Raw genomic sequence first — 461,373 nt, forward strand, 5'->3', positions numbered from 1 at the left:
CGCACCGCGGCCGGCCCGCCTCCGGGTGGCGCATCGCGCGCCGCCCCGCACCACCGCCGGGCACCCGGCACCACCATCCACACAAGTGAGGCAGGCCATGGCCAACCACATTCTCGAGATGCGCGGCATCACCAAGACGTTCCCCGGCGTCAAGGCGCTGCAGGACGTCACCCTCGAGGTCACGCGCGGCACGTGCCACGCGATCTGCGGCGAGAACGGCGCGGGCAAGTCGACCCTGATGAAGGTGCTGTCGGGCGTCTACCCGGCCGGCTCCTACGACGGCGACATCGTGCTCGAGGACAAGGTCGTCAAGTTCTCCAGCATCCGCGACAGCGAGAAGTCGGGCGTGGTGATCATCCACCAGGAGCTCGCGCTGAGCCCCTACCTCTCCATCGCGGAGAACATCTTCCTCGGCAACGAGATCAGCAAGGGCGGCTTCATCGACTGGAACGCCACCAACGTGGAGGCCTCGAAGCTCCTCGCCCGCGTCGGGCTGAGCGACAACCCGGCCACGAAGATCGCCGACATCGGCGTGGGCAAGCAGCAGCTCGTGGAGATCGCGAAGGCGCTGTCCAAGGAGGTGAAGCTCCTCATCCTCGACGAGCCCACCGCCGCGCTCAACGACGAGGACTCCGCCCACCTGCTCGACCTGATCAAGCACCTCAAGGGCCAGGGCATCACGAGCATCATCATCAGCCACAAGCTGAACGAGATCAAGGCGATCGCCGACGCCGTCACGATCATCCGCGACGGCAAGACGATCGAGACCCTCGACCTCGGGCGCGACTCCATCAGCGAGGAGCGCATCATCAAGGGCATGGTGGGCCGCGACCTCCAGAGCCGCTACCCCGACCGCACCCCCGACATCGGCGAGGAGGTGCTGCGCATCGAGGACTGGACGGTCCACCACCCGCAGGAGCACTCCCGCGTGGTCGTCGACCACGCGAACCTGAACGTCCGCGCGGGCGAGGTGGTCGGCATCGCCGGCCTCATGGGCGCGGGCCGCACCGAGCTCGCGATGAGCGTCTTCGGCCGCTCCTACGGCGCCAACATCTCCGGCAAGCTCTACAAGCGCGGCAAGGAGATCACGGCGCGCACGGTGGGCGAGGCGATCAAGAACGGCCTCGCGTACGCCACGGAGGACCGCAAGCACTACGGCCTGAACCTCATCGACGACATCAAGCGCAACGTCTCCGGCGCCGCGCTCGAGAAGCTGTCGAAGGCGGGATGGGTCGACGCGAACCGGGAGTACGTGGTGGCTGACGGCTACCGCACCTCCATGAACATCAAGGCGCCGAGCGTCGGGTCCATCACCGGGAAGCTCTCCGGGGGGAACCAGCAGAAGGTCGTCCTCTCGAAGTGGATGTTCTCCGACCCGGACGTGCTCATCCTCGACGAGCCCACCCGCGGCATCGACGTGGGCGCCAAGTACGAGATCTACACGATCATCAACGCGCTCGCCGCGCAGGGGAAGGCGGTCATCGTCATCTCCAGCGAGCTCCCCGAGCTCCTCGGCATCTGCGACCGGATCTACGCCCTCTCCGCCGGGCGCATCACGGGCCAGCTGCCGATCTCCGAGGCGACGCCCGAGACCCTCATGACCTACATGACCAAGGAAAAGGAATAGTCAGCATGTCCAGTCTCAGCAATGTGGCGGGTTTCCTCGTCAGCCGCCTCAGGCAGATCGGCATCTTCATCGCGCTGATCGCGATCGTGGTGCTGTTCCAGATCCTCACCGACGGGACGCTCCTCGAGCCCCGCAACGTCACGAGCATCGTCGTCCAGAACGCCTACATCCTGATCCTCGCGATCGGCATGGTGATGATCATCATCGCCGGGCACATCGACCTGTCTGTCGGGTCCGTGGTGGCGCTCATCGGCGCCGTCTCGGGCGTGTTCGCCGTCAACTGGGGCTGGCCCTGGTGGGCGTCCATCCTCGCCAGCCTCGTGATCGGCGGCCTCATCGGCGCCTGGCAGGGCTTCTGGGTGGCGTACGTCGGCATCCCCGCGTTCATCGTGACCCTGGCGGGCATGCTCACGTTCCGCGGCCTCGCCCAGATCGTGCTGGAGAACCGGCCGATCACGCCGTTCCCGGACGAGTACGTGGCCGTCGGCTCCGGCTTCCTGCCCGACCCCACGAACCGCGCGGCCATCCTGGAGCCGATCACCGTGGCGCTCGGCGTCATCGCGGCGCTGTTCCTCGTGCTGTCCGCGGTGCGCGAGCGTCGTGCCCGCGTGAAGCTCAACCTCGAGGACGAGCCGCTCGCCTGGTTCCTCACCAAGCTCGCCACCATCGCGGTGCTCGTGCTCGGCATCACGTACCTGCTCGCGAGCTACAACGGCACGCCGATCGTCCTCGTGATCCTCGCGGTGCTGGTGCTCGTGTACACGGCGGTGATGGGCCGGAGCATCTTCGGCCGTCACATCTACGCCCGCGGTGGCAACCTCAACGCGGCGCAGCTGTCCGGCATCAACACGAAGCGCGTGGACTTCCTGCTCTTCGTGAACATGGGCTTCCTGGCGGCGCTCGCCGGCATCGCCTTCACGGCGCGCAGCAACTCGGCGCTCCCCGCGGCCGGCAACGGCTTCGAGCTCGACGCGATCGCCGCGGTGTTCATCGGCGGGGCGGCCGTCACGGGCGGCATCGGCACCGTGACGGGTGCGATGGTCGGTGGTCTGATCATGGGCGTGCTCAACAACGGCATGTCGCTGCTCGGCCTCGGCACGGAGTACCAGCAGCTCATCAAGGGCCTCGTGCTCCTGCTGGCTGTCGCGTTCGACGTGTTCAACAAGAGCCGCGGGTCCAAGTCCGCGACCTGATCCGCCCGCATCACCCGCGCTGACGCGCACGGAGGGGCCCGGCATCCGCATGGATGCCGGGCCCTCCGTCGTCCGGCGCCGCGGGCTGGGGGAAGGGCGTTCGCGCGCGGCGGCGTCCGCGTAGCATCCTGCTCACCCGCCGCCGCGTCGTCTGCCGTGTCGCGCGGCCCGTCGAGGCGCGAGGGAGCGGAGCATGCCGAGGATCGTCATCCCCTGGATCGCAGCAGCCGTGGGGGTGTCGACGATCGCCGTGGTGCTCGCCGTCCAGCATGGCCGTGACCCCGTCGCCGCAGTGCTCCCGGCCCTCGTGGTGCTCTCGAGCGGTCCGGTGGGCCTCGTCATCCGCCGCCGGCGCGAGATGGGCTCGCGGTCGGCCGCGCCCGGCGGCGTGGAGCGGGCGATCGCGTCCGCCACCCAGGCGGCGGTCTTCCGCGACCTCCTCGTCGGGATCCCGGCGGCCATGCTCCTCCAGCTGGTGCAGCCCGAGCGGCCGCCGATCACGACCTTCCTCCTGCTGCTGGTGGCCGCGCTCGCGGACCACGGCCTCCGGAACATCGCACGCCTTCGGGCCTGCGGGAGGCCCGGCCCGGGCACGAACGACCTCGCTGTCCACCGGGCCGCGGCCGGGCTCGCGCCGGAGGACCTCGCGCTGGCCACGGGGGTCAGCGATCGCACGATCGTCGCGATCGAGAACGGCCGCCATGAGCCGGGCGTCGACCTCGCGCTGGCTCTCGCCCGCGAGCTCGGCGTCCGCGTGGAGGACCTGTTCCCGGCGCATCCGCCGAGGGCCTGACCGCCGCGCACAGGCAGACGGAGGGCCCGGCATCCACGTGGATGCCGGGCCCCCCGGTCGTGCTCGGTGCGCGTCCTAGGGCGTGTCTCTCCATCCGTGGGTCCAGGCGATGATGCCGTGCAGGACGGTCGCGGCTCGGTGGTGGAGTGCGTGCTCGTCGTAGCGGGTGGCGAGGCCGCGCCATCGCGTGATGTGGCAGAAGCGGGGTTCGGCGACATTCCGGCCGCGGTGGTCGACTGCGTCGAACGCGGATGGGCGCCCACCTCTGGCGCCGCGTCGACGTCGGTGGCCTTGCTGATCGGCCGACTCGGGGATGACCGCGCGGATGCCTCGGTCCGGAGATGGCGGCGGATCGCTCGAGACGAGTGCGCCTTGTCACCTCGGAGCGCTTGCGAGTGCTCGCGAGAGCCCCATGGAACATGAGCCGGGTCATCGACGGGTGTCCACGGGGTGGGGCGGTCTCCTCGCGGTCGTGAAGCGCCCTGCATTCGATGGAGACATCGCGCGATGTGATTCCCGCCAGCTGATCGACGGCTGCGTGGCCAGCATGGAACGTGCCCTCGAACTCGGCGAGGTGGGTCACGGCCGTCCGGGCTCCGTTCACACGGCTTCGCCGCCGGTTCGCCAATACCCTCCCCGACGAGTCGGAGCGTCGTCTCGCTCAGCGCTATCGCGGAGCTACGTCGGTCGGGTTCGCGACCGCGACAGGTCGGGCTCGGCGCCGCGGACGCCTCCTTCGCTCTCGGCCCGCCGACTGCAGAGGAACCAGACGATTCCGTACACGACGGTGATGCCTCCGAAGAGCTGCACGAGAGTCGGGGCGGGAAGGACTCCGATGAGGACGGCGGCGACGAGTTGGCTGATCCCGATCGCGAGCATCGAGAACATGTTGTCGAAGGCGAAGATCCGACCCCGCAGAGCATCGGGTGATTCCTGCTGCAGACCGTAGTTGCTCAGGGATGCGGTGGCACTGCCCCCGATGTGGGCGACGATGACGAGGATGATCGCGAGAGGGGCGGACGTCTGCATCGCCATGAGCGCGTAGGCCACGCCGAAGAGCGTGATCGTCGCCAAGAGCGCTCTCCTGGGCTGGACGCCGGCGCGGACGATCGGTCTCGCGAGCATCGGACCGATCAGAGCGCCGATGCCTCGGGCGGCGAACAGGAAGCTCGCCATGAGAGCTGGCTCACCGCTGGAGAGCATCAGGGCGATGGAGGGGAAGACGGCGAGGATCCCGTTGCCGATGTTCGTCCCGGGCTTGGCGAGGATCAGCGCACCGATCATCCGACTCGTCTTCGCCGCCCGGAACACGGAACGGCTGTCGCTGACGAACGCGGAGAGCCGCAGTCGAGGGACGTCGGTCGCCGCGCGCCCGAGCTTCGGGAGCCTGAGCAACGACAACCCGGCGATGAGGTAGCCGAGGAAGGTCACGCCGAAGCACACGTACGGGGAAGCGAAGCTCGAGACCAGGCCGCCGAGGGTGGAGCCGAGCACGAGCATCACCCCCCAGACGGATCCGAGACCGGTCGTCGCTGCGAGCAGGCCGTGTCGTTCGACGAGGTCGGGCACGATCGTGTTCACGGCCGGGGTGAAGAACGCCTTGCCGACCGCGAGAAGTGCATAGGTGGCGACGCCTAACAGCGCTGTCGCCGCAGAGGAGATGAGGAAGAGCAGCCCGATTGCCAGAGATGACCCGAGAAGGCAGACGATCAGGATCTTCCGGCGGTCGAACCGGTCCAGCAGCGAGCCGGCCACCAACGACAAGCCGGCGATGACGAAGGTCTCGACGCTGAGGAGGACGGCGCCGAGAGCGCCGCTGCCCGTCAGCCTCTGCATCAGCAGGATGAGCGGGATCATCGTGAACCAGTCACCGCCCTGGCAGATGACCTGCGCGAAGAAGACACGGCGATAGTCGACGTTGTGCCGGAGCAGGCCCCAGGTCGTCGTCGGCGGGGCGGCGGCTCTCACTGCGCCTCTGGTCGAGACGGGGCCGGGTCGGCGGATCGTGTCAGGACCCCTCGTTCACGCAACCCGTCGAGGACAGCTCGGTTCGCCGCGGGCATCGAGAGCATCGTCTCGGCGTCGAGCTCGGCGACGAACTCGGCGGCGAGCGTCGAGGCGGCGCTGAAGTCGGCCTCGGGCGCCTGTCTGATCGCGTCGAGCAGCACGGTGAAGTCGCCGAGCGTCATATCGTGTCCGAGTTCGCGCAGCAGGCTCGGACTGTATTCGCGGACGACTGCCGCGCTCTCCACGGCCATCCGCATTCGTGCTTCGACGTTCCCCGGTTCGTGGAGACGTTGCGTGATGGATCGCGGACCGCGATCACGCACGCGCCAGTGGTAGGCGACCTGTGTCGTCACGACGACTGCTCGCGCCTTGAGGTGCGCCGCGAGCATCACCGGCGCGTCCTCGTATTCCGACAGTTCGAAGGCGAGACCGGCTGAGTTCCAGAAGCTACGCCGGAAGACCTTGTTCCACGCCATCCTGTCGAGGATGAGGTCTCTGACCGAGGTGATGTGGGCCGCCTGTCGGTCGGTCCCGAAGACCTCCCGGTACCGGGGGTGCGGCCACACCTTCTGGGAGTCGAATCGCAGCACGTTCCCGGAGACGAAGTCTGCCGCCGATCCCTCGAGGAGTGAGATGGCGCGTTCGTAGGCCCCTTCGGGTACGACATCGTCGGCGTCGCAGAACGCGAGGTACTCGCCCGCCGCCGCCGTGATACCGAGGTTGCGGGCTCGGCTGAGACCGCGGTGGTCGCTTGTCACGAGTTCGAAGCGGTCGTCCTCGGCGATGAATCGGCGGGCGATGTCCTGGCTCCGATCCGTGGAGCCGTCGTCGACCAAGATCACCTGCAGGGGAACGCGCTGCCGGGCCAGCGACTCGAGACATTGCTGGAGGTACGACTCCACATCGAAGACGGGGACGACGACACTGAGCAGCCCTGCGGTGGGCTGCGCGCTTCGATTCTCCGATTCGGCGTCGGTCATCGTGAGGCCCCTGTCTCGGAAGCGAAGAGGGCGAGCAGCTTGAGACGGTGCACATGGGCGCTGTTCGCGTCGGTTCCCGTCTCGGTCGCACGACTCGGCGAGTCCGGGATCTCGACCAGCCCGTTCGCCGGCTTCCCGGTGAGTACGAGCTGCCTCCCGCCGAGGGCGTCGGCCTCCTCCAGGTCGTGAGTGACGAAGACGACCGTCGGACGGTGTTCGTCGTGCACTCGGAGAAGCAGCTGTTGGCAGGCCGCCCGGGTCCTGATGTCGAGAGCGCTGAAGGGCTCGTCGAGCAGCAGCACACTGGGACGCGTCACGAGGGTGCGCGCGATCTGCGCCCGCTGCCTCATCCCACCCGAGAGCGAGCCGGGGAGCAGATCTCCGTGCGCCGACAATTCGACCTCCGCGAGCATCTCAGCCACTCGTCCCGTGCGCTGGGCCTTGGGCACTCGTGCGATCTTGAGCGGGAGCTCGACGTTCTGCCGGACGTTCAGCCATGGCAGCAACCCGTCCTGTTGGAAGACGAGTCCCCGGCTCGCGGACGGTCCGAGGATCGGCTCGTCGGCGACCCTGACGTCGCCGGATGTGAGACGCTGCAGCCCCGCGAGGACGCGCAGGATCGTCGACTTCCCCGAGCCAGACGGCCCCAGGACGATGGAGATGCGGCCGGCTTCGAAGGTCGCTGACAGGTCGTCGAGGACGGTCCGGCCACCGAGTCGGACGGTGGCCCCTTCCAGCTCGATCGCAGCTCCGTTCATGATGTGACCTCGCGCTCTGCCCAATGGGTCAATCGTCGGCCGGCGAAAGCGACCAATCCGGTGGTGATCATGCCGAGTGCGCCGATGACGACCATGCCGGCGACGACCGATGGGTAGTCGACGAGCGTGTACGCCTGCCAGGTCCGGTACCCGACGCCGAATTGACCGGAGATCATCTCGGCTGAGATGACGCAGACCCAGGACACGCCCAGCCCGACGGAGAATCCGGCGAAGATGCCCGGCAATGCGCCGGGAAGCACGACTCGCAGGATCACGGTCGCCCGCCCGCCGCCCATGGTCTGGACTGCCTCCTCCCAGGAGAGCGGCAGCGTCCGCACTGCGGCTCGTGCGCTGATGACGATCGGGAAGACGGCGGCTGCGAAGGTGATCGCGACGATCCCCTGCTCATTGGTCGGGAACAGCAGGAGCGCGATCGGCACCAATGCGATCGCGGGAATGGGACGCGCGATCTCGACGAGGGTGCCGAGGGTCCGGTCGGCGGTCGAACTGCGGCCCTGCATGATCCCGAGCGGGACGCCGACTGCGCATGCGAGCAGGAATCCGAGCGTGATCCGGGCCAAGCTCGCGGCCACGTCCTGGTAGAACAACGCTGTCCCGAGCTGACGGATCAGTACGTCCGCGACGGTCAGCGGCGTCGGGAGTTTGTCGAACGACAACCAGAGCCTGACGCCAGAAGCCGACAGCAGTTGCCAGATGAGCAGCGCGGCGACGACGGTCGCGGCCCTGATCAGCAGGTCCTTGGACGACCGTGCGCGGGAACGGGTGGGAACGGTGCGGCCGGGCAGTCGCATCATCGCCGTTCGTGATGCTGCCTTCATCCGCTCGCCCTCGAGAACTCCTCGGCGCCGGCGAAAGTGTATTGACGGCTCTCGGGCTTGTCGGCTGCGTACTTCGAGGCGTTCTCGGCAGTCGCGAACGCAGCCCATCGCTTGTCCGTCGGTGCAGCCGGGTCGTATGTCCAGATGCTCTTCTCCGCGAACCAGCGCGTCCCGGTCAATCCATCTGACACGTAGGCGGCGCGGATCTCCGCGTCCGCCTTCGTCGCGGCAGCGAGCAGGCATCCCGGGGTGCCGTAGAACGATGCTCCCGCTTCGCCCTTCCAGAGGATCGCACTCGGCGGACCGTTCTCACCAGCCGAATCGCCGCAGCCCTCCTGGACCGTTCCAGGTGCTGCTTGGTTGATGTCGGAGTCGAGCATCTGCGCGTAGTCCTCACCGAACAAGCGCTTCAGATGGGAATCGTCGGCGAAGGACGTGAGGTGCGGGTCGATCGTGCCGTCGGTCTTGCGCAGGTAATCGGAATCCTTCTGCAGTGCGGTCACCAATGCAGGCTTGAGGGCCATGTTGAAGTTCGCGATGCCGAAGGGTCCGTTGTACAGGTAGACGACCTCGAGCGGGAGGCCGGTCGCTTCGGCGACCTCTTTCGCCGCGTCGAGCGGCTGGGCGTGGAGGTAGTCCGTCGCTTCGCTCATGCCCTGGAGGAATGCTTGGACGACCGCGGGCTGCGTTCTCGCGAACTGCTCGCCGACGACGACGCCGTGGAAGGTGGGGTTCGCGGTCGTGGCCCCGTCGACGAGGAGGCGCCCGTCGCCGTTCCACACCTCTTGTGCGGGCCATGGCGCGAACTGGGAGTAGGCCGCCACGCTGCCGGCCTTCAAGGAGGTCGCTCCGACGCTCGGCGCTTGGTTCTGTCTGTCGATGTCCGTCGGCTGGAGGCCTGCTGCATCGATGGTCTGAGCGAGCAAGCCGTCGCCGGCTGATCCGACCGAGGTCGAGACGGTCGCTCCGCGGAGCCCCGCGACGTCCTCGATCGTGCTTTCCGACGGCACGACGATGCCGTTCAAGCCTCCGGCCATGTTGAACGCGGTCGTCGCGATGAGTTCGGTGCGGGCATCGGCTTGCGGGTAGGTCCGCGAAGCGTTCAGGACCAGCGGGAAGTCACCCATCGAGCCGATGCCGATCTTGCCGGCGAGCATCTGCGCGGTGATGGGAGCGCCGGTGTCGTAGTCCTCCCACCTCACGTCGTAGCGCACTCCGGTCTTCTCCGTCTCGGCGGCGAGCGCCTTCTCGAAGTAGCCGCGCGCCTTGAGGAGCGTCCCTGCCGTGACGGTGTTGATCGTCTTGCTCTGGTAGCCGACGGTCACCTCGACCGTCCCGTCGTCGTCGGAGCACCCTGTCATCGTGGTCGCGCCGAGCACGACGCCGATGGAGATCGCCATTACCCGCAGGAGTCGTCTGTTCTGCATCACCTGTCGTCGCTTCCTCATCGTTCCTCGGGTGCTCGTAGCACTGCAACCTCGCCGGTGGCCAGCGGGATCTCGCTCGTGCCTGCTGCGAGCACCTCGACCACGGAGCGGGTCGAGCCGTCGGTCACGTCGATTCTGGTGATGATCGTCCGTTCTGTGTCCGCGGACAGCGTGATCGTGTGGTCGGTCGTCGAGTTGACCAGGGCGACGCACGTCGGCGGCAACCTGGTGACCCTGCTTGATTCGGTCTGGATCACGACTGTTCCGTCTTCCAGCTCCATCGACGCCGTCCCGTCGGTCGTGAAGCTGCGGCCGTGTCCGAGGCCACGGGCTAGCAAGGAGTCGTACCAACGATGGAGTGCACTCATGGTCGCGCGTTGCGGAGAGGTCAGCGTCCTGAGGTCCTTTCCCCATGACGGGATGCCTCCGGCGATCATCCGCAAGCCGATCAGCGCGACGTCCTGCGCGCTGGCCGACGGGCTGAAGGTCTGGTAGTCGTTCAACGCGGGGAGGTTGCGGGCTTGCATGTAGACCATGCGCTCGAGGTTCGTCTTCGAGGCGTACGGCGCATCACCGGCCCGCACCACGGTGCCCGTCGCTGCGGCTTGAGGTGACGCGTAGTCCTGCTTGAGTTCGACGATCATCGGTCGTCCGACGGCGTCGATCGCGCGCCGGGCTTCGGCGAGGTGCAGCACGAGTCCTTCCATCGCTGACTCCGTGTCGTGCAGGTGGTGGACGCCGGCGCACTCCTCTGCCGGGAGCCAGTTGAACAAGTCGAACTTGAAGCCGTCGATCTCATAGGCGTCGATCAGCGAGGTGACCACGCCGAGCATCCTCGCGCGTGCTTCCGGAGACCGGAAGCAGAGGGAGTAGAACAACGTCGGGTTGACGATCGGCGTGCCTCGGTCGTCCTCGACGAGCAGGGAGGCGTTCTCGCCGAATGAGTGGGAAGCCGGCCCGACCGCGTGCGGGGCGCACCAGAGGAGCACCTTCGCTCCATCGGCGCGAAGCTCACGGAGCATCTCCGGCATGTCCGGGAAGCGGATGGGATCAGGCTGCCAATCGCCGATGTTCAGTGGGGTGCCGTAGTCGGAGTCGAGACCTGGCCCGAACCAGCCGTCGTCGAGGATGAAGTGCCGCACTCCGAGTTCCAGTCCCGCTGCGACGTTGTCGGTGAAGGTCCTCCGGTCCATCTGATCGGAGCTCCAATCCACCCAACTGCACCAGTACGTCGCGAGTGCGGCTGCATCTGGCTGATATGCGACCGCCAGCCGGTCCTGTTCGAGACGGCTGAACCTCCTCAGCGCGTCGAACCACGCGGTGTGTCCCTCTTCACGGGTGCTCACCCACCCGAAACGCTGGGTGGTGCCGAGCGCTGGCCCGACGGCCCCGAGCTCGTATTCGACTCGGAAGCGACGGTGTTGGACGTTGAGTGCTCGGTTCGACGCGGGCTCGTGCACGCGGACATCCATCTCTCGCGTGCCGGTGAGCAGGCCGATGGCGAACGCAGCGTTGCCGCCGAGGTTCTCGAAGACGAACGCCGGGGTGGCGAACGAGTTGATGCGGATCGCTGTCGTCTCGCGGAAACGCCATGCCGATATCGGGCTGAGGCTGTTCATGAACCACCGCCCGGTATCGGGGAAGACCACCCGGTCGAAGTTGTCCAGGAGCGTGACGTAGGAGATTCGGAGGTCCGACATGTCCGAGATCGTCGTCACCTCGAAGATCAATTCGTCCGGCTCTCCGCTGCGGACGGCGATCGTGACGTCCTCGTCGGGATCGTGCGGGGACTCCGCGGTGAGCAGCCCGCCTCGTCGGACCAGATCGAGCACTCGCGTCACCTGATGCTGACCGGCAGTGACCGTGATCTCCAGACATTCGATCGGCTCGCATGTCAGCACGCCGTCTTCGCGGCTCTCGAGGAGCGTCACAGGTGCCGCCCGGCGCCGTCGGACGGGGTCCCGATGGAGAGATCCGGCGATGCCCAGTCGGTCTCCTCACCGAACCGGGCCCGGACCGCGGTCGCGATCGTCTCGATCGACGAAGTGGGAGCGAGGGCCGCTGATGAGACTCGCCTGATCTCGCGCTCCTGCACGGAGCGGAGCACGGGCACGCGCATCCCGCCGGCGTAGTCGACGTGCTCCCCGATGAGGTTCACGCGTCCGGGAGTCGACCACACGCCACGGGTTCCGTCGGCGCTCTCCGAGTGTCTCTCCGCCAACTCCTGGGCGGTGATCTCACGTGCCGAGACGGCCGAGATGATCGGCTCCGGTGCGTCGCCCGTTCGACGAGACGTGATCGGGTTCACTGTCCTTCTGCCAGCTCCATCGCAAAGCAGCCTCTCTCCGGATAGCCGTGTTGACGTTGCACCCTACAGGCAGTGGGCGTGCCAGCTCGAGCGACATGTGGAGGACGTCGCAGAGCCACCGCTGACGGTCACGTCCCGGCTGCGCCAGGGGCCCTTCTTCGACGCGCTCGGTCGGCGTCAGTCGTGGCGTGTCGTCACCTGAGATGCGTCTCCTCATGATGTGCGGGCGTGCGGCCTGTGAGCAGGGCGGGTCCGTGGATCGGCGTGAAGACCGCATCGGTGCGGCGCATCGCGGGGAGAACCCGACCGCACCTGCCGAGCTCGCTGGCGGCTTCGCGGTCATCGGGGACGTGCATCTCCTCGCGGATGCCGATCTGCGAGGCACCCTGGGTCTGATGGAGACTCGCACTATGTGATGCCCGCCGGCTCGAGGTCCTCGACGCTGCGGGCGGCGTCGAGCGGGCCGTCGCCGCCCGGGCCGCGGCCGCGGTCTTCCGGGACCTGCTCGTGGTGCTCCCCGCCGCGCTCGTGGACGAGGGGTTCCGGCGCTCGTCCGGCCGTCGCGCGATGGAGCGCGGGGGAGGGGGGACTGCCGGCTCGCGGAGCCCCGGATGCGCCTCCGCCTCGAGGAGGACGAGTTCGCCGAGCGCGTCGGCGTGAGCACGCGCACGATCCGGGCGATCGAGGCCAGGTGGCACCGTCCGCCCGTCGACCTGGCGGTGGCGCTCGCCCGGGAGGTGGAGGCGCCGGTCGAGCGGCTCTTCCCTCCGCCCGCGACGCGCGGCTGAGGGGCGGGTTCCGAGCCCGGTCCGCCCGACCCGCCACGGCCGAGGGCCCGGCATCCACGTGGATGCCGGGCCCTCCGGTCGCGCAGGTGAAGGGGCGAGCTAGGAGCGCGCGCCCATCAGGTGCTCCAGCGCCAGCTGGTTGAGGCGGACGAAGCCGAAGCCCTTAGCGTCGAAGTACTCGTCGGCCGCGAAGTCCTCGTAGGAGGAGCGGTCCGCGAGGATGTCGTCGTAGGACTCGCCCTCGTTCAGCGTCGGCGTGTAGATGTCCTGGACCTTGGCGGCGGCGAGCGCCTCCTGCACCTCGGGGTCGGCGCGGAAGGCCTGCGCGCGCTCCTTGAGGAGCAGGTACATGCGCATGTTCGCCGCGGCGGAGTCCCACACGCCCGTGATGTCCTCGGTGCGGCTGGGCTTGTAGTCGAAGTGACGGGGGCCGTCGTAGGAGCGGCCGCCACCCACGCCGCCGTTCTCCAGCAGGTCGACGAGCGAGAACGCGTTCTGCAGGTCGCCGTGGCCGAAGACGAGGTCCTGGTCGTACTTGATGCCGCGCTGGCCGTTGAGGTCGATGTGGAAGAGCTTGCCCTGGTACAGCGCCTGCATGATGCCGGCGGTGAAGTTGAGGCCCGCCATCTGCTCGTGGCCGACCTCGGGGTTCACGCCGACGAGCTCGGGGCGCTCGAGGGTCTCGATGAAGGCGAGCGCGTGGCCGAGCGTCGGCAGCAGGATGTCGCCGCGGGGCTCGTTGGGCTTCGGCTCGATGGCGAAGCGGATGTCGTAGCCCTTGTCGGTGACGTAGTCGCCGAGCAGGTTGACGGCCTCGCGGTAGCGCTCGAGCGCGCCGCGGACGTCCTTGGCGGAGTCGTACTCGGCGCCCTCGCGGCCGCCCCACATCACGAACGTCTGCGCGCCGAGCTCGGCGGCGAGGTCGATGTTGCGGAGGACCTTGCGGATCGCGAACCGGCGGACGGCGCGGTCGTTCGAGGTGAAGCCGCCGTCCTTGAAGACGGGCGCGGAGAAGAGGTTGGTGGTGACCATCGGGACGACGATGCCGGTGTCGCTGAGGGCGCCCTTCAGGCGGTCGATCTGCTTCTGGCGCTCGGCGTCGGTGGATCCGAAGGCGAAGAGGTCGTCGTCGTGGAAGGTGAGGCCGTAGGCGCCCAGCTCCGAGATGCGCTCGACGCCCTCGACCACGTCGAGGTCGGAGCGGGTCGGGCCGCCGAACGGGTCGGCCCCGGTGTATCCGATGGTCCAGAGTCCGAACGAGAACTTGTCCTCGCGGGTGGGGGTGAGCGCCATGGTGTCTCCTGTCAGCGTCGTCGATGATTTGTTGCTAGCTACAACCTAATCGGCGGACGGGCGCCGCGCAACGTCGACACGAGGGCGCGGGCGGGTCGGATGCGGTGCGGGCGCGGCGGCGCGGGCGGGTCGGGTGGACGCGCGGGAGGCGTCCCGGCAGGATGGCGGGAGGTCGTCGTCGACCGCGCGCACGCGCATCCGCCGGCCCCATCGCCCCGACGGAGAGGTCCGCAGCCCATGACCCACGCATCGCCCGCCGCGACCGGCACCCCGGCTCCCGACGACCGGGGCACCGGCCTCGACTTCCCGCCCGGCTTCCTGTTCGGATCCGCCACCGCCGCGTACCAGATCGAGGGCGCCGTCCGCGAGGGCGGCCGCGGCGACTCCATCTGGGACGTCTTCAGCCGCACGCCCGGCAAGGTGCTCGGCGGCGACACCGGCGACGTGGCCGACGACCACTACCACCGGCTCGAGTCCGACCTCGACCTGATGCAGGAGCTGGGCCTCGAGGCGTACCGGTTCTCGATCGCGTGGCCGCGCATCCAGCCCACCGGCCGCGGGCCGGCGAACCCGGAGGGGCTCGCGTTCTACGGGCGGCTCGTGGACGGGCTCGTCGCGCGCGGGATCACGCCCATCGCCACGCTCTACCACTGGGACCTCCCGCAGGCGCTCGAGGAGGAGGGCGGCTGGACGAGCCGCGAGACCGCGTACGCCTTCGCCGACTACGCCCGGATCATGGGCGAGGCGCTGGGTGACCGCATCGGCACCTGGACGACGCTGAACGAGCCGTGGTGCTCGGCGTACCTCGGCTACGCGGCCGGCGTGCACGCGCCGGGGCGCACGGACGCGGAGGCGTCGTTCCGCGCGGTGCACCACCTCAACCTCGCGCACGGGCTCGCGGTCGCGGCCCTCAAGGAGGTCGTGCCGGTCGACGCCCGGTTCTCCATCACGCTCAACCTGCACGTGATCCGCGGCGAGGGCGACACGGGCCCGGAGGCCGTGCGCCGGGTCGACGGCGTCGGCAACCGCGTCTTCCTCGACCCGCTGCTGAACGGGGTCTACCCGGCCGACGTGATGGCGGAGACCGCGGCCATCACCGACTGGTCGTTCGTGCGGCCGGGCGACACGGAGCTGATCCGCCAGCCGCTCGACCTGCTGGGCGTCAACTACTACAACACCAGCCGGGTGCGGATGCGCGACGGCTCGTCCGCGGCGGGCGGCACCTCCATCCACGGCGACGTCGCCGCGTCGCCGTTCCCCGGCACCGACGACGTCGACTTCCTCGAGCAGCCCGGGCCGTACACGGCGATGGGCTGGAACATCGAGCCGCAGGGCCTCGAGGACCTGCTCGTGTCGCTGCACCGGGAGTTCCCGGACCTGCCGCTCATGGTCACGGAGAACGGGGCCGCGTTCGACGACGAGGTGACCGTGGGCGACGACGGCGTGCGCGCCGTGCACGACCCCGAGCGCATCGACTACCTCACGCGCCACTTCGCGGCCGCGCACCGGGCGATGGCCCGCGGCGTCGACCTCCGCGGATACCAGGTGTGGTCGCTCCTCGACAACTTCGAGTGGGCCTTCGGGTACTCGAAGCGGTTCGGGATCGTGCACGTCGACTACGCCACGCAGGAGCGGACGCCCAAGGACAGCGCGCTCTGGTACGCGCGGATGATCGCCGACCGGCGCATCCCCGCTGCCGACGCGCGTCCGCAGCGGGACGTGCGACCGGCCCCGTGAGCGCGCCCCTGCCGGGCGCCGACGAGCGCGTGACGCTGGCCCCCGGGATCGTGATGCGGCCCGCGCGGATCGGCGACGCCGCTGCGCTCGCCGAGGCCTACCGGGAGAACCGCGAGCACCTCCGCCCCTTCGAACCCGCCCGCACGGACGCCTTCTTCACGGCCGCGGGCCAGCGCGCGCAGCTGGCGGGCCGGGTGGCGGAGCGGGCCGCCGGATCCGGCCTGCCGTACCTCGTCGTGGAGGGTGACCGCGTCATCGGCCGCTGCGACCTCTTCGCCGTGAAGCGCGGAGCCGCGCAGAGCGCGAGCCTCGGCTACTGGATCCACCGGGACCGGCAGGGCGCGGGCCTCGCGACCGCGGCGGCCGAGCAGGCCGTGCGCATCGCCCGGGCGGCGGGGCTGCACCGGGTGGAGGCGTCGACGCTCGTCGGCAACGTCGGCTCCGAGCACGTGCTGCGGCGCGCGGGCTTCGCCGCGATCGGGGTGGCGGCCGGGTACCTGCGGGTCGACGGCACCTGGAGCGACCACACGCTCTGGCAGCGGGTGGTCGACGGGGCGCGCTGACCGCTCCGGTAGCGCTCGCGCCGAGGCCGCCGCGCGGGCCTTCAGGCGTCGAGCAGCAGGTCCGTCATGCTGCGCAGGCGCGCCTGGGCGCTCGAGTCGGCGCCGCTGCGGTCGACCACCACGTCGTGCACGGTCGCGGCGACGCGCAGCAGGTCGGGCAGGATCTCGCGGCCCCGGTCGGTGAGCCCGATGAGGAGGCGGCGCTCGTCGGCCTGATCGCGCTGGCGGGTGATGTAGCCGAGCAGCTCCAGCCGCTTGAACAGCGGGGACAGGGTGCCCGGGGTGAGCTGCACGGCCTCGCTGAGGTCGCCCGCGCGGCGGGGGTCCTCCTCGTGGAGGGCGAGCATCACGAGGTACTGCGGATGCGTGAGGTGGTAGGGCTTGAGGAGCGGCCGATAGAGCGAGATCACCGCTCGGGACGCCGCTGCGAGCAGCAGGCCCATGTCGCGGTCGAGCAGCGCTCCATCGTGGTCCGTCATGTGTCCTCCTGGCCGCCCGCGGGAGCTCGTCCCCCGACGGCCTGATCCCCTCGGACGCTACTCGCGTCCTGGAGGAGCGACCCGGCGGGTCGGCGCACGCACAGCGCGCACGGAGGGTGACGTCATCAGGGGGCGCCGGGCGGCACCCAGCCCTGCGCGGCCTGGTGCTCGCGCACCGCGGCGACGGCCCGGTCAGCGTCGACCGGCACCGCATCCCAGAGGATGCCGGAGGGGTCGAGCCACCCGAGCGCGACCATGGTGTCGGCCAGGTCCTCCACGTACATGGAGACGAGCAGGCCGTGCCAGCGGATGGCGTCGCCGTGCAGGCTCCAGCCGAAGTACGCCGAGAGGTACCGGGCCTGCTCCGAGTGGCTGCGCTGCAGGTGACGGTTGGGCCGCTCCGTGGATCCGCCGGAGGCCTGGACCTCGTCCTGCATCTCGTCGCCCGGCTCGACCGGCATGCGCTCTCGTCCCTCATGTCGTGGTGCCGCCGGCGGGCGCCGGAGGCATACCCGACGAACACTACGGACACCCTCCGACATCGCGCCAGTGGCGGGGCTCGCGCGGCCGTGGTGGCAGCCGGCCGGATCAGGCTCGGCGGAGCTCCCAGTCGCCCACGCGGAGCCGGGCCAGCGCGTCGACGGCGGCGCGCACGGCCGTGGATCCGAGGCCGCCGGGCGCCGTGACCGCGTGCGTCGTGCGCTCGCCGACCCCCGAGATCCGCCGCCGCACGACGCCGCGGGGGAGCGGCGCGGTGGCGAGCGCGAGCGACGGCAGCAGCGCGACCCCGAGGCCCGCGTGCACCATGCCGACGGCGGCGGCCGCGTTGTCGGTCTCGAACGACGTCGCCGGCGCGAAGCCGCTGCGGGCGCACGCGCTCACGAGGTGGCGGCGGCAGCGGACGCAGCCGGCGATCCACCGGTCGTCGGCGAGGTCGCGGAGCGCGAGCGGCCCGCGGTGCCGCAGGGCGCGCGCCTCGGGAAGCACCGCCCACAGCGTCTCGCGCCAGAGCGGCCGCACGTCGAGCCCGTCGAGGGCGCCGGCCGCCGGATCGTCGGGGTCGTCCGGGTAGGCGAAGGTCACGGCGACGTCGGCCTCGCGCGCCCGCACGGCCTGGACGGCCTCGGGCGGCTCGGCCTCGAGGTAGCCGAACGAGAGGCCGGGGTGCGCGGCGGCGAGCCCGCCGAGCAGCCGCGGCACGACCGTCGAGGAGGCGGAGGGGAAGGCGGCCACGCGCACGGTGCCGGCGCGGAGCCCCCGCAGGTCGTCGAGCTCGTCGGCGGCCCGCTCCATCGCGTGCACGACGGTCGCGGCGTGCCGGGCGAGGACGCGCCCCGCCTCGGTGAGCACGACGCCGCGGCCGGAGCGGGCCGTCACGGCCGTGCCGATGCGGGCCTCCAGCCGCCGGAGGGTCTGCGAGAGGGCGGGCTGGCTCACGCCGAGCGACGCGGCGGCGGCGGTCACGGATCCGCGGACCGCGAGCGCGTGCACGGCCTGCAGCGAGGCCGAGTCGAGGTCGCGACCGGTGGGTGGGGCATCCGTCATGCGGGGAGCATAACCGGCGCTTATGCGTCTCATGCCGTCAGAGGGCTTGCTCGGCGGATGCGCGGTCGTCACGCTGGAGGCATGCCGACCGCCATCCCCGCCCCCGCCGCCATGCCGGACCTCGCGGACCACCGCGACCTGTTCGAGGCCGGCCCCGGCTACCTCTCCGCCTGCACCATGGGCCTGCCCACGCGGGAGACGGTCGCCCGCCTCCGCGACGACCTCACGCAGTGGTCGGCCGGCGGATCCACCGCGCACGGCTACGGCGGCGTCGTCGAGGGCGTGCGCGCGTCGTACGCGGGGCTCGTGGGCGTGCCCGTCGGATCCGTCGCCATCGGCTCGCAGACCGCCGCCTTCGTGAGCGTGCTCGCGGCGGCCGTCCCCGCGGGCGCCGAGGTGCTGTGCGTCGCGGGCGACTTCAGCTCGCTCACCTACCCGTTCGTGGTGGCGGAGGCGCGCGGCGTCGTCGTCCGGCACGTGCCGCTCGAGGAGCTGGCCGGGGAGATCGGGCCGCGCACGCACCTCGTGGCCTTCTCGCTCGTGCAGTCCGCGGACGGCCGGGTCGCCGACGTCGCCGCGATCCGGGAGGCCGCGCGGATCCACGACGCCTTCACGCTCTGCGACACGACGCAGGCGGCCGGCGCGATGCCCGTCGACGCGAGCCTCTTCGACGCGACCGCCTGCCACGCCTACAAGTGGCTCTGCGCTCCCCGCGGCGCCGCGTTCCTCACGCTGTCCGACCGCTACCGCCGGACCCTCGTGCCCGTGCAGGCCAACTGGTACGCGGGCGCCGACGTGTGGGCGTCCTGCTACGGACCGGCGATGGCGCTCGCCGAGGACGCGCGCGCGTTCGACCTGTCGCCCGCGTTCGGCGCGTGGGTGGGCGCGGCGCCGGCGATCGCCCTCTTCGCGCGCCTCGACCTCGACGCCGTGCACCGCAGGAACGCCGAGCTCGGCGACCTCGTGAGCGCGGGCCTCGGCATCGAGCCGCGCGGGCAGGCGATCGTGACGTGGCCGGACGCGGACGGGACCGACCTCTCGCGGCTGGGCGCCGCGGGGATCGTCGCCTCCGGTCGCGCGGGCCGGGCGCGCATCGCGTTCCACCTCTGGAACGACGAGGACGACGTGGAGCGGGTGGTCCGGGCGCTGCGGCGCTGACGGGGACGGCGGGAGGCGGCCGGCGGGAGGCGGCCGGCGGGAGCGGCTGGCGGGAGCGGGAACGCAATTCTTCCGGCTGGGAATAAGCCGGGCGGGGGTCCGTTGGACCTCGAGGCGGTCCACGCCGCACGCCCCGTCCTCGGCGCCCCGCGCCCCCTCTCCTCCCGAAGGAACGCCCCGTGTCGTCTGCCGCCATCCACCCCGGCGACGCGCTCTCCCGCCGCGAGCGCATCGTCTACATCATCGTGCTGGGTGCCCTCGTCGGCCTCGGGCCCTTCACGATCGACCTCTACCTGCCGGCCTTCCCGGTGCTGAAGGACGAGTTCGGCGTCACCGACGCGGCGATCCAGCTCACCCTGACGGGCACGACCGTCGGCTTCGCGCTCGGCCAGCTCGTGGTCGGCCCCTGGAGCGACCGGGTCGGACGCCGCCTGCCGCTCATCGTCGCCTCGATCGGCCACATCCTCGCGTCGCTCGGCGCGGCGCTGTCCACCGACGTCTCGATGCTGCTCGTCTTCCGCGTGCTCCAGGGCGCGGGCGCCGCGGCGGGCGCGGTCGTGGCCATGGCCATGGTCCGCGACCTCTTCGGCGGGCGCCCGCTCGTCCGGATGCTGTCGCGCCTGGCGCTCGTGACGGGGCTCGCGCCCATCCTCGCGCCGGTCATCGGGTCGCAGCTGCTCCGCATCGTCGACTGGCGCGGCGTCTTCTACGCGCTCGCCGCCTACGGCATCGCCGTCGTGGTCGCCGTGGTGTTCCTCATCGTCGAGACGCTGCCGCGGGAGGACCTCGTGGTCGAGGAGAAGGGCGCGCTGCTCCGCCGCTACCGGAACGTGCTCAGGGACCGCGTGTTCGTGGGCGTCGCGATCATCGGCGGCATGCAGTTCGCCGGCCTCTTCTCCTACCTCTCCAGCTCGTCGTTCCTGTTCCAGGACGTGTACGGGTTCGACGCGCAGCAGTTCGGGATCCTCTTCGGCGTCAACTCGCTCGGCATCGTGATCGGCAACCAGGTGGCGGCGCGCATGACGAAGCGCGTGGGGCCGCAGTGGATCCTCGCGGGCGTGGTCGTCGTGCAGTTCGCGGCGTCGGCGGCCATCGTGCTGCTCGGCACCTTCACCGACGCGGGGCTCCTCGGGACGCTGATCCCGCTGTTCTTCTTCATCCTCGCCTGCGGCTTCGGCTTCCCGTGCGTGCAGGTGCTGGGGCTCGTCAACCACGGGCACGAGGCGGGCACGGCGGCGTCGCTGCTCGGCGCCGTGAACTTCGGCCTGGCGGGCGCGATCTCGCCCATCGTCGGCGTGCTCGGCATCACCTCGGGCGTGCCCATGGCGTCGGTGATGGGCGCGTGCGCGCTGGTCTCGATCCTCTCGATGTGGCTCATCGTGCAGCCGCGCACGGTGCCGGCGCTCACGAACTGAGGCCCGGGCGTCGGCGGGAGCGCTGGGTAGGGTGAGGCCATGAGCGCCGCCCGCGATCCGGCCCGCCTCCGCGGGGTCGACGCGGCGCGGGGTCTCGCCGTGCTCGGGATGATGGCGGCGCACGTCGCCCTGCCGCGCACGCTCGCGCTCGACGACCCGGCGTCGTGGCTGGCGATCGCGGACGGCCGCTCGTCCATCCTCTTCGCGACGCTCGCGGGCGTCTCCATCGCGCTCATGTCCGGACGCGACCGCCCCGTCGACGGGGCCGGCCTCGCGCGGGTGCGGCTGCGGATCCTCGTGCGCGCCGCGTGCCTCTTCCTGCTCGGCGGGCTGCTGGCCGCGCTGCAGACCTACGTCGCCGTGATCCTCGAGGTGTACGCGGTGCTCTTCGTCGCGCTGCTGCCGCTCCTGCGCTGGCGCGCGTCCCGGCTGCTCGCGCTCGCGGCGGGCGCCGCCGTCGTGCTGCCGGTGGCGACGACGGCCCTCGCCATCCACTTCGACGCCGCCCTCATGCGGCCGGACCCGTTCGTGATCCTGCTCGTCACCGGCCACTACCCGGCGCTCACGTGGGTGGCGTTCGCGATCGCGGGGCTCGGGATCGGCCGGCTGGCCCTCGGGTCGCCGCGCGTGCAGCTGCTGCTCGTCACGGTCGGCGCGGGCCTCGCGGTGCTGGCCTACGGCGGGTCGGCGCTCCTCGAGGCCGCGCTCCCCGCGCCGCCGCCGGGGTGGGAGTTCATCCTCTCGACGCTGCCGCACGAGGGGTCGCCGTTCGAGGTCGTGGGATCCGGCGGCGTCGCCGTCGCGGTCATCGGCCTGTGCCTGCGCGCCGCCGCCCTCCTGCCCGTCGTGCTCGTGCCCCTGGAGGCGGTGGGGCAGCTCGCGCTCACGGTGTACGCCGTGCACATCGTCGTCATCGACCTCGTGGCGCCGGAGGGCGACCTCATCGCGGACGACGGCGCCTACCTGGCGTTCGTCGTCGTGACGCTCGTGCTCTGCCTGCTGTGGACCCGGATCCTCGGCCGCGGGCCGCTCGAGCGCGCGCTCGGCGCGGTCGCCGGTCGGACCTCCGACGCGGTCGGGCGGACGACGCCCGGGGCGGACCGGGTCCCGTCGCCGGCCGAGCGCGACCCGGCCGCCTAGGAGCGCGCGGGCCGCAGCGCCCGGGCGGCCGCGCCCAGCCGGCCCAGCGCCGCGACGCGCTCGCGACGCGACGGATCGCCGACGTCCCACGCCGCCGACAGCGCGCACCAGGCCTCTGCCCACGCGAGCACGTCGTCGAGGTCGCGGCCCGTCTCCTCGGCGATGACGGCGGCCCGTCGGGCGAGCCGCCCCGGGCGCAGGGCGATCGCGAGCGTCGGATTGCAGAGGACGTTCGCGGTGTCGAAGCCGGGATCCCCGCGGAGGGCCTTCGGGTCGATGGCGCGCCAGGCGTCATCGGCCGCGTCGCCATCCGAGCCGTCCGCGCCGTCCGCGCCGTCGCCGTCGCCGTCGCCGAAGCGCAAGACGTTCCCGTGGTGCACGTCGCCGTGGAGCACCGCCTCCCCGGGCGATCCGCCGAGCAGCTCGCGCAGCACGTCGCGTCCCCGGTCGAACGCGCGGGGGAGCGGGCGCTCGGGCTCGAGCAGCTCGCGCGCCCACGTCGCGAGCGGCACCGCCTCCGCGCGCACCCCGTCGGGCACGGCCACGGAATGGAGGCGCCGGGCGGTGCGCACGAGGATCCGCGTGGCCCGCTCGTCGCGCGCCTCCGCGTCCGGCCCGACGGCCGACGCCTCGCGCACCAGCAGGCCGGGATCCTCGGCGCGCGACATGAGCACCGCACCCCCGTCGTCCGCCGCGTGCACGCGCACGGCCCCGCGTCCCGACCACGCCGCGAGGAGCCGGCTGCCGCGGCGCTCCTCGTCCACGAGGGGCACCTTGAGCATCAGGCGCGCGCCGTCGCGGCGGACGGGCGCGAGGACGCTGCTCGGCGTGACGACGACCGCGCCGTCCGGATCCAGCCGCCACCGCGCGCGGTACGGCGCGAGCGCGCTCTCCGCGGACGCGCGCTCCCCGGCGCCGGTCACAGCCGCAGGGCGACGGGCACGCCCGTCAGCGCCATGATCCCGACGACCGCGGCGACGACGCCGAGGCCGAGCAGCACGAGCGCCCCCGCGAGGGCGACGCGCGACCGCTCGTACCAGGGCAGGATCCCGCGCCGGGTCGCGCGCAGCTGCGCCATGGTCACCACCTTGGTCTGCTCGACGAGGGGCCGGTCGAGCTCGGCGGCCATCGCGTGCATCATGCAGAGGTCGTACACGCGCCCGTCCAGCCGGAGGAGGAGGCGCCCGTCCGCGTCGAGGGCGAAGAGCCGCGGCTGCGTGTCGAGGGTCAGGCCCTGGTAGACGTGCACCACCACGACCTCGTGCACGTCGCGCCCGCGCACGCTCGTGCGTCGTCCGAGGAATCGCGCCTCGACGTCGCCCGACGCGGGGTCGATGCGCAGGTAGGAGGACCGGTAGAGGATCGCGAGCACCGACGCGACCAGCGCCACGGCGCCCATCCCGATGAGCACGGCCGCGGCGTTGCCCGACCGGATGGCGAGCACGAGGAGCGCGGCGCCGAGCGGCACCACCAGCGCGAGGGTCGCGGAGCCGAGCTGCCGGAGCAGGTCGCGACGCGGTCGGATGAGCGTGAGGGTGCGCTCGCCCTCGTCCGTCCCGCGGTGCTGCACGTCGCCTCCGGTCCTGGTCCGACGCCGTCCCCGCGTCCGCCCGCCCCGTGCCCGGCCGCGCGGCGGGCGGGCGACCGCGGATGCGCGGACGGGGCGTCCCGTCAAGCCTAGGCGCGCGCGCCTGCGCCGGGCATCGGCCCTATGGGGGACACGGGCGGCCTGCTGGGGTGCACGCGGCGGCTGCGGCGTGTGGCGCGGCGCGGGCGCGATCCGGGAGCGGCGCCCACGCCGACGGCTGGGGAGCGCGAGTGACCCGCTCATCCGCGACGAGAGAGACTGCGAGAGGACGGAAGACGGGTGGCGCATGGCGGGGGACGAGATGAGGCGTGACACCCGGATCTTCCGGACGGGAGTGGTGGTGCTCGTGCTCCTCCTCCCGTTCGTCGTGTTCCTGCCGCTGTCTTCCTCGACCGGCGACGCCGCGGCGTTCTCCTTCCTGCCGATGGTGCTGGTCGCGTCATGGTTCGCCTGGTTCGCGACGCAGGCGCCGCGCACGGCGCACAAAGGAGAGGCGCACGTGGCTTTGCCAACCGGCTCCTACGTCGTGCGGGGTGGCGGAGAACAACGGGTGTCAGCCCCGAGATCTCTCACCCATGCGCTCCGGATGGCCACGAGTGCGATACGCCCATCATCAGTGCCAGCTCTTCGCAAGTCCCCCCAAAGTGTGACATGCGGGAGCTAACTTTGTGAAAAATCGTCGGCCAGCGGCGGCGGCGGCCATCGCTCGAGTTCTCGTGGAGGATTTATGCGCTTGTCTAAATGGAATGGGCCCAAGGCGGCTCTCGCGATCGTCGCGGCGATCGCGATGTTCAGCGCGGGGAGTGTTCCTGCACATGCGGAAGAAAGGTTCGACGCATTCTCCGTGGTTGACGGGCGCGGAGTCCTCGGTCACGCTGACGAGCAATTTCATGGCGTGGGCGTCCAACGCCAGGCAGGTACTGTGGCCGCGAGCGCAGAACCGGTCGCGATAGTGCCCAAGATGAACGGCCTCAGTGCGCCCTCTGTGATGGATGGCGATACGAAGGCATTCGATGCAGACGACTTTGGAGTGGTCGTCGGAGCGAACACGCGAGGAACGGCGGCAGCCTTCATCGCTATAGGCGACGCGGCCGCACCCCAGGATTTTGCTTTTCAGATCGGTGGGCGAGGCGATCGGCTCATAATCCAGCCCGACGGAGGAGTGGCCGTCACGGACGCATCCGGTCGTTTCCTGAACTTCCTGGAGGCACCCTGGGCTCGAGACGCCTCCGGAAGGTCCCTTAAGACCTCCTACTCGATCTCGGGCAACGTGCTCATCCAGCATGTCGAGACAGGTGACGCGATGTTCCCGGTGGTCGCGGACCCGTCAACCGGTTGCGGTATCGGGTACTGCTCCATCTACTTCAACCACAGCGAGACTCATGACCTTGCGACGGCGGGAATCATCGCTCTCGGTGGTGCAACGGGCGCTTGCGGTCTCGCGGGGCCCGAGGCTATCGCTGCATGTGGTATCGCCGCAGCGGCCATCGGCGCGACTGCTGTGTACGCTGACAATCACAACCAGTGCGTCGGATTTCTATTCTCGAACTTCGGTACGTTCAATCCGTTCGTTTACGACGGTGAACAGTGCAATTGACCTGAAAGGTGGATGAGGTAATGGCCGATGACAAGATGACGCGCGATACCTGGATTTTCCGAATCGGGCTCGCGGTGCTGGTGATCCTGCCGGTCGCCGTGTTCATCCCGCTCGCCACCGCGAGCGGCGACGCTCCGGTGATCTTCTTCGTGCAGGTCGTGCTGGCCGCGTCGTGGGTGGCCTGGTTCGCGCGACGCAGGCGTCGGGCGCGGGGGGACGGCCAGCGGTAGCTGGCCGAGCGAGGACCTCGAGGAGGCTCCCGTACGACGAGAGCCCCGCCGGACCGCTGGTCCGTCGGGGCTCTCGTGTGTCTGGCGGAGGATAGGGGATTCGAACCCCTGAGGGCTTTCACCCAACACGCTTTCCAAGCGTGCGCCATAGGCCACTAGGCGAATCCTCCATGACGCGTGCCGCAGGCGTCAGGAACGTCGCGGCACCCGTCGATACTACCTGCCCGCGAGCAGGGTCGATGCACCCGGGGTGTCGAGCAGCCCGGCGAGGGCGCGACGCGAGGGCGCGCCGAGCTTCGCGCGCGCCTGGTAGAGGTGCGACTCGACCGTGCGCACCGACAGGAACAGGCGTCCCGCGATCTCCCGGTTGCTGAGGCCCTGGGCCGCGAGCACCCCGATCTCCAGCTCCCGCCGAGTGAGCATGCTCACGTCGAGCACGGGCGCGACGGCCGTCGCGGACGCCGCGGGGGAGCCCCGGTCGATGCGCGACTGGATCCGGCCGAGCGCCGCGCGCGCGTGGGAGAGGGCGGGCACGTCGTCGGCGAGCATCCGCACGAGGTCCTCGCACGCCGCCCGCGCCTGCACCGCGAGGCCGGCCGCCTCGAGCGTGCGCATGCCCTGCTCGAGCAGCTCCGGGTCGCCCGTGCGGGAGCCCTCGACGACCTCGGCCATGCCGTGCAGGGCGGGCACGTCGGTGCGGTCGCGGACGCGGCGCGCGCCCTCGACCAGGCGCGGATCCTCGGATCCGAGCGCCCAGGCCCGGAAGAGCATGCCCGCTCGGAGCGCGTGCGCCTCGCCGCTGAGGTCGCCGACGTCGAGGAGCAGCGTCGCCGCCTCGTCCGACCGGCCGCGGGCGGCGAGGATCTCCACGCGCACGCCCTCCGTGAGCATGCGCTGGTACGGGTAGCGCGGATCCGCCCGGTGCGCGATGTCCGTGGCGATGCGCTCGGCCTCGTCGGCGCGGCCGCGGAGCGCCAGCACGCGGGCGCGCTGCATGCCGATCCAGAGCCGCCACGTGCCGATGTCCGGGCCGATGAGGCGGTCGTCGGCGAGCGTCAGCTCCGCCTCGGCGCGGTCGAGCCGGCCGAGGTCGAGGGCCACGCCGCCCGTGATCGCGCCGAGGACGGGGATGAACCACTGCGCGTCCTGCGCGATGGCCGACTCGACCCACGTGTCGAGCTCGCGCTCGAGGTCGGGCAGGTCGAGGCGGCAGAGCCGGCGGCTGAACGCGCTCGCCGAGAGCAGCTCCAGTCGGGCCTCCTCGAGCAGGATGTCGTCGTACGTGCCGCGCCGGTCCTCCCGGTCGGACAGGAGGGCGAGGCCGGCGTCGATGGCCTCCCCGAGATCGGCGCCGCGTCCGAGGTGCCCGAGCGCGAGGACCACGGTGCGGTGCGCCCGGAGGCGGACGAGCGTGCTCGTGGCGCGCTCCGCCGCCGCGCGGGCCTGCGCGAGCGCGCCCTCCCAGTCCATGAGGCCGAGCGCCATCGCGGCGGCGATGGCGTCGGCCTCGGCGCGGACGTCGGCGTCGGCGTCGGGATCCGCGTGGGCGGCCTCGAGGATGGAGCGCATCCGGTCGGTGCCCGGCAGCACCGCGTGCGTGGCGACGATGCGCACGTGCAGCAGCTCGACTCCCTCGCGCGCGGTCAGCCCCGCGGTGCCCACGGCGTCGAGAACCTCGACGGCGCGCACAGGGTTCCCGAGGACGGTGAGGGCGCGCGAGGTCTCGCAGGCGGCGTAGGCGGCGGATCCGCCGTCGGCCGCGATCGCCGCGAAGGCCAGCGCGTCGTGGGTCATGCCCACGTCGTTGGCCAGGCGCGCGGCGACGAGGTGCACGGCCGCGAGCGTGGCGGCGCCGAAGCGGTCGACCGCGGCGGCCCGGTCCTCCTCGGAGAGCGTGCGCGCGATGAGCAGGCTCTCCTTGGGGCTGAGCGGCACGCCGTGCGCGGCCTCCTGGAGGAGGGACCGCACGACGCGGCGCGTGAGGCCGTCGACCGCACCGGGGTCGGTGCGGGCGAGCGCCGCCTCCGCCTCCAGCAGGTCGGCGCGGAGGATCATGTCGCCCTGCGCCTGCACGCGGGCGAGGCCGCGCGCGCCGAGGACGCGGAGGACGGTCTCGCCGAACAGCCGCGCGGCGCGCTGGTAGGGCACGCCGTCGAGGCGCGCCAGGAGCACGAGCGTCGCGCGCTCGTCGTCGCCGAGCGGGGCCACCCTCGAGGAGACGAGCTCGAGGATCCGCGCCCGGGGCGCGTTCGCGCTCGGGAACGCGTAGCCGCTCACGGAGCGCGCGCTGGCCCCCGTCTCCAGCGCCTCGAACGTCAGCTCGCGCACGAGGAACGGGCGGCCGCCGCTGCGGCGCTGGATCTGCACGCGCGTCGCCTGGTCGAGCGCGACGGAGCCGGCGAGGGAGTCGATCATCGCGTCGACCTCCGCCGCATCGAGGGGCGCGAGGTCGAGCCGCTCGGCGTATCCGGTGCGCCACAGGCCGAGGATCTCGTGCGCGGCCTGCGCCGTGCGGACGAGCGGATCGGCGCCGTCGGCGGATCCGCGGAGGTGGCGCGCGTCGCTGCCGGTGTCGTCGATCGTGACGAGCAGCGTGCAGCGCTCCGAGGCGCGCGCCTCCACCAGCGCCTGGCGCATCTCCGGGGAGAGGAGGTGGGCGTCGTCGAGCACGACCACGGGACGCGCGGCGGGCAGCGGCCGCGGCGCCCGGAGGCCGGGGAGCTGCTCGATGACCCGGCGCAGGACGTCGGCGAGGTCGGGTGTGGAGGCGTGGGCCCGGATCACCGTGAGGCCGTTGCGGGTGAGGGCGTCGGCGACCCGGCCGGCGACGTGGCTGCGGCCGGACCCGACCGCGCCCGTGACGATGGCGCTGGTGCCGGCGGCGAGCCAGCGCTCCAGCGTCTCCAGGTCGCGCGCGCGGCCTCCCTTCCCGGGCGTCGTCGTCGCCGGGCGGGCGCTCGACCTGCCGTAGCTGTGCGTCATCTGCTTCATGTGACCCCCGTCGCGGAAAGCGTGGCCCGCGCTGCATCCCCCGAGGCGGAGCGGGCCGTGTGACCCCCATCTTGCGCCGTTCTCGGCGGTCGGACCAGGGACACCGGCCCTTACTGATGGATCGGACCGCGGAAATAAGTAGTCCGCACTGTGGGGGACCCGGTCCGGCGTGCCTAACGTGTTCCACATGTCCGGGCATGGGGATGCTCCGGACGGTGCGCCACGGCGCACCATGCGCGCGATCAGCGGGAGGACGACGGCTCCGGGTGCCGTCGACCCGTGGCGTCGCGTGCGGCACGACCCGGGTGCCTCAGCAAGCCCGGAAGCGGATGACGGCCCCCTCCGGGGAGGAGGGGGCCGTCATCCGGATGGGCGCCGGGCGCCCGTGCGGGTCGCGCTAGTAGCGGAGGCCCGCGATGGCCTCGGCGACGGGCTCCTCGCCCGAGATCGCCTCGAACTGGACGCGGACGCCCGTGCCGTCGATGAGCGCGGTCGCGACGATCTCGGCGACGTCCGCGCGGGGGATCGAGCCGCGCCCCGTGGACGTTCCGACCTGCACGCGGCCGGTGCCGGCGTCGTCGGTGAGGCCGCCGGGGCGGACGATGGTCCAGTCGATGTCGCGCGCCCGGAGGTCGGCGTCGGCCTCGGACTTCGCGCGCTGGTAGATCTCGTAGGTGTCGTCGCTGTCGGGGTCGAAGCCGTCGACGGCCATGGCCGAGATCATGACGTAGCGGGTGACGCCCGCGCGCTCGGCGGCGTCGGCGAGCAGGATCGCGCCGTCGCGGTCGATGGTGAGCTTGCGCTCGGGGCCGGAGTCGGGGCCGCCGCCGGCCGCGAAGACCACGGCGTCGGCGCCCCGGAGCGCCTCGGCGACCTGGTCGACGTCGCTCTTCTCGAGGTCGAGCACGAGCGCCTCGGCGCCCGCGTCGGCGAGGTCGGACGCGTGATCCGGGTTGCGGACGATGCCGACGGGCTGGTGGCCCGCATCGGCGAGGCGTCGTTCGAGCAGTCGGGCGATCTGGCCGTGTCCTCCGGCGATGACTATGCGCATGCGCTCCACGCTACGCGCGGATCGTGACCGGCTCCTGGGCGGGCCGCCGCCGACCGACGGGCGCCCCGGGTCGGGTACACTCGGTGTCGGCTCCTCGCGTGGTGCCATCCAGGTGAACTCCCCCAGGGCGGAGACGCAGCAAGGGCAGCCGGGCTCTGGCAGGTGCGCGAGGGGTCTTCTCCTTTTAACACGGGCGGGCGTCCGCGCAGGCGACGCCCATAGGCTTGCCGCATGGCTCGGAGCATCTACATCACGTCCGCCGAAGGGCACTCGGGCAAGTCGACGGTCGCGCTGGGCGTGCTCGACACCCTGACCCACCAGATCCAGCGGGTGGGCGTGTTCCGGCCCATCGCGCGCTCCATCGTCGAGCGCGACTACGTGCTCGAGGCGCTGCTCGCGCACGACGGCGTCGACCTCGAGTACGACGAGTGCGTGGGCGTCACCTACGACGACGTGCACGCGGATCCCGAGGCCGCCCTCTCCCGCATCGTCGAGCGCTACAAGGCCGTCGAGGCGAAGTGCGACGCGGTCGTCATCGTCGGCAGCGACTACACCGACGTCGGCAGCCCCACCGAGCTGTCCTTCAACGCGCGCATCGCCGCGAACCTCGGCGCGCCCGTCCTGCTCGTGCTCACGGGCCGCCGCACGGACGAGTCGGGCGGCCGCAGCCCCGACGAGATGCGCCAGATCGCCGACCTCGCGATCCCCGAGCTGGTCACCGCGCACGCGGGGCTGCTCGGCATCGTGGTCAACCGCGCCGACCCGGAGGCGCTCGAGGCCATCACGGCCGCCATCCCCGCGGCGATCCCCGCCTCCCTCCACGCGCAGGCCCCGCACGTGCCCGTGTGGGCCATCCCCGAGGACGCGTTCCTCGTGGCGCCCACCGTCGCCGAGCTCCTCGACGCCGTCGACGGCGAGCTCGTCAAGGGCGATCCCGCGCTCCTCCGCCGCGAGGCCCTCGGGGTCGTGGTCTCGGCCATGTCGATGGAGAACGTGCTCGCGCGCCTCACCGAGGGCGCCATCGTCGTGATCCCCGGCGACCGCAGCGAGGTCCTCCTCGGCGTGCTCACCGCGCACGCCTCCGAGACCTTCCCCACCATCGCGGGCATCGTGCTCAACGGAGGGTTCGCGCTGTCGCCCACCATCGAGACGCTCGTGTCCGGCCTCGACCAGACCCTGCCCATCATCTCCACCGAGCTCGGCACCTACGAGACGGCGAAGCGCATCACGCAGACCCGCGGCCGGCTCTCGCCCGAGTCCGCCCGGAAGATGGACACGGCGCTCGCCGCGTTCGAGCAGCACGTCGACACGTCCCGGCTGCTCGAGCTCCTCGACGTCAGCCGCTCCGACGTCGTCACGCCGCTCATGTTCGAGTTCGGCCTCATCGAGCGCGCGCGGAAGGCCGGCAAGCGCATCGTGCTGCCCGAGGGCACCGACGACCGCGTGCTGCGGGCCGCCGGCACGATCCTCAGCCGCGGCATCGCCGACGTCACGATCCTCGGCGAGGAGATCGAGGTGCGCTCGCGCGCCATCGGCCTCGGCATCGACATCGGCCGCGCGACCGTGCTCAGCCCCTTCGACGCGGTGCTCCGCGAGCGGTTCGCCGAGGAGTACGTGAAGCTCCGCGCGCACAAGGGGATGGTGCTCGACATCGCGCGCGAGACCGTCACCGACGTCTCCTACTTCGGCACGATGATGGTGCAGCTCGGCCTCGCCGACGGCATGGTGTCCGGGGCCGCGCACACGACGGCGCACACGATCCGGCCGGGCTTCGAGATCATCAAGACCACCGCCGGCGTCTCCGTCGTCTCGTCCGTGTTCCTCATGGCGCTCGCCGACCGCGTTCTCGTGTACGGCGACTGCGCCGTGAACCCGGATCCGACGGCCGACCAGCTCGCCGACATCGCCATCTCGTCGGCCGCGACCGCGGCGCAGTTCGGCATCGAGCCGCGCATCGCGATGCTCTCGTACTCGACGGGGGAGTCGGGCGCCGGTGCCGACGTGGAGAAGGTTCGCCAGGCGACCGCGCGCGTGCGGGAGCTGCGGCCCGACCTCGCGGTCGAGGGCCCGATCCAGTACGACGCGGCGGCGGACGCGGCGGTCGCCGCCACGAAGATGCCGGGATCGGCGGTCGCCGGCCGCGCGACGGTGTTCATCTTCCCGGACCTCAACACCGGCAACAACACGTACAAGGCCGTGCAGCGCTCGGCCGGCGCGGTGGCCATCGGGCCCGTGCTGCAGGGCCTCCGCAAGCCCATCAACGACCTGTCCCGCGGTGCGCTCGTGCAGGACATCGTCAACACCGTCGCCATCACCGCCATCCAGGCCGAGGGGATCGAGGCGGGCTGAGCGCCCGTCCGTCCCGCCAGCTCCGTCCGACCTCCCGTCCCGCCCGCACCCCAGGAGAACCCGTGCCCGTCGTCCTCGTCGTCAACTCCGGATCGTCGTCCTTCAAGTACCAGCTCATCGAGATGGGCTCCGAGACCGTGCTCGCGTCCGGCCTGGTGGAGCGCATCGGCGAGGGGAACGGATCCACTCGGCACAGGGCCGGCGGCGACTCATGGGAGCGCGAGCTGCCCATCGCCGACCACACGGCCGGGTTCCAGGCGATGCTGGACGCGTTCGGCGAGCACGGCCCGTCGCTCGAGGAGGGCCCGCCCGTCGCGGTGGGCCACCGGGTGGTGCACGGCGGCGACGTGTTCGTCGAGCCGACCGTGGTCACCGACCGGGTGAAGGCCGACATCGACGACCTCTCGGCGCTCGCGCCCCTGCACAACCCGGGCGCGCTCCAGGGGATCGAGGCGGCGCAGACCGCGTTCCCGGACGTGCCGCACGTGGCCGTCTTCGACACCGCGTTCCACCAGACGCTGCCGGCCGAGGCGTACACGTACGCGATCGACCGGGAGCTCGCGGCCGCCCACCGCATCCGCCGCTACGGGTTCCACGGCACGAGCCACAAGTACGTGTCCGAGGCGGCCGCCCGGCTGCTCGGGAAGCCGCTCGAGGAGACGCGGATCATCGTGCTGCACCTCGGCAACGGCGCCTCCGCCGCCGCCGTGCAGGGCGGCCGCTCCATCGACACGTCCATGGGCCTCACGCCGCTCGAGGGCCTCGTGATGGGCACGCGCTCCGGCGACCTCGACCCCGCGATCCTCTTCCACCTCGCCCGCCACACCGACCTCGGGCTCGACGACCTCGAGACGCTGCTCAACCGCAGGAGCGGCCTGCTCGGGCTCACCGGGCTCGGCGACATGCGCGACGTGCAGCGCGCCGCGGCCGACGGCGACGAGGCCGCGCAGACGGCGCTCGGGGTGTACCGGCACCGGATCCGCCACTACGTCGGCGCGTACGCGGCGCAGCTCGGCGGCGTCGACGCGGTCGTCTTCACGGCGGGCGTGGGCGAGAACAACCCGCTCGTGCGCCGCCGGTCGCTCGCGGGGCTGGAGTTCATGGGCATCGGGATCGACGACGACCGCAACGAGCTCATCAGCTCGGAAGCCCGCTTCGTGAGCCCCGAGGGCTCGCCCGTCGCCGTGCTCGTGATCCCCACCGACGAGGAGCTCGAGATCGCCCGGCAGTCGCTCGCGGCGACCGCGGGCTGACCCGCCGCCCTCCCCACCGGCACCCGACGGGGCCCGTGATCCGCCCGGATCACGGGCCCCGTCGTCGTCCCGCCCGCAGGCGGCCACCCCGTAGCGCCACTGGGGCGACTACTGGAGCGGCACCGCATCCGGCCCCGGGCAGATCAGTAGACAGCAGTGTTGTCGCCCTCCGGGGCGGATGCGAACCTTCGATGACCGTGGGTGTGGTGGGGGCCGCCCCGCGGGACGCACGGCTGCGCCCCACGAGCGCGGCCGGCCATGCAATCGAGGGGAACGCACATGGCTCTACACATGCCCAGCCGCAGAAGCAGGCTGGCGACCGCGACGGCCTTCGGGGTCACCGCGGCTCTCGTCGCGTTCGGGGGCGTCCTGCCCGCTGGCGCGGCGGCGGGGGATCAGTCCGAGGCGGAGGCGCGTCTCGTGACGCTCACCGGCCTCGCGCAGGCCGTCGCCCTGGACGGCGCGTACACCGCGTACGCGCCCGGCGGGACGAACGACCCCGCCAGCCTCGACGGGCCGGTCTCGGCATCCGTCCTCCAGCAGCTCGCCGCGGTGCAGGTCTCGGCAGGCGTCACGCTCGGCTCCGTCCTCGACCTCAGCGGCGTGCGCGCCGGCGCCGACCGGCAGGTGTCCACCAGCGGCACCGCGGGCGCGACCGCCGCCGCGGGCGCCGTCACGGACTCGGGCGCCGTCGCCGTCAACGGCGGCACCGGCCAGGCGGCGCGGCTGGACCTCCAGCCGACGCTGCAGGCCGCGGGCGTCGCCGGCGTCCTCTCGGACCTCGACCTCCGGATCGGGGCGCTCGGGGCCACCGCGACGGACACCGGGGCCGCCACGCCGACGAGCTCGTACGGCATCGCCTCCGCGGACGCGACGATCACCAGCCCGGTCATCCAGGGCCTCCGCGCGAACCTCGTCGGCGCCGTCGACGGCGTCAGCGCGGGCCTCTCGACCCGCGCCGTCGTCTCGCCCGCGACGCTGGGCCTGCTCGACGGGATCCTCACCCGGGCGCTCGGCGTCCCGCTGCTCGACACGACCAACGCGACGGCCGACCTCCGCACGACGGTCAACGCGCAAGCGGCCGTGGACGCGGTCCTCTCGCAGCCGCTCACGAGCGGCGCGGTGACCATCGACATCCGGACGGGCACGCTCACGCTCGACCTGGACGCGATCCAGACCCTCGACGGCCAGCCGGCGGACACGCGCGTGCTGACTACGGCGGTGCTCACGCAGGCCGTGAACGCCGCGCTGACGGACATCCTCACGCGGCAGCTGCCCGACCGCCTCCTCGAGGCGGTGCTCGACTCCACCGCCGTGGCGCTGACGATCCGCACCGACATCGGGACGCCGCGGCTCAGCGTCCTCGTGCCCGCCGTGGACCTCGGCGACGTCGTGATCACGACGAACACCACGCTCGCGAACCTGGTGAACCCCACCGGTCCCGGCAACTCGGCGCCGGTCATCAGCACCGCGGGCACGGCCCTCCTGCCGCCCCTCACCCTCACGACCGCGCTCACGGAGTCGCTCGTCTCCGGCCTGACGACCGGGCTCCTCCCGGCGCTCGCCACGGATCTCGGCGGCGCGGTCAGCCGCACGAGCGTGGTCACCGGCCTGACGAACGCCACCGGCGCCGTGCTCACCGCCGTCGCCCCCGTCCTCGCGGCGGTCGACTCCGTAGTCCGCCTGACCGTCAACGCGCAGGACCGGCCGGGCGACTTCGCGGACGCGGACGGCCTCGACGCCGGCTCGTTCACGGTGAGCGCCCTGCGGATCGGGCTGCTGCCCACCGCGGGCGGCCCGACCGTCAGCCTCGCGTCGGCCACCGTCCGCGCGGACGCCGCGGTCGTCGGACCCGTCCAGCCCGTGGCCATCACATCGCCGGACCCCGCGCAGGCCTTCCCCGCCGGGACCACCACGGTCGCGGTCGAGGGGACGGCGGAGCCGGGTGCCGAGGTCGACGTGACGGTCGGGAACCAGACGCTGACCACCACGGCCACCACAGCCGGGCGGTACCGCGTGCTGTTCGCGAACCTGCCCTCCGGGACCTTCACCGCCAGCGCGCGTCAGCGCGTCGGCGGCGAGCAGACGGGCCTCCCGACGTCGGTGACCTTCGCGATCGCGGCCCCCGCGGCCGACGCGGATGCCGCGGACGCCGACGTGCTCGACCTCGACGGCCTCGACCTCCTCGACGCGGATGCCGCTGACCTGGACGCTCTCGACCTCGACGTGGTCGACGCCGTGGACGCCCTGGATGTCGACACGACGGACCTCGACGGGACCGACGCGGACACGATCGACACCGATGCCGATGTCCTGGATGTCGTCGACGTGGCGGATGTGGTCGTCGATGCGGGTGCTGATGTGATCGACGCGGGCGATGTGCTCGATGTCGACGGCGGTCTGGACGTGCTCGACACGGATGCTGCTGACCTGGACGCGCTGGACCTCGACGTGGTCGATGTGGTGGACGCGCTGGACGTGGACACGACGGACCTGGACGGGACGGACGCGGACACGGTCGACACCGATGCCGATGTCCTGGATGTCGTGGACGTGGCGGACGTGGTCGTGGATGCGGGTGCGGATGTGATCGACGCGGGCGATGTGCTCGATGTCGACGGCGGTCTGGACGTGCTCGACACGGATGCCGCTGACCTCGACGCCCTGGATGTCGACGTGGTCGATGTGGTGGACGCGCTGGACGTGGACACGACGGACCTGGACGGCACGGACGTCGACACGGTCGATACGGATGCTGACGTGTTGGATGTCGTGGACGTGGCGGACGTGGTCGTGGATGCGGGTGCTGACGTGATCGACGCGGGCGATGTGCTCGATGTCGACGGCGGCCTGGACGTCCTCGACACGGATGCCGCTGACCTCGACGCCCTGGATGTCGACGTGGTCGATGTGGTGGACGCGCTGGACGTGGACACGACGGACCTGGACGGCACGGACGTCGACACGGTCGATACGGATGCTGACGTGTTGGATGTCGTCGACGTGGCGGATGTGGTCGTGGATGCGGGTGCTGACGTGATCGACGCGGGCGATGTGCTCGACGTCGACGGCGGCCTCGATGTCCTCGACACGGATGCTGCTGACCTGGACGCGCTGGACCTCGACGTGGTCGATGTGGTGGACGCGCTGGACGTGGACACGACGGACCTCGACGGGACGGACGCCGACACGGTGGACGTGATCGTGGACGCGGGCGATGTGCTCGATGTAGACGGCGGCCTGGACGTGCTCGACACGGACGCCGCTGACTTGGACGCGCTGGACCTCGACGTGGTCGATGTCGTGGATGCCCTGGATGTGGACACGACGGACCTCGACGGGACCGACGCGGACACGGTCGACACCGATGCTGACGTCCTCGATGTCGTCGACGTCGCCGATGTCGTCGTCGATGCGGGTGCGGACGTCCTCGACGCGGGCGACGTGCTCGACGTGGACGGCGGTCTGGACGTGCTCGACACGGATGCCGCTGACCTGGACGCGCTGGACCTCGACGTTGTCGATGTCGTGGACGCGCTGGACGTGGACACGACCGACCTCGACGGGACGGACGCCGACACGGTGGACGTGATCGTGGACGCGGGCGACGTGCTCGATGTCGACGGCGGCCTGGACGTGCTCGACACGGATGCCGCTGACCTCGACGCCCTCGACGTCGACGTGGTCGATGTCGTGGACGCGCTGGATGTCGACACGACGGACCTCGACGGGACGGACGCCGACACGGTGGACGTGATCGTGGATGCGGGCGACGTGCTCGACGTGGACGGCGGCCTGGACGTGCTCGACACGGATGCCGCTGACCTCGACGCCGTGGACCTCGATGTTGTCGACGTGGTCGACGCCCTGGACGTGGACACGACCGACCTGGACGGGACGGACGCCGACACGGTGGACGTGATCGTGGATGCCGGCGACGATGTCCTGGATGCCGGTGACGTCCTCGACGCCGACGGCGGCCTGGACGTGCTCGACACGGACGCTGCTGACCTGGACGCGCTGGACCTCGACGTGGTCGATGTCGTGGATGCGCTGGATGTGGACACGACGGATCTCGACGGGACGGATGCCGACACGGTCGATGCCGACCTGGACAGCGCGGACGTGATCGACGCCGGTGACGTGCTCGACCTCGAGGGCGTCGACTCCGACGCCAACGACTCGGACGACTCGACGGACATCTCGTTCGACCTCGACGTGGCGGACGCGGACACCGCGGACGTCGCCGATGTGGTCGACGCTGACGGAACCGACGCGGTCGACGCAGCCGATGGTGACAACGACGCCGACAACGACGCTGACGGCGACAACGACGCTGACGGCGACAACGACGCTGACGGCGACAACGACGCTGACGGCGACAACGACGCTGACGGCGACAACGACGCTGACGGCGACAACGACGCCGACGGTGACAACGACGCCGACAACGACGGCGGCAGCGATGTGGCCGACGCGGTCGACGCGACGGATGCTGCTGACGCGACGGATGCTGCTGACGCGACGGATGCTGCTGACGCGACGGATGCTGCTGACGCCGCCGACGCCACCGACGCCACGGACGCCGCCGACGGCGGCCCCGACGGCAGCGAGCTCCGCACCCTCGCCTCGGTCCGCTTCTTCGAGGTCATGCGCGGCATGGGCATCGACCAGGAGGTGACCGCCGTCGGGTTCATGCCCGGTGAGACGGTCTCCGCCACGGTCAACTCCACGCCCATGCCGCTGCCGGACCAGATCGCCCCCGCGAACGGGCAGGTGACCTTCACCTTCCCGATCCACGAGGACTTCGAGATCGGCCAGCACTCGGTCACCATCTCGGGCAGCGTGACCGGCCCGGTGGACGTGCCGAACACGCGGTTCTCGGTCATCGGCCAGACGGTCCCGGCCGGTCTGCCGAGCACCCCGATCCGCGGAGGGACCGGCGGCTACGGCGGCGGGATCCTCCCGGTCACGGGCGGCGACGCCGACGGGATGCTCTTCCTCGGCGGCATCGCGCTCCTGATGATGCTGACGGGCGCCGGTGCCCTGCACCGCGGCCGTCGCAGCCGCCAGGCGTGACGCACCGCTGACGCAGGCGGGCGGGTGATCCGGCACGACAGCCGGGTCGCCCGCCCTCCCGCTCCCGCCGTCCGCCCCGCGGAGAGACCGGCGCAGCACGAACCGCACGACCAGCACGACGGCTCGGCAGGATCCACCCGCTCCCGCCGCCGACAGGACCCACCCGACGCACGAGGGGGACGGCGCATGACCGACACGACCCACCACCACGACACCGGCACCGACGACGCCCGGGACGCGGACGGCCTCGAGGCCGACGCCGAGGCCGACCCCGCCACCGACGCGACCGCGTCGCCGCCGGCCGCGGACCCACCCGGAGCGCACGCCCGGGACCGCCGGCCGCTCACCCGCGGCGCCCGCATCGGCACCGCGATCGCCGCGCTCGTCGTCGCCGTCTACGTGGCGACCACGATCCTCATGGTCGTCCCGCAGACCTCCACGACCCGCGCGCTCACCGCCCCGGCCCGCCCCTACTTCGGCCAGCAGTGGAACGTGTTCGCCCCCTCCATCCAGAAGACGAACCGCTACCTCCAGATGCAGGCGCAGTGGCGCGACGGCTCGGGCGCGCTGGTGAAGAGCGAGTGGGTGGACATCACGGACGCCGAGTACGAGTCGGGCGACGGGCACGTCCAGGCGTCGCGCGCCAACAAGCAGAGCGCGAACCTCCTCAAGACCTACAGCGCACGCTACCTCGCCCTCAGCGAGGAGCAGCGGGCCGTCGCGCGGGACACCTTCATCCGGCGCACCGACGACGGCTTCGCGGCCAAGACGCCGACCTCGCTCGTCCAGCAGCTCACGGGCCTCACCGAGGGCACGAGCGGTCGCGTCGTCTCGTTCCTCCGCTACGACTACGTGATGAAGGAGTTCGCGACCTACTGGGGCACGGCCTACTTCGGCCGCGACGTGGAGCGCGTCCGCTGGCGCATCGTCACGACGCGCCCCAACGACTTCGAGCACCGGCTCGACCAGGAGCGCCAGTTCGCGCCCTCGGTCCGCACCTTCGGATGGCGCCACGTCGACGACGTCATCGACCCCCGGGCGCTCGGCGCCTACCAGGCAGTGGTGGAGAGGTACGCACGATGAGCACCCGCACGGACGACACCCGTCCCGCCGACCGTCCCGTCCCCGCGGCCCCTCGCACCGGCCCGCGCGCCCAGGCGGCCGCTCGGTTCCGCCAGGTGATGCAGGACCGCGAGCTGCTGCGCGCGCTCCGCGACCCGCGCGGCTGGCCCCGCGGCGTCGCCATGTGGATGACCGAGCGGGAGCACGCGACGTACAGCTTCGCCGCGCTCCGCATCACGCTCGGCTCCGTGATCCTGCTGGTGCTCGTCACCTGCTTCGCCGACCGGCACTACCTCTGGGGCGTCGGATCCCGGTTCATCGACCCCGAGGCGAGCCGCCGCGGGTGGCCCCCGTTCTTCGAGGGCATCTTCTCCAAGACCGACGCGACGCTGTTCGACCTCGCCTACCTCGCCCTGGCGGCGCTCGCGGTGCTGTTCACCCTCGGCTGGCGTTCGCGGATCGTGACGCCGTTCCTCCTGCTGCTGTGGATCAGCCTCTCCACCAACAGCACGCTGCTCAGCAACGGCGGCGACACCGTGCTGCGGCTCACGCTGTTCTTCGCCCTCTTCGCCGACCTGTCGCGGCACTTCTCGCTCGACGCCCTGCGCCGCCGCCGCGAGGCCGAGCCGGGCGCCCGGCGCCCGTCATCCGCCGTGGTCGCGACGCGTCGCCTCGTGGCGCGGATCCCGCGGCTCGTGCCGGTGCTCCTGCACAACACCGCGCTGGTGCTGTCGGCGTACCAGATCATGCTCATCTACGTGAACTCCGCGTTCCTCAAGCTGCAGGGGGAGGAGTGGCGGGACGGCTCGGCCACCTACTACTCGCTCGTCATCGACGGGTACCGTCCGTGGCCGTGGATCAACGACCTCCTCGTGCAGTCGAGCATCGGCATCGCGCTGGCGAGCCTCGCCGCGGTGGCGTTCCAGGGCCTGTTCCCGCTGCTGATCCTCTGGCGGCCGACGCGCATCGTGGCGCTCGTGGTCATCACGGGCATGCACGTGATGATCGGCGTGCTGCTCGGCCTGTGGCCGTTCTCCCTCGCGATGATCGCGCTCGACTTCCTCTTCGTGCGCGACGCGACCTGGCGGGAGGGGTTCGCGCTCCTCGGGCGCTGGCGGTCGCGGACGCCCCGGCGGATGCGCGAGCGCGGGGGCGTGCACGGGCGTCGCGCCTCCGCTCCCTCCCCAGCCGCGTCCGTCGAGGCCCCGGCCGAGGCCTGACCGGCGGGCGGCGGGACGGTCGGGGGTGCCCGGTATCCTCGGGACCGTGGTCACCGCCCTGTATCGCCGTTACCGGCCAGAGAACTTCGCCGAGCTCATCGGCCAGACGCAGGTGACGGATCCGCTGCGCACGGCCCTCCGCACCAACCGCGTCAACCACGCGTACCTGTTCAGCGGGCCGCGCGGCTGCGGCAAGACCACGTCGGCCCGCATCCTGGCGCGCTGCCTCAACTGCGCCGAGGGGCCCACCGACACCCCGTGCGGCGTCTGCCCGAGCTGCGTCGAGCTCAGCCGCGACGGCAGCGGCTCGCTCGACGTGGTCGAGATCGACGCCGCGAGCCACAATGGCGTCGACGACGCACGCGACATCCGCGAGCGCGCGGTCTTCGCGCCGGCGCGCGACCGCTACAAGATCTTCATCCTCGACGAGGCGCACATGGTCACGCCGCAGGGCTTCAACGCGCTGCTGAAGATCGTGGAGGAGCCGCCGGAGCACGTGAAGTTCATCTTCGCCACCACGGAGCCCGACAAGGTCATCGGCACCATCCGCTCCCGCACGCACCACTACCCGTTCCGGCTCGTGCCGCCCGCGCAGATGCTCGACTACGTGGAGCACCTGTCCCGCGAGGAGAGCGTGCAGGTGGCGCCCGGCGTGCTGCCGCTCGTCGTCCGCGCCGGCGGGGGATCGGTGCGCGACACCCTGTCCCTGCTCGACCAGCTCATCGCGGGGTCGGAGGACGAGAGCGTCGAGTACGAGCGCGCCGTCGCGCTCCTCGGATACACGCACGCGGCCCTGCTCGACGAGGTCATCGACGCGGTCGCCCGGCACGACGCGGCCGGCGCCTTCGCGGGAGTCGACCGGGTCATCCAGACCGGGCAGGATCCGCGCCGCTTCGTCGAGGACCTCCTCGAGCGCCTGCGCGACCTCATCATCGTGGGCGCCACGTCCGTCGAGGGCGCGGCCGCGGTGCTCCGCGGCACCCCGGAGGACGAGCTCGAGCGCATGCGCGCCCAGGCCGTCGCGTTCGGCGCCGTCGAGCTGTCGCGCGCCGCGGACGTGGTCAACGCCGCCCTCACCGAGATGACGGGCGCCACCTCGCCGCGCCTGCACCTCGAGCTGCTGGTCGCGCGCGTGCTCGTCCCCGCCAGCGACGACACGCACCGCGGCGCCCTGGCCCGCGTCGAGCGCCTCGAGCGCCGGGTGGGCGTCGCGGACTCGGGGGCGGATCCGGCCGCTGCCGCTGCCGCTGCCGCTGCCGCTGCCGCTGCGCCCGCACGCGCTGTCGCCTCCGCTCCCGCTGCCGCTCCAGTGCCAGCTCCGGCGCCGGCTCCGGCGCACTCGGCGGATCCCGTGCCGGCGGTCGACACCGCGCCGGCGCAGCCCGTCACGTCCGCGGACGAGGCGTCCGCGGACGAGGCGCCCGCGACCCCGCAGGTCCGGGAGACCACCGAGGCCGTCGCCGCGCCGGCCGCCTCCACGCCGCCGGCATCTTCTTCCGCGACGCCCGCGACCACGCCGCCGGCATCCGCTCCCGCGACGCCCGCGCCCGTCGGCCCCATCACGTTCGAGCAGCTCCGCGACGCGTGGCCGTCGGTCGTCGAGGCGGTGGAGAAGGCGAAGCGCAGCGCGTGGCTCGTCGCCGTCACGGCCACGCCCCGTGCCCTGGCGGGCGACGTGCTCACCCTGTCCTTCGTCAGCGCCAACGACGCCGAGCGCTTCAAGGAGCGCGGCGTCCCGGGGCAGGGCGTCAGCGACATCCTCCGCACCGCCATCCTCGAGGTGCTCGGCCTCCGCGTGAAGTTCATCGCCCGCGTCGAGCCCCACGGCGGCACCCCGGCACCGTCCGGCACCCCGGCGCCGACCGGCACCCCGGCGCCGACGGGTGGGGCCGCCGGGCCCACGGCACCGACCCCGACCCCGGCACCCGCGCCGGCAGCCGGTCCCCGGTCCGCGGCGGCCGCATCCGCACCGTCCGCGCGCGACGGCGAGGCCACCCCCGCGGCGAGGTCGGCGCCGCCGGCAGCCGCCAACGCCCCTCGCGCCAGGACGTCGCCTCCCGCGAAGACCACGCCGGCCGGCGGCGGATGGGCCACCGTCGCCATCCCCACGTCCGACCCCGGCGCGAGCGATCCCGCTCCCGACCGGCGTGCCCCCGCGGCGCGTCCGGAGCGCCCCGTGCCGCCCGCGCCGTCCACGCCGTCCACGCCGTCCACGCCGTCCACGCCGTCGTCGGCACCCGCCGCCGCGACCCCCGCGCCCCCCTCCCCGGCCGCCGCGACCACGACCGGTCCTGTTCGTCGCGGATCCGCGGTCGTCCCGGACGCGCACGTGCCCGACTTCGAGGAGCCGGAGCCGGACGAGTTCGGCCCCGCGGAGCCCGGCTGGGCCACCGGCGACGGCTCGCCCGACTCGGCCCCGCCGGTGTCGCGCCCGGCCCCGGCGGTCGCCGCGCCGTCGGCGCCCGCGCAGACGCGAGCGCCGTCCGCATCGACGACGGCGCCGGACGCGAGGGAGTCCACCGGTCCCGCATCCGCCCCCGCCGCGAAGACCGCCCCGCAGCGCTACGGCGAGTCCGTCGTCCGCGAGATCCTCCAGGCGAGCTTCATCGAGGAGAAGCCCGTCGAGCGCAAGGCCCGCCCCACCATCCGCCCCACAGGTCAGGACTAGCGCCGCATGTACGAGGGAATCGTCCAGGAGCTGATCGACGAGCTCGGCCGCCTGCCGGGCATCGGCCCGAAGTCCGCCCAGCGCATCGCGTTCCACATCCTCCAGACGGAGACGTTCGACGTGTCGCGCCTGGCCGAGGTGCTCACGGTGGTCCGCGACAAGGTGCGCTTCTGCGCCATCTGCGGCAACGTCAGCGAGGAGGAGACGTGCGGCATCTGCCGCGACCCCCGCCGCAGCCCCGCCACCATCTGCGTCGTGGAGGAGGCCAAGGACGTGGTCGCCATCGAGCGCACGCGCGAGTTCCGCGGGCTCTACCATGTCCTCGGCGGGGCCATCAGCCCCATCGACGGCATCGGACCGGACGACCTCCGCATCCGCCAGCTCATGCAGCGCCTCGCCGACGCCACCGTCACCGAGGTCATCATCGCCACCGACCCGAACCTGGAGGGCGAGGCGACCGCCACCTACCTCTCGCGGCTGCTCTCCACCTTCGACATCCGCGTCACCCGCCTCGCCTCCGGCCTCCCTGTCGGCGGCGACCTCGAGTACGCCGACGAGGTCACCCTCGGCCGTGCCTTCGAGGGCCGGCGCCTCGTGGGGGAGTGACCCGGCGCCCCTGCGTCATACGGCGGATCCGCCGATGCCGCCCCCATATGATCGTGATCCGGGCCGCCCGCGCCCACCCGAGCCCCAGGAGTCGCCCGTGAGCCTCATCGTGCAGAAGTTCGGCGGATCGTCGGTCGCCGATGCCGAGAGCATCAAGCGCGTCGCGAAGCGCATCGTCGCCGCGCGGAAGGCCGGCAACGACGTGGTCGTCGCCGTCTCCGCGATGGGCGACTCGACGGACGAGCTGCTCGACCTGGCCCACGAGGTCACCCCCATCCCCGCTCCGCGCGAGCTCGACATGCTCCTCACCGCGGGCGAGCGCATCTCCATGGCGCTCCTCGCGATGGCCATCAAGAGCATGGGCTACGACGCGCGCTCCTTCACGGGCAGCCAGGCGGGCATGATCACCGACGCGCAGCACGGGGCCGCCCGCATCGTCGACGTCACGCCCGGCCGCGTCCGCGACGCGCTCGGCGAGGGCGCCATCGCCATCGTCGCGGGCTTCCAGGGCTTCAACCGCGGCACGGGCGACATCACCACCCTGGGCCGCGGCGGATCCGACACCACGGCGGTCGCGCTCGCGGCGGCCCTCGGCGCCGACGTCTGCGAGATCTACACCGACGTCGACGGCATCTTCACGGCCGACCCGCGCGTGGTGCCGCTCGCCCGCAAGATCGACCGCATCACGAGCGAGGAGATGCTCGAGCTCGCGGCGTCCGGCGCGAAGGTCCTCTACATCCGCGCCGTCGAGTACGCCCGCCGGCACGGCGTCCTGCTGCACGTCCGCTCCTCGTTCACGCACAACGAGGGCACCATCGTCTACAACCCCACGGATGGAGAGAATGTGGAAGAGCCCGTCATCGTCGGCGTCGCCGCCGACCTCAGCGAGGCCAAGGTCACGGTGGTCGGCGTCCCCGACGTACCGGGCAAGGCCGCGCAGATCTTCACCATCGTCGCCAAGACCGGCGCCAACATCGACATGATCGTGCAGAACGTGTCGGCCGCCGCCACGAGCCTCACGGACATCTCGTTCACCCTCCCGAAGTCCGACGCCCAGCGCGTGCTGACGGTGCTCGCGGCCGAGAAGGACGCCGTCGGGTTCACGGGCCTCCAGCACGACGACCAGATCGGCAAGCTCGCGCTCGTGGGCGCGGGCATGCGCACCAACGCGGGCGTCTCGGCGCAGCTCTTCACGGCGCTGTCCGACGCGGGCATCAACATCGAGATGATCTCCACCAGCGAGATCCGCATCTCGGTCGTCACGCGCGCCGACACCATCGACGAGGCCGTGCGCGTGGTCCACCACGCCTTCGGGCTCGACGCGGACGACGTCGCCGTCGTCCACGCCGGCACCGGCCGCTGACCCGCACGCCCGCGCACTGCAGGAGGAGACACCCGTGACCGAGACCACCCCCACCGGATCCGCCCCCGCCGCCGAGACCGCCGGCCTCCGCGTCGGCGTCGTCGGCGCCACCGGCCAGGTCGGTGCCGTGATGCGGCGCCTGCTCGAGGAGCGCGCGTTCCCGGTCGCCGAGATCCGCTTCTTCGCCTCGGCGCGCTCGGCCGGCACCACGCTGCCGTTCGCGGGCCGCGAGGTGGTCGTGGAGGACGCGGCGACCGCGGATCCCACGGGCCTCGACATCGCGCTGTTCTCCGCGGGCGCCACCACGTCCCGGGCGCAGGCGCCGCGCTTCGCCGAGGCGGGCGTGCTCGTCATCGACAACTCGAGCGCCTGGCGCATGGACCCGGACGTCCCGCTCGTCGTCTCCGAGGTCAACCCGGAGGCCATCGCGGACGCGCGCCGCGGCATCATCGCGAACCCCAACTGCACCACCATGGCCGCGATGCCCGTCCTCAAGGTCCTGCACGAGGAGGCCGGCCTCACCCGCCTCGTGGTGAGCACCTACCAGGCCGTCTCCGGATCCGGCCTCGTCGGCGCCGAGGAGCTCGCGGGCCAGGCCGAAGCCGCGGTCGCCGCCGGCCCGGATGCGCTCCGCCGCCTCGTCCACGACGGCCGTGCGGTCGAGCTGCCCGAGCCCGCCGTCTACCAGCGCCCCATCGCCTTCGACGTCATCCCGCTCGCCGGCAGCATCGTCGACGACGGCCTGTTCGAGACCGACGAGGAGAAGAAGCTCCGCAATGAGAGCCGCAAGATCCTGGGGCTCCCCGACCTGCTCGTCAGCGGCACGTGCGTGCGCGTCCCCGTCTTCACCGGCCACTCGCTGTCGGTCAACGCCGAGTTCTCGTCGCCCCTCAGCGTCGCGCGCGCCACCGAGCTGCTGTCGACGGCGCCCGGCGTCGAGCTGTCCGACATCCCCACGCCTCTCCAGGCCGCCGGCACCGACCCCAGCTACGTCGGCCGGATCCGCGCGGACGAGGGCGCGCCCGAGGGCCGTGGACTCGCCCTCTTCATCAGCAACGACAACCTCCGCAAGGGCGCCGCGCTCAACGCCGTCCAGATCGCCGAGGTCGTCGCGGCACACCGCTGATCCCTCCCCAGCCGCGCTCGTGAGGGTCGCCGTACCACTCCCCGGGGCCCCCGAGGGGGCCCGAGAAGGCGGGCGTACACTGATCCGGTGAGCGATACAGCGGAACCGGTAGACGTCGTCCTCGTCGGCGGGGGCATCATGAGCGCCACGCTCGGCACCCTCATCAAGCAGCTCGAACCGGACTGGACCATCCAGATCTTCGAGCGCCTCGGCGAGGTCGCCATGGAGTCCAGCAACCCGTGGAACAACGCGGGCACCGGCCACGCGGCGCTCTGCGAGCTGAACTACACGCCGGAGAAGGACGGGAAGATCGAGATCGGGGCGGCGACCCGCATCAACGAGCAGTTCCAGCTCTCCCGCCAGTTCTGGGCCCACCTCGTCACCGCGGGCGCCGTGCCGGAGCCCAAGGAGTTCATCAACCCCACCCCGCACATGACCTTCGTGCGCGGCAAGGAGAACGCGGAGTACCTGCGCCGCCGCTTCGACGCCCTGCGCGCGCACCCCCTCTTCGAGGCCATGGAGTACACCGAGGACCCGGCCGTCATCCACTCCTGGGCCCCGCTCCTCGTGCTGCAGCGCGACAAGGACGAGGTCATCGCGGCCACGCGCTTCGAGGGCGGAACCGACGTCGACTTCGGCGCCCTCACGAACAAGCTCGTCGACTACCTCACCGAGCACGGCGCGGCCCTGCACCTCAACCACGAGGTCCGCAGCCTGTCGCAGGACCCGGACGGCAGCTGGCGCCTCCGCATCCGCAACGACGTCGGCCGGTCGACCGTGCAGGTGCACGCCAAGTTCGTCTTCATCGGCGCGGGCGGGGGAGCGCTGCCCCTCCTGCAGAAGTCGGGCATCCCCGAGATCAAGGGCTTCGGCGGCTTCCCCATCAGCGGCGAGTGGTACCGCACGGACGACCCGGAGATCGTCGCCAAGCACCGGGCCAAGGTCTACGGCAAGGCCGCCATCGGCTCCCCGCCCATGTCGGTCCCGCACCTCGACACGCGCGTCGTGGGAGGCGAGACCTCGCTCCTCTTCGGGCCCTACGCCGGCTTCAGCCCGCGCTTCCTCAAGAAGGGCTCGCTGCTCGACCTCTTCGCCTCCATCCGGCCGCACAACATCATCCCGATGCTCGCCGTCGCTAAGGACAACCTGGGCCTCATCAAGTACCTCGTGAGCCAGCTCATCGCCTCGAAGGAGACGAAGTTCGACGCGCTCCGGGAGTTCATGCCCACGGCCGACCCGAAGGACTGGTACCAGGTCACGGCCGGCCAGCGCGTGCAGGTCATGAAGAAGGACGCGCAGAAGGGCGGCGTGCTCCAGTTCGGCACCGAGGTCGTGGCGGCGGCCGACGGCAGCATCGCGGGCCTCCTCGGCGCGTCGCCCGGCGCCTCCACGGCGGTCCCGATCATGCTCGACGTGCTGGAGCGCTGCTTCCCGGAGCGCATGGACGGGTGGCGCAAGCCGCTGAAGCGCATGATCCCGAACTACGGCACGCTCGTCGCGTCAGACCCGAAGAAGACGCCGAAGATCATCCAGGAGACCACCGAGGTCCTCGAGCTCCAGCACTGAGCAGGGGGCGGTCGCGCCGCGTGCGGCCGCCCTCTCCCGCCTCCGTCCGCATCGCGTTCGAAAGTGTGTTCGAATGGGCGCATGAGATGGAGCGCGCAGAAGCTGTCGGACGCGAGCGCGGATGCACTGCCCGGCCTCGTGCGGTTGAGCAATTTCGTGCAGAGCGTCCGCACCCCGGAGTTCCAGGGCGTGACGTTCCACGAGGTGCTCGCCAAGTCGGCGTTGAACCGCGTGCCGGGGGAGTCGAAGGTCATGCCGTACGGGTGGACCATCAACCCGTACCGCGGCTGCACCCACGCCTGCGTCTACTGCTTCGCGCGCCCGACGCACGCCTACCTCGACCTCGACGGCGGCCGCGACTTCGACGACCAGATCGTCGTGAAGGTCAACGTCGCGGAGGTCCTCGCCCGCGAGCTCGCGAAGCCCACCTGGACCCGTGACGCCGTCGCGCTCGGCACCAACACCGACCCCTACCAGCGCGCCGAGGGCCGCTACGCGCTCATGCCCGGCATCATCGCGGCGCTCGCGTCCTCCGGCACGCCGCTGTCGATCCTCACCAAGGGCACGCTCCTCCGTCGTGACCTCCCGCTGCTGGCCGAGGCGTCGGCGACCGTCCCCGTCGACCTGGCGATGAGCATCGCCGTGCTCGACGACGACCTGCAGCAGTCCGTCGAGCCGGGCACGCCCACGACCGCGGCGCGTCTCGCGACCGTCACCGCGATCCGCGAGGCGGGTCTGGATTGCACGGTCTTCATGATGCCGATCCTGCCGATGCTCACCGACTCGGTCGAGCACCTCGACCACGCGCTCACGCGCATCCGCGAGGCCGGCGGCACGCGCGTCCTCTACTCGGCGCTGTACCTCAAGCCCGGCGTGAAGGAGTGGTACCTGGAGTGGCTCGAGCGCGAGCGCCCGGACCTGGTGGGCCGCTACCTGGACCTGTACGCGCGCGGCGCCTACGCCCCGCAGGCGTACCGGTCGTGGCTGAAGGCCCGCATGGACCCGCTGGTCCGGCGGCACGGGCTCGGCGGCGGCCGGGTGGACCCGCGCACGGGCGGCGTGCTCTCCCGGGCCGACGTCCCCGGCATCGAGGGCCAGGTCGCCCGGCCCGGAGCCGCGCGACCGGGGTGGAGCCAGGAGGGCGCGGACAGCCGTGCCACCACGTCCCGAGGGCGCGGGAGCTGGGCGACCGGAGCCGCCCTCGCGCCGGCGCCGGGGCCCCTGGTCGCGGCCGCGCTCCCCGCCGGGCCCGCGGGCACGCAGGCCACCCTCTTCTGAGCGGCGGCATCCGCGGCAGGGGCGGGCGGCGGCAGCGGTGTCCGCGGAGGGTCCGGGCCGCCGCCGAGCCGTGCGCGCTGGCTACAGTTCTCCCATGACCACCCTGCGGCTCCCCGGGGCGGGGCCGAGGTCCGCCGACGGGCGGGGGATCGCGCAGCCCGTCCGCGTCGCCGTGCTCATGGGCCAGGTGCCGGCGCTCGACGAGGTGTGCTCGATCCTCCGCGAGCGCGCCCCCGAGGTCGACGTGGTCGTCGGCACCACGGGCTGGCTGCAGCTCGTCCAGTCGCCGCGCTTCCCGACCGAGGTGGTCGTGCTCGACTACGAGCTCGCCGACGCGGTCAGCCTCGAGGGGCGCGTGCGGTCCTGCCGGGCCGCCGGGGCGAGCGTCGTCGTCCTCTCCCGTTCCGGGAGCCCGGAGGTGCGTCGCCGGGTGCTCGACTCCGGTGCCGCGGCGCTCCTCGCCGGCCCCGTGCCCGCCCGGGACATCGTCGCCGCCGTGCGCTCCGTGGTCGCGGCCGCCCGCACCGCCGTCCCCGCGCCGGAGCCGGCGCCCGCGTTCACGAGCCCGCGCCTCAGCCAGGGCGAGGAGCAGGCGCTCCGCCTCTACGTCACGGGCCGTTCGACGCTCGACGTGGCCGCCCAGATGAACGTGCAGTACGAGACCGCGAAGACCTACCTCCGGCGGGCCCGGGCCAAGTACCGTCTCGTGGGCCGCGCTGCCGGGCGCCGGGCGGACCTGATCGAACGGGCCGCCGAGGACGGCTACCTTCGGTAGATGGCCAAGCTCTACTTCCGATTCGGCGCGATGAACAGCGGCAAGAGCACCTCGATGCTGCAGGCCGCGTACAACTACGAGGAGCGCGGACAGCACGTCCTGCTCACGAAGCCCGTCATCGACACCAAGGGCGACCGCGACATCGTCTCCCGCCTCGGCGTCCGGCGTCCGGTCGACTTCCTGCTCGAGCCCGACGCGGACGTCTGGCAGGAGTTCGGGATCCACCGCGATCGCGTGCTGCAGGAGCTCGGCGGCCCCACCGCGTGCCTGCTCGTCGACGAGGCCCAGTTCCTCCGCGAATCGCAGGTCGACGACCTGCTGCGCATCGCGATCCTGCAGGACGTGCCGGTCATCGCCTACGGGATCCGCACCGACTTCCAGACCGTCGCGTTCCCGGGGAGCCGTCGCCTGCTGGAGATCGCGCACAGCCTGGAGGAGATGAAGACCATCTGCCGCTGCGGACGCAAGGCCGTGTTCAACGCCCGCCAGGTGGGCGAGCGCTTCATCTTCGCCGGCGACCAGGTCGCGATCGACGGCGAGGACGTGACCTACATGTCGCTCTGCGGCGCGTGCTACCTGGCCGAGAGCGGGGGAGCGCTGTCGAGCGGCCGTCCGGTCGAGGCCGCGCCGGCGGGCTTCGGCTACGCGGCGGGACCGGACGCCGACTTCACCTGATCGGGGACCGCTCCGGCCGGACGCCGCGCCGCGGTCAGTCGCGCAGGTAGCGCAGCCCGCATGCCGTGAGCACGCCGGTGATGAGCAGGGTGGCCAACGGGACCAGGGCAGCGCAGACGTCGGGCATCGGGATCCGGACCTTCTCTTCGGGTGAGCGTTCGGTCGAGCGGGGCGCGGGTGGGTGGTCCGGCCCTCGCCGTCCACGCTAGCCTCCCTCCCCGCGGCTGCCCCGCCCCAGAAGACGGGGCACGAGGCGATGGACGACATCGGCACCCGAGGAGGTCGGACGACGGCTCCCGGCTGTGGGAGCATGGGCGGAGGTGCCGTCGGGGGGCACCGCACCGACGAGGGGGAGCGCCTGTGGAACTGCGTGAATACATCCGGATACTGCGACGTTCGTGGATCCTCATCCTTCTGGCGCTGCTGCTGGGGGTGGGGGCCGCTGCCGGCTACTCGCTCGCGCAGACGCCGGAGTACCGGGCATCCGCGAAGGTCTTCGTGTCGACGCAGTCCGCGGGCTCCGTGACGGACCTCAGCCAGGGCAACGCGTTCACGCAGCAGGCGGTGAAGAGCTACGCCGACGTCGTGTCCACGCCCGTCGTGCTGGAGCCGGTCATCGCGCAGCTGGGGCTGGACGAGACCGCCGAGACGCTGGCGCCGCGCATCTCGGCTTCCGCCGCGGCCGACACCGTCATCATCGAGATCGCGGCCGAGGACCAGCAGGCGGAGTCCGCCGCGTCCATCGCCAACGCGGTCGCGAAGAGCTTCTCCGACGTCGTCGGGCAGCTCACCGCGGAGAACACCGGCGGGCAGTCGCAGGTGAAGGTCACCACCCTGCAGGAGGCGCGGATCCCCGCCGCCCCCGTGTCGCCGCGCGTGCCGCTCAACCTCGCGCTGGGCGCGCTCGTGGGCCTCGCGCTCGGCATCGCCGTCTCGGTGCTCCGCTCCACCCTGGACACGCGCATCCGCGGCGAGCGGGACCTGCGGCTGGTCACGCACGCGCCCGTGCTCGGCGGCATCGCCTTCGACCCGAAGGCGAAGGAGCGTCCCCTCATCGTGCAGTCGGACCCGCGGAGCCCCCGGGCCGAGTCCTTCCGCAGCCTCCGCACGAACCTCCAGTTCCTCGACTTCGGCGGACGCGCGCGCAGCTTCGTGATCACGAGCGCGGTCGAGTCCGAGGGCAAGTCGACGACCACCGCCAACCTGGCCATCGCCCTCAGCGACGCCGGTGCCCGCGTCGCCGTGATCGACGCCGACCTCCGCCGTCCGAAGCTCGCGTCCTACCTCGGGCTCGAGGGAGCGGTCGGGCTCACCGACGTGCTGATCGGCCGCGCGACGCTCGCGGACGTGCTTCAGCCCTGGGGCAACCGCAACATGTTCGTCCTGCCCGCCGGCCAGATCCCGCCGAACCCGAGCGAGCTGCTCGGATCGCGCACCATGGTCACGCTGCTCAAGGAGCTCGAGGCGGAGTTCGACACCGTCCTCATCGACGCGCCGCCGCTCCTGCCCGTCACCGACAGCGCGGTGCTCTCCAAGAGCGCCGGCGGCGCGATCCTCGTCGTCTCCTCGGGTCGCGCGCACCGCGGCCAGGTGCACGCCGCAATCGAGTCGCTCAACAGCGTCGGCGCTGAGGTGCTGGGCGTCGTCCTCACCATGCTGCCCACGAAGGGCCCGGACGCGTACGGCTACGGCCAGTACGGGTACTCGTACGTCCGCCCCGAGGGCGCGGACGGCACCGCCCCCGCCCCCGCGTGACCGGCCGGCCGTCCGCCTCCGGGCGCGACGGCCGAGCCCGTGTCGTCGGGAGCAGCCCGGTGCGGGCCTGTACCATCCGCATGACACCACCGCTCCATTCCGCATCTCCCGCTGCGCGGAATCCGCGTCCGAGCTCCCCACCGGGGTCGGACCGCGGATCCCCGTCCGGACGCGGTCGGGGGTCGACCTCACGCGAGGCCGCATCCGCCGTCCGCTCGATGCCCGCGACACCGGGAGACACCATGTCGGCTCAGGCCGAGGCGCCGACGCGCCGCCCAGGAGGACGCTCCTCCGACCCCTGCGCCCGCCGATCCGAGGGAGCCGTCCGTGGCTAGGCCCTCGTCCGACAGCCGGAAGCCGATGGCGGTCACCGGCCGTCCCTCCCGCCGCCCTCGGTCGCTGTCCCGCCTGCTCCCCGGGGTCGGGGTGACGGCCGTGGTCGCCTTCCTGGTCATCGACCTGATCCTGGTCTCGGCCGCCGTCACCCGCACCGGCGGCGGCAGCGGCGCGGCCACCGGCGCCGCCGCGCCGACCCCGGAGGCCGCCGCGACGACCGAGTCCGCGCCGGAGACCGCCGTTCCCGCACCCGCACCCTCGTCGTCCGCCTCTCCGTCCGCGGCACCCGTCGCATCCGTCGCCGCCCCGACCGTGTTCCTCGCCGCGGGGAACGCCGACGTCGCCTGGCGCGCCACGGCCGGTTCCTGCACCGGCGAGGCCGCGCGGATCCAGACCACCATCGACCGGGGTCGCACCTGGGACACCCGCACGACGGACACCTTCGACGCACGGCGCGTGCTCGCGCTCTCGGTCACGGGCCCCGACGTGGGCAGCATCGTCGCCGATGTGAAGGCCGCCTGCTCCCGCACGGCGCTGCAGAGCTTCACGGGCGGCGAGTTCTGGCGCGACGCGCCGGCGCTGACGACCACGACGGCCTACGTCGACCCCGCCCAGCCGGGCATCGTGCACCTCGCCCAGGGCCAGCGGGACGCCCCGTGCGGCGACGCGGTCCAGGTCGTCGACAGCGGCCAGGCCGCCGCGGTCCTCTGCGCATCGGGCGCCGTCCACGTGCGCTCGGGCGGCGGCGACTTCCGGCGCGTGGACGCGCCCGGCGTCCTCGCGCTCGCGCTCGGCCCGGACGGCATCCTCACGGCGGGCACCTCCGACTCCTGCCGCGGCACGAGCGTCGGTCGAATCGTGCCGGCGTCCGGCGCCGTCAGCGTCGCCGGCTGCGCCTCCGCCGTCCCCGCGAGCGGGGCGGTGGCCCTCTCGGCCGCGGGGCGCGACGTGTGGCTCCTGACGGGGGACGCCGTGAGCGTCTCCACCGACGGCGGGGGCACCTGGTGACCTCCTCCACGATCCGCTCCCGCCACGTCCGCCGCTCCCGACGTCCCTGGACGCGCCGCCGGATCCTCGCGGCCGTCGCCGCTGGCCTCGCTCTGCTCGTCGTCCTCTGGATCGCCTGGATCGCGGCCCGCGCCCTGCTCGCCCGCGCCGAGCTCGAGCAGGCGGTGCCGCTCGCGTCGTCGGTGCAGCGCGACCTCCTGGCCGGCGACCCCGCCGGCGCGGCGGCCGGCGTGGCGAAGCTGCGCGAGCACTCGTCGCGCGCCGTCGCCCTCACGTCGGATCCCGTCTGGGCCGCCACGGAGGTCGTCCCGGGCGTGGGCCCGAACCTCCGCGCCTTCCGGTCGGTCGCCGCGGTCGTCGACCACATCGGCGGCGAGGCCCTCCAGCCCGTGGTGGGCATCGCCGGCACCCTCGACCTCGGCAGCCTCACGCCGAAGGACGGGCGCATCGACCTGGACCCCATCATCGCGGCGCAGGAGCCGGTGCGGCAGGCGGACGACGCGCTCGACACCGCACTCCAGGACGTGACGGCGATCGACACGGGGTCGACCGTCGCGCCCGTCACCGACGCCGTGACCCGCCTGCGCAAGACGGTGACGTCCGCCGCCGAGACGCTCGCCATCGTGCGCCACGTCGCGGACCTGGCGCCGGCCATGCTCGGCGCGGACGGGAACCGCGACTACCTCCTCATGTTCCAGAACAACGCGGAGGTGCGCTCGACGGGCGGCATCCCCGGGGCTCTCGCGCTCCTGAAGACCGGAGACGGCGCGTTCTCGCTCGGCACGCAGGACTCCGCCCGCGCGTTCCCCCGCCTCGCCGAGCCCGCGCTCCCGCTGGATACGCAGACCGCGGGCCTCTACGGCACCATCACGGGTCGGTACATGCAGGACGTCACCCTCACGCCCGACTTCACCCAGGCCGCCCCGCTCGCCGCGGAGATGTGGCGCCTCAAGCACCGCGAGCCGGTCGACGGCGTCATCAGCATCGACCCGGTCGCGCTGTCCTACCTGCTCGAGGCGACGGGGCCGATCACGCTGCCGACCGGGGACGTCCTGCGCTCGGACGACGCCGTCGACCTGCTGCTCCACGACGTCTACCTCCGCTATCCGAATGCCGACGTGCAGGACGCGGTGTTCGCGAGCGTCGCGGAGGCGGTCTTCTCGAAGGTCTCCTCCGGCGACGTGAAGCCGGCCGCCCTCGTCTCCGCGCTCACCCGCGCCGCCGAGGAGCGCCGCATCCTCATCTGGAACGCGCGACCGGACGAGCAGGCGACGCTGGACGGCACCACGCTGCAGGGCTCGCTGCCGGCCGACAACAGCGAGTCGACGGTCTTCGGCGTGTTCCTCAACGACGCGACCGGCGCCAAGATGGACTACTTCCTCAAGCTCGCGACGTCGCAGGGCATGGCGATGTGCCGCGACGACGGCCGCCCGAACTACCGCACCGAGGTCACGCTCCGCTCCACGGCTCCCGCGGACGCGGCATCGCTCCCGTACGTCGTCACCGGCGGCGGGCAGTACGGTGTCCCACCGGGCGACGTCAAGACGCGCGTGGCCGTCTACGGGCCCCCGGGCACGATCCCCTTGAGCGTGCGCATCGACGACCAGGAGACGGGCTTCCAGCCCGAGATCGTGGGCGGGCGCGCCGTGGCGCAGGTCGAGGTGACGCTCGCGCCCGGTCAGGAGGTCCGCATTTCGGTGGACACCCTGGGGGACAAAAAGACCGACACGCCGCTCTCGATCGTGACGACGCCGGTGATCGACGCCACGGAAACGCAATTCCGCTCGCTCTCCTGCGACGGATCCCGGTAGTGTGGCGAGTGGGGGATTGACCGACGGCGGACCCGAGTCCGTCGAGTGCCCCCTTGCACCGCGCAATCTCACCCAGGGGGAACCACACATGCTCAAGAAGATCCTTGCCGGGGCGGCCATCGCGCTCGCCGCCACGTTCACCGTCTCCACCGCTGCCAACGCGGACCCGTACACGCCCGAGGGCGGCGTCACCGTCAGCGACGCGACCGTCGCTCCCGGCCAGAGCACCGTCCTCACCTTCGCGGACGGCTCCTTCGCGCCGAACAGCCCCGTCACCGTCACCATCACCGGTGAGGACGCGGCCAACGCCACGCTCGCCTCGTTCCGCACGGCCCCGATGGCCGTCACGTCGAACTCCATCACCAAGACGTCGAGCAACGCCGGCGGCCTCCGCGTCACCGTCACCCTGCCGGCCGGTTCCGCCTCGGGCTCCTACACGCTCGTCGGCACGGACGCCCAGGGCAACACCGTCTCCACGTCGATCTCGGTCGTCGCGGCAGCCGGCACCGGCACCTCCAACGGCACCGGCTCCGCCTCGGGCCTGCCCGTCACCGGCGGCCAGCTCCCCGTCGTCCTCATCTGGACCGGCGGCGGCCTGCTGCTCCTCGGCGCCGCGCTCGTGGTCGTGCTGACCACGGTCCGTCGCCAGCGTGGAACGGTCTGATCCACATCACGACACACATCGCCTGACTCCACGGAGCAGTGCGATGGAAGGCCCCGAGGCATAGCCTCGGGGCCTTCCGCCGTCTCCGGGCGCCCACCCCCAGTCCGGGGCCCATCCCGTCCCGGGGAGCGGTCGCGTGGACCGGACGCGGATAGCATATCGATCGTGGGTTTACCCGACCCGCTGTCTGCCTGACGGCGCCGACCCGAAATCGCGCGCCGCGGACACCACCGCCCCGAGGCGATACCCGTCGTGCCCCCGCACGTCCGCCTCGGACGTACCCGAGAAGGCCACCCGAGATGCTCGCCAAGACCCTGGCGGGCGCGTTCGTCGCGCTCGTCATCACCGTTTCCGCTCCCCTCGCCGCCCAGGCCGAGAACTACGTGCCCACGGACTCGCTGCTCTCGTGCGGCGGCATGTCCGTCACCCCGGCGGCCGTCGCACCCGGCGAGGCCGTGACGATCAGCGGCGCGGCCGGATCGTTCGCCGCCGGCGAGACCGTCGCCCTCCGCCTCTCCGCCACCCCCGGCGCACCCGCCGCGGCAGGGGACCCCGCCGTCTCCGTCAGCGCGGCGGCCGACGGCTCCGTCATCGGCAGCCTGACGGTCCCGGCCACCGCGACCGGCACCTGGCGCGCCAACGAGGACGCGGCATCCGGCTCGCACTGGTGCGGACTCGTCTCGGTCGTCCCCGGCAGCACCGCCACCGCCTCGACCGGCTCGCTCCCCATCACGGGCGGCACGCTGCCGACCGGGCTCGCGGTCACGGCCGGCGGCCTGCTCCTCGCCGGCGCCGCGGCGGCCGGCATCGCCGCGTCGCGCCGACGTCGCGCCTCCTGAGGCGCGACCGCATCCGACCCCCGATGCGGGCGGCCCCGATCACGACCGGGGCCGCCGGCGTCGGCGCGTCCGCACCGCGATGGCCGCCGCAAGGGCCGCGCCGATGACGGCGCCCGCCCCGTTCTCGGCGACGTCCGAGAGGGAGGCCACCCGCGCGGGGAGGAACGCCCCCTGCGCGAGCTCGACGCACGCCGACAGCGCGGTGCCCGCGAGGGCGACCGCCCACCAGCGCCGCATCCCGAACGCGAGCACCCCGAGCATCCCCAGCGGCACGAACAGGGCGACGTTGGCGCCCTCCTCGATCATCGAGTAGCGGAAGGCCGGCACGCCGTGGAATTGCACGAAGCGCACCCCCCGCATGAGGAGCGGGTAGATCCCGCGGTCGACGCTGTCCGGCGTCAGCGTCACGAGCGCCACGAGGCCCACGTAGAGCGCGAGGAGCGCGCCCGCCTGGCGGTGCCGCCGGCGCATCAGCCGTCGTTCCCGCTCCACGCCCCAGGGCGACGGCGTGGCTCCGCCATCCGCCGACCGGCGTGGGGGAGCGGGGGCGGCGGGATCCATGTGGCGGCAGACTAGCAACGCCTCCTGGGGCCGGGGACGCCGCCTGCACGCATCCTCCGTCCCCCGTCGCATTCGGCTCGTACGTGCACTCATCACATTTCGGCCACGGGGAGCTGGGACCCTACCTGAGGCGGATGTCCGGCCTCGGCGCGCAGGTTAGATTCAGAGCATGAGGAAAACTGACCTGACCATCTCGACCCGGTTGGGCGCGTTCCTCGGACTCGTCGGCATGAGCACGATCGCCGGGGTGCTCGTCGCCGCGATGGTGACCCCCGCGATCGCCGTCTCGGGCATCGCCGCCAACAGCACCATCGGCGTGTTCGAGGACATCCCCGACAACCTGCAGATCGACAACCTCGCGCAGAAGACGGTGCTGTTCGCCAAGAAGGGCGACCAGCAGGTGCCCTTCGCCGAGTTCTTCTCGCAGGACCGCGAGGAGGTCCCGTGGGAGGCCGTCTCCCCGTACGCGAAGGACGCGGCCATCGCGACCGAGGACCCCCGCTACTACGAGCACGGCGGCGTCGACGTGCTGTCGGCCGCCCGCGCGCTCGCGCAGAACGTCCTCAACGACGAGGTGCAGTCCGGCGCCTCGACGATCACCATGCAGTACGTCCGCAACGTCCTGGTCCAGAAGGCCCAGAACATGGTCGACTCCTCCGACAAGGCGACGCAGGCCGCGGGCCGCAAGGCGTTCCAGGAGGCCACCCAGCCCGACATGCCCCGCAAGCTCAAGGAGATGCGGATGGCGATCGGGGTGGAGAAGAAGTACTCCAAGAACGAGATCCTCCTCGCCTACCTCAACATCGCGAACTTCGGCAGCCGCGTGTACGGCATCGAGTCCGCGGCGCGCTACTACTTCGACGTCTCGGCCGCCGACCTCACGCTCGACCAGGCCGCGACCCTCATCGCGACCGTCAACGCGCCGGAGATCTACAAGATCGACAACCCGGCGAACCTCGAGCGCAACAAGGCCCGCCGCGACCTCCTGCTGCGGAACATGCTCAAGGAGCAGAAGATCACGCAGGAGCAGTACGACGCGGCCGAGGCCACGCCGATCACGCCGAAGATCACGCCCTCCACGAGCGGCTGCATCCAGGCCGACCCCATCTCCGCCGCGTACTTCTGCGACTACGTGAAGAACGAGATCCTCACGAACAAGGAGTTCGGCGACACGGCGGCCGAGCGCGACGCGGTGCTCAAGCGCGGTGGCATGCAGGTCTACACGACGCTCGACCTCGACATCCAGGGCAACGCCGCGGAGCAGATGCGCAAGCAGGTGCCGGCGACGGCGCGCTTCACGAAGATCGGCGGATCCGTGGTCTCCCGCGAGGTGAAGACGGGTCGCATCATCGCGATGGCGCAGAACACCGACTACGGCGTCGCGGCCGACCAGCCCGGTGTCACCGAGATCAACTACTCGGCCGACAAGGCCCACGGCGGCTCCGCCGGCTTCCAGGTGGGCTCGACCTACAAGATCTTCACGCTCGTCGACTGGCTGAAGAGCGGGAAGTCGATCTACCAGACGGTCAACGCGTCCAAGACGCTCTGGTCGCAGAACGAGTTCACCGCGTGCGGGGGCCCGCTGGCCGGCAAGGCCTACCAGGTCACCAACGACACGAACACCGGTCCCACCTCGAACCAGACCGTCCTCGCGGCGACCGTGGCCTCGGTGAACTCGGCCTTCATCGCGATGGCGAGCCAGCTCGATCTGTGCGACATCAGCCAGACCGCGCGGGACATGGGGATCTACAACGCCGACGGTCGCGAGCTCTCGAGCGTCCCGTCCGACGTGGTGGGATCCGGCGCCAACAACGTGGCCCCGCTCCAGATGGCGACCGCCTTCGGCTCCGTCGCGAACCAGGGCACCATGTGCCCGCCGGTCGCGATCGACAAGGTCGTCCTCCCGGACGAGTCCGAGCTCGTGACCCCGAAGAGCGAGTGCGCGCAGGCCATGAGCCCCGAGGTCGCCAACACGGCCGCCTTCACGCTCAAGGCCGTGATGGGCGGCACCGGTGCGGCGTCGAACCCGCGCGACGGCACCGAGATCATGGGCAAGACGGGCACGACCGACCGATCGAAGGACACCTGGTTCGTCGGATCCTCGACCGAGGTCACGACGGCCGTGTGGGTCGGCAACGTGGAGGGCTTCGCGTCCATGCGCCGCAACGTCCTCAACGGGTCGGCCGCGGACAGCGCGCGTCACCGGATCTTCAAGCCGCTGCAGACCTTCATCGACGACCGCTACCCGGCCGAGGGCTTCCCCTCGCCGAGCAGCACGTTGACGAAGCGGCCCTATGTCGCGCCGAAGCCCCAGCCCACCCAGTCGGCCGCGCCCGAGGCGCCTCCGGCGCCGCCCGCCCCGCCCGCGGGGGAATGAGCCCGCGCTCGATGGGGAGCGCGCGCCGACGGCCGTCGCCTCCGGGCGGCGGCCGTCGTGCTGTGCGGCCGCCGGCCCCGGATCGAGCGCCTCGTAGACTGGACGACCGCCGATCCACCGACCCGGGAAGGCCCTCATGACCGGGACCCCGACGTCCGCACCCGCACGCCTGCGCACGCTCCTGCCGGGCATCGAGGGTCTGCGCGGCGTCGCCGCGGTCGCCGTGCTGCTGTACCACGTGCAGCGCCAGCTGGCCCGGCCGACGACCGACGTGCCGCTCGTCGGCGAGGTCGCCTTCTTCAGCCACGGCGTGACGCTGTTCTTCGTGCTGAGCGGCTTCCTGCTGTTCCTGCCGTTCGCACGTGCGCTCGTCGACGGCGGGCCGATGCCGCGGCTCTCCCGCTACGCCGCCAACCGCGCGCTCCGCGTGCTCCCCGGGTACGTCGTCGTGCTGCTGCTCGTGAGCCTCGTGCTGCGCGTCGCGATCCTGCCGCGGGAGACGCGCGACGACGGCATCTCGCTGGGCACGCTGGGCCCGGTCGACTCGGTCCTCAACGCGCTGCTGCTCCAGGGGTACAGCCCGCGCACGCTCCGGAGCGGCATCGAGGTCGCGTGGACGCTGGCGGTCGAGGTGTCCTTCTACGTCGTCCTGCCGGTGGTGGCGCTCCTCGCCGCGCGGCTGCTCCGAGGACGCGCGACGTGGATCCGCGCTCTCGCGCCGGCGGCGGCGCTCCTGCTGGTCGGCGTGGCCGGCAAGATCTGGTCGATGGCCGCGCAGGCGCCGCTCGGGCACCGCGGCCGGCTCGCGAGCGAGTGGGGAGTGACGTGGGCGGCGGTGGTGAACCGCAGCATCCTCGTGCACGCGGACCTCTTCGCCTACGGCATGGCGGCGGCCGTGATCCTGCTCGCCCTGTCCGCCGACGAGAGCCTGCGCGACCGTGTCGCCCGCTGGCGCGTTCCGGTCGGGATCCTGGCGGCGGTGCTCATCGTGGTCGCGTCCGAGGCGCCCGTCGAGGCGTTCGAGGAGAGCGTCGTGGCGGCCTCCTGCGCCACGCTGCTGCTCCTCGTGGCGCTGCCGCGGCGCGGGGGATCCCTAGGCCCGGTGACGCGGGTCCTCGAGCTCCGGTGGATCGCCTGGCTCGGCACGATCTCGTTCAGCGTCTACCTGTGGCACCTACCGGTGATCCGGTTCCTCCGTCGCGCGGGCCTCGTGCTGCCGGACACGCTCGCCGGCTTCGCCCTGAACACGCTCGTGGTGGGGGCGGTGACGCTCGTGCTCTCGGCGGCGACGTACTACGCCATCGAGCGGCCGGCGCTGCGGCTGAAGCCCGGAGGGCGGTGACCCGCGACCGCATCGCCTGCTCGGACGACGAAGGGCCGCTCCCGGAGGAGCGGCCCTTCGTCGTGCTGCTGTTAATGCGGTGCCTCCGGAGGAGGCGGTGTGTCGGGGTAACAGGATTTGAACCTGCGACCTCTTCGTCCCGAACGAAGCGCGCTACCAAACTGCGCCACACCCCGATGGCCCGAGGACCGGGTTCTACGATACCCGATGTTCCGGGCTCCCGCGTACGCCTGGGCAGCGCGCGGCGGGCGGTCAGACCGCCGTGAGCGTGAGCAGCGTCGCCTCGGGGAAGCACGCGAACCGCACGGGCGCGTAGATCGAGGTGCCGAGGCCCGCGCTCACGTGCAGGAACGCGGCGCGGTCGGCGTGCGGCCAGACGCTCAGGCCCTTCACCTGGCGGCGCGGGATGTCGCAGTTGGTGACGAGCGCGCCGTAGCCGGGCACGCACACCTGGCCGCCGTGCGTGTGCCCGGCGAAGACCATGCGGGCGCCGTTGGTGACGAACGAGTCGAGCACGCGGCGGTAGGGCGCGTGCGCGACGCCGATGGAGACCACCGGAGCGTCGGAGGATCCCTGGTACGCCTCGCCGTCCTCGCGGAGCTCGTCGAGCGCCCCGGGGATCGCCTCCAGGTGGTCGAAGTCGCGGTGCGGGTCGTCGACGCCGAAGAACTCGAGCAGCGTGCCGTTGACCTCGACGGCGCCCGCGGCGTTGTTGAGGTCGAGCCAGCCGAGCGAGGCGTAGAGGCGCTCGAGCCGGGGGAGGTCGAGGTCCGCCGGCCGCTGCGTGGCGTGCGTGTTGGCCGTGAAGTACTTCAGCGGGTTCTTCATCATCGGCCCGTAGTAGTCGTTCGATCCGTGCACGAAGACCCCGGGGACGCCGCGGAACGCCTCGAGCGTCTCCTCGACCGCGACGATGCCCTGCTCGTGGCCCGTGTTGTCGCCCGTGTCGACGACGAGGTCGGGCTTGAGCTCCGCGAGCTCGCGCACCCAGCGCTGCTTCTTGTGCTGCCACGGCGCCATGTGCATGTCCGAGAGGTGCAGCACGCGGATGGGGTCGGCGCCCACCGGCAGGACCGGCACCGTCACCTCCCGCAGCGTGAAGCGGCGGCGCTCGTAGAACGAGGCGTAGGCGAAGACCGCGGCGCCGGCCGCGACGACGCCGCCGGCCGTGCGGGCGATCGTGCCGACGACGCTCATCAGGTGCGCCCGACGAAGAGCGTCACGGGACCGCCGCTCTGCTGTCCGGCCGCGGGATCCGTGCGGGTCGCCTTGTTGACCTGGGAGCTGTCCTGCACCTGCTCCTGCGCCACGGTCACGTTGAAGCCGGCCGAGCGCAGGGTCTGGCGCGCGGCCGTCACGTCCTGCCCACGCACGTCCGGGACGGTGCCCGGGGTGCCCTGCGGCTGGCTCTGGTCGGGCCCGCTGCTGGTGAACACCGTGACGGTGGATCCGCGCGCGGCGTTGGCGCCGGCGCCCGGGTCGGACCCGGCGACCTGACCGGCGGGCACGTTCGCGGAGGCGCGCGCGCCGCCCTGGGCGAAGGACAGGCCCGCGCCCTCGATGGCGGACTGCGCGTCGGCGGGCGACATTCCCGCGACGTCCGGTACCTGCACCGTCGGGGTGCGGGTGAGGTCCGCTGCCGGGCCGGGGAACGCGGAGCCCTTGTAGACGCCGTTGACGGCCTGCATGAACGGCTTCCACACGGCGAAGCGCGCGGTGGACATGAGCTGCCCGTTCGGCAGGTTGGTCTTGCGCTGCTGGATCTGCTGCCCCGAGGAGCTGCCCACCCAGATGGCCGTGGTGACCTCGGTGCTCGAGCCCACGAACCAGGTGTCCTTCGCCTTGTCGGTGGTTCCCGTCTTGCCGATGAGCGGCGTGCCGTCGTTGGTGTTGCCCGCGGCGCCCGTGGCGCTCATGACGCCGGCGAGGGCGTACGCGGCGGTGTGGGCCACGTCGGGGCTCACTGTCTCACGGCAGTTCGCGGGCGGCGGGGCCACCTCGGTGTCGTCGGGGAGGACGACCTTGTCGATCATCACGGGCGTGCAGGTGGTGCCGTTGTTGGCGACCGTGGCATAGGCCGACGCCATGGTGAGCGGGGCGATGTTGTTGCCGCCCGAGCCGATGATGTCCGAGACGAAGTTCGACAGCTGCTTCTTGGGATCGGCCTGGTGGATGCCGATGTCCTTCGCCGTCTGCGCGATGCCGCACATGTCGAGCTCGGAGGCCATGGCCATGAACGCCGTGTTGGTGGAGTTCGCCGTGCCGGACATGACGGTCCGGTTCGACCCGGGGGCGGCGCCGTCGTTGGTGACGGTCAACGGCGGCGAGCCGAGCGTGCCGCCCGTGCACGAGTCGCGGAAGTCCTTGCCCGCCCAGGTGCCGTTCGAGGAGCGGACGACCTCGTTGACCGAGTGGCCCTCCTTCAGCCACTCGAGCAGGGTGACGAGCTTGTACGTCGATCCCACCTGGAAGCCGCCGGAGCCGCCGTAGTTCTTGTCGGTGTTGTAGTTGACGCTCGTCACGCCGCGCTGGTCGCCGTTGCCGTAGTCGGTGTTCTGCACCATGGCGATCACGCGGCCGGTCTTGGCCTCGACGCTGGTCATGGCGGATCCGACGTTGATGCTGTTCATGGTGGTGGGGATCTGCTTGCGCATGTCGTCCGTGGCCTTGGCCTGCAGGTCGAGGTTGAGCGTCGTGTAGATCTTGTAGCCGTTGCGGTTGAGGTTGCGGCGGGCCTCGTCGGCGCTGGCGCCGAACTCCTTCGAGTTCTCGACCGTGTACTTGACCGCGTCGCAGAAGTACGCGGCGCTGGAGGGCTGGGCGGCGTTGCAGCCGCTGACCGACGGCGTGATGACCGGCTTCACGGGCGTGGCGATCGCCTCGTCGTGCTGGGCTTGCGTGATGCTGTGGTGCTTCAGCATGTTGTCGATCAGGACGTCGCGTCGCGCCTGGTTCGCCTTGACGTTCTCGGGCTTGTCGATGCGGAGGGCGGTCGGGTAGTTCACCGTGGCGATGAGGCTGGCGGCCTGGGCGATGCTCAGGTCCTTGGCGTCGACGCCGTAGTAGTACCTCGCCGCGGACTGGACGCCGTAGACGTTGCCGCCGAAGGTGGCGATGTTGAGGTATCCGAGCAGGATGTCGTTCTTCGAGAACTTCTTCTCCAGGCCGATCGCGAGCCGCATCTCCTTGAGCTTGCGGGCGGTCGACTCCTGGGTCGCCTCCTTGTAGGCCTTCTTGCCGGCGTCCGGATCCGTCTCGGCGAGCGCCTCCGCCTTCTGCACGAGCACGTTCTTCACGTACTGCATGGTGATGGTGCTGGCGCCCGACTCGACGCCGCCGCCGATCACGTTCTGGGCGAGGGCGCGGAAGGTCGACTTCACGTCGACGCCCGCATGCTCGTAGAAGCGGGGATCCTCGGTGTCGATCGCGGCCGCCTTGGCGTTGTCGGAGACCTCGTCCCAGCCCACCTCCTGGCGGTTCTGCGCGTAGAACTCGGCGAACTTGACCGGCTGGCCGCCCTGCGTGGCGTAGAGCTCGGTCTTCTGGGCGAGGTTGTCGATCTGCAGGTAGTCCGGCAGGTCGTCGAAGATGCCGATGGTGTCGTTGGCGGCGAGGCTCGTGACGGCGATGGCGGGGGTGACCATCGCGGCGACCAGGACGCCGGCGACGACGCTCATGCCGAGGACGCCCGTGAGCGCGGCGGCGACGCGGCCGGGCGTGTTCTTGGAAGCAGACATAGACTCCAGAGTACGGGAAGGGTGTATGGGAACCCGTGAGACCTGTGCGCCGGCCGCCCGCGCCCGTCCCGTCATGCATCCAGACCCGACCGGCAAGGAGCCGAGATGACCGCAACGCCCGGGCAGTGGGAGTACCTCACCACGCCGCTGATGATCCACAACACCGCCGCCATCCTCAACACCTGGGGCTCGCAGGGCTGGGAGCTCGTGCAGGTCGTCACCGGCCCCGAGGGCGGCCTCGTCGCGTACATGAAGCGTCCGGTCGCCGGCGCCGAGCACGGCGCCTGATGGGCGCCATCGCCGACCGGCTGGCCGAGCTCGGCATCGAGCTGCCCGCCGTCGCGGCGCCCGTCGCCGCGTACGTCCCCGCCGTCGTGCACGGCGGCCTCGTCTACACGAGCGGCCAGCTGCCCTTCGTCGACGGCGCGCTCGCCGCGACCGGCAAGGTCGGCGCCGGGGTGTCGGCCGAGGACGCGAAGGCGCACGCCCGCACCTGCGCGCTGAACGGGCTCGCGGCCGCGGCCGATGCCGCCGGCGGCCTGGACCGCATCGCGCGCATCGTCAAGGTCACGGGCTTCGTCGCATCGGCCGAGGGCTTCACCGGCCAGCCGGGCGTGATCAACGGCGCGAGCGAGGTGCTGGGGGAGATCCTCGGCGACGCGGGGATCCACGCGCGCTCCGCCGTGGGCGTCGCCGAGCTGCCGCTCGGAGCGCCCGTCGAGGTCGAGCTCGTGGTGGCGCTCGTCGAGTAGCCGCTGCGCCGACGGACGCGAGGAGGGCAGGGTGCGCGCACCCTGCCCTCCTCGCGTCCTGCGACGTCCCGGCGTCAGCCCGCTGCCATGCGCTCGCTGATGACCTGCATCACCTGCGTGTCCGCGAGCGTGGTCGTGTCGCCGACCGCGCGTCCCTCGGCCACGTCGCGGAGGAGCCGGCGCATGATCTTGCCGGAGCGCGTCTTCGGCAGCTCCTGCACCACGAACACGCGCCGCGGCTTCGCGATGGCGCCGATCTGGTCGGCCACGTGCGTGCGGAGCACCTCGTTCGGGTCCTCGTCGCCGAGCGCGCTCGCCGAGGCCGTGCGGAGGATCACGAACGCGACGACCGCCTGTCCCGTCGCCTCGTCGGAGGCGCCCACCACCGCGGCCTCTGCCACGTAGGGGTGCGCGACCAGCGACGACTCGATCTCCGCGGTCGACAGGCGGTGGCCCGAGACGTTCATCACGTCGTCCACCCGGCCGAGGAGCCACACGTCGCCGTCCTCGTCGAGCCGGGCGCCGTCGCCCGCGAAGTACCGGTCGCCGAAGCGGTCCCAGTACGTCTCGCGGTACCGCTCCGGATCGCCCCAGATGCCGCGGAGCATGCCGGGCCACGGCTCGGTCACCACGAGCAGGCCGCTCTCGCCGGGGCCGACGGGCTCGCCGGCGTCGTCGACCACGGCGATGGAGATGCCCGGGAGGGGCGTCTGCGCGGAGCCGGGCTTGGTGGCGGTGATGCCCGGGAGCGGCGAGATCATGATGCCGCCGGTCTCCGTCTGCCACCACGTGTCGACCACGGGCACGTCGCCGCCGCCGATCACGTCGCGGTACCAGCGCCAGGCCTCCGGGTTGATGGGCTCGCCCACCGAGCCGAGCAGGCGGATGGAGGAGAGGTCCCGGGCGTCCGGGATGGCGCGGCCCGCCTTCATGAAGGAGCGGATGGCGGTGGGCGCCGCGTACAGGATCGTGACGCCGTGCTTCTCCACGATGTCCCACCAGCGACCCGGCTCCGGGGTGTCGGGGGTGCCCTCGTAGACGACCTGCGTGGCCCCGTTCGCGAGCGGGCCGTAGACGACGTAGCTGTGGCCGGTGATCCAGCCGACGTCGGCCGTGCACCAGTAGACGTCCGACTCGGGGTGCAGGTCGAAGACGTTGCGGTGCGTGTAGGCGGCCTGCGTCAGGTAGCCGCCGGACGTGTGCAGGATGCCCTTCGGCTTCCCCGTGGTGCCGCTCGTGTAGAGGATGAAGAGGGGGTGCTCGGCCTCGAACGCCTCCGCCTCGTGCTCCGGGTCGGCGGCGGCGACGCGCTCGTGCCACCAGAGGTCGCGGGCGTCGTCCCAGTCCACCTCGTTCTCGCCGCGCTTCACGACGAGGACGTGCTCCACGGATCCGGCGGATCCCACGAGCGCGGCGTCCACGGCGGGCTTGAGCGGGAAGACCTTGCCCTTGCGCCAGCCGCCGTCGGCCGTGATGACGACGCGGGCGGCGGCGTCGTCGATGCGCGCGCGGAGGCTCTCCGCGCTGAACCCGCCGAAGACGACGGAATGCACGGCGCCGATGCGCGCCACGGCGAGCATCGCGACCACGGCCTCCGGGGTCATCGGGAGGTAGATGGCGACCCGGTCGCCGGCCGTGACGCCGAGGCCGAGCAGGGCGTTCGCCGCGCGCTTGACCTCGGCGGTGAGGTCGGCGTAGGTGAGGTCGCGGGTGTCGCCCGGCTCGCCCTCCCAGTGCAGGGCGACGCGGTCGCCGTGCCCGGCGAGCACATGCCGGTCGAGGCAGTTGTAGGCGACGTTGAGCCGGCCCTCGGGGAACCACCGCGCGACGGGGGCGTCCGACCAGTCGAGCACCGTGTCGAACGGCGTCTCCCAGGTCACGAGCTCGCGGGCGCGGTCGGCCCAGAAGCCGAGCCGGTCCGCGGCCGCGGCCTCGGCGAGCGACTCGTCGGCGACGCGCGTGGCGCGGAACGCCTCGGTGGGCGGGTGCACCGGGCCGGGCTCGGGGACCTCAGGAGGACGGGCGGGCGACCTCGTCCCCTCCTCGTCCTGTTCGCGCGCGGCGGTCGCCGGGTATCCGGGCTCGGTCGATTCGGGGTTCGTGGACATCGTCATCCTCTCCGCGCACCACGTTAGCGGTGCTCGAGCCGGTGCCGGCGGGTTCCGGGGGAGCGCCTTGCCCGGGAGACCGGTGTGGGAACGGCCAGAACACGCACAACCCTCCCGTGGCGGGAGGCGCCCGGCGTATGATCGGGGAAGTCGGGCCAAGTCCGACGTGTGACGACTGCAGGATTCCCCCGATCCGTCGTCACGTGGCGGCGCCCGTTCCCCCGATGGGCGCCGCCCCTCTACTCTCCCTCCCCTGGCCTCTCCCTCCCCTGGCCTCTCCCTCCCCAGGCCTCTCCCTCCCCAGGCGCGGACGCGTGCCGGTGTCCCGAGGGACGCAGGACCGCCGCAGGCCGCGCGGTGCAGGTGCCTAGCCTCCGCGCATGGATGAGCAGCGGGGATCGAGGGGCGTCGGCGGGGTCGCGGTGCGGCGGGGACGGCGTGCAGGTCCGCCGGGCGGGCCGGCAGCCGAGGCGGTGTCCGGATGCGGGGCGGCGTCCGGGCTCGGGGAGACGACGGCCGCGGCCTTCATCCCGCGACCCAGGCGGGTCCCGCCCGACGGCACCGCTCCCGGTGCCGCGCTGTACCGTCCGGGCGCGCGCACCGGACCGGATGCCGGGGCGGGGCCGAGCGCGCTCGTGCCCGACCGCCCGCCCGGAGCGATCGCGGCGGTGGGGTCGCGTCATGCGCCGGACGCCTTCGGCGCGCTGGCCCGCCTCATCCGGGACCCCCGCACGACCGACGTCTTCGTCAACGGGGACGGAGAGGTGTGGGTCGACCGCGGTTCCGGCGCCGAGCGCCTCCCGGCCGTCGACCTCGGAGGCGAGCCCGCCGTGCGGGCGCTGGCCGTCCGCCTCGCCTCCGAGGGCGGTCGGCACCTCGACGAGGCGGCGCCCTGCGTCGACGTGCGCATCGGCGACGGCATGCGCGTCCACGCCGTCCTGCCGCCGGTGTCCACGCGCGGCACGCTGCTGTCCATCCGCCTCCCGGCCCGTGCGCGCCCGAGCATGGACGCGCTCGACGCCGCGGACGCGTTCCCGCCCGGCTGTCGCGCGCTCCTGGAGGAGGCCGTGCGCCGGCGCACCAACCTCCTCATCACGGGTGCCGGCGGCAGCGGGAAGACGACGCTGCTCGGCGCGCTGCTCGCGCGTGCGGACCCGCGGGAGCGCATCGTGCTCGTCGAGGACGTCGCGGAGCTCCGGATCCGACATCCCCACGTGGTGTCGCTCGAGGCGCGCCAGGCGAACATCGAGGGTGCCGGCGAGCTCCCGCTGCCCCGCCTCGTGCGGGAGGCATTGCGGATGCGGCCGGACCGCCTCGTGGTGGGGGAGTGCCGCGGCGGCGAGATCCGGGAGCTCCTCGGCGCCCTCAACACGGGGCACGACGGCGGGGCGGGGACCCTGCACGCCAACGGCATCGTCGACGTGCCGTCGCGGTTGGAGGCCCTCGGCGCACTGGCCGGCATGGATGCGGTCGCGGTCGCCCGGCAGGCGGTCAGCGCGATCGGGCTCGTGGTGCACCTGGCGCGCACGCCGTCCGGACGCCGTGTGGTCGGTGCCGGTCGGCTCACGACGGATCATGACGGGCGGCTCCGCGTCATGCCGGTCCGCTGGGAGGGCGGCGCCGCTCGTCCGGCCGTCGCGGCGGGTCACGACGCGGCGGGCGGAGGCGCGCCGTGATCGGGGCCGCCCTCGCGCGGCGGGTGCGGCGGAGCCGGGCCGCTGCGGGCGGCGCCGCCGTGGAGGAGGTCGAGGAGATCGCCGCGACGGTGCGTCGCCTGGCCGTGCTCCTCCGCGCCGGCCTGCATCCCGAGCGCGCGTGGCAGCAGCTCGCGCCGCCCGGTCCACGGCCGAGGCGGTCCGACGGCCTGGTGCAGGCGGTCGTGCGCGAGGTCGCGGTCGGGTCGCGGTCCCTCTGCCTGGCGGAGCGCATCGCCTGCGCCGCGTCCCGCGACGAGGCAGCCGGGCATGCCGACACCGCCCGGTCCTGGCGGGCGCTCGCGACGGCGCTCGAGGTGGCGGACCGCACGGGTGCTCCCCTCGCCGCGGCGCTCACGCGGCTCGCGGACGCCCTGGTGGCCGTCGGGCGCGTGCGGCGGGACGCGGGCACGGCGCTCGCCGGACCCGTCGCGACGGCGCGGACGGTGCTGCTCCTTCCGGCGGCGGGGCTCCTGCTCGCCGCCGGGCTCGGGTTCGATCCCCTGCGCATCCTCCTCACGACCGTGCCCGGTGCCGCCTGCCTCGTGGTCGGCGTTTCGCTGGTGGTCGTGGGCTGGCGCTGGAACGGCAAGCTGGTCCGGGCGGCCGTGCCCGGCGATCCCGCGCCCGGCCTGGTGCTCGACCTCGTGGCGACGGCCATGGCCGGAGGCTCGTCGGTCCCACGTGCCACGTCGGTGGTCCGCATCGCATGCGAACGGAACGGCCTGCCCGTCGGGTCGGACATCGAGCGCGTCCGCACGGTCGCGGCCGCAGCGGTCCGGACGGGAGCGCCCGTCGCGGTGCTCCTCCGCGGCGAGGCGGACCGCGCGCGCCGCGACGCGTCCACGTGGGCGGAACGGGCGGCCGCGCGGTTGGGAGCACGGCTGATGCTCCCCCTCGGAGCCTGCATCCTGCCCGCCTTCCTGGCGGTGGGCGTCGTCCCGATGCTCATGGCGGTGGTGTCCTCAACACTCGGACGGCGGTGACGGACTCCACCGTCCGCGGGCACGCGGATCAGCGCCCGCCTCGCCGGGGCATGGTGACCACGCGGCCGACGGACGGTCGTCATCAGGACGGCGCGAGCGGGAGCTCGGGCAGGGGAGGGCGAAGGACATGTCTCGGATCGAGGAGTGCGGTGGAGCGGTGGTCGTGGGGCGCGGGGAGCGCATGGAGGCGGGGGCGACGGGGGACGGGGAGCGTGCCGTCTGGCCGCTGGCGGCGACGTCGGCGGCATCGGGGTCAGCGTCCGCGGCCTCGGGCTTGTCCACGGGCCCGGGGCCGTCGGGGCGGGCGTCGGGCGGCGCTGGCGGCGCATCCGCCTGCCGCACGTGCAGGGGCGCATCAGGCCCTTCCGCCTCGTCGCGGGGGGCGATGCGCGTGGTGCGCGCGGCGCGGCGTGTCGTGCGCGCGTGCGTCAGCGAGGACGGCGGTGCGGCGACGGCGGAGTACGCCATCGCGACCATGGCCGCCGTCGCGTTCGCCGGGCTGCTCGTGGTCATCCTGCAGAGCGACGAGGTGCGGGGGATGCTCCTCGACCTCGTCCGGCGTGCCCTCACGTACGACCGATGAGCCGGGTCGCGTGTCCTCGATACCCGATCGGGCCGACGCGCGCCGGCGCGGACGGGGACATCGGAGCCGCGGCCGCGGAGCTCGCGGTGGTGCTCCCCGCTGTCGTGCTCGTCCTGGGCCTGTGCCTCGGAGCGGTGCAGACGGTGGGTCAGCAGGTGGCGCTCACCTCGGCTGCCGAGGAGGCGGCGCGGAGCCTCGGCCGGGGCGAGTCCTCGGGTACCGCGGCCGCGCGCATCGAGGGAGCCGCGTCCGGCGCCTCCTTCGAGGTCGAGCATCCGGGGCACGACGTCTGCGTCGACCTGTCGGCGCCCAGCCGATTCGCTCCCGCGGCCGCGGCCGGCATCGCCGTGCACGCGTGGGGGTGCGCGCGGTCGGAGGACCTCGATGAGGAGTGACGAGGACTCGGGGTCCGGCTCCGTGCTCGCGGTCGGCCTGCTCGGGGCGGTGACGGCTCTCGCGCTCGCCGCGGTGTCCGTCTCGGCGCTCCTGGTCGACCGGGCGATCGCATCGGGCGCGGCGGACTCCGCCGCGCTCGCTGCGGCGGACGCGGCCGCGGGGTACGTCAGCGGCCCGCCCTGCGACGCCGCGGGGGAGCTCATGGCCCCGCTGGGAGCCGAGCTCGTCGGATGCGCGGTGGACGGGACGACGGCCGACGTGCGGGTGCGCATCCCGCACCCTCCGTTCGGGGTGCCGATCAGCGCCCGGGCGAGGGCGGGGCAGCCCGAGGGCGATGCGGCCGGCGTGCCCGGGGCGACGCCGTGACCGTCCCCGCGCGCCTCAGCGACCGTCCGCGCCATCACGGAACCGCCGCACCAGCACGGCGCCGAACGCACCCGCGAGGAGCACCAGCGCGAACACCCCGAGGACCGGTCCCACGGCTGCATGGCAAGCGCCCGAGGGTCCGTGCGGGGCCCGGCGGACGCCGTGTCCGACCGTCTCCGGGATTAGGTGCACGGTCGGTGCTCGTGTGTATGGTGTGCCTTGTCGGGGACCCCGCCGCACGTCGCCCGGAGCGCATCCCGTGCCGGCACGCATCCCGCAACCCGGGCCGGAGACCGGCCCCCGCGAACGCATATATAAGGAGTCACGTGCCCGGCACGAAGAAGTTGGTCATCGTCGAGTCGCCGGCCAAGGCCAAGACCATCGGCCAGTACCTGGGCAGCGGCTACGAGGTGCAGGCGTCCGTCGGCCACATCCGCGACCTCATCGAGCCGAAGAACCTGCCGCCCGAGCTCAAGAAGGGCACGCTCGGCAAGTTCTCCGTCGACGTCGAGAACGGCTTCGAGCCGTACTACGTCGTGAGCGACCAGAAGAAGAAGACCGTGGCCGACCTCAAGCGCGCCCTGAAGGACGCCGACGAGCTCTTCCTCGCGACGGATGAGGACCGCGAGGGGGAGGCCATCGCCTGGCACCTCCTGCAGGTCCTCAAGCCCAAGGTGCCCGTGAAGCGGATGGTGTTCCACGAGATCACCAAGGAGGCCATCGAGCGCGCCCGCGACAGCACGCGCGACATCGACACGGCGCTCGTCGACGCCCAGGAGACCCGGCGCATCCTCGATCGCCTCTACGGCTACGAGGTGTCGCCCGTGCTGTGGCGCAAGGTCGGCCCGGGGCTGTCGGCGGGACGCGTGCAGTCCGCGGCCACGCGCCTCGTCGTCGACCGCGAGCGCGAGCGCCTCGCCTTCGTCACCGCCGCCTACTGGGACCTGACCGCGTCGCTGTCGCCGCTCCAGCAGGAGCTCCCGTTCGACGCCCGGCTCGTCCGCATCGACGGCGCCCGCATCGCCACCGGTCGCGACTTCGACGACAAGGGCGCGCTGAAGAACGACTCCCGGCCGCTCGATGCCGCGACCGCGGAGGCGCTCGCCGAGGCGCTGCGCGACCCGTCCGTCCCCCTGCGGGTGCAGAGCGTCGAGTCGAAGCCGTACACGCGACGGCCCGCGGCGCCCTTCACCACGTCCACGCTCCAGCAGGAGGCCGCCCGCAAGCTCCGCTTCTCCGCTCGCCAGACGATGAGCGTCGCCCAGTCGCTCTACGAGAACGGGTACATCACCTACATGCGCACCGACTCGCCCTCGCTCTCGCAGCAGGCGATCAATGCGGCGCGCAAGCAGGCCGCGGAGCTCTACGGCCCCGAGACGGTGCCGGACAAGCCGCGCCTCTACGCGGGCAAGAGCAAGAACGCGCAGGAGGCCCACGAGGCCGTGCGCCCGGCGGGGGAGACTTTCCGGACGCCGCAGCAGCTCGCGTCGACGCTCCGCGGCAACGACCACAAGCTCTACGACCTCATCTGGAAGCGCACCATCGCGTCGCAGATGGCGGACGCGAAGGGATCGACCGCGTCGGTCGTCATCGCGGCGGGCCCCACGTCCGCGGGCGAGGTCGCCGAGTTCGCCGCGTCGGGCACCGTCATCACCTTCCGCGGCTTCCTCGCCGCCTACGAGGAGGGTCGCGACGAGGATCGGCACGGCACCGCCGAGCCGCGCGAGGCGAAGCTGCCCGACCTGAAGAAGGGGCAGGACCTCCGTCTCGTCGACGTCGACGCCAAGGGCCACGAGACCAGCCCGCCGCCGCGCTACACGGAGGCGAGCCTCGTGAAGACGCTCGAGGAGCTCGGCATCGGGCGCCCGTCCACGTACGCGGCCATCATCTCCACCATCGTGGACCGCGGATACGTGACCCCTCGCGGCACGGCGCTCGTGCCCAACTGGATCGCCTTCTCGGTGGTGCGGCTGCTCGAGGAGTTCTTCACCGAGCTGGTGCAGTACGACTTCACCGCGGGCATGGAGAGCGACCTGGACCGCATCGCGGACGGCTCGGCCGAGCGCGTCGACTGGCTGAAGGGCTTCTACTACGGGAACGACTCCCACAAGGGCCTCCGTCCCACCATCGACAACCTCGGCGAGATCGACGCCCGGGAGATCAACTCCCTGCGCATCGCCGACGACATCACGCTACGCATCGGCAAGTACGGCCCGTACCTGGAGGTGCACGAGGAGGGCGCGGCGCCCGACGCGACGCCTCGTCGCGTCAACCTCCCCGAGGACCTCGCTCCCGACGAGCTCACGTCCGCCAAGGCGCGCGAGCTCATCGACGCGCCGGTCGTCAACGACCGCGTCATCGGCATCAATCCGGCGAACGGGAAGCAGGTCGTCGCGAAGGACGGTCGCTACGGCCCCTACGTGACCGAGCTCGATCCCGAGCCCGAGGAGACTCCGGCGGCTCCCGTCGACGGCGTCGACCCGGCGACGGGCGAGGTGCTCGAGACAGCTGCCGCGACGACCGCGGCGACGCCCGCCACGAAGGCGCCCGCCAAGAAGCCCGCCGCGAAGAAGGCAGCCGCGGTCAAGCCGCGCACGGCGTCCATCTTCAAGTCCATGGACCTCGCGACCGTCGACCTCGAGACGGCGCTCCGGCTCCTCGACCTGCCGCGCGTCGTCGGGGAGGACCCGGAGACCGCGACGCCCATCACTGCCCAGAACGGGAAGTACGGCCCGTACCTCAAGAAGGGCACGGACTCGCGGTCGCTCACGAGCGAGGAGCAGATCTTCGAGATCGACCTCCCGGGTGCCCTCGAGGTCTTCGCGCAGCCCAAGTACGGCGCACGCCGACCGTCGAGCGCGCTGAAGGAGTTCGACGCGGACCCGGTGAGCGGCAAGGGCATCAAGGTCAAGGACGGCCGCTTCGGGCCCTACGTCACCGACGGCGAGACCAACGCCACCATCCCGAAGAGCGAGTCCGTCGAGGACATCGACTTCGACCGGGCGGTCGAGCTGCTCGCGGACAAGCGGGCGAAGGGGCCGGCCAAGCCCAAGGCGAAGGCCAAGGCGCCCGCCAAGGCCAAGGCGAAGGCTCCCGCGAAGGCCAAGGCACCGGCAGCCGCGAAGTCGACCACGGCCGCGAAGTCGACCACGGCCGCGAAGTCGACCACGGCCGCGAAGTCGACCACGGCCGCGAAGTCGACCACCGCCGCCAAGACGACGTCGGCGACCCGATCGGCTGCCGCCACCAAGGCTGCTGCCACCCGGGCCGCGAACAGGGCCGCGGCCGCCGCGGCGGCATCCGACGCGACGTGACCGGCGTCTTCATCACCCTGGAGGGCGGCGACGGCGTGGGCAAGTCCACGCAGTCGGCGCTCCTGCGCACGTGGCTGGAGGAGCAGGGCCAGGAGGTCGTCCCCACGCGCGAGCCGGGCGGCACGGAGCTGGGGGCCGAGATCCGGGAGATCGTCCTCCATCGGCGGGGCCACATCGCCCCGCGAGCGGAAACGCTCCTCTACGCGGCCGACCGCGCGCACCACGTCGACGCGGTCGTGCGCCCCGCGCTCGAGCGCGGGGCCGTGGTGCTGCAGGACCGGTACCTCGATTCGTCCGTGGCTTACCAGGGCGCGGGCCGCGTCCTCGACGCCCGGGAGGTCCGGAGCCTGTCGCTCTGGGCGGCCGAGGGCCTCCTCCCGGACCTGACCGTGCTCCTCGACCTCGACCAGGCGTCCGCACGCGCGCGTCTCGATGCCGCCCGCACGCGGTTCGACCGGCTCGAGTCCGAGCGGGCCGACTTCCACGAGCGCGTGCGCCACGCGTTCCTCGCCCTCGCCGACGCCGAGCCCGACCGGTTCCTCGTCGTCGACGCGTCGTCGCCTCGCGAGGAGATCGCCGAGCGCATCCGCGCACGGGTCGCCGTGCTGCTCCGTGCGGGGGCCCCCGCGTGAGCGTCGTCGTCACCGCACCCGACGGGCGCGCCATCTGGGACGACCTCACCGGGCAGTCCGAGGCGGTGGCCCTCCTCGCCGCCGCGAGCAGCCCCCGCGCCACCGCCCGCGACGCCGCCGGCACCGCGCTGGCGCACTCCTGGCTCATCACCGGGCCGCCCGGGTCCGGCCGGTCGAACCTCGCCTACGCCTTCGCCACCGCGCTGCTCAGCGACGGCACGCCCGAGGGCGACGCGGCGACGGCCCGCCAGGTCGCCGCGCGCAGCCACCCCGACCTCGGCGTCCTCGCGACGGAGCGGGTCATCATCGCCATCGACGAGGTGCGCGCCCTGGTCACGTCGTCGCAGTACTCGCCGTCGGTCGGCCGCTACCGCGTCATGGTCGTCGAGGACGCCGACCGCATGACAGAGCGCACCTCCAACCTCCTGCTCAAGGCGCTCGAGGAGCCGCCGGAGCGCACCATCTGGATCCTCTGCGCCCCCAGCGAGGCCGACCTCATCCCCACGATCCGCTCGCGCGTGCGCAGCGTGCGGCTGCGGATCCCGTCCGTCGAGGACGTCGCCGCGCTCATCCAGCGCCGGGACGGCGTCGACCGGGCGACGGCCACCCGGGCAGCCCGCGAGGCGCAGAGCCACATCGGGATGGCGCACCGCCTCGCCACCGACGCCGAGGCGCGCGAGCGCCGCAGCCGCACTCTGGAGCTCGCCCTGGGGATCCGCACCGTCGGCGACGCCGTGCGGGCCGCCGGCGCCCTGCTGGAGCTGGCCGGTCAGGACGCGAAGGCGTTCACCGTCCAGCGCGATGCCGACGAGCGCGAGCGCGCGCTGCGCTCGCTCGGCGTGCAGGAGGGCGGGTCGATCCCCCCGCAGCTGCGCTCGCAGATCCGGCAGCTCGAGGAGGACCAGAAGCGGCGCGCCACGCGGAGCCTCCGCGACGGCATCGACCGGATCCTCGTCGACCTCATGTCCCTCCACCGCGACGTGCTGCTCCACCAGCTCGGCGCCGACCTGCCGGCCGTGAACGAGGCGATCGCACCGCGCATCGCCGAGGCGGCCGCCGCCGGATCCGCCGCCGCCTCCCTCGCCGTGCTCGACGCGGTCGCGGTCGCCCGACGGCGCATCGACGGCAACGTCTCGCCGGCACTCGCGCTGGAGGCGATGCTGGTCTCCCTCACGCGCACGCGGACGGCGGGCCGGTCATGATGCGGCGCCCGCGTCCGATCGGGCCCCGCGACCGGGGAGCCCGCGCCCCGGGTCGGCGTCGGACCGCGCGTCGCGCTGCCACCGCGGTCGCCGCCCTCGTGATCGGCGTCCTCGTCCTCAGCGGCTGCGGCGCCTTCGGCATCCCCGCGCCCCGCAGCGCCACCTCCAGCCCCACGGCAGAGGAGGTCGCCCCCGATCTCGCGAGGTACTACGACCAGACGCTGCAGTGGTCGCCGTGCGAGGACGGCGCCCAGTGCACGACGGCCACGGCGCCCCTCGACTGGTCGGCTCCCGACCCCGCGAAGGACATCCAGCTCGCGCTCGTGCGGCACACGGCGCGCGGATCGGGCGAGCCACGCGGATCGCTGTTCGTCAACCCCGGCGGCCCCGGCGCGTCCGGCGTCGACTTCGTGAAGTCGGGCGTCGACTCCGCCACCTCGCGCGCTCTGCAGGACGGCTACGACATCGTCGGCTGGGATCCGCGCGGCGTCGGCGCCTCCACCGCGGTCGACTGCGTGGACGACCCCCAGCTCGACGCCCTGCTCTACCAGGAGACGGACGCCGCCCCCGGCAGCCCGCAGGCCGACGACGAGCTGACCCAGGCGTCGAAGGACTTCGCCGCCTCCTGCGCGTCACGCTCCGGGGACCTGCTCGAGTTCATCGACACCCGCAGCACGGCCCACGACCTCGACATGCTGCGGGCGCTCGTGGGCGATCCGCGGCTGAACTACCTCGGGTACTCGTACGGCACGAGCATCGGCGCCCAGTACGCCCAGGACTTCCCGGCGCACGTCGGACGCATGGTGCTCGACGGGGCGACGGATCCCGCCGCCAGCTCCTTCGACGTGGTGCTCGCGCAGACGACGGGCTTCCGCGACTCCTTCGAGGCCTACATGGCGGCCTGCCTGGCCGGGAGCGGCTGCCCGTTCAGCGGATCCGTCGACGACGGCATCGGCATGGTCGCGTCGCTCCTCACCACGCTCGACGAGAGCCCGGTGCGCGCCCGCGACGGGCGCCAGCTCGACCGTGCGGTCATGCGCAGCGCCATCGACTCGGCCCTGTACAGCGAGCGGCAGTGGCCCGCCCTCACGACGGCGTTCACGCAGGCGATGCAGGGGGATCCGTCGACCGCCTTCGCGCTCGCCGACAACTACTTCGGGCGGAACCCGGACGGCACCTACCGGGGCAACTACTTCGAGGCCTTCCTCGCCATCCAGTGCGTCGACCACCCCGTCGAGCGCGACCCGTCGGTGCTCGCGACCGAGGCGCGCGAGATCCGCTCGGCGCAGGGCGAGCTCGCCGATCCCGACACCTCCCGCGACGCCGAGCCGGATCCCATCTGCGCCAACTGGCCGTACGCGGCCCGGCAGGCGACGGCGCCCGTGACGGCCGAGGGCGCCGCGCCCATCGTCGTGGTCGGCACGACGGGGGACCCGGCCACGCCGTACTCCTGGGCCCAGGCGCTCGCGGGCCAGCTGTCGTCGGGCGTGCTCCTGACCTACCGCGGCGAGGGGCACATCGCCTACGACGAGCGCGATCCCTGCATCGTGGCGGCCGTGGACGGGTACCTGCTCGGCGGCGATCCGCCCGCGGACGGCACCACCTGCGGGTGACGGCGGAGCCGCTCGGTGGACGGGAGGCCCCTCGGCATCCGGTATGCTCTCTATTCGTGCCCGGTACTCGCTGAGTCCGGGCCGGGCCGCCTTAGCTCAGTCGGTAGAGCATCTCACTCGTAATGAGAAGGTCGTCAGTTCGATTCTGACAGGCGGCTCCACGCGCGTCATCGCGCACCCGCGCCCCATCCGCACCGTCCGCCGGGCGGCGATCCGCACCGGCATCCTGCCGGGCACCGGGTCCACGCGATCCGGCGGCTTCCCTCGCCGTCCCTCCCCAGGGAGGCGGACCTCCGGTTCCGCGGCGCAGGGCGGACGCAGGGGGAGCCCACCACGGCGCCGTCTAACATGGCCCCATGCGATCCGAAGCCGACGGCCCCGACGCCCCGCGCGCGGACCGCGGCGCGACGGCTCCCACCTCGCGGCGTGCCGCGCTCCGTCCCGGCCGCCGGCGCACCGGTCGGGTGACGGCCGTCGTGGCCGTCGTCGCGCTCCTCGCGGCGGGCGCCGTGGGCGCGGGAGCGGCCACCGGCCGGGCGGGCAGCGCCTCGGCGAGCGTCGCGGACACCGCGGACACCGCGGCCACCGCGGATCCCACGCCCACGCCGAGCCCCACGCCCTCGGTCGCCCCCGCGCGGCCGGCACCGGCGAGCCCGCCCGCCGCCCGCGACCTCCGCATGTGCTCCCTCTCCTCCCTCGCGCAGGACCCGCGGCTCGCCACCTTCGAAGGCCAGGTCCGCGACGCCGCGACCGGCCGCGTCCTGTTCGACCGGAACGGCGGCACGCCGGAGCGCACCGCGAGCGTCATGAAGGTCATCACCTCGGCCGCCGCCCTCGCCGCCCTCGGACCGGATCGGCGCATCACCACCAAGGTCGTGCGAGGCGCCGAGCCCGGCACCGTCGTGCTGGTCGGCGGCGGCGACCCCACGCTGTCGCGCCTCACGAGCGGCAGCTCCGTCTACCCCGGCGCGCCCCGCCTCAGCGACCTCGCGCAGCAGGTCCGCACGGCGTGGGCGGCGGATCCCGCCACTGCCGGCACCCCCATCACCCGCATCGTGCTGGACACGTCCCTGTTCTCCGGCGAGACCTGGGCTCCCTCGTGGGCCGCGACCGAACGGCAGGCCGGCTACTCCAGCTTCATGACGCCGCTCCAGCTCGACGCCGACCGCGCCGACCCGGGGGCCGTGGTGTCCGCCCGCAGCGAGGATCCGCTGGCGCGCGTCGGCAGCACGTTCCGCTCCATGCTGGGCGGATCCGCGCAGGTCACCCAGGGCACCGCCCCCGCGGGCGCCGCGGTGCTCGGCAAGGTCGAGTCGCAGCCGGTGTCGTCGCTCATCCAGACCGCCCTCATCAACTCGGACAACGTCCTCGCCGAGTCGCTCGCGCGCCTCGTGTCCATCGAGGTGGGCGCCGGGAGCACGCAGCAGTCGCTGGCCCAGGGCATCCCGAAGGCGCTGCAGGCGTACGGCCTCGACACGTCGAGCCTCACCATCGTCGACGGGCAGGGCCTCAGCCCCGACAACCGCGTGCCCCCGTCCCTGCTGGCCCAGCTCATGATCCAGGTCGACCAGCGGCAGAAGGCGCTCGGCTACCTGCACGACGGGCTGCCGGTCGCGGGCAAGACGGGCACCCTGGCCAGCCGCTTCACCGGGGACAGCGCCGTCGCGCGCGGGCACATCGTCGCCAAGACCGGCTGGATCGACACGGGCTACACGCTCGCGGGCATCATCGACGCGGTCGACGGCACCAAGCTCACCTTCGCCTTCTACGCGATCGGGAACGTGACGGGGAACGCGAAGGTCGCGCTCGACGCGCTCGCGGCCGGCGCGTACCGCTGCGGAGCGGACCTGGGGGACGAGTGACGCGCGGCCCGGTCCCGGGCGGCGGATCCACGGCATCGGGCATCGCCCGGGGAAGGAGCGGCGCATGAGCCGAGCGCTCTTCATCATCGACGTGCAGAACGACTTCACGGAGGGCGGCGCCCTGGGCGTCGACGGCGGCGGCGACGTCGCCCGCGGGATCACCCGCCTCCTCGCCGACGAGCCGTACCGGTACGACCACGTCTTCGCGTCGCGCGACTGGCATGAGGCCACGGGCGGCAACGGCGGGCACTTCGCGGCCGCGGGCACGGTGCCCGACTTCTCGACCACCTGGCCGGAGCACTGCGTGCAGGGCACGACGGGCGCGGAGTACCACCCGGATCTCGACGTGACGGCGGTCGACTTCCACCTCCGCAAGGGGCAGGGGGCTCCCGCCTACTCGATCTTCGAGGGCACCACGGAGGACGGCGTGCCGCTCGCGGACCTCCTCGTGCTCCACGACGTGACCGACATCGACGTGGCGGGCATCGCGACCGACTACTGCGTGCTCGCCTCGGCGCTCGACGCCGTGCACCAGGGGAAGCGGGTGCGCGTGCTCGCGGACCTGGTCGCGGGCGTCGCCCCGGCCACGAGCACCGCGGCTCTCGAGCGCCTGCGCGACGCGGGCGCGGAGATCGTGTCCGGTCCCGCCGACTGACGGGCACGCGCGCACGGGCACGCACGCACGCACGGGCGGCCGCACGCACAGGCAGCAGCACACGCACACGCACACGCACGACGCAGAAGCGAGGACAGCATGACCGCATCCACCCCGTCCGAGACCGACCTCCTGGCCGGCACGCCCACCGCGCTGCTGATCGGCGGCGACCGCGTCGACGCCGAGGGCGGCGCGAGGTTCGATGTGCGGGATCCCGCCACCGACGAGGTCATCGCCCGGGTCGCCGACGCCCGTCCGGCCGACGGCATGCGCGCGCTCGACGCCGCGGTGGACGCCGCGCGGGAGTGGGCCGCGACCGCGCCGCGCGTACGGGGCGAGATCCTGCGCCGGGCCTTCGACCTCCTGCAGGAGCGCAAGGACGAGTTCGCCCTCCTCATGACGCTGGAGATGGGCAAGCCGCTCGCCGAGTCGCTCGGCGAGGTGACGTACGGCGGCGAGTTCCTCCGCTGGTTCTCCGAGGAGGCCGTGCGCATCACGGGCCGCTACGGCGTCAACCCCGAGGGCACCGGTCGCATGATCGTGTCGCAGCACCCGGTCGGCCCGGTCCTCCTCATCACCCCGTGGAACTTCCCGCTCGCCATGGCGACCCGCAAGATCGCGCCGGCGCTCGCCGCGGGCTGCACCGTGGTGATCAAGCCGGCCGACCTCACGCCGCTCACCACGCTGCGCTTCGCCGAGCTGCTCGCCGAGGCGGGGCTGCCGGCGGGCGTGCTCAACGTGATCCCCACCACGGACGCCGCGGGCGTCACCGGCCCGCTCATCGCCGACCCGCGGCTGCGCAAGCTGAGCTTCACGGGATCGACGCCCGTCGGGCGCCAGCTCGGCGCGCAGGCGGCCGAGAACGTGCTGCGGGTGTCGCTCGAGCTCGGCGGCAACGCGCCGTTCGTGGTGTTCGAGGACGCGGACCTCGACAAGGCCGTGGAGGGCGCCATGGCGGCCAAGTTCCGCAACGTCGGGCAGGCGTGCACCGCCGCCAACCGCTTCATCGTGCAGGCCTCGATCGCCGACGCGTTCGCCGACCGCCTCCGGGAGCGCATCGACGCGATGCGGATCGGGCGCGGCACCGAGGAGGGCGTGACCGTGGGGCCGCTCATCGACGGCCGCGCCGTCGACAAGGCCGACCGGCTCGTGCGCGACGCCGTGGAGCGCGGGGCGGACGTGCGCGCGGGCGGCGAGCCCCGCGACGGCGCCGGGCACTTCTACCCGCCGACGCTCCTCACCGGGGTCGTCGAGGGCAGCGACATCCTGCGCGAGGAGATCTTCGGCCCGGTCGTCGCGATCGTGCCGTTCGACGACGAGGACGACGCCGTGCGCCTCGCCAACGACACCGAGTTCGGCCTCGTCTCGTACGTCTTCACGCGGGACCTCGCGCGCGGCCAGCGGATGATCGAGCGGCTCGAGACGGGCATGACGGGCCTCAACATGGGCGTCATCTCCAACGCGGCGGCGCCGTTCGGCGGCGTGAAGCAGTCCGGGCTCGGCCGCGAGGGCGGGCTCGAGGGCATCCACGAGTACCTGGACACGAAGTACACGCTCACGCCCGACCCGTTCGCCGGCTAGTGGCGCACGTCGTCGAGGTCACGGACCTCGCGGATCCGCGGCTCGCCGACTACAGCCACCGCACCGACGTCGCACTCCGGAAGGCGGAGGGCGCGGGCCACGGGATCTACCTGGCGGAGTCGGCGCTCGTGCTCGAGCGGGCGCTGCGGGCGGGGCACGCGCCGCGGTCCGTGCTCGCGCTCGGCGGCACGGTCGACGAGGCCCTGGCGCTCGTGGGCGACCGGGACGTGCCCGTGTTCACGGGACCGGGGGAGCTGCTCGCGGAGCTCACCGGGTACGTGCTCCATCGCGGGGTCGTCGCGTCGCTCGACCGGCCGCCCCTGCGGTCGGTCGCGTCGCTGCTCGCGGACGCACGGCGGGTCGTCGTGCTCGAGGACGTCGTGGATCCCACGAACGTCGGCGCCATCTTCCGTTCGGTCGGCGCGATCGGGGCGGACGCCGTGCTCGTGACGCCGCGCTGCACGGATCCCTTCTACCGCCGGGCCATCCGCGTGAGCATGGGCACCGTGCTGCAGGTGCCGTGGACCCGCGCGGGGGAGTGGCCGGAGACGCGCCAGGCGCTCGCCGACGCCGGCTTCCACGTCGCCGCGCTCGCCCTCACGCCGGATGCGGTCTCGCTGCGGGACTTCCGCGCCGACTCGCACGAGCGGCTCGCCATCGTGCTCGGCTCGGAGGGGCCGGGGCTCTCGGCGGAGGCGATCGCGTCGGCCGACACGGTCGTCCGGATCCCGATGGCGCACGGCATCGACTCGCTGAACGTCGCCGCCGCCAGCGCGGTGGCGCTGTACGCGCTCACGGCGCCCCCGGCCAGCGCCTAGCCTGGCGTCAGCCACCAGGAGGTCCCGATGCCCGCACGATCCTCACGCCGCCGCCCCACGCGCCTCGCCGTCGTCTACCTCGTCCTCGCGGCGGCCGGCCTCGTGCTCACCTGGTCGGCGAACATCCGCGTGATGACGGAGGGCCGCGACTTCCTCGCCGACCTCGGCGCGGGCGGCCCGGCCGTGTCGTCGCTGTCGTGGGACCTGCTGATCGCCGCGGTCGCGAGCGTCACCTTCATCATCGTGGAGGGGCGCCGGCTCCGGATGCGGCGGGTGTGGATCTACGTGCTGCTCGCGCCGCTCGTGGCGTTCGCCGTCGCGCTGCCCGTGTTCCTCGCGGCGCGGGAGATGCACCTGGCCGCGGCGGGAGGCCCGGAGACGACCTGAGCGCTACACCAGCAGCTGGTGCTTCGCGAGGTCGCGGTAGAGGGGCGTCGAGACGACGAGCTCCGCGTGCGTGCCCGTGCCCACCACACGGCCCTTCTCGACCACGACGATGAGGTCGCTGTCGACGACGGTCGAGAGCCGGTGCGCGATCACGATGAGGGTGCGGTGCTCGGCGACCGCGTCGATCGCCTTGCGGAGCAGCTGCTCGTTGAGGCCGTCGAGGCTGGAGGTCGACTCGTCGAGCAGCAGGATCGGCGGCGCGGAGAGCAGGGTGCGCGCGATCGCGAGGCGCTGGCGCTCGCCGCCGGAGAGCATGATGCCGTCCTCGCCGACGGGCGCGTCGAGGCCGAGCTCGTTGCGGGCGAGCACCTCCGTGAGGTTGACGGCATGCAGGACCTTCACGCAGTCCTCGTCGGTCGCGTCGAACGCGGTGAGCGTGAGGTTCTCGCGCAGCGTGCCGGCGAGCACGGGGGCGTCCTGCTCGACGTAGCCGATCTGGCGGCGCAGGTCCTCGCGGTCGAGAGCCCGGATGTCGCGGCCGCCGACGCGCACGACGCCGGAGGTCGGGTCGTAGAAGCGCTCGATGAGCGCGAGGATCGTGCTCTTGCCCGCGCCTGACGGGCCGACGAGCGCGATCCGCGTGCCCCGCTCGGCACGGAAGCTGATGCCCTGGAGGACGCCGCCGCCGGTGCGGTCGGCGCCGGGTGCGGCGTCGTCGTCGGCGCCGGATCCGCTCGCGGAGGATGCGCCGTCCTCGCCGTCCTCGTCGTCGGCCGAGGCCGCCACCGGATAGGCGAACCGCACGTCCACGAGCTCCACGGCGGGCGCGTCGGCGCGGTCGTCCGCGGCGGGCGCGTCGTCGCGGAGGCGGCCGGCGAGCTCCGCGTCGCCGTCGGTCTCGACGGGCAGCTTCACGATCTCCTGGATCCGGCCGAGCGCGCCGAGCGCCTGGTTCACGGCGGTCACGGCGCCGAACGCCTGGCCGAGCGGCATGATCATGAGGAACAGGAAGAGGATGAACGCCACGAGGTCGCCCACCGCGATGGCACCCGACGCGACGCGGAACCCGCCCACGCCGACCACCACGAGGAACGACGCCTGCAGGGCGATGCCCGCGATCGGCACCACCACGGCCGACGCCTTCGCGACCTTGATGCCCATCTCCCACGCGCCCTCGGCGTCCTGCTCGATGGTGCGGATCTCGCGGTCGGTGGCGTTGCTCGCGCGCACGGTGCGGATCGCACCGATGGCCCGCTCCACGCTCGCGGCCAGGTCGCCGACCTTGCGCTGCGCGCGCTGGCTGGCGACGCGGATCCGGCCGGAGAGGCCCACGACCGCGACGACCGAGACGGCGACGACCAGCACGGTGAGGCCGAGGAGCACCGGGTCGATGATGAACATCGCGATGATCGCGCCGAGGAACGTGACGGCGCCGCCGATCGCCTCGACGAGTCCCTGCGTGAGGACCGCGCGGAGGAGCGTGGTGTCGGAGCCGACGCGGGAGACCAGGTCGCCCGTGCGGCGCGTGTCGAACTCGGAGATGGGGAGGCGGAGGATGCGGCGCACGAGCGTGCGGCGCGACGAGAGGACGATGCCCTCGCCCATCCGCTGCAGCAGGTAGTGCTGGTAGCCGGAGAGGAGCCCGGACACGACGACGAGGCCGACGAGCGCCCACACGAGGGCGCCGAGCGCGCCGCCCGCCTGCACGACGCCCACCACGCGCTGCACGAGGAGCGGCTGGCCGAGGCTGGCGGCCGCGCCGAGCACGCTGAGCACGATGACGAAGGCCATCAGCCCGCGCTGCTCGAGGATGTAGGGCAGCAGCTCCGAGAAGCGCGCGCGGGGCCCGTCGTCGGCGGAGTCGCGGCGCGCGAACGGGTTGCGGGACCGGGCGCGCGGGGCGGCGGTGGAGGGGCGGGCGGTGCTCATGCGTGTTCTCCGGGGGTGGTGAGCGTGGTCGAGGCGGGCGGCCGCGGTCTCCCGCAGGGCGTCGTCGGCGGGGCCGGGGGCCCGGGATCGGGCGCGTCGCACCGCCTCCAGGACTCTACGCGCCGCGTGCCGGGGGTCCGCCGGGCGGGGGCGGACGCGCGCCGCGCATTCCCGCCCATGGTGGAAAAGCGCTCGGCTCCCTAGGCTTGCTGATCGTGCCCACCCCCGTCATCACCGCCGACCGCCTCGTGAAGAAGTACGGCGACCACGTCGCCGTGGACGGCCTCTCCTTCGAGGTCGCGCCCGGCGAGTCCTTCGGGCTCCTCGGCCCGAACGGCGCCGGCAAGTCCACGACCATGCGCATGATCGGCGCGGTCTCCTCGCGCACGGGCGGCACACTCGACATCCTCGGGCTCGACCCCGACACGCACGGCCCCGAGATCCGCTCGCAGCTGGGCGTCGTGCCGCAGGCCGACAACCTCGACCTGGAGCTCAAGGCGCGCGACAACCTCATCGTCTACGGCCGCTACTTCGGGCTGCCGCGCAAGCAGGTCGCCGCGCGCGCCGACGAGCTGCTCGAGTTCGCGCAGCTGAGCGACCGCGCGGGCGCCAAGGTCGACGACCTCTCCGGCGGCATGAAGCGGCGCCTCACCATCGCGCGCGCCCTCATCAGCGACCCGCGGATCCTGCTGCTCGACGAGCCGACCACGGGCCTCGACCCGCAGGCCCGCCACATCCTCTGGGACCGCCTCTTCCGCCTCAAGGAGCAGGGCACGACGCTCGTGCTCACGACGCACTACATGGACGAGGCCGAGCAGCTGTGCGACCGGATCGTCGTGGTCGACGAGGGCCGGATCATGGCCGAGGGCTCGCCCGCGTCCCTCATCCGCGACCACTCCAGCCGCGAGGTGCTCGAGGTGCGCTTCGGCTCCGATCGCAACGAGTCCGCGTCGCGCGAGATCGCCGGGTACGGCGACCGCGTGGAGGTGCTGCCCGACCGCGTGCTCGTCTACGCGTCCGACGGCGAGGCCGTGCTCAGCCGGATCCTCGAGCAGGGCCTGAAGCCCATCACCACTCTCGTGCGCCGCTCCAGCCTCGAGGACGTCTTCCTCCGCCTCACGGGACGGAGCCTGGTCGAGTGAGCGTCGTCGACCGCAGCGCCGCCGCCGGGGGAGCGGCCGCCGACGGGCCCCGCGACGGCGCCGACGACCGGGCGCGCGCCCTCGCCGGCGGCGTCCGCCCGCGCCGCTTCGGCGGCTGGTACGCCGCCGAGCACCGCCTGCTCGGGATCCGCGCCTACCTCGGCACGGCCCTCGCCACCGGCATCGCGAGCCCGTACGTCTACCTCTACGCGCTCGGCGTCGGCCTCGCCACGGTCGTCGACCGCGGCACGGGCGCGAACCAGGCGCTCGGCGTCAGCTTCCTGGTGTTCGTCGCGCCCGCGCTCCTCGCGACGAGCGCCATGACGGTCGCGAGCGAGGAGTTCAGCTACCCGATCTTCGGCGGCTTCAAGTGGAACCCCGTGTTCCACGCCATGAACGCGTCGCCGCTCACGCCGGCCCAGATCGTCGACGGCCAGGTGATCGGCGTGGCGATCCGCATGGCGCCCACCTGCATCGCTTACTTCGCGTTCATGCTGCTCTTCGGCGCGGTGCCGCTCGGCACGGGCGTCCTCGCGATCGGCGCCGCCGTGCTCACCGGCATGGCGATCGGCGTGATGCTCATGGCCTACGTCGCGACCCTCACGCAGGACACCGGCCAGATCGCCATGGTGATGCGCTTCGTCATCACGCCGCTGTCGCTGTTCTCGGGCACGTTCTTCCCGCTCACGCAGTTCCCGATCTGGCTGCAGTGGATCGGCTGGATCTCGCCGCTCTGGCACGGCACCGAGCTCGGGCGGGTCGCCACCTACGGGATGCAGGAGCCGCTCTGGCTGACGCTCGCGCACGTCGCGTACCTGCTGCTCTGGCTCGCGGTGGGCTGGGCCCTGGCCCGCCGCGTCGCGACGAGGAGGCTGCGCGCATGACCGGATCCACGATGCCCGCGGACGCCCCCGCGCCCGCCCCCGCACCGGCCGCCCGCCGGAGCCGCGGCGGCCCCCGCGCGCTCTACGCCGGCAACGCCCGCTCGGTGCTGTCCCGCGGCCTGCTCGCCACGCGCAGCACCAACTGGACCGTCGTCCTCTCCGGCTTCTTCGAGCCCGTCTTCTACCTGCTCGCCATGGGCATCGGCCTCGGCTCGCTCGTGGGCGACGTGACCACCAGCACGGGCCAGCCGGTGCCGTACGCCGCCTACATCGCGCCCGCGCTCCTCGCCGTCTCGGCCATGAACGGCGCCGTCTACGACTCCACCTGGAACGTCTTCTTCAAGATGAACCACTCGAAGCTGTACCAGGGCATGCTCGCGACCTCGCTCGGCCCGCTCGACGTGGCCTTCGGCGAGATCGGGCTGGCGCTCCTCCGCGGCGTCGTCTACTCGTCGGGCTTCCTCGTCGTGATGCAGGTGCTCGGCTTGAATCTCTCGTGGTGGGCGATCCTCGCGCTCCCGTCGGTCGTGCTCGTCGCGCTGGCGTTCGCGAGCTTCGGCATGGCGGTGACGAGCTACATGAAGACGTTCCAGCAGATGGACTGGATCAACTTCATCCTGCTGCCCATGTTCCTGTTCTCGGCGACCTTCTACCCGCTGTCGGTCTACCCGGCGTGGATCCAGACGGTGATCCAGGCGCTGCCGCTCTGGCACGCGGTGGAGCTCGTGCGCGGCTTCACGACGGGCGCGATCTCGTTCGCGGTCGTCGGCCACGTGCTCTACTTCGCGGTGATGACGGCGATCGGCCTGGTCTTCACGACGCGGCGGCTGCGGATCCTGTTCCTCGACTGAGGCCGCTCGCCACCAGCCCGAGCCCGGCGCCGCCCATCACCACGGCCGCCGCGGCCATCGCGACCGGGTATGCGGCGGGCTGGGCGTCCGGCGGGAGGAGGGCGAGCACCTGCGCCGTCACGACGGTCGCGAGGAGCGAGGAGGCGGCCAGCACCGTCGACGTGAGCGACGAGACCCGGCCCATGGTGCCGACGGGCGCCTCCGCCTGGAGGATCGGGCCCTGGGAGACGAGGAACACGGCGAAGACGAGGCCCGCGACGCCCATGAGGATCGCCGCGGGCAGGAACGCGCGCACGGTCGAGTAGGCCGCGTAGGTGAGGCCGAGGGCGACGAGCGCGGCCGGCAGCGCGCGCTCGGGACGGAGGCGGGCCACGAGCACGGGCGCCGTGAGGGATCCGACGAGGCCGCCGACCGCGAACATCCCCGTCACCACGCCGTACTCGGCGGCCGTCAGCCCCATCGTGGTGAGGGCGACGAGGGCGAGGGTCGCGTTGTTGACCCCGAGGGTCACGCCGTACGCGGCGAGGCCGGCCACGAGGATCCGGAGGCGCGGCGAGGCCTTCACGATCCGGATCCCGGCGGCCAGCTCCCCGCGGAACCGCGCGCGGGCGTTCGCGACTGCGCCGTGCGTGCCGCCGCCGCCCGCTCCCGCACCCGCTCCCGCCGGATCGCCGACCGCCGCCACGGCCCCGCGCTCCCGCACCGCGAGCACCAGCGCCGCCGACACGAGGAACGAGGCGGCGTCCATCACGATGGCGGGCTCCGGCCCCAGTGCCGCATAGACGGCCGGGCCCGCCATGGCCGAGAGGATCCCCACGCCCGTGCTCGCGAGCAGCGACCGGCCGGCGGCGGCGGCGCGGCGGTCCGCGGGCACGACCACCTGCACGAGGGCGGCGCGCGCCGGGTCGAAGAGCTGGGACGCGCAGCCGATGAGGAACTGGGTGGCGATGACCGTCCCGATCACCACGGGCACGGGTCCGGTCGCGGCGATCACCAGGAGCGGCACGAGCAGGGCGGCGCGCGCGAGGTCGGCCGCGGCCATCACGCGGCGCGCGGGCCAACGGTCGACGAGCACGCCCGCCACCGGCGCGAGCAGGAGCCGCGGCAGGCTCGTCGCCGCGACGACGGCGCCGATGTACAGCGGCAGGGCCGGGTCGCCGGGCGCGAGACCCGTGGCGAGCCACACCGTGACGGTCGCCGCCAGCACGTACTCGCCGAACGCGGAGAGCGCCTGCGCGAGCCAGATGAGCGAGAACGAGCGCGAGATCAGGAGCGGGCGGCGGGGGTCGGGCGCGCGCGGGTCGGGGTCGGGCACGGGCGACCTCCGATCCGTCGTCTCCTCCCCACGGTAGCGGCAGGCGCGTCGGCGCCCGGGCGGTGCCAGCGCGGCGGATCCGCTCGGTACCCTGGCGGGGAGCGCCACCCGGGCGCGTCCGGCCTGGCCGGGGGAGGCAGGTGCCCATGGGCCGCGTCGTGGTGCTCGGATCGCTCAACGTCGACCAGGTGGTGCGCGTCCCGCGGCACCCGCAGCCGGGGGAGACCCTCATGGGATCCGACCCCGAGCGCCTCTGGGGCGGCAAGGGCGCGAACCAGGCCGTCGCGGCGGCCGACGCGGGCGGCGAGGTCGCGATGGTCGGGGCCGTGGGTGACGACGCCGACGGATCCGCGTACCGCGCGCGCCTCGCCGACCGCGGCATCGACGTGTCCGGCCTCGTGACCGTGGAGGGCGCCACGACGGGCCTCGCGGTCATCGCGGTGGACGACGACGGGGAGAACACGATCATCGTCGCGCCCGGCGCCAACGGGCGCGTAGCGTCGGCCCACCTGCATCCGCTCGACGCGCTCGCCGCGGGCGACGTGCTGCTCGCGTCGCTCGAGCTGCCCCTCGACACCGTCGCCGAGGGCGTCCGCCGGGCGCATGCCGCGGGCGCCCGCGTCGTGCTCAATCTCGCGCCGTTCGCCGCGCTGCCCGCCGACGTGCTCGCGCTCGCGGATCCCGTGGTCGTCAACGAGCACGAGGCCGGGCTGCTGCGGGAGTCGGGCACGCGCGCGCCCGCGTCGCTGCTCGTCACCCTCGGCGCCGAGGGCGCGATGTGGGGCGATGTCGAGGTGCCCGCGTCGCGGGTCTCCCGCGTCGTCGACACCACGGGCGCCGGCGACGCGTTCTGCGGCGCGCTGGCCTCCGCGCTCGCCGCGGGCGCCGACCGCGAGGGCGCCCTGGTCGTGGCGGCGGACGCGGCCGCGGTCGTCGTGCAGCGGCAGGGCGCGCAGCCGGCGGACGGCTGATCCCCGTGGCCGACGTGGCGCCGGATCCGCACGGGGCGACCGCGGCCGTCGTCGCGTTCATCCTCGCCCTCACGACGCCGCCATGGCCGGATGACGCGGCGGAGGCGGAGCGGATGCTGGCCCGCCTCGGCGTGCATCCGACGGGCGAGGTGGACGCGCACGGGGGCGGCTCCGAGCCGCGCGCCCTGGCCGGCGGCCCCGACACCGTCGACCACGTGTGCCTCGGCACCCACGAGGGCGCGGTCACGAGCACCCACTTCTCCCTGGCGCGCCACGGCGGCCCGCGGGATCCGCTCGTCCGCCGCGAGCACGACGCGCTCGTCGCGGCCCTCACCGCCGCCCTCGGCCCGTCCCGCTCGCCGATCGAGGGCCAGCCGAACCCCGTGGTGTGGGACGTCGGCGAGCTCGAGGTGGGTGTCCAGCTCTTCGACCGCGTCGACAGCAGCGTGATGGCGTGGGTGGAGCACCGCGAGCGGTCGGCGCGCGCGGAGGCGGCCGCCGGCGACGGACCGGTGCTCGACGCGCCGGCCGTCGCGCCCGCGGTCAGACCGGGCGCCGCCGACCCCGCCTGACCGCCCGACATCGGGCCGACAGCGGACAGACAGCGGGCCGACCGCCTCCCGGCTGCGCGGATCGCGGGAGCGCGCACCCCGCGCTTGCCCCCTGCACGGGGTCCATGAGATGCTCGACGCGTTGCGCTTCTTATGCGCATAAGTAGATCACCGGCTCGCGACGCGGGCGCTTCGTTCAAGGAGGAACACGTGAAGACATCCATGCGTCTCGGCGCGGTCGCGACCGTGCTGGCGGCCACCGTCGCGCTGACCGGCTGCGGCCGGTCCGCCGACGAGGGCTCGGGCGCCGCGGCCGCGACGACCCTCGGCTCCGCGCCCGCCACCGGCAAGGTCACGATGTGGGCGATGGGCGCCGAGGGCGAGGCCCTGCCCGCGTTCCTCAAGACCTTCGAGGACGCCAACCCGGGCGTCGAGGTCGACGTCACCGCGATCCCGTGGGACGCGGCGCACAACAAGATCCAGACGGCGATCGCCGGCGGCACGACGCCCGACATCGCCATGATGGGCACGACGTGGATGGCCGACTTCGCCGACGCCCTCACCACCGTGCCGACCGACGTCGACGCGAGCGGCGCCTTCCCGGGATCCCTCGCCACGAACACCGTCAAGGACCGCGCCGCGGGCATCCCCTGGTACGTCGACACCCGCGTGCTCTACTACCGCACCGACCTCGCGGCGAAGGCCGGCTGGACGAAGGCCCCCACCACCTGGGACGAGCTGAAGCAGATGGCGTCCGACATGCAGACGAAGGCGGGCGCTAAGCACGGCATCCGCCTCCCCGCCGGCAACGACGCCTTCCAGGGCACGCTCTGGATGCCGTGGTCGAACGGCGCCGAGATCGCCGACGGTGCGAAGTGGACCCTCGACACCCCCCAGATGCGCGAGGCGTACGAGTACTACGGCAGCTTCTTCGCCGACGGCATCGCCGACCCCGACGTCGACGTGTCCTCGGGCGCGCAGGAGTCGTCGTTCGTCGACGGATCCACCCCCATGCTCATCGAGGGCCCCTTCGAGATCGGCCAGCTGAAGAGCGTCGGCGGCGCGGACTTCGCCTCGAAGTTCACCACCGCGGTGCTGCCGTCCCAGGAGACCTCGGCGTCGTTCAGCGGCGGCGCCAACCTCGTCGTGTTCGACCAGGCGAAGAACCAGGACGCCGCGTGGAAGCTCGCCCGCTGGCTCGGCCAGCCCGAGACGCAGGCGGCCTGGTACGCGGCCACGGGCGACCTGCCCGCGCAGCAGTCCGCGTGGCAGGACCCGGCGCTCCAGGGCGACCCCACCCTCGCCGCGTTCGGCGAGCAGCTGAAGACGGCCAAGTCGGTGCCGGTGAGCACGAACTGGGTCAAGGTGGGATCCGCCGCGGACTCCGCGCTCGAGCGCATCCGCCGCGGCACCGCCAGCGTGCCCGACGCGCTCGCGAAGCTGCAGTCGGACGCCGACTCCATCGGCTCGGCGGAGTAGCCGTTGGCCATCACCGTCACGCGTGCGGCCGGGACCCGTCCCGGCCGCACCCGGTCCCCGCTCGTCGCCCGGCAGCGCCGTCGTCAGGCGCTCGTCGCCTGGGGCTTCTGCCTCCCGTTCGTGGCCGTGTTCGCGGTCTTCATGCTCGTGCCGCTCGTCAGCTCGTTCGCGATGTCGTTCACCGACTTCCGGGCGACCGACATCCGCTCGCCGTTCGCGATCGACTTCGTCGGCCTCGACCAGTACGCGAAGCTCTTCACGGACGCCACGTTCCTCCGCTCCATCGGGGTCACGGCCTTCTTCGTGGTCGTCGGGATCCCGGTGACGATGGTCATCGCGCTCGCGCTGGCCCTCGCGCTCAACTCGGGACGCGGCCGCATCGTCTCGTTCTTCCGGGTCGGGTTCTACGCGCCGGTCGTGACGAGCATCGTCGCGGTGTCGGTCGTGTGGCGCTACATCCTGCTGCCGGACGGGCTGCTCAACACAGCGCTCGCGGGCATCGGGATCACCGGCCCCAACTGGCTCAGCGACACCACGTGGGCGCTGCCCTCGCTCGTCGTGATGGCGGTGTGGCGGAACGTCGGCACGCTCATGATCATCTTCCTGGCCGGCCTCCAGGCCGTGCCCGAGGAGGTGCAGGAGGCGGCCGTGATGGACGGCGCGAGCCCGTGGCGCCGCCTCATCTCCGTCACGCTGCCGCTGCTCCGCCCGACGCTGCTGCTCGGGTCCGTGCTCATCTCGGTCGGCTTCCTGCAGTTCTTCGAGGAGGCGTTCGTGATGACCCGCGGCGGCCCCCTCGACTCCACGCTGTCCGTCGCGTACTACACGTACCGGCAGTTCGGCTTCGGCGAGTACGGCCTCGCCTCCGCGGCGAGCTACGTCCTCTTCCTCGCCATCGCCCTGCTCAGCCTGCTGCAGTTCCGGCTGCTGCGGTCGAAGGACTGAAAGGCCCGCGCATGACCACCACCGCATCCGCCCCCGCCGCCGCGCCCGTCGTCGCCGACGCCGCGACCGGCACCCCGCCCCGCCGCCCCCGGCGCCGCACCGACCGCGGGCGCCGCGCCCGCGCGATCCTCTACCTCGTCCTCGCCGCCGCGCTCTGCGTCTGGCTCGTCCCGTTCGTCTGGATGGCGCTCGGCAGCGTGAAGACGCAGGGCGAGATCCTGCAGCGCCCGCCCACGTGGTGGCCCGCCGATCCCGTCGCCGACAACTTCGCGCAGTGGTTCGGCCCGCTGCACTTCGGCACGTTCTTCTCCAACAGCCTCGTCGTCGCGCTCATCACGGTGCTCGGCAACCTCGTGTTCTGCTCGATGGTCGGCTACGCGCTCGCGAAGATGGAGTTCCCCGGCAAGCGGATCCTGTTCCTCACCGTGATGGTGACGCTCATGGTGCCGGGCGTCGTCACGTTCGTGCCGCTGTTCGTCATGGTCTCGGGGCTCGGCCTCGTGAACACGTACGCGGCGCTCATCCTCCCGTTCATCACGGCGCCCATCGGGGTGTTCCTCATGCGGCAGTTCATGCTCGGGATCCCCGAGGCGCTCATCGAGGCCGCCCGGCTCGACGGCGCGGGCGAGTTCCGCATCTTCGCCCGCATCGTGATGCCGCTGTGCGGGCCGCCGCTCGCGACCCTCGGCATCCTCACGTTCCTCGCCTCGTGGAACAACTTCCTCTGGCCGCTCGTCGCGGCGCAGAGCGAGCAGATGTACACGCTGCCCATCGCGCTGTCGCTGTACTCGACCGGGCAGAACGCGACCGACTACGGCCTGCTGCTCGCGGGATCCGTGCTCGTGATCGCGCCGATCCTCGCCCTGTTCGTGGTGCTGCAGCGCCACTTCATCCAGGGCGTCGCGACCGCCGGCCTCAAGTGACCCCCTCCCGCCTCCGACCGATGGAGACCCCCATGCCCCGCACGCAGCTCACCGCCCCCGACGGCACGCCGTTCCGCGACCTCGACGGCGACGGGGTGATGGCGCCCTACGAGGATCCGCGCCGGAGCCCCGAGGAGCGCACGGCCGACCTGGTGGGGCGCCTGAGCCTCGCCGAGAAGGCCGGCCTCATGTTCCAGACGGTGATCGAGGTCGGCGCCGACGGCGAGCTGAAGGAGGAGCCGGGCGCGATCTCCAAGTCCGGCACCACCGAGGTCGTGGTCGGCAAGGGCATGAACCACTTCAACGTGCACGAGATCCGCACCGCCCGGCAGGCGGCGCGCTGGAGCAACCGGCTGCAGGAGCTGGCGGAGTCGACGCCGCACGGCATCCCGGTGACCATCAGCACGGATCCGCGGCACGCCTTCGTCGAGAACGTCGGCGTCGCGTTCTCGGCGGGCCCGTTCTCGCAGTGGCCGGAGGCGCTGGGGCTCGCCGCGCTCGACGACGTCGACGCCATCCGCGCGTTCGCCGAGACCGCGCGGCAGGAGTACGTCGCGGTGGGGATCCGGGCGGCGCTGCACCCGCAGATCGACCTCGCCACCGAGCCGCGCTGGGGGCGCCAGGCGCAGTCGCTCGGGCACGACGCCGACCGGGTGGCCGAGTTCACGGCCGCGTACATCCGCGGCTTCCAGGGCGAGGAGCTCGGATCCGCGAGCGTCGCCTGCACCACCAAGCACTTCCCGGGCGGCGGACCGCAGAAGGACGGCGAGGACGCGCACTTCCCCTACGGCCGCGAGCAGGTCTACCCGGGCGGCATGTTCGACTACCACCTGCGCCCCTTCCGCGAGGCGATCGCCCGCGGCACGGCCGCGATGATGCCCTACTACGGCATGCCCGAGGGGCTCGTGCGCGACGGCGAGGAGATCGAGCCCGTGGGCTTCGGGTTCAACCGGCAGGTCATCACGGGGATCCTCCGCGAGGAGCTCGGCTACGACGGCGTCGTGGTCACCGACTGGGAGCTCGTGAACGACAACCACGTGGGCGACCAGGTGCTCCCGGCGCGCGCCTGGGGCGTCGAGGAGCTGACGCCGCACGAGCGGATGCAGCGCATCATCGACGCCGGCTGCGACCAGTTCGGCGGCGAGGAGTGCGTGGACGTGCTGCTCGACCTCGTCGCGGACGGCCGGGTGACGGAGGCGCGCATCGACGAGTCGGTGCGGCGCCTGCTGCTCGTGAAGTTCCGCCTCGGGCTCTTCGACGACCCGTTCGTGGACGAGGACCAGGCCGAGCGCATCGTCGGCCGGGCCGACTTCCGCGAGCTCGGCTTCCGCGCGCAGGCCGCGTCCGTCACGGTGCTCGAGAACCGGGAGGTGGAGGGGCGCCCGGTGCTCCCGCTCCCGGTGGACGGGCCCCGGCTGCGCGTGCACGTCGAGGGCATGCGGCCGGAGGCGCTCGACGGCTGGGCGGATGCGGCGGCCGGTCCCGAGGACGCCGACCTCGCGATCGTGCGGCTCGGCGCGCCCTTCGAGCCGCGCTCCGACCTCTTCCTCGAGGCGTGGTTCCACCAGGGGTCGCTCGACTTCCCACCCGGGCTCGTGCACCGGCTGCGGCGCATCGCCGACCGCTGCCCGCTCGTGGTGGTGGTGGACCTCGATCGGCCGGCGATCATGACGCCGCTCGTGCCGTTCGTCTCCGCGCTCGCCGTGGCCTACGGCAGCTCGGACGCGGCCGTCGTCGCGGCGCTCACCGGACGCATCGCGCCCGAGGGGCGGCTGCCGGTGGAGATCCCGCGGTCGATGGACGCGGTGCGCGCCTCGCGCGCGGACGTGCCCTCCGACTCCGGGGACCCCGTCTACCCGCTGCACCACGGCATCCGCATCCTCTGATCCCGACGGACGGGCGCGGCGATCCGGGCGGTCCGGTTCGCCCGCCTCCGTCGCGCTCGCCTACGCTTCCAGGAGAGAGGACGGTCGCATGAGCCCCCGGCGCCCCACGGTCTACGACGTCGCGGAACGCGCGAAGGTGTCCATCGCGACCGTATCGTTCGCCTTCAGTCGGCCCGACCAGATCAGCGTCGCCACGCGCGAGCGCGTGCTCGAGACGGCGCGCGAGATCGGCTACGTGCCGAGCGCGTCCGCCCGGGGACTCGCCCGGGGCCGCACGGGCGCGCTGGGGCTGCACTCCTTCGACCTCCTCATCGACCGGCCGCTGCAGCGCGAGCCCGCGACGCCGGCGGCCGACGACGCGCCGGCCGCGCGGGAGCCGTTCGCGCCCGGCCGCACCTTCATCCCCTGGGACGAGGCGGGCGAGATCGCGGCGGATCCCCGGGCCTTCCCGCTCTACGTCGACGAGGTCCGGCGCGGCTTCGAGCTCGAGTGCCGCGCGCACGACCGGCCCGTGATGCTCAGCCGCGGGAGCGACACCACCACCGCGGTCGCGGAGTCGGCCGGCCGCGTCGACGGCCTCGCGATCTTCCCCGGCCCGTCGGCGGCCGCGTCGCTGAAGCGGGTCTCGCTCCGCATGCCGATCGTGCTGTTCAGCTACCCGCCGGCCGACGACGGCCACCACCGGGTCACGTCCGACAACGCCGGGGGAGCGCGCGAGCTGGTGCGCCACCTGGTCGTCGATCACGGCATCACGGACACCGGCTTCGTGGGCGCCACGAGCGTCGGCGACTACCGGGAGCGGTTCGAGGGCTACCGGGAGGCGCTCGCGGAGCACGGGATCGAAGCGCCGGCCGAGGTTCTCGACGACACCGTGCTCGGCGAGGGATCCGGGTTCGCCGGGGTGGTCGCCGCCCTCCGCGCGGGCCGCCTGCCGCGCGCGCTCGTGTGCGCCAGCGACCAGCTCGCGCTCGCCCTCGTCGACCTGCTGCGGGCGGAGGGCGTGGCCGTGCCGGGCGACGTGGTCGTCACCGGCTTCGACGGGATCCTCGCGGGGCTGCTCTCCTCGCCGCGGCTCACGACGGTGCGGCAGCCGATGGAGGCGATGGGGCGCGCGGCCGCCCGGATCCTCATCGACACGACGAGCGCTCCCAACGCGTCCGATCCCGTCGCGCTGCGCCTCGGCACGAAGCTCGTGGTGCGCGAGAGCTGCGGCTGCCGGGGCTGACGCACCCGTGGCGACCGTGGATGTCCGCGCCCCGACGCCGTCCGCGCCGCGGGACGACGCCTGACCCGGGTCCGTCGGCCGCCGTCGACGCGGGGCGCCCGCGACCGCGGCACGGTCGGCGCCCGCGTTCAGACGGGCCGCAGCGCCCGGTGCTCGCCCGCGGGCAGCTCGACGCGCACGGCGTCGTGGGGGAGGACCTCGCCGCCGGTGACCACGACCGCCATCACACCGGACTTCCGCACGACGTTCCCGTCGGCGTCGCGCCCGAGGACGGCCTTCATCGTGCCCCCTCCGAGCCCGTCGATCTGGATGCAGGGGTTCCGGAGGCCCGTGACCTCCACCACCGCCTCGGCGCCCAGGTGCAGGCGCGTGCCGAGGGGCAGGTCGAGCAGCGGGACGCCCGCCGTGGTCACGTTCTCGCCGAGGTCGCCCGGCGCGACCGCGAAGCCCTGCTCGGCGAGCTCCGCGTGCAGCTCGGAGTGGACGAGGTGCACCTGGCGGAGGTTCGGCGCGTCCGGGTCGCGGCGCTTCCGCGAGAGGTGCTGCACCGTGGTGCCGGCGTGCGCGTCGCCCTCCACGCCGAGGCCGGCGAGGAGCGTGATCGAGGGGCGGAGGGGCTTGGAGAAGCGGTGCTGGTCGTCGCGCGCGACGGCGACGACCCGGGGCACGGGGGACGGCTGCATGGGAGCGACGATATCGGCGCGGCGCGGATCCGGCGAGCCCGGTCGCGGGATCCGCCCGCGCGGGGCTCCCGCGGGGGCGCGCGGCCCGCTGGGTTCCGAGGCGGGGCGGAGGCGATCCGTCGGGCCTGATGAGCCCGTCGGTCCGCCTCCGCCCGCGTGGGTGGAACGCCTCCGGTCAGACCGCGTGGGCTCCGGCCGCAGGGCGCGTCTCGCCGTGCTCGCGCAGCACGAGGAGGGCCACGAACGAGATGGCCGAGGCGATGCTGAGGTAGACGCCGACGAGCATGACGCCGCCGCCTCCGACATCCCACAGCCAGGTGGCGATGAAGGGCGCCACGGCGCCGCCGACGATGCCCGCGAGGCTGAACGCGAGGGACGCGCCCGTGTAGCGGACGTCGGTGGCGAACATGGCCGGCAGCAGGGATCCGACCGCACCGTAGGCGAGGCCGATGAGCACGAACCCGAGGATGACGAACGTGAGCGTGCCCGGCAGGCCCGCGGCGAGCAGCGGATCCATCAGGAGGCCGAACACGACCATGCCGAGCGCGCTCCGGAGGACGACCGGGCGCGCGCCCATGCGCCCGGCGAGGACGCCGGAGACCACGATGGCGGCCGCGAAGAACACGACGCCCACGAGGAGCATGAGCAGGAAGTCGGTGCGCGCGAAGCCGAGGCCCGCGTGGAACGTGGACGCGTCGAACGGCTTGCCCGCCTTGGTGGCGGCGGCCTCCGCGGCCTCGGCCGTGAGCGGTGACGTGGCGTAGGTGACCGCGAACGTGGTCATCAGGTAGAACAGCGTGAACGTGGCGAGCAGGGCGAACGCCCCGAGGAGCAGCCCGCGCCAGCCCGTGCGGATGGTGCGACCGAGCGGCAGCCTGGAGGTCTCGCCGCGGTCGAGCACGGACTGGAACTCGGGCGCCTCGACGAGCTTGACGCGCACGTAGAGGCCCACGAGCACGAGGACCGCGCTCGCGATGAACGGGACGCGCCAGCCCCAGGCCTGGAGGTCGGCCGGGGAGAGCGTGAGCGACAGCACGAGGAACAGGCCGTTCGCGAGGATGAAGCCGACGGGCGCGCCGAGCTGCGGGAACGTGCCGAAGATGGCGCGCTTGCCCACCGGCGCGTTCTCGGTGGCGAGGAGCGCGGCACCGCCCCACTCGCCGCCGAGGCCGAGGCCCTGGACGAAGCGGAGCACCGCGAGGGCCGCGGGGGCCGCGATCTCCCAGCCCGGCGTGAGGCCGCTCGGGAGGCACCCGATGAGCACGGTCGCGATGCCCATGGTGAGCAGCGACGCGACGAGCGTGCGGGTGCGGCCGAAGCGGTCGCCGAAGTGGCCGAAGAGCACGGACCCGATGGGCCGGGCGAAGAAGGCGACGCCGAACACGGCGAGCGACTGCAGCTGCGCGACCGTGGGGTCGGCGTTCGCGAAGAACAGCGCGGGGAACACGAGCACGGCGGCGGTCGCGTAGACGTAGAAGTCGAAGAACTCGATGGAGGTGCCGACGAGGCTCGCGACCAGCACGCGCGAGCGCGGGTTGACGGGGGCGGCGAGGGGCGGGGCGGTGGCAGGGGCAGCGGACATGGCGGTGGCTTCCGTCGGTAGGGGCGGGGAGACGCCACGGATCGTGGCGCGCCGACGGTACCGGTGCTCCCCGCCCCTCCGTGCGGACGGTTCACATGACCGGAGTCAACTGACGTTCCCCGCGTAGTCGGCGTCGCGCGTCTCGCGGCTGATGACGAGCGCCACGAGGGTGATCGCCGCCATCGCGCTGAGGTACACGCCGACGAGCAGCACGTTCCCGTCGAGCAGCTGCCAGAGCGCCACGGCGATGAAGGGCGCGACCGCGGCGCCGAGGATGCTCGCGACGTTGTAGCTGATCGCGGATCCCGTGTAGCGCACGTTCGTCGGGAAGAGCTCCGGCAGCACCGCGCCCATCGGGCCGAAGGTGAGGCCCATGAGGGTGAAGCCGATGATGAGCAGCGCCATGGTGCCGACGAAGCCGCCCGCGAACAGCGGCACGAAGAGCAGGCCGAACACGAGGATCCCGAGGGTCGTCGCGATGAGCATCTTGCGGCGGCCGTACCTCTCCGCGAGCGGACCCGAGACCATCGTGAAGACCCCGAAGAACACGACGCCCACGATGAGCATGAGCAGGAAGTCGTTGCGCGCGTAGCCGAGGCCCGCGGCGAACGTGTCGGCGTTGAAGGGCTTGCCGGCGGCGGTCGCGGCAGCCTCGGCGGTGGCCGCGTCGCGCGCGGTGGTGCCGTAGGTGAGGGTGAACGTCGTCATCAGGTAGAAGAGCGTGTACGTCGCCAGCATGATGAAGGTGCCGAGGATCAGCGGGCGCCAGCTCGTGACGAACACGCGCGCGACGGGCAGCTTGGCGACCTCGCCGGAGTCGACGACCTTCTGGAACGCCGGCGTCTCGATGAGCTTGAGGCGCACGTAGAGGCCCACGATCACGAGCACGGCGCTCGCGAGGAACGGCACGCGCCAGCCCCACGACTGGAACTGCTCGGGGGTGAGTCCGAGGCTCAGCGCGAGGAACACCCCGTTGGCGACGATGAAGCCGATGGGCGCGCCGAGCTGCGGGAACGTGCCGTAGATGGCGCGCTTCCCTGCGGGCGCGTTCTCGGTCGCGAGCAGCGCGGCGCCGCTCCACTCGCCGCCGAGGCCGAGGCCCTGGCCGAAGCGCATGATCACGAGGAGCGCGGGCGCCGCGACCTCCCAGCCGGGCGTGAGCGCGGTGGGCAGGCAGCCGATCAGCACGGTCGCGATGCCCATGGTGAGCAGCGACGCGACGAGCGTGCCCTTCCGGCCGATGCGGTCGCCGAAGTGGCCGAAGAGGATGGATCCGATGGGCCGGGCGATGAACGCGACGCCGAACACGGCGAACGACGCGAGCTGCGCGACGGTCGGGTCGTCGTTCGCGAAGAAGAGCGCGGGGAAGACGAGCACGGCGGCGGTCGCGTAGACGTAGAAGTCGTAGAACTCGATCGACGTGCCGATGAGGCTCGCGATGATGACGCGCGAGCGCGAGTTCCCGGCGGGCGGGGTGGATGCGGTGGTGGCGGCGGTGCGGGCCGCGGGGGTCGTGGACATGCGGGGAGACGGCTTTCGGCTGATGCGGCGTGAGCGGCGGGGGCGCGCGGAGGGGGCGGGCGCGCCGGTCGGGCGCGGGCGCCGGGTGCGGCGGAGTCGAGGGGGCCACTCGTGATGGCGGTGCTGAGTTTACGCCCCTGAGGAGATCCTGTGCGCGGGACCCTCGGCCGGGGCGGCGTCGGCCGGGCGCGCGTCCGCCGCGGATCCGCGCCGCCGCCGCACGAGCCCCGACAGGTCGTGCGCCGAGAGCGACACCGCGAGCACCGAGGCGAGCACCAGGGCGAGGGCGGGCGCGCCGACCGCCCACGGGGCGCGCTCGGCGTAGGCGCTGCCCTCGCTGAGGATGAGGCCCCACTCGGGCGTCGGCCGGTCGGCGCCGAGGCCGAGGAAGCCGAGCGCGGCGAGCGTCAGGGCGATGCCGGGCAGGCGCAGCATCGCGTTCCGCACGACCGGGCCGACGACCGCGGGGAGGAGGTGGCCGAGGAGGATCCGCGCGCGTCCCACCCCGAGCAGCGGCAGGATCCGCACGTGCGGCTGCGCCCGCGCCTCCGTCATGAGCGCGCCGGCGTGCGCGGCGAGCGGCGCCCAGCTCACGGCCGCGACGGCGACGGCGGCGCCCCAGGTCGACGGCCCCTGGATCGCCGTGACGACGATGCCGGCGAGGATCGGCGGCGCGGCGTTCGCGACCTCGACGGGGCCCGTCGCCGCATGCGGCAGCAGCCCGAGCAGGAGGCCGATCGCGCAGCACGCGATCACCACGAGGAGCGCGGTGCCGAGCGTCGTGATCGCGCCGTGGCCGACGCGGCCGAGGAGGTCGCGGCCGCTCGCGTCGGCGCCGAACGGCAGCGCCCAGGACGGCGGCGCGAGGCGGCCGGACGCGGTGGCGTACGGATCCCGCGCGAGGCCCGCGACCACGACGAGCGCGAGGAGCGCCGCGGCGACGGCCGGGACCACGGCGTCGCGCCGACGGGCGGGGACGCGTGCGTCGGGGACGGGCAGGGAGCCGAGCCGGAGCGCGGGGCCGAGGAGCGCGCGCCGGAGGAGGCCCGCGAGGACGCCCGCCGCGACGGCGACCACGAGGAGCGCGAGCACGCCGGCCTGGAGCGCCGGCACGTCCTGGCTGCTCGCGGCGCCGAGGGTCGCGCGGCCGATGCCGGGGATCGCGAACACCTGCTCGACCGCGACGGCCCCGCCGGTGAGGCCCACGAGCACGAGCCCGACCTGGCCGAGCACCGACGGGAGCGCGCGGCGCAGCACCGCGAGGGTCGTGCGCGCGGGGGAGATGCCCGCCATGGCCCACGTGGCGACCCAGCGCTCGGCGGACGCGGCCTGGATCGCGTCGGCGACGAGCCGCCCGACGAGCCCGCCGCCGGGGATCCCGAGGGCGAGCGCCGGGAGCACCGCGTTCGCCGGACCGTCCCAGCCGGAGGGCGGCGCGGCGCGCAGCCACACGGCCACGACCACGAGCAGCGCGGTCGCGAGGAGGAACTCGGGCAGCGCGGTGAGGGCGGCGGCCACGGCCCCGGATCCGCGGGCGCGGCGGCCGCGCGTCGCGGCGAGGAGCGCGGGCGCGCACACGAGCGCCGCGATCCCGAGCACCACGGCGATCGCGAACGCCATGAGCGTGAGGGAGACGCCGAGCGCGTCGAGGGTGCCGGGCAGGACCGGGCGGCCGGAGATCCACGACGTGCCGAGGTCGCCGCGCGCGACGCCCGCGAGCCAGTCGAGCGAGACCCGGAGCGGCCCGCGGTCGAGCCCGAGCTCGGCGCGGATCGACGCGAGGGCCTCCGGGGTGGCCTCGAGGTCGGCGTAGCGCGCGCGGAGGACCGTGTACTCCGGCGAGCGCCCGGAGAGCCACGGCAGCGCGCCGACGAGCGCCACGACGCCGCCGACGGCGACGACCCGGGACGCCCCGACGACGATCCGCTCGCGCGCCGCGCCCATCAGCCGTCGACGCGCGTGTCGGCGGTGATGAGCGCACGCTCGCGGGGATCGCGGACCGCGCCCGTCACCCCGGCGGCCTCGCCCTGGATCACGCGCTCGTGCAGCAGCGGCACGGCGGCGTCGTCGGCGAGCACGAGCGCCTCGACGCGCATGATCGCGGCCCGGCGGTCGGCGCCCGCCGGCAGCGCGGACGCGGCCGTGAGCGCCTGGTCGACCGCGGGGTCGCACTCCTGCGAGATGTTGAACGAGCCGGCGCACGCGAAGTCGCTGTAGAGGTACGCCGCGGGGTCGCCCGAGTCGAGCACGGTGGCGCGCGACAGGATGAAGGCGTCGAACTTCCCGGCCAGCGCGTCGGCCTCGATGTACTGGTACTCGCGCACGTCCTGCGTCACCCGGAAGCCGGCCGCCTCGAGCTGCTGCTCGAGCTGCACGGCGACCTCGGGGAGCTCGGCCCGATCGGTGAACGTGCCGAGGGTGATGGGCACGCCGTCGACCTTCGCGGGGGTCGCGCGGCCCGCGAGGGCGTCGCGGTAGGAGGCGCCGTCACGGAGGTCGGCGGCCCACGGGAGCGCCGGGCCGAGGAGCCCGGAAGCCTCGTCGGCGCGGCCCTCGTAGACGCTCGAGACGAGGGCGGCGCGGTCGACGGCGGCCTCGGCGGCGGCCCGCACGGCCGGATCCTGGAACGGGCCCGTCTTGGTGTTCAGGTACAGGGTGTTCGTGCGCGGCATGGGGACCTCGTGGATGAGCGCGGGATCCACCTGCGCGGCCTGGCCGACCGGGATCGCCTCGACCACGTCGGCGGTGCCCGTGCGGAGGGCGGCGGCGCGCGCGGTGCCGTCGGGCACGAAGCGCACGTCGATGCCGGGCGCCGCCGCGCGGCCGCCCCAGTAGTCGTCGAACCGGTCGAGCGTGGCCGACGAGGTGCCGTCGACCGCGGTGAGCCGGAACGGGCCCGTGCCGGTGCCGACGGGCGAGACGGTCCCGTCGGCCGCATACGCGGAGGCCGCGAGGATCGCCAGCTGCGGGCTGGAGAGGCGCTGCGGCAGGAGCGGGTCGGCGGTCGCGGTGCGGACGACGAGCCGGTCGCCGTCCGCGGTCGCGGTGAGGTCGACGCCGTCGAGGATTCGCGGCTTCGGGCTCGCCTTCGCCGCGGCCGTGAGGGAGGCCGCGGCCTGCGCGGCCGTCAGGGTCGTGCCGTCGTGGAAGGGCACGTCGGGGCGGATGGCGAAGGTCCAGGTGCGGTCGTCGACGCGCGTCCACGCGGTGGCGAGCTGCGGCTGGGCCTCGCCGAGGTCGTCGAGGGTCACGAGCGTCTCGGCCGTGCTCCAGCGCGACAGCTTGAAGGCGTCGTCGCTGAGGGGGGTGAGGCCCGAGCGCGGCGGCTGCAGCATCGCGAGGCGGATGCGGCCGTCGCCGCCCGCGGATCCGTCGGCGGAGGACCCGGGGCTCGCGGCGAAGCAGCCGCTGAGGGCGAGCGTCGAGGCGGCGGCGAGCGCGAGGAGGCCGACGGAGCGGGCGCGGCGGCGGGAGCGGGCGGAGCGGATGGAGCGGGGGCGGCTAGCGGGCATGGGGTCCTTCGGCGGGGATGCGCTGTGCATCGGCGGGGTGGTGCGGGATGGTCGGCGGAAGGGGGCGCTCGGGCCCGGGGGCGACGTCGGGCGAGGCGGGGGAGGCGGGGGTCGCCGGTGCCGTGGCGGACGCGACGGGGTTCGCCGGGGCGGCCGCGGCCGTGGCGCCGCGCGAGGCCACCGGCGCGCCCGCCGGCAGGAGCCGCGGCAGGCCGATCGCGGCCACGACGGGCAGCGCCGCGAGGATCCCCCAGGCCGCCGCGGGCGCGACGTCGAGCAGGGATCCGACCACGCCGCCGGCCACGAGCACGGCGACGCCGCCGCAGCTCGCGAGCAGGCCGTAGAAGGACGCGGTGGGGCGGCCCGCCGCGAACGACGGGACGAGCTCCATGGTCACCGGTCCCGCGGTCATGTGCCCGAGCGTGAGGCACACGACGAGCGCGGCGGCGGGCAGCAGCTCGGCCCCGGCGGGCGGCGGCACGAGCGATCCGAGGGCGAGCGCCGCGAACCCGGTCGCGGTGGTGCCGAAGCCGAGCGCGAGGGCACGGCCGGGCCCGAGCCGCTTCGCGAGGAGCGCGACGGGCCACTGCAGCGTGATGGTGAGGAGCGAGACGGCCAGGAAGGCGGATCCGACCGCCGCGGTGCCGGCGCCCGCCCGCGCGAGCTCGAGCGGCAGGCCGAGGTAGAGCTGGTTGTAGGCGACGAGGTCCACCGCGAAGAGCGCGGAGAACGCGAGGAAGCGGCGGTCGCGCACGGCCGCCCAGCGGTCGGGGCGCGGAGCGGGGGCGGCGTGCGGCCCGGTGCCGGCGACCGGGGCGGATCCCGTCGACCGGTCGGCCGTGCCCGCCGGCCGCGCCGCCTCCGTCGGGATCACGCACCAGAGCGCCACCCCCACCGCCGCGAACAGGCCCGCTCCCACGAGCACCGTGGTCGAGAAGCCGAACCCGAGGAGCGCGGCGCCCGCGAGCGGTCCCACGGCCGCGCCGACCTCGCCCACCAGCACGAGCGCCGCGAACAGCGACGGCCGTCCGGCGGATCGGCGGTCGCGCCCGCGCACGTCGGCGGCCGCGACGAGGCTCTGCAGCGCCGGGCTGAAGAAGGCGCCGCCGAACCCGGTGAGGATCGCGCCGGCGAGGAAGCCCGGCAGGTCCGCCGCGAGCGCGAGCCCGAGGTAGCCGGAGACGCGCACGACGCAGCCCGCGGCGATGAGCGTCCGCGGGCCGAAGCGGTCGGCGAGCATCCCGCCGAGGAGGAACAGGCCCTGCTGGCTGAAGGTGCGGGCGCCGAGCACGAGGCCGATCGCGAGGGCGCCGAGCCCCAGGTCGTCGCGCATCACCACGGCGAGGAAGGGGACGACGGCGTAGAAGCCGAGGTTGAAGACGAGCTGGCTGGAGAGCAGCACGGCGGCGTGGGGTGCGCCGACGCGGTGGGGCGCGGTCATGCGGTGAGCGCTCCCGGCAGCCGCGGGACGGCGTCGGCGAGCTCGCGCGTGGCCGGATGCGCGGGGGCGGCGAGGAGGCGCGCGGTCGGCCCCTCCTCCACGATGCGCCCGCCCGCGAGCACGACGCTCCGGCCGCACAGCCGGGCGACCGCGTCGAGGTCGTGCGACACGAGCACCAGCCCGATGCCCCGCTCCCGCACGAGGCCGTCGAGCAGCTCGATGATGCGGTCGCGCAGCGGCAGGTCGACGCCGCTCACGGGCTCGTCGGCGAGGAGGATCCCGGGAGAGGTCGCGATGGCCCGCGCGAGCGCGACGCGCTGGGCCTGCCCGCCGGAGAGCTCGGCGGGGCGCCGCCCGGCGAGCGACGCCGAGAGGCCCACGTCGTCGAGGGCGCGGGCGACGATCGCGGCGTGGTCGCCGGCCACGTCGAGGCGGCGGAGCGGCTCGCGGATCAGCTGCCGCACGGTCATGCGCGGCTCGAGGCTCGCGCCCGGATCCTGCGGCACGGCCTGCACGCGCCGCCGGTACCAGCGGAGGGCGGATGCGCGGCCGGGCAGCACCGGCCGGTCGCCGAGGGCGACGCGGCCCGCGGCGGGCGTCTCGAGCGCGAGGAGGACCCGCAGCAGCGTCGACTTGCCGGATCCGGACCGGCCCACCACGCCGACCGTCTCGCCGGGCGCGACGCGGAACGACACGTCGTCGAGGGCGGGGGCGGGCGCGGCGCCGCCGGATGCCCGGGCGGCGCGCGCGGCCCGGCGCGCGGCGGGGTCGCGCCGGGGCGGGTACCGCAGCGTGATCCCGGTGGCGGTCAGCGCGTCCGTCAGCGCGTCCGTCATCGCGCCGCCGCCGTGCCGAGCGCCGCCGCCGCGCCGAGCGGGGCTGCCACCGCGGAGCGCTCGGTCGTCGCCCGCGCATCGCCGAGCGGAGCGGCACCGGCGGGCGCCCGTCGGGAGGCGGCCGCCACGAGCGCGCGGCTGTAGGCGTGCCGCGGGCGCCGCACGAGGTCGCGCATCGTCGCGGCCTCGACCACACGCCCGGCCTCGAGCACGACCACCCGGTCGCACAGCGCCGCCGCCACGGCGAGGTCGTGCGTGATGAACAGGAGCGCCTGGCCGGTCGCGTCGAGGCGGCGGCGGATGACGTCGACCACCCGGGCCTGCGTCACCACGTCGAGCGCGGTGGTGGGCTCGTCGGCGAGGAGGAGGTCGGCCCCGCAGCAGAGCGCGAGGGCGAGGCACACGCGCTGGCGCTGGCCGCCCGAGAGCTCGGCGGCGAAGGCGGGGAGGGCCCCCGCGGGATCCTCCAGCCCCACCTCGTCGAGGAGGGCCAGGACCTCGCGGCGGGCGTCCGCGCGGGTGAGGAGCCCGGCGTCGGCGGCGGATCCGCGCGCCCGCGCCGCCCGCAGCGCCGCGACGAGCTGCGCGCCGACGGGGACGAGCGGGTTCAGCGCGGCGAGGGAGTCCTGCTGCACGGCGGCGACGCGGCCGAGGCGCTGGCGCGGCGACGCGGGCCGCATCGCACGGCCGCCGAGCTCGACGACGCCGTCGACCGCGGATCCGGAGGGCAGCGTCCCGAGCACGGCCTGCGCCGTGAGCGACTTGCCCGAGCCGGACGCGCCGACGAGCGCCACCCGCTCGCCCGCGCCGACGCGGAGGTCGACGTCGTGCACGAGCGGCGTGCGCCCGATCGAGATCGAGAGCGAGCGGACGTCGAGGGCGGGATGCACCGGGCCTCCGTCCAGGCGCCGTCGGACGTTCCGCGAGCGCTCCGTCCGACCCTACTGATACCCGTTCTCGATATCAAAACCGCGCGGACGGCAGGTCACGCCCCGCGGATCCCCCTCAGCAGCAGCGCTGTGGTCACCGCGGCCTCCGCCGCCTCGGCGCCCTTGTCCTCCTTCGAACCCGGGAGCCCGGCGCGGTCGATGCCCTGCTGCTCGTCGTCGAGCGTGAGCAGCCCGAAGCCGATCGGCTTGCCCGTGAGGAGCGAGGCCTGCGTGAGACCGGAGGTCGCCGCGTCGGAGACGTACTCGAAGTGCGGGGTGCCGCCGCGGATGATGACGCCGAGTGCGACGACCGCGTCGGCCCCCGCATCGAGCGCCGCGCGCGCGACCACGGGCAGCTCGAAGCTGCCGGGCACGCGGATCACGGTGGTGGTGACGCCCGCCGCGTCGAGCACGCGCTGCGTGCCCGCGAGGAGGCCCGCGCTGATCTCCTCGTGCCAGCGTCCGGCGACGACGGTGACCTCCAGGCCCGTCCCGTCGAGCGCGGTGGGGTCGATGTCGGGTGCTCCGTGTCCGCTCATGCGGTCTCCTCCTCGGGAGTGGTGGTGGTGGTCGCGGCCGGTGCGGCCGTGGTGGTGGTCAGGCCGGCGGGCGCCTCGGCGTCCGGGTAGGCGTCCGGGCCGATGTGCATGTCCGTGTCGAGCACCATGCGGTGCCCCATCCGGTCGCGCTTGGTCTCCAGGTAGCCGGCGTTCACGTCGTTGACGCCGACCACGAGCGGCACGCGCTCGGTCACGCGGACGCCGTGCGCCTCCAGCTGCCGCACCTTCTCGGGGTTGTTCGTGAGCAGGCGCACGTCCTCAATCCCCATGTCCTGCAGGATCGCCGACGCCGCGCCGTAGTCGCGCGCGTCCGCCGGGAGCCCGAGGGCCACGTTGGCGTCGAGGGTGTCGAGGCCGTCCTCCTGCAGCCGGTAGGCGCGCAGCTTGTTGACGAGGCCGATGCCGCGCCCCTCGTGCCCGCGCAGGTACACGACGATGCCGCCCGTGCGGGCGATCTCGTCGAGCGCCGCGTCGAGCTGCGGGCCGCACTCGCACTTCAGGGATCCGAGGGCCTCGCCCGTGAGGCACTCCGAGTGCACGCGCACGAGGGTGCCGTGCGCGGTCGGGTCGCCGGAGACGACCGCCACGTGGTCGGCGCCCGTGGTGCGGTCGCGGTAGGCGCGCAGCCGGAACGTGCCGTGCGTCGTGGGCACCGTGGTCTCGACCTCGAAGATCACGCGCGACGCCTCGGGGATCTCCACGGCCGGCTCGAGCGGCCGGTCGCAGTGGAACTCCTCCAGGTGCGCGACGAGCGCCTCGATCGTGACGACCAGCACGCCCTCGCGCTCGCCGAGGGCGAGGAGGCCCGGCAGGCGCATCATCTCGCCGTCGTCCTGCACGATCTCGCTGATGGCGCCGACGGGCGTGAGGCCCGCGAGCGTGAGCAGGTCGACCGCCGCCTCGGTGTGGCCGTCGCGCTCGCGCACGCCGCCGTCCACCGCCCGCAGCGGCAGGATGTGCCCCGGCCGGTGCAGGCTCGTCGGCACGCTGTCGAGGTCGGCCAGCACGCGCAGGGTGTGGGCGCGGTCGGACGCGCTGATGCCCGTGGAGAGCCGGTCGGCCGCGTCCACCGAGACCGTGTACGCGGTGCCGCGCGGATCCCGGTTGTCGGCCACCATGAGCGGCAGCTCCAGCCGGTCCGCGATCTCGTTGGTCATGGGCGCGCAGATGAAGCCCGAGGAGTGCTTCACGAGCCAGGCCACCCACTCGGGCGAGGCGGACTCGGCGGCGAGCAGCACGTCGCCCTCGTTCTCGCGGCCCTCGTCGTCGACGACGATCACGGGACGGCCGGCGCGCAGCTCCTGCAACGCGGCGGGGATGGAGGCGAGGCTCACGAGCGGTCCCCCTCGGTGGCGGCGGGGGTGGCGGCGGCGCGCGCGCCCAGCGCGAGCATCCGTTGCACGTGGCGCGCGAGCACGTCGGTCTCCAGGTTGACCTCGTCGCCCACCTCCAGCGCGCCGAGCGTCGTGGCCGTGAGCGTCTCGGGGATGAGCGACACCTCGAACCAGGCGTCGGCGTCCGGGGTGTCGGTGGGGCTGACCGCGCTCACGGTGAGGCTCACGCCCTGCACGGTGATGGATCCGCGGTCGACCACGAGCGGCGCGAGCTCGGCGGGCAGCGAGAAGCGGAGGATCCGCCATGCCTCGCCCGGCGTGATCGCGACGAGGCGCCCGGTGCCGTCGACGTGGCCCTGCACGATGTGGCCGCCGAGCCGGTCGCCCACGCGCGCGGCGCGCTCCAGGTTCACGCGGTCGCCCACGCCGAGGCGCCCGAGCGAGCTCATCACGAGCGTCTGCCGCATGACGTCGGCGGTGAAGCCCTCCGCCGTCTGCTCCACGACCGTGAGGCACACGCCGTCGACGCTGATGGAGTCGCCGTGCCGGGCGTCGGACACCGTGAGCGGCGCCTCCACCGTGATCCGGGCGGAGTCGCCCTCGGCGTCGAGCGCGAGGACGCGTCCGCGCTCCTCGATGATCCCTGTGAACATCACTGGCCTTCCGTGGTGGGTCGCGCGATCACGAGGAGGTCGTCCCCGAGCCGCGTCGTGCTGATGAGGGTGAGTCGGTGGGCGGCCGGCATGCTCTCGACGCCGAGGTCGCCGGTCGCGGTGCGCGGGCCGCCGAGGAGGACGGGCGCGAGGTAGGCGACCACCTCGTCCACGAGCCCGGCGGACACGAGCGCGGAGACGATCGTGGGGCCGCCCTCCACGAACACGTGCCGGATCCCGCGTCGGCCGATCTCCGCGATCGCCGCGGCGGGGTCGTGTCCGGCGATGCGGATGAGCCGCCGCGGGTGGCGGTGCACGGCCGCGTGGTCCGGGATCGCGCGGTCGCCGAGCACGACGGGCGCGGGCTGGTGCGGGTACGGGATCCCGTCGGGCCGTCGGGCGGTGAGCGCCGGGTCGTCGGCGAGCACGGTGCCGGTGCCCACGAGGATCGCGTCGGCCTCCGCGCGGCGGCGGTGCACGTCCTCCCGGGCGGCGGGTCCGGTGATCCAGCGGCTCGTGCCGTCGGCGGCGGCGATGCGGCCGTCGAGGCTGGACGCCCACTTCGCCGTGACGAACGGGCGGCCGAGCCGGGCGGATCCGAGCCACACCCGCAGGAACGCCGTCGCCTCCTCGGCGAGCACGCCGGGTACGACCTCGACGCCCGCGGCGCGCAGGCGAGCCGCGCCGCCGGACGACTCGGCGCCCGGGTCGGCGACCGCGTAGGCCACGCGCGCGACGCCCGCCTCGATCAGGGCGGCGGCGCACGGCCCGGTGCGGCCGGTGTGGTTGCACGGCTCGAGCGTGACGACCGCGGTGGCCCCGCGCGCCCCGCCCGCGGGCAGCCGCCGGAGCGCGTCGACCTCGGCGTGCGCGGATCCGGCGCCGCGGTGGCGTCCCTCGGCGATGACGCGGCCGCGGGCGTCGAGGATCACGCAGCCGACGCGCGGGTTCGGTCCCCAGGCGGGACCCTCGGCGGCGAGCTCGAGGCCGCGGCGCATCGCGCGCGCGAGCGCGGGATCGCTCACCGCCTGCGCGTGCGGCACCGCCTGGGCGTGCGGTGCCGTCGGGTCGTCGTGCATGGTGTCCTCGTCCGTGGACGGACTCCGGGCGCGGTCGACGGACCTCGACGCCGGCAGTGTCGCTGGCGCCGCGTGCTGCCTCCCATCCGGACTCTCACCGTCGGTCCCGGATTCCCACCGGATCGGCGGACGAGGCTCCCGGGGACCCGGTCGCGCATCGTCCGTTCGCGGACTGTCACCGCCGGCTCGGATTTCCACCGACCCCGGAGCACGTGTATCCCTCGAGATTAGCCCACGGGGCGGGGAGGACCGCCGCCGATGACGGGATGCGTCGCGGAGCGGCTGTGCGGCGCGGGTGCGGGAGGGCGTCAGGCGCCGGCCAGCGCGTCCACGGCGTCGGCGAGCTGCCCGAGCGCGGTGATGCGCACGATGCCCGCGCGCTCCGCCCGCTCCTGGTCCTCCGGCGACACGTCGGGCCAGCCGCGCTCGGGGTCGCCCGCGGGGTCGCGCGCCGGATCCGTCGTGCCCGCGTCGGGGTCGAGCCAGACGGCGCCCGCGAGGCCCGCGTCGGCCGCGCCGAGCGCATCGGTGCGGAGCCGGTCGCCCACCATGACGACCTCGGCCGGATCCACGCCCGCCTCCTCGCACGCGAGCAGGAAGATGCGCGGATCCGGCTTCGTGAAGCCCAGGTCGCCCGAGCAGACGACGGGGGAGAGGCGGTCGGTGAGCCCGGCCGCGGCGATCTTCGGCTCCTGCTGGCTGCGCTCGCCGTTGGTCACGACGCCGAAGCGCACGCCCGGGTGCCGTCGCGCGATCTCGTCGAGCGCCTCGTGCGCGCCCGGGAGCGCCCGCCACGACGCCTCGTAGCCGGCGAGGTATCCGCCGAACCAGGCGTCCGTCGCGGCGTCGTCCTCCGCGAGGGCGTCGGCGTCAGCTGATCCGCGCGCGGCGAGGAACCCGCGCACGCGCGCCCGCCGCTGGCCCTGGTAGTCGAGCTCACCCGCGAGGTACCGGTGGTAGTGCTCCTCCTCGAGCGCGACCCAGAGCGCCACCGCCTCGTCGACCGCGACGGCGTCGGACGCGTCCAGCAGCCCCCGCGCGGCGAGGTGCGCGGCGATCCCGTCCGCCACGGCGCCGCGGTGGTCCACCAGCGTGTCGTCGAGGTCGAGCAGGACCAGCCGCAGGGTCATCGGGCGCGCCGCACCAGGCCGACGGCGTCGTAGACCCGGCTGAGCATCGCGTCCGCCCGCTCCTCGGCGCGCGCCGCGTTGCCGGCGAGCACGCGGTCGAGCTCCGCCGGGTCGTCCAGCAGCTCCAGCGTCCGGGCGCGGATCGGCTCGAAGACGCCCGTGACGACCTCGGCCACGTCCTTCTTCAGGTCGCCGTAGCCGCGGCCCGCGTAGCGCTCCTCGAGCGCCGCCACGGCCGTGCCCTCGAACGCCGACAGGATCGTCAGCAGGTTGGAGACGCCGGGCTTCTCGCCGCGGTCGAAGCGGATCTCGCGGCCCGTGTCGGTGACGGCCGAGCGGATCTTCTTGGCGGTCTTCGCGGGCTCGTCCAACATCCACACCACGCCCGCGTCGCTGGCGGACGACTTGCTCATCTTCGACGTCGGATCCTGCAGGTCGTAGATGCGGGCCGTGTCCTTCTGGATCATGGGCTCCGGGATCCGGAAGACGTCGCCGAACCGCCCGTTGAAGCGCTTCGCGAGGTCGCGGGTGAGCTCCACGTGCTGCTTCTGGTCGTCGCCGACGGGCACGACCTCGGTGCCGTAGAGCAGGATGTCGGCCGCCATGAGCGTCGGGTACGCGAACAGGCCGAGGGTCGTCGCGTCGGCGCCCTGCTTCTGCGACTTGTCCTTGAACTGGGTCATGCGGCTGGCCTCGCCGAAGCCGGTGAGCGTGTTGAGGATCCACGCCAGCTCGGTGTGCGCCGACACGTGCGATTGCACGAAGAGCGTCGAGACGGCCGGGTCGATGCCCGCCGCGATGTACTGCGCCGCCGTGCGCCGGGTGCTCGCGCGGAGCGCCGCGGGCTCCTGCGGGACGGTGATGGCGTGCAGGTCGACGACGCAGAACACGGCGTCGTGCGTGGTCTGCAGCTCCTTCCACTGGAGGAGCGCGCCGATGTAGTTGCCGATCTGCAGCGAGTCGGCGGACGGCTGCATGCCGGAGAAGAGGACGGGACGAGCGGTCATGGCGATGCCTTCGTTCGGGGAGCGCGAGGCGCTCGGGGCGCCGGATGCGGCGCGAGAGGGGAGGGGGATCAGATGGCGTAGTCGACGACGACGGGCGTGTGGTCCGACCATCGCTGGTCGTACGCCTCGGCGCGGTCGACCGCGTAGCCGGTGACCTTCGCGGCGAGGGCCGGGGTCGCGAGCTGGTAGTCGATGCGCCAGCCGGTGTCGTTGTCGAACGCCTTGCCGCGCCAGCTCCACCACGTGTAGGGGCCGTCGACCTCGCCGGCCTGCTGGCGGCCCACGTCGACCCAGCCGAGGCCGGGGCCGGTGGATCCGTCGACGCCCTGGACCTCCTCGCCGGCGGGCCCCAGGATCCGGTCGAGGTAGCCCCGCTCGCGCGGCAGGAACCCGGCGCGCTTCACGTTGCCCTTCCAGTTGCGGATGTCGAGCTCGCGGTGGCCGACGTTGAGGTCGCCCACGACGACGGCGAGCTCGGAGTGCCGCGCGATCTCGGGCAGGCGCCGCTCCATCCCGTCGAGGAACCTCCACTTCTCGTCCTGCTTCGGGGTGCCGACCTCGCCGGAGTGCACGTAGGCGCTCACGACCGTGACGATCGTGCCGTCCACGTCGTAGTCGGCCTCGAGCCAGCGGCCCGCGCTGTCGAAGTCCTCCTCGCCGATCGCGACGCGGTGGATCTCCGCGCGGCGGCGGCTCGCGATGGCGACGCCCGCGCGGCCCTTGGCGGTCGCGGCGTCGTGCAGCACGTTCCACTCGGGGCCGAGGAGGCCCTCGATGTCGCTCGTCTCGGCGCGGACCTCCTGGATGGCCAGGATGTCGACGTCGCGCGTGGCGAGCCAGTCGCCCATGCCCTTGCGGAACGCGGCCCGGATGCCGTTCGTGTTGATGGACGCGACGCGGAGGTTCGAGGGCATGGTCTCGATCCTAACGGCGGTGCTCGCCGCGCAGCCGGAGCAGGACCCGTCGCAGCCCGCGCGACCGGGCGTACCGCTCCCGGGCCCGTTCGCGCTCCTCCTCCTCGAGGATCCGGCGGGCCGCGTCGAGCTCCGCGAGCCGCTCCTCCTCCAGCTGCTCGGGCGTGAGGTCGCGCGCGTCGATGCCCTTGTCGGCCATGCCCACGGCGATCCACGACGCGCAGATCAGGATGACCTGGCAGATCAGGTTGAACCAGATCAGCAGGCCGATGATCACCGCGAACGACGCGAGCAGCGGGTTCCGGCTCGCCCCGCCGAGGAGCGCCGTGCCGAGCACCTTGAGGACGCCCATGGCGACGCCGCCGAGGAGCGCGCCCTGCAGGAGCTGCGGTCGCGGGATCCGGACGCCCGAGAGGATCCGGTAGGCGCCCGCCAGCACGGCCGTGTCGAGCGCGAGCACGAGCGCGAGGCCCACGGTGCGGCCGACGACGATCGCGAGCAGCGAGTCCTCGCGCACCTGCACGAGGCCGAAGACGAAGCCCAGGAGGCCCGTGCTCACGACCGACAGGGCGGCCGAGAGCAGCATCGCGAGCGCGAACACCAGGGCGAGCCCCAGGTCCTTCACCTTGAGGAGCAGGAAGAACGTGGTGGGCGGCGGCAGCTGGAAGATGCGGCGCACGGAGTCGCGCGTCGAGGCCAGCCAGCCGAGCGCGGTGACCAGTAGGCCGATGGAGCCGATGATCCCCGTCGTCCGCACCGCATCGGACGCGAGCAGCGCCTCCGGGTCCTTGATCGCCCCGCCCGGGCCGAACAACCCGGGCACCGCGCCCTGGATGAGCGTGAGCAGCGACTCGAGCAGCGCCGGGTTGCCCGCCAGCACGGATCCCGCGACCGAGAAGCCGACCGCGAGGGCCGCGAACACCGCGAAGACCGCCTGGTACGACATGCCGGCGGCGAGGATCGGCCCGCCCGCGGCCCCGTAGGCGAGGAACACCCGCACGGGCTTGAGCTCCATGACCCGGGCGATCAGTGCGGGGATGCCGGTGGGGGCCGGTCCGTCGGCGGACGGCGTCGCCCCCGTCGCGGGGGAGCCGGGTGCGGGGCGCTCGGGCCGTCCGCGGCCGTCGGGGGCGGTCATGCCCCGAGGATACGGGCCGCCGGGCCCCTGATAGCGTGGACGGGCCGTTCCGGCAGCCCCACCGGACAGCCCACCCGCGCACGGCGTCCGTGCGCGCGGCCGCACCCGAGCGAGGAGTCCCCGTGCGCATCACCGGTATCGGAGTCGGACATGGAGTGGCCGTCGGGTCCGTGATGCGGATGCCCGACCCGCTCCCCGAGCCCACCACGGATCCCTTCACGGGCGACGCCGCGGCCGAGGTCGCCCGGGTCTCGGAGGCGCTCGCCGCCACGGCCGACGACCTCGCGGAGCGGGGTGCCCGCGCCGGCGGCGACGCGAAGGACGTGCTCGACGCCCAGTCGCTCATGGCGCGCGACCCCGCGCTCCTCGACTCGGTCGGCCACCTCGTCGGTCAGGGCCGCTCCGGTGAGCGCGCCGTGTTCGAGGCGTTCGCCACCTTCCAGGAGCTCCTCACGGGCATGGGCGGCTACATGGCCGAGCGCGCGGCCGACCTCGCGGACGTCGCCCAGCGCGTCATCGCCCGGCTCCGCGGGGTGCCCGCGCCCGGCATCCCCACGGCCGACGCGCCCTTCGTGCTCGTCGCGCGCGACCTCGCGCCCGCCGACACCGCGCTCCTCGATCTCGACCGCGTGCTCGCCCTCGTCACCACGGACGGCGGCCCCACCAGCCACACCGCGATCCTCGCCCGCAGCCGCTCCATCCCCGCCATCGTCGGGGCGAGGGGAGCGGCCGACCTCGCGGAGGGCGACGAGGTCGTCGTCGACGCGGCCGCGGGCGTCGTGATCGCGCACCCGGACGCCGCCCTGCGCCAGGACGCCCTCGACCGGATCCGCGCCCGCGAGGAGGCCCTCGCCGCGCCCCTCACCGACGGCGCGCTGGCCGACGGCACGCCCGTCCCGCTCCTCGCCAACCTCGGATCCCCGGCCGAGGCGGCGCGCGCCGTCGAGCTCGGCGCCGAGGGCGTCGGCCTCTTCCGCACCGAGTTCCTGTTCCTCGACGCCGCCGAGGCGCCGTCCGTCGCGGAGCAGACCGTGCAGTACACGGCCCTCCTCGCGGCCTTCCCCGGCCGCAAGGTCGTCGTCCGCGCGCTCGACGCCGGCGCCGACAAGCCGCTCGCGTTCCTCACCGGCGCGCACGAGGAGAACCCCGCGCTCGGCCTCCGCGGCCTCCGCGCCCTGCGCGCCGCCCCCGAGATCCTCCGCGACCAGCTCACGGCCCTCGCCGCCGCGGACGCCGCCACCGACGCCGACCTCTGGGTCATGGCGCCCATGGTCGCCGACGCCGAGGAGGCCGCCTGGTTCGTCGACCTCGGCCGGGAGCTGGGCCTCCGTACCGTCGGCGTCATGGCCGAGGTGCCGTCGCTCGCGCTCCTCGCCGACCAGGTCGTCGAGGTCACCGACTTCGTCAGCGTCGGCACCAACGACCTCACGCAGTACACGATGGCCGCCGACCGGATGCTCGGCTCCGTCGCGTCCTACCAGGACCCGTGGCACCCGGCCGTCCTCCGCCTCGTACGCGCGCTGGGCGACGCGGGCCGGGCGTCCGGCACGCCCGTCGGCATCTGCGGCGAGGCGGCGGCGGATCCGCTCCTCGCCGTCGTCCTCGTGGGCCTCGGCGCGACGAGCCTCTCGATGACCCCGGCCGCCCTCGCGGACGTCCGCCTCGAGCTCGGCCGCCGCACCCTCGACGACGCCCGCTCGGCCGCCGAGGCCGTGCTCACCACGCGCACGGCCACGGAGGCGCGCGCCGCCGCCGAGCGGATCCTCGCCGACCGCTGATCGGCGGCCCGGGCGACGCGCACCCGGACACGACGACGGCCCCGCCGCTCCGAGGAGCGGCGGGGCCGTGCGCGTGCGGGGGAGCGGCGGCGCTACGCCTTGCCGCGCATGATCGCCTGCTTGACCTCGGCGATCGCCTGCGTCACCTGGATGCCGCGCGGGCACGCCTCGGAGCAGTTGAAGGTCGTGCGGCAGCGCCACACGCCCTCCTTGTCGTTGAGGATGTCGAGGCGCACGTTCGACTCGTCGCGCGAGTCGAAGATGAAGCGGTGCGCGTTGACGATGGCGGCCGGGCCGAAGTACTGGCCGTCGGTCCAGAACACGGGGCACGACGACGTGCACGCGGCGCACAGGATGCACTTGGTGGTGTCGTCGAAGCGGGCGCGCTCGGCGGCGGACTGGATCCGCTCCTTGCCCTTCTCCGGCTTCGTGTTGGAGATGAGGAAGGGCTGCACGTCGCGGAACGACTCGAAGAACGGCTCCATGTCGACGACGAGGTCCTTCTCCAGCGGCAGGCCCTTGATGGCCTCCACGTAGATGGGCTGGTCGATGTCGAGGTCCTTGATGAGCGTCTTGCAGGCCAGACGGTTGCGCCCGTTGATGCGCATCGCGTCGGATCCGCACACGCCGTGCGCGCAGGAGCGGCGGAAGGTCAGCGACCCGTCCTGCTCCCACTTGATCTTGTGCAGCGCGTCGAGGACGCGATCGGTCGGGTACACCTCGACGTCGAAGTCCTCCCACCTCGGCTCCGCGTCCTGGCCGGGGATGAAGCGGCGGATGATGAGGGTCACCGTGAAGGTGGGGATGGCCGAGGCCTCTCCGGCGGGGGGTGCGTCCAGGGTTGCGGTGCTCACGGGTGCGTTCCTATTCCGTAGGTGGTGCGGTGACGTGCGGCGGCGCTGACCCGAGGGGTCAGTACTTCCGCTCCATCGGCTGGTAGTTCGTGATGACCACGGGCTTGGTGCTCAGCTTGATGTGGTCGCCGGCGTCGGTGCTGTGCGCGTCGCCGGTGAGGTACGCCATGGTGTGGACCATGTAGTTCTCGTCGTCCCGCTTGGGGAAGTCCTCGCGGAAGTGGCCGCCGCGGCTCTCCTTGCGGTACATCGCCGAGTACACGACGACCTCCGCGAGGTCGAGCAGGAAGCCGAGCTCGATGGCCTCGAGCAGGTCGGTGTTGAAGCGCTGGCCCTTGTCCTGCACCTGGATGTTCGTGTACCGCTCGCGCAGGTCGGCGATCACCTTGGTGACCTCGATCAGCGTGTCCTCGGTGCGGAACACCTGGGCGTTGCGGTCCATCGACTCCTGCAGCTCGCGACGGAGCGTCGAGATGCGCTCGGTGCCGTTGGAGTTCCGCGCGCCCTCGACGAGGCCCTTCACGAAGTCGGCCGCGTCGGCGGGCAGCGGCGTGAAGTCGACCGTCTTCACGTACTCGGCCGCGTAGTTGCCCGCGCGCTTGCCGAACACGTTGATGTCGAGGAGCGAGTTGGTGCCGAGGCGGTTGGATCCGTGGACCGACACGCACGCGCACTCGCCGGCCGCGTAGAGGCCGGGCACCACGGTCGTGTTGTCCGAGAGGACCTCGGCCTTGATGTTCGTGGGGATGCCGCCCATCGCGTAGTGCGCGGTGGGGAGCACGGGCACGGGCTCCGTGTAGGGCTCGACTCCCAGGTACGTGCGCGCGAACTCGGTGATGTCCGGGAGCTTCGCGTCGATGACGGCGGGCTCGAGGTGCGTGATGTCGAGGTAGACGTAGTCCTTGTTCGGGCCCGCGCCGCGCCCCTCGCGGATCTCCGTGGCCATGCACCGGGCGACGATGTCGCGGGGCGCGAGGTCCTTGATGGTGGGGGCGTAGCGCTCCATGAAGCGCTCGCCCTCGCTGTTGCGGAGGATCGCGCCCTCGCCGCGCGCCGCCTCCGACAGGAGGATGCCGAGGCCCGCGAGGCCGGTCGGGTGGAACTGGAAGAACTCCATGTCCTCGAGCGGCAGGCCCTTGCGCCAGATGATCCCGACGCCGTCGCCCGTGAGGGTGTGCGCGTTCGAGGTGGTCTTGTAGATCTTGCCGAAGCCGCCCGTGGCGAAGATGACGGCCTTCGACTGGAAGACGTGGATCTCGCCGGTCGAGAGCTCGAGCGCCACGACGCCCGCGGGCTGCTCCTTGCCGTCGACCTCGGCCATGACGAGGTCGAGCACGTAGAACTCGTTGAAGAAGTTGATGCCGAACTTGACGCAGTTCTGGTACAGCGTCTGCAGGATCATGTGGCCCGTGCGGTCGGCCGCGTAGCAGGAGCGGCGCACCGGGCTCTTGCCGTGGTCGGCCGTGTGGCCGCCGAAGCGCCGCTGGTCGATCTTGCCGTCGGGCGTGCGGTTGAAGGGGAGGCCCATGTTCTCGAGGTCGATGACCGCGTCGATGGCCTCCTTGGCGAGGATCTCCGCCGCGTCCTGGTCGACGAGGTAGTCGCCGCCCTTGACGGTGTCGAAGGTGTGCCACTCCCAGCTGTCCTCCTCGACGTTCGCCAGCGCCGCGGCCATGCCGCCCTGCGCCGCGCCCGTGTGCGAGCGGGTGGGGTAGAGCTTCGAGATGACGGCCGTGTTCGCCTGCGGTCCCGCCTCGATCGCCGCGCGCATGCCGGCGCCGCCCGCACCCACGATCACGATGTCGAACTGGTGGTAGTGGACGCCGTCCACGATGGTGCTCGTGGAGGGCTCGGAACCGGGGGTCGCGGTCTCAGTGGTCACAGGACTCTTTCTCGAGGCGGATGGGCGGCGGGGATCAGATGTCGCCGCAGAAGGAGGGCAGGAGGTCCGCGGGCTGGCCGGCGGGGCACGGGTCGAACGTGAAGACCACGAGCGTGCCGAGCACGATGAGGACCACCGTGGACGCGACGAGCGCGCCCTTGAGGATCGTCCGGGTGCGGGGCGACGCGGCGTAGTCGTTGACGAGCGTGCGCATGCCGTTGGCGCCGTGGATGACCGCGAGCCAGAGCAGCGCGATGTCCCACACCTTCCAGAACGGGTCCGACAGCTTGCCGCCGACGAACGCGAAGTCGATGGCCTTGATGCCCTCGCCGTTGATGAGGTTGACGTAGAGGTGGCCGAAGATGAGCACGACGAGCACGACGCCTGAGGCGCGCATGTACATCCAGCCCCACTTCTCCCAGTTGATCCCGCCCTGGGGGCGCGGACGCGGCTGGCGCGGACGCTCGATGCTCACCTGCTGTGCGATGTCGCTCATGATCAGATCCATCCCGCTTCGCTGAACACGTTCATGAGGTGGCGCGGCACGAAGCCGGCCATGAGCACGACCCACAGGCCGATGACCACGTAGAACATGAGGCGCTGGTGCTTGGCGCCGAAGCGCCAGAAGTCGATGAGGATGATCCGCAGCCCGTTGAGCGCGTGGAACCCGATCGCGCCGACGAGGGCGACCTCGCCGATGCCCATGACGGGGTTCTTGTACGTGCCGATGACCGCGTTGTACGCCTCGGGGCTGACCCGGATGAGGCTCGTGTCGAGCACGTGCACGAGGAGGAAGAAGAAGATGGACACGCCGGTGATGCGGTGCAGCACCCACGACCACATGCCCTCGCGGCCCCGGTACAGCGTCCCGGCGGGGACCTTCGGTGCGCGTGAGCTCTGCGGTGCCCGGGTTCCTGCCGTCTTGATGGACACGGAACGACCCTCCCTGATGCTGGTGCTCCGTGGGCGGAGCCCCTTCCGCGCCGTCTTTGCGCGTCCTGACGAGTCTACGGCCGGTCCCGGGCGGTCGCCCGTTAGGGGACCCTAAGCGGCGAGGGCGACCCGCTGCCCGGGCGGTGGTGTCAGGCGCCGACGGGCACGGCGTCGGGCGCCGTCGGATCCACCGAGGCGAGCGACGACCGGCGCGCGGAGACGGCGCGGCCGTAGTGGCCGATCAGCTCGTCGCCGATGGTGGCCCACGAGCGGCCGAGGACCGCGCGGCGGCCGGCCTCGCCCATGCGGAGGCGCATCGGCTCGCTGGCGGTCAGCTCGGCGACCAGCCGCCGCAGGTCCGCGTCCCTCGGGGACGCCGGGTCGAAGAGGAACCCGTCGGTGCCGTGGGCGACGAGGTCGATGGGCCCGCCCGCGTGCGGGGCGACGACCGGGAGGCCGGAGGCGTGCGCCTCCTGCACCGTCTGCCCGAACGTCTCCTCGGTGCCCGTGTGCACGAACACGTCCATCGCGGCGTACGCGGCGGCGAGCTCGCGTCCTCCCACCCGCCCGAGCCACGTGACGGGCATGCCCGCGAGGGCGCGTCGGGCGGAGGCCTGGCTCGGGCCGTCGCCCGCGATGAGGAAGCGGACGCCGGGCAGCCCGCGGAGCGCCTGCAGGCGTTCGAGCTGCTTCTCGGGGGCGATCCGTCCCACGTAGCCGACGACGGTCTCGCCGTCCGGGGCGACCCGGCGGCGGAGCGCGACCGCGTCCCCCATCGCCCGGTTGCGCGGGTGGTAGCGGTCGAGGTCCACGCCGCGGCCCCAGCGCGCGACGCGCTCGACGCCCGCGGCGGCGAGGTCGGCGGCGGCGGCGCTCGACGGCGCGAGCGTCAGGTCGGCGCCCTGGTGGATCCACCGCACCAGCCGCCACACGTACGGCGCCGTCGCGGCGAGGCCGTTGCGCCGCGCGTAGCCGGCGACGTCGGTCTGGAACACGGCCACCGACGGGGTGTCGATGCGGGTCGCCGCGGCGATGGCCTGCGCGCCCAGGAAGAGGGGGGAGGCCGCGTGCAGCACGTCCGGCGCGAAGTCCGTCAGGAGGCGCAGCACCTGGGGGTTCGGGATCCCGACGGGGAACTGCCGGTAGGCGATGGCGGGCACGCCGTGCACCCGGAAGCCCGCGAACTCCGCGGGCGCCCCGGCGTCGGGGGCGATGACGAGCACCTCGTGCCCGCGGTCCCGCAGGTGCTCGAGGACACGGCAGACGCTCGTGGTGACGCCGTTGACGGTGGGGAGGAAGCTCTCGCTGACGACGGCTACGCGCATGCCGCCGACGCTAGGCACCGGCGCCCAATACGGCCCCGCGGCGTCGTGAACGCGCCCTTGCCGGCGCGTGAACTCGGCGCATCCAGCGGGCTCCGGGCCCTCTACTAGGGTGGGCCCATGGCCGAGCAGACGAGCGCGATCTCCCGTTTCTACAGCGTCATCCCCGCTGGGGGAGTGGGCTCCCGGCTCTGGCCCCTGTCGCGCGCCGACGCCCCGAAGTTCCTGCACGACCTCACCGGATCCGGCCGCACGCTCCTCCGCGACACGTGGGAGCGCCTCGCCCCGCTGTCCGGCGAGGACCGGATCATGGTCGTCACCGGCCGCGCCCACCGCGCCGCCGTCGAGGCCCAGCTGCCCGAGCTCGCCGACCTCAACGTCGTGCTGGAGAGCGAGGGCCGGGACAGCACCGCGGCCATCGCGCTCGCCGCCGCCATCCTCGAGCGCCGGGAGCCGGGCGTCATCATCGGCTCATTCGCCGCCGACCACGTCATCGCCGACCCCGACCGCTTCCGCGACACCGTGCGCGAGGCCGTCATCGCGGCGGACGCCGGCTACATCACCACCATCGGCATCACGCCCACCGAGCCCGCCACGGGGTTCGGCTACATCCACACGGGCAAGGCGCTCAGCATCGCGGAGGCGCCGCACGCCCTCGAGGTCGCCTCGTTCGTGGAGAAGCCCAGCATCGGGGTCGCCCGCGGCTACGTGAAGGGCGGCACGCACCTCTGGAACGCGGGCATGTTCATCGCGCGCGCGGACCGCCTGCTCGAGGAGCTCGGCCGCACGGAGCCGGAGCTGCTGAAGGGCGTGCTCGAGCTGGCCGAGGCGTGGGATACCGCCGACCGCGGCCTCGTCGTCGACCGCGTCTGGCCCAACCTCAAGAAGATCGCCATCGACTACGCGGTCGCCGAGCCCGCGGCCGCGCGCGGTGCCCTCGCCGTGATCCCCGGCCGCTTCGCCTGGGACGACGTCGGCGACTTCGCGTCCGTGGCCAAGATGCACTCGAACGGGCGGAAGTCCGACCTCGTGATCCTCGGCGAGGACGCGCGCGTCCTGTCCGACGCGTCGAGCGGCATCGTGGTGGCGAACAGCAAGCGCGTGATCAGCCTCATCGGCGTGCGCGACATCGTGGTCGTCGACACCCCGGACGCGCTCCTCGTCACCACGAAGGAGAACGCGCAGCGGGTCAAGAGCGTGGTGGACGCGCTCAAGCTCAGCGGCGGGACGGACGTCCTGTAACGAACGGGTAACGAACCCCTCCGGGGGTTTCCGGCGGCCGAGAGGCCCGAGAGCCGCGCCGTTAGATTCCGGGGATGCCCCGCATCCGCCGCCTCGCGCGCGCCGCCTCCCTGTCCATCGCCTTCCTCTCCGCCGCGGTCCTCGCCGGATGCGGCGCGGCCCCCGAGCCCGGCGCCGCCTCGGCTGCCGCGAGCGGGTACTGCGCCCGGATGGTCACGAACTCGGGCGGCCTCCAGGACCGCTCCTTCAACCAGTCGAGCTGGGAGGGTCTGCAGCGCGCCGAGCAGGAGCTCGGGATCCAGGCCGACGTGCTCGTGTCGACGTCCGAGACCGACCTGGCGCCGAACGTCCAGCAGGCCGTCGGCACAGGGTGCGGCTTCGTGCTCACCGTCGGCTACGAGCTGGCCGAGGCGACCACGGCGGCGGCGGCCCAGAACCCCGACGTGCACTTCTCGATCGTCGACGAGGTCGTCGACGCCCCCAACGTGAAGCCGCTCGTCTTCGACACCGCTCAGGCCTCCTACCTCGCGGGCTACCTCGCGGCGGGCGTCAGCCAGACGGGCAAGGTCGGCACCTTCGGCGGCGGCAACCAGCCGCCCGTCACCCTCTTCATGGACGGCTTCGTCGACGGCGTCGCCGCCTACAACCAGGCCCACGGCACGAGCGTCCAGGCGCTCGGCTGGGACGCGGCGGCGCAGGACGGCACCTTCACGGGCGACTTCGAGGACGTGTCGAAGGGCCAGACCACCACGCAGAACCTGCTCGACCAGGGCGCGGACGTCATCATGCCGGTCGCCGGGCAGGTGGGGGAGGGTGCCGCGTCGGCGATCCTCGCGCACGGCAGCGGCAAGCTGATCTGGGTCGACAACGACGGCTACGACACGCTTCCCGCCGAGTACCGGCCGCTCCTGCTCACGAGCGTGCTCAAGGACACCGGACAGGCCGTGGTCGACATCGTGGGGGACGACCAGAAGGGGTCCTTCTCCTCGGAGCCGTACGTCGGGACGCTCGCGAACGGCGGCGTGGGCCTCGCGGGGTACCACGACCTCGCCGCCTCGGTGCCGGCCGGGCTGCAGTCGGAGCTCGACGCGCTGAAGGCCCGGATCGTGTCCGGCGAGGTCGAGGTGCGGTCCGTCTCGACGCCATAGCAGGACCCGTGTTGCCGCGGTGTTTCGGGGCCGTCGCGAGTGGATAACGCTTGCACCCCCGGTCCCGATCCGGGCGCCAGGAGCATTCCCGCGCATGGGTAACATGAACGCACATCGCCCGGGGGACCCGGGCTGCACCTGGAGGCCACAGTGACCATCACCACCCGAAAGGCCGCCCTCGGCGGTCTCGCCGCCGTCGGCATCACCGCGATCCTCGCGGGCTGCGGCGCCGCCCCCGAGTCGACCGCGGGAGGCACGGGCGCCGCCGCGAAGAGCGACCTGCGCACCTGCATGGTCTCCGACTCCGGCGGCTTCGACGACAAGTCGTTCAACCAGCTCGGCTACGAGGGCCTCAACAAGGCAGCGGATGACCTCGGGCTCGTCAAGCCGAACGCCGTCGAGTCGGCCGCGGAGACCGACTTCGCGCCGAACCTCACCAACCTCGCCGACCAGGGCTGCGGCCTGATCGTCACCGTCGGCTACCTCCTGGCGGACGCCACCAAGGAGGCGGCGGCGTCCAACACCGACATCGAGTACGCGATCATCGACGACGCGACCATCGACGCCCCGAACGTGAAGCCCATCACGTTCAACACGAGCGAGGCCGCGTTCCTCGCGGGCTACGCGGCGGCGGCCTACTCGAAGACCGGCACGGTCGGCACCTTCGGCGGACTGCAGATCCCTACCGTCACCATCTTCATGGACGGCTTCGTCGACGGCGTGAAGTACTACAACGAGCAGAAGGGCAAGGACGTCAAGGCCATCGGCTGGGACGTCGCCAGCCAGACCGGCTCGTTCACCGGCGGGTTCGAGGCGAACCCCGCCGCGAAGACCAGCGCGCAGACGCTCATCGACCAGGGCGCGGACGTCATCATGCCCGTCGGCGGCCCGATCTTCCTCAGCGCGGGGCAGGCGATCCGCGACTCCGGGGACAAGAAGGTCGTCATGGTGGGCGTCGACTCCGACGCGTACGAGAGCGCGCCCGACCTCAAGGACCTCTTCCTCACCTCGGTGCTCAAGGGCATCGACGCGGGCGTCGAGGACGTCGTGAAGACGGCGGCGGACGGGAAGTTCGACGCGACCCCGTACGTCGGCACCCTCGAGAACGGCGGCGTCGACATCGCCCCGTTCCACGACTACGAGTCCGAGGTCCCGTCGGAGCTGTCCGGCGAGATCGAGAAGATCAAGGCCGGCATCATCGACGGCTCGATCTCGGTCGAGTCGCCCTCGTCGCTGACGAAGTAGCATCGAACGCACCGCGGGGGGATCGGCAGGCGCCGGTCCCCCCGTCGCGTGTCCACCCGACCCACCGAACGGATTGATCCGATGAAGCTCGAACTGCGGGGCATCACCAAGCGCTTCGGCGCCCTGGTCGCCAACGACCACATCGACCTGGTGGTCCAGCCCGGGGAGATCCACTGCCTCCTCGGCGAGAACGGCGCCGGCAAGTCCACGCTGATGAACGTGCTCTACGGCCTGTACCAGGCGGAGGAGGGCGACATCCTCCTCGACGATCGCGTCGCCCGCTTCGCCGGACCCGGCGATGCGATGGCCGCCGGCATCGGCATGGTGCACCAGCACTTCATGCTCATCCCCGTGTTCACGGTCGCGGAGAACGTCATGCTCGGCCACGAGGAGACGAAGGCCGGCGGCCGGCTCGACCTGGCCGCGGCCCGCGCGAAGGTGCGCGAGATCTCGGCCCGGTTCGGCTTCGACGTGGATCCCGACGCCCTCGTCGACGACCTGCCGGTGGGGGTGCAGCAGCGCGTCGAGATCATCAAGGCGCTGTCGCGCGACGCGAAGGTGCTCGTGTTCGACGAGCCGACGGCCGTGCTCACGCCGCAGGAGACCGACGAGCTCATGGTCATCATGAAGCAGCTGCGGGACGCGGGCACGGGCATCGTCTTCATCACCCACAAGCTGCGCGAGGTGCGCGAGGTCGCGGACCGCATCACGGTCATCCGGCTCGGGAAGGTGGTCGGCGAGGCCGAGCCCACCGCGAGCAACGCCGAGCTCGCCGCCCTGATGGTCGGCCGGAGCGTGTCGCTCACGGTCGCGAAGGAGCCGGCGTCGCCCGGCGACGCGGCCCTCGTCGTGCGCGACCTGACGGTCGTCGACGCCGCGGGCCAGGTCGTCGTCGACGGCGTGAGCTTCGAGGTGCACGCGGGGGAGATCCTCGCCATCGCCGGCGTGCAGGGCAACGGGCAGACCGAGCTGACCGAGGCGATCCTCGGCCTCCAGGCGCGCGTCACCGGCACCATCGACCTGGACGGCACGCGCCTCACGGGCCGCTCGGTGCGCCGCGTGCTCGACGCGGGCGTGGGCTTCGTGCCCGAGGACCGCAACGAGGACGGGCTCGTCCCCGAGTTCACCATCGCCGAGAACCTCATGCTCGACCGGTCCGACAGCCCGCCGTTCGTGGTGGCCGGATCCCTGAAGCTCGCCTACCTCGACTCCTTCGCGCGCGACCGCGTGCGCGAGTTCGACATCCGCACGCAGGGCATCGACACCCACGTCGGCCGGCTCTCCGGCGGCAACGCGCAGAAGGTCGTGCTCGCCCGCGAGCTCAGCCGGGAGCTGCGGCTCCTCGTCGCCGCGCAGCCCACGCGCGGCCTCGACGTCGGCTCCATCGAGTTCGTGCACACGCGCGTCGTCGAGACGCGCGACCGGGGCCTGCCCGTCATCGTCGTCTCCACGGAGCTCGACGAGGTCGCGGCGCTGGCCGACCGCATCGCCGTGATGTACCGCGGCGGCATCGTCGGCATCGTCCCGGGCGACACCCCGCGCGACGTGCTCGGCCTGATGATGGCCGGCGAGGTCCCCGCATCCGCCACCACCCCCACGACCGCCGGAGGGCGCACCGCATGACCGACGACACCACTCGTCCCGAGGGCCAGGGCCCCGCGGTCCCGTCCGCCGGACAGCTGCCCGCGTCCGGTCGCGAGGCCGGATCGGTGGGCGACCCCACGCGCGCGGAGGCGCCCGCGGGCGTCGCGGCCGTGGATGCACCCGCCCCCGCCGACGGCCCCGCGCCCGAGGCGGAGGGCTCGCGCGCCGGCCAGGTGCTCCGCGAGATCGCGTCGGGCAGCGCGCTGCTGTCCGTGCTCGCGGTCGTGCTGTCGCTCCTCGTCGGCGCGCTGCTCATCGCCGTCACCGACGAGGCGACGCAGAAGGCCGCCGGCTACTTCTTCCAGCGCCCCACCGACACGCTGAGCGCGGCGTGGGACGCCGCGTCGGGCGCCTACTCCGCGCTCTTCCAGGGCTCGATCTACAACTTCCGCCGCCCGGGCTTCGCGAACGGCATCAAGCCGCTCACGGAGACGCTCACCTTCGCGACGCCGCTCATCGCGGCCGGCCTCGGCGTCGCGCTCGCGTTCCGCGTGGGCCTGTTCAACATCGGCGCGCGCGGGCAGATGCTCATCGCCGCGGCGTGCGCCGGCTGGGTCGGCTTCAGCTTCGACATGCCGCCCGCGCTGCACCTCGTGCTCGCGGTGGGCGCGGGCATCCTCGGCGGCGCGCTCTGGGGCGGGATCGTCGGGCTCCTCAAGGCGCGCACGGGCGCGCACGAGGTGATCGTCACGATCATGCTCAACTACGTCGCCTTCTACCTCCTCTCCTACCTGCTGCGGACCCCGGGCCTCCTCCAGGCGCCCGGGTCGAACAACCCGAAGACCCCGGGCATGAAGGACAGCGCGGTCTTCCCCGCCCTCCTCGGCGACGGCTACTCGCTGCACGCGGGCTTCCTCGTGGTCGTCCTCGCGACGGTGCTGGTCTGGTACCTGCTCAACCGCTCCGGCCTCGGATTCCGCTTCCGCGCGGTGGGCGAGAACCCGAGCGCGGCGCGCGTCGCGGGCATCGACGTCAAGAACTCCTACCTCTACGCGATGCTCATCTCCGGCGGGCTCGCGGGCCTCGCCGGGGCGAGCCAGGTGCTCGGCACCGTCACCACGGGCTTCAGCTCGGGGATCGACGCGGGCATCGGCTTCGACGCCATCACGGTGGCGCTGCTCGGCCGCAGCCGGCCCTGGGGCGTCTTCGTCGCCGGGATCCTGTTCGGCGCGTTCAAGGCCGGCGGCTTCTCGATGCAGGCGGCCGAGGGCGTGCCCATCGACATCGTCGTGGTCGTCCAGTCGCTCATCGTCCTGTTCATCGCGGCGCCCCCGCTCGTGCGGGCGGTCTTCCGCCTCCCCGCGCCGGGCCAGGCGCGTCGCACCACCCGGATCCGGAAGGCGGCGACGGCATCGTGACCGCGACGACCCCCACCACCCCCGCCCCGACGCCCGCGCCCCAGGATCCGGCTGCCGCGGCCCTCGAGCGCTCCGTGGCGACCAGCTGGAAGGCCCCCGTCGCGTTCGGGATCTTCACGCTCATCTCCCTGGTCCTCTTCGTGCTCCTCGGCCGGGAGGGCTCGAGCACGTTCGGCCTCTCGACGGGGACGGACCTCATCCAGCTCGCCCCGGTCGTGCTGCCGACCGCCGCGACCGGCGTGGTCGTGACCGTCGCCCTCGCGGCGCTCACGGTCGTCGCGGCCCTGCTGGTGCGCCGCGCGGCGAAGGTGCCGCTGTGGCTCACGGCCGTCTTCGCCGTGCTGTTCCTCGTGGCGTTCCTCACCTGGGCGTCCGCCGGCCAGACGATCCCCGTGCCCGGGCTCCTCGTGGGCACGGTCGCGCTGTCGGTGCCGCTCATCTTCGGCGCGCTCGGCGGCGTCCTCTCGGAGCGCGTCGGCGTCGTCAACGTCGCCATCGAGGGGCAGCTGCTCGCCGGCGCCTTCGTCTCGGCGGTCGTGGCGTCGATCACGGGCCAGCCGCTCATCGGCCTCGCCTCGGCGATGGTGGCCGGCATGCTGGTGTCGTTCGTGCTCGCGGCCTTCGCGATCAAGTACCTGGTCGACCAGGTGATCGTCGGCGTGGTGCTCAACGTGCTCGTCACCGGCCTCACGAGCTTCCTCTTCTCGCAGGTGCTCTCGGCCGACCCCGAGCGGCTCAACTCGCCGCCGCGGTTCGACCGGATCGACATCCCGCTGCTCGGCCAGATCCCCATCATCGGCCCGGTGCTGTTCCGGCAGACGATCATCGTCTACCTCATGTACGTGGCCGTCTTCCTCGTCTGGTACTGCCTGTTCCACACCCGCTGGGGCCTGCGCCTCCGCGCGGTGGGCGAGCACCCGCAGGCGGCCGACACCGTGGGCATCAAGGTCGCGCGCACCCGGTTCTGGAACGTGTCCCTCGCGGGGGCCATCGCGGGTCTCGGCGGCGCGTTCTTCACGCTCGGCTCCGTGGGCGCGTTCAACAAGGAGATGACCGCCGGCGCGGGCTTCATCGCGCTGGCCGCGGTCATCTTCGGCCGGTGGGATCCGCTGCGCGCCACGCTCGCGGCCCTCCTGTTCGGCTTCGCGAGCAACCTGCAGAACGTCCTCGGCGTCATCGGGTCGCCCGTGCCGAGCGAGTTCATGCTGATGCTGCCGTACGTCGTGACCATCGCCGCGGTCGCCGGACTCGTGGGGCAGGTGCGCGGCCCCGCCGCGGCCGGCAAGCCCTACGTGAAGTCGTGAGCGGCGCGGAGCCCGTGGAGTCGGGCGGCATCGACTGGGGATCGCTCCGCGAGGCGGCGCACGAGGCCATGGGCCGGGCGTACGTCCCGTACTCGAGGTTCCCCGTGGGCGTCGCCGCCATCGCCACCGACGGCCGGGTCATCACGGGCTGCAACGTGGAGAACGCGTCCTACGGCCTCACCCTCTGCGCCGAGTGCGCGCTCGTCTCCGTGCTGCACCTCACGGGCGGCGGCCAGCTCGTCGCCTTCACGTGCGTGGACGGCGACGGCAACATCCTCATGCCGTGCGGGCGCTGCCGTCAGCTGCTGTTCGAGCACGCGGTGCCGGGCATGCTGCTGGAGACCGTCTCGGGCATCCGCACGATCGACGAGGTGCTGCCCGACGCCTTCGGGCCGAGCACCTTGGACGCCTACGGGAGCCGGTCGTGAGCGCCGCGTTCGACGTCGTCGACCTGATCCGCGCCAAGCGCGACGGCGGTCGGCTCTCGACCGCCGAGATCGACTGGCTGGTCGCTGCGTACACCGACCGCTACGTGGCGGACGAGCAGATGGCCGCGCTCGCGATGGCGATCCTGCTCCGCGGCATGGACCGCGCGGAGATCCGCGACCTCACCCTCGCCATGATCGCGAGCGGCGAGACGCTCGACTTCTCGGGGCTCGGCAAGCCCACGGTCGACAAGCACTCCACGGGCGGCGTGGGCGACAAGATCACCCTCCCGCTCATGCCGCTGGTCGCCTCCTACGGCGTCGCCGTGCCGCAGCTCTCCGGCCGCGGACTCGGCCACACGGGCGGCACGCTCGACAAGCTCGAGTCGATCCCGGGCTGGCGCGCCGACCTCTCCACCGAGGAGATGGTGCAGCAGATGAAGGATCACGGCGGCGTGGTCTGCGCGGCCGGCAGCGGGCTCGCCCCCGCGGACAAGCGGCTCTACGCGCTCCGCGACACCACGGGCACGGTCGAGGCGATCCCGCTCATCGCGTCCAGCATCATGAGCAAGAAGATCGCGGAGGGCACGGGCGCCCTCGTGCTCGACGTGAAGTTCGGCGGCGGCGCCTTCATGACCGACATCGACCGGTCGCGCGAGCTCGCACGCACCATGGTCGAGCTCGGCACGGACGCGGGGGTGCGCACGACCGCGCTCCTCACCGACATGGACGTGCCGCTCGGCCTCGCCATCGGCAACGCCAACGAGGTGCGCGAGTCCGTCGAGGTGCTCGCGGGCGGCGGTCCGGCCGACGTCGTGGAGCTCACGGTCGCGCTCGCGCGGGAGATGCTCGCCGCGGTCGGGATCCCGGACGCCGACGTCGAGGACGCCCTCCGCGACGGCCGCGCCATGGACTCGTGGCGCGCGACCGTGCGCGCGCAGGGCGGGGATCCGGACGCCGCGCTGCCCATGGCCCGCGAGACGCACGTGGTCACCGCGGAGCGCGACGGCGTGCTCGTGCGGCAGGACGCGCTCCCGTTCGGCATCGCCGCCTGGCGCCTCGGCGCCGGACGCGCGCGCCAGGGCGACGCCGTCCAGCACGCCGCGGGCGTCGACCTGCACGCGAAGCCGGGGGACCGCGTCCGCCATGGCGATCCGCTGTTCACCCTGTCCGCCGACGAGCCGGAGCGGTTCGCCCGGGCGCTGGAGTCGCTCGAGGGCGCCTACCGCGTCGGCGACCCGGACGAGTTCGTCGCCCGCGGCCCGCTCGTGCGGGAGCGCATCACCGCCGAGGGCTGACCCGGGGCCGGCCGGTCGCCGTGCCGCGACCCAGGCCGGGCCGGGCTGCCCCGGCCTCAGCCGATGCGCTCCAGCGCGTCCACCACCACGTCCCAGAACGCGGCGTGGTCGAGGTCGACCGCCACCTGCGTCGTGCAGTCCGCGGGCGCGGGGCGGCGGAGGTCCGCCACCGTCATGCCCGTCGTGTGCGTGCCCGTGAGCTCCACCGAGATCGGCGCGCGCCGCACCGAGACGATCCGCGGGTCGATGACGCGCGCGACGGCGCACGGGTCGTGCACGGGCGGGCTCGGGAAGTCCTGCCGGTCGTGGTACGCGCGACCGTACGACTCCATCGAGTCGACGACGAAGCGCGCGGCCGGCGTGCCGAGGGCCGCGATGCGCGCCATGACCTCTGGGGTCGCCGTCGCCTGGTACGTGAGGTCGAGTCCGACCATCGTCACGGGCCACGCCTCGCCGAAGACGATGTGCGCGGCCTCCGGGTCGACCGCGACGTTGAACTCCGCCACGGCCGTGCGGTTGCCGTGGTGGTAGCCGCCGCCCATCAGCACCACCTCCTTCACGCGCTCGACGATGCGCGGCTCCCGGCGCACGGCGAGGGCGATGTTGGTGAGCGCGCCCAGCGGCACGAGCGTGATCTCGCCGGGCGCGTGCGCCATCACCGTCTCGATGATGAGGTCCACCGCGTGCCGCGGGTCGAGCGCCACGGTCGGCTCCGGCAGCTCGGGCCCGTCGAGCCCGGTCTCGCCATGGATCTCCGGCGCCGTCATCACGGGGCGCACGAGCGGGCGCGCGCAGCCGGCGGCGACGGGAACGCCGCGGATCCCGGCGACGGTCGCGACCGCGAGCGCGTTGCGCGTCACCTTGTCCAGCGTCTGGTTGCCGGCGACGGTGGTGATGCCGACGAGCTCCACCTCGGGGCTCCCGTGCGCGAGCATGAGCGCGAGCGCGTCGTCGTGCCCGGGGTCGCAGTCGATCAGGATCTTGACGGGCACGGGGTCCTCCGGCTGCTCGGGCGGCACGATGCCTCGCGCCCCGATGATGAGTGTGCTCACGACCTCGTCGCGGGCCTCGTCGAGGCTAGTAGATTCGTCCCATGACGATCGCTCCCGAGGACTCCACGCTGCCCGGCGGAGGGTCGTACCGCGACCTCCCCAAGGTCTCCCTTCACGACCACCTCGACGGCGGCCTCCGCCCCGCCACGATCGTCGACATCGCCGACCAGATCGGCCTCGAGCTGCCCGCGACGGGCGCGGACGCGCTCGGCGAGTGGTTCCGCACCAGCGCCGACTCCGGATCCCTCGTCGACTACCTGAAGACGTTCGACGTCACCATCGCGGTCATGCAGACCGAGGAGAACCTCGCCCGCGTCGCGCGCGAGTTCGTCGAGGACCTCGCGGAGGACGGCGTCGTCTACGGCGAGATCCGCTGGGCACCCGAGCAGCACCTCACCACGGGCCTCTCGCTCGACGCGGTCGTCGAGGCCGTGCAGGCGGGCATCGAGGAGGGCGTCGAGGCGGCGGGCGGCTCCATCCGCGTCGGCCAGCTCGTGAGCGCCATGCGCCACCTCGACCGCGGCACCGAGATCGCCGAGCTCGCCGTCCGCCACCGCGACCGCGGCGTCGTCGGGTTCGACATCGCCGGACCCGAGGCGGGCTTCCCGCCGTCCCGCCTGCAGGGCGCGTTCGACCTGCTCGCGCGGGAGTGGATGCCCCGCACCATCCACGCGGGCGAGGCCGACGGCCTCGAGTCCATCCGCGGCGCGCTGCTCGACGGCCGGGCGCTCCGCCTCGGCCACGGCGTGCGCATCGCGGAGGACATCGAGATCGACAGCGAGGAGGGCGAGGACGTCTTCGTCACGCTCGGCACGCTCGCGCAGTGGGTGAAGGACCGCGGCATCCCGCTCGAGCTCAGCCCGTCGTCGAACCTGCAGACCGGCGCCATCGAGGCGTGGGGCGACCAGATGGTCGACCACCCGTTCGACCTGCTCTACCAGCTCGGCTTCGCCGTCACGGTGAACCCCGACAACCGCCTCATGAGCGGCACGAGCATCAGCCGCGAGCTCGCGCTCCTCACGGACGCGTTCGCCTACGACCTCGACGACCACGAGGTGTTCCAGCTCAACGCGGCGGCCGCGGCCTTCCTCCCGCTGGAGGAGCGCGAGGCGCTCGCCGACATCGTCTCCGACGGGTTCGCCCGCCTGTAGCCCGGGGCCGTCGGCCCGTCATCGCCCGCCCGCACCAGAGAGGCCGCACGTGCTCCCACCGCTCCCGGACGACGCCGTCACGCTCCGCGCCGAGGCCGCCGACTGGCGCGCCGCCGTGCGCCTCGCGGGCGACGCGCTGGTGCGCTCGGGCTCGGCCACGTCCGACTACGCCGACGCCATGATCCGGGTCATCGAGGAGTTCGGCGCCTACGTCGTCATCGCGCCCGGCCTCGCCCTGGCGCACGCGCGGCCGGGCCCGGAGACCCTCGCGGACGGCCTCGCGGTCGTCACGCTGCGAGAGCCGGTGTCGTTCGGGCACGCCCACAACGACCCCGTCGACGTCATCGTCGGGCTCGCGGTCACCACGGTCGACCGGCACGTCACGTCGGTCGCGGACATGGCCAACATCTTCAACGACGCCACCGCGATCCCGCGGCTGCGCGCGGCCACCACGGTCGAGGAGGTCCGGCGCGTCATGGCCGGCGAGGAGGACGCATGAAGGTCGTCGCGATCTGCGGGGTGGGGATCGGCACGTCCGGGATCCTCAAGGTGAACGCCGAGCGGGCGCTCGCGCGCCTCGGCATCGAGGCGGAAGTCACGGCGGCCGACCTCGCGAGCGTCGCGACGATCGGCGAGGACGCGCAGGTCATCCTCACGTCGCCCGAGCTCGTCGACCGGATCGGCCCGACCTACGCCGACATCGTCGTCATCGAGAACTACTTCGACCTGGAGGAGATCTCCGCCAAGCTCGACGCCGCGCTCGGCTGATCCGCGCCCTGCCGATCCGTCGGGGTCGGAGCCGTCGCCCGACCGGCCGTCGCCGGGGGAGCCGCGCCCCCGCGCGCGATCGCGATCCCGGCCGCCAGGAGCGACATCCCGGCGATCCCCGCGCCGGCCGCGAGCACCGCGGGCGACGGCGCGGTGATCGGCTGCCCCGCGAGCGCCTGCGCGGTGACGAGCGCGACCACCGCGAGGTACGCGACCGCCGCGATCGCCGTCAGCCGCACGCGCACGCGGTCGGGCGCGAGCGCCGGGATCCGCCGCCCCGCCAGCCCGAGCAGCAGCGCCGCCACCGGCAGCAGCTGGAGCGCGTGCATGCCGATGAAGTGCGGGATCCTCAGATCGCCTGCCGTCGTGCTCCAGCCGAGCACGGGGAGCCCGGGACCGCCGTCCGCCGCGCCCACCGCGTGCGCTCCGGCCACGCCGTGGAAGTCGGCGAGCTGGGCGGCGGTCGGCGAGGTCATGAGGTACGCGAGGCCGATGCCCACGAGCGCGATGAGCGCGCCGGCGCGGATCCCGAGCGTGAGCGCCGGGTCGGGCAGCCGGAGCCGCAGGACCGCGATGCTCGTGACGAACGTGCAGAGGTACAGCACGGTGATCGACGTGGCCATGACGCCCCAGAGCACGGTCGCGAGCGGCGTCGCGATGTTGAAGTGGCTCGTCGTCCCGGCGGCCGCCGCGCCCACGATGACCGCCTGCTCGACGACGAGCGCGACCGCGACCACCGTGCCGAGCACGTGCGCGGGCCGCCGGAAGCGGGGGAGGTGCGCGATGAGCCAGGCCCAGGACACGGCGTAGACGAGGATCGACAGCGCGAACTTGGCGGGCTTGTCCCAGACGGGCGCGCCCGCCACGAGGCGGTCGTCGACCACGCGTCCCACGACGCAGACGGCGGCGACCACGACCATGAGCGCGGCCACCGTCATGAGCGGCCGGTGCCACCCGACGGCGCGGCGGATCACGACGCGGCCCCCGCCGGCATCGCGACGGTCGCCTGCGCGATGCGCCGGAGCCCGGCGGCCAGCTCGTCTCCCAGCACGGTGCCGACGACCATGAGCTCGGCCATCGCGGTGCGGTCGGGCCGGGCGCGCACGGCGGCGAGGTCCGCCTCGGCCTGCACCCCCGCGGCCTCCGCGTAGCGCGCCAGGTAGCCGTCCTCCATCGGATGCCCGGAGCGGGCGAAGGCGTCCACCGCCCGCGCCGCCTGGGCGCGGCCGGCGTGCCCGTCGAGGACGCACCAGCCGGCCTCCTCCGTGACCGCGTCGATCCGGGCGAGCGCGTCGGGCGCGGGCGCGTCCGCCGGCGGCGGGCCGTGGGTCAGCGCATCCTGCGCGACCGCGAAGACGTCCTGCACGCGGCGGTCGTCGTCGTCGAGCACGGCGAGGACCTCGCGGGCCCGCGCGACGGGCAGCCGGCCCACGTCGATGAGGGCGCGGATCAACCGGACCCGGCGCGCGTGCTCGTCGTCGTAGTCGGTGCGGTTGTCGCTCACGCGCGTGCCCGCCGGCAGCAGGCCCTCGCGGACGTAGTACTTGACGGTGGCCGCGGGGACGCCCGTGGCGGCGGCGAGCTCGGTGATGCGCATGCCGCGAGGCTAGCGCACTGATAGCGCCACTACCAGTGAACGGGAGACGACGACCCGCGGGCCGCTCGAGCGGCCCGCGGATCCGCCGCCTCAGACCTCGAGCAGGTGCGGGACGGCCTGGGCGAGGTCGGCGATGATCGCGCGCGCCGCGTCCCGCCGCTCGGCGACGGTGCCCTCGGCGCTCTGCGCGTCGAGGTAGACCTTCACCTTCGGCTCGGTGCCGCTCGGGCGCACGATGAGCCGGGCGCCGTCCCCCAGGTGGAAGCGGAGCACGTCGCTCGGGGGGAGGTCGCCGAAGCCGTCGACCAGGTCGTCCATGCGCTCGACCGCGCGCGAGCCGATCCGGGTCGGCGGGTCCTGGCGCAGCTTCGCCATGATGCGCGGGATGACCGCGAGGTCGGTGACGCGCACCGAGATCTGGTCGCTCGCGAACGAGCCGAAGCGCTCCGCGAACTCGCGGTCGTAGTCGTCGATGGTCTGCCCGCGGGACTTCAGCAGCAGCACGCCGTGCAGCACGGCGACGGCGGCCGAGATGCCGTCCTTGTCGCTCGTGATCCACGGGGCCACGAGGTACCCGAGCGCCTCCTCGTAGCCGTAGACGATGTCGGGGGCGCGCGAGATCCACTTGAAGCCCGTGAGCGTCTCGCGGTAGCCGAAGCCGAGCTCGCGGGCGACGACCTCGAGCGCGGGGGAGGAGACGAGGCTCGACGCGAACGTGCCCGTGTTGCCGTCGGCCGTGTAGCGCTCGGCGATGCCGAGGCCGAGGAGCATGCCGACCTCGTTGCCGGACAGCCGCCGCCAGGCGCCGTGCTCGTCCGCGATGGCGACGGCCAGGCGGTCGGCGTCGGGGTCGTTGGCGATGATGAGCTCGGCGTCCGCGGCGACGGCCGCCTGGAACGCGAGGTCGAGCGCACCCGGCTCCTCCGGGTTCGGGAACGCCACGGTCGGGAAGTCGGGGTCGGGATCCGCCTGCGCGGCCACGACGATCGGCCGGTCGACCCCGACCGCGTCGAACACGCGCGCCGCGGTCTCCCACCCGACGCCGTGCAGCGGCGTGTACACCCAGGTGAGCGGCGCGAGCGGCGCGGCGAAGAGGTCGGCGACCTCGCGCACGTAGGAGTCGACGAGCGACTCGGGCGCGATCTCGTAGTCGTCGGCGACGGGCAGCTGCTGCACCGTCCGCTCGCCCGCGGCCTTGTGGATGAAGGCGGCGATGTCGCGGTCGGCGGGGCTGACGATCTGCGCCCCGTGGTCCTCGTCGCCGAGGTAGACCTTGTAGCCGTTGTCGCGCGCCGGGTTGTGCGAGGCCGTCACCATGACGCCGGCGCTCACCGCGAGGTGCTTCACGGCGTAGGCGAGGAGCGGCGTCGGCAGCGCGCGGGGGAGCAGCACGGTGCGGACGCCGGCGCCCGCCATGATCCGCGCGGTGTCCTCCGCGAACACGCGGGAGTTGTGCCGCCCGTCGTAGCCGACGACGATGCTCGGCCGGGGGCTGCGGCTGCGGAGGTAGTCGGCGAAGCCCGCGGCGGCCTGCGCCACGAGCACGCGGTTCATGCGGTTCGGGCCGGCGCCCAGCTCGCCGCGGAGGCCCGCGGTGCCGAACTGGAGCCGCGTCTGGAAGCGATCGCGCAGCTCGGCGGAGGCCTGCTCGCGGTCGGACGCGGACGCGTCGGTCGCGGTGCCGGCCACGCGCGCGAGGAGCGCGTCGACCTCGGCGCGGGTGACGGGATCCGGGTCCTGCGCCTGCCACGCCCGCGCGGCGGCGACGAGCGCCTGCGTCTCCTCCCGGCTCACAGGGCGCCCACGATGCGGGCGAGCATCCCGCCGATGCGGCCCTCGGCGGCGCGTCCGGCCTCGATGACCTCCTCGTGGCTGAGCGGCGTCTCCTGGATGCCGGCGGCGAGGTTCGTGATGAGCGACATGCCGAGCACCTCCATGCCGGCCTCGCGCGCGGCGATGGCCTCGAGCGCGGTGGACATGCCGACGATGTGGCCGCCGATCGCCTCCGCCATGCGCACCTCGGCGGGGGTCTCGTAGTGCGGGCCGCGGAACTGGCAGTAGACGCCCTCGTCGAGGTCGGGCTCCACCTCGTGCGCGATGGCGCGGAGGCGGGCCGAGTAGAGGTCGGTGAGGTCGACGAACGTCGCGCCCTCGAGCGGCGAGTCGGCGGTGAGGTTGATGTGGTCGCTGATGAGCACGGGGGTGCCGGGCGTCCAGTGCCGCTTGATGCCTCCGGCGCCGTTGGTGAGGATCATGGTGGTCGCGCCGGTCGCGGCCGCGGTGCGCACGCTGTGCACGACCCGGCGGACGCCGTGGCCCTCGTAGTAGTGCGTGCGCGCGCCGATGACGAGGGCGCGGCGGCCGGACGGCAGCAGGACGCTGCGGAGCGAGCCGACGTGGCCCTCGAGCGCGGGCTTCGAGAATCCGACGACCTCGGTGGCCGGGATCGTGGCGGTGGTCTCGCCGATGAGGTCCGCCGCGCGCCCCCATCCGCTGCCGAGGGTGAGGGCGATGTCGTGGCGCTCGACGCCCGTGAGCTCGGCGATCTGCCGGGCCGCCTGCCGCGCGATCTCCTGGGGGTCGGCGTCGGGAGACTCGAGGGGGTTGCTGTAGGTCATGCCCCGATCCTAAATGCGCGTGGACCCGCGCCCCGGGCGGCATCGGCGGCGACGCGGGAGGGCCGGGTGACGGGTTCGCGCGGGGCCGGGGCCTGCGGGATGATGTGCGCATGGGATACGAGTTCGAGGCCAACCAGAGGATCGCCATTCTCGGAGGGGGCCCGGGCGGATACGAGGCCGCCATCGCCGGAGCCCAGCTCGGCGCCGAGGTCACGCTCGTGGAGCGCGTGGGCGTGGGCGGCTCCGCCGTGATGACCGACGTCGTCCCCTCGAAGACCCTCATCGCGACCGCGGAGGCCACCAACGCGCTCGGCGAGGCCGCCGACCTGGGCGTCCAGTTCTTCTCCCGCGGCGAGCAGACCCGCCGGCCCGTGCGGCCCGAGGTCGCCGTCAACCTGCAGGCCGTCAACGACCGGCTCCTCCGCCTCGCGCGCCAGCAGTCCGAGGACATGAAGTCGAGCCTCATCCGCGCGGGTGTCCGCATCGTGCAGGGCGAGGGCCGCCTCGACGGGCCGAACCGCATCATCGTCTCCACGGGGCGCGGGGGCGCGGGCACCGACTTCGACGAGATCGATGCGGACACGACCGTCATCTCCACCGGCGCGAGCCCGCGCATCCTCCCGACGGCCAGGCCCGACGGCGAGCGGATCCTCACCTGGACCCAGCTCTACACGATGGAGTGCGTGCCCGAGCACCTCATCGTCGTGGGATCCGGCGTCACGGGCGCCGAGTTCGCCTCGGCCTACACGGCGCTCGGCGCCAAGGTCACGCTCATCTCCTCCCGCGACCAGGTGCTGCCCGGCGAGGACGCCGACGCCGCCCGCGTCATCGAGGACGTCTTCACGCGCAACGGCATGACCGTGCTGTCGAAGTCCCGCGCCGAGTCGGTCGTCCGCGACGGCGACCGCGTCGTCGCGACGCTCTCCGACGGCCGCGTCGTGGAGGGCAGCCACTGCCTCATGGCGGTCGGATCCGTGCCCAACACCGCCGGGATCGGCCTCGAGGAGGCGGGCGTGCAGATGAGCGACTCCGGCCACATCCGCGTGAACCGCGTCGCGCGCACCTCGGTGCCGAGCGTGTACGCCGCGGGCGACTGCACGACGTTCCTGCCGCTGGCCTCGGTGGCGGCGATGCAGGGGCGCACGGCGGTCTACCACGCCATGGGCGACGCGGTCAGCCCCACGGAGCTCCGCAACGTGACGTCGAACATCTTCACGCAGCCGGAGATCGCCACGGTCGGCTGGTCGCAGAAGCAGATCGAGGAGGGGCTCGCGCAGGGCGACATCTACAAGCTGCCGCTCGCCTCGAACCCCCGCGCGAAGATGCAGAACGTGAAGGACGGCTTCGTGAAGCTGTTCGCGCGCACCGGCTCCGGCACGGTCATCGGCGGCGTCATCGTGGCACCCAAGGCGAGCGAGCTGATCTTCCCGCTCGCGCTCGCCGTGGAGCACCGGCTCACGGTCGACGACGTGGCGCGCGCCTTCACGGTCTACCCGTCGCTGTCGGGCAGCATCTCCGACGCGGCGCGCGCGATGCACATCGTGCTCTGACCCTCCGGCCGCGCCGCGCGGCCCACATGCGACGACGGCCGGCCCCCGAGGGGACCGGCCGTCGTCGCGCGCGGCGGGATCAGACGATGTCGAGCAGGCGGTGCCCCGACGGGACGGTCTGGCCGACCTCGGCCGCGAGGCCGGTGACGGCGCCGTCCCGGTGCGCCGTGAGCGGCTGCTCCATCTTCATGGCCTCGAGGACGACGAGGAGGTCGCCCTTGACGACCTGCTGGCCCTCCTCGACGGCGAGCTTGACGACGGTGGCCTGCATGGGCGAGGTGACGGATCCGCCGCCCGAGGTGTCGACCGCGCCGGCCTGCTTGCGCCGGGCGGGGGCTGCGGCAGCGCGACGGGACGAGGACGCGCCCGCGGCGGGCGCGAGGTCCTCGGGGAGGCTCACCTCGATGCGCTTGCCGCCGACCTCGACCACGACGGTGTGCCGCGCGGGCGCCTCGGCGGCGTCCGCCAGCGCGCCGGACCACGGCTCGATGGTGTTGTCGAAGTCGGTCTCGATCCACCGGGTGTAGACGGAGAACGGAGCCCCGTCCGCGGGGGCGAACGCGGGGTCGCGCACGATCGCACGGTGGAAGGGGAGCACGGTCGGCAGGCCCTGCACCTCGAACTCGTCGAGCGCTCGACGCGAGCGCTCGAGGGCGTCCTCGCGGCTGGATCCCGTGACGATGAGCTTCGCGAGCAGCGAGTCGAAGGCGCCGGAGATCTCGTCGCCCGCGCGGACGCCGGAGTCGACGCGCACGCCGGGGCCGCCGGGAGCCTGGAACACGTGCACGGGGCCGGGCGCGGGGAAGAAGCCGCGGCCCGGGTCCTCGCCGTTGATGCGGAACTCGAACGAGTGACCGCGCGGCGCCGGGTCGTCGTAGTCGATGAGGCCGCCCGCGGCGATGCGGAACTGCTCGCGCACGAGGTCGATCCCGGTGACCTCCTCGGACACGCAGTGCTCCACCTGCAGGCGCGTGTTGACCTCGAGGAAGGAGATGGTGCCGTCCTGCGCGACGAGGAACTCGCACGTGCCGGCGCCGACGTAGCCCACCTCGCGGAGGATCGCTTTCGACGCCGCGTAGAGCTGGGCGTTCTGCTCGTCGGTGAGGAACGGCGCGGGCGCCTCCTCGACGAGCTTCTGGTGGCGGCGCTGGAGCGAGCAGTCGCGGGTCGAGATCACGACGACGGTGCCCGCGCTGTCGGCGAGGCACTGGGTCTCGACGTGGCGCGGGCGGTCGAGGTACTTCTCGACGAAGCACTCGCCGCGGCCGAACGCCGCGACGGCCTCGCGGGTGGCGGACTCGAACAGCTCCGGCACCTCCTCGCGGGTGCGGGCGACCTTGAGGCCGCGGCCGCCGCCGCCGAACGCCGCCTTGATGGCGACCGGCAGGCCGTGCACGTCGACGAAGTCGAGCACCTCGGCGGCGCCGGCGACCGGGTTCAGCGTGCCGGGCGCGAGCGGCGCGCCCACGCGCTCGGCCACGTGCCGCGCGGTGACCTTGTCGCCGAGCTGCTCGATGGCGCTCGGGGACGGGCCGATCCAGATGAGCCCCGCGTCGATGACCTGCTGCGCGAAGTCGGCGTTCTCGGCGAGGAAGCCGTAGCCGGGGTGCACCGCGTCGGCGCCCGAGCGGCGCGCGACGGAGAGGAGCTTCGCGATGACGAGGTAGGTGTCCGCGCTCGTCTGCCCGTCGAGGGCGTACGCCTCGTCGGCGAGCGTGACGTGCAGCGCGTCGCGGTCCTGGTCGGCGTAGACGGCGACCGAGCCGATCCCCGCGTCCCTCGCCGCTCGGATGATGCGGACGGCGATCTCGCCTCGGTTGGCGATCAGGACCTTGTTCACACGCGTCATGGGACCCCAGCCTAGGGTCTGGGATCGGCCCGGCTCCGGAGGGTCGCCACAGACATGCGGGCCGTCGGGGTGCGCGCGTCGACAAACGGCGTGCGCGATCCGGGCCCTGGCATGATCGAGGCATGACCGCATCCGGCACCGGCGACGACGACGCGCGGGCCGCCGCGGCCGACCTCGCCGACCTCCTCGCCCGCACGGTGGCCGAGCTGCAGGCCCGCCGGTCCCCGGACGAGGCGCTCGCCGAGGTGCGCGCCAAGCGCTCCTTCGGCCCCATCAAGCGGCAGCCCGCGATGGTCCCGGTCGGCCGCGCATGGCGGCTCGGCGTGCTGCTCCTGTCAGCCGACGGGTCGCTGCGCCGCACCGGCAGCATCACCCGGGCGGTCGAGCCGACGCGCTCGCAGGGCCTCGACTCGGGCGTCGAGGCGCGCAAGGAGGCCAGGCGCCAGGCCGTGCGGTCCTTCGCGGAGGGCGACGCGGTCGACTACGACTGGGAGCCCATCGCGCTCGACGCCGCGTCGCTCGCGCGCGGATCCGGCCCGCTCTCCCTCCGCGGACGCGAGCTGCGCGTGCAGTGGGGCCCGAACGCGCACGAGACCCGGCCGCTGGCGGCGTATCTCGCCGACCGCATCGAGGTGCTCGGGATGGGCTGAGGTCGTCCCGCAGGCGCCGACCCGCCCGCCGGATCAGACGGGGTCGGCTCCGAGCAGGCGCGCCTCGACGGCGCCCTGGCGGTTCCAGAGGTCCGGCCAGGCCACGTCGAGCTCCCGCACCAGCGCGCGCAGGGTGGGGAGCGACAGGCCGACGACCGTGCTCGGGTCGCCCTGGATCCGCTCGATGAACGCGGCGCCCAGGCTGTCGATGGTGAACGAGCCCGCCACCAGCAGCGGCTCGCCCGTGGCGACGTAGGCGTCGATCTCGGCGTCGTCGATGTCGTCGCGGAAGCGCACGTCGGCGACCGCGGCGCGGCCGACGCCGCGGACGATGCGGCCGTCGACCGCCTCGATCAGCCAGTGCCCGGAGTGGAGGCGGCCCTCCCGGCCACGCTGCGCCCGCCAGCGCTCGGTGGCGCGCTCCGGCGTGTGCGGCTTGCCGTGCACGACGCCGTCGACCTCGAACGCGGAGTCGCCGCCGAGCACGAGGCCGGTCAGGGGCGCCCCCGCGACGAGCTGGCCCACGACGGCCTCGGCCTTGGCGCGCGCGAGCAGCTGCACCATCTCCTCCGGTCCGAGCGGCCCGCGATCCGCCTCCGCGGCGGCGACGGCGGCGGGCTCGTCCACGTCGGACGGCAGGACGACGGGCTCGATGCCGGCCGATCGCAGCAGGGCCAGGCGGGCGGGGGACGTGGAGGCGAGGTGCAGGCGCGTCGTCATCGGATCATCGTGGCATGCGCGGTCGGGGTGCCGCGGTGCCCGCTCCGTCGGACGGGGGCGCCCGCGTGTGTCAGGGTTGCCGCATGGGTGAGCAGGTGGGCCGCGAGGTCGAGGTGGACGTGACCAACATCGCGCACGGGGGAGTCTCCGTCGCCAGGCACGACGGGCGGGTGGTCTTCGTCTCGGACGCGATCCCGGGCGAGCGGGTGCGCGCGCGCATCACGGAGGACTCGAAGAAGTCGTTCTGGCGCGCCGACACGGTCGAGGTGCTCGACGCCTCCCCGCACCGCCGCCCCCACGTGTGGGCCGAGGCCTCCGTCGACCGCGCGCCCGAGGACCGGGTCGGCGGCGCCGAGCTCGGCCACATCGACCTCGCCCACCAGCGCGAGCTGAAGCGCCAGGTCGTCGTCGACTCCCTCTCCCGCATGGCCCGCGTCGAGCGCGAGGTCGAGGTCGAGGCGCTCCCCGGCGACGACGAGGCGGGCGGCCTCGGCTGGCGCACGCGCGTCAGCCTGCACGTCGACGACGACGGCCGCGTGGGCCCGTACGCCTCCCGCTCGCACCGCGTCATCCCCGTGCAGTCCCTCCCGCTCGCGACGGAGGGCGTGAACGGCGCGGCGCCCTTCGGCCAGCGCTTCCCCGGCGTCGAGGGCGTCGACCTCGTGGCGCCCGCCGAGGGGCACGTGCGCATGCTGCTCATCGACGGCAAGCCGCAGCGCCGCGACACCATCACCGAGCGCGTCCGCGACCGCGAGTTCAAGCTGGAGGCGGGCGGCTTCTGGCAGGTGCACCGCCGTGCGGCCGAGACCCTGTACGACGCCGTGCAGTCCTCCATCGACGAGGCCCTGTTCGACCCGCGCGCCGCCAACCTCGACCTCTACGGCGGGGTCGGCCTGCTGGCCGCCGCCGTGGGCGACCGCTTCGGCGACACCGTGCGCATCACCAGCGTGGAGAGCGACGAGGTCGCCACCGAGTTCGCGGGCGACAACCTCGCCGAGTGGGTGGGCGCCGCGTCGCTCACCGCGCGCGTCGACCGGTACCTGCAGAAGCTCGTCCGCGAGGCGAGCCCCGCCGAGCGACGCCGGCTCCAGGGCGCCACCGTCGTGCTCGACCCGCCGCGCGCGGGCGCGAAGAAGCCCGTGGTGGACGCGATCGTCGACCTGCACCCGGCGCAGGTCGTGTACGTGGCGTGCGACCCGGTGGCCCTCGCCCGCGACGTGGCGCTCTTCGCGGAGGGCGGCTACGAGCTCCGCTCGGTGCGCTCCTTCGACCTCTTCCCGCACACGCACCACGTCGAGAGCGTGGCCGTGCTGGTGCCCGCCGCGTCCTGATCCTCGACGCCTCCGGGCATCCGGCGGCCGCGGTGCTGGGCGTTACAGTGGGCGAGGGGATCGCGGGCGCACGCCGGCGGGCACGCGACGAGGGGGATCCGGATGACCGAGACCACGCAGGGATCCGCTCCCGCTTCCGAGGCGCGGCCTCCCGTGCGCGTCGCCGTCGTCGACGACCACGAGTCGGTGCGCCTCGGCCTCAAGGCCGCGTGCCTCGACGCCGGCTACGAGTTCATCCTCGCCGCCGCCAACGCCCGCGAGCTCGTCGAGGGCCTCGTCGGCCGCGAGTGCGACGTGGTCGTCCTCGACCTGTCGCTCGGCGACGGCTCGTCGGTGACCGACAACGTCAAGGCCGCCCAGGGCACGGGCGCCGCGGTGCTCGTCCACAGCATCGCCGACCGCGTCGCGAGCGTCCGCGAGGCGCTCGCCGCCGGTGCCGCGGGCGTGATCCCGAAGTCGTCCGCCACGCAGACCGTCATGGCCGCGGTCGCCACCGTCGCGCGCGGCGACGTGCTCAACAACCTCGAGTGGGCCACCGCGATCGACGCCGACCGGGACTTCGCGAAGGCGCAGCTCGGCCGCCGCGAGCGCGACGTGCTCCACCTCTACGCCTCCGGCCTGCCGCTCAAGCTCGTGGCGCAGCAGCTCGGCATCGCGAACAGCACGGCCCGGGAGTACCTCGACCGGATCCGCGTGAAGTACGTCGAGGTCGGACGCCCCGCGCCCACCAAGGTCGACCTCCTGCGCCGCGCCGTGGAGGACGGCATCCTCCCGGGGCTGGACCAGGACGGCGGCGATGCCCGCTAGCCCACCGGCCAGCGCGCCGCTGAACGCGGCACCCGTGACGCGCGCCCGCGCCGGCGAGCCGCCGCGCACGCCCGACAACCCCATCAGCCTCGCCCGCATCGAGACGATCCTCGGCCGCGGCGCCGGCGCCTTCGGCCTCCTCTTCGCGCTGCAGTCCGTGCAGGTGATCGTCGAGCAGCTCGACGGCATGCGGCCCGCGTGGAGCGCGGTCTTCCTCACGCTCTTCTTCGGCGGCCTCGTCTGGACCTGCGTCGCCGGCGTGATCCGCCGCGGCGTGGTGCCGGCGCACGCGACGGTGGCCGTCGTGTTCGTCGCGGGCCTCGTCACGTGGCCCCTCGCCATCGAGCCGGCCACCTACGCGGCCATCCCGCAGCCGTTCCTCTACCAGGAGCTCACGGTCGCGACGACGTGCGCCGCGATGGCGTTCCGGCTGTGGATCGCGGTGATCTACACGGTCGCCGCGCCGCTGCTGCTCAGCGTCCTCGAGGTGCTCGTGCGCCACGGCGGCGTGACGCCCATGGACTCGTTCCTGCAGGCGCTCTACTCGATCATCCTGGGCGGGTCGGTCCTCATGCTCGTGACCGTGCTCCGGCAGGCGGCCCTCGGCGTGGATTGGGCGCAGGGCACGGCCCTCACGCGCTACTCGCACGCCGTCCGGCAGCACGCGACGGAGGTCGAGCGCGTGCAGGTCGACGCGATCGTGCACGACAGCGTGCTCACGACCCTGCTCTCCGCGGCGCGCACCGGGGATCCGGCCGGCCGCGAGCTCGCCGCCGTCATGGCCGCCAACGCCATGGGCCACCTCGCGGCCGCCGAGCAGGGCACCGACGAGGACGCCGCGGTCCCGCTGCGCGCCGTGGCGAAGCGCATCGTCGACGCCGCATCGGCGCTGTCCGCGCCCTTCGTGCTCGAGACGCGCGACCTCGGCACGCGCACCGTGCCCGTCGCGACGGCGGAGGCCATCTACTCGGCGGCGGTGCAGGCCATGATGAACAGCCTCCAGCACGCGGGCACGTCGGCCGAGTCCATCACGCGCCGCCTCGTGATCGCGGGCCACGGCGAGCAGGGCGTCGCCATCGACGTCATCGACGACGGGGCCGGCTTCGACCAGCGGCGCATCCCCACCGAGCGCCTCGGCCTCCGCGTCTCCATCAAGGAGCGCGTGGCGCAGGCGGGCGGCGTCGTCACGATCGACTCGGCGCCGGGCGAGGGCACCGCCGTGCGCATCCGGTGGCCAGCGCCCGGCGACGGAGCGGGTCCCGGAGCGGGTCCCGGAGCGGTGCCCCGGGTCGCGGACGGCCCGGCGCCCGGCGAGGCCCCGGTCGACGGCGAGGGGAGCGCCCGGTGATCGTCGTGCCGCGCTCCATCATCCTGGGCCTCGCGGCGCTGTTCTCCGCGTACCACGTGATCCTCGGGCTCGTCGCCATCGCGGCCCCGGCGGATCCGGCCATCACCGTGCTCGCGATCGCCCTCTACGTGGTCGCCACCGGCATGAGCCTCTGGCCGAGGAGCCCCACGGTCATGCCGGCCTGGCTCGCGGCCTTCAACCTCGCGGTCGCCATCGTCATGCCCATCCTCGTCACCAGCCAGCTCACCGCCGGGGCGACGCCGCCCTTCTCGACCTGGCACATCGCGGCCGTGGGCACGCTGATGACGATCACGTCCGCGCGCCGCCGGCAGGGGTTCGCCTGGGCCGGCGTCCTGGTGCTCGCGATCCAGACGGTGCTCTGGGCGGGGCCGGGCGGGCTCGTCGACTACGGCGTCACGGGCAGCGCGCTGTGGGTGGCCGTCTCGCACGTCCTCGCGCACGCCCTGTCCAAGGCCGCCCGGGATGCGCGGCAGTTCCACCGTGCCGAGCGGGAGGCCGCCGACTGGCAGGCCGCGCAGGAGGCGCACCTCTACGAGCGGCAGTTCCGTCTCCGGCAGACAAGCCGCATGGCGGTCCCGATGCTCCGACGCATCGTCGAGACCGGGGGCGACCTGTCGCCCGAGGAGCGGCAGGAGTGCCTCTACCTCGAGGGCGCGATCCGCGACGAGATCCGCGGACGCACGCTCCTCAACGACGCCGTGCGGGAGGAGGTGATGCTCGCCCGCCGCCGGGGGACGGTCGTCACGCTCCTCGACGAGGGCGGCATCGACGACCTCGACGACGCCACGCGCGACGTCGTGCTCGACCGGCTCGCGGAGGCGGTGCGGGACACGCGCGCGGACAAGATCATCGCGCGGACGGTGCCCGAGGGATCCGACACCGCCGTGACGGTCGTCGGCCTCAGCGTCGCCGGGGACGGCAGCGCGAGCCTGCTCGGCAGCGAGGACCTCGACGACGAGGTCGACCTCTGGCTCGAGATCCCGCGCCCGCGCCCCTGACCCGCGGTCGACCGGGACGGTCGGAGGGGCGGCGTCCGGGTCCGGGCGCTGAGAGACGCGGAGGCCGGTGATCCACCGGACGCCTCCGCGCCTCTCCGGTCATCCCGATGACCCGAGCACCAGGATGATCCGCCCCCGGGCGTCGTCCGCTCACCACAGTTGGACGACGCCCTGTTGCGCGACCCGGGATCCGGGCCCCCCAGCACGACGAGTCTCACGGAGCGGGAGGGACCGGCCAAGTCGTCATTTCCGAGGACACGCGCGCCCGCACGAGGTCCGGTCGGATCGGGCCGATCAGCCGGAGAAGCCGCGCCAGCGACCGGCCCCCGGCACCAGGGTGCCGCGGACCGTGCGCTGGGACCGCTGCCAGGCGTCGGGCGCCCGCCGGGCGGACTGCTCGACGGCGGGGCCGGCCGCGAGGGCGGCGAGCACCGCGGTCGCGGCCGCGAGCTCCTCCGCCGTGGGGGACCCGCCGAGCACCCGGAGGCCGCCGCCGACCGGCCGGGCCGCGGGGGATCCGGCACCGGAGGAGTCGCGCGCGTCGCTCACAGCGGGATGTTCCCGTGCTTCTTGGGCGGCAGGCTCGCGCGCTTGGTGCGCAGCGCGCGGAGCGCCTTGACGACCGACGCGCGCGTGGCGGCCGGCTGGATCACGTTGTCGAGCTCGCCGCGCTCGGCCGCGAGGAACGGGCTCGCGACGTTGTACGTGTACTCGTTCGCGAGGCGCGTGCGCACGGCGGCGACGTCCTCGCCCGCGGCCTCGGCGCGCTTGATCTCGCCGCGGTAGAGGATGTTGACGGCGCCCTGGCCGCCCATCACCGCGATCTCGGCCGTCGGCCACGCGAGATTGATGTCGGCGCCGAGCTGCTTGGAGCCCATGACGATGTAGGCGCCGCCGTAGGCCTTCCGCGTGATGACGGTGACGAGCGGCACGGTCGCCTCGGCGTACGCGTAGAGGAGCTTCGCGCCGCGGCGGATGACGCCCGTCCACTCCTGGTCGGTGCCGGGAAGGTAGCCGGGCACGTCGACGAGCGTGAGGATCGGGATGGAGAACGCGTCGCAGAAGCGCACGAACCGGCTGGCCTTCTCGCCCGCCTCGATGTTGAGCGTGCCCGCCATCGCGTTCGGCTGGTTCGCGACGATGCCGACCGAGCGTCCCTCGACGCGGGCGAAGCCGACGATGATGTTCGGCGCGAAGAGCGGCTGCGTCTCGAGGAACTCGCCGTCGTCGACGATGAGCTCGATGATCGTCCTCATGTCGTACGGCTGGTTCGGGCTGTCCGGGATGATCGTGTCGAGCTCGAGGTCGCGGGCCGTGATCTCGAGGTCGGCCGTGCGCGGGAACTCCGGCAGCTCGGCGAGGTTGTTGTCCGGCAGGAAGCCGAGGAGGGTGCGCGCGTAGTCGAGCGCGTCGTCCTCGTCGCTCGCGAGGTAGTGGGAGACGCCTGAGACGCGGTTGTGCGTGAGTGCGCCGCCGAGCTCCTCGAAGCCGACCTCCTCGCCCGTGACGGTCTTGATCACGTCGGGGCCGGTGACGAACATGTGGCTGGTCTTGTCGACCATGATCACGAAGTCGGTGAGCGCGGGGGAGTAGACGGCGCCGCCCGCCGCCGGGCCCATGATGAGCGAGATCTGCGGGATGACGCCCGACGCGCGGGTGTTCAGGCGGAAGATCTCGCCGTACTTGCCGAGCGCGACCACGCCCTCCTGGATGCGCGCGCCGCCCGAGTCGAGGATGCCGATGATGGGCACGCCCGTCTTGATGGCGAGCTCCATGACCTTGATGATCTTCTCGCCCGCGACCTCGCCGAGCGAGCCGCCGAAGATCGTGAAGTCCTGCGAGTAGACGGCGACCTGGCGCCCGTTGACGGTGCCCGTGCCCGTGACGACGGAGTCGCCGTACGGCCGCTTCGCGTCCATGCCGAACGCGTGCGTGCGGTGGCGCACGAACTCGTCGAGCTCCACGAACGACCCGTGGTCGAGCAGCTGGTCGATGCGCTCGCGGGCGGTCATCTTGCCGCGCGCGTGCTGCTTCTCGATGGCGGCCTCGCCGCTCGCGGTGACGGCCTCGTGGTAGCGCCTCTTCAGGTCGGCGAGCTTCCCGGCGGTCGTGTACATGTCCGGGGCGGCGGCGCCCTCGTCTGGCTCGTGTGCAGTCACCCGCCTCACTGTACCGGCGGGTCGGGGCGCGGCCCTTGTGGGGAGTGCACAGAAGGTCGCGCGCCGGGGGTGCGGTCTCCTCCTGCTCGGCGCTCGGTACGGTGACCGCATGGACCTCCCGCTCAGCCGCCTCGCCGCCCCGCGGCTCCTCGCCCTCGACACCGCGGGATCCACCAACGACGAGCTGACGCGGCGGGCCGCGGGCGATCCGTCGGCGTGGCCCGACGGGTCCGTCGTCGTCACGCTCGATCAGACCGCGGGCCGCGGACGCCGGGGGCGCGTCTGGGTCGCGCCGCCCGGCCGGACGCTGGCCGTGAGCGTCCTCTGCGCTCCCGCGCGCGCCGAGCTCGACCCGGGCTGGCTGCCGCTCATGGCCGGGCTCGCGCTCGTCGAGACGCTGCGCGCGGTCGTGCCGGCGCCCGCCGTGGTGACGCTCAAGTGGCCGAACGACGTGCACGTCGATGGGCGCAAGGTCTCCGGGATCCTCGGCGAGCTCGTGTCGCCCGGCCGCTACGCGCTCGGGACGGGACTCAACCTGACGCTCGAGGAGGACGAGCTGCCCACGCGCACCTCCACGTCCCTGCGGCTCTCGGGCGTCGCCGAGCCGGACGCGGACGCGATCCTCGCAGCGTTCCTCCGGGCCTTCGGCGCGCGCCGTGCGGCGTGGGAGCGGGCGGGCGGCGACGCGCGCGCCGCCGGCCTCGCGGAGGAGCTCGCGCGCACGTGCGCGACCATCGGCCGCGACGTGCGCGTCGAGCTGCCGGGCGGCGGCGAGCTCCTCGGCCGGGCGACGGGGGTGGACGACCACGGTCGGCTCACCGTCGAGTCGGCCCGGGATCCGGCCGTGACGTCTGTCGCCGCGGGGGACGTGACGCATCTGCGGTATCAATGAGGCATGGCGCACACGGGTGACACGCAGCGGTACGCACCCGGGGAGGGCGGTCGGGCGCTGCCCGTCCGCGGCGGACGCCGGGCCCGGCGCAAGGCCGAGAAGGCGGAGCGCGAGCGCCTGGCCGAGGAGGAGGCCGGTCGTCTGACGGGCGTCCACGACGTGGATCCGCGCGTCGGCCGTCCCGTCGCCCCGCCCGCCGCGCCGACCCAGCAGATCCCGACGGCGGAGCCCGAGCGCGTGCTCGTGCGGCTGCGGCCGCACGGCCGGGCGCTGACGCTCCCCGTGCTGCTGCTCATCGCCATCTGCCTCACGGCCGGCTACTTCGGCGCGTGGTTCCCGGAGCCGTGGGAGAACGTGCTGCTGCTCGTGTCGCTCGCGGGCGTCGCGGTGTTCGTGACGCTGCTGCCCGTGCTCGTGTGGCTCAACCGCCGGTACACGGTGACGACCCGGCGCCTGATCATCTCCCACGGCTTCTTCGTGCGCACCCGCCAGGAGCTCCTGCACTCGCGCGGATACGACGTGACCCTCCGCCGCGGACCGCTCCAGCACCTGCACCGCAGCGGGAACGTCACCGTCAACGCGGGCCTCGAGTCGCCCGTCGTGCTGCGCGACGTCCCGTCCGCGCACCTGGTGGTGCAGGCGCTGCAGGACCTCATGGAGGAGAACGCGAACATGGTGGCGGAGCGCCGTCGCCAGGAGGAGTCGCGACGCGGCCGACCCGGGGATCCGATGTGGCGGCAGCAGGACGACGGCCGGGCGCCGTGGGGCGACGACACCGCGCCCTGGGAGCGCGGCTGAGGCGACGCCGCCGCACGATCGCGGAGGCGCGTGCGCGCTGCGGGCCCGACCGCGATGCGGGAGGATGTGCGGTGGCGCGACGGCCGGGGACGCCGGTCGTCCGCGCCCGTCGCCGTGCCGCATCCGCGCGCCGCACCCACCCACCTGGAGGAGGACACCATGACGCCCACCGTCGGAGTCGTCGGAGGCGGGCAGCTCGCCCGCATGATGATCGCGCCCGCCGTGGAGCTCGGCATCGGGATCCGCGTGCTCGCCGAGGCCGAGGGCATGTCCGCCGGCCTCGCCGCCACCGCCGTCGGCGACCACCGCGACCTCGACGCGGTCCGCGCCTTCGCGCGCGAGGTGGACGTGATCACCTTCGACCACGAGCACGTCCCGCAGCACGTGCTGCGCGCGCTCGTCGCCGAGGGCGTGGCGGTGCACCCGGGGCCGGACGCCCTCCTCGTCGCGCAGGACAAGCTGCTGATGCGCGAGCGGCTCGAGCAGCTCGGCGTGCCCGTCCCCGTCTGGGCGCGGGTCGCCGACCGGGACGCGCTCGCCGCGTTCCTCGCGGACAACGGCGGCGTCGCGGTCGTGAAGACGCCGCGCGGCGGCTACGACGGCAAGGGCGTGCGGGTCGTGCGCTCGGCCGACGACGCCGACGACTGGTTCCAGGCCCTCGACGCCGGCGACGCGCTGCTCGCGGAGGAGCTCGTGGACTACGCGCGCGAGCTCGCCCAGTCCGTCGCGCGTCGCCCGTCCGGCGACATCGTGGCGTGGCCGGTGGTCGAGTCCATCCAGCGCGACGGCGTCTGCGCGGAGGTCATCGCGCCCGCCCACGGCGCGACGCCCCGCCTCCGCGAGGCCGCCGAGGAGATGGCGCGCGGCATCGCCGAGGGCCTGGGCGTCACGGGCGTGCTCGCGGTCGAGCTGTTCGAGACGGTCGACGGCCGCCTCCTCGTCAACGAGCTCGCGATGCGGCCGCACAACACGGGCCACTGGTCGATGGACGGCGCCGTCACGGGCCAGTTCGAGCAGCACCTGCGCGCCGTGCTCGACCTGCCGCTCGGGTCACCCCGGCCGCTCGCGCCGTGGTCGGTCATGATCAACGTGCTCGGCGGGCCGGAGACGGGCACCATCGCCGACCGCTACCCGCAGGCGCTCGCCGACCAGCCGGAGGCGCGGTTCCACTTCTACGGCAAGGAGCCGCGCCCGGGCCGCAAGGTCGGGCACGTCACGGTGGTGGGTGACGACCTCGACGAGGTCGCGTACCGGGCGCGGGCGGCGGCGGCCTTCTTCCGCGGCTGACGGGGACGGGCGGGGGCGTCCGCCGCGAGCGCACGGGGCGTCCGTCCGCGGGGGATCCGCGACGCGCGCGGCTGCGTGGCGCGACGGGGCGCCCAGCATCGCGCGCCTAGCATGGAGCCCGTGAATCCCGACACCTCGCCCCTCGTCGGCCTCGTCATGGGCTCCGACTCCGACTGGAACGTGATGGAGAAGGCGTCCGACGCCCTCCACGCGCTCGGCATCGCCCACGAGGTCCAGGTGCTCTCGGCCCACCGCACGCCCGAGCGGATGATCGCCTACGGCCAGGCCGCGCGCGAGCGCGGCATCCGCGTCATCGTCGCGGGCGCGGGCGGCGCGGCCCACCTGCCCGGCATGCTCGCCTCCGTCACGACCCTGCCCGTCATCGGCGTGCCCGTGCCGCTGAAGACGCTCGACGGCATGGACTCGCTGCTCTCCATCGTGCAGATGCCCGCCGGCGTGCCCGTGGCCACCGTGTCCATCGGCGGCGCGGAGAACGCGGGGCTCCTCGCCGCCCGCATCCTCTCCACCACGGACGCGCGCATCGCCGACGCCCTCGAGCGGCACCGCACGGAGCTGGCGGGGCTCGTGGAGCAGAAGGACGCCGCGCTGCAGCAGAAGGTCCAGCGGCGCACGTGAGCCTCACCCAGCCCATCCGGCACCCGGACACCGCGTCGCCGCGCATCATGACCACGCGGGCCTGGTGGCTCGTCGTGCTGAACGTGCTCATCCCGGGATCCGCCCAGGTGCTCGCGGGGAACCGCCGGCTCGGCCGCGTCGGGCTCGCCTCGACGCTCGTCGTCTGGGTGGTCGGCGTCGTCGCCGCGGGCCTCGCGCTCTTCGCCCGCGGTGCCCTGATCCAGCTGGTGTCCGAGGAGTGGGTGCTCCTCGCGCTGCAGGTGCTGCTCGCGGCCTACGCCGTGCTCTGGGTGGTGCTCGCGCTCGACACCCTGCGGCTCGCGCGCATCATCCGCGTCTCACCGCGGGCCCGGCCGGTCATCGCGGCCCTCTCCGTGCTGCTGATGGTGGGCACCGCCGGGTCCGCCGGGTACGCCGCCTACGTGGTGGGCGTCGGCCGCGGCGCCCTCGGCGGCATCTTCGGCGACTACGCCGGCGAGCCTCCCGTCGACGGCCGGTACAACATCATGCTGCTCGGCGGCGACGCGGGCAGCGACCGGGCGGGCCTCCGCCCCGACAGCATCACCGTGGTCAGCATCGACGCCGCCACGGGCCGGGCCACCATGGTCGGCCTCCCGCGCGACATGGAGGACGTGCCGTTCTCCGACGGGTCGCCGCTCACGGCGCGCTACCCGAAGGGGTACACGCACTGCGACGTCGACGCCTGCATGCTCAACTCCATCTACACGGAGGTCGAGGTCTACAAGCAGGACCTCTACCCGGACGCGAAGGCGAAGGGCAGCCTGCCGGGCATCGAGGCCATGCGCGAGGCCGTGCAGGGCGTGACCGGGCTCACGATCCAGTACTACGTGCTCATCGACATGCAGGGCTTCTCCGACATGGTCGACGCGCTCGGCGGCATCGACGTCGACGTGAAGCGCCGCATCGGCATGGGCTCCGGCCACGACGACAAGTTCCGTCCGGTGCCCATCCCCGAGTGGATCGAGCCCGGCCAGCAGAAGCTCGACGGCTACCACGCCCTCTGGTACGCGCGCTCCCGCTATCAGGCCAGCGACTACGACCGCATGACGCGCCAGCGCGAGGTGCAGCAGGCCGTCGTGCGGCAGTTCGACCCGGCCAACGTGCTCACCAAGTTCGACGCCATCGCGCAGGCCGGCACGCAGGTCGTGAAGACCGACATCCCGCGCGGCACGCTCGGCTCCTTCACTCAGCTCGCGCTGAAGACGAAGGACCAGCCGATCGACGACCTCGAGATCGTGCCGCCGCGCTTCAACTCGCAGAAGCCGGACTTCCCGGCGATCCGCCAGGCCATCCAGCAGCAGTTCGCGCAGGGCTCCGCCAGCTGATGCGTGCGGCCGGACCCGCTACAGGTCGGCGTGCAGCTGCCACACCTTCTCGGCCGCGTCGCGCCAGCTGAACGCGCGCGCCCGGTCCTGGCCCACGACCGCGAGCCGCTCGCGCGCGGCCGTGTCGGAGAGGAGGCCACCGATGGCCTCGGCGAGGCGCAGGGGGTAGCCGTCGACGTCCTCCCGGGGCACGACGACGCCCGCGTCCGCCGCGACCTCGAGGAGCGCGGGCGCGTCCGAGTGCACGACGGGCGTGCCGAACGACAGCGCCTCGATCACGGGCAGCCCGAAGCCCTCGGAGAGGCTCGGGTGGACGAAGACCGTGGCACGGTCGAGGACGACCGCGAGGTCGCCGTCGGACAGGGAGCCGAGGCTGCGCACGCGCGACGGGTCGACGCCCGCCTCGTCCGCGACCTGGGCGAGCTCGACGTCGCCCCACGTCGCGGGGCCGACGACGAGGAGCGGCAGGTCGCCGGTCTCGGGGCGGACGAGCGCCTGCACGAGCGCCTGGACCCCCTTGCGCGGCTCGAGGCTGCCCACCGTGAGGAGGTAGTCGGCCGGCAGGTCGAGCTCCGCCGCACGCGCGTCCGGGTCCTCGGGCAGCGCGATGCGGGGGCTGACGGCGCCGCCGATCACGCGCACGCGGTCGCCCAGGTCGACGAACCGCGCCAGCTCCTCGGCCAGCGCGTGCGAGGGCACGACCACGGCGTCCGCGTGCTTGCGGGCGCGCTTCGCCATGGCCTTCGTCCACGAGACGGACGCGCTCGTCATGCTCTCGGGGTGGGTCCACGCGTTGACGTCGTGGATGGTCGCGACGATCTGGTCGTTCGTGTTCACGCGGTCGTGGCGGCGCAGCGGCGCCAGCAGGCTCGGCGCGTGCACCATGCCGGAGGTGCCGGGCGTGGGCAGGCCGAGCTGCCAGGCGCGCGACAGCTCGCGGCGGGGGAGCGGCACGCGCGTGATCCGGGCGAGGCCGGGCAGGCGCTGCTCGAGGTCGGCGGTCTGCTCGGGGGTGACGGCGGAGACGACGCCCTCGACCTCGCACCCGCTCGGGGTGGCGGCGATGACGGCGCTCGTCAGGTCCTCGGCGTAGCGGCCCATGCCGCCGGGGATGGGCCCGGTCAGCTGGTCGATGATCACGCGCAGCGTGGTGGTCACGATCCTCCATGTCGCGCGGGTGTCGGGCGGGCCCGCGGGAGGACCATCGTACCGGCGCGGGCGGCCGCAACCGGGGAGGAGCGCGCAGGGGCGCGGCGGGCTCAGCCCTCGCGCATCCGCTCGACGGCCTCCTTGGACGGGCCGTCGAACTCGACCCTGCCCGACCGGATGAGGATGCCGCGCTCGCACAGGTCCGAGACCATGTCGAGGTCGTGGCTCACGACCACGAGCGTCTTGCCCTGGTCGTGCAGCTCGCGGATCTTCGCGAGGCACTTGCGCTGGAACGGCTCGTCGCCGACGGAGAGGATCTCGTCCACCAGGAGGATGTCGACCTCGGTGTGGATGGCGACCGAGAAGGCCAGGCGCAGGAACATGCCCGAGGAGTAGTGCTTGACCTCGGTGTCGATGAACTTCTCGATCTCGCTGAACTCCACGATCTGGTCGAAGCGCGCGTCGATCTCGTGCTGCTCCATGCCGAGGATCGCGGCGTTGAGGTAGATGTTCTCGCGGCCGGAGAGGTCGGGGTGGAAGCCCGCGCCCACCTCGATGAGGCCGGCGATGCGGCCGCGGGCGAGCACCTCGCCGCTGTCGGGCTGGTACACGCCGGAGATGAGCTTCAGGAGCGTGGACTTGCCGGATCCGTTGAAGCCCATGAGCGCCACGGACTCGCCGGGCCGCACGGAGAAGCTGACGTCGTCCAGCGCGTCGAAGGTGGAGGCGAGGGGCTTGCGGCGGACGGCCGCGATGACGGTCTCCTTGATGGAGTGGGTGTGGCGGAGGAGGAACGACTTCCGCACGTGCTCGACGATGATGCGCGGGAGCGCGTCCGACTCAGAGGTCCTGGGCAAAGCGCCCCTCCAGCTTCTTGAAGACGAGCTGCCCGAGCAGGAGGCTCAGGAGCGAGACGCCGAGGGCGATGAACCCGTACATCCAGAGGTTCGGCGGCAGCTCGCCCGTGCCGCCCGTGGTCGGGTACCAGAAGGCGGCGTGGAAGAGCTCGACCGCGGCGGTGACGGGGTTCAGCTGGTAGATGACGAGCATCCAGTCCGGCAGCACCTTCGCGACCTGCGCGTACGGGTAGAGCACGGGGGAGGCCCACACGACGACCATCACGATGAGCTCGACGAAGTTCTGCGAGTCGCGGAACGACACGTTGGCGGCGCCGAACAGCATGCCGAGGCCGATGGCGAGCGTGCCGATGATGGCGATCGCGAGGAGGATGCCGAGCACCTGCACGGGCGTCGGCGCCCAGCCCACGAAGAGGCACACGACGAGCAGGATGACGAGCTGCGGCAGGAAGTTGACCAGCGCCACGAAGGTGCTGGACACCGGGAAGAGCTCGCGCGGCAGGTAGATCTTCTTGATCAGCGCGCCGTTGTCCACGAGCGACTTCGTGGAGTTGGAGAACGCCTCCGTGTAGAAGTTGATGAGGATGATGCCCGAGAACAGGTAGACGGGGTAGTTCACCTGGTTGCGGTTGAGCTGCAGGAAGATCCCCATCGCCACGAAGAACACCGCGAACTGCGCGGCCGGCTTCACGTACGACCAGAGCCAGCCGAGCACCGAGCCGCGGTAGCGGACCTGCACCTCCTTGCGCACGAGCAGGGAGAGGAGGTACCGCCTCCGGTACACGTCGAGGAGCCCCGCGCCCGTCCCGGGCCTCGAGAACTCCCGGGACTGGGAACTCGTCATGCTCGACACTTCGGTTGTGCCCTTCGGACTGCGTGGGGCTCGCACGGGGTGCGGAGCGGGTTCGGCTGCGGCGTCCGGGATCGGACCGGACACGAGTGTAGCCGTCAGCCCGCTCGGAGCACGCCGTGGGCGGCGGCGTCGGACAGGGCCTCCCGCCAGTCGCGGAGCGGTGCGAGGCCGATGCGCGCCCACGCGTCGTGCCCGAGCACCGAGTACGCGGGGCGCGGGGCGGGGCGCACGAAGGACGCGCTGTCGGTGGGGAGCACGCGCGCGGGATCGAGGCCCGCCGCCGCGAACACGGCCTGCGCGAGCCCGTGCCAGGTCGTCTCGCCGGACGCGGTCCCGTGGAACACGCCGGCCGGGACCCCCGCGTCGACGAGCTCGACGATGCGGGCCGCCAGGTCGACCGTCCAGGTGGGCTGGCCGCGCTGGTCGTCGACGACCGACACCGTGTCGTGCGATGCGGCGAGACGCAGCATCGTGGACGGGAAGGACGGACCGCCCGCGCCGTACAGCCACGCGGTGCGCACGACGCTCGCGCCCTCCGGGTGGCCGGCGAGCACGAGGCGCTCGCCCTCGGCCTTGGTGCGGCCGTAGGCGGAGACCGGTGCGTGCGGGGTGTCCTCCGGGTAGGGGGTGGTGGCGGATCCGTCGAAGACGTAGTCGGTGGAGACGTGGACGATGCGGGCGCCGGCCTCCGCGGCGGCGCGGGCGACGATCCCGGCGCCGGTCGCGTTGATCGCCCGCGCGTCCTCCTCGTGCTCCTCGGCGGCGTCGACCGCGGTGTACGCGGCGAGGTTCACGACGACATCGTGCCCGGCGACGGCCGCCCGGACGGCCGCCTCGTCGGTGATGTCGAGGTCGGCGCGCGCGGGTGCCGTCACCTCGTGCGCGGCGAGCGCGGGCAGGAGGTCCTGCCCGAGCATCCCGCGCCCGCCGGTGACGAGGACGCGGCTCACGCGGGCAGCTCCGCGCGCTGCTTCAGCGGCTCCCACCAGGAGCGGTTGTCGCGGTACCACTGCACGACGTCGGCGAGGCCCTGCTCGAACGGCACCTGCGGCGCGTAGCCGAGCTCGCGCTGGATCTTGGAGATGTCGACGGAGTAGCGCAGGTCGTGGCCCTTGCGGTCCTCGACGCGGTCGACGTACGACCAGTCGCGGCCGGTGGCGTCGAGCAGGAGCTGCGTGAGCTCGCGGTTGGTGAGCTCGGTGCCCCCGCCGATGTTGTAGATCTCGCCGGGCGCGCCCTGCACGAGCACGAGCGCGATGCCGCGGCAGTGGTCGTCCACGTGCAGCCAGTCGCGGATGTTGAGGCCCTCGCCGTAGAGCGGCACGTGCACGTCGTCGATGAGGTTCGTGACGAACAGCGGGATGACCTTCTCGGGGAAGTGGTACGGCCCGTAGTTGTTCGAGCAGCGCGTGATGGACACGTTCAGCCCGTGCGTGCGGTGGTACGAGCGGGCGAGCAGGTCGCTGCCGGCCTTCGACGCCGAGTAGGGGGAGTTGGGCTCGAGCGGACGCTCCTCGTCCCACGAGCCCTCCGCGATGGATCCGTACACCTCGTCGGTGGAGACGTGCACGAAGCGCGTGAGGTCGTGCCGGAGCGCGGCGTCGAGGAGCTTCTGCGTGCCGAGGACGTTGGTCTCCACGAAGATGCTCGCGTCGCGCACCGAGCGGTCGACGTGGCTCTCGGCGGCGAAGTGCACGACCGCGTCGACCTGCGGGATCCACTCGTCGAGCACCGCGTCGTCGCGGATGTCTCCGTGCACGAACGTGTAGCGCGGCGAGTCGCTGACGGGGGCCAGGTTCTCGAGGTTGCCGGAGTAGGTGAGGGCGTCGAGCACGACGACGTCGGCTCCCTCCAGCCCGGCGTAGTCGTCGGAGAGCGCGTGGCGCACGAAGTTGGAGCCGATGAATCCGGCGCCGCCGGTCACGAGGATCCTCATGGGGGATACGTCCTTCGGTAGAGGCGCCGGGCGGGCATCCGGCGTCGGGGAGCGGCCGCGGAGATCGAGGGCGGACCGCCCCGAGTGTACCCGCGGGTGCTCGCGGGGCCACGTCCCCGTGCGGGGGAGGCGGCGCGTCGTGCGGCCGATGCTCGGCGGGCGGACGGGAGGATGCGTGCATGGCCGCCTCCCGCATCCGCGCGCTCCTCCGCGACGAGCGCGTCGCGTTCCTCCTCGTCGGCGGCTTCAACACCGCGTTCGCCTTCCTCCTGTTCGCGGGGCTCGCGGCGACCGCCGGCCGTGCCCTCGACGACGCCGGCCACCCCGTCCTCGGATCCCTCGTGCCGCTCGGCGGCAGCTACGCCGTGGCCGTTCTCGTGGCCTTCGTGCTGTACCGGCACCTGGTGTTCCGCGTGCGCGGACACGTGCTGCGGGACCTCGCGCGCTTCGTCTCCGTGTACGCGGTGTCCATCACGCTGAACGCGGTGTCGCTGCCGCTGCTCGTTGCGGCCGGCGTGCCGCGCCTGGTCGCGCAGGCGCTCATCGTGGTGGCGATCACGCTCATCAGCTACGCCGGGCACCGCTGGTTCTCCTTCCGCCGTCCGCGGGGCGAGGGCGGCCCCGGCCGCTGACCGCCCCGTTGCTAGACTCGGAGGCGTGCAGATCCGAGAGCTCGCCGTGCCCGACGGCTACGAGATCACCCCCGTCCAGCGCACCGACGACCGGGGTGTGTTCCTCGAGTGGTACCGGTTCGACGAGCTCGAGCGGGCGGTCGGCCACCCCCTCGATCTCCGCCAGGCCAACATGAGCGTCTCCAAGCGGGGCGTCGTGCGCGGCATCCACTTCGCCGACGTGCCCCGCGGGCAGGCCAAGTACGTGAAGGCCGTCTCGGGCGCCGTGCTCGACTTCATCGTGGACATCCGCGTCGGATCCCCGACGTTCGGGCAGTGGGACAGCGTCCGGCTCGACACGGAGACCCACAAGGCCGTCTACCTCTCGGAGGGCCTCGGGCACTGCTTCGTCGCCCTCACCGACGACGCCGCCGTCACCTACCTCGTGAGCGACGTCTACACCCCCTCGGCCGAGCACGGGATCGACCCGCTCGACCCCGAGATCGGCCTCGTCTTCCCCGAGGAGGCCGGCGAGCCGCTGCTCTCCCCGAAGGACACCGACGCCCCCACGCTCGCCGAGGCGGCGGCAGCCGGACTCCTCCCCACCTGGTCGGACATGCGCGCCTTCCACGACTCGCAGAAGGTGAGCTGACCCATGAAGGGCATCATCCTCGCCGGCGGCTCCGGCAGCCGGCTCTGGCCGATCACGAAGGGCATCAGCAAGCAGCTGATGCCCATCTACGACAAGCCGATGATCTACTACCCCCTGTCGACGCTGATGATGGCCGACATCCGCGAGGTGCTCATCATCACGACGCCCGAGTACAACGAGCAGTTCCGGGCCCTGCTCGGCGACGGATCGCACCTCGGCATGCGCATCGAGTACGCCGTGCAGCCCTCGCCCGACGGCCTCGCGCAGGCGTTCGTCATCGGCGAGGAGTTCATCGGCGACGACTCCGTGGCGCTCGTCCTCGGCGACAACATCTTCCACGGGGCCGGCCTCGGCACGAGCCTGCGGAAGAACACCGAGATCGACGGCGCGCTGATCTTCGCTTACCACGTGGCGGATCCCACGGCGTACGGGGTCGTCGAGTTCGACGACGACTTCACGGCCCTCTCCATCGAGGAGAAGCCGACGGCCCCCAAGAGCGCGTACGCCGTGCCCGGCCTCTACTTCTTCGACAACGACGTGGTCGAGATCGCCAAGGGCATCCAGCCGAGCGAGCGCGGCGAGCTCGAGATCACGGCCGTCAACGACCACTACCTCCAGGCCGGCCGCCTCCGCGTGCAGGTGCTGGACCGCGGGACCGCCTGGCTCGACACCGGCACGTTCGAGAGCATGATGCAGGCCTCGGAGTACGTGAAGGTCATCGAGGACCGCCAGGGCTTCAAGATCGGCTGCATCGAGGAGATCGCGTACCGCGCCGGCTGGATCGACCGGGACGCCCTCGAGGAGCTCGCGCGGCCGCTCATCAAGAGCGGGTACGGGCGCTACCTCGTCACCCTGCTCGAGGCGTAGCCGCACGCCGGCCGGGCGCGCCGTCCCGCGTCAGCGCGGGGTGAGCTCGCCGGACTGCATGCCCGAGATGAGCGCCTGCGCCGTGATGTTGATCCCGGCGGGCAGCGGCATCGTGTCGCGCTCGTCGAGGTCCGGCCAGACCACGCTCTGGAGGCGCAGGTCCACGGCCTGGTAGCCCGCGAGAGGCGACAGCCCGAGCATCACGTGCGGGCGCGCCTTGCCGAGCGCCGTGAAGTGGCCGAGGAGCGCGCTGATGGTGACGGGCTGCCCGGACGCCATGATCTTCACGACGTGCGTGTCCGCGGGCAGCGACAGCAGGCGCGCGGTGGCGTCGCGGACGAGCCCCGCGCAGTCGTCGGCGTAGAGGTAGTCGCGCACCGTCTCGAGCGGCACGTAGATGGACGCGGGCGTGGGGGAGAGGTTCGCGCGCGCGAGCTGCGTGATGAGCCCCTGCGGCTTGCCGACGGCCTGGCGCGGACCGTAGAGGTTCGCGATGCGGCCGACGAGCGTGCGGACCCCGGCACGCTCGCCGAACGCGCGCACGAGGCCCTCGGCCCGGAGCTTCGCCTCGCCGTAGGGCGCGAGCGGGCGCGGCTCGGAGGCCTCCGTGAAGGGCGGGCGCGCGGCGCCCGCGTAGACGCCGCCCGCGGACGACGAGTAGAACAGTGCGCCGCCCGGGGCGGGCGCGGCCGAGGTGGCGACGGCGATCTCGTCGAGCACCGCGTGGAGCTGCGCGAGCTCGTGCTCCAGCTGCGCGCGCGTGCTGCCCGTGACGGCCGCGCCGGCGCACCACATCACGGCCCAGCGCCCGGCGGCGCGCCCCGCCTCGAGGAGCCGTGCGGCGCCGACGCGCGCCGCGCGGCGCATGACGGCCTCGTCCGCGGTCGCCCAGGGGAGCGGATCCGCGGCGACGGGCGCCCAGCGGGGGTCCGCCGTCAGCGCGTCGACCAGCGACGCGCCGAGGAGGCCCCGCGCGCCGATGATCCAGACCGGGACGGGCGCGGTCACACGTGTCCGCGCGCCGGCCGGCCGTGCGGCCCGTCCAGCGGGTCGCGCACGATGAGGTACGCGGGACGGCCCTGCGCCATGCCCACGGCGACGCCGACGTACTCCGCGATGATCCCGAGCGAGAACAGGATGATGCCGCTCGACGCGAGGATCGTGACGATCGTCGACGCCCAGCCCGCCGGGACCGAGTAGTCGGTGAGGCGGCTGACGACGATGACGATGACGAAGATCAGCGCCACCACCAGGAACAGCGCCCCGAGCACGCTCACGGCGCGGAGGCCCCGGGTGCCGCTGGAGAGCACCATGCGCCAGAAGTGCGAGAACAGGCGGCGCGGCGAGTAGCCGGACTGGCGCTCGCCCTCGTCCCGCAGCGTGATGGGGCAGGTGGAGACGCGGTTCGCGACCCAGCCGAGCGCGATGTCGAGGTACACGCCCGAGCCCGCGTAGGCCGCGACGCTGCGGCCGACCGAGCCGAGCATCAGACGGTAGCTCTGGAACTGCTCCGCGTCCTGGTCGGACGACATGGCGTTGAGGACGACCTTCGCGCCGCGGGAGGCGACGTTGCGCAGGAGGCCGTGCGACGGCGTGTTCGTGGGCTTCGCGTAGACGACCGAGGCGAGCTCGCGCATGGCGACGTCGAGCATGTCGGGGATGAAGCCCGGGTCGTGCTGCCCGTCCTCGTCGAGGGTGACGATCCAGTCGCCCCCGGAGGAGGCCATGCCCGCGAGGGTCGCGGCGTGCTGCCCGAAGTTGCGGCTCAGCCAGATGGGCCGCACGAAGGGGTGCAGGCGCTTGAGGTCGCGGATGACGCGGGGGGACCCGTCGCGCCCGTTGTCGAAGACGAGCAGCACCTCGGTGACCGCGTAGCTGTGGCCCTCGCGGGTGATCTGCGGCACCGTGAACGGCTGGATCTCCGCGAGCAGCGCCTCGAGCGTCAGCTCGCCCTGGTACACGGGGATGACGACCGAGATGGAGTGGTCGGGCGGCAACGCGGCCCGGGCGGCATCCGCGGGCGGGGCGGCGCTCACGCGGCGTCCCGGGCCGACCGCGACATGCGCCGGCCGAGGTAGACGTACACGAGGCGGCGGGACAGCGCCTTCGCGCGGGCCATCAGGTCGCCGAGCCGGACGTCGGCGCGGGACACGACGTGCGGGTGCTCCTCGAGCACCCAGTGGTGGAAGCCCGCGGCCGCGCTTGCCTGCTCGCCCGCGAGGCGCACGCTCCACTGGGAGTCGGAGATGCGGAAGCCGGCGAGGGCCTTCGGGCCCACCGACGCGAAGTCGCCGCGCAGCAGGACCTTGGCGTACGTGGTCTCGTCGATGAGATAGGGCCAGCGGGAGTCCCACCAGCCCACGGCCTCGAGGTCCGCCCGGCGCATGAGCACGCAGCCGGGCTCGCCGAAGATGTTGGTGCCCGAGCGGATCGTGCGCCGGACGGCCTGGGCGCCGGACATCGCGAGGCGCGCTCCGGCGACGCCGTGGTCGCGCACGATCGGCCGGCTGTCCGCGTCCACGATGTCGCGCGGGGAGGCCACGAGCACGACCGACGGGGAGGCGTCGAGCTCCGCCACCTGGCGCTCGAGGATGGTGGGGTAGAGCAGGTCGTCGCCGCAGACGAGCTTGACGAGCTCGCCGCGCGCCTCCTGGCTCACGCGGTTCCAGTTGCGGAGGGCCCCGCCGCCCGCCTCGGTGCGCAGGAGGCGCACACGCGGGTCGTCGGCGTAGCGCTGCATCACGTCCCAGGTCCCGTCGGTGGAGGAGTGGTCCGCGATCACGACCTCGAAGTCGTCGTACGTCTGCGCCAGCACGGAGTCGACCGTCTCCTGGAGGTAGTCGGCGTTGTTGTAGGCGGGGATGACGATCGAGACGCGTGGGGCCACGGGGCTCTCCTTCGGCGATGCAGGAGGGGACGCGCTCGGGTCGCTGCCCACCGAGCACGTCGACGTGCGACGGGGACCGTGGGCGACCGCGGAGCGCGTGCGGACGGGGGCCATCCTCTCACGGCGCCCGCGCGCGATCGGGGAGGCGGTCGCCCGCAGCGGGTCCGTCCTCACGAGCCGCCGGGGAGCCAGGCATTAGGGTGAGTCGCGCCCTACCAGCCCCGCCGGTCCCGGGCCGCACACGACGAACGGACACCTCCTCAACATGCGCAGCAAGCTCCTGTGGCCGACGGCCGCCGTCGCCGCCACGGTGGCGGGCGCGATCATCCCGATGCTCTTCTTCCGCCGGTACTACTTCGTGAACGACACGGAGGCGGGGGCGTTCGGGCAGTGGTGGGAGATCGGCGACCGGCTCATGTCGGGGAACTGGTCGCTGCTCAACCCGACCGTCTGGCAGTCCGGCAACTACCAGGCCGAGGGCGCCTGGGGCATCTACAGCCCGTTCATCTGGCTGATCGGCCTCGGCTCGCACGTGCTGTTCGACGCCGCCCTGTACTCCACCATCGTGAAGCTCGCGTGCCTGGCGATCGGATCGGCCGGCTTCTTCGTCCTCGCCCGCAGCTACGGCATCCCCCGCGCCTGGTCCGCGGTCGTCGCCACGGCCGCGCCCCTGGCCGGCTTCACCCTCTTCTACGACGCACCGTCCTGGGTGAACGGCCTCATGGCCTGGTGCTGGTGGCCCCTCGCGGTGGGCCTCACCCGGCGGAGCGTCCTCCTCAACCGCACGCCGTACGGCGGGATCGCGGCCTCCCTGCTGCTCATCGGCATCGGGTACGTCTCCACGACCCTCATGCTCGCGGCGGCCCTCGCGGCCATCCTCTTCGAGGCCGTGCTGCGACGCGACCGGGGCGCGATCTGGCGGGCGCTCGCCGCGTCGACGGTCGCCGGCCTCTTCACGATCGTCGTCCACCTCCCCGGCCTGCTCACCGCGTCGGTGTCCGGCCGCAACGAGGGCGTGGTGAACACGGGCTTCCTCGGCGTCGACCTCAGCGACCTCGCCATCTCGGCCATCCCGACGGGCGGGCCGTTCATGGAGACGTACGGGAGCCAGTTCCCCGGCTCCCCGCTCACCTACATCTCCTGGCTCCTCCCGCTGGTGGTGCTCATCCGGCCCCGCGAGCTCGGCCGCCTCCTGCGCTCCCGTCCGAGCCTCGTCGTGATCGCCGTGGTGGCCCTCGTCGCCGTGAGCGCGCCGTCCCAGATCGGCCCGCTGCGCTTCCCCGTCCGGGTCCTCCCGTTCGTGGCCGGCTCCGTCCTGCTGATCCTGGCGCTCGGCCTGTCCCGCGCACGACGCACCGTCGTCACGCGGCGGCACCTCGCGGTGGCCCTGCTCATCGTCGTCGCGACCGGCGCGCTCATGGGCCTGCAGGCGCCCCGCGAGTGGCGCGCCATCGTCGTCGGCATGCTCGTGTCGGCCGTCCTCGTCGGGGTGGCGATGGGAGTCGCGGGAGCGGACCTCGGCCGGGTGTCCGCCCTGCCGCTCCTCCGGCGCGTCGTGCGCACCCGCGACGCCGGCGGGGTGACCCGCGGGCTCGCGATGATGGCCGTCGCGGGGACCCTCGTCGCGCTCGTCCCGCAGCACGCCTTCTCGCCGGCCTCGCCGCTCACCAGCTACTGGCTGCCCTCCGACGTCGTCGAGTACTCGACCCAGCTGCCCGACTCGCGTGGCGACGTCCTCGTGGTCGGCTGGTCGGACGACGACTTCTACGACGAGTCGCTGGCCGGCAACTCCTGGTACATCACCGGCAAGCCGGTGCAGAACGCCTACTCGTCCGTCTACTACCCAGGCTACTCCAAGGCCGTCTGCATGCAGTACAACGGCTTCACCTGCGGCCAGCTCTACGAGAAGCTCTTCCAGCCGGTGCAGCGCTCGGAGACGGGGACCGACCTCGTCGACCTGCTGGGCGTCAGCACGGTGCAGATCGTCAAGATCCAGCGCGGCCTCGACTCCTCGCGCGCCGTGCCGTCCGCGGACTGGACGGTCGTCCCCGAGGGGTGGCACGTCGTCCAGGACACCCCGCACACGCGCACGATCGTGCGCGACCAGCCCGTCGCCGGCGCCGGCGGCATCGCGTGGACCTCCGCGGGCACGTCGGCCACCGTCCTCCACCAGGATCCGATGGGCACCACCTTCCGGATCGACTCCGTGCCGGCGGACGGCGGGCGCGTCGCCCTGTCCCTCATCCCCTGGCCGGGCTACCAGGTCGACGGCGGCACGCTCTCCGCGGATCCCGTCGACGACATGCTCCTCGGCGTGGACGTGACGGCGGCGGACGAGGGCCGCACCGTCACGGTCTCCTTCTGGAGCCCCGGGTGGCAGGTCCAGCTGGGCTCGGGGATCCTCATGCTCGTCCTCATCGTCGTCTGGGCGCTCCTGCGCCGGCGGGCGCGGAAGCGCGCGTGAGCGGGGGAGCGGGCGTGGACGCGGGGGCGCGCGTCGTCGCGGTCGTCGTGGCCTGGAACCGGCGCGACCTCGTGGTCGAGACCCTGGCGGCGCTCGCCGCGCAGACCGCGCGGCTGCACGAGGTGGTCGTCATCGACAACGCCTCGACGGACGGCTCGGCCGACGTCATCCGCGAGCGCTTCCCGGACGTGGCCCTCACGACGCTGCCGACGAACACCGGCGGGGCGGGCGGCTTCACGGCCGGCATCGAGCGCGCGCTCACGGCGCACGACGCCGAGCTCGTCTGGCTGATGGACGACGACACCGTGCCGGATCCCACCGCGCTCGAGGAGCTGCTCCGCGCCCGCGCCGCCGCCCCGCGCGGCACCGTCGTGCTCGCGTCCGCGGTGCGCTGGACGGACGGGCGCCCGCATCCCATGAACACGCCGCGCACGAGGCCGTCGGCGAGCCGCCGGAGCATCGCGCGTGCCGCCGAGCACGGCTGCACGCCCGTCCGCACGGCGTCGTTCGTGTCGATGATGATCGAGGCCGACGCCATCCGCGCGCACGGGCTGCCGATGGCCGACTACTTCCTCTGGAACGACGACTTCGAGTACTCGTCCCGGCTGCTCCGTCGGGGGCGCGGGTACCTGGTGCACGGCAGCACGGTCGAGCACCGCACGCGCACGTTCGGGTCGACCGACGTGGATCCCGGTGCCCGGTTCGTGTTCGAGGTCCGCAACAAGATCTGGATGCTGCTGCGCTCCCGAGCGCTGTCGCCCGCCGAGCGGGTCCTCTACGCCGGGGCCGCCCTCGTCAGCTGGACCCGCACGATCGCCCGCTCCGGCGACCGCGGGCTGCTCCTGCGCGGCCTGGTCGACGGCGTCCGCCAGGGGCTCGCCCGCCCTCCTCGACCCGCGCACGAGGTGCTCGACGGCCTCGGCGAGATCACCGCCGGCATCCGACGCCTCGAGGGATCCGCCGGCCGCTGACGCCGCCCGTTCAGTCGCGGCGGTAGGGCACCTCGGAGGAGGCCGTCCGCACCGTGCCGTCGGCGGGATCGGCGGGGCGGCCGACGTGCGACGCGACGAGGTAGAGCGGCCGGTTCTGCACCTCGGCGTACACCCGCCCGAGGTAGCTCCCCAGCACGCTGAGCATGATGATCTGCACGCCGCCCACGAAGAGGATGGCGATCACGGTGAACGTCCACCCGGGGACGACGCTCGACGGGTCGATGGCCCGGCTCACCAGGACGTACACGACGGCCAGCGCGCTGAGCGCCGACACGACGAGGCCCACGAGCTGGATGAGCTTCAGCGGGAACGTCGAGAAGCCGAGGATCCCGTCGGCGGCGAACTTGATCATCTTCCGCAGCGGGTAGCCGGTGACGCCCGCGTGGCGCTCGTCGCGGTCGAACTGCACGCTCGTCTGCCGGAAGCCGACGTAGGACACCATGCCGCGGAGGAAGCGGTTCCGCTCCGGGAAACGCTTGACGGCGTCGATGACCTTCCGGTCGATGAGCCGGAAGTCCCCGGTGTCGCGGGGGATGTCGATCTCGGCGACGAGCGCGAGCGTGCGGTAGAACGCGCCCGCGGTGGCCTTCTTGAAGAGCGAGTCCTTGCGCGTGCGCCGCTGCGCGTAGACGACGTTGTAGCCCTCCTGCCAGCGGCGGATGAGCTCGACGGCGACGCGCGGGGGATCCTGCAGGTCGGTGTCCATAATGACCGCCGCGTCGCCCGAGGCGTGATCGAGGCCGGCGGTGACCGCGATCTGGTGCCCGAAGTTGCGGGAGAAGTCGATGACCTGCACGCGGTCGTCCGCGGCGGCCAGCGCGTGGAGGCGCTCGAGGGACCCGTCGGCCGACCCGTCGTTCACGTAGATGAACTCGAAGCGCATGCCGAGCTGCGCCGCGTCCAGCTCCTCGTGGAGCGTCCGCGTGAACACGTCGATGCTCCCCTCCTCGTTGAAGGTGGGGAGGATGAAGCTCACGAGCGGCGCGGGCGTCTGGTGCTGGTCTGCTGTCACGTGCGGGAGTCCCTCGTCGGAAGCGTGTCGTGGTGGGCGGCAGGGCGTCGCAGGGCGTCGCCGGGTGCGCGGCTCAGCCTATGTCGATGCGGTAGAGCACGGCCGCCGCGCCGGTCGACGGGTCGTAGACCTCCCGTGCCACCTCCACGAGCCCGGGGACCTCCGCGGGGTCCACCCCGTCCGTGCACTCCGAGAGGGCGAGGTACCACCGGATGCCCGCGGCCTCGGTGGCCTGCGGGTCGACGCGACCGGCGGTCAGCGCCTCCCGCGCGGCGTCCACCGCGCCCTTGTCCTGGGGCCAGGCCATCCCGAGGTTGTAGTGCGCGACGGATCGGCCGGAGTCGATCTTCACGATCTGGGGATCGAGGCACGGGCCGGCCACGACGGCTCCCTCCGTGACGTCGGCGGTCACGTCCCGGATGGCCCGGTCCGCGGGCTCCTGGAACGTGATCTGCCCGGTGCCGCGCCCGGCGATGAAGAAGCGCGCCCAGTCCACGGCGCTCGCGGCGCCGACGGCCACGATCACGACGGCGGCCGCCGCGACGACGGCGCGGGTACGACGCGGGGCGGGGCGGTCGGCGCCGTCCTCCGGGACAGGGCGGAGCGTCCGCACCGCGACGTCGAGCAGCACGGGGACGATGGTCACGGCGATGAGCAGGAACGAGTCGATCCAGAGCCGGTAGGGCTCCTGGTTCGCGCGCCACAGGTCGTTGGTCGAGGTCATGGCCCAGGCGAGCATCGCGCCGGACGCGTAGGCGATCCAGATGGTGCGCCGGGCGCGGATGCCCGCGACGAGGATCACGATGAGCGGCAGGAGGAGCGCGGCGCCCGCCAGGGGACCGAGCGGCAGGGCCACCCCCAGGTCCTTGCTCGACGCGACCCGGTAGGAGAGGAACGGGTCTCCCGCCGCCGACGCGAGCACGGTCGTCACGATCTGCGGCATCGTCGCGAGGAGCGCTGCGCCCATGGGCACGAGCGCGAGTCCCCGGGTGCGTCCGATGGTCGCGAGGAGCCCCGGGACGGTGGGGACCAGGCCGACGACGAAGGCGGGGAGGGGCCCGACGGTCCCCGCGACGACGACCGCGAGGGCGAGGGAGACCGGCACGAGCACCGCGGACAGCACGAGGAGGCGCCGTCGAGGGCGCTCGAGCACGGCGTACGCGGCGACCACGTAGAAGGAGAGGAAGACGGTCGCGAGGAACGCGTAGACGTGCACGTTGAGCAGGCCGCCGACCACGACGCCCACCAGCACGAGCGTGACGAAGCGCGAGCGGCGGGACGACCCGCGGAGCGTGGGCACCAGGGCGGCGAGGAACGCGATGCCGGCGACGGAGAGCGCGGCGGCCTCGCCGTTCAGCGTGAACAGCACCCCGAACGGCCCCCAGAGGACGGCGTGCGAGCTCATCTGCCAGAACCACGCGCCCGGGCCCGAGGTCCAGGCGAACGTCCCGAGCATGAGCGGCGCGAAGCCGAGGACGCCGGTCCACGCGCGGCCCGAGACCCGGATGCAGGCGATGGCGATGGCCGCCACGAGGCCCGCCTGGATGAGGGTGCCGACGACGTTCCAGGCCGTGACCGGCCCGATCCCCGTGAGGTGGCCGACGGCGCCGAGCACGAGGTAGTAGAGGTGCGGGTACGTGTTGCGGCCGGACTCGGTGAACGGCTCGACCGAGGCGAAGTCCCCGCGCGCGAAGTTGACCACCATCGACAGGTAGGAGAGCTGGTCGTACACGAAGTAGTCGCGGAACGACGTCAGCACGCTGGGTGCGCGGTGCACGAGCATCCCGACCTGGGTCACGAGGAAGAGGAGGACGGCGGCCGCGACGGACAGCGCGGACGTCAGGCGCCGGGGCGTGTCCTGCCGCGTGCTCCGGGTGGGGGATTCGAGTGAGGGCACGGGGGTCGATGCTACCAGCCGGGTAGGCGACGGCCCGGGGGCGGACGGGCGCGGACGGGCCGGGACGGCCGGCCGGAGCGGTGGGCTCCTCCCCGGCTCCCCGCGCGCCACGATGGCTGCGGCCCGCCCCCGGGTAGACTCGGCGGCTCGACGCCCGAGCCCGTCTCGGCTGCGTCCGGCCACCGTCACACGCGACGCTGCGCACGCAGCAGGAGGGACGCGCATGCCCGCCGAGCCCTTCTCCCTCCTCCTCCCCGTGTACCGGGGCGACCGCCCCGAGTTCCTCCGCCGGGCGTTCCGCAGCAGCGTCGACGACCAGACGCTCCGACCGGACGAGGTCGTCGTCGTCCGCGACGGCCCGGTGTCCGCGGAGCTCGCCCACGCCATGGCGGAGCTCGCGGACGCGTCGCCCGTCCCGGTGGTCACGGTCGGGCTCGAGCGCAACATGGGCCTCGCCCACGCGCTGGAGCGCGGCCTCGACGCGTGCGCGCACGACGTCGTCGCGCGCATGGACGCCGACGACATCAGCCTCCCCGAGCGCTTCGCCCGCCAGCTCGCGCTCATCTCGGGCGGCCTCGACCTCGTGGGCACCGGCATGTACGAGTTCGCGGACGAGGTCGGGACCATCGGCGGCCGCCGCACCCCGCCCGTCGGCGCCGACGCCATCTCCCGGTACGCCCGCTTCCACGACCCGTTCAACCACCCCACCGTGGTCTACCGCCGCGCGGCCGTGCGGCGCGCCGGCGGGTACCTCCCGCTCGGCCTCATGGAGGACTACTACCTCTTCGCCCGCATGATCCAGTCGGGCGCCCGGGTGGACAACCTCCCCGACCCGCTCGTGATGTACCGCGTGAGCGCGGGCGCCTACGCCCGGCGCGGCGGTGTCGCCCAGCTGCGCGCGGAGCTGCGGCTCCAGCGCGAGTTCCGCCGCCGCCGGTTCACGTCGCCCGCGCAGGCGGCGCGCAACGTGCTCGTCCGCGGCAGCTACCGCCTCATCCCCGAGGCCGTGCGCCGGGGCCTGTACCGCCGCCTGATCACGCGCGACCGGACGGTCCCCCAGGCCCGCGCCTGATCCCCCGTTACCCTTGACCAGTCCCGTCGAGCGCCCGTCGGGCGCCACCCCAGCAAAGGAATGTGCCATGAGCCCTGATCTCGTAGTGGTCGGGTCCGGTTTCTTCGGACTCACGATCGCGGAGCGCGTCGCCGAGGAGCTGGGCCTCAAGGTCCTCGTCATCGACCGCCGCGACCACATCGGCGGCAACGCGTACAGCGAGATGGACCCGGAGACGGGCATCGAGGTGCACCGCTACGGCGCGCACCTGTTCCACACCTCGAACGAGACGGTGTGGGAGTACGTCAACCGCTTCACGGACTTCACGCCCTACGTGCACCGCGTCTACACGGAGCACGAGGGCGAGGTCTTCCCGTTGCCGATCAACCTCGGCACCATCAACCAGTTCTTCCGCTCGGCGCACGGCCCCGCCGCCGCGCGCGAGCTCATCGCCGAGCAGGCCTCCGAGCTCGACGCCGGCGAGGCGAGGAACCTCGAGGAGAAGGGCATCTCCCTCATCGGGCGCCCGCTCTACGAGGCCTTCATCCGCGACTACACGGCCAAGCAGTGGCAGACGGATCCCACGGACCTGCCCGCCGAGGTCATCAGCCGCCTCCCCGTGCGCTACACGTACGACAACCGCTACTTCAACGACACGCACGAGGGCCTGCCCGTGCAGGGCTACACGGCCTGGCTCGAGCGCATGGCCGACCACCCCAACATCGAGGTGCGCCTCGAGACCGACTTCTTCGACGAGACCCAGGAGGTCAACCGGGCGTCGGTCGTCGGCACGGTGCCCGTCGTCTACACGGGTGCCATCGACCGCTACTTCGACTACTCGGAGGGCGCGCTGTCGTGGCGCACGCTCGACTTCGAGCGCGAGGTGCTCCCGGTCGGCGACTTCCAGGGCACGCCCGTCATGAACTACGCCGACTCCGACGTGCCGTTCACGCGCATCCACGAGTTCCGCCACTTCCACCCCGAGCGCGACGCGCCCGCGGACAAGACGGTCATCATGCGCGAGTACTCGCGCTTCGCCGAGGGCGACGACGAGCCGTACTACCCGGTCAACACCGCGGCCGACCGCGAGGGCCTCCTCAAGTACCGCGAGCTCGCGAAGCAGGAGGAGGGCGTCTTCTTCGGCGGCCGCCTCGGCACGTACCAGTACCTCGACATGCACATGGCCATCGGCGCGGCGCTCTCGATGTACGAGAACAAGCTGAAGCCCGTCCTCGCGAAGGACGCCTCCTGATGGCCGCCGCGGACCAGGGCGCCCCCGTGCAGCTCGACCTCATCCAGCGCGTCATCCTGCCCTCCGACCACGACCCGGACATCCTCCCGCTCTACGTGGACGCCGACTACTGGACGAGCATCCCCGTGACGCCGCAGAAGCGCCGCCGCTCGCCGCTGCGCGTGGTCGACTCGGACGCGGACAAGGCCGTCGTCCGCCTCAGCGACATGGGCATCACCAGCGCCATCACGGGCGACCGCGGCTTCCGGGTCCCGCACCGCCGCAAGGTCTCGTTCGGCACCTACTTCAACGCGTTCCCCGCGTCCTACTGGCGCTCCAGCACCAGCCTCGACGGCGTCGTGCTCGAGGTCGAGACGACCGGCAGCGGACAGGTCATCGTGTACCGCTCCAACGCGCGGGGCGTCATCCAGAAGGTCGACGGCGCGTCGGTGTCGGGTCCCACGACCTCGCGCTTCGAGCTGCCGTTCACCTACTTCGCCGACGGCGGCTGGTACTGGTTCGACCTGATGGGCGAGGAGGCCGACTTCGCGCTCGTCGAGGCGGGCTGGTACGCCCCCGAGGGCACCGTCCCCACGACGGGCGCCGCGGGATCGGTGAGCATCGCGATCACGACGCTCAACCGCGCCGAGTACTGCGTGAAGCTCCTCACGGACATCGGCGAGAAGCCCGACGTCGCGGCGCTCCTGGACCACGTCTACGTCACGGACCAGGGCACGCAGAAGGTCGCCGACCAGCCCGCGTTCCCGCGTGCGCAGGAGCTCCTCGGCGAGAAGCTCCGCGTGATCGACCAGGCCAACCTCGGCGGATCCGGCGGCTTCTCCCGCGGCATGTACGAGACGCTGAAGGAGGGCGCGAGCGACTACGTCCTCGTCATGGACGACGACATCACGCTCGAGCCGGAGAGCATCCGCCGCGCGGTGAAGTTCGCCGACTACGCGCGCACGCCCACGATCGTCGGCGGCCACATGTTCGACATGTACGACAAGAGCAAGCTCCACGCGTACGCCGAGGGCTTCGACATGTGGAACTTCATGTGGGGCCCCGTCACGCCCACGCGCCACGACTTCAGCGCGTCGAACCTCCGCCAGACGCGGTGGATGCACCGCCGGGTCGACGCCGAGTACAACGGCTGGTGGATGTGCCTCATCCCCGTCTCCACGATCAAGCAGGTGGGCCTGTCGCTCCCCGTCTTCATCAAGTGGGACGACGCGGAGTACGCGCTCCGCGCCAAGGAGGTCGGCGTGCCGACCGTCACGCTGCCGGGCGCGGCCGTGTGGCACGTCTCCTGGGTGGACAAGGACGACTCGCAGGACTGGCAGGCGTTCTTCCACGCGCGCAACCGGCTCATCGCCGCCCTGCTGCACTCGCCGTACGAGCGCGGCGGCCGGTTCCTCACGGCGAACCTCGCCACCGACGTGCGTCACCTGGTGTCGATGCAGTACTTCGCGCTCGCGGCGCGCCACGAGGCGTATCGGAACATCCTGCGCGGGCCCCGCGGCCTGCACCAGGACATGGTCACGCGCCTCGCCCGCACCAGGGAGCTCGCGAAGGGCTTCAGCGACGGGATGCCGATCAAGGACCGCGCCGCGCTGCCGGACATCGTGGCTCCCGACAAGCCGCACGGCCGCGTCAGCGGCACCGCGCCGGCGGGCATCATCCGCCTGGCCTGGCTGGCGCGCACGGTCGCCCGCCACGCGTTCTCGCCGCTGAGCGCGTCCGCGAGCCGGGGACCGGAGGCGCACCTCTCGTTCGAGGACGCGCGGTGGTGGGTCGTGCCCTCCTTCGACAGCGTGCTCGTGTCCAACGCGGAGGGCTCCGCCGCCCTGCTCCACCGTCGGGATCCCGCGCTGTTCCGGCGCATGCTGTGGACGAGCCTCGTGCTCCGCTGGCGCATCCTCGCCCGCTGGCCGCAGCTCAAGGCGGCGTACCGCGCGGCTCTGCCCACCATCACCAGCCCGGAATCGTGGGCGCGCACCTTCGGCGTCGACCAGCCGGAGAGCGGGCGCGGGCAGCGCTAGCCGGTCCGCACGCGCGGGCGGCGGGGTGTCCACTGAGGGCAGCCCGCCCCCTCCGCGCTCGGACGGGGTTCCCCCGTGTGTGAGAATCGCATCTCACGCAGTACGCGAGGGGATGTCAGTGGACGACAACGGGGTGGACCACCGGCGCGCGCGCCGACGATCGCGGCTGATCGCCTGCCTGGCCGTCTGGGCCGTGGCGCTGGGCGTCGGGCTCGTGGGGACGGGCGTGGTCGGGGGGCCCGCCGAGCCGGCGCAGGCCGCATCCGGGGCCGACTTCGACCCCGGCATGATCATCAGCGACGCGAAGTTCTTCGACGGGGCCGTCATGTCCCAGCGGGACGTGCAGACCTTCCTGCAGGCCCGGGTGCCGCGGTGCGCGTCCGGCTACGTCTGCCTCACGAACTACGTGCAGGACACCCCCGCGCGCGACGGGGACAGCAGGTGCTCCAGCCTGCAGGCCTCCCGGATGAGCGCGGCGGACGTCGTCTACTGGGTCGGCCGCGCCTGCGGCGTGAGCCAGGCCGCCCTGCTCGTGCTGCTCGAGAAGGAGCAGGGCCTCGTCACCGACAGCACGCCCACGGATCGGCAGTTCCGCAGCGCCACCGGCTACGGCTGCCCGGACACCGCGGCATGCGACTCCACCTACTACGGCTTCTTCAACCAGGTCTACAACGCGGCCCGCCAGTTCAAGGTGTACCAGTCGACGCCGACGCGCTGGAACTACCAGGCCGGCCGGGTCAACACGATCCTGTGGCACCCGAACGCGGCCTGCGGCTCGTCGCAGGTGACGATCCGGAACCAGGCGACGGCCGGCCTCTACATCTACACCCCGTACCGCCCCAACTCCGCGGCGCTGGCCAACCTCTACGGGACGGGCGACTCCTGCTCCTCCTACGGCAACCGGAACTTCTGGCGCCTCTACACCGACTGGTTCGGCAGCACGTCGGACGGCCCGGTGTCCTCGTTCGTCAAGACGGCCACGGACGACAGCGTCTACCTCGTCAGCGGCGGGCAGAAGCACCCGATCACCGACTTCGCGGTGTTCCAGAACCTGTCGGCGCTGGGCGGGATCAGCACGGTCTCCCGCTCCTACCTCGACGCGCTGGCCACGGGGAACGTCGCGTCCGAGCTCGTGCGGGATCCGTCGGACGGGACCGTCAGCCTCGTGCAGGGCGACCGCCGCCATCCCTTCACGTCCTGCGCGCTGGTGGGCGACTACGGATACGGGTGCGGCGACGCCGTGAACCTGGATCCGGGTCAGCTCGCCTCCGTGCCCGCGGCGGGGAACATGAGCGCGTACTTCGTCCTGCCCGGCAGCGGCACGGCCTACCTCCTCGAGGGCGGCGTCAAGTACCCGCTCTCGAGCTGGTCCGCGCTGGTCGGGCTCAACTCGGGCGCGTCGCCGTTCGTGGCCACCATGCGCGCATCGGTGGGGAGCCGCTACGCGACGGGCCACACGGCGCTCGAGCCGGGGACGCTGGCGAAGTCGCCCGCGGGAGCCGACGTGTACCTGATCAACGGGCTGAACAGCAAGGTGGGCGTCCCGTCCTTCGCGGTGACGCAGGAGCTCGGCTTCGGCACGTCGTTCGCGAACGTGGCGGCGCAGACGCTCGACGGCTACACGCGATCCACGGCGAACCTCTCGCTGCTGGTCCGCTGCGGCGGGGTCACGTCGCTCGCCACGCAGGGGCGCGTCGTCGCGGTGGCGAACCCGGGATCCACGGGGCTGCCCGTCACCGATCTGGTCCCCACCACGTGCCGTGCGCTCGACGCGACCGGCGGCACCGTGCAGGGGCCGGTGTTCGTGAAGGGCATCGCCGACTCGACGGTGTTCCTGCTCCAGGGCGGCCAGGCGAAGCCGGTGACCTCCTGGGCGCGGCTCGTGGCCCTGGCGGGCACGTCGTCGCCGACGATCACGACCCTGCGCGACGCGGCGGTCGCCCGCATCGCGGTCGGCGCGGACGCCTGACCCGTCACGCCGGACGTCGAGCCGACGCCGGATACAGTGGGGGCCGCACCGGAAGGACGCGGCGCGGCCCCTCGGCGGTCGTGCTCGCCGTGCGAGGAGGAGAGCGCATGGACCAGCACGACCTCGACGTCGACGCACGCCGCGAGGAGACCCCGCCGCCCGGCATCCTCCTCCGCCTGATCAAGGACGAGCGCATCGCGTTCCTCCTCGTGGGCGGCTTCAACACCGTCATCGGCACCGCGTGGTTCGCCCTGTTCTACCTGCTCTGGGGGCACGCGATCCCGTACCCCGTGGTGCTCGTGATCGCGTGGGCGGTGCAGCTGCCGATCTCGTTCACGCTCCACCGGAAGCTCGTCTTCAAGGTGAGCGGGAACCTCATCCCGGACTTCTCGCGGTACACCCTGGTGAACCTCGTGCCGCTGCTCGCCAACATGCTGCTGCTGCCGCTCGTCGTGGAGACGACGCCGCTGCAGCCGATCGTGGCGCAGATCCTCGTGACGATCGTCATCACGGTCGCCACGTACACCGGCCACAAGTTCTTCTCGTTCCGCCGGCCGCGCGACGAGGCGGTCCGCTGATCCCGACCGGATGCGCCTCCGCGCCCGGACGTCCGCTCAGGCGGGCAGGGGCTGCGCGGGCAGGCCGTGGCGCCAGCTGCGGCCCTGCGCGGCCTTGACCGCGCAGATCACGAGCAGCACCCAGCCCCACTCCACGAGCGTGACGCTCTCCCCGAGGGACACGACCACGAGCACGACGAGCACGAGCGCGGTCCACACGTAGCCCACGCCGCGCTTGGTGGTCGCGAGCACCCACGAGCGGCCGAGCGCGAGGGCGCAGAACGCGGCGAAGAGCACCAGGCCGACGAGCCCGGCCTGCAGGTAGAGGTCCAGGTAGGCGTTGCGGGCGTTCTCCTGCGCGCCGCGGCTCACGAGGTCGAGGGCGGTGTACGGGTACGCGTCGCGGCGCCACAGGCCGACGAAGCCCCAGCCCTCGATCGTGTTGAGGTCGATGAGGCGCAGCATCTCGCGCCACAGGGCGACGCGCTGCAGGTAGTCGGGGCGGGCCTGCAGGACCTGCAGCACGGGGGAGCGGAAGGCGACGACGAGCATCGCGACCACGGCGGCCAGCACCAGCACCGCGCTGTTCGCGAGCGGCCGGGCCTGCCGCGCGAGATGCCGGAGGCCGAACACCGCCAGGGAGGCGACGGCCAGCACGAGGAAGGTGCCGAGGATCACGGACGAGCGCGTGAGCGACGCGACGAGGAGCGCGACGGTCAGGGAGGCGACGGCGCGCCCGCGCGACACGGACCGGGTGAGCAGCTCGACCGCGAACGTCACGGCCGCGACGAGGGCGAGGGCGCCGAGGGCGTTGCGCTCGCCGAGGAGGCCCTGGATCGGTCCGAGGCGCCCGAGGGCGCCGCGGATGCCGAGGAACGGGATCGGGCCGTCGATGAGGAGCCCGGCGAGCACCTCGAGCGCGAGCGACGACGCGAGGACGAGCCGCAGCACGTCGCCGACGGCGCGCACGATCTGGATCAGGTCGCGGACGACGCCCACGTACACCGCGAGGAACGCGGACGCGGCGAGGTACAGCACGCCGGCGACCGCGTCCGGCTGATAGGCGGTCCAGAGCAGCGTCGCGGCGCACCAGCCCACCAGCAGCAGGAGCGAGACGGGCAGGAGGCCGCGCCACTCCCAGTCCCCGCGCTTGGCGACGAGCGATCCCGCGGCCATCGCCACGAGGGCGGACACGATGCCGATGAGCCCGGGCCAGCCCATGGTAGCGCGGACGGCGTGCGAGAGGACGGCGGTGCCGATGACGCAGTGCGTGAGGGCGGCGGAGAAGCGCGCCGACCCGAGCAGCTCCGGGAGGCGCTCCGGCAGCGGCAGGCGCGCGGGCAGCGTCATGCGGCGTCCCTCACGGGAGGTCGACGGGGCACCGGGCGGCCACGCGGGTCAGGCGACGCCGGGATCGGCCGGGACCGCGGGGGCGCTGGCGGCGGGGGCGGGCAGGCGGGACGCGTCGGCGACCGCACCCGCGGCGACGGGCGGCCGGCGGGAGTCGACCGGGCCGGGCACGTCCTCGCGCGCGATCATCCCCGAGCGGGTGGCCATCGCGATGACGATGAGGAGCAGCCAGTTGCCCTCGTAGAGCAGACGGCTCTCGGCGAGGCTCTGCACGACGAGCGCGGTCATCAGCAGCAGCGGCGCGAGCGCGAGCGCGCTGTACGGCTCGACCCGGTCGCGGCGGTGCTGCGGGCGGTCGATGGCGGCCCACCAGGAGCGGATGTACGTCGTGACGATGAGGCAGACGAAGACCAGCGCGCCCACGGCGCCGAGCTGGAGGAACACGTCGAGGTACGCGTCGTGGGCCTGGAGGTACGTGACGCCGCTGCGCACCGCGAGGCCCTCGAACGGCTTGATCCAGGGGGCCCAGTAGCCGATCCAGCCCCAGCCGACCACGGGGTGCTGCTGCGCGAGCCCGATGACCGACTCCCAGATCTCGAAGCGGCCCGTGAGGTCGGGCGAGCGGCCGAGCAGCTCGAAGACCTCGGCCGTGCGCGTGACGACGATCCCCGCGCCGGCGGCCGCGGCGACCACGACCCCGCCGGCGAGCACGAGCCGTCCGCGGATGCCCACCCGGCGCGCGATGACCGCGAGCACGGCGACCACGCCGGTCATGATGAGCGCGACGAGCACGGTGGAGCTGCCCGTGAGCGTGAGCGTGAGGAGGGCCACCGCGATCCACACGGCGGCGGTCCGGCGGTCCGCGGTGCGCGCCGCGAACTGCAGCGCGAAGACGATGAGGCCGAGCAGCGCCACCATGGCGAGGAGGTTGGCGTTGCCGACGACGCCCTGGATGCGGCCGCCCAGGAGCAGCTCGCCGCGCGTCCACGCGAAGGCGGCGGGCGCGCGCGGGCCGTAGTCGGTGAAGAACGGCATGACGGGCTGGCGCACCACGACCGCGATGAACAGCTCGAAGGCCAGCGACAGCCCGAGGATGATGCGGAGCGCCCGGCCCAGCGCCTGGACGATCTCCGCCCACGAGAGCAGCACCACGAGCATCAGCGCCGCCGTGGACGTGGCGAGCTGGATGATCACCCCGAGCGCCGACTCCGGCCGGTACTGCGACCAGGCGATCGACAGCACGGACAGGCCCGTGAAGGCGAGGAACGGCACCGGGAGCACCCGGAGGCGCGGCAGCGGTCGGGCGCGCACGAGCAGGGTGATGCTCGTGATGAGCACGGCGAGCGCGATCGCGCTGAAGCCCCACCAGCTGAGGCTGTTCCGCCACATGTCGCCCGCGAAGGTGGTGACGAGGACGAAGGTCGCGAATGCCCGGAGGGCTCGTCGGCTGGCGGAGGGCATGCCCATCAGGGTAACGGGCCGGGGCGGATCCTCCCGTCCCGCCGGGAGCTCCGCCCGGCGGGCCCGCGGATGCCCGGCGCGTCGGGCGGCCGCCTGTCCGTCAGACGAAGGCCGCGTGGCCCGTGATCGCGCGGCCCACGATGAGCGTGTTCATCTCGCGCGTGCCCTCGTAGGAGTACAGGGCCTCCGCGTCGGCGAAGAACCGGGCCACGTCGTAGTCGAGGACGATGCCGTTGCCGCCGAACGCCTCGCGGCACCACGCGACGGTCTCGCGCATCCGGCTCGTGGCGAAGGCCTTGGCGAGGGCGGAGTGCTCGTCGGACTGCGTGCCCTCGTCCACCATCTCGGAGGCGCGGGTGACGAGCCCGATGGACGCGGTGATGTTGCCGAGGCTGCGGACGAGGAGGTCCTGGATCAGCTGGTGCGCGCCGAGCGGCTTGCCGAACTGCTGGCGCTCGCCCGTGTACGCGACGGCCGCCTCGTAGGCGCCGACCGCGATGCCGATCGCGGCCCACGCGACCTCCGCGCGGGTCAGGCGCAGCACGGCGGCCGTGTCCGCGAAGGACGTCGACCGCTGCAGGCGGTTCCGCTCGGGCACGATGACGCCGTCCAGCTCGATGTCGGCGTTCTGCACGATGCGCAGCGCCTGCTTGTCCTCGATGCGGGTGGCGCGGAAGCCGGGGGAGTCGTTGGGGACGAGGAAGCCCTTCACCTGTCCGTCGTCCGCGTCCTTGGCCCAGACGACGGTGACGTCGCTCACGGTGCCGTTGCCGATCCAGCGCTTGGCGCCCGTGATGCTCCACTCGTCGCCGCGCCGCGTCGCGACGGTGCGCAGGCCCCGGGCGGAGTCGGAGCCGGACATCGGCTCCGTGAGCCCGAAGGAGCCGAGGAGCTCGCCCGACGCGAAGCGCGGCAGCCACTCGGCGCGCTGCTCCGGGGAGCCGGCGACCGCGATGCTGCCCATGACGAGGCCGCTCTGCATGCCGACGAGGGTCGCGATGCTCGCGTCCACCCGGCCGAGCTCGAGCGCCGCCCAGCCGCGGAACACGGCCGAGTTCTCGAACGGGCGCGTCTCCGGATACGGCATGCCGAAGAAGCCGCGCTGGGCGAGGCCGCCGACCACGTGGCGGGGGAACTCGGCCCGGGCCCACCAGCCGTTGACGTGCGGCCGGACCTCCTGCTCGAGGTAGGAGCGCAGCTCGGCGAGGGATTCCCTCTCCCTGTCGCCGAGCCGGGACTCGTAGCCGTAGAAGTCGCCGATGAGGGGGGTGAGGGACACGATGCTCCGTTGCGGTTCGTCGGCGCCCTCGGGTCGGGCGCCTGCGGGCGAGCCTAGGTCGGCGTCCGGGCGGCGCCGTCATCGCTTGGTACTTTGGTCGCGTCCGGACCGGACGCGCGCCCGTGGGCGTTGTAGGTAGCCGCCAAGCCCGACAGGATCGCCCGTGTTCACTGCCCTCTCCAACACCCCCCGCGACTACGCCTGGGGGTCGACGACCGCCATCGCGGAGCTGCTCGGCCGCGAGCCGTCGGGGGGCCCGGAGGCCGAGCTCTGGCTCGGTGCCCACGGCGGCTCGCCCACGCGCGTGGACGACCCGGCGACGGCCGGCGGCGCGACGACGCTGGCCGACTGGATCCGGCGGGACCCGGCCACCACGCTCGGCCCGCTCGCCGAGGGCCTGCGCCCGGGCGACGGCCCCGGCCTCCCGTTCCTCCTCAAGGTGCTCGCCGCGGGCGGCCCGCTGTCGCTCCAGGCGCACCCCGACCTGCACCGCGCCCGCCGCGGCTTCCGCGACGAGGAGGAGCGCGGCATCCCGATCGACGCCCCGCACCGCAACTACAAGGACCCGCTGCACAAGCCGGAGCTCATCTACGCGCTGAGCGACGAGTTCCACGCGCTCTGCGGCTTCCGGCCGCTCGCGGAGGTGCGGCAGGTGTTCACGCTCCTGCTCACGCTCGACGCGTCCGGGCCCGACTCCGACCCGGCCGTCATCCGGTCCGTGCTCTCGCGCCTCACCGGATCCGAGGCCGACGTGCTGCGCGACGTGTTCGCCTTCCTCATGGGCGGCGGGGCGGAGGTGCGCCGCCTCGTCGACCGCGTGACGCTGCTGGCGAGCCTCGCCTCCGACCGGCAGTGCCGCGAGTTCGGCACGGAGATGCGCACCGTCCGCGAGCTCGCCGCGGCGTACCCGGGCGACCCGGGCATCGTCACGTCGCTGCTCCTCAACCGGGTGACCCTGCGGCGCGGCGAGGCCCTCTACCTCCCGGCCGGCAACATCCACGCGTACCTGCACGGGCTCGGGATCGAGCTGATGGCCGCCTCCGACAACGTGCTGCGCGGCGGCCTCACGCCCAAGCACGTCGACGTGCCGGAGCTGCTCGACGTGCTCGAGTTCCAGGCGCTGCCCGTGCCGTACCTGGAGCCCGAGCACACGGCGCCGGGGGTCGAGCTCTACCGGCCGGACGTGCCCGACTTCCTGCTCGCCCGGATCTCCCCGGCCACGCGCGAGGCGACGCCGGGCGACGCCGGCGCGAGCGTCGTCGAGGTCGACGGCCCGGCCATCGTGCTGTGCACCAGCGGCGAGGTGGCGCTCCGCGGGGAGACGTCGTCCGTCGTCGTCCGCCGCGGCGGGGCCGTCTTCGTCACGCCCGACGAGGGGCGGATCGTCGTCACGGGGGAGGGCGAGGCGTTCCTCGCGACGACCCCGGCGCCGTCCGCCGCCGCGGCCGACGACGTCGATCCGGACGCCTCCGCCGCGTGACCGGCGCCCGTCCGGCCGTCGATAGGGTTGCCGCATGACATGGTTGGTCACCGGCGGCGCCGGCTACATCGGTTCGCACATCGTCTCCGCGTTCGCCCGCGCCGGCATCGACACGGTCGTCCTCGACGACCTGTCGAGCGGCCACGCGTCGTTCGTCCCGGAGGGCGTGCCGTTCCACCGTGGGTCCGTGCTCGACCGGGAGCTGCTCGCGGGCATCCTCGGCTCCGGCGACATCCGCGGCGTCGTGCACGTGGCGGGCTACAAGTACGCGGGCGTCTCCGTCCAGCGCCCCCTGCACACCTACGAGCAGAACGTGACGGCCACCGCCGTGCTGCTCGAGGAGATGGAGCGCGCCGGCGTCGACAGCATCGTCTTCTCGTCCTCCGCGGCCGTGTACGGCACGCCCGACGTCGACCTCGTCGACGAGCGCACGGCCAAGGCCCCCGAGTCCCCCTACGGCGAGTCCAAGCTCATCGGCGAGTGGCTGCTGCGCGACCAGGGCGTCGCGACCGGCCTCCGCCACACGTCGCTGCGCTACTTCAACGTGGTGGGATCCGGCGAGGAGGGCTACGCCGACACCAGCCCGCACAACCTGTTCCCGCTCGTGTTCGACGCGCTCCTCGACGGGCGCACGCCGCGCATCAACGGCGGCGACTACCCGACGCCCGACGGCACGTGCGTGCGCGACTACATCCACGTCGTCGACCTCGCCGCGTCGCACGTCGCGGCCGCGCGCCGGCTCGAGGCCGGCGAGCCCGTGGAGCCCGTGTACTGCCTCGGCAGCGGCCAGGGCGTGAGCGTGCGGGAGATCATGACGGCCATCCGCGACGCGACGGGGATCGGCTTCGAGCCCGAGGTGCGGGAGCGCCGCCCCGGCGACCCGGCCCGCATCGTGGCGTCGGGCGACCTCGCCGCGCGCGATCTGGACTGGGCGATGCGCCACAGCCTGGACGACATGGTCGCGAGCGCCTGGGTCGCCCGCCAGGCCGGATCCCCGGAGTAGCGCCGCGGGCGAGCCGCGGCGCGTCGCAACCCTCGACGAGCGCCTGAGGGTTTACCCTCCGCGGCTTGACGCCGACGAGTTACACCGGTGTAATTATGACGACAAGCTGGGGCCGGCCGGGCGCTCCAGCCGTGTGGGGAGATCGTGACATGGCACTACCTGAGTACCACGCCGGGGTCCCCGACGACTGGTTCGTCGACCCCGTCCGACTCGGCGTCCCGGGCGTCCGGAGCGTCGACGACGGCAACCCGCTCGCCTGGCAGGCCGACTCGCTCTGCGCGCAGACCGACCCCGAGGCGTTCTTCCCTGAGAAGGGCGGATCCACCCGCGACGCCAAGAAGATCTGCGGCTCGTGCGAGGTGCGCTCCGAGTGCCTCGAGTACGCGCTGGAGAACGACGAGCGCTTCGGCATCTGGGGCGGGCTCTCCGAGCGCGAGCGCCGCAAGCTCCGCAAGCGCGCGGTCTGACCCCGCACGCGCCCGGAGCGGCTCCGCACGCGCGGCGCTCCGACCGCGCAGGCGCCGCCGGGAGCACCGGCTCCCCGGCGCGCCGTCCGATCGCGGCGGTTCCGCATCCGGCACCACGTAGGGTCTCCCTGTCATGCAGCCACGAGTAACCGCGATCCTCGTCGCCCACGAGGGCGCGCAGTTCCTCGAGCGGACCCTGGCGGCCCTCGCCGCGCAGACCCGCCGACCCGACCAGGTGGTCGCGATCGACCTCGGCTCCCGGGACGCGTCCGCGGCCCTGCTGGCCGCGTCCGAACCCACGCGCATGGTGCAGGCGCCCGCGCGGATGACGTTCGGGCAGGCCGTGGACCAGGCAGTCCGCGTGATCCCCGCGCCCACCGGCGACGATGAGCTGCTCTGGCTGCTCTCCGCCGACAACGCGCCCGCGCCCGACGCGCTCGAGCGCCTGCTCGCCGCGATCGAGGCGTCGCCCAGCGTCGCCGTCGCCGGTCCCAAGCTCATGGAGTGGGACCACCCCGGCTACATCCGCGAGATCGGCCGCACCCTCACCACCCTCGGCGCCGCCGTGCCCGAGGTCGACGGCGAGCTCGACCAGGCCCAGTACGACGACATGAGCGACGTCCTCGGCGTGGCCGCGGGCGGCATGCTCGTGCGGCACCGGCTCTGGGACGAGCTCGGCGGCTTCGACGACGCGCTCCCCGTGATCGACGACGCGCTCGACCTGTGCGTGCGCGCCCGCCTCGCGGGCCACCGCGTGGTGGTCGTGCCCGCGGCCCGCGTCGCGTCCGCCGGATCCGCGGGCCCCGGCACCGCGTTCCTCGGCCGGCGCACCCCGCGCCGCCGCCGCCGTCGGCTCGCGCGCCAGGCCGAGCTGCACCGCCGCCTGTCCTACGCGCCGGCCGCCGCCGTGCCCTTCCACTGGCTCTCGCTCGTGCCGCTCGCGATCCTCCGCGCCCTCCTGCAGCTCCTGCGCAAGCGGCCCACGGCAGCGCCCGGGGAGATCGGCGCCGCCCTCCGCGTCGCGGTCGCGCCCGGACGCGTCGTCGCCAGCAGGCGGCGGCTCCAGGCGACGCGCACGGCGCCGTGGTCGAGCATCGCGTCCCTCCGGCAGCCGCTCGCGGTCGGCCGCCGCCGCCGGTCCCTCGCCCGCGAGCAGTACCGCGTCGAGCACATGGGCGTCTCCGACGGCGTCGAGTTCCTCGCCACGGGCGGCGGCTGGACCGTCCTCACCGCGCTGCTCCTGGCCGCCGTCATGTGGATCCCGCGCCTCGGCGGCACCGCCCTCACCGGCGGGCAGCTGCTGCCGCTCGGACCGGACGCGGGCGCGCTGTGGGCGCAGGTCGGCATCGGCGTGCGGGGGATCGGCACGGGCCCCGTCGCCCCATCCGACCCGTTCGCCGCCGTGCTCGCGGTGCTCGGCAGCATCACCGCCTGGGAGCCGTCGCTCGCGGTCCTCGGCCTCTTCGTGGGCGCGCTGCCGCTCGCGGCCCTCGCCGCGTGGCTCGCCGCCGCGCAGGTCACGCGCAACGCCTGGCTCCGCGCGCTGGCCGCGCTCGCCTGGACCCTCGCGCCCACGTTCCTCGTCGCGCTCGGCGACGGCCGCCTGCCCGCCGTGCTCGCGCACCTGCTGCTGCCGTGGCTCGCGCTCGCCGTGCTGCGGGCGCCGCGGTCGTGGTCCGCCTCGGCCGTGGCGGGCATCCTCATGGCCGCGGTCGGCGCGTCCGCCCCGTCCCTCGTGCCCGCGCTCCTCGTGCTGTGGCTCGTCGCGGTCGTCCGCGCCGGTCGCCGCGTCGGCCGGCTCGTCACGATCCCCGTGCCGCTCGTCGCGCTCGCCGCCCCGCTCGTCGCGTACCGGGTGATGCAGGGGCAGCCCCTCGCGCTCGCCGCCGACCCGGCCGTCCCCGCGGCGTTCACCCCGGCGGACGTCCCGGGCCTCGCGCTCGGCTTCCCCACGTCGGGGCTCGGCGGCTGGACCGCGGTCGTCGACGGCCTCGGGCTGGGCCTCCCCGCATCCGTGCCGCTCGTCGTCGTGGCCGTGCTCGTCGCCCCGCTCGTCGTCGGTGCCGTCGCCGCCCTCTTCCTCCGCGGCTCGCACCGGGCCGCGCTCGCCCTGTCCGTGTCCGTGGTCGGCTTCGCCACCGCCGTGCTCGCGGCGCGCACGGTCGTGCAGTCCACGGGGGCCGACGTCGTCGCCGTGTGGCCGGGATCCGGCCTCAGCCTCCTCTGGCTCGGCCTCTCCGGCGCCCTGGTGCTCGGCTTCGCGACGCTCGGCCGGCGCTCGGTGCTGCCGGGCCTCGTCGCGACCGTGACGCTCGTGGTCGTCGCGATGCCCCTGGTCTCGGCGGCGGTGGCGGGATCCACCGCCGTGCGCCCCGGCGAGGACGCGTCCCTGCCGGGCCTCGTCGTGGCGCAGGCCGCGACCGACCCGTCCGTCGGCACGCTCGTGCTCCGCGCGGGCGACGACGGTTCCCTGGCCGCCGACGTGGAGCGCGGCGCCGGACGCACGCTCGAGCAGGTGTCCACGGTCGACTCCACGATCGGGCCGCTCACCGACACGCAGACCCGCGTCGCCGAGCTCGCCGGCAACGTCTCGTCGCGCTCGGGCCTCGACGCCACCGAGGACCTCCGCACGCTCGGGATCAGCTACGTGCTCCTCGCCCCGCCGTCGGGCGCCGCCGAGCAGGCCGTGCACGACCGGGCGGGCTCCGCGCTCGACGACGACCCCGTGTTCACCGCCGTCGGCCAGACCGAGGCCGGGCTGCTCTGGCGCTTCGTCGGGAGCGAGGACCTGGACGTGCAGGTCGCCGGCCCCGGCAACCTCGACGACGCGGGCCGCGCGGGCGTCCTCGCCGCCCAGGCGCTGGTCTTCGCGCTGACGCTCCTCCTCGCGATCCCCACCGGCAGCCTCGCCGCGCGCAGCCGCCCGCTGCCCGCCTACCGCGAGCCCGTGACCGGCACCGACGTGCGCCCGGCGGACGCCGTCGAGCCGCGGCCCGAGCACGACGACCGGGGGATCCCCGCCTACCCCGACGAGCCCACCGGCACGAGCGTGGAGGCGGCGCCCTTCGGCGACATCCCGCAGGTCGGCGACCGGCCCGCGGACGACGCCGGCGACGCTTCCGCCACGGCGACCGCATCGGACGACGGTGACCGCCGCGGCGACCGCGACGACGACCGCCGCGGCGACCGCGACGACGACCAGCCCAGGAGGACAGATGGCCAGGCGTGACGCCGTGCGCATCGCGACGCGCGTGACCACCGGGATCGCGGGGGTCGCCGTGCTCGGCGTCGTCGTGACCGGCGCCCTCCTCCTCCCGCCGGTGTCGAGCGACGCGAGCGCGCCGTCCGTGCTCGTGACCCCCGTGGCGACCGACCAGCAGCGCGTCTGCCCGGGAGCCCTCCTCCGGCCCCCGGAGGCGGACGCCGCCGCGACGACGACCGCCGTCGCGGTCGGCTCCTCCGCGGTCACGAGCGGATCCGCGTCCGGCGACGTGCCCGCCGGCGGCCCGGGCGTGCGCACCTCGCGCCTGCGCGCCCCCGAGGTCCAGGGCGGCGCGTCGACCACGCCGTCCGTCCTCGCGGTCGCCGGGGCGACGGGGGAAGAACCGACGGAGCTCGCGGGCGCGGCGTCGCAGATCGCCTCCGCGAGCGACCTCGCGGGCCTCGCCGCGGCCCCCTGCTCCGAGGCCACCGCGGAGTCGTGGCTGCTCGGCGGCGCCACGACCACGGGCCGCACCACCTTCGTGGTCCTCGACAACCCGTCCGGTGTCGCTTCCACCGTCGACCTCGCCATCGCGGGCGAGGACGGACCGGTGAGCGCCCCCGGGGCCAGCGGGATCAACCTGCCCGCCGGCAGCCGGCGCGTGCTCTCGCTCGCCGGCCTCGCCCCCGACCTCTCGTCGCCCGCCGTCCACGTGCAGAGCCGCGGCGGCCAGGTCGTCGCCACGCTCGAGCAGAGCACGGTGCGCGGCCTCCTCGCGGGCGGGGTCGACGTCGTCGTCCCCGCCGCCGCGCCGGCCACCGCACTCACCATGACCGGCCTCCGGATCGACACGCAGGCCGCCGCGCCGGCCGCGGCGGCCGCGGGCGAGACGCCCGCCGAGGGCGCCGCCGGTTCCGGGCCCGGCGCCGACGTCGGGACTGACCCCGAGCGCGAGACCGCCGTCCGGGTCCTCGTGCCCGGCTCCGAGGACGCCGACGTGAGCGTCAGCGTCGCGCCCGAGGACGGCACGACGGGCACCGGCACGACCTTCACGGTCGAGGCCGACGCCGGTCGCGTGACCGACTTCCCCGTGACCGGACTGACCGACGGCCGCTACGCCGTCACCGTGCAGAGCTCGGTCCCCGTGGCCGCGGCCGTGCGCAGCATGTCCGGCGCGGCCGAGAGCGGCGCCACCGACTTCGCCTGGCTGCCCGCCGCCGGCGCGCTCACCCGCGACGCGCTGGTGTCCGTGCCGTCCGGCCCCGCGCCGCTGCTGCACGTGCGGAACCCCGGCGAGGCGGAGGCGACCGTCACGGCGCGGCCGACCGACGGATCCGAGCCCGTCACCCTCGCCGTGCCCGCGGGCGCTGAGGTCTCCGCCGCCGTCGTCGCGGGCCGCACCTACCTGCTCGCGGGATCCGCCGGGCTCACGGCCACGGTGACGTTCGCCGAGCCCGGGCGCTCGGCCGCGCTGCCCGTCGTGCCGGTGCTGCCGGCGGCGGACCCGCTGCGCATCCATCCCTGACGCCGCCCGGGGCGGCTCCCGCGGACGCCTGACGCCCGTGCGGCATCCGGCCTAGTGCGGGTCGTACCTGTCGGGCGCGAGGTCCCACGGGTCCTTGCCGAGGAGCTCGGCGACCGCGCGGAAGACGCAGCCCTCGACGAGCGCCCGGTGGTGGTGCTCGTCCTCCTCGTGGAGGTGCGCGAGGCGCTCGATGGGCAGGCGGTAGAAGACGACGCGGCGCTCGTCGGCGAGCACGCTCCAGCGGTCGATCCCGTCGCGCTCGCTGTTGCGGGCGGGCAGCGCGGCGACCTCGAAGGAGACGCGCTCGAGCTCGTCCGGCCAGAGGCCGCGGAGGTACTCGGCGGCCGAGGCCACGATCTCGTCGAAGCGGTCGACGCGCGTCCGCAGCACGGGGAGCTCGGGTCCGGTGACGGGGGAGCGGAGCCCCCGGCCGTGGCGGTCCCGCCAGGATCCGCGGATGGAGACGTGGCCTCCCCGGCGGCTCGATCGTGGCATGGCCCCATCGTACGGCCCGCGGGTCGGCGGTAGTGTGGGCGCGACATGACGAACAGGCCCTGCTCCCGCGTCGGCTGCACCGGCGGCGCCACGACCACCCTCACCTACGTCTACGCGGATTCCATGGCCGTGCTCGGTCCCCTCAGCCACGACTCGGAGCCGCACAGCTACGACCTCTGCGACCGGCACGCGGCGCGTCTGTCGGCGCCGCAGGGCTGGCAGATCGTCCGGCACGGCGTGCTCGGTGAGGTAGGTTTCGGGGCATGACGACGACCGCCGCCGCGACGCTGACCGCCATCGTGAAGACCTACGACGTGCGAGGTCTCGTGGGGAGCCAGCTCACGGAGGAGCTGGTCACGGCCCTCGGCGCCGGCTTCGTCGACGAGCTCGGGGCCGCGGGCGCCGAGATCGTCGTCGGCCACGACATGCGCGACTCGTCGCCCGCCTTCGCGCAGGCGTTCGCCCGGGGTGCGACGGCCCGCGGCGGGAACGTCCTCCTCATCGGGCTGTGCTCGACGGACGAGACGTACTTCGCGTCCGGGTCCCTCGACGCCCCCGCGGTCATGTTCACCGCGAGCCACAACCCGGCCACCTACAACGGCCTCAAGTTCTCCCGCGCCGGCGCCCAGGGCATCAGCCTCGACACGGGCCTCGCCGCCATCCGCGACCGCGCCATCGGCTTCCTCGAGGGGGGCATCGCGCCCGTCGAGCCCGCGGGCGAGGTGCGTGAGCGCGACGTGCTCGCCGACTACGCGGGCTACCTCCGCCAGCTCGTCGACCTCTCCGGCATCCGCCCGCTGCGCGTCGTCGTCGACGCGGGCAACGGCATGGGCGGCATGACCGTCCCCGCCGTGCTCGGCACCGCGGCAGGCCTGCCCGAGCTGCCCATCGAGGTCATCCCGCTGTACTTCGAGCTCGACGGCACGTTCCCGAACCACGAGGCGAACCCGCTCGAGCCCGCGAACCTGGTCGACCTGCAGAAGGCCGTCCTCGAGCACGGCGCCGACCTCGGCCTCGCGTTCGACGGCGACGCCGACCGCTGCTTCGTGGTGGACGAGAAGGGGCAGGCGGTCACGCCCAGCGCCGTCGCGGCGGTCGTCGCGCTCCGCGAGATCTCGCGCGTGAAGGCGCAGTCCCCGGACGACGAGGTCACCGTGCTGCACAACCTCATCACCTCGCGCATCGTGCCCGAGACGATCGAGGCCGCGGGCGCCATCGCGGTGCGCACGCGCGTCGGCCACTCGCTCATCAAGGACCAGATGGCCGCCACGGGCGCCGTCTTCGGTGGCGAGCACTCCGCGCACTACTACTTCCGCGACTTCTGGGGCGCCGACAACGGCATGCTCGCCGCCATGCACCTGCTCGCCGAGTTCGGCCAGACCGAGGGCCTCATGTCCGACCTCTCCGCGCGCTACACGCCGTACGCGCTGTCGGGCGAGATCAACAGCACGGTCGACGACGTGCCCGCCGCGTACGAGCGCATCGTCGAGGCGTTCCGCGGCCGCGGGGAGTTCGACGAGTTCGACGGCCTCACGGTCGACGGCCCGGTCGACGACGACGGCGCGTTCTGGTGGTTCAGCGTCCGCCCCTCGAACACCGAGCCGTTGCTGCGCCTCAACGTGGAGGCGTCGACCGAGTCGAAGATGGCCGCCCTCCGCGACGAGCTCCTCGGGCTGATCCGCGGGGCCTGATCCGCGACCCGCACGGCATCCGACGCCGCGTCCCTCCGGGAGGGGCGCGGCGTCGTCGTGCGTCCGGCGGGCGACCTGCGCGGATACCCCCTGGGGGTTCCATTGCATACCCCCAGGGGGTAGCGTCGACGGGAACGGAGGTGGCCGCCATGGTCGGGTACAGCGAGGGCAAGGACGACATCCTCAAGCGGCTGCGCCGCGCGGAGGGCCAGGTGCGCGGGATCGAGCGCATGGTCGAGGCCGACACGTACTGCATCGACGTGCTGACGCAGGTGTCCGCCGTCACGCGGGCGATGGAGACCGTGGCCCTGAAGCTGCTCGACGACCACCTCGCGCACTGCCTCGCGGAGGCCGCGCGCGAGGGCGGCCAGGTCGCGGACGACAAGGTGCGCGAGGCCTCCGCGGCCATCGCGCGGCTCGTCCGGTCCTGATCCGGCGCCGCCCCCGCCGCCCGCCGACACCGCACCCCACGAAGGAGACCCCATGACCACCACGAGCTTCCCCGTCACCGGCATGACCTGCGCGCACTGCGTCGCGAGCGTCACCGAGGAGGTCGGCGAGCTGCCGGGTGTCGCGTCCGTGGCCGTCGACCTCGTCGTCGGCGGCGCGTCCACCGTCACCGTCGAGAGCGACCAGCCCCTCGACCCCGCCGCCGTGCGCGCCGCGGTCGACGAGGCCGGGTACGTCGCGGAGCTCTGACGTGGCCGACCCCGCATCCGGATCCGCGCCCGCCGAGGGCGTCGTCGCCGCCCCACCCGAGGACGGCGCCGTGCTCACGCGCGTCGACCTCGACGTGCAGGGCATGACGTGCGCCTCGTGCGCCCTGCGCATCGAGCGGAAGCTCGGCCGGATGCCCGGGGTCGAGGCCGCCGTCAACTACGCAACCCACCGGGCGCGCGTGCAGCTGCCCGCGGGCACGAGCGTCGAGGACGCCATCCGCACCATCGAGCGCACGGGATACCGGGCGTCCGAGCGCGCGGCGTGGGGGAGCGGGGCGGCGGAGGACGTCGCGCCCGCCGTCTCCCCGGATCGCGTGCCCGACCCGGCACCCGCGGATCCCGCCCCGCGCGACGCCCTGCCCGCCCCGCGACGCGACGCCGTGAGCGCCCCGCGCCCCGACGCCGTGCCCGGCCGCCGCCCCGACGCCGACGAGCTCGCGCTCCGGCAGCGGCTCGTGGTCTCCGCGGCGCTCACGGTCCCCGTGTTCCTCATGGCGATGATCCCCGCGCTCCAGTTCGACGACTGGCAGTGGCTGTCGCTCGCGCTGGCCGCGCCCGTCGCGGTGTGGGGCGCCTGGCCGTTCCACCGGTCGGCGGCCGTGAGCGCGCGTCACGGCGGCGTCGGCATGGACACGCTCGTGAGCATCGGCGTCGCGGCCGCGTTCCTCTGGTCGCTGTACGCCCTCTTCCTCGGCGACGCGGGCGAGCCCGGCATGCGCATGACCATGAGCCTCGTCTCCGCGCCCGGCGGCGGATCCGGCGACATCTACCTCGAGGTCGCCGCCGCCGTCACGGTCTTCCTCCTGGGCGGCCGCTACCTGGAGGCGCGGGCCGCCCGCGCGTCCGGCGCCGCCCTCGCGGCGCTCCTCGACCTCGCGGCCAAGGACGTGGTGGTCGTCCGCGACGGCGTCGAGCGCCGGATCCCCATCCGCGAGCTCCGCGTCGACGACGAGTTCGTCGTGCGGCCGGGCGAGCGCATCGCGACCGACGGCGTGGTCGTCGACGGATCCAGCGCCGTCGACCGCTCCCTCCTCACGGGCGAGTCCCTGCCGGAGGAGGTCGGCCCCGGCGACGACGTCACGGGCGCCACCCTCAACGCCGGAGGCCGCCTCCTCGTGCGCGCCACGCGCGTGGGGGAGGAGACCCGGCTCGCCCGCATGGCCGCGCTCGTCGAGGAGGCGCAGACCGGCAAGGCCCGGATCCAGCGCCTCGCCGACCGCGTCTCCGCAGTCTTCGTGCCGGTCGTGCTCGTGCTGGCCCTGGGCACGCTCGCCGGATGGCTGCTGCTCGGCTTCCCGCCCGAGGCCGCGTTCACCGCCGCCGTCGCGACGCTCATCATCGCGTGCCCGTGCGCGCTCGGCCTCGCGACGCCGACCGCGCTGCTGGTGGGCACGGGCCGCGGCGCGCAGCTCGGGATCCTCATCACCGGCCCCGAGGTGCTGGAGTCGACCCGCCGGGTCGACACGGTGCTGCTCGACAAGACCGGCACGGTCACGACGGGCGTCATGGCGCTCGTGCGCGCCGTGCCCGCGGCGGGCGTCGCGGCCGACGAGCTCGTGCGCGTGGCCGCGGCCCTCGAGGCGCGGAGCGAGCACCCGGTCGCGCGCGCGGTCGTCGAGGCCGCGGGCGCCGGACCCCTGCCCGCCGTCGCGGGCTTCGTCGCGACCGCGGGCCTCGGCGTGCACGGCGTGGTCGACGGCCGCGCGGTCGCGGTGGGCCGCCCGGCGTGGCTCGCGGAGCAGTGGGCCGCCGCTCCCGACGCGACGCTCGCCGAGGCGCTGGCGACGGCCGAGGCGGCCGGATCCACGGTGGTCGCGGTCTCGTGGGACGGCGCCGTGCGCGGGATCCTCGCGGTCGCCGACACCGTGAAGCCCACGAGCGCCGAGGCCGTCCGTCGCCTCCGCGCGCTCGGCCTGCGGCCCGTCCTCCTCACGGGCGACACCGCGGGGGCCGCGCGGCGCGTCGCCGCCGAGGTGGGCATCGACGAGGTGATCGCGGGCGTCCTCCCCGAGGGCAAGCTCGACGCGGTCCGCCGCCTCCAGGCCGAGGGCCGCGTGGTCGCGATGGTCGGCGACGGCGTGAACGACGCCGCGGCGCTCGCGCAGGCCGACCTCGGCATCGCGATGGGCACGGGCACCGATGCGGCGATCGAGGCGGGCGACATCACCATCGTCCGCGGCGACCTCCTGCTCGTCGCCGACGCCGTGCGCCTCGCCCGCCGCACGCTCGGCACCATCCGCGGCAACCTGTTCTGGGCCTTCGCCTACAACGCCGCCGCGATCCCGGTGGCCATGCTGGGGCTCCTGAACCCGCTCGTCGCGGGCCTCGCCATGGCGCTCTCGTCGGTGTTCGTCGTCACGAACAGCCTGCGCCTGCGCTCCTTCCGCTAGCAGCCCGCCGACCGCGCGTCATCCCCGGGCGGGCGTCACGGGTCGGGTGGGACACTGGACGCATGACCCTTCTCCCGGAAGCCACGTCCACCGCCCTGCCCTTCCGCGTCGCCGACCTCTCGCTCGCCGAGGCCGGCCGCCACCAGATCCGCCTCGCCGAGAACGAGATGCCCGGCCTCATGGCCCTCCGCGAGGAGTTCGGCGCGTCGCAGCCGCTCGCGGGCGCGCGCATCGCCGGATCCATCCACATGACCGTGCAGACGGCCGTGCTCATCGAGACCCTCACCGCCCTCGGCGCGCAGGTGCGCTGGGCCAGCTGCAACATCTTCAGCACGCAGGACGAGGCCGCCGCGGCCGTCGCGGTCGGCGCGGGGACCCCCGATGCGCCCGCGGGCGTGCCGGTCTTCGCCTGGAAGGGCGAGACGCTCGAGGAGTACTGGTGGTGCACCGAGCAGATCTTCGACTGGTCGGGCGAGGCGCAGGCCGCCGGCGCCGACTGGACGGGCCCGAACATGATCCTCGACGACGGCGGCGACGCCTCGCTCCTGGTGCACAAGGGCCGCGAGTACGAGCTCGCGGGCGCCGTGCCCGAGACCCCGGAGGACGCGAGCCACGAGTACCGCGTCATCCTCGACACCCTCCGCCGCAGCCTGGCCGCGTCCTCCGACCGCTGGACCCGCCGTGCCGCCGACATCCAGGGCGTCACCGAGGAGACCACCACGGGCGTCCACCGCCTGTACGAGCTGGCGCGCGACGGCGAGCTGCTGTTCCCGGCCATCAACGTCAACGACTCGGTCACCAAGAGCAAGTTCGACAACAAGTACGGCATCCGCCACTCCCTGCCCGACGGCCTCAACCGGGCCACCGACGTGCTCATCGGCGGCAAGGTCGCGTTCGTCGTCGGCTACGGCGACGTGGGCAAGGGCGCGGCCGAGGCGCTGCGCGGACAGGGCGCCCGCGTCATCGTCTCCGAGGTCGACCCCATCTGCGCGCTGCAGGCGGCCATGGACGGCTACCAGGTCGCGAAGCTGTCCTCCGTCATCGAGACGGTGGACATCCTCGTCACCGGCACGGGCAACGTCGACGTCGTGCGCGTGGACGACATCCAGCGCATGAAGCACCAGGCCATCATCGCCAACGTCGGCCACTTCGACAACGAGATCGACATGGCCGGGCTCGAGCGCCTCCCGGGCGTGGAGAAGGTGGAGATCAAGCCGCAGGTGCACGAGTGGCGCCTGCCGTCCGGCCGCAGCGTGCTCGTGCTCTCCGAGGGCCGCCTCATGAACCTCGGCAACGCCACCGGCCACCCGTCGTTCGTGATGAGCAACTCGTTCACGAACCAGGTGCTCGCCCAGATCGAGCTCTACGTGCGGAACGACCAGTACCCGATCGGCGTGTACGTGCTCCCGAAGCACCTCGACGAGAAGGTCGCGCGCCTCCACCTCGACGCGCTCGGCGTGGAGCTCACCGAGCTGCGCCCCGAGCAGGCCGCCTACATCGGCGTCGCGGTCGAGGGGCCGTACAAGGTGGACCACTACCGCTACTGATCCGCGCGGATCCACCCGGCGCCGTCCGTCCCCCGGGGGCGGGCGGCGCCGTCGCGTCCGGGTGCCGGCGCCTCAGGACCCGGTGGACGCGCCGCGTGCCGGGAACGCGTGGGGGAGGCCGGTGAGGATCGGCTCCAGCGCGGCCAGCCGCTCGCGCTCGATCATCAGCGCGCGGTGCTCGCGCTCGCGGCGGACGGCCCCGACGGCCTGGACGAACGACTCGGGATCCGTCGTCGGCAGCGGCGACACGTGCGGAGCGGCCTCGTCGGCGAGCTCGAGCGCCAGGCGGGCCCGGGAGGCGGGTGCCATGGCGTCGCGCTGCGTGAGGAAGCGGGCGATGCGGCGGCCGAGCGCGTCCGGGAGGCGGCCCACGTCGGCCTCGGACGCCCACGCCGCCAGCTGGGGTGGCACGGGAGGCAGCGGTCGCGGATACGCCGGCACGCGCTCGTGCTGCGACCGGGTGCCCGCCACGAGGTCGCCGAGGCGCTGGGAGCGCGGCGACAGCAGGCCGACGAGCGCCGCGAGGCCGCCGAACGTGAGGTAGACCTCGAGGATGCCGACGAGGGCCCGCGCGACCGCGTGCCGGAGGCCGATCCCGCCGCCGTCCGTGCGGACGATGCGCGCGCCGACCGCCCAGCGGCCGAGCGAGCGTCCGCGGGACGCCGTCTCGACGACGACGGGCAGCACGACGAGGGAGAGGACGACCGCGATGACGGCGCAGGCGGCCGTCGACGACTCGTCCAGGACACGCGCCCGGACGAGCCCGAGGATGCCGAAGGCGAGGAGCACCGCGAGGGCCACCGAGGCGAGCACGTCGATCGCGGCGCCCGCGGCCCGCAGGACGAAGCCCGCCGGACGGACGTCGAGGGCCACGGCCTCGCCGACGACGAGCGCGTCGGGATCGCCCGAGATGCCCGGATCGTGCGCGTCGGCTGCCGCCATGCATATAGTCAAGCAGATGGACCTCGACGCCTACACCGCCGCCCACCGGGACGGGTGGGACCGGCTCGCCCGCCTCGCCGGCCGGCGCCGGCTCACCGGACCCGACGCCGACGAGCTCGTCGACCGCTACCAGGCGGGCGCGGCCGAGCTGTCCGCGATCCAGGCGGCGGCCGGATCCACCGCGCAGGGCGACCGGCTCTCCATCGCGCTCTCGCGGGCCCGCATGCGCTTCACGGGCGAGACCACGAACGTGGCCGCGCGCATCCCGGCGTTCTTCGCGCTCGACCTGCCGGCGGCGCTGTACCGGATCCGCTGGCTCACCCTCGCGGTGACCCTCGCCACGGTCGGCCTCATCGCGCTCTACGCCACCTGGATCCTCCGCGACCCGTCGGCGATCGCGGCCCTCGGCAGCGACGCCGACCTCCGGAAGTACGCCGACGACCAGTTCGTCGACTACTACAGCGCCAACCCGGCGGCCTCGTTCACGGGCCAGGTGTGGACCAACAACGCGTGGATCGCGGCGCAGTGCGTGGCCTTCGGCATCACGGGCGTGTGGGTGCCGTACGTGCTGCTGCAGAACGCGCAGGGCATCGGGACGACGACCGCCGTCATGTTCCACTACGGCGAGGGCGGCACGTTCTTCTCCTACATCCTCCCGCACGGCCTCCTGGAGCTGACGGCGATCTTCGTGGCCGCCGCCGCGGGGCTCCGCATCTCCTGGTCGTGGATCGCGCCGGGCGCCCGCACGCGCGGGCAGGCGCTCGCCGAGGACGGGCGCGCGCTCATCACGGTGGCGATGGGGCTCGTGCTCGTGCTGCTGGCGTCGGGGATCATCGAGGGCTTCGTGACCCCGCAGCCCTGGCCCGTGCCCGTGAAGGTCGGCATCGGCGTCGTGGCGCTCGGGGCGTTCCTCTTCTACATGGTGGTGGTCGGCGGCCGGGCCGTGCGCGCGGGCGCGACGGGCGACCTGGACGAGTTCGAGGCGGGCGGCCGGCGGATCGTCGCGGGCTGAGCCCGGTCCGTATCCGCCGTCCGCCCGCCTCGCGGGTCGTGCCGGATGCGCGGGTCGCGCCGCGCGGTCAGGCTGGGGTCGCACCGCCCGCCGGATCGACGTCGGCCTCGAGCGGCGTCTCCGCCACCGAGGTGCCGACGTGCAGGCGGAACGCGCCGGGCTCGCGCCGCCAGCCGCCGTCCCAGTGCGCGAACGTCCGCGCGCCCACCGCCACGTCCACGTCGACGGACGCACCCGCCGCGAGCTCGACGGCCGCGAAGCCCGCGAGCCAGCGCACGGGCCGGTCGACGGCGGAGGCCTCGCGCGACAGGTAGGCCTGCACGACCTGCCTGCCCGCGCGGTCGCCCGTGTTCGTCACCCGGACCGTCGCGGTGATCCCTCCCGCGCCGTCCTCCGCGACCCGCAGGTCGTCGAGGGCGTGCGTCGTGTAGCCGAGGCCGTGGCCGAACGGGTACGCGGGGGTCGCGCCGGCGCGGAGCCACGCGCGGTAGCCGACGTGGATCCCCTCGTCGTAGACCACCTTCCCGTCCACCGGCGTGACGGACCGCACGGGCACGTCCTCCTCCGCGGCCGGCCACGTCGTGGGCAGGCGGCCGCCGGGCTCGACGGCGCCGGTGAGGACGTCGGCGAGGGCGCCGCCGAACTCCTGGCCGCCGAACCAGGCGAGGAGCACGGCCTGCACGTCGTCGCGCCAGGGGAGGAGCACGGGGGAGCCGGAGTTGACGACCACGACCGTCCGCGGGTTCGCGGCGGCGACGCGGCGCACGAGCTCGTCCTGGCGCCCGGGCAGCGCGAGGGAGTCGCGGTCGAAGCCCTCCGACTCGACCTGCGCGTTCGTGCCGACCACGACGATCGCGACGTCCGCGCCGGTCGCGGCCTCGGCAGCCTCGTCCAGGAGGCGGTCGGGCGCCGACTCGTCGGCCTCGAGGCCCACCGTGATGCCGAGGATGCCGGCGAGGCCGCCGGGAGCGGACGTCAGCTCGAACTCGACCCGGAGGTCCACCGGCTCGCCGGCGGTCACCCGGAGCTCGGCCGAGATGGACGGCGGGGACATCAGGCTCGCGCCGAGGTCCATGCCCACGGGGGCGGCGCCGTCCTCGCGGAGGAGCGCGCCGTCGGCGTAGACGCGGCCGCGGCCGGTCGCGCTGAACCCGACGAGGACCTCGCCGGTCTCCGGCGGGGTCCAGCGGGTCGTGATCTCGATGACGGCGGCCGTGCCGGTGGGCGCGTCGCCGCCGAAGTACATGAGCGTCGTGGCGCGGCGGTCCTCCGTGAAGACCTCTGCGCCGTCGCCGTCGAGGAAGCGCACGAGGGCGCCAGGGGAGCCCGTGCGGGGGTTCCGGATCTCGGCGAGCGGCAGCTCCTGGATCCCCTTCTGCACGACCGCGCCGCGGGCGTACCGCACCTCGACGCCGTCGCCGAGGGCCTCGCGGATCCCGTCGAGCGGCGTGACGACGTGCTCCGGGACGACGGTCGCGCTGCCGCCGCCCTGCGTGCGCGCCTCGACGGCGTTGTGCCCGATGACGGCGACGGAGCGGAGCGCCGACGCGTCGAGCGGCAGGGCGCGGTCCTCGTTGCGGACGAGCACGGCGCCGGCCGCGGCGGCCGTGCGCGCGAACGCGACGCCGTCCTCGACCTCGACGGGCGCGGGCACGACGGCGTCGAAGCCCTCGAGCGCGCCGACGCGGGCGGCGAGGCGCAGCAGGCGCACGACCTTGCGGTCGAGGTCGGCCTCGGGCACGCGGCCGTCGCGGACGGCCGCGAGCAGCGCGTCGCCCCAGGCGCCCACCGGGCCCGGCATCTCCAGGTCCTGCGACGCGCGCGCGGCGTCCACGCTGCGGACGCCCGTCCAGTCGCTGACCACCACGCCGTCGAAGCCCCACTCGGAGTTGAGCGGCGTCTCGAGCAGGTCGCTCTCCGTGGAGGTCGTGCCGTTGATCGAGTTGTAGGAGCTCATCACGAGCCAGGCGCGCGACTCCACGACGGCCTTCTCGAACGCCGCGAGGTACAGCTCGCGGAGTGCCCGCTCGGACACGACGCTGTCGGCCGTGAAGCGGTCGGTCTCGTACTCGTTCGCGACGTAGTGCTTGGGGGTCGCGCCGACGCCGTTCTCCTGGACGCCGCGCACGTACGCGGCGGCGAGGTCGGCGGTGAGCAGCGGATCCTCGCTGAACGCCTCGAAGTGCCGGCCGCCGTAGGGCGAGCGGTGCAGGTTGATGGTCGGGCCGAGCACGACGTCGACGCCCTTGCGGCGCGCCTCGACCGCGGAGGCGCGGCCGTAGCGGGCGGCGATCCCGGTGTCCCAGCTGGAGGACAGCGCGGAGGCCGAGGGCAGGTTGAGCGACGGGGAGCGCTCGTCCCAGACCTCGCCGCGCACGCCGCTCGGGCCGTCGGAGACGAGCAGGCGGCGGAGGCCGATCGCCTCGACGGGCCACGTGGTCCAGAAGTCGCGCCCGGTGACCAGCTGCACCTTCTGCTCGAGGGTGAGGCGCCCGGCGAGCCCCTCGAGGCGGGCGGTGTCGGGGTCGAGCGGGGTGGCGGCGTCGTGCGTGTCGTGCGGGTCCATGGGTGCTCCTGGGGGGACGTGGGCGTCGGGTCGGGTGGGCCCGCGGTCGGCGGCGGATGCGGGGTCGGCGGTCATCGCACGCCCTTCACGCGGAAGGCGGCGAGCGCGCCGAGGACCCCGGCGGCGGCGCCCGCGAGGAACAGACCCGGGTAGCCGGCGATGCCCACCACGCCGCTCGCGGCGGTCGGCACGAGCGACTGCGGCAGCGCCTGCGCGATGTTCACGACGCCGAGGTCCTTGCCGTTGTCGGCGTCGCTCGGCAGCACGTCGGTGATGAGCGCCAGGTCGACCGCGTAGAACGACCCGATGCCCGCCCCGATCACGAGCTGCGCGGCGTAGACGACGGCGAGGCTGGGCGCGAGGGCGAGGATCACGAGGCCCGCGACCGTGACGAGCGCGGCGGCGGCGACGAACACCTTCCTCCGGCCGAGCCGGTCGCTCAGCCAGCCGGCCACGAAGGTCGTCGCGACCACGCCGACCGCGTTGAAGAGCGTGGCGACGAACACGGCGTTCGCCACGTCGGCTTCCGCGACCGCGAGATCGTCGATGAGGTAGAGGGCGAGGTAGTTGGTGGCCGTCACGGAGGACGCCGTGAGGAGGAAGCGCATGAGCCACGCCCAGCCGAAGTCGGGGTTGCGGCGCGGGTCGAACACGAACGATCCGAGGAGCTCCCGCACGCTGAGGCGCGCGGGCGGGCGCTCGGCGAGCACGCGGTCGCGGAAGACGAGCGCGAAGACGACGACCACGGCGACGCCGATCGCGCCCGGCACGAGCACCTGCTGCGTGGTGGTGGTGAAGAGCTGCACGATGAAGGTGCCGACCACGAGCGAGCCGTTCTGTGCGACGCCGACGGCGGCGGCGACGCGGCCGCGGTTCCGGGGGCGCGTGGAGTCGGCCATGACCGCGATGAGCGCGGCGATGGCGGCGTTGAAGCACGCCTGCACGAGCATCCACGCGCCGACGAGCGCGAGCACGGTCGTCGCCTGGGTGAGGAGGAGCAGGGCGCCGTAGCCGAGCACGACGCCGCCGATGATCCACGGGCGCCGCATGCCGAAGCGGCCGGGGGTGCGGTCGGAGAGGCGGCCGGCGAGCGGGTTCACCACGAGGGCGACGAGCGCTCCGAGGCCGAGCACGAGGCTCAGCGTGCCTGCCGTGCTGTCGGGCGCGACCTCGGCGACCTTGAGCGCGAGCGACACGATGATGGGCGGGAGCAGCGCCACGAAGAGGCCGAGGAGCGCGATGGGCATCCCGATCTCGGCACGGCGGGATCCCGGCGGGCGACCACCGTCCGGTCCGCCGTCGTGGGGACGCGACGCGCCCCGGGTCTGCTGCTCTCGGACTGCGTCGGCCACGGTGCCTCCTGGTGTCGGGCCGCCCTCATCGGCGGCTCGGCACGACGGTAGCACGGGAAACCGACCATCGGTAGGCATTGGTGGACGCCCGGGATCGCTAGGGTCGAGGCATGGCAGGGGCAGAGGGGCCGCGGCGCTACGCCAAGGGCGCGGCGCGACGTCGCGAGATCCTCGAGGCGGCCATGGACCTCATCGCCGAGCGCGGGTACTCCGCGTCGTCGCTGCAGGAGATCGCCGACGCCGTGGGCATCAGCAAGGCCGGCGTGCTCCACTACTTCGACTCGCGCGAGGCGCTCATCGCCGCCGTGCTCGAGGAGCGCGACGCGCACTCCGCGGCGGACCACCGCGAGGCCGTGCCCGACGCCGACCCGAGCGACATGGTCGGCATGCTCCTGCACGCGAGCTCGCGCAACGCGGAGACGCCCGGCCTTGTGGCCCTCTACTCGCGGCTCGTCGTGGACGCCGCCGGAGCCGAGCACCCCGCGCACGCCTACATCGCCGGCCGCTACGCGCGCGTCGTGGGCGCGGTCGCCGACCAGGTGCGCGCGCTCGACGTGGTCCTGCCGGACGGCATGGACCCGGACGGGTTCGCCCGGGTCGCGGTCGCCATCAGCGACGGGCTGCAGCTGCAGTGGAGCTACCGTCCGGAGATCGACATGCGGGACGCGCTCGAGCGGGCCGTCCGCGCGCTCAGCGGCGGGGCGCTGCCCGTGCCGTCCGCGGATCCGGCGTCGGCGCCCGCCTGATCCCGCCGCGCGCTCCGTCCGGCCTCGCGGCGCCGGCCCCGGAGCCGCCGGCCGGGGAGGCGCCGGCCGGGGAGACGCCGGCCGGGGAGACGCCCGCGCTCAGAGCCGCCCGATGGCCTTCAACCGGATGTACCGGTCGGCGAGCGCGGGCGGCAGGTCCGCGGGCGCGCCCGTGACGACGTCGGCGCCGAGCCGGCGGACGGCCGCCTCGACGCGCGCCACGTCGAGCAGCGCCCGCTCGGCGGCGGCGGCCCGGTAGACGGCGGCGCGGCCCGAGCGGTCGGCGGCGCGCTCGGCGAGCCCCGGATCCACGACCGCCGCGACCAGCACGTGGTGCGTCCGGGTGAGCTGCGGCAGCGCCTGGAGGAGCGCGCGCGAGCTGCCGGGGGAGTCGATGGCGGTGAGGAGCACCACGAGCGACCGCTGCGACACGATGCGGCGCACGAGCCCGGGCACGGCCGTCCAGTCGGTCTCGAGCAGCTCCGGATCGACGGGCGCGAGCGCGTCGACCATCCGCGAGACCACGTCGCCGCCGGCTCCCGCCCGGACCCGCGCGCGGACGCGGCGGTCGTGCGCCACGAGGTCCACCCGGTCGCCGGAGCGCGTGGCGAGGGCCGCGAGCAGCAGGGACGCCTCGAAGGCCGTGTCGAGGCGCGTCTCGTCGCGGATCCGGCCGGCGGCCGTGCGTCCCGTGTCGAGCACGAGCACCACCCGGCGGTCGCGCTCGGGCCGCCAGGTGCGCACGACCACGTCCTGTCGCCGGGCGGTGGCGCGCCAGTCGATGGAGCGCACGTCGTCGCCGCGCACGTAGTCGCGCAGGCTGTCGAACTCGGTGCCCTGCCCGCGGACCATGAGCGCCGTGCGGCCGTCGAGCTCGCGCATGCGCGCGAGGCGGGACGGCAGGTGGCGGCGGGAGCGGAACGGCGGGAGGACGCGGACGGCGCCGGGGGAGAGCAGCGTCGCCTGGCGCGCGGCGAGGCCGAGCGGGCCGGCGGAGCGGATCGTGACGCGCTCGGTGCGGCGCTCGCCGCGGCGCGTGGGGGTGAGAGAGAGGCGGATCGCGCGGCGCTCGCCCGCGGGGATCCGCACCCGGTCGCGCGTGGAGGACGCGCCGGCGGACGGCTGCCACGCGTCGCGCACGACGGCCCGCAGCGTGCGCGACCCGCGGTTCGTGACGAGCAGCACGCTCTCGCCCGTCTCGTCGAGGCGGATCCGCGCGGGCAGCACCCGCTCCAGCGCCACGGCCCGCGGGCTCCCGGCCAGCGCGAGGTCGAGCGCCACGAGCAGGGCGACGAGGGCGATCCAGCCGGCGAGGACCGCGTACGCCGCGTCCGGCCCGTCGCCGAGCAGGACGACGGGCACGAGCCCCACGAGGAGCAGCGCGACGGTGCGGCCGGTGAGGGCCATCTAGCGGCGCGCCACTAGATCGGCACCTGCACCTGCGACAGCACGCTGCGCAGCACGGCGTCGACGGAGACGCCCTCGAGCTCGGCCTCCGGCCGCAGCGCGATGCGGTGGCGGAGCACCGGCAGCACCATCTCCTGCACGTGGTCGGGCGTCACGGCCTCGAAGCCGCTGAGCCAGGCCCACGCGCGGCTCGCGGCCAGCAGGCTCGTGGATCCGCGCGGCGAGACCCCGAGCTGCACCGACGGCGAGCGGCGGGTGGCGCGCGCGAGGTCGACCATGTACGCGAGCACGTCCGGCCCCACCCGCACCTCGCGGACGGCGGCCTGCGCGCGGCGGAGACCGTCGGCGTCGAGCACGGGCGCGACGCCCGCGGCGCGGAGGTCGCGCGGGTCGAAGCCCTGGGAGTGCCGGCGGAGCACCTCGACCTCGGTGTCGCGCTCCGGCAGGTCGAGCACGAGCTTGAGCAGGAAGCGGTCGAGCTGCGCCTCGGGCAGCGTGTAGGTGCCCTCGTACTCGACCGGGTTCTGCGTCGCGGCGACGAGGAAGGGATCCGGCAGCGCGTGGCTCTCGCCGTCGACCGTGACCTGCCGCTCCTCCATCGCCTCGAGCAGCGCGGACTGCGTCTTCGGCGGCGTCCGGTTGATCTCGTCGGCCAGCAGGATGCTCGTGAAGACGGGCCCGCGGCGGAACGAGAACGCGCCCTCGCGGGAGTCGTAGACGAGCGACCCGGTGATGTCGCCGGGCATGAGGTCGGGCGTGAACTGCACGCGCGCGGTGTCGAGCCGGAGGGCGTGGCTCAGCGAGCGGACGAGCAGCGTCTTCGCGACGCCGGGGACGCCCTCCAGGAGGACGTGGCCGCGTGCGAGGAGGGCGATGATCATGCCGGTCACGGCGCCGTCCTGTCCGACGACGGCCTTGCCGACCTCGGTCCGGACGGCGAGCAGGCTGGTGCGGAGGTCGTCGGTCATGGGTCCATTCTCCTGGGCGGGGCGGGCGGGTCGGCGGGGTCGGCGGAGCGGTCGGTCGCGGGTGGTGCGTCGCCGTCCGGCGCGGCCGCCGCGGCGACCCGGCGCTCCAGCGCGGCGAGCCGGCCCGCGAGGTCGACCAGGTCGCGGTCGCCGCGCGGCTGGTCGTCGAGGAGCAGGGCGCGGATCCGGGCCGGGTCCTCGCGGAGGGCAGCGGCGGATGCGGCGACCACGTCGTCCACGGGGGCGAGCCGGCCGAGCGCGAGGGCGGAGGCGATGCGGTCGACCGTGCCGACCCGGAGGGCGTCGAGGGCGTGGCCGCGCGCGTCCGCCCGCTCGTACAGGCGCGCCCGGCCCTCGGCGGTCTCGTCGGCGCGGACCACGACGGGGAGCCGCTCGACCACGAGCGGCCCGAAGCGGCGGCCGCGCCACACGGCCGCGGCGATCGCCGCGAGGGCCGCGAGCGCGATGGCGGGCGTGACCCAGCCGGGCGTCAGCTCGCCGAGGGTGGGCGCGGCGTCGGCGGCGGCGTCGTCCGGCGACGGCGTGTACCAGACGAGCCGCGGGCGCTGGCCGAGCACGCCGAGCGCGAGGGCGGCGGACCCGCGCTCGGCGACGCGGTCGTTGGTGAGGACCGGATCGGCGCCGAGCACCGTCACGGTGCCGCCGTCGTCGCGCGTCGACGGGACCTCGACGAGCGCCCACGCCGCACCGGTGTCGTCGGGGAAGCAGGTCGTGACGCCCTCGGCCGCCTGGCCGATCACGCGGAAGACGGGCGCGTCGGCGGGGAGCGATCCGGCCGCCTCGGCCGCCGGCAGCGCGCACGCCGCGTCGAGGGATCCGCTCGCCGACTCCGCCTCGCCGCCGGCCGCGACCGCGGACGCGAGGGTCCTGAGCGTCCGGAAGTCCGGGGCGATCAGCACGGTGCGCGTCGTGAGGCCGGCCACCTCGGACAGCCGCGCGTCGTCCAGCCGGTCGGAGGTGGGCCCGAGCACGAGGGTCGTGTCGGCGCCGTCGCCCACGGCCGCGCGGGCCGCCGCGAGCGTGCCCACGACCTCGACGTCCACGCCCTCGGCGGCGAGCACCCGGGCGAGCGCCTGCGTGCCGTCGGGTGCGGCGCTGTCGGGCGCGAGCGGCTCCGTCTGGCGCGCCGCCCCGCCGAGCGCGAGGGAGACCAGGGCGACCGCGAGCGCGACGAGCGCCAGGGCGATCCAGCGGGCCGCCCGGCGGAGCGCGTGCCCGGCCGTGCGCGTCTCGGCGGTCGCGGGGCCGGCGTCCCGCGCGTCGCCCGTCGTCTCGGATGCGCCTCGCCCGGATGCGGGTCGCGCGGGGGCCGGGGCGCTCACGCGGTGCCCGTCCCGACCGGCTCGCGGCGCACGGGGACGGCGGTCCGGAGCTCGCGGTCGAGCACGGCCAACCGGTCGAGCGACGCCTCCGTGCCGGGCCGGTCGAGGTAGCGGACGGCGTCGAAGTCCGCGGCGGCCGCGAGGAGGCGATCCGCGTGGGCGGGGTGGGCGGCGCCGGCGCGGCGGGCGAACCCGCGGGCCGTGGTGCCGGGATCCACCTCGACGATCGTGCGCTCGGCCTGCTCGCGCGCGATCGCCCGGAACAGGTCGGACACCGCGGCCGCGAGGTCCCCGGCGCGCCGGGCGGCGTCGGCGGAGCGGCGGAGCTCCTCGGCGGAGCGCCGGTCGTCGATCCCGAACAGGGCGTCGCGGTCGGCGGCCGCACGCCGGCGGTCCCGCCGGGGCGCGCCGAACACCAGGAACGCGACCACGACGACCACGACCGCCAGGAGCGCGATGAGGACCGGCACGACGCCGCCGAGCCCGTCGCCCGCCCCGGAGAACAGCCGCGCGATCCACTCGCCCACGGCCTGCGCCGCGAGGTCGAGCGCGGTAGGACGGGCCGCCTGGTACTCGGGGCGCGACAGCTCGTCGCCGACCAGGCGGCGGGCCTCGTCGGCGTCGGGGTCGAGCGGCACGGCCGCGGCGAGCATCCCGGGGGCGGCGGAGACCGCCGCCGCCAGCGCCGCCCCGATCGTCACGCGCGGCCCGCGGGGCGGACGGCGTACGGGTCCCGGGCGTCGGGTCCGGTGGCCGACGCGGATCCGGCGGCGCGCTCCTCGGCGAAGCGCGCGAGCTCAAGGTCGAGCCCCTCGCGGCGCATGCGGAGGTCGATGTAGACGATGGCCGCGTTCGAGGAGGTGACCACGCCGCCGACGCTGGCGACGACGAGGCTCACCACGAACACCACCACCTGCGACCCGATGTAGAAGGCCAACGAGGCGTCGAACGTCTGGAAGTCGAGCCGGCCGTTGGGGAAGAGCAGGGTCTGCAGGATGGAGGTGAGGAGCGTCAGCGGCACCGTGACCACGTTCGTCGCCACCTGGACGATGGCCGCGGTGAGCAGCAGGATCCCGAGCACGCGCCAGAACGAGCCCGTCGAGAGCGTCCACGACCGGCGGGCGGCGGCGAACGGCGGCAGCTCCTCGATGACGATCGCGCTCGGCACGAACGCCAGCCGCGTCGACACCCACGCCGCGACGACCACGAGCCCGAGCACGCCCAGCACGCCCACGAGGATCCCGAACGCGATCCCCGCTCCGCCCGCGAGCACGAGCAGGGCCACGATGCCGGCGAGGACGCCGAGCACGAGGGTCCACGCGGCGCTGATGACGACGCTCCAGAGCGCGAGGGGGCGGAGCCGGGGGAGCGTCATCCGCCAGAGGGCCCGCATCCGCAGGCGCTCGCCGAGCGTGCCGCGGGCGACCTCGTTCGCGATGACGCCCTGCAGGAACGCCGTGGCCACGAGGGAGAGCACGACCGTCACGAGCGCGGCGACCACGACGGCCGCGACGCCGCCCGCGATGAGCGGCCCGCGGTCGTCCTCGCGCGCCGAGAACACGCGCGTGACGACGAACCCGGTGACGCCGCCCACGAGAACGAGGGACACGAGGCTCGCGACGCCCTGGACGAGGAGCGCCGTGCCCACGGTGGCCGCCGGGTTGCGGCGCAGCGTCGCGAACGATCCCGCGAGGATCGCGCCGAGGCCGAGGGGGCGCAGGGGGAGGAGGCCGGGCTTCGGCGGCGGGGTCCAGCCGCCGGGCGTCGCGGTCCACCCGGCGGGCGCGGCGCTCCAGCCCGCGGGGGCGGACGGGGGGAGGGGAGGCGCCGTCGGCGGCGGCGGGGTCGTCCCGTCCGTCCGTGCGTCGCTCCCCGGCACCCGGTCCGGTCCGGACGGCGCGGCGCCGGGCGCCTGCCAGCTCTGGTCGTCGCTCACGGGGGTCAGCCTCCCACACGCGGCCCGCCGCCGTCGGGCCGCCGCGCGCAGGCCGGGCGCCGCCCGCGCCCCGGGATCCACCGACTACCCTGGGGGTTCCGAGGACAGGGAACACAGGTCAGATGACAGCACGGATCCTGGTGGTCGACGACGACACCGCGCTCGCCGAGATGATCGGCATCGTCCTGCGCACCGAGGGCTTCGAGCCCTCCTTCTGCGGCGACGGCGGCCAGGCGCTCGCCGCCTTCCACGAGGGCAGGCCGGACCTCGTGCTCCTCGACCTCATGCTCCCGGGCCTCGACGGCATCCAGGTGTGCGACCTCATCCGCGCCGAGTCGGGCGTCCCCATCATCATGCTCACCGCGAAGTCCGACACGGCCGACGTCGTCAAGGGCCTCGAGTCCGGCGCCGACGACTACATCGTCAAGCCCTTCAACCCGAAGGAGCTCGTGGCGCGGATCCGCACGCGCCTGCGTCCCGCGGCCGCCGCATCGCCCGGCCTCCTCCAGGTCGGCGACCTGGTGGTCGACGTCGAGGGCCACGAGGTGCGCCGCGGCGAGGAGCGGATCAACCTCACGCCGCTCGAGTTCGACCTCCTGCACGCGCTCGCGAGCCGGCCGCAGCAGGTGTTCACGCGCGAGATGCTCCTCGAGCAGGTGTGGGGCTACCAGTACAAGGCCGACACGCGCCTCGTCAACGTGCACGTGCAGCGCCTGCGCGCGAAGGTCGAGGACGACCCGGACAACCCGCGCATCGTCATGACCGTGCGCGGCGTCGGCTACCGCGCGGGGGCAGCGGCCTAGCCCCATGCGCCCCCTGCCCGCGTGGCTCGTCGACTGGCGGTCCTGGCCGCGCCGCCTCGTCCGGATCTGGTCGACCTCCCTCCAGTTCCGCACCGTCCTGCTCACGGTCGCGCTCTCCGGCGGCACCGTGCTCCTCATCGGCGTGCTCATGAGCCAGAGCATCTCGAGCGACCTCTTCCGCCAGCGCCTCGACACGGTCCTCGCGCAGTCCAACAGCGCCACGAGCCGGATGCAGGAGCAGTTCACGTCCTCCGACGCGTCCGACCAGACCGAGCTCGAGCAGCTGCGCACGCAGGTGTTCGACGAGCTCCGCGGCAGCGCCATCAACCTCTCCGACTTCGCGTTCCGGCGGACGCCCGGCACGGAGGCGCGGAACGTCCTGCAGAACGCGTCCACGGCGGACTACGTCGACAGCCTCCTGAGCGCGGACCTGCGGCGGGCCGTCGGCGCCGGCTCGGGGACGCAGCAGTGGCAGTCGGTCGCGATCCCCGTGGGCGACACGGGGCAGACGAGCCCCGGCATCGTCGTGGGCTCGAGCATCGACATCCCGTCGGCCGGCCGGTACGAGCTCTACCTGGTGTACGACCTCGGCGACATCCAGAAGACCCTCGACTTCGTCGCCGGCACGATCCTCGTGGCCTTCCTCGTCCTCGTCCTGCTCATCGGCGCCATCGCGTGGGTCGTCGTGCGGCTCGTGGTCGCGCCCATCCGGGTCGCGGCCGACACCAGCCAGAAGCTCGCGGCCGGCCAGCTCGAGGAGCGCCTGCCCGTCACGGGCGACGACGTGATCGCGACGCTCGCGCGCTCCTTCAACGGGATGGCCGACTCGCTGCAGTCGCAGATCACGCAGCTCGCCGACCTCTCGCAGCTGCAGCAGCGGTTCGTGTCCGACGTGTCGCACGAGCTGCGCACGCCGCTCACCACCATCCGGCTCGCGGGCGGCGTGCTCTACGACCTGCGGGAGGACTTCAGCCCGCCGGCGGCGCGCAGCGCCGAGCTGCTGCACACGCAGGTCGACCGGTTCGAGACGCTCCTCGCCGACCTGCTGGAGATCAGCCGGTTCGACGCCGGCGCGGTCGACCTGGTCACGGAGCCCACCAACCTCGTGCGGCTCGTCGAGGACTCCATCGAGGAGTTCGAGGGGCTCGCCACGCAGAAGGGCTCGGAGCTCCGGCTCGTCGCGCCGGGCGGCTACTTCGACGCGGAGATGGACGCCCGCCGGGTGCGCCGCATCGTCACCAACCTCCTCGGCAACGCGCTCGACCACGGGGAGGGCCGACCCATCGTCCTCACCGTCGACAGCGGCCGCGACGCCGTGGCCCTCGCCGTGCGCGACTACGGCGTGGGCATGACGCACGAGGAGATGGGGCACGTGTTCGACCGGTTCTGGCGCGCGGATCCGTCGCGCCAGCGCAGCACCGGCGGCACCGGCCTCGGCCTCGCGATCTCGCTGGAGGACACGAACCTGCACCACGGCTGGCTGCAGCTGTGGTCGCGGCCGGGCGAGGGATCCTGCTTCCGGCTGACCCTGCCGCGCCAGCCCGGCGTCCCGTTCGACCGCTCGCCCGTCGCGCTGCCGCCCGACGATCCCGCCCACGAGGAGGACGCCCGTGTCCCCGGCCCCTGACCCCCGCCCCGCCCGCCGCCGCCCCGCCCGCCGTCGCCGCGCGGCGCGCTCCGCCGCCGTCGCGCTCGCGACGGCCTGCGCCCTGCTGCTCGCAGGCTGCGTCTCCATCCCCTCGGGCGGCCCCGTCTCCGAGGGCGATCCGGCCGCCGTCGCCGACGAGGCCGGCGTCAGCTACCAGCCCGACGGCCCGCAGGCCGGCGACGCCCCGGACGACGTCATCGCGGGCTTCGTCGACGCGGCCACCAGCTCCGCCGACCAGTACGGCACGGCCCGCGAGTTCCTCTCCGCGGACTTCGCCTCGCGATGGGACCCGTTCGCGAGCGTCGTCGTGTGGGAGGGCCAGGCCGCGACGACCGAGGAGGTCGACGGGACCTACAGCTACTCCGTCACGACCATCGCCACGGTCGACGGACAGGGCCACTACCGCGAGGTCGGCAGCGACCAGGAGACGCGCCTGTCGTTCCGCCTCGTGCAGGAGCGCGGCGAGTGGCGCATCGCCGACGCGCCCGACGGCATCGCGCTGCGCTCGACGTACTTCCGCGAGATCTTCAGCGCGCACGCGCTCTACTTCTTCGACCCGACCTTCTCGTTCCTCGTGCCCGACCTCCGCTTCTTCGTCACGCGGGCGTCGCAGAGCGTGAGCACGCGGATCGTCAAGTCGCTCCTGCAGGGCCCGTCGCCCTGGCTGTCGCAGCCGGCCGTCGTGACGGCCTTCCCCGAGGGCACGCGGCTCGCCTCGTCCGCGGTGACGACGTCGGGCGGCACACCGCAGGTCGACCTCTCGACCGAGGCGCGCGCGGCCGACGCCGTCACCCAGCAGCGCATGAAGCTCCAGCTCCGACAGAGCCTGTCGGAGATCCCCTCGGTGCTCGACGTGCAGGTCCTGGTGGACGGCACGCCGCTGACCGTGCCGGACCTGGGCGGTCGCGGACCGGTGAAGGACCCGCAGGCGGAGTCCCGCCCGCTCGTGCTCGCCAAGGGCGCGTTCGGCTACCTGGGCGGGGGAGAGGTGGCGCCGCTCGGCACCCTCGGCACGCGGGTCGCCGCCCTCGGCGCGGACGCCGCGACGCTCAGCGCGGACGGGAAGCAGGCCGCGGTGCGCAACGGATCCGGCGTGTGGTCGGTGGGCGACGGCGAGCGCGACGCCGTCCTCGTCGACACCCGTCCGGGCCTCGTGGCCCCGTCGCTCGACGCGCAGGGCTACGTGTGGTCGATCCCCGCGTCGGATCCCCGCGGCCTCGTCGCCTGGGGGCCGGACGGCGTCGGCCATCCCGTCGCCGTGAGCTGGACCGGCACGGGTCGCGTCGTCTCCCTCGACGTCGCCCGCGACGGCGCCCGGGTGCTCGTGCATCTGGAGACGGGCGCCGGTCCCCAGCTGCTCGTGGCGTCCATCATCCGGGACGGCGGCGTGCCCACCTCCCTCACGGCCACGCCGCTCGAGCTCGCGTCGGCCCCCGGCACGCCGCTCGACGCGACCTGGGTGGACGAGCTGGAGGTCGCCACGCTCACCCAGGCGCCGAACGGCGACCGCCAGGTGGAGGTGCACGAGGTGGGCGGGAGGTCCCGCGACATGGGGACCGCCGCCGAGGGCGTGGGCATCGCCGGCGCGAACGACGAGAGCGGCCTCCGGGTCCTCACCTCCGCGGGCGCGCTGCTCACGCCGCGCGGCAGCACCTGGCAGCAGACCGCGACCGGCGTCTCCTTCATCGCCACCAAGCGCTGACGCCGTCCACGGATCCTCCCGGCCGACCCCGCCCGTGCGTCGCCCGGGCGATCCTCGCGTCGTGGCCTCCGACCTCCCGTCCCCGCTCCGCTCCGCCCTGCTCGACGCGCTCGCCGTCGTCGCGCCCGTCTCCTGCGCCGGATGCGGGGCCCCCGACCGCGCGGTCTGCCCGGCCTGCGCGCACGCGCTCGTCGCCGAGCCGCGCATCCGCCGCCTCGAGCTGCCGGCGTGCCCGGGGCCCGGAGGCCGCGTGCCCGCCGCGCGGATCCCCGTCGGCTGCGGCGCCGCGTACGCGCCGCCCTGGCCCGCCCTCCTGTCGGCGTTCAAGGAGGCGGGCCGCACGGACGCGGCACGGGCGATGGCCCCGGTGCTCGTCCGAGCGCTCGCGGCGGCAGCGGACGCCGGCCTCCCCGACGACGACGAGGATGGCGTCACCCGCCCGACGGGGTCCGGGTCCCTCGCGGTGCTGCCCGTGCCCTCGCCGGCCGCCTCCATCCGCCGTCGCGGCTACGCGCCCGTCGAGGTCCTCCTCGCGCGCGCCGGCGTCCGCGCGCTCCGCCTCGGGGCGCGGCGCCTCCCGCCGCTCCGCTTCACGCGCCGCCCGGCCGACCAGGCGGGCCTCGGCGTCGCCGCCCGCGAGGCGAACCTGCGGGGGAGCCTGGTCGCCCGGGCCGACCTCCGCGGGCGGCGGATCCTCGTCGTCGACGACGTCCTGACCACGGGCGCGACCCTCCGCGAGGCGTGCCGCGCGGTCCGCGGCGCGGGCGGCGAGGTGGTCGCCTGCGCGGTCCTGGCGGCGGTGCCGGAGCGGGGTCGCGGCGGGACCCGTCGTCCGGCGACACCCGATGGCCGCTCCCTGTGCACTTCCGATGCGCCCGCGGTCCACCCGCCGGATGCCTCGCGCCGCGAGGGATCCGAGGTCTAGGCTCGCCCGAAAGGCGTGAAAGTGATCGCCCTCTTCCAGCGGGCGACGCGTCATGATCTGGAGGTACGTCATGGACATCAACATCACCGGCCGCAACGCGGAGATCACCGACCGGTTCCGCGTGTACGCCACCGAGAAGGCCGACAAGGTCGTCCAGCTCGCCGAGAAGTCCATCTCGCTCGACATCAAGGTCTCCCGCCACAGCGAGAAGTCCGGCGGATCCGCGGGAGACGACCGCGTGGAGATCACGCTCGTCGGTCCCGGCCCCGTCATCCGCGCCGAGAGCAGCGCCGCCGACAAGTTCGCGGCCTTCGACCTCGCCCTCGGGCGCATGCTCGAGCGCCTGCGCCGCGCGAAGGACAAGAAGAAGATCCACCGCGGCAACCACCGTCCCGTCTCGCTCCAGGAGGCGGCCACCGAGGGCTTCGCGCAGATCGACCTCGACCCCGCCGACGTCGAGCTCATCGAGCGGGTGAACGGGAAGAGCGTCGCCCCGGCTGACCAGCCGGCCGTCGAGGACGACTACTGCCCGGTCGTCATCCGCACCAAGGTCTTCCCCTCGCAGTCGATGACCGTCGACGAGGCCCTCGAGCACATGGAGCTCGTCGGCCACGACTTCTTCCTCTTCATCGACGCCGAGACCGACCGCCCGAGCGTCGTCTACCGCCGCAAGGGCTGGGACTACGGCGTCATCGGCCTGGCCGACGGCGAGCAGGAGCTCGCGGGCGCCGGTGCCGGCTCCCGGTCGCTGCGCCGCTGACTCGTTTCCGGTCCACGAGGCCCCGTGCGCTCCGGCGCGCGGGGCCTCCGTGCGTCCTCACCACCGGGGGTCAGGGCGCTCCCGGGAAGAGAGCCGGACGAGTCGGTACTATGGCGTTGCTCGTCGGCGGCGACATCCGCGCGCCGTCACGGCGGTCGTCGTCAACCGGCGCCCGCCCATCTACGCAGGGAGACACCGTTGGCCTCAGTACTCGAGAAGGTCCTTCGCGTCGGCGAGGGGCGCACGCTCCGCAAGCTGCAGAACTACGCCAAGGCGGTGAACCAGCTCGAGGAGGACTTCACGCACCTCAGCGACGAGGAGCTGAAGAACGAGACCGTCGAGCTGCGCGAGCGCCACGCCAACGGCGAGTCCCTCGACGACCTGCTCCCCGAGGCGTTCGCCGCCGTCCGCGAGGCGTCCCGCCGCACGCTCGGCCTCCGCCACTTCGACGTCCAGATCATGGGCGGCGCGGCCCTCCACCTCGGCAACATCGCCGAGATGAAGACGGGCGAGGGCAAGACCCTCGTCGCCACGCTCCCCGCGTACCTCAACGCCATCGCCTCGCGCGGCGTCCACGTCATCACGGTCAACGACTACCTCGCCAGCTACCAGAGCGAGCTCATGGGCCGCGTGTTCCGCGCCCTCGGCATGACCACCGGCGTCATCCTCGCGGGCCAGACCCCGCAGCAGCGTCGCGAGCAGTACGCGGCCGACATCACCTACGGCACGAACAACGAGTTCGGCTTCGACTACCTGCGCGACAACATGGCGTGGCAGGCGGCCGACATGGTCCAGCGCGGCCACTTCTTCGCGGTCGTCGACGAGGTCGACTCCATCCTCATCGACGAGGCCCGCACGCCGCTCATCATCTCGGGCCCCTCCGCGGGCGACGCGAACCGCTGGTTCACCGAGTTCGCCACCATCGCCAAGCGCCTCGTCCCCGAGGTCGACTACGAGGTCGACGAGAAGAAGCGCACCGTCGGCGTGCTCGAGGCGGGCATCGAGAAGGTCGAGGACCACCTCGGCATCGACAACCTCTACGAGTCGGCGAACACCCCCCTCATCTCCTTCCTCAACAACTCGATCAAGGCCAAGGCCCTGTTCAAGAAGGACAAGGACTACGTCGTCATGAACGGCGAGGTCCTCATCGTCGACGAGCACACCGGCCGCATCCTCATGGGCCGCCGCTACAACGAGGGCATCCACCAGGCCATCGAGGCCAAGGAGGGCGTCGCGGTCAAGGCGGAGAACCAGACCCTCGCCACCGTCACGCTGCAGAACTACTTCCGCCTCTACACGAAGCTCTCGGGCATGACGGGGACCGCCGAGACCGAGGCCGCCGAGTTCATGAGCACCTACAAGCTCGGCGTCGTCCCGATCCCCACGAACCGGCCCATGCAGCGCAAGGACCAGTCCGACCTCATCTACAAGAACGAGAAGGCGAAGTTCGAGCAGGTCGTCGAGGACATCGCCGAGCGCCATGCGGCCGGCCAGCCCGTCCTCGTCGGCACCACGAGCGTCGAGAAGAGCGAGTACCTCTCCAAGCTGCTAGCGAAGAAGGGCGTCCGGCACGAGGTCCTCAACGCGAAGAACCACGCGCGCGAGGCCGCCATCGTCGCGCAGGCCGGTCGCCTCGGCTCCGTCACGGTCGCCACCAACATGGCCGGCCGCGGCACCGACATCATGCTCGGCGGCAACGCCGAGTTCCTCGCGGTCGCGGCGATGAACTCCCGCGGACTCAGCCCCGTCGAGACGCCGGAGCAGTACGAGACCGAGTGGGACGACGTGTTCGCGGCGGTCAAGGCCGAGGTCGACGAGGAGGCGGAGAAGGTCATCGAGGCCGGCGGCCTCTACGTGCTCGGCACCGAGCGCCACGAGTCGCGCCGCATCGACAACCAGCTGCGCGGACGGTCCGGCCGTCAGGGCGACCCCGGCGAGAGCCGCTTCTACCTCTCGCTCACCGACGACCTCATGCGCCTGTTCAACAACGGCGCCGCCGCGAGCCTCATGGGGCGCGACAGCGTCCCGGACGACGTGGCCATCGAGTCCAAGGTCGTCAGCCGCGCCATCCGCAGCGCGCAGGGCCAGGTCGAGGCCCGCAACGCCGAGATCCGGAAGAACGTCCTCAAGTACGACGACGTCCTCAACCGCCAGCGCGAGGCCATCTACGGCGACCGTCGCCACATCCTCGAGGGAGACGATCTCCAGGAGCGCTCGCAGCGCTTCCTCGAGGCCGTCATCGACGACGTGCTCGACTCGCACATCGGCGAGGGCAACGGCGACGACTGGGACTTCGACGCCCTCTGGACCGAGCTGAAGACGCTCTTCCCCCTCTCCATCACCATCGACGAGGTGATCACCGAGGCCGGCAGCAAGGGCCGCGTCAACCGCGACTTCGTGCGCCGCGAGATCCTCTCGGACGCCAAGCTGGCGTACTCCAAGCGCGAGGAGCAGCTCGGCGAGGCGGCCATGCGTGAGCTGGAGCGCCGCGTCGTGCTGTCGGTGATCGACCGTCGCTGGCGCGAGCACCTCTACGAGATGGACTACCTCAAGGACGGCATCGGCCTGCGGGCGATGGCGCAGCGCGACCCGCTGGTCGAGTACCAGCGGGAGGGCTTCGCCCTCTTCCAGCAGATGATGGGCGCCATCCGCGAGGAGACCGTCGGCTTCCTCTTCAACCTCGAGGTCGAGGTGCAGGCTGCGGCCGACGCCGAGTCGGTCGGCCCCCGCATCCAGGCGAAGGGCCTCGCGGCGAACCAGGCCACGGCCGACAAGCTGCGCTACACGGCCCCCACCGACGATGGCGGCGTCGAGGTGCGCAACCAGCGCGGCCAGATCGAGAAGGCCGCCACGGCCAAGGCCCAGAAGGAGCAGGACGCGGAGGATGCCGTCCTCGTGGGCGAGGACGAGCCCGAGTCCCCGCAGGGTCCGCCCGCGCGCGGCGCCTTCGGACAGCCCACGGGTGGTGCATCCGCCGCTCCCCAGAACCGCGAGGAGCGTCGCAAGGCCGACCGCCGGAAGTAGGCGCCGGCGCCGGATCCGGCGCAGACGCACGAGAAGGGCGCCCCTCCGAGGAGGGGCGCCCTTCTTGGTGTTCGAGGCGGAGGTCTGTGACCGTCATCCGGACGACGGCCGTCTACGGCGGTGACGACCGTGCAGCGCTCGAGGAGCAGGAAGCCGGGGCGATACCCGGATCAGAGCACGTTGATCGCCGTGGCGCGCCAGCGGCGGTCGAGTCCTTCGAGGCGGATGGCGACGGCACGGGCGCGGGCGCGTCCGTGGACGACGATGACGGCCTCGATGACCCCGTCGCGGGGCGAGAACGAGGTGACGGTGCCGATGGTGAAGACCGGTCGCGTGACCGACTGCCCCTTGGTGCGACGGGCGCGTGCGCTGAGGACCACGCGCTTGAGCAGGTGCCGGTAGACGTCGTCGCTCACCCATCGCGCGATCTGGTCGAGCTCCCTGGCGCCGGCGAGGATCTCGATGACGCACCGCGTCAGGTTCTCCAGGAGCGGGCCGGACGGGGGGAGGTCCGAGCTGCTGCACGGCTGGCGTCCGAAGAAGTCGTCCACGTCGAACCGCTTGCGTGCGGTTCCGCGGACCGTCGCGGTAGGCGCGGGGGCGGCGGTGGAGCCGCCGGCGCGGTTCGATGCGGCATCGCCCTTCTCCGGGGGGATGGACGCCGAGGCGCGCTTCCGTGAACCGGTACGGCGCGGGGATGCGCTGTCGGCGCTCCCCGTGGCGGCACTGCGACGGTCGGGGAGGTCCTCCCGGGGCACTGCTTCACTCATGCGTCACTCCCATCCCGGTGCTCCCCCCCGATCGGGGGACCACGATGACTGGTCAACTGTGACATCGCGAGAGCCTGAGCGCATCTTCTGGAGGCAAGATGTGGACAACTGAGAGCGGATGTCAAGGAACGGACGCAAGGTGGCCCGGGTGTCCGAGCCCTCGTCGCTGTCCTCACCGCCCCTTCCCGTGCCCGGCGGAGCCGCATCGTGAGGTGGGACGCCCTCTTCGACGACCTCGAGGGGCAGTGGGAGACGGCGCAGCTGGCGGAGGAGCGGGACCGGCGCGCCGAGGAGGAGCGCGTGCGCATCGCGCGCACCGTCCTCCGCGACCGCCTGCGCGCGCTGACGGCCGTCACCGACCCCCGGCCGCTACGGGTCTCGCTGTCCGACGGGACGTGGATCGACCTGCGGGCCAAGGTCCTCGGGCGCGACTGGGTGTCGGGTGACCTGGTCGTGCCCGGGGAGTCCGGGTCCGGCCGGGAGCAGCGGGCGTGCATCCTGCCCCTCGTGTCGATCGACGCGCTCGCGCTCGACCGTGAGCAGGTGAGGGACAGCCTCGCGCCGACGTCCGCCCTCCCGCCGGAGCGCGGCATCGTCGACCGCATCGGCCTGCCGTTCGTGCTCCGGGACCTGTGCCGACGGCGTGCGCGGGTGGAGCTGCGTCTGCGCGAGACCGTCGTGGGCGGGACGCTCGATCGGGTCGCCCGCGACCACGTCGACGTCGCGGTGCACGATCCGGGGACGCCGCGGCGGGAGTCCGAGGTCGGGGGCTACCGGCTCGTCCCGCTGTCCGGCATCGTGCTCGTCCGCGTCTGACCGCGGGTGTGGACAACGTCCGACGCAGCCCGATCCCGTCCCCGACATTGACCCGCATGCCTCCCACACCCCGCTCCGCACGCCCTGCGCGCCGCCCCGTCTGGCTGGATCCCCGCTTCCTCATCGGCCTCGTCCTCGTGCTCGCCTCGACAGGCGGCGTCGTCGCGCTGCTCCGCTCCGCCGACGCCTCCGTCGTCGTCATGGCGGCGGGTGCGCCGCTCGAGGCGGGGCGCACCGTGCACGCCTCCGACCTCGTACCCGTGCGGGTCCGCCTCGACACGGCCTCCGGCCTCTACCTGGCCCCCGACGCCGCCGAGGGCATGGTCGTGACACGCTTCGTCGGGGCGGGCGAGCTGATCCCGCGGTCGTCCCTCTCCACCGCGGATGCCCGGACGAGCGCCTCCGTCGTGATCCCGACGGCGGCCGGAGTCGACCGTCTCGTGGTGCCCGGCACGGTCGTCGACGTCTGGGCGGCCGCGGCGAAGGGCTCCGGCACGTCGGCCCACGAGGCGCCCCGGGTCGTCGTCGCCGGGGCGACCGTCGCGCAGGTCATCAAGCCGCAGGGGTTCGTGGCGGACCAGGACCACACGCAGGTCCAGCTCACGGTGCCCCGGCAGGACGTGGCAGCGGTCATCGCGTCGACCGACGCCCGCGACGAGATCACGCTCGTGCCCGTGGGCGACGCGGGGGCCTGAGCGTGGCCTCGCTCATCCTCGCGCTGCCGCCCCGCGTGGAGGACGCTCTCCTCCGTGACGTGGTCGACGCGGGGCACACCGTGCTCGCGCGCGTCACGGGCTCGCAGGAGGTGGTCGCCGCGGTGCGAGCCGCGACCGCATCGCCGCTCCACCTCGTGATCGCGGCGGCGGCGTCGACGTTGGACCGGGTCGTGCTGGCCGAGCTCGACGCCCGAGGGGCCCGCGCCGTGGCCGTCGCCTCGAGCGAGACGGACAGGCGCAACGCGCGCGCCCTGGGGCACCACGAGGTGGTGGACGAGGGAGCGTCCTGGCGCGAGATCGAGGAGCTGCTGCTGACGGTGCGGCCCGCATCCTCGGGAGCCCGCGCGCCGTCGGCGGTGCGGCGTGACGACGCGATCGCGCCGCGTCTCGCGGGCGACGGGGCAGACACGGCACGACGCGGCGTCGAGTCGGACCGCGCACGCCTCCCCGTGGAGGCGGCGCGGTCGAGGCCGCGGGGCCGCCGGGGCGGGGCGCCTGCGGACGATGCGGCGGCGCCCGGACACGGGTCCCCGTCCCCGCGCGCGTCCCGCCCCGCCGGCGGAGGGGAGGCCCGGAGCGGCGGCCAGCGCGTCAGGCGGCGCGGGTTCCGGTTGATCCCTGCGCTTCGGCCCCGCGTCCCGGTGCCCATCCGACCGGCCGAGGCCGCCGACGAGGGAGGACGGGACGCGAGCGCTCCCGGCAGGGTGATCGCCGTGTGGGGCCCGCAGGGCGCTCCCGGCCGGACGGCCACCGCGCTCGCCATCACGGGCGAGATCGCCGCGGCGGGCCGCTCCGCGGTGCTGATCGACGCCGACGTCTACGGGGGGACGGTTGCCGCGACGCTCGGCCTGCTCGACGAGGCGCCGGGCTTCGCCGCCGCGTGCCGGCTCGCCGCCGCCGACAGCCTGACGGTGGGCGAGCTCGAGCGGGTCGCGCAGCACCATCCGTCGACGCGGGCGCCGGGCTTCGCGGTCCTCACCGGCATCTCGCGTCCCGACCGCTGGCCGGAGCTCGCCGAGGGCCGCGTGTCCGCCGTGCTCGAGGCGTGCCGCACCTGGCGCGACCACACGGTCGTCGACGCGTCCTTCAACCTCGAGGACGACGAGGAGATCTCGAGCGACATCTTCGCTCCGCGCCGGAACGCCGCGACGCACGCGGTGCTCCGGGGAGCCGACCACGTCGTCGCGGTCGTGTCCGCGGACGCCGTCGGCCTGTCGCGGTTCTTCCGCTCCTACGTGCAGCTCCTCGAGATCGTGGACCCGTCCCGCGTGTCCGTGCTGGTCAACCGCGTGCGGCCGAGCGCCGGGGGATGGGATGCCGCGGGGCAGGTGCGTCGCACGCTGTTCCGCTTCGGCAGCGTGGAGGCGGCCGCCTTCGTGCCGGAGGATCGCGAGTCCCTCGACGCGGCCGTGCTGGCAGGCGCCACCCTCCGCGATGTCGCTCCCCGCTCGCCGGCGCTCGTCGAGTGGTCGCGCTTCACCCGGGCGACCCTGTTGCCGCGCGAGGACGCCTCCCGCCGCATGAGACGCGACGCCCGTCCGCGGCGCGGGGCCCTCCGTCGGGGGGAGGCCGCCGCGGAGGAGGACGCCGCCCGCCCGCCTAGGCTGTAGCCGTGTCCACGCTCAGCGATCTCGTGCATGCCCAGGGTCTCTCCTCCGACGCCGACGTCGAGTGGCTGCACCTGCTCGTCGGGGACTGGCAGCTCCTGGCCGATCTCGCCTTCGCGGACATCGTGCTCTGGGTCCCGACCGTGAGCGGCAGCTTCGTCGCGGTGGCGCACGCCCGTCCGTCCAGCTCCGCGACCCTCTTCTACCGGGACTTCGTGGGCCAGCCCATCAAGGCGGAGTGGCGCAAGCAGGTGACCGACGCGCACGAGAGCGCGCGCATCATCGACTCCTCCGCCCCGGACTGGTACGAGGAGACGCCCACGCGCGTGCGGGCCGTGCCCGTCTTGCGCCGCCTGGCGCAGGGGAGCCCCGAGACGACCGAGACCCCCATCGCGGTCATCACCCGGCACACGAACCTCAGCGAGACGCGCACGCCGAGCCGCCAGGAGCTCACCTTCAACGAGTGCGCGAACGACCTCTTCGCGATGATCGCCGACGGCGACTTCCCGGACCTCGGCTCACCGACGGGACCGCGCCGCGGAGCCCCGCGCGCCTCCGACGGCCTGCTCCGGCTGGACGTCGACGGCATCACGACCTTCGCCAGCCCGAACGCGCTGAGCGCCTTCAACCGCATGGGCTTCTCGGAGGAGCTGGAGGGGGAGTCCCTGGCCGACGCGACGTCGAGCCTCCTGACCGGCAAGCGGCTCACGGTGGACGAGTCGCTGCCGCTCATCGTGGCCGGTCGTGCCCCCTGGCGCACCGACATCGAGTCGCGCGGCGTGACGGTGTCCCTCCGGGCCATCCCCATCCGCAGCCACGGCGAGCGGGTCGGCGCCGTCGTGCTCTGCCGGGACGTGACGGAGCTCCGGCACCAGGAGCGCGAGCTCATCACGAAGGACGCGACGATCCGCGAGATCCACCACCGCGTGAAGAACAACCTGCAGACCGTGGCCAGCCTGCTCCGGATCCAAGCCCGGCGTTCGCACACCGAGGAGGCGCGCGAGGCGCTCGGTCACGCCCAGCGTCGGGTCGGCGCTATCGCGGTCGTCCACGACACGCTCAGCGAGGGCCTCAACCAGAACGTGGACTTCGACGCGGTCTTCGACCGGGTGCTGCTGCTGATCGCCGAGGTCGCCTCGGCGCACAACACGCGCGTGCACCCGCAGATCCTCGGCCGCTTCGGGATCCTGCCGAGCGCCTACGCGACCCCGCTCGCCCTCGCGCTCACGGAGCTCGTCACGAACGCGGTCGAGCACGGGCTCGCGGGGCGCACGGGAGAGGTGGCGATCGAGGCGGCGCGCACCGAGGAGACGCTGACGGTGAGCGTGCGCGACGACGGGGTGGGCCTGCCGGAGGGCAAGGTCGGCACCGGCCTCGGCACCCAGATCGTGCGCACGCTGATCCAGGGCGAGCTCGGCGGCACGATCGACTGGCACACGCTCATGGGCAGCGGCACCGAGGTGACCATCGAGGTCCCGCTGCGCTGGCTCGCGCCCGCCATGTCCTGAGCCGCGGGACGCGCCCCCGGGCGGCGCCGGGACGACGAGAGCCGGGCCGCCCCTCGGGCTGCCCGGCTCTCGTCGGTCGTGCGGTGGATCGGATCAGCTGGCGCGGCGTGCGCGCGCGGCGCGGCGCTTGAGCGCGCGGCGCTCGTCCTCGCTGAGGCCGCCCCAGACGCCCGAGTCCTGACCGGTCTCGAGGGCGTACTGCAGGCACATCTCGGTGACGGAGCAGCGGCCGCAGACGGCCTTGGCCTTGTCGATCTGGTCGACGGCCGGTCCGGTGTTCCCCACGGGGAAGAACAGCTCGGGGTCCACAGTCAGGCAGGCTGCCTTGTCACGCCAATCCATAGGGGTGCTCCTCAGGTCGTTACTCGTTGCGCGGCTGATCAGCCGTGTGATGGGGGATGGGGCGAGGCGTCCGGGATCGGCATCGGGACGGGGCACGTGGCCCCTCCTCGTGAGATGCTCAGCTTCAGGAATGCGTTCCTTGTAAGCTCGGTTCCGGATCTGCTCACCACCCTGTGAACGAACTCGACCTGGAATATCGTCGCATAGAGCCAACGATCAATCAATAGCTTTGTATGGGAACGTGCTGTGACCGGAACCGGTGATGCCCTCGATCCGCGCGACGCCGAACCGGCCGTCCCGAGATCCCCTGCCGTGGTGCTGCTGGCGGTGCTGATCGGACTCGAGGCGCTCGCCATGGCCGGGGTCACGGCGCTCCTCGTGGTCGACCTGCTGACCTCGACGCCGTCCTCCCTCGCCAGCGCCGTGGCGCTCATCGCCCTGGCGGCCCTCGCCGCGGTGTTCCTCGCCGCCGTCGTGCGGGGGATCCTGCAGGGGCGGAGCTGGGTCCGCCCCGCGGCCGTGACCTGGCAGGTGCTGCAGATCGCCGTGGGCGTGGGCAGCCTCCAGGGCGCCGACGCCCGTCAGGACCTGGGATGGGGCCTCATCGTCCCCTCGGCGGTCGTGCTGGTCCTGCTGTTCACGCGCTCCGTGATGCACGCCACGCGCCGTCGCTACTGAAGCCACGGCACGCAGCGCCCTCGGGCCTCAGGCGTCGACGCCGAGCTTCTTCCGCAGTGACGCGACGTGCCCCGTGGCCTTCACGTTGTACAGGGGGAGCGCGACGTTCCCGTCGCCGTCGACGACGATCGTGGAGCGGATCACGCCCGTGACCTTCTTGCCGTAGAGCGACTTCTCGCCGTACGCGGCATAGGCGCGGTGCACCTCGAGATCGGGGTCGGAGAGCAGCGTGAAGCCGAGGCCCTGCTCCTCCCGGAATCGCGCGAGGTCCTCCTGCGGGTCCTTGGAGATGCCGAGCACGCGGTAGCCGGCGCCCTGGAGGGAGTCCATGCTGTCGCGGAAGTCGCAGGCCTGCGTGGTGCATCCGGGCGTGCCGGCCGCGGGATAGAAGTAGACGATGACGTCCTGGCCGCGGAGGTCGGACAGGGTGACGGGCGCGCCGTCCTGGTCGGGCAGGGTGAAGTCGGGGGCGGGCTGCCCCTTCTCGAGGCGGGTGGTCTCGGACATGGGGGAGCCTCTCGTTCGCGGGGTCGGCCTCCATGCTAGGGCCGTGAGCCGGACCCCGATCCCAGTGTCCACGGCCTCGATTGGCGTGCGCCCGCGACGTGGTGCTAGTGTCATCTCTCGGTCCGGTACCCCGTTCGACAGGGTCCTCACCTGCACCTCTAGCTCAATTGGCAGAGCAACTGACTCTTAATCAGTGGGTTCTCGGTTCAAGTCCGAGGGGGTGCACCACCAGATCCATCGGGGTCGTCGCTCCTCGGGCCTCCCACCCCGGATCTCCCGGACGCGATCGTCGTCGCCGAAAGGCTCCGACACGCCGCGGCCGGAGCGACCTGCGCCGGGCGCGAACGCTCGGACCGCGGGGCGCTGATCGGCGCGACCTGTGACGGGGGCGGCGTGGGCGTCGCCGCACGCGGTGCAGGCCGACCTGCGACGCGGATCGGTCCACCGGGCGTCGTCGCCGACGTGCGCGCAGCGAGCGACTCGCTGGCTTCAGCCCCGTTCTGGGCAGGGACGACTCTATTTCCTAGCTAATAGAATTAATTCGGCATCGACGTGCGGTCGAGCGAGATGGATCGGGGCGGAGGGGGCGAAGCCTCCTGCGACCCATGACGCCATGCACGCTGCGCTCCGTCACGACGGCGCCGGGCCGTGCGCACCCGCTCTCGCGTCCCTCCCCGCCGCTCCTCCGACGTTCCGAGAGAGAACGATGATCCGACCCTCCTCGCCGCTGCGCCTCCGCGCCTGCGCCGCAGTCGTCACCGTGGCCATGGCCGCGCTCACCCTCACCGTCGCGAGCCCCGCAGCGCCGGCTGCCACGGCTGCCGTCGTAGCGGACCCCGGCGCGTCGACGCCCGTGCCGGTGGGCGCCGGCTCCTACGCAGCGGCGCCTCCGAAGTCGCTCGACCGTCCGGGGCACGACGTGACCGCGGTGGTGGACAAGGAGCTGCACATCGATCCGTCGATGCGCGGCGAGCCGGTCCCGACCAACGAGTGGTGGTCGGATCTCCTCGTGAGCCGGTTCTCCGGCAACCTCTGGGCTGACCCGTTCGTCGTGTCGAACACCGAGCGGGGCACCCGCATCGCGTACCCCACCGAGTGGAACGACCAGGGCACCGCCATGCTCGACGACTCGGCGATCCAGGTGCAGGGAAGCGTGCCGCCGCAGCCCGACCCCTCGGACATCGACATGGCGGGCTTCGAGGACGCGACCCTCCCCGCGGGCTGGACCTCGACCGGCGACGCGTTCGACACCCCGACGGCGGGGACGGCCGCGGGCCAGACCGCCGTCGAGGGGTACCTCGGGAAGGGGCTCGTCAACTCGTTCACCTCCGAGAAGGGCGACGGCGCCATGGGCACGCTCACCTCGCCCGAGTTCACCGTGGACCGCGACTTCATCGGCCTCTTGGTGGGCGGCGGGGCCCACCCCGGGCGCACCGAAGCGCGCCTCGTCATCGAGGGCGAGACGGTCGCGTCGGCGACCGGCGAGCAGTCGGAGAGACTGCGCTGGGTCACCTGGGACGTCACGGCGCACGCCGGGCAGAGGGCGACCATCCAGATCGTCGACGACATGCCGGCCGGGTGGGCGCACGTGCTCGTCGACCAGATCGTCCGCACCGACGTGCCGGAGGGCCTCGGAGACCGCTTCGGCACCTCGTTCCGCGCCACGCAGGCCGACGCGCTCCGCTGGGGGGACTGGAACGTGAGCTGGCGGATGCCCCAGTCCGCGACCCGGTACATGGACGTCACCCTCGCCCGCGGCACGCCGTACACCTGGTTCGAGTTCGAGGGCGTCGAGCCCCGGATCTCCGTGGGCGCCGATGCCACGTTCGCCGCGGCGGACGGCACGCCGCTGCGGTTCCCCGCGACGGTCGACGCCTTCACGATCACGCAGGACGACCGCGCCTTCGGCGTACACGCGCCCCACGGCAGCTCGTTCGACCTGTCGGGTGACACGATCGAGGCCACCCTCGCCGCGGACCACCTCGTGGTCAGCGCCCTCCCGGCGACCGGCGCCGACCTCGACGACATGTCGGCGCACGCGTTCGCGGTCCCGCGCGACACGACGATGGAATACGAGTACAGCGTCGAGCGCGGCGAGGTGGTCGAGACCTACGCGATCGAGACCGAGGCGCTGCAGGGCACCGACCTCGACACCGTCCAGGGCTGGCTGCCCCACACCTACAACAGCACGACCACGAACATCGACTTCGCGCCGGCGACCTACGCGACACCGCGCGGGCTCATGAGGACGGCGGTCGGGCACGGCGGCTGGGAGGTCACCCACCCCTTCACCGGGATCACGCCGGTGGCTCCCGCGCCGCAGCAGACCGGGCGCGCCCATGACTACGACGTGGCCGTGATGCAGGACTTCGTGCGCGGCTACGCCGAACGCACCCAGTACGGCGGCGACACCTACTGGGGCGGCAAGGACGTCCTGCAGCTCGCCGAGTACATGACGATGGCGAAGCAGATCGGGGACACCGCGTCGTACGAGAAGCTCAAGGCCTCGCTCACCACGGCGCTCGACGACTGGTTCACCTACGCGCCCGGCGAGGACGAGAGGTTCTTCGCGCGGTACGCCACCTGGAAGGCCCTGATCGGATTCGGCGACTCCTACGGATCGCACGAGTTCACCGACAACCACTTCCACTACGGCTACTTCACCCTCGCCGCCGGCCTCCTCGCGTTCGAGGACCCCGCGTGGGCGGCCGAGTACGGCCCCATGGCCACCCTCGTGGCCAAGCAGTACGCGAACTGGGACAGGGACGACGAGGACTTCCCCTACCTGCGCACCTTCGACGTGTTCGAGGGGCACTCCTACGCCGGCGGCTACAGCTCCGGCGGCGGCAACAACCAGGAGTCGAGCTCCGAGGCGATCCAGTCGTGGGCCGGCCTCTTCCTGCTCGGGTCGGCGCTCGGCGACACCGAGATGCAGGCGACCGGCGCGATGGGCTACGTCACCGAGCGCGCCGCGGTAATGGACTACTACCTCGACTACAACGGCAACCCGGACGCCGCGCACGGCACGGGTGTCGGGGTGTTCCCCGAGGCGTACGTGCACAGCACCACGGGCATCCTCGGGGACTCCGGACAGGCCTTCGCCACCTACTTCAGCGGCGACCCGGCGTGGACATACGGCATCCAGTGGATGCCGACGGGACCGTGGCTGAACTACCTCGGGTGGGACCGCGGCTTCTCGAACAGCCTGCTCGACGACATGTTCGACGAGCGGGCCCCGATCAACGGCCGATGGGCGGAGGAGGAGATCGAGGGCCTCCTCGGTCTCGCGGCCAAGCAGGCGGCGGGGACCGGCACCTGGTACGGCGGAACCGTCACGAAGAGCCCCGTCGACTCGGTCAACACGCTCAAGGATGTCGTCCGCAAGGCGTACCTCAACAATCCGGGGTACACGAGCGCCGAGGTGACGGCGAACCCGCTCTACGACGCCGCGACCGGGGAGCTCCGCTTCACGGTGGGCGAGGGCGACCAGCTGGCCTTCCCCGACGAGCACTGGACGCCGGGCTCGCTGCCGGACGGGTTCGCTCCCGCGACCCCGCCGGCGGATCGCCCGGACGCGGATCCGGACGAGTGGGCGCCGGGCTGGGCGCTCTTCGACTACCTCTCGACGGACTACAGGGCCGACCCCGACGTGCAGCGGGACCTGCACGCCTACGACGTGTCCGGCTACGAGAGCGGCGTCGACACCGCGCAGGCGGCCGGCGTCTACAGCCGCATGGGCGATGCGCTCGGCAACGTGGTGCTCGGCATGACCGCGCAGAGCGACCCGGACTTCTACGCCGACGTGCACGCGGAGCTGGCGAAGACCGGGGACCCCGTCGTCACGAGCGACTCGATGGCCGGCGCGGTCTACTACAACGCCATGGCCAACCGCTCGCTCGGCAGCGAGGTGCTGACGCGCCACGTGGCCAACCCCACGAGCCAGGTGTACTACGACGCCCGGACGAAGGCCTACAGCTACGCGGTGTTCAACGGCACCGACGCGCAGGCCGGCTACGACGTCTACGACGGCGACGCGGTGATCGGCACCATCCAGGTGCCCGCGCACACGATGGTGCAGCACCACCTCGACGCCGCTCTCGACCGCATCGTCGTCACGGCTCCGGAGTCCGCGAAGACGGTGCAGCGCGGCGACTCCCTCCGGTTCACCGCCGTCGGCTACGACCAGTACGGCGCGACCATCCCGATGGACGACCTGCGGTGGAGCGTCGACGGCGGCGGCGCCATCGACGCCGACGGCACGTTCACGGCCACGGAGGACGCGGATCCGGTCACCGTCACCGCCGCCTCTGGGTCGACGACGGCCGACTACGAGCTGCGCGTGGCACCTCGTCCCGTGCTGTCGGCCCTCGCGGTGTCGCCGGAGTTCGTGCGCGTCACGGAGGGCGGCACCACGCCGTTCTCCGCGACCGGTCGCGACCAGTACGGCGACCCGATCGGGATCGGTCCGGTCAGCTGGGAGACCACGGCCGACGCGAGCGTCGATGCCGCGGGCGTCCTCAGCGCCCGTGCCGCGGGCGCCGGCTACGTGCGCGCCTCGGCGGGCGGCGCGTCCGGGACGTCGGTCGTCGCGGTGATCCCGCCCGGCGTCGACATCGCGCGGGGCAAGCCCGTCTCGGCGTCGACCTCCGACGGCGCCAACACCGCCGAGGCGGCGGTCGACGGCTCGTCCAGCACGCGCTGGGAGAGCGCGCACGGCGCGGGCGAGCAGTGGCTGCGCGTCGACCTCGGAGCCTCGCACGACATCTCGTCCGTGCACGTCGGCTGGGAGACCGCGGCGGCCGCGGAGTACGAGATCCAGGTCGCGGACGACGCGGACGGCCCGTGGAGGACCGTGGCGACGGAGTCCAAGTCCGCCCCCACGGCCGACGACGTATCCGTGGATGCCACCGGCCGGTACGTGCGGATCCTCGGGCTCGAGCGCCTCACCGACTACGGCTACTCGATCTGGGACCTCGGCGTGACCGGGACCCCGTCGGCCTCCGCGATCGAGGCCAGCGAGCTCCTGGTCACCCCGCAGGACGCCACGGTCGTGAGCGGGCGCGACGTCGTGTTCGCCGCGTGGGCGTTCGACGACGCGGGCAACGGCGGCCGGACCGACGGATCGTTCGCGGCGGAGGGCGGCACGATCGCCGCCGACGGCACCTACACCGCGGGCGCGACCGCCGGGGCGTTCCCGGTCACCGCCGAGTCCGACGGCGTCCGGGGCTCGTCTACCGTGACGGTGCGCGCGAACGGAGCCGGGGGACCGGGACAGCCCGAGACCCCGACCCCGGGGGCGCTCGCCGACGTCGCGTACGGCAAGAGCGTCACGGCGTCGTCCACCGAGAACGCGGGCACCCCCGCCGAGTTCGCGGTCGACACGTCGCCGGCCTCGCGCTGGTCGAGCGCGGCCACCGACGACGCCTGGATCGAGGTCGACCTCGGCACCGTGGCGTCGATCGCGCGCATCGACCTGGACTGGGAGGCGGCGTACGGATCCGGTTACCTGCTGCAGACCCGCGCCGCGGCCGGTGACGACTGGTAGACGGTCGTCACCGAGTCCGCCGGCGACGGAGCGCATGACAGCCATTCCCTCGACACCCGCGCGCGCTTCGTGCGGATGACGGGCGTCGAGCGGGCGACGCCGTACGGCTACTCGCTGCACGGCCTCTCGGTGTGGTCCGCCGACGGCACCGTGGTCGCCCGGAACCAGGCCGAGGGTGCGCAGGTCAGCGCCACGAGCGAGGCGGCCCCGGGGACGAGGGCCGAGAACGCGGTCGACGGCGACCCCTCCTCGCGGTGGGCGAGCGAGGCGAGCGACGACCAGTCGATCACCGTCGACCTCGGGCGGGCGTCGGACGTCGCGTCGGTCGCCGTGCGATGGGAGGCCGCCTACGCCTCCGAGTACCTGATCCAGGGCGCGACGACCGCGGAGGGCCCGTTCACGACGCTCGCCACCGAGAGTGCGGGAGCGGGCGGGACCGAGACGTTCGACGTGCGGGGCGAGCACCGCTTCATCCGCGTCCGGGGCCTCGAGCGCGCGACGCCGTACGGCTACTCGATCTACGAGATCGTGGTGCGCGAGCGCGAGCGCGAGCGCGAGCGCGAGCGCTAGCGTGAGGCGAGGGTGCGCACCCGACCCCCGCCGACCGCGTCGGAGGCCGGGGGAGAACCGTGAGAGAATACGTCTCGGACCATCACCGCGGACGCCCCTGGCGGAGCGCCGCGGCGGCCGGTGATCTCGGTGCACCGGCCACGCTCCATGGCATCGCCTCCCGGCACGGCCATGGCGCGCGACGTCGGCGCCCACGCGGCCTCCATGCGCGTGCGCGACATCTCCGGCACACATCTCGAGGGATCGAAGGACAGCACTACATGATTTTCGAAGTAGGGGAGACCGTCGTGTACCCCCACCACGGCGCAGCCACGATCACCGCGGTCAAGACCCGCACCATCAAGGGGGTCGACAAGAAGTACATCACCCTCCAGATCCACCAGAGCGAGCTCGTCATCGACGTGCCCGTCGACAACGCCGAGCTCGTCGGGCTGCGCGACGTGATCGACAGCTCCGGCGTGGAGGCCGTCTTCGACGTGCTCCGCGGCGACGTGGAGGAGGAGGCCGGCAACTGGTCGCGCCGCTTCAAGGCCAACACCGAGAAGATGGGCTCCGGCGACGTCCGCCGCGTCAGCGAGGTCGTGCGCGACCTCTGGCGCCGCGACCAGGACTCGGGCGTCTCGGCCGGCGAGAAGCGGATGCTGGCGAAGGCCCGCCAGATCCTCGTCTCGGAGCTCGCCCTCGCGCAGAAGTCCACCGACGAGGAGGCCTCCGTCGTGCTCGACGGCGTCCTCGCGCAGAGCATCTCCGCCTGACCCGACGCGCCCTCGGGCGCGCGCACGCCGACGGGCGGTCCCTCCACGCGAGGGGCCGCCCGTCGGCGCATCCGGACGATCCCCGGTCGTGTCGGTGGCCGGATCCCGCCGGGCCCGTCAGCCGTCCGGGCACCGGCGTAGGGTGCGATCATGCGCGATCACCCCGAACGACCCGACCACGACGGCCCCCTCGAGCAGAACCCGCTGCAGCCGGCCGGGCGTGGGCTCAAGGTGTGGATCTTCGTCATCGCGGCGCTCGTCGTCGTCGCCATCGTCGCGTTCGCCCTCGTGCGCCTCGCGACCGCGGGGCAGAACACGCCCGGCCCGTCGTCGCTCGGGGAGCTCGTCGGGATCGCCTCCGCGGCACGCGCCCTGATCTGATCCGGTCGCTCCCGCCGCCGCCTCCGCCTCCGCCTCGCGAGGGTGAGGCGGGCGAGCGGGAAGCGCCCTCACCGCGCCCTCCCCAGTCGTCGGTCCTGCTGACCGTCCGCTCCCCACGACGGTGCGACATCGGGCGCGCGCTCCATCCGGTATCCCGGGAGCTCGGGACGGGGGAGCGATGGGCGGCGGCATGCGACGCGGGGAGCGGCCGCGGTGGCCGCTGCGCCGCGCGAGGGGACGACGGGCGATGCGTCCGCTGCTCGCGGGCATCGCCGCGGTCATCGTGGTCGTCTCGGTGGTGGTGGGGATGCGGCAGGCCGCGTCCGGGCCGGACGGGGACGGCGGACCGCTGTCGGCGGAGGTGGACGACGGCGCCGTCGTGGATGTCCTGGCCCGAGCGGGCCTCGTCCGCGACGGGCGGATCGACGTGGCCGCCGTGCGCGCCATGACCGACGCGCTCGACCCGGATCCGCACGTGCGGGACCCGCGATACGACCGGGACGCGTTCGGCCCCGCGTGGGCCGACGCCGACGGCAACGGCTGCGACCAGCGGGACGACGTCCTCTCCCGCGACCTCGTCGACGTGCGGGTCTCGGCCTCCGATGCGTGCACGGTGGTCTCGGGGCACCTGCACGACGTCTACACGGGCCGCGGCATCGACTTCGTCCGCGGTGCGCGCACGAGCGCCGCGGTGCAGATCGACCACTTCGTCCCGCTCTCCTGGGCGTGGCAGCACGGCGCGTGGGCCTGGTCGGATGCCCGACGGGAGCGGTTGGCCACGGACCTCGACGAGCTGCAGGCGGTCGACGGCCCCACCAACCAGGAGAAGTCGGACCAGGGTCCCGCCACCTGGCTGCCGCCCGACACCGCGTACCGGTGCCTGTACGTCACGCGCTTCGCGTTCGTCGTCAGCCGGTACCGGCTGAGCATCGACGACCAGGACCGGGCGGCGATCGACCGCGTGCTCGGCGCGTGCTCGTGACGCGGGCGGTCGCGTACGTGCCCGTCGCCGTCTCGGTCGGGCGCGCGTCCACGCCCCGATCCGGTGGCCGAGCCCAGCGGCGTCGGTGCTCGCGCGTACGCTCGGGACGACGCGGCCGGGCGTCGCCGCGGCCAGCCGGTCGGCGGCGGGCGATGCCGAGGGGATCCGCATGTGGAGCAAGCAGAGCGGCGACGCGAGCGGGGCCATCAGCCCGGTGCCGGAGCACCCGCACGCGCATCCCGTGCGGGGCGCGTGGCTCGTGCGCGTGGGTGACGGGCCGGCGCTCGGCTGGGTCCTGCGTCTCCGCGCCGACCTCGCGGATCCCTTCTCCTACGAGGTGTACGCGTGCGGGCTCGGAGCCGACGGCCTGCGGGTGTGGGTCGCGCGACGCACGTCCCTCAACGCCGCGGTCGCCTGGGTCGTGCAGCACGACCGCGAGCTCCTGGCGTTCTCCGCGCGGCTGCGCCCGGATCCGCTGCAGCCGGCGGGACGCGGCGGGAGATCCTCGGCCGACGGTCGCCCCGACGAGCACGATGAGGCCGTCGCGACGGACACGGACCGTGACGCCGCGCCTGACGCCCCGGCACACGACGACGCCGCCGCCCCCGGGGCGGGGGACGGCGGCGTCGGGACGCGCTGAGCGGAGCGCGTCAGCGCGTGCGCTGGTTCGCGGCGTCGCGCCCCGTGATGGGGAACGGGCCGGTGACGCCCTCGCGGAGGCGGGCGATCTCGAGGATCCGGTCGCGCTGCAGGTACCAGCCGACGACCAGCAGCGGGATGATGATCACGAGGGACGCGACCGTGAGCGTGCCGATCGGCCAGTCGATCGCCATCAGCACGAGCACGCTCACGAGGAACGCGAGCGTCAGCCACGAGGTGACGGGCGCGCCCGGCATGCGGAACGTCGGCTCCTTGGCCTTGCCCTGCTTCGCCCAGGTGCGCAGGCGCATCTGGCAGAGGATGATCGTGCCCCAGCCCGCGACGATGCCGAGGGCGGCGACGTTCAGCACGATCTCGAAGGCCTGCTTCGGCACCAGGGCGTTGAGGCCCACGCCGAGCAGCGTGATGGAGCCGGTGAGCAGGATCCCGCCGAACGGCACCCCGCCCTTGGTCATGACGGTCGTGAACTTCGGGGCGGAGCCCGCCATGCCCATGGAGTGCAGCACGCGGCCGGTGCTGTAGAGGCCCGCGTTGAGGCTCGACATGGCGGCGGTGAGGACCACGAAGTTCATCACCGAGCCGGCGATCGCGCCGACCTGCGGGGAGCCGAGGCTGGAGAAGAACGTGACGAACGGGCTCTGGTCGGCGCTGTACGCCGTGTACGGGAGCAGCAGCGAGAGCAGCACGACGGATCCGACGTAGAAGATCGCGATGCGGAAGACGACCGAGTTGATGGCGCGGGGGATGACTCGCTCCACGTCCTGCGTCTCGCCGCTCGCGGTGCCCACGAGCTCGATCGCCGCGTAGGCGAAGACGACGCCCTGCACGACGAGCACGACCGGGACGAGGCCCTGCGGGAAGACGCCGCCGTTCTGCTGCAGCACGGTCCAGCCGGTCTGCACCTCGGCGCCGCCGACCGTGACGGGGAAGCTCCAGGCGAGCCAGACGATGCCGACGACCAGGAAGATCACGAGGGCCGCGACCTTCACGAGCGCGAACCAGAACTCCATCTCGCCGAAGACCTTCACGGCGACCAGGTTGAGCATGAGCACGATGACGAGGGCGATGAGGGCGAGGAGCCACTGGGGCGCCGCCGTGAACGCGGACCAGTAGTGCATGTAGAGGGCGACGGCCGTGACGTCGACGATGGCGGTGGTCGCCCAGTTGAGGAAGTACATCCACCCGGCGGCGTAGGCGAACTTCTCGCCGTAGAACTCGCGGGCGTAGGAGATGAACGAGCCGGAGCTCGGACGGTGCAGCACGAGCTCGCCGAGCGCGCGCAGGATGAAGAAGGCGAAGACGCCGCAGATGAGGAACACGATGGCGAGGGCGGGGCCCGCGGAGGCGAGGCGGCCGCCGGCACCGAGGAACAGGCCCGTGCCGATCGCGCCGCCGATGGCGATCATCTGGAGCTGGCGGGGCTTGAGGCCGTGCTGGTAGCCCTCCTGCTCGTGGCTGAAGTCCTGGGCCACGAACCCGGGACCGGGATCGGGCGGGACGGTGCTGCGGTCGCTCTCGCTTCGTGTCATCCGAATACGGTAGTGGTCCGGGGCATTCGCCCTGACACCCGCGTCGATCGACTTCCGCGGGGTGCATCACCTGTGATAGACGCCGAGGAGGCGCGGATGGCACGCATGGACGGCTCCCGACGACGGATGCGGTCGCGGACGGCGGCGCTCGCCGCGGTCGCGGGCGTGCTGCTCGTGGCCGGCTGCACCGCGGATCCCGGAGCGCAGGGCACGGCGACCCCCGCGGCGAGCCCGACCGCGGGAGCGGACGCAGGCGCCGACGCGGGCGCCGGCGTGACGGGCTCGCCCGCCCCGGATCCGACCGTCACCCGCGCGCCCGGCCCGCCCACCGAGGCGGAGCTCGCCACGTGCTCCACGCTGGCGCAGGTGCTGCCCGACTCCACGAAGCTCGTGCAGGCGCTCGGCGACGGGAAGCCGGTCGACCCGACGATCCTCGATCGCGTGAAGCAGGGCGACGCCTCGCTCGCCGGCATGGCGCCGGAGAACATGAAGCCGCTGGTATCCGCGTTCTCGACCATCGTCGACCAGCTCGACGCGCTGCGCTCGGGCGCCGACACCGACGGCGCGTCGCTCGACACCGGGCAGTACCTCCGGTCGGTCGGCGCGTTCCTCGACTACTGCCTCGACGACGTCGGCTACGTGCCGCCGACGACGTCGCCGTCGCCCGCGCCCTAGCGTCCCGCGCCGGAGCCCCTAGGTGCGCCGGGCGACGGCCTCGTCCGCCTCGATGTCCTCGCGCGCGTCCTCGCGGCGGTCGCGACCGTCGCCGTCGTGCGTGACGAGGAGGTGCGGCGTGCGGCGGATCCGGTACGAGATGCGCAGGTGCCGGTGCAGGACCAGCCACGCGATCGCGATGACCGCGGAGACGAGGCCGGACGCCGCGCCCACCATGAGCGCCGTGCGCGGGCCCCACGTGTTGGCGACCCAGCCGACGACCGGGGCGCCGAGCGGGGTGCCGCCCACGAAGATCGCCATGTAGACCGCCATCACACGGCCCCGCATGCGCGGCTCGACGGTGAGCTGCACCGTGCTGTTCGCGCTCGTCATGAGGGTCTGCGAGACGACGCCGACGATCACGAGGGCGCCCGCGAAGAGCAGGTACGTGGGCGCGATCGCGGCCAGCGCCGTCGCGATGCCGAAGAGCGCGGCGCCGACGAAGACGAGGCGGATGCGGGGCCGCTCGCGGCGGGCCGACAGGAGCGCGCCCGCGACGGATCCCACCGCGAGGCTCGACGACAGGAGGCCGAACTCCGTCGCGCCCTTGCCGAACTCGACGCTCGCCATGGTGGAGGTGAAGATCGGGAAGTTGTAGCCGAAGGCGCCGACGAGGAAGACGATCACGAGGATCACCATGATGTCGGGACGCCCGCCGATGTAGCGGAAGCCCTCGCGCAGCTGGCCGCGGGACCGGGCGACGCGCTCGGGGCGGCGGAGCTCGCCGACGCGGAGGCGCGTGAGGGCGAACAGCACCGCGATGAAGCTCACGGCGTTGATGAGGAACACCCAGCCGGTCCCGACCCCGGCGATGAGGACGCCCGCGACGGCCGGGCCGATCATCCGCGCGGCGCTGAACGACGCCGAGTTGAGGGCGACGGCGTTGGAGAGGTCGTCGTCGGAGACGAGCTCGGAGACGAAGGACTGCCGGGCGGGTGCGTCGAGCGCGGACGCGATCCCGAGGAGGAGGGCGAAGAGGTACACGTGCCAGAGCTCGGCGCGACCGGAGAGCACGATGAGGCCGAGGCCCAGCCCGAGGACCGCCATGGAGCCCTGCGTGATCATGAGCACGCGGCGCTTGTCGTAGCGGTCGGCGATGAGGCCGGCGTAGGGGGAGAGCAGCAGCATCGGGCCGAACTGGAGGGCCATGACGATGCCGACCGCGGTGGCGTCGTAGCGGGTGAGCTCGGTGAGGACGATCCAGTCCTGGGCGGTGCGCTGCATCCACGTGCCGACGTTGGAGACGAGGGCGCCCGCGAACCAGATGCGGTAGTTCGGCGCGCGGAGGCTGCGGAAGACGGCGCTCACGCGGAGGCCATCCGGCCGAGGAGGACGGCGGCGTCGGCGAGCGTGGCGCGCTCCTCGGCCGTGAGCTCGGCGAGGCGGAGGGACAGCCAGGCGCTCCGCTGGCGGCGGGTCTCCTGCACGACGCGGCGGCCCTCGTCGGTGACGGAGACGGTGACGCGCCGGCCGTCGTCCGGCGCGGGGGAGCGCTCCGCGTAGCCGGCCGACACGAGGCAGTTCACCGTGCGGTTCATGCTCGGCGCGGACACGCGCTCGATCTCGGCGAGGCGGCCGGGACTCGCGGGCCCGTCGCGGAGGAGGAGGGCGAGCACCACGAACTGGCTGTCGCCGAGCTCGTGGTCGGCCTTCTCGGCGCGCAGGCGGCGCGAGAGGCGCATCACGCCGGCGCGGAGGCTCTGGCTGAGGTCGGGGGAGTCGGGCACCTGCTTAGGCTAGCTCATTAGACACGCTAACGAAACGACGCGGGATGACGGGATCCTGCGAGGAGGGGCGATCCGGACACGACCGGGGGCGACGCGGGTCCGTCCGGGCAGGATGGGACCACGCCGCGGCACGCGGCGCCCGCGACGACGCGGGCGCCCGCCGCGGGACCAGAGGAGGCACGCATGACGCACCACGACGGCACGGAGCACGCGCACGACGACGCGACGACCGGCGACGCGACGCCCGACGACGGGGCGGGGCTCGGCGGCGAGGGCACGATCCCGGCGGGCGCCACCGGCGTCGCGGCCGGGCACGACGGCGGGAACGACCACTTCGAGCCCGAGGAGGACACCCCGCACCGCACCGACGAGGACGGTGCGGACGCGACGGCCTGATCCGCCCGCCCGTGTCGCCGCGCCCGACCGCTCCCGCGGGATCGGTCGGGCGCTCCGTCCACGTGGCCGGCCCGCGCGGGAGCGGCACGGCGTCCGCGTAGCCTGGATCCCCGTGGACACCGCGACCAATCCCCTCGACGGCACGCGCATCGCCTACCGGGTGTTCGGCGCCCGGCCCGGCGACGAGGATCCGCGCGACCCGGCGCACGCGCCCGTCGCGCTCGTCCACGGGACGGCCCTCTCGCAGGCGATCTGGCGCGGCTTCGGCTGGGTGCGCGGCCTGTCGCCCGAGCGTCCCGTGATCACGCTCGACCTCCGCGGGCACGGCCGCAGCGGCACGCCGCACGAGCCCGCCGCCTACGCGATGGACCTCATGGTCGCCGACGTCGTGGCCGTGCTCGACGCGGCGGGCGTCGACGCCGTCCACCACGTGGGTTACAGCCTCGGCGCCCGCGTCGGCTTCTCGCTCGCCGCCGCGCACCCGGAGCGGCTGCTCTCCACCTCCAGCCTCGGCGGATCCCCGCGCAGCGGCGTCGGCGTCTTCGACCGCGTGTTCTTCCCGGGCTGCATCGAGGCACTGGAGGCGGGCGGGATGCCGGGGTTCCTCGACGCGTGGGAGCGCCACAGCGGGCACCCGGTCGACGCCGCGACGCGCGGGGCCTTCCTCGCCGACGACGCCCGGGCGCTCGCCGCCTACATGCGCGAGTCGGAGCGGGACGCGGGGGTGCCGGACGCGGTGGTCGCGGGATCCGCCGTGCCGCTGCTCCTCGTGGCGGGCACGCGCGATCCGGAGCGCCTCCGGGCCGCGCACCACGTGCACGCGCTCCGCCCGGACGCGCCGCTCGTCGAGCTCGACGGCGCGACCCACGCGGACACGCCGCGCCACCCGGACGCGCTGCCCGCGGTCGCGCGCTTCCTCGCATCCATCGCGTAGACCGCGAGGTCGACCCGCCCGGCGGTCGACCGCCCGCCGGTCGGCGGATCAGGCGGCCGGCTCGGCTCCGCGCGCGGCCTCCGCGTGCGCGAGCGCGGCGTTGCCCGCCTGGTGCGCGCGGTCGAGCTCGTCGGGGTGCGCCGCCGCGGCGGCCTCCAGGGCGTCCGCGGCGCGCACGAGCGCCAGGTGCGACAGGGCCTGCGGCACGTTGCCCGCCTGGCGACGCTGGACGGGGTCGTACTCCTCCGACAGGAGCCCCACGTCGTTGCTGAGCCCGACGAGCCGCTCCATGAGCTCGCGCCCGTCGGCCTCCCGGCCCGAGCGCGCGTACTGCTCGACGAGCCAGAACGAGCACGCGAGGAACGGGTTCTCGCCCGCGGGCAGGCCGTCGACGCCCGCGCTCGTGTCGTAGCGGAGCAGGAAGCCCTCGTGCATGAGGGTCCGCTCCATCGCGTCGACCGTGGCGAGCATGTGCGGATCGTCGTAGGCGCAGAACCCGGCCTGGGCGAGGATCAGCAGCGACGCGTCGACCTCGGTCGTGCCGTAGTGCTGGCGGAAGGCGCCGGTGGCGGGATCCACGCCCCGGTCGAGGATCTCGTCGCGCACCCGGTCGCGCAGCGTGCGCCACTGCTCCACCGGTCCGTCGAGGCCGTGCCGCTCGACGCCCTGCACGGCCGCGTCGAGCGCGGCCCAGATCATCGCGCGCGAGTGCGTGAAGTGCTGCTCGGCGCCGCGGATCTCCCAGATGCCGCTGTCCTGCCGCTCCCAGTTCTCCTCGACGTAGCCGATGAGGGCGCGCTGCAGGGGCCACGAGAACTCGGTCTCGCCGACGCCCGCATCGCGCGCGGCCTGGAGCGCCATCATCACCTCGCCGATGACGTCGGCCTGGTACTGCTCGAACGCGCCGTTGCCGACGCGCACGGGGCCGGAGCCCTCGTAGCCCGGCAGGCTCTCCAGGTCGCGCTCGGGGAGGTAGCGCTCGCCGCTCAGCCCGTACATGATCTGCACGTCGCCCGGATCCCCGGCGATCGCCCGCAGGAGCCACGTGCGCCACTCGTCGGCCTCGTCGTCGAAGCCGTGCGCGAGCAGCACCTCGAGGGTGAGGGACGCGTCGCGCAGCCACACGTAGCGGTAGTCCCAGTTCCGCGGGCCGCCGAACTGCTCGGGGAGGCTCGTGGTCGCGGCGGCGACGATGCCGCCGGTGTCCTCGTGGGTGAGCGCGCGGAGCACGAGGAGGGATCGGCGGACCGCGGCCTGGTGCGGGCCGGCGTGCTCGATGGAGCTCGCCCAGCTCTCCCACCACTCGGTCGTGTGCTCGAGCGCGGCGTCGACGTCGAAGGCGGGCGGCTCGCTGCGGTGCGAGGGGTACCAGGTGAGCGTGAGGTCGACGGTCTCGCCGGCCCGCACCTCGAAGCCCACGCCGTGGTGGTGGTTCGTGGCGGTGAGCTCGGGGCCGCGGACGACGACCGCGTCGGGACCGGCCACGGCGACGAGGCGCGGGTCGCCGTCGTCGAGCTTGCGGATCCACGGCAGCGCGGTCGCGTAGCCGAAGCGCAGGCGGAGGTCTCCCTGCATGCGGACGGTGCCGCTGATGCCGCGGACGCGTCGCACGACGTCGGCCCGGCGGTTGCCCATCGACATGAAGTCGGTGACCTCGACGGCGCCCTCGGGCGTCTCCCACCGGGTCCAGAGCACGAAGGTGTTGCCGAGGTAGGTGCGCATCGAGACCGAGGCCTCGGGGTGCGCGGGGGCGAGGCGCCAGGACCCGTGCTCGTCCGTGCCGAGGAGCGCCCCGAACATGGACGCGGAGTCGAAGCGCGGCAGGCACAGCCAGTCGATGGAGCCGTCCCGCCCGACCAGCGCTCCCGTGTGGCAGTCCCCGATGAGTGCGTAGTCCTCGATGCGCATGGCCATGGCCCATCGTCCCATGTGCCGCCTGTCGATCCCGTCCGCCCCGCGTACCCTGGCCGCATGCCCGCGACCTCCACGCTCCTCATCCTCGGCGCCAGCGGCGACCTCTCCGCGCGCCTCCTCCTCCCCGGCCTCGGCGAGCTCCTCGCGCACCGGCCCGACCTCGACCTGCAGCTCGTCGGCGCGGGCACGGAGGACTGGGACGACGACCGCTGGCGCGACGTCGTCCGCACCTCGTTCGCCTCGCTCGGCGCGGAGGGCCCGGCGGTCGACCGCGTGCTGGCGGGCACGACCTACCTCTCGGCCGACGTCACCGCCCAGGCCGACCTCGAGCGCCTGTTCGCGGCGTGCGATGCGGCCCCGGCCGTCTACTTCGCGCTGCCGCCGGCGGTCACCGAGAGGGCGTGCGAGGCCATGACCGGCATGACGCTGCCCGCGGGCACGTCGCTCTCGCTGGAGAAGCCGTTCGGCACCGACCTCGCGAGCGCCCAGGCGCTCAACCGGCTGCTCGCGACGCTCGTGCCCGAGGAGCGCACGCACCGGGTGGACCACTTCCTCGGCCGCTCCACCGTGCGGAACCTCCTCGGGCTGCGCTTCGCGAACCGGCTGCTCGAGCCGGTGTGGAACGCGCAGCACATCGCGAGCGTCGAGATCGTCTACGACGAGCAGCTCGCGCTCGAGGGCCGCGCCCGCTACTACGACACCGCGGGCGCCCTCACCGACATGATCCAGAGCCACCTGCTGCAGGTCATGGCCGTGTTCGCGATGGAGCCGCCGGCCACGACGGACGCGCGCGACATCCGCGACCAGAAGGCGCTCGTGCTCCGGGCCACCCGGCCCTTCGGCGGCGACCCGGTCGCCTCCTCCCGCCGGGCCCGCTACTCCGCGGGCGACGTGGAGGGCCGCGAGCTGCCGGCCTACGCCGACGAGGAGGGTGTGGATCCGTCGCGCGGCACGGAGACGCTCGCCGAGCTGACGGTCGAGATCGCGAACTGGCGCTGGGCCGGCGTGCCCTTCCGCCTCCGCTCCGGCAAGGCGATGCGGGACCACCGCCGCGAGATCGTCGTGACCTTCCAGCCCGCGCCGCACGTGCCCACGGGTCTCTCGGGCGCGGGGGAGCCGGACCGCATCCGGATCCTCCTCGCGCCCGACGAGCTGCACCTGGAGCTCAACGTCAACGGGCCGGCCGACCCCGACGTCATCGACCGGGCCGAGCTCGTGACCGCGTTCGACGCGGGCGACCTGCCGCCGTACGGCCAGGTGATCGACGGGATCATCTCGGAGGACGAGAGCCTCTCGGTGCGCGGCGACACGGCCGAGGAGTGCTGGCGCATCGTCGAGCCGGTGATCGCCGCCTGGCGCGCGGGCGACGTGCCGCTCGAGGAGTACCCGGCCGGATCCGCGGGGCCGTGGGACGGGCCGCAGGTGGCCCCGAGGGGCTGAGCTGTCGCCGACGGCCGTCCTGGCTAGGCGCTTCGCATCCCGCGCAGCAGCGCGGGCACGCGTCGGGGGTCGCCCGCGAGCTCGGCGAGCGTGCCGTCGAGCGGATCCTCGTCGAACACCGCGAGCTCGCGCGTCACCGCGTCCTCCCGGGCGGACTCCGCACGGGAGGGCGATGCGGCGGAGCCGGTCGCGCGCGCGTCCGTGAGCGGGAGGTCGGCTGCGGCCGGAGCGGCGCCGAGCGCGAGGGCGACGTCGCGGGCGATGTGCGCGGTCATCAGCTCGTCGAAGAACCCGGCCGTCGTGTCGGGCGTCCGGCGCACGAGCGCCCACGCGCCGTCGGGACCGAAGTGATGCGCGAGCGCCGCGTGCACGATCAGCGCGAGCGGCCGGAGGTCGGGATCCGCGTCGGCGGGGGAGACCGTGGCGTCCGCGGCCGCGTCGTGCGCCGGTGCCCCCGCCGGGGCTCCGGCCTCGTGCGCGGCGACGTGCGGCGGACGCCCCGGCCCGCCGTGCAGCCGGGCCGCGCTGGCGGCGAGCTCGCCGGTGGCGAGCGACGCGGACGGGCTCTCCGTCGGCGTCGACGCCGGCGCGTCGGCAGCGGGCGCGTCGGCAGCGGGCGCGTCGGCAGCGGGCGCGTCGGCAGCGGAGGCGCCGGTGCCGGACGCGCCGGTGCCGGCGGATCGTGCATCCGGCGCCGCGGGCGCGGCCTCGGTCGAGCGGGTCCTGCGCCTCAGCCATCGGAACATGATCCCGACCTCCCCGATCGCACCGCCGCGATCGGGATAATGATCGCCGCCGACACGCCCGGGCGTCCTCGCGACACGCCGAGCGGATCCGCATGGGGGCGCGGAGAGCGCGCCCCCGTCCCCGTCGACGGCCACGTCCCTCCCGGGCAGCGGCTGCAACACTGGATCCTCCCGGGACAGCGCGGTCCGCCCACCCGACCGGAGGATCCATGGACCTGCCCGCCCTGCTCGCCCAGCCCGCCGTGGCCGTGATCGTCACGCTGCTCGCGGCCGTGGCCGCCGCCCTGCTCGTCACCGCCGTCGTCGCCCTCGTCGTGCGGGTCATCGCCCGTCGCCGCGAGTGGGCGGCCCGGCTGGTGACGCGCGCCCGGCGCCCCTTCCGCGTGCTGCTCCTCGTCGTGGCGCTGTGGGTCGCGCTCCGTGCCTCCATCGCCCCGGGCGAGCTGCGCGACGGGCTCGACCACCTGCTGCACGTCGTGACGATCGTCGCGTCCGCCTGGCTCGTCTGCGCCCTGGCCATCTTCTTCGAGGACCTCGGGCTCAGCCGCTACCGCGTGGACGTCGCCGACAACCGCGTCGCGCGCCGGGTGCGCACGCAGGTGCTCATCATCCGCCGGCTCACCGTGGTCGCGATCGTCGTGGTCGCCGTCGGCGCGATCCTCCTCACCTTCCCCGGGGCGCGGACGGCGGGGGCATCCGTGCTCGCGTCCGCCGGCCTCGTGTCCATCGTCGCCGGCCTCGCGGCGCAGTCGACGCTCGCCAACGTCTTCGCGGGGATGCAGCTCGCCTTCAGCGACGCGATCCGGGTCGACGACGTGGTCATCGTGGAGAAGGAGTGGGGCCGCGTCGAGGAGATCACGCTCACCTACGTGGTGGTGCACATCTGGGACGACCGCCGCATGGTGCTGCCGTCCACCTACTTCACGACCACGCCGTTCCAGAACTGGACGCGCACGAAGTCCGAGCTGCTCGGGGCCGTGGAGCTCGACCTCGACTGGCGCGCGACCCCCGCGAGCATGCGCGAGGAGCTCGACCGCGTGCTCGCGACGACCGACCTCTGGGACGGCCGCGTCTCCGTGCTGCAGGTGACGGATGCGGTGGGCGGCTACGTGCGGATCCGCGTGCTCGTCTCGGCCGTGGACGCGCCGACGCTCTTCGACCTGCGCTGCCTCGTGCGCGAGCGCCTCGTGACGTTCCTGCACGAGAGCAGCCCGCAGTCGCTGCCGCGCACGCGCGTGCAGATGGTGGATCCGGGCGAGCACGAGGACGCATCCCGCGCGCGACGGCGGACCGCGGAAGCGGAGCCCACGGGCCTGTTCTCCGGCACGGCGCAGGGCGACTCGCGCGCGGGGCTGTTCACCGGACCGATCTCGACCGTACCGGCCGCCGAGCGCATCGACCTCGGGGTCGACGGGGACCGCTGGCGCACGCACGAGTGACGCGCACGCCCGGGGGCATGCGCGTCACGGTGCGGGGCGGCTAGTTGCCGAGCTGCCCGTCGCGGGAGTCCTCGATGACGGTGCCGACGGCGATCGCCATCGTGATGCCCCAGCTCAGCCACATGAGGCCGAGCTTCCAGTCGCGCGGACCCCGACGGGTCGTCTGGAGCGTGCTCCAGCCGCCGATGAGGGCGCTGAGGACGCTGCCGTTCAGGATGTACTTGCGCATGACACCTCCCAGTGTGCTTCCACGGTACCGGGATCCGGTCGCCGCGACCGCCGCCCGGCGCGCGCCGCCCCGCCGCCCTCCCGCCGCCGTCCCCTTTCCGCAGGCGGTGCGGGCTCCCGGCGCGCGATGAGTACAGTGATCGCGGATCAGACAGGAGGCGCCCGTGCGCACAGCCCTCATCGGGGTGGTGCTCCTCGTCGTCGGCGCCGTCGCCGTGGCCACCGGAGCCCTCCCGCTCGACGACCTCGGCGTGCTGTACGAGCGGGTCTGGCCGATCCTCCTCTTCGTCGTCGCGATCACGGTGGTCACCGAGCTCGCCAGCGAGGCGGGCCTGTTCACCTGGATCGCCGAGCGGGCCGCGGGCCTCGGCCGCGGCCGCACCTGGGCGTTGTGGCTCGCGACCGTCGTGCTCGCGTGCCTCTGCACGATCTTCCTGTCGCTCGACACCACGGCCGTGCTCCTCACGCCCGTGGTCGTCGTGCTCGCGCGCCACTGCGGGCTGCCGCCGCTCCCGTTCGCGCTCACCACGGTGTGGCTCGCGAACACGGCGTCGCTGCTCCTGCCCGTCTCGAACCTCACGAACCTGCTCGCGGAGCACGAGCTCGGCGGCCTCGGCCCGGCCGGCTTCGCGGCGCTCACGGTCGCGCCCGCCCTCGTCGCCATCGCCGTGCCCGTGCTCGCGATCCTCGTCATCCACCGCAAGGACCTCTTCACCCGCTACGAGGTGGGGGCGCCCTCGGCGCCGACCGACCGCGTGCTCCTCGTCGGCAGCGCCGTCGTGGTGGGGCTGCTCGTGCCGGCGCTCGTCTCGGGCGTCGAGGTGTGGATCCCGGCGCTCGCCGCGGCCGTCGTCCTCGCGATCCTCACGGCCGTCCGCCGCCCGCGGGTGCTCCGGCTGGGGCTCCTGCCGTGGCAGCTCGTCGTGTTCGCGTCCGGCCTCTTCATCGTGATGGAGGCTGCGCAGTCGCTCGGGCTCACCGCCGTCATGGCCGCGATCTCGGGCCAGGGCCAGGACGCCGCGTCGCTCTTCCGCCTGGCGGGCGTCGCGACGCTGAGCGCCAACGCGGTCGACAACCTGCCGGCCTACCTGGCGCTGGAGCCCGTCGCCGGATCCCCGGAGCGGCTCGTCGCGATCCTGGTGGGCGTCAACGCGGGTCCGCTCATCACGCCGTGGGCGTCGCTCGCGACCCTGCTCTGGCACGAGCGGCTCGTGAGCATGGGGGTGCACATCAAGTGGTCGCGGTACGTGCTGCTCGGCCTCGTGGTCGCGCCGCTCACCGTCGGCCTCGCGATGCTCGCGTTCGTGCTCATCCGCTGACCCGCCGTCCGGCCGTCCCGCCTGACAGGCGGCTGGCAGTCTGACCGATCGTGCAGGACCTGACCGATCGGTCGACCTAGGCTCGACGGGTGACCCGAACCCCCCGCGCCTCCGCCGGCGACGAGCTGCGGACGATCGCCGCCGCGCGCTTCGCCCGCGACGGCTTCCAGGCGACCTCGCTGCAGCAGATCGCCGACGAGGCGGGCTACTCGAAGTCGAGCGTGCTCTACCACTTCGCGTCCAAGGAGGCGCTGCTCGACGCCCTCCTGGAGCCCACGATCGACGCGCTCGCCGAGGTCATCGAGCGCGCCGACTCCATCCGCGGCGACGCGGACGCGAGGCGGCTCTTCGTCGAGCGCTTCATCGACTTCCTCCTGCTGCACCGGCACGAGGTGGCGCTGTTCATCACGCAGGGCCGGTCGCTCGGCCACCTCGCCGTGATCGAGCGCGCGAACGACCTCGTGCGCACGCTCGGCGAGACCGCCGGCGCCCTCGACAGCACGCTCGACCAGCTGCGCTTCGGCGTGGCCCTCGGCGGCGCGGCGTACATCCTCGCCGCGAGCGACGACTGGTCCACCAACGAGCCGCTGCCCGACGACGAGCTCCGGGCCGCTCTCGTCGTGGTCGTGGGGGAGCTCCTCGCCCCCCTCGGCGCCCGCTCCGCCTGATCCCCGCTCCGCCCGTCCCCCCCCCGCACCACCCTCCGAAGGAGAGCCACCGCCCATGGCCACGCTGCTGTACCGACTCGGACGCATCTCGTTCCTCCACCCGTGGCGCGTCGTCGCCGCGTGGATCGTCATCCTCGGCATCCTGCTGGGCGGCGGCCTCGCGCTCGGCGGGAAGACCCAGGAGTCGTTCTCGATCCCGGGCACGGAGTCGCAGGAGGCCATCGACCGGCTGGCCGCCGTGTTCCCGCAGGCCGCGGGCGCGAGCGCCCAGATCGTGACGGAGGCGCCCGCGGGCGGCAAGGTCACCGACGACGCGGAGAAGGCCGCCATCGAGGCGACCGCGACGGCCGCGGCCGACGTGCCGGGCGTCGAGACGGCGCTCTCGCCCTTCTCGGAGTACGCGAGCGACGCGGTGTCCGCGGACGGCACCGTGGCGATCACGACCGTGCAGTTCGCCGGGCAGAGCGACCAGGTGACGCCCGCGACCCTCGACGCGCTCAAGGCGTCCGCGCAGGCGGCTGAGGATGCGGGGATGACGGTGTCGTTCGGGGGCCAGGTCTTCCAGGACGTCCACTACGGCGTCACCGTGACCGAGGCGTTCGGCGTGCTCTTCGCGGGCCTCGTGCTCGTGCTCACGTTCGGCTCGATGCTCGCGGCGGGGCTGCCGCTCATCGGCGCGCTCGTCGGCGTCGCGGCCTCGGCGGGCGCGCTGATGGCGGCTTCGAAGTTCGTCACGGTCTCGAGCGCGTCGCCTCTGCTGGCGGTGATGATCGGGCTCGCGGTCGGCATCGACTACGCCCTCTTCATCCTCATGCGGCACCGGACGCAGCTCGCCAACGGCATGCCCGTCGAGCGCTCGGCGGCGACCGCGGTCGCGACCGCCGGCAGCGCCGTGATCTTCGCGGGCGTGACGGTGATCATCGCGCTGCTCGGCCTCCTCGTGGTGCAGATCCCGTTCCTCACGGTCATGGGCCTCGGCGCGGCCTTCGCGGTGCTGCTCGCCATGGGCGTCGCCACCACGCTGCTGCCGGCCATGCTCGGCTTCGCGGGCGAGCGCCTCCGGCCGAAGGAGGGCTCGCGGGCCGCCCGCCGCGCGAAGGCCCAGGCCGAGGGCACGCAGCGCACGCTCGGCGCGCGCTGGGTGGCGGTCGTCACCAAGGTGCCGATCATCCCCGTCGTGATCGTCATCGGCATCGCCGGCCTCCTCGCCGTGCCCGCGTCGCAGCTGCAGCTGGGGCTGCCGAGCGGGGCGACCGAGCCCGCCGGATCCACGAGCCGCGTCGCGTACGACACCGTCTCGGACGCGTTCGGCCCCGGCCACAACGGCCCGCTCGTCGTGCTCGTGGACATCACGCAGACCACCGACCCCATCGGGGTGCTCGGGAAGATCGGCGACGAGATCCGCGGGCTCGACGACGTGGCCTTCGTCGGCACCGGCACGCCCAACCCCTCGGTCGACACCGCGATCATCCAGGTGCTCCCGGACAGCCCGCCCGAGTCGGCGGAGACGACCGCGCTCATGCAGTCGATCCGCGACCTCGCGCCCGGCCTCCGGGACCGCTACGACACGCGCGTGTCCGTCACCGGCACCACCGCGGTGCAGAACGACATCTCGCAGCGGCTCGACCAGGCGCTCGTGCCGTTCGGGATCGTGGTGGTGGGGCTGTCGATCATCCTGCTGATGATCGTGTTCCGCTCGGTCTTCGTGCCCGTGAAGGCCGCGGTCGGCTTCCTGCTGAGCGTCGTCGTCTCGTTCGGCACGGTCGTGCTGATCTTCCAGCAGGGCGCGTTCGCCGACGTCCTCGGGGTCACGCCCGGCCCGATCCTCAGCTTCATGCCGATCCTCCTCATGGCGATCCTGTTCGGGCTCGCCATGGACTACGAGGTCTTCCTCGTCTCCGGGATGCGCGAGGACTTCGTGCACCACGGCGATGCGCGGCGGGCCATCGTCACGGGATTCTCGGGCGCCGCCCGGGTCGTGACGGCGGCCGCGCTCATCATGTTCTTCGTCTTCGCGGCCTTCGTGCCCGAGGGCGCGGGCGTGATCAAGACCATCGCGCTCGGCCTCGCCGTCGGCATCTTCTTCGACGCGTTCCTCGTGCGCATGACCCTCGTGCCGGCCGCCATGGCGCTGCTCGGGAAGCGCGCCTGGTGGATCCCGCGCTGGCTCGACCGGATCCTCCCCGACGTCGACATCGAGGGCGAGGGGCTCCGCGAGCACCAGGACGACGTGGACTGGGCGCATGCGTCCGGCGCCGCCGTCGCGGCCGAGCGGCTCGTCGCGGGCGTCCCCGGGCGCCGGCTCCTGCCGGTGGACCTGCGTGCGCCATCCGGATCCCTCGTGCTCGTCGAGGGCGACGTCGCCGACCGCCGGCTCCTCGGCGCCACGCTCGGGGCCCGGCTCACGCCGCTCTCCGGCCGCGCGCAGGTCGCGGGCCACCCGCTCGCGTCCGAGTCCGGCCGCGTGCTCACGAGCGTCGCCATGGCCGACCTCGGCAGGGTCGACCGGGTGGACTCGGGGCTGACGGTGGGGGACCTCCTCGCCGAGCGCATCGACCTGTCCGAGCCGATGGGCCGTCACAGGCGAGCCCGCGCCCGGCAGGCCGAGTGGCTCGAGCGGATCGACCAGGCGGCCGACGCCGCTGGCGCGCTCCGCATCGGCGCCGACGACCCGGTCGGATCCCTCCTGCCGCTCGAGCGCGCCATCGCCCTCACCGCCATCGCCGCCTCGGGACGCGCCCCCGTGCTCGTGCTCGACGTGGTGGACCCCTTCCCGGACGCCGCCGCCGAGCGCGCGTTCCTCGCCGCCCTGCCCGCGCTCGTCCACGAGAGCACGACCGTCCTCCTGGGCGCGCCGTGGTTCCCGGACGACCACGGGATCCCCGGGCGGCCGACCGTCCGCCTCCGGCTCGAGGCCGACACGGCGCCGCCAGCCGACCAGCCCGGCCACGACCAGACCGTCACCACCGTCGAGGAGACCCTCCGATGACCGCTCGCTCCACCCGCCGACGCCTCGCCGTCGCCCTCGTCGCGATCGTGCCCCTCGCGGTCGCCGGCCTCTTCATCGGCTCGCTCTCGGACGTCGCGAAGGGCGTCGAGCGCGTGCCCGCCGCCATCGTCAACCAGGACGAGATCGTGCAGCAGAAGGCGCCCGACGGCACGGAGTCGCCCGTGCTCGCGGGCCGCCTGCTCGTGACGCAGCTCACCTCGGACGACAACCAGGCCTTCGACTGGACCATCACCAACGCCGACGAGGCCCAGAGGATGCTCGACGACGGCGAGGTCTACGCGGTGCTGACCGTGCCGAAGGACTTCTCCTCCTCGATCGTGTCGCTCTCGACCGATGCCCCGAAGCGCGCGCAGATCAGCGTGGAGACCGACGACGCGCACGGCTACCTGACGGGCGCGGCCACGCAGGCCGTCGGGGTCGGCATGACCAGCGTGTTCGGCAACGCCATCACGTCGCAGTTCGTCTCCGGCATCTACACGACCTTCGGCGGCCTCAAGGGCTCGCTCACCGACGCGGGGACCGGCGCCGACAAGCTCGCGGACGGCGCCACGCAGCTCTCCTCGGGCGCGACGACGCTCGGCGACGGGATCACGCAGCTGGGCGACGGCATCGGCCGCACGCAGCAGGGCGCGTCGCAGCTCGCGGACGGCCTCGGCACCTACACGGGCGGCGTCTCGCAGCTCTCCTCGGGACTCGACCGGCTGCAGACCGGGGCCGCCGGGCTCTCGCAGGTCTCCGACGGCGTCGGGCAGTACGCGGGCGGGGCCGGGCGGATCGCGACGCAGGTCGCCGGACTCCGGCAGCAGCTCGCGGCGGACCCGCGGACGGCCCCGATCGCCGCGCAGCTCCAGCCGCTCGAGCAGGGGATCGACCAGTACGCCGCCCAGGGTCGCACGCTCGCGACGCAGGCGGCGGCGGGCATCCAGGGCGTGCAGCAGGGCATCGGCCAGAGCGCGTCCGGCGCGTCGCAGCTCGCGGCGAACGGCGGGGCGCTCGTCTCCGGCGCGCGCCAGCTCGGCGACGGCCTCGGCCAGCTGCGCACGGGCGCGACCGGCGCGGCGACGGGCGCGGGCGACCTCGCGACGGGCGCCACGTCGCTCTCGTCCGGCGCCACCGAGCTCGGGCAGGGCCTCGCGCAGGGCGCCGAGCAGATCCCCTCGCTCGACGCCGACCAGGCGGCCTCCGCCTCGGGCGTCGTCGCGGATCCGGTGGGCCTCACCGTGCAGCGCGAGAACGAGATCGACAACCCGGGCGACGCCATCGCCGCGATCTTCGTGCCGATCGGCCTCTGGCTCGGCGCCTTCGCGACCTTCCTCGTGCTGCGGCCGGCGGCGCGCCGCCTGCTCGCGTCGTCGGCCGCGACGGGCCGCGTCATGGGACGCGTGCTCGCCCGCGCCGGGCTGATCGCGCTCGCCCAGGTCGTGCTGCTCGTCGCCCTCGTGCACGCCGCGCTCGGCCTGTCGCTCGCGCTGCTGCCCGCCACCCTCGGGTTCGCCGCCGTCACCGCGGCGGCCTTCACGGCGATCCACTACCTGCTCCGCCAGGCGTTCGGCCGCACCGGCATGGTCGTCTCGCTCATCCTGCTGGCGGTGCAGGCCGCGGCGATGGGCGGGGTCATCCCGCTGCAGCTCGTGGCGGAGCCGTTCCAGGCGATCAGCCCGTTCCTGCCGCTCACGTACGCGGCGTCGGGCATGCAGGCGATCATCGCCGGGGGGGCGCCCGCCGTCGCGTGGGGCGCCGCGGGCACGCTGGCGGTGTTCCTGCTGCTGAGCCTCGCCGTCTCCTACCTGGTGACGCGGCGCTCGCGGCGGGCGCGGAACCTCGGCCTCCTGCCGGGCAGCGCGCCGGCGTCGGCGGCCGTCGCCGTCTGACGCCTTCCGCACGACCCGACGCCGGGCGCTCCCGCGGGTGCCCGGCATCGCGCGTCTGGGGAGCCCGGCGCACGTGCGGCCGCGGCACCGCCTACCATTCGAGAACCGTTCTCGACAAGGAAGGCGCCCCATGCGCACCCCCTCCCTCCTCGGCGTCGGCCTCGTGGTCGTCGGCCTGCTCGCCGGCGGCGTCGGATCCGTCGCCGCCCCGCCCGAGACCGCGTCCGCCGCCGGCCGCGCGTCGTGGCTGCTCGTCGCCGACCCGGTGGCGCACGCCGTCTCGATCGTCGACTCGGCGACCGGCCGCACCACGGGCTCCCTCAGGGACACGACGCTGGGCGCGCACGCCGGCGTCGTGCAGCTGGGGCACGGCCGCATCGCCTTCGTCGACGAGGGCGGCCCGCGGCTCGACGTGGTCGACATCTCCTCCGCCGGGGTCCCGCGCCTCGCGTCGGCGACCCCGATCCCGTCCGCGGCCGGCACCTGGACGCGCGCCGGCTGGATCTCGGACGACGCCGGCCACCGGTACGTCGCGGTCGGGTCGGACCTCGACGGGTCCACCACGCAGCAGGTCACGCTCGTCGACACGCGCATGGGCCGCGCGAGCACGGCGGAGATCCGCACGAGCGAGGTGACGCTCGCCACGACGGGCGCGCGCGGCACGGAGGAGATGGAGACGTTCCTCGTGGGATCCCCGCTGCGCCTCGTCGTGAGCGCCGGCGGGCACCTCGACGCCTACGACGCGGCCGACATCCTCCGCGGCGACGCGCACCCGGCCCCGATCGCCTCGACGCCGCTCGGCGCCTACCCGCACGGGCCGATCGCCGACGCGCGCGGCACGGTCGTCGGCTCGACCCTGCACGACGGCGTCGAGACGGTGCCGGTGACCCGCGACGGCTTCGGCCCGGCGACCACGCGGCCCTACCCGGAGCGCGCGCAGCAGAGCTACCGGCCGCGGATGGCCCCCGACGGCACGACGGCCGTGGGCGCGCAGGCGGGCGCCACGGCGGCCGACCCGGCGGTGCTGACCTCGTCGTCGATGCGCGGCGCGGGCATCGCGAGCGTCGCCCTCGGCACGGGCACGCCCACGCGCGCGGCCGTCGCGCCGTCCTACGCGGCGGCCGTGGTGACGGCGGACGGCGTCGACACGCTCGACCTCGTCGGGCGCGGTGCGGACGGCCTCTACGACGGGGCGGTCACGCGCGTGCGGCTCCCCGCGCTCGGGCAGGCGGCGGGCACCGGATCCTCCGCGCGCTTCCTCGCGGCCTCGGCCGACGGGTCGGAGCTGTTCCTCTCTCGGGCGGGCACGGGATCCGTGCTGGAGATCGACGTGCGCGGCACGACGGCCACCGTCCGCGGCACGATCGCCGTGCCGTCGGCGTTGTCGGACGGCGGTTACCTCGCCACCGTGGACCAGCACCAGCGGCCGTACGACCTCAGCGGGCGCTGACGCGCACGGCGCACCGCACGCATGACGAGGGCCGCCCGGATCACCGGGCGGCCCTCGTCGTGCGTGCGGTCGGCTAGAGCGCGAGCGCGATGCGCCCGCTGAACACGCGGGTCACGGGCGGCGCGGCCAGCACCTCGCCGAGGCGCGCGGCGCCCTCGGGGGTGGCGCGCCAGGCGACGTAGGCGTCGTGGTCGGCGGTCGACGCCCACTGCTCGACGACGACCATGCGGGCGGGGTCGGCGTCGTCGACGAGGACCTCGAGGCCCTCGTTGCCCGCGAAGGCGCGCGTGGCCTGCAGGGTCTCGGCGAGGACGTCGGCGACGTCGCCGAGGCGCGTCTCGTCGACCTGGATCTCGAGGTGCACGGTGGTGCTCATGGTGTCTCCGGTCCCGACGCCGGGCGGGCGGGGCCCCGTGCGACGTCGCTCATGTGCGGGGGCGTTCCCCTCGTCCATCCAACCCCGGCCGCCGTCGGGGCATGCCCGCACGCCCGGCGCGGGCGTGTCGGCCGAGCGACCCAGGCGGCGGCGCCGCTCAGCGGTCGCGGCGGAGCGCGGTGCGCAGCTTCCGGTACCCGGAGAGCGTGGGCGGCGCGACGGGCGTGCGCTCGGGCGCGGTGTCGAGCCGGAGCTGGCGCTGGGCGAACTCGCGCGTCTCGATGAGCATCGCGAGCCGCTGCTCCTCCGTCTTCGCCTTGCGGGTGTTGACCTCGGCGACGACGCCGCCCTGCCAGCCCTGCTCGGCGAGCCAGCGGAGGGTCTCGGCGACCGGCTGCGTGCCGCGGCCGGGGAGGAGGTGCTCGTCGAGGATCCGGCCGTCGTCCTGCGAGCCGGATCCGTCGCACAGGTGCACGTGGCGGAGGCGCGGCCCGAGGGCCTTGGCCATCTCTAGGGCGTCCTGGCCGGAGAGCGAGGCATGCGAGAAGTCGAGGGTGGTGGCGTCGCAGTCCATGTCGCGCGGATCCCAGCCGGGCGCGTACGCCTTCATGCTGCGGCCCGCCACCTGCCACGGGAACATGTTCTCGACCGCGATCTCCACGCCCGTCTCCGTCTGGATCGAGCGCACGATCTCGAGGAACGACTCGGCGTAGCCGGCCTGCCAGCGGAACGGCGGGTGCACCACGACGGCCGGGGCGCCGACCGCGCGCGCGAGCTCTGCCGACCGCTCCAGCTTCACCTTCGGATCCCGGCCCCACACGAAGTGGGTGAGGAGGAGGACGGGCGCGTGGATCGACAGGATCGGCAGGCCGTGCTTCTCCGACAGGGCGCGGAGCGCGTCGGCGTCCTGGGTGACCTGGTCGTTCGTCACCATGATCTCGACGCCGTCGAATCCGGCGCGCTTGGCCATGAGGAAGGCGTTCTCGACGGGCTGGGGGTACACGCAGGTCGTGCTCATGCCTACTCGGATCACGTCGGCGACCATACCCGGCGCCGCTGGGCCCGAGGGGTACGCGCGCGGTCCGGCGCGTGTCGGGTGCGCGACGCGGACAGGCGGCGTCGGCATGCTGGACGCACGCGGCGCACGTCCGCGGCGGGAGGAGGCCGGCATGGCGTCGGACGGATCGGACGGCGCGGCGGACGCGTACCGCAAGGAGCGGGCGGATGCTCCCCACGGCTTCTTCGAGGCGGAGGCCGCGGGCCTGGCCTGGCTCGCCGAGGCGGAGCCGGCCGGGGGAGCGCGCGTCGTGCGCGTGCTCGGCGTCGCGCCCGGCCGCCTCGACCTCGAGCGGCTGCGACCGTCGCGCCCCACGCGGGAGGGCGCGCGCGCGTTCGGGGCGGCCCTCGCGATCACGCACGACGCGGGGGCGCCGGCGTTCGGGGCGCCGCCCGCCGGGCACGACGGCCCGGCCTTCATCGGGCGGCAGCCGCTGTCGGTCCTCCGCGGCGGTGCCCGGGGCGACGGCGCGGGCCCGGCCGACGACGCCGGATCCGGCTGGGGCGCCTGGTACGCCCGCGAGCGCGTCCTGCCCTACCTCCGCCGGGCGGTCGACGCCGGGAACGCCACCGCCGCGCAGGCGGCCGACGTGGAGCGCGCGTGCGCCGCCGCATCCGACGGCCGTTTCGACGACGGCGCGCCGCCCGCGCGGATCCACGGCGACCTCTGGTCCGGCAACGTGCAGTGGGCGGACGGGGGAGCGGTGCTCATCGACCCGGCCGCGCACGGCGGCCACCGCGAGACCGACCTCGCGATGCTGGCGCTCTTCGGCTGCCCGGGCCTCGACGACGTGCTCGGCGCGTACGCCGACGCCGGATCCCTCGCCCCGGGCTGGCGCGACCGCGTCGCGCTGCACCAGCTCCACCCGCTCGCCGTGCACGCGGCGTCGCACGGCCCGGCCTACGGCGAAGCGCTCCGCGACGCGGCGCGCGCGGTCCTCCGGAGGTGAGGGGCGGACGCCCGCCGTCACGAGCCGACGCGGACCCGGTCGGTCGCCGACCGCACTGGTAGCCTCGGATGACCGAGCAGGCACGACAGACCTCTGCGAGAACGAGACGGGAACCGTGACTCCGCCACCCTCATCCACGCCCTCCGCGACCGAGCCGACCGAGCCGACCGCCGCCGAGCAGGCGGACGGCGGAGAAGTCCGGCCCGGCATCTACGACCTCGTCGTCGTCTCCAACCGCCTCCCGGTCGACCGGGTCGTCGCGGCCGACGGCACCACCTCGTGGCGGCACTCCCCGGGCGGCCTCGTCACGGCCCTCGAGCCCGTCATGCGCGCCAACGAGGGCGCGTGGGTCGGCTGGCCCGGCATCGCCGACCACGACGTCGACCCGTTCGTCGACGCGGGCATCTCGATCATCCCCGTCACGCTCAGCGAGCAGGACCTCGCCGAGTACTACGAGGGCTTCTCCAACGACACCCTGTGGCCGCTGTACCACGACGTCATCGCGCAGCCGAGCTACCACCGCGAGTGGTGGGACACCTACGTCAAGGTCAACCAGCGCTTCGCCGACGCGGCCGCGAAGGCGGCCGCCCCCGGGGCCACGGTGTGGGTGCAGGACTACCAGCTGCAGCTCGTGCCGAAGATGCTGCGCGAGCAGCGGCCGGACCTCACCATCGGCTTCTTCAACCACATCCCGTTCCCGCCCTACGGCATCTACTCGCAGCTGCCGTGGCGCACGCAGATCATCGAGGGCCTCCTCGGCGCCGACGTCATCGGCTTCCAGCGCGTCGCCGACGCGGGCAACTTCACGCGCGCGGTACGCCGCCTCTTCGGGTACACGACCCGCGGATCCACGGTCGACGTGCCCGTGCGCGGCGGCATCCCGCTCACCGTCCCCGGCACGAAGCCCTCGAAGCCCGTGCGCGAGCTCCGCACCCGGCAGGTCGTCGCCAAGCACTACCCGATCTCGATCGACGCCCGCAGCTACGAGGAGATGGCCAAGGACCCGGCCATCCAGGAGCGCGCCCGCCAGATCCGCGCCGACCTCGGCAACCCGAAGACGATCCTCCTGGGCGTCGACCGGCTCGACTACACCAAGGGCATCGGCCACCGCCTCAAGGCGTTCGGCGAGCTGCTCGCCGAGGGCCGCGTCACGGTGGAGGACGCGACGCTCGTGCAGGTCGCGAGCCCCAGCCGCGAGCGCGTGGAGACGTACAAGCAGCTGCGCGACGAGATCGAGCTCACGGTCGGCCGCATCAACGGCGACTACGGCTCCATCAGCCACACCGCCATCAGCTACCTGCACCACGGCTACCCGCGGGAGGAGATGGTGGCGCTGTGCCTCGCGGCCGACGTGATGCTCGTCACGGCCCTCCGCGACGGCATGAACCTCGTGGCCAAGGAGTACGTCGCCACGAAGCACTCCAACGAGGGCGTGCTCGTGCTCAGCGAGTTCGCGGGCGCCGCGGACGAGCTGAAGGCCGCGCTGCTCGTGAACCCGCACGACATCGAGGGTCTCAAGGAGGCCATCCTCCGCGCCATCGAGATGCCGAAGGCCGAGCAGCGCAAGCGCATGCGGTCGCTCCGCAAGCGCGTGTTCGAGAACGACGTCGCCGCGTGGTCGAGCTCCTTCCTCGCGGACCTCGGCCGCACGCACGCCGCCGCGATCCACGAGGGCCCGGACGAAGAGGTCGTCGAGCCCCTCATGGACGAGGGCTGGTAGCGGGCGTGGCCGAGCTGACCACCGACATCCAGGCCAAGGGCGGCCGCGGCTTCCCGGGCCGGCTGTTCGAGGCGCTGACGGAGCTCGCGCGCACGCCGCGCCTGCTCGTCGCGCTCGACTTCGACGGCACGCTCGCGCCCGAGGTCGACGACCCGGAGAAGGCGCGCGCGGTGCCCGAGGCGCGCGCCGCCGTGCTCGCGCTCCTCGCCCTGCCCGACACGCGGGTCGCGCTCGTCTCGGGTCGCGCGCTCCGCAGCCTCGAGGCCGTCGCCGACCTGCCGGACGACGTGCTCCTCGTCGGCTCGCACGGCGTGGAGATCCGCCTCGACAGCGACGACATCGAGCTCACCCTCGACGAGGGCGAGCTCGCGCAGCGCGGCGTCCTCTCGGACGTGCTCGGCCAGGTCGCCGACTCCCTCGACGAGGTGTGGATCGAGGAGAAGCCCGCGGGCTTCGCCCTGCACACGCGCCTCGCGACCGAGAAGCACAGCCGCATCGCGCACCTCGTCGCGACGCAGGAGGCGCACGCCGAGGTCGACGGCCTCAAGGTGCGCTCCGGCAAGGACGTGCTGGAGTTCAGCATCCGCCAGGCCACCAAGGGCGAGGCCGTCGAGCACCTGCGGCGGTACGCCGAGGCGTCCGCCGTCTTCTACGCGGGCGACGACGTCACCGACGAGGACGCCTTCGCCGCGCTCCAGGCCGGCGACCTCGGCCTCAAGAGCGGCACCGGCGCGACCGCGGCGGACTTCCGCGTCGACGGCCCGCACGACGTCGCGCGCGTGCTCCAGGTGCTCGCGGACCTGCGCGGCGAGCCGGCCGTGCTGCCCGACTGAGCTCGCGGGCGGATCCATCGCGGTCTCCCAGGCAGGGCCCAGGTAGACTGGGGAAATAGCCGACTCGCGAGAGGAGACCGCAGTTGCTCGTCCTCCTCTCGGCGTTCCTGATCGCCTCGATCGTCCTGCCGTTCCTCACCCGGGCCCTCGGCGTCCGCGCGTTCGTCGTGGCCGCGCTCGTGCCCGCCGCGGCCTTCGCCTTCACCGCCCTGCAGGGGCCGGCCGTGCTGCCCGACGGCGAGGTCGTCGAGCGGCTGGAGTGGATCCCGTCGCTCGGCATCACGCTCGACATGCGGATGGACGCGCTGTCCTGGCTCCTCGCGCTCGTCGTGACGGGCGTCGGAGCCCTCGTCCTCCTCTACTGCGCGCGCTACTTCCGCTCGAGCGAGGACGGGCTCGGACGGTTCGCGGGCCTCCTGCTCGCCTTCGCCGGGGTGATGTACGGCCTCGTGCTCGCCGACGACGTGTTCGTGCTCTTCACGTTCTGGGAGGCGACGAGCGTCCTGTCCTACCTCCTCATCGGCCACTACACGGGCAAGAAGGCGAGCCGCGGCGCGGCGCTGCAGGCCCTCCTCGTGACGACCGCGGGCGGGCTCGCGATGCTCGTCGGCCTCGTGATCCTCTCGGTCGCGGGCGGCACGACGAGCCTGGCGGCCCTCGTGGCGGATCCGCCCGGCGGCCCGCTCATCCCGGTCGCCGTGGTGCTGATCCTGCTCGGCGCGCTCTCGAAGTCGGCGCTCGTGCCCTTCCACTTCTGGCTGCCCGCCGCGATGGCCGCGCCCACCCCGGTGAGCGCGTACCTGCACGCCGCCGCGATGGTGAAGGCCGGCATCTACCTCATCGCCCGCCTGGCCCCCGGCTACGCCGACGTGCCGGGCTGGCGCGTACTGCTCGTGTCGCTCGGCGTCGCGACGATGCTCGTCGGCGGCTGGCGCGCCCTCAAGCAGATGGACCTCAAGCTCGTCCTCGCCTACGGCACCGTCAGCCAGCTCGGCTTCCTCACGGTGGTCGTCGGCTACGGCACGCGCGACGCCGCGCTCGCGGGCGTCGCCCTCCTCCTCGCCCACGCGCTCTTCAAGGCCACGCTCTTCCTCGTCGTCGGCGTGGTGGACCACCGGGCCGGCACCCGCGACCTCCGCAAGATCAGCGGGCTCGGCCGCAAGGCCCCGGTGCTCGCGGTGATCACGGCGCTCGCGCTCGCCTCGATGGCGGGCCTCCCGCCGTTCCTCGGCTTCGTGGCCAAGGAGGCCGTGCTCTCGGCGCTCCTCCTCGACGCGGAGCTCGGCGGCGGCCTGGGCTGGGTCGCGCTCGTGGGCGTCTCGGTCGGATCCTGCCTCACGGTCGCGTACAGTGCCCGGTTCCTGTGGGGCGCGTTCGCCCGCAAGCGCGGCGTGGACGAGGTCCAGCCCGTGCACGAGCACCTCGACTTCCTGGTGCCGCCCGCGGTGCTGGCGGCGACCGGCCTCGTGCTCGGCTTCCTCGCCTCGTCCGTCGACGGGTGGATCGCCGGCTACGCGGACACGCTGCCGGCCGTGAGCGCCGGCGCCTCGGGCGAGCCCGACCACACCTACCACCTGGCGCTCTGGCACGGGATCGAGCCGGCGCTCCTCATCTCCGCGGGCACGCTGGTCGTCGGCCTCGCGATGTTCCGGTTCCGCGACGGCGTCTTCGCGCTGCAGTCGCGTGTGCCGTCCTGGGTCGACGCCGCGCGCGTCTACTGGGCCTCGATGCGCCTCATCGACCGGGTCGCGGCGCGCACCACGGCCACCACGCAGCGCGGCTCGCTGCCCTTCTACCTCGGCGTGATCCTGCTCGTGCTCATCGGCTCGGTGGGATCCGCGCTCGCCCTCAACCGTTCCTGGCCCGCCACGGCCGTGCCCTTCGACCACCCGGCGCAGCCCGTCATCGGCGTCGTGATGATCGTCGCCGCCATCGCCGCCGCCCGCGCCGGCAAGCGGTTCCAGGCCGTCGTGCTCGTGGGGCGTCACGGGGTACGGCATGGCCGCGCTCTTCGCGCTGCACGGCGCCCCCGACCTCGCGCTCACGCAGGTGCTCATCGAGACCATCACCCTGGTCGCCTTCGTGCTCGTGCTCCGCCGCCTGCCCGTGCGGCTGGGGGAGCGGAACCGGTCGGTGCACCCGATCTGGCGCGCGTCCATCGGCATCGCGGTCGCCGCGCTCATGTCGACTGTGGCCGTCGTCGCGCTCGGAGCCCGCGTGGCGACGCCCATCTCGCTCGAGTTCCCGCGCCTGGCCTACGAGCAGGGCCACGGCAGCAACGTCGTCAACGTCACGCTCGTGGACCTCCGCGGCTGGGACACCATGGGCGAGATCTCGGTGCTCATCGTCGCGGCCACGGGCGTCGCGAGCCTCATCTTCCTCAACCGCCGCACCGACTCCCTGCCCCGGCTCACGGCGCCGTCGCGCCGCAGCCTGCTCGCGCGCCTCTCCGGCCGGCACGACCCGGCGACCACCACGGAGGCGCCCCTCGAGGTGGAGCAGGGCGCCGCGGGTCCACGCATGGCGGCGCGCGAGGCGGTCAAGGACCAGGGCCGCACCGAGCGGAGCCCCTGGCTCCTCGCCGGGCGCACGCTCGCGCCGCAGAACCGCTCGATCCTCCTCGAGGTCGTGGTGCGGCTCCTGTTCCACAGCCTCATCGTGGTGTCGGTCTACCTGCTGTTCTCCGGCCACAACCTCCCCGGCGGCGGCTTCGCGGGCGGGCTCCTCGCCGGCATGGCGCTCGTCGCGCGCTACCTCGCGGGCGGCCGCTACGAGCTCGGCGCCGCCGCGCCCGTGGATGCGGGCCGCGTGCTCGGCACCGGCCTCGTCTTCGCGGTCGGCACGGCCATCGTGCCGCTCGTCTTCGGCGCCGACGCCCTCACCTCCACCTGGATCGACACCGAGGTGCCCTTCGTCGGCCACGTCGAGTTCGTCACCAGCACCTTCTTCGACGTCGGCGTCTACCTCGTCGTCGTCGGCCTCACGCTCGACGTGCTCCGCAGCCTCGGCGCGGAGGTCGACCGCCAGGAGGAGAGCGACCGGACGGTCGAGCAGGGAGCGGACGGCATGGAGACCGAGCAGGGGGTGAGCGTGTGAGCGTCTCCGTCACCCTCATCGTGATCATGGCCGCGCTGTACGCGACCGGGATCTACCTGATGCTCGAGCGCAGCATGACGCGCGTGCTCCTCGGGTTCCTGCTCGTGGGCAACGCGACGAACATCCTCATCCTGATCATGTCGGGCCGCGTGGGCCTCGCGCCCATCTACGACCCCGAGGTCGACCCGTCGGAGTACGCCGACCCGCTGCCGCAGGCCCTCATCCTCACGGCCATCGTGATCACCTTCGGCGTCTCGGCGTTCCTCATGGCGCTCATCTACCGCTCCTGGCGGCTGGCCAACGCCGACGTGGTGACGGACGACGAGGACGACCTCGCGATGCGCGGGCCCCGCACGGGCCTCGGCGAGGAGCCCACCGTGCCCGACGACGACGACACCGAGTTCGGCACCAACGCCGAGGCGGCCATCGCCTCCGCCCGCGAGCTCCGCGGCAATCGATCCGACCTGGAAGAAGCCATCGACGACTCCGCCGACGACGACGACGACCGCGACTTCCGCACGAAGCGCGCCGAGAAGGGGGAGGGGGAGGGCTCGTGACGATCTTCCCGACCCTCATCCCGCTGGTCGTGCTCGTGCCGCTGCTCGGCGCGGCGGCGGCCCTCGTCGCGGCGCGCCAGCGCCGCCTGCAGGTCGCCGTCTCGGTGCTCGCGCTCGTGGTCGTCGTCGCGATCAGCGCGGTGCTCCTCGTGCTGGTGGACCAGCAGGGCGGCCAGTCCGTGGAGGTCGGCGGGTGGGCGGCGCCGTTCGGCATCGTGCTCGTGGTCGACCGGCTCTCGGCGCTCATGCTGCTGATCTCGTCGATCGTGCTGCTCGCGGTCCTCATGTTCTCGATCGGCCAGGGCCTCGAGGACGGCGACGGCGAGACGCCCGTCTCCATCTTCAACCCGACCTACCTGATCCTCGCGGCCGGCGTCTTCAACGCCTTCGTCGCGGGCGACCTCTTCAACCTCTACGTCGGGTTCGAGATCCTGCTCGTGGCGAGCTACGTGCTGCTGACGCTCGGCGGCACCGAGGCGCGCATCCGGGCGGGCGTCACGTACATCGTGGTGAGCCTCGTCTCCTCCATGCTGTTCCTCGCGTCCATCGCCATGATCTACGGCGCCCTCGGCACGGTGAACATCGCGCAGATCTCGGTGCGGCTCGACGAGATCCCGCCGGACGTGCAGCTGATCCTGCACATCATGCTGCTGGTCGCGTTCGGCATCAAGGCGGCCGTCTTCCCGCTGTCGTTCTGGCTGCCGGACTCCTACCCGACCGCCCCGGCACCCGTCACCGCGGTCTTCGCGGGCCTCCTCACGAAGGTCGGCGTCTACGCGATCCTCCGCACGGAGACGGTCATGTTCCCCACCGACCAGCTCTCCACGGCCCTCATGGTCGTGGCGGCGCTGACCATGGTGATCGGCATCCTCGGCGCGGTCGCGCAGGCCGACATCAAGCGGCTGCTGTCGTTCACGCTCGTGAGCCACATCGGCTACATGATCTTCGGCATCGCGCTCAACACGGTGGCCGGCATGACCGCGACCATCTACTACGTGATCCACCACATCGTCGTGCAGACGACGCTGTTCCTCGCGTCCGGGCTCATCGAGCGCACGGGCGGCAGCACGTCGATCAACAAGCTCGGCGGCCTGCTCAAGGCGGCGCCGGTGATGGCGATCCTGTTCTTCATCCCGGCGCTCAACCTCGGCGGCATCCCGCCGTTCTCGGGGTTCATCGGCAAGGTCGCGCTGTTCGACTCCGGCGCCGAGGTCGGCGGCTGGCTCACCTACGCGGTCATCGCGGCGGGCGCCGCCACGAGCCTCCTCACGCTCTACGCCCTCGCCCGCGTCTGGAACATGGCGTTCTGGCGCGGGGCCGAGGAGGTCGAGGACTACGAGTCGCCGCTGCTCGAGCAGCTCTCGGAGCGCCCGGGCGGCGAGACCACCACGACCGTGCGGAAGACCCCGCTGCTCATGACGGGGGCCACGGCCGGCATGGTCGTCGTCAGCGTCGCGCTCACCGTGTTCGCGGGTCCGGTCTACGCCCTCTCCGAGCGCGCGGGGGAGAGCCTCACCGGCCCCGGATCCGGCGTCGGCTCCGGCGAGCAGGGCTACGTCGAGACGGTCTTCCCCGGAGGCGTCGAGTGAGCCCGCGTCGGGCGCGCGCCCGCGCCGAGCGGCTCACGCTCCTGGTGCAGCTGCCGCTCCTCGTCTGGCTCGTGATCCTGTGGCTCCTGCTGTGGGGCCACGTCACCGTCATCTCCGTGGTCACCGGCATCGTGCTCGCGCTGCTCGTCACGCGCGTGTTCTACCTGCCGCCCGTGGAGCTCTCGGGCCGGTTCGACATCCGCTGGGCGCTGATCCTGCTCGGGCACTTCGCGGTCGACCTCGTGCGCGCGTCCTTCCAGGTCGCCGCGCAGGCGTTCGACTGGCGCCGCGTGCCCGTCAACTCGGTCATCGCCGTGCACCTCCACACGCGCAGCGACTTCGTCATGACGCTCACGGCCGAGGTCGTGTCGCTGGTCCCCGGCTCCATCGTCGTCGAGGCCGACCGGGAGCGGTCGATCCTCTACCTCCACGCGCTCGGCACCTCCACCGCGGAGGACGTCGAGCGCGTGCGGCGCACGACGCTCGACGTGGAGAGCCGCATCGTCTTCACGCTCGGCACCGCCGACGACGTGTGGCGCGTCAACCGCGAGCGGCGCGAGACGGGCCGCGAGCCGCTGCTCCAGACCCGTCGGCAGCGCGCGCACGAGCTGGTGCGCGACCGCGACCTCGAGGCGGGGCTCATCACGACGACGGGGGAGGAGCTCGCGTGAGCATCGTCATGCAGGTCGGCTGGGTGCTCGTCGGCGCCCTCTTCTTCTCGGCCGCGGTGATGGCGCTCGTGCGCATCGTGCGCGGTCCGAGCATCCTCGACCGGATCATCGCGTCCGACGTGCTGCTCACCACGCTCATCTGCGTGCTCGGCGCCGAGATGATCTTCAACGGACACACCCGCACGGTCCCGGTGATGCTCGTGCTCGCCATGACCGCGTTCCTCGCGACCGTCGCCGTCGCCCGCTACGTCTCGAAGCAGGACCCCTCGTGAGCGACGTGCTCGCCTCCGGTCCGCTCGCCGACGCCCTCGACGTCGTGAGCCTCGTGCTCCTCCTCCTCGGCGGGGTGCTGTCGGTCGCCGCGGGCGTCGGCCTCCTGCGCTTCCCGGACCCGCTGGCGCGCATGCACGCGGCGACCAAGCCGCAGATCCTCGGCGTGATCCTGGTGCTCCTGGCCCTCGCCCTCCAGTCGCAGAGCCTCAGCACGGTCGCGATGCTCGTGCCCGTCCTCCTCTTCCAGATGCTCACGGCGCCCATCTCCGCCCACATGGTCGGCCGCGCCGGCTACCGCCTCCGCCACTTCCTGCGCGAGGACCTGCTCGTCGACGAGCTCGAGGAGGCGATCGACCGTGCCCACGAGGAGCTGCGCGACGCGGAGGAGGTGGACGCGTCGACCCTGCCCGTGGGATCCGCCGAGAACATCGCCGCCGAGGAGGCCGGCCACGTCCCGGGCGGCGCGGGTCCCCGCGACGAGGCGGCGCCCGTGGCATCGCCCGCCGACCCCGGGCACGGCGGCCGCGCGGACGAGCCGGACGACGGCCGCCTGCCGCCCGGCATCGGCTGACGCGGCGGTCCGCCGACCCCCAGGCCGCCGGGACTGCTCCGCGCGAGGATCTAAGCTCGTGCCATGCCTGAGATCGACATGAAGCCCCGGAGCCGTGACGTCACCGACGGGATCGAGGCCACCTCCTCGCGCGGCATGCTCCGCGCGGTCGGCATGGGCGACGAGGACTGGGAGAAGCCCCAGATCGGCGTCGCCAGCTCGTGGAACGAGGTCACGCCGTGCAACCTCAGCCTCGACCGCCTCGCCCAGGGTGCCAAGGAGGGCGTGCACGCGGGCGGCGGCTACCCGCTCCAGTTCGGCACCATCTCCGTCAGCGACGGCATCGCGATGGGCCACGAGGGCATGCACTTCTCGCTCGTCTCGCGCGAGGTCATCGCCGACAGCGTCGAGACCGTGATGATGGCCGAGCGCCTCGACGGCTCCGTGCTCCTCGCCGGCTGCGACAAGTCCCTGCCCGGCATGCTCATGGCCGCCGCGCGCCTCGACCTCTCCTCCGTGTTCCTCTACGCGGGATCCATCGCCCCCGGCTGGGTCAAGCTCTCCGACGGCACGGAGAAGGAGGTCACCATCATCGACGCCTTCGAGGCCGTCGGCGCGTGCAAGGCCGGCACGATGAGCCAGGAGGACCTGACCCGCATCGAGAAGGCCATCTGCCCGGGCGAGGGAGCCTGCGGCGGCATGTACACCGCCAACACCATGGCGAGCGTGGCCGAGGCCCTCGGCATGAGCCTCCCCGGCTCCGCCGCCCCGCCCAGCGCCGACCGCCGCCGCGACTACTTCGCGCACCGCTCCGGCGAGGCCGTCGTGAACCTCATCGCGAAGGGCATCACCGCGCGCGACATCATGACGAAGGAGGCGTTCGAGAACGCCATCTCCGTCGTCATGGCGTTCGGCGGATCCACGAACGCCGTCCTCCACCTCCTCGCCATCGCGCGCGAGGCCGAGGTCGACCTCCAGCTCTCCGACTTCAACCGCATCGCCGACCGCGTGCCGCACCTCGGCGACCTCAAGCCGTTCGGTCGCTTCGTGATGAACGACGTCGACCGCGTCGGCGGCGTCCCCGTCGTCATGAAGGCGCTGCTCGACGCGGGCCTCCTGCACGGCGACGTCATGACGGTCACGGGCCGCACCATGCGCGAGAACCTCGAGTCGATGGACCTCGCGGGCCTCGACGGCACGGTCCTCCGCACGATGGACGACCCCATCCACGCCACCGGCGGCATCAGCGTGCTGCACGGCTCGCTCGCCCCGGAGGGGGCGGTCGTCAAGACGGCCGGCTTCGACCTCGACGTGTTCGAGGGCCCCGCCCGGGTCTTCGAGCGCGAGCGCGCCGCGATGGACGCCCTCACCGAGGGCCGCATCTCGAAGGGCGACGTCATCGTCATCCGCTACGAGGGCCCCAAGGGCGGCCCCGGCATGCGCGAGATGCTCGCCATCACGGGCGCCATCAAGGGCGCCGGCCTCGGCAAGGATGTACTACTCTTGACGGACGGTCGATTCTCAGGCGGCACAACCGGACTGTGCATCGGCCACATTGCTCCCGAGGCGGTGGACGCAGGTCCCGTCGCCTTCGTGCGCGATGGAGACCGGATCCGCGTCGACATCGCCGCTCGCACGCTCGACCTACTGGTCGACGACGCCGAGCTCGCCGCCCGCCGTGAGGGGTGGGCCCCTCTCCCGCCGCGCTACACGCGCGGGGTCCTCGCCAAGTACGCCAGGCTCGTGCACTCGGCCGCCGAGGGCGCCATCACGGGATGATCCCCTCCTCACCTCCCGCACCACCTCCCAGGAATCGCGCACCCATGCCAGCTCTGCCCACCCCGCCCCCCACGCCGCAGGCGCCGACCGCCCACCAGGGCGACGAGATCCTCACGGGCGCCGAGGCCGTCGTCCGCACGCTCGAGCTCCTCGGGGTCGACGACATCTTCGGCCTTCCCGGCGGCGCCATCCTCCCCACCTACGACCCGCTCATGGACTCGACGAAGCTGCGCCACATCCTCGTCCGCCACGAGCAGGGCGCCGGCCACGCCGCCGAGGGCTACGCGTCCTCGAGCGGACGCACGGGCGTCTGCATCGCCACCTCCGGCCCCGGCGCCACGAACCTCGTGACCGCCATCGCCGACGCCTACATGGACTCGGTGCCCCTCCTCGCCATCACCGGCCAGGTGTTCTCCACCCTCATGGGCACCGACGCCTTCCAGGAGGCCGACATCGTGGGCATCACGATGCCCATCACGAAGCACAGCTTCCTCGTCACCAAGCCCGAGGACATCCCGGCGACCATCGCGTCGGCGTACCACATCGCCTCCACGGGCCGCCCGGGTCCCGTCCTCGTCGACATCACGAAGGACGCCCAGCAGCTCGAGGCGCCGTTCGTCTGGCCCCCCAAGATCGACCTGCCCGGCTACCGCCCCGTCGTCAAGGCGCATGGCAAGCAGATCCAGGCCGCGGCGCAGCTCCTGGTCGAGGCGAAGAAGCCCGTCCTCTACGTCGGCGGCGGCGTGATCCGCGCGAAGGCCCACGAGGAGCTCCTCGCGCTGGCCGAGGCGGTCGGCGCCCCCGTCGTCACGACGCTCATGGCCCGAGGTGCCTTCCCCGACTCGCACCCGCAGCAGCTCGGCATGCCGGGCATGCACGGCACGGTGCCGGCGGTGCTCGCGCTCCAGGAGTCCGACCTGCTCGTCTCGCTCGGCGCCCGCTTCGACGACCGCGTCACCGGCAAGGCGTCGCTGTTCGCGCCGCACGCCAAGGTCGTGCACGTCGACGTCGACCCGGCGGAGATCTCCAAGATCCGCATCGCCGACGTGCCCATCGTGGGCGACGCGAAGGACGTCATCGCCGACCTGGTGGTCGCGTTCCGCGAGGCGAAGGCCGCGTCCGCCGCGGAGCAGGACATCGCCGAGTGGTGGACGTACCTCGACGGGCTGCGCGAGCAGTTCCCGCTCGGCTACACGGAGCCCGCGGACGGCCAGCTCGCGCCTCAGTACGTCATCCAGCGCATCGGCGAGATCACCGGCCCGGAGGGCGTGTTCGCCTCGGGCGTCGGCCAGCACCAGATGTGGGCCGCGCAGTTCATCAAGTACGAGCGCCCCAACTCGTGGCTCAACTCGGGCGGCGCCGGCACCATGGGCTACTCGGTGCCCGCGGCGATGGGCGCGAAGGTCGCCCAGCCCGACCGGCACGTGTGGGCGATCGACGGCGACGGCTGCTTCCAGATGACCAACCAGGAGCTCGCCACCTGCACGATCAACGACATCCCCATCAAGGTCGCGATCATCAACAACTCCTCGCTCGGCATGGTGCGGCAGTGGCAGACCCTCTTCTACGAGGGCCGCTACTCCAACACCGACCTCAACACGGGCGGCGGCACCCGCATGGTGCCCGACTTCGTGAAGATGGCCGACGCGTACGGCGCCCTCGGGATCCGCGTGACGAAGCCGGAGGAGGTGGACGACGCGATCCGCCTGGCGCTCGCGACGAACGACCGCCCCGTCGTCATCGACTTCGTGGTCAGCCGCGACGCCATGGTGTGGCCGATGGTGCCGCAGGGCCTCAGCAACAGCGCCGTGCAGTACGCCCGCGACCACGCGCCCGACTGGGACGACGACCTCGCCGAGACCGGGAGGACCGAGAAGTGAGCCACATCCTGAGCCTCCTGGTGGAGGACAAGCCGGGCCTCCTCACCCGCGTCGCGGGCCTGTTCGCCCGCCGCGGGTTCAACATCGAGTCCCTCGCGGTGGGCGCGAGCGAGATCGAGGGGCTGTCGCGGATCACCGTCGTCGTCGACGTGGAGGCGCTGCCGCTCGAGCAGGTGACCAAGCAGCTGAACAAGCTCGTCAACGTCATCAAGATCGTCGAGCTCGATCCCGGCCAGGCCGTCGAGCGCGAGCACCTGCTCGTGAAGGTGCGCGTGGACAACGCGACCCGCTCGCAGGTGCTCGAGGCCGTGAACCTCTTCCGCGCCCGCGTGGTCGACGTGGCCACCGACGCGCTGATCATCGAGGTCACGGGCGACTCGGGCAAGGTGCAGGCGCTCCTGCGCGTGCTCGAGCCCTTCGGCATCAAGGAGCTCGCGCAGTCGGGACTCCTCGCCATGGGGCGCGGATCCAAGTCGATCACCGACCGCGTCTTCCGCACATCGTAGGGAACGTGCGGCTACGCCCGCGGCCCAGCCGCTAGGCTCCCCGCGCACGGCACGATGCACGCACCCGAACGTCCACGACCCACGCCCCGCGCGAGCGCGGGGCGCCTCGGCACGACCGCCCCTCGCACCACCCGCGGGGACGACAGAACAAGGAGATCCATCACGTGACTGACATCGTCTACGACAAGGACGCCGACCTCTCGCTCATCCAGGGTCGCAAGGTCGCCGTCATCGGCTACGGCTCGCAGGGCCACGCGCACGCGCTGAACCTCCGCGACTCCGGCGTCGAGGTCGTCATCGGCCTCAAGGAGGGCTCGTCGAGCCGCGCCAAGGCCGAGGAGCAGGGCTTCGAGGTCAAGACGCCGGCGGACGCGTCCGCCTGGGCCGACGTGATCGTCATCCTCGCGCCCGACCAGCACCAGCGCGGCCTCTACGCCGACAGCGTCCGCGACAACCTCACCGAGGGCAAGACGCTCGTCTTCGCGCACGGCTTCAACATCCGCTTCGGCTACATCGAGGCGCCCGAGGGCGTCGACGTCATCCTCGTCGCCCCCAAGGGCCCGGGCCACACCGTGCGCCGCGAGTTCGAGGCCGGCCGTGGCGTCCCCGTCATCGTCGCCGTCGAGGTCGACGCGTCGGGCAAGGCGTGGGACCTCGCCTGGTCGTACGCCAAGGGCATCGGCGGCCTGCGCGCCGGCGCCATCCGCACCACCTTCACCGAGGAGACCGAGACCGACCTGTTCGGCGAGCAGGCCGTGCTCTGCGGCGGCACCTCGCAGCTGGTGCAGTACGGCTTCGAGACGCTGATCGAGGCGGGCTACCAGCCGCAGATCGCGTACTTCGAGGTGCTGCACGAGCTCAAGCTCATCGTCGACCTCATGTGGGAGGGCGGCATCGCCAAGCAGCGCTGGAGCATCTCCGACACCGCCGAGTACGGCGACTACGTCTCCGGCCCGCGCGTCATCACGCCGGACGTCAAGGAGAACATGAAGGCCGTCCTCGCGGACATCCAGTCGGGTGCCTTCGCCAAGCGCTTCATCGAGGACCAGGACGCCGGCGCGCCCGAGTTCCTCGAGCTGCGCAAGAAGGGCGAGCAGCACCCCATCGAGTCGACCGGTCGCGAGCTGCGCAAGCTCTTCGCGTGGAACAAGGCCGACGACGACTACACGGACGGCTCGGTCGCCCGCTAGCCGACGCCCCCGCATCACCGGACGCCCGGTCGCCTCGTGCGACCGGGCGTCCGTGCGTGCGGGCCCGGCGTCCCGCCAGGTGGGCGCCTGGGGTGTGGGCGCCCGCGGTGTGGCGCCCGCGGCGGCCGCTCGGTGCGGAGCCCGTACCATCGGGGGATGCCCCGGACTCCCGATGACGACGCCCTGAGCTGGGCCGGCGAGGAGGCGGACCCGACGCTCGCCCGCTCGCCGGAGCCGCAGCGCGCCCAGCCGCACCGCACCTCCGCCGACCCCCGCGCCGCGGGCGCCGGTCGCGCGTCCGCCCTCGGGGCCACGGCCGCGCGCCGGGCCGCCTCGGCCGACGCGTCCTCGGCCGGCGCGTCCTCGGCCGACGCGTCCTCCGGTGACGTCCCTTCCCCGCGCGGCCGCCTGGTCGCCGACGACGAGGTCGCGCCCGAGGCGTCGCCCGAGGTCGTCGGGCTGGCCTTCTTCGGTGCCGTCGCGATCCTCGAGGCCATCGCCTGGTTCTTCGTGGTGCGCGACAACCCGTCGAACGCGGGATCGGCGTTCCAGGTGGGCGTCGCGCAGGCCACCGAGGCGCTCACCGTGCTCGCGCCCGTGCTGTGGCTCGCGGCCGTGATCGCCGCCGGGCGCGGGATGCGCCTCGGCGGACGCATGCTCGTGCTCGCCGTCGGCGCCGTGATCCTGTTCCCGTGGCCCTGGCTGGTGACCCGGTGAGCGCCCGTCGCACCGCGTCAGGGTCGCCGGCGTCCGTCCCCGTCCGCCCGCGCCGTGGCCGGCCCACGCGCACCGGCTGGGTCGTGGGGATCCTCGGGGCCCTCGCTCACGGGGTCCTCGTGTGGCAGGCGGTCGACCAGTACACGGCCTTCCGCGACATCGCGGCGGCCTTCGGCGGGACGCTCCGCGGCGGGACCGTCGCGGCCCTCGTCGGCGCGATCGTGGTCCCCGTCGCGGCGTTCGTCGTCGCCGCGCGCGCCACGCGCGGGCGGCCGGTCGCCGCGCGCGTCCTCGTGATGCTCGCGGGCCTCGCCGCCGCGAGCGCGCTCACCGTCGGTGTCGCGACCCTGGTGCCGATGCTCTGAGGCCGGCGTCGGCCTAGAGCGGCCAGCCCGCGAACAGCACCAGCGCGATCAGCACGACCTGCGCCACGAGCCGCGGCACCAGCGGGATCGCGATGCGCCCGAAGCGCTCCGGGTGGCGCGCCGCGAAGGCGTTCGCGGGGAAGACGGCGACGAGGAACACCGCCAGCGCGATGCCCGCCGCGAGGCGGACGGGCTCGACGAGGAGGCCCACGCCGCCGGCGATCTCGCAGACGCCGGTGAACCAGACGAGCGCCAGGGGAGAGGGCACGCCGGGCCGCCGGAAGGACGGCGGGATGATCTCCGCCATGACCCGGGCGGCCTTGGGTGCGAAGTGGTTCACCCCCATCCCGACGAACACGAGGGCCAGCAGGATCCGCACGGCGAGCTGGATCGCAGCCCACGTCTCATCGCTCATCCGCCCATTGTGGGGCCACTAGCATGTGATGGTCCCAGCCGCCCCCAGCCCGAAGGACCCCCATTGACCAAGCCCGTGGTGCTCATCGCCGAAGAACTCTCGCCCGCCACCGTCGACGCCCTGGGGCCCGACTTCGACGTCCGATCCGTCGACGGCACCGACCGCCCGGCGCTGCTCGCGGCCCTCGCCGAGGCGGACGCGGTGCTCGTGCGCTCCGCCACCAAGATCGACGCGGAGGCCATCGCCGCGGCGCCGCGCCTCCAGGTCGTCGCCCGCGCGGGCGTGGGCCTCGACAACGTCGACATCAAGGCCGCGACCACCGCGGGCGTCATGGTCGTGAACGCGCCGACCTCGAACGTCATCTCGGCCGCCGAGCTCGCCATCGGCCACATCCTCTCGCTCGCGCGATTCATCCCGGACGCGAGCGCCTCGCTCAAGCAGGGCCTCTGGAAGCGCTCGTCCTTCACGGGCGTCGAGCTCTACGAGAAGACCATCGGCATCGTCGGCCTCGGCCGCATCGGCACGCTCGTGGCCCAGCGCCTCGCGGGCTTCGGCGCCACGCTCGTCGCGTACGACCCCTACGTCACGCCGGCGCGCGCGCAGCAGCTGGGTGTGCGCCTCCTGCCGCTCGACGAGCTGATGGCCGCGTCCGACTTCATCACCATCCACATCCCCAAGACGCCCGACACCACGGGCCTCATCTCGACGGAGCAGTTCGCGCTCGCGAAGCCGTCGCTGCGCATCGTCAACGCGAGCCGCGGCGGCATCATCGACGAGGACGCGCTCTACACGGCGCTCAAGTCGAAGCGCATCGCGGGCGCCGGGCTCGACGTGTTCGTGAGCGAGCCGCCCACGGGGTCGCCGCTGCTCGAGCTCGACAACATCATCGTCACGCCGCACCTCGGCGCCTCCACCGACGAGGCGCAGGAGAAGGCGGGCGTGTCGGTCGCGAAGAGCGTGCGCCTGGCGCTCGGCGGCGAGCTCGTCCCGGACGCGGTCAACGTCGCCGGCGGCGTCATCGACCCGTACGTGCGGCCCGGCATCCCGCTGATGGAGAAGCTCGGCCAGGTGTTCTCCGGCCTCGCGCACGAGGCGCTCACGAGCATCGACGTCGTCGTCCGCGGCGAGCTCGCCGGCTACGACGTGAGCGTGCTCAAGCTCGCGGCGCTCAAGGGCGTGTTCACGAACGTGGTGAGCGAGAACGTCTCCTACGTGAACGCGCCGCTCCTCGCCGAGCAGCGCGGGCTCGAGGTGCGCCTCATCACGGACGCGGTCTCGGAGGAGTACCGCAACGTGCTCAGCATCCGCGGCGCGCTCTCGGACGGCACGACCGTGTCGGTCTCGGGCACGCTCACGGGCACGAAGCAGATCGAGAAGCTCGTCGAGATCGACGGCTACGACGTCGAGGTGCCGTTCAGCCGCCACCTCATCGTCATGAAGTACGAGGACCGTCCCGGCATCGTCGCGGTGTACGGCAAGGAGTTCGGCGACGCGGAGGTCAACATCGCGGGCATGCAGATCGCCCGCCAGGAGGCCGGCGGCCGCGCGCTCAGCGTGCTGAGCGTCGACTCGCCCGTGCCCGACGGCGTGCTGGAGAACGTGCGGAAGGCCATCCAGGCCACGTCGCTGCGCGAGATCGACATCGCCGACTGATCCCCGTCGGAACCATCACCGCGAGGGCGGCTGCTGCGGCGGCCGCCCTCGCGGCGCGTCCGGGCTGATGCCCCGCCTCAGCCGCGGGTCGAGCGGAGCCGCACGAGGTCGTCGACCACGCGGATGAGCTCGTCGAGCGCGGAGTCGGCCGGCGCGGATCCGCCCAGCCACGGCTGCAGCGCCGAGTTGTAGTAGAGCCCGTCGCCGATGAGGAGCACGGCGCGCGCGACGGCGGGGTCGCCGACGGCCTCGAGGATCACGGCGGCCCACTCGTCCTGGAGGTGCGTGAGCGTGTCGCGCGCCCGCGGGTGGTTGCCCTGCGCGAGGCGGGACGTCGCGACGTAGGCGCGGTCGAACGGCGTCGCGGTGGAGAGCGAGCCGCGGATCCACCGATCGACCGGCCCGCGCTCGGCCCGCCGCAGCCGCTCCACGTCCTCGCGGGCGAGCGCCGACATGCGAGCGAGGAGCCCTTCGACGAGCGCCTCCTTGCCGCCGAAGTGGTACAGGAGGCCGCCCTTGGAGACGCCGGCCGCGGCGGCGACCGACTCGAGCGTCGTGCCCCGCTCGCCCTGCTGGACGAGCAGCTCCTCGAACGCATCGAGGATCCGGTCGCGCGCGGTGGCGGTCGCGGTGGTCGCGGGGGAGCCGGCGCCGGGCGCGACGGCCTCGATGGAGGCGGACGGATCGGCGGCGTGGGGCGCGGGCGAGTCGGGCGGTGCGTCGGGCATGACCCCAGCGTAACCGCGGCTTGCCCGCTGTACCGACCGGACGGTACAGTGATCTCGGCCGCCCGGCGGCCCCGTCCGCGCGCCCCGCGCCGTCGCCTCCCGACGTCAGGAAGCCCCGTCATGTCCAGCCCCCGCACCGCCTCCGTCCCCGTGACCGCTCCGGCGCGCGCCGGGACACGACAGTGGGCGGCGCTCGTCGTGCTCATGCTCCCCGTGCTGCTCGTCTCCATCGACAACACCGTGCTGAGCTTCGCGATGCCGTCCATCGCGCGCGACCTCGAGCCGTCGGGGGCTGCGCAGCTCTGGATCATCGACGCGTACCCGCTCGTGCTCGCGGGGCTCCTCGTCGCGATGGGCAACATGGGCGACCGCTACGGCCGACGCCGCATGCTCATGATCGGCGCCGCGGGCTTCGGCCTCGTCTCGGCGCTGGCCGCCTTCGCCACCGACGCGTCCCAGCTCATCGCCGCCCGTGCCGCGCTCGGCTTCTTCGGCGCGATGCTCATGCCGTCGACGCTCTCGCTCCTCCGCTCGATCTTCACCGACCGCAAGCAGCGCCGCCTCGCCATCGCGATCTGGGCGTCCGGCTTCTCCGGCGGATCCGCGCTCGGCCCGCTCGTGGGCGGCGTGCTGCTCGAGCACTTCTGGTGGGGATCCGTGTTCCTCGTCGCCGTGCCCGTGCTGCTGCCGCTGCTCATCCTCACGCCCGTGCTGGTGCCGGAGTCGAAGGACCCGGCCCCCGGCCCCATCGACGTGGTCGCGATCCTGCTGTCGCTCGCGACGGTCGCGCCCATCGTCTACGCGATCAAGACCTTCGCGACCGAGGGCGTCACGCCGCTCGCGATCGCGGCGCCCGTCGTGGGCGTCGTGGCCGGCATCCTCTTCGTGCGCCGCATGTCGCGCGCCCGGAACCCGATGCTCGACGTGAGCCTCTTCCGCGAGCCCGTCTTCACGGGCGCGGTGCTCGTCAACCTGCTGAGCGTGGTCTCGCTCGTCGGCTTCCTCTTCTTCGTGACGCAGCACCTGCAGCTCGTCGCGGGGCTCGATCCGCTGTCCGCCGGATTCGCGCTCATCCCGGGATCCGTCGTGGTGATCGTCTCCGGCCTCGTGATCGTGCCCATCGTGGCGCGCGCCCGGCCGTCGCGGGTGGTCGCGATCGCGCTCGCGTTCTCGGCGATCGCCTACGTGATCCTGGCGGCCACCGGGAAGGGCGCCTCGGTCGGGCTCCTCGTCTTCGCGTTCTGCCTGCTCGGCGCGGGCATCGGCGCGTCGCAGACCATCTCGAACGACCTGATCATCGCGGCCGTCCCGCCCGCCAAGGCCGGGGCCGCGTCCGCCGTGTCGGAGACGGCGTACGAGGTCGGCGCGGTGCTCGGCACGGCCGTGCTCGGCAGCATCCTCACGGCGACCTACCGCACGGGCCTCGTGCTCCCGGCCGGGCTCTCGGAGGGCGACGCCGTCGCGGCGCGCGAGACGCTCGGCGGAGCGGTGTCCGTCGCCGACCGCGTGCCGTCCGACGTGGGCGCCGCGCTGCTCGAGTCGGCGCACACCGCGTTCGACGGCGGCGTCGTCACGACCTCGATCATCGGCGCCGTGCTCATGGTGGGGGCCATCGTCATCTCGCTCACGAGCCTCCGTCGGGCCAGCTCGCACGACTGAGCGCGGCCGGTGCCGTGATGCACGTCGGGCCCGTCACCTCGCGAGGTGACGGGCCCGACGCGCTCGGGGAGGGGATCAGACGATGTTGTCGTCCGAGCGCTCGCTGCGGGTGATGCGCTGTCCCGTGGCGGGGTCGATGCGCGTGCGCGTCTCGCTCACGGCCGTTCGGCGACGGGCGAGGAGCGCGACGCCGATGATGACGACGAGCGCGCCGCCGCCGATGAGGATGTAGCCCACCAGCCGCAGGTCGACGCCCGGGACGGTGATGTCGACGGCGAACGCGAGGATCGCGCCGACGATGACGAGGAAGATGCCGAGGCCGATGCTCATGGGGGTCCTTCAGTCGAACCCGCCGGTCGGTCGGGTGCGTACACCGTAGCGCGCGGGTGCCGTCGGCGTGCGGGTAACCTGGCCCGACACCCACCGAGCCCGGGAGGATCCATGCCCCGCACCATCTCGCTCGCCGTCGTCCCGGGGGACGGCATCGGCCCGGAGGTCGTCCACGAGGCCCTCCGCGTGCTCCGGGAGGCGGTCCCCGCGGACGTGTCGCTCGACACCACGCAGTACCCGTTCGGCGCCGGCCACTTCCTCGAGACGGGCGAGATCCTCACGGACTCCGACCTCGCCGCCCTCGCGCAGCACGACGCGATCCTCCTCGGCGCCGTCGGCGGAGACCCCCGCGACGCGCGCCTGGCCGGCGGCATCATCGAGCGCGGGCTGCTGCTCAAGCTGCGCTTCGCGTTCGACCACTACATCAACCTCCGGCCCACCGCGTTGCTGCCCGGCGTCGTCTCGCCGCTGGCCGCGCCCGGCGAGGTCGACTTCGTCGTGGTCCGCGAGGGCACCGAGGGGCCGTACGCCGGCAACGGCGGCGTTCTCCGTCGCGGCACCGAGCACGAGATCGCGACGGAGGTGTCGGTCAACACGGCGCACGGCGTCGAGCGCACGGTCCGCTTCGCGTTCGAGCTGGCCGAGAAGCGCGACCGCAAGCGCGTCACGCTCGTGCACAAGACCAACGTGCTGACCTTCGCCGGATCCCTCTGGCAGCGCACCGTCGACCGCGTCGCCGCCGAGCACCCCGGCATCGAGGTCGACTACCTGCACGTCGACGCCACCATGATCTTCCTGGTCACCGACCCGGCCCGCTTCGACGTCGTCGTCTCCGACAACCTGTTCGGCGACATCATCACCGACCTCGCCGCGGCGATCTCGGGCGGCATCGGCCTCGCCGCGTCCGGCAACGTCAACCCCACGGGCGCGTTCCCGAGCATGTTCGAGCCGGTGCACGGATCCGCGCCCGACATCGCCGGGCAGCAGAAGGCCGACCCGACCGCCGCCATCCTCTCGGTCGCGCTCCTGCTCGACCACCTCGGCCTGCCCGAGGCGGCCGCGCGAGTCACGGCCGCGGTCTCGGCCGACCTCGCGGCACGCGCCGCGGGCGACACGGCACCCCGTTCCACCGCGGAGGTCGGCGACGCCGTCATCCGCGCCCTCTCCACGAACCGCTGAAGGACCCCATGAGCACCACCAGCAGCACCACTCCGAGCCCCGCCGCCTTCCCCCTCTCCTTCGAGCGGACCCCGTCGGAGCGCGCCCGCGCCGACGCCGAGCGGGAGGCGATCCTCGCGGACCCCGGGTTCGGCAAGCACTTCACCGACCACATGGTGCAGATCGACTGGACCCTCGACGGCGGATGGCACGACGCCCGCGTCGTCCCGTACGGCCCGCTGCAGCTGGATCCGGCCGCGAGCGTGCTGCACTACGGCCAGGAGATCTTCGAGGGGATGAAGGCGTACGCGCACGCCGACGGGTCCGTCTGGACCTTCCGCCCCGAGCGCAACGCCGCCCGCCTCCAGCGCTCGGCCCGCCGCCTCGCGCTGCCGGAGCTCTCGACCGAGGACTTCGTCGAGTCGGTGAGGCAGCTCGTCCGCGCGGACATCGACTGGGTGCCCCGCGCCGCGGAGCAGAGCCTGTACCTCCGCCCGTTCATGATCGCCAACGAGAGCTTCCTCGGCGTGCGCGCCGCCCAGCGCGTGGGCTACTACGTGATCGCGAGCCCCGCGGGCGCGTACTTCACGGGCGGCGTCGCGCCCGTCTCCATCTGGCTCTCCACGCAGTACTCCCGCGCGGGCAAGGGCGGCACGGGCGCCGCGAAGTGCGGCGGCAACTACGCCGCGTCGCTCCTCCCGCAGGCCGAGGCCGCGTCGCACGGCTGCGCGCAGGTGCTCTTCCTGGACTCCGAGGAGGGCCGCTACCTCGAGGAGCTCGGCGGCATGAACATCGTGCTGGTCTACCGGGACGGCCGGATCGTCACGCCCGACTCCGAGAGCATCCTCGAGGGCATCACGCGCGACTCCATCCTCCAGCTGGCGCGCGACCGCGGCCTCACGGTCGAGAAGCGGCGCGTCGAGCTGTCCGAGTGGGTCGACGGCGTCGCGTCCGGCGAGATCACCGAGGTGTTCGCGTGCGGCACCGCGGCGGTCATCACGCCCATCGGCCGCCTGATGGGCGAGGGCCTCGACGTCGGCGACATCGACGCGCCCGCGGGCGAGCTGACGATGTCGCTGCGCCAGGAGCTCACCGACATCCAGTACGGCCGCATCCCCGACCGCCACGGCTGGCTCACGCGCCTCGACGCGTAGCGCGCACCGGGCGCCGCTCGTGCGGGCGGACGGGATCCGCCCGCACGGCTAGGGTCGACACCGTGAAGATCGCGCGATTCAGCACCGGTGACGACCCCCGCTTCGGCATCCTCGACGAGGAGGAGGGGCACCTGGTCGTCCTCTCCGGCGACCCGATGTTCAGCGGCTACCAGACCACGGGGGAGCGGGTGCCGCTCGCCGACGCCCGGCTGCTCGCGCCGGTCATCCCGCGCTCCAAGGTCGTCGCCGTGGGCCGCAACTACGCGGCGCACGCGGCGGAGCACGGCAGCGAGGCGCCCACCACGCCGCTCATCTTCCTGAAGCCGAACACCTCGGTCGTCGGCCCCGACGACGCGATCCGCCTGCCCGCCGACAGCGAGCGGGTCGAGCACGAGGGCGAGCTCGGGGTGGTCATCGGCCGGATCACGCGCGACGCCACCGTGGAGGACGCGGCCCGCTCGGTGTTCGGCTACACGATCGGCAACGACGTGACCGCCCGCGACATCCAGCACTCCGAGAGCCAGTGGGCGCGCGCCAAGGGGTACGACACGTTCTGCCCGCTCGGCCCGTGGATCGAGACCGAGGGCTCGTTCGAGGACGCGCTCATCGAGACGCGCGTGGACGGCGAGCTGCGGCAGTCCGGCCGCACGAGCGAGATGGTGCACTCGGTGCCCGAGCTCATCGCGTTCGCGTCGCGCGTCTGGACCCTGCTGCCGGGTGACGTGATCCTCACGGGCACGCCCGCGGGCGTCGGCCCGTTCACCGACGGCCAGGTCGTCGAGGTGTCGATCGAGGGGATCGGCACGCTCTCGAACCCCGCGCGCGCCCGCGCCTGACGATGACCCGCCCCGGCCGCGCGCTGCGCCTCGCGCTCACGGCCGGAGCGGTCGCCGTGCTCGCGGGGTGCGTGTACGACGTGTCCGACTACGGGCTCGAGACGCCGGGACCCTCGGACGCCTCCGCGCCGACCGCGTCGCCGACCCCGGGCGCCGCGGAGCTCCGGCTGCCCGCGGGGTGCACGCCCGCCGACCTCTCGATCGACTGGGCGGAGCCGGAGTCCGGACCCGCCGACGAGCTGCTGGCCGTGCGCGTCATGACCGTGCGGATCCCGAGCGCGGGGGAGCAGCCCGGCCTCGGCTCCACCACCCAGCGGGTCACGCGCACCGACACCGCGCTGCGGCCGGCGCTCCGCCTGGAGCTGGACGAGCGGGACGGATCCCCCGTCCCCGTCCCCGTCGCCGACAGCCTCGCCCCGCCGGAGACCTGGGCGGCCTTCCTCGGCGCGGACCTGCGCGACCGCGACCTCGTGGGGCCCCGGTTCGGGCGGCCGCTGCAGATCACGTCGTTCGATCCCGTGCTCGACCGCGAGGCGCGCTACGTGATCGGCTACCTCGGCTCCGCGCAGTCCGCGCACGTCACGGTGACGGGCTGCGACGGCGCCTTCCGCGGATCCGGGACCCTCGAGGGGCTCGACCCCACGCGCGCCGCGGGCGCCGTGCTCCTCGAGTGCGGCGTGCCGCCCGGCGACCAGTACGACCGGTGGGACCTCCTCGAGCCGTACTGCGCGGACGGCACGCCCGGCACCGACGGGGAGCCGCAGCCCGAGCCCTAGAATCGTGACCAGGATGACTGACGCAACGACCCACCCCGTGACCACCGCCTCCGGCACCGACGTCCGCGTCCGGTTCTGCCCGTCCCCGACCGGGACGCCGCACGTCGGGCTCATCCGCACGGCCCTGTTCAACTGGGCCTATGCGCGCCACACCGGCGGCAAGCTCGTCTTCCGCGTCGAGGACACCGACGCCGCGCGCGACAGCGAGGAGAGCTACGGCCAGCTCATCGAGGCGCTGCGCTGGCTCGAGATCGACTGGGACGAGGGCGAGGGCGTGGGCGGACCGCACGCGCCGTACCGCCAGTCGCAGCGCACCGACCTCTACCTCGACGTGATCCGGAAGCTCACCGAGTCCGGCCACCTCTACGAGAGCTACGCGACGGCCGAGGAGATCGAGGCACGCAACCGCGCCGCCGGCCGCGACCCGAAGATGGGCTACGACAACTTCGAGCGCGACCTCACCGAGGACGCGCGCCAGGCGTTCCGCGACGAGGGCCGCGCGCCCGCCCTCCGCCTCCGCGTGCCGGACACCGACCTCTCGTTCGACGACCTCGTGCGGGGCACGGTCACGTTCCCGGCCGGGTCCTTCCCCGACTTCGTGCTCGTGCGCCCCAACGGCGCTCCGCTCTACACGCTCGTGAACCCCGTCGATGACGCGCTCATGGGCATCACGCACGTGCTCCGCGGCGAGGACCTGCTCTCGTCCACGCCCCGGCAGATCGCGCTGTACCACGCGCTCATCGACATCGGCGTGGCCGACGCCATCCCGCGCTTCGGGCACCTGCCCTACGTGATGGGGGAGGGCAACAAGAAGCTCTCCAAGCGCGACCCCGAGTCGAACCTGTTCCACCACCGCGACCGCGGCTTCATCCCCGAGGGCCTCATCAACTACCTGGCGCTCCTCGGCTGGTCTCTCACGCACGACCGCGACGTATTCTCCCGGATGGAGATGATCACCGCGTTCGACGTCGCCGACGTCACGCCGGCGCCCGCGCGCTTCGACCTCAAGAAGGCGGAGTCGCTGAACGGCGACCACATCCGCCTGCTGGCGCTCGAGGACTTCGCGCAGCGGCTCGTGCCGTACCTCCAGGCCGCCGGCGTCGTCGGCGCGGAGCTCACGCACGACGAGCAGCGGATGCTCGACGCCGCGGCCCCGCTCGTGCAGGAGCGCATGCAGCTCCTCGGCGAGGCGCCCGACCTCCTGTCGTTCCTCTTCACCACGGCCGACGCGCTGCCCTACGACGACGCCGCGGTGCAGGCCCTCAAGGACGATGCCCCCTCGGTGCTCGCCGCGTCGCGCGGTGCGCTCGACGGCGTCCCGCACACGCAGTGGGACGTCGACCTGGTGCAGGAGATGCTGCAGAACACCCTCATCACCGGCATGGGCATGAAGCCGCGCCTCGCCTACGGGCCGCTGCGCGTCGCCGTCTCCGGGCGCCGCATCTCGCCGCCGCTGTTCGAGTCGATGGTGCTGCTCGGCAAGGACGAGACCATCGCGCGCCTCGACCGCCTCGCGGGGATGCTCGGTGAGTGATCCCGCGGGTGCCGGCGCTGACGGTGCCGGATCCACCGCGACGGGCGACTCCTACGACGTCGTCGTCATCGGCGCGGGCCCCGCGGGCCTCTCCGCCGCGCTGAACCTCGTGCGCGCCCGGCGCCGCACCCTCGTGCTCGACAGCAGCCGTCCGCGCAACGCCGCGACGCTCATGTCGCACGGCTTCGTCACGCGCGACGGGATCTCCCCGCTCGAGCTCCGCAAGCTCGGCCAGTTCGAGGTGGAGTCCTACGACGAGGGCGAGTTCCAGCTCGCCGTCGTGCAGTCCGCGGAGCCGTCCCCGGGTGGGTTCACCATCCGCGCGAAGGGCGTGCGTCGCGCCCCCGACCGCGAGGTGCGCGCCCGTCGCATCCTCATCGCCACAGGCCTCGTGGAGACGCTGCCCGACCTGCCGAGCATCCGCGCGTACTACGGCACCGCCGTGCACAGCTGCATGGAATGCGACGGCTACGAGAAGCGCGACGAGCCGCTCGCCCTCATCGGCGAGACCGACGACCTCGTGGAGCGCGCGCTGCTGCTCTCGCAGTGGTCGCGGGACATCATCGTGTTCACGAACGGCGTCGCGGAGGTCGACGAGGCGGGGGAGCGTGGGCTCGCGTCCCTCGGGATCCGCGTCGACCGCCGGCCTGTCGCCGACATCGAGGGCGAGCGCGCGGTCGTCACGGGCATCCGGATGCAGGACGGCTCGGTCGTCCCGCGCTCCGGCGGCTTCGTACGCCCGCGCTACTCGACGGCGCTCGACTTCCTTGCGGGGCTCGACCTCGACACGGACGACGACGGCCACATCGCCGTCGACGCCGAGGGCCGCACGTCGCACCCGGGCGTCTACGCGGCGGGCGACAGCTCGCAGCCGGGGCCGCAGCAGCTGATCATCGCGGCCGGCTTCGGGGCGCGCGCCGCGAGCGCGATCAACCGGGACCTGCTGCCCGTGATCTGACGCGTCTCGCGGCCCGTCGGCCGCGCTCCGGTTTGGCGTCGATCCGGCCGATGGGCTACACTCGACGAGGCCCGATCGCGCATCGGGGCCTTGGGGTATGGTGTAATTGGCAACACGGAAGATTCTGATTCTTTTGTTCTTGGTTCGAGTCCAGGTACCCCAGCACTGAACACGCAGGAAATGACAGGCCCGGATATCCGGGCCTTTTCCTTTTCCCGGACCATCTCCGAGCGGTCGTCGCCGGCTTCGCCTCCCGGGCTCCAGCGCCGGGTGAGGCCGCCCCGCACGTCCTGTCCACGTGCGTCTCTCGACACCGAGCCGGTGGGCGTATTACGTTATTCGCATGACAGGCGACGAGACCATCGACGGCGTGCCCGTGACGGAGGAGCAGATCCAGGCGTGGGCTGATGAGGCCGAGGTCGGGTACGACGTGGACGCGCTCACGAAGCGCGGCCGCGGCCGACCCGGTCGCGGAGCGCGACCGTCCCAGGTCGTCGCCGTGCGGCTGACCGATGACGAGCTCGCCGCGGTGGACGCGCGAGCGACGCGCGAGGGCACATCCCGATCCGAGGTGATCCGGCAGGCCCTCCACGATTCCGCGGCGTGAGGGCCCACCCTTCCGCGCGGAAGCACGGGATCGAACCCGAGGATGCCATTGAGGCTGCATCATGGGCGATCTGGATCGAGGATCTCGACGACGACAGCCCCGCGCGGCAGCTCCGTCTCGGCTTCGACCGCTCGGGTCGACTGCTGGAGACCGTGGTGCTGGTCTTCGACAGCGGGAACGAGCTCGTCATCCATGCGATGCGAGCGCGTCCGCACATGCTGCGTCTCCTGCCCTGAACATGACGACCGCCCCGCCCGAGCATCTGCTCGAGCGGGGGCGGCCTAGCCAAGGTGAGCGTCTCCGGGTCGATGCCTCAGGCCAGCATCGATCGAGTCAGCGAGCGCCGTCCTCACTACTCAGGGGGGACGATTCCAGCACACGAGCGAGCTGACGTGCGGCGACATGGCTCGACGTCTGCAGGATCCAGCTCAATCCTCGGGGCGAGGTGATCCGCAAGGATCCGTACCGCATGATCGGCAGCACGGTGTTGTTCTTGTAACGCCTATCCGGCCCGCCCTTGACGTTCACGTATCGCCACGTCTCGCCCACCTTCTCCGCGTCGGATGCGAGAGGACCCGGGTCTTCGATGAAACGCTCCGATACCGCGGTCACAATCAGTTCGCGGTAGGGGACGGCCGCGAAGTGCTTGCCGTCACGGACGAGGACCCTGTCGGGGAGGAAGTAGAGCGCCGAGTCGCCGACGGTCACCGACGGGACGGCGACATTCGTCGCGAGGTGCTTCGTGCCTGCGGCATCACTCCGAGCGGTCGTGCGTCGGACGAGTTCCCCAGCTCCGGCATTCGTCTTGTGCTGATGGGTCGTCCGCACCTTCCCGGACGTGGTGACCCTCCAGACCCTCTCCGCGGGACCGGAAGGGGTCCATGCGGTGACGAGGGCCTCGAACCAGGCCGCTGCGGAGTCGTCGACGTCGTAGATGACAGCCACCGTTCGTCGCGCAGCGTCCCGTGCGAAGAGCCACAAGCAGAGGGGTACCGCGAGCACCCACACGACGACTCCATACGGGAGGGAGACAGCCCCGACCACGACGCACACGAGCACGGCCAGCCACGCCCAGCGGCGTCGAGCCGCCGCCTGGTTGAGCTGCTCGACGAGATCATCACCGTCGGTGGGTGAGAGCTCCATTGCGTCAGCGCCAGTCACGTCCTCCATCAGCACTGCGCTCGGCTGATACGGCGCCGCTGCGGGTCGCCCGGCTCCGCGAGGACGGGATGGTCCTGTCGCCCTGTAGGAGAGGCCGGCGGCATTCACGCTCACGTAGTTGCCCCGAGGTCCGGAGCCGGCGCGGAACCCGGGAATCCCCGCGCTCACGTTCACGCCTGCTCTGCCGGCGGTGAAGCGGAACGGCCCCGCCTTCACGCTCTTCCGGACATAGATCCCCATGTGGCCTCCTTCGCCCATGTCGATCCTGCCGGAAGGATCAGTCGGCGTCTTCCGGATGGTCCGATCCCGCCCGCGGATGCTCCGCGCTGGCCGGAGCCGTCGGTCTCGCGGGCCTTCCCCGGCGCGCACCGCCGATCCGCGCCGACGGCCCCGCCCGAGCATCTGCTCGAGCGGGGCCGTCGTCGCCTTCAGCGGGATCGGATCAGGCGAGGCGCCCCTTCGGCGAGCTGTCGCTCGTCTTGGACGGGTCCTTCTCCACGACGTCGCCGAGGGCGTCGTCGATGCGGGTCAGGAGCTCGGCCGGGATCTTCACGCCCGAGGCCTTGACGTTCTCGTGCACCTGCTCGGGACGCGAGGCGCCGATGATCGCCGAGGCGACGTTCTCGTTCTGCAGCACCCACGCGACCGCGAGCTGCGCGAGGGACAGGTTCAGCTCGTCCGCGACGGGCTGCAGCTCCTGCACGCGGGTGAGCGTGTCGTCGTTCATGTAGCGCTTGATCATGTCGGCGCCGCCCTTGTCGTCCGTGGCGCGCGAGCCCTGCGGCAGGTCCTGGCCCGGCTTGTACTTGCCGGTGAGGACGCCCTGCGCGATGGGGGACCAGACGATCTGGGAGATGCCGAGGTCCTTCGACGTGGGGACGACCTCCTCCTCGATGACGCGCCAGAGGGCCGAGTACTGCGGTTGGTTCGAGATCAGCTGGAAGCCGAGCTCGCGGGAGAGGCCGTGCGCCTCGCGGAGCTGCGCCGGGGTCCACTCGCTGACGCCGATGTAGAGCGCCTTGCCCTGGCGGACGACGTCGGCGAACGCCTGCATCGTCTCCTCGAGCGGGGTCTCGTAGTCGTAGCGGTGGGCCTGGTAGAGGTCCACGTGGTCGGTCTGGAGGCGCTTGAGCGAGCCGTCGATCGACGCCATGATGTGCTTGCGGGAGAGGCCGGTGTCGTTGTGGCCCTTGGCGCCGGTCGGGAAGTAGACCTTCGTGAAGATCTCGAGCCCGTCGCGGTTCTCGCCCTTGAGCGCGTCGCCGAGGACCTTCTCGGCGACGGTGTTCGCGTAGCCGTCGGCCGTGTCGAACGTGGTGATGCCGGCCTCGAGGGCCGCCTGCACGCACTGCGTGGCGGTGTCGTTCTCGACCTGCGACCCGTGGGTCAGCCAGTTGCCGTACGTGATCTCGGAGATCTTGAAGCCTGAGTTGCCTAGGTAGCGGAATTCCATGTCCCGACCCTACGCCGCAGCCGCTGGAGCCCCGTCGGACGCGGTCTGTCGGGGCGGTGACCGCGGGGTGGACATGCGCCGGCCTGGCGGCCGCGCGGACGTCAGCGTGGGGTCGATGCCGTCCGGCGTCGGAATGCCGCGACCGACAGGGGCAGCGCGAGGAGAACCACCACGACGGCTGCCCCCATCCATGATCCGGTGATGGAGACGCTCGGCGATCCGGACGGCTCGACGCCGCCGTCGAGCGCGAGGACGAACGGGATGCGGATGTCGAGGCCGCTGCCGAAGGCGAGGGCCGCGAGCAGCATGCCGGCGATGGCGACGATGCCCATGGCGACGACGAGTGAGCCGAGGGCGACGGAGGCCCTCTCGGCGCGCGGCAGCGACCTCGGCGTCATGGCGTCCTCCTGTGCTCCGTCGGCACGGGACGCGCCTTCCGGGTGATCATCGGCGTCAGATGCTACCGCCCGGACGACATCGCGCAGGAGGCCGCCGCGCAGGTCCGTCGTGAGGCGACGGGAGCCGGGCGACCGCGGTCGGATGTCGCCGCGCGGCACCAGGCGCGCGGCCCCGCCCGATCATCTCGGGCGGGGCCGCGCGGTCGTGCGTTCGTGCGGGCGGGGCGCCGGATCAGGCCTCGCGGGTCTTCGGCGAGCTGTCCTCCGTCTTGCGCGGGTCCTTCTCGACGATGTCGCCGAGCGCGTCGTCGATGCGCGTCAGCAGCTCGGCGGGGATCTCCACGCCGGAGGCCTTCACGTTCTCGTGCACCTGCTCCGGACGCGAGGCGCCGATGATCGCGGACGCCACGTTCTCGTTCTGCAGCACCCACGCGACCGCGAGCTGCGCGAGAGAGAGGTCGAGCTCGTCGGCGACGGGCTGCAGCGCCTTTACGCGGGAGAGCGTGTCGTCGTTCATGAACCGCTTGATCATGTTCGCGCCGCCCTTGTCGTCGGTCGCGCGGGATCCGGACGGCAGCTCCTGGCCGGGCTTGTACTTGCCGGTGAGCACGCCCTGCGCGATGGGGGACCACACGATCTGCGAGATCCCCAGCTCCTTCGAGGTGGGCACGACCTCCTCCTCGATGACGCGCCAGAGCGCCGAGTACTGCGGCTGGTTCGAGATCAGCTGGAAGCCCAGCTCCGTCGCGAGCGCGTGGCCGGCGCGCAGCTGCTCGCTCGTCCACTCGCTCACGCCGATGTAGAGCGCCTTGCCCTGGCGGACGACGTCGGCGAACGCCTGCATCGTCTCCTCGAGCGGCGTCTCGTAGTCGAAGCGGTGCGCCTGGTACAGGTCGATGTAGTCGGTCTGGAGCCGCTGGAGCGAGCCCTCGACCGAGTCCATGATGTGCTTGCGCGAGAGCCCCACGTCGTTGTGGCCCTTGGGCCCGGTGGGGCCGAAGACCTTGGTGAAGATCTCGATGGAGGCACGTCGCTCGTCCTTGAGCGCCTCGCCGAGCACGGTCTCCGCCTTGGTGTTGGCGTAGACGTCCGCGGTGTCGAAGGTGGTGATCCCCGCCTCGAGCGCGGCCTTCACGCACGCGGTCGCGGTGTCGTTCTCGACCTGCGATCCGTGGGTGAGCCAGTTGCCGTAGGTGATCTCGGAGATCTTGAGGCCGGAGTTGCCGAGGTATCTGAATTCCATGGTCCGACCGTACGCCGGGCACCTCCGCGGTTCCGCACGAAAGTGAGCGACGGCGGCACGCACGACGACGCCCGCCCCCGAGTCCGGGAGCGGGCGTCGTGGTCGTGCGGGGAGCGCTAGCGGCGCGGGGCGTCCGCGTCCGCTTCCACGCTGCGGCCGGAGCCGCGCGCCGCGTCGTCGTCCGCGTCGGCGGGGGCCTTCTCGCCCTCGACGGCGGCCGCCTGGTCGGTGCCCTCCACGGCGGACGCGTCGCGCTTCGTCTTCGCGAGGCTGGCGACGGTCGCCACCGTGATGGTGAGGAGGATGAACGACAGCGAGAACCAGATCGGGATCTCGGGGGCCCACAGCATCGGCTCGCCGCCGTTGATGAAGGGCACCTCGTTCACGTGCATGGCGTGCAGCACGAGCTTCACGGCGATGAAGCCGAGGATGACCGCGAGGCCCTGCGAGAGGTAGACGAGGCGCTCGAGAAGGCCGGAGATCAGGAAGTACAGCTGGCGGAGGCCGAGCAGCGCGAAGGCGTTGGCGGTGAAGACGATGTACGCCTCCTGCGTCAGCCCGAAGATCGCGGGGATGGAGTCGAGCGCGAACAGCACGTCGGTGAGGCCGATGGCGAGCATCACCAGGAACATCGGGGTGAAGAGCCTCTTGCCGTCGACGCGGGTCGTGAGCTTGTCGCCGTCGTAGTGGTCCGAGGTGGGGATGAAGCGGCGGAGCACGCGGATGAGCTTCGAGTCGGACTCGTCCTCGTCGTGCGTCTCCTTCATCTGCTTGTAGGCCATCACGAGGAGCAGGGCCCCGAAGAGGTAGAAGACCCAGGAGAAGTTGTCGATGATCGCGGAGCCCATCGCGATGAAGATGCCGCGCATCACGAGCGCGATGGCGATGCCGACGAGGAGCACCTTCTGCTGGAAGGCCCTCGGCACGGCGAAGCTCGACATGATGATGAGGAAGACGAAGAGGTTGTCGACGCTCAGCGCCTTCTCCGTCACGTAGCCGGCGAAGTACTCGCCGCCGAAGGTCCAGTTCGAGAAGACGCCGACGCCCACGCCGAAGACGAGCGCGATGACGATGTAGACGACCGACCAGGTCGCGGACTCCTTCAGCGTCGGCTCGTGCGCCTTCCGCACGTGCGCGAAGAAGTCGAAGACGAGCAGGCCGAGGACGGCCGCGATGGTCGCGGCCCAGAGCCAGAAGGGGACATCCATTTCGGGGGTTCTCCAGTACTCGGACCGCTTGTGGGTCCGGTGGGGTACTGAAGGTCTCCTCCACCCCGCGAGCTGCTGCTCACGGAACCGGCCGCACGGGTCGGAGTGGTCCGACCGTATTGACGACACGACCGCCGGATGGGAGTACTCCCCTTCGGGACACGAGTGTATACGGCCGCATGGAGCGCATCCGACCACGCGGGCGGATCCCCAGCCGGGCGAGCGCGCTCGGGCCCGGCGCGAGAGGTGCCGCTACTCGAGGAAGAGCAGCGCGATGCCGGCGACCGCCGCGACGGCGCCGATGCCGATCAGCACGAGGCCGGTGATGCGGAGCGCACGGCCGTCGAGCTCGGGCGCGTGGGTGCGGACCCGCCAGGGGGCGCGCGGCGAGAACCAGACGCGCACGTCGGATCCGGCGGCCAGGTCGCGGGTCTCGTCGGTGTCGGCGGGCGCCTCGTGCACGTCGCCGTCGTCGTCGAACCACCGGAGGACGCGGGCGGATCCGGCGCCGTCGTGGCCCGACGGCGCGTCGGCCACGAGCCCCTCCGTCGCCGTCCAGCGGCGGCCGAGCACGCGGACGGAGACGCCCGCCACGTAGAGCGCGATGCCCGGGACGAGCGCGATCCAGGTGAGGAACTCGATGATGAGGGACGCCGCGGCGAGACCGTCCATGCGTGGTGCCCCCGCGTCCGCTCGTGGTGGACCCGACCGGGCCCGGAGCTCGATGCTATCGGGGCGCCCCCCGTGGTCCGGGCGGGGGAGGCGCGGAGCGGAGTCGCTCGGCCCGCCGTCTAGAGGTCGATGCTGTCGCCGGGCTCGAGCGCGTGGAACTCGCCGCCGCCCTGCTCGGTCGCCCACTGCAGGCGCCCGTTCGACATGGCCTTGCCCGCCGCCGACAGCACCATCTCGTGGGTGGGGAACGCGCGACGCGGCTTCACCGCGAGGACGTAGTCGATGGACTCGCTGATCTTCATCCAGGGCGCGCCGGCCGGAGCGGCCAGGAGGTCGACCTCCACGCCTTCGGGGATCGTGAACGAGTCGCCCGCGTAGTAGAGGGCGTCGTTCACGAGCACGCCGAGGTTCTGCACGACGGGGATCGACTCGTGGATGACGGCGTGGTCGCCGCCGAAGAAGCGCAGCGTGAACGGGCCGACCTCGACGACGTCGCCCGCCTCGACGACGGTCACGTCGAAGTCGGTCGCGGCGGCCGCGACGCCGGACGGCGCGTAGACGGGCACGCCCTCGTTCTTGTCGAGGATCCGCTTCAGCTGCTCGGGCGTCCAGTGGTCGGGGTGCTCGTGCGTGATGACGATCGCGTCGGCGTTCATCGCCTCCGTGATGGGGGTGGTGAAGGAGCCCGGGTCGATGAAGAGCTTCCGTCCGCTCTGTTCCAGGACCAGGGCGGCGTGCTCGAGCTTCGTCAATCGCATGAGAGGAGCCAACACCGTCGAGGCGGCGGGGGCAAACCGGCCCGGTCGGGGCTCGATTTGGTCGGGCTGTGCGCGCTGTGGCATACTCGACGAGTTGCAAAAACGGCCCCATCGTTTAGCGGCCTAGGACACCGCCCTCTCACGGCGGTAACACCGGTTCGAATCCGGTTGGGGTCACCACCGCGTCATCCAGCCCGGTCCCTCCTCACGGAGGGCCCGGGCTTTCTTCTTCTCCCCGGCGGCGGATCCGGCTCGGGGCGACACCCGCGGCCTGTACCGTCGAGGGGTGAGTGTGCACCTGGTCGGAGGCGGCCTGTCGGATGACGACACCCCCCTCCTCGCGCGGTTCCTGTCCGAGGCGACGACGAGGGCGACCGCGGCCGCCCGGTTGGAGCCGGCCCGCATCGCCGTGGTCCTCGTCCACGACGGCCTCGGCGCCGAGTGGTTCGACCAGTACGCCCAGGCGCTGCGTGCCGCCGGTTCGTGCGAGCCGGTCGCGGTGCTCGCGCCCGAGGGCGGATCCATCGAGGTCGCGCAGCTGCAGGACGTGGACGGCATCGTCGTCGGCGGGGGCCTCACGCCCGCGTACCGCCAGGCGCTCGAGCCGGTCTTCGGCGAGATCCGCCGCCAGGTCACCGCGGGCGTCCCGTACCTCGGCTTCTCCGCCGGCGCCGCGGTCGCCGCCGAGACCGCCATCGTCGGCGGCTGGCGCATCGGCGACGTCGAGGTCGTGCAGGAGTCCGCGAGCGAGGACCTCGACGAGGTCACGGTCGAGCAGGGCATCGGCCTCATCGACGTCGCGGTCGACGTGCACGCCGCGCAGTGGGGCACCCTCACCCGGCTCATCGCCGCCACCGAGGCCGGGCTCGTCGAGGGCGGCGTCGCCATCGACGAGGGCACCGTGCTCATCGTGGGCGAGGGCCAGCTGGTCGTCGAGGGGCGCGGCAGCGTCTGGTCGGTCATCGGCTCGGAGACCGGCGTCACCGTCAGCTCCGCCGGCGCCTCCTGATCGGCCGCCCGTGGCGCTGACCCTGCCGGAGCTCGTCGAGCGCGGCCTCATGGACGCCGGCTGGGCGGAGGCGCTCGCTCCCGTCGCCGACGACATCGCGCGGATGGGCGAGTGGCTGCGCGGCGAGGTCGCCGCCGGCCGTCCCTACCTCCCGGCGGGCGACCGCGTGCTGCGTGCGTTCCAGCAGCCGCTCGCCGACGTGCGCGTGCTCATCGTGGGGCAGGATCCGTACCCCACGCCCGGCCATCCCGTCGGCCTCTCGTTCTCGGTCGAGCCCGACGTGCGGCCCGTGCCGCGGAGCCTCGTCAACATCCACCGGGAGCTGCGCGACGACCTCGGCATCCCGACCCCCGAGCACGGCGACCTCACCGCGTGGACCCGCAGCGGCGTGCTGCTGCTCAACCGCGTGCTCACGGTGCGGCCGGGCGCGCCCGCCTCGCATCGCGGCACGGGCTGGGAGGCCGTGACGGAGTGCGCCATCCGTGCGCTCGCCGACCGCGGCGGCCCGCTCGTCGCGATCCTCTGGGGCAAGGACGCCGGGTCGCTCGCGCCGATGCTCGCGCCCGTGCCGTCCATCACGTCCGTGCACCCGAGCCCGCTGTCGGCATCGCGCGGCTTCTTCGGGTCGAGGCCGTTCAGCCGGGCCGACGCGCTGCTCCGCGAGCAGGGCGCGGATCCGGTCGACTGGCGGCTCTGAGCCCGCGGCCGTCCGCACCTGATCCGCGCTGCGGACGGCCGCGCACACCGCCCGGACCGGCGCGCGGCCCTGGCCGTAGGATCGCCCCATGCTCGAGGAGGAATACCAGACGAGGCGCCGCCTGCCCGCCCACCTCCGGAAGCCCGCGCCGCCCGTGCCCGTGTTCTCCTTCGAGATCCGCGCAGCCGCCGTCTCCGATCTCCCGGACATCCGGGAGATCTACAACCACTACGTCATGAACAGCACCGTCACCTTCGACGAGACCCGCATGACGCTCGCCCGGTGGCGCGGCCGGTTCGGCCAGCTCGAGCGGATGGGGATGCCGTTCCTCGTCGCCGTCTCGCCGTCGGGCCAGGTGCTCGGCTACGCGCTCGTGGAGCCCGTCGGGAACCGCCGCTCGTCGCGCACGACGGTGGAGGACTCGATCTACCTGGGCGCCGCGTCCACCGGCAAGGGCCTCGGCCGCGCGCTGCTGGAGGCGCTCCTCGACGCGTGCCGGGAGGCGCGGATCCGGGAGGTCATCGCGGTCATCGCCGACCAGGGCGCCGAGGCGTCCATCCGGCTGCACGCGTCGCTCGGCTTCACCGAGAGCGGGCGGATGGGCCGCGTCGGCTGGAAGTTCGGGCGCTGGCTCGGCACCGTCACCATGCAGGCGAGCCTCAAGCCGACGGAGCGGCCGGGCCGGTGGGCGCGGGCCATGCGGCGATCGTCTCCTGGCGACGCCGCTCCTCGTCCCACCACGCCCGCTGCCGCTCCTGGAGCTGCTCCTTAGAGGTGAGCGGGCGCGGCGCGACGGTCTCGACGCGGTGTCGGCGGGCCCACCATCCGGTGAGGAGGGCGGATCCGAGCACCACGGCCATCGGCAGGATCATGAACGGGCCGCCGGTGCCGTCGCTGCGGTCCAGCGACTCGGACATCTGGCCGAGGAGCGCCGTGGGGATGAACAGCAGCGTGTTGTTGAGCGCGTGGATGAGCACGGGCGCCTCGAGGCCGCCGGTCAGCCGTGCGGAGATCGTGGCCGAGATGCCGAACACGAAGTAGTAGGCGATGAGCCACGGGTCCTCGGCGAGGTGGGCGAGCGCGAAGAGGGAGCTGGCGACGATGGCCCCGACGACGAGCGCGACCCGCGTGTCGCGGAACCAGGATCCGACCGAGCGCTGCACGAGGCCGCGGAAGCCGTACTCCTCGCCCGCCGACTGCAGCGGGGTCGTGAGCAGCACGATGACGAGGAACGCGACCACCTCGCCGTCGACGCGGATCTCGCCGGTGGGGTCGAGCGCGAACGTGACCGCGATGTAGACGAGGAAGACCGGCGCGATCACCAGCGCGACGCGGCCGAGCCAGCGCCAGCGGAAGCGGCCGACGACGGACGACAGCGTGCCCATGCGCACGCCGAAGAGCCAGCGCTGGAGGAGCATCGAGACGGGGATGAGGGCCGCGAGCGAGAGGTTGGTGGCCAGCATGATGACGGGCGTCATGGTCTCGAGCGACGACGCGTCCGACGCGTCGAGGCGGCCCGTGGCGAACTCGATGCCGAAGGCGACGAGGCCGAAGACGAGCGACAGGACGAAGAAGGCGATGGCGCCGAGGACGAGCGCGACGACGCCGCGCCACGGACCGCCGGTGTCGCGGAGGCCGTGGTGGTACGGCACGGGCCGGCGCTCGGGGAGCGGCGGCAGGGCCGGCGGCGCGGGGACCGGGAAGCCGACGGCCGCGGCCCCGGTCGTCGACGGCGGGGCGGGGGGCATCGGCTCCGGTGCGCTCATGCGGCAAAGGTACCGGGGCACGGCTGCGCGGACATCCACCCGAGGGTGGAGGGCGCGCGGCGGAGGGGCGGGGTCGCGCGCGACCGGCGGCGGCCCGTGCCGCGTACGGTGGACCGGACGAGAGGCGCACCGATGCAGCAGGATCAGGACCGACCCGAGGACTTCGACGAGAAGCGGCACGAGCAGCTCACCACGGCCCCGAAGGCGGTGGAGTCGGATGCGGCGCCGCGCGTCCAGGTGTCGGAGCCGGAGGACGGCGTGACGCGGATCGACGTGGCGGACACCGCGTCGGTGCGGCCGGGGAAGCCCACGCCGACGCGCGACGCGTGAGCGCCGCGGAGGCCGGGCGAGCGGCGGCCGGAGCGCGGGAGCCGCGCGACGTGCTCGTGCTCGGCGGCACCGCGTGGATCGGCCGGCTCGTCGCCGAGCGCCTGGTGGCGCGCGGCGACCGGGTGACGTGCCTCGCGCGCGGCGCCTCGGGATCCGCTCCCGCGGGAGCGCGGCACGTCGTCGCCGACCGCGACGGCGACGACGCCTACGACGCGGTGGCGTCTGCGGACTGGGACGAGGTCGTCGACCTCACCTCCTCGGCCGCGCACGCGCGCGCCGCGGTGGCGGCGCTCGCCGACCGGGCCCGGCACTGGACCCTCGTGAGCACCGTGTCGGTGTACGCGTCCTTCGAGCGCGCGGGCGACGACGAGTCGGCGGCGGTCGTGGATCCGGTGGACCTCGACGAGTACGGCCAGGCCAAGGTCGCGGCCGAGCGCGCGGTGACCGCAGCGCTCGCCGGACGCCGCATGATCGTGCGCCCCGGCCTCATGGCGGGTCCGGGCGACGACAGCGACCGGTTCGGGTACTGGCCGGCGCGGTTCGCGCTCGCGGGCGACGGGCCGGTGCTCGTGCCCGACGCGTCCGACCGCCGGGTGCAGGTGATCGACGCGCGCGATCTCGCCGACCTCGTCGTGGAGGTCGGCGTCCGCGGGCTCGACGGCGTGGTGGACGCGGTGGGGGAGAGCGTGCCGCTCGCGGAGGCGCTGGACCTCGCGGCGGACGCCGCGGGATCCACGGGCGAGCGGGTCGTCGCCTCGGACGCGCGGCTGGCGGATGCCGGCGTGCGGCACTGGGCCGGCGCGCGGTCGCTGCCGCTGTGGCTGCCGCGCGAGGCGGGCGGGATGCTGGCCCGGAGCGACGCGGGCATCCGGGCGCTGGGCGTCGCGCGTCGCCCGCTCGCCGAGACGATGCGCGACGTGCTGGCGGACGAGCGGGACCGCGGGGTCGACCGGGCGCGGCGGTCCGGGCTCACGCGCGACGAGGAGCTCGCGGTCCTCTCCGACCTGCGCTGACGGGACCCGCGTCCGCACGCACGAGCGCCGCGCACCGTCCGGGGACGGGTGCGCGGCGCTCGTGGTTCGCGCGGGTGGATCAGCGGATCGCGGCCCGCAGCTCGGCGGCGGCCGCGGCTGGGTCGTCGGCCGAGTAGATCGCGCCGCCGGCGACGGCGACCACGGCGCCCGCGTCCTGCACGTCGCCGATGGTGCCGGGCTTCACGCCGCCCGCGACGGAGAACGCCACGCCGGACGCCTTGCCCGCCTCGAGGAGGTCGCCGAACGTGTAGCCGTCCTCCGCCTGCTCGTCGAGGCCCGCGTGCATCTCCACGAACTCGGCCCCGAGCTCGGTGACCTCCTTCGCGCGCGTCGCCTTGTCGGCGACGCCGATGAGGTCGACGACGATGCCCTTGCCGTGCTTCTTCGCGGCCTTCACGGCGCCCGCGATGGTGCTGTCACCGGCGACGCCGAGGACGGTCACGAGGTCGGCCCCCGCGGAGAACGCGATGTCGGCCTCGAGCTCGCCGGCGTCCATCGTCTTGAGGTCGGCGAAGACGATCTTGTCGGGGTGCGCCTCCTTGATCGCGGTGATCGCGGAGAGGCCCTCGGCCTTGATGAGGGGGGTGCCCAGCTCGATGATGTCGACGTGCGGCGCGGCCTTGCCGGCCAGCTCGAGCGCGTCCTTCGTCGTGAGCACGTCCATGGCTACCTGGAGCTTCATGCGGTTCCTCTTCCTGTCGTGATGCGTGTCGGGGTGGTGGGGGATCGGGTGACCGTCGGTCACTCGAGGTTCGCGTGGCGCGGCCACAGGTCGTCGGCCGAGAGACCGGACGCCTGCCACAGCGCGTGGAACACGGCGTCGCCGACGAGCGCGACGGAGAGCTCGAAGAGCCCGCCCGCGTACTGCTCGGAGACCGTGCCGCCGTGGTCCTGCTTGGCGGCCGCGGGGATCAGCACGGTCACGTCCGCGAGGCCGGCGAGCGGCGAATCGTCCGCCGTCGTGAGCGCGACGATGCGGGCGCCGACCTCGTGCGCGATCTCGGCGGCGCTCACGATGCCCGCCGTGGTGCCGGAGCCGCTCGCGACGACGAGGACGTCGCCCTCCTCGATCGCGGGCGACGTGGCCTCGCCGACGACGTGCGCGTGGAGACCGAGGTGCATGAACCGCATGGCGGTCATGCGGAGCGCGAGGCCGGAGCGGCCGGCGCCCAGTGCGAAGACGCGGCGGCCGTCGCGGATCACGCGGGCGGCCTCGTCCAGGCGCTCCGCGAGGTCCGGGTCCGTCAGCGCGCGGGCCACGCGGGTGTTCTCGTCCGAGATGAGCGTGAGGGCCGCGGCCACGTCGACGGAGGCGTCGCCGGTCGGGCGGGGGTCGGGCGTCGTGTTCGTCATCGTGTCCATGGTGGCCGCGCCGCGGCGTGCGCGCTGCCCACCCGACGGGTGGATCCGCCTACCCGTCCGGGCAGGTGCCGCTCGCCACGGCCGCACTTCCGGGTGGGCGTACGGTGGCAGGATGCCGTCCCGGACCCACCCTGCCTCGCCCGCCGCCCGTCCGTCCGCGCTCGCCGCCGCCGGCGCGGTCGGCCTCCTCGACGGCCTGCACGACGCGCTCGCCGCCCCGTTGCAGGAGGTGGCCGGCGCCCTGTCGACGCTGCTGCAGCCGGTGGTCGCGCATCGCGCGCTCGTGATCTTCACGGAGGACTGCACGGGCCGCCCGCGCAAGAAGGCCGGCGAGGCGGAGGTGGTCGAGAACGTGACCATCGCCGAGCTCGACGGGATCCTCGCGAGCCTCGCGGCAGGATCCGACGACGACGACGGCTCCGCCTGGGCCGTCGAGCACCCGGTCGGCGGACGCCCGCGCACTGTCGCCGCCTGGCGCGCCGACACGGGCGCGCTCCTCGTCCTCGTGGATCCCGTCGCCGCGCACGACGACGTGCCCGCCGCCCGCGAGCTGGTGCGCGCGCTCTGGCGGAGCGTGGCCCACGGGATCCGTCAGCAGGTCGCCGCGGCCCCGCCCGCCTACCTCGCGGAGGCCCGCGCGGTCTCCTCGGAGCGCGCCCGCGTGGTCGCCGAGCTCGGCGACGCGCACGCCACGACCCTCGAGTCGCTGCTCGCGGTGCTGCGCTCCTCCCGCACGGGCGACGCGGCCGCGCGCCAGACCGCCGCCGACCTCGCGACCAACGCCATGGTCGAGCTGCGAGCAGCGAGCGATCGCGACCGCTCGCTCGGCGAGGAGCCCGTCGCGCGCGCCTTCGCCCGGCTGCGCGACGACCTCCGCCCGCTCGTGCGCTTCCGCGACCTCGACGTGCAGTTCGTCGAGCCGCCCGTCGACGGCCGCGCGCTGCCGGGCGAGGTCGCGCACGCGGGCCGGGCCATCGTCCGCGGCGCCGTGCTCGCGCTGGTGGAGGAGCCGGACGTGACGCGCGTGCGCATCCAGTGGGACTGCGACGGCAGCAACCTCCTCGTCGGGATCCGCGACGACGGCGCCGGATCCACCACCGCCGACCTCGACGCGCTCCGCCGCCTCACCGACCGGGTCGCCGCGCTCGACGGCACGCTGGAGGTGACGGCGACGCCCGGCTGGGGGTCCGAGATCGCCGTGCGCCTGCCGCTCGACGCGCCCGCCGCGGGCCTCGACGCTGCGGGGGAGGCGGGCCTCAGCGCACGCGAGCGGGAGGTGCTCGCGCTCGTCGCCGGCGGATCCCGCAACCGCGCCATCGCCGCCTCCCTGGGGATCAGCGAGAACACGGTGAAGTTCCACGTCGCGAACCTGCTGCGGAAGATGGGCGCCTCCACCCGCGCGGAGCTCGCGGGGCTCGTGCGGGGCTGACGCGGGCGGCGGGCGCCGGGCGGCGGGCGGCGGGCGGCGGGCGGCGGGCGGCGGCCGCCGGGCGAGAGGCGCCGGGCGCCCTCGGAGCGGGTGCGCGAGTTAACCCCATGGAAACCTCGGCTACGTAAGGTATTGGGCATCCCCACCACCCGCCCGCCCGAACGAGGACGTCCCCGCATGCGCTCTGCCCCCACCCGCCACCCGTCCGGGGCCGCGCGCTCCGGCACCGTCCGCACGGGCGCCCTCGCCCTCGTGGCCGGTCTGTCCGCCGCCGCCCTCGGGCTCGGCGCCGCCCCCGCATCCGCCGCCGAGGGCGACGTCGCCATCGACGTCTACTCGATCAACGACTTCCACGGCCGCCTGGAGACCACGTCGTCCACCGCGGGCGCCGCCGTCATCTCCGGCGCCTTCCAGCAGGCGAAGGCCGCCAACCCGAACAGCACGCTGATCTCCGCGGGCGACAACATCGGCGCGAGCACCTTCACCTCGCTCTCGCAGCAGGACCAGCCGACGCTCGACGCGCTCAACGCCATGGGCGTCTCCGTCTCGACCCTCGGCAACCACGAGTTCGACCAGGGCCGCGACGACGTCGACGACCGCGTCGTCCCCGCGTCGGACTTCCCCTACATCTCGGCGAACCTGTACGAGAAGGGCACGACGGAGCACGCGTACGCGGCGTACGACGTGCAGGACATCGGCGGCGTGCGCGTCGCGTTCGTCGGCGCCACGACCGAGTCGCTGCCGGAGCTCGTGAGCCCCGCCGGCCTCGCGACGCTCGACGTCGGCAGCGTCGTCGACGCCTCCACCTCGACCGCCCGCGCGCTCCGCGACGGCGACGACGCGAACGGCGAGGCGGACGTGGTCGTGCTCGTCGTGCACGAGGGCGCGTCCACCTCCGACGAGGCGTCCCTCACCGACGACTCGGTCTTCGGCCGCATCGTGACGGGCGTCCAGCAGGACGTCGACGCGGTGATCTCGGGCCACACGCACCTCGGCTACGACTACGAGCTGCCCGTCGCGGGCAGGGCGCTCCCGCTCCCGGTGCTGCAGACCGGCAGCTACGGCACGAACCTCGGGCACCTGTCGCTCACGGTGGATCCCGCCACGAAGGCCCTCACCTCCATCTCCTCCGAGCTCGTGCCGCTGCTCACCGCCGCGGGGAAGCCGGCGTTCCCGGCGGATCCCGCGGTGCAGCGCATCGTCGACGACGCGGTCGCGAAGGCCGAGGTCATCGGCAGCCGCACGGTCGGCGAGATCACGGGCGACATCAGGCGCGCCCGCCAGGCGGACGGCGCGGAGAACCGCGGCGGCGAGTCCACCATCGGCAACCTCGTCGCCGACGCGCAGCTGTGGGCCACGCAGGCGGACCTCGGCACGGAGATCGCCTTCATGAACCCCGGCGGCATCCGCCAGGACCTCACCGTGGCGTCCTCGGGCGCCGGTGACGCGGAGGGCGAGGTGACGTACAAGGAGGCCGCCGTCGTGCAGCCGTTCGCCAACACGTTGACGACCGCGAAGATCACGGGCGCCGGGATCCGGGCGGTGCTCGAGCAGCAGTGGCAGGGCGAGGGCGCCACGCGCCCCTTCCTGAAGCTCGGCATCTCGCGCGACCTCACCTACACGTACGACCCGACGGCCGCGCGCGGCGAGCGGATCACGGGCGTGTTCTTCCGAGGCGCGCCCGTGGATCCCGCGCGCGTCTTCACGATGGTCGCGAACAGCTTCCTCGCGGAGGGCGGCGACGGCTTCACCGAGCTCGCGAACACGACCGAGCAGAGCGACTCGGGGCGCGTCGACCTCACGGCCTTCGTCGACTACGTGACGGAGTTCTCGCCGGTCGACCCGGACTCCGCGACGCGCTCCATCGGCATCGTCGACACGACGGGCGCGGCGCCGCGCGCGGGCCAGGAGCGCTCCTACGAGCTGTCGTCGCTGCTCGTCTCGAACGCGCCCGTGCAGGACACCGAGGTGGTCACGCTCATCGACGGCGAGGAGGTCGCGCGCACGCCGATCGACGCCGCGGTGGTCGACACGACCGACGAGCAGGGCCGCGCGAGCGTGCGGTTCACGGTCCCGGCCGACCTCGCCGCGGGCGCGCACCAGCTCGCGTTCCTGCTGCCGAGCACGGGCGCGTCGGTGCTCTTCGCGCTCGACACGGCGAGTGGATCCGTCGTCCCGTCGGGCACGGGCGTCGTGCCCGCGCCCAGCACCGAGCCGACGCTCGCGGCGACGGGATCCGAGGCGGGGCCCGTCCTCGGCACCTCGCTCGCGGCGCTCGCGCTCGGCCTCGCGCTCGTCGCGTTCCGCCGCCGCGCATCGGCGGCCGCGCGCCGCTGACGATCGCGGATCCCCAGGACGGGGCGGGTGCCGGGAGACCGGCGCCCGCCCCGTCCGCGCGTCCGGCCCGGCCTACGCTGGACCGGTGTTCGCACTCCACCACCTCAGCGCCCAGGACCAGTGGGACCAGCTCCAGCGCGGCGAGGTCACCCCGACCGAGCTCGTCACCCACTACCTCGAGCGCATCGAGCGGCTGGATCCGCAACTCGGCGCCTTCACGACCGTCAACGCCGACCGCGCCCTCGACCGCGCCCGCCACGTCGAACGCGAGGTGCCGCGCACCGCGCCGCTCTGGGGCCTGCCGTTCGGCGACAAGGACCTCTCCGAGCGCGCGGGCGTCCGCACCACCTTCGGCTCGCGCCTCTTCCGCGACCACGTGTCCGAGCGCACCGACCCCATCCCGCAGGCCCTCGACGACGCGGGCGGCATCAGCCTCGGCACGACCAGCGCGCCCGAGTTCGGTCTGCCCTCCTACACCGAGAGCCTCGTCGCGCCGCCCGCGCGCACGCCCTGGGACACCACGCGCGGCGCCGGCGGATCCAGCGGGGGAGCGGCCGTCGCGGTCGCCGCGGGCCTGCTGCCGTTCGCGCCCGGATCCGACGGCGGCGGCTCCGTGCGCATCCCCGCGGCGGCGACCGGCCTCGTCGGCCTCAAGCCGTCGCGCGGCCTGGTGCCCGCGGGATCCGGCCAGGAGTCGCTCGCGGGCCTCGTGGTGCCCGGCCCGCTCGCGCGCAGCGTCGCCGACGCGGCCATGCTGCTCGACGCGATGATCGGCCGGGTCAACGGCCGCATCCCGCACCCGTTCACCCTGCGCGCGCCCGAGGACCACGACGGCGACCTGCTCGGCGCGGCCGTCCGCGGCGAGGGCCGCTTCCAGATCGGCGTGATGACCACCACGCCCTGGGACGACGCCTACGAGATCGCCCTCGACCCCTCCGCCCGCGACGCGCTGGCCCTCGCGGTCCGCGAGCTCGCCGCCGTCGGCCACGGCCTCGAGGACCTCGCGCTCCGGCCGGATCCGACCTACGCGCCCGCGTTCCGCACCATCTGGCAGGCGGGCGCCGCGGGGATCCCCGCCGAGGGCGCCGAGCTCGACCTCCTCGAGCCGCTCACGCGCTGGCTCGTCGAGCGCGGCCGGGCACTCAGCGCGCGCGACCTCGCCCGCGCGCTCGCGCAGCTCACCGCCTACGAGCGCAGCGTCATCGCCCAGTTCGCGCACGTGGACGCCGTGCTCACGCCCGCGCTCGCGCAGGAGCCGCGCCCGATCGGCTGGTACGACGCGGAGGACGGCGAGCGGAACTTCGCGCAGCAGGTGCAGTACACGCCGTACACGTCGTTCGCGAACGTCACGGGCCTGCCCGCCATCACGCTCCCGGTGCACCTCACCGACGACGGCCTGCCGATGGGCGTGCAGCTGATCGGGCGGCCCGGCGGCGAGGCGACGCTCCTCGCGATCGGCCGCCAGCTCGAGCGGCGCCTGCACTGGCAGCGGCGGCACCCGCCGCAGTGGTGAGACGCGGCGTCGTCGACGCGGGGGCTACGCGAGCGCGCTGACGCCCTTGACGATGGCCGTCGCGGCACCGGCGAACGAGATGACCACGACGGCCGTGCGCGCCCCGCGGCCCGGGATGCGGGGCGCGAGCAGCGTGCCCGCGCCGACGCCCGCGACGAGCGTCACGACGATGCCGATCCACGCCGCCGCGCCGAGGTCCGGCCAGCGCTCCGGCGCCAGCACGAGCTTCGTGATGAGCGACGCCGCGCCCGTCGTGAGGAAGAACGGCTGCAGCGTGGCCGCGAACCCGCGCTGCTCCCAGCGGCTGACGACCGCGTAGACGCTCACGCTCGGGCCGCCGATCCCGGCCGCGGCGTTCATCACGCCCGCGGCGAAGCCGAAGCCGGCCATCACGCCGGGGCCGTCGACCACGCGCGTCGTCCGCCGCAGCGCGAGCGATGTCGTGAGCGCGGCGACCAGCAGCACGCCGATCCCGATCTCGAGCGCCGGCTCCGGGAGCAGGTAGGCGAGGAGCGCGCCCGGCACGATGCCGACCACCGCGGGCCCGGCGAGCAGCAGGTAGCGCCGCCACTCCACGTCGCGCCGCACGGCCGAGAGGACGAGCGAGGCCGAGAGCACGCTGCAGAGGTTCACGATCATCACGCCGTCGAAGGGCCCCAGCAGGATCACGAGCACGGGCGCCACCACCAGCGCGAACCCGAGGCCCGTCACGCGCTGCGCGATCGCGCCCACGAAGACGGCGACGAGGACGGGGGCGATCACCCTGACATCCTCCCGTGGATCGGGCGCCCGATCCGCTGCCCGCCCTCGACCGCTGAGGTTAGGCATGCCATACTTAGGCTGTGCTTACCTCCACTGCGACCCACGCCCGCAGCACCGCCGCCGTGGAGCCCGTGGTCGAGGAGCAACCCGAGGTCGAGCGCCCCGCCTACCGGCCCTTCGCCGCGCGCGTCGCCCGCACCGAGCGCGTGAGCCCCACGTTCCTCCGCATCACGTTCCAGAGCGACGACCTGCGCGACTTCGGCGACGAGTGCCTCGACCAGCGCATCAAGCTGCTGCTGCCCGTCGCCGAGCACGGCCTGCCCGACCTCACCGGGGTCGGCGGTGACGACTGGTTCGCGTGGTGGCGCGCGCTGCCCGACGCCGAGCGCAACCCGCTCCGCACCTACACGTCCCGCGCGGTCCGCCGGGAGCTCGGCGAGGTCGACGTCGACTTCGCGCTGCACGGCGACATGGGTCCCGCGTCCCGCTGGGCCGGCGCCGCGGCCGTGGGCGACCCCATGGTCCTCATCGGCCCCGACGCCCTGAGCCCGGCGCGCGGCCTCGGCATCGAGTGGCACCCGGGCGCCGCGCGCTCGCTGCTCCTCGCGGGCGACGAGACCGCCGCCCCCGCCATCTGCAACATCCTCTCCTCGCTGCCGGACGATGCCGTGGGCTGCGCCTTCATCGAGGTGCCCGTCACGGGCGACCGCCTCGAGGTGCGCGTGCCGAAGGGCGTGAACCTCACGTGGCTGCCGCGCGACGGCCGCCCGAACGGGTCGCGCCTCGAGGAGGCCGTGCGCCACTGGGTCGACTGCCACGTGAAGGTCGGCGCCATCGCCACCCCCGAGGTCGCGCTGGCCGCCGACGCGCAGCCGCTCGCCGAGGACGACGCCGACGGCATCGTCTGGGACGCGCCCGTCGTCCACGAGGGCTCGACGCTCTACGCGTGGCTCGCGGGGGAGTCCGGCTGCATCAAGGCCATGCGCCGGTTCCTCGTGCGCGACACCGGCATCGACCGCCGCCAGGTCGCGTTCATGGGCTACTGGCGCCGCGGCGCGGCCGAGGGATCCTGACCGTGGCCGGATCCACCCGCACGCGCGCCGCGAAGGGCACGAAGCGGCAGGTGCTGTTCGTCACCGACGAGACCGGTCTCGCCCAGACGCAGGCCGCGCTCGCCGCGCTGCCGATGTGCACGCGCGGCAGCGTGTTCGTCGAGGTGCCGGATGCGTCCGTCGAGGTCGCGCTCGCGCATCCGCCGCGCATGGTCGTCACGGTCATCTCCCGCGCCCGTCGCGGGGACGACGGCGCGCCGGCCGCGCCCATGACCGCCGTCGCTCGGGCCGTCGGCGCCTGGGCCAGCGAGATGATGGTGTTCGCGGCGCCCACCTCCGACGAGCACCCCGTCACCGAGGTCAGCGTGCTGCTCGGCGGACACGTCGGCGGCCACGACGACCTGCTGCACCTGCTCGCGACGCGCTGACGCACCGGCGGCTGCGCGTCGCCGACGCCGCCTGCCGTGCGCGCCTCAGCGCCGGGCGGATCCGTCGGCGCCGACCGCGAGCTCCAGCGCTGCCCACAGGTCCCGCCCCAGCTGCCGGTCCGCGGCCTGCGCGGTCGTCTTCCCGTCGGGCGTGAGCTGGTCGAAGTAGGTGCCGTTCGCCGCGCCCAGATCCGGCACCGACGCGAGCTGCACGAGCGGCACCGCGCCCGCCTCCGCGGAGATCCCGTAGGCGCCCATCGAGAGCGCGAGCACCGCGCGCATCACGGTGCTGTCGGATCCGAACGACGTGCGCACGAGTCCGGGATGGAACGAGACCGCCTCGATGCCGCGCGGGCCGACGCGCTCGGCGAGCGTGCGCATCATCAGGATCATCATCGCCTTCGACGTGCCGTACGCCTGCCAGCCGCCGAGCCACGGGCGCTTCCGCCACTCGAGGTCGTCGAGGCGCACGCGACCCCAGAGGTTCGCGCGGCTCGCGGTGCCGATGACGCGCACGGGGCTCTCGTCGGCGCGGAGGTCGCGCTGCGTCTCCTCCAGCCGCGGCAGCAGCAGGCGCGTGAGGAGGAACGGCGCGAGCACGTTGCGCTGGAACGTCGTCTCGTGCCCGTCGACCGTGCGGGCGCGCCGCGGCACGAGGCTGCCGGCGTTGAGGGCGAGCACGTGGATCCGCGGGCACGTCTCGAGGAGCGTCGCGGCCAGCCGCCGCACGTCGGCCAGCCGGTCCATGTCGGCGACGACGTGCCGAGCCCCGAGCTCCGCCGCGATGCCGCGCGTGCGCTCCGGATCCCGGCCGACCACGACCACGTCGGCGCCGCGCGCGTGCAGCTCCCGCGCGGCGATGCGGCCGATGCCCGAGCTCGCGCCCGTGATGACGATCGTGCGCCCGTCGAGCGGGCCCGTCACCGGTAGCCGCCCTTCTCCAGGCCCGCCTCGATCTCGAACCGGTTGCGCAGCGGATCCCGCCCGGCCCACGCGTAGAGCAGCGGCATGAGCAGGCCGTACCGCCGCCACTGCGTCACGTGAACGGCCTCGTGCTCGAGCACCGCGGGCCCCGCGTTGTCGCGGGTGAGGTACACCCGGCCGATGCACGTGCCGCCGCGGCCGAAGACCCAGGACGGCAGGCCGGTGAGGACGATGAGGTCGCCCTGGCGCCGCACCTCGCCCGTGCTGAGCGGCAGGCCGATGGACAGCGCGATGCCCGTGGCGACGCCGCTGCCCGCGCGCGAGACGGGCGAGTCGAGCAGGACGCCGCGGATTGCGCCCGCGACCGCGCCGAGGCCGGCCCGGATCACGCGGTCGGCCGCCCGTACGTCTCGAGCAGGCGCAGCCACACCTCGCTGATGGTGGGGTACGACGGCACGGCGTGCCAGAGGCGCGTGAGCGGCACCTCGCCGACGACCGCGATGGTGGCGGAGTGCAGGAGCTCGGCGACGTCCGGGCCGACGAACGTGACGCCGACGATGACGCCGCGGTCCTCGTCGACCACCATGCGCGCCTGGCCCGCGTAGCCGTCGGCGTGCAGGCTCGAGCCCGCGACGGAACCGAGGTCGAAGTCGACGACGCGCGAGCGGATGCCGGCGTCCTCCGCCGCCTTCGCCGTGAGGCCGACGCTCGCGACCTCGGGGTCGGTGAACGCGACCTGCGGCACGGCGCGGTGGTCGGCGGTCGCGACGTGCACGCCCCAGGGGGAGTCGTCGACCGTGCCGCCGGTCGCGCGCGCGGCGATGACCTCGCCCGCGGCGCGCGCCTGGTACTTGCCCTGGTGGGTGAGGAGCGCGCGGTGGTTGACGTCGCCGACGGCGTACAGCCACGGCGTCTCCGCGTTCACGTCGCCCGTGACGAGCATCGTGTCGTCCACGTCGAGGTACGCACCGGTCTCGAGGCCCACGGTCTCGAGGCCCAGGTCGTCGGTGCGCGGGGTGCGGCCGGTGGCGACGAGCACCTCGGCGGCCGTGACGGAGGATCCGTCGGACAGCTCCACGAGCACCTCGTCCCCGTCGCGCGTGACCCGGGAGGGCGAGGCGCCGAGGCGCACGTCGACGCCCATGCCGCGGAGGCTGTCGGCGACGAGCTCGCCCGCGAACGGCTCCTGCCCGCCGAGGAGGCCGCTGCGCGCGACGATCGTGACCGCGCTGCCGAGCGACGCGAACGCGGTGGCCATCTCGGCCGCGACGACGCCGCCGCCGATGACGACGAGCGATGCCGGCACGACCTCGACGCTCGTGGCCTCGCGGCTCGTCCACGGCTGCGCCTCGGCGAGGCCCGGGATGTCGGGCAGGAGGGCGGCGGTGCCCGTGGAGACGGCGACGGCGTGCGTCGCCTCGTGCTCGGTGACGGATCCGTCGGGCGCGGTGACCGTGACGCGACGGGGCCCGGAGATGCGGCCGTGGCCGCGCGCGAGGTCGATGCCGATGCCCTCGAGCCAGCTCACCTGGCCCTGGTCGTCCCAGGAGCTCGTGAAGGAGTCGCGGCGCTCCAGCACCGCCGCCACGTCGAGGTCGCCCGTGACGGCCTCCTTCGATCCGGCGACGGCGCGCGCCGCGCGGAGGGCGCTGCCGGAGCGGAGGAGCGCCTTGCTGGGCATGCACGCCCAGTAGGAGCACTCGCCTCCCACGAGCTCGGACTCGACGACGAGCACGGAGAGCCCGCCCTGCTTCGCGCGGTCGGCGACGTTCTCGCCGACGGGGCCGGCACCGATGACGATGAGGTCGTAGGAGGTCATGGTCCCGACCCTACGCCCGGCCCCCGTCACGCCCGTGGGGCCGCTTCGGCGAGCGGATCAGCGCCCGACGAAGTCCGCCGGGCGGCGCTCGGCGGCGGCCCGCATGCCGCGCGCGGCGTCCTCGGATCCGGCCAGGCGCACGAGCTCTGCGGGCAGCGTGGCCGCGGCCGCATCGTGGCCATCGCGCTGCGCGGCACGGGCGTTCCGGAGCGTCGCCTGCACGGCGAGCGGGGCCTGGGCGGCGATGCGCTCGGCGATCCCGACGGCGGCCTCCAGCTGCTCGCCGTCGGGCACGACGAGCTGCACGATCCGCATCCGCCGGGCCTCCTCCGCATCGAAGAGGTCGCCCGTGAGCATCCAGCGCATGGCGTCGCCCCAGCCCGCGACGGCGGGGAAGCGCAGGGTCGCCCCGCCGAACGGCAGGATCCCGCGCGCCACCTCGATCTGCCCGAAGCGCGTGCCCGTGGCCGCCACGACGACGTCGCTCGCGAGCGCCAGCTCGATGCCGAGCGTGAGGCACGTGCCCTGCACCGCGAGCACCACGGGCTTGCCGACGCCGGGGCCCGTCACCCGCCACGGGTCGATGCCGTCGTCGGGCACCGTGTCGAGGCCGCCGCCCGGGCCACGGCCGATGTGCGGCGCGACGTCGGCGAGGTCGAGCCCGCCCGTGAAGTGGTCGCCGATCGCGTGCACGACGCCGACCCGCAGCTCCGGGTCGCGGTCGAGCAGGCCGTAGGCGCTCGCGAGCTCGCGGAGCATGCGCATGTCGGCGGCGTTGCGCTTGGCGGGCCGGTCGAGGCCCATGAGCAGGATGTGCCCGCGGCGCTCGACGCGCACGCGGGGAGCGTCGTCGTCGGCCGGGCGGGGCGCGTCGGGGGCGGATGCGGTGCGGGCGTCGTCGTCGGTCACGGCGGTCTCCTTGGATCGTCCCCGCCAGCCTCGCAGGGCGCGTCGCGCGCCGCGACCTCCCGAACGGGAGCAGGGACGCGCCGGAGCGCGGGCGGCGCCAGGCCGGGAGCGCGGGGCGCGACGCCGCGCCCCGCGGATCAGACCGGCCCGGTGAGCGCTCCGATGACGCGGAGGATCGTGCCCATGTCGTCCACGGCGGCCGCAGGGGAGGAGGGCGCGAACTCGGTGATGCCCGCGCCCGCGAGCCCGTACGACCGGCGGAGCGCCTTGATCGCGTCGGTGAGGACCTGCACGTCGAGCCCGAACGGCTCGGGGAAGCCGACGCCGGACATGGCGCCCGGGTCGAGCACGTCGAGGTCGACGTGGACGTGGACGTGCGTGGCGCCCGTCGCCGCGACGGCCGCGACGAGCGACTCCGCGTCGAGCGCGTCCACGGGCAGGTGCGCGATGCCGGCGCTCTGGACGAACGCGGCCTCGGCCTCGTCGAGCGCGCGCACGCCGGCGAGCACGACGCGGTCGGCGGTGACCGCCCCGATCGGGAGCGCGAGGCCGTCGGCGCCCTCGCCGAGCACGGCGCGCAGCACCATGCCGTGGAACGCCCCGGACGGGGAAGACGCGGGCGTGTGCAGGTCGGCGTGGGCGTCGAGCCAGACGATCGCGAGGCCCGGATGCGCCTCCGCCGCGTGCCCGATGGACGCCAGCTCGACCCCGCCATCGCCGCCGATGGTGATGACGGGCCCGTCCGCGGCCCGGAGCGCCGCCTCCTGGCGGGTGCGCACCGCGAGCAGCGACGCGTACCGGTGGATGCCGGTGCCGAGCGACTCCCCGGCCTCGACGGGCACCTCGACGACGCGGGTGGCCGACGCGGGCAGGTCGCCGCGGATCGCCTCCGCCCCGTCCGCGAGCCTCATGGCGCGGGACGAGCCCGAGCCCTGCCATTGGGGGACGACGACGAAGGAGGCGGGCACGTCCCCAGTATCGCGTGCGTCGCCGGACATGGCGATGCCCGCCCTCGCCGCGGTGGCGGGAGGACGGGCATCGACCCGGGGAGGAGCGGGGCTACTCCATGTCGCGGTAGCGCTTCGCCTCGGCGAGCGCCGTGCGGAGACCGTCGGCGTCGAGCGCCGGACCGTAGCCGGGGGTGTCGCGCTGGATGCGCCAGCCCTCCGCGAGCGGTCCCGCGTCGACGGTGTCGTAGCCGAAGGAGTCGAGGATCCCGGTGACCGTGGCCTTCGCCTCGGCGTCGTCGCCCGCGATGACGAGCGCGCGGCGGTTCGGCGTGCCGGCGGGCGTGCCGTGCTCCGTGAGGTCGGCGGCGTAGATGTGGTTGAAGGCCTTGACGACCTTCGACTCGGGGAGGTGACGCTGCAGCATCTCCGCGGTCGTGGTGGTCTCCTCGTCGAGCTCGGCGATGTGGCCGTCGCGCTCCGGGTAGTAGTTGTCGGTGTCGATGACGACCTTGCCGGCGAGGGGCTCGACCGGCACGCTGTCGATGTCCTTCAGCGGGATCGTCACGACGACGATCTCGCCGGCCTCGGCGACCTCCTGCACGGTGGCGGCGCGCGCGTGCTCGCCGAGCTCGGCGATCAGGTCGGTGAGCGTCTCCGGGCCGCGGGAGTTCGCGATGACGACGTCGTGGCCGGTGGAGGTGAACAGGCGGGCGAGCTGGCTGCCGATGAGTCCGGCGCCGATGATTCCGATGTTGGTCATGCAGGGGGGAACGGCTGCCACCTGGCAGGCATTCCCCGCGGACGACGACGGGCGCCGCCCCGGAGGACGGCGCCCGCGCATCTGGCCGGTAGGGCTACTCGCCGGACGTGACCTGCTTCGGCGCGGATCCGCCGGACTTGAGCGCGGCCAGGCGCGCCTCGACCTCGGTCAGCTCGCCGAGGTCCTCGAGCTCCTCGAACTGCGCGTCGAGGCTCGAGGCCTGCAGCTCCTCGGCGCCGCGGACGCGGGCCTCCTCGCGGCGGATCTTCTGCTCGAAGCGGCTCACCTCGCTGGTGGGGTCCATGATGTCGATGCTCTTCATGGCGTCCTGCACCTGCGACTGCGCCTGCACCGTCTTCTGGCGGGCGTTCAGCTCGTCGCGCTTCGACGAGAGCTGCTGGAGCTTGCCGCGCATGGTGTCGAGGCCCTGCTTGAGCTTCTCGACGACCTCGGTCTGCGACGCGATGGTCGGCTCGGCGCCCTTCGCCTCGCTCTCCGACTGCATCTGGCGCTGGAGCGCGACGCGGGCGAGCGCGTCGAACTTGTCGGCGTTCGGGGTGTTGCCGGCGTTCCTGTACTCGTCCGCCTTCTGGCTGGCGGCGAGGGCCTTGCGACCCCAGTCGCCCGCGGCCTGGACGTCCTCGCGGTGGTCGTCCTCGATCATCCGCAGGTTGCCGATGGTCTGGGCGACGGCGCTCTCGGCCTCGCGGATGCTCTCCGTGTAGTCGCGGACCATCTGGTCCAGCATGAGCTGCGGGTCCTCGGCCTGGTCGATGAGGTTGTTGATGTTGGCCTTCGCGAGCTGGGCGATGCGGCCGAGGATGGACTGCTTGGACATGGGTGCTGCTCCTTCTCGTCTGGTGCTTCGTCGGAATGGGTTGATCATGGGTCGCTCTCGTTCTCGTCGTCGTGCCGTCGTGCGTGCGATGCGTGGGGTGCGCGGATCCGCTAGAAGTCGCCGCCGCCGAAGCCTCCGCCGCCTGCGCCGCCGAAGCCGCCTCCGCTGAAGCCGCCGCCTCCGCCGCCGAAGCCGCCCCCGTCGAAACCGCCGCCGCCGCCACCCCAGCCGCCGCCTCCGCCTCCCCCGCTGAGGAGACCGCCGAGGATGCCGCCGATGATCGCGCCGCCGAAGGCGTCGCCGCCTCCGCCGCGGCCGCCCATCATGCCGCCGCCGTAGCCGCCGTACCCGCCGCCCTGGTCGAGGTCGCGCTGGGCGGCCTCGATGGCCTGGGCCGAGTAGGAGGTCGCGGCCTGCGCCGCGGCGACCGCGCGCACCGGATCCCGGGGAGCGGCCTCGTGCGCGTCGTCGAGCGCGCGCTGCGCGTGGGCGAGGCGCGTGCGCGCCTCCTCGCCGACGCCGCCGCGGCGGGTGGAGATGAAGTCGCGGGCCGTGGCCACCTGGCTCTCGGCGGTCGAGAGCGCGCGCGGCAGGTAGCCGATCGCGCGCTGGACCTGCTCCTGCTGCTCGCGTACCGGCGCGAGCGCCTCGTCGAGCCGGGCCTCCGCCTCCTGCAGGAGCGTGACGCTCGTGAGCGGATCCGCGAGGCGGCCCTGCAGCGGCTTCGCGTCGGCGATCGCCTGCTCGGCGGCCTCCACGAGGCGCGTCAGCTCCGGCATGCGCCCGCCGCGCTGGGCGGCGCGGGCGTCCTGGATGTCGCTGCGGACGTCCGCGATCTCCTCCTGCACGCGCGTGGACGCGTGCTCGAGGTCGGAGGACACGCGGTCGACCACGTCGAGGAGCTTCCCGGCCTGACCGACGGACTGCTGCGCGGCGCGGACCTTCACCGCGATCTCGCCGGTCGAGGTCCGGTCGCCCGCGCGGATCGCGTCGGCCGCCTCCTGCGCCGTGTCGGTCGCGAAGGAGAGGAGCGAGCGGGCCTGGTCGACGTTGCCGGTGACGGTCGTCATCGACGGGCCGGCGTAGCGGCGGCCGAGCAGCTCCACCGCCTCCTGCGTGCGCTCGATGCGCGACTTCAGCGCCTCGGCGTCGGTGACGATGGCGGCGAGGGTCTGCGGCGCGTTCTGCTCCAGCGCCCGGAGCTCCTCGAACGACGCGGCCTGCGCGTCGAGCTCGGCGCGCGCCTCCTCGCACAGGTCGACGATGCGGGCGGCCCACGTGCGGCGCTCCTCGTCGGTGTCCTCGATCGTGTCGTCGAGCTTCTGCTTGAGGGCGAAGGCCTCGCGGACCTTGCCGCCCGCCGAGACGAGCACCTCGCGGTAGGGCCCGACCGCGCCGGATCCGAACTCCGCCTCCGCGAAGCCGACCTCCTGCTCGCTGGTCTCGAGCGCGTCGTCGAGCTGCACGAGCATGCTGCCGGCGCGCTGCTCGGCGGTCCGCATCTCCTCAAGCACCGCCTGCCGCTTCTGGGCGACGGCCTTCTTCTTCTTGCGTCTACCGAGCAGGGTCGTCACGACGGTGGCCAGGAGGATCGCGCCGAGCACGTAGAGGAGGACGAGGCCGAAGTCGATGCCGGAGCCGTTCCCGGTCGAGGGGGTGGATCCGGTGCCGGTCTCGGCGACGGTGCCGGTCTGCGAGATGGACCGGAGCCCCTGCGCCGCGTCGATCGCGGCGCCGGACCAGTCGCCGGCTTCGAGGCGGGGCTTGACCACGCCGTTCTCGAGCTGATCGCGCTGGGCGAGGGAGACGCTGTCGGGGACGCCGACGACGAACTGCCGGCCGTCGACCGCGACCGCGACGATGGCGTCGTTCGAGCCGAAGCCGTTCGCGGCCTTCGTGGCCTCGCCCCAGGCCTTCTGGCTCGCCGCCCCCGTGAACGTGTCGACGTACGCGACGTGGAGCGTCACCCCGGTCTGCTGCTGCAGCTGGTCGATCGCCTGCTGGATCTGCTGCTCCTGCGCGGAGGTGACGGCACCGGCCGGGTCGAGGATCGACGCCCCGCCGAACTGCACCGGCTCCGTGGCCTGCGCCATCTGGGGCACGAGGGCCCCGGCCAGACCGAGCGCGAGCGCGGCCCCCAGCAATCTCGCGGACCGCGGCATGCGACTCCTCCGTCGTCTCAAGGTCGTGCTCCGTCCAGGCTAGTGGCGCGGGTGCCGTGCGGGGCCGCGGGGACGGCTCCCGTCCGGGTCACGCGAGCTCCGTGGTCGTGCGGTCGCGGGGGTCCCAGCGGCGGAGGCCCGCGACCGGGGCGGCGACCGGATCCAGCCGGCCGAGCGCGTCGACCGCCCGGCCCAGCTCCTCCGCGGTGAGGCGCAGCGCGAGGGAGACGTGCGGGGTCCAGGATCCGGGGCGCGTGTGGGGGACGACCTCGACCGGCTCCGCGTCGGCGTCGGCGCCGTCCGGGCCCGGCCTCACGAGGGAGGCGTCGACGGCCGCGTGGATCCGCCCGTGCAGCGCGAGCAGCGCCTCGTCCACCACGACCTGCCGCGCCAGCACCAGGCCGCGCGGCGGGACGCCGAAGACGAGGAGGCCGCCCAGCCGGAGCGTCGGCAGGGGAGCGGACGCGGCGATCGCGCGCACGGCGTCGTCCGCGGATCCGACCAGGCCGTGCGCCGCGAGCAACGTCACGTGCGGCCGGTTCGTCGCACCGGCGTGGTCGGCGAGGCTCGGGACCGCGGCGTCGGCGAGGGCGCGCCACATGCCGCGGACCGCGGCGTCGGACGCCGCGTCCAGCGTGAACTCGACGCTGCCGGCGCTCAGGGGCGGGGCGGGGTCGGGGGCGGCGTCGGGCCCTGGCCGCGGCCGCCGTCGGGGCCGAGCTTCCGCAGCTGGTCGTCGGCGGCCTGGCGCGCCTTCTGGATCTTGTCCGCGTGCTTGCTGCCGGTGGCCCTGTCGGCGATGCCCGACACCTTGTCGATGGCGGTGCGGCCGACGTCCTGGCCCTTGGACGTGCGCAGGAATCCGGTGGCGGCGGCGGCGATGCGGGACAGCTTCACGGGTGGTCTCCTATGTAGGGGATCGGGTGGGGCCGTGCCCGGGCGGCGCGGCGGTCGTCCTCCGACCATCCTGGCGGGTCGCGCCTGTGCCGGAGCGGGGAGTCTCCTCGGGAGAGGGAATGCGACGGCCGCGCGCGAGCCGGACACGCGCCCACCGCGGACGAGGGAGGCGGCGCGGCGGGCGTCCCCGCCGGTGCTACCCTGGATCCGCGCTCGCGCGCACCCTGGCCCCCATAGCTCAGGGGATAGAGCACTGCCCTCCGGAGGCAGGGGCGGAGGTTCGAATCCTCCTGGGGGCACACCTTCCCATATCCCGTGTTGGTGCGGTGAGCGGCCGGTCCCGTCAGCGGGGCCGGCCGCTCGTGCGTACGGGGTCGGGCCGTCGCGCTCGGCCGGCATCCCACGGGCGATGGAGTCGCGGCGAAGACACGCGGCGAGGCCCGAGACGGGTCTCGGGTCCCGCCGCGCGATGCTGGGCCCAACTGGGGGGCGGGCCTGTCGATGACGTTAGGGGAGGCCGCCGCGGCCGAGAAGGCGCGCCGGTACTGGAAAAGGCCAGTGGAGCAGGGGCCAATCCGATCCCCTCCGGGTGCCGAACGGCCGCTCCGGCGCGCCCGCGACGCCTCTGCCCGTCGCCTCCCGGCACCCCCGCACAGGCGGCCTAGGCTCGGCGCATGGCAGACGACGACGACTCCACCTCCCTCCGCGACCTCCTGAAGGGCGCGAAGCCGAAGCCCCACGACTTCCCCGAGCTCGACCCGGCCGCGCTGCCCGGCGACCCGATCGACCTCGTCATCGACTGGATCCGCGACGCCGTCGCCCACGACGCCGCCGAGGTGAACGCGGTCGTGCTGGCGACCGCGGACGCCGAGGGCCGCCCGAGCGCGCGCACCCTCCTCCTCAAGGACGTCACGCCCACCGTCGACGACGAGCCCGGCGCCCTGTGGTTCTCATCGCTCGCCGACAGCCCCAAGGGCCGCGACCTCGAGGCGAACCCGCGCGCGGCGCTCGTCGCGTACTGGCGCGAGCGCGGGCGCCAGATCCGCGCGACGGGCCCCGTCTTCCACGGCGACCGCGAGGTCAGCGAGCGCGACTTCCTCGCGCGCCACCCCGCGTCGCGCGCCGAGGTCATCGCGGGCGACCAGAGCGAGCCGATGCCCGACGCCGAGGAGCGCGACGCGCGCGTGGCCCGTGCGCGGGAGGCGGTGGACGCGGATCCCGAGCTCGTCGCCGAGTCGTGGCGCGCCTACGTGCTCCAGCCGACCGTCGTCGAGTTCTGGCAGGCGACGGAGGACCACGGGCAGCTGCGGATCATCTACCGCGCCGACGCGGACGGCACCTGGTCGCACACCCTCGTCTGGCCCTGACCGGCGCCGCCGGGCGCGGGCCGCGAGCGTGTTGCGGCAGATGACGCGGAGGGTGCGGCGCCGCACCCGAGCCCGCACACTGGATCCATGCCCGCACCCCTCCGCCGCCTCGCCGTCGTGCAGGTGACCCGATCCCGGCCCGAGGCCGTCGACTACCACCGGCTCGTGCAGGGCCTCAACATGCGCGTGGCCGAGGTCGCGGGCCAGGCCGGCTGGGTCGTGGAGAACCTCGCCGCGGAGGACGAGGGCGTGGAGTCGCTCCTCGAGCGCACGCGCGACGCGGACGCCGTCGTCATCATGGGCGGCGAGGACGTCGCGCCCCGCTTCTACGGCGGTCCCGCCGACTACGAGGGCCGCTCGCCGCACCGCGAGGTGGCGGACGCCGGCCAGATCGCGCTCGTCCGCCGCGCGGTCGCCGAGGGCACGCCGCTCCTCGGGATCTGCCGCGGTGCCCAGATCGTCAACGTCGCGCTCGGCGGCACCCTCCAGCAGCACATCGACGGCGTGGGGGAGCACCGCAACCAGGCGGACGACATCACGGCGGTCATGCGCGACCACGACGTGCGGGTCGCGGCCGACAGCCGTCTCGCGCGCGTCCTCGGATCCACCGCGCTCGTCGTGCGCAGCGCCCACCACCAGGCGGTCGACCGGCCGGGCGCGGGACTCCGCGTCGTCGCCGTCGCGCCCGACGGCGTGCCGGAGGCGGTCGAGCACGAGACGGCGCCCATCACCGGCGTGCAGTGGCACCCGGAGGATGCGGCCGCCGAGCGCGACCAGCTCCCCGCGCTGCTGGCGGCGCTCGCCGAGCAGTGCGCCCGCCGCGAGCCCGCGCGGGCGGACGTCGCGGCCTGAGCCGACGCGGTCCGAGAACGCACGGCCCGCGCACGACGCGACCCGCCCGCGTCGCGCGCGGGCGGGTCGCCGTGGTCCGGATCCCGGTGGGCGTCAGGGCATGACGTCGCCGCTGTTCGGCCCCAGGGTCTGGCCGACGAAGAGGTTGCCGTCGGGATCCGCGGCGAGCATCACCGCGACCGGCGCCACCTCGTCGACCGTTCCGAACCGCCCGAGGGGCAGCTCGCGCCGCTTGGCGGCCTTCCAGTCCTCGGAGATCCCGTGGACCAGCGGGGTCTCGATGGGCCCCGGCGCGATCACGTTGGCCAGCACGTTGGAGGCCGAGACCTCCAGCGCGAGCGACTTCGTGAACGCGATGACCCCGGCCTTCGCGGCCGCGTAGTGCGCGAGGCCCGTGCCGCCCTTCTGCCCGAGCTGCGAGGCGATCTGGATGATGCGGCCGTCGCGCCGGGCGAGCATCCCCGGCAGCACGGCGCGCGTGACGAGGAAGACGCTCGTGAGGTCGACGTCGATCGTGCGCTGCCAGGTCGCGAGGTCCATGTCCGCGACGTGCGCCTCGGTGAGGATGCCGTGCGACGAGACGAGCGCGTCGATCCGGCCGAGCAGGGCCTCCGCCTCCGCGACGGCGCGCGCGACCTCGCGCTCGTCCGCGAGGTCGGCCGTGACGGCGCCGTCCGCGCCGAGGTCGGCGGCGACGTCGTGCACCGCGGCGGAGCGGTCGAGGAGCACGACGCGCGCGCCCGCCCGGAGGAAGTGCGCCGCCACCGCGCGGCCGATGCCGCTCGCCGCGCCCGTGACGAGGGCCGTGCGCCCGAGGAGCCGCTCGCTGCGGGCGGGTCCGGGCGCCGTCACCGCGCTCACTCCTGCATCGCGACCGTCAGGCCGCCGTCGACGGTGATGCACTGCCCGGTCACGTACGCCGCGTCGTCGGAGGCGAGGAACGCGATGACCGCGGCCACGTCCTCGGGACGGCCGACGCGGCCCGCCGGGATCCGCTCGGCAGCCCGGCGGAGGCCGTCGGGACCGAGCGAGTTGACGCCGTCGAGGGACTGCGGCGTCTCGATGAGGCCGGGGATGACGGTGTTGGCGCGGATGCCGCGCGGCGCGAGCTCCACGCCCACGCTGCGGATGAGTCCCACCACGCCGGCCTTCGCGGTCGCGTAGTGCGCGTGGTCGCCCCAGCCGTAGACGCCGCCCGCGATGGAGGAGACGGCGACGACGGAACCGCCCGCGCCGAGATGGGGCTCGGTCGCCCGGACGAGGCGCATCACGCCGCCGAGGTCGACGCCGAGCACCTCGTCCCACCGGTCGTCGGTCATGGCGCCGAGGGGCGCGCGGCGGAGGATGCCCGCGGCCGCGACGACGTGATCCACCCGGCCGTACGCGTCGAGGGCGGCCTGCACGAACGCGTCGACGGACGCCGTGGACGACACGTCGAGGTCCACCGCGACGCCCTCGCCGCCGACCGCGCGCACGGCCGCGAGCGTCTCGCCCGCATCGTGCGGATCCGCGGGGAAGCGCCCCACGACCACGCGGTCGCCGCGCGCGGCCAGCCGCACCGCCGTGGCCCGGCCGATGCCCGACGCTCCGCCGGAGATCAGCGCGACGGGCGCGCCCGCGCCGCCGCCCGCGCTGCCGCTCACGCCTCCGCTCCCCGCGACTCGCCCGTCGACTTCGCGAGCAGCATCACGAGCGCCGACGCGAGGATGCCGCCCGCGCCCACCCACAGGGCCGCCGTGCCGAAGGTCATCGACCCCGCCGTCAGCGCCGTGAGCAGGAAGCCGCCGATGATCGCGCCGGGCTGGCTCATGGCGCCGATGAAGCTGGACCCGGTGGCGCGGCAGTCGCTGTCGAAGCAGCCGGCCTGGAAGAAGAGGATGGCGGCGTAGGGCCCGAGCAGGAAGAACAGGCCCACCATGTACGCGACGAGGACGAAGCCCGCGTCGTCCGGCCCGAGCAGCATCGTGGCGAAGGCGAGGCCCGCGATGAGCCAGCCGCCGACGATGACGTTGCGCCGCCCGAGCCGGTCGCCCAGCCAGCCGTGCACGAGGTAGCCGAGGACGCCCACGCAGTTCGAGCCGATGACGAGCAGCAGCGCGTCGGACGCGTCGATGTGCTTGCCCGACTCGAGCACGGTCGTGCCGAGCACCGAGAACGTCTGGATCCCGAACCAGTTCAGCAGCCACGCGACGCTGAGCACGATCGTGCTGCGCAGGTGCTTGCCCTGGAAGATGCGCGCGAGCGGCGCGGACTTCTGCACGTCGAGGCCGGTGGCCCGCGCGAAGGCGGCGGCCTCGTCCTCGAGGCCGGCGGCGCGCAGCCGGCGGATCCGCTGCTGCGCCACGAACTGCGGGCTCTCCCGCAGCGTGAGGCAGACCGCGGCGACCACGAGCGCCGGCACGGTGGCGAGCCCGAACGCGATGCGCCACTCGCCCGGCCCGAATACCGAGGTGATGAGGGTCACGAACGCCGCCGCCAGCAACGCCCCGATGGGCCAGCCCGTCTGCACGATGGCGTAGACGAAGCCCTTGTTGCGGCGGATCCGCTCGTCCTCCGTCAGCTCGTAGATCTCGTTGAGGTACGTCGCGTTGATCGACTGCTCCGCGAGTCCGAGCCCGCTGATGCTGCGGATGCCGACGAGCGAGGCGGCGCCCGCGCTGAGGGCCGTCGCGCCGGACGACATCGCCGTGCCCGTGACCGAGACGACCATGCCCACGCGGCGGCCGAGCCGGTCGACCATCGGGCCGACGAGCAGCACGACCACGGCGGTGCCGACGCTCACGAGCGTCGAGACGAGCAGCGCCTCGCTGGTGTCCCAGCCGAAGTCGCGCGAGATGTCCGGCAGCAGCGTGCCGAAGAGGATGAAGTCGTAGACCGCGATGGTCCACGCGAGGAACGCGATGCCGGTCACGCGCCGGGTCTGCCGGACGCTGACGGTCTCGAGGGCGGCGGGCGCGGAGGAGCCGCCCGCCGGGGAGGCGGTGGGACGGGAGGTGCCGGTGCTCATGGTCGTGGTCCTTCCAGGGCGTCGGGGTCAGCGGACGCGCGGCGAGCGCGCCTGGAAGTCGCGGGCGATCTCGTCGAAGGTCGCCCAGCGGACGCCCTCGTGCGAGTTGATGTGGGCGATGAGCCGCTCGAGCATGAGCAGCACCTGCGGGCGTCCCGAGACGTCGGGGTGGATCGTGAACGTGAAGACGCCGTAGTCCTGCTCGCGGTAGACCCAGTCGAACTGGTCGCGCCACATCTCCTCGAGGTGCCGGGGGTTCACGAAGCCGTGGCTGTTCGGGCTGCCCTTGACGAACATCATGGGAGGCAGGTCGTCCAGGTACCACGACGCGGGGATCTCCACGAGGTCGGTCTCCTCGCCGCGCACGAGCGGGTGCATCCAGCTGGCGGCGTCCTTCGTGTAGTCGACGCCCTGCCACGTGTCGCCGACGCGCACGTAGTACGGCTCGAAGTCGCGGTGCATGAGCGAGTGGTCGTAGCGGATGCCGCGCTCGATGAGGAGCTCGTTCGTCACGCGGGAGAACTCCCACCACGGCGCGACGTAGCCGCTGGGGCGGCGGCCGGCCCGCGACTCGATGAGCTCGATGGAGCGGTCGAGCACGTCGGCCTCCTGCTGCCGCGACATCTCGATGGGGTTCTCGTGGCTGTAGCCGTGCGCGCCGATCTCGTGGCCCGCGGCGACGACCTGGTCGAACTCGCGGGGGAACGTCTCGATGGAGTGGCCCGGCCAGAACCAGGTGGAGGGGAGATCGTGCTTGGCGAGCAGCGCGTTGAGGCGGGGCACGCCGACCTCGCCCGCGAACAGGCCGCGGGAGATGTCGCCGGGGGAGTCCTGGCCGCCGTACGAGCCGAGCCAGCCGCTCACGGCATCGACGTCGATGCCGAACGCGATGATGATGTCCTTGGCCATGGGTGGTCCTTTCGATCGGGTGATGCGGGTCAGGCCGGCGTCGGGCTGTCGGCCGGGTGGGGGAGTGCGGTCGCGGGGTCGGCGGCGGCAGCCAGCAGTCGGCGCGCGTCGTCGACGGGGTGGTGGTCGAGGAGCAGGGCGATGGCGATGCGCGCCTGGGCCACGGAGAGGCGGCCGAGCGGGACCGCGCCCGCGCGCACCGCGTCGGCCGCGCCGCCGTCGCCGTAGATCGCGGCGACGGGTCCGTGGGCGACGCGCGTGCCGAGCGCGACGAGGATCCCGGCGCGCGTCGCCGCCGCGATCTCCGGGATCAGCGCGCGGTTCGTGTTCCCGGCGCCCGTGCCGATGACGACGACCGCGCGGGCCCCCGCGGCGACGGCGGCGCGGAAGAGGACCGCGTCGGATCCGGGGTGCACGCTCACGCAGTCCACGCGGATGCCGTCGAAGCGGGGCGACGGCAGCGGCAGCGGCGGCAGCGCCCGCTCGGGCGCGAGGAGGGTGACGTCGTCGCCCGCGACCCGGCCGACAGGCTCGCCGTCGCGCGGGGCGAACGCGTCCGCGTCGAGCGTGCGGGCCTTGGCGACGCCGTCGGCGGCGTGGATCCGGGAGGCGAAGACGACGAGGGCGACGGCGCCGCGCGCCGCGCGCGACGCGGCCACGACGATCGCGTCCCGCAGGTTGCCCGGTCCGTCGCCGCCCGGGGTGTCGGCGGCGCGCTGCGCGCCCGTGAGCACGACCGGCCGCGCGTCGTCGCCGACCAGCTGCAGGAGCGCCGCGGTCTCCTCGAGGGTGTCGGTGCCGTGCGTCACGACGACGCCGTCGACGTCGTCCCGGGCGAGACCCGCGGCGACCGCCTCGGCGATGGTGCGGAGGTCGGCGTGCGTCAGCGCGAACGAGTTGGCGCGGAGCACGTCGTGGCTCTCCACCGTGATCGCGGCGGGCAGGGCGGGCATGGACGAGAGGAGGCGCTCGGCGGGATCCGCGGCCACGGCGGCGCCGTCGGGGCGCGTGCGCGAGGCGATGGTCCCGCCGGTGGCGAGGACGAGGACGTGGGGCATGACGTCGATCCTGAATTCCGCAAACGATTGCGTCAATGGTTCTCGTGGAACGTTCGTGTTGCCGTCCTGTTGCGCGGGTGTTTCGGCGCCGGCGGGGCGGATGCCTCTCCCGGCGCCCCGCGGACGCTGTGCCATGCTGATCGGGTGAGGAGGCGCGAGTGACCCAGAAGCGCCGGCCGCCCACCACGCAGCGCATGATCGCGGAGCTCGCGGGCGTGAGCGTCACCACCGTCTCCCGCGTGCTCAACTCCCGCGAGGAGCACCCCGAGCGGTGGGCCGGACCCGAGACCGTCGCCGCGATCCTCGACATCGCGCAGCGCAGCGGCTACCGGCGGAACCCGCACGCGGCGAGCCTCCGCACGTCGCGCTCTGACCTCGTGGGCGTGCTCGTGCCGCGGCTGCAGGACTTCGTGCTCGCCACGGTCTACGAGGGCATCGACGAGGCGGCGACCGAGCGCGACGTCTCCACCTTCGTCACCAACAGCCTCGACCGGCCGGAGCTCCAGCGCACCCGCACGCGCAGCATGCTCGACCGCCGCGTCGACGGCATGATCTTCGGCGACGCCCACCTCGACGACCCGCTCCTCGACGAGCTGGCGGAGGAGGGCGTGCCGTTCGTGCTCGTGTCGCGCCGGCGTGGCGACCACGTCGCCATCACGTGCGACGACGTGGCCGGCGGGCGCCTGGCCGCCGAGCACCTCATCGCGCAGGGGCGGACGCGGCCCGCGGTCCTCGCCGGGATGCCGTTCGCCTCCACGGCGGTGGACCGCACGGCCGGGTTCCTCCGGGCCTATGCGGACGCGGGGATGCCCGTTCCGCCAGAGCGCGTGATCCACCTCGGCTTCGACGCGCCCGCGGGACGCGAGGCGGCGGAGACGGTGCTGGCCGCCGGTCCGGGAGCACGGCCGGACGCGCTCTTCGCGACCAACGACTTCGCCGCCATCGGGGCGATGGGCGCCCTCCGCGACGCGGGCCTCCAGGTGCCGGACGACGTCGCGCTCGTGGGCTACAACGACACGCCGCTCGCCGCGTCCGGGTCCATCGGCCTCACGAGCGTGCGCTCGCCCGCCCACCGGATGGGACGCCTCGCGCTCGAGGCGCTGCTCGCCCTGGTGGACGGGCGGGAGCAGGAGTCGCGGCTGCTCGAGCCGACCCTCGTCGCGCGCGCCTCGAGCGGGCCGCACGGAGTCTGACCGCGTCCTCGCGGGGCGGTGCGGGTGCGCGCGCCGACCGGGGCGCGCGGCGCGCGGCGCCCGCCGCGGATGCCACCATGGACGCATGCGCCGCGACGTCTCCTCCCTCCTCGAGCTGCAGGTCGCCGGCGGGAGCGAGATGGCCTTCGCGGTCGCCGTGGCCCGCGGCGCCGACATCGCCTCCGAGACCCTCGAGTTCGCGCTCGACGGCCGCCCCGTCGCCGCGACCGAGGTGGTCGACCGGCACGACACCCGCCTGCACGTGCTCGAGGTCGGCGCGGGCGTGCTCACCATGGAGTACCGCGCCACGGTCACCGGCCGTCGGGATCCCGCGCCCCTCGACGACGTGGACCTCTGGGTGTACCGCCGCCCGAGCCGGTACTGCGAGTCGGACACGCTCTTCCCCACGGCGCGGAGCGAGTTCCGCGGCCTCGACGGCCTGCCGCTGCTCCAGGCCGTGCGCGCGTTCGTGGCGGACACGCTGCGGTACGCGCCCGGCTCCAGCCTGCCGACCGACGGCGCCGTCCAGACGCTGCTCGCCCGACGGGGCGTGTGCCGCGACTACGCGCACCTCGTCATCGCGATGCTCCGGGCGCTCGACGTGCCCGCGCGCCTCGCGGCCGTCTACGCGCCGGGCCTCCGCCCGATGGACTTCCACGCGGTGGCCGAGGCATGGGTCGACGGCGCGTGGCACGTGGTCGACGCCACCGGCCTCGCACCGCGGCAGAGCCTGCTGCGGATCTCGACCGGCCGCGACGCGTCGGACACGGCGTTCCTCACGAACACGCGCAGCCTCGTCACCATCTCCCGGATGGAGGTGCTCGCCACGGTCGACGAGCTGCCGGTCGACGACGCGACCGCGCCGGTCCGCCTGGGCTGAGCCGCGCCGGATCAGCCGCCGACGGTCTTCAGCACGGCGTTGCCGAGGTCGGCGTGGTCGCCGGGCTCGTAGAACGACGCCGAGCGCATGACGACCATGTGCTTCGACGCGTAGATGGTGGAGACGCCGACCGCGTCCTGCAGCTCGAAGTAGGCCTCGACGCCCGACGGGTAGCCCGCGATGGGGTCGGCGAGGAGGATGGCCGCGTCCCGGCGGGACTTGAGCTCCGCCGCGACGGGCTGCGCGACGTCGATCTCGACGGCGGTGCCGTCCGAGGCGCGGAAGGCGCAGGCGATGCCCTGCATCGCGAGGATGTCGGCGCGGAGGCCGTCCGTGGAGGTGTCGGCCGGGAGCGCCGTCACGGCGAAGCCGGGGCCGAAGGACGCGAGGTCGGGCAGGAGCTTCTGGCACGTGGTGGTGACCGGCGTGCCCTTCGGCGGCGCGGGCGTGGGCGAGGCGGTCGTGCTCGCGCCGGGACGGTCCGCCGGTGCCTCGGCGGCACCGCCCGCGCTCGCCGTGGGATCGGGCGTGGCGGGCTGCAGCGGCGCGGGGTTCGTGCACCCCGAGAGCAGGAGCGCGAGCGCGAGCCCGACTGCCGCGACGGCGGGCACGGAGCGCGGGGCCAGGGGGCGTGCGGGCGCGGGGAGGCGGACGGGCAAGGTGGTGCTCCTTCGGATCCGGTCGCGCCGCGCGGTGCGGCGCCAGGCGCGCGGCATCGTGCCACGCGCAGGGGAGGCGGGATCGCCACCCTACCCACCGCGGTCGCCCCGCCGCTGGGACGCTCCCCGTCGCCGCGGCCCGCACGGCGACGCGCGGGCGGGCGGGCGCGCGTCCGCCGGTAGGATCGATCCCCATGACGACCCCTGACCTGACCGGCGCACTGTTCGACATCGTGGCCGAGACGGCGGGTCGACGACCGGGGTCCGACGCCCTCACGCTCAGCCCCGACATGGTCGTCCTCGAGCGCCCGCGCAACCGCGACCACGGCGACTGGGCCACCAACATCGCCATGCGCATCGCCAAGCCGCTCGGGGAGAGCCCGCGCGCGCTCGCCGCCGAGATCGCGGAGGGCCTGGGCGCGCTGCCGCAGGTCGCGAAGGTCGACGTGGCCGGGCCCGGCTTCATCAACATCACGCTGGAGGCGGCCGCCGCGGGCGCCCTCGCGCGCACCATCGTCGAGGCCGGCCCCGCGTACGGCCGGGGCACGACGCTCGACGGGATCCGCATCAACCTCGAGTTCGTCTCCGCGAACCCCACGGGCCCCATCCACCTGGGCGGCGTGCGCTGGGCGGCCGTCGGCGACAGCCTCGCCCGCATCCTCCAGGCCGAGGGCGCGCTCGTCACGCGCGAGTACTACTTCAACGACCACGGATCCCAGATCGACCGGTTCGCCCGCAGCCTCCTCGCGAGCCACCTCGGCGAGGACACGCCCGAGGACGGCTACGGCGGCGCCTACATCGGCGAGATCGCCGAGCGCGTGGTGGAGGGGTACGACGGCGACCTCGACGCCCTCCCGCGCGAGGCGCAGCAGGAGGTCTTCCGCAGCGCCGGCACGGAGCTGATGTTCGGCGAGATCAAGCAGAAGCTCCACGACTTCGGCGTCGACTTCGACGTGTTCTTCCACGAGGACTCGCTGCACGAGTCCGGCGCCGTCGACCGCGCGGTCGCGCGCCTGAGGGAGCTCGGCCACGTCTTCGAGGAGGACGGCGCCGTCTGGCTCCGCACCACCACGTTCGGCGACGACCGCGACCGCGTCGTCATCCGCTCCACGGGCGAGCCCGCCTACATCTCGGGCGACCTCGGCTACTACCTCGACAAGCGCGAGCGCGGCTTCGAGCAGAACATCATCATGCTGGGCGCCGACCACCACGGCTACGTCGGCCGCATGATGGCGATGGTGCAGGCCTTCGGCGACACCCCGGGCGTCAACCTCCAGATCCTCATCGGCCAGATGGTCAACCTGCTGCGCGACGGCGAGCCCGTGAAGATGAGCAAGCGCAACGGCACGATCGTCACGCTCGACGACCTCGTGGACGCCGTGGGGGTGGACGCCGGCCGGTACGCCCTCGTGCGCTCCTCCGCCGACCAGAACCTCGACATCGACCTCGCGGTCCTCGGCAAGCGCACGAACGACAACCCCGTCTTCTACGTGCAGTACGCCCACGCGCGCACCTGCGCGGTCGACCGCAACGCGGACGCCTCGGGCGTCGACCGGAGCGCCTTCGCGCCGGAGCTGCTCACGCACCCCACCGAGTCGGCGCTGCTCGGGCTCCTGCAGGAGTTCCCGCGCATCGTCGCCCAGGCCGCCGAGCTGCGCGAGCCGCACCGCGTCGCCCGCTACGTCGAGGAGCTCGCGGGCTCCTACCACCGCTGGTACGACAGCTGCCGCGTCGTCCCGCGGGGCGACGAGGAGGTCACCGACCTCCACCGCACGCGCCTGTGGCTGAACGACGCGGTCCGCCGGGTCGTCGCGAACGGCCTGGACCTCGTGGGCGTCTCCGCCCCCGAGCGCATGTAGGGGAGCGGATCATGGCGGGGCGGTTCCTCGGCACCGAGGTCTTCGAGGCGCCCGAGCGGCGCGATCCGCGGGAGGCCCGGCGGCGTCGGCGTGGGCCGCGCGGCGGCACCGTGTTCATCTGGCTGCTCGTGCTCGCCATCATCGGCGTCGGGCTCGCGTTCGGCCTGCGGATCATCGACCAGACCGTCCGCGGCGTCGCCGAGGACCAGGCCGAGCAGCGCATCGCCGAGCAGCTGCCCGGCCGCGTGTCGGGCAAGGTGAACGTGTCCATCCAGGGCGACTGGGTCATCCTGCAGCTGATCCGCGGCACGCTCGACCGCGTCGTGCTCGACGGGGCGAACCTCCAGGCGGACGGCACGCCCTTCCGGGCGCACATCGTCGCGACGGACGTGCCCACCGACCAGGAGCGCACGGTGGGGAGCGTGGTCGCGACCGTGTCCATGGACCAGGCGCCCGCGAGCGCGCTCCTCGCGAAGACGGCCGGCACCCCGCCCGACCTGCGTTTCGGCGACGGCACGCTCGGCTACACCGGGTCCACGAGGATCCTCGGCCTCACTCTCGGCTACACGGTGGCCGCGGAGCCCGTGCTGCGCGACCCGTCCACCGTGGTCATCACGCCCACCCAGGTGGAGCTGCAGGCGGGGTCGCTGAAGGTGGACCTCGCGCAGACCATCCAGGGCATCCGCGACATCACCTACCCCGTGTGCGTGGCGCAGTACCTCCCGGCGGGCGTCGCGGTGCAGGACGTGACGATCGCGGACGGGAAGGCGTCGATGACCGTCGCGTCGTCGTCCATGAAGCTCACGCGCGACTCGCTCGGGGCCACCGGCAGCTGCGGCTGAGCCGGGCGGTGCCCGTCGCCGTCACATGGCCCGGGCGCCCCGATCGGCCTCGGTAGGATGCTCTCACCGCCTCCTCCTCCGGCTTCAGGGACCGCACCGGGTCCGCTCGCCATCCCGCACGTCCGCCCCGCGTACGAACAGGTGACTCCGTGACCGCGAACCCGCTGGCCCCGTCCTGGCTGCTGCCGCCCGACGACGCGAACGCGCTGGACGCGCGCGTCTGGTCCCGCGGAGCCGACCGCGACGCCGACGGCGTCCTCCGCATCGCCGGGGTCGCCGCCCCCGAGCTCGCCCGCCGCTTCGGCACGCCGCTCTACGTGGTCGACGAGGCCGACGTGCGGGGCCGTGCCGCCGAGACCCTGGCCGCCTTCGAGCGCGAGGCCGCCGCCGTCGGCACGACCGCGCGCGTCTACTACGCGGGCAAGGCGTTCCTCAGCATCGAGGTCGCGCGCTGGATGGTGGAGGCGGGCCTCCACATCGACGTCTGCTCCGGCGGCGAGCTGGCCGTCGCGCTCGCGGCGGGCGCGGATCCGGCCCGCCTCGGCTTCCACGGCAACAACAAGTCCGTCGCCGAGATCGAACGGGCCGTCGGCGCGGGCATCGGCCAGATCGTCGTCGACAGCGTCATCGAGGTCGAGCGCATCGCCACCGCGGCGGCCGCGCACGGCCGGATCCAGCCGGTGCGCCTCCGCGTCAACAGCGGCGTGCACGCCCACACGCACGAGTACCTCGCGACCGCCCGCGAGGACCAGAAGTTCGGCATCACGCTCGCCGACGCGGCCGACGTCGTGGCCCGCATCCGCTCGCACGCGTCGCTCTCCTTCACCGGGCTGCACGCCCACATCGGCAGCCAGATCTTCGAGACCGACGCGTTCGTCGAGTCCGCCCGGCGGCTGCTCGACCTGCACGAACGGCTGCTCGCCGACGGCCCCGTGCCCGAGCTCAATCTCGGCGGCGGCTTCGGCATCGCGTACACCTCGGTCGACCGGCCCGTGCCGGTGCCCGAGATCGCCCGGCGCCTCGCCCGCATCGTCGGCGACGAGTGCGCCCGTCGGGGGATCGCGGTGCCCGTCATCGCGGTGGAGCCCGGCCGGAGCATCGTCGGCCCGTCCACCGCCACGCTCTACACGGTCGGCACCGTCAAGGACGTGCTCGTCACGGTCGGCGGCATCGACGGCGAGGTCGCGGAGGCGGAGTCCGCCACGGGCGACGTGGAGGACCCGCGCGTCGCCGCGGAGGCCGAGACGGCGATCCGCCGCTACGTGAGCGTCGACGGCGGCATGAGCGACAACGCGCGGCCCGCGCTCTACGGCGCCGACTACTCCGTGCGCCTCGCCGGCCGCTCCTCGGACGCGGAGCCGGCCCTCGTGCGCATCGCCGGCAAGCACTGCGAGAGCGGCGACCTCGTCGTGCACGCCGACTACCTGCCCGGCGACGTGCGCGCCGACGACCTCGTGGCCGTCCCGGCGACGGGCGCCTACTGCTGGGCGCTCGCGAGCAACTACAACTGGATCGGCCGCCCGCCGGTCGTCGCCGTGCGCGACGGCGAGGCGCGCGTCATCGTCCGCGGCGAGACCGTGGACGACCTGCTGGCGCGCGACGCGGGCACGCCGGCCGCCGCATCCCCCGACGTGAACGGAGCACGATGATCGAGTACCGGAACCTGCGCGTCGCCCTGCTGGGCTGCGGCTCGGTCGGCACCCAGGTGGCGCGGCTGATGCGCGAGCACGGCGACGAGCTCGCCCAGCGCGTGGGCGCCCGGCTCGAGCTCGTGGGCATCGCGGTGCGCGACGCGGACGCCCCGCGCGACGCGTCCGTGCCGCGGGAGCTCCTCACCACGGACGCCGAGTCGCTCATCCTCGGCGCCGACATCGTCATCGAGCTGATGGGCGGGCTGGAGCCGGCCCGCGGGCACATCCTCGCGGCCATCGCCTCGGGCGCGGACGTCGTGACGGCCAACAAGGCGCTGCTCGCGACGCACGGTCCCGAGCTCTTCGAGGCCGCCGAGCAGGTGGGCGCGCAGCTCTACTACGAGGCGGCCGTCGCGGGCGCCATCCCCATCATCCGACCGCTGCGCGACAGCCTCGCGGGCGACCGGGTCGAGCGGATCCTCGGCATCGTCAACGGCACGACGAACTACATCCTCGACCAGATGGACGCCCACGGGCTCGGCTTCGACGAGGCCCTCGCGACCGCCACGGAGCTCGGCTACGCGGAGGCGGATCCGACCGCCGACATCGAGGGCCACGACGCGGCGCAGAAGGCGGCCATCCTCGCGAGCCTCGCCTTCCACACGCGCGTGCCGGTCGAGGCCGTCCATCGCGAGGGCATCACGGGCCTCGCGCCGGCCCAGTTCGCGTCGGCCCGCAAGGCCGGCTACGTGATCAAGCTGCTCGCCATCTGCGAGCGCCTCACGGATCCCGAGACCGGCCGCGACGGCGTCTCCGCGCGCGTCTACCCGGCCCTCGTGCCGCGCGACCACCCGCTCGCCGCCGTGCACGGCGCGAACAACGCCGTGTTCGTCGAGGCCGAAGCCGCCGGCGACCTCATGTTCTACGGCGCGGGCGCCGGGGGAGTGCAGACCGCCTCCGCCGTGCTCGGCGACGTCGTCTCGGCCGCGCGCCGCCACGTCGTCGGCGGCCCCGGTGTCGCGGAGTCGACGCACGCCGACCTCGAGACGCTGCCCGTCGGCGCGATCACGACCCAGTACCAGATCACGCTGCAGGTGGCGGACGAGCCGGGCGTGCTCGCCCGCATCGCGCACCTGTTCAGCGAGCACGGCGTCTCCGTGGAGACGCTCGAGCAGACCACCCACCAGGCGCCCGTGGCGGGAGGGGCCGGCGCCCGGCCCACCGCTAGCCTGGTGATCGGCACGCACCGCGCCACCGACGCGGCCCTCCGGGCCACCGTCGACGCGGTGTCGAACCTCGACGCGGTGACGGCAGTCGCGAGCGTCCTCCGAGTAGAAGGAGCCTGATGGCCCACCAATGGCGCGGACTCCTCCGCGAATACGCCGACCGCCTCGACGTCACGGACGCCACCCCCATCATCACCCTCGGCGAGGGCGGCACGCCGCTCATCCCCGCGCCCGCCCTGTCCGCCCGCACGGGCGCGCAGGTGTGGGTCAAGTACGAGGGCATGAACCCCACCGGCTCCTTCAAGGACCGCGGCATGACCATGGCCATCTCCAAGGCCGTCGAGCACGGCGCGAAGGCCGTCATCTGCGCCTCCACCGGCAACACCTCCGCGTCGGCCGCGGCCTACGCGACCCACGCGGGCATCACCGCCGCGGTGCTCGTGCCCGAGGGCAAGATCGCGATGGGCAAGCTCAGCCAGGCCGTCGCCCACGACGCGCAGCTGCTCCAGGTGCGCGGCAACTTCGACGACTGCCTCGACATCGCGCGCGAGCTCAGCGCCAACTACCCGGTGCACCTCGTCAACTCCGTGAACAACGACCGCATCGAGGGCCAGAAGACCGGCGCCTTCGAGGTCGTCGAGGTCCTGGGCGACGCCCCCGACTTCCACTTCATCCCCGTCGGCAACGCCGGCAACTACACCGCGTACACGCGCGGCTACCGCGAGGACCTCGAGGCCGGCAATGCCACGAAGCTGCCCCGCATGTTCGGCTTCCAGGCCGCGGGCAGCGCGCCCATCGTCGACGGCGCCATCGTCAAGGACCCCGACACCATCGCCAGCGCGATCCGCATCGGCAACCCGGCCTCGTGGAAGCTCGCCCTCGAGGCGCAGCTGCTCACCGACGGCTACTTCGGCGCCATCTCCGACGCACGGATCCTCGAGGCGCACCGCATCCTGTCCGCCGAGGTCGGCATCTTCGTCGAGCCCGCGTCGGCCATCAGCGTCGCCGGGCTCCTCGAGCGCGCCGAGGCCGGGCAGATCCCGAAGGGCGCGAAGGTCGTCCTGACGGTCACGGGCCACGGCCTCAAGGACCCGCAGTGGGCGCTCCGCACGGCCGACGGCTCCGACGTCGCCCCCACGAGCGTCGGCGTCGACGTCGCCGAGATCGCGGGCGTGCTCGACCTGGTCGCGTCGTGACCGACGGTCCGATGACCCGGGCGCTCCTCGTCGGGCGCCGCGTGCAGGTGCGCGTGCCCGCGACGAGCGCCAACCTCGGCCCCGGCTTCGACACGCTCGGCCTCGCGCTCGCGCTCTACGACGACCTCACGGTGACGGTGCGCGACGCGCCCGGCGCCACGGTCGACGTGCGCGGCGTGGGCGCGGGCGAGGTGCCGACCGACGCGACCAACCTCGTCGTCACCGCCATCGCGCACACGTTCGCCGCGTTCGACCAGCCGATGCCCGGCCTCGACCTCGTCGCCGAGAACCGGATCCCGCACGGCCGCGGCCTCGGCTCCTCGGGCGCCGCGATCGTCTCGGGGATCATGGCGGCGCAGGGCCTCCTCGCCGGCACCGTCGACATCGACGCCGACGCGCTCCTCCGCCTCGCGACCGAGATGGAGGGCCACCCGGACAACGTGGCGCCCGCCCTCTTCGGCGGCCTCACCATCGCGTGGGTCGACGAGACCGGACCGCAGCACAAGAAGCTCGCCGTGCACCGCGGGGTGTCGCCGCTCGTGCTCGTGCCGGTGGCCACCATGTCCACCGCGCTCGCCCGGAGCCTCCAGCCGGAGTCAGTGCCGCACGAGGACGCGATCTTCAACGTGTCGCGCTCGGCGCTGCTCATCGCGGCGCTCATCCAGAGCCCCGAGCTGCTGCTCGCGGCCACCGAGGACCGCCTGCACCAGGACTATCGCGCGGCGGCCATGCCGGAGACGAACGCGCTCGTCCACCTGCTTCGCGAGGCGGGCTTCGCGGCCGTCGTCTCGGGCGCGGGCCCGTCGCTGCTCGTCCTCGGGAGCGACCCGGGCCAGCGTCTGACCGCGGCCGAGCTCGTCGCCGCGCACGGCAGCACGCCGTGGAAGGCGCTCATGCTCGCGGTCGACGTCAAGGGATCCACCGTGCAGGTCGTCGACGCGGGATCCGCTCCCTCCCACTAGCCGGATCGCGCGGTCCCCCCGACCCGGCGCGCCGTTCCCTGCGCGGGCGGGGCGCCGGGTGCTAGGCTCCAGACGACCCCGGGGTCGACGGATCCACGCACGAGCGTCGGAGATCCGGTCCCGGTGGTCGTTCTCACCACTCACCCGCTGTCGTCCCCGCCAGATCCCGCGCCTCCGTGCGCGACAGCAGCTCCGGACGGAATCAGACCGTCCGCCGCTCGGCGGAGACACACGCGATCGGCTCTCCTCCGCACGGGCTTCGTCCCGGCGGATCGGGGAAAGGACCCACGAACATGACCGATGTCGACACCCGCGCCTCGAGCGCCGACCTGAGCACGCTCCGCGTCTCCCAGCTCCAGGCCATCGCCTCCGAGCTCGGTATCCCGGGCGGCTCCAAGCTCCGCAAGGGCGAGCTGGTGGCCGCGATCTCCGAGATCCAGGCCGCCCGCGGACTCACCGCCCCCGCTGAGGAGGCTCCCGCCGCCGAGGCTCCCGTCGCGGATCCCGCGTCCGCCGAGGCTCCGGCCGAGGCGCCCGTCGCCGAGCCCGTCGTCGAGGACGCCGCTCCCGGCGAGAGCCCCGCCGAGGCGCCCGCCGCCCCTGCCGCCGAGGCGCCCGTCGCCGAGGCGCCGGCCGAGCAGCCCGCCCGCTCCGGCCGCGGATCCCGCCGCGCCACCACCGCCCGCATCGTCCCCGAGCGCATCGCGGAGCCCGTCGAGGCCCCGGTCGCCGCCGAGCCCGCGAGCACCGGCCTCGAGGCCCGCATCGCCGAGGCCGCGGGCGACCGCGCCGCCGAGTCCGATGCCCCGCGCACCGCGGATGCCGCCCCCGCGACCCGCGCCGACGCGCCCGCCGCACGCCGCGGATCGCGCCGCGCCACGAGCTCCGGCGTCGTGGACCCCGCCGTCGAGGCCCCGCGCCAGGCGGCCCAGCACGTCAACAGCGGCCAGACGGCCGATCAGCTCGTGCCGACGGAGGACGCCGCGGCGCCCGCCGCCGAGGACGGCGCCGACTCCGGCCAGGAGCAGGCCCCCGAGCGCCGCGGTCGCGGCCGCCGCCGCGGAGGACGCGACGACCAGAACGGCCAGGGCGGCCAGGGCGGCCAGAACGGCCAGGGCGGCCAGAACGGCCAGGCCCCGCAGGGCGACCGCACGCCGGACGGCCCCGCCGAGAGCGCATCGGACGCGTCCGACGCACCGACCTCCGGCGACGACCGCGACGGCGACGACCAGGGCGGACGCCGCGACGACCAGGGCCGCGACGGTCGCGAGGGCGGACGCAACCGCAGCCGCAACCGCCGCAACCGCGACCGCGGTCGCGACCAGGACGACCAGCAGCAGGGCGGTCGCGACCAGGCGCCCCGCGACCAGGCCCCGCGCGAGCAGGACGCCGACGACGAGGCGCAGGAGGAGGCCCGCACGGGCCGTCAGCGCCAGTCGGGCCGCGGCCAGGGCGACCGCACGCAGGACGTGCGCGCCGACCAGGCGCGCGCCGACCTCGGCCGCGACGAGGACCGCAACGGCCGCAGCCGGTACCGCGACCGCAAGCGCGGCCGCGGCCAGGGCGGCGACGACTTCGAGCCCGAGGTGACCGAGGACGACGTCCTCCTGCCCGTGGCGGGCATCCTCGACGTGCTCGACAACTACGCGTTCGTCCGCACGAGCGGCTACCTCCCCGGCACGAACGACGTCTACGTCTCCCTCGGCCAGGTCAAGAAGCACTCGCTGCGCAAGGGCGACGCGATCGTCGGCGCCATCCGCCAGCCGCGCGAGAACGACAGCCAGAGCCGCCAGAAGTACAACGCGATCGTGAAGATCGACTCGGTCAACGGCCTGCCGCCCGAGGAGGCCGCGAACCGCGTCGAGTTCGGCAAGCTCACGCCGCTGTACCCGCAGGACCGCCTCAGCCTCGAGACCGAGCCCAACAAGCTCACCACGCGGATCATCGACCTCGTGTCGCCGATCGGCAAGGGCCAGCGCGGCCTCATCGTCTCGCCGCCCAAGGCCGGCAAGACGCTCGTGCTCCAGGCCATCGCGAACGCCATCGCCACCAACAACCCCGAGGTCCACCTCATGGTCGTGCTGGTCGACGAGCGTCCCGAGGAGGTCACCGACATGCAGCGCACGGTGAAGGGCGAGGTCATCGCCTCGACCTTCGACCGTCCCGCCGAGGACCACACGACGGTCGCCGAGCTCGCCATCGAGCGCGCCAAGCGCCTCGTGGAGCTCGGCCACGACGTGGTCGTGCTGCTCGACTCCATCACCCGCCTCGGCCGCGCGTACAACCTCACGGCGCCCGCGTCGGGCCGGATCCTCTCGGGCGGCGTCGACTCGTCGGCGCTCTACCCGCCGAAGCGCTTCTTCGGCGCCGCGCGCAACATCGAGCACGGCGGATCGCTCACGATCCTCGCCACGGCGCTGGTGGAGACCGGTTCCAAGATGGACGAGGTCATCTTCGAGGAGTTCAAGGGCACCGGCAACATGGAGCTCCGCCTCTCCCGCGCCCTCGCCGACAAGCGGATCTTCCCCGCCGTCGACGTGAACGCCTCCGGCACGCGCCGCGAGGAGATGCTCATGGGCGCCGACGAGGTCAAGGTCACGTGGAAGCTGCGCCGCGCCCTCGCCGGGCTCGAGCAGCAGCAGGCCCTCGAGATCGTCCTCAGCCGCCTGAAGGAGACGAGCTCCAACGTCGAGTTCCTCATGAAGGTCCAGGCGTCGATGCCCAACACCGCGAACGGCCAGTCCCACCAGAGCCACGGGCACGGCGCGCACGAGAAGGGCTGACCCAGGTGTTCGAGTCCGTCGTCCAGCTGCTGGAGGAGCACGAGGAGCTCCAGCAGCAGCTGGGCGACCCCGAGCTGCACGCCGACGCGTCGCGCTCGCGCAAGGTCAACCGCCGCTACGCGGAGCTCAGCCGGATCGTCGCCGCGCACGCGGAGTGGACCCAGCTCACGGACGACCTCGCCGCCGCCCGCGAGCTGGCCGAGGAGGACCCGGCGTTCGCCGACGAGATCCCCGGCCTCGAGCAGGAGCTGGACGCGGCGCAGGAGAAGCTCCGGCGGCTCCTGATCCCGCGCGACCCCGACGACGCGCGCGACGTCATCATGGAGATCAAGATGGGGGAGGGCGGCGCCGAGAGCGCGCTGTTCGCCGCCGACCTGCTCCGCATGTACCTGCACTACGCCGAGTCGCGCCGCTGGAAGACCGAGGTCCTCAGCCAGACGCAGAGCGACCTCGGCGGCTACAAGGACGTGCAGGTCGCCATCAAGGGCACCTCTGACGACCCCGCGCTCGGCGTGTGGGCGCATCTCAAGTACGAGGGCGGCGTGCACCGCGTGCAGCGCGTGCCGGCGACCGAGTCGCAGGGGCGCATCCACACCTCGGCCGCGGGCGTGCTCGTGATCCCCGAGGTCGAGGAGGTGGAGGAGGTCGCCATCGACCCCAACGACCTCAAGATCGACGTGTACCGCTCGTCCGGCCCCGGCGGCCAGTCGGTCAACACCACCGACTCCGCCGTCCGCATCACCCACCTGCCCACGGGCATCGTGGTCGCGATGCAGAACGAGAAGAGCCAGCTGCAGAACCGCGAGGCCGGCATGCGCGTCCTCCGGGCGCGCGTCCTCGCGAAGCAGCAGGAGGAGATCGACGCGGAGGCCTCGGCCGTGCGCCGCAGCCAGATCCGCACGATGGACCGGTCCGAGCGCATCCGCACGTACAACTACCCGGAGAACCGCATCGCGGACCACCGCACCGGGTACAAGGCGTACAACCTCGACGCCGTGATGGACGGCGCCCTCGACCCGGTCGTGGAGTCCTGCATCCAGGCCGACGAGGAGGCGCGGCTCGACGCGCTCGGGACGGACGCGTGATCCGCGCGACCGCCCCGCGCGTCGCCCCGGTCGTCGCCCGCGGCCCGCGCGCCCGTGGCTGACGGGGAGGGCGTCCCCGCCACGGTCGACGCCCTCCGCATGCACGTCGGCACGACGCTCGCCGCGGCCGGGATCGAGCACCCGGCGGTCGACGCCGAGCTCCTCGTCGGGCACGTCCTCGGCCTCTCACGGGGGCAGGTGCAGTCACGCGCCATCACGCGCGCCGCGGTCGACGCCGCGGATGCCGCGCGCGTCCTCGAGCTCGCCGCCCGGCGCGCCCGCCGCGAGCCGCTGCAGCACATCACGGGCGTCGCCCACTTCCGCTCGCTCGAGCTGCTCGTGGGACCGGGCGTGTTCGTCCCGCGGCCCGAGACGGAGCACGTCGCGCAGCTCGCGATCGACGCGCTGTCCGCCGCACCGGGGGAGGCGCCCGTCGCGGTCGACCTCGGCACCGGATCCGGTGCGCTCGCCCTCGCGCTCGCCACCGAGGTGCCGCACGCGCGCGTGCACGCCATCGAGGTGTCGCCCGCCGCGCACGCGTGGACCGCGCGCAACGTGGCCCGCCTCGCGCCTGACGTGCACCTCGTGCTCGGCGACCTCGCCGACGCGTTCCCCGAGCTCGACGGCACGGTCTCCGTGGTCGTCTCGAATCCGCCCTACATCCCGGTCGACGCGGTGCCGCGCGATCCCGAGGTCCGCCTGCACGATCCCGCGCTCGCCCTCTACGGCGGCGCCGACGGCCTCGACGTGGTGCGGCTCGTCTCCATAACCGCGCGGCGCCTCCTGCATCCGGGCGGCGCGCTCGTCATCGAGCACGGCGAGCTGCAGGGCGCGGAGATCCGTGCGCTGCTCTACGCCGACGGCTGGCGCCAGACGCGCACGCACGAGGACCTCACCCGGCGCGACCGGGCGACGACCGCGGTCCGCTGACCACCGGCGCGCTGCGCTCCGACCGGCTCCGGCGAGCCGGTCAGGCCGGCCGCACGACGCTCCCGCGAGCCGGTCAGCCCCGCTGCGCCTCGATGAAGCGCTCGACCGCCGGCAGCAGGTCGCCGTCGCCGCGCACGTGGTGCCCGCTGATCCCCAGTCGGCGCGCGGACTCGACGTTGTCGATCCGGTCGTCGGCGAAGAAGGTGCGCGTGGCCGGCTGGCCGTAGGCCGCGAGCACCCCGCGGAACACGGCCGGATCGGGCTTCCGCGCGCCGTACCCGCTCGAGGTCCGCAGGTGCTCGACGCCGAACAGCGGCACGAGCTCGGGCGCGAGGGTCGGCAGGTGCCGGGCGGCGAGGGCGTTGTTGTTCGTGAGCAGTGTGATCCGGCCCGCCTCCCTCGCCCGTGCCACGGCCTCGAGCGCGGACGGCCGCACCGTCATGGAGGCGCGACGCCGACGCACCCACTCGTCCTCGTCCATCTCCACGCCCACCGCCGTGCAGAACGCGTCGAGGTAGGCGTCGGCGTCGATGCGCCCCGCCTCGGCCGCCCACTCGCCGTCGTCGTTGTACCAGCGACGGCGGAGCTCGGCGATGTCGTGCCCCGTGGCCGCCGTGATCCGGTCCGCCGGCCCCCGCCAGTCGTGGTCGTAGAGCACGTCGTCCATGTCGAACACGAACAGGAGCCCGGCGGCGGGCGAGGGGGAGGGCGCGGAGGTCATCCGCCCCAGTATGCGGCCGGCCCGGTCGCGCGCATCCTCCCGGATGCTCGGCGCCGCCTCGCGGACCCGCGTGCGGCGGGTGCCGCCACGCGGATCCTCCGCTCAGGGCCGCGGGCGTGCGCTCGGCTACGATGAGCGACGACATGGCGCGCATCTACGACTGCTCAGTCGACACCGACCTCCTCACCGGCACGAGACTCGCCCGACAGGCGGTGGGCCGCGGCGAGGTGGTCGTCATCCCCACGGACACGGTCTACGGCATCGCCGCCGACGCCTTCAACCCGGACGCCGTCCAGCGCCTCCTCGACGCGAAGGGCCGCGGCCGCGACGCCCCGCCGCCCGTGCTCATCCCCGGGCAGTCCACGCTCGACGCCCTCGCCGACTTCGTCCCCGACGTCGTCCGCCGACTGGTGGACGAGTTCTGGCCCGGCGGCCTCACGGTGATCCTCGTCGCGCAGCCCTCCCTGGTCTGGGACCTCGGCGAGACCCGCGGCACGGTCGCGCTCCGCATGCCCGCGAACCCGGTCGCGCTCGAGCTCCTCGCGGAGACGGGCCCGCTCGCGGTCTCGTCCGCCAACCGCACGGGCCGGCCCGCCGCGGCGACGGCCCAGGAGGCCGTCGACCAGCTCGGCGAGAGCGTCGAGGTCTTCCTCGACGGCGGCGCCGCCGGGGGAGCGGCCTCGACCATCGTCGACGCGTCGCGCGTCACCGAGGCCGGCGGCCGCGTCCGCATCGTCCGCGAGGGCGCCGTCACGCGCGCGCAGATCCAGCAGCTCATCGGCGACGAGCTCGAGCCCGTCGTGGCTGCGCCGAGCGAGCCGGCCGACGATGCCGTCGACGCGGACGTCGCCGCCTCGGGCGAGGAGCCGGCCGCCGCCGATGCCGCCCCCGTGGCCGCCGCTCCCGCCGCGGTCCCCGACGAGCCCGAGGCCCCGCGCGGCATCGCGAGCGGCGCCGAGCGCGACGCGCCGTCGGCGTCCCAGCCGTCGGCGTCCCAGCCCTCCGCGTCCCAGCCCTCCGCGGATCCGCCCGCGCACCCCCGGTGACCTACTACGCCGCCATGGCGGTCGTCTCGGCGGTCATCACGCTCGTGCTCTCGATGGTCGTGATGAAGCTCGGCTACCGCTACCGGCTCTACCCGGCGATCCGCGACCGTGACGTGCACACCCGCCCGACGCCCCGGCTCGGCGGCGTCGCGATGTTCGCGGGCATCCTCGTCGCGTTCGCCGTGGCGTCGCAGGTGAGCTGGTTCGGCCTCGTCTTCGACCGGCCCGGGCCGGTGATCGCCATCCTCGGCGCCGCCCTCATGATCGTGGTCATCGGCGTTCTCGACGACATCTACGACCTCGACTGGATGATCAAGCTCGCCGGCCAGATCCTCGCCGCCGGCCTCCTCGCCTGGCAGGGTGTCGCCATCTCCTCGCTGCCCATCGGCGGCCTCACGGTCGGCTCCTCGCAGATGTCGATCATGCTGACGATCTTCGCGATCGTCCTCGTGATGAACGCCGTCAACTTCATCGACGGCCTCGACGGCCTGGTGGCGGGCGTCGCCATCATCGCCAACGGCGCCTTCTTCCTGTACAGCTTCCTGCTGTCGGACACCGCCACCGGCCAGACCGAGCGCTTCAACCTCGCGTCGCTCATCAGCGCGGTCCTCATCGGCGCGTGCCTCGGCTTCCTCCCGTTCAACTGGCACCCGGCGAAGCTCTTCATGGGCGACGCGGGCGCGCTTCTCGTGGGCCTCCTCATGGCCACGAGCGCCATCGCGGTCACGGGCGAGATCGACCCGAACCCGGAGACCTTCGGCCGCTCGCAGCTGCTGCCCGCGTTCCTCCCGATCCTGCTGCCGTTCGCGATCCTCATCGTGCCGCTGCTCGACTTCGCCCTCGCGGTCTTCCGTCGGCTCCGGGCCGGCAAGTCGCCGTTCAGCGCCGACCGCAAGCACCTCCACCACCGTCTGCTCGACATGGGCCACTCGCGCCTGCACGCGACGCTGATCTTCTACGCGTGGACGGGCGTCGTCTCGGCCGGCTGCCTGCTGATGTTCGTCGTGCAGCCCTACGCCTGGGGCGTGGGCTTCATCGTCGTGGGCATGATCGCCTGCGCCGTGGTCACGCTCGCCCCGCTCAGCCGTCGCAAGCGCCTCGAGGCCGCCGCCCAGCTCGTCCCCGCGGACGCCGACTCCGACGACGCGGCGCACTACGACCCGCTCGACGAGGCCGCGGGCGACCGTCCGCTCGCGCGCCTCTCGGAGTCCGAGCTCGAGGCCGTCGAGCTCGAGCACGCCGAGCTCGCGCACGGCACCCCGCCGACCCGACCCACCGACCTCCCGCACGCGGGGGACCACAAGGAGACCGCATGACCGACGACACGAGCGTCCCCGGGACGACCGGCCGCACGCCCGCGCAGGCCGTGTTCACCCGCATCCTGGTGGCGGGCGCCCTGCTCGCCCTCGCCATCGCCGTCGTCGGCGGCATCGTCGGCTTCGCGGTCGACGGCGGACGCGGCGTCGTCAGCGCCGTCATCGGCAGCGCCATGGCGCTGGTGTTCCTCGGGATCACCGCCGGCAGCATCCTCTTCGCCCAGCGCTTCCGGGCCTCGGAGAGCTACCCGCAGCTCTTCTTCGGCATCGTGCTGGGCGCCTGGGTCGTGAAGTTCGGCGTGTTCCTCGCCATCACGCTCACCCTCAAGGAGCAGCCCTGGATCAACCTCATGGTGCTCTTCGTGACCATCGTGGTGGGCGTCGTCGGCGCCCTCGTGATGGACGTCGTGGTCATCAGCCGGGCCCGCATGCCCTACGTCAGCGACGCGCAGCCGCCCCGCAGCTGATCCGCACCCGGGTCCCCGAGTCGCGTGCGACGCGATTAGTCAGGGCACCCTCATTGTTGGTAGTCTCTCTCCAGACGATTCCCGTCGGGCCGTGCCCAGAACCACCTCACGCCGGCGTCTTCTCACCCCATCCGTTCGTCGCCGCGAGAGCTCGCGCTCCACGCCCCGAAACAGGAGATAGCGCTGTTAGCCATCGCTGCACCACGCATCATCACCCTCGCCGCTGAAGACTCGGGTGAGGGGTTCCACGCTCCCACCATCGGGGAGTTCTTCCCGCCGATCGCCTTCTTCGAGGGCACGGGCTTCGACCTGAACCGGATCATGCTGATCCGCCTCCTGGTCCTCGCGGTGCTCGTGGTCGTCTTCGTCCTGGGCACGCGCAAGCTCACGCTCGTCCCCGGCCGCGCGCAGAACCTCATGGAGATGAGCGTCGACTTCGTCCGCGTGAACATCGCCGAGGACATCCTGGGCAAGAAGGACGGCAAGCGCTTCCTGCCGATCCTCGCGACGATCTTCTTCCTCGTCGTCGGCATGAACCTCACGGGCATCATCCCGTTCCTCAACATCGCCGGCACCTCGGTCATCGGCCTCCCGATGCTCCTCGCGGTCATCGCGTACATCACGTTCATCTACGCGGGCATCAAGGACCGGGGGCTGGGCTTCTTCAAGAACAGCCTCTTCCCGGCCGGCGCCCCGTGGCCCATCTACATCCTGCTGACGCCCATCGAGTTCCTGTCGACCTTCATCATCCGGCCCGTCGCGCTCACGCTCCGACTCCTGATGAACATGGTCGCGGGGCACCTCCTGCTGGTCCTCTGCTTCTCCGCGACGTGGTTCTTCCTCTTCGAGTCGCAGGGCGCCCTCAAGTTCCTCGGCGCCGGAACCCTCGTCCTCGGCTTCGCGTTCACGCTCTTCGAGCTGCTCGTCGCGGTCCTGCAGGCCTACATCTTCGCCCTCCTCACGGCTGTCTACATCCAGCTGGCCGTGGCGGAGGAGCACTAAGCGATCTCGTCCACCCACGAGATCACCCAACCGGAAGGAAACCCCAGTGGATCCCATCATTCTCGCCGAGATCAACGGCAACATCGCGACCGTCGGCTACGGTCTCGCCGCGATCGGCCCCGGCATCGGTGTCGGAATCGTCGCCGGCAAGACCGTCGAGGCCATCGCGCGCCAGCCTGAGATCGCGGGCCGCCTGCAGACCACGATGTTCCTCGGCATCGCGTTCTCCGAGGCGCTCGGCCTGATCGGCCTCGCCACCTACTTCATCTTCCAGTAAGGACCACGCGCATGATCTCGTCCCACAACGTGATGGCGGCAGGTGAAGAGACGACGCAGAGCATCCTGCTGCCCGCTGTCTACGACATCATGTGGTCGGCGGTCGTGTTCGTCGTCCTCCTGCTGGTCATCTGGAAGTACGCGCTCCCGCGCGTGTACACGCTGCTCGACGCGCGTACCGAGGCGATCGCGGGCGGCATCGAGAAGGCCGAGCGCGCGCAGGCCGAGGCGGACGCCGCCAAGGCCGAGCTCACAGCGCAGCTCGCCGAGGCGCGTGCCGAGGCCGGTCGCATCCGCGAGCAGGCCCGCGTCGACGCCACGGCGATCGCCGCGGAGATCAAGGAGCAGGCCACGGCCGACGCCGCCCGGATCACCGCCAGCGCCCAGTCGCAGATCGAGGCGGAGCGCCAGCAGGCGGTCGTCTCGCTCCGTTCCGAGGTCGGATCGCTCGCGATCGACCTCGCGTCGGGCGTCATCGGGCAGAGCCTCACGGACGACCAGCGCTCCACCGCGCTCGTCGACCGGTTCCTCGCCGACCTGGAGGCCAGCGAGACCGCCGGCAGGACCGGATCCGCCAGCTGATGGGCAGTGCATCGCGCGCATCGCTGGAGTCGGCCCGTCGCGTCCTCGTGGGGCTCGGGGGCGTCGACCTGTCGACGGCCGGCCAGCTCCTCGGAGCCGGTCGCGCCATCGGCGGATCCACGCACCTGCTCTCCGCGCTGGCCGACACCGGCATCGCGCCGGAGGTCAAGCACGCCATCGTGGACCGGGTCTTCGGCCCCACCGTCCACGAGCCGGCGCTGCGCGTCCTCCGCGCGGTCGTCGACGGCCGCTGGTCGTCGAACGACGAGCTGCTGGCGGGCATCGAGGAGCTCGGCATCCGCGCCGTGGCGATCTCGGCGCCCGAGGGCACGCCCATCGAGGCGGAGCTGTTCACCTTCGGCCGCGCCGTCTCCACCGACGACGGGCTGGAGCTGGCGCTCGGCGACAAGCTCGGCGACGCCCGGGCCAAGTCGACGCTCGTCCACCGTCTCCTCGACGGCCGGGCATCGGAGCAGACGGTCGTGATCGTCGAGCAGCTCGTGCAGCAGCCCCGCGGCCGCCGCATGGGCGAGCTCATCCGTCACGCCGCCGCCCTCGTGGCCGACCAGGCGGGCCTCACCATCGCGACGGTCAGCGTCGCCTCGCCCCTGTCGCCCGAGCAGTCGGAGCGCCTGGCGCAGGCCCTCAGCCGCCGCTACTCGCGGCGGGTGGAGCTGAACGAGGTCGTGGACCGCGACCTCGTCGGCGGCCTCCGCGTGCAGATCGGCGACGACGTCATCGACGGCAGCGTCGCCACCAGGATCAACGATTTGAGACTCCAGTTCGCCTGACCGGCGGGCGTCACCTCGGGAGCCGTCCGCTCTCGTGAATGCAAAGGGAAAGAAGATGGCAGAACTTTCGATCAGCCCCGACGAGATCCGGGACGCGCTCAAGGACTTCGTGCAGTCCTACGAGCCCGGCAAGGCCTCGACCGAAGAGGTCGGCTACGTGCTCGACGCGGGCGACGGAATCGCCCACGTGCAGGGCCTGCCCGGCGTCATGGCCAACGAGCTCATCACGTTCGCCGACGGGACCCTGGGCCTCGCCCAGAACCTCGAGGAGAGCGAGATCGGCGTCATCGTGCTCGGCGAGTTCGCCGGCATCGAGGAGGGCATGGAGGTGCGCCGCACCGGCGAGGTGCTCTCCGTCCCCGTCGGCGACGGCTACCTCGGCCGCGTCGTCGACCCGCTCGGCAAGCCCATCGACGGCCAGGGCGAGATCGCGACCGAGGGCCGCCGCGCCCTCGAGCTCCAGGCACCCGGCGTCATGCAGCGCAAGAGCGTGCACGAGCCCATGCAGACCGGCATCAAGGCCATCGACGCCATGATCCCGATCGGCCGCGGCCAGCGCCAGCTCATCATCGGCGACCGCCAGACCGGCAAGACGGCCATCGCGATCGACACGATCATCAACCAGAAGGCCAACTGGGAGTCCGGCGACACGAACAAGCAGGTGCGCTGCATCTACGTCGCCATCGGCCAGAAGGGCTCGACCATCGCCTCGGTGAAGGGCGCCCTCGAGGAGGCCGGCGCCATGGAGTACACGACCATCGTCGCGTCCCCCGCGTCCGACCCCGCCGGCTTCAAGTACCTCGCGCCCTACACGGGCTCGGCCATCGGCCAGCACTGGATGTACGGCGGCAAGCACGTCCTCATCATCTTCGACGACCTGTCCAAGCAGGCCGAGGCCTACCGCGCCGTCTCCCTCCTCCTGCGCCGTCCGCCGGGACGCGAGGCGTACCCCGGCGACGTGTTCTACCTGCACTCCCGCCTGCTCGAGCGCTGCGCCAAGCTCTCGGACGAGCTGGGCGCCGGATCGATGACGGGCCTGCCCATCATCGAGACGAAGGCCAACGACGTCTCGGCGTACATCCCCACCAACGTGATCTCGATCACCGACGGCCAGATCTTCCTGCAGTCCGACCTCTTCAACGCCAACCAGCGTCCCGCGGTCGACGTCGGCATCTCGGTCTCGCGCGTCGGCGGCGACGCCCAGGTGAAGAGCATCAAGAAGGTCTCCGGCACGCTCAAGCTCGAGCTCGCGCAGTACCGCTCCCTCGAGGCGTTCGCGATCTTCGCGTCCGACCTCGACGCGGCCAGCCGTCGCCAGCTCGCCCGCGGCGCGCGCCTCACCGAGCTGCTCAAGCAGCCCCAGTACTCGCCGTTCCCCATCGAGGAGCAGGTCGTCTCGATCTGGGCGGGCACGAAGGGCAAGCTCGACGAGGTCCCCGTCGAGGACATCCTGCGCTTCGAGCGCGAGCTGCTCGACCACCTCCACCGCAACACGGAGGTGCTGTCGCAGCTCAAGGAGAAGAACGTCCTCACCGACGACATCGTCGACGCGATGGACAAGGCAGTGGACGCGTTCAAGCTCGAGTTCCAGACGGGCGAGGGCAAGCCGCTCGCCTCCGTGGGATCCGAGAAGTTCGAGCCCGCCAAGGCCGAGGACGTCAACCAGGAGCAGATCGTCAAGGGCAAGCGCTGACGCGCTCGCCCCACCGATCCGCCACCGACCGAGACCGATAGGGAGACTCATGGGAGCGCAACTCCGGGTCTACACGCAGAAGATCAAGTCCGCGCAGACGACGAAGAAGATCACCCGCGCGATGGAGCTGATCTCCGCGTCGCGCATCCAGAAGGCGCAGCAGCGGATGGCGGCGTCCGCGCCGTACTCCCGCGCCGTCACGCGCGCGGTCTCGGCGGTGGCGACGTTCTCCAACGTCGACCACATCCTCACGACCGAGCCCGAGAAGGTGGAGCGGGCGGCGATCGTCATCTTCGCCTCCGACCGCGGCCTCGCCGGCGCGTTCAGCTCCAGCGTCCTGAAGGAGTCGGAGCAGCTCGCCGAGCTCCTCCGCTCGCAGGGCAAGGAGATCGTCTACTACCTCGTCGGCCGCAAGGCCGTGGGGTACTTCAAGTTCCGCAAGCGCTCCTCGGAGCGCATCTGGACCGGCAGCACGGAGAAGCCCGAGTTCGAGACCGCGAAGTCGATCGGCGACGCGCTCGTGGAGAAGTTCGTCACCGAGGCGTCGGCGGGCGGCGTGGACGAGATCCACATCGTCTTCAACCGCTTCGTGTCGATCGCCACGCAGAAGCCCGAGGTCGTGCGGCTCCTCCCGCTCGAGGTCGTCGAGGGGGTCGAGGCGCCCGAGAAGGGCACCGTCCTCCCGCTCTACGAGTTCGAGCCCGAGGTGGGCGACGTGCTCGACGCGCTGCTGCCCGTCTACATCGAGAGCCGCATCTTCAACGCCATGCTGCAGTCGGCCGCCTCCGAGCACGCCGCACGCCAGAAGGCCATGAAGTCGGCGAGCGACAACGCCGACAAGCTCGTGACCACCTACACCCGGCTGCGGAACAACGCGCGCCAGACCGAGATCACGCAGCAGATCTCCGAGATCGTCGGCGGCGCGGACGCGCTCGCCTCCAGCAAGTAAGACCTCACGCACCACGGATGAAGAAGAGAGACATCAATGACTGACACCGCCACTGCGCCGGTCGCCAGCGACAGCGTGGCCGGCGTCGGACGCATCGTCCGCGTCACCGGCCCGGTCGTGGACATCGAGTTCCCGCACGACTCGATCCCCCCGGTCTACAACGCCCTGAAGACCACGATCACCATCGGCGAGGAGTCGACGGAGATCACGCTCGAGATCGCGCTGCACCTCGGCGACGACGTCGTGCGCGCCATCGCCCTGAAGCCCACGGACGGCCTCGTCCGCGGCCAGGAGGTGCGCGACACCGGTGCCGCCATCTCGGTGCCCGTCGGCGACATCACCAAGGGCAAGGTGTTCAACGTCACGGGCGACATCCTCAACAACGAGGGCGGCGAGCCGATCGAGATCACCGAGCGCTGGCCCATCCACCGCAAGCCCCCGATGTTCGACCAGCTCGAGTCCAAGACGCAGCTGTTCGAGACCGGCATCAAGGTCATCGACCTCCTCACCCCGTACGTGCAGGGCGGCAAGATCGGCCTGTTCGGCGGAGCGGGCGTCGGCAAGACCGTCCTCATCCAGGAGATGATCCAGCGCGTCGCGCAGGACCACGGCGGCGTGTCCGTGTTCGCCGGCGTCGGCGAGCGCACACGTGAGGGCAACGACCTCATCATGGAGATGGAGGAGGCAGGCGTCTTCGACAAGACCGCGTTGGTCTTCGGCCAGATGGACGAGCCGCCGGGAACGCGCCTGCGCGTGGCGCTGTCCGCGCTCACGATGGCGGAGTACTTCCGCGACGTGAAGAACCAGGACGTGCTGCTCTTCATCGACAACATCTTCCGCTTCACGCAGGCCGGCTCCGAGGTCTCCACGCTGCTCGGCCGCATGCCGTCCGCGGTGGGCTACCAGCCCAACCTCGCCGACGAGATGGGTGTGCTCCAGGAGCGCATCACGTCGACGCGCGGCCACAGCATCACCTCGCTGCAGGCCATCTACGTCCCCGCGGACGACTACACCGACCCGGCCCCGGCCACCACGTTCGCGCACCTCGACGCGACCACGGAGCTCAGCCGCGAGATCGCGTCGCGTGGTCTCTACCCGGCCGTCGACCCGCTGACGTCCACCAGCCGCATCCTCGACCCGCGGTACCTGGGCCAGGCGCACTACGACACGGCCACCCGCGTCAAGGCGATCCTGCAGAAGAACAAGGAGCTGCAGGAGATCATCGCGATCCTCGGCGTCGACGAGCTCTCCGAGGAGGACAAGGTCACGGTGTCGCGTGCGCGCCGCATCCAGCAGTTCCTCTCGCAGAACACGTACATGGCGAAGAAGTTCACGGGCGTCGAGGGCTCCACGGTGCCACTGAAGAACACCATCGAGTCGTTCTCGAAGATCGCCGACGGCGACTACGACCACGTCGCCGAGCAGGCGTTCTTCAACGTCGGCGACCTCGACGACGTCGAGCGCCGCTGGTCCGAGATCCAGAAGGAGAACGGCTGACATGGCCCGCGCTGATCTCACGGTGACCGTGGTCTCCGCCGACCAGCAGGTCTGGTCGGGCCAGGCGTCCATGGTCGTCGCGCGCACCAGCGAGGGCGAGATCGGCATCCTGGCCGGTCACGAGCCGCTCCTGGCGATCCTCGCGACCGGCAACGTCCGCATCACGCAGGACGGCGGCGCCGTGATCACGGCCGACGCCGACGAGGGCTTCCTCTCGGTCGAGAACGACAACGTGACCGTGGTCGCGCGCAAGGCCGCTCTGGTCGCGTAGCGTCACGTCGCATCGTCCGAAGGCGGGCGGTCCCCTCGGGGGCCGTCCGCCTTCGTGCGTCCGCCTGCCATCCGTCCCGTCCTGGAGGTCCCGTCCCGTGCTCGTCCTGCTGCCGCCGTCCGAGACCAAGCGCGACGGAGGGGATGCGGCCTCCCCGCTCGACCTCGACCGCCTGGCGTTCCCCGCGCTCACCGCCGAGCGCCGGACCGTGGTGCGGGCCGTGGCGGACCTCGCGCGGGATCCGGAGGCGGCGGCGCGTGCGCTGAAGCTCGGGCCGCGGCAGGCCGCCGAGGTGGAGCGGAACCGCGTCGTGGAGTCGTCCCCGACGATGCCCGCGCTCCTGCGCTACACGGGGGTGCTGTACGACCCGATCGGCGCCGCGGGCCTCGATGCGGAGCAGCTCGCCTTCGCCGGACGCCACGTCGCCGTGCACTCGGCGCTCTTCGGCCCGATCGCCGCCACCGACCCCATCCCCGCCTACCGCCTGTCGCACGACAGCCGGGTGCCCGGCGTGCGGATGAAGGCGCACTGGGCGGCGTCCGTCCGCGCGGCCCTGGCCGAGGTGCCCGGGCTCGTGCTCGACCTCCGCAGCGAGGGCTACGCCGCGCTCGGCCCGCGTCCGGGCCACGCGGACTCCGCCGTCGTGCGGGTGGTCGCCCGCGGCGAGGACGGCACGACGCGCGCCCTCAACCACTTCAACAAGAAGGCCAAGGGCGAGCTCGTGCGCGCCCTCGTGCTCGGCGGGCGGGACCTCGGCTCGGTGGCCGAGCTCCTCGAGTGGGCAGGGGAGTCGGGCGTCGAGCTCGACCGCGGCGCCGACGGCGAGCTGGTGCTCGTAGCCGCCGCCCGCTGACGGTCGCTCGGATCCCGCACGGGGGGGGGCGAGCCCCGAGCCCTGAGCGCCGTGGCTCGCGCTCGCGGGTGACGGCCGGATCAGGCCGCCCGGTGGCAGCCGACGACGTGGTCGTCGACCAGGCCGGAGGACTGCATGAGCGCGTAGACGGTGGTCGGGCCCACGAACCGCAGGCCGAGCGCCTTGAGCTCCCGGCTCAGGGCGGTCGACTCCGGGGTCACCGCCGGGATGTCGTCCGCGGTCGCGGGGCGCTCCCGCGTCGTCGGATCCGCGGCGTGCGCCCAGATCAGGCGGTCCAGCGCGCCGGCGCCGCGCTCGTCGACGAGCGTCCGGACGATCCGGGCGTTGCCGCGGGCGGCCAGGATCTTCGCGCGGTTGCGGATGATGCCGGCGTCGCCCATGAGCCGCTCGACGTCGTCGTCGTCCAGGGCGGCGACCGCGTCGACGTCGAAGCCGTGGAAGACCTCGCGGAAACGCGGGCGCTTGCGGAGGATGGTGATCCAGGCCAGGCCGGCCTGGAAGCCCTCCAACGACAGCTTCTCGAACAGCGGGCGGTCGCCGTGCAGGGGCCGGCCCCACTCCTCGTCGTGGTACCTGCGGTACTCGGCGTCGCCCGCGGACCACGCGCAGCGGACGAGGCCGTCCTCGCCCGTGACCAGGGAGGCCCGGGTCATGACGGCAGCACCGAGCCCTCGAGGGCGAGCAGGCGCAGCTTCGTGGACACGCCGTCCCCCGCGCTGAACCCCGTGACCCGGCCGTCGGAGCCGAGCACACGGTGGCAGGGGACGAGGATGCAGAGGCGGTTGGCTCCGACCGCCCCGCCGACCGCGCGGGCGCCACCCGGGCGACCGGCGGCCTCCGCGAGCGCGCCGTAGGTGATGACGCCGCCGTGGGGCACGCGCATGAGCGCCTCCCAGACGGCCAGCTGGAAGGGCGTCCCGACCAGCCGCACCGGGACGTCGAGGACCGGCAGCCGACCGGCGAGGTGCGCGTCGAGCTGCCGGGCCGCCTCGTCGAGCACCGGGCTCGGCCGGTCGGGCAGGTGGTCGAGCGGCAGCGCGTCCGCGGTGGCGATGGAGAGCGCGACGAGGCGGTCGCCGTCCGCGACGAGCTCGAGGCGCCCGACCGGGGAGGGGATGCGCAGCAGCGCGTGACCCGGCGCGAGGGTGCCGCGCGCGGGCCGGAGCCGGCTCCCGGCAGCGGCAGCGGCAGCGACATCGGCAGGGACCGCCCTCGGGCGGGCGGCGGCGGGAGCGGGGGCGGCGGCGGGGGGAGCGGTCATGCGGCGAACGTAGGGGCTGCGGGGCGGGGGATCCGGGCGGGTGGAAGGCTGGGGGATCCGCGTCGACCACGCGGGCGGGGGAGGAGCCGGCCGGACGTCTCCCGCCTCACCGCGATCGCCCGTGCCCGTCCTGCGTGTGCACCTTGAGGTACACGAAGGTCTCGGTGCTGACGACGCCCTCGAGCGCCCGGATCCGCGCGTTCAGCAGCTCCACCAGCTCGTCGTCGTCCTCGCACACGACCTCGGCGAGGAGGTCGAAGGTGCCCGCGGTGATGACCACGTAGTCGACCGCCGGGATGGCCGCGAGGGCGTCGGCGACCAGCCGCACGTCGCCGCTGACCGTCACGCCGATCATCGCTTGGCGGGTGAGGCCGAGCTGCTGCGGGTCCGTGAGCGCGACGATGCGGATCACGCCGCCGTCGGTGAGCTTCTGCACCCGCTGGCGCACGGCCGCCTCGCTCAGCCCGACCGCCTTGCCGATCTCCGCGTACGACCGGCGGCCGTCGGCGCGCAGCTGCTCCACGATGGAGCGCGAGATCGCGTCGACGGGGAGCCCGCGGGCGGAGGGGCGGTGCGGCGTGCTCATCGCACGAGCATGGCAGTCCGAGGGAGGCCGGGCAACCGGATCCGCGGCCCGGCGCCCGCGCGACCGAGCGGATCATCCGCCGCGTCACGCCATCGCCGCGCGACCCGGTGCGGGGCGCACGAGCGGTAGGATCCGAGGCAGCGCGTCCGGCCGCCCGGGGCCCGGCGCCGACCCGCCCCTCCGGGCGCCGATCCTCGATGGAGCCGATGACGTGAGCGAGGGCTCCCACCGTTCCGCGCCGGCCTCCGCGGGCCCCGAGGGCATCGGCCTGGTCGTCCCGCACGCGGCGGTGCTCCTGCCCGCGGGCGTCGGATCCGGCGCGGTCGCGCGGGTCTGGGACATCCTGGCGGGCTCCGACGTGCAGGCGGAGTCCCTCGTCGCCGTGCTGCCGCTGCGGGGCGACGCGGAGGTCCCCTCGTTCGGCATCGCGGTCCACGACGGGGACGGACCGGACGGCGCGCGCCTCCAGGTGGTGCTGCGCGGCGACGCCGTGATCGACGTCGCCGCCGACGGCGGGATCCGCCGGATCGACGCACGGGGAGCCGTCCCGTTCTACCTCGCGACGCTCGACCGGGTCGCGGCCTACCGTCTGGGCCGGACGGCCGATGCGGTGGCGGCGGACGTCCTGGACGCGCTGCCGATCCTGGCGGGCGCCGTGGTCTGCGGACAGGTCGCCTGGTCTCGGCTCACCGGGGACGCGCCGCCGTCCGGCCGTCGTCGCCGGGGCGCGCACGCGCGTCCGGACGCGGAGGCGGCGGCACCCGCGGAGGCGCAGGAGCCGGCCCACGCCGTCCCGCCCGCGACCGCCCCAGCCCCTGCGCCCGCCGTCTCCGAGGCCTCCGCGCGCGCGCGATCCGCGGCGGCCCCGACCGCCGCGATCCCCACGGCGCCGGCGGGCGACGGCGACCTCGCCCCGCTGCCCGTCCACGCGTTCCGCATCGTGCCGGCCGACCCCGCCCGCCGCAGCGACCCGGAGGGACCGGCGGACGCCGAGCGCATCCCCCTCGACGTGCCCGCGGTCGTCGGACGCCGCCCGCGCCCGCCGCGCGTCGTGCGTGGCGCCGCCCCGCGGCTCGTCGCCGTCGCGTCCCCGCTGGGCGAGATCTCGGGGACGCACGTCGGCATCCGGCAGGAGGGCGGCGCGGTCGTCGTGACGGACCTCGACTCCACGAACGGGACGGCGGTGCTCGTGCCGGGGGCCGAGCGCCTCGCGCTGCACCGCGGGGAGTCGCTCGTGGTCGTCCCGGGGACGCGCGTGGACATCGGCGACGGCGTCGTCCTCGAGATCCTGCCGGCCCGATGACCGCCATCGGCCCCGACGTCCCCGAGACGCGACTCGCCCTGCCCGACGGGCGCACGCTCGTGCTCGGCTGGGCGTCCGCCACCGACCGCGGGCTCCGCCGCGACCACAACGAGGACAGCGTCCTCGCCGCCGTGCCCTACTTCGCGGTCGCGGACGGCATGGGCGGTCACGCGGCGGGCGACGTCGCCAGCGACGCCGTCATCCGACGCCTCGCCGAGGAGCAGGCGCGGGCCGAGGGCGGCTTCGCGGATCCCGAGGGCGTGGAGCCGGCCCTCGAGCGCGCGGTGGAGGACATCCGCGAGGAGACCGGCGACCTCGAGCTGCACGCGGGCACGACCGTGACGGGCGCGTGCCTCACCATCGTCTCCGACCGGCCGTACTGGGCCGTGTTCAACGTGGGCGACTCGCGCGTGTACCAGCTCCGCGGAGACGTGCTCGAGCAGGTCACGGTCGACCACTCGGTGGTGCAGGAGATGGTCGACGCGGGCCGGATCACGCGCGCGCAGGCCGACCTGCACCCGGACGGCAACATCATCACGCGGGCGGTGGGCGTCGGCGACGCGGCCGAGGCCGACTACTGGCTGCTGCCCGTCACCGCACGGCTGCGGCTGCTGGTCTGCTCCGACGGGCTGACGAAGGAGCTGTCGGACGAGGAGATCCGCGGCCACCTGCTGCACGCGGACGACGCCGCGACGGCCGTGGGACGTCTCGTGCGCGGCGCCCTCGGGAACGGGGGGCGCGACAACGTCACGGCCGTGGTGGTCGACGTCCTGCGGATCGAGCCGCCCTCCGAGGCACCCGAGCCCGCGCGCCGCCGCGGCCTGCGCCGCTGACCGCGAGGTCGACCCGGTCCGACCGGTCCGAACCGGTCCGACCGCTCGGCGGTCCCGCTACGCGTGCAGCGCGTCGTTCAGGATCGACCCGCCGCCGCGGCGCGGCACCGCCTCGACGGCGCCCGTCAGGGAGTTGCGGCGGAACAGGATCCCGGGACGGCCGGACAGCTCGACGGCCTTCACCTGCGGCACCGACCCGTCGGCGGCGGGCGCCTCGCCCGCGAGCCGCACCTTCGTGCCGGCCGTGACGTAGAGGCCGGCCTCCACGACGCTGTCGTCGCCGATGGAGATGCCGACGCCCGAGTTCGCGCCGAGCAGGGCCCGTTCGCCGATGACGACGCGCTGCGTGCCGCCGCCCGAGAGCGTGCCCATGATGGACGCGCCGCCGCCGATGTCCGAGCCGTCGCCGACGACGACGCCCTGCGTGATCCGCCCCTCGACCATGGAGGCGCCGAGCGTGCCGGAGTTGAAGTTGACGAAGCCCTCGTGCATGACGGTGGTGCCGGGGGAGAGGTGCGCGCCGAGGCGCACGCGCGAGGCGTCGGCGATGCGCACGCGGTCGGGCGTGACGTAGTCGAGCAGGCGCGGGAACTTGTCGATGCCGTGCGCGGCGATGCCCGCGCGCTGGAGCGACGGCCGGAGCCGGTCGAAGTCGTCCGGGTGCACGGGGCCCGCGTTGGTCCACACGACGATGGGCAGGTGGCCGAAGATGCCGTCGAGGTTCAGGGTGTTCGGCGCCGCGAGCAGGTGGCTGAGCAGGTGCAGGCGGAGGTACGCGTCCGGCGTGGACGCGGGCGCGGCCTGCAGATCGATCTCGACGGTGACGATGTCGACCGTGACGCCGCGGCGCGGGTCCGCGACCGCGAGCTCCTCGATCCACGCCGGTGCGATCCAGCGGTCGCGGCCCTCCGGCAGGGCGCCGAGCTCGGGCGCCGGGAACCACGTGTCGAGCACGGTCCCGTCGGAGGCGACCGTCGTGAGGCCGTAGCCCCACGCGGATCCTGATGCGGGCACGGCGGACGAGGGCGAAGCGGGGGAGGCCATGCGGCCAGCGTACCGATCGGCGCGCGCCGTCCCCGGGTCCTCCCCAGGACCCGCGTCGGCCCCCGACCTAGGATGACCGCATGCCGACCGAGACCCCCGCAGCGCCCGACATCGACCTGTCCGCGGGGAGCGTGGAGGTCACCCGCCGCATCTGCGACATCGCGTCGGTGTCCGGCGACGAGGCGGCGCTCGCCGACGCCATCGAGCGCGCGCTCGCGGGCTGCGCGCACCTCGAGGTGCTCCGCGACGGCGACGCCGTCATCGCCCGCACGCACCTCGGCCGCGACCGCCGCGTCGTCATCGCCGGCCACATCGACACCGTGCCGCTGAACCGCAACCTGCCCACGCGCACCGAGCACGAGGACGGCGTCGAGTACCTCTGGGGCCGCGGCACGGTCGACATGAAGGCGGGCGTGGCCGTGCAGCTGGTCCTCGCGGCCGAGCTCGCGGATCCCGCCCACGACGTGACGTGGATCTGGTACGACCACGAGGAGGTGTCCGACAGCCTCAACGGCCTCGGCCGCCTCGCCCGCACCCGTCCGGAGCTCCTCGAGGGCGACTTCGCGATCCTGGGCGAGCCCACCCGCGCCGAGATCGAGGGCGGCTGCAACGGCAATCTCCGCGTCGAGGTCCGCGCGTTCGGGCGGCGCTCGCACTCCGCCCGCGCGTGGGTGGGCGACAACGCCATCCACCGCATCGCCCCCGTGCTCGCGACGCTGGCCGCGTACGAGCCGCGCGATGTGGAGGTCGACGGGCTCGTCTACCGCGAGGGCCTCAACGCGGTCGGCGTCTCGGGCGGCATCGCGGGCAACGTGATCCCGGACGAGGCCATGGTGCACGTCAACTACCGGTTCGCGCCGAGCCGGTCCGGCGCCGAGGCCGTCGCGCACGTCACGAGCCTCTTCCCGGGCTTCGAGGTCACCGTGGTCGACCTCGCCGAGGGGGCGCGCCCCGGCCTCGACGCCCCCGTCGCGCAGCCGTTCCTCGCCGCGGTCGGCGGTGAGGCGCGCCCCAAGTACGGCTGGACCGACGTCGCCCGCTTCAGCGCGCTCGGCGTCCCGGCCGTCAACTACGGCCCCGGGGATCCGCTCCTCGCGCACCACGACGACGAGCGCGTCGACGTCGCCCAGATCGTCTCCTGCGAGCGCGGGCTGCGGGCGTGGCTGACGGCGCGCTGACCCGGCCGTCCCGGCGGCCGGCGCCCCGGGAGCGGGTCTCGGACACCTCGGCCTCGCGCGTCCCGTGGTGGGCGGCGGTCCTCGGCGTCTACCTCGCGAGCCGCGTCCTCACGACCGTGCTGATGCTCGTCTCCGCGCGCAGCCAGATCCGCACGCCGTGGGCGAGCGCCTCCCCGTCGTACCTCCAGTTCGCCACCTTCTGGGACGCGGGGTGGTACCGCGACATCGCGACCTTCGGCTACCCGACCGTGCTGCCCGTCGACGCCGCGGGGCACGTCCAGTCGAACCCGTGGGCGTTCATGCCGGTGTACCCGGGCATCGTGCGCGCCATCCAGGACGCCACCGGCGCCCCCTTCGACGTCGCGGGCGTCGCCGTCTCGCTCGTGGCCGGCGCGGGCGCCGTGCTCGTGCTGCACCGGCTGCTGTCCCGCTTCCTCTCCCCGTCGTCGACCATGACGGCCGTCGTCATCGTCTGCGTCGCGCCGGTGTCGCCGATGTTCCAGATCGCGTACGCCGAGAGCCTGCAGACGCTGCTGCTGCTCACCGCGCTCCTGCTCCTCGTCGACCGCCGCTACGCGCTGCTCGCACCGGTCGCGGTCGTCATGGCGCTCACGCGGCCGCTCGGGCTGGCCTTCGCGCTCGCGCTCCTGCTGCACGGCGTCCACCGCCTCGCCGCCGCGCGCCGCGACCCGTTCCCGCCGGCCGAGCGCGCGCGGCTCGTCCTCGCCACGACCGCGACGGGCGCCGCCGGGGTCGCCTGGCCCGTGGTCGCGTGGATCCGCACCGGCTCGATCACCGCGTACACCGACACGGAGCTCTCCTGGCGGGCCGCCTACGTCGGCTACCGCCACCTCGTGCCGTTCGAGGCCTGGTTCGACGCGGGCGACTTCTGGATCGGGGGCGTGGCCGGCGTCGTGGCGGTCCTCGGCGTCGTCGCGGCGTTCGTGCTGATGCTCACCCGGCCCTCCGTCCGCGCCCTCGGCCCCGAGCTCCGCATCTGGATCGCGTGCTACGGCCTCTACCTCTTCGCCGTGTTCTTCCCGCAGTCGAGCGTGTTCCGGCTGCTGCTCCCCATGATCCCGCTCGCCGGCGCGCTGGCCGTCCCGCGCTCGCGCGCGTACCGCGCCGCGGTGGTGCTCGCGATGGTCGCGGGGCAGTGGCTCTGGATCGACCTGCTCTGGCGGGCCACCGCGGGGGACTGGACGCCGCCGTGACGCCTCCTCCGCGCCCCGCGCCGCGCTCCCTACACCGCCGTGCGGGGGCCCGCGCGGCCTAGCACGCCGTCACGCGTTCATCCATGTGCCTGTGCATACGGGATAATGGAGCCACATCCACGAAAGGGGAGCCGAATGGCAGCCATGAAGCCCAGGACCGGCGACGGACCGATGGAGGCCGTGAAGGAGGGCAGGCTCATCATCGTGCGCGTGCCCTTGGAGGGCGGCGGCCGTCTGGTCGTCTCCGTCAACGACGCCGAAGCGAAGGAGCTTCACGACGCCCTCGCCGCGGTCACCAGCGCGAGCTAGTCGGAACGCGCATCAGACGACACCGCCCGCCCCGTCGTCGACGGGGCGGGCGGTGTCGTCTGCACCCGGGCTCCCCAGCGGCCCCGACCGCGGGACGCGGCGCGGACGCCGCGGCGGTCAGCGCCCGGTCTTGGCTATCTGCAGCAGGCCGTCTCCGGCCGGTGACAGCGCGGCGACCACCGCTCCGGACCCGGCCGTCTCCTGCACCAGCGTGCGGAACGCCGCCGTCTGCGCATCCCGTGCCGCCGGGTTCTGCACGCGCCCGCGCCACAGCGCGTGCGGCACGAGCACGAGGCCGCCCGTGCGCGCGAGGCGCAGGCCGTGCTCCACGTACTCGATGACCTGGGCCGCATCGGCGTCCACCAGCACGAGGTCGTAGCTGGCGTCGCTCATGCGCGGCAGCACGTCGAGCGCACGGCCCGTGATGAGGCGCACGCGGTTGGCGGGCACCTCCGCGTCGGCGAGGATCTCGCGCGCCGCCTGCTGGTGGTCGAACTCGACGTCGATGCTCGTGAGGATCGCGCGCGGGGCCCCGCGGAACACGCAGAGGCCGGAGACGCCGGCGCCCGTGCCGATCTCGATGACGCTCGTGGCCCGGGTGGCGGCGGCGAGGAGCGAGATCTGCGCTCCGACGGCGGGGGAGACGGCTTCGATGCCGAGCTCGCGGGAGTGCTGGCGCGCGAGGGCGATGTGCTCGTCCTCGACGACGACGTCCTCGGCGAACTTCCATCCGGTCTCCTTGTCGGACACGCGGCACCTCCTCTTCCGGGTCCCCAGGGTATCGGCCCGGCGGTCGCCCTCCCGACCGGCGAGCGGGTCCTCGCGCCTGTCCGCGCAGCCGCGCGACGCCTCCAGCGACCCGCCCGCGGACGTGCGCCCGCGCACGGAGGGAGATCAGGTGCCGACCGACTAGCCTGTGATCATGTTCGGCCTGACGTTCGAGAAGCTGATGCTCATCGGCATCATCGCCGTGTTCCTGCTCGGCCCCGAGCGGCTGCCGGTCTACACCCAGAAGCTCGCCGACCTCGTGAAGGCGGCGCGGCGCATGGCCACCGGCGCCCGCGAGCGGATGCGCGACGAGCTCGGTCCGGAGTTCGACGAGGTCGACTGGAAGAAGCTCGACCCGCGCCAGTACGACCCGCGCCGCATCATCAAGGAGGCGCTCTTCGAGGACGAGCCGGTCGTCACGAAGCCGCGCGTCCCCGTCGAGACCACGATCGCCCGCCGTCAGCGCCTCGAGCGCGAGGCGGCCGCCGCGTCCGCGCAGCCCGCGCCCTTCGACGCCGAGGCCACCTGACCCGCACCATCCCGCCCGGCCGCCGGCTCACCCGCTGCCGCTGACGCGCGCATCTACCGGCCGCTCATCCGTTGCCGTCGACGCGCGCGTCGACTGCCCGCTCACCCTCCGCCGCTGACGCGCGCGTCCACCGCTCGCTCATCCGCTGGCGCTGACGCGCGCGTCCACCGCCCGGGCCTCCTCCCGGAGGGCGTCCACCACCGCGCGCACCGACGGTCGCTCCGCCCGATCCGGTCGCAGCAGCACGTGCAGGTGCCGCTTCGACGCGACGCCGGTGAGTCGCTTCACGACCACCCCGTCGTGCTGGCCTGCCGTGTAGCGGGGGAGCAGCGCGATGCCGTGCCCGGCCGCCACGAGCGACTCCGTGATCCGGGTGTCGCTGAACCGCTGCACCACACGCGCCGGCGCGCCGACGGCCTGCTCGATGTCGAGGAGGATCCGGTCGAAGGGCAGCCCCTGGGGCACGCCGATCCACGGCTCGCCGGTCAGGTCCGCCGGGCCCACGGATGCGCGTGCGGCGAGGCGGTGATCCGTCGGCATGGCCACGTCGAGCGGCTCCACCAGGAGCGGCACGATCACGAGGCCGAGCCCGCGCCAGGTGCCCGCCCCCGCGAGGGAGTGCGCGATGACGACGTCGAAGTCGGCGGTGAGGTCGGCGAACGCGGCGGAGGTCGGATCCCGGTCGCTGGCGCGCAGGGTGAGGTCGGGGATCCCGGCGACGCGGTCGAGCAGCCCCGGCAGGAGCATCTGCGCGGCGGTCGGGAACGTGGCGAGCGTGACCTCGCCGGACGGCTGGTGCCGGAAGTCCTCCCAGAGCGCCTCCGCGCGCGCCACCGCGACGGCGATGTCGGTGGCCGTGCGGGCGAGCGCGCGGCCCGCATCGGTGAGCACGACGCCCCGACCGGAGCGCTCGGTGAGCGGCACGCCAGCCTCCCGCTCGAGCACCTTCAGCTGCTGCGACACGGCCGACGGCGTGCGTCCCGCTGCACGGGCGACGGCGCCCACGCTGCCCCGGTCGGCCAGTTCGCGGAGCAGCTCGAGACGGCGGATGTCCATGTAGGCAGGCTACACAGCGAGGCAAGGACAATGAGCTTGTCCTGAACGGTCACGGGTGGTCCCATGGAGGTGCGGCGGAGTGCGCCGCCGTCCGTCTTCCCGCAGGAGCTCCCCATGACCGTCTTCCTCATCGCCGTCGCCGCCCTCTCCGTGTCCGCCATCGCGGGCACCGTCGTCGTCACCGCGCGCGACGGCTACCGCGCCGTGCCGACGCGCACGCACCGCAGCCACGTGTAGTCGACGCCCACGCACGACGAGGAGGACGGCAGCCCGCGGGCTGCCGTCCTCCTCGTCGTGCGGCGCCCCTCAGGCGGGGTGCGCCATGCGCTCCCGGAGCGCGGTGGCCGCGAAGCGCGCGGCCGCCTCGCTGCCGAAGGCGCGGTGGAACTCGGGATCGGCCTCGTAGCCGTCCGCGACGCCGCGCACCATCGCCGCGGTCGTCGGCACATCCCCCGCGTGGGCGGGCGTGCCGGGGATCTCCGCGAACCACGCCAGGTGCGCGTCCGCGTGCTCCCGGGTGGCGGCGGATCCGGGGGCGTGCCCCTCCTCCTGGATCTCCCGCCAGCGCATCAGCAGCCCCTCCGCCCGGGCCTTCCACGCGCGCTGCCGGCGGACGCCCATGGCGTGCCACCACCCGTGCGCGGCGTCGAAGGCGTCACGCCCCCAGCGCGCGACGACCTCGTCCTCGTAGGCGTCGTTGAAGCCCTGCAGCATCACGTCCATCCGGGGCCCGAGGCCCTGCCGCCGCATGTCGAGGGTGTGCTCCACCGCGGCGATGCGCTGCTCGAGGAGGGCACGCTCCGCGGCCAGCCGGACGAGGTGCGCTTCGAGCGCGCGGACCTCGGCCGCCGGGGTCTCCGGGGCGTCGAGCACCGCGCGGATGTCGGGGAGCGACATGCCCGTCTCCCGGAGCAGCAGGATCCGCTGCAGCCGGGCCACCGCGACGGGTCCGTAGTGGCGGTACCCGTTCGCCCCGATGCGGTCCGGCAGGAGCAGGCCGATGCGGTGGTAGTGCCGCAGGGTCCGGCCGCTGATGCCCGCGCGGTCGGCGAGCTCGGTGACGGTCCACTCCATGTCGCGCTCCTCCGTCGTCGATGCCGGGTCCAGTCTCACGCGCTCGGTGCCGGGTCGAGGCGCGGCAGGGCCAGGCGCAGGATCTCCGCCGCCGGCGTGCGCACGCTGCGCGCCGCGGTCGTCCCCGTCTCGGCCAGGTACCCCTCGACGATCCGACGCCCCACGGCGTAGCCGGCGCCCGTGGGCAGGCCGACCGACGCGATCCCCAGGCGCTCGGCCGTCGCGTCCCCGAGCACCCAGGCCGGGAAGTCGTGCATCCCGGTGCGGTCGAGCGCCGCGACGACCTTCGCGAGCACCGCGTCGTCGTCGCGCGTCGCGTCGGCCACGAAGTGGGTCCAGCCTGCCTCGCCGTGGAGCTCCGCGGCGAACGCGTCGGCGAGCCCCTCGGCGACGACGTGCTCGCCGACGGTCACGGTGGCGGGGTCCCAGACCACGCCGCCGGGGGAGTAGCGCACGTTGTGGTGGAGCTCGTGCACGGCGATGGCCTCGAGCCGGTCGAGCACGCGCGGAGTCGGCCAGAGGGCGACGGAGATGTAGCCGCTGATGCCGCCGAACGCCGACAGCCCCTGCACCTCGTCGACGAAGTGCGGATCGTCGGGGTCGCCGAGGACGAGGAGGACCGTGAGGTCCGGGATCGCCAGCGCGGGGTCGGCCTGCCGGAGCGCGCGGGCGCCGTCCGACAGGGCGCGGCCGATGCGCGACCACCCGTCGGCGGCGACGAGCGCGTCGAGGCCCTCCCGCGCGCGTCCGCTCGGGTCCTGCTCGTCGAAGCCGAAGCCCCGCCGGTGCACCTCGGCGAGGTCGAGGTCGCCCGGGGCGAACCGGTACATGCCCGCCATCGGCTCCCACATCGTGCGGACGAGATCGGTGCGGGCGGTGGGCGGGGCGTCGAGGATCCGTCGCATGGCCGCGGCGCTGTCGATCACGGTGATGTCCATGCGTCCGAGCATGCGGGGTGACGCAGGGGCAGGGTCCAGCGGCGGGTCGGGCGCGACGCCGCTCGTCAGGAGACGGACAGGCCGAGCCGGCGGCCGGCGAGGCCGCGGCCGCGGGACGCGAGGTGGTCGGCGACCTCCTGGATCCGCCGGGCCGCCGGATCTTCGGGCGTCGCGAGGACGACCGGTGCTCCCGCGTCGCCGCCCGTTCGGAGGGCGAGGCTGAGCGGCACGCTCGCGAGCAGCGGCACGGGCGCATCCTGCCCGGCGGAGAGCCGTCGGGCGACCTCCTCGCCGCCGCCAGCCCCGAACAGCTCCAGCACGGATCCGTCGGGCTGGACGAACCCGGCCATGTTCTCGACGACGCCGACCACGCGCTGCCCCGTCTGCCGCGCGACGAGCCCGCTGCGCTCGGCGACGTCCGCGGCGGCGGGCTGCGGCGTCGTGACGACGAGCACCTCGGCGTGGGGGAGCAGCTGCCCGACCGTGATGGCCACGTCGCCCGTGCCGGGCGGCAGGTCGAGCAGCAGCACGTCGAGGTCGCCGAAGAAGACGTCGGTGAGGAACTGCTGGATGGTGCGGTGCAGCATCGGCCCGCGCCAGGACACCGCGGTGCCGCCGGTGGCGTCGGGGTCGAGGAACATGCCGATGGAGATGACCTTCACACCGTGCGCGACGGGCGGCAGGATCATGTCGCCGACGCGCGTGGGCTGGGCGGTGCGGCCGTCGGCGTCGACGAGACCGAGGATCCGCGGGATGGAGAACCCGTGCACGTCCGCGTCGACGAGGCCCACCGCGAGGCCCTTCGCCGCGAGCGCGACCGCGAGGTTGGCGGTGAGGGTGGACTTGCCGACGCCGCCCTTGCCGCTCGTGACGGCGTAGACGCGCGTGAGGCTGTCGGGGCCGAACGGGATGCCGCGCTGGGCGGCCGGACCCCGCAGGCGCTCGGTGAGCGCGCGTCGACGCTCGGGGCTCATGACGCCGACCGCGAGCTCGAGCCGCGCGACGCCCGGCACCGCGGTGACGGCCTCGCGGACGTCGCGCTCGATGCTGGTGGCGGCCGGGCAGCCGACGATCGTCAACGCGATGTCGACGTGCGCGACGCCGTCGGCCTCGACCCGCACGTCGGAGACCATGTCGAGCTCGGTGATGGGGCGGCGGATCTCGGGATCGACCACCCGGCTGAGCGCGCGCCGGACGTCGTCGGCGGTCACGGAGGGGGCGCGGGGATCGTCAGCGGCCATGCGTCCTGCGGGTGCCGACGCCGGTCGCCCCGTCGGTGCCCTCGGCGTCGTCCGACTCGGGCTCGTCCCGGCGGTCGAGCTCCTCGAGGAGCTGGCGGAGCTCGGCGCGGATGAAGTCCTTCGACGCCACGTCCTTCATCTGCAGGCGCAGCGACACGACCTCGCGCGCGAGGTACTCGACGTCGGCCACGTTGCGCTCGGCGCGCTGGCGGTCCTGTTCGATCTGCACCCGGTCGCGGTCGTCCTGCCGGTTCTGCGCGAGGAGGATGAGGGGCGCCGCGTAGGAGGCCTGCAGCGACAGGATCAGCGTGAGGGCCGTGAAGCCGAGGGCCGCCGAGTCGAAGCGCGCCGACTCCGGGCCGTACGTGTTGTAGCCGATCCACGCCACGCAGAACGCGGTGAGGCCCACGAGGAACCAGGGCGTGCCCATGCCGCGCGCGATGGACTCGGTGAAGCGGCCGAACCGGTCGCTGCTGCCGCGCGTGCGCAGCGGGAGGACGGTGGTGCGGAGGCCCTTGGGGGCGTCCAGGCGGATGTCGCGGTTACTCTGCCGTGCCACGGGGGATCCTCCGTGCTCGTACGGGTCCTGCGATGGGGATGGCGGCCGTGGCCGTGCCGTGGAACCGGGCGGTCGCGCGCTTGCGCGTCTCGCGTTCCGCGTCGGCGCTGCGCCAGTCGTCCGGCAGCAGGTGGTCGAGCACGTCGTCGATCGTGACCACGCCGACCAGGCGGTGGTTCTCGTCCACCACGGGCACGGAGACGAGGTTGTAGCTCGCCATGATCCGGGACACCTCGGCCGCGCTCGTGTCGGCGCGCACGGGTTCCAGGCCCTGGTCGAGCAGCGTGCCGAGGCGCTCGTGCGGCGGGTAGCGCAGCATCCGCTGGAAGTGCACCATGCCGAGGAAGCGTCCGGTGGGCGGCTCGTAGGGCGGCAGCGTGACGCACACGGCCGCGCCGAGGGTGGGCGCGAGCTCGTGGCGGCGGATGAGCGCGAGCCCCTCCGCGACCGTGGCGTCGCCCGAGACGATGACCGGGTCCGTGGTCATGAGGCCGCCCGCGGTGTCCGGCGCGTAGCTGAGGAGCATGCGCACGTCGTCCGCCTCCTCCGGCTGCATCAGCTCGAGGAGGGCCTCGCCGCGCTCCTCGGAGAGCTGCGCGATGAGGTCGGCCGCGTCGTCCGGCTGCATCTGGTCGAGGACGTCGGCGGCGCGGTCGTCGTCCAGGGTCGCCATGATCTCGACCTGCTGCGACTCCGGCATCTCCTCCAGCACGTCCGCGAGGCGCGCGTCGGGCAGCTCCTCCGCGACCTCCAGGCGCCGGGCCTGGGGGAGGTCGAGCAGGGTGTTGGCGAGGTCGGCCGGGAGGAGGTCGGAGTAGGCGGCGAGGAACTGCGAGGCGGACTGCGCGACGCCCTCGTCCTGCAGCTCCGCGACCTCCTCCCACGCGGCGAAGATCGTCGCGCCCTTCGCGAAGGGCGAGGGGCTCGTGCGGGGGCGGCGGCAGAACAGCTGCGCGACCTCCCACTCGGCCTGGCGGGACTCCTCGATCGCGACGTCCTCGATGACCGCGGTGCCGGATCCGTCGCGCATGCTCACGCGGCGGCCGAGGATCTCGGCGATGACGCGCACCTCGCCGCCGCGCTGCTCGAAGCGGCGCAGGTTGATGAGGCCGGTGGTGATGATCTGGCCCGAGCCGATGCTCGTGACGCGCCCGATGGAGAGGAACACGCGCCGCTTGCCCGGCACCTCGACGATGAGGCCCACGACGCGCGGCGGATCGTCCTTGCGGTAGACGACGAGCACGTCGCGCACGCGCCCGACGCGGTCGCCGGCGGGGTCGAACACGCTGCACCCGGCGAGCCGGGCGACGAAGACTCGGGAGGCGCTCACGAGGCCAATCTAGTCGCTCGCCCTGCCCCCTCCCGGCCGCCCGTGGAAGACTGCACGGGTGACCTCCCCACTGATCGGACGGACCCCCCGCGCGCGCATGCCCCAGCTCCCGAAGGGCGAGCCCGTGGCCACCTACGACACCTACGACGAGGCCCAGAAGGCCGTCGTCGCGCTCGCGGAGGCCGACTTCCCGGTCACGCAGGTGAGCATCGTCGGCAACGAGCTCACGAGCGTCGAGCGCGTCACCGGCAAGCTCACCTACGCCCGGGCCGCGGCGGCGGGCGGTGCGAGCGGCGCCTGGCTCGGCCTCTTCCTCGGCCTCGTCACGTTCCTCTTCTCACCCGTGCCCAACGTCTCGTCGGTCATCGGCGCGATCATCATCGGCCTCGGGTTCGGTGCGATCTTCGGCATCGTCAGCTACAGCATCACGCGCCGGCGCCGGGACTTCACCTCGGTCATGCAGGTCATCGCGACGAGCTACTCCGTGGTGGTCGAGCCCGACTCGCTGCACCGGGCGCGGAACGTGCTGGGTCTCGGGGCCCCGACCACCTCGGTGTACGGGGAGCCGGTCGTGACCCCTCCCGCGGCGCCGAGCCGGCCGCCCGCGTCGCGTCCGGCCGGCCCGTACGGGGAGCGCGTGCCCGAGCAGGGCGGCGGATCCGACGCCCCCGAGCCGACGGCGCCGCCGACGTCGACGGACCGGCCCGTGGGGGAGCAGGGCGCGCAGGGCGCCTAGCTGTACTTCCCGGTGAGGTTGTGAACGCGTTCGGCGGGCGTCAGCCCGCCGAGTGCGGTATGGGGTCGGTGCCGGTTGTAGTGGTGGATCCAGTCGGGGTAGGTCGCTGAGCGTGCCTCATCGCTGGAGTAGAGCCGGTCGTAGGCCCATTCGGTCGCGAGGGTCCGGTTGAAGCGTTCGACCTCGCCGTTGGTCCGTGGGCGGTAGGGGCGGGTGCGGCGGTGCGTGATGGTGCCGAGCGCTGCGGCGAAGGCGCGGGATCGGTAGCAGGCGCCGTTGTCGGTCATGACTGCGGTGACGGTGAAGCCCGCGGTCTCGAAGAACGCATTCGCGCTCTGCCAGAACCCGGCCGCAGTCTCCTTGCGTTCGTCGGTGTGCTGCTCGGAGTAGACCAGCCTCGAGTAGTTGTCGATGGCGTGGTGGAGGAGCGCGTAGCCCCTGCCGTGCTTCTTGTTGTGCCTGTTCCCCACGACCCGGCCGAGCATGCGGTGCCCGCCGCCGTCTGGAATCCGACCGAGCTTCTTCATGTCGACATGGACGAGTTCCCCGGGTGCAGCAGCTTCGTAGCGGACCGGCCGTGCTCGCCGGACCGGGAGTCCGGTGGCCTTATCAAGGTGAGCGAGCCGTGGCATCCGGTACCGATTCAGGACCCGCTCGACCGTGGAGCGCGGGACGCGGAGGTGGTAGCCGATGCGGTGCGGGCTCCATCGTCGGGTGCATCTCAGCGCGACGATGCGCCGCTCCAGATGGCGACCCGTGCGCGTCGGTTGTCGACGCGGGCGAGAGGAACGATCCGTCATCGGCAACCCGGCCGCCTAGCGACGCGCCCACTTCGATGCGGTCGCTGGTGAGCACTGGAACCGCTCCGCCGCGCGCCGGACCGACCATCCGTCCTCGACGATCAACCGGGCAAGACGAAGCCTGCCCGCGGGCGTGGACGGGGCGTTAGCGTGAGTCACGAAGACCTCCGTGGAAGATGCGTGTGTGGTAACCCACATCGTCCCGGAGGTCTTCGTCATCTGCCCCTGCGTTCACGACCTCCCGAGGAAGTACAGCTAGCGGTCAACGCGACCGCGTCGCTCGTCGCTTGATTTAGCAGCTACTAAAGAACTCCCCCGAGGTCACTCGCATCCAGTGATGTTGATGCCAACTTACTTGATTTCAGCTCCGGCCTCGACGGTGCGACCGGCAAGGGGCTCGTTGAGCTTCACAAGGGCGGAGCCTTCGTAGGCGACAGTCGCGCACGCCTGTGGCGCATCGGGTAAAGTCCCTTGTCGAAGAGTGACAGTAATTGAATCATCGTATTCTTCGACCACTGTTCGGATCCCATAGCAATCAGGATTGTCGCCCGTATAGAAGACTCTTACGTGCGTGTCGTCGACAAGTTCTGAGCGCTTCCAGTCCAGAACCGACTCGTCCTTGAGGTCAGATCGAGACTGAACGTCTGCCGGGCCGGATGGGATTACATTCGGCGCTGCACCAGCACTCGAGCCAGTATTTCCACCGGAAGAACCCGAAGAGTTCATCGAGCACGACCCGAGTAGGAGTGCAGCACCGACTGTCGTCATGCAAACGGATAATGTGCGCAACGTCGTCTGGCTCATAGGCTCCGTTCTACCAGTCCTTGTCGGCCGCGCCGTACATGTCGGCTACAGCGCCCCGGGAGTGGGGCCCGTTGATGTTGGCATAGCCATCGGCGGGGCCCCAGGACGACACGGACATGATCACGCCCAGCCCGGAGGAATTGCTGTAGTCGCGCAACCAGGGTCCGCCCGATGCTCCGCCTCCCCAGTTGCAGCCCGACATGCCGTGGAAGCGGTAGAAGTCGAGGTACCGGTTCTCGCTGCCGCCCCAGCAGGCTTGCATGACCTCTCCGCTACTGACGTTCGCCGGATATCCGAAGAGCGTTGCGTCGAAAACATTGCCTGTCCACGTCATTCCGTGTCCTCCAACGGCGTTGACAACGGTTGATCCACTCGCGTTGGTATTAGTGGTGACCATTGCGAAGTCGGAGGCAAAGCCGCGTCCCGTTGCCCCGAATCCAATCCAGTCGTCCATTGTGCGGAAGTAGTTAGACGTGAAGGTGCCGTGGGGGCGGGCTCCGTTGTGATATTCGGGAACAAATGCCCAGTTCTGGTGCCAGCTACCACCGGGCCCCTTATGGACGCAATGGCCGGCGGTAGCAACAAGCCGCCTGGATGGGCTGTTCAGCGCAGAGCCTGAGCATATTTTGTTCTCGCCGGTACTAGCGTCACGAAAGTAGATCTTACCGTTTGTTGGCGAGAAGTTCGACACGGGAGTGACGGCTCGTGCTGCATCGCCGACAGCTTTCGCCGGGGCAGGCTTGACATCTTCGGCATGGACCTCTTCGTCAGCATACTGCTCGAAGTAGCGCTGCGCGTCTGCCATGGTGGCGTCGTCGACCTTCGGCATTTCTACGGGGGTCGCCTCGGCCATTCGCTCATCGGTCCAGTAGTCCAGAATCAGTTGATCGTCACTTGAATGTGAGCGCAACTCGGGCCGAGCTGTTGAGGGGTGGGCTTCGTCGACAAATACGGGAGCCTTGGCGCCGGTGCTGTGGCCCGACGTGGGAAGCGCATCCTGTCTTGATTCTGCCCCGGCAGGGCTTGCGATAGCAGTGGTTGCAATGAGGGCGACGGGTATCACCGCAGATATTGCGACTCGTTCTAGTTGTTTGATTATAGACAGTGGACTCCCCTGGGGTTCGGCACAGCTCGGGTCTAACCGCAGTCTGTCGTCGACATGAGGCGCTAACCGTAGAGCCTTATTCGCCGATTTTGCTGCGGCAATTACGCAAGTCTGGCAGGTTCGATCATGCCCGTATAGGCCCCCGATACTGGGGCTCAAGCGTGGTCGGTTGGCGTTGATTTGAACGTTGTCCTGCTGGCGCGTTCGGTGGTCTATCGGCTGCAGGAGGGCCCGAGTCCGTACTACGAATAGAGGTAAGAATCAGGCGCTTTGGGTGATGGCGACCGAGCCCCTGGCGTGCCTCATGTCTCGATCCGCGTCTGCTCCTGCGCACTCCCGGTTGAGCGCGAGGTGCAGGGTGGCGTGATCGTTACGTTCGCACCGGGTGCTGGCCATTATCTGCGTCATGTCCTGAGCGCGCGCCCGATCGCGATGCCCGCACGTAAGGGGCGGCAGCCTCGCGGATGATGCGTGACTTGTTCCGGTGTCCACGGCGCTCCGCGAGCGCTTCCACCTCGGCGTCGAGCGCTGCAGTCGCGCGTACGCGCCAGAGGGGCCCGGATGTCGGCGGTGCGTCGACGCGCGGCCGCCCAAGTGCGATCTCCGCGTCGTCGTCGAGCGTGTCGGCGCCGGTCGCGGCCATGAGGTCCCCTGCGCCGGCATCCGGGTCGTCGACGTGCGTGCGCTCGGTCCCAGGAACGGGGGCCAGCTCCCCGCGCTCCGCAGCGCGCCGGATCGGCCACCCGTCCTCGATGATCAACCGAGCAAGACGAAGCCTGCCCGCGGGAGTGAAGGGGGCGTTAGCGTGAGTCACGAAGACCTCCGGTGACGACGGTGAGTGTGGTAACCCACATCTCGTCCCGGAGGTCTTCGCTATCCGCCCCCGCGTTCACGACCTCCCGAGGAAGTACAGCTAGCCGTCGGGTGCCGCGAAGCGGTCGCTAGGCCCGGCCCGCCATCCACGCCTCGACCTCGTCGGCCGTGCGCGGGATCCCGGCGGACAGGTTCTCGGCGCCGTCGCGCGTCACGAGGATGTCGTCCTCGATGCGCACGCCGATGCCGCGGAACCGCTCGGGCACCGTGAGGTCGTCCGGCTGGAAGTAGAGGCCCGGCTCGATGGTGAAGACCATTCCCGCCTCCACGAGACCGTCGATGTACATGTCGCGACGAGCCTGCGCGCAGTCGTGCACGTCGAGGCCGAGGTGATGGCTCGTGCCGTGCACCATGTACCGGCGGTGGTGCTGGTTGTCCGCCTCGAGGGCCTCCTCCGCGGTGACGGGCAGCATGCCCCAGTCGGCGACCTTCCGCGCGATGACCTGCATCGCCGCCGCGTGCACCTCGCGGAAGCGGATGCCCGGGCGCACGATCGCGAGCGCCGCGTCGGCCGCCTCGCGCACGGCCTCGTAGACCTCGCGCTGCACGTCGGTGAAGGTGCCGGAGACGGGGAGCGTGCGCGTGATGTCGGCCGTGTAGTAGCTGTCGAGCTCCACGCCGGCGTCGACGAGGATCAGGTCGCCGGGGACGACGCGGCCGTCGTTGCGGGTCCAGTGCAGGATGCAGGCGTGCGGACCGGACGCCGCGATGGTGTCGTAGCCGACCGCGTTGCCGTCGGCCCGTGCGCGCGCGTTGAAGACGCCCTCGACGACGCGCTCGCCGCGCGGGTGGGCGAGGACGGCCGGCATGTCGGCGATGACGTCGGAGAAGCCGCGCCCGGTCGCGTCGACGGCGCCGCGCAGCTGGCGGATCTCGTAGTCGTCCTTCACGAGGCGCAGCTCCGAGGCGTCGCGGGCGAGGAGCGCGTCACCGTCGAGGTCGGCGTCGGGGTCTCCGTCGGCGTCGGTCTCGATGCGCGCCGCGTCGACGCGGGCGGCGATCACGGCGTCGGCCTCGCGGATCACGCGGACGGCGCCCGCCGCGGCGATCGCGTCGTCGACGTCGGCCAGGGGCGCGGTGGAGAGGCCGAGGTCGGCGGCCACCTGGCGGAGCGACGGGCGCGGGCCGATCCAGAACTCGCCGATCTCCGCGTTGGCGTAGAACTCGTCGCTGTCGCGCCCGGCGCGCTCGCGGAAGTACAGGGTCGCCTCGTGCGCGGAGCCGTCGGCCGCAGATCCGGCAGCCACGGGCTCGAGCACCAGCACGGCGCCGGGCTCGCTGTCGGCCCCCCAGCCGGTGAGGTGGGCGAAGGCGGAGTGGGCGCGGAAGGGGTAGTCGGTGTCGTTGCTGCGCTGCTTCAGGCGGCCTGCGGGGATCACGAGGCGCGTGCCCACGTGGAGCGCGGAGAGCCGGCGGCGGCGGTCCGCGGCGAAGGGCGCCTGCTCGCGCGCGGGCGGGTCGACCTCCTCGCGGTCGGCCCAGTTCGTGGAGACGAAGTCGCTGAACGCGGTGCTGGCGGGCGTCGTGCTGCGGTTCGAGGTGGCGCGCGGGACGGGGGCCGCTCCCGATCCCGCGACCGGTGCGCCGGTGGCCGGCCCGCCCGCGGGCGCGGTGACGGCGGGCGCCGGGGTCTCGGTCGTGGCGAGCGGCGCGGCCGGATCGGCGACGATGTCGTCTGGGGTGGTCTCGGACGCGGTGTCGGTGTTCTCGGCCATCCGTCGATCATCCCACCTGCTCCGCGCGTCGGCGCGGCGGGGGCAGCGCGTCGGGCGTGCACCGGGCGACGCCCGGGTCAGCGCAGCGGCGTCAGCTGGGCGACGATCGGCCGGTGGTCGCTGCCGGCGCCGTCGCGGTCCTCGACGACGCGGAAGCCCGTGACCGCCCATCCGGGCGTGGCCATGATGTGGTCGATGGGCGTGCCGAGGAGCGCCGGGACGCCGGTCGGCCAGGTGCCGACGGCCGCGTTGCCGGACGCGCGCGCCGCGTCGACGCACTGCCCGAGGTCGGTGACCTGGTCGCGCTCGGTGGGCGTGCCGCCGTAGCGGCTCATGTGGTCGAGGGTCGCGTTGAAGTCGCCCGCGATGATCACGTTGCCCTCGTCGCAGCGCTGCCCGAGCCAGGCGAGGTCGGCGCGCCAGTTGTCCATCTGCTCGGGGATGGGGGAGACGGGGTGGACGGCCATGATGACGGGCCCGTTCCCGTCGACGGGCTCCATGATGACGGTGGGCAGGACGCTCGTGGTGCCGCGCGACTCGTCGAGCCGGTAGTCGCCGTACGCCGCGCTGATGAGGATCGTGGTGGAGCGCGCCGCGGCCACGTCGTCGAAGGCGACGGTGCGGACCCACATGGGCCGACCCGCAGCGCGCATCATGACGGCGATCTCCGCGCCGGTCTCCTCGCGCGTCTCGGGCAGCGTGATCACGTCGGCCCCGGACTCGATGGCGAGGTCGGCGACCGCGCGCGGACCCGTCGCGCCGCCGAGCGTGTTCCAGGAGAGGACGGTGACGTCGGCGTCCTGCGGATCCGCGAACGCCGTGTCGCCCGCGCCGCGCGTCGCGAGGACGGCGGCGTTGGCGCCGATGAAGACCGCGAGCAGCAGCGCGAGGCTGCCGAGGAGGCGTCGGGCCGGCCGGATCGCCAGGCAGAGGAGGAGGGTCAGGGCGAGCACCGCGGCGGACGCGGCGACGAGCGCGCCGCGGATGGCGACGGCGTGGGCGACGAGGTAGCTCTGCTCGAGGCCGAGGAGCTGGGGCCACGTGATGACGAGGAGGCCGGCGGCCGTGACGAGGATGACTGCTGCTCCGACGACCCGACCCATGACCCGCTCCACACTATGGCGGCTCTCTGGGAGAGCGCCGCCGTCGGCACCGCACGGCCGGGAGGTGCTCGGGGCGGCGGATAGGATCGCAGGATGCCGGACGAGCAGCCGGGTCCCATCGACCTGCACACGCACAGCTCCGTGTCCGACGGCACCGAGACGCCCGCCGAGCTCGTCGCGCAGGCCGCGCGGCAGGGCCTCTCGGCCGTGGCGCTCACCGATCACGACTCGACCGCGGGCTGGGCCGAGGCGTCCGCCGCCGCCGTCGCGCACGGGATCACGCTCGTGCCCGGCATGGAGATGAGCACGCAGCTCGAGTACGCGAGCGTGCACGTGCTCGCCTACCTGTTCGACCCCGAGGACGCCGACCTGGCCGCGATGACCGCGCGGGTCCGCAGCGAGCGCATGACGCGCGCCGAGGCCATGGTCGGCCGCATCGCCCGGGACTACGCCCTCACCTGGGAGGACGTGCTCGCGCAGACCACGCCCGGCAGCACCATCGGCCGCCCGCACATCGCCGACGCGCTCGTCGCCCGCGGCCACGTCGCCACGCGCACGGCCGCCTTCGAGAGCATCCTGCACTGGCAGGGCGGCTACTACCGGCCGCACTACGCGCCCGATCCGATCCTCGGCGTCGAGCTGATCACCGCGGCCGGCGGCCTCGCGGTGCTCGCGCACCCCGGCGCCCGCGGCCCCGAGCGCGTGCTGTCGGACTCGCGCATGACGGCGCTCGTCGCCGCCGGCCTCTTCGGCCTCGAGGTGCGACATCGCGACAACCCGCCCGCGTCGCGCGTGCGCCTCACCGCGCTGGCGGAGCGGTTCGGCCTGGAGGTCACGGGGTCCAGCGACTACCACGGCGCGGGGAAGCCCAACCGCCTCGCCGAGAACTCCACGGAACCGGCCGTGCTCGCGCGCATCGTCGAGCGCGCGACGGGGTGGGCGCCGGTCGTGCCCGTCCCCGCGGCCTGACCCGGACCCGTCCGCGGGGACGACGAGAGGGGCCGCATCCGGTGGATGCGGCCCCTCTCGCGGTGCGCTGCGGCTAGGCCGTCGCGGTCGGGCGGTCGCCGCCCGAGCGACGGCGGCGGTTCCGCGAGCGCGGGCGCGTCTCGCCGTCGGGACGCGGCGCGTCGTGGCCGCCGGCCGTGTCGGGCTGCTCGCTGCCGATGACCGCGGTGGCCTCGGCGGGGGTCGACGCCGCGGAGGAGCCGCTGCGCGAGCGCGAGCGCCCGCCCGAGCGGTCGCCCTCGCGTCCGCCGGAGCGGTCGCCGCCCCGTCCGCCGTCACGGCCCCCGTCGCGTCCGCCGGAGCGGCCGCCGTCGGAGCCGCGGCTGCCGGGACGCTCGCGCGGCGTGCCGTCGGGGTTCACCGTGGGCGTCGCGCGGAGGCGGCCCTTCGATCCCGCCGGGATGTCGAGGTCGGTGAACAGGTGAGGCGACGAGGAGTACGTCTCGGTCGGCTCCGGCTGGCCGAACTCGAGGGCGCGGTTGATGAGCGCCCACTTGTGCAGGTCGTCCCAGTCGACGAACGTGACCGCGATGCCGGTCTTGCCCGCGCGGCCCGTGCGCCCGACGCGGTGCAGGTACGCCTTGTCGTCCTCGGGGATGGTGTGGTTGATCACGTGCGTGACGTCGAGCACGTCGATGCCGCGCGCCGCGACGTCGGTGGCGATGAGGATGTCCTTCTTGCCCGCCTTGAACGCGGCCATGGCCCGCTCGCGCTGCTCCTGGTTGAGGTCGCCGTGCACGGCCGCGGCGTTGAAGCCGCGGTCGTTGAGCTCCTCCACGAGGCGGGCGGCGGCGCGCTTGGTGCGCGTGAAGATGACGGTCTTGCCGCGGCCCTCGGCCTGCAGGATGCGGCCGATGACCTCGTCCTTGTCCATGTTGTGCGCGCGGTAGACGAGGTGGCGGATGTTCGCCTGCGTGAGGCCCTCGTCCGGGTCGGTCGCGCGGATGTGGATCGGCTTCGTCATGAAGCGGCGGGCGAGCGCGACGATCGGGCCCGGCATGGTGGCCGAGAACAGCATCGTGTGGCGCACGGCCGGGGTCTGCGCGAAGAGCTTCTCGATGTCGGACAGGAAGCCGAGGTCGAGCATCTTGTCGGCCTCGTCGAGCACCATCTCGCGCACGCCCTGGAGCGACAGCAGGCGCTGGCCCACGAGGTCGAGCAGGCGGCCGGGCGTGCCGACGACGATCTGCGCGCCGGCCTTGAGCTGCTCGATCTGGCCCTCGTACGCCTTGCCGCCGTAGATGGAGACGACGGTGGTGGCGCGGTTCGCGGTGGCGAGCTGGAGGTCCTCGGTGACCTGCACGGCGAGCTCGCGGGTGGGCACGACCACGAGGGCCTGCACGCCGGGCTCGGGGGTGAGCCCGAGCCGCTGGATGAGCGGGAGGCCGAAGCCGAAGGTCTTGCCGGTGCCCGTCTTGGCCTGGCCGATGATGTCCTGGCCGGCCAGCGCCAGGGGGATGGTCTGCTCCTGGATGGGGAAGGGTTCGAGGATCCCGTGGTCGGCGAGCGCCTGGACCATGTCCTCGTCGATGTTCAGTTCGGTGAAAGTCACGTTGTGCCCTGTCTAGCGGTGCGGTCCACGCCCGGTCTGCTTCTCTGCGGGCGCGATGGGGCCCTTCCGTTGAGGGACCACGGGCGAGTTTAGCGGGCGGGGGCCCGGACGCCGCCTCCCGCTCCCTTTACACTGGCCACGTGCTCAAGATGTTCGGACGCCGGTCGACGACGATCGAGGCGCCCCGGGTCAGGTCCCGCGGCGAGTCGAAGCGCCGCGCCGCCGCGCCGACCGTGAGCGTCGACGACTTCTCGCCCGACACCCTCCGCTTCCTCGGCGCCGCCGCGTACCTGCAGCTCACCGTCTTCGAGACGCTGTCGCGGGCCGTGACCGAGGCGCCCGACCTCGCCGGCAAGGAGGCCGTCTCCACGGCCGCCGGCATCGCGCTCGGGAAGCACCAGGCGCTCGCCGCGGAGATCAAGCGGCTGGGCGGCGAGCCCAGCGTCGTGATGGAGCCCCACCGCGCGGCCTTCGACCGGTTCACGGCCGTCGTCGCGGGCGCCGACTGGTTCGAGAGCCTCATCTCCGCCTACATCACCACCGGGCTGCTCGACGACTTCTTCGTGCGCCTCGCCTCCGCCCTCCCGTCCGACCAGCGGCAGCGCGTCGTCGTGCTGCTCTCCTCGGGCATCGGGCAGCAGGGCCTGGTCGACGCCGTGCGTGCGGGGATCCGTCGGGACCCGCGGCTCGCGTCGCGGCTCGCGATGTGGGGCCGCCGGCTCGTGGGGGACACGCTGCTCGTGGCGGGCACGGCGATGCGGGCGTCCCTCGCGGATCCGGCCGACGCGCGCGTGCACCTCGAGCCCGTGTTCGCGGGCATCATCACGGCGCACACGCGGCGCATGGACGCGCTCGGGCTCACCGCCTGACGCGCCGCGGTCCTCGACGACCGCCCCCGATGCGACGACGCCCGGCCCCTCGGGGACCGGGCGTCGCGGCGTGCGAGGCGCGGGTCAGCCGCCGATGGCGGCCAGGGCGCGCGCGTCCGCGGCGGACCGGCGCCGCCCCAGGAAGAGGTCGACGCCCGCGGCGACCAGGGCCGAGACGCCGAGCGTCGCGATCCAGATCACGCCCTGGTCCCAGCGCAGGCCCGCCCAGGTGAGCGCGACCCACGCGACCATCGCGGCGATCGTGCCCACGGCGGGCACCAGCAGCGCGCCGTGCGTGCCGCGGTGGGGGAGCGCGTAGCGCGCGACGAGGCCGATGAGGGCGCCGAACAGCGCGACGAAGAGGAGCTCCACGGTCGAGGGCGGGCTAGCGGACGAAGCCGATGCGCGGGGCGTCCGCGCTGCCGAGCTCGACGTAGGCGAGGTGGGCGGTGACCGCGAGGTGCGTCGCGCCCTTGTCGTCGGTGAAGGAGAGGAAGGGCGCGGAGTCGCGGACGGCCGCGGCGACGGTCTCCTGGACCTCCTCGGGCGTCTGCTTGGTGCTGAAGGAGAGCTCGCGGGCGGTGTTGACGAGGCCGATACGGATTTCCACGGGAGGTGCCTTTCGATGCGTCGGATGCGACGGTGCTCCCTCAGGTTAGGGCACCCGCCCGAGCGGCCCCGCGGCGTTCACTGAGGGCGGACGGGGTGCGCCGGTCGGCCGGTCGGGAGGCCGTCGGCCCGGGATCCGCCGACGTCGGGGGCCGCCGGTAGCGTGGGCGCGTGACCATCCGGGGATTCCGCCAGCCGCCCATCGCCTCCGCCCCGGGCGGCGCGGCGCCCGCCGTCGAGCTGGACCCGTCACAGCGCGCGGTCGTGGGGCTGCCCGTCGGCGTGAGCGCCGCCGTGCTGGGCGCCCCGGGGTCGGGCCGCACCACCACGCTCCGGGAGCTCGTCGCCCACCGCATCCTCGTCCACGGGCTCGACCCGTCCGAGGTCCTCGTGCTCGCGCCGTCGCGCGCGGCCGCCACGCGCCTCCGCGACGAGCTCGCCCTGCGCGTCGGCGTGCCCACGCTCGGGCCGCTCGCCCGCACCGCCACCTCGGTGGCCTTCGAGGTGCTCGCCCGGCGCGCCGCCGAGACGGCGACCGCGCCGCCGCGGCTGCTCACGGGCGCCGAGCAGGACCAGATCATCGCCGACCTCCTCGCCGGGCACGAGGAGACGGGCACCGGGCCCGCGTGGCCGGATCCGCTCGGGGTCGAGGTGCGTCGGCTGCGCGCCTTCCGCACCGAGCTCCGCGAGCTGCTCATGCGCGCGACCGAGGAGCGCGTGCGCCCCGACGCGCTCGCCGATCTCGGGCGCGCGCACGGCGTGCCCGAGTGGATCGCGGCGGCCGAGTTCGCCCGCGAGTACGAGGACGTCGTCGACTCCTTCCGCGGCGACCACCTCGACAGCGCGGAGCTGCTCGCCGAGGCGGTCCTCCTCGTGGCGCGCGGGGAGGCCCTCACAGGCATCCGACTGGTCGTCGCCGACGACCTGCACGAGGCGACGGCCGCCACGCTCTCCCTCCTCCAGGCGCTCGCGGCGCGCGGAGCCGACGTGGTGGCGTTCGGCGACCCGGACGTCGCGGCCGCCACCTTCCGCGGCGCCGAGGCCGCGGCGCTCGGCCGGCTGTCCACCGTGCTCGGGCTCCCGGAGCTCGTCACCCTCGTGCTCGACCGGGTGCACCGGCAGCCGCCCGCGCTCCGGGCGCTCACCTCGGCCGTCACGGCGCGCATCGGCGCGGCAGGGGCAGGGCGGCAGCGGCAGGCGGGATCCGCGCCGGGCCTCGTCGACGACGCCGACCCGATCCAGGTCATCGAGGCGCCCACGCGCGCCATCGAGCTGGCCCGCCTCGCCCGACGCCTCCGCGAGGAGCACCTGCTCGGCGGCGTGCCGTGGGCGCGCATGGTCGTGCTGGTGCGCTCCGGATCCCTCGTGCCCCAGGTCGCCCGCAGCCTCGCCACCGCGGAGGTGCCCACGCGCACGGCCGTCGCGGGGCGCGCGCTCCGCGACGACCTCGCGGCGCTCGCCCTCATCCGCGCGGTCGACGTGGTGCTCGGGCGCGTGCCGCTCGCGCCCGACATCGCGGCGGAGCTCGCCACGGGTCCCCTCGGCGGCCTCGACGGCGTGGCCCTCCGCCGCCTCCGCCTCGCGATGCGCCAGGAGGAGCTCGCGGGCGACGGGCACCGGTCGAGCGACGAGCTGCTGGTGGAGGCGCTCGCCGCGCCCGGTCGGCTCGAGACGCTCGACCTCCCGCCCGCCCGACGGCTGGCCCGCCTGGCCCGCACGCTGCAGGGCGCGCGCGAGCTCGCCGCCGCGGACGGCACCATCGAGGAGCTGCTCTGGCACCTGTGGGAGGGCTCGCGGCTCGCGGGGCCGTGGTTCGAGCAGGCGCTGCAGACGGGCATCGTCGCGGACCAGGCGAACCGCGACCTCGACGGCGTCGTCGCGCTCTTCACGGCCGCGCGGCGCTTCGTCGAGCGGAACCCCGGCCGACCCGCGTCCGACTTCGTCGAGGAGCTGCTCGGCGCCGAGGTGCCCGAGGACACGCTCTCGCCGCAGCCGCTCGCCGACACGGTGCTCGTCGCCACGCCGTCCGCGGTCGTCGGCGCCGGCTACGAGGTCGTCGCCGTCGCCGCGCTCCAGGAGGGGGTCTGGCCGAACCTGCGGCTCCGCGGATCGCTGCTGCACCCGCAGCGCCTCTCCGCCGTCGCGCGCGGGCTCGACCGCGTCGACGTCGACGAGCGCGCCGAGGTCCTCTCCGACGAGCTGCGGATGCTCGCGCTCGCCGTCTCCCGCGCGTCCCGCGTCGTGGTGCTCAGCGCCACCGCGAACGACGAGGAGGCGCCGTCGCCGTTCCTCCGCCTCGTGCCGCCCGCGCCCGGTCTCGCCGAGGCGGAGGCGGGTGCCGAGGCGGGTCGGGTGGCGAAGGACGCGCCGGCCGCGCTGCGGATCCGGCCCGACCACCCGCTCTCGCTCCGCGGGCTGGTCGGCGCGCTGCGGCGGGAGCTCGCGGTCGTGCACCGCGACGCCGTGCTGTTGGAGGACGGCCGCGTCGTCTCCGGCGACCGCACCGCCCGACGGCCCGCCGACGCCACGCGCGAGCGCGGCCGCGCCGCCGCCTCGGCCCTGGCCCGTCTCGCCGCGGAGGGCGTCACGGGCGCGGATCCGGCCGAGTGGTACGGCCTGCGGGAGCCCTCCACCACCGAGCCCGTCGTCGACCTGACCGACCCGGAGGCCCGCGTGCCCGTCTCGCCTTCGCGGCTCGAGGCGTTCGAGCGCTCGCCGCTGAACTGGTTCATCGACCAGGCGTCCGGCGGTTCCACGAGCACCGCCATGGGCATCGGCACCATCGTGCACGCCGTCATGGAGGAGGCGAGCCTCGATCCGGACGCCGACCTCCGCCCGCCCGCGCTCGAGGCCCGGCTCGACGAGCGCTGGGGCGAGCTGCCCTTCGAATCGCCCTGGGTGGGCGAGCGCGAGCGGCGTCAGGCCGGCGAGCTCATCGCCGGCGTCAGCGGATACCTCCGCGACTTCGCGGGCGCCGGCGGGCGGATGCTCGCCGCCGAGGGCTCCTTCGAGCTCGAGGTGGGCGTCGCGCGGCTGCGCGGCATGATCGACCGGATCGAGCTGACGCAGGAGGGCCGCGTGGTCATCGTCGACCTCAAGACGGGGAGGCACTTCCCCACGCGTGCGGAGATCCCCGCGCACGCGCAGCTCGGCTCGTACCAGCTCGCGTTCGTCGAGGGCGCGCTCGAGCAGGTCCCCGCGGACGCGACGGCCGGCGGCGCGAAGCTGCTCTACGTCTCGGGCGGCGCGCGCGGCCTGCCGTACCGCGAGCTGCCGCAGGAGCCGCTCACCCGCGAGGAGCTCGACGGGTTCCGGGCGCGCATCGCCGACGCGGCGACCGGCATGGCGGGGGCGACCTTCGAGGGCACGCCGGACCTGGGGGAGCGGGATCCGGGGTCGGCCCGGCGCTACCGCATCCACCTCGTGCGGGCGGTGTCGGCGTGAGCGGCGTCGGCTCGACCGGCGGCGCGGCGGCGGCGGACAACGTGCCGATCAGCGCCCGCCGCATCGCGGAGACGCTCGGCCTGCCGAGCCCCACGGAGCAGCAGCGGCGCGTCATCGAGTCGCCGCTGGAGCCCGGCCTCGTGGTCGCGGGCGCGGGCAGCGGCAAGACCGAGACGATGGCGAGCCGCGTCGTCTGGCTCCTCGCCAACGGGCATGTGGGCGTCGAGGAGATCCTCGGCCTCACCTTCACGCGCAAGGCCGCGGGCGAGCTCGGCGTGCGGATCCGCGCCCGCATCGAGCAGCTGCAGCAGGCCGGCCTCGCCGCCGTCCCCGCTGACGCGTTCGCGACGCCCACCGTGCAGACCTACAACGCCTTCGCGAACGGCATCTTCCGCGACAGCGCGACGCTCATCGGCCGCGAGGCGGAGTCCGTCGTGCTCACGGAGGCGTCCGCGTGGCAGCTCGCGCGCCGGCTCGTCGTGGAGAGCACCGACCCCCGGCTGCTCGAGCTCGGCCGGGGCGTGGATCCCATCACGCAGGCCGTCATCTCCCTCAGCCGCGCGATGAGCGAGAACGTCGCCGACCCGGCCGAGGTCGTGCGACTCGCCGGGGCGTTCACCCGGCTCGAGGAGCTGCCCTTCGGATCCGCGCGCATCAGGAAGGCGCCCGCGGCCGAGGCCGTCGCCGCCGTCGGCGCGCTGCCGCCGCTCGTCGACCTCGCCGTGCGGTTCCAGGAGGAGAAGACCCGGCGCGGCCTCGTGGAGTACAGCGAGCAGGTCGCGTTCGCGCTCGCCATCTGCGAGCGGGTGCCGCAGGTCGTCGCCGAGCACCGGAGGCGCTTCCGCGTCGTGCTCCTCGACGAGTACCAGGACACCTCCGTCGTGCAGACCCGGCTCCTCGCCACGCTCTTCGGCGGCACGCCCGTCATGGCCGTGGGGGATCCGCACCAGTCCATCTACGGCTGGCGCGGCGCGAGCGCGGCCAACCTCGCGCGCTTCGGGGCCGACTTCGCGCCCGCGAGCGCCGCCGCGGCCGACGTGCCCGTGTACGCCCTCTCCACGAGCTGGCGGAACCCGGCGTCGGTGCTCGGCGCGGCGAACCGCATCGTCGAGCCGCTCACCGCGGCGTCGCGCATCCCCGTGGCGCGCCTCGAGCCGCGCCCGGACGCGGGCGACGGCCGGCTCGACGTGGCCTACGAGGAGACCGTCGCCGACGAGGCCGCGCGCGTCGCCGCGTGGTTCGCCGACCGGCTGCGGCAGCCCGGATCCGGCGACCGCCCTCGTTCCGCCGCCCTCCTCTGCCGCTCGCTCAAGACCATCGAGCCGTTCACGACGGCGCTCGCCGACTGCGGCGTGCCGTTCCGCGTGCTCGGGCTCGGCGGCCTGCTCGACCAGCCCGCCGTGGTGGATCTCGTGTGCGTCCTCCGCGTGCTGCACGACCCCACCGCGGGCAGCGAGCTGGTGCGCCTCCTCACGGGCGCCCGCTGGCGCATCGGCACGAAGGACGTGCACGCGCTGTCCCGCGTCGCGTCCTGGCTCATGGCGCGCGACCCCGCGCAGAAGGAGCTCGCCGCCGAGGTGCGGGCGGGCTTGCGCGCCTCCGTCGTGCCGGACGAGGTGGGTTCCGTCGTCGACGCGCTCGACTTCGTCGTCGGCGCGCCCGAGGGCCACCGCGCGCTCGAGGGCTTCAGCGCCGAGGGCCTCGCGCGGCTCCGCGCCGCCGGGCGCCAGCTCCAGGTGCTCCGCTCGCGCGTCGGGCTCGACCTGGTCGACCTCGTCACGGTCGTGCAGCAGGAGCTGCTGCTCGACATCGAGGTCGCGGCCAACGAGACGGATCCGCTCGGCCGCGCCAGCCTCGAGGCCTTCACCGAGCAGGTGGCCGGCTACCTCCAGGGCGACACGGCGGGCACGCTCGGCCCGTTCCTCGCCTGGCTCGCCGAGGCCGAGCGGCGCGACAACCTCGCGCCGCGCACGGAGGAGCCGGAGCCCGGCACCGTGCAGATCCTCACCATCCACGGCTCGAAGGGCCTCGAGTGGGACATGGTGGCCGTGCCGCGCATGGTCGACGGCGAGCTGCCCGGCACGCTGCGGGAGAAGAAGGGCTGGGTCGCGTTCGGCGCCCTGCCGTTCGAGTTCCGCGGCGACTCCGCCGAGCTGCCGTCGCTCGCCTGGCGCGGCGTGGAGACGCAGAAGGAGTTCGCGGAGGCCATGGAGGCATTCGGCGAGGAGCTCGAGGAGCGGAACGCCGCCGAGCAGCGGCGCCTCGCCTACGTCGCCGTCACGCGCACCCGGTCCGACCTGCTGCTCTCGGGCTCGTTCTGGTCCACGCAGCAGAAGCCGCGGGGGCCGGGGGCGTTCCTCCGCGAGATCCAGGAGGTGGGCCTCATCGCGCCCGACGCGCTGCCCGACGCGCCCGAGCTGGAGGAGAACCCGCTCGAGCCCGGATCCGCCCGCGTCGCCTGGCCGCTCCCGCCGCTCGGCCCGCGAGAGGCCCGGGTGCGCGCGGCCGCCGAGGGCGTGACCGTCTCGGATCCGCACGCCGAGAGCGTCTGGACCCGCGACATCGACCTGCTCCTCGCCGAGCGCGACGCCCGCGCGCGCGACGCCGAGCTCGTCGACCTGCCCACGCGCATCCCGGCGTCGCGCTTCAAGGACTTCGTGAGCGACCCGGCGGGCGTCGCCGCGCGCCTGCGCCGCCCCATGCCGGAGCGGCCCTACCGCCAGACGCGGCTCGGCACGCTGTTCCACGGCTGGGTCGAGGCGCGCTACGGGCCCGCGGGCACGGCCGACGTCATCGACGCGTCCGGCGTCGAGCTCGACCAGGATCCGACCGAGCCGCCCGTGGAGCAGGAGGACCTCGACCGGCTGCGCGCCACCTTCGAGGCGAGCGAGTGGGCCAGCCGGAAGCCCGAGGAGGTCGAGGTCGAGATCCACATGGAGCTCGCCGGGCAGGTCGTCATCTGCAAGATCGACGCGGTGTTCCTCATCGACGGCCGCTACCGCGTCGTCGACTGGAAGACGGGCCGCACCCCGAAGGACGCGGCCGACCTCGAGCTCAAGCAGCTCCAGCTCGCGCTCTACCGCCTCGCGTTCGCGAAGTGGCGGGGCATCGATCCGGAGCTCATCGACGCGGAGTTCTACTTCGTCGCCGAGGGCCGCTCGCTGAAGCCGGAGCGCATCTACTCCGAGGAGGACCTCGTGGCGCTCTGGTCGGGCGCGCGCACGCCGGACGCGTCGCGCGCGGCGTCCGGGGAGACGGTGGGCTGAGGCCGGGAGTCGAGCATCTCCTCGACCTGGTCGACGTCCATCACGGGCAGCGTCTCGTGGGCGATGCGCTGGCCCTCGTCGGCGCGCACGGTGTCGACGAGCGCGCTGAGCATGTTCACGGCGTCGTCGATGATGCCCTGGTTGCGCGTGTCGGCGCCGTGCAGCAGCCAGCGGGCGATCTCGAGCTCGGCGTACAGGAGCGCGCGCTGCTTGAGCTGGCGGTCGACCGTCACGTGGTGCGCCTGGTTGTAGGCGCGGAAGACGCTCTCGGCGACGTGCTCGGCGCGGGCGCCCAGCACCCAGTGCAGGTCGTGCGCGGGGTCGGCCACGCGGAGCTCGGACCAGCCGATCATGCCGGTCACGTCGTCGCCGTCGACGAGGAACGACGAGGCCTGCACGGCGCCGTTCACGACCGCCGGCTGGAACTGCCAGAGCGACGCGTCGTCGAGCGCTTCCTCCCACCGGGAGAGCAGCAGGCTCGGCACGAGCGCGGTCGCGGCGGCCCGGTCGATGAGCGCCGCGGTCTGGCTGTGGATCTCGGCGGCCGAGAGCACGGGCAGGCCCGCATCCGCGACGAACCCGGTCGGCAGGCTGTGCACGGCGGAGACGGCGGCGCCGATGGAGCGGGCGAGGCCCTCGCCCGCGGGGATCTCGTCGAGCGAGATGATCCGGCCGGGGACGTGCTCGTAGACGAAGCCGCGGGTCGGCTTGACGGGCGCCTGGCCCAGGAACTCGGGCACGCGGAACGGCAGGCGGGAGCGGATCCCGGTGCTGAGCGCCCGCAGCGCGACGAGGTCGGCGGACTGCTCGGACTCGGACGCCTGCGTCGTGGGGACGCGCACGAGGAGCTCGCGGCCGTCCCTCGTGGTGAGGAGCGCGGAGTCGAAGTCGCCCGCGCCGCCGGCCGTGAAGGGGGTGCTGCGGACCACGTCGAGCCCCGCGACGGCCGAGGTCGCCAACGCGGCTAGAGTGAGGTGGGATCTGGCCATGCCCTACAGGTTAGGTCGCTGGGAGCCCTCCGTCTCACCGCGCCACGCGCTTCCGGCCCCACCCGCGCACCGTCGGCGGGGCCTCGGCGCCGCCGTCCCGCCCCTCGGCCCGTCCGCCCTCGAAGTCGATTGGTCACCCGTGCTCGACAGCTTCCTCTCCCGTCTGCCCCTGTCCCGCGAGGGCGTCGACCGCGACGGCCTGAACCGCGACTCGCCCGCCCTCTTCGACGAGCTGTGGGCGGATCCGGCCACGCGCGTCCTCCCGATGCACGGCCACCGCGCGCTCGGCTCCGTGGCCGACGACCGCGCGGCGCTGGAGCTCCTGCCGGTCGACCGCGTCACCGCGGCCACCGTGCGCATCTACCTCGGCCGCACGACCGTCGCGCACGAGGGCGAGCCGGCGGGCACGCCCGTCGTCGCGGCCGTCCTCACCGACGCGGCCGCCGCGGAGCTCCAGCCCGCCGAGGACCGCTGGATCGAGCTGCGCGCCACCGCCGTCCAGCTCGACGACCGCGACGCCGCCCTCTTCACCGAGGCCCTCGCCACCGCGAACTGGCACGCCTCCCACGCGTTCTCGCCGAGGACGGGGGAGCCGACCGTCGTCGAGCAGGGCGGTTGGGTGCGCCGCGCGCCCTCCGACGGCTCGCAGGTCTTCCCGCGCACCGACGCCGCCGTGATCATGGGGGTCGTCGACCGGGACGACCGCCTGCTCCTCGGCGCCAACGCCATGTGGGGCGGCGACCGATACTCGCTGCTCGCGGGCTTCGTCGAGCCGGGGGAGTCGTTCGAGGCGGCCGTGAAGCGCGAGGTGCTCGAGGAGTCCGGCGTCACGGTGGAGGACCCGCGCTACCTCGGCAGCCAGCCGTGGCCGTTCCCCGCGTCGGTGATGGTCGGCTTCCTCGCGCGGGTCTCCGCGACGAGCGGGCCCGCGACCCCGGACGGCACCGAGATCATCGACCTGCGCTGGTTCAGCCGCGAGGAGCTGCGGGGCGCGCTCGACGAGATCGCGCTGCCCGGCCCGTCGTCCATCGCGCGCGCCATCATCGAGGAGTGGTACGGCGGCCCCCTCGACGACGGCGAGCGGGAGTGGTGACCGGCCGATCGTGACCGACCAGCTCGTCCCCGGGACGCCCGGCCGCGACCCGTACGGATCCGGCCCCTCCGGCGTCCTCCCGGCGCCCGTCGCCCTCGGCCCCGTGCCCGAGGCCGTCGACGAGCCCGCGGAGGACGTCCCCACCGCCGAGTCCCTGCTCGAGGCGCTCGACGACCAGCAGCGGCTCGCCGCCGAGGCGCTCCTCGGGCCGGTCGTCGTGCTCGCGGGCGCCGGCACGGGCAAGACGCGCGCCATCACGCACCGCATCGCGTACGGGATCCAGGCCGGCGTCTACCCGCCCAACCGGGTGATGGCGCTCACCTTCACGTCGCGCGCCGCCGCCGAGCTGCGCGGCCGCCTGCGCGAGCTCGGCGCGGGGCCCGTCGCCGCCCGCACCTTCCACGCCGCGGCGCTCAAGCAGCTCAACTTCTTCTGGCCGCAGGTCGTGGGCGGCACCATGCCCCGCCTCATCGAGAGCAAGGGCCGGATGCTCGGCCACGCCGCCGAGTCCCTCCGGCTCCGCCTCGACACGGCCGCCCTCCGCGACATGGCCGCCGAGGTCGAGTGGCGCAAGGTCTCGATGATCTCCATCGAGGAGTACGGCCTCGCCGCGCGCACCACGCGCACCCTGCCGCCGCAGCTCGACGCCGACCAGGCCGTGGCGCTCCTGCAGGCGTACGAGGACATCAAGGACCAGCGCCGCCAGCTCGACTTCGAGGACGTGCTGCTCGCCACCGCGGGCATGATCGAGGCGGAGCCGTGGGTCGCGCAGCAGGTGCGCGAGCAGTACCGCTTCTTCGTGGTCGACGAGTACCAGGACGTCTCGCCGCTCCAGCAGACGATCCTCGACCTCTGGATGGGCGACCGCCGCGACCTCTGCGTGGTCGGCGACGCGAGCCAGACCATCTACTCCTTCGCGGGCGCGAAGAGCGCCTACCTCCTCGACTTCGCGTCGCGCTTCCCCGAGGCCACCGTCGTGCGGCTCGAGCGGAACTACCGGTCGACCTCGGGCATCACCGAGGCCGCGAACCGGCTGATGCGCGGCCGGCCGGGCGCGCTCACGCTCGTCTCGGCGGACGCGGATCCCGACGGCGACGGCACGGGCGCGGCGCGGGCGAAGGGGCGCGGAGCGGCCTCCGTGCCCGGCCGCGGCGAGGGCTTCCGCGCGCCCCAGGTGAGCGCGTTCCCGTCCGACGGCGCGGAGGCACGCGCGATCGCGGGCGCCATCGCGCAGCAGATCGCCTCGGGGATCCCGCCCGAGCACATCGCCGTGCTCTACCGCATGAACGGCCAGTCGGCGGTGCTCGAGCAGGCGCTCGGCGACGCGGGCGTCAGCTACCAGGTGCGCGGATCCCAGCGCTTCTTCGACCGCCCGGAGATCAAGCAGGCGCTCCTCGCGCTGCGCGGCGCGTCCGTGTCCATCTCCGGCGAGCCCCTGTTCAAGTCCGTGAGCGACGTGCTGCGCGGCCTCGGCTGGAGCCAGCAGCCGCCCGAGCAGCAGGGCGCCGTGCGCGACCGCTGGGAGTCGCTCGACGCGATCATGGGCCTCGCCGAGCGGATGCCCCCGGGCAGCACCTTCCGCGCGTTCACCGACGAGCTGCTCGAACGCCAGGCCGGCCAGCACGAGCCGACCGTCTCCGCCGTGACGCTGGCGACGCTGCACTCCGCCAAGGGCCTCGAGTGGGAGCACGTCTACCTGATGGGGCTCAGCGAGGGGCTCGTGCCCATCAGCTACGCGCAGACGCTCGAGGCGGTCGACGAGGAGCGGCGCCTGCTCTACGTGGGGATCACGCGCGCGCGATCCGGTCTGCGGCTGTCGTGGAGCCGGAGCGGACCGCAGCGATCGGGGCAGCGGGAGCCGTCGCGGTTCCTGGCAGAGCTCGACACCCGCATCGCGGGTGGGGGCGCGAAGCGCGGCGGCTGACCCGCCCGGTCCGCACGTCGAGGAGCGCCTGGTGCCCGGCGAGCGGGTTCTCGCCCGTCGCGAGCAGGCGGTGCGCCGGCCGCGCCGCGAGGGCCGCGACCTCGCCCGCGACGAGCCCCTCCTCGGATCCGCTGTCGCGCCCGAGCAGCTGCGTCGCGAGGGCGGGCCACGCCGGATCCGCGTCGCGGCGGTGCAGGTCGAGGCAGTAGCAGCAGACCGTGCGTCCCGGTTGCACCAGCGGGCCGACGGCCGCTGTCCGGTCGCCGAGCACGACCGGCAGGTGCGGCACGTCGGCGCGCGCCCACCGCCCGTAGGCGGCCGGCGCGATCGCGAAGTGGGCGACGATCACGGCGAGGTCGGGCGGGTCCTCCACGGCCGCCGGCCCGGCCGCCGGCCCGGCCGCGGCCCGGACGTCGTGGCCCGCTCGGGCGAGGGCGTCGGCAATCCGGTCGGCCGTGGGACCCGCTCCCACGATCGCGACCCGGCCCGTCGGCGCCGTGGGACGGGCGTCCTCGCCCGGCGGGAGCAGCGCGGGCCGCACCAGGTCGAGCAGCTGCGTGACCTGCGCGGGGCCGGCGCCCTCGGTCGCCGCGATCATGTCGAGCCCGCCGCGGCTCACGCCGGTGCGGAGCGCGTGGAGCAGGCGCTCATCGAGGCGGGAGACGGCCGAGAGCACCACGGGCGGGCGGTCGACGCCGAGCTGGAGGGAGTCCGGCGTGCGCCAGACGAGGGGGAGGCGGGGATCGAGTCGGATGGCCATGGGCGCGGAGAGTGCCCGACGCGCCGACGGCGCGCCGGCCGCGTCCACAGGCACGACCGGTGCCGGCTCCGGGCGGCCGCCCGGACGGCCGAGGCCGGCGCCGCGGGTGCGGCGCCGGCCTCGGCGGTGGTGCGGCACGGATCAGACGGGGCGCGGATCCGTGCCGTCGTCGTCCCGGCGTTCGTCCGTCGGCGCGTCCGGCTCGGTGGCGTGACCCTGGCCGTCCTCCACGGGGCGGCCGGCGTCGGATCCGCTCAGCAGGTCCTCGAGCGCCTGGTCGACCTCGTCCGGCTCGGGCTCGCCCTGCGTGAGCCGCGCGACGAGCGCGTGGGGCGCGTCGACGTCCTCGCTCGTCGGCAGCACGTCGGGGTGCGACCACAGCCGGTCGCGCTCCTCCGCGCCGACCGCGTCGGTGACGGCCTGCCACATCGCGGCCGCCTCGCGCAGGCGGCGCGGTCGGAGCTCCAGGCCCACGAGCGTGGCGAAGGCGGACTCGGCCGGCCCGCCCGTCGCGCGGCGGCGCCGCACGGTCTCGGCGATGGCGTCCGCGCGCGGGAGGCGCACGGTGGCGGCGGCGGTGACCACGTCCACCCACCCCTCGATGAGCGCGAGCATCGTCTCGAGGCGGCCGAGCGCGGCGAGCTGGGCCTCGCTCTTCGGCGGGATGAGGGATCCGTCGACCATGGCCTGGCGGAGCTCCTCGGGGTTCGACGGGTCGAAGCCCTCGGCGAGCGACTCCAGCCGCTCGGTGTCGATGTGCACGCCCTTCGCGAACTCCGTGATGGAGGTGATGAGCTGCAGCCGCAGCCAGCGCGCGTGGCGGAACAGGCGGGCGTGCGCCAGCTCGCGCACCGCGAGGTAGATCTCGACCTGGTCGTCGGGGACGTCGATGCCGGATCCGAACGCGGCGACGTTCTGGGGGAGGAGGGCGGCCTGCTGGTCGTCGAGGAGCGGGATCCCCACGTCGCCGCCGGAGACCACCTCGGTGGAGAGCTGCCCGACCACCTGGCCGAGCTGCATGGCGAAGAGCGTGCCGCCGAGGTTCCGCATCATGCGGCCGGCGCCGGCGACCATGCCGCGCATCTCCTCGGGGGCGTTCTGCTGGAGCACCTCGGTGAGGGAGTCGGCGATGCTGAGCGCGACGGGCTCGGCGAGCTGCGTCCACACGGGCATCGTGAGCTCGGTCCACTGCGCGCGCGTGACGAGGCGCGGCGCGACCGTGAGCTGGCTCACGGTGGTGACCTCGTCGAGCCACAGCGCGGCCACCTGGAACGCCTGGTCGAGCGGCGCGGACGCGGCGGCGGTGACCTGGGTCTGCTCGGCCGCGGCGAGCTGGCGGGCGCCCTCGCGGGCCACCTTCCAGTCGACGCCGTCGCCGCTCGCGCTGAGGGCGCCCTGCAGCTGGGCGATGAGCTGGCGCACCATCTCGGGGTCCTGCGGGAGCCCCGCGGCGCCCGCGAGCCGCTCCGGGTCGATCTGGCCGTCGCCGCCTAGGAAGCGCGCGAGCATGCGGCGGAACTCGTCCTCGGGATCGGGGGTGGGCTCGTCGGCCATGGGGGTCCTCCCGGTGGATCAGGCGCCCGATCCGCGGTCCCGCGGTCGGTGGATCCACGCTAGCCCGCGCCCACGGGAAACCCATCCGCATTCGCCTAGGCTGGGCCGTCGCGGCTTCCGCCAGCCGCGAACAGCGGCCCCTCGGGCCGCCCCGTCACCCGCCCGGCGGCCGCATCCCGGCCCGTCGCGCCCCGACCGCGAGGACCTACCGGATGAGCCTGTTCGCCCAGCACGCCCCCCGCGCACCCCGGACACCGCGCCGTCGCCGCGTCGGCCGCGTGCTCGCCGGCGTCGGGGCCGTGCTCGCGCTCTCCCTCGGCCTCATGCCGTCCCCGTACGTGATCGAGCAGCCGGGACCGGTGTTCGACACCCTCGGCACGAGCGACCACCAGGGCGCCGAGCGGCCGCTCATCTCCATCCCGGACCGCCCCACGTACCCCACCGACGGCCGCCTCGACATGCTCACGGTGAGCGTCGTCGGCAACCCCGAGCAGCGCCCCGACTGGTTCTCCGTCGTCTCCGCGTGGCTCGACCCGAGCCGCAGCGTCGTCCCGCTGGAGGCCGTGTTCCCCGCGAACCAGACCGCCGAGCAGCGCGACGCCCAGAACCAGGTGCAGATGACGAACTCCCAGCAGGACGCCGTCGCCGCCGCCCTCCTGGAGCTCGGCATCGACGTGCCGCGCACCCTCGACGTGCAGAGCGTCCTCGCGGGCTCGGCGGCCGACGGTCCGCTGCGGGTCGGCGACGCGATCCGCACGGTCGACGGCGCCGCCGTGGTCGACCTCGCCGACCTGCAGGCGCGCGTGGCGGCCGCCGGCGCGACGACGCCCCTGTCCTTCGGGATCACGCGCGACGGGCAGGAGAGCACGGTCGAGGTCACGCCCGCCGAGCGGGACGGGCGCCCGGTCATCGGCGTCGTCACCTCCACCGCCTACGAGTTCCCCTTCGCGGTCGACATCCAGCTCGACGACGTGGGCGGGCCGAGCGCCGGCATGATGTTCGCGCTCGGAATCATGGACAAGCTCGAGGAGGGCTCCCTCACCGGCGGCAAGGCCATCGCGGGCACGGGCACCATCGACGCGTCCGGCGACGTCGGCCCCATCGGCGGGATCCGGCAGAAGCTCTTCGGCGCCGAGCGCGCGGGCGCGCAGTACTTCCTCGCGCCGGCCGCCAACTGCGACGACGTCCGCGGGCACGTGCCGGACGGCCTCCGCGTCTTCTCGGTGGGGAAGCTCGACGACTCGCTGGCGGTCCTCCACGCCATCTCCTCCGGCGGCGACCTGGACGCCCTGCCCACCTGCTGACCCGACCCCGACGGTCCGAGGACGGCCCGCACGCGAGGGCCCCCTTACCAGATGAGAGGGCGCCGTCGCTCGCAGGCCGCTGGCAAGAGGCCCGCCTAGGATGAGGACTCCGCTGTCCCCGACTCTGAGGCACACACGTGACAAGCACATCCGCCCGGCCCGCCCGACGGAGCCGAGCCCCTCTCGCCATCACCGCGGCCATCATCGCCGCCCTCGTGATCGCGTTCTTCGTCTTCGCCGGCTTCTACGCCGACGTCCTCTGGTACGACCAGCTGGGCTACCTCGGGGTGCTGCTCACGCAGTGGGGCGCGGGCATCGCGCTGTTCCTCGTCGGGTTCCTCGCCATGGCGATCCCGGTGTTCGTGAGCATCCAGGTCGCGTACCGCTCGCGGCCCGTCTACGCGAAGCTCAACTCGCAGCTCGACCGCTACCAGCAGGTCATCGAGCCGCTGCGCCGTCTGGCCATGTTCGCCATCCCCGCGGTGTTCGGCCTGTTCGCGGGCGTCTCGGCGTCGAGCGGCTGGCAGCGCACGCTGCTGTGGCTGAACCGCACGCCCTCGGGCACCACGGATCCGCAGTTCGGGCTCGATGTGTCGTTCTACCTGTTCGAGCTGCCCTTCTACCAGGCGGTCGTCGGGTTCGCCTCGGCCGTCGTCATCATCTCGATGCTCGGCGTGCTCGCCACGAGCTACCTCTACGGCGCGGTGCGCTTCACCGGCCGGGAGGTGCGCATCTCGAAGAGCTCGCGCATCCAGATCGCGGTCACCGCGGGCGTCTACTTCCTGCTGCAGGGCGTCAGCATCTGGCTCGACCAGTACTCCGCCGTCGTCAACACGGCCAACGGCGGCCTGTTCACCGGCGCCGCGTTCTCGGACGTGAACGCGGTGATCCCGGGCCGCACGATCCTCGCCGGCATCGCCGCCGTCGTCGCGGTGCTGTTCCTCGTCACCGCGGCCATCGGCCGCTGGCGCCTGCCGATCATCGGCACCGCGGGCCTCATCGTGGCCAGCATCCTCATCGGCACGGCCTACCCGGCCGTGGTGCAGCGCTTCCAGGTGGAGCCGAACGAGCGCGCGCTCGAGTCGCAGTACTACCAGCGCAACATCGAGGCCACCCGCCAGGCGTACGGCCTCGCGGACATCGAGGAGATCCCCTACGACGCCACGACGGACACCACGCCCGGCGCGCTCCGCGAGGACGCCGCGACCACGGCCAACATCCGCATCCTCGACCCCGCGGTGGTGGGTGACGCGTTCAGCCAGCTGCAGCAGTTCCGGCAGTACTACCAGTTCGGGAACAACCTCGACGTCGACCGGTACCAGATCGACGGCCGGGTCCAGGACACGGTCGTCGCGGTGCGCGAGCTGAGCCCGAACAACACCGGCACCTCGTGGGTCAACCAGCACCTCGTGTACACCCACGGCTACTCGCTCGTCGCCGCCTACGGCACGCAGCGCACCTCCGACGGCCAGCCGGTCTTCCTCGAGTCCGGCATCCCCGCCTCGGGCGACCTGGGGAAGTTCGAGCCGCGCGTGTACTTCGGCGAGGACTCGCCCGCCTACTCGATCGTCGGCGGTCCCGCGTCCGGCGACAACGTCGAGCTCGACTACCCGTCGGGCGTCGACGGCGCCGACGAGACCTACACGACGTTCCAGGGCGACGGCGGTCCGAAGGTCGACAACGTCTTCAAGCGCCTCATCTACGCGCTGAAGTTCCAGTCGGAGCAGATCTTCCTGGCCAACCAGATCAACGACCAGTCGCAGATCCTCTACGACCGCGACCCGGCGCAGCGCGTCGGCAAGGTGGCGCCGTACCTCACGGTGGACAAGGACCCGTACCCCAGCGTGGTCGACGGGCGCGTGGTGTGGATCGTCGACGGCTACACGACGAGCGACCAGTACCCGTACTCGCAGAAGAACGACATGAGCCGGCTCATCGCCGACTCGCAGCAGACGCAGCCGCTCGTGCCGACCGACCAGATCAACTACATCCGCAACTCGGTGAAGGCGACGGTCGACGCGTACGACGGCAAGGTCACGCTCTACGCGTGGGACACCGACGACCCGATCCTCAAGACCTGGCAGAAGGTGTTCCCCTCGACCCTCAAGCCGATCTCGGACATCTCCGGCGAGCTCATGAGCCACCTGCGCTTCCCGGCGGACATGTTCAAGGTGCAGCGCGGCGTGCTCGGCAAGTACCACGTCACCGATCCCGGCTCGATCTACTCGAACCAGGATCTCTGGACGACCCCGAACGACCCCACCGCCACCACGGACCCGGGCACGTCGGCGAAGCTCCAGCCGCCGTACTACCTGACCATGCAGATGCCGGGCCAGGACTCGCCGCGGTTCTCGCTGTACTCGACGTTCATCCCGCCGGCCACGCAGGACACCGCGCGGAGCGTGCTCACCGGCTACCTCGGGGTGGACTCCGACGCGGGCAGCACCGCGGGGGAGAAGGCGCCGGACTACGGGAAGCTGCGCCTGCTGACGCTGCCGAACGACGACACCATCCCGGCGCCGACGCAGATCCAGAACAACTTCAACTCGAACACGAACGTGGCGAACCAGCTCAACCTGCTGGAGCGCGGCGGACGGACCTCGGTCGTGCGCGGCAACCTGCTGACCCTCCCGGTCGGCGGCGGCCTGCTGTACGTGCAGCCGGTCTACGTGCGCTCCACGGGTGACACGAGCTACCCGCTGCTCCGCAAGGTCCTCGTGGCTTTCGGCGACAAGATCGCGTTCGAGGACACGCTGGACGCGGCCCTCGACAGCATCTTCGAGGGCGACTCGGGTGCCACGGCGGGAGACGAGGCGGTGGAGGGCACGACGCCCGCCGACCCCGCTGCCGTGGACGGCTCCGGAGGCGGGGCCACCGACGGCGGCACGGGGGCGACCCCGACGCCCGCGCCGAGCGCCTCGCCCGCGGCTCCCGCGCAGGACGTGCAGGCGGCCCTGGCCGCGGCCGGCCAGGCGCTCCAGGAGAGGGAGGCGGCCTACAAGGCCAACGACCTCGTGGGGGCGGCGCAGGCCGACAAGCGCCTGACCGAGGCGCTGAACCGGGCGATCGAGCTGGGTGCCGCCCGGAAGTAGCCCGGACGCTCCACCAGGACGGCCCCGGCGGCCCCGCGATGCGGGTGCTGCCGGGGCCGTCCTCGTCCGGCGCGGCGATCGGGGCCCGTGCGCGGCGTCGAGTGGTCATGAGCACCCGAGAGGTCTGGTAATGTATTCCTCGTAGCGCGGGGTGGAGCAGTTCGGTAGCTCGCTGGGCTCATAACCCAGAGGTCGTAGGTTCAAATCCTGCCCCCGCAACAGAACGAAGGCCCGGTCTCCTCGAGACCGGGCCTTCTGCTTTGCCCGGACTCCTTCCGGTGCCATGGGGCGGACGCCGTCCGCGTGGATCGCCGCTCGGCGGATCCCCCGCTATGGTCTCGTGACGACGCCTCCATCGTGCGCGCCGCGGCGGCCGGCTCCGAGGCCGTGACGAGCGGGGGTCGAACGTGCAGGGACCGGGCACCGCGGTGTTCCTCAACGGCCTGCCGGGCAGCGGCAAGTCCACGCTCGCGCGGCAGCTGGTGGACGCGCGGGCCGGGTGGTTCCTCCTCGACGTCGACGATCTCCGGACCTCCGTCGGCGGTTGGGCGGACGACTTCGCCGGGGCGGGGCGGACCGTGCGCCCCGTCGCGCGGTCGATCGTCCGCACCGTGGTGGCGGGCGGGGGCACGGTCGTGGTCCCGCAGCTCTTCGACGACGCCGACGAGCTGACGGCCTTCGCGGACGAGGCCAGGCGCGCAGGCGGTCGGGCGATCCACGTGCTGCTCGACGTGCCCGAGGACGAGTGCCGACGGAGGCTGGCACGTCGGCGGCGGGTCGCCGGCGAGGGGCGGGGACCGTCGCTTGCCCGGGTGGTGGGCGAGGCGCTGGACCGGGCAGGCGGTGCCGAGCACCTGGAGGTCCTCGCCGAGCGTCTGCGCCATGTCGTCCGCGGACCCCTCGCTGCGTGTCCCGTCGACGGCCGCGACGGTGGTCGTGCGCTGGTGGAGCTCGTGGAGCTCCTGGACCTCATGGCCCGCTGAGGGCGGACGCCCACCTGTCCCGCCGGGGGCGCGGTCAGCGGCGGCGGCCGGGGAGCAGCGCCTGGGCGAGCGGGATGACGGACACCACGAGCAGGACGGTGCCGAGCATCTCGTCGTCGGGGCGCACGAGCACGCCGCCCGCGAGGAGGCCGCCGAACACGAGCGCGGAGATCGCCCGGCGGAGGGTGCGCTCCAGGGCACCCACGCGGCGCTCGAGCGTGGGGTCGCTGATGGGGAGCGCGCCCTCGTCGATGCGGGTGAGCAGCGCGTCGAGACGGCCGGGGAGGCGCGCGATCGTGCCGGCCGTGTCGGTCACGCGCGTGCCGAGGTCGCGCACCACGTTGCCGCGCTCCTCGCGGATGAGGCGCTGCGCGTACGGCTCCACGGAGTCCCAGAGGTTGAACCGGGGATCCAGCGCGCTGCAGACGCCCGACGTGAGCGACATGGCGCGGATGATGAGGAGGAAGTCGTCCGGGAGCTGGAACGGCAGCGTGCGCACGACCTCCTGGAACTCGTCCGCGAACGCGCGGAACTCGCGCGGATCGACCTCGCGCAGCTCCGCGAAGCCGAGCCCGCCGAAGCGCGCGAAGAGGCGGGTCATGGCGAGCTCGAGCTGCGTGGTGTCGGCCGAGGGGAGCAGCACGCCGATGTCGCGGGCCGCATCGACGAGGCCCTTCCCGTCGCGCGAGGCGGCGGCGATGAGCATCTTGCGGAGGCCCCGGCGCGTGCTCGGCGGGACCTCGCCCATCATCCCGAAGTCGATGAAGGTGAGGGTCCAGCCCTGCTCGACCGAGCCGTCCGCGACGGGCGTGACGAAGACGTTGCCCGGGTGCGGATCCGCGTGGAAGAAGCCGTCGGCGAAGAGCTGGTCGAACATGACGGCCGCGAACACCGGGGCGACCTCGACGGGGTCGATGCCGGCGGCCAGGAGCCCGGCGTGGTCGGTGATCTTGATGGCCGTGACGTCCTCGAGGGTCAGCACGCGCCGGGTGCTGCGCTCCCACACGATCTCCGGCACGGCGACGCGGGCGTCGGCGCGGAACATGTCCTGGAACCGCGCGGAGCTGCGGGCCTCGTGCAGGTAGTCGATCTCCTCGAGGCTCGTCTCGGCGAACTCCTCGACGAGGGCGGGCGCGTCGACCCGGTCGGAGACGAGGCGGACGTGCGTGAGCCAGCCGCCGATGCGGCGGAGCGCCGCAAGGTCGATGCGGACGATGTCGTCGATGCCCGGCCGCTGCACCTTGATGACCGCGCCCGTGAGGCCGGTGTCGGCGGAGTCGATGGGGCCGAGGATCGCGCGGTGCGCCTGGCCGAGCGAGGCGGCCGCGACGGGCGTCTCGTCGACCCACGCGAACGCCTCGGAGAGCGGCATGCCGAGCTCCCGCTCCGCGAGCGCCCGGATCTCGGGGAAGGGCACCGCGGGCACCTCGTCCTGCAGGTCCTCGAGCTCGGCGGTGATCTCGGGCGGCAGCACGTCGAGGCGCGACGACATGAACTGCCCCACCTTGATCATGAGGCCGCCGAGCTCGACCGCGAGGACGCGGAAGCGCCGGGCGAACCTCTTCATGCGGCGGGTGCGCGTGCGCTCGGCGATGCGCCGGAGGCCGACGCGGGGGAGGAACAGCTCGTACCACCACGTCACCGCGAGGTTCCAGGCGGCGAAGCGGAGGATGCGGCGGTAGCGGGCGCGCGTCTCCGGGGCGTCGCCCTCGGGAACCGTCCCGGGTGCGGCGCCGGCCGTGGCCGCGGTCACTCCCGGGCGAGGATCGCGTAGAGGCGGCGGCGCACCGCGTCGAGCTCGGAGGCGGCCTCGGCGACCTGCTCCGGCGTGCCCGAGCGCTGCACCTGCGCAGCGGCCTGCGCGAGCGAGAGACCGGCCTTGGGGAGGGCGGAGCGGTCGCGGCGGTCCTGCGCGTCGTGGTCGTGCGCGTCGGGGGAGCCGGCCCACGGCGCGGTGATGCCGTCGCGCGCGACCGTCGAGCGGCCGGCCTCGGTGAGCGCCCAGACCTTGCGTCCGTCGGTCGTGTCGGCGGCGATGAGGCCCTCGTCGGCGAGGAGCTGGAGCGTGGGGTACACGGCACCGGCGTCGGGCGTCCAGGCGCCCGCGGTGCGCTCGGAGATCGCGTGGATGAGGGCGTACCCGTGCATGGGCTCCTCCGCGAGGAGGGCGAGGAGCGCGTGGCGGACGTCGTGCGGGCCGCGGCCGAGCCGGTGGCCGGAGTCGTGGCCGGCCGTGCCGGCATCGCGCTTCTCGAAGCGGGCGCGGAGCGACTCCATGGCCTGCCACACGCCGTCGGCGGCGTCTCCGAATGCGGATCCTGCGGTCGGGGACGATGCGGCCATGACGAGCTCCTAGCTGTGGGACGTGCGCGGTGGTTCCGACGATAGGGCGCGCACCTGGCCGCGGACCCGGGAGGGGCGGGTTCGTCAGGGAGCCGACAGGTCCGCGGCCCCGGGAGGGATGGACGCGGTCAGCCGACGGCCTGGGCGAAGCCGCGCGACGGATCCGCGAGGTGCTCGAGACCGGCCGGCAGCGCCCGGCCCTTCGCGCTCATCGACTGCGCCCACAGCCGACCGGCGCGGTACGAGGAGCGGACGAGCGGGCCGGCGAGCACGCCGAGGAACCCGATCGCCTCGGCCTCCGCCTTGATCTCCACGAACTCCTCCGGCCGCACCCAGCGCGCGACCGGCAGGTGCCGGGAGCTCGGCCGCAGGTACTGCGTGACGGTGATGATGTCGCAGCCCACGTCGTGCAGGTCGGCCAGCGCCTCCGACACCTCCTCGCGGGTCTCGCCCATGCCGAGGATGAGGTTCGACTTGGTGATCAGCCCGGCGTCGCGCCCCTGCGTGATCACGTCGAGCGAGCGTTCGTACCGGAACGCCGGGCGGATGCGCTTGAAGATGCGCGGCACCGTCTCGACGTTGTGCGCGAAGACCTCCGGCCGGGAGGAGAACACCTCGGCGAGCAGGTCGGGGTCGCCGGAGAAGTCGGTCGCGAGGATCTCGACGCCCGTGCCGGGGTTGTCGGCGTGGATCCGGCGCACGGTCTCGGCGTGCAGCCACGCGCCCTCGTCGGGCAGGTCGTCGCGGGCGACGCCCGTGACGGTCGCGTAGCGGAGGCCCATGCGCTTCACGGAGTCGGCGACGCGGCGCGGCTCGTCGGTGTCGTAGTCGGCGGGCTTGCCGGTGTCGATCTGGCAGAAGTCGCAGCGGCGCGTGCACTGGGAGCCGCCGATGAGGAACGTGGCCTCCCTGTCCTCCCAGCACTCGTAGATGTTCGGGCAGGCCGCCTCCTGGCAGACGGTGTGCAGGTCCTCCGTCTTCACGAGCTGCTGGAGCGCCTGGTACTCGGGGCCCATGCGGGCCGTCGTCTTGATCCACTCGGGCTTCCGCTCGATGGGCGTCTCCGCGTTCCGCACCTCGAGGCGGAGCATGCGGCGACCGTCGGGGGCGGCGGCGGTCATGCGCGGGCCCCGGCGACGGGGGAGAGGGGAGCGGTGGGGGTCATGGCGGATCCGTTCGGGGCGAGGGCGCGCATCAGGTGCGGGCGGAGGAGGGGGACGACGGCGGCCGGCGTGACCGTGCGGCCGAGGATGCGGCTGATCGTGGTGACGCCGGCGTCGCGGATGCCGCAGGGGACGATCCGGTCGTAGGCGTCGAGGGAGTTGCTGCAGTTGAGGGCGAAGCCGTGCAAGGTGACGCGCTCGGCGACGCGGACGCCGATGGCGGCGACCTTCTCGTCGCGCGGCGTGCCGTCGGGTGCGGCGCCGCGGACCCAGACGCCGGAGCGGCCGTCGACCCGGCGGGCGTCGACACCGAGTTCGGCGAGGAGGCCGAGCAGCGCGTCCTCGAGGCGGCGCACGTGGGCCACGACGTCGAGGGGCTCCGGCAGGCGCACGATCGGGTAGCCGACCAGCTGGCCCGGGCCGTGCCAGGTGATGCGGCCGCCGCGGTCGACGTCGACGACGGGCGTGCCGTCGCGCGGCCTGTCCGTCGGCTCCGTGCGCCTCCCCGCGGTGTAGACCGAGGGGTGCTCGAGGAGGATGACGGTGTCCTGCGCCCGGCCCGCGACGACGTCGGCATGCAGGGCACGCTGACGCTCGAGGGCCTCGATGTACGGCACGGAGTTGGCGCTTAGCCCCGTGACGACGATGTCGACCACGGGGTCAGCATAGGTGCGCGGCTCCCGCGAGGCGAGGGACCGCGCGGACCGGTCGCGTTGCGGGGGAGGCCCGCGGGGCGGAGGATCGACACCGATGACCGACACCGCCGCACCCGCCGTCCCCGACCGTCCCGCCCGCGCTCCGCGGTCGCCGCACGTGCTGGAGGTGATGCGCACGGAGCGGCTCGCACCGCACCTCGTGCGCGTGCACCTCGGCGGGGAGGGGACGCGCACGCTGCTGGCGGAGGCCGTGCCCGAGCGGCTGGCCGCGACCGACGCCTACATGAAGCTGATGCTGCCGCAGCCCGGATCCGGCGTCACGCCGCCGTTCGACCTGCCCGCCCTCCGCGCGAGCCTGCCGCCCGAGGCGCTCCCGGCGGTGCGGACCTACACGCTGCGGCACGCGGATGCGGCGGCGGGCACCTGCGCGATCGACTTCGTCGTGCACGGCGACGAGGGGCTCGCGGGACCGTGGGCGGCGTCCGCGCAGCCCGGCGACCTGATCGCGGCGAGCGGCCCCGGAGGCATGTTCCGACCGAGCGCGGACGCGGACGTGACGCGCGTGCTCCTCGGCGACGACTCCGCCGTGCCCGCGATCGCCGCGGCGCTCGCCGCCATGCCCGCCCATGCGCACGGTGTCGCGCTGATCGAGGTCGACGGCGTCGCGGACGAGCTCCCGCTCGAGCGTCCCGCGGGCGTGGAGGTGCGCTGGATCCACCGCTCGCGACAGCCCGACGCGCTGCCCGGCGCGCCCCTCGTCGCCGCGGCGCGCGCCCTCGACCGGCCCGACGGCGAGGTCGAGGTCTTCGCGCACGGGGAGCGCGGCGCGATGAAGGAGCTGCGCGCGCTCCTCCAGGACGGCTGGGGCCTCGACCGCCGCGCCCTCTCGCTCTCCGCGTACTGGGCGCTGGGCCGCGCGGAGGACCGCTTCCAGGCCGAGAAGAGGGAGCCGGTGGGGGCGATCTTCGCGGACTGACGGCATCCCGGGTCGGCGCGTCCGACCGGCTCGGATGTGGTCTGATCCCGCGGGACATGCTCCGGTCGTGATCCCATAGGCATGGTCCCGGAGGCGAGGGCCGACTCCACGGGGTGAGGATCGGGACGATGCGGGAGACCTCGGACGCACGGGTCGGAGCGGCGGCGGGAGCGTGCCGTTCCGGGAAGGCGCGCCACTCCGCGGGTGGTGGGCCGAGGCATCTCCACGACCACCTGTCGACGGGGAAGCGTGTCATGAGGGGACGGCGGTGACGACGAGCCGGGACGGTGGGGATGATCTGGAGGACCTGGTCCGCAGCCTGCGCCCCACCCTCAGCCCGGACGTCGATGAGTGGATCGAGGATCCGGTGACATGGGTCCTCCGCGATGACGCGCACCGGCAATCGCTCTGCATCGTGGCCGTGACGGACGGCGAGTTCGACGTCACCGTCGGCGAGGGGGTGCACACGGCCCGGGGCCTCACGCGGTCCGAGCTCGAGCCCCTGGTGTCGCTCCTGGGGGTGGAGATGCTCTTCACCGCTCGGAGCGCCGCGCCGTGGAGGTGGCAGTATCTGAGTCTCGGCGACGGCACCCCGGTCCTGGCGAGGGAGGCTGCAGCGCTCGGCCCTGGCCGCACGACCAGCCCCGTCGCGGTGCCGAGTACGGCGGATCACATCGCCGCTCTCCGTCCGAGTTCGCGCCGCTCGTGCGCCGCTCGGTGACGGAGTCCACCGAGCACGATCGCTGGCGCCTGCATGGTCGCCGACACGGTGAGGACCTGTCGATCGGCTACGGGGGCGGCTCGACGATCGAGATCGAATTGGGCGATTCCTCCACGGAGCTGGTCGACTTCCCGAAGAGGCATCTGCCGGGCATCCTCGAGCGCTTCGACGGGTCCGAGTCGTCGTGGATGCGGTCCTCGCTGATGGGGATCCCGGTCTCGGTGGGCGTGGTCTTCGCCGACGGACATCGCGTGCCGTGGGACCGATTCCACAGGGTCCTGTCGCGCATGGCGCGAGAAGAGCGCATCGACGGATCCGTCTGACCCACGGCCGGCGACCAGAGCGGGGTCGTGCGCCGGGTCGCGGATCCGGCATGCTGGGCAGGCGCGCGAGCTGGCACGACCGGTCGCACGCGTCCTCGTCCCCCCACCCCGGAGACCGCCATGAGCGCAGCCGCATCCCGCCCGAACGACCATCCCGCCGACGCGGGCGGCGTGGGGGAGGTGGCTCCGGACGAGAGCCTCATCACCGTCCCGGACACCGTCGCCGGGATCCCGCACTCCGTGATCGAGGACGTGCTCGGGATCCTCACCGGCACGTTCGTCGCGTCGTTCGGGCTGTTCCTGCTGCGCGACAGCGGTGCCGTCACGGGCGGCACCGCCGGGCTCGCGCTGCTGCTGAGCTACACGGGCGTGCTGCCGTTCGGCGTGCTGTTCTTCGTCGTGAACGCGCCGTTCTTCGCGCTCGCCGTGTGGAAGAAGGGCTGGCGGTTCACGATCCGCACGGTGATCTCGGTCGGTCTCGTGTCGCTGTTCTCGACGTTGCACCCGGCGATGGTGACGAGCCTCGACCTGCAGCCCGTCTACGGCGTGCTCGCGGGGAACCTGCTCGTGGGGATCGGGCTGCTGGTGGTGTTCCGCCACGGATCCAGCCTCGGCGGGTTCAACATCGTGGCGCTCGTGGTGCAGGAGCGGCTCGGCTTCCGGGCCGGGTACGCGCAGATGATCCTCGACGTCATCGTGATCCTGCTGGGCCTCACGGTCGTGGAGCTCGAGAGCGTGGTCTGGTCGGCGGTCGGCGCGGTGCTGCTCAACCTCGTGCTCGCGCTCAACCACCGGCCGGGGCGCTACACCGGGGTCTGAGCGGGATCAGCCGGCGGGCGGGGCCGCGTCCGGACGCGCGTGCGCGTCGTGCGCGTCGTCCGCGTCGTCCGCGGGGTGGCGCAGGTAGCCGCGGCGGCGCAGGCCGACCTCGAGCGGCAGCGTCGCGAGGGGCGGGATCGCCGCGACGCCCGCGAGGAGCGCGGCCTTCCAGCCCCAGCGGAGCCGGATCGCGGCCACGGCCGTGACGATGACGTAGAGCACGAACGCGGCGCCGTGCAGGCGGCCGAACACGAAGACGCCGAGCTCGGTGGTCTCCGTGACGTACTTGAGGAACATGCCCACGAGCAGGCCCGTCCAGGTCACGGCCTCCACGATCGCGACCACGGCGAAGAGGCGGCCGAGGCGCGACGGCCGGTCGGAGCGGTCGCGCGTGCCGCGGAGGAGGCGGGCGACGGCGCCGGATCCGGCGGGGGAGGACGCGGACCCCGGACGCCCGTCGGCGTCGGCGTCGGGGCGGGCGGCGTCGGCGTGCGGCGTGTGCGTCATGGGGCCTTCCGGGGCGGGGCGGCGGATCCGGTGCGGATCCCCTCGGAGCGGAGCGGGTCGTCACCAGGGTACGGATGCCCTCCGGGCGGATGCTGGGGACGCCGTCCGCCCGCGCGCCGCGACCCGCGGCGGATGGCAGGATCGAGGGGCCGGATCAGCCGGCTCCCGTTACCCGCCCGAGCCCCGGAGGCCCCATGCCCGACCGCGCCCCGCACGTCGTGTTCGTCTGCGCCCGCAACGGCGGCAAGTCCCAGCTCGCCGCGGCGCTCATGCGGCACGACGGCGACGGCGCGGTGCACGTGTCGTCCGCCGGCACGGATCCCGGGACCGACCTCAACGCGCTCGCCGTGGAGTCGCTCGCCGAGCTCGGCATCGACGTGGGCGACGAACGCCCCAAGCCGCTCACGGACGACATGGTGCGCGCGGCCGACCTCGTGGTCGTGCTCGGCGCCGAGGCGCACGTGGACGGCGACCGGGGGGTCGCGGTGGAGACGTGGATCACGGACGAGCCGTCCGAGCGCGGCATCGACGGGATGGAGCGGATGCGGCTCGTGCGCGACGACATCCGCGCGCGCGTCACGGAGCTCCGCGGCCGGCTGGGCGGCGCGGCCTAGGGGCTCAGCGCGTCGGGGCCCGGCCGCGGTCGTCGTCGGCGCGCCCCGACGGGCGCTCGGCCCGGTCGGCCCGGTCGGCCCGCTCCGCCCGCGGCCGCGCGACGAGCGCGTCGACGTGCCGCTCCAGCAGGCGGAGCGCGCGGGCGTGCTGTGCGGGATCCGGCTCGTGCACGAGGAGCTGGAGCGCGAGCCCCGCGACGAGCGCCTGCAGGTGGTCGGCCTCGTCGTCCGGATCCGCGTCCGGCCGCAGCAGGCCGGCGGCCCGCAGCTGCGCGAGCTGGGTGAGGCAGGTCTCGCGCGCGGCGGCGTGGGCGGCCCGGCGCACCTCGCGGAGCCGGGGGTGCGACGCCGCGTCGGCGTGCAGCGCGGCTGTGACCTCGGCCTCCGCGCGGCGCTCGTCGTCGAGCGGGAGCCGCTCGGCGAGGACCTGGACCGTGCGGCGGCGGACGTCCGGCTCGGTGCGGCGGCGCGCGGTGCGGGCGGCGACCCGGCGGCCGACGAGCGCGGTCGCGTGCGCCATCAGCTCGATCCGCGTGGGGAACGAGTGCCGCAGGGACCCGGTGCTGAGGCCCGCCTCGGCGGCGACCGTGCGCACGGAGACGCCGCTCGCGCCGTGCCGGCGGATGACGCGCCAGACGGCCTCGGCGAGCTCGTCCTCGCGACGCGCGCGGTCGATCAGGCGGGGCATGGCGTCACGGTAGCACCGGCATCCCGGCTGTCCGCGGGCGGCCCGGCGAACGCGCCGCGAACGGTAGCGTCGACCGGATGCGCCCCTTCACGCCGCCCTGCGGCCCCGTGGTCGGCTGGGCCGACGGCGAGGTCGCGCGGGCCACCGGAATCCCGTACGCCACCGCCGACCGGTTCTCCCCGCCCGTCGCGCACCCCGACTGGAGCACGCCGCTCGAGGCGACGGAGTGGTCCCCGGCCTGCCCGCAGGTGCCCATGGCGGAGCTCGACGCCGTGCTCGGCGACTTCGCCGGCCTCCGGGTGGACGAGGACTGCCTCCGCGTCTCCGTCACGACGCCGCGCGACGCCTCGCCGGACGCGGGGCTGCCCGTGATGGTCTGGATCCACGGCGGCTCGTACGTCGCGGGCGCGGGCGACGTCCCGATCATGGATCCGGCGCCCCTCGTCGCGGAGCAGCGCGTGGTCGTCGTCACCGTCACCTACCGGCTGGGGCTCCTCGGCTACCTCGGCGACGGCGCGGGCCGCCCCGCGAACCTCGGGCTGCTCGACCAGCTGGAGGCGTTCCGCTGGGTCGCTCGCAACATCCGCGCCTTCGGCGGCGACCCCGACCGCGTGACGGCCTTCGGGCAGTCGGCGGGAGGCGACGCGGTCGCGCACCTGATGGCGCTGCCGGAGGCCGCAGGGCTCTTCCGCCGCGCGATCGTGCAGAGCGCACCCCTCGGCATCTCCCGCGGCCGGCGGCGGATGAACGCGGCCATGGCGCGCGCTTCCCGCGGACTCACGGCGGACATGCCCGTCGAGGACGTGGTCGCGCGGCAGCCCGCCGTCGAGCGCGTCGCCGCGCCGTACGGCCTCATCGGCGCGATGCCCTTCGGCACCCAGTACGGCCACGCGCCGCTGCCGCGCGAGTCGGACCTCGACGCGGCCTGGGACCGCGCGGCGCCCCGCGTCGACGTGCTCATCGGCCACACGGCGGAGGAGGCGCGGCTGTTCCTGCCCGACGTCCCGTGGCTCGCGCGCCTCACCCGCGTGCCCGTGGTGGGCCCGCTCGTGCGGCGGGCGGCGGTCGCGGGCGTCACGGGCATCATCTACGGCGTCCCTGGCCTCCGCTTCGCCCGCCGGCACGCGCGCGCGGGCGGCACGGCGCACTGCTACGTGATCCGCTGGTCGGCCCCCGGCAGCCCGCTCGGCGCCGCGCACACTGTCGACCTGCCGCTCCTGTTCGGCGACGAGGAGGCGTGGCGCGGCGCGGGGCTACTGGCGGGCGCGCCGTGGGAGGGCGTCCAGCGCGACGCCCGCCGGGTGCGGCAGGTGTGGGGCGACTTCGCGCGCGGGCGGATCCCGACCCGACAGCTCATCCCGGGCGTGCTGGAGCTGCGGCGCGTCGACGGCTGACGCGGGGTCCCCTGCGTGCGCCGGGCTCCCAGGGGAGGCGTCAGAGCAGGGCGGAGACGGCCGCGGCGACGACGTCCGGATCCGTCACCGGCACCATGTGCTCGGACCGCGGCGCCGGGATCCACGCGCCGTCCGCCGCGGCTGCCGCCGACGCCCGGTGCGCGCCGACGAGGTCGGCGCGTTGCCGCCGCGTGAGCGCGCCGGACGCCGTGCCGGAGATCACGCGGACGGGCACTCCGGGGAGCGTCGACGACGCCCCGGGGTGCGCGGCGAGCGCCGCGAGGCCCGGCAGGAGGTGTCGCTGCTCGGCCGAGGTGGCGCGCGCGGCCGTGACCGAGCCGGCCGCGGCGACGGCGGCCGCGAGGAGGGGCGCGGGCAGGCCCGCGAGTGCGATCCGGTGCAGCGGCGCCAGCAGGCCGAGGCGCGCGAGCGGCACGAGCATCGCCGCCTGCGCCGCGAATCCCGCACGCGCGAGGGGTCCCGTGTAGGAGCGCGCCCGCTCGTCGCTCGGGTCCACGAGCACCACGCCCGCGGTCGCGATGCCGCGCGCGATCCGCCGCGCCGCCGCCACGCGCACGACCGGCCCGCCCCAGCTGTGACCGACGAGCACGAGGCGGCGGTGCGGGAACGCGGCGATGACCGCCTCCAGGTCGTCGGCCAGGCGGTCGAGGTCGCGCGGCGCGGGATCCGGGTCGCTGGATCCGAGGCCCGCCCGGTCGTAGGCGACGACGCGGTGGGTGCGGGCGAGGATCCCGTTCACGAGGCCCCAGGTGAGGCCGCTGCCGCCGAGGCCCGCCTCCAGGACCACGAGGTCGTCGCCGGTGCCGTCGACCATCGCGCGGAGGCGGCGGCCGTCCGGAGTCGTGACCGTGGCCTCGCGCCCGAGGGAGCCGGTGGTCACGCGAGCACGGGCCACGGCTGCGGCGTCCGGTCGTCTGTCGCGAGGAGCCCCGCCAGCCAGTCGTCCTCCCGGCCCTCGCGACCCATCGCACCGAGGCGGACGACCCCCTCGAAGCGGAAGCCGAGCGCGCGGACGACCGCGGCGGATCCGGTGTTCCCGGCATAGGCGCGCCAGCCGATGCGCACGAGCCCGAGACCGGCGGACGCGTCGAACCCGTGCTCGACGACCGAGGCCGCGGCCTCGCGCATGATCCCGTGACCACGTGCTCCCGGCGCCAGCCAGTACCCGATCTCGGCCCCGCCGTCCGCGATCGCGTGCAGTCCCACGGTGCCGACGAGCGCGTCGCCGTCGAGCACGGCCCAGGTGAGGCGCTCGCCCGAGGCCCAGCCGGCGGGGCAGAACGCGGAGACGAAGGAGAGCGCGTCGTCGCGCGTGTACGGGACGGGCACGGGCACGTAGCGCTGGATCGCCGGGTCCTGGCACGCGGCCGTGATCGCATCGACGTCGTGGAGCGCGGGCGGCCGGAGCGTCAGGCGCGGGGTGCGGAGGGTGACGGGGTCCATCGCGCCACGCTAGCGGAGGGCGTGATGACGGACCGTCGCGGCGGGAGCGCGCACGCAGGGCGTGCGCTGACGCGGGTGGCGGGTCCTGCGTCATCATCTCCCTCGACGGCGCTCGGCCGTCGGGCGACGAAGGGAACGCGGTCGGGATGACGACGCGACACCGGATCCTGTTCACCACGACCCTCGTGATCGCCGCGGGGCTGGAGATCGCGGGGGTGATCCTGCTCGCGACCTCGGACTTCGAGGACGTCCGCGGTCGGGGCCTGTGCTTCGCGGCCACGGGGATCGGGATGACCTACGTCCTCGTGCGGCTCGTCCAGCGCAGGCGGACGGACCGCTGAGGGCGACGCGCGTCCGAAGGCGCGCCTGGCGCATGCACGACGGCCCGCCCCCTGCAGCAGGGGACGGGCCGTCGCACGTGCGGACGCGGATCAGTCGCGGGGCTTGCGACCCCGGCGCTCGGGGGCCGCGCCGCGCTCGGCGGCACGGGGGCCGCCGCGGTCGGGCCGGATGTCGATCGGCCGGCCGTTGATGAGCGTGCTCGCGAGCTTGTCGAGGCGGTCCTGGGGCAGGCCGGCCGGCAGCTCGACGAGCGAGAAGTCGGGGCGGATGTCGATGTGGCCGAAGTCCTCGCGGCTGAAGCCGCCCTCGTTGGCGAGCGCGCCGACGATCTGGCGGGGCTCGACGCGGTGGCGGCGGCCGACGTCGATGCGGTACGTGGCCATGTTGCCGCTGCCGCGCGCGGGACGGGCCCGGCGCTCGCCGCGGTCGTCGCCGTCGCGGCCCGGGCGGTCGTCCCGGCGCTCGCGCTCGACGCGCGGGGGACGGAGGTCGTCGGCCGAGAGCAGGAGCGGCGTGTCGCCCTGCGCCACGATCGCGAGCGCGGCGGCCACGTCGGACTCGACGACGTCGTGGTGGTTCACGTAGTGGCCCACGATGTCGCGGAACGCGTCGAGGCGCTCGCGATCCTGGAGCGCGGCGGTGATCGCGTCGTCGAAGCGGGTGAGGCGCGTGACGTTCACGTCCTCCGCGCTCGGCATGCGCATCTCGGTGAGCGGCTGGCGCGTGGCCTTCTCGATGGCGGTGAGGAGGCGGCGCTCGCGCGGCGTGACGAAGCTGATCGCCGCGCCGCTGCGCCCGGCCCGGCCCGTGCGGCCGATGCGGTGCACGTACGACTCGGTGTCGATGGGGATGTCGTAGTTGACGACGTGGCTGATCCGGTCGACGTCGAGGCCGCGGGCCGCGACGTCGGTGGCCACGAGGATGTCGAGCTTGCCCGATTTCAGCTGCTCGACCGTGCGCTCGCGCTGCGCCTGCGCGACGTCGCCGGAGATGGCGGCGGCCGCGTATCCACGGGCGCGGAGCTTCTCGGCGAGCGTCTCCGTCTCGTTCTTCGTGCGGACGAACACGATCATGCCCTCGAAGTTCTCGGTCTCGAGGATGCGGGTGAGCGCGTCGACCTTCTGCGGGTACGACACCATCAGGTAGCGCTGCGTGGTGTTCGCGGAGGTCGTGGTCTTGTTCTTGACCGTGATCTCCTCGGGGTCCTGCAGGTACTTGCCCGAGATGCGGCGGATCTGCGCGGGCATCGTGGCCGAGAACAGCGCGATCTGCTTCGACTTCGGGGTGTCCGCGAGGATGGTCTCCACGTCCTCCGCGAAGCCCATCTTGAGCATCTCGTCGGCCTCGTCGAGCACGAGGAACTTCAGCTGCGACAGGTCGAGGGTGCCCTTGTCGAGGTGGTCCATGATGCGGCCGGGGGTGCCGACGACCACGTGCACGCCGCGGCGGAGCGCCGACAGCTGCACGCCGTAGCCCTGGCCGCCGTAGACGGGGAGCACGTGCACGCCGCGCATGCCGGACGCGTAGCGCTCGAACGCCTCGCACACCTGGAGCGCGAGCTCGCGGGTGGGCGCGAGGACGAGGGCCTGCGGGGTCTTCTGCGAGACGTCGAGGTTGGAGAGGATCGGCAGCGCGAACGCGGCCGTCTTGCCGGTGCCGGTCTGCGCGACGCCCAGGACGTCGCGGCCGGAGAGGAGGGAGGGGATGGTGGCGGCCTGGATGGCCGAGGGGGTCTCGTAGCCGACGTCCTTGAGGGCCTTGAGAACGGGGTCGGACAGGCCGAGGTCGCTGAAGGTCGTGCGGGGGGCGGCGTCCGCGTCGGGGGTGGATGCGGTGTCGTCAGTGCTCATGCCTCAACGGTAGGGGGTCCGGGGGTCGTCGCGCCCCACCCGGGCGGATCCGGGGACGCGCGGTCGGCGGGGAGGGCCGGTCAGCGGGGACGGCGCCCGACGTACGCGGTGCGGGTGCCGCGGAGGCGGAGGCCCGGGATGCGCGCCAGGGCGTGCGGCCCGTCCGCGTCGAGGAGGGCGTCGAGCGCCGCGACGTCCGCGGGGGCGAGGCGGTCGGCGGAGCGGTCGCGGACGCGCGTCAGCCACGCGCGGGCGGAGGGGAGCGTCGCGGCGGCGGCGATCGGATCCGCGGGGTCGGTGTCGATGCGGAGGACGCGGGTCTCGACGTCGACGAGCCCGGCGTCCCGGAGCCACGGGGCCCAGTCCGGGTGCGACGGGCCGCCCGTGCCGCCGTGCGTGACGGCGTCGTCCAGGCGGTCGACGAGGCCCGGGCCGCCGAGCCCGGGCCCGAGGTCGACGCCGTCCGGCAGGAAGCGCGGCGGGCCGTCCATCTCCACGACGGCGACGAGGCCGCCGGGCGCGAGGCCGTCGCGGATGCGGAGGAGGAGCCCCGCGGGATCCCGCACCTCGTGCAGCACGAGCGAGGCCCAGACGACGTCGGCGGGCGGGAGCGCGGGCCAGGCGTCGTCGAGGTCGGCGAGGACGGGCCGGATCCGGTCGGCGAGGCCGTCGACGACCGCGCGCTCGGCGACGCGCGCGAGCATGGCCTCGCTCGCGTCGACGGCGACCACCTCGGCCCGGTCGAAGCGCCGGGCGAGCGCGACGGACCCCGTGCCCGTCCCGGCACCGAGGTCGACGACGACGCGGCCGGCGGTGTCGCGGGCGAGGGAGCGGACCCACGTGGTCAGCTCGAGGAGGTGGCGGTGCAGGATGCGCGCGTCGAGGTCGAGCAGGGCGGCGAGCGACGGGTCGGCGGGGGCGTGCGCGTGGTGGTGGGGCATGGGCCCATGCTCGCGGGCTGGTGCTCGAAGCGCATACGATCTTGCACATGACGCAAGAGACCGATGTCGACGCCCTCGTCCGCCAGCGCATCCGGGGGCTCCGCGAGGCGCGCGGCTGGTCGCTCGACGTGCTGGCGGCGCGCTGCTTCCTCAGCCCCTCGACGCTCAGCCGGATCGAGACGGGTCACCGCCGCATCGCCCTCGACCAGCTGGTGCCGCTCGCGAAGGCCCTCGACACGACGCTCGACGAGCTCATCGAGTCCGGGGACGACGCCGACGTCGTGATCCGGCCGCAGAAGGACGTCGAGGCCGGGCGCACCACGTGGGTGCTGTCGCGCGGCGGCGGCACCGCGTCGGGCGTCTTCGTCGCGAAGATGCGCCTCACGCCGCGGCGCCCGTTCCCCGTGGAGGACCTCGGCGTGCATCCCGGGCGCGACTGGTTCACGGTGCTGTCGGGCACGGCGCGGCTGCAGCTGGGGGAGCGGACGATCCTCGTGGAGGCCGGGGACGCGGCCGAGTTCTCGACGATGGTGCCGCACGCCATCAGCGCGCACCGCGGCGTGACGGAGGTGCTCACGATCCTCGACCGCGACGGGCAGCGGGCGCACCTCGCGACCACCGGGGCGGGCGCCGCGGGAGCCTAGCCCCCGGGGGCGGGTCCGCCGGGGCCTCGGACGGCGCCCCGAGGGCACGGGCACCGGCGGCGCCTGCGCGTCAGGCGGCGAGCGCGGCGGCGGCCGGGTCCGCGGCGGGGGCCCGCGATGGGGCGAGGTCGACCGCGAGGCTGCGCGTGCCGGCGTGACGGAAGGCGTCGGCGCCGCCCGCGAAGGCGACGCAGGTCGGATCGCCCGGGAGCGGGGCGACGACGACGGGGACGGCCGCGCGGGGAGCGACGAGGGCGGCGGTGCGGGCGACGGACACGGGCACGGGATCCTCCTGATCTCACCGCCCGGGCGGGCGGTGCCCCCAGGCTCGCGGACCGGGATCCGGCGCGCGTCCTCCTGGCGACCCCCGCCCCTCCTCCCGCGGCAGGAGATGCGCCGGGCCGGGAGGACCAGCCGCGCCTCAGACGGTGGTGAGGCGGTACCCGCGCTTGATCACGGTCTGGATGATGCCGCCGTCGGGAAGCGACCGCCGCAGCCGCGAGATCGCCACGTCGACCGCGTGGTCGTCGAGCACCTCCGGCGTCGCGCGGGCGAGCACGCGGCGGGGCACGGTCGCGCCCTCCGCGGCGACGAGGGCGCGGAACAGCGCGAGCGGCACGGGGCTCAGGGCGACGCGCTCGCCGTCGATGACGACCAGGCGTCCGCGGAGCTCGATCGCGCCGTGCCGGGTCTCGACGCGCTGGACGCCCGCCTCCTCGAGGTGCGCGCACACGAGCCGGATGAGCGCCCCCATGCGGAACCGGTCGGGCGTGATCGGCAGGATCCCCGCCTCCACGAGCGGCGCCGCCGTCACCGGGCCGACGGCCGCCGCGACCACCATCGTCCGGAGCGCCTCCTGGAGGTCCTCCAGCCGGCCGGCCGCGTCCGCCGTCGTGAACAGGGCCTCGACGGCGGGCGCGCTCGTGAAGGTGACCGCGTCGATCCCGCCCGTGCACACCGTCTCGACGAGCCGCAGCACGCGCGCGGAGTCCTCGTGCACGGTCCAGCGGTAGGGCGCGACCGTGAGCACGCGGGCGCCGGCGGCCTCCAGGCGCGCGAGCTGCACCGGATCCGTGAAGCCGTGCAGCTGCACCGCCACCGTCACGCCGTCGACGTCGCCGCGCAGCACCAGGTCGACGAGCGACGTGGTGGTCTCGCGCTCGCTCATGCCGTGGTCGTCGAGCGAGGCGGCGCGGATGGCGCCACGCGCCTTGGGGCCGCGGACGAGGATGCGCGCCCCCGCGAGGACCTCGGTGAGCTCGTCGCCGATGCCCGCGGCGTCGGCGGCCTCGAACCAGCGCCGGATGCCGTAGGACGTCGTGGCGAGCAGGATGCCGGGCCGGGCCCGGATGATCGCGCGCGTCTCCGCCTCGAGCGCGGAGTCGTCGCTGACGCCGGTCATGCGGATCGTGGGCGCGTGCATCACGTCGGCGCCGCGGCGCTCGAACGCGGCGATGAGGTCCTCGGAGCGCCGGTCGGAGGTGACGGCGATGCGGAAGCCCTCGAGCTGGTCGGGGCGGAAGCCGGGCTCGGCGTCGGATCCGGTCATGGCGGGCGCTCCCTCGGCGGTCACGGCGTCGCCCGTGCCCGGCGCTCATCCTCCCACGGCGCGTGCCCGGCGGCCGCGGCCTCCTCGGCCCAGCCGGGCACCCGCACGACCTCGCCCACGACGATGACCGCGGGCGAGCGCGGCGCCACCGTGCCGAGCAACCCGGCGACCCCCGCGACCGTGGTGACCGTCGTGCGCTGGTCGATCGCGTAGCCGCGCTCCACGATGGCGAGCGGCATGTCGGCGCGCATGCCGTGCCGCTGGAGCCCCGCCACGAGGTGCGGCAGCGTGTTCACGCCCATGAGCACGACGAGCGTGCCGCCGAGGCCCACGAGGTGCGCGAGCTCGTCCTCGGAGAAGGGCACGTGGCCCGAGACCACAGTGAAGGCGCGGCTCACCTCGCGGTGCGTGACGGGGATCCCGGCGGCGGCGGGCACCGCGACGGCGCTCGTGACGCCGGGCACGACGGTCACGGGCACGCCGGCCGCCCGGCACGCGATGACCTCCTCGCCGCCGCGCCCGAAGACGAACGGGTCGCCGCCCTTGAGGCGCACGACGCGGAGGCCGCGGGACGCGTGCTCGACGAGCAGCTCCTCGATCCGGCGCTGCGGCACGGCGTGGTGCCCGGGGGTCTTGCCCACGTCGACGAGCTCGGCGCCCGGGGCGAACGCCGCCACGTCGTCGGTGGGGCCGAGGCGGTCGTGCAGCACGACGTCGGCCTCGGCGAGGGCGGCGCGCGCCGCGACGGTCATGAGGCCCGGATCCCCGGGGCCGCCGCCCACGAGCGTCACGTGCCCGAGCGGCGTGGGCGCGATGCCCTCGGCCACCTGGAACCAGACGCGCTCGGCCCGGCATGCCTCGGCGACCGCGGCGCGGCGGACGGCGTCGCCCTCCACCCACAGCACGAGGTCGGGCAGCGGCCGGCCGTCGAGGGCCGCCGCGTCGAGCGCCGCGCCCGCGGCGTGGTCGGGCACGAGCTCCACGTGGGCGCCGTCCGCGGCGATCCGGGCGGTGATCCGGCGGGTGGCGTCGGCGCCGCCCACCACGACGACGCGGCGGCCCTGGACATCGAGGGGGATCGGCACGGCTCACACCTTCCGGACGGGGATGGACGGTCCCGACAGCATGACGGATCCGTCGCGCTCCTCCGGGGAGGCGGGCCTCCTCTGGCCGCGCTCCTCGACGCGGGCGAGCGACGGGTCCGGCGTGGTCGGCGCGTTGACGAACGAGCGGAAGCGGCGGAGCCGGTCGGGGTCGGCGAGCGTCGCCGCCCACTCGTCCTCGTAGCCGTCGATCTGCAGCGCCATCGCCTGCTCGAGCTCCTCGGCGATGCCGAGCGAGTCCTCCACGACCACCTGGTGCACGTGCTCGAGGCCGCCCTCCAGCTCCTCCTGCCAGCGCGCCGTGCGCTGGAGCCGCTCGGCCGTGCGCACGTAGTACATGAGGTAGCGGTCGATGTAGCGGATGAGGGTGGCGTCGTCGAGGTCCTTGGCGAGCAGTTGCGCGTGCGCGGGCGTGAAGCCGCCGTTGCCGCCGACGTAGAGGTTCCAGCCGGTCTCGGTCGCGATCACGCCGATGTCCTTGGCGCGCGCCTCGGCGCACTCGCGCGCGCAGCCGGAGACGCCCATCTTGAACTTGTGCGGCGAGCGCACGCCGCGGTAGCGCAGCTCCAGGTGCACGGCCATCGCGACGGCGTCCTGCACGCCGTAGCGGCACCACGTGGATCCCACGCACGACTTCACGTTGCGGAGCGCCTTGCCGTACGCCTGGCCGGACTCGAAGCCGGCGTCGACGAGGATCCGCCAGATCTCCGGCAGCTGCTCCAGCCGGGCGCCGAACATGTCGATGCGCTGGCCGCCCGTGATCTTCGTATAGAGGTCGTACCGCTCGGCCACCTCCGCGATGACCTTGAGCTTCGCGGGCGTGATCTCGCCGCCCGGGATGCGCGGGACGACCGAGTAGGTGCCGTCCTTCTGCATGTTCGCGAGCGCCCGGTCGTTGGTGTCCTGCAGCGGCCCCTGGCCGGCGTCGAGGATGTAGCCCTTGGTCTGGGTGGCGAGCACGGACGCGACCACGGGCTTGCAGACGTCGCAGCCGAGGCCGGACCCCAGGCGCTCGAACACCTGCGCGGCGGAGGTGAGGCCGAGGATCCGCACGGTCTCGAACAGCTCGCTGCGGCTCACGGCGAAGTGCTCGCACAGGGCGCGCGACACCTCGACGCCCGCGGCCTCGAGCTCGGTGTCGAGGATCTTCTTCACGAGCGGCACGCACGATCCGCACTGGGTGCCGGCGCGGCTGCACGCCTTGAGCGCGGCGAGGTCGGTGCAGCCGGGGGCGCCGTCGGATCCGCGGACCGCGTGCCGCACGTCGCCCGCGCTCACGTCGTTGCAGGAGCACACCTGCACGTCGTCGGGGAGGTCGGTGGCGGCCGGCGGCTCGGCGCCCGCGGCCGAGAGGTAGGCGCCGGGCTCGGATGCGAGCTCGCGGCCGAGCATCGGGCGGAGCGCGCTGTAGGGGGCCGCGTCGCCCACGAAGACGCCGCCGAGGAGGGTCCGCGCGTCGTCGCTCATGACGATCTTCTGGTACAGCCCGCGGGCGGGATCGGCGTACACGACCTCGAGCGCGCCCTCCGAGCGGCCCATCGCGTCGCCGAAGGACGCGACCTCCACGCCGGCGAGCTTGAGCTTCGTCGCGTCGTCGATGCCGGGGAACACCGCCTCGCCGCCCGTGATGCGGTCGGCGACGGTCTCCGCCATCGCGTTCGCGGGCGCCACGAGGCCGACGCACACGCCGTCGACCGCGGCGACCTCGCCGATCGCCCACACGTGCGGCGCCGAGGTGCGGCACGCCGCGTCGATCGCGACGCCGCCCCGCGGGCCGAGCTCGAGCCCGGCGTCGCGCGCGAGCTCGTCGCGCGGCGTGATCCCGATGGAGAACACGACGACGTCCGCGGAGATCGTGCGCCCGTCGGTGAGCGCCACCCCGGTCACGCGGCCGGTCGGCGTCGTGAGGATCGCGGTGGGCCGGACGCCGAGGTGCAGCTCGATGCCGCGGCCGTGGACGATGCGCCCGAGCGCCTGCCCCGCCCCCTCGTCGAGCTGGGACGACATGAGCCAGCGGCCCGAGTGCACGACCGCCGAGCGGGCGCCGAGGGCGTGCACGCCGCCCGCGGCCTCGAGCCCGAGGAGGCCGCCGCCGACCGTGACGACGTTCGCGGGCCGGCCGTTCCTCTCGCGGAAGCGCGCGATCTCGGCCACGAGGTCGGCGACGTCCGCGAGCGTCCGGTACACCCGGCCGGACGCGGCGCCGTCGATGGGCGGCACGGTCGCGGAGGATCCCGTCGCGAGCACGAGCTCGTCGTAGGGGAGGACCGCGCCGTCGTCGAGGGAGACCGTGCGGGCCGCCGGGTCGATGCGCGTGGCGAGTCGGCCGGGACGGCAGTCGAGCGCGACGTGGTCCCAGAACGCGGCCTCGCCGAGGGTCAGGTCGACCTCGCCGGCGAGGCGCTTCGAGAGCTGCACGCGGTCGTAGGGGAGGTGCGGCTCGTCGCCGACCACGGTGACCCGGAGGTCGGGCGACGACGCGTCCGTGCGGGAGGCGAGCGACTCGGCGAGCCGGTGCGCCGCGGGACCGCCGCCCACGACGACGACCCGGCGGATGCCGTCGGGCCCCGTGGTCGGGGCCTGGTCGGCGCGCAGGGGGACGGCGTGCGGGTCGGGCGGCGTGGCAGCTGGTGCGCTCATGACGGACCTCCTCCTCGGGTGTCCTCCCACGCTAGGCAGGGCCCGTTTCGGGGCCGTTGCCCCCGTGTCACGCCGTGTGACGCGCGCCTCACGCCGATGCCGGACGGCCGAGAGGTCTTCGTTACGCCGCCGTCACGGCGACGGTCGGAGACCGAAACACCGCGTCCCTAGCGTGGCCGACACGAGCCGCCCGGATCCGTGCCGGGCCGTATACACCGCACCACCCGGCACCGACCGCGAGGAGACCGCATGACCATGACGGAGGTCGCCGCGTCCGACGCGGGCGCGACGTCGACGGGCCCCTGGACCGCCGTCTGCCGGCTCGACCAGCTGGAGCCGCTCTGGGGCGAGGCCGCGCTCGTCGGCGGCGAGCAGGTCGCGCTCCTCCGCCTGCCGGACGGGAGCGTGCGGGCCGTCGACCACGCGGATCCGGCGACCGGGGCCTTCGTGATGGCGCGCGGCATCGTCGGTTCCCGCGGCACCCGCACCACCATCGCCTCGCCGCTGCACAAGGACGTCTTCGACCTCGACACGGGGGAGTGCCTCACGACGCCCGCGCTGCGGCTGCCTGTGTGGCGCAGCCGCGTGCGCGACGGCGTCGTGGAGGTGGCCCGCTCGGCGGCGCTCGTCGCGGCGTCGCACGGCACCTCGGATCCGGCCGGCCGCCGCGCGGTGACCGCGCTCGTGCAGGCCGTGCGCGAGGCCCGGCCCGACCTCCGCGTCGTGGACGCGCACGTCGACGTGCAGCAGCCCGACGTGCCCGCCGCCATGGACCTGCTCGACGACCCGTCCCGCGCGGTCGTCGTCGTGCCGCTCCTCCTGAGCGCCGGGTACCACGTGCACGTCGACCTCGCCGAGGCCGCCGCCGACGCCGCGCCGCGGGAGGTTCGCGTCACGGGCGCGCTCGGGCCGGATCCGCGGCTCGCGACCGTGCTCGCCCGCCGTCTCCGGGAGGCCGGGCTGCGGGACGGCGACCGCGTCGTGCTCGCGGCCGCCGGATCCAGCGACGCGGGCGCCGTCGCCGACTGCCACGCCGTGGGCGGCATGCTCGCGTCCGAGCTCGGCCGCGAGGTCGTCACGTCGTTCATCTCGGCGGCGCGACCGCGCGTGCCCGCGGCCGTCCGCGCGGAGCGGGACGCCCACCCGGGATCCCGCGTCGTCGTGGCCACCTACCTCCTCGCCCCCGGCTACTTCGCCACCCTCGCCGAGCGCGCGGGAGGGGACGCCACGAGCGCCCCGCTCCTCGTCGACGGCGAGGCGCCGCCCGCCGAGCTCGTCGACATCGTCGTCGAGCTGCACGCGTCGGCGGCGGCGCCCGTGCGCTGACCCGCGCCCGGCCGAGGGCGCCCCCGCGCATCGGCGTCCACCCGCTGCCACCCGACCACGATCCGCCATGCCCGTCCCGCTCGACCACGACCAGGAGACCCGCCATGACCGAACTCCTCCCGCCCGCGACCGGGCGCACCGCGCCCGCTCCCGAGCAGCCCGTCGCCCCGGCCGCCGCGCCCGGTGCCGCGTCGCCCTCCGCCCGCACCGTCGACGCGCACGGAGCCCAGGCCCCCGGCCTCACCTTCCGCGACGGCGCCGTCATCGACGGCTGGGACCCGGAGGACCAGGCGCAGTGGGCCGGCGGCGGATCCCGCATCGCCGCCCGCAACCTGCGCTGGTCGATCCTCGCCGAGTTCCTCGGCTTCGTCGTCTGGCAGCTGTGGTCGATCGTCGTGGTCCAGCTGCCGGCCGCCGGCTTCGACCTGTCCACGGGCCAGGTGTTCTGGCTCATCTCGATGCCGAGCCTCGTCGGCGCGACCCTCCGCTTCCCCTACACCTTCATGGTTCCGCGCTTCGGCGGCCGCAACTGGACCGTGATCTCGGCGCTCCTCCTGCTCATCCCGACGATCGCGCTCGCCGTGTGCGTCGGGAACCCGCGGACGCCCTTCGGCGTGCTGCTCCTCGTGGCCGCGCTCGCCGGGTTCGGCGGCGGCAACTTCGCGAGCTCCATGTCGAACATCACCTACTTCTACCCGCAGAGCCGCAAGGGCTGGGCGCTCGGCCTCAACGCCGCGGGCGGCAACCTCGGGGCGTCGGTGGCGCAGCTCGTGGTGCCGCTCGTGATCACGGTGGGCGCGGCCGCGACGCTCGACCTCCCGCTCGCCGGCTGGGTCTGGGTGCCGCTCATCCTCGTCGCCGCGTTCGGCGCCTGGCGGCGCATGGACAACCTCTCGCACGCGAAGGCCGACCTCACGGCGTCGCTCGCGGCGCTGAAGGAGCCGCACCTGTGGATCCTCGCGTTCCTCTACGTGGGCACGTTCGGCTCGTTCATCGGCTTCGCGGGCGTGTTCCCGAAGCTCATCTCCGACGAGTTCCCCGAGCTGTCGACCTTCGCGGTGGGCTCGGCGACGCTGTCGCTCGCGTTCCTCGGCTCGCTCATGGGATCCATCGCCCGGCCGATCGGCGGCCGCCTCGCCGACCGGCACGGCGGCGCCGCGGTGACCATGGGCGCGTTCGTGGTGATGGGCCTCGCGGTCGTCGCGGTCATCGCCACCCTGCCGATGGGCAGCTTCCCGCTCTTCCTCGCGCTGTTCCTCGTGCTCTTCACGGCGAGCGGCATGGGCAACGGCGCGACCTACCGCATGATCCCGGCGGTGTTCGCCCTCCGCTCCGGCACGGCGCGCGCCGGCCGCGGATCCGGCGACGTGGGCACGCAGCGGAAGACGGCGGCGGCGCTCGGCCTCATCTCCGGCCTCGGCGCGTACGGCGGCTTCATCATCCCGCAGGTGCTCAGCCTCTCGAAGACGGAGACGGGCGGGTACACGACGGGTCTCGGCGGCTTCGTCGTGGCGTACGCGGTGATGCTCGCGGTGACCGGGCTCGTCTACCTGCGGGCGGGCGGGATCCGCCGCGGGACCGCCGCCGGCGCGCGCGTCTGATGCCGGCGGTCGCCGAGGCGGGGCCCGGCGCGGTCGGCGGCGCGCCCGCGGGCACGCGCGGGCACTGCCCGTACTGCGCCCTCCAGTGCGCGATGACGATGGTGCCGGTGCCGGTGCCGGTGCCGGTGCCGGCGGCGTCGCCCGCACCCGCGTCGCCCGCACCCGGGTCGCCCGCCGCGCCCGCACCCGTGCTCGAGGTCGCGGGCCGCGACTTCCCGACGAACCGCGGCGGCCTCTGCCGCAAGGGCTGGACCAGCGCCGAGGTGCTCACGGCGGCGGGCCGGCTCACGCATCCGCTCGTGCGGGACGCGTCGGGCGGGCTCGTCCGCGCGACGTGGGACGAGGCGCTCGACCTCGTCGCCGATCGGCTCCGCGACAGCCGCGCGCGCTTCGGCGCCGACTCGGTGGGCGTCTTCGGCGGCGGCGGCCTCACCAACGAGAAGGCGTACCAGCTCGGGAAGTTCGCGCGCATCGCCCTCGGCACCTCCCGCATCGACTACAACGGCCGGTTCTGCATGTCGTCCGCGGCGGCCGCCGGCAACCGCGCGTTCGGCGTCGACCGCGGGCTGCCGTTCCCCGTCGCCGACCTCGACGGCGCGGCCACGATCCTGCTGCTCGGCTCCAACGTCGCCGCCACCATGCCGCCGTTCATCGGGCACCTCGGCGGGGCGCGGGCCGCGGGCGGGCTCGTCGTGGTGGATCCGCGCCGCTCGGCCACCGCGCACCTCGCCGACGACGGGCAGGGGATCCACCTGCAGCCCGCGCCCGGGACCGACCTCGTGCTGCTGCTCGGGCTGATCCACGTCGTGCTCGCGGAGGGCCTCGCCGACGACGCGTACGTCGCCGCGCGCACCACGGGCCTCGACGCCGTGCGCCGGAGCGCCAACGCGTGGTGGCCGGAGCGCGTGCAGCAGGTGACGGGCGTGCCGGTCGCGGAGCTGCGCCGGGTGGCCCGGCGGCTCGCGGACGGCCGCGGCACCTTCATCCTCACCGGCCGCGGCGTCGAGCAGCACGTGGACGGCACCGACACCGCGACCGCCGCCATCGACCTCGCGCTGCTGCTCGGGCTGCCCGGTCGGCCCGGATCCGGCTACGGCACCCTCACCGGCCAGGGCAACGGGCAGGGCGGACGCGAGCACGGCCAGAAGTGCGACCAGCTGCCCGGCTACCGGCGGATCGCCGACCCCGCGGCCCGCGCGCACGTCGCCGCCGTGTGGGGCGTGGACCCCGCGACCATCCCGGGGCCCGGCGTGCCGGCGGTCGAGCTGCTCGGCGAGCTGGGGGAGCCCGGCGGGATCCGCTGCCTGCTCGTGCACGGATCCAACGTCGTCGTCTCCGCGCCCGACGTCACCGCCGTGCGCCGCGGCCTCGCGCGCCTCGACCTGCTCGTCGTGTGCGACCTCGTGCTCTCCGAGACCGCGGCGCTCGCCGACGTGGTGCTGCCCGTCACGCAGTGGGCCGAGGAGGAGGGCACCACGACCTCGCTCGAGGGACGTGTGATCCGGCGCCGCCGCGCCCTCGCCCCGCCTCCGGAGGTGCGCAGCGAGCTGGAGGTGCTGGCCGAGCTGGCGCGGCGGCTCGACGCGCCCTCCGCCTGGCCCACCGACCCCGCCGTCGTGTTCGACGAGCTCGCGCGGGCGTCGGCGGGCGGCATCGCCGACTACTCCGGGCTCAGCCACGCGCTCCTCGACGACGACGCCGTGGAGGCGTTCTGGCCGTACCCGGCCGGATCCACGGGCACGCCGCGCCTGTTCGCCGACCGGTTCGCGCACCCGGACGGACGCGCGCGGCTCGTCGCGGTGAGCCCCCGCGACGTGACCGCGGGGGATCCGGCGCCCGTCGGCGGCGCGCTCACGCTCGTCACCGGGCGGCTGCTCGAGCACTACCAGTCGGGCGCGCAGACCCGGCGGGTGCCCGAGCTGCAGGACGCGCAGCCCGTGGCGCGGCTGCAGATCCACCCGGTGACGGCGGTGCGGCTCGGGATCGTGCACGGCGCGCCCGTCGCGGTCCAGAACGCGCGCGGCGAGGTGCGGGCCGTCGCGGAGGTGACCGCGGGGATCCGGCACGACACGGTGTTCCTGCCCTTCCACTACGCGGGATCCGAGTGCGCGAACCTGCTGACGGCCGCCGACGTGGATCCCGTCTCGGCCATGCCCGAGTTCAAGCGCACGGCCGTGACCGTGCGCGCGCTGGCGACGGACGCGGGGGCTGCGCGTGGCTGAGGCGGGGGACGGCGCGATCCGCGTGCTGGTCGTCGGCCACGGGCCCGTCGCGGCGCGTCTCGTCGAGGGGCTCCTGCCGGCGGTGCGGGCCGGGATCCTCGACGTCGTGGTCGTGGGCGCCGAGGAGGACGACCCCTACAACCGCGTGCTCGTCGCGGAGCACGCCGTGGGGCGCGCCGACCGGGAGCGCCTCGAGGTGGCCGACACGGCCGCGGCCGAGGCGGCGGGCGTGCGCGTGCTGCGGCACGGCGCGGTGGTCGGGATCGATCGCGGGCACCGGATCGCGACGCTGCACACCGGCCAGGTGCTGCCCTACGACCGGCTCGTGCTGGCGACGGGCGCCCGCGCGCACGTGCCGCCGATGGACGGGCTCGAGGCGTCCCGCCATGCGCGCGGCGACGCCCCGTGGGATCCCGACGCGCTCGATCACGGACGGCGTCCGCTCCCGGCGGGCGTGGTCGCGCTCCGCGACCTGCGGGATGCGCGCATCGTGCTGGCGGCCGTCCGGGCCGGGCGGCGCATCGTCGTGCTCGGCGCGGGCGTGCTCGGCATGGAGCTGGCGCTCGCCGCGGCCGAGCAGGGCGCGGACGTCGTCGCCGTGCATCACGGCGACGTCCCCATGGCGCGCAACCTCGATCGCGGCGGCGGCCGCACGCTCAGCCACGCGGCCGACGCGGCGGGCGTCGCGATGGCGGCGCACGCCCGGGCCGAGGGCGTGCTGCTGCACGACCGCGGCACCGACGACGAGCGCTTCCAGGCGCTCCTGCTCGCGGACGGCGGGCGCATCGACGGCGACCTCCTCGTGCTGTCCTGCGGCGTCACGGCGCGCGACGAGCTCGCGTCCGCGGCGGGCCTCGCGGTGGGGCGCGGCGTGCTCGTGGGCGCCGACCTCCGCAGCTGGACCGACCCGGCCGTGTTCGCGATCGGGGACTGCGCGCACGTCGCGGCGCCGGGATCCGCGCGGCCCGACGGACAGGTCCCCGGCGGGCCGTCCGGCCTCATCGGGCCGGGCTGGCGGCAGGCCGACGCGCTCGCGGGGCTGCTCGCGGCCGAGGCGGAGGCCCGGCACGGGCACGCGGCGGGATCCGCGGGAGGCAGCGCGCCGGTCGTGCCCGATGCCCCGCCCGGCCTCGGTGCCGATGACGGGCGTCCGCCCGTCGTGATGCTCAAGGCCGAGGGCGTCGACGTGGTCGCGGGCGGCGACGTGACCGCGGAGCCGTGGGACGACCCGCCCCGGCGACGCCGCCGGCCGGGCCGCGCGCACGCCGCGACCTGCGACACCGAGGAGCTCGACGCCGACGCGGGCCCCGCCCCGCGCGAGGTGGCCGTGTGGACCGACCCCGCCCGCGGCGCGTACGTCAAGACCGTGACGCGCGACGGGATCCTCGTGGGCTTCGTCAGCGTCGGCATGCCGCGCGCGGGTGCCGAGCTCACGCTCCTGTTCGAGCGCCGCGGCGAGCTGCCGGCCGACCGCTCCGTGCTCCTCCGCCTCGATGCGGCCGACGCCGGGGCCCTGCCCACGGGGGATCCGCTCGCGCCCGACGCGACCGTCTGCTGGTGCAACGGCGTGACCGCGGGGACCATCGCGGAGGCCGCCGCGGGCGGTGCTGCCACGGTCGAGGAGATCGGCGCGTGCACGCGCGCGGGCACCGGGTGCGGCACGTGCCGCGGGCGGATCCAGGAGGTCCTCGCCTCCGCGGGCGGCCGGGCGGCGGCGCTGCTGTAGGGGAGCGGGGCGCGCGGCGAGTCACGCGGGCCGCGGGCACGCGCGCCGCGCCGCGCCGCGGGTCAGCCGGGCAGCGGGATCGCCCGCACGGCGTCCCCGGATCGCGCGCCCGCCGACGGCACGACGGCCAGCGCGTCGGCCGCGGCGAGCCCGCGCAGCATGCCCGGCCCCTGCGCGGCGACGGGCACGAGCCGGCCGTCGGCGTCGAGGGCGCACGCGACGAGCCGGGTGCGGGATCCGCCGCCCGGCAGGTCGGCCCCCGCGGTCCACCCGGCCAGCGCGGGGACGGCCCGGCCGGCGAGGCCGTCGACGAGCGGCGGGGCGAACGACAGGAGGCACGCGACCGCGGCGAGCGGGTTGCCGGGCAGGCAGAGGACGGCCCGTCCGTCCGGGAGCTCGGCGAGCATCACGGGGTGCCCCGGGCGCATGCGGACGGCGTCGACCAGGAGGCGCGCGCCGAGGCCGTCGAGGGCGGCGCGCACGTGGTCGGCGGGGCCGCGGGAGCTGCCGCCCGTGGTCAGCACGAGCGGCGCGGTGGCGCGGCCGATGGCGTCGCGCGTGGCGCGGGCGTCGTCGGGGACGCGGGTCGAGGATCCGACGGCGAGGCCGCACGCCCCGAGCAGGCCGGGGAGCGCCGGGCCGACGGCGTCGCGGACGCGGCCGGGCGCGGGCACGCCGTGCGCGACGACCTCGTCGCCGAGGTGGATCACGTCGGTCGCGGCGGGCGCGCGCACCGGCAGCAGGTCGTGGCCCGCGGCGGCCGCGAGCCCGAGCCGCACCGCCGTCAGGCGCGTGCCCGAACGGAGCAGCACGTCGCCGTGCCCGGCCTCCTCGCCCGCGGGCCGGATCTCCGCGCCGGCCCGCGCGCCGCCCGTGGGCGCCAGCGCGTTGACGCGGAGCACGCCGTCCGTGACGTCGCCGTGCTCGCTCCGGAGGACGCCCGCGGTGGACGGCGGCACGGGCGCGCCGGTCGCGATGGGCCGAGCCTCGCCCGGGCCGAGGGCGATGCCGGTGGGTGCGTGGCCGGCGAGCACGGGCGCGCCGACGCGCCACGGCCCGTGTCCGGTGGATCCGACGGCCCAGCCGTCCATCGCGGAGACCGCCGTGCCGGGCAGGTCGACGCGGGCGCGGAGGTCGGCGGCGAGGATCCGGCCCCCGGCGGCGTCGAGCGCGACCGGATCGGCCGCGACGGGGAGGCGGCGGCGCATGCGCTCGCCGAGCAGGTGCGCCGCGGCGCGGGCGTCGTCCCAGGTCGCGTCGCGGAGCGCGGCGGGCGGGGCGGGCGCGGTCTCGGCCGCACGGGTGGCTCCTGCGTCGACGCTCGCCGGAGCGGTCGTCGCGGTGGCCGCCGCACGCGTCGTCGGGCCGGCGGGGGTCACGCCCGCCCGCCCACGTCGGAGTCGGGCTCGGCCGCCGCCTGGTCGGCGCGCAGGAGGTCGTCGCCGCCCCCCGCGCTGCCGTCGGCGGCGAGCGGGCCGACGGGATCCCGCAGGTGGTCGATCTCGGCCGTGATCTCCGCCGCCAGCCGCCGCGCGTCCGCCGCGTCGCCGCCCGCGCGCCCGACGGCGAGCCCCAGCAGGAACGTCGTGAGGGGAGCGGCCGGCCGGGCGACGCCGTGCGCCGCGTCGCGCGCGAGGTCGAGGACGAGGGCGACGTCGACGTCCTGCGCGGGCAGCTCGAGGAGCGCGGCGACCCGGTGGACCCAGTGGTCGAGCACCGCGGGGTCCGTGGGCGCGGCGGGCGGGGTCGGGCCGGGCGCGGTCGGGCCGGGCATCGCGGCGGCGGGGGAGACGTCAGCGGGCATCGGTGATCCTGTCGTCGGGGAGGCGGAGCCCGTGGGCGTCCGCGTCGGCGGGCGTGTCCACGTCGGCGCAGAGCCGCGCGGGGAGGTCGGCGTAGGCGACGCGGTCGGCGTCGAGCGCCGCGACGACGTGCCGGAGCGGCGCGCCGTGCAGGCCGCCGTGCGCGTCGACCGCGTCGAGGGCGGCCCGGAGGGGCGCCGCGCGGTAGAGGGCGAGGAGCGGCTGGGCGCGTCCGCCGGGATCGCGGGCGAGGATCGCGTCGCGGCCGTCGGCGTGCGTGGCGGCGTGCCGGAGCGGCAGGAGGGCGGCGACCGCCTCGGGGGCGCGGGCGAGGTCCGCGGCGAGCACGAGGATCCACGCGGTCGGCGCCGCGTGCGCGAGCGCGCGGACCCCGGCGGCGAGGGCCGATGCGGGTCCGCCGTGCGCGGGGTCCTCGTCGACGAGCCGCGCGGATCCGGCCGCCCGGCGCTGCGCGTCCGTCACCCCGCCCGGCCGGTTGCCCGCCCCGACGACGACGACGACGCCCGCGCACCCGGCCGCGGCGCGCACCGCCTCCGCGAGGAGCGATGCGCCGTCGTCGCCGCGGACGAGCGCGGTCTTGTCGATGCCGCCGAGCCGCCGCGCCCGGCCGCCCGCGAGGATCACCGCCGCCGTGTCGGCCGCCCGGCGGGCACCCGTCGCGCCGGGCTCGCCGCGAGCGGGGCACGCGGGGCGATCGGGGTGCGCCGGTCGATCCTGGCGCGCGGGCACGGCGCGCACGTCGGTCGCTCCTGCGCTCACGGGTCCTCCGGCCTGCCGCGCCCGGGATGCGGGCGCTCATCGGGTTCCCCGCCGACGCTAGCCCCCCGGCGTTTCCGGCGCGTTGCGGGCGGGCGCGTCGCGGTGTTGCCGCGACCTCTCACGGCGCCGGGGACGACGAGAGGCGCCAGGGAGGACGAGAGGCGCCGGCCATCCGCTCAGCGCGCGTCGTCCGCCTCGCGCCGCCCGAGCGCCACGTCCTCCGCGTCGATCATCCCGAGCACGGCGCGCACGGCGACCTCCGGGTAGCGGCCCGCGCGTCGCGCATCGAGGACCGCGGCGCGCTCGGCGTCGATCATGCGGCGCCGGACGCGGTCGTGCGTCAGCCGCTCGGCGGTGGTCTCGGGCAGCGCCTCGTCGCCCGGTCCGTCGTTCCCGTCCGCGAGCGCTCGGTCGCGCGCCGCGAGGCCGGCGGCGCGCGCCTCGTCGAGCAGGCGGTCGCGGTCGGAGCGCTCCTGGTCGTCGGCGGAGTGGCCGAGCCGGAGGCGGCGGATGAGCGCCGGCAGCGCGAGCCCGCCCACGAGCGTCCCCGCCACCATCACGAAGGCGAGGAACTGCAGCAGCTCGCGCTCGGGCGTCTCCTCGGGGAGGAGGAACGCGGCGGCCAGCGTCACCACGCCGCGCACGCCGGCCGACGACACGGCCGTCACGGTCCGCCAGTTCCAGGAGCGGGCGCGGAGCCGGGCCGGCCCGTGGTCGAAGAGCACCTTGGCGAGCGCCACCGACGCGAAGCGCGCGGCCGTGAGCACCGCGAGCAGCAGCACCGACAGCCCGGCGATGCTCCAGCCGTCGAGGCTCGACTCCGGCAGCCCCCGCACGATCCCGGCGAGGCTCAGCCCGATGAGGAGGAAGACCGCGTTCTCCAGCAGGAACTGGATCGTCCGCCAGTTCACCGACTCCGCGATCCGGGCTTCGGGGGACTGGATGAGCGGCGCGCGGTACCCGAGCACGAGGCCGGCGGCGACGACCGCGAGCACGCCGGATCCGCCGAGCTCCTGCGCGGGGATGAACGCCACGTAGGGGATCGCGAGCGACAGGCTCGTGTCGAGCACGGCCGACCGGAGGAACCGGCGCACCGCGGAGAAGAGGAAGGCGACCGCGAGCCCCACCGCGATGCCGAGCAGCACGGCCACCGCGAACCCGCCCGCGACGTCCACCGGGTGCACGACGCCGACGATCGCCGCGATGGCCGTGTTGAGCGCGACCAGCGCCGTCGCGTCGTTGAGGAGGCTCTCGGTCTCGAGGATGGACATGACGCGTCGGGGGAGCCGCACGCGCCCGGCGACCGCCGACACCGCGACCGCGTCGGTGGGCGCCACGACCGCGCCGAGGGCGAGCGCCGCGGCGAGCCCCACCGCGGGCACGAGCGCCCAGAGCGCGAGCCCGAACACGAGCAGCGTGACCACCACCACGCCCACCGAGAGCACCGCGATGCTGTCGCGCCGCGCCCGGATGTCCGCCAGCGGCGTGCGGATCGCGGCGGCGAACAGCAGCGGCGGCAGCAGCCCGTAGAGCACGGCGTCCGGCTCGATCTCGACCTGCGGCACGCCCGGCACGAACGACGCGACGGCGCCCACCGCCACGAGCGCGACGGGCGCCGACCAGCCCGCACGCCCGGCGATGCCGGACACCGCCACCGTGACGACGACGAAGGAGACGACCCAGGCGATGATCTCGGGCATGCGCGGCGTCCGATCGGGAGAGCGGGAGAGCGGGAGGGGAGGTCGTGCGCTGGGGGCGCGACGGGCCGGTCAGGCGGGGCGGATCCGTCCGCGGGCCGCCTCGAGGTCCCTCGCGTCGAGCCCGTGGCCGCCGGGTCGCACGCGCGAGACGGCATCGGCCCCGCGGGCCGCGGCCTCGCGCACCGCGCGCTCCACGTCGGCGAGCGGCGCCATCGGATCGGCGTCGCCGTTGAGCAGCGTGATGCGCGCACCCGAGAGGTCCGCGGCCGGCTCCCGGTCGCCGAGGGGCCAGCGCGCCGAGAACGCGAGGGTCTCCGGCAGGACCGCCGGATGCAGCAAGGTGGTCGCCAGCGCCATGTTCGCCCCGTTCGAGAACCCGACGGCGAGGATCGCGCGCCCCTCGAGAGCGTAGGCCGACCGCGCCGCGGCGACCAGGTCGGCCAGCTCGGCCGCGCGCGCCACCACGTCGTCCACGTCGAAGACGCCCTCGGCGTGCCGGCTGAACCAGCGGGCGGCGGATCCCTCGCGCACGCTCCCGCGCGGTGCCAGCACCGGCTGACCGGGCGCCACGAGCCGCGCGAGCTCGATGCCCTGCCGCTCGTCGGCGCCCGTGCCGTGGAGCCCGAGGATCACCGGGCCGTCGACCGCGCCGGGCTGGACGAGGTGCGGGGTGCGGTCGAGGAGCGCGCTCACGCGACGGAGCCGGCGTCGGGCGCGTCGGGCGAGACGGCCGACTCGTCGGGCAGGCGCAGCGGCGGCACCGCGGCCTCGATGTCGGCGCGGCTCGGCTCCAGCCACGGCGGCAGGCGGAGGCTGCGGCCGAGCTCGAGCAGCGGCTCGTCGATGTCGAAGCCGGGGGTGTCCGTCGCGATCTCGAACAGCACGCCGCCGGGCTCGCGGAAGTAGATGGACGTGAAGTACTGCCGGTCGAGGATCTGCGTCACCTGGTGCCCGCGGTCCACCAGCTCGTCGCGCCATGCCTGCTGGCGGGCGCGGTCGGGCACGCGGAACGCCACGTGGTGCACGGTGCCGCCCGCGGTCAGGCCCTGCTGCACGCCCGGGTCGGCGACCACGTCGACGATCGCGCCCGGTCCGCCGTCGCCCGCGGCGAAGCGGAAGCGGCCGTCGCGCTCGTCCACGAGCCGGAGCCCGAGGTCGTCGGTGAGGACGGACGCGGTGCCCGCCGGATAACGCACGGTGAGCACGGAGGAGTGCTGGCCGCGGATCGCGTGCTCGGCGGGCACGTCGGCGGAGTCCCACGGGTCGCGCGGGTCGTCGACGGAGGACGCGACGAGGTCGAGCTGCAGGCCGTCGGGGTCGCGGAGGGAGAGGCGCTCCTCCGCGGATCCGGTCGACGAGATCGACGAGGCGACGCCGACCCGGCGCAGGTGCTCGGTCCACCAGCCGAGGCTGCCGGCCGGCACGGAGAACGCGGTCGTCGTCGACTGGCCCGCGCCGACGCGGCCCGCCGGCACGCCCTTCCACGGGAAGAAGGTGAGGAGGGATCCGGGCCGGCCCTCGGCGTCGCCGTAGTAGAGGTGGTAGCTGCCCGGACTGTCGAAGTTGACGGTGCGCTTGACGAGCCGGAGCCCCATGGCGCGCACGTAGAAGTCCACGTTCCGCTGCGGGTCGCCGCCGATGGCGGTCACGTGATGCAGTCCCTGGGTGCTGGCGGTCATGAGGCGCTCCTTCCGCGCGGCCCGGTCGGGCCATGTCCATGCAAACGCATGGGGTGGCGGATCATTCCCGCCGGGGACGCAGGAGGGGAGGTGGCGCGCGCCACCTCCCCTCGTCCGTCGCTCCTCGTCAGTCGTCGAGGTGGGCGATCGCGTAGTCGGCCTCCTCGGCCGTGAACTTCTCGCCGTACTCGCTCGTGAGCTGGTCGCGGATGGCGGCCGGGGACATGGCGGCCATCTCGCGGTAGGTCTTCGCCTTCGCGAGCGCGTTGGCGTTCCAATCGGCCTGGATGTTGTCGACGGCGTACTGCGCCGCCTCGGGCGTGAACTTCTCGCCGTACTCGCTCGTGAGCTGGTCGTAGAGGCCGGCCTTGCTCATGTCGAGGCTGTTCGCGTACGTCTCCGCCTTGATCAGCGCGGTGGCGCTCTCGACGGGGACGGCCGGCGCCGCGGGCTCGGCCGCGGCGGAGGTCTCCTCGACGGTCGGCTCGGTCACCTCGGGGGTCGGCGCGGGAGCGGCCTCCGCCTCGGCCGTCGCCTCGACGGCCGCCCGCTCCACGGAGGAGCTCACGGTGCCGAGCGCGGCGGCGAAGGTGATGGTGACGATGAGCGACGTGACCGCCGCGACGGCGCCGAGGGAGAGCCCGGTTATCGCGAACCCCTTGCTCTGCGCGCGGCGCAGGGCGAGGATCCCGAGCACGACGGCCGCCGCACCGAGGATCAGGCCGCCGACGGGGACGAGCCCCGACAGGAACGCGACGATCCCGACGACCAGCGCGGCGACGGCGAGGCCCTTCGGCTGCGCGCCGTACGGGGGCGGAGGGGCCAGGGTGGTGGTCCCGCCGGGGACGGGCGGGCCGGAGGGGCCGGCGGGTCGGGCGTCGTTCGGGTCCTGGGACGGGTACCCAGGCTGCTCGGGGGTGCTCATGGGTCGAGCTTCACATCATGCAGATGCATGTACCTCCCCCAGTTCGCGTGCTCCCCGGACGGGGGCCGACGACACGGCAGCCCCGATCGGGGAGCCGCCTCACCCCCCGACGGCCCGCCGCACCAGCTCCGCCACGCGCTCCTCGTTCGCGGGATCCACCGCGGTGAGCGCGTACGAGGTCGGCCACATGGTGCCCTCGTCGAGCCGCGCCGGATCCTGGAACCCGAGCGTGGAGTACCGGGTGCCGAACTTCGATCCCGGCTGGAAGAACACGACGGGCTTGCCGTCCGCGTCGGCGTAGGCCGGGAAGCCGTACCAGGTCTTGGGGGCGAGGCCCGGCGCGTGCGCGAGCACGAGCGCGTGCAGCCACTCGGCGATGGCGCGCTCCTCGGGCGGCATCGCGGCGAACGCGTCGAGCACGCCCTGGAGCGCGGCCGCCTGCTTGTCGGCGGCCTTCTGCGCCTTGGCCTCCTCGCGCAGCTCGCGGGCGCGCTGCTTCATCGCGTCGCGCTCGTCCTTCGAGAATCCGGTGTCGGTCATGTCCGCTCCCTGCCTGGTGGTGTGCCTGGAGCGTGACAGGTGCCGGGGGAGCCGACAAGCGCCCGGCGGATCTGCACCCCGGCCGGACGGCGTACCGTCGTCCCATGAGCACCCACGAGCAGGACCAGCCCATCATGGACGGCGCCGGCGAGGCCACGGCGGACGAGAAGCGCGCCGGGCTCGCGGAGCAGGTCGCCTACGACCACCGCGACAGCGGATCCGACGCCATGGCCGCCGACCTCGCGCGCCGCACCGAGGACGCCGGACTCGGCGACGGACCGGCCGATCCCGCCGCCACGCAGGCGACCTCCACCGGCCGCGACGGCGTCGCCGGCGAGGCCGACGCCGACGTCGACGGGCCGCACCCCGCCTGATCCGACCGACACGCCCGCGAGGAGCCGCCCGGAATGCCCGGGCGGCTCCCCGTCGTTGGGGCAGGGGATGACCGAGATCCGAGAGACCCCCGCCCGCACGTCCGCCCCCGCCGCGTCCCCCCGCTCCGACGGCACCGGCCGCACGGCCCTCGTGGTCGGCGCCACGGGCATCAGCGGATCCGCGCTGGTCGACCAGCTCACCGCCGAGGGCTGGGACGTGCTCGCCCTCAGCCGCCGCGCCGGCGCCGACCGCCCGGGCGTCCGCTGGATCAGCGCCGACCTCCGCTCCGCCGACGACCTGCGCCGCGCGCTCGCGCCCGAGAAGCCGACCCACGTGTTCTTCACGGCCTGGTCGCGCCAGGCGACGGAGCAGGAGAACATCGCCGTCAACGGCGGCATGGTCCGCGACCTCCTCGCCGCCCTCGACGGCGCGCCCGTCGAGCACGCCGCGCTCGTCACCGGTCTCAAGCACTACCTCGGCCCGTTCGAGGCGTACGGCCAGGGCGCGATGCCCGACACCCCGTTCCACGAGGACGAGCCGCGCCTCGACGCCCCGAACTTCTACTACGCGCAGGAGGACGAGCTGTTCGCGGCCGCCGCCCGCCAGGGCTTCGCGTGGTCGGTGCACCGCTCGCACACCGTCATCGGGCACGCGGTCGGCAACCAGATGAACATGGGGCTGACCCTCGCAGTGTACGGCTCCATCTGCCGTGACCTCGGCCTGCCGTTCGTCTTCCCGGGCAGCGAGACCCAGTGGAACGGGCTCACGGACGTCACCGACGCCACCGTCCTCGCCGACCAGATGATCTGGGCGGCCACCGACGAGGCTGGCCGCGACGCGGCGTTCAACGTCGTCAACGGCGACGTGTTCCGCTGGCGCTGGATGTGGCCGCGCCTCGCCGCGTGGTTCGGCGTCGAGCCCGTCGGCTTCCAGGACGCGCCGCGCCCCCTCGAGCAGCAGATGGCGGGCTACGAGGACGAGTGGGCGCGCATCGCCCGCGAGGCCGGGCTCGCGGAGTCGGATCTGGACCGCATCGCGTCCTGGTGGCACACCGACGCCGACCTCGGCCGCGACATCGAGGTCGTCACCGACATCAGCGCGAGCCGGCTCGCCGGGTTCCACACGCACCACCGCACGCTCGACAGCTTCCTGGGGCTCTTCGAGCGCTACCGCACGGAGGGGCTCATCCCGCGCTGACCGCCGCTCCCGGTCCGGCCGGCGACGGTCGGGCCGGCAGGCGTCCGTAGGAGAGGCGGCGGATCGCCCGCTCGGCCGGGCCCGCGATCCCGCGCCGCTCGAGCGCCACGGACACCGCGACCGTGACGAGCCACACCCCGATCGCGACGAGGGCGATGCGCGCCGTCCCCGCGCCCACGCCGAGGCCGAGCGCCCACGGCTCGAGCAGGATCGCGAAGAGCACCGACTGCAGCAGGTAGCAGGTCATCGAGCGGCGGCCCACCGCGATCAGCGCCCCGAGCACCGGACCGGGCGCCGCATCCGCGCGACGGGCCCGCACCGCGACGGCCCACCCCACGACGCCGAGCAGCCCGAGCGCGCCCGCGACGCCCGTGGCCCCGTGCAGCACGCCGAGCAGGTACAGCGTCACGGGATCCGCGTCGAGCGCGCCCACGGTCCCGAGCACCAGCGGCAGCGCGCCGAGCACGCTGACGGGCATCCCCACGAGCGCGAGTCGCCGGAGGAGCGGCAGGTGCGCGCCCGGCTCCTCGAGCACGCGGCGGCGGCCGAGCAGGATCCCGACGGCCGCGAGCGGCACGAGCGTGCCCACCGTCAGGGGCGTGGCGACGAGCAGCGCGGCCAGCGTGACGGAGCGGCTCGCGAGGTCGCCGAGGAACGAGCCGTCGCCGCCGAAGAGCGAGCCCGCTGCGTCACCGCCCGCGAGGCCGTCCGCTCCCGCGAGGGCGAGGAACGCGATCGCGGGCGCCCACACGAGCACGCGGAAGACGCGATCGCTCGCGCGGTACAGGGCGGCGAGGGCGAGCCCGAGGATCCCGTACGACAGCAGGATGTCGCCCTCGAAGAGCAGCACCACGTGCAGCGCCCCGAACACCATGAGCCAGAGGCTCCGGCGCAGCAGCAGACGCCGGGCGCGCGGTCCGTCGACGCCCGCCGCGGCCTGCCGGCGGAGGATCACGGTGAAGCCGTAGGCGAAGAGCATCGTGAACAGCGGGAACGCGCGGTTGTCGACGAACGTGCCGACCAGCACGTCGGCCACGTGGTCGAGCGCGGTGCCGTCCGTCGGACGCGCGAGCGGCCCGGTCGGGCGGCCGGCGATGAAGTACACGGAGTTCGCGAGCGCGATGCCGAGGAGCGCCATCCCGCGGAGGAGGTCGGGCGCCGGGCTCCGCTCCGACGCGGCGGTGGGCGCGGCGTAGGCGGCGGGCGGGGGCGCGGGCGTCGGCGCGGGCGCGGGGGAGCCGGGGATCGTGGTCACCCGTCCAGCCTGCCCGCCGCGCGCCGGGGCCGCCACCGTCGCGGGCGGGGCGGCATCCACCGATCGGCCGATGCCGTGGATCGACCGCTCGGCCGTTCCCCTCCAGCCGCTCGGCCGCCACGCTGGACCCATGACCACAGCAGCCGTCGAGGAGCACGTGAGCGTGCGCGACCTCGCCAAGTCCTACGGCACGACCACCGCCCTCCGGGGCGTCACCTTCGACATCCACCGCGGCGAGACGTTCGCGCTCCTCGGGCCGAACGGCGCCGGGAAGTCGACGACCATCGAGATCCTCGAGGGGTACCGGCTCCGCAGCGGTGGATCCGCGCGCGTGCTCGGCGTGGACCCCGCGACCGGCGGCCGCGCCTGGCGCGCCCGCATCGGCATGGTGCTCCAGTCGAGCTCGGAGAGCGGCGCCATGACCGTCCGCGAGCAGGTCGCGCACTTCGCCCGCATGTACCCGCGGCCACGCGACGTCGACGCGACCATCGCGGCCGTCGGCCTCACCGAGAAGGCCGGCACCCTGCTGCGCGCTCTCTCCGGCGGCCAGCGCCGACGCGTGGACGTGGCCCTCGGGATCATCGGCCGCCCCGAGCTGCTGTTCCTCGACGAGCCGACGACCGGCTTCGACCCCGAGGCCCGGCACCGCTTCTGGGACCTCGTGCGCGAGCTCAAGGCCGAGGGCACCACGATCCTCCTCACCACCCACTACCTCGACGAGGCCGCGCAGCTCGGCGACCGGGCCGCGGTGATCGCGGGCGGCGAGCTGGTGGCGATCGGCCGGCTCGACGAGATCGGGGGAGAGGAGGCGCGGATCCCGCGGGTGCTCTGGCGCGACGACGACGGACCGCACGAGGAGCGCACGCGGGAGCCCGCCGCGACCGTGGCGCGCCTCGCCGCGGCCACCCCGGGCGGGGAGCCGCGCGACCTGCGGATCGTCCGGCCGAGCCTCGAGGACGTCTACCTCGGGCTGCTCGCCGAGGCCGGCGCCCCGGCGACGGGCGCACCGACCGCCGCAGCCGCCGCGTCCGCCGCCGAGGAGGTGGCGGCATGACCGCCGTCCGCCCCGCGCGTCTCGCCGCGGACCGCGCCCTCGCCCTGCCCGGCGTCCTCCCGCTCGGGCTCCACCGGATCCGCTACGAGGTGCGGCGCTACTTCCGGCAGACCGACACCATCATCTTCACGTTCCTCTTCCCGGTCATCATGCTGTCGATCTTCTCGGTGGCCTTCGGCTCGTCCGGCAACCTCGGCACCGCGCCCGACGGGTCCGGCGGCGTCAGCGCCGCGGCCTACTACCTGCCGGGCATGATCGCGGCGGGCATCCTCCTCTCGGGCGTGCAGAACCTCGCGGTCGACATCGCGATGGAGCGCAGCGACGGGACGCTCAAGCGGCTCGCCGGATCCCCGCTCCCGGTGCTCTCGTACTTCATCGGCAAGGCCGGGCAGGTCGTCGTCACCTCGCTGCTCCAGATGGTCGTGCTGCTCCTCGTCGCCCGGTTCGCCTTCGGGGTGGAGCTGCCGACGGACGCCGGCCGCTGGGCCACGTTCGCGTGGGTGTACGCGCTCGGGATCACGTCGTCGGCCGTGCTCGGCATCGCGCTCAGCCGCATCCCGCGCTCCGGGGCCTCGGCCACGGCGGTGATCACGACCATCGTGCTGGTGCTGCAGTTCATCAGCGGCGTGTACCTGGCGTTCACGATGCTGCCGACCTGGCTGCAGGACGTCGCGGCCTTCCTGCCGCTGAAGTGGATGGCGCAGGGCATGCGCGCCGTGTTCCTGCCGGACGCGCTCGCCTCCGTCGAGCGCGGCGGCACCTGGGACCTCGCGGGCGTCGCGGGGGTCCTCGCGATCTGGCTGGTCGGCGGCACGATCGCCGCCGTCGCGACCTTCCGCTGGATCCGACGGGACTCCTGAGCGGTGCGCGAGCGCACGGCGGGATGGCAGGCTCAGGGCATGATCCCGGTCCGCACCGTCCACCTCGCCTACGCGGTGGCCATGGCGGTGCTGGTCCTGCTCGCCCTCGGCCAGCGCGGGGACGTCGGGTGGGGCGCGTGGGGCGCGATCGCGGCCATGATCGCCCTGTACCTCCTGGTGGGCCGTCGTGCGCTCGAGGCCGCCGCGGCGGCGTCTGCCACGGAGGCGCGGCTGCCCCCGGAGCCGTCGGCGGTCGTCTTCCTCGCGCTCGTCATCCCGGCCGCCACCTGGGGCGTCGCGAGCCTGTCGACGTTCGCCGTCGTCCAGTGCGTGCTGTGCCCGCTCGTGTGGCTGCTCCTCGACCGGGTGCGCGACGCCGTCATCGGGACCCTCGTGCTCACCGCATCCATCGCCGTGGGCTTCGTGGTCGGCTTCGGCGACCTGCCGGGCGCCCTCCCGACCATGGCCCTGTCGCAGGGGCTCAGCCTCGGCGGCACCATCGCGCTCGGGCTCTGGATCACGCGGATCGCCGACCTCAGCCGCGAGCGCCTGCAGCTCCTGGAGGGGCTCCGGGCGGCGCAGGCGCAGGTCGAGGAGCTCGGTCGTGAGGCGGGGACCGCCCGCGAGCGGGAGCGGCTGTCGGCCGACATCCACGACACGGTCGCGCAGGACCTCACGGGCGTCGTGATGCTCGCCCAGCGCGGACGCCGCGAGCTCCGCGGCGCCGACCCCTCCGCGGTGGAGGCGACGCTCGCGCTCCTCGAGGACAGCGCGCGCGACGCCCTCACCCAGACGCGCGCCATCGTCGCCGCCACCGCACCCGTCGAGCTGACGGACGGCCTCGCGGCGGCGCTCCGCCGGATGGGCGCGCGCCTCGAGCGCGAGACGGGCACCCCGGTGGCGGTCCGGGCCGACGCGGGCGCGGATCCCGTCGACCGCGACGCCGAGGTCGTCCTCCTCCGCTGCGCCCAGGAGGGGCTCGCCAACGTGCGCCGCCACGCGGGCGCCACCGCGGTGGAGCTCGGGCTCGCCCGGGACGGCGCCGACCTGGTGCTCGTGGTCCGCGACGACGGCCGCGGGTTCGAAGCGGCGCGGGCCTCCGACGGCTACGGGCTCGCCGGCATGCGGCGCCGGCTGGATGCGGCTGCCGGGCGCCTCGACGTCGCGAGCGGGCCCCGGGGGACGGTCCTCACGGCGCGGATCCCGGCCCACGCGGCGGCGGCCCCGGCGGACGCCCCGGCGGACGCCCCGGCGGATGCCGTGACGCCGGCCGCTCCGCCCGCCCAGCGCGCACCGGCTGCCCCCACCGGCGCCGCACCCGCCGCCGCCGCACCCGAGTCCGCACCCGAGGCCGCACCCGCCGCCACCGGGGCGGCGCGCGCATGACCGGCCCGCGGATCCGCGTCGCCGTCGTCGACGACCACCCCGTGGTGCGCGCGGGCCTCGCCGCCCTGCTCGCGTCCGCCGACGGCATCGAGGTCGTCGGCCAGGCGCCCGACGGCGATGCGGCGATCGCGCTCGCCGTCTCCGAGCGCCCCGACGTGGTGCTCATGGACCTCCGCATGCCCGGCCTCGACGGCGTCGGCGCGACCGCCCGGATCCGCGAGGAGGCGCCTGACGTGCGCGTCCTCGTCCTCACGACCTACGAGACCGACGCGAGCATCCTCACCGCCATCGAGGCGGGCGCGAGCGGCTACCTGCTGAAGGCCGCGCCCGAGGAGGAGATCCTCGCGGGCGTCCGCGCGGTGGCCCGGGGCGACGTCGCCCTCGCGCCCGCCCTCGCGGCGCGGCTCGTGCGGCAGGTGGCGCGTCCGGCCGCCCCCGCCGCCCCGGCCCCGACCCTCAGCCCGCGCGAGACGGAGGTGCTCGCGCTCGTCGCGGCCGGCCGCACGAACGCGCGCATCGCCCTCGAGCTGCACGTGACCCCGGCCACCGTGAAGACGCACCTGCTGCACGTCTTCGAGAAGCTCGGCGTCGGCGACCGGACGCGCGCGGTCACGCTCGCGATGGAGCTCGGGCTGCTGCCTCCCGCGACGGGTCCCGCCCGGGGCTGAGGCCGTCCGCCGCCGGCGTCCGGCCGGGCCCCCGACCGCGGGACAGGGCGGTAACGCTTGGATAACGTCTCCGGGAAGCAGTGTCCCCGGCTGCGGAAATGGATATGTTCTGACCGACGACGAACGCTCAGATCCCCGCCCACGCGCCGATCCGCCCGCCGTCGCCCGCACCGCCCCCAGCACACCACCACACCGCAGCAGCACCCGACCCGAGGACGCGTCGGCGCACCACCACGGCCCCTCGCGACGACGCGACGGCCCGGTGCACCTCGCCCCCGGACGGGCCACCCGAGAGGACCCGCCGACATGGCATCCGGACGTAACGCACGACAGATCAGCTCCCTCCTCCTCCTCGCCGGCGTCGCCGCCGGCCTCACCGCGTGCGCGCCGCAGGGCGCCACGAACACCGGCTCCGGGGGCGGCGACGCGGCCGGCGGCACCGAGTGCAACGTGGGCATCTCGATGCCCACCCGCAGCCTCGAGCGCTGGATCAACGACGGCGAGGGCCTGAAGTCGAAGCTCGAGGGCGACGACTGCAAGGTCGACCTCCAGTACGCCGACAACAAGACCGACGCGCAGATCAGCCAGATCCAGAACCAGGTCGCCGGCGGCGCCAAGATCCTCGTGGTCGCGGCCGTCGACGGCAAGACGCTGGGACCTGCCCTCGAGGACGCGAAGAGCCAGGGCGTCACGGTCATCGCCTACGACCGCCTCATCAACGGCACCGAGGCCGTCGACTACTACGCCACCTTCGACAACTACAAGGTGGGCCAGCTCCAGGGCGAGTTCATCAAGGAGCAGCTCGACCTCGACAGCGCCGCCGGCCCCATCACCATGGAGCCCTTCGCGGGCAGCCCCGACGACAACAACGCCGGCTTCTTCTTCGGCGGCGCCTGGGACGTCCTCCAGCCCTACGTCGCGGAGGGCAAGCTGACCGTCCCCTCGGGCAAGTCGCCGGCCACGAGCGCCGACTGGCAGTCCATCGGCATCCTCGGCTGGGGATCCGACGACGCGCAGGCCGAGATGGACAACCGCCTGCAGTCGTTCTACACGGGCGGCCAGAAGGTCCAGGTCGTCCTCTCGCCCAACGACAGCCTCGCGCTCGGCATCGAGGCGTCGCTCTCGAGCGCCGGCTACGCGCCCGGCGCCGACTGGCCCGTCATCACCGGCCAGGACGCCGACAAGGCCAACGTGCAGGCGATCCTCCAGGACAAGCAGTCCATGACCGTCTGGAAGGACACCCGGGCGCTCGGCGACCAGGTCCAGAAGATGATCGGCGAGATCGTGAAGGGCGACGAGGTCACCGTCAACGACACGAAGTCGTACGACAACGGCAAGAAGGTCGTCCCGTCGTTCCTCCTCGACCCGCAGGTGGTCGTGAAGGACGACGTGCAGAAGACGCTCGTCGACTCCGGCTTCCTCAAGGCTTCCGACGTCGGCCTGTAGTCCCACCCGCGGTCGACGGGCGCCCGGCAGCACGCCGGGCGCCCGTCGGCCGCGTCACCGTCTCCACCCGGCGCCCGCCTCCCGGCGCGCGCCACCGACCCGAACGGGAACCAGGAGCCAGGAATGAACGACGTCATCCTCCAGATGACCGGCATCGTCAAGGAGTTCACCGGCGTCCGCGCGCTCGACGGCGTGGACGTCACCGTGCGCCGCGGCCAGGTGCACGCGATCTGCGGCGAGAACGGCGCGGGCAAGTCGACGCTGATGAAGGTGCTCAGCGGCGTCTACCCGCACGGATCGTACGAGGGCACCATCACGATCGACGGCCGCGAGGTCCGCTACGGATCCATCAACGACAGCGAGCGCGACGGCGTGGTGATCATCCACCAGGAGCTCGCGCTCAGCCCCTACCTCTCCATCGCGGAGAACATCTTCCTCGGCAACGAGATGTCGCGCGGCGGGGTCATCGACTGGAACCGCACCAACCTCGAGGCGGTCAAGCTGCTGAGGCGCGTGGGGCTCGACGAGAACCCGGCGACGCGCGTGCTCGAGCTGGGCGTCGGCAAGCAGCAGCTCGTGGAGATCGCGAAGGCGCTCTCCAAGGAGGTGAAGCTGCTGATCCTCGACGAGCCGACCGCCGCGCTCAACGACGACGACTCGGCGCACCTGCTCGGCCTCATCGGCCAGCTGCGCGACCAGGGCATCACGAGCATCATCATCAGCCACAAGCTCAACGAGATCCGGGCGATCGCCGACGACGTCACCGTGATCCGCGACGGGAGGACGATCGAGTCGTTCCCGGTGACGGACTCCGACGACATCGAGACGCGCATCATCCGCGCGATGGTGGGCCGCCCGCTCGACGCGCAGTTCCCGCCGCGCGACCCGCACATCGGCGCGGAGAAGCTGCGGGTGGAGAACTGGACCGTTCACCACCCGGTGGACGTCGACCGCGTCGTCGTCGACGACGCGTCGTTCACGGTCCGCGCGGGCGAGGTCGTCGGGTTCGCCGGCCTCATGGGCGCGGGCCGCACCGAGCTCGCCATGAGCATCTTCGGGCGCTCGTACGGCACCGGCATCACCGGCCGGATCTATAAGGACGGGAAGGAGATCCGCACCCGGACCGTGAGCGAGGCGATCCGCAACGGCATCGCCTACGCGACCGAGGACCGCAAGCGCTACGGGCTGAACCTCATCGGCAGCATCACGGTGAACGTCTCGGCCGCGGCGCTCTCCAAGCTGGTGCGGCTCGGCGTCATCGACCGGCACCGCGAGTACGCGGTCGCGGACGACTACCGCAAGCGCATGAACATCAAGACGCCCGACGTCTCGGGGGTGGTCGGCAAGCTGTCCGGCGGCAACCAGCAGAAGGTCGTCCTCAGCAAGTGGATCTACTCGGGTCCCGACGTCCTCATCCTCGACGAGCCCACGCGCGGCATCGACGTGGGGGCGAAGTACGAGATCTACGGCATCATCAACCAGCTCGCGGCCGAGGGGAAGGCGGTCATCGTCATCTCCTCCGAGCTGCCGGAGCTCATCGGCCTCTCCGACCGGATCTACACGATCGCGGAGGGGCGGCTCACCGCGGAGGTCACCCGGGCCGACGCGACCCAGGAGGAGCTGATGCGGCACATGACCGCCAGCCGGAAGTCAGGAGTCGACCAGTGACCGTCATGCCCGAGCAGGCCACCTCGCCGAACGTCCCCACCCCGGACGGGGTGAAGAAGCGCCCGCGCCGGCGCATCGACCTCCGCCAGTACGGGATCCTCGCGGCGCTGGCCGTCATCATCCTGCTGTTCCAGATCCTCACCGAGGGGCGGCTGCTGTACCCGGGCAACGTCGCGAACCTCATCCAGCAGAACGCGTACGTGCTGATCCTCGCGATGGGCATGGTGATCGTGATCATCGCGGGCCACATCGACCTGTCGGTGGGCTCGGTGGTCGCGACGGTCGGCGCCGTGGCCGCGCTCAGCATGAACGAGTGGGGGCTGCCGTGGGGGACCGCGGTGGTGCTGTCGCTCGTGGTCGGCGCGCTGATCGGCGCGTGGCAGGGCTTCTGGGTGGCGTTCGTGGGGATCCCGGCGTTCATCGTCACGCTCGCGGGCATGCTCGTGTTCCGCGGTGTCGCGCTCGTGCTCCTCACGGGCGGCACGATCTCGGGCCTGCCTGCCGAGTTCAACTCCATCGGCTCCGGCAACCTGCCGACCACGGGCGCGCCCGACCTCATCACGCTCGGCATCGGCGCGCTCGTCTCGATCGCGCTCGTGGTGCAGCAGCTGCGCACCCGCGCGACGCTCCGCAAGCTCGAGCTGCCGCGCGAGCGGGCGATCTCCTTCTGGATCCGCACCGCCATCGCCGTGTTCGCGATCATGTACCTCTGCTATCTGCTGGCCTACAACCGCGGGACGCCGATCATCCTCATCATCCTGGCGACGCTCGTGCTGCTGTACTCGTTCCTCCTGACCCGGACGGTGTTCGGGCGGCACGTGTACGCGATGGGCGGCAACCTGTTCGCGGCGATGATGTCCGGCGTCAAGACGCAGTGGGTCAACTTCTTCATCTTCGTGAACATGGGCCTGCTCGCCGGGCTCGCGGGCGTCGTGAGCACGGCGCGCGCCGGATCCGCGGTGGCCTCGGCCGGCCAGAGCTTCGAGCTCGACGCCATCGCCGCGGTGTTCATCGGCGGCGCGGCCGTGCAGGGCGGCGTCGGCACGGTGGTCGGCGCGGTCATCGGCGGCCTCGTGATGGGCGTGCTCAACCAGGGCCTGTCGATCCTGTCGGTCGACGCGGCGTGGCAGCAGGTCATCAAGGGCCTGGTGCTGCTCCTCGCGGTCGCCTTCGACGTCTACAGCAAGCGGCGCTCCGGGCGCTGACCCGCGGCGTCGCGACTCTCGGCCCGGCCGATCCCCTCGCAGGGAGCGGCCGGGCCGTCGTCCGTCCGGCATGGGGAGCGATCGCCCGCCGGGACCGCTCGCACCACCAGGCTCGGCGCATGGGACACGGACCGCACGACGCGCTGTCGCGCGACGAGGTGGCGGCCCGGCTGGCCCTGGGGTGCGCGTGGCGCATCGCGTGGTGCTCCGGCGCGCATCTCCCGGAGACCCGGGGCGTCGGTCGCCCGCTCCCCGACGGCGTCCTCGAGCGGGTCCCGTCGCCGGCGAAGCTGCGGCGCGGACGCCTGCCCTCCGGACGGAACTGGATGCTGGTGGTCGAGCGTGAGGAGGCCGGCCGGCCGGTCCTCCTCTTCGACGAGGGGCCCGAGAACCGCTTCGTCTGATCAGCCGCGGTGGCGACCGCGCGGGCGCTGCGCCGCGCCGGCCGGGGCGGGCGCGTCGACGCCCGGGTGCGACGGGTCGACGCGGGCGGCCTCGGCGACGCTCGCCGCCATCGCGTCGGAGTGCACGTGGTCGCCCTCGGCCCTCACGTCGGCCGCGGCCGACGCCCGGCGCCTCCGTCGCGTCTGCACGGCCGCGACCGTGATGGTGACGCCGGAGTAGGCGAGGAGCGCGACCGCGGCGGCCGGGATGATCCAGCTGCGGGCCTGCCCGTTGACCGCCTGGTTCGCCCAGCCCACGAGCGGCACCGAGTACCAGAGCTCGCCCTGGATCTGCGCCGGCGTGACCGGCAGCGAGTCGGGCGATGCGTTGTTGTCGCCCTTGAAGGTGAAGGAGCGCGTGCCGTCGGAGGCGGAGGAGATGGCGGCGATGCGGTGCGTGATGACCGCGGGATCGCCGGACCGGATCTGGTAGGTCGCCACATCGCCCACCTCCAGCGCGTCCGTGTCGACCGGCCGCACCACGATGAGGGTGCCCGGGGGGAGGCGCGGCTCCATCGACTGCGTGAGGATCGTGAGCGGCACGGCTCCCGAGACCTTCGGCACCACGAGCAGCACGCCCGCGAGCGCGATGACGAGCAGCAGGATCCCGACGCTGACCCCCACGGCTGCCGATCGCAGCAGCCGGGGGAGAGCGCGACGCGGCGTCGTGCCCTCCTCCAGCTCGACCGGGGCCAGGTCGTCGGCGGGTCGGGCGCCGGCGACCGCGTGCCGTCCGTCGACGCGACGGCGGGGGAGGATGCGGGGCATGTGCGTGTGGTCCGTGTCGGGGCGGGGATCAGGAGCAGCGGAAGCTGCGCGCGTTGCTCTGCGTGAAGGCGACGACGGTGCCGTCGGCGACCTGGCGCACGACCTGGTTGTTCGCGTCGAGGAGGTCGACGGAGACGTGGACGGTCCCGTCGGCCGCGAGGGTGGGGGGCACCTCGGAGCCGCTGATGGACGCCTTGCCGTAGTAGCCGTTCGAGGTGGCGATGCGGGTGCCGTTGACCATCACGTTGTAGTTCGAGTCGAGGGAGGCGACCGACGTGTCCCAGCCGACGACGACGAACCAGTTGCCGTCCTGCGGGGTGCAGGCGAACCCGCCCGTGACGGCCGGGCCGGCGGCGGTCTGCGTGGCCGAGGTGGACGCGCGTCCCGTCCAGGTGCCGGAGCCGAGGACCACGCCGAGCGTGCCCGTGACGGCGGCGGATCCGCTCGTGGGGAAGCCCGACGCGGTCGTGCGCACGCACCACGTGGAGTGCGCTCCGCCGGCGAGCGTCCCGGAGATCGTGGGCGGGGCGGCCCAGGTGCCGGACACGGAGCCGGAGCCGACGGAGCTGGTGGCGGAGCAGCTCGATGCGGTGGTGCTCCATGCGACGACCTTCGTGCCGCCGGCGAGCGTGCGGTCGGCGCCCGAGGAGGCGGAGGCCGAGACGGTGCCGGTCCACGGGCTCTGGACGCTGCCCGTGTTCTTCACGACGACCGTGGCGGTGCGGCTCGGGCTGTTCGAGCTCACCGCTCCGGAGAGCTGGTCGAAGCCCGTGCTCGTGACGGACACGGTGGCGGCGTGGACGGCGGACGACGCCGTGACGCTGGAGGCCCAGAGCGCGTGGACGGCGGTGCCGCCGCTGCCCAGGAGGACGACGGTGACGCCGACCAGGAGGGCGGCGTGCAGGCGGCTGACGGGCCGACGCGTGCGAGCGCGGCTCACGGGGCGACCTGCGTGCCCGTGACGTCGAACGCGAGCTGGGCGGTGGATCCCTGCACGGACTGCGGCGCGTCCTTGTCGAGGACGACCTCGGTGCAGACGACGGAGGAGGCGCCGGGCTGGATGCGGACGAACCCGCTGGGCGTGTGCAGCGCGCCGGGACGGCCGGAGAAGGTCGTGGCGCCGTGCACGCAGTCGGCGACGGACGCGACCGGTCCGAGGCGCAGCGACAGCTCGCCGGGGAAGGCGCTGTTCGACGAGGTGCCTCGCGTGGAGATGGCCACGTCCAAGGCTACCGTGCCGGTGTTCTTCGCGGTGAAGGCGCCGACGGTGCCCTGGCCGGGGAGGAGCTGCGTCGCGTCGAGGGCCGTCTGCTGGGTGATGACGAGGCCGCTCGATCCGCTCGTGACGCTCGACGGGTGGGCGCTCGCCGCGCCGTTCCAGAGGGCGTAGCTGCCGCCGGTGGCGGCGAGGGAGGCGACGACGACGGCGGTGAGGAGGCCGGTGGTGAGCCAGGCGGCGCGGAGGGGGCTGACGCGCGAGGGGCGGGCGGAGCGACGGCCGTGGGCGGGACGCGGGGCGGATGCGCGCTTCCTGCTCATGTCGTCCTCGTTCCTGGTCGTCGTCCGGCGGTGCGGTGCTGCGGTGATGCGGGGGATGCGGTGCTGCGGGGCGCGGCCGTCGGGTACGGCCGCGCCCGGGTGGAGCCCCCTCCCCGCGGGTGACGTCACCGCGGAGAGGGGAGTCGGGGGCTAGACGGTGCGCTGCGTGAGCGTGAACGCCAGCTTGTCGAAGGAGAGCGTGCCGTTCTGGCCCGTGGTCGCGGAGGAGGGGAACGAGACCGTGAGGACCACGTTCACCTTGGAGGCGGTCGTGGAGGGCTTGACCGTGAAGGTGTTCGCGGCGGTGCCGGGGGTGATGCTCGCGTCGGTCGACGTGACGGCCAGCTTCGTGGTGACGGCCTGCTTGAGCGCGGCGTCGCCCGAGATGGACATGGGGTCGTAGGTGAGGTCGGCGGAGAGCGAGTCGCCGGTCGCGGTGACCGTGAGGGCGCTCGTGTACTGGAGGACGTTGCCGGGGACGATGCGGTACGTGGCCGGGTCGATGACCTTGCTGCCGCCGTTGGTGATGTCGGTCCAGACGCCCGCGGTGTCGGCCGAGAGGGCCAGGTTGCCCGACGAGACGCTGGAGGCGGCGACCGTGGCGTTGGCGTTCCACAGCGCGAAGCTGCCCGCGCCGCCGAGGAGGAGGACGATTCCGGCGGCACCGGCGACGGCGCTCGAGACGATCTTGTTCATGGGATGTTCCTGTTCTCGTGCGCGGCGTGCCGCGCAAGCTGTGGGGGAGGCGGCGGGTGGGTGTCCCGCCGGTCGTCTCCGGTCCGATCGGGCCGCTGTGACTGCGTCCTCGTGGTGCCGACCGGTGTTCCTTCGACGTGCTCCACTCTGACGGGCCGGCCTCAAGCCACCCGCTGGCAATGCGCAAGAGACCCCGAGCTTTGCCGCAAGCCCGGCCCGGCTTTCGCTCAAGCGGCCGGATCCCCGTGCTCGTGCGGATCCGCCGCGGGCCCCTCCGGTCTAGGCTCGGGCGACGGCGTCCTCCGACGGCGGGTACGGGAGGACAGCGCATGGTCTCTCCCGACGCGACCCGGACCGGCGGCGCCGACGTGCGCGCTCCCGGGTTCTCCCGCGCGCAGCTGCCGTTCCTCGTGAGCTGCGCCATCGTCGCGGTCATCGTCGCCGTGGTCGAGCCGCGCATCGAACGCGATCCCGGCTACCTCGGCGCCCTCGCCGCCGTGGGCATCGCGACCGTCCTCGCGGCGCTGCACCTCGTGGGGGCGCTGCCCGCGCGGCTCCTCATCGTCGTGCCGGCCATCGACCTGCTCGCGGTCGCCGTCATCCGCGACGCGACGGCCGCGTCGATCCCGTCCGCCGCCCTGCTGGTGATCTTCCCCCTCCTCTGGCTCGTGTTCGCGTTCCCGTCGGGCGGCGTGTGGGTCGCGGTCGGCGGGGCCGTGGCCATCTCGGCGCTGCCGCTCGTGCGCGACGGCGGGCTGCCGGGCACCCCGGCCGGGTGGGCCGACTTCGTGGGCACTCCCCTCCTCACCGCGCTCCTGGTCGGGGCTGCGGCGCAGGCGGCGGCCATCCAGCGCCGGTCGCGCCGCGACCTCGCGGAGGCGACGGAGACCCAGGCGCGCCTCCTCGACGAGTCCCGCGAGCAGACGGCGATGATCCGCGACGTGGCGGACGCGGTCGACGTCGGCATCGTCTTCTTCGACGCCGACGACCGCCCCGTCGTCCGCAACGCCGCCGTCCGCTCGCTGCTCGACCTCGCGGGCTACGACCACGTGACGGGCATGGCCGGCCACGTCTACGGATCCGACCGCGTCACGCCCGTCGCGCGCGACGGCCGCGTGCTCATGGAGGCCCTCTACGCCGACAAGGTGCACGGTCCCGTCTACTGGGTGGGGGAGCCGGGCAACCAGCGCGCCCTCGTCCTCTCGGTGCGCGCCATCGGCCGCCGCGACGGGCGCCTGTCGGGCACCGTGCTCGGCGCCTACGACGTGACCGACCTGGCGCAGGCCGTGCAGGTGCGCGACGAGTTCCTCGCCACCGTCTCGCACGAGCTGCGGACGCCGCTGACCTCGATCGTCGGCTACCTCGACCTGCTCGGCGAGCTGCACGATCCCGCGGAGCTCGGCATCGAGGCCGAGCTCGCGGTGATCCAGCGGAACGTCGACCAGCTCTCGACCATCATCGGATCGCTCCTCGCGGGCGCCGACCACGCTCCCGCCCTCGTGCGCGGGCCCGTCGACCTGTCCGCCCTCGTCCAGGCCGCCGTCGACGCGGCGGTCGGCCGCGCCGAGGAGCGGGGGCTCGCGCTCGCGTCCCGCATCGAGCCGGGCATCGTGGTCGACGGCGACGCCGGCCGCCTCGCGCAGGTCGTGGAGGCGCTCGTCTCCAACGCCCTCACCTACACGCCGTCGGGGCGGGTGGACGTCACGCTCGAGCGCACGGGCGCCGACGCCGCGGTCGCCGTGGCCGACACGGGCATCGGCATCAGCGAGGAGGACCAGCGCCACGTCGTCGACCGGTTCTTCCGCGCGCAGTCCGCGCGCGACGGCGCCGTCCCCGGCCTCGGGCTCGGCCTCTCGATCGCCGAGCGGACCGTCACCGCGCACGGCGGGACGCTCCGGATCGCGAGCCGGCTCGGCCACGGCACGCGCGCCGTCGCGATCCTGCCCGCGTCCCCGGGGCCGGACGCCGCGCCGACCGCCCACTAGCCCTCTCCATAGCCGATGGCAAGGTCGGATCGCGAATCGACCGATCGCGTGCCCTCCGCCTAGACTCGGCCGGTCGATCGGGGGACCCCCTCGGCCGACGCCCCACGCACCCGAGCCCACAGGAGCCCATCCCCTCCATGACCTCCACGCGCACGTCCGCAGAACGCCTCCTCGACCGTCTCGTGCCCAAGCGACGGAAGAACCCCGACGGCACCCGGCCACCTCGTCGCGACCACTCCGACCACCGCCTCCTCGAGGCCAGGTTCACCGGATCCGTCGACCTCTACGAGCCCGAGCACCCGAAGATCGACAGGCTCGTCTTCGGCGTCACGGCGGTCCTCGCGGTCGGCTTCGTCGTCTGGGGCATCGTGAGCACCGACGGCCTCGCCTCCATCTCGGGCGCGGCGCAGAGCTGGGTCATCGAGAAGACCGGCTGGCTCTTCGTGCTCGCCGCGAGCTTCTTCGTGATCTTCGTCCTGTGGCTCGCCGCCAGCCGCTACGGCCGCATCAAGCTGGGCGCCGACGACGAGAAGCCGCAGTTCAAGACGGTCTCCTGGATCGCCATGATGTTCAGCGCGGGCATGGGCATCGGCCTGATGTTCTTCGGCGCCGCCGAGCCGCTCAGCCACTTCGTCACCCCGCCGCCCGGCACCACGCAGCCGGAGTCGGAGGCGGCCATCCGCACCGCCATGGCCACCGCGATGTTCCACTGGGGCCTCCACCCCTGGGCCATCTACGCGGTCGCCGGCATCGCGATCGGCTACGGCACGTTCCGCAAGGGCCGCAAGCAGCTCTTCTCCTCCATCTTCCAGCCACTCCTCGGCACCAAGCGCACCGAGGGCTGGGCCGGACGCGTCATCGACATGCTCGCGATCTTCGCCACGCTCTTCGGCTCGGCGGCGTCGCTCGGCATCGGCGCCACGCAGATCGGCGCGGGCCTCGAGTTCAACGGCTGGGTGCCGGAGGCCACGGCCCCGCTGCTGATCGGCATCATCGTGGTGCTCACGATCGCGTTCATCTTCTCGGCCGTCTCGGGCATCGCCCGCGGCATCCAGTGGCTGTCCAACATCAACATGGTGCTGGCCGTCGTGCTCGCCGTGTTCGTGTTCGTCGTCGGCCCGACGCTCCTCATCCTCAACCTCATCCCCGCCACCCTCGGCGCGTACCTCGGCGACATGACCGAGATGGCGTCGCGCACGGCGGCCACCGGCGGCGACGAGATGAGCTCCTGGCTCGCCAGCTGGAGCGTCTTCTACTGGGCGTGGTGGATCTCGTGGACGCCGTTCGTCGGCATGTTCATCGCGCGCATCAGCCGCGGTCGCACCATCCGCGAGTTCGTGGTCGGCGTGCTCCTCGCGCCGAGCATCGTGGCCCTCATCTGGTTCTCGATCTTCGGCGGCTCGGCGATCCACGCGCAGCAGACCGACGGCGACATGACCGTCGACGGCGCCGTCGTCAGCGACAACACGCTGTTCCAGCTGCTCAACCACTACCCGCTCGCGAGCGTCAGCACCGTCCTCGTGATGGTGCTCGTCGGCATCTTCTTCGTGTCCGGCGCCGACAGCGCGTCCATCGTGATGGGGACGCTGTCCCAGCGGGGCGCGCTGCACCCGAGCCGCAAGGTCGTCGTCTTCTGGGGCGTCGTCATGGGCGCGGTCGCCGCGATCATGCTCGCCATCGGTGGGGGAGGCACGGAGGCCCTCACGGGTCTGCAGAACCTCACGGTCGTGGCCTCGCTGCCGTTCGTGCTCGTGATGCTCGTCGCCTGCTACGCGCTCTGGAAGGAGCTGCGCACGGATCCGCTCATCGTGCGCCGCCAGGTCGCGGTCGAGATGATGCGCGACGCGGTCGTGAACGGCGTGGAGCAGCACGGCGACCACTTCCAGCTGTCGCTCGACCCGGTCGATCCCGAGGAGGCCGCGACGCGCGAGCCCCTCGGCGACGAGGACGAGGCGCGTCGCTCCTGATGCCCTGTCCGTGACGACGATGCCGACCCGCGCCCCGCGCGCGGGTCGGCATCGTCGTCTGCGGGACAGCCGGCGTCCGCGGACCCCTCGTGCGGTCCGCGCGTCGGTAGGGTGACCATGATGACGACCTCCACCCCCGCCTCCGCTCCCGCGCCCGCCGCCACCGACGGGCCGGGCCGACGCGCCGCCGTCGTCTACAACCCCATCAAGGTCGACCTGGCGTCCCTGAAGGCCAAGGTCGCCCACGCGGCCGGCGTCGCGGGCTGGGAGGAGACCCTCTGGTTCGAGACCAGCGAGGACGACCCGGGCAAGGGCGCCGCGCAGGACGCCCTCTCGCACGACGTCGACATGGTCATCGCCGCCGGCGGTGACGGCACGGTCCGCGCGGTCGCCGAGGGGATGTCCGGATCCGGCGTCTCGCTCGGCCTCCTGCCGTCGGGCACGGGCAACCTGCTCGCGCGCAACCTCAAGCTCACGCTCAACGACGTCGACCACTCGCTCGAGGCCGCGTTCTCCGGCCACGACCGGAGGGTCGACCTCGCGGCCATCGAGATCCTGCGCGAGGACGAGAGCCGGGACAAGCACGTGTTCGTCGTGATGGCGGGCGTCGGCATCGACGCGAAGATGCTCGCCAACACCGACTCCGAGCTGAAGAAGAGGGTCGGCTGGCTCGCCTACGTCGACGCGATCTTCAAGGCCTTGCGCGACCGCGACCAGCTCCGCCTGCGCTACCGCCTCGACGGCCGCAGCACGCACCGCCGCCGCGCGCACACGCTCATCGTCGGCAACTGCGGGTCGCTGCCGGCCAACATCCTGCTGCTGCCGGACGCCGCGGTCGACGACGGCATCCTCGACGTGGTGCTCATGCGCCCCGAGGGGCTGTTCGGCTGGATCCAGATCTGGGTCAAGGTCGCGTGGGAGAACGGCGTCGTCCGCCGCACCGCCGCGGGCCGCCGCCTGATGGGCCCCGAGAAGGAGGTGCGCGCGCTCGAGTACCGCACCGCCGAGGAGGTGGTGGTCCGCCTTGAGAAGGAGGAGGACATCGAGCTCGACGGCGACCCGTTCGGTCGCGCCATCGGCTTCAAGATCCAGGTGCTGCCCGGCGGCCTCACCGTGCGCGTGCCGCGGGACTCCTGACTCGATCCCCGATGCGCCTGTCGGCGGCTCGTGGGAGGGTCGGGCCATGATCCGCACCCTCGCCGTCTCCGGCTACCGCTCCGTCCGGGACCTGGTGCTGCCGCTCACCGGGCTCGACGTCGTCACGGGTGCCAACGGCAGCGGCAAGTCCAACGTCTACCGCGCGCTCCGCCTCATCGCCGACATGGCGCAGGGCGGGGCGGTCGGCGCGCTCGCCCGCGAGGGCGGCCTCGAGGCGGTCCTGTGGGCGGGCCCCGAGGGCTTCTCGCGCGCCGTGCGCGACGGCGAGCACCCGGTGCAGGGCACGACGCGCAAGGGGCCCATCGCGCTGCGGCTGGGCTTCGCCGGGGACGAGCTGGGCTACCTCGTCGACCTCGGCATCCCGCAGCGGGATCCGCGGGCGCTTCCGGCGACCATGTTCGGCCGCGACCCCGAGATCAAGCGCGAGCTGATCTTCAACGGACCGCTCGCGCGGCACCGCTCGCTGGTGCTGGAGCGCCGCTGGCAGGACGTGCGCGTCCGCGACGAGGCCGACGGGTGGACGCACGTGCCCGCCCTGGTGCCGCCGCACCTCAGCGTGCTCAGCGAGGTGGCCGACGCGGTCACGAGCCCCGAGGCGATGATCCTGCGGCGGCGGATGACCGGCTGGCGCTTCTACGACCACCTCCGCACCGACGCCGACGCGCCCGCCCGCCGGCCGCGCGTCGGCACGCGCACGCCCGTGCTCGCGAGCGACGGATCCGACCTCGCGGCCGCGGTGCAGACCATCCGCGAATGGGGCCGCGGGGATGCGCTCGACGCCATGGTCGACCGGGCGTTCCCCGGGTCGACCGTCGTGGTGCGCTCGCAGGATGGCGTGCTCACGCTCGGCCTCCGGCAGCCCGGCATCCTGCGCGTGCTCGACGCCGCGGAGCTCTCGGACGGCACGCTCCGGATGCTCATGCTCACGGCCGCCCTGCTCACGACCGAGCCGCCCGAGCTCATGGTGCTCAACGAGCCGGAGACGAGCCTCCACCACGATCTGCTCCCTGCCCTCGGCGAGCTCATCGCGGAGGCGTCGCGCCACGTGCAGATCCTCGTGGTGACGCATGCGCCGGGGCTGGCCGCGGCCGTGTCGGAGCACGCGGAGGCGGGGGAGCTCGTGCTGGAGAAGCCGCTCGGCGAGACGGTGCTGCGGGGCCAGGGGCTCCTCAGCTCGCCGTCGTGGGACTGGGGCAAGCGCTAGCCGCGCCTCCCGCCGACGCCGCTCCGGGCGACCCGCTCGGATACGACGACGCCTCCCGGTCGCGGCCCGGAGGGCGGCGCGAGCGGGAGGCGTCGGATGGTGCGGCGGTGCGGGATCAGCGTCCGAAGGCCGCCGATGCGGGGCAGTCGAACGGGTCGCCGCCGGCCGAGAGGCCGACGCGGTTGAGGTAGGCGATGACGATGCCGTACGAGGCCAGCAGCGTGGTCTCCGTGTACGGGATGTTGTGCGTCGCGCAGTACTCCTTCGCGATGACCTGGGCGCGCTTGAGCGCGGGCCGCGGCATGTTCGGGAAGAGGTGGTGCTCGATCTGGTAGTTGAGGCCGCCCATGTAGATGTCGGTGAGCCACGTGCTCTTGATGTTGCGGCTCGTGAGCACCTGGCGGCGGAGGAAGTCGACCTTGGAGTCCTTGGGCAGGACGGGCATGCCCTTGTGGTTCGGGGCGAACGAGGCGCCCATGTACACGCCGAAGACCGCGAGCTGCACGCCCACGAAGGCGAACGCCATGCCGACGGGCAGGAAGAAGAAGACGACGGCGAGGTACGCGATGATGCGCGTGGAGAGCATCGAGATCTCGAGCCAGCGCTTGTCGACCTTGCCGCGACCGAACACCGTGCGGAAGCCGTGGACGTGGAGGTTGAGGCCCTCGAACATGAGGATCGGGAAGAACGCGTAGCCCTGGTGGCGCGTGAACCAACCGTAGAGGCCCTTGGCGCGGGCCGCGTCCTCCTGCGTGAAGGAGATGACGTCGCGCTCGATGTCCGGGTCCTTGCCCATGACGTTCGGGTTCGCGTGGTGACGCGAGTGCTTCGTCATCCACCAGGAGTAGCTGATGCCGACGAAGAGGTTGGCGAGCGTGCGGCCCGCGATGTCGTTGGCCTTGCCGGAGGCGAACACCTGGCGGTGCGAGGCCTCGTGGGCGAGGAAGGCGAACTGGGTGAAGACGATGCCGAGGCCCGCGGCGATGAGGAGCTGGAACCAGCTGTCGCCGAGGAGGACGAAGCCGACGCCGAGGCCGGCGAGCGCGACGGTGATGCCGGCGAACATCAGGACGTAGAAGCCCACGCGGCGATTGAGGAGGCCAGCGTCGCGGACGGTGTTGAGGAGGCCCGAGTACTCGGTGGTCGGGTTGGCTCCGCCGCCGCGCTTCGGGCGGGTCAGCACGATGCGGGGTGCTGCGGTGGTGTCAGTCATGGTCAGCTCGTTCGTCCGTGGCCTCTCGGCCAGGTGGAGCGGGCCGCCTCGGCGAGCCGCTGTCGGTCGTCGTCGTGCGGGACACGACGCAGGCGCCGGGATCTGGGGCAACCAGGACTCACACTCCCATAGGGACTCGCCCGTCGCACCATGGATACTCACAGCGCGCACGGCGTGTCGCTGTCGAGGGGGGACAGGGCCCCGTCCTGCCGGGGATTACGGTCTGCTGGGCGGCTACGGGATGATGACCGCGCGGCCGCGCACGGTGCCCGCCGCGAGGGCCGCGTAGGCCTCAGGTCCGTCGTCGAGCGCGTACCGCTGCGTCTCGACCGACACCCGGCCGGAGCGCGCGAGGTCGAGCACCTCGATCAGCTCGGAGCGGCTGCCCCAGTAGGGGACGCGGATGGCGGCGTCGAAGGCCACGCGGCCGAAGCCGACCTCGACGGCGCCGCCGCCGATGCCGACGATGGTCACGTCGCCGCCGACCTCGACGACGTCGAGCGCGGTGGCCATCGTGGGGGTCGCGCCGACGAAGTCGAAGACGGCCTGGACCCCACGGCCGCCGGTGATCGCGCGGATCCCGTGGGCGGCATCGGCGTCGCTGATGACGGTGTGATGGGCGCCCACGTGGCGGGCGAGCTCCAGCTTCTCGTCGTTCACGTCGAGCGCGATGACGGTCGCGCCGCTGAGCGCTCGGTGGATCTGGATGCCGACGTGGCCGAGGCCGCCCGTGCCGATGACCACCGCGAACGTGCCGGCGCCGAGCTTCGGGAGCGACGTCTTGATCGCGTGGTACGGCGTGAGGCCGGCGTCGGTGAGGGACACGTTCTCGACGGGGTCGAGGTCGCCGAGCGGCACGAGGTGGCGCGCGTCGTCGACGATCATGTACTCGGCCATCGCACCCGGAGCACCGAGCCCGGGGGGCCGGATCCCCTCGGACGCGGCGTTCGGGCAGTGGTTCTCGCGGCCTTCGGCGCACGCGTGGCAGCGGCCGCAGCCCCACGGGCCGTAGACGGCGACCGCGTCGCCCACGGCGAGGTGCTCGACGCCCGCGCCCAGCTCCTCGACGACGCCGGCGCCCTCGTGGCCGAGCGTGAGGGGGAGCGGGTAGCCGGCGGCGCGGTACTCCTCCTCCGAGAGGCCCATCACGTACTCGTCGGAGTGGCAGACGCCGGCGGCCGTGACACGGAGCAGGACCTGCCCCGGCGCGGGCGACGGCTTCTCGATCTCGACGACCTCGGGGTGGGATCCGATGCGGGTGTACTGGAGCGCCTTCATGGCCACCACCGTATTCCCCGAGTGAGGGAACCGTCTGGGTGCGCGGTCCGTCAGGGGAGCCGGCTGCCGTGCGGGGGATCGACGTGCGGGGCCCGCGTGCGCTCGTCCTCGGGGAGGGCGAGCTCGGCGTCGGCGGCGTCGCGGAGGAGGGCCATGCGTCCGGCGGCGAGGGACTGCGTCCACAGCGTCGAGGCGGACATCAGCAGGTAGACGGGGATGAAGCAGAGCAGGGGTCCGGGGTCTCCCGAGACCGCGTACACGGGGAGCCCGACGAGCGCGGCGAGGCTGAGCATGACCGCGCCGGGCACCGGGGCGGATCCGGACGCGATGGCCCGACGGGACTCCGTGGACACCCGCTCGGCGGTGCCCGGGGCGAGGGACACGCGGCCGCGCACGTCCACGGCTCCGTCGAGGAGCGCCGCGTCGCGCCAGGCCGGATGCGTCCCGACGATCGACGGGTGGCGACGGATGGCGCGCGCGAGCCAGATGGAGAGCGGGATCGCGACCGCCGCGGCGCCGAGCACCGCACCGAGGACGATCGCCCCGGGGAGAGCGGTCCCCGGACCGTCGGCGCGGGCGAGCACGGGGTGGATCAGGAGGCCCATCGCGGCCCCCGCGAGCAGCCCGACGCCGAGCGTGACCAGGCGACGGCGCGGGGTGACGACCTCGGCGATCCAGGCGGCGATGGCGCGGGCGCCGATGCGGGCGAGCGCGCGCTTGCCGTGGCCCGGGTCGGCGGGCGTCGCGTCGTCGCGGGTGGCGGTCGCATCGGCGCCGGCATCGGCGTCGTCGGCGGTCGTGTCGTCGGCGGTCATGCGGGCCTCCCGATCCGGGCCTGTCGTCGGCCCCTCCCATCCTCCCGGGCAGACGGACCCGGGTCGTGCCGCGGGGCGTGCCCCGTCCGGGGCGCATCCCGGTCGGGGCTGCGGCCGGACGGGGGCCTGGACGCGTGTCGGAGGTGCCTGGGATGCTCGCCGCATGACCGCAGCGCAGCCTTCATCCGCGAGCCCGTCCGAGCACGGCGACGACGCCGTCCGGGATGACCTCGTCCGCCACCTCCGCCTCGCGCGCGAGGCCCTCGTCTGGAAGCTCGAGGGGCTCGGGGAGCACGACGTGCGGCGTCCGCTCGTGCCGACGGGATCCAACCTGCTCGGGCTCGTGAAGCACGCCGCGGGCGTCGAGGCCGGCTACCTCGGGTTCGTCTTCGGCCGGCCGTTCCCCGAGCAGCTGCCGTGGATGGAGGAGAACGCGCCGCCGAACGCCGACATGCGGGCGACCGCCGACGAGTCGCGTGCCGACATCGTGGGCCTCTCCGAGCGCGTCGGCGCGCACGCCGAGGCGACGCTGCACGTGCTGCCCCTCGACTCCTTCGGGCAGGTGCCGTGGTGGCCGGGGGAGGCCGGTCGGGTGACCGTGCACCGGATCGCCGTGCACCTCATCGCGGAGCTCAACCGGCACGCGGGGCACGCGGACGTCCTCCGCGAGCTCGTCGACGGATCCGCGGGCCTCCGGGTCGACAGCGGCAACCTCCCCGACGGGGGCGCCGCGTTCTGGCGGGCCGAGCACGCCGAGACGGAGCGCGTCGCCCGCGAGGCGGCGGGGCTGCCACCGGTCGGCTGACCGGGCAGCCCCGCCGGGCGTCGGCCCCGGGCTAGCGGCGCGCGATCCGGAGCGTCGCGATCTGGAACGGCAGGAGCGTCAGCTCGATCGCCGCGCCCGCCGCGTCCTCGCCGGCGCCGTCGAGCGGGCGCTCGAGCAGGTCGGTGCGGCGGGCGGCGCCCAGGCCGAGCGACGGATCCACCCGCACCACGGTCGACTCCCGCCCGCCGCGCGCCTCGTAGAGCCGCACGACGAGGTCGCCCGAGCGGTCCTCGGCGAGCTTCACGGCCTCGATCACGACGGCCGCGTTCGACGAGGTGACGAGCGGCGCCACGCCGTGGTCGCCCGCGACCTCGCGCACCGGGAGGTTGAGCCGGTAGCCCGCGTCCGCCGCGTCGAGCACGTCGGGCGCGACCCGCACCGCGGAGCGCAGCACGTGCCGGCCCTGGTCGGCGTGCGGGTCGGGGAACACGGGTGCCCGCAGCAGCGACTGGCGCACGAGGGTCGCGCTGCCGCCGTCGGGCCGGGGTATGCGCGTCACATCGTGCCCGTAGGTCGCGTCGTTGGCCACCGCCACCCCGAAGCCCGGCTCGCCCACGTGCACCCAGCGGTGCGCGACCGTCTCGAAGCGCGCGGTCTCCCAGGACGTGTTGGCGTGCGTCACGCGCTGGACGTGCCCGAACTGCACCTCCGAGGCGGCGCGGTCGGCGTGCACGTCGAGCGGGAACGCGAGCTTGAGGAGCTTCTGCCGCTCGTGCCAGTCCACGTCGGTGACGACCTGGAGCTCGGGCTCGCCGACCGGCAGCGTCCACGTCTGCGTGACGCGAGAGGAGCCGAACGCGCGCTCGACCACGAGGGCCGCGCCGTCGATCCGCACGGCCTCGACCTCGGTGAGGTCGGTGCGGTTGCGGCGGTAGGCGTCGTCGATGTCCCACGCGTCCCACTGGTTGGGGGTGTCGCGGAACAGCTGCAGGAGCCCGAGGCGTTGGCCGGGGGCGACGATCTCGCGGCCGGACGCGGCGTCGACGAGCGAGGAGACCGTGCCGTCGGCGGCGAACCGGGCCCGGACGAGTCCGTTGTCGATGACCCAGCCGTCGGCCTCCGGGACGGGCGCCCCGGCAGGCGGGGCATCGACCACGACGGCGGCCGCCAGCGCGCCGACGCCGTCCGCGTCCACCGGCGCCGCGTTGAAGGCGATCCGCCGGTCGCCCGATCCCGCGAGCGCACCCTGGGCCTCCGCGACCAGGTCCCGCAGCCGCCCCTGCACGCGCACGTGCTCGCGCTCGGCCTCCTGGTGCACCCACGCGATGGAGGTCCCGGGCAGGATGTCGTGGAACTGCAGCAGCAGCACCGTGCGCCACAGCGCGTCGAGCTCGTCGTGCGGGTACGCGACGAGGTCGCGGACGGCCGCGGTCGCGAGCCAGAGCTCCGCCTCCCTCAGGAGGTGCTCGCTCCGCCGGTTCCCCTGCTTCGTGCGCGCCTGCGAGGTGTAGGTGCCGCGGTGGAACTCGAGGTACATCTCGCCCGACCACACGTGCGGGTCCCGGATCGAGGCCCGGGCTGCGTCGAAGAACGACAGCGGCGTGCCGAGCGTCACGCGCGGCGATCCCTCGAGGTCGTGCGTGCGGCGGGCGGCCGCGACCATCTCGCGCGTCGGACCGCCGCCGCCGTCGCCCCAGCCGAACGGCACGATCGACGCGTTGCTCACGGCCTTCTCCGCGTGCTGGCGCTCGGCGCGCGCGAGGTCCTCGCCGGACAGGTCGGAGTTGTAGGAGTCCACCGGCGGGAAGTGCGTGAAGACGCGGCTCCCGTCGATCCCCTCCCAGAGGAAGGTGTGGTGCGGCATCGTGTTCGTCTCGTTCCACGACTGCTTCTGCGTGAAGAAGTACTCGGCGCCGGCGCCCCGCACGATCTGCGGCAGCGCGCCCGTGTAGCCGAAGGAGTCCGGCAGCCACACCTCGCGGGAGTCGATCCCGAACTCCTCGAGGAAGAAGCGCTTGCCGTGCACCAGCTGGCGCACGAGCGCCTCGCCGCCCGGCATGTTGGTGTCGGACTCGACCCACATGCCGCCCACCGGCACGAACCGGCCCTCGGCGACGCGCTGCCGCAGGCGCTCGAACAGCTCCGGGTGGTCCTCCTTCAGCCACGCGTACTGCTGCGCGCTGGAGGCGGCGAACACGAAGTCGGGATCCTCGTCCATGAGCGCGAGCACGTTGGAGAAGGTGCGCGCGACCTTGCGGCGGGTCTCGCGCACGGGCCAGAGCCAGGCGGAGTCGATGTGCGCGTGGCCGACGGCGGTGACGCGGTGCGCGCTCGCGTGGGCGGGCGAGGCGAGCACGGCCCGGAGCTCCTCGCGGCCGGCGGAGGCGGTGCCGGCCACGTCGTCCGGATCCACCGCGTCGCACATGCGCTCGAGGGCCGCGAGGATCTCCGCCCGGCGGGACGACGCCGGGTCCAGCTCCGCCATCAGCCCGCGCAGCGTCCACACGTCGCGGTCGAGCTCCCACACGGCCTCGTCGCGCCAGACGAGGTCCATGGTGCGCAACCGGTAGATCGGCTCGTCGCCCGCGGTGGCGGGATCGCCGAGCGGCGTCTCGCCGTGGAAGGAGTCGCCGCCGATGTCCGGGTTCGAGGCCGCCTCGATCCAGAGGTCGATGCGCGTGCCGGGAGCCGTGCCCGCCCCGATCGCCTCCAGCGGCACGTACCCGTTGTACGGCTCGATGGCCTTCACGACCCGGCCGTCGGGCCGGTGCACGAGCCCCTCGGCCTGGAAGCCGGGCTGCCGGTCGCTGAAGCCGAGGTCGACGACCACCTCGAGCGCGGTGCCCTCCGCATCGGCGTCCCCGGGCACGACGCCCGTGACGTGGAACCACGTGGTGCCCCAGGCGCGGCTCCACGGCGTCCCGACCGCGAACGGCCGGAGCTCCTGCCGCACCGCCTCCGCGAACGGCACGGGCTCGCCCGGCGCGTCCCACGCGTGGACGTCGAGCGGCATCCGGCGGCGGTGGATGTTCGGCACGAGCCGGTCGCGGACGAACCGCTCGATGCGGGCCTCGGCGAGCGCGGTGATGGGGGGCATGGTCGTCTCCGATCGTGTGGCGCGGCGGACCGCGGACGGGATGGGTCGGGCGGCACGCGGACGGCGCGCCGGTGGGGCGGGGTGGGGCAGGGTGACACGGGCGGCGGGGCGACGCGGATGCCGCCCGCCGATCAGCCCTTCACGGCGCCCGCCAGCGCGTTCGAGCCGCCGAGCGTGCGCGACACGAGCACGTACAGCGCGATGACGGGCACCGAGTACACGAGCGAGAACGCCGCGAGCTGGCCGTAGGCGACCGATCCGTACTGCCCGAAGAAGTCGAAGATGCTCACGGCGGCCGGCTGCTTGTCCGGGCTCAGCAGCAGGATGAAGGGCACGAAGAAGTTCCCCCACGCCTGGATGAACACGAAGATGGACACGACCGCGATGCCCGGCCGCATGAGCGGCACGACGATGTGGGTCAGCGTCCGGAACATGGACGCGCCGTCGGTCCACGCCGCCTCCTCGAGCGAGATCGGCACCGAGTCCATGAAGTTCTTCGCCATCCAGATCGCCATCGGCAGGCTCGTGGCGGCGAGGAAGAAGACCGTGCCGCCGATCGAGTCGATGAGGTCGAGCGTGACGAAGAGGCTGTAGACGGGCACCATCATCGCGGTGATGGGGAGGCAGGTCCCGAAGAGGATCCCGTAGAGGAAGGGCTTGTTGATGCGCATCCGGTACCGCGACAGCGGGTACGCCGCGAGGATCGCGACCACCACCGTCACGATCGCGCAGCCGCCCGAGAGGATCATGCTGTTCATCAGCGGGATGAAGGAGATCTCGGGCGTCAGGACGGCGCGGAAGTTCTCGAGCGTGAACTCGCTCGGGACCTTCGCCGACAGGGTCGCCGACGGGTCGAAGGCCGCGAGCAGGAGCCAGACGAGCGGCACGGCGAAGCACAGGGCGACGACCACCAGCACGGCGTTCGAGACGACGCGCATCACGCGGCCGCTCGGCGAGGTCATGCGCGATCCCGGCGGACGGGCCGACCGCCTCGCGCGCGCCGGCCGGGTGGAGGTCGAGGTCATCGTGGTCACGGCCATGGTCAGTCCACCTCCGGGCGGAGCGCCCTGATGTAGATCACGCTGAACACGGCTCCGACGAGGAGCATGATCGTCGCGATCGCGGTGCCGAAGCCCAGCTGCGAGAACTGGAACGCCTCCTGGTAGGCGAGGATCGGCAGGGTCGAGCTGCTCGTGCCGGGGCCGCCGCCCGTCATCACGTAGATGAGGGTGAAGACCGAGAGCGTCTGCAGCGTGGTGAGCATGAGGTTCGTCGAGATGCTGCGGCGGATCACCGGCAGCGTGATGAAGACGAGCCGCTGCCACCCGGTGGCGCCGTCCACCTCGGCGGACTCGGCGATCTCCGGCGGCACCTCCTGCACGGCGGCGGCGTACACGAGCATCGAGAAGGCGGATCCGCGCCACACGTTCGCGAGGATCACCGACAGCAGCGGCAGCCCGTAGAGCCAGTTCGCGCCCTGGATCCCGAACCAGCCGAGGATCGTGTTGAGCGTCCCCGTGTCGTTGAAGAACGCGTACGCGGCGAACGCCGCGACGATCTCCGGCAGCACCCAGGCGGCGATGACGAAGGTGCCGACGACCGCGCGCACGACCCGGTTCCCCTGGCGCATGAGGAGCGCCAGCCCGAGGCCGACGACGTTCTGTCCGACCACCGCCGAGAAGAACACGAACGCGAGCGTGAGGAGCACCGACTTCGGGAAGTCGGGGTCCGCGAACAGCGCGGTGTAGTTGTCGAAGCCGATGAACCGCGCGCCACCGGCCGCGTACCCGGTGAGGGACGCGTCGGTGAAGGAGCCGTAGAGGCTCGAGATCACGGGGCCGAGGAGGAACAGGGCGAGCAGCGTACCCGGTGAGGGACGCGTCGGTGAAGGAGCCGTAGAGGCTCGAGATCACGGGGCCGAGGAGGAACAGGGCGAGCAGCACGATGGCGGGGAGCATCGGGACCGTGCGTGCGCCGGTGCGGAGCGCGCGGGCACGGGCGCGTCCCGGGCGGACCGGAGGCGGCCCGCTCGAGCCCGACGCCCGGCCGTCGCCCGGTCCGGCCGCGCCCCGCTGGTCGACGCCCCGCACGTCGGCGTCGGGGCCGACCGGGACGGGGGCGATGGTGGCCACGGGTCAGTCCTCGGCCTTCTGCGTCCCGTCGGCGCCCACGATGCCGACGAGGGCCTGGTCGTAGGCGGCCGCCGCCTCCTCGGGCGACTGCTGGCCCGTCATCACCGACTCCATGGCGACCGTGATCGCGTTGGAGATGCGGCTGTAGTCGGTGGTCGCCGGGCGGAAGTGCGTGGTGTCGACGAGCGAGGAGAAGAACGCGGAGGTCGGGTTCGAGGAGACGTACTCGGGATCCTCGGCCACGTCGCTGCGCACCGCGATCTGGCTGGCGGCGATGTCGTACGACTTCGAGCCCTCCTTGTCGAGCGCATCGGCGATGAACTCGAACGCCTTGTCGGGGGCCTTCGTCTTCGCGCCGGCGGCGAGGGTCCAGCCGCCGGACATGCTCACCGATCCGGGTGCCTGGCCGTCCTGCGTGGGCATGGGCGCCTGGCCCATCACGGTGTCCCACTCGGGCCACGGGTTCGTGCCGCTGTCGAGCCAGGTGCCGCTCAACCAGGATCCGTCGAGGTCGATGGCGAGCTTGCCCTGGGGCAGCCACTGGCCGGCGACGATGGTGGCGATGTTGGTGTCGAGCGCCTCCTCCGGCTTCGGGCCGACGCCGCCCTGGTAGACGTCGCGGATGAAGCCGAGCGAGTCCTCGAAGCCCTGCGAGCCCGTGAGCCACTTGCCCGAGCCGTCGTCGTAGAGCGTGCCCGTGGGCGTGCCGTAGTGCAGCATCTCGAAGCCCTGCATCGTGGCGCCCTCGCCCTGCGGCTTGCCCGAGTAGACGTTGAGCGGCACGACGTCCGGCAGCTGCCGCTTGATGGTCTTCGCGGCGTCGAGCACGTCGTCCCAGGTCTTCGGGGCCCACGGCACGGGCAGGCCGGCCTTCCGGAAGAGCTCCTTGTTGTACCAGAGCGCGCGGGTGTCGGTGCCCATCGGGATCCCGTAGACCTTGCCGTCCTCCCCGACGCCCGCCTGCTTGGCGGAGTCCAGGAACTGCGGCCAGTCGTCCCACGTCGCGACCTGGTCGTCGAGGGGGAGGAGGTAGCCGGCGGCGGCGTCGGACTTCACCTTGAAGGTGTCCTCGTACATCACGTCGGGGGCGGTGGAGGGGGAGCGGTTCATCAGCGCGAGCTTGGTGAAGTAGTCGTCGTTCTGCGCGGCGATGGGGACGAGCTCGACCTTCATCCCGGGGTTCTGGGCCTCGAAGGTCTTCGCGGTCTCCTTCATGTGCTCGTCCATCTGGGTGAACGTGCCGAACTTCTGGTACGCGACCTTGATGGTCTTCCCGTCGCCGCCCCCGCCGGCGCCGCCCGAGCAGCCGCTGGCGAGGAGGAGGGCGGCGACGGAGGCCGCCGTGATCTGGAGGATGCGGGCTCGCGTCCGGCGGCGCGGCGTTCGATTCGTCATGGTGCTCCCTTGCTCCACTGGCCCGGACGGTCGGCGTCGTCGCCGGTCGTCGAGGGTTAGCCAAACGTATGGACTAATCCATGTCAAGACATCAGGCGTCATCCTCGGGCGGTCGCGCGGTGGTCCATGCCGGACCCGGCGGCGCTACGGGCGGATGAGCATCGCCGACGGCCGCGGAGAGAAGGCGTTGTCGAGCACCAGGCAGGCGGCGCCCACCGCGGCCACGTCGTCGCCGATCGCCGACTCGACGATCCGCACGGGGTGCTTGGCGATGAGCGCGGGGGAGCGGCGCACCTCCTCGGGCAGGAGCTCCAGCACGACCCGCGAGATCGGCTGCCAGAAGGGCCCGCCGCAGACCACCTCGTCGAGGTCGAGGAGGTTCACCTGGATCACGACGGCGCGCGCCAGGTGCCGCGCCGCCGCCTCGACGATGCGGCGGGCGGGACCGTCCTCCGCCTCGGCGCGGACGGCCAGGGCCTGGAACGCCTCGCCGATGAGGCGCATGTCGACCGCGTCGCCGCTCGCCGCGGCCTCCGCGAGCGCGGCACCCGAGACGTCGCCCGTCGCGAGGATCCCGCCCTCCACGGCCTGGCGGACGAGCGCGTGCGGCGTGATCAGCTCGCCGACGCAGCCGATCCGCCCGCAGGTGCACCGCCGCCCCCGCGACGCCACCATGATGTGCCCGGCGTCGCCCGCGTTGGAGCTCGCGCCGCGCACGGGCTCGCCGCCCAGCACGAGGCCCGTGCCGAACCCGGTGCCGTAGTAGACGAAGGCGAGGTTCCGGCGGCCGCCGTCGCCGAACCATAGCTCGGCCACGGCCGCGGCGGTCACGTCCTTCTCGAGCAGCACGGGCAGGCCCGTCGCGGTGGCGAGCGCGGAGCGGAGCGGCACGTGGCGCCAGAGCGGCAGCATCGGCGGATCCAGCACCAGGCCCTCGGCGACGTCGATGGGCCCGGGCGCCGCGATGCCCACGCCGAGCACCGCCGCCCGGTCGACGCCCGCGTCGCGGATCAGCCCGTCCACGAGCCGGGCCACGAGCGCGACGACGTCGTCCGGGCGCGACGCGGACGGCGTCGGGGAGCTCGCGTGCCGGAGCACGGCGCCCTCGAGGTCGAGCAGCACCGCGGTGATCACGGCGGGGTCGACGTGCACGCCCACCGCGAGGCGGCCGGCGGCGACGAGGTGCAGCAGGGTGCGGGGCTTGCCGGGCCCGCGGATCACGGTGCCGCCCTCCCGCACGAGACCCTCGTCGATGAGGCGGCGGGCGACGTTCGTGACGGTCTGCGCGCTGAGGCCGGTGCGCTCGGCGACCTCGGACCGGCTCGCGCCCTCGGCCGCGCGTCGGATCGCGTCGAGCACGACCGTGCGGTTGTAGCCGCCGATGGCGGGGAGGTTCGTGCCGCGTCGCATCGGCATCCTCCTCGCGCCCGGCCGCGCCCGCCGTACGCGGGCCCCTCCGCAGTATCCCGGATGCACGGCACCCGCTCGGCCGCCGGCCGCCCCCGACCCCGTTCCCTTACCGCTGCCCGGGGCGGCGGCGACACGCCCGGCCGGGCGTCCTCGGGTCGGAGGAGGGTGGGTGCATGACCGACGTCCTCACCGCCCACGAAGCGGTCCGCACCCTGCCCCTGCCCGTCCCCGCGCCGCGCGGCCCGCTGAGCGCCGCGCTGATCGCCGACCTCCTCGGCGCGCCGGCCGGGACCGCGGCGTCGCGGGACGCGGGCGCCGACGGATCCGCGCGCACCGGCAGCGGCACCGCCGTCGACGCCCTCGCCATGGCTGCCGCCCCCGACCTGGCCGCGCTCGCCGCGCAGGCGCTCGCCGCGACGGACGACGTCGTCCGCGACGACGACGTCCAGCTCGCCCTCTTCTGCCTCTACGAGCTGCACCACGCCGGGATCGCCGGGGTCGACGACGACCGC

At 73.6% G+C, this 461,373-nt stretch carries 404 protein-coding genes, 8 tRNA genes, 1 other RNA gene, 4 pseudogenes and 1 riboswitch (1 of these 418 only partly in view); of the genes and pseudogenes, 242 read left to right on the plus strand and 175 right to left on the minus strand.

The genetic code is table 11. From position 1 onward, the window contains the following. Positions 1-97 precede the first annotated feature (97 nt). The 3 genes from mmsA (PED38_RS00005) (at position 98) to PED38_RS00015 (ending at position 3,613) form a co-directional block, all read left to right on the plus strand. Positions 98-1,627, plus strand: coding sequence for a multiple monosaccharide ABC transporter ATP-binding protein (mmsA, locus tag PED38_RS00005; RefSeq protein WP_063071981.1), 1,530 nt, complete (start codon positions 98-100; stop codon positions 1,625-1,627). A 5-nt stretch (positions 1,628-1,632) separates the two neighbouring features. Then, the gene (gene mmsB / locus PED38_RS00010) at positions 1,633-2,820 is read left to right on the plus strand and encodes a multiple monosaccharide ABC transporter permease (protein ID WP_063071982.1); all 1,188 of its coding nucleotides are present in this window, start codon (positions 1,633-1,635) and stop codon (positions 2,818-2,820) included. Positions 2,821-3,013: 193 nt separating this feature from the next. After that, complete coding sequence (locus PED38_RS00015) at positions 3,014-3,613, plus strand: helix-turn-helix transcriptional regulator (RefSeq protein ID WP_270978985.1); 600 nt, start codon at positions 3,014-3,016, stop codon at positions 3,611-3,613. 678 nt (positions 3,614-4,291) lie between these two features. Here PED38_RS00015 and PED38_RS00025 read toward each other — a convergent pair. The 7 genes from PED38_RS00025 to PED38_RS00055 are packed head-to-tail and all read right to left on the minus strand — an operon-like array spanning position 4,292 to position 11,932. Then, the gene (locus PED38_RS00025; RefSeq protein ID WP_270978986.1) at positions 4,292-5,581 is read right to left on the minus strand and encodes an MFS transporter; all 1,290 of its coding nucleotides are present in this window, start codon (positions 5,579-5,581) and stop codon (positions 4,292-4,294) included. Further along, complete coding sequence (locus PED38_RS00030) at positions 5,578-6,600, minus strand: glycosyltransferase family 2 protein (RefSeq protein ID WP_270978987.1); 1,023 nt, start codon at positions 6,598-6,600, stop codon at positions 5,578-5,580. The genes PED38_RS00025 and PED38_RS00030 overlap by 4 nt, the downstream gene beginning before the upstream one ends. Beyond that, complete coding sequence (locus tag PED38_RS00035; RefSeq protein ID WP_270978988.1) at positions 6,597-7,358, minus strand: ABC transporter ATP-binding protein; 762 nt, start codon at positions 7,356-7,358, stop codon at positions 6,597-6,599. The genes PED38_RS00030 and PED38_RS00035 overlap by 4 nt, the downstream gene beginning before the upstream one ends. Beyond that, positions 7,355-8,197, minus strand: a complete 843-nt coding sequence (locus PED38_RS00040; RefSeq protein ID WP_217491916.1) for an ABC transporter permease — start codon at positions 8,195-8,197, stop codon at positions 7,355-7,357. The genes PED38_RS00035 and PED38_RS00040 overlap by 4 nt, the downstream gene beginning before the upstream one ends. Beyond that, on the minus strand, positions 8,194-9,597 hold the full coding sequence (locus PED38_RS00045) for an ABC transporter substrate-binding protein (RefSeq protein WP_270978989.1): 1,404 nt from the start codon (positions 9,595-9,597) through the stop codon (positions 8,194-8,196). Before PED38_RS00045 ends, PED38_RS00040 begins: the two co-directional genes overlap by 4 nt. Positions 9,598-9,641: 44 nt before the next feature. Continuing rightward, positions 9,642-11,555: an alpha-galactosidase gene (locus PED38_RS00050; RefSeq protein WP_270978990.1), complete on the minus strand. Its 1,914-nt coding sequence runs from the start codon at positions 11,553-11,555 to the stop codon at positions 9,642-9,644. Next, on the minus strand, positions 11,552-11,932 hold the full coding sequence (locus PED38_RS00055; protein ID WP_270978991.1) for a galactokinase family protein: 381 nt from the start codon (positions 11,930-11,932) through the stop codon (positions 11,552-11,554). Before PED38_RS00055 ends, PED38_RS00050 begins: the two co-directional genes overlap by 4 nt. A 611-nt stretch (positions 11,933-12,543) precedes the next feature. Here PED38_RS00055 and PED38_RS00060 point away from each other — a divergent pair. Then, on the plus strand, positions 12,544-12,720 hold the full coding sequence (locus tag PED38_RS00060) for a helix-turn-helix transcriptional regulator (RefSeq protein WP_270978992.1): 177 nt from the start codon (positions 12,544-12,546) through the stop codon (positions 12,718-12,720). Positions 12,721-12,819: 99 nt separating this feature from the next. On the opposite strand, the gene xylA is transcribed toward PED38_RS00060, so the two are convergent. Next, the gene (xylA, locus tag PED38_RS00065; protein ID WP_053773879.1) at positions 12,820-14,013 is read right to left on the minus strand and encodes a xylose isomerase; all 1,194 of its coding nucleotides are present in this window, start codon (positions 14,011-14,013) and stop codon (positions 12,820-12,822) included. A gap of 237 nt (positions 14,014-14,250) precedes the next feature. Here xylA and PED38_RS00070 point away from each other — a divergent pair, with 237 nt between their 5' ends. Continuing rightward, positions 14,251-15,750, plus strand: a complete 1,500-nt coding sequence (locus tag PED38_RS00070) for a GH1 family beta-glucosidase (RefSeq protein WP_270978993.1) — start codon at positions 14,251-14,253, stop codon at positions 15,748-15,750. After that, positions 15,747-16,313 (plus strand): GNAT family N-acetyltransferase, encoded by a 567-nt coding sequence (locus PED38_RS00075; protein WP_270978994.1) that lies wholly within the window; start codon positions 15,747-15,749, stop codon positions 16,311-16,313. Before PED38_RS00070 ends, PED38_RS00075 begins: the two co-directional genes overlap by 4 nt. Positions 16,314-16,354: 41 nt before the next feature. Here the strand turns inward: PED38_RS00075 and PED38_RS00080 are convergent, their stop codons facing one another. From PED38_RS00080 to PED38_RS00090, 3 genes are all read right to left on the minus strand, one after another. Beyond that, entirely contained in the window at positions 16,355-16,792 is a 438-nt protein-coding gene (locus PED38_RS00080; RefSeq protein ID WP_063071994.1) for a MarR family winged helix-turn-helix transcriptional regulator, read from the minus strand. 125 nt (positions 16,793-16,917) lie between these two features. After that, complete coding sequence (locus tag PED38_RS00085; protein WP_063071995.1) at positions 16,918-17,253, minus strand: hypothetical protein; 336 nt, start codon at positions 17,251-17,253, stop codon at positions 16,918-16,920. 127 nt (positions 17,254-17,380) lie between these two features. Beyond that, the gene (locus tag PED38_RS00090) at positions 17,381-18,337 is read right to left on the minus strand and encodes a LysR family transcriptional regulator (RefSeq protein ID WP_063071996.1); all 957 of its coding nucleotides are present in this window, start codon (positions 18,335-18,337) and stop codon (positions 17,381-17,383) included. Between the two features lie 81 nt (positions 18,338-18,418). Here PED38_RS00090 and PED38_RS00095 point away from each other — a divergent pair, with 81 nt between their 5' ends. The 3 genes from PED38_RS00095 to PED38_RS00105 all read left to right on the plus strand — a co-directional run bounded on the left by PED38_RS00095 (position 18,419) and on the right by PED38_RS00105 (position 22,050). After that, positions 18,419-19,495, plus strand: a complete 1,077-nt coding sequence (locus tag PED38_RS00095) for an aminotransferase class V-fold PLP-dependent enzyme (protein ID WP_254654535.1) — start codon at positions 18,419-18,421, stop codon at positions 19,493-19,495. A gap of 179 nt (positions 19,496-19,674) precedes the next feature. After that, entirely contained in the window at positions 19,675-20,910 is a 1,236-nt protein-coding gene (locus tag PED38_RS00100; RefSeq protein WP_063071997.1) for a multidrug effflux MFS transporter, read from the plus strand. A 39-nt stretch (positions 20,911-20,949) separates the two neighbouring features. Beyond that, positions 20,950-22,050 carry a heparan-alpha-glucosaminide N-acetyltransferase domain-containing protein gene (locus PED38_RS00105; RefSeq protein WP_270978998.1) on the plus strand — a complete coding sequence of 367 codons (1,101 nt, stop codon included), beginning with the start codon at positions 20,950-20,952 and terminating at the stop codon, positions 22,048-22,050. Here the strand turns inward: PED38_RS00105 and PED38_RS00110 are convergent. After that, entirely contained in the window at positions 22,047-22,973 is a 927-nt protein-coding gene (locus PED38_RS00110; protein WP_063071999.1) for an aminoglycoside phosphotransferase family protein, read from the minus strand. The two genes, PED38_RS00105 and PED38_RS00110, sit on opposite strands and share 4 nt — an antisense overlap. After that, on the minus strand, positions 22,970-23,620 hold the full coding sequence (locus PED38_RS00115; protein WP_063072000.1) for a hypothetical protein: 651 nt from the start codon (positions 23,618-23,620) through the stop codon (positions 22,970-22,972). Before PED38_RS00115 ends, PED38_RS00110 begins: the two co-directional genes overlap by 4 nt. 751 nt (positions 23,621-24,371) lie before the next feature. Here PED38_RS00115 and PED38_RS00120 point away from each other — a divergent pair. Continuing rightward, positions 24,372-25,235, plus strand: a complete 864-nt coding sequence (locus tag PED38_RS00120) for a hypothetical protein (RefSeq protein WP_270978999.1) — start codon at positions 24,372-24,374, stop codon at positions 25,233-25,235. A gap of 20 nt (positions 25,236-25,255) precedes the next feature. After that, the gene (locus PED38_RS00125; RefSeq protein WP_063072002.1) at positions 25,256-25,465 is read left to right on the plus strand and encodes a hypothetical protein; all 210 of its coding nucleotides are present in this window, start codon (positions 25,256-25,258) and stop codon (positions 25,463-25,465) included. A gap of 82 nt (positions 25,466-25,547) precedes the next feature. Here PED38_RS00125 and PED38_RS00130 read toward each other — a convergent pair. The 3 genes from PED38_RS00130 to PED38_RS00140 all read right to left on the minus strand — a co-directional run bounded on the left by PED38_RS00130 (position 25,548) and on the right by PED38_RS00140 (position 29,507). After that, positions 25,548-25,635: transfer RNA gene (locus PED38_RS00130), tRNA-Ser, on the minus strand. 46 nt (positions 25,636-25,681) lie between these two features. After that, a complete protein-coding gene (locus PED38_RS00135) occupies positions 25,682-28,456 on the minus strand; it encodes a helix-turn-helix transcriptional regulator (protein ID WP_270979002.1) in 2,775 nt (924 codons plus the stop codon). A gap of 397 nt (positions 28,457-28,853) precedes the next feature. Next, entirely contained in the window at positions 28,854-29,507 is a 654-nt protein-coding gene (locus PED38_RS00140) for an SDR family oxidoreductase (RefSeq protein ID WP_063072010.1), read from the minus strand. A gap of 85 nt (positions 29,508-29,592) precedes the next feature. Between PED38_RS00140 and ffs the strand changes: the two genes are divergently transcribed. From ffs to PED38_RS00235, 19 genes are all read left to right on the plus strand, one after another. After that, an RNA gene (gene ffs / locus PED38_RS00145) (signal recognition particle sRNA small type) lies at positions 29,593-29,689 on the plus strand. A 49-nt stretch (positions 29,690-29,738) separates the two neighbouring features. After that, positions 29,739-31,856: a phosphate acetyltransferase gene (pta, locus tag PED38_RS00150; RefSeq protein WP_270979004.1), complete on the plus strand. Its 2,118-nt coding sequence runs from the start codon at positions 29,739-29,741 to the stop codon at positions 31,854-31,856. Positions 31,857-31,918: 62 nt separating this feature from the next. Further along, positions 31,919-33,109 (plus strand): acetate/propionate family kinase, encoded by a 1,191-nt coding sequence (locus tag PED38_RS00155; RefSeq protein WP_270979005.1) that lies wholly within the window; start codon positions 31,919-31,921, stop codon positions 33,107-33,109. 291 nt (positions 33,110-33,400) lie between these two features. Continuing rightward, positions 33,401-38,188: a choice-of-anchor G family protein gene (locus PED38_RS00160; RefSeq protein WP_270979007.1), complete on the plus strand. Its 4,788-nt coding sequence runs from the start codon at positions 33,401-33,403 to the stop codon at positions 38,186-38,188. Positions 38,189-38,374: 186 nt separating this feature from the next. Next, positions 38,375-39,271: a DUF5819 family protein gene (locus PED38_RS00165; protein WP_063072011.1), complete on the plus strand. Its 897-nt coding sequence runs from the start codon at positions 38,375-38,377 to the stop codon at positions 39,269-39,271. After that, entirely contained in the window at positions 39,268-40,470 is a 1,203-nt protein-coding gene (locus PED38_RS00170) for an HTTM domain-containing protein (protein ID WP_063072012.1), read from the plus strand. The genes PED38_RS00165 and PED38_RS00170 overlap by 4 nt, the downstream gene beginning before the upstream one ends. A gap of 46 nt (positions 40,471-40,516) precedes the next feature. Next, a complete protein-coding gene (locus tag PED38_RS00175) occupies positions 40,517-43,138 on the plus strand; it encodes a DNA polymerase III subunit gamma and tau (RefSeq protein WP_270979009.1) in 2,622 nt (873 codons plus the stop codon). 6 nt (positions 43,139-43,144) lie between these two features. Then, positions 43,145-43,744: a recombination mediator RecR gene (gene recR / locus PED38_RS00180; RefSeq protein WP_012297640.1), complete on the plus strand. Its 600-nt coding sequence runs from the start codon at positions 43,145-43,147 to the stop codon at positions 43,742-43,744. A 97-nt stretch (positions 43,745-43,841) separates the two neighbouring features. Beyond that, positions 43,842-45,107: an aspartate kinase gene (locus PED38_RS00185; protein WP_063072013.1), complete on the plus strand. Its 1,266-nt coding sequence runs from the start codon at positions 43,842-43,844 to the stop codon at positions 45,105-45,107. Positions 45,108-45,141: 34 nt separating this feature from the next. Next, the gene (locus PED38_RS00190; protein ID WP_270979019.1) at positions 45,142-46,233 is read left to right on the plus strand and encodes an aspartate-semialdehyde dehydrogenase; all 1,092 of its coding nucleotides are present in this window, start codon (positions 45,142-45,144) and stop codon (positions 46,231-46,233) included. An 87-nt stretch (positions 46,234-46,320) separates the two neighbouring features. Next, positions 46,321-47,799 (plus strand): malate:quinone oxidoreductase, encoded by a 1,479-nt coding sequence (locus PED38_RS00195; RefSeq protein ID WP_081235049.1) that lies wholly within the window; start codon positions 46,321-46,323, stop codon positions 47,797-47,799. An 81-nt stretch (positions 47,800-47,880) separates the two neighbouring features. After that, complete coding sequence (locus PED38_RS00200; RefSeq protein WP_063072015.1) at positions 47,881-49,077, plus strand: Rv2578c family radical SAM protein; 1,197 nt, start codon at positions 47,881-47,883, stop codon at positions 49,075-49,077. 94 nt (positions 49,078-49,171) lie between these two features. Next, entirely contained in the window at positions 49,172-49,852 is a 681-nt protein-coding gene (locus PED38_RS00205; protein WP_175345508.1) for a helix-turn-helix transcriptional regulator, read from the plus strand. Continuing rightward, positions 49,853-50,527, plus strand: a complete 675-nt coding sequence (locus tag PED38_RS00210; RefSeq protein WP_063072016.1) for a thymidine kinase — start codon at positions 49,853-49,855, stop codon at positions 50,525-50,527. It abuts the gene before it with no gap. A 360-nt stretch (positions 50,528-50,887) separates the two neighbouring features. Next, a complete protein-coding gene (locus tag PED38_RS00215; protein WP_063072017.1) occupies positions 50,888-52,282 on the plus strand; it encodes a polysaccharide biosynthesis tyrosine autokinase in 1,395 nt (464 codons plus the stop codon). Positions 52,283-52,609: 327 nt separating this feature from the next. Next, complete coding sequence (locus PED38_RS00220) at positions 52,610-53,626, plus strand: hypothetical protein (RefSeq protein WP_270979023.1); 1,017 nt, start codon at positions 52,610-52,612, stop codon at positions 53,624-53,626. Next, entirely contained in the window at positions 53,623-55,437 is a 1,815-nt protein-coding gene (locus PED38_RS00225) for a DUF4012 domain-containing protein (protein ID WP_063072019.1), read from the plus strand. The genes PED38_RS00220 and PED38_RS00225 overlap by 4 nt, the downstream gene beginning before the upstream one ends. 88 nt (positions 55,438-55,525) lie before the next feature. Then, on the plus strand, positions 55,526-56,101 hold the full coding sequence (locus PED38_RS00230; RefSeq protein ID WP_063072020.1) for a hypothetical protein: 576 nt from the start codon (positions 55,526-55,528) through the stop codon (positions 56,099-56,101). A 299-nt stretch (positions 56,102-56,400) separates the two neighbouring features. Next, the gene (locus tag PED38_RS00235) at positions 56,401-56,940 is read left to right on the plus strand and encodes a sortase (protein ID WP_270979024.1); all 540 of its coding nucleotides are present in this window, start codon (positions 56,401-56,403) and stop codon (positions 56,938-56,940) included. A 39-nt stretch (positions 56,941-56,979) separates the two neighbouring features. Here PED38_RS00235 and PED38_RS00240 read toward each other — a convergent pair whose 3' ends face one another. Next, positions 56,980-57,501 carry a VanZ family protein gene (locus PED38_RS00240; protein WP_270979026.1) on the minus strand — a complete coding sequence of 174 codons (522 nt, stop codon included), beginning with the start codon at positions 57,499-57,501 and terminating at the stop codon, positions 56,980-56,982. A gap of 169 nt (positions 57,502-57,670) precedes the next feature. Here PED38_RS00240 and PED38_RS00245 point away from each other — a divergent pair, with 169 nt between their 5' ends. Continuing rightward, the gene (locus PED38_RS00245) at positions 57,671-59,878 is read left to right on the plus strand and encodes a transglycosylase domain-containing protein (RefSeq protein WP_063072023.1); all 2,208 of its coding nucleotides are present in this window, start codon (positions 57,671-57,673) and stop codon (positions 59,876-59,878) included. Between the two features lie 136 nt (positions 59,879-60,014). Continuing rightward, positions 60,015-61,220 (plus strand): acyltransferase family protein, encoded by a 1,206-nt coding sequence (locus PED38_RS00250; protein ID WP_270979027.1) that lies wholly within the window; start codon positions 60,015-60,017, stop codon positions 61,218-61,220. Positions 61,221-61,322: 102 nt separating this feature from the next. Here the strand turns inward: PED38_RS00250 and PED38_RS00255 are convergent. The 3 genes from PED38_RS00255 to PED38_RS00265 form a co-directional block, all read right to left on the minus strand. Further along, positions 61,323-61,396, minus strand: a tRNA-Pro gene (locus tag PED38_RS00255). 76 nt (positions 61,397-61,472) lie between these two features. Then, a complete protein-coding gene (locus PED38_RS00260; RefSeq protein WP_270979028.1) occupies positions 61,473-62,417 on the minus strand; it encodes a metallophosphoesterase in 945 nt (314 codons plus the stop codon). After that, a complete protein-coding gene (locus PED38_RS00265) occupies positions 62,417-64,957 on the minus strand; it encodes a transglycosylase domain-containing protein (RefSeq protein WP_270979029.1) in 2,541 nt (846 codons plus the stop codon). The genes PED38_RS00260 and PED38_RS00265 overlap by 1 nt, the downstream gene beginning before the upstream one ends. A gap of 105 nt (positions 64,958-65,062) precedes the next feature. Here PED38_RS00265 and PED38_RS00270 point away from each other — a divergent pair, with 105 nt between their 5' ends. Together PED38_RS00270 and PED38_RS00275 are read left to right on the plus strand one after the other, a co-directional pair. After that, positions 65,063-65,245 (plus strand): hypothetical protein, encoded by a 183-nt coding sequence (locus PED38_RS00270; RefSeq protein WP_063072027.1) that lies wholly within the window; start codon positions 65,063-65,065, stop codon positions 65,243-65,245. Beyond that, positions 65,245-65,709, plus strand: a complete 465-nt coding sequence (locus PED38_RS00275) for a RidA family protein (protein ID WP_270979030.1) — start codon at positions 65,245-65,247, stop codon at positions 65,707-65,709. The genes PED38_RS00270 and PED38_RS00275 overlap by 1 nt, the downstream gene beginning before the upstream one ends. A gap of 74 nt (positions 65,710-65,783) precedes the next feature. On the opposite strand, the gene acs is transcribed toward PED38_RS00275, so the two are convergent. Then, positions 65,784-67,823, minus strand: a complete 2,040-nt coding sequence (gene acs / locus PED38_RS00280) for an acetate--CoA ligase (RefSeq protein ID WP_175345509.1) — start codon at positions 67,821-67,823, stop codon at positions 65,784-65,786. A gap of 629 nt (positions 67,824-68,452) precedes the next feature. Here acs and PED38_RS00285 point away from each other — a divergent pair. The 15 genes from PED38_RS00285 to PED38_RS00355 all read left to right on the plus strand — a co-directional run bounded on the left by PED38_RS00285 (position 68,453) and on the right by PED38_RS00355 (position 83,906). Beyond that, positions 68,453-69,493, plus strand: a complete 1,041-nt coding sequence (locus tag PED38_RS00285; protein WP_270979031.1) for a TadA family conjugal transfer-associated ATPase — start codon at positions 68,453-68,455, stop codon at positions 69,491-69,493. Further along, a complete protein-coding gene (locus tag PED38_RS00290; RefSeq protein WP_063072029.1) occupies positions 69,490-70,497 on the plus strand; it encodes a type II secretion system F family protein in 1,008 nt (335 codons plus the stop codon). Before PED38_RS00285 ends, PED38_RS00290 begins: the two co-directional genes overlap by 4 nt. Positions 70,498-70,882: 385 nt before the next feature. Continuing rightward, on the plus strand, positions 70,883-71,080 hold the full coding sequence (locus tag PED38_RS00295; protein ID WP_063072059.1) for a DUF4244 domain-containing protein: 198 nt from the start codon (positions 70,883-70,885) through the stop codon (positions 71,078-71,080). Further along, positions 71,077-71,475: a TadE family type IV pilus minor pilin gene (locus tag PED38_RS00300; RefSeq protein WP_333720428.1), complete on the plus strand. Its 399-nt coding sequence runs from the start codon at positions 71,077-71,079 to the stop codon at positions 71,473-71,475. The genes PED38_RS00295 and PED38_RS00300 overlap by 4 nt, the downstream gene beginning before the upstream one ends. After that, the gene (locus tag PED38_RS00305) at positions 71,465-71,842 is read left to right on the plus strand and encodes an Rv3654c family TadE-like protein (protein ID WP_063072031.1); all 378 of its coding nucleotides are present in this window, start codon (positions 71,465-71,467) and stop codon (positions 71,840-71,842) included. The genes PED38_RS00300 and PED38_RS00305 overlap by 11 nt, the downstream gene beginning before the upstream one ends. Before the next feature lie 326 nt (positions 71,843-72,168). After that, complete coding sequence (gene topA / locus PED38_RS00310) at positions 72,169-75,156, plus strand: type I DNA topoisomerase (RefSeq protein ID WP_270979034.1); 2,988 nt, start codon at positions 72,169-72,171, stop codon at positions 75,154-75,156. After that, positions 75,153-75,788: a dTMP kinase gene (gene tmk, locus PED38_RS00315; protein ID WP_063072033.1), complete on the plus strand. Its 636-nt coding sequence runs from the start codon at positions 75,153-75,155 to the stop codon at positions 75,786-75,788. Before topA ends, tmk begins: the two co-directional genes overlap by 4 nt. Continuing rightward, the gene (locus PED38_RS00320) at positions 75,785-76,990 is read left to right on the plus strand and encodes a DNA polymerase III subunit delta' (protein ID WP_063072034.1); all 1,206 of its coding nucleotides are present in this window, start codon (positions 75,785-75,787) and stop codon (positions 76,988-76,990) included. Before tmk ends, PED38_RS00320 begins: the two co-directional genes overlap by 4 nt. Before the next feature lie 98 nt (positions 76,991-77,088). Next, the gene (locus tag PED38_RS00325) at positions 77,089-78,603 is read left to right on the plus strand and encodes an alpha/beta hydrolase (protein WP_270979038.1); all 1,515 of its coding nucleotides are present in this window, start codon (positions 77,089-77,091) and stop codon (positions 78,601-78,603) included. 85 nt (positions 78,604-78,688) lie between these two features. Further along, positions 78,689-78,764, plus strand: a tRNA-Thr gene (locus PED38_RS00330). Positions 78,765-78,959: 195 nt separating this feature from the next. Beyond that, positions 78,960-80,465, plus strand: a complete 1,506-nt coding sequence (gene dacB / locus PED38_RS00335; protein WP_270979040.1) for a D-alanyl-D-alanine carboxypeptidase/D-alanyl-D-alanine endopeptidase — start codon at positions 78,960-78,962, stop codon at positions 80,463-80,465. Positions 80,466-80,529: 64 nt separating this feature from the next. Continuing rightward, entirely contained in the window at positions 80,530-81,120 is a 591-nt protein-coding gene (locus tag PED38_RS00340; RefSeq protein ID WP_063072035.1) for an isochorismatase family protein, read from the plus strand. Positions 81,121-81,219: 99 nt separating this feature from the next. Continuing rightward, complete coding sequence (locus PED38_RS00345; RefSeq protein ID WP_270979043.1) at positions 81,220-82,701, plus strand: NAD-dependent succinate-semialdehyde dehydrogenase; 1,482 nt, start codon at positions 81,220-81,222, stop codon at positions 82,699-82,701. After that, positions 82,701-83,519: a TrmH family RNA methyltransferase gene (locus PED38_RS00350; RefSeq protein ID WP_270979045.1), complete on the plus strand. Its 819-nt coding sequence runs from the start codon at positions 82,701-82,703 to the stop codon at positions 83,517-83,519. The genes PED38_RS00345 and PED38_RS00350 overlap by 1 nt, the downstream gene beginning before the upstream one ends. Before the next feature lie 27 nt (positions 83,520-83,546). After that, positions 83,547-83,906 carry a DUF2834 domain-containing protein gene (locus PED38_RS00355; protein WP_270979047.1) on the plus strand — a complete coding sequence of 120 codons (360 nt, stop codon included), beginning with the start codon at positions 83,547-83,549 and terminating at the stop codon, positions 83,904-83,906. Between the two features lie 3 nt (positions 83,907-83,909). On the opposite strand, the gene PED38_RS00360 is transcribed toward PED38_RS00355, so the two are convergent. After that, positions 83,910-85,835, minus strand: a complete 1,926-nt coding sequence (locus tag PED38_RS00360; protein ID WP_270979048.1) for an ABC transporter ATP-binding protein — start codon at positions 85,833-85,835, stop codon at positions 83,910-83,912. 215 nt (positions 85,836-86,050) lie between these two features. On the opposite strand from PED38_RS00360, the gene PED38_RS00365 reads away from it, so the two are divergent. Genes PED38_RS00365 through PED38_RS00375 form a run of 3 tightly spaced genes read left to right on the plus strand, consistent with a single transcriptional unit; the run spans position 86,051 to position 88,712 of the window. Further along, positions 86,051-86,977, plus strand: a complete 927-nt coding sequence (locus PED38_RS00365) for an ABC transporter ATP-binding protein (protein WP_063072062.1) — start codon at positions 86,051-86,053, stop codon at positions 86,975-86,977. Beyond that, positions 86,974-87,861, plus strand: a complete 888-nt coding sequence (locus tag PED38_RS00370) for an ABC transporter permease (RefSeq protein WP_063072041.1) — start codon at positions 86,974-86,976, stop codon at positions 87,859-87,861. The genes PED38_RS00365 and PED38_RS00370 overlap by 4 nt, the downstream gene beginning before the upstream one ends. Continuing rightward, on the plus strand, positions 87,858-88,712 hold the full coding sequence (locus tag PED38_RS00375) for an ABC transporter permease (protein ID WP_270979053.1): 855 nt from the start codon (positions 87,858-87,860) through the stop codon (positions 88,710-88,712). Before PED38_RS00370 ends, PED38_RS00375 begins: the two co-directional genes overlap by 4 nt. Here PED38_RS00375 and PED38_RS00380 read toward each other — a convergent pair. Next, complete coding sequence (locus tag PED38_RS00380; RefSeq protein ID WP_270979054.1) at positions 88,675-90,027, minus strand: MFS transporter; 1,353 nt, start codon at positions 90,025-90,027, stop codon at positions 88,675-88,677. The two genes, PED38_RS00375 and PED38_RS00380, sit on opposite strands and share 38 nt — an antisense overlap. A 146-nt stretch (positions 90,028-90,173) precedes the next feature. Here PED38_RS00380 and PED38_RS00385 point away from each other — a divergent pair, with 146 nt between their 5' ends. The 7 genes from PED38_RS00385 to PED38_RS00415 all read left to right on the plus strand — a co-directional run bounded on the left by PED38_RS00385 (position 90,174) and on the right by PED38_RS00415 (position 98,007). Continuing rightward, the gene (locus PED38_RS00385) at positions 90,174-90,998 is read left to right on the plus strand and encodes a ribokinase (RefSeq protein WP_270979057.1); all 825 of its coding nucleotides are present in this window, start codon (positions 90,174-90,176) and stop codon (positions 90,996-90,998) included. A gap of 5 nt (positions 90,999-91,003) precedes the next feature. Next, on the plus strand, positions 91,004-91,570 hold the full coding sequence (locus tag PED38_RS00390; protein WP_270979059.1) for a hypothetical protein: 567 nt from the start codon (positions 91,004-91,006) through the stop codon (positions 91,568-91,570). 189 nt (positions 91,571-91,759) lie between these two features. Continuing rightward, entirely contained in the window at positions 91,760-93,028 is a 1,269-nt protein-coding gene (locus PED38_RS00395; protein WP_270979061.1) for an extracellular solute-binding protein, read from the plus strand. 3 nt (positions 93,029-93,031) lie between these two features. Then, positions 93,032-93,973: a carbohydrate ABC transporter permease gene (locus PED38_RS00400; protein WP_107490193.1), complete on the plus strand. Its 942-nt coding sequence runs from the start codon at positions 93,032-93,034 to the stop codon at positions 93,971-93,973. 11 nt (positions 93,974-93,984) lie between these two features. Next, positions 93,985-94,896: a carbohydrate ABC transporter permease gene (locus PED38_RS00405; protein WP_270979063.1), complete on the plus strand. Its 912-nt coding sequence runs from the start codon at positions 93,985-93,987 to the stop codon at positions 94,894-94,896. Between the two features lie 32 nt (positions 94,897-94,928). Continuing rightward, positions 94,929-96,782, plus strand: coding sequence for a glycoside hydrolase family 3 protein (locus tag PED38_RS00410; RefSeq protein ID WP_270979064.1), 1,854 nt, complete (start codon positions 94,929-94,931; stop codon positions 96,780-96,782). A gap of 88 nt (positions 96,783-96,870) precedes the next feature. Next, positions 96,871-98,007 (plus strand): LacI family DNA-binding transcriptional regulator, encoded by a 1,137-nt coding sequence (locus tag PED38_RS00415; RefSeq protein WP_270979065.1) that lies wholly within the window; start codon positions 96,871-96,873, stop codon positions 98,005-98,007. 128 nt (positions 98,008-98,135) lie between these two features. Here the strand turns inward: PED38_RS00415 and PED38_RS00420 are convergent, their stop codons facing one another. The 16 genes from PED38_RS00420 to PED38_RS00495 all read right to left on the minus strand — a co-directional run bounded on the left by PED38_RS00420 (position 98,136) and on the right by PED38_RS00495 (position 116,326). Further along, positions 98,136-98,690 (minus strand): MOSC domain-containing protein, encoded by a 555-nt coding sequence (locus PED38_RS00420; protein WP_270979067.1) that lies wholly within the window; start codon positions 98,688-98,690, stop codon positions 98,136-98,138. A gap of 175 nt (positions 98,691-98,865) precedes the next feature. Beyond that, the gene (locus PED38_RS00425) at positions 98,866-100,272 is read right to left on the minus strand and encodes an MFS transporter (protein ID WP_063072051.1); all 1,407 of its coding nucleotides are present in this window, start codon (positions 100,270-100,272) and stop codon (positions 98,866-98,868) included. A 105-nt stretch (positions 100,273-100,377) separates the two neighbouring features. After that, entirely contained in the window at positions 100,378-101,793 is a 1,416-nt protein-coding gene (locus tag PED38_RS00430; RefSeq protein ID WP_063072052.1) for an MFS transporter, read from the minus strand. 129 nt (positions 101,794-101,922) lie between these two features. Continuing rightward, positions 101,923-103,737, minus strand: a complete 1,815-nt coding sequence (locus PED38_RS00435; RefSeq protein ID WP_270979069.1) for an ABC transporter permease subunit — start codon at positions 103,735-103,737, stop codon at positions 101,923-101,925. Continuing rightward, complete coding sequence (locus PED38_RS00440; RefSeq protein WP_063072065.1) at positions 103,737-105,305, minus strand: ABC transporter substrate-binding protein; 1,569 nt, start codon at positions 105,303-105,305, stop codon at positions 103,737-103,739. Before PED38_RS00440 ends, PED38_RS00435 begins: the two co-directional genes overlap by 1 nt. Next, positions 105,295-106,746, minus strand: a complete 1,452-nt coding sequence (locus tag PED38_RS00445) for an MFS transporter (protein ID WP_270979070.1) — start codon at positions 106,744-106,746, stop codon at positions 105,295-105,297. Before PED38_RS00445 ends, PED38_RS00440 begins: the two co-directional genes overlap by 11 nt. Next, on the minus strand, positions 106,743-107,582 hold the full coding sequence (locus PED38_RS00450; RefSeq protein WP_270979071.1) for an ABC transporter ATP-binding protein: 840 nt from the start codon (positions 107,580-107,582) through the stop codon (positions 106,743-106,745). Before PED38_RS00450 ends, PED38_RS00445 begins: the two co-directional genes overlap by 4 nt. Further along, complete coding sequence (locus PED38_RS00455) at positions 107,579-108,472, minus strand: ATP-binding cassette domain-containing protein (RefSeq protein ID WP_270979073.1); 894 nt, start codon at positions 108,470-108,472, stop codon at positions 107,579-107,581. Before PED38_RS00455 ends, PED38_RS00450 begins: the two co-directional genes overlap by 4 nt. A gap of 95 nt (positions 108,473-108,567) precedes the next feature. Then, positions 108,568-109,050 carry a 6,7-dimethyl-8-ribityllumazine synthase gene (ribH, locus tag PED38_RS00460; RefSeq protein WP_270979075.1) on the minus strand — a complete coding sequence of 161 codons (483 nt, stop codon included), beginning with the start codon at positions 109,048-109,050 and terminating at the stop codon, positions 108,568-108,570. Continuing rightward, positions 109,047-110,405, minus strand: coding sequence for a GTP cyclohydrolase II (gene ribA, locus PED38_RS00465; protein WP_270979077.1), 1,359 nt, complete (start codon positions 110,403-110,405; stop codon positions 109,047-109,049). The genes ribH and ribA overlap by 4 nt, the downstream gene beginning before the upstream one ends. After that, complete coding sequence (locus tag PED38_RS00470) at positions 110,402-111,058, minus strand: riboflavin synthase (RefSeq protein ID WP_270979078.1); 657 nt, start codon at positions 111,056-111,058, stop codon at positions 110,402-110,404. Before PED38_RS00470 ends, ribA begins: the two co-directional genes overlap by 4 nt. After that, positions 111,058-112,137, minus strand: a complete 1,080-nt coding sequence (gene ribD / locus PED38_RS00475) for a bifunctional diaminohydroxyphosphoribosylaminopyrimidine deaminase/5-amino-6-(5-phosphoribosylamino)uracil reductase RibD (protein WP_270979079.1) — start codon at positions 112,135-112,137, stop codon at positions 111,058-111,060. The genes PED38_RS00470 and ribD overlap by 1 nt, the downstream gene beginning before the upstream one ends. 70 nt (positions 112,138-112,207) lie before the next feature. Then, positions 112,208-112,351, minus strand: a riboswitch (FMN riboswitch). Between the two features lie 94 nt (positions 112,352-112,445). Then, positions 112,446-113,267, minus strand: coding sequence for an HAD family hydrolase (locus tag PED38_RS00480; protein WP_270979081.1), 822 nt, complete (start codon positions 113,265-113,267; stop codon positions 112,446-112,448). Further along, entirely contained in the window at positions 113,264-114,274 is a 1,011-nt protein-coding gene (gene trpS / locus PED38_RS00485; RefSeq protein WP_270979083.1) for a tryptophan--tRNA ligase, read from the minus strand. Before trpS ends, PED38_RS00480 begins: the two co-directional genes overlap by 4 nt. A 68-nt stretch (positions 114,275-114,342) precedes the next feature. After that, positions 114,343-115,188: an exodeoxyribonuclease III gene (locus PED38_RS00490; protein ID WP_063071668.1), complete on the minus strand. Its 846-nt coding sequence runs from the start codon at positions 115,186-115,188 to the stop codon at positions 114,343-114,345. A 10-nt stretch (positions 115,189-115,198) separates the two neighbouring features. Continuing rightward, positions 115,199-116,326 (minus strand): YihY/virulence factor BrkB family protein, encoded by a 1,128-nt coding sequence (locus tag PED38_RS00495; RefSeq protein WP_063071669.1) that lies wholly within the window; start codon positions 116,324-116,326, stop codon positions 115,199-115,201. Positions 116,327-116,448: 122 nt separating this feature from the next. On the opposite strand from PED38_RS00495, the gene ptsP reads away from it, so the two are divergent. Further along, positions 116,449-118,104, plus strand: a complete 1,656-nt coding sequence (gene ptsP, locus PED38_RS00500; protein ID WP_270979086.1) for a phosphoenolpyruvate--protein phosphotransferase — start codon at positions 116,449-116,451, stop codon at positions 118,102-118,104. A 92-nt stretch (positions 118,105-118,196) separates the two neighbouring features. Here ptsP and PED38_RS00505 read toward each other — a convergent pair whose 3' ends face one another. The 5 genes from PED38_RS00505 to PED38_RS00525 all read right to left on the minus strand — a co-directional run bounded on the left by PED38_RS00505 (position 118,197) and on the right by PED38_RS00525 (position 123,098). Then, entirely contained in the window at positions 118,197-118,958 is a 762-nt protein-coding gene (locus PED38_RS00505; protein ID WP_063071670.1) for a succinate dehydrogenase iron-sulfur subunit, read from the minus strand. A gap of 58 nt (positions 118,959-119,016) precedes the next feature. Continuing rightward, the gene (sdhA, locus tag PED38_RS00510; protein WP_270979089.1) at positions 119,017-120,840 is read right to left on the minus strand and encodes a succinate dehydrogenase flavoprotein subunit; all 1,824 of its coding nucleotides are present in this window, start codon (positions 120,838-120,840) and stop codon (positions 119,017-119,019) included. Between the two features lie 34 nt (positions 120,841-120,874). After that, positions 120,875-121,336 (minus strand): succinate dehydrogenase hydrophobic membrane anchor subunit, encoded by a 462-nt coding sequence (locus PED38_RS00515; RefSeq protein ID WP_063071672.1) that lies wholly within the window; start codon positions 121,334-121,336, stop codon positions 120,875-120,877. 2 nt (positions 121,337-121,338) lie between these two features. Then, positions 121,339-121,773: a succinate dehydrogenase, cytochrome b556 subunit gene (sdhC, locus tag PED38_RS00520; RefSeq protein WP_081235003.1), complete on the minus strand. Its 435-nt coding sequence runs from the start codon at positions 121,771-121,773 to the stop codon at positions 121,339-121,341. Positions 121,774-121,922: 149 nt separating this feature from the next. Beyond that, positions 121,923-123,098, minus strand: coding sequence for a glycosyltransferase family 4 protein (locus tag PED38_RS00525; protein WP_270979092.1), 1,176 nt, complete (start codon positions 123,096-123,098; stop codon positions 121,923-121,925). 117 nt (positions 123,099-123,215) lie between these two features. On the opposite strand from PED38_RS00525, the gene PED38_RS00530 reads away from it, so the two are divergent. The 8 genes from PED38_RS00530 (at position 123,216) to PED38_RS00565 (ending at position 132,759) form a co-directional block, all read left to right on the plus strand. Next, complete coding sequence (locus tag PED38_RS00530) at positions 123,216-124,337, plus strand: mannose-1-phosphate guanylyltransferase (RefSeq protein WP_063071673.1); 1,122 nt, start codon at positions 123,216-123,218, stop codon at positions 124,335-124,337. A 74-nt stretch (positions 124,338-124,411) separates the two neighbouring features. After that, positions 124,412-125,485: a BMP family lipoprotein gene (locus PED38_RS00535; RefSeq protein WP_270979094.1), complete on the plus strand. Its 1,074-nt coding sequence runs from the start codon at positions 124,412-124,414 to the stop codon at positions 125,483-125,485. A 150-nt stretch (positions 125,486-125,635) separates the two neighbouring features. Beyond that, positions 125,636-126,730, plus strand: a complete 1,095-nt coding sequence (locus PED38_RS00540) for a BMP family lipoprotein (protein WP_270979095.1) — start codon at positions 125,636-125,638, stop codon at positions 126,728-126,730. An 81-nt stretch (positions 126,731-126,811) separates the two neighbouring features. Continuing rightward, complete coding sequence (locus tag PED38_RS00545; protein WP_270979096.1) at positions 126,812-128,353, plus strand: ABC transporter ATP-binding protein; 1,542 nt, start codon at positions 126,812-126,814, stop codon at positions 128,351-128,353. Continuing rightward, entirely contained in the window at positions 128,350-129,732 is a 1,383-nt protein-coding gene (locus tag PED38_RS00550) for an ABC transporter permease (protein ID WP_270979098.1), read from the plus strand. Before PED38_RS00545 ends, PED38_RS00550 begins: the two co-directional genes overlap by 4 nt. After that, positions 129,729-131,036 carry an ABC transporter permease gene (locus PED38_RS00555; RefSeq protein WP_081235005.1) on the plus strand — a complete coding sequence of 436 codons (1,308 nt, stop codon included), beginning with the start codon at positions 129,729-129,731 and terminating at the stop codon, positions 131,034-131,036. The genes PED38_RS00550 and PED38_RS00555 overlap by 4 nt, the downstream gene beginning before the upstream one ends. Beyond that, positions 131,033-131,464, plus strand: coding sequence for a cytidine deaminase (locus tag PED38_RS00560; protein WP_063071677.1), 432 nt, complete (start codon positions 131,033-131,035; stop codon positions 131,462-131,464). Before PED38_RS00555 ends, PED38_RS00560 begins: the two co-directional genes overlap by 4 nt. After that, positions 131,461-132,759: a thymidine phosphorylase gene (locus PED38_RS00565; protein ID WP_270979100.1), complete on the plus strand. Its 1,299-nt coding sequence runs from the start codon at positions 131,461-131,463 to the stop codon at positions 132,757-132,759. The genes PED38_RS00560 and PED38_RS00565 overlap by 4 nt, the downstream gene beginning before the upstream one ends. 56 nt (positions 132,760-132,815) lie before the next feature. On the opposite strand, the gene uriH is transcribed toward PED38_RS00565, so the two are convergent. Further along, positions 132,816-133,751, minus strand: coding sequence for a uridine-preferring nucleoside hydrolase UriH (gene uriH, locus PED38_RS00570; protein ID WP_270979434.1), 936 nt, complete (start codon positions 133,749-133,751; stop codon positions 132,816-132,818). 101 nt (positions 133,752-133,852) lie between these two features. Here uriH and PED38_RS00575 point away from each other — a divergent pair, with 101 nt between their 5' ends. From PED38_RS00575 to PED38_RS00585, 3 genes are read left to right on the plus strand one after another with little or no spacing between them, the layout of a single operon-like run. Next, the gene (locus PED38_RS00575) at positions 133,853-134,962 is read left to right on the plus strand and encodes an adenosine deaminase (protein ID WP_063071679.1); all 1,110 of its coding nucleotides are present in this window, start codon (positions 133,853-133,855) and stop codon (positions 134,960-134,962) included. Between the two features lie 49 nt (positions 134,963-135,011). Next, positions 135,012-135,461 (plus strand): PTS sugar transporter subunit IIA, encoded by a 450-nt coding sequence (locus PED38_RS00580; protein WP_063071680.1) that lies wholly within the window; start codon positions 135,012-135,014, stop codon positions 135,459-135,461. After that, on the plus strand, positions 135,458-135,730 hold the full coding sequence (locus tag PED38_RS00585) for a PTS sugar transporter subunit IIB (protein WP_063071681.1): 273 nt from the start codon (positions 135,458-135,460) through the stop codon (positions 135,728-135,730). The genes PED38_RS00580 and PED38_RS00585 overlap by 4 nt, the downstream gene beginning before the upstream one ends. Here the strand turns inward: PED38_RS00585 and PED38_RS00590 are convergent. From PED38_RS00590 to PED38_RS00605, 4 genes are all read right to left on the minus strand, one after another. Then, positions 135,679-136,704, minus strand: a complete 1,026-nt coding sequence (locus PED38_RS00590) for a hypothetical protein (protein ID WP_270979102.1) — start codon at positions 136,702-136,704, stop codon at positions 135,679-135,681. The genes PED38_RS00585 and PED38_RS00590 overlap by 52 nt on opposite strands. Further along, complete coding sequence (locus PED38_RS00595) at positions 136,701-137,327, minus strand: MerR family transcriptional regulator (RefSeq protein ID WP_270979103.1); 627 nt, start codon at positions 137,325-137,327, stop codon at positions 136,701-136,703. The genes PED38_RS00590 and PED38_RS00595 overlap by 4 nt, the downstream gene beginning before the upstream one ends. Positions 137,328-137,417: 90 nt before the next feature. Then, on the minus strand, positions 137,418-139,121 hold the full coding sequence (locus PED38_RS00600; RefSeq protein WP_270979105.1) for a phospho-sugar mutase: 1,704 nt from the start codon (positions 139,119-139,121) through the stop codon (positions 137,418-137,420). After that, complete coding sequence (locus PED38_RS00605) at positions 139,118-139,945, minus strand: purine-nucleoside phosphorylase (protein WP_063071685.1); 828 nt, start codon at positions 139,943-139,945, stop codon at positions 139,118-139,120. The genes PED38_RS00600 and PED38_RS00605 overlap by 4 nt, the downstream gene beginning before the upstream one ends. Positions 139,946-140,055: 110 nt before the next feature. Here PED38_RS00605 and PED38_RS00610 point away from each other — a divergent pair, with 110 nt between their 5' ends. After that, positions 140,056-141,495: an NAD(P)H-quinone dehydrogenase gene (locus PED38_RS00610; RefSeq protein WP_063071686.1), complete on the plus strand. Its 1,440-nt coding sequence runs from the start codon at positions 140,056-140,058 to the stop codon at positions 141,493-141,495. A gap of 79 nt (positions 141,496-141,574) precedes the next feature. Here the strand turns inward: PED38_RS00610 and PED38_RS00615 are convergent, their stop codons facing one another. Continuing rightward, positions 141,575-143,344, minus strand: coding sequence for an acetyl/propionyl/methylcrotonyl-CoA carboxylase subunit alpha (locus PED38_RS00615; protein ID WP_063071687.1), 1,770 nt, complete (start codon positions 143,342-143,344; stop codon positions 141,575-141,577). A 122-nt stretch (positions 143,345-143,466) separates the two neighbouring features. On the opposite strand from PED38_RS00615, the gene PED38_RS00620 reads away from it, so the two are divergent. Next, positions 143,467-143,994, plus strand: a complete 528-nt coding sequence (locus PED38_RS00620; RefSeq protein ID WP_063071688.1) for a hypothetical protein — start codon at positions 143,467-143,469, stop codon at positions 143,992-143,994. Between the two features lie 33 nt (positions 143,995-144,027). Here PED38_RS00620 and PED38_RS00625 read toward each other — a convergent pair whose 3' ends face one another. Beyond that, a complete protein-coding gene (locus PED38_RS00625) occupies positions 144,028-144,714 on the minus strand; it encodes a Maf family protein (protein WP_063071689.1) in 687 nt (228 codons plus the stop codon). An 83-nt stretch (positions 144,715-144,797) separates the two neighbouring features. Here PED38_RS00625 and PED38_RS00630 point away from each other — a divergent pair, with 83 nt between their 5' ends. The 4 genes from PED38_RS00630 (at position 144,798) to PED38_RS00645 (ending at position 149,219) form a co-directional block, all read left to right on the plus strand. After that, the gene (locus PED38_RS00630; protein ID WP_063071690.1) at positions 144,798-146,045 is read left to right on the plus strand and encodes a class I SAM-dependent RNA methyltransferase; all 1,248 of its coding nucleotides are present in this window, start codon (positions 144,798-144,800) and stop codon (positions 146,043-146,045) included. A 102-nt stretch (positions 146,046-146,147) separates the two neighbouring features. Then, positions 146,148-146,852 carry a response regulator transcription factor gene (locus PED38_RS00635; protein ID WP_063071691.1) on the plus strand — a complete coding sequence of 235 codons (705 nt, stop codon included), beginning with the start codon at positions 146,148-146,150 and terminating at the stop codon, positions 146,850-146,852. Continuing rightward, positions 146,842-148,200 (plus strand): sensor histidine kinase, encoded by a 1,359-nt coding sequence (locus PED38_RS00640; protein ID WP_270979114.1) that lies wholly within the window; start codon positions 146,842-146,844, stop codon positions 148,198-148,200. Before PED38_RS00635 ends, PED38_RS00640 begins: the two co-directional genes overlap by 11 nt. Beyond that, on the plus strand, positions 148,197-149,219 hold the full coding sequence (locus tag PED38_RS00645) for a hypothetical protein (RefSeq protein ID WP_063071692.1): 1,023 nt from the start codon (positions 148,197-148,199) through the stop codon (positions 149,217-149,219). Before PED38_RS00640 ends, PED38_RS00645 begins: the two co-directional genes overlap by 4 nt. A 294-nt stretch (positions 149,220-149,513) precedes the next feature. Here the strand turns inward: PED38_RS00645 and PED38_RS00650 are convergent, their stop codons facing one another. Together PED38_RS00650 and PED38_RS00655 are read right to left on the minus strand one after the other, a co-directional pair. Beyond that, the gene (locus PED38_RS00650; RefSeq protein ID WP_063071693.1) at positions 149,514-149,768 is read right to left on the minus strand and encodes an acyl-CoA carboxylase epsilon subunit; all 255 of its coding nucleotides are present in this window, start codon (positions 149,766-149,768) and stop codon (positions 149,514-149,516) included. Then, positions 149,765-151,336: an acyl-CoA carboxylase subunit beta gene (locus PED38_RS00655; protein ID WP_270979436.1), complete on the minus strand. Its 1,572-nt coding sequence runs from the start codon at positions 151,334-151,336 to the stop codon at positions 149,765-149,767. Before PED38_RS00655 ends, PED38_RS00650 begins: the two co-directional genes overlap by 4 nt. A 151-nt stretch (positions 151,337-151,487) precedes the next feature. Between PED38_RS00655 and PED38_RS00660 the strand changes: the two genes are divergently transcribed. The 5 genes from PED38_RS00660 to PED38_RS00680 all read left to right on the plus strand — a co-directional run bounded on the left by PED38_RS00660 (position 151,488) and on the right by PED38_RS00680 (position 156,337). Next, the gene (locus PED38_RS00660; RefSeq protein ID WP_270979117.1) at positions 151,488-152,270 is read left to right on the plus strand and encodes a biotin--[acetyl-CoA-carboxylase] ligase; all 783 of its coding nucleotides are present in this window, start codon (positions 151,488-151,490) and stop codon (positions 152,268-152,270) included. Between the two features lie 3 nt (positions 152,271-152,273). Continuing rightward, a complete protein-coding gene (locus PED38_RS00665; protein ID WP_270979119.1) occupies positions 152,274-153,068 on the plus strand; it encodes a PH domain-containing protein in 795 nt (264 codons plus the stop codon). Positions 153,069-153,227: 159 nt separating this feature from the next. Continuing rightward, the gene (locus PED38_RS00670) at positions 153,228-154,355 is read left to right on the plus strand and encodes a 5-(carboxyamino)imidazole ribonucleotide synthase (protein WP_270979120.1); all 1,128 of its coding nucleotides are present in this window, start codon (positions 153,228-153,230) and stop codon (positions 154,353-154,355) included. A gap of 111 nt (positions 154,356-154,466) precedes the next feature. Then, positions 154,467-154,991, plus strand: a complete 525-nt coding sequence (gene purE / locus PED38_RS00675) for a 5-(carboxyamino)imidazole ribonucleotide mutase (RefSeq protein ID WP_063071697.1) — start codon at positions 154,467-154,469, stop codon at positions 154,989-154,991. Further along, complete coding sequence (locus PED38_RS00680) at positions 154,988-156,337, plus strand: LCP family protein (RefSeq protein WP_270979123.1); 1,350 nt, start codon at positions 154,988-154,990, stop codon at positions 156,335-156,337. The genes purE and PED38_RS00680 overlap by 4 nt, the downstream gene beginning before the upstream one ends. A gap of 18 nt (positions 156,338-156,355) precedes the next feature. Here the strand turns inward: PED38_RS00680 and PED38_RS00685 are convergent, their stop codons facing one another. The 5 genes from PED38_RS00685 to rfbB form a co-directional block, all read right to left on the minus strand. Next, a complete protein-coding gene (locus PED38_RS00685) occupies positions 156,356-157,495 on the minus strand; it encodes a glycosyltransferase family 4 protein (protein ID WP_081235007.1) in 1,140 nt (379 codons plus the stop codon). Between the two features lie 101 nt (positions 157,496-157,596). Next, positions 157,597-158,343, minus strand: a complete 747-nt coding sequence (locus PED38_RS00690; RefSeq protein WP_063071699.1) for an ABC transporter ATP-binding protein — start codon at positions 158,341-158,343, stop codon at positions 157,597-157,599. Then, positions 158,327-159,196, minus strand: coding sequence for an ABC transporter permease (locus PED38_RS00695; protein WP_081235009.1), 870 nt, complete (start codon positions 159,194-159,196; stop codon positions 158,327-158,329). The genes PED38_RS00690 and PED38_RS00695 overlap by 17 nt, the downstream gene beginning before the upstream one ends. Positions 159,197-159,291: 95 nt before the next feature. Further along, positions 159,292-160,146 carry a dTDP-4-dehydrorhamnose reductase gene (gene rfbD / locus PED38_RS00700; RefSeq protein WP_270979125.1) on the minus strand — a complete coding sequence of 285 codons (855 nt, stop codon included), beginning with the start codon at positions 160,144-160,146 and terminating at the stop codon, positions 159,292-159,294. Further along, positions 160,143-161,132, minus strand: a complete 990-nt coding sequence (gene rfbB / locus PED38_RS00705; protein WP_063071702.1) for a dTDP-glucose 4,6-dehydratase — start codon at positions 161,130-161,132, stop codon at positions 160,143-160,145. The genes rfbD and rfbB overlap by 4 nt, the downstream gene beginning before the upstream one ends. Before the next feature lie 179 nt (positions 161,133-161,311). Between rfbB and PED38_RS00710 the strand changes: the two genes are divergently transcribed. The 3 genes from PED38_RS00710 to rfbA are packed head-to-tail and all read left to right on the plus strand — an operon-like array spanning position 161,312 to position 163,262. After that, a complete protein-coding gene (locus PED38_RS00710; protein ID WP_063071703.1) occupies positions 161,312-161,764 on the plus strand; it encodes a GtrA family protein in 453 nt (150 codons plus the stop codon). A gap of 25 nt (positions 161,765-161,789) precedes the next feature. Then, a complete protein-coding gene (locus PED38_RS00715; RefSeq protein WP_270979127.1) occupies positions 161,790-162,395 on the plus strand; it encodes a dTDP-4-dehydrorhamnose 3,5-epimerase family protein in 606 nt (201 codons plus the stop codon). A gap of 3 nt (positions 162,396-162,398) precedes the next feature. Continuing rightward, positions 162,399-163,262: a glucose-1-phosphate thymidylyltransferase RfbA gene (rfbA, locus tag PED38_RS00720; protein WP_270979128.1), complete on the plus strand. Its 864-nt coding sequence runs from the start codon at positions 162,399-162,401 to the stop codon at positions 163,260-163,262. A gap of 30 nt (positions 163,263-163,292) precedes the next feature. On the opposite strand, the gene PED38_RS00725 is transcribed toward rfbA, so the two are convergent. From PED38_RS00725 to PED38_RS00735, 3 genes are read right to left on the minus strand one after another with little or no spacing between them, the layout of a single operon-like run. After that, entirely contained in the window at positions 163,293-164,270 is a 978-nt protein-coding gene (locus PED38_RS00725) for an SDR family oxidoreductase (RefSeq protein WP_270979129.1), read from the minus strand. Further along, a complete protein-coding gene (locus PED38_RS00730; RefSeq protein WP_217491914.1) occupies positions 164,267-165,298 on the minus strand; it encodes a glycosyltransferase in 1,032 nt (343 codons plus the stop codon). Before PED38_RS00730 ends, PED38_RS00725 begins: the two co-directional genes overlap by 4 nt. Continuing rightward, positions 165,295-166,149, minus strand: coding sequence for a glycosyltransferase family 2 protein (locus PED38_RS00735; protein WP_063071707.1), 855 nt, complete (start codon positions 166,147-166,149; stop codon positions 165,295-165,297). Before PED38_RS00735 ends, PED38_RS00730 begins: the two co-directional genes overlap by 4 nt. Before the next feature lie 265 nt (positions 166,150-166,414). On the opposite strand from PED38_RS00735, the gene PED38_RS00740 reads away from it, so the two are divergent. Both PED38_RS00740 and PED38_RS00745 read left to right on the plus strand, forming a co-directional pair. After that, entirely contained in the window at positions 166,415-168,613 is a 2,199-nt protein-coding gene (locus PED38_RS00740; RefSeq protein WP_270979130.1) for a hypothetical protein, read from the plus strand. Beyond that, a complete protein-coding gene (locus tag PED38_RS00745) occupies positions 168,610-169,584 on the plus strand; it encodes a glycosyltransferase (RefSeq protein WP_254654524.1) in 975 nt (324 codons plus the stop codon). The genes PED38_RS00740 and PED38_RS00745 overlap by 4 nt, the downstream gene beginning before the upstream one ends. A 10-nt stretch (positions 169,585-169,594) precedes the next feature. Here PED38_RS00745 and PED38_RS00750 read toward each other — a convergent pair whose 3' ends face one another. Together PED38_RS00750 and PED38_RS00755 are read right to left on the minus strand one after the other, a co-directional pair. After that, entirely contained in the window at positions 169,595-170,617 is a 1,023-nt protein-coding gene (locus PED38_RS00750; RefSeq protein ID WP_063071711.1) for a glycosyltransferase family 2 protein, read from the minus strand. A 73-nt stretch (positions 170,618-170,690) separates the two neighbouring features. Further along, on the minus strand, positions 170,691-172,514 hold the full coding sequence (locus PED38_RS00755; protein ID WP_270979133.1) for a hypothetical protein: 1,824 nt from the start codon (positions 172,512-172,514) through the stop codon (positions 170,691-170,693). Positions 172,515-172,737: 223 nt separating this feature from the next. Here PED38_RS00755 and PED38_RS00760 point away from each other — a divergent pair, with 223 nt between their 5' ends. The 5 genes from PED38_RS00760 to PED38_RS00780 all read left to right on the plus strand — a co-directional run bounded on the left by PED38_RS00760 (position 172,738) and on the right by PED38_RS00780 (position 179,382). Next, positions 172,738-173,586 (plus strand): glycosyltransferase, encoded by an 849-nt coding sequence (locus PED38_RS00760; protein WP_270979134.1) that lies wholly within the window; start codon positions 172,738-172,740, stop codon positions 173,584-173,586. A gap of 67 nt (positions 173,587-173,653) precedes the next feature. Continuing rightward, positions 173,654-174,817, plus strand: coding sequence for a UDP-galactopyranose mutase (gene glf, locus PED38_RS00765; RefSeq protein WP_063071714.1), 1,164 nt, complete (start codon positions 173,654-173,656; stop codon positions 174,815-174,817). After that, positions 174,817-176,835 carry a glycosyltransferase gene (locus PED38_RS00770; RefSeq protein WP_063071715.1) on the plus strand — a complete coding sequence of 673 codons (2,019 nt, stop codon included), beginning with the start codon at positions 174,817-174,819 and terminating at the stop codon, positions 176,833-176,835. Before glf ends, PED38_RS00770 begins: the two co-directional genes overlap by 1 nt. Positions 176,836-176,947: 112 nt before the next feature. After that, positions 176,948-178,804, plus strand: coding sequence for a hypothetical protein (locus tag PED38_RS00775; protein ID WP_254654525.1), 1,857 nt, complete (start codon positions 176,948-176,950; stop codon positions 178,802-178,804). 107 nt (positions 178,805-178,911) lie between these two features. Then, positions 178,912-179,382, plus strand: a complete 471-nt coding sequence (locus PED38_RS00780; protein ID WP_063071716.1) for a GtrA family protein — start codon at positions 178,912-178,914, stop codon at positions 179,380-179,382. A gap of 36 nt (positions 179,383-179,418) precedes the next feature. On the opposite strand, the gene PED38_RS00785 is transcribed toward PED38_RS00780, so the two are convergent. The 3 genes from PED38_RS00785 to PED38_RS00795 all read right to left on the minus strand — a co-directional run bounded on the left by PED38_RS00785 (position 179,419) and on the right by PED38_RS00795 (position 183,451). Next, positions 179,419-180,711, minus strand: a complete 1,293-nt coding sequence (locus PED38_RS00785; protein ID WP_270979137.1) for an O-antigen ligase family protein — start codon at positions 180,709-180,711, stop codon at positions 179,419-179,421. Between the two features lie 48 nt (positions 180,712-180,759). After that, entirely contained in the window at positions 180,760-182,172 is a 1,413-nt protein-coding gene (locus tag PED38_RS00790) for an O-antigen ligase family protein (RefSeq protein ID WP_254654526.1), read from the minus strand. A gap of 100 nt (positions 182,173-182,272) precedes the next feature. After that, a complete protein-coding gene (locus PED38_RS00795; RefSeq protein WP_063071719.1) occupies positions 182,273-183,451 on the minus strand; it encodes an acyl-CoA dehydrogenase family protein in 1,179 nt (392 codons plus the stop codon). 163 nt (positions 183,452-183,614) lie between these two features. Between PED38_RS00795 and manA the strand changes: the two genes are divergently transcribed. From manA to PED38_RS00820, 5 genes are all read left to right on the plus strand, one after another. Further along, positions 183,615-184,931 (plus strand): mannose-6-phosphate isomerase, class I, encoded by a 1,317-nt coding sequence (gene manA / locus PED38_RS00800; protein WP_270979138.1) that lies wholly within the window; start codon positions 183,615-183,617, stop codon positions 184,929-184,931. 34 nt (positions 184,932-184,965) lie between these two features. Next, complete coding sequence (gene galE / locus PED38_RS00805; protein ID WP_270979140.1) at positions 184,966-185,934, plus strand: UDP-glucose 4-epimerase GalE; 969 nt, start codon at positions 184,966-184,968, stop codon at positions 185,932-185,934. A gap of 149 nt (positions 185,935-186,083) precedes the next feature. Beyond that, entirely contained in the window at positions 186,084-186,401 is a 318-nt protein-coding gene (locus PED38_RS00810) for a WhiB family transcriptional regulator (RefSeq protein ID WP_012298082.1), read from the plus strand. A 133-nt stretch (positions 186,402-186,534) separates the two neighbouring features. Continuing rightward, a complete protein-coding gene (locus tag PED38_RS00815) occupies positions 186,535-189,630 on the plus strand; it encodes a glycosyltransferase (protein WP_270979147.1) in 3,096 nt (1,031 codons plus the stop codon). After that, positions 189,617-191,128 carry a DUF5719 family protein gene (locus PED38_RS00820; protein ID WP_063071742.1) on the plus strand — a complete coding sequence of 504 codons (1,512 nt, stop codon included), beginning with the start codon at positions 189,617-189,619 and terminating at the stop codon, positions 191,126-191,128. Before PED38_RS00815 ends, PED38_RS00820 begins: the two co-directional genes overlap by 14 nt. A gap of 51 nt (positions 191,129-191,179) precedes the next feature. Here PED38_RS00820 and PED38_RS00825 read toward each other — a convergent pair whose 3' ends face one another. After that, a complete protein-coding gene (locus PED38_RS00825; protein ID WP_063071723.1) occupies positions 191,180-191,623 on the minus strand; it encodes a metallopeptidase family protein in 444 nt (147 codons plus the stop codon). Between the two features lie 45 nt (positions 191,624-191,668). Between PED38_RS00825 and PED38_RS00830 the strand changes: the two genes are divergently transcribed. The 6 genes from PED38_RS00830 (at position 191,669) to ahcY (ending at position 197,970) form a co-directional block, all read left to right on the plus strand. Beyond that, complete coding sequence (locus PED38_RS00830; protein WP_015489735.1) at positions 191,669-191,890, plus strand: DUF3499 family protein; 222 nt, start codon at positions 191,669-191,671, stop codon at positions 191,888-191,890. Continuing rightward, complete coding sequence (locus tag PED38_RS00835) at positions 191,887-193,314, plus strand: phosphomannomutase/phosphoglucomutase (RefSeq protein WP_063071724.1); 1,428 nt, start codon at positions 191,887-191,889, stop codon at positions 193,312-193,314. The genes PED38_RS00830 and PED38_RS00835 overlap by 4 nt, the downstream gene beginning before the upstream one ends. A 149-nt stretch (positions 193,315-193,463) precedes the next feature. After that, complete coding sequence (locus PED38_RS00840) at positions 193,464-193,745, plus strand: metal-sensitive transcriptional regulator (RefSeq protein WP_270979153.1); 282 nt, start codon at positions 193,464-193,466, stop codon at positions 193,743-193,745. Between the two features lie 52 nt (positions 193,746-193,797). Continuing rightward, the gene (locus tag PED38_RS00845) at positions 193,798-194,013 is read left to right on the plus strand and encodes a heavy-metal-associated domain-containing protein (RefSeq protein ID WP_063071726.1); all 216 of its coding nucleotides are present in this window, start codon (positions 193,798-193,800) and stop codon (positions 194,011-194,013) included. Between the two features lies 1 nt (position 194,014). Continuing rightward, the gene (locus tag PED38_RS00850; RefSeq protein WP_270979156.1) at positions 194,015-196,423 is read left to right on the plus strand and encodes a heavy metal translocating P-type ATPase; all 2,409 of its coding nucleotides are present in this window, start codon (positions 194,015-194,017) and stop codon (positions 196,421-196,423) included. Positions 196,424-196,485: 62 nt separating this feature from the next. After that, positions 196,486-197,970 carry an adenosylhomocysteinase gene (ahcY, locus tag PED38_RS00855; RefSeq protein ID WP_063071727.1) on the plus strand — a complete coding sequence of 495 codons (1,485 nt, stop codon included), beginning with the start codon at positions 196,486-196,488 and terminating at the stop codon, positions 197,968-197,970. Between the two features lie 72 nt (positions 197,971-198,042). On the opposite strand, the gene PED38_RS00860 is transcribed toward ahcY, so the two are convergent. Next, on the minus strand, positions 198,043-198,912 hold the full coding sequence (locus PED38_RS00860) for an RDD family protein (protein ID WP_063071728.1): 870 nt from the start codon (positions 198,910-198,912) through the stop codon (positions 198,043-198,045). Positions 198,913-198,928: 16 nt separating this feature from the next. Between PED38_RS00860 and PED38_RS00865 the strand changes: the two genes are divergently transcribed. Next, positions 198,929-199,924, plus strand: a complete 996-nt coding sequence (locus tag PED38_RS00865) for a stage II sporulation protein M (protein ID WP_063071729.1) — start codon at positions 198,929-198,931, stop codon at positions 199,922-199,924. A gap of 67 nt (positions 199,925-199,991) precedes the next feature. Here PED38_RS00865 and PED38_RS00870 read toward each other — a convergent pair whose 3' ends face one another. Then, complete coding sequence (locus PED38_RS00870; RefSeq protein WP_270979158.1) at positions 199,992-202,490, minus strand: beta-glucosidase H; 2,499 nt, start codon at positions 202,488-202,490, stop codon at positions 199,992-199,994. Between the two features lie 71 nt (positions 202,491-202,561). Continuing rightward, complete coding sequence (locus tag PED38_RS00875; protein ID WP_270979159.1) at positions 202,562-203,842, minus strand: MFS transporter; 1,281 nt, start codon at positions 203,840-203,842, stop codon at positions 202,562-202,564. A gap of 110 nt (positions 203,843-203,952) precedes the next feature. Between PED38_RS00875 and PED38_RS00880 the strand changes: the two genes are divergently transcribed. After that, positions 203,953-204,588: a TetR/AcrR family transcriptional regulator gene (locus PED38_RS00880; RefSeq protein WP_270979160.1), complete on the plus strand. Its 636-nt coding sequence runs from the start codon at positions 203,953-203,955 to the stop codon at positions 204,586-204,588. A gap of 99 nt (positions 204,589-204,687) precedes the next feature. Here PED38_RS00880 and PED38_RS00885 read toward each other — a convergent pair whose 3' ends face one another. Genes PED38_RS00885 through PED38_RS00905 form a run of 5 tightly spaced genes read right to left on the minus strand, consistent with a single transcriptional unit; the run spans position 204,688 to position 210,242 of the window. Continuing rightward, entirely contained in the window at positions 204,688-205,995 is a 1,308-nt protein-coding gene (locus PED38_RS00885; protein WP_270979161.1) for a DUF58 domain-containing protein, read from the minus strand. Positions 205,996-206,009: 14 nt separating this feature from the next. Continuing rightward, positions 206,010-206,963 carry an AAA family ATPase gene (locus PED38_RS00890; RefSeq protein WP_063071318.1) on the minus strand — a complete coding sequence of 318 codons (954 nt, stop codon included), beginning with the start codon at positions 206,961-206,963 and terminating at the stop codon, positions 206,010-206,012. After that, on the minus strand, positions 206,960-208,306 hold the full coding sequence (locus tag PED38_RS00895) for a DUF4350 domain-containing protein (RefSeq protein WP_270979162.1): 1,347 nt from the start codon (positions 208,304-208,306) through the stop codon (positions 206,960-206,962). Before PED38_RS00895 ends, PED38_RS00890 begins: the two co-directional genes overlap by 4 nt. Then, positions 208,303-209,007, minus strand: coding sequence for a DUF4129 domain-containing protein (locus PED38_RS00900; RefSeq protein ID WP_270979163.1), 705 nt, complete (start codon positions 209,005-209,007; stop codon positions 208,303-208,305). Before PED38_RS00900 ends, PED38_RS00895 begins: the two co-directional genes overlap by 4 nt. Next, positions 209,004-210,242, minus strand: a complete 1,239-nt coding sequence (locus PED38_RS00905; RefSeq protein WP_270979165.1) for a hypothetical protein — start codon at positions 210,240-210,242, stop codon at positions 209,004-209,006. The genes PED38_RS00900 and PED38_RS00905 overlap by 4 nt, the downstream gene beginning before the upstream one ends. A gap of 122 nt (positions 210,243-210,364) precedes the next feature. Here PED38_RS00905 and mtrA point away from each other — a divergent pair, with 122 nt between their 5' ends. From mtrA to secA, 6 genes are all read left to right on the plus strand, one after another. After that, positions 210,365-211,045: an MtrAB system response regulator MtrA gene (gene mtrA / locus PED38_RS00910; protein ID WP_063071321.1), complete on the plus strand. Its 681-nt coding sequence runs from the start codon at positions 210,365-210,367 to the stop codon at positions 211,043-211,045. Between the two features lie 4 nt (positions 211,046-211,049). Continuing rightward, complete coding sequence (mtrB, locus tag PED38_RS00915; RefSeq protein WP_270979169.1) at positions 211,050-212,672, plus strand: MtrAB system histidine kinase MtrB; 1,623 nt, start codon at positions 211,050-211,052, stop codon at positions 212,670-212,672. Next, positions 212,656-214,395, plus strand: coding sequence for a lipoprotein LpqB (gene lpqB, locus PED38_RS00920; protein ID WP_270979170.1), 1,740 nt, complete (start codon positions 212,656-212,658; stop codon positions 214,393-214,395). Before mtrB ends, lpqB begins: the two co-directional genes overlap by 17 nt. 61 nt (positions 214,396-214,456) lie before the next feature. Beyond that, positions 214,457-215,320 (plus strand): ComF family protein, encoded by an 864-nt coding sequence (locus PED38_RS00925; protein ID WP_270979171.1) that lies wholly within the window; start codon positions 214,457-214,459, stop codon positions 215,318-215,320. A gap of 70 nt (positions 215,321-215,390) precedes the next feature. Continuing rightward, positions 215,391-216,080, plus strand: coding sequence for a ribosome hibernation-promoting factor, HPF/YfiA family (gene hpf, locus PED38_RS00930; protein WP_063071325.1), 690 nt, complete (start codon positions 215,391-215,393; stop codon positions 216,078-216,080). 198 nt (positions 216,081-216,278) lie between these two features. Next, complete coding sequence (secA, locus tag PED38_RS00935) at positions 216,279-219,104, plus strand: preprotein translocase subunit SecA (RefSeq protein WP_270979174.1); 2,826 nt, start codon at positions 216,279-216,281, stop codon at positions 219,102-219,104. Between the two features lie 170 nt (positions 219,105-219,274). Here secA and PED38_RS00940 read toward each other — a convergent pair whose 3' ends face one another. Beyond that, positions 219,275-219,655: an Rv3235 family protein gene (locus PED38_RS00940; RefSeq protein ID WP_254654501.1), complete on the minus strand. Its 381-nt coding sequence runs from the start codon at positions 219,653-219,655 to the stop codon at positions 219,275-219,277. A 426-nt stretch (positions 219,656-220,081) separates the two neighbouring features. On the opposite strand from PED38_RS00940, the gene PED38_RS00945 reads away from it, so the two are divergent. The 4 genes from PED38_RS00945 to PED38_RS00960 are packed head-to-tail and all read left to right on the plus strand — an operon-like array spanning position 220,082 to position 224,521. Next, on the plus strand, positions 220,082-220,690 hold the full coding sequence (locus PED38_RS00945) for a hypothetical protein (RefSeq protein ID WP_063071328.1): 609 nt from the start codon (positions 220,082-220,084) through the stop codon (positions 220,688-220,690). 56 nt (positions 220,691-220,746) lie between these two features. Continuing rightward, complete coding sequence (locus tag PED38_RS00950) at positions 220,747-221,385, plus strand: SAF domain-containing protein (protein WP_063071329.1); 639 nt, start codon at positions 220,747-220,749, stop codon at positions 221,383-221,385. 2 nt (positions 221,386-221,387) lie between these two features. Next, the gene (locus PED38_RS00955; protein ID WP_270979177.1) at positions 221,388-223,016 is read left to right on the plus strand and encodes an AAA family ATPase; all 1,629 of its coding nucleotides are present in this window, start codon (positions 221,388-221,390) and stop codon (positions 223,014-223,016) included. A gap of 2 nt (positions 223,017-223,018) precedes the next feature. Continuing rightward, positions 223,019-224,521: a sensor histidine kinase gene (locus PED38_RS00960; RefSeq protein ID WP_063071331.1), complete on the plus strand. Its 1,503-nt coding sequence runs from the start codon at positions 223,019-223,021 to the stop codon at positions 224,519-224,521. Positions 224,522-224,614: 93 nt separating this feature from the next. Here PED38_RS00960 and PED38_RS00965 read toward each other — a convergent pair whose 3' ends face one another. Next, the gene (locus PED38_RS00965; RefSeq protein WP_012037746.1) at positions 224,615-224,863 is read right to left on the minus strand and encodes a WhiB family transcriptional regulator; all 249 of its coding nucleotides are present in this window, start codon (positions 224,861-224,863) and stop codon (positions 224,615-224,617) included. Positions 224,864-225,109: 246 nt separating this feature from the next. On the opposite strand from PED38_RS00965, the gene PED38_RS00970 reads away from it, so the two are divergent. Next, positions 225,110-225,541, plus strand: coding sequence for a hypothetical protein (locus PED38_RS00970; protein ID WP_063071332.1), 432 nt, complete (start codon positions 225,110-225,112; stop codon positions 225,539-225,541). Between the two features lie 27 nt (positions 225,542-225,568). Here the strand turns inward: PED38_RS00970 and bcp are convergent, their stop codons facing one another. After that, positions 225,569-226,048: a thioredoxin-dependent thiol peroxidase gene (bcp, locus tag PED38_RS00975; protein ID WP_063071333.1), complete on the minus strand. Its 480-nt coding sequence runs from the start codon at positions 226,046-226,048 to the stop codon at positions 225,569-225,571. A 152-nt stretch (positions 226,049-226,200) separates the two neighbouring features. Here bcp and PED38_RS00980 point away from each other — a divergent pair. The 7 genes from PED38_RS00980 to PED38_RS01010 all read left to right on the plus strand — a co-directional run bounded on the left by PED38_RS00980 (position 226,201) and on the right by PED38_RS01010 (position 234,921). Continuing rightward, positions 226,201-226,276 (plus strand) — tRNA-Lys (locus PED38_RS00980). A 478-nt stretch (positions 226,277-226,754) separates the two neighbouring features. Next, on the plus strand, positions 226,755-231,593 hold the full coding sequence (locus PED38_RS00985) for a glycosyl hydrolase (protein WP_270979185.1): 4,839 nt from the start codon (positions 226,755-226,757) through the stop codon (positions 231,591-231,593). 75 nt (positions 231,594-231,668) lie between these two features. Next, positions 231,669-232,163 carry a discoidin domain-containing protein gene (locus PED38_RS00990; protein ID WP_270979186.1) on the plus strand — a complete coding sequence of 165 codons (495 nt, stop codon included), beginning with the start codon at positions 231,669-231,671 and terminating at the stop codon, positions 232,161-232,163. A 260-nt stretch (positions 232,164-232,423) separates the two neighbouring features. Beyond that, positions 232,424-232,918 carry a CarD family transcriptional regulator gene (locus PED38_RS00995; protein ID WP_012298114.1) on the plus strand — a complete coding sequence of 165 codons (495 nt, stop codon included), beginning with the start codon at positions 232,424-232,426 and terminating at the stop codon, positions 232,916-232,918. Between the two features lie 150 nt (positions 232,919-233,068). Continuing rightward, entirely contained in the window at positions 233,069-233,299 is a 231-nt protein-coding gene (locus tag PED38_RS01000; protein WP_270979188.1) for a hypothetical protein, read from the plus strand. A 247-nt stretch (positions 233,300-233,546) separates the two neighbouring features. After that, positions 233,547-234,281 (plus strand): HNH endonuclease family protein, encoded by a 735-nt coding sequence (locus PED38_RS01005; RefSeq protein WP_333720429.1) that lies wholly within the window; start codon positions 233,547-233,549, stop codon positions 234,279-234,281. A 169-nt stretch (positions 234,282-234,450) separates the two neighbouring features. Beyond that, positions 234,451-234,921 carry a hypothetical protein gene (locus tag PED38_RS01010; RefSeq protein ID WP_270979193.1) on the plus strand — a complete coding sequence of 157 codons (471 nt, stop codon included), beginning with the start codon at positions 234,451-234,453 and terminating at the stop codon, positions 234,919-234,921. 10 nt (positions 234,922-234,931) lie between these two features. On the opposite strand, the gene PED38_RS01015 is transcribed toward PED38_RS01010, so the two are convergent. Beyond that, the gene (locus PED38_RS01015; protein ID WP_270979194.1) at positions 234,932-236,470 is read right to left on the minus strand and encodes an amino acid permease; all 1,539 of its coding nucleotides are present in this window, start codon (positions 236,468-236,470) and stop codon (positions 234,932-234,934) included. A gap of 96 nt (positions 236,471-236,566) precedes the next feature. Here PED38_RS01015 and PED38_RS01020 point away from each other — a divergent pair, with 96 nt between their 5' ends. Continuing rightward, complete coding sequence (locus tag PED38_RS01020) at positions 236,567-237,145, plus strand: hypothetical protein (RefSeq protein ID WP_270979196.1); 579 nt, start codon at positions 236,567-236,569, stop codon at positions 237,143-237,145. 18 nt (positions 237,146-237,163) lie between these two features. On the opposite strand, the gene PED38_RS01025 is transcribed toward PED38_RS01020, so the two are convergent. Both PED38_RS01025 and PED38_RS01030 read right to left on the minus strand, forming a co-directional pair. After that, entirely contained in the window at positions 237,164-238,492 is a 1,329-nt protein-coding gene (locus PED38_RS01025; RefSeq protein WP_270979197.1) for an MFS transporter, read from the minus strand. Next, positions 238,489-238,911 carry a MarR family winged helix-turn-helix transcriptional regulator gene (locus PED38_RS01030; RefSeq protein ID WP_270979199.1) on the minus strand — a complete coding sequence of 141 codons (423 nt, stop codon included), beginning with the start codon at positions 238,909-238,911 and terminating at the stop codon, positions 238,489-238,491. Before PED38_RS01030 ends, PED38_RS01025 begins: the two co-directional genes overlap by 4 nt. 183 nt (positions 238,912-239,094) lie before the next feature. On the opposite strand from PED38_RS01030, the gene PED38_RS01035 reads away from it, so the two are divergent. Together PED38_RS01035 and PED38_RS01040 are read left to right on the plus strand one after the other, a co-directional pair. After that, a complete protein-coding gene (locus PED38_RS01035; RefSeq protein ID WP_270979200.1) occupies positions 239,095-239,307 on the plus strand; it encodes a hypothetical protein in 213 nt (70 codons plus the stop codon). Between the two features lie 112 nt (positions 239,308-239,419). Then, the gene (locus PED38_RS01040) at positions 239,420-240,241 is read left to right on the plus strand and encodes an alpha/beta fold hydrolase (protein WP_270979201.1); all 822 of its coding nucleotides are present in this window, start codon (positions 239,420-239,422) and stop codon (positions 240,239-240,241) included. 48 nt (positions 240,242-240,289) lie between these two features. On the opposite strand, the gene PED38_RS01045 is transcribed toward PED38_RS01040, so the two are convergent. Then, positions 240,290-242,155: a glycoside hydrolase family 15 protein gene (locus PED38_RS01045; protein ID WP_270979203.1), complete on the minus strand. Its 1,866-nt coding sequence runs from the start codon at positions 242,153-242,155 to the stop codon at positions 240,290-240,292. Between the two features lie 57 nt (positions 242,156-242,212). Here PED38_RS01045 and PED38_RS01050 point away from each other — a divergent pair, with 57 nt between their 5' ends. Continuing rightward, positions 242,213-243,595, plus strand: coding sequence for a glucose-6-phosphate dehydrogenase (locus tag PED38_RS01050; protein ID WP_063072816.1), 1,383 nt, complete (start codon positions 242,213-242,215; stop codon positions 243,593-243,595). 23 nt (positions 243,596-243,618) lie between these two features. Here the strand turns inward: PED38_RS01050 and PED38_RS01055 are convergent, their stop codons facing one another. Further along, positions 243,619-244,341, minus strand: coding sequence for a hypothetical protein (locus PED38_RS01055; RefSeq protein WP_270979206.1), 723 nt, complete (start codon positions 244,339-244,341; stop codon positions 243,619-243,621). Positions 244,342-244,550: 209 nt separating this feature from the next. Here PED38_RS01055 and PED38_RS01060 point away from each other — a divergent pair, with 209 nt between their 5' ends. Continuing rightward, a complete protein-coding gene (locus PED38_RS01060; protein ID WP_063072950.1) occupies positions 244,551-245,780 on the plus strand; it encodes a mechanosensitive ion channel family protein in 1,230 nt (409 codons plus the stop codon). Positions 245,781-245,820: 40 nt separating this feature from the next. Here PED38_RS01060 and PED38_RS01065 read toward each other — a convergent pair whose 3' ends face one another. Further along, positions 245,821-246,009, minus strand: coding sequence for a hypothetical protein (locus tag PED38_RS01065; protein WP_063072817.1), 189 nt, complete (start codon positions 246,007-246,009; stop codon positions 245,821-245,823). 163 nt (positions 246,010-246,172) lie between these two features. Between PED38_RS01065 and PED38_RS01070 the strand changes: the two genes are divergently transcribed. The 5 genes from PED38_RS01070 to PED38_RS01090 all read left to right on the plus strand — a co-directional run bounded on the left by PED38_RS01070 (position 246,173) and on the right by PED38_RS01090 (position 254,326). Next, positions 246,173-247,327: an SLC13 family permease gene (locus PED38_RS01070; RefSeq protein ID WP_063072818.1), complete on the plus strand. Its 1,155-nt coding sequence runs from the start codon at positions 246,173-246,175 to the stop codon at positions 247,325-247,327. An 89-nt stretch (positions 247,328-247,416) separates the two neighbouring features. Next, positions 247,417-247,995 carry a TetR/AcrR family transcriptional regulator gene (locus PED38_RS01075; RefSeq protein ID WP_063072819.1) on the plus strand — a complete coding sequence of 193 codons (579 nt, stop codon included), beginning with the start codon at positions 247,417-247,419 and terminating at the stop codon, positions 247,993-247,995. Between the two features lie 55 nt (positions 247,996-248,050). After that, positions 248,051-250,984, plus strand: a complete 2,934-nt coding sequence (locus PED38_RS01080; protein WP_063072820.1) for an MMPL family transporter — start codon at positions 248,051-248,053, stop codon at positions 250,982-250,984. Further along, complete coding sequence (locus PED38_RS01085; protein ID WP_270979207.1) at positions 250,981-252,876, plus strand: YhgE/Pip domain-containing protein; 1,896 nt, start codon at positions 250,981-250,983, stop codon at positions 252,874-252,876. The genes PED38_RS01080 and PED38_RS01085 overlap by 4 nt, the downstream gene beginning before the upstream one ends. Before the next feature lie 130 nt (positions 252,877-253,006). Next, entirely contained in the window at positions 253,007-254,326 is a 1,320-nt protein-coding gene (locus PED38_RS01090) for a hypothetical protein (protein WP_270979209.1), read from the plus strand. A gap of 73 nt (positions 254,327-254,399) precedes the next feature. Here the strand turns inward: PED38_RS01090 and PED38_RS01095 are convergent, their stop codons facing one another. Together PED38_RS01095 and PED38_RS01100 are read right to left on the minus strand one after the other, a co-directional pair. Then, positions 254,400-254,702 (minus strand): putative quinol monooxygenase, encoded by a 303-nt coding sequence (locus PED38_RS01095; RefSeq protein WP_063072823.1) that lies wholly within the window; start codon positions 254,700-254,702, stop codon positions 254,400-254,402. A 157-nt stretch (positions 254,703-254,859) separates the two neighbouring features. Continuing rightward, positions 254,860-255,735, minus strand: coding sequence for a sugar phosphate isomerase/epimerase family protein (locus tag PED38_RS01100; protein ID WP_270979211.1), 876 nt, complete (start codon positions 255,733-255,735; stop codon positions 254,860-254,862). A 136-nt stretch (positions 255,736-255,871) separates the two neighbouring features. Between PED38_RS01100 and PED38_RS01105 the strand changes: the two genes are divergently transcribed. From PED38_RS01105 to PED38_RS01175, 15 genes and pseudogenes are all read left to right on the plus strand, one after another. Then, positions 255,872-256,708: a fructosamine kinase family protein gene (locus tag PED38_RS01105; protein ID WP_270979214.1), complete on the plus strand. Its 837-nt coding sequence runs from the start codon at positions 255,872-255,874 to the stop codon at positions 256,706-256,708. A gap of 115 nt (positions 256,709-256,823) precedes the next feature. After that, a complete protein-coding gene (gene otsA / locus PED38_RS01110) occupies positions 256,824-258,428 on the plus strand; it encodes an alpha,alpha-trehalose-phosphate synthase (UDP-forming) (protein ID WP_270979215.1) in 1,605 nt (534 codons plus the stop codon). 5 nt (positions 258,429-258,433) lie between these two features. Continuing rightward, a complete protein-coding gene (gene otsB, locus PED38_RS01115; protein ID WP_063072826.1) occupies positions 258,434-259,261 on the plus strand; it encodes a trehalose-phosphatase in 828 nt (275 codons plus the stop codon). 83 nt (positions 259,262-259,344) lie between these two features. Continuing rightward, positions 259,345-262,357 (plus strand): annotated as a pseudogene (locus tag PED38_RS01120) (Na+/H+ antiporter subunit A). Then, positions 262,354-262,914: a Na(+)/H(+) antiporter subunit C gene (locus tag PED38_RS01125; protein WP_063072828.1), complete on the plus strand. Its 561-nt coding sequence runs from the start codon at positions 262,354-262,356 to the stop codon at positions 262,912-262,914. The pseudogene PED38_RS01120 and the gene PED38_RS01125 overlap by 4 nt, the downstream one beginning before the upstream one ends. Further along, positions 262,911-264,503, plus strand: coding sequence for a Na+/H+ antiporter subunit D (locus PED38_RS01130; protein WP_270979219.1), 1,593 nt, complete (start codon positions 262,911-262,913; stop codon positions 264,501-264,503). The genes PED38_RS01125 and PED38_RS01130 overlap by 4 nt, the downstream gene beginning before the upstream one ends. Beyond that, positions 264,500-265,174: a Na+/H+ antiporter subunit E gene (locus PED38_RS01135; RefSeq protein ID WP_270979220.1), complete on the plus strand. Its 675-nt coding sequence runs from the start codon at positions 264,500-264,502 to the stop codon at positions 265,172-265,174. Before PED38_RS01130 ends, PED38_RS01135 begins: the two co-directional genes overlap by 4 nt. Continuing rightward, positions 265,171-265,446: a monovalent cation/H+ antiporter complex subunit F gene (locus tag PED38_RS01140; protein ID WP_081235155.1), complete on the plus strand. Its 276-nt coding sequence runs from the start codon at positions 265,171-265,173 to the stop codon at positions 265,444-265,446. Before PED38_RS01135 ends, PED38_RS01140 begins: the two co-directional genes overlap by 4 nt. Continuing rightward, positions 265,443-266,018, plus strand: coding sequence for a monovalent cation/H(+) antiporter subunit G (gene mnhG / locus PED38_RS01145; protein WP_063072831.1), 576 nt, complete (start codon positions 265,443-265,445; stop codon positions 266,016-266,018). The genes PED38_RS01140 and mnhG overlap by 4 nt, the downstream gene beginning before the upstream one ends. 63 nt (positions 266,019-266,081) lie before the next feature. Then, entirely contained in the window at positions 266,082-267,776 is a 1,695-nt protein-coding gene (ilvD, locus tag PED38_RS01150) for a dihydroxy-acid dehydratase (protein WP_270979223.1), read from the plus strand. Between the two features lie 44 nt (positions 267,777-267,820). Next, positions 267,821-269,656, plus strand: coding sequence for an acetolactate synthase large subunit (locus tag PED38_RS01155; RefSeq protein ID WP_175345537.1), 1,836 nt, complete (start codon positions 267,821-267,823; stop codon positions 269,654-269,656). After that, positions 269,653-270,162, plus strand: a complete 510-nt coding sequence (gene ilvN / locus PED38_RS01160; RefSeq protein ID WP_063072833.1) for an acetolactate synthase small subunit — start codon at positions 269,653-269,655, stop codon at positions 270,160-270,162. The genes PED38_RS01155 and ilvN overlap by 4 nt, the downstream gene beginning before the upstream one ends. Before the next feature lie 164 nt (positions 270,163-270,326). Beyond that, positions 270,327-271,352, plus strand: coding sequence for a ketol-acid reductoisomerase (gene ilvC, locus PED38_RS01165; RefSeq protein ID WP_063072834.1), 1,026 nt, complete (start codon positions 270,327-270,329; stop codon positions 271,350-271,352). A 156-nt stretch (positions 271,353-271,508) separates the two neighbouring features. After that, positions 271,509-272,069 carry a hypothetical protein gene (locus PED38_RS01170; RefSeq protein ID WP_063072835.1) on the plus strand — a complete coding sequence of 187 codons (561 nt, stop codon included), beginning with the start codon at positions 271,509-271,511 and terminating at the stop codon, positions 272,067-272,069. 83 nt (positions 272,070-272,152) lie between these two features. Next, complete coding sequence (locus tag PED38_RS01175; RefSeq protein WP_254654604.1) at positions 272,153-272,434, plus strand: hypothetical protein; 282 nt, start codon at positions 272,153-272,155, stop codon at positions 272,432-272,434. A 13-nt stretch (positions 272,435-272,447) separates the two neighbouring features. On the opposite strand, the gene PED38_RS01180 is transcribed toward PED38_RS01175, so the two are convergent. After that, positions 272,448-272,849, minus strand: a complete 402-nt coding sequence (locus PED38_RS01180; RefSeq protein ID WP_094125987.1) for a DoxX family protein — start codon at positions 272,847-272,849, stop codon at positions 272,448-272,450. Positions 272,850-272,912: 63 nt separating this feature from the next. On the opposite strand from PED38_RS01180, the gene serA reads away from it, so the two are divergent. Beyond that, positions 272,913-274,502 carry a phosphoglycerate dehydrogenase gene (gene serA, locus PED38_RS01185; RefSeq protein ID WP_270979230.1) on the plus strand — a complete coding sequence of 530 codons (1,590 nt, stop codon included), beginning with the start codon at positions 272,913-272,915 and terminating at the stop codon, positions 274,500-274,502. Positions 274,503-274,579: 77 nt separating this feature from the next. On the opposite strand, the gene PED38_RS01190 is transcribed toward serA, so the two are convergent. Then, positions 274,580-275,230, minus strand: a complete 651-nt coding sequence (locus PED38_RS01190; protein ID WP_270979232.1) for a TetR/AcrR family transcriptional regulator — start codon at positions 275,228-275,230, stop codon at positions 274,580-274,582. Between the two features lie 120 nt (positions 275,231-275,350). Between PED38_RS01190 and PED38_RS01195 the strand changes: the two genes are divergently transcribed. Then, on the plus strand, positions 275,351-276,889 hold the full coding sequence (locus tag PED38_RS01195; RefSeq protein WP_063072840.1) for an MFS transporter: 1,539 nt from the start codon (positions 275,351-275,353) through the stop codon (positions 276,887-276,889). Between the two features lie 75 nt (positions 276,890-276,964). Here the strand turns inward: PED38_RS01195 and PED38_RS01200 are convergent, their stop codons facing one another. After that, the gene (locus tag PED38_RS01200) at positions 276,965-277,219 is read right to left on the minus strand and encodes a DUF6458 family protein (protein ID WP_063072841.1); all 255 of its coding nucleotides are present in this window, start codon (positions 277,217-277,219) and stop codon (positions 276,965-276,967) included. 111 nt (positions 277,220-277,330) lie between these two features. On the opposite strand from PED38_RS01200, the gene PED38_RS01205 reads away from it, so the two are divergent. The 9 genes from PED38_RS01205 to PED38_RS01245 all read left to right on the plus strand — a co-directional run bounded on the left by PED38_RS01205 (position 277,331) and on the right by PED38_RS01245 (position 284,478). Then, entirely contained in the window at positions 277,331-278,398 is a 1,068-nt protein-coding gene (locus PED38_RS01205; RefSeq protein ID WP_063072842.1) for a 3-isopropylmalate dehydrogenase, read from the plus strand. A gap of 8 nt (positions 278,399-278,406) precedes the next feature. Continuing rightward, the gene (locus tag PED38_RS01210; RefSeq protein WP_270979234.1) at positions 278,407-279,531 is read left to right on the plus strand and encodes a branched-chain amino acid aminotransferase; all 1,125 of its coding nucleotides are present in this window, start codon (positions 278,407-278,409) and stop codon (positions 279,529-279,531) included. A 62-nt stretch (positions 279,532-279,593) separates the two neighbouring features. After that, on the plus strand, positions 279,594-280,367 hold the full coding sequence (locus PED38_RS01215; protein ID WP_270979236.1) for a fumarylacetoacetate hydrolase family protein: 774 nt from the start codon (positions 279,594-279,596) through the stop codon (positions 280,365-280,367). A 2-nt stretch (positions 280,368-280,369) separates the two neighbouring features. Then, entirely contained in the window at positions 280,370-281,143 is a 774-nt protein-coding gene (locus PED38_RS01220; RefSeq protein WP_063072845.1) for a hypothetical protein, read from the plus strand. A gap of 13 nt (positions 281,144-281,156) precedes the next feature. Next, on the plus strand, positions 281,157-282,677 hold the full coding sequence (gene gltX, locus PED38_RS01225; protein ID WP_270979238.1) for a glutamate--tRNA ligase: 1,521 nt from the start codon (positions 281,157-281,159) through the stop codon (positions 282,675-282,677). Further along, positions 282,670-283,635, plus strand: coding sequence for an NAD(P)/FAD-dependent oxidoreductase (locus tag PED38_RS01230; RefSeq protein ID WP_063072847.1), 966 nt, complete (start codon positions 282,670-282,672; stop codon positions 283,633-283,635). Before gltX ends, PED38_RS01230 begins: the two co-directional genes overlap by 8 nt. A 91-nt stretch (positions 283,636-283,726) precedes the next feature. After that, positions 283,727-283,798, plus strand: a tRNA-Gln gene (locus tag PED38_RS01235). A 180-nt stretch (positions 283,799-283,978) separates the two neighbouring features. Continuing rightward, positions 283,979-284,242, plus strand: a complete 264-nt coding sequence (locus tag PED38_RS01240; protein WP_270979240.1) for a CopG family transcriptional regulator — start codon at positions 283,979-283,981, stop codon at positions 284,240-284,242. Further along, positions 284,239-284,478, plus strand: a complete 240-nt coding sequence (locus tag PED38_RS01245) for a toxin (RefSeq protein WP_270979241.1) — start codon at positions 284,239-284,241, stop codon at positions 284,476-284,478. Before PED38_RS01240 ends, PED38_RS01245 begins: the two co-directional genes overlap by 4 nt. Positions 284,479-284,575: 97 nt before the next feature. On the opposite strand, the gene PED38_RS01250 is transcribed toward PED38_RS01245, so the two are convergent. The 7 genes from PED38_RS01250 to PED38_RS01280 all read right to left on the minus strand — a co-directional run bounded on the left by PED38_RS01250 (position 284,576) and on the right by PED38_RS01280 (position 291,135). Next, complete coding sequence (locus PED38_RS01250) at positions 284,576-285,661, minus strand: DUF4236 domain-containing protein (protein WP_270979242.1); 1,086 nt, start codon at positions 285,659-285,661, stop codon at positions 284,576-284,578. Positions 285,662-285,845: 184 nt separating this feature from the next. Further along, a complete protein-coding gene (locus PED38_RS01255) occupies positions 285,846-286,856 on the minus strand; it encodes an aldo/keto reductase family protein (protein WP_063072851.1) in 1,011 nt (336 codons plus the stop codon). Positions 286,857-286,957: 101 nt separating this feature from the next. Beyond that, positions 286,958-287,254, minus strand: coding sequence for a hypothetical protein (locus PED38_RS01260; RefSeq protein ID WP_063072852.1), 297 nt, complete (start codon positions 287,252-287,254; stop codon positions 286,958-286,960). A 232-nt stretch (positions 287,255-287,486) separates the two neighbouring features. Continuing rightward, positions 287,487-288,497, minus strand: a complete 1,011-nt coding sequence (locus PED38_RS01265) for an aldo/keto reductase family protein (RefSeq protein ID WP_270979243.1) — start codon at positions 288,495-288,497, stop codon at positions 287,487-287,489. 116 nt (positions 288,498-288,613) lie between these two features. Continuing rightward, positions 288,614-289,705: a TerC family protein gene (locus PED38_RS01270; protein WP_270979245.1), complete on the minus strand. Its 1,092-nt coding sequence runs from the start codon at positions 289,703-289,705 to the stop codon at positions 288,614-288,616. Positions 289,706-289,957: 252 nt separating this feature from the next. Next, on the minus strand, positions 289,958-290,377 hold the full coding sequence (locus tag PED38_RS01275; protein ID WP_270979247.1) for a DUF3592 domain-containing protein: 420 nt from the start codon (positions 290,375-290,377) through the stop codon (positions 289,958-289,960). A gap of 119 nt (positions 290,378-290,496) precedes the next feature. Further along, complete coding sequence (locus tag PED38_RS01280; RefSeq protein ID WP_063072856.1) at positions 290,497-291,135, minus strand: MBL fold metallo-hydrolase; 639 nt, start codon at positions 291,133-291,135, stop codon at positions 290,497-290,499. Between the two features lie 104 nt (positions 291,136-291,239). On the opposite strand from PED38_RS01280, the gene PED38_RS01285 reads away from it, so the two are divergent. From PED38_RS01285 to PED38_RS01300, 4 genes are all read left to right on the plus strand, one after another. Then, positions 291,240-291,315, plus strand: a tRNA-Glu gene (locus PED38_RS01285). 106 nt (positions 291,316-291,421) lie between these two features. Further along, the gene (locus PED38_RS01290; RefSeq protein ID WP_270979249.1) at positions 291,422-292,144 is read left to right on the plus strand and encodes a Type 1 glutamine amidotransferase-like domain-containing protein; all 723 of its coding nucleotides are present in this window, start codon (positions 291,422-291,424) and stop codon (positions 292,142-292,144) included. Positions 292,145-292,154: 10 nt separating this feature from the next. Then, the gene (locus PED38_RS01295; RefSeq protein ID WP_270979250.1) at positions 292,155-292,841 is read left to right on the plus strand and encodes a uracil-DNA glycosylase; all 687 of its coding nucleotides are present in this window, start codon (positions 292,155-292,157) and stop codon (positions 292,839-292,841) included. 88 nt (positions 292,842-292,929) lie between these two features. Then, positions 292,930-293,613, plus strand: a complete 684-nt coding sequence (locus PED38_RS01300) for a GNAT family N-acetyltransferase (RefSeq protein ID WP_270979251.1) — start codon at positions 292,930-292,932, stop codon at positions 293,611-293,613. Here the strand turns inward: PED38_RS01300 and PED38_RS01305 are convergent. Then, positions 293,501-294,607, minus strand: a complete 1,107-nt coding sequence (locus tag PED38_RS01305) for a CPBP family intramembrane glutamic endopeptidase (RefSeq protein WP_270979252.1) — start codon at positions 294,605-294,607, stop codon at positions 293,501-293,503. The genes PED38_RS01300 and PED38_RS01305 overlap by 113 nt on opposite strands. A gap of 132 nt (positions 294,608-294,739) precedes the next feature. Here PED38_RS01305 and PED38_RS01310 point away from each other — a divergent pair, with 132 nt between their 5' ends. Both PED38_RS01310 and PED38_RS01315 read left to right on the plus strand, forming a co-directional pair. After that, positions 294,740-294,937: a hypothetical protein gene (locus PED38_RS01310; protein ID WP_270979253.1), complete on the plus strand. Its 198-nt coding sequence runs from the start codon at positions 294,740-294,742 to the stop codon at positions 294,935-294,937. After that, complete coding sequence (locus tag PED38_RS01315; protein WP_270979254.1) at positions 294,934-295,950, plus strand: NAD-dependent epimerase/dehydratase family protein; 1,017 nt, start codon at positions 294,934-294,936, stop codon at positions 295,948-295,950. Before PED38_RS01310 ends, PED38_RS01315 begins: the two co-directional genes overlap by 4 nt. Before the next feature lie 79 nt (positions 295,951-296,029). Here the strand turns inward: PED38_RS01315 and hxlA are convergent, their stop codons facing one another. Further along, a complete protein-coding gene (gene hxlA, locus PED38_RS01320) occupies positions 296,030-296,653 on the minus strand; it encodes a 3-hexulose-6-phosphate synthase (RefSeq protein WP_063072862.1) in 624 nt (207 codons plus the stop codon). Between the two features lie 59 nt (positions 296,654-296,712). Beyond that, on the minus strand, positions 296,713-297,324 hold the full coding sequence (gene hxlB / locus PED38_RS01325) for a 6-phospho-3-hexuloisomerase (protein WP_270979255.1): 612 nt from the start codon (positions 297,322-297,324) through the stop codon (positions 296,713-296,715). A 121-nt stretch (positions 297,325-297,445) separates the two neighbouring features. Between hxlB and PED38_RS01330 the strand changes: the two genes are divergently transcribed. The 3 genes from PED38_RS01330 to PED38_RS01340 all read left to right on the plus strand — a co-directional run bounded on the left by PED38_RS01330 (position 297,446) and on the right by PED38_RS01340 (position 302,612). Then, on the plus strand, positions 297,446-298,762 hold the full coding sequence (locus PED38_RS01330) for a LuxR C-terminal-related transcriptional regulator (RefSeq protein ID WP_270979256.1): 1,317 nt from the start codon (positions 297,446-297,448) through the stop codon (positions 298,760-298,762). A gap of 177 nt (positions 298,763-298,939) precedes the next feature. Continuing rightward, complete coding sequence (locus tag PED38_RS01335) at positions 298,940-301,099, plus strand: bifunctional metallophosphatase/5'-nucleotidase (RefSeq protein ID WP_270979257.1); 2,160 nt, start codon at positions 298,940-298,942, stop codon at positions 301,097-301,099. A gap of 85 nt (positions 301,100-301,184) precedes the next feature. Next, positions 301,185-302,612 carry an amidase gene (locus PED38_RS01340; protein WP_270979258.1) on the plus strand — a complete coding sequence of 476 codons (1,428 nt, stop codon included), beginning with the start codon at positions 301,185-301,187 and terminating at the stop codon, positions 302,610-302,612. Between the two features lie 24 nt (positions 302,613-302,636). Here PED38_RS01340 and PED38_RS01345 read toward each other — a convergent pair whose 3' ends face one another. After that, positions 302,637-303,374, minus strand: coding sequence for a sulfite exporter TauE/SafE family protein (locus tag PED38_RS01345; protein WP_063072867.1), 738 nt, complete (start codon positions 303,372-303,374; stop codon positions 302,637-302,639). A gap of 80 nt (positions 303,375-303,454) precedes the next feature. On the opposite strand from PED38_RS01345, the gene PED38_RS01350 reads away from it, so the two are divergent. Together PED38_RS01350 and PED38_RS01355 are read left to right on the plus strand one after the other, a co-directional pair. Next, complete coding sequence (locus PED38_RS01350) at positions 303,455-304,447, plus strand: siderophore-interacting protein (RefSeq protein WP_442870646.1); 993 nt, start codon at positions 303,455-303,457, stop codon at positions 304,445-304,447. Between the two features lie 2 nt (positions 304,448-304,449). Next, on the plus strand, positions 304,450-304,854 hold the full coding sequence (locus PED38_RS01355; protein WP_270979259.1) for an SIP domain-containing protein: 405 nt from the start codon (positions 304,450-304,452) through the stop codon (positions 304,852-304,854). Positions 304,855-304,899: 45 nt separating this feature from the next. Here PED38_RS01355 and PED38_RS01360 read toward each other — a convergent pair whose 3' ends face one another. The 10 genes from PED38_RS01360 to PED38_RS01405 all read right to left on the minus strand — a co-directional run bounded on the left by PED38_RS01360 (position 304,900) and on the right by PED38_RS01405 (position 314,113). After that, complete coding sequence (locus tag PED38_RS01360) at positions 304,900-305,778, minus strand: SDR family NAD(P)-dependent oxidoreductase (protein ID WP_270979260.1); 879 nt, start codon at positions 305,776-305,778, stop codon at positions 304,900-304,902. Beyond that, complete coding sequence (locus PED38_RS01365; RefSeq protein ID WP_270979261.1) at positions 305,775-306,167, minus strand: Fe-S oxidoreductase; 393 nt, start codon at positions 306,165-306,167, stop codon at positions 305,775-305,777. The genes PED38_RS01360 and PED38_RS01365 overlap by 4 nt, the downstream gene beginning before the upstream one ends. Beyond that, on the minus strand, positions 306,164-307,597 hold the full coding sequence (locus tag PED38_RS01370) for a dihydrolipoyl dehydrogenase family protein (RefSeq protein WP_270979262.1): 1,434 nt from the start codon (positions 307,595-307,597) through the stop codon (positions 306,164-306,166). Before PED38_RS01370 ends, PED38_RS01365 begins: the two co-directional genes overlap by 4 nt. A 57-nt stretch (positions 307,598-307,654) precedes the next feature. Beyond that, positions 307,655-308,506 carry a crotonase/enoyl-CoA hydratase family protein gene (locus PED38_RS01375; RefSeq protein ID WP_270979264.1) on the minus strand — a complete coding sequence of 284 codons (852 nt, stop codon included), beginning with the start codon at positions 308,504-308,506 and terminating at the stop codon, positions 307,655-307,657. Between the two features lie 137 nt (positions 308,507-308,643). After that, the gene (locus PED38_RS01380; protein WP_270979266.1) at positions 308,644-309,474 is read right to left on the minus strand and encodes an arginase family protein; all 831 of its coding nucleotides are present in this window, start codon (positions 309,472-309,474) and stop codon (positions 308,644-308,646) included. Between the two features lie 91 nt (positions 309,475-309,565). Next, positions 309,566-310,216 carry an NADPH-dependent F420 reductase gene (locus PED38_RS01385; protein ID WP_063072874.1) on the minus strand — a complete coding sequence of 217 codons (651 nt, stop codon included), beginning with the start codon at positions 310,214-310,216 and terminating at the stop codon, positions 309,566-309,568. A 94-nt stretch (positions 310,217-310,310) separates the two neighbouring features. Next, entirely contained in the window at positions 310,311-311,054 is a 744-nt protein-coding gene (locus PED38_RS01390; RefSeq protein ID WP_086520663.1) for a PspA/IM30 family protein, read from the minus strand. Positions 311,055-311,164: 110 nt separating this feature from the next. After that, positions 311,165-313,216 (minus strand): TPM domain-containing protein, encoded by a 2,052-nt coding sequence (locus PED38_RS01395; protein ID WP_270979271.1) that lies wholly within the window; start codon positions 313,214-313,216, stop codon positions 311,165-311,167. Positions 313,217-313,304: 88 nt separating this feature from the next. Next, positions 313,305-313,817 (minus strand): 2'-5' RNA ligase family protein, encoded by a 513-nt coding sequence (locus tag PED38_RS01400; protein WP_270979273.1) that lies wholly within the window; start codon positions 313,815-313,817, stop codon positions 313,305-313,307. Between the two features lie 56 nt (positions 313,818-313,873). Beyond that, the gene (locus PED38_RS01405; protein ID WP_270979275.1) at positions 313,874-314,113 is read right to left on the minus strand and encodes an antitoxin; all 240 of its coding nucleotides are present in this window, start codon (positions 314,111-314,113) and stop codon (positions 313,874-313,876) included. A 227-nt stretch (positions 314,114-314,340) separates the two neighbouring features. On the opposite strand from PED38_RS01405, the gene PED38_RS01410 reads away from it, so the two are divergent. The 3 genes from PED38_RS01410 (at position 314,341) to PED38_RS01420 (ending at position 316,332) form a co-directional block, all read left to right on the plus strand. Further along, positions 314,341-314,412: transfer RNA gene (locus tag PED38_RS01410), tRNA-Arg, on the plus strand. 375 nt (positions 314,413-314,787) lie between these two features. Then, a complete protein-coding gene (locus tag PED38_RS01415) occupies positions 314,788-315,480 on the plus strand; it encodes a pyridoxine/pyridoxamine 5'-phosphate oxidase (protein WP_270979277.1) in 693 nt (230 codons plus the stop codon). Between the two features lie 87 nt (positions 315,481-315,567). After that, complete coding sequence (locus PED38_RS01420) at positions 315,568-316,332, plus strand: gamma-glutamyl-gamma-aminobutyrate hydrolase family protein (protein ID WP_270979279.1); 765 nt, start codon at positions 315,568-315,570, stop codon at positions 316,330-316,332. A gap of 93 nt (positions 316,333-316,425) precedes the next feature. On the opposite strand, the gene PED38_RS01425 is transcribed toward PED38_RS01420, so the two are convergent. The 5 genes from PED38_RS01425 to PED38_RS01445 are packed head-to-tail and all read right to left on the minus strand — an operon-like array spanning position 316,426 to position 321,306. Then, entirely contained in the window at positions 316,426-317,184 is a 759-nt protein-coding gene (locus PED38_RS01425; protein ID WP_270979280.1) for an SDR family NAD(P)-dependent oxidoreductase, read from the minus strand. Between the two features lie 5 nt (positions 317,185-317,189). Continuing rightward, positions 317,190-317,975, minus strand: coding sequence for an SDR family NAD(P)-dependent oxidoreductase (locus PED38_RS01430; RefSeq protein WP_063072880.1), 786 nt, complete (start codon positions 317,973-317,975; stop codon positions 317,190-317,192). After that, positions 317,972-319,339 (minus strand): MFS transporter, encoded by a 1,368-nt coding sequence (locus PED38_RS01435; protein WP_063072881.1) that lies wholly within the window; start codon positions 319,337-319,339, stop codon positions 317,972-317,974. The genes PED38_RS01430 and PED38_RS01435 overlap by 4 nt, the downstream gene beginning before the upstream one ends. A gap of 27 nt (positions 319,340-319,366) precedes the next feature. Next, positions 319,367-320,248: a polysaccharide deacetylase family protein gene (locus PED38_RS01440; protein ID WP_063072882.1), complete on the minus strand. Its 882-nt coding sequence runs from the start codon at positions 320,246-320,248 to the stop codon at positions 319,367-319,369. 29 nt (positions 320,249-320,277) lie between these two features. Continuing rightward, positions 320,278-321,306: an asparaginase gene (locus tag PED38_RS01445; protein ID WP_270979282.1), complete on the minus strand. Its 1,029-nt coding sequence runs from the start codon at positions 321,304-321,306 to the stop codon at positions 320,278-320,280. A gap of 158 nt (positions 321,307-321,464) precedes the next feature. On the opposite strand from PED38_RS01445, the gene PED38_RS01450 reads away from it, so the two are divergent. Together PED38_RS01450 and PED38_RS01455 are read left to right on the plus strand one after the other, a co-directional pair. Next, on the plus strand, positions 321,465-322,499 hold the full coding sequence (locus PED38_RS01450; RefSeq protein ID WP_270979283.1) for a LacI family DNA-binding transcriptional regulator: 1,035 nt from the start codon (positions 321,465-321,467) through the stop codon (positions 322,497-322,499). Positions 322,500-322,584: 85 nt separating this feature from the next. Next, the gene (locus tag PED38_RS01455) at positions 322,585-323,379 is read left to right on the plus strand and encodes a transglutaminase-like domain-containing protein (protein WP_063072884.1); all 795 of its coding nucleotides are present in this window, start codon (positions 322,585-322,587) and stop codon (positions 323,377-323,379) included. 11 nt (positions 323,380-323,390) lie between these two features. Here the strand turns inward: PED38_RS01455 and PED38_RS01460 are convergent, their stop codons facing one another. Then, positions 323,391-324,038 (minus strand): hypothetical protein, encoded by a 648-nt coding sequence (locus PED38_RS01460; RefSeq protein WP_063072885.1) that lies wholly within the window; start codon positions 324,036-324,038, stop codon positions 323,391-323,393. Positions 324,039-324,232: 194 nt separating this feature from the next. On the opposite strand from PED38_RS01460, the gene argS reads away from it, so the two are divergent. From argS to prmC, 9 genes are all read left to right on the plus strand, one after another. Then, positions 324,233-325,897 carry an arginine--tRNA ligase gene (gene argS, locus PED38_RS01465; RefSeq protein ID WP_270979285.1) on the plus strand — a complete coding sequence of 555 codons (1,665 nt, stop codon included), beginning with the start codon at positions 324,233-324,235 and terminating at the stop codon, positions 325,895-325,897. An 11-nt stretch (positions 325,898-325,908) separates the two neighbouring features. Beyond that, a complete protein-coding gene (locus tag PED38_RS01470) occupies positions 325,909-326,739 on the plus strand; it encodes an LmeA family phospholipid-binding protein (RefSeq protein ID WP_063072887.1) in 831 nt (276 codons plus the stop codon). Between the two features lie 149 nt (positions 326,740-326,888). Beyond that, the gene (locus PED38_RS01475) at positions 326,889-328,388 is read left to right on the plus strand and encodes a diaminopimelate decarboxylase family protein (RefSeq protein ID WP_270979287.1); all 1,500 of its coding nucleotides are present in this window, start codon (positions 326,889-326,891) and stop codon (positions 328,386-328,388) included. Next, complete coding sequence (locus PED38_RS01480; RefSeq protein WP_270979288.1) at positions 328,385-329,716, plus strand: homoserine dehydrogenase; 1,332 nt, start codon at positions 328,385-328,387, stop codon at positions 329,714-329,716. Before PED38_RS01475 ends, PED38_RS01480 begins: the two co-directional genes overlap by 4 nt. Next, on the plus strand, positions 329,716-330,792 hold the full coding sequence (gene thrC / locus PED38_RS01485) for a threonine synthase (RefSeq protein WP_063072890.1): 1,077 nt from the start codon (positions 329,716-329,718) through the stop codon (positions 330,790-330,792). Before PED38_RS01480 ends, thrC begins: the two co-directional genes overlap by 1 nt. A gap of 11 nt (positions 330,793-330,803) precedes the next feature. After that, positions 330,804-331,754, plus strand: coding sequence for a homoserine kinase (gene thrB, locus PED38_RS01490; protein WP_270979439.1), 951 nt, complete (start codon positions 330,804-330,806; stop codon positions 331,752-331,754). Positions 331,755-332,047: 293 nt separating this feature from the next. Next, positions 332,048-334,537: a transcription termination factor Rho gene (rho, locus tag PED38_RS01495; RefSeq protein WP_063072891.1), complete on the plus strand. Its 2,490-nt coding sequence runs from the start codon at positions 332,048-332,050 to the stop codon at positions 334,535-334,537. A gap of 5 nt (positions 334,538-334,542) precedes the next feature. Next, complete coding sequence (prfA, locus tag PED38_RS01500; RefSeq protein ID WP_063072892.1) at positions 334,543-335,622, plus strand: peptide chain release factor 1; 1,080 nt, start codon at positions 334,543-334,545, stop codon at positions 335,620-335,622. A 54-nt stretch (positions 335,623-335,676) separates the two neighbouring features. Further along, complete coding sequence (gene prmC / locus PED38_RS01505) at positions 335,677-336,552, plus strand: peptide chain release factor N(5)-glutamine methyltransferase (RefSeq protein WP_270979292.1); 876 nt, start codon at positions 335,677-335,679, stop codon at positions 336,550-336,552. A 73-nt stretch (positions 336,553-336,625) separates the two neighbouring features. On the opposite strand, the gene PED38_RS01510 is transcribed toward prmC, so the two are convergent. Next, positions 336,626-337,273: an HAD-IA family hydrolase gene (locus tag PED38_RS01510; protein ID WP_270979294.1), complete on the minus strand. Its 648-nt coding sequence runs from the start codon at positions 337,271-337,273 to the stop codon at positions 336,626-336,628. A gap of 131 nt (positions 337,274-337,404) precedes the next feature. On the opposite strand from PED38_RS01510, the gene PED38_RS01515 reads away from it, so the two are divergent. From PED38_RS01515 to yaaA, 12 genes are all read left to right on the plus strand, one after another. Then, positions 337,405-338,319 (plus strand): L-threonylcarbamoyladenylate synthase, encoded by a 915-nt coding sequence (locus tag PED38_RS01515; RefSeq protein WP_442870647.1) that lies wholly within the window; start codon positions 337,405-337,407, stop codon positions 338,317-338,319. Further along, the gene (locus PED38_RS01520) at positions 338,316-339,635 is read left to right on the plus strand and encodes an MraY family glycosyltransferase (protein ID WP_270979295.1); all 1,320 of its coding nucleotides are present in this window, start codon (positions 338,316-338,318) and stop codon (positions 339,633-339,635) included. The genes PED38_RS01515 and PED38_RS01520 overlap by 4 nt, the downstream gene beginning before the upstream one ends. Next, positions 339,632-340,102, plus strand: a complete 471-nt coding sequence (locus tag PED38_RS01525) for a hypothetical protein (RefSeq protein ID WP_063072897.1) — start codon at positions 339,632-339,634, stop codon at positions 340,100-340,102. Before PED38_RS01520 ends, PED38_RS01525 begins: the two co-directional genes overlap by 4 nt. A gap of 177 nt (positions 340,103-340,279) precedes the next feature. Further along, the gene (gene atpB, locus PED38_RS01530; RefSeq protein ID WP_414146366.1) at positions 340,280-341,104 is read left to right on the plus strand and encodes a F0F1 ATP synthase subunit A; all 825 of its coding nucleotides are present in this window, start codon (positions 340,280-340,282) and stop codon (positions 341,102-341,104) included. Between the two features lie 46 nt (positions 341,105-341,150). Beyond that, positions 341,151-341,381 (plus strand): ATP synthase F0 subunit C, encoded by a 231-nt coding sequence (atpE, locus tag PED38_RS01535; protein ID WP_063072899.1) that lies wholly within the window; start codon positions 341,151-341,153, stop codon positions 341,379-341,381. An 11-nt stretch (positions 341,382-341,392) separates the two neighbouring features. Next, positions 341,393-341,962 carry a F0F1 ATP synthase subunit B gene (locus PED38_RS01540; protein WP_063072900.1) on the plus strand — a complete coding sequence of 190 codons (570 nt, stop codon included), beginning with the start codon at positions 341,393-341,395 and terminating at the stop codon, positions 341,960-341,962. Continuing rightward, positions 341,962-342,753, plus strand: coding sequence for a F0F1 ATP synthase subunit delta (locus tag PED38_RS01545; protein WP_063072901.1), 792 nt, complete (start codon positions 341,962-341,964; stop codon positions 342,751-342,753). Before PED38_RS01540 ends, PED38_RS01545 begins: the two co-directional genes overlap by 1 nt. A gap of 55 nt (positions 342,754-342,808) precedes the next feature. Further along, entirely contained in the window at positions 342,809-344,446 is a 1,638-nt protein-coding gene (gene atpA, locus PED38_RS01550) for a F0F1 ATP synthase subunit alpha (protein WP_063072902.1), read from the plus strand. A 49-nt stretch (positions 344,447-344,495) separates the two neighbouring features. Next, positions 344,496-345,395 carry a F0F1 ATP synthase subunit gamma gene (locus PED38_RS01555; RefSeq protein WP_063072903.1) on the plus strand — a complete coding sequence of 300 codons (900 nt, stop codon included), beginning with the start codon at positions 344,496-344,498 and terminating at the stop codon, positions 345,393-345,395. Between the two features lie 36 nt (positions 345,396-345,431). Further along, positions 345,432-346,892 (plus strand): F0F1 ATP synthase subunit beta, encoded by a 1,461-nt coding sequence (gene atpD / locus PED38_RS01560; RefSeq protein WP_012037855.1) that lies wholly within the window; start codon positions 345,432-345,434, stop codon positions 346,890-346,892. 1 nt (position 346,893) lies between these two features. Next, entirely contained in the window at positions 346,894-347,163 is a 270-nt protein-coding gene (locus PED38_RS01565; protein WP_012037856.1) for a F0F1 ATP synthase subunit epsilon, read from the plus strand. Between the two features lie 97 nt (positions 347,164-347,260). Then, entirely contained in the window at positions 347,261-348,016 is a 756-nt protein-coding gene (yaaA, locus tag PED38_RS01570) for a peroxide stress protein YaaA (RefSeq protein WP_270979303.1), read from the plus strand. An 80-nt stretch (positions 348,017-348,096) separates the two neighbouring features. On the opposite strand, the gene PED38_RS01575 is transcribed toward yaaA, so the two are convergent. The 3 genes from PED38_RS01575 to PED38_RS01585 form a co-directional block, all read right to left on the minus strand. Next, positions 348,097-348,690 carry a DNA-3-methyladenine glycosylase I gene (locus PED38_RS01575; protein WP_270979305.1) on the minus strand — a complete coding sequence of 198 codons (594 nt, stop codon included), beginning with the start codon at positions 348,688-348,690 and terminating at the stop codon, positions 348,097-348,099. Continuing rightward, the gene (locus PED38_RS01580) at positions 348,687-349,298 is read right to left on the minus strand and encodes a methylated-DNA--[protein]-cysteine S-methyltransferase (RefSeq protein ID WP_270979306.1); all 612 of its coding nucleotides are present in this window, start codon (positions 349,296-349,298) and stop codon (positions 348,687-348,689) included. Before PED38_RS01580 ends, PED38_RS01575 begins: the two co-directional genes overlap by 4 nt. 106 nt (positions 349,299-349,404) lie before the next feature. Further along, entirely contained in the window at positions 349,405-349,884 is a 480-nt protein-coding gene (locus tag PED38_RS01585) for an Lrp/AsnC family transcriptional regulator (protein WP_063072906.1), read from the minus strand. A gap of 211 nt (positions 349,885-350,095) precedes the next feature. Between PED38_RS01585 and PED38_RS01590 the strand changes: the two genes are divergently transcribed. Together PED38_RS01590 and PED38_RS01595 are read left to right on the plus strand one after the other, a co-directional pair. Further along, a complete protein-coding gene (locus PED38_RS01590) occupies positions 350,096-351,187 on the plus strand; it encodes an FHA domain-containing protein (RefSeq protein ID WP_270979308.1) in 1,092 nt (363 codons plus the stop codon). Further along, positions 351,184-352,020 (plus strand): PP2C family protein-serine/threonine phosphatase, encoded by an 837-nt coding sequence (locus PED38_RS01595; RefSeq protein WP_063072908.1) that lies wholly within the window; start codon positions 351,184-351,186, stop codon positions 352,018-352,020. Before PED38_RS01590 ends, PED38_RS01595 begins: the two co-directional genes overlap by 4 nt. 57 nt (positions 352,021-352,077) lie before the next feature. On the opposite strand, the gene dapD is transcribed toward PED38_RS01595, so the two are convergent. Beyond that, positions 352,078-353,064 (minus strand): 2,3,4,5-tetrahydropyridine-2,6-dicarboxylate N-succinyltransferase, encoded by a 987-nt coding sequence (gene dapD, locus PED38_RS01600; protein ID WP_270979309.1) that lies wholly within the window; start codon positions 353,062-353,064, stop codon positions 352,078-352,080. 80 nt (positions 353,065-353,144) lie between these two features. Between dapD and dapE the strand changes: the two genes are divergently transcribed. The 3 genes from dapE to PED38_RS01615 all read left to right on the plus strand — a co-directional run bounded on the left by dapE (position 353,145) and on the right by PED38_RS01615 (position 355,765). Continuing rightward, entirely contained in the window at positions 353,145-354,242 is a 1,098-nt protein-coding gene (gene dapE, locus PED38_RS01605) for a succinyl-diaminopimelate desuccinylase (protein WP_063072910.1), read from the plus strand. After that, positions 354,224-355,456, plus strand: a complete 1,233-nt coding sequence (locus PED38_RS01610) for a hypothetical protein (RefSeq protein WP_270979310.1) — start codon at positions 354,224-354,226, stop codon at positions 355,454-355,456. The genes dapE and PED38_RS01610 overlap by 19 nt, the downstream gene beginning before the upstream one ends. 135 nt (positions 355,457-355,591) lie before the next feature. Then, positions 355,592-355,765, plus strand: a complete 174-nt coding sequence (locus tag PED38_RS01615) for a DUF3117 domain-containing protein (RefSeq protein WP_012037866.1) — start codon at positions 355,592-355,594, stop codon at positions 355,763-355,765. A 117-nt stretch (positions 355,766-355,882) separates the two neighbouring features. On the opposite strand, the gene PED38_RS01620 is transcribed toward PED38_RS01615, so the two are convergent. After that, a complete protein-coding gene (locus PED38_RS01620) occupies positions 355,883-356,515 on the minus strand; it encodes an O-methyltransferase (protein WP_063072911.1) in 633 nt (210 codons plus the stop codon). A gap of 172 nt (positions 356,516-356,687) precedes the next feature. Between PED38_RS01620 and PED38_RS01625 the strand changes: the two genes are divergently transcribed. Then, positions 356,688-357,062 (plus strand): translocase, encoded by a 375-nt coding sequence (locus tag PED38_RS01625; protein WP_012037868.1) that lies wholly within the window; start codon positions 356,688-356,690, stop codon positions 357,060-357,062. A 138-nt stretch (positions 357,063-357,200) separates the two neighbouring features. On the opposite strand, the gene PED38_RS01630 is transcribed toward PED38_RS01625, so the two are convergent. Next, positions 357,201-358,118: a LysR family transcriptional regulator gene (locus PED38_RS01630; RefSeq protein WP_063072912.1), complete on the minus strand. Its 918-nt coding sequence runs from the start codon at positions 358,116-358,118 to the stop codon at positions 357,201-357,203. Positions 358,119-358,232: 114 nt separating this feature from the next. On the opposite strand from PED38_RS01630, the gene PED38_RS01635 reads away from it, so the two are divergent. After that, positions 358,233-358,355, plus strand: a complete 123-nt coding sequence (locus PED38_RS01635) for a hypothetical protein (RefSeq protein WP_255414062.1) — start codon at positions 358,233-358,235, stop codon at positions 358,353-358,355. A 69-nt stretch (positions 358,356-358,424) separates the two neighbouring features. Here PED38_RS01635 and PED38_RS01640 read toward each other — a convergent pair whose 3' ends face one another. The 5 genes from PED38_RS01640 to PED38_RS01660 form a co-directional block, all read right to left on the minus strand. After that, a complete protein-coding gene (locus PED38_RS01640; protein ID WP_270979313.1) occupies positions 358,425-359,192 on the minus strand; it encodes a MerR family transcriptional regulator in 768 nt (255 codons plus the stop codon). Between the two features lie 35 nt (positions 359,193-359,227). Beyond that, on the minus strand, positions 359,228-360,130 hold the full coding sequence (locus PED38_RS01645) for a DUF2268 domain-containing protein (RefSeq protein ID WP_270979314.1): 903 nt from the start codon (positions 360,128-360,130) through the stop codon (positions 359,228-359,230). 65 nt (positions 360,131-360,195) lie between these two features. Further along, positions 360,196-361,371, minus strand: a complete 1,176-nt coding sequence (locus tag PED38_RS01650) for an Mrp/NBP35 family ATP-binding protein (RefSeq protein WP_270979315.1) — start codon at positions 361,369-361,371, stop codon at positions 360,196-360,198. Continuing rightward, on the minus strand, positions 361,361-361,930 hold the full coding sequence (locus PED38_RS01655; protein WP_063072915.1) for a DUF1003 domain-containing protein: 570 nt from the start codon (positions 361,928-361,930) through the stop codon (positions 361,361-361,363). Before PED38_RS01655 ends, PED38_RS01650 begins: the two co-directional genes overlap by 11 nt. Continuing rightward, positions 361,914-363,260 carry a magnesium transporter MgtE N-terminal domain-containing protein gene (locus PED38_RS01660; protein ID WP_270979317.1) on the minus strand — a complete coding sequence of 449 codons (1,347 nt, stop codon included), beginning with the start codon at positions 363,258-363,260 and terminating at the stop codon, positions 361,914-361,916. The genes PED38_RS01655 and PED38_RS01660 overlap by 17 nt, the downstream gene beginning before the upstream one ends. A 58-nt stretch (positions 363,261-363,318) precedes the next feature. Between PED38_RS01660 and PED38_RS01665 the strand changes: the two genes are divergently transcribed. After that, positions 363,319-363,996, plus strand: a complete 678-nt coding sequence (locus PED38_RS01665; RefSeq protein ID WP_063072917.1) for a general stress protein — start codon at positions 363,319-363,321, stop codon at positions 363,994-363,996. Here PED38_RS01665 and PED38_RS01670 read toward each other — a convergent pair. The 6 genes and pseudogenes from PED38_RS01670 to PED38_RS01695 form a co-directional block, all read right to left on the minus strand. Next, positions 363,993-364,955: pseudogene (locus tag PED38_RS01670) on the minus strand (IS481 family transposase). The gene PED38_RS01665 and the pseudogene PED38_RS01670 overlap by 4 nt on opposite strands. Positions 364,956-365,610: 655 nt before the next feature. After that, a complete protein-coding gene (locus PED38_RS01675) occupies positions 365,611-366,453 on the minus strand; it encodes a trypsin-like serine peptidase (RefSeq protein WP_131798152.1) in 843 nt (280 codons plus the stop codon). 622 nt (positions 366,454-367,075) lie between these two features. Beyond that, complete coding sequence (locus PED38_RS01680) at positions 367,076-367,348, minus strand: ribbon-helix-helix protein, CopG family (RefSeq protein WP_175345543.1); 273 nt, start codon at positions 367,346-367,348, stop codon at positions 367,076-367,078. Between the two features lie 60 nt (positions 367,349-367,408). Continuing rightward, positions 367,409-367,519 (minus strand): annotated as a pseudogene (locus PED38_RS01685) (IS481 family transposase); the annotation flags it as partial. A 127-nt stretch (positions 367,520-367,646) separates the two neighbouring features. Next, entirely contained in the window at positions 367,647-369,293 is a 1,647-nt protein-coding gene (locus tag PED38_RS01690) for an aminopeptidase P family protein (RefSeq protein WP_270979320.1), read from the minus strand. 77 nt (positions 369,294-369,370) lie between these two features. Next, a complete protein-coding gene (locus PED38_RS01695; RefSeq protein ID WP_270979321.1) occupies positions 369,371-370,396 on the minus strand; it encodes an endonuclease/exonuclease/phosphatase family protein in 1,026 nt (341 codons plus the stop codon). 93 nt (positions 370,397-370,489) lie between these two features. Between PED38_RS01695 and PED38_RS01700 the strand changes: the two genes are divergently transcribed. Beyond that, positions 370,490-371,365: a PHP domain-containing protein gene (locus PED38_RS01700; RefSeq protein ID WP_270979323.1), complete on the plus strand. Its 876-nt coding sequence runs from the start codon at positions 370,490-370,492 to the stop codon at positions 371,363-371,365. 73 nt (positions 371,366-371,438) lie between these two features. On the opposite strand, the gene PED38_RS01705 is transcribed toward PED38_RS01700, so the two are convergent. Then, a complete protein-coding gene (locus PED38_RS01705) occupies positions 371,439-372,956 on the minus strand; it encodes a DEAD/DEAH box helicase (RefSeq protein ID WP_270979324.1) in 1,518 nt (505 codons plus the stop codon). Between the two features lie 149 nt (positions 372,957-373,105). On the opposite strand from PED38_RS01705, the gene PED38_RS01710 reads away from it, so the two are divergent. Beyond that, on the plus strand, positions 373,106-373,825 hold the full coding sequence (locus PED38_RS01710; protein ID WP_254654609.1) for a ferritin-like fold-containing protein: 720 nt from the start codon (positions 373,106-373,108) through the stop codon (positions 373,823-373,825). Between the two features lie 84 nt (positions 373,826-373,909). Here PED38_RS01710 and PED38_RS01715 read toward each other — a convergent pair whose 3' ends face one another. Beyond that, positions 373,910-374,197, minus strand: coding sequence for a hypothetical protein (locus tag PED38_RS01715; protein ID WP_063072923.1), 288 nt, complete (start codon positions 374,195-374,197; stop codon positions 373,910-373,912). Positions 374,198-374,210: 13 nt separating this feature from the next. Further along, complete coding sequence (locus PED38_RS01720; protein WP_063072924.1) at positions 374,211-374,435, minus strand: DUF3107 domain-containing protein; 225 nt, start codon at positions 374,433-374,435, stop codon at positions 374,211-374,213. Positions 374,436-374,605: 170 nt separating this feature from the next. Here PED38_RS01720 and PED38_RS01725 point away from each other — a divergent pair, with 170 nt between their 5' ends. Both PED38_RS01725 and PED38_RS01730 read left to right on the plus strand, forming a co-directional pair. Beyond that, entirely contained in the window at positions 374,606-377,878 is a 3,273-nt protein-coding gene (locus tag PED38_RS01725; RefSeq protein WP_270979326.1) for an ATP-dependent helicase, read from the plus strand. Continuing rightward, entirely contained in the window at positions 377,875-381,144 is a 3,270-nt protein-coding gene (locus tag PED38_RS01730; protein WP_270979327.1) for an ATP-dependent DNA helicase, read from the plus strand. The genes PED38_RS01725 and PED38_RS01730 overlap by 4 nt, the downstream gene beginning before the upstream one ends. On the opposite strand, the gene PED38_RS01735 is transcribed toward PED38_RS01730, so the two are convergent. After that, entirely contained in the window at positions 381,057-382,133 is a 1,077-nt protein-coding gene (locus tag PED38_RS01735; RefSeq protein ID WP_063072927.1) for a phosphotransferase, read from the minus strand. The two genes, PED38_RS01730 and PED38_RS01735, sit on opposite strands and share 88 nt — an antisense overlap. Positions 382,134-382,272: 139 nt before the next feature. On the opposite strand from PED38_RS01735, the gene nudC reads away from it, so the two are divergent. Both nudC and PED38_RS01745 read left to right on the plus strand, forming a co-directional pair. After that, the gene (nudC, locus tag PED38_RS01740) at positions 382,273-383,226 is read left to right on the plus strand and encodes an NAD(+) diphosphatase (protein WP_270979329.1); all 954 of its coding nucleotides are present in this window, start codon (positions 382,273-382,275) and stop codon (positions 383,224-383,226) included. Positions 383,227-383,236: 10 nt separating this feature from the next. Further along, the gene (locus tag PED38_RS01745; protein ID WP_270979330.1) at positions 383,237-385,150 is read left to right on the plus strand and encodes an ATP-dependent helicase; all 1,914 of its coding nucleotides are present in this window, start codon (positions 383,237-383,239) and stop codon (positions 385,148-385,150) included. Here PED38_RS01745 and PED38_RS01750 read toward each other — a convergent pair. After that, positions 385,113-385,910 (minus strand): annotated as a pseudogene (locus PED38_RS01750) (TOMM precursor leader peptide-binding protein); the annotation flags it as partial. The gene PED38_RS01745 and the pseudogene PED38_RS01750 overlap by 38 nt on opposite strands. A gap of 141 nt (positions 385,911-386,051) precedes the next feature. Then, positions 386,052-387,464 carry a zinc-dependent metalloprotease gene (locus tag PED38_RS01755; protein ID WP_270979332.1) on the minus strand — a complete coding sequence of 471 codons (1,413 nt, stop codon included), beginning with the start codon at positions 387,462-387,464 and terminating at the stop codon, positions 386,052-386,054. 212 nt (positions 387,465-387,676) lie between these two features. Here PED38_RS01755 and PED38_RS01760 point away from each other — a divergent pair, with 212 nt between their 5' ends. The 4 genes from PED38_RS01760 (at position 387,677) to PED38_RS01775 (ending at position 392,843) form a co-directional block, all read left to right on the plus strand. Then, positions 387,677-388,768 (plus strand): YlbL family protein, encoded by a 1,092-nt coding sequence (locus tag PED38_RS01760; RefSeq protein WP_063072931.1) that lies wholly within the window; start codon positions 387,677-387,679, stop codon positions 388,766-388,768. Positions 388,769-388,905: 137 nt separating this feature from the next. Continuing rightward, positions 388,906-391,860: a UPF0182 family membrane protein gene (locus PED38_RS01765; protein WP_175345540.1), complete on the plus strand. Its 2,955-nt coding sequence runs from the start codon at positions 388,906-388,908 to the stop codon at positions 391,858-391,860. Positions 391,861-392,005: 145 nt separating this feature from the next. Continuing rightward, positions 392,006-392,079 (plus strand) — tRNA-Met (locus PED38_RS01770). Positions 392,080-392,267: 188 nt separating this feature from the next. Then, entirely contained in the window at positions 392,268-392,843 is a 576-nt protein-coding gene (locus PED38_RS01775; protein ID WP_063072932.1) for an AAA family ATPase, read from the plus strand. 34 nt (positions 392,844-392,877) lie between these two features. Here the strand turns inward: PED38_RS01775 and PED38_RS01780 are convergent, their stop codons facing one another. The 4 genes from PED38_RS01780 to lipB form a co-directional block, all read right to left on the minus strand. Then, entirely contained in the window at positions 392,878-394,596 is a 1,719-nt protein-coding gene (locus PED38_RS01780; RefSeq protein WP_270979333.1) for an ABC1 kinase family protein, read from the minus strand. Next, a complete protein-coding gene (locus tag PED38_RS01785; RefSeq protein ID WP_270979334.1) occupies positions 394,593-395,186 on the minus strand; it encodes a PadR family transcriptional regulator in 594 nt (197 codons plus the stop codon). The genes PED38_RS01780 and PED38_RS01785 overlap by 4 nt, the downstream gene beginning before the upstream one ends. A 128-nt stretch (positions 395,187-395,314) precedes the next feature. After that, positions 395,315-396,307 (minus strand): lipoyl synthase, encoded by a 993-nt coding sequence (gene lipA, locus PED38_RS01790; RefSeq protein WP_270979335.1) that lies wholly within the window; start codon positions 396,305-396,307, stop codon positions 395,315-395,317. Further along, entirely contained in the window at positions 396,304-397,005 is a 702-nt protein-coding gene (gene lipB / locus PED38_RS01795) for a lipoyl(octanoyl) transferase LipB (protein ID WP_270979336.1), read from the minus strand. Before lipB ends, lipA begins: the two co-directional genes overlap by 4 nt. Before the next feature lie 94 nt (positions 397,006-397,099). On the opposite strand from lipB, the gene PED38_RS01800 reads away from it, so the two are divergent. From PED38_RS01800 to PED38_RS01815, 4 genes are all read left to right on the plus strand, one after another. Then, positions 397,100-397,981 carry a siderophore-interacting protein gene (locus tag PED38_RS01800; protein WP_270979337.1) on the plus strand — a complete coding sequence of 294 codons (882 nt, stop codon included), beginning with the start codon at positions 397,100-397,102 and terminating at the stop codon, positions 397,979-397,981. A gap of 268 nt (positions 397,982-398,249) precedes the next feature. Continuing rightward, complete coding sequence (locus PED38_RS01805) at positions 398,250-398,702, plus strand: hypothetical protein (protein WP_270979338.1); 453 nt, start codon at positions 398,250-398,252, stop codon at positions 398,700-398,702. Between the two features lie 98 nt (positions 398,703-398,800). Next, the gene (locus PED38_RS01810) at positions 398,801-399,025 is read left to right on the plus strand and encodes a hypothetical protein (protein ID WP_270979340.1); all 225 of its coding nucleotides are present in this window, start codon (positions 398,801-398,803) and stop codon (positions 399,023-399,025) included. A 120-nt stretch (positions 399,026-399,145) separates the two neighbouring features. Next, positions 399,146-399,844, plus strand: a complete 699-nt coding sequence (locus tag PED38_RS01815) for a YitT family protein (protein ID WP_270979342.1) — start codon at positions 399,146-399,148, stop codon at positions 399,842-399,844. A gap of 6 nt (positions 399,845-399,850) precedes the next feature. Here PED38_RS01815 and PED38_RS01820 read toward each other — a convergent pair whose 3' ends face one another. Continuing rightward, complete coding sequence (locus PED38_RS01820) at positions 399,851-400,351, minus strand: DUF3817 domain-containing protein (RefSeq protein WP_270979344.1); 501 nt, start codon at positions 400,349-400,351, stop codon at positions 399,851-399,853. Positions 400,352-400,545: 194 nt separating this feature from the next. Between PED38_RS01820 and PED38_RS01825 the strand changes: the two genes are divergently transcribed. Beyond that, positions 400,546-400,965, plus strand: coding sequence for an arsenate-mycothiol transferase ArsC (locus tag PED38_RS01825; protein ID WP_063072939.1), 420 nt, complete (start codon positions 400,546-400,548; stop codon positions 400,963-400,965). Positions 400,966-400,969: 4 nt separating this feature from the next. Here the strand turns inward: PED38_RS01825 and PED38_RS01830 are convergent, their stop codons facing one another. Further along, the gene (locus PED38_RS01830) at positions 400,970-401,653 is read right to left on the minus strand and encodes a TetR/AcrR family transcriptional regulator (protein ID WP_270979345.1); all 684 of its coding nucleotides are present in this window, start codon (positions 401,651-401,653) and stop codon (positions 400,970-400,972) included. 77 nt (positions 401,654-401,730) lie between these two features. Between PED38_RS01830 and PED38_RS01835 the strand changes: the two genes are divergently transcribed. Continuing rightward, positions 401,731-403,047, plus strand: coding sequence for a carboxylesterase family protein (locus PED38_RS01835; RefSeq protein WP_063072940.1), 1,317 nt, complete (start codon positions 401,731-401,733; stop codon positions 403,045-403,047). A 40-nt stretch (positions 403,048-403,087) separates the two neighbouring features. On the opposite strand, the gene PED38_RS01840 is transcribed toward PED38_RS01835, so the two are convergent. Both PED38_RS01840 and PED38_RS01845 read right to left on the minus strand, forming a co-directional pair. Further along, entirely contained in the window at positions 403,088-403,948 is an 861-nt protein-coding gene (locus PED38_RS01840; RefSeq protein WP_254654606.1) for an alpha/beta fold hydrolase, read from the minus strand. Beyond that, positions 403,945-404,511: a GNAT family N-acetyltransferase gene (locus tag PED38_RS01845; protein WP_270979347.1), complete on the minus strand. Its 567-nt coding sequence runs from the start codon at positions 404,509-404,511 to the stop codon at positions 403,945-403,947. Before PED38_RS01845 ends, PED38_RS01840 begins: the two co-directional genes overlap by 4 nt. Positions 404,512-404,657: 146 nt before the next feature. On the opposite strand from PED38_RS01845, the gene PED38_RS01850 reads away from it, so the two are divergent. Continuing rightward, positions 404,658-404,852, plus strand: coding sequence for a hypothetical protein (locus PED38_RS01850; protein WP_270979349.1), 195 nt, complete (start codon positions 404,658-404,660; stop codon positions 404,850-404,852). Positions 404,853-404,942: 90 nt separating this feature from the next. On the opposite strand, the gene PED38_RS01855 is transcribed toward PED38_RS01850, so the two are convergent. Together PED38_RS01855 and PED38_RS01860 are read right to left on the minus strand one after the other, a co-directional pair. After that, positions 404,943-406,703: a DEAD/DEAH box helicase gene (locus tag PED38_RS01855; RefSeq protein WP_270979351.1), complete on the minus strand. Its 1,761-nt coding sequence runs from the start codon at positions 406,701-406,703 to the stop codon at positions 404,943-404,945. Positions 406,704-406,783: 80 nt separating this feature from the next. After that, positions 406,784-407,644 (minus strand): class I SAM-dependent methyltransferase, encoded by an 861-nt coding sequence (locus PED38_RS01860; RefSeq protein ID WP_270979353.1) that lies wholly within the window; start codon positions 407,642-407,644, stop codon positions 406,784-406,786. 47 nt (positions 407,645-407,691) lie between these two features. Between PED38_RS01860 and PED38_RS01865 the strand changes: the two genes are divergently transcribed. Continuing rightward, positions 407,692-408,288: an XRE family transcriptional regulator gene (locus tag PED38_RS01865; RefSeq protein WP_063072946.1), complete on the plus strand. Its 597-nt coding sequence runs from the start codon at positions 407,692-407,694 to the stop codon at positions 408,286-408,288. Between the two features lie 70 nt (positions 408,289-408,358). Here PED38_RS01865 and PED38_RS01870 read toward each other — a convergent pair whose 3' ends face one another. The 4 genes from PED38_RS01870 to nirB form a co-directional block, all read right to left on the minus strand. Beyond that, positions 408,359-408,571, minus strand: a complete 213-nt coding sequence (locus tag PED38_RS01870; protein ID WP_270979355.1) for a hypothetical protein — start codon at positions 408,569-408,571, stop codon at positions 408,359-408,361. Positions 408,572-408,709: 138 nt separating this feature from the next. Beyond that, a complete protein-coding gene (locus tag PED38_RS01875) occupies positions 408,710-409,837 on the minus strand; it encodes a uroporphyrinogen-III synthase (RefSeq protein WP_063072966.1) in 1,128 nt (375 codons plus the stop codon). Positions 409,838-409,857: 20 nt separating this feature from the next. Then, on the minus strand, positions 409,858-410,922 hold the full coding sequence (cobA, locus tag PED38_RS01880; protein ID WP_270979358.1) for a uroporphyrinogen-III C-methyltransferase: 1,065 nt from the start codon (positions 410,920-410,922) through the stop codon (positions 409,858-409,860). Positions 410,923-410,925: 3 nt separating this feature from the next. Next, positions 410,926-413,580, minus strand: coding sequence for a nitrite reductase large subunit NirB (nirB, locus tag PED38_RS01885; RefSeq protein WP_270979359.1), 2,655 nt, complete (start codon positions 413,578-413,580; stop codon positions 410,926-410,928). A 249-nt stretch (positions 413,581-413,829) separates the two neighbouring features. Between nirB and nirD the strand changes: the two genes are divergently transcribed. The 4 genes from nirD to PED38_RS01910 all read left to right on the plus strand — a co-directional run bounded on the left by nirD (position 413,830) and on the right by PED38_RS01910 (position 420,455). Next, positions 413,830-414,906, plus strand: a complete 1,077-nt coding sequence (gene nirD, locus PED38_RS01895; protein WP_333720430.1) for a nitrite reductase small subunit NirD — start codon at positions 413,830-413,832, stop codon at positions 414,904-414,906. Positions 414,907-415,010: 104 nt separating this feature from the next. Then, a complete protein-coding gene (locus PED38_RS01900) occupies positions 415,011-416,507 on the plus strand; it encodes an MFS transporter (RefSeq protein ID WP_270979360.1) in 1,497 nt (498 codons plus the stop codon). A gap of 92 nt (positions 416,508-416,599) precedes the next feature. Continuing rightward, the gene (locus PED38_RS01905) at positions 416,600-418,729 is read left to right on the plus strand and encodes a molybdopterin oxidoreductase family protein (RefSeq protein WP_270979445.1); all 2,130 of its coding nucleotides are present in this window, start codon (positions 416,600-416,602) and stop codon (positions 418,727-418,729) included. Further along, positions 418,722-420,455, plus strand: coding sequence for an FAD-dependent oxidoreductase (locus tag PED38_RS01910; protein WP_063072949.1), 1,734 nt, complete (start codon positions 418,722-418,724; stop codon positions 420,453-420,455). The genes PED38_RS01905 and PED38_RS01910 overlap by 8 nt, the downstream gene beginning before the upstream one ends. Before the next feature lie 62 nt (positions 420,456-420,517). On the opposite strand, the gene PED38_RS01915 is transcribed toward PED38_RS01910, so the two are convergent. The 8 genes from PED38_RS01915 to PED38_RS01950 all read right to left on the minus strand — a co-directional run bounded on the left by PED38_RS01915 (position 420,518) and on the right by PED38_RS01950 (position 427,881). After that, positions 420,518-421,834, minus strand: coding sequence for a molybdopterin molybdotransferase MoeA (locus PED38_RS01915; RefSeq protein WP_270979361.1), 1,317 nt, complete (start codon positions 421,832-421,834; stop codon positions 420,518-420,520). After that, entirely contained in the window at positions 421,831-422,259 is a 429-nt protein-coding gene (locus PED38_RS01920; protein WP_217491910.1) for a DUF6457 domain-containing protein, read from the minus strand. The genes PED38_RS01915 and PED38_RS01920 overlap by 4 nt, the downstream gene beginning before the upstream one ends. After that, positions 422,249-423,037: a molybdenum cofactor guanylyltransferase gene (gene mobA / locus PED38_RS01925; protein ID WP_270979364.1), complete on the minus strand. Its 789-nt coding sequence runs from the start codon at positions 423,035-423,037 to the stop codon at positions 422,249-422,251. Before mobA ends, PED38_RS01920 begins: the two co-directional genes overlap by 11 nt. A gap of 176 nt (positions 423,038-423,213) precedes the next feature. After that, positions 423,214-424,737, minus strand: coding sequence for a cation:proton antiporter (locus tag PED38_RS01930; RefSeq protein WP_270979367.1), 1,524 nt, complete (start codon positions 424,735-424,737; stop codon positions 423,214-423,216). A gap of 69 nt (positions 424,738-424,806) precedes the next feature. Then, positions 424,807-425,430 (minus strand): alpha/beta hydrolase, encoded by a 624-nt coding sequence (locus tag PED38_RS01935; RefSeq protein WP_063071196.1) that lies wholly within the window; start codon positions 425,428-425,430, stop codon positions 424,807-424,809. Next, the gene (locus PED38_RS01940; RefSeq protein WP_270979368.1) at positions 425,427-426,416 is read right to left on the minus strand and encodes a ring-cleaving dioxygenase; all 990 of its coding nucleotides are present in this window, start codon (positions 426,414-426,416) and stop codon (positions 425,427-425,429) included. Before PED38_RS01940 ends, PED38_RS01935 begins: the two co-directional genes overlap by 4 nt. Before the next feature lie 127 nt (positions 426,417-426,543). Further along, positions 426,544-427,341, minus strand: a complete 798-nt coding sequence (locus tag PED38_RS01945) for an Ltp family lipoprotein (protein ID WP_270979369.1) — start codon at positions 427,339-427,341, stop codon at positions 426,544-426,546. 99 nt (positions 427,342-427,440) lie between these two features. Further along, positions 427,441-427,881 carry an iron chaperone gene (locus PED38_RS01950; protein WP_270979371.1) on the minus strand — a complete coding sequence of 147 codons (441 nt, stop codon included), beginning with the start codon at positions 427,879-427,881 and terminating at the stop codon, positions 427,441-427,443. A gap of 104 nt (positions 427,882-427,985) precedes the next feature. On the opposite strand from PED38_RS01950, the gene PED38_RS01955 reads away from it, so the two are divergent. After that, positions 427,986-428,255 (plus strand): hypothetical protein, encoded by a 270-nt coding sequence (locus PED38_RS01955; RefSeq protein ID WP_270979373.1) that lies wholly within the window; start codon positions 427,986-427,988, stop codon positions 428,253-428,255. A gap of 67 nt (positions 428,256-428,322) precedes the next feature. Continuing rightward, positions 428,323-429,453: an SDR family oxidoreductase gene (locus PED38_RS01960; RefSeq protein ID WP_270979374.1), complete on the plus strand. Its 1,131-nt coding sequence runs from the start codon at positions 428,323-428,325 to the stop codon at positions 429,451-429,453. Here PED38_RS01960 and PED38_RS01965 read toward each other — a convergent pair. Further along, entirely contained in the window at positions 429,440-430,708 is a 1,269-nt protein-coding gene (locus PED38_RS01965; RefSeq protein WP_270979376.1) for a DUF418 domain-containing protein, read from the minus strand. The two genes, PED38_RS01960 and PED38_RS01965, sit on opposite strands and share 14 nt — an antisense overlap. A 130-nt stretch (positions 430,709-430,838) precedes the next feature. Here PED38_RS01965 and PED38_RS01970 point away from each other — a divergent pair, with 130 nt between their 5' ends. The 8 genes from PED38_RS01970 (at position 430,839) to PED38_RS02005 (ending at position 439,399) form a co-directional block, all read left to right on the plus strand. After that, complete coding sequence (locus PED38_RS01970; protein WP_270979378.1) at positions 430,839-431,762, plus strand: ABC transporter ATP-binding protein; 924 nt, start codon at positions 430,839-430,841, stop codon at positions 431,760-431,762. Beyond that, positions 431,759-432,622, plus strand: a complete 864-nt coding sequence (locus PED38_RS01975) for an ABC transporter permease (RefSeq protein WP_270979380.1) — start codon at positions 431,759-431,761, stop codon at positions 432,620-432,622. The genes PED38_RS01970 and PED38_RS01975 overlap by 4 nt, the downstream gene beginning before the upstream one ends. Before the next feature lie 39 nt (positions 432,623-432,661). Then, positions 432,662-434,008, plus strand: coding sequence for a sensor histidine kinase (locus PED38_RS01980; protein WP_270979381.1), 1,347 nt, complete (start codon positions 432,662-432,664; stop codon positions 434,006-434,008). Beyond that, positions 434,005-434,676, plus strand: coding sequence for a response regulator transcription factor (locus PED38_RS01985; protein WP_270979383.1), 672 nt, complete (start codon positions 434,005-434,007; stop codon positions 434,674-434,676). The genes PED38_RS01980 and PED38_RS01985 overlap by 4 nt, the downstream gene beginning before the upstream one ends. 306 nt (positions 434,677-434,982) lie before the next feature. Beyond that, complete coding sequence (locus PED38_RS01990) at positions 434,983-436,122, plus strand: substrate-binding domain-containing protein (RefSeq protein ID WP_063071204.1); 1,140 nt, start codon at positions 434,983-434,985, stop codon at positions 436,120-436,122. Between the two features lie 123 nt (positions 436,123-436,245). Further along, entirely contained in the window at positions 436,246-437,790 is a 1,545-nt protein-coding gene (gene mmsA, locus PED38_RS01995; protein ID WP_270979385.1) for a multiple monosaccharide ABC transporter ATP-binding protein, read from the plus strand. Further along, positions 437,787-438,995: a multiple monosaccharide ABC transporter permease gene (gene mmsB, locus PED38_RS02000; RefSeq protein ID WP_063071206.1), complete on the plus strand. Its 1,209-nt coding sequence runs from the start codon at positions 437,787-437,789 to the stop codon at positions 438,993-438,995. Before mmsA (PED38_RS01995) ends, mmsB (PED38_RS02000) begins: the two co-directional genes overlap by 4 nt. A gap of 119 nt (positions 438,996-439,114) precedes the next feature. Then, positions 439,115-439,399, plus strand: a complete 285-nt coding sequence (locus PED38_RS02005) for a hypothetical protein (RefSeq protein ID WP_270979387.1) — start codon at positions 439,115-439,117, stop codon at positions 439,397-439,399. On the opposite strand, the gene PED38_RS02010 is transcribed toward PED38_RS02005, so the two are convergent. From PED38_RS02010 to PED38_RS02025, 4 genes are all read right to left on the minus strand, one after another. After that, positions 439,400-440,206 carry a signal peptidase I gene (locus tag PED38_RS02010; protein WP_270979388.1) on the minus strand — a complete coding sequence of 269 codons (807 nt, stop codon included), beginning with the start codon at positions 440,204-440,206 and terminating at the stop codon, positions 439,400-439,402. It abuts the gene before it with no gap. 28 nt (positions 440,207-440,234) lie between these two features. Beyond that, a complete protein-coding gene (locus tag PED38_RS02015; protein WP_270979390.1) occupies positions 440,235-441,146 on the minus strand; it encodes a hypothetical protein in 912 nt (303 codons plus the stop codon). Further along, a complete protein-coding gene (locus PED38_RS02020) occupies positions 441,143-441,745 on the minus strand; it encodes a TasA family protein (protein WP_270979391.1) in 603 nt (200 codons plus the stop codon). The genes PED38_RS02015 and PED38_RS02020 overlap by 4 nt, the downstream gene beginning before the upstream one ends. Positions 441,746-441,895: 150 nt before the next feature. Next, positions 441,896-442,441, minus strand: coding sequence for an alternate-type signal peptide domain-containing protein (locus tag PED38_RS02025; protein ID WP_063071211.1), 546 nt, complete (start codon positions 442,439-442,441; stop codon positions 441,896-441,898). 329 nt (positions 442,442-442,770) lie between these two features. On the opposite strand from PED38_RS02025, the gene PED38_RS02030 reads away from it, so the two are divergent. The 4 genes from PED38_RS02030 (at position 442,771) to PED38_RS02045 (ending at position 448,755) form a co-directional block, all read left to right on the plus strand. Further along, positions 442,771-444,426 carry a sensor histidine kinase gene (locus PED38_RS02030; protein WP_063071212.1) on the plus strand — a complete coding sequence of 552 codons (1,656 nt, stop codon included), beginning with the start codon at positions 442,771-442,773 and terminating at the stop codon, positions 444,424-444,426. 137 nt (positions 444,427-444,563) lie between these two features. Beyond that, on the plus strand, positions 444,564-446,393 hold the full coding sequence (locus PED38_RS02035) for a BCCT family transporter (protein ID WP_063071213.1): 1,830 nt from the start codon (positions 444,564-444,566) through the stop codon (positions 446,391-446,393). A 120-nt stretch (positions 446,394-446,513) separates the two neighbouring features. Next, positions 446,514-447,530, plus strand: coding sequence for a diacylglycerol/lipid kinase family protein (locus PED38_RS02040; RefSeq protein WP_063071249.1), 1,017 nt, complete (start codon positions 446,514-446,516; stop codon positions 447,528-447,530). Between the two features lie 46 nt (positions 447,531-447,576). Then, positions 447,577-448,755, plus strand: coding sequence for an AAA family ATPase (locus PED38_RS02045; RefSeq protein WP_270979395.1), 1,179 nt, complete (start codon positions 447,577-447,579; stop codon positions 448,753-448,755). A 115-nt stretch (positions 448,756-448,870) separates the two neighbouring features. Here PED38_RS02045 and PED38_RS02050 read toward each other — a convergent pair whose 3' ends face one another. The 3 genes from PED38_RS02050 to PED38_RS02060 all read right to left on the minus strand — a co-directional run bounded on the left by PED38_RS02050 (position 448,871) and on the right by PED38_RS02060 (position 452,061). Beyond that, on the minus strand, positions 448,871-449,968 hold the full coding sequence (locus PED38_RS02050) for a fatty acid desaturase family protein (RefSeq protein ID WP_063071215.1): 1,098 nt from the start codon (positions 449,966-449,968) through the stop codon (positions 448,871-448,873). 234 nt (positions 449,969-450,202) lie between these two features. Then, positions 450,203-451,246: an NAD(P)-dependent alcohol dehydrogenase gene (locus PED38_RS02055; RefSeq protein WP_270979398.1), complete on the minus strand. Its 1,044-nt coding sequence runs from the start codon at positions 451,244-451,246 to the stop codon at positions 450,203-450,205. Positions 451,247-451,296: 50 nt separating this feature from the next. Continuing rightward, positions 451,297-452,061: a hypothetical protein gene (locus PED38_RS02060; RefSeq protein ID WP_270979400.1), complete on the minus strand. Its 765-nt coding sequence runs from the start codon at positions 452,059-452,061 to the stop codon at positions 451,297-451,299. A gap of 163 nt (positions 452,062-452,224) precedes the next feature. On the opposite strand from PED38_RS02060, the gene PED38_RS02065 reads away from it, so the two are divergent. Beyond that, positions 452,225-452,866 (plus strand): DinB family protein, encoded by a 642-nt coding sequence (locus PED38_RS02065; protein WP_270979401.1) that lies wholly within the window; start codon positions 452,225-452,227, stop codon positions 452,864-452,866. Between the two features lie 31 nt (positions 452,867-452,897). Here PED38_RS02065 and PED38_RS02070 read toward each other — a convergent pair whose 3' ends face one another. From PED38_RS02070 to PED38_RS02090, 5 genes are all read right to left on the minus strand, one after another. Then, entirely contained in the window at positions 452,898-455,924 is a 3,027-nt protein-coding gene (locus tag PED38_RS02070) for an alpha-mannosidase (protein ID WP_270979402.1), read from the minus strand. A 131-nt stretch (positions 455,925-456,055) separates the two neighbouring features. Then, positions 456,056-456,964, minus strand: a complete 909-nt coding sequence (locus PED38_RS02075) for a carbohydrate ABC transporter permease (RefSeq protein ID WP_442870648.1) — start codon at positions 456,962-456,964, stop codon at positions 456,056-456,058. 2 nt (positions 456,965-456,966) lie between these two features. Next, positions 456,967-457,758 carry a carbohydrate ABC transporter permease gene (locus tag PED38_RS02080; protein ID WP_270979406.1) on the minus strand — a complete coding sequence of 264 codons (792 nt, stop codon included), beginning with the start codon at positions 457,756-457,758 and terminating at the stop codon, positions 456,967-456,969. Positions 457,759-458,059: 301 nt separating this feature from the next. Then, complete coding sequence (locus tag PED38_RS02085; protein ID WP_270979408.1) at positions 458,060-459,451, minus strand: extracellular solute-binding protein; 1,392 nt, start codon at positions 459,449-459,451, stop codon at positions 458,060-458,062. A gap of 144 nt (positions 459,452-459,595) precedes the next feature. After that, the gene (locus tag PED38_RS02090; RefSeq protein WP_063071221.1) at positions 459,596-460,861 is read right to left on the minus strand and encodes an ROK family protein; all 1,266 of its coding nucleotides are present in this window, start codon (positions 460,859-460,861) and stop codon (positions 459,596-459,598) included. 173 nt (positions 460,862-461,034) lie between these two features. On the opposite strand from PED38_RS02090, the gene PED38_RS02095 reads away from it, so the two are divergent. Next, on the plus strand, positions 461,035-461,373 hold the beginning of the coding sequence (locus tag PED38_RS02095) for an iron-containing redox enzyme family protein (protein WP_270979410.1). 825 nt of this gene lie beyond the right edge of the window; the window shows 339 of its 1,164 coding nt (coding positions 1-339); its start codon is at positions 461,035-461,037; its stop codon lies off the right edge, out of view.

It is taken from the genome of Clavibacter sp. CT19 (assembly GCF_027858075.1).
GTDB lineage: Bacteria > Actinomycetota > Actinomycetes > Actinomycetales > Microbacteriaceae > Clavibacter > Clavibacter tessellarius_A.

What these genes read in the sequence shown, in the direction of transcription:
- PED38_RS01170 (WP_063072835.1), top strand. Translation starts at nt 271,509, where the DNA reads ATGCCCCGGACTCCCGATGACGACGCCCTGAGCTGGGCCGGCGAGGAG.
- PED38_RS00885 (WP_270979161.1), bottom strand. Translation starts at nt 205,995, where the DNA reads ATGGCCCTCACCGGCCGCACCGTCGCGCTGCTCCTCGTGGGGCTCGTG.
- PED38_RS01865 (WP_063072946.1), top strand. Translation starts at nt 407,692, where the DNA reads ATGACGCAAGAGACCGATGTCGACGCCCTCGTCCGCCAGCGCATCCGG.
- PED38_RS00780 (WP_063071716.1), top strand. Translation starts at nt 178,912, where the DNA reads ATGGACCAGCACGACCTCGACGTCGACGCACGCCGCGAGGAGACCCCG.
- PED38_RS01615 (WP_012037866.1), top strand. Translation starts at nt 355,592, where the DNA reads ATGGCAGCCATGAAGCCCAGGACCGGCGACGGACCGATGGAGGCCGTG.
- PED38_RS00810 (WP_012298082.1), top strand. Translation starts at nt 186,084, where the DNA reads ATGGCACTACCTGAGTACCACGCCGGGGTCCCCGACGACTGGTTCGTC.
- PED38_RS01210 (WP_270979234.1), top strand. Translation starts at nt 278,407, where the DNA reads ATGAGCACCACCAGCAGCACCACTCCGAGCCCCGCCGCCTTCCCCCTC.
- PED38_RS00625 (WP_063071689.1), bottom strand. Translation starts at nt 144,714, where the DNA reads ATGACGACGCGCCTGCACCTCGCCTCCACGTCCCCCGCCCGCCTGGCC.
- PED38_RS01515 (WP_442870647.1), top strand. Translation starts at nt 337,405, where the DNA reads ATGAGCGACGACATGGCGCGCATCTACGACTGCTCAGTCGACACCGAC.
- PED38_RS00265 (WP_270979029.1), bottom strand. Translation starts at nt 64,957, where the DNA reads ATGTCTGCTTCCAAGAACACGCCCGGCCGCGTCGCCGCCGCGCTCACG.
- PED38_RS01540 (WP_063072900.1), top strand. Translation starts at nt 341,393, where the DNA reads ATGATCTCGTCCCACAACGTGATGGCGGCAGGTGAAGAGACGACGCAG.
- PED38_RS01190 (WP_270979232.1), bottom strand. Translation starts at nt 275,230, where the DNA reads ATGCCCGACGCACCGCCCGACTCGCCCGCGCCCCACGCCGCCGATCCG.
- PED38_RS00515 (WP_063071672.1), bottom strand. Translation starts at nt 121,336, where the DNA reads ATGAGCGACATCGCACAGCAGGTGAGCATCGAGCGTCCGCGCCAGCCG.
- trpS (WP_270979083.1), bottom strand. Translation starts at nt 114,274, where the DNA reads ATGACCGCTCGTCCCGTCCTCTTCTCCGGCATGCAGCCGTCCGCCGAC.
- PED38_RS00450 (WP_270979071.1), bottom strand. Translation starts at nt 107,582, where the DNA reads ATGACGGACGCGCTGACGGACGCGCTGACCGCCACCGGGATCACGCTG.
- PED38_RS00345 (WP_270979043.1), top strand. Translation starts at nt 81,220, where the DNA reads ATGACCGCATCCACCCCGTCCGAGACCGACCTCCTGGCCGGCACGCCC.
- PED38_RS01455 (WP_063072884.1), top strand. Translation starts at nt 322,585, where the DNA reads ATGCGCCGCGACGTCTCCTCCCTCCTCGAGCTGCAGGTCGCCGGCGGG.
- PED38_RS02040 (WP_063071249.1), top strand. Translation starts at nt 446,514, where the DNA reads ATGACGACCTCCACCCCCGCCTCCGCTCCCGCGCCCGCCGCCACCGAC.
- PED38_RS01970 (WP_270979378.1), top strand. Translation starts at nt 430,839, where the DNA reads ATGACCACAGCAGCCGTCGAGGAGCACGTGAGCGTGCGCGACCTCGCC.
- PED38_RS00165 (WP_063072011.1), top strand. Translation starts at nt 38,375, where the DNA reads ATGACCGACACGACCCACCACCACGACACCGGCACCGACGACGCCCGG.
- PED38_RS00760 (WP_270979134.1), top strand. Translation starts at nt 172,738, where the DNA reads ATGCCCGCCGAGCCCTTCTCCCTCCTCCTCCCCGTGTACCGGGGCGAC.
- PED38_RS00830 (WP_015489735.1), top strand. Translation starts at nt 191,669, where the DNA reads ATGACGAACAGGCCCTGCTCCCGCGTCGGCTGCACCGGCGGCGCCACG.
- PED38_RS00845 (WP_063071726.1), top strand. Translation starts at nt 193,798, where the DNA reads ATGACCACCACGAGCTTCCCCGTCACCGGCATGACCTGCGCGCACTGC.
- PED38_RS00035 (WP_270978988.1), bottom strand. Translation starts at nt 7,358, where the DNA reads ATGAACGGAGCTGCGATCGAGCTGGAAGGGGCCACCGTCCGACTCGGT.
- PED38_RS00490 (WP_063071668.1), bottom strand. Translation starts at nt 115,188, where the DNA reads ATGCCCTCGAACCTCCGCGTCGCGTCCATCAACACGAACGGCATCCGG.
- PED38_RS01565 (WP_012037856.1), top strand. Translation starts at nt 346,894, where the DNA reads ATGGCCCGCGCTGATCTCACGGTGACCGTGGTCTCCGCCGACCAGCAG.
- PED38_RS00060 (WP_270978992.1), top strand. Translation starts at nt 12,544, where the DNA reads ATGCGCCTCCGCCTCGAGGAGGACGAGTTCGCCGAGCGCGTCGGCGTG.
- PED38_RS00095 (WP_254654535.1), top strand. Translation starts at nt 18,419, where the DNA reads ATGCCGACCGCCATCCCCGCCCCCGCCGCCATGCCGGACCTCGCGGAC.
- PED38_RS01250 (WP_270979242.1), bottom strand. Translation starts at nt 285,661, where the DNA reads ATGGGCGAAGGAGGCCACATGGGGATCTATGTCCGGAAGAGCGTGAAG.
- PED38_RS01050 (WP_063072816.1), top strand. Translation starts at nt 242,213, where the DNA reads ATGCCCGCGACCTCCACGCTCCTCATCCTCGGCGCCAGCGGCGACCTC.
- ribH (WP_270979075.1), bottom strand. Translation starts at nt 109,050, where the DNA reads ATGAGCGGACACGGAGCACCCGACATCGACCCCACCGCGCTCGACGGG.
- PED38_RS02050 (WP_063071215.1), bottom strand. Translation starts at nt 449,968, where the DNA reads ATGACTGACACCACCGCAGCACCCCGCATCGTGCTGACCCGCCCGAAG.
- PED38_RS00105 (WP_270978998.1), top strand. Translation starts at nt 20,950, where the DNA reads ATGAGCGCCGCCCGCGATCCGGCCCGCCTCCGCGGGGTCGACGCGGCG.
- PED38_RS01020 (WP_270979196.1), top strand. Translation starts at nt 236,567, where the DNA reads ATGGCACGCATGGACGGCTCCCGACGACGGATGCGGTCGCGGACGGCG.
- xylA (WP_053773879.1), bottom strand. Translation starts at nt 14,013, where the DNA reads ATGGCGCTCACCCCCACCCGCGAGGACAAGTTCTCGTTCGGACTCTGG.
- PED38_RS01690 (WP_270979320.1), bottom strand. Translation starts at nt 369,293, where the DNA reads ATGGCCGAGAACACCGACACCGCGTCCGAGACCACCCCAGACGACATC.
- PED38_RS02045 (WP_270979395.1), top strand. Translation starts at nt 447,577, where the DNA reads ATGATCCGCACCCTCGCCGTCTCCGGCTACCGCTCCGTCCGGGACCTG.
- PED38_RS01510 (WP_270979294.1), bottom strand. Translation starts at nt 337,273, where the DNA reads ATGACCTCCGCGCCCTCCCCCTCGCCCGCCGCCGGGCTCCTGTTCGTG.
- PED38_RS01860 (WP_270979353.1), bottom strand. Translation starts at nt 407,644, where the DNA reads ATGCCCCACCACCACGCGCACGCCCCCGCCGACCCGTCGCTCGCCGCC.
- ilvD (WP_270979223.1), top strand. Translation starts at nt 266,082, where the DNA reads ATGCCTGAGATCGACATGAAGCCCCGGAGCCGTGACGTCACCGACGGG.
- PED38_RS00985 (WP_270979185.1), top strand. Translation starts at nt 226,755, where the DNA reads ATGATCCGACCCTCCTCGCCGCTGCGCCTCCGCGCCTGCGCCGCAGTC.
- PED38_RS00630 (WP_063071690.1), top strand. Translation starts at nt 144,798, where the DNA reads ATGGGTGAGCAGGTGGGCCGCGAGGTCGAGGTGGACGTGACCAACATC.
- PED38_RS01440 (WP_063072882.1), bottom strand. Translation starts at nt 320,248, where the DNA reads ATGGCCAAGGACATCATCATCGCGTTCGGCATCGACGTCGATGCCGTG.
- PED38_RS01045 (WP_270979203.1), bottom strand. Translation starts at nt 242,155, where the DNA reads ATGGCCATGCGCATCGAGGACTACGCACTCATCGGGGACTGCCACACG.
- hxlB (WP_270979255.1), bottom strand. Translation starts at nt 297,324, where the DNA reads ATGACGAACACGACGCCCGACCCCCGCCCGACCGGCGACGCCTCCGTC.
- PED38_RS01555 (WP_063072903.1), top strand. Translation starts at nt 344,496, where the DNA reads ATGGGAGCGCAACTCCGGGTCTACACGCAGAAGATCAAGTCCGCGCAG.
- PED38_RS00250 (WP_270979027.1), top strand. Translation starts at nt 60,015, where the DNA reads ATGACCGGGACCCCGACGTCCGCACCCGCACGCCTGCGCACGCTCCTG.
- PED38_RS01400 (WP_270979273.1), bottom strand. Translation starts at nt 313,817, where the DNA reads ATGTGGCGCGCCCTCGCCGACGCCGCGGTCCCGAGCCTCGCCGACCAC.
- mtrA (WP_063071321.1), top strand. Translation starts at nt 210,365, where the DNA reads ATGACAGCACGGATCCTGGTGGTCGACGACGACACCGCGCTCGCCGAG.
- PED38_RS01820 (WP_270979344.1), bottom strand. Translation starts at nt 400,351, where the DNA reads ATGACGCACACGCCGCACGCCGACGCCGCCCGCCCCGACGCCGACGCC.
- PED38_RS01195 (WP_063072840.1), top strand. Translation starts at nt 275,351, where the DNA reads ATGTCCAGCCCCCGCACCGCCTCCGTCCCCGTGACCGCTCCGGCGCGC.
- PED38_RS01060 (WP_063072950.1), top strand. Translation starts at nt 244,551, where the DNA reads ATGGACCTGCCCGCCCTGCTCGCCCAGCCCGCCGTGGCCGTGATCGTC.
- PED38_RS01855 (WP_270979351.1), bottom strand. Translation starts at nt 406,703, where the DNA reads ATGAGCACTGACGACACCGCATCCACCCCCGACGCGGACGCCGCCCCC.
- PED38_RS00210 (WP_063072016.1), top strand. Translation starts at nt 49,853, where the DNA reads ATGGCCAAGCTCTACTTCCGATTCGGCGCGATGAACAGCGGCAAGAGC.
- ribD (WP_270979079.1), bottom strand. Translation starts at nt 112,137, where the DNA reads ATGCACGACGACCCGACGGCACCGCACGCCCAGGCGGTGCCGCACGCG.
- PED38_RS01275 (WP_270979247.1), bottom strand. Translation starts at nt 290,377, where the DNA reads ATGGACGGTCTCGCCGCGGCGTCCCTCATCATCGAGTTCCTCACCTGG.
- PED38_RS01800 (WP_270979337.1), top strand. Translation starts at nt 397,100, where the DNA reads ATGACCGACACCGCCGCACCCGCCGTCCCCGACCGTCCCGCCCGCGCT.
- dapD (WP_270979309.1), bottom strand. Translation starts at nt 353,064, where the DNA reads ATGGCCTCCCCCGCTTCGCCCTCGTCCGCCGTGCCCGCATCAGGATCC.
- PED38_RS01265 (WP_270979243.1), bottom strand. Translation starts at nt 288,497, where the DNA reads ATGGAATTCAGATACCTCGGCAACTCCGGCCTCAAGATCTCCGAGATC.
- PED38_RS01625 (WP_012037868.1), top strand. Translation starts at nt 356,688, where the DNA reads ATGTTCGGCCTGACGTTCGAGAAGCTGATGCTCATCGGCATCATCGCC.
- PED38_RS00230 (WP_063072020.1), top strand. Translation starts at nt 55,526, where the DNA reads ATGCTCAAGAAGATCCTTGCCGGGGCGGCCATCGCGCTCGCCGCCACG.
- PED38_RS00965 (WP_012037746.1), bottom strand. Translation starts at nt 224,863, where the DNA reads ATGGATTGGCGTGACAAGGCAGCCTGCCTGACTGTGGACCCCGAGCTG.
- PED38_RS01300 (WP_270979251.1), top strand. Translation starts at nt 292,930, where the DNA reads ATGCTCGAGGAGGAATACCAGACGAGGCGCCGCCTGCCCGCCCACCTC.
- PED38_RS01420 (WP_270979279.1), top strand. Translation starts at nt 315,568, where the DNA reads ATGCCCGCACCCCTCCGCCGCCTCGCCGTCGTGCAGGTGACCCGATCC.
- PED38_RS00235 (WP_270979024.1), top strand. Translation starts at nt 56,401, where the DNA reads ATGCTCGCCAAGACCCTGGCGGGCGCGTTCGTCGCGCTCGTCATCACC.
- PED38_RS01635 (WP_255414062.1), top strand. Translation starts at nt 358,233, where the DNA reads ATGACCGTCTTCCTCATCGCCGTCGCCGCCCTCTCCGTGTCCGCCATC.
- PED38_RS02035 (WP_063071213.1), top strand. Translation starts at nt 444,564, where the DNA reads ATGACCTCCACGCGCACGTCCGCAGAACGCCTCCTCGACCGTCTCGTG.
- PED38_RS01905 (WP_270979445.1), top strand. Translation starts at nt 416,600, where the DNA reads ATGACGATGGTGCCGGTGCCGGTGCCGGTGCCGGTGCCGGCGGCGTCG.
- PED38_RS00360 (WP_270979048.1), bottom strand. Translation starts at nt 85,835, where the DNA reads ATGAGCACCGCCCGCCCCTCCACCGCCGCCCCGCGCGCCCGGTCCCGC.
- PED38_RS02065 (WP_270979401.1), top strand. Translation starts at nt 452,225, where the DNA reads ATGACCGCAGCGCAGCCTTCATCCGCGAGCCCGTCCGAGCACGGCGAC.
- PED38_RS00270 (WP_063072027.1), top strand. Translation starts at nt 65,063, where the DNA reads ATGACCGCAACGCCCGGGCAGTGGGAGTACCTCACCACGCCGCTGATG.
- PED38_RS01260 (WP_063072852.1), bottom strand. Translation starts at nt 287,254, where the DNA reads ATGACGCCGAGGTCGCTGCCGCGCGCCGAGAGGGCCTCCGTCGCCCTC.
- PED38_RS00710 (WP_063071703.1), top strand. Translation starts at nt 161,312, where the DNA reads ATGGCCGCCTCCCGCATCCGCGCGCTCCTCCGCGACGAGCGCGTCGCG.
- PED38_RS00375 (WP_270979053.1), top strand. Translation starts at nt 87,858, where the DNA reads ATGACCGGATCCACGATGCCCGCGGACGCCCCCGCGCCCGCCCCCGCA.
- thrB (WP_270979439.1), top strand. Translation starts at nt 330,804, where the DNA reads ATGACCCGGGCGCTCCTCGTCGGGCGCCGCGTGCAGGTGCGCGTGCCC.
- mtrB (WP_270979169.1), top strand. Translation starts at nt 211,050, where the DNA reads ATGCGCCCCCTGCCCGCGTGGCTCGTCGACTGGCGGTCCTGGCCGCGC.
- PED38_RS01415 (WP_270979277.1), top strand. Translation starts at nt 314,788, where the DNA reads ATGGCAGACGACGACGACTCCACCTCCCTCCGCGACCTCCTGAAGGGC.
- PED38_RS01990 (WP_063071204.1), top strand. Translation starts at nt 434,983, where the DNA reads ATGGCATCCGGACGTAACGCACGACAGATCAGCTCCCTCCTCCTCCTC.
- PED38_RS00550 (WP_270979098.1), top strand. Translation starts at nt 128,350, where the DNA reads ATGACCGACGACACCACTCGTCCCGAGGGCCAGGGCCCCGCGGTCCCG.
- PED38_RS01080 (WP_063072820.1), top strand. Translation starts at nt 248,051, where the DNA reads ATGGCCACGCTGCTGTACCGACTCGGACGCATCTCGTTCCTCCACCCG.
- PED38_RS00135 (WP_270979002.1), bottom strand. Translation starts at nt 28,456, where the DNA reads ATGAAGCAGATGACGCACAGCTACGGCAGGTCGAGCGCCCGCCCGGCG.
- mmsA (WP_270979385.1), top strand. Translation starts at nt 436,246, where the DNA reads ATGAACGACGTCATCCTCCAGATGACCGGCATCGTCAAGGAGTTCACC.
- PED38_RS01900 (WP_270979360.1), top strand. Translation starts at nt 415,011, where the DNA reads ATGACCGAACTCCTCCCGCCCGCGACCGGGCGCACCGCGCCCGCTCCC.
- PED38_RS00300 (WP_333720428.1), top strand. Translation starts at nt 71,077, where the DNA reads ATGAGCCGGGTCGCGTGTCCTCGATACCCGATCGGGCCGACGCGCGCC.
- PED38_RS01630 (WP_063072912.1), bottom strand. Translation starts at nt 358,118, where the DNA reads ATGGACATCCGCCGTCTCGAGCTGCTCCGCGAACTGGCCGACCGGGGC.
- PED38_RS00990 (WP_270979186.1), top strand. Translation starts at nt 231,669, where the DNA reads ATGACGGGCGTCGAGCGGGCGACGCCGTACGGCTACTCGCTGCACGGC.
- PED38_RS00655 (WP_270979436.1), bottom strand. Translation starts at nt 151,336, where the DNA reads ATGTACACGACCGCCGGGAAGCTCGCCGACCTGAAGAGGCGCTACCAC.
- PED38_RS00785 (WP_270979137.1), bottom strand. Translation starts at nt 180,711, where the DNA reads ATGACGCTGCCCGCGCGCCTGCCGCTGCCGGAGCGCCTCCCGGAGCTG.
- argS (WP_270979285.1), top strand. Translation starts at nt 324,233, where the DNA reads ATGACGACCCCTGACCTGACCGGCGCACTGTTCGACATCGTGGCCGAG.
- rfbB (WP_063071702.1), bottom strand. Translation starts at nt 161,132, where the DNA reads ATGAGGATCCTCGTGACCGGCGGCGCCGGATTCATCGGCTCCAACTTC.
- PED38_RS01480 (WP_270979288.1), top strand. Translation starts at nt 328,385, where the DNA reads ATGATCGAGTACCGGAACCTGCGCGTCGCCCTGCTGGGCTGCGGCTCG.
- PED38_RS01065 (WP_063072817.1), bottom strand. Translation starts at nt 246,009, where the DNA reads ATGCGCAAGTACATCCTGAACGGCAGCGTCCTCAGCGCCCTCATCGGC.
- PED38_RS01470 (WP_063072887.1), top strand. Translation starts at nt 325,909, where the DNA reads ATGGCGGGGCGGTTCCTCGGCACCGAGGTCTTCGAGGCGCCCGAGCGG.
- PED38_RS00080 (WP_063071994.1), bottom strand. Translation starts at nt 16,792, where the DNA reads ATGACGGACCACGATGGAGCGCTGCTCGACCGCGACATGGGCCTGCTG.
- PED38_RS01710 (WP_254654609.1), top strand. Translation starts at nt 373,106, where the DNA reads ATGTTCGGACGCCGGTCGACGACGATCGAGGCGCCCCGGGTCAGGTCC.
- PED38_RS02075 (WP_442870648.1), bottom strand. Translation starts at nt 456,964, where the DNA reads ATGGCCGTGACCACGATGACCTCGACCTCCACCCGGCCGGCGCGCGCG.
- PED38_RS01830 (WP_270979345.1), bottom strand. Translation starts at nt 401,653, where the DNA reads ATGCCCCGCCTGATCGACCGCGCGCGTCGCGAGGACGAGCTCGCCGAG.
- PED38_RS01755 (WP_270979332.1), bottom strand. Translation starts at nt 387,464, where the DNA reads ATGGCCGACGAGCCCACCCCCGATCCCGAGGACGAGTTCCGCCGCATG.
- nirB (WP_270979359.1), bottom strand. Translation starts at nt 413,580, where the DNA reads ATGAGCGCACCAGCTGCCACGCCGCCCGACCCGCACGCCGTCCCCCTG.
- atpD (WP_012037855.1), top strand. Translation starts at nt 345,432, where the DNA reads ATGACTGACACCGCCACTGCGCCGGTCGCCAGCGACAGCGTGGCCGGC.
- PED38_RS01090 (WP_270979209.1), top strand. Translation starts at nt 253,007, where the DNA reads ATGCGCACCCCCTCCCTCCTCGGCGTCGGCCTCGTGGTCGTCGGCCTG.
- PED38_RS02070 (WP_270979402.1), bottom strand. Translation starts at nt 455,924, where the DNA reads ATGCCCCCCATCACCGCGCTCGCCGAGGCCCGCATCGAGCGGTTCGTC.
- PED38_RS00770 (WP_063071715.1), top strand. Translation starts at nt 174,817, where the DNA reads ATGGCCGCCGCGGACCAGGGCGCCCCCGTGCAGCTCGACCTCATCCAG.
- PED38_RS01220 (WP_063072845.1), top strand. Translation starts at nt 280,370, where the DNA reads ATGACCCGCCCCGGCCGCGCGCTGCGCCTCGCGCTCACGGCCGGAGCG.
- PED38_RS00865 (WP_063071729.1), top strand. Translation starts at nt 198,929, where the DNA reads ATGGACCTCGACGCCTACACCGCCGCCCACCGGGACGGGTGGGACCGG.
- PED38_RS02090 (WP_063071221.1), bottom strand. Translation starts at nt 460,861, where the DNA reads ATGCGACGCGGCACGAACCTCCCCGCCATCGGCGGCTACAACCGCACG.
- PED38_RS01525 (WP_063072897.1), top strand. Translation starts at nt 339,632, where the DNA reads ATGACCGACGACACGAGCGTCCCCGGGACGACCGGCCGCACGCCCGCG.
- PED38_RS00205 (WP_175345508.1), top strand. Translation starts at nt 49,172, where the DNA reads ATGACCACCCTGCGGCTCCCCGGGGCGGGGCCGAGGTCCGCCGACGGG.
- PED38_RS00040 (WP_217491916.1), bottom strand. Translation starts at nt 8,197, where the DNA reads ATGAAGGCAGCATCACGAACGGCGATGATGCGACTGCCCGGCCGCACC.
- PED38_RS01850 (WP_270979349.1), top strand. Translation starts at nt 404,658, where the DNA reads ATGACGACGCGACACCGGATCCTGTTCACCACGACCCTCGTGATCGCC.
- PED38_RS01310 (WP_270979253.1), top strand. Translation starts at nt 294,740, where the DNA reads ATGCAGCAGGATCAGGACCGACCCGAGGACTTCGACGAGAAGCGGCAC.
- PED38_RS01650 (WP_270979315.1), bottom strand. Translation starts at nt 361,371, where the DNA reads ATGGCCGCTGACGATCCCCGCGCCCCCTCCGTGACCGCCGACGACGTC.
- PED38_RS01735 (WP_063072927.1), bottom strand. Translation starts at nt 382,133, where the DNA reads ATGGCCAGATCCCACCTCACTCTAGCCGCGTTGGCGACCTCGGCCGTC.
- PED38_RS00275 (WP_270979030.1), top strand. Translation starts at nt 65,245, where the DNA reads ATGGGCGCCATCGCCGACCGGCTGGCCGAGCTCGGCATCGAGCTGCCC.
- mmsB (WP_063071982.1), top strand. Translation starts at nt 1,633, where the DNA reads ATGTCCAGTCTCAGCAATGTGGCGGGTTTCCTCGTCAGCCGCCTCAGG.
- PED38_RS01950 (WP_270979371.1), bottom strand. Translation starts at nt 427,881, where the DNA reads ATGACCGACACCGGATTCTCGAAGGACGAGCGCGACGCGATGAAGCAG.
- PED38_RS02060 (WP_270979400.1), bottom strand. Translation starts at nt 452,061, where the DNA reads ATGACCGCCGACGACACGACCGCCGACGACGCCGATGCCGGCGCCGAT.
- PED38_RS01010 (WP_270979193.1), top strand. Translation starts at nt 234,451, where the DNA reads ATGTGGAGCAAGCAGAGCGGCGACGCGAGCGGGGCCATCAGCCCGGTG.
- PED38_RS00995 (WP_012298114.1), top strand. Translation starts at nt 232,424, where the DNA reads ATGATTTTCGAAGTAGGGGAGACCGTCGTGTACCCCCACCACGGCGCA.
- rho (WP_063072891.1), top strand. Translation starts at nt 332,048, where the DNA reads ATGACCGATGTCGACACCCGCGCCTCGAGCGCCGACCTGAGCACGCTC.
- pta (WP_270979004.1), top strand. Translation starts at nt 29,739, where the DNA reads ATGGCTCGGAGCATCTACATCACGTCCGCCGAAGGGCACTCGGGCAAG.
- PED38_RS00660 (WP_270979117.1), top strand. Translation starts at nt 151,488, where the DNA reads ATGGACCTCCCGCTCAGCCGCCTCGCCGCCCCGCGGCTCCTCGCCCTC.
- PED38_RS00860 (WP_063071728.1), bottom strand. Translation starts at nt 198,912, where the DNA reads ATGGCGGCAGCCGACGCGCACGATCCGGGCATCTCGGGCGATCCCGAC.
- PED38_RS00495 (WP_063071669.1), bottom strand. Translation starts at nt 116,326, where the DNA reads ATGACCGCCCCCGACGGCCGCGGACGGCCCGAGCGCCCCGCACCCGGC.
- PED38_RS00815 (WP_270979147.1), top strand. Translation starts at nt 186,535, where the DNA reads ATGCAGCCACGAGTAACCGCGATCCTCGTCGCCCACGAGGGCGCGCAG.
- PED38_RS02010 (WP_270979388.1), bottom strand. Translation starts at nt 440,206, where the DNA reads ATGCCCCGCATCCTCCCCCGCCGTCGCGTCGACGGACGGCACGCGGTC.
- PED38_RS01940 (WP_270979368.1), bottom strand. Translation starts at nt 426,416, where the DNA reads ATGACCGCCAGCACCCAGGGACTGCATCACGTGACCGCCATCGGCGGC.
- PED38_RS00240 (WP_270979026.1), bottom strand. Translation starts at nt 57,501, where the DNA reads ATGGATCCCGCCGCCCCCGCTCCCCCACGCCGGTCGGCGGATGGCGGA.
- PED38_RS01815 (WP_270979342.1), top strand. Translation starts at nt 399,146, where the DNA reads ATGAGCGCAGCCGCATCCCGCCCGAACGACCATCCCGCCGACGCGGGC.
- PED38_RS02020 (WP_270979391.1), bottom strand. Translation starts at nt 441,745, where the DNA reads ATGAGCAGGAAGCGCGCATCCGCCCCGCGTCCCGCCCACGGCCGTCGC.
- PED38_RS01240 (WP_270979240.1), top strand. Translation starts at nt 283,979, where the DNA reads ATGACAGGCGACGAGACCATCGACGGCGTGCCCGTGACGGAGGAGCAG.
- PED38_RS01985 (WP_270979383.1), top strand. Translation starts at nt 434,005, where the DNA reads ATGACCGGCCCGCGGATCCGCGTCGCCGTCGTCGACGACCACCCCGTG.
- purE (WP_063071697.1), top strand. Translation starts at nt 154,467, where the DNA reads ATGGAGCCCGTGAATCCCGACACCTCGCCCCTCGTCGGCCTCGTCATG.
- PED38_RS01205 (WP_063072842.1), top strand. Translation starts at nt 277,331, where the DNA reads ATGCCCCGCACCATCTCGCTCGCCGTCGTCCCGGGGGACGGCATCGGC.
- PED38_RS01845 (WP_270979347.1), bottom strand. Translation starts at nt 404,511, where the DNA reads ATGGACCCCGTCACCCTCCGCACCCCGCGCCTGACGCTCCGGCCGCCC.
- PED38_RS01980 (WP_270979381.1), top strand. Translation starts at nt 432,662, where the DNA reads ATGATCCCGGTCCGCACCGTCCACCTCGCCTACGCGGTGGCCATGGCG.
- PED38_RS01155 (WP_175345537.1), top strand. Translation starts at nt 267,821, where the DNA reads ATGCCAGCTCTGCCCACCCCGCCCCCCACGCCGCAGGCGCCGACCGCC.
- PED38_RS02005 (WP_270979387.1), top strand. Translation starts at nt 439,115, where the DNA reads ATGGGACACGGACCGCACGACGCGCTGTCGCGCGACGAGGTGGCGGCC.
- PED38_RS00835 (WP_063071724.1), top strand. Translation starts at nt 191,887, where the DNA reads ATGACGACGACCGCCGCCGCGACGCTGACCGCCATCGTGAAGACCTAC.
- PED38_RS01955 (WP_270979373.1), top strand. Translation starts at nt 427,986, where the DNA reads ATGAGCACCCACGAGCAGGACCAGCCCATCATGGACGGCGCCGGCGAG.
- PED38_RS01680 (WP_175345543.1), bottom strand. Translation starts at nt 367,348, where the DNA reads ATGGCCGCGACCGGCGCCGACACGCTCGACGACGACGCGGAGATCGCA.
- PED38_RS00420 (WP_270979067.1), bottom strand. Translation starts at nt 98,690, where the DNA reads ATGCAGCCGTCCCCCGTGCCCCGGGTCGTCGCCGTCGCGCGCGACGAC.
- PED38_RS00305 (WP_063072031.1), top strand. Translation starts at nt 71,465, where the DNA reads ATGAGGAGTGACGAGGACTCGGGGTCCGGCTCCGTGCTCGCGGTCGGC.
- PED38_RS01695 (WP_270979321.1), bottom strand. Translation starts at nt 370,396, where the DNA reads ATGGGTCGGGTCGTCGGAGCAGCAGTCATCCTCGTCACGGCCGCCGGC.
- PED38_RS01785 (WP_270979334.1), bottom strand. Translation starts at nt 395,186, where the DNA reads ATGGCCGCATCGTCCCCGACCGCAGGATCCGCATTCGGAGACGCCGCC.
- PED38_RS00640 (WP_270979114.1), top strand. Translation starts at nt 146,842, where the DNA reads ATGCCCGCTAGCCCACCGGCCAGCGCGCCGCTGAACGCGGCACCCGTG.
- PED38_RS01330 (WP_270979256.1), top strand. Translation starts at nt 297,446, where the DNA reads ATGCCGTCCCGGACCCACCCTGCCTCGCCCGCCGCCCGTCCGTCCGCG.
- PED38_RS01390 (WP_086520663.1), bottom strand. Translation starts at nt 311,054, where the DNA reads ATGTCCAAGCAGTCCATCCTCGGCCGCATCGCCCAGCTCGCGAAGGCC.
- glf (WP_063071714.1), top strand. Translation starts at nt 173,654, where the DNA reads ATGAGCCCTGATCTCGTAGTGGTCGGGTCCGGTTTCTTCGGACTCACG.
- PED38_RS00880 (WP_270979160.1), top strand. Translation starts at nt 203,953, where the DNA reads ATGGCAGGGGCAGAGGGGCCGCGGCGCTACGCCAAGGGCGCGGCGCGA.
- PED38_RS01105 (WP_270979214.1), top strand. Translation starts at nt 255,872, where the DNA reads ATGGCGTCGGACGGATCGGACGGCGCGGCGGACGCGTACCGCAAGGAG.
- PED38_RS00260 (WP_270979028.1), bottom strand. Translation starts at nt 62,417, where the DNA reads ATGAGCGTCGTCGGCACGATCGCCCGCACGGCCGGCGGCGTCGTCGCG.
- PED38_RS01875 (WP_063072966.1), bottom strand. Translation starts at nt 409,837, where the DNA reads ATGACCGGATCCGACGCCGAGCCCGGCTTCCGCCCCGACCAGCTCGAG.
- PED38_RS00635 (WP_063071691.1), top strand. Translation starts at nt 146,148, where the DNA reads ATGACCGAGACCACGCAGGGATCCGCTCCCGCTTCCGAGGCGCGGCCT.
- PED38_RS00825 (WP_063071723.1), bottom strand. Translation starts at nt 191,623, where the DNA reads ATGCCACGATCGAGCCGCCGGGGAGGCCACGTCTCCATCCGCGGATCC.
- PED38_RS00385 (WP_270979057.1), top strand. Translation starts at nt 90,174, where the DNA reads ATGGGCCGCGTCGTGGTGCTCGGATCGCTCAACGTCGACCAGGTGGTG.
- PED38_RS01055 (WP_270979206.1), bottom strand. Translation starts at nt 244,341, where the DNA reads ATGTTCCGATGGCTGAGGCGCAGGACCCGCTCGACCGAGGCCGCGCCC.
- PED38_RS00170 (WP_063072012.1), top strand. Translation starts at nt 39,268, where the DNA reads ATGAGCACCCGCACGGACGACACCCGTCCCGCCGACCGTCCCGTCCCC.
- PED38_RS00870 (WP_270979158.1), bottom strand. Translation starts at nt 202,490, where the DNA reads ATGGACCCGCACGACACGCACGACGCCGCCACCCCGCTCGACCCCGAC.
- PED38_RS01035 (WP_270979200.1), top strand. Translation starts at nt 239,095, where the DNA reads ATGACGCACCACGACGGCACGGAGCACGCGCACGACGACGCGACGACC.
- PED38_RS00045 (WP_270978989.1), bottom strand. Translation starts at nt 9,597, where the DNA reads ATGGCGATCTCCATCGGCGTCGTGCTCGGCGCGACCACGATGACAGGG.
- PED38_RS02055 (WP_270979398.1), bottom strand. Translation starts at nt 451,246, where the DNA reads ATGAAGGCGCTCCAGTACACCCGCATCGGATCCCACCCCGAGGTCGTC.
- acs (WP_175345509.1), bottom strand. Translation starts at nt 67,823, where the DNA reads ATGACGATGTCCACGAACCCCGAATCGACCGAGCCCGGATACCCGGCG.
- PED38_RS00535 (WP_270979094.1), top strand. Translation starts at nt 124,412, where the DNA reads ATGCCCCGCATCCGCCGCCTCGCGCGCGCCGCCTCCCTGTCCATCGCC.
- PED38_RS00070 (WP_270978993.1), top strand. Translation starts at nt 14,251, where the DNA reads ATGACCCACGCATCGCCCGCCGCGACCGGCACCCCGGCTCCCGACGAC.
- PED38_RS01920 (WP_217491910.1), bottom strand. Translation starts at nt 422,259, where the DNA reads ATGCCCGCTGACGTCTCCCCCGCCGCCGCGATGCCCGGCCCGACCGCG.
- PED38_RS01930 (WP_270979367.1), bottom strand. Translation starts at nt 424,737, where the DNA reads ATGCCCGAGATCATCGCCTGGGTCGTCTCCTTCGTCGTCGTCACGGTG.
- PED38_RS00340 (WP_063072035.1), top strand. Translation starts at nt 80,530, where the DNA reads ATGAGCCGAGCGCTCTTCATCATCGACGTGCAGAACGACTTCACGGAG.
- hpf (WP_063071325.1), top strand. Translation starts at nt 215,391, where the DNA reads ATGGACATCAACATCACCGGCCGCAACGCGGAGATCACCGACCGGTTC.
- PED38_RS00610 (WP_063071686.1), top strand. Translation starts at nt 140,056, where the DNA reads ATGGGATACGAGTTCGAGGCCAACCAGAGGATCGCCATTCTCGGAGGG.
- PED38_RS01960 (WP_270979374.1), top strand. Translation starts at nt 428,323, where the DNA reads ATGACCGAGATCCGAGAGACCCCCGCCCGCACGTCCGCCCCCGCCGCG.
- bcp (WP_063071333.1), bottom strand. Translation starts at nt 226,048, where the DNA reads ATGTCCGAGACCACCCGCCTCGAGAAGGGGCAGCCCGCCCCCGACTTC.
- PED38_RS00585 (WP_063071681.1), top strand. Translation starts at nt 135,458, where the DNA reads ATGAAGGTCGTCGCGATCTGCGGGGTGGGGATCGGCACGTCCGGGATC.
- PED38_RS00430 (WP_063072052.1), bottom strand. Translation starts at nt 101,793, where the DNA reads ATGTCCACGACCCCCGCGGCCCGCACCGCCGCCACCACCGCATCCACC.
- PED38_RS01335 (WP_270979257.1), top strand. Translation starts at nt 298,940, where the DNA reads ATGCGCTCTGCCCCCACCCGCCACCCGTCCGGGGCCGCGCGCTCCGGC.
- PED38_RS00575 (WP_063071679.1), top strand. Translation starts at nt 133,853, where the DNA reads ATGACGATCGCTCCCGAGGACTCCACGCTGCCCGGCGGAGGGTCGTAC.
- PED38_RS01270 (WP_270979245.1), bottom strand. Translation starts at nt 289,705, where the DNA reads ATGGATGTCCCCTTCTGGCTCTGGGCCGCGACCATCGCGGCCGTCCTC.
- thrC (WP_063072890.1), top strand. Translation starts at nt 329,716, where the DNA reads ATGGCCCACCAATGGCGCGGACTCCTCCGCGAATACGCCGACCGCCTC.
- PED38_RS00355 (WP_270979047.1), top strand. Translation starts at nt 83,547, where the DNA reads ATGCCCGCACGATCCTCACGCCGCCGCCCCACGCGCCTCGCCGTCGTC.
- PED38_RS01085 (WP_270979207.1), top strand. Translation starts at nt 250,981, where the DNA reads ATGACCGCTCGCTCCACCCGCCGACGCCTCGCCGTCGCCCTCGTCGCG.
- PED38_RS00445 (WP_270979070.1), bottom strand. Translation starts at nt 106,746, where the DNA reads ATGACCGCGCCCCACCGCGTCGGCGCACCCCACGCCGCCGTGCTGCTC.
- lipA (WP_270979335.1), bottom strand. Translation starts at nt 396,307, where the DNA reads ATGACCGCCGCCGCCCCCGACGGTCGCCGCATGCTCCGCCTCGAGGTG.
- PED38_RS00425 (WP_063072051.1), bottom strand. Translation starts at nt 100,272, where the DNA reads ATGTCCGCTGCCCCTGCCACCGCCCCGCCCCTCGCCGCCCCCGTCAAC.
- dacB (WP_270979040.1), top strand. Translation starts at nt 78,960, where the DNA reads ATGCGATCCGAAGCCGACGGCCCCGACGCCCCGCGCGCGGACCGCGGC.
- PED38_RS01580 (WP_270979306.1), bottom strand. Translation starts at nt 349,298, where the DNA reads ATGACCGCTCCCCCCGCCGCCGCCCCCGCTCCCGCCGCCGCCCGCCCG.
- PED38_RS01645 (WP_270979314.1), bottom strand. Translation starts at nt 360,130, where the DNA reads ATGGACATCACCGTGATCGACAGCGCCGCGGCCATGCGACGGATCCTC.
- PED38_RS00245 (WP_063072023.1), top strand. Translation starts at nt 57,671, where the DNA reads ATGAGGAAAACTGACCTGACCATCTCGACCCGGTTGGGCGCGTTCCTC.
- PED38_RS01700 (WP_270979323.1), top strand. Translation starts at nt 370,490, where the DNA reads ATGCCGGACGAGCAGCCGGGTCCCATCGACCTGCACACGCACAGCTCC.
- PED38_RS00525 (WP_270979092.1), bottom strand. Translation starts at nt 123,098, where the DNA reads ATGCGCGTAGCCGTCGTCAGCGAGAGCTTCCTCCCCACCGTCAACGGC.
- PED38_RS01385 (WP_063072874.1), bottom strand. Translation starts at nt 310,216, where the DNA reads ATGACCAACATCGGAATCATCGGCGCCGGACTCATCGGCAGCCAGCTC.
- gltX (WP_270979238.1), top strand. Translation starts at nt 281,157, where the DNA reads ATGACTGACGCAACGACCCACCCCGTGACCACCGCCTCCGGCACCGAC.
- PED38_RS00140 (WP_063072010.1), bottom strand. Translation starts at nt 29,507, where the DNA reads ATGCGCATAGTCATCGCCGGAGGACACGGCCAGATCGCCCGACTGCTC.
- PED38_RS01305 (WP_270979252.1), bottom strand. Translation starts at nt 294,607, where the DNA reads ATGAGCGCACCGGAGCCGATGCCCCCCGCCCCGCCGTCGACGACCGGG.
- PED38_RS02030 (WP_063071212.1), top strand. Translation starts at nt 442,771, where the DNA reads ATGGTCTCTCCCGACGCGACCCGGACCGGCGGCGCCGACGTGCGCGCT.
- PED38_RS00530 (WP_063071673.1), top strand. Translation starts at nt 123,216, where the DNA reads ATGGCCGAGCAGACGAGCGCGATCTCCCGTTTCTACAGCGTCATCCCC.
- PED38_RS01200 (WP_063072841.1), bottom strand. Translation starts at nt 277,219, where the DNA reads ATGAGCATCGGCCTCGGCATCTTCCTCGTCATCGTCGGCGCGATCCTC.
- PED38_RS01760 (WP_063072931.1), top strand. Translation starts at nt 387,677, where the DNA reads ATGAGCCTGTTCGCCCAGCACGCCCCCCGCGCACCCCGGACACCGCGC.
- PED38_RS00820 (WP_063071742.1), top strand. Translation starts at nt 189,617, where the DNA reads ATGGCCAGGCGTGACGCCGTGCGCATCGCGACGCGCGTGACCACCGGG.
- PED38_RS00775 (WP_254654525.1), top strand. Translation starts at nt 176,948, where the DNA reads ATGTCAGTGGACGACAACGGGGTGGACCACCGGCGCGCGCGCCGACGA.
- atpA (WP_063072902.1), top strand. Translation starts at nt 342,809, where the DNA reads ATGGCAGAACTTTCGATCAGCCCCGACGAGATCCGGGACGCGCTCAAG.
- mmsA (WP_063071981.1), top strand. Translation starts at nt 98, where the DNA reads ATGGCCAACCACATTCTCGAGATGCGCGGCATCACCAAGACGTTCCCC.
- PED38_RS00545 (WP_270979096.1), top strand. Translation starts at nt 126,812, where the DNA reads ATGAAGCTCGAACTGCGGGGCATCACCAAGCGCTTCGGCGCCCTGGTC.
- PED38_RS01575 (WP_270979305.1), bottom strand. Translation starts at nt 348,690, where the DNA reads ATGACCCGGGCCTCCCTGGTCACGGGCGAGGACGGCCTCGTCCGCTGC.
- PED38_RS00840 (WP_270979153.1), top strand. Translation starts at nt 193,464, where the DNA reads ATGGTCGGGTACAGCGAGGGCAAGGACGACATCCTCAAGCGGCTGCGC.
- PED38_RS01585 (WP_063072906.1), bottom strand. Translation starts at nt 349,884, where the DNA reads ATGAGCACGCCGCACCGCCCCTCCGCCCGCGGGCTCCCCGTCGACGCG.
- PED38_RS00620 (WP_063071688.1), top strand. Translation starts at nt 143,467, where the DNA reads ATGACCGCATCCGGCACCGGCGACGACGACGCGCGGGCCGCCGCGGCC.
- PED38_RS01435 (WP_063072881.1), bottom strand. Translation starts at nt 319,339, where the DNA reads ATGAGCACCGGCACCTCCCGTCCCACCGCCTCCCCGGCGGGCGGCTCC.
- PED38_RS01015 (WP_270979194.1), bottom strand. Translation starts at nt 236,470, where the DNA reads ATGACACGAAGCGAGAGCGACCGCAGCACCGTCCCGCCCGATCCCGGT.
- nirD (WP_333720430.1), top strand. Translation starts at nt 413,830, where the DNA reads ATGACCATGACGGAGGTCGCCGCGTCCGACGCGGGCGCGACGTCGACG.
- PED38_RS01280 (WP_063072856.1), bottom strand. Translation starts at nt 291,135, where the DNA reads ATGCGATTGACGAAGCTCGAGCACGCCGCCCTGGTCCTGGAACAGAGC.
- recR (WP_012297640.1), top strand. Translation starts at nt 43,145, where the DNA reads ATGTACGAGGGAATCGTCCAGGAGCTGATCGACGAGCTCGGCCGCCTG.
- PED38_RS02025 (WP_063071211.1), bottom strand. Translation starts at nt 442,441, where the DNA reads ATGAACAAGATCGTCTCGAGCGCCGTCGCCGGTGCCGCCGGAATCGTC.
- PED38_RS00435 (WP_270979069.1), bottom strand. Translation starts at nt 103,737, where the DNA reads ATGGGCGCGGCGCGCGAGCGGATCGTCGTCGGGGCGTCCCGGGTCGTC.
- PED38_RS00015 (WP_270978985.1), top strand. Translation starts at nt 3,014, where the DNA reads ATGCCGAGGATCGTCATCCCCTGGATCGCAGCAGCCGTGGGGGTGTCG.
- PED38_RS00615 (WP_063071687.1), bottom strand. Translation starts at nt 143,344, where the DNA reads ATGACGCGTGTGAACAAGGTCCTGATCGCCAACCGAGGCGAGATCGCC.
- PED38_RS00790 (WP_254654526.1), bottom strand. Translation starts at nt 182,172, where the DNA reads ATGCCCTCCGCCAGCCGACGAGCCCTCCGGGCATTCGCGACCTTCGTC.
- PED38_RS00125 (WP_063072002.1), top strand. Translation starts at nt 25,256, where the DNA reads ATGGCCGATGACAAGATGACGCGCGATACCTGGATTTTCCGAATCGGG.
- PED38_RS01825 (WP_063072939.1), top strand. Translation starts at nt 400,546, where the DNA reads ATGCCCGACCGCGCCCCGCACGTCGTGTTCGTCTGCGCCCGCAACGGC.
- PED38_RS01000 (WP_270979188.1), top strand. Translation starts at nt 233,069, where the DNA reads ATGCGCGATCACCCCGAACGACCCGACCACGACGGCCCCCTCGAGCAG.
- PED38_RS01255 (WP_063072851.1), bottom strand. Translation starts at nt 286,856, where the DNA reads ATGGAATTCCGCTACCTAGGCAACTCAGGCTTCAAGATCTCCGAGATC.
- PED38_RS00200 (WP_063072015.1), top strand. Translation starts at nt 47,881, where the DNA reads ATGAGATGGAGCGCGCAGAAGCTGTCGGACGCGAGCGCGGATGCACTG.
- PED38_RS00670 (WP_270979120.1), top strand. Translation starts at nt 153,228, where the DNA reads ATGACGCCCACCGTCGGAGTCGTCGGAGGCGGGCAGCTCGCCCGCATG.
- PED38_RS00950 (WP_063071329.1), top strand. Translation starts at nt 220,747, where the DNA reads ATGCCTCCCACACCCCGCTCCGCACGCCCTGCGCGCCGCCCCGTCTGG.
- PED38_RS01395 (WP_270979271.1), bottom strand. Translation starts at nt 313,216, where the DNA reads ATGCCGCGGTCCGCGAGATTGCTGGGGGCCGCGCTCGCGCTCGGTCTG.
- PED38_RS00605 (WP_063071685.1), bottom strand. Translation starts at nt 139,945, where the DNA reads ATGACCTACAGCAACCCCCTCGAGTCTCCCGACGCCGACCCCCAGGAG.
- PED38_RS00085 (WP_063071995.1), bottom strand. Translation starts at nt 17,253, where the DNA reads ATGCCGGTCGAGCCGGGCGACGAGATGCAGGACGAGGTCCAGGCCTCC.
- PED38_RS01675 (WP_131798152.1), bottom strand. Translation starts at nt 366,453, where the DNA reads ATGGCCGAGGCGACCCCCGTAGAAATGCCGAAGGTCGACGACGCCACC.
- PED38_RS00030 (WP_270978987.1), bottom strand. Translation starts at nt 6,600, where the DNA reads ATGACCGACGCCGAATCGGAGAATCGAAGCGCGCAGCCCACCGCAGGG.
- PED38_RS00890 (WP_063071318.1), bottom strand. Translation starts at nt 206,963, where the DNA reads ATGACCGACGACCTCCGCACCAGCCTGCTCGCCGTCCGGACCGAGGTC.
- PED38_RS00470 (WP_270979078.1), bottom strand. Translation starts at nt 111,058, where the DNA reads ATGTTCACAGGGATCATCGAGGAGCGCGGACGCGTCCTCGCGCTCGAC.
- PED38_RS01180 (WP_094125987.1), bottom strand. Translation starts at nt 272,849, where the DNA reads ATGAGCGATGAGACGTGGGCTGCGATCCAGCTCGCCGTGCGGATCCTG.
- PED38_RS01595 (WP_063072908.1), top strand. Translation starts at nt 351,184, where the DNA reads ATGACCGCCATCGGCCCCGACGTCCCCGAGACGCGACTCGCCCTGCCC.
- ahcY (WP_063071727.1), top strand. Translation starts at nt 196,486, where the DNA reads ATGACCCTTCTCCCGGAAGCCACGTCCACCGCCCTGCCCTTCCGCGTC.
- PED38_RS01370 (WP_270979262.1), bottom strand. Translation starts at nt 307,597, where the DNA reads ATGACCTCCTACGACCTCATCGTCATCGGTGCCGGCCCCGTCGGCGAG.
- PED38_RS01835 (WP_063072940.1), top strand. Translation starts at nt 401,731, where the DNA reads ATGCGCCCCTTCACGCCGCCCTGCGGCCCCGTGGTCGGCTGGGCCGAC.
- galE (WP_270979140.1), top strand. Translation starts at nt 184,966, where the DNA reads ATGACATGGTTGGTCACCGGCGGCGCCGGCTACATCGGTTCGCACATC.
- PED38_RS00480 (WP_270979081.1), bottom strand. Translation starts at nt 113,267, where the DNA reads ATGACCCTGCGGCTGGTCCTGCTCGACCTCGACGACACGCTGGTGGAC.
- PED38_RS00160 (WP_270979007.1), top strand. Translation starts at nt 33,401, where the DNA reads ATGCCCAGCCGCAGAAGCAGGCTGGCGACCGCGACGGCCTTCGGGGTC.
- PED38_RS00295 (WP_063072059.1), top strand. Translation starts at nt 70,883, where the DNA reads ATGCGCGTGGTGCGCGCGGCGCGGCGTGTCGTGCGCGCGTGCGTCAGC.
- PED38_RS01945 (WP_270979369.1), bottom strand. Translation starts at nt 427,341, where the DNA reads ATGAGCACCCCCGAGCAGCCTGGGTACCCGTCCCAGGACCCGAACGAC.
- hxlA (WP_063072862.1), bottom strand. Translation starts at nt 296,653, where the DNA reads ATGAAGCTCCAGGTAGCCATGGACGTGCTCACGACGAAGGACGCGCTC.
- PED38_RS02085 (WP_270979408.1), bottom strand. Translation starts at nt 459,451, where the DNA reads ATGACGAATCGAACGCCGCGCCGCCGGACGCGAGCCCGCATCCTCCAG.
- PED38_RS01545 (WP_063072901.1), top strand. Translation starts at nt 341,962, where the DNA reads ATGGGCAGTGCATCGCGCGCATCGCTGGAGTCGGCCCGTCGCGTCCTC.
- PED38_RS01005 (WP_333720429.1), top strand. Translation starts at nt 233,547, where the DNA reads ATGCGTCCGCTGCTCGCGGGCATCGCCGCGGTCATCGTGGTCGTCTCG.
- PED38_RS00090 (WP_063071996.1), bottom strand. Translation starts at nt 18,337, where the DNA reads ATGACGGATGCCCCACCCACCGGTCGCGACCTCGACTCGGCCTCGCTG.
- rfbA (WP_270979128.1), top strand. Translation starts at nt 162,399, where the DNA reads ATGAAGGGCATCATCCTCGCCGGCGGCTCCGGCAGCCGGCTCTGGCCG.
- dapE (WP_063072910.1), top strand. Translation starts at nt 353,145, where the DNA reads ATGCCGACCGAGACCCCCGCAGCGCCCGACATCGACCTGTCCGCGGGG.
- PED38_RS01445 (WP_270979282.1), bottom strand. Translation starts at nt 321,306, where the DNA reads ATGCCCCACGTCCTCGTCCTCGCCACCGGCGGGACCATCGCCTCGCGC.
- PED38_RS00665 (WP_270979119.1), top strand. Translation starts at nt 152,274, where the DNA reads ATGGCGCACACGGGTGACACGCAGCGGTACGCACCCGGGGAGGGCGGT.
- PED38_RS00405 (WP_270979063.1), top strand. Translation starts at nt 93,985, where the DNA reads ATGACCACCACCGCATCCGCCCCCGCCGCCGCGCCCGTCGTCGCCGAC.
- PED38_RS00410 (WP_270979064.1), top strand. Translation starts at nt 94,929, where the DNA reads ATGCCCCGCACGCAGCTCACCGCCCCCGACGGCACGCCGTTCCGCGAC.
- PED38_RS00595 (WP_270979103.1), bottom strand. Translation starts at nt 137,327, where the DNA reads ATGCGCATCACCGAGCTCGCCGCCGCCACGGGCGTCCCCGCGGCCACC.
- PED38_RS00440 (WP_063072065.1), bottom strand. Translation starts at nt 105,305, where the DNA reads ATGCCCGCTAGCCGCCCCCGCTCCATCCGCTCCGCCCGCTCCCGCCGC.
- PED38_RS01640 (WP_270979313.1), bottom strand. Translation starts at nt 359,192, where the DNA reads ATGGAGTGGACCGTCACCGAGCTCGCCGACCGCGCGGGCATCAGCGGC.
- PED38_RS00415 (WP_270979065.1), top strand. Translation starts at nt 96,871, where the DNA reads ATGAGCCCCCGGCGCCCCACGGTCTACGACGTCGCGGAACGCGCGAAG.
- PED38_RS01975 (WP_270979380.1), top strand. Translation starts at nt 431,759, where the DNA reads ATGACCGCCGTCCGCCCCGCGCGTCTCGCCGCGGACCGCGCCCTCGCC.
- PED38_RS00740 (WP_270979130.1), top strand. Translation starts at nt 166,415, where the DNA reads ATGCGCAGCAAGCTCCTGTGGCCGACGGCCGCCGTCGCCGCCACGGTG.
- PED38_RS01095 (WP_063072823.1), bottom strand. Translation starts at nt 254,702, where the DNA reads ATGAGCACCACCGTGCACCTCGAGATCCAGGTCGACGAGACGCGCCTC.